The organism is Rhodoferax sp. AJA081-3 (assembly GCF_017798165.1).
Lineage (GTDB): Bacteria > Pseudomonadota > Gammaproteobacteria > Burkholderiales > Burkholderiaceae_C > Allorhodoferax.
The window spans coordinates 3,092,271-3,553,643 of record NZ_CP059068.1; the positions used below are offsets into that span (position 1 = coordinate 3,092,271).

General features: G+C 60.8%; 410 protein-coding genes and 5 pseudogenes (2 of these 415 running past the window's edge). 226 read left to right on the plus strand and 189 right to left on the minus strand.

Annotated elements, in window-relative coordinates; genetic code table 11:
• Together HZ993_RS14525 and HZ993_RS14530 are read left to right on the plus strand one after the other, a co-directional pair.
• Nucleotides 1–1,879 carry the 3' portion of a M3 family metallopeptidase gene (locus HZ993_RS14525; RefSeq protein WP_245213634.1) on the plus strand. 89 nt of this gene lie to the left of the window's left edge, so only the last 1,879 of its 1,968 coding nucleotides appear in the window; its start codon lies beyond the left edge, outside the window; it ends in the stop codon at nt 1,877–1,879.
• A gap of 17 nt (nt 1,880–1,896) precedes the next feature.
• Nucleotides 1,897–2,325: a PaaI family thioesterase gene (locus tag HZ993_RS14530; protein ID WP_209393448.1), complete on the plus strand. Its 429-nt coding sequence runs from the start codon at nt 1,897–1,899 to the stop codon at nt 2,323–2,325.
• 78 nt (nt 2,326–2,403) lie between these two features.
• Here the strand turns inward: HZ993_RS14530 and HZ993_RS14535 are convergent, their stop codons facing one another.
• The gene (locus HZ993_RS14535; RefSeq protein ID WP_209393449.1) at nt 2,404–4,551 is read right to left on the minus strand and encodes an acetoacetate--CoA ligase; all 2,148 of its coding nucleotides are present in this window, start codon (nt 4,549–4,551) and stop codon (nt 2,404–2,406) included.
• A 162-nt stretch (nt 4,552–4,713) separates the two neighbouring features.
• Between HZ993_RS14535 and HZ993_RS14540 the strand changes: the two genes are divergently transcribed.
• The 5 genes from HZ993_RS14540 to HZ993_RS14560 all read left to right on the plus strand — a co-directional run bounded on the left by HZ993_RS14540 (nt 4,714) and on the right by HZ993_RS14560 (nt 7,253).
• Entirely contained in the window at nt 4,714–4,908 is a 195-nt protein-coding gene (locus HZ993_RS14540; protein WP_245213635.1) for a PLDc N-terminal domain-containing protein, read from the plus strand.
• A gap of 131 nt (nt 4,909–5,039) precedes the next feature.
• Nucleotides 5,040–5,744, plus strand: a complete 705-nt coding sequence (locus tag HZ993_RS14545; protein WP_209393450.1) for a M15 family metallopeptidase — start codon at nt 5,040–5,042, stop codon at nt 5,742–5,744.
• Nucleotides 5,745–5,808: 64 nt separating this feature from the next.
• Nucleotides 5,809–6,624 carry a hypothetical protein gene (locus HZ993_RS14550; protein WP_209393451.1) on the plus strand — a complete coding sequence of 272 codons (816 nt, stop codon included), beginning with the start codon at nt 5,809–5,811 and terminating at the stop codon, nt 6,622–6,624.
• A 61-nt stretch (nt 6,625–6,685) separates the two neighbouring features.
• Nucleotides 6,686–7,009 carry a barstar family protein gene (locus HZ993_RS14555; RefSeq protein WP_209393452.1) on the plus strand — a complete coding sequence of 108 codons (324 nt, stop codon included), beginning with the start codon at nt 6,686–6,688 and terminating at the stop codon, nt 7,007–7,009.
• Between the two features lie 4 nt (nt 7,010–7,013).
• Complete coding sequence (locus HZ993_RS14560) at nt 7,014–7,253, plus strand: hypothetical protein (RefSeq protein WP_245213636.1); 240 nt, start codon at nt 7,014–7,016, stop codon at nt 7,251–7,253.
• A 46-nt stretch (nt 7,254–7,299) separates the two neighbouring features.
• Here HZ993_RS14560 and HZ993_RS14565 read toward each other — a convergent pair whose 3' ends face one another.
• On the minus strand, nt 7,300–7,878 hold the full coding sequence (locus HZ993_RS14565; protein ID WP_209393454.1) for a cob(I)yrinic acid a,c-diamide adenosyltransferase: 579 nt from the start codon (nt 7,876–7,878) through the stop codon (nt 7,300–7,302).
• 96 nt (nt 7,879–7,974) lie between these two features.
• Between HZ993_RS14565 and HZ993_RS14570 the strand changes: the two genes are divergently transcribed.
• The gene (locus HZ993_RS14570) at nt 7,975–9,399 is read left to right on the plus strand and encodes an FAD-binding oxidoreductase (protein ID WP_209393455.1); all 1,425 of its coding nucleotides are present in this window, start codon (nt 7,975–7,977) and stop codon (nt 9,397–9,399) included.
• A 49-nt stretch (nt 9,400–9,448) separates the two neighbouring features.
• On the opposite strand, the gene HZ993_RS14575 is transcribed toward HZ993_RS14570, so the two are convergent.
• Together HZ993_RS14575 and HZ993_RS14580 are read right to left on the minus strand one after the other, a co-directional pair.
• Complete coding sequence (locus tag HZ993_RS14575) at nt 9,449–10,573, minus strand: FAD-binding oxidoreductase (RefSeq protein WP_245213637.1); 1,125 nt, start codon at nt 10,571–10,573, stop codon at nt 9,449–9,451.
• Nucleotides 10,574–10,666: 93 nt separating this feature from the next.
• Nucleotides 10,667–11,656: an IS30 family transposase gene (locus tag HZ993_RS14580; RefSeq protein WP_209393457.1), complete on the minus strand. Its 990-nt coding sequence runs from the start codon at nt 11,654–11,656 to the stop codon at nt 10,667–10,669.
• 202 nt (nt 11,657–11,858) lie between these two features.
• Between HZ993_RS14580 and HZ993_RS14585 the strand changes: the two genes are divergently transcribed.
• The 7 genes from HZ993_RS14585 to HZ993_RS14615 all read left to right on the plus strand — a co-directional run bounded on the left by HZ993_RS14585 (nt 11,859) and on the right by HZ993_RS14615 (nt 18,238).
• On the plus strand, nt 11,859–13,160 hold the full coding sequence (locus HZ993_RS14585) for a cytochrome-c peroxidase (protein WP_209393458.1): 1,302 nt from the start codon (nt 11,859–11,861) through the stop codon (nt 13,158–13,160).
• Nucleotides 13,161–13,302: 142 nt separating this feature from the next.
• Nucleotides 13,303–14,793, plus strand: a complete 1,491-nt coding sequence (locus HZ993_RS14590) for an ATP-binding protein (RefSeq protein ID WP_209393459.1) — start codon at nt 13,303–13,305, stop codon at nt 14,791–14,793.
• Nucleotides 14,790–15,524: a response regulator gene (locus HZ993_RS14595; RefSeq protein WP_209393460.1), complete on the plus strand. Its 735-nt coding sequence runs from the start codon at nt 14,790–14,792 to the stop codon at nt 15,522–15,524. The genes HZ993_RS14590 and HZ993_RS14595 overlap by 4 nt, the downstream gene beginning before the upstream one ends.
• Nucleotides 15,525–15,572: 48 nt before the next feature.
• On the plus strand, nt 15,573–16,121 hold the full coding sequence (locus tag HZ993_RS14600) for a hypothetical protein (protein ID WP_209393461.1): 549 nt from the start codon (nt 15,573–15,575) through the stop codon (nt 16,119–16,121).
• A gap of 66 nt (nt 16,122–16,187) precedes the next feature.
• The gene (locus tag HZ993_RS14605; protein WP_209393462.1) at nt 16,188–17,054 is read left to right on the plus strand and encodes a CPBP family intramembrane glutamic endopeptidase; all 867 of its coding nucleotides are present in this window, start codon (nt 16,188–16,190) and stop codon (nt 17,052–17,054) included.
• A 16-nt stretch (nt 17,055–17,070) separates the two neighbouring features.
• Nucleotides 17,071–17,655, plus strand: a complete 585-nt coding sequence (locus tag HZ993_RS14610) for a hypothetical protein (protein ID WP_209393463.1) — start codon at nt 17,071–17,073, stop codon at nt 17,653–17,655.
• On the plus strand, nt 17,645–18,238 hold the full coding sequence (locus HZ993_RS14615) for a nucleotidyltransferase family protein (protein ID WP_245213638.1): 594 nt from the start codon (nt 17,645–17,647) through the stop codon (nt 18,236–18,238). Before HZ993_RS14610 ends, HZ993_RS14615 begins: the two co-directional genes overlap by 11 nt.
• Before the next feature lie 24 nt (nt 18,239–18,262).
• Here HZ993_RS14615 and HZ993_RS14620 read toward each other — a convergent pair whose 3' ends face one another.
• The 10 genes from HZ993_RS14620 to mnmG all read right to left on the minus strand — a co-directional run bounded on the left by HZ993_RS14620 (nt 18,263) and on the right by mnmG (nt 27,276).
• Nucleotides 18,263–19,006 (minus strand): HD-GYP domain-containing protein, encoded by a 744-nt coding sequence (locus HZ993_RS14620; protein ID WP_245213639.1) that lies wholly within the window; start codon nt 19,004–19,006, stop codon nt 18,263–18,265.
• Between the two features lie 2 nt (nt 19,007–19,008).
• Nucleotides 19,009–19,773: a trans-aconitate 2-methyltransferase gene (locus HZ993_RS14625; RefSeq protein ID WP_209393465.1), complete on the minus strand. Its 765-nt coding sequence runs from the start codon at nt 19,771–19,773 to the stop codon at nt 19,009–19,011.
• A 21-nt stretch (nt 19,774–19,794) separates the two neighbouring features.
• A complete protein-coding gene (locus HZ993_RS14630; RefSeq protein WP_209393466.1) occupies nt 19,795–20,775 on the minus strand; it encodes a ParB/RepB/Spo0J family partition protein in 981 nt (326 codons plus the stop codon).
• Nucleotides 20,776–20,779: 4 nt separating this feature from the next.
• Nucleotides 20,780–21,346, minus strand: a complete 567-nt coding sequence (locus HZ993_RS14635) for an alpha/beta hydrolase (protein WP_209393467.1) — start codon at nt 21,344–21,346, stop codon at nt 20,780–20,782.
• Nucleotides 21,347–21,448: 102 nt separating this feature from the next.
• Nucleotides 21,449–22,234: a ParA family protein gene (locus tag HZ993_RS14640; RefSeq protein WP_209393468.1), complete on the minus strand. Its 786-nt coding sequence runs from the start codon at nt 22,232–22,234 to the stop codon at nt 21,449–21,451.
• Nucleotide 22,235: 1 nt separating this feature from the next.
• On the minus strand, nt 22,236–22,850 hold the full coding sequence (locus HZ993_RS14645; protein WP_209393469.1) for a LysE family transporter: 615 nt from the start codon (nt 22,848–22,850) through the stop codon (nt 22,236–22,238).
• 398 nt (nt 22,851–23,248) lie between these two features.
• Entirely contained in the window at nt 23,249–23,932 is a 684-nt protein-coding gene (gene rsmG / locus HZ993_RS14650; protein ID WP_209393470.1) for a 16S rRNA (guanine(527)-N(7))-methyltransferase RsmG, read from the minus strand.
• 4 nt (nt 23,933–23,936) lie between these two features.
• Entirely contained in the window at nt 23,937–24,506 is a 570-nt protein-coding gene (locus HZ993_RS14655; RefSeq protein WP_209393471.1) for a DUF4124 domain-containing protein, read from the minus strand.
• A gap of 42 nt (nt 24,507–24,548) precedes the next feature.
• Entirely contained in the window at nt 24,549–25,199 is a 651-nt protein-coding gene (locus tag HZ993_RS14660) for a hypothetical protein (protein WP_209393472.1), read from the minus strand.
• Nucleotides 25,200–25,239: 40 nt separating this feature from the next.
• Entirely contained in the window at nt 25,240–27,276 is a 2,037-nt protein-coding gene (gene mnmG / locus HZ993_RS14665; protein WP_209393473.1) for a tRNA uridine-5-carboxymethylaminomethyl(34) synthesis enzyme MnmG, read from the minus strand.
• Between the two features lie 396 nt (nt 27,277–27,672).
• Between mnmG and HZ993_RS14670 the strand changes: the two genes are divergently transcribed.
• The 3 genes from HZ993_RS14670 (at nt 27,673) to HZ993_RS14680 (ending at nt 28,896) form a co-directional block, all read left to right on the plus strand.
• Nucleotides 27,673–28,254: an NADPH-dependent FMN reductase gene (locus tag HZ993_RS14670; RefSeq protein ID WP_209393474.1), complete on the plus strand. Its 582-nt coding sequence runs from the start codon at nt 27,673–27,675 to the stop codon at nt 28,252–28,254.
• Between the two features lie 124 nt (nt 28,255–28,378).
• Nucleotides 28,379–28,603: an addiction module protein gene (locus HZ993_RS14675; RefSeq protein ID WP_209393475.1), complete on the plus strand. Its 225-nt coding sequence runs from the start codon at nt 28,379–28,381 to the stop codon at nt 28,601–28,603.
• Nucleotides 28,600–28,896: a type II toxin-antitoxin system RelE/ParE family toxin gene (locus tag HZ993_RS14680; RefSeq protein ID WP_209393476.1), complete on the plus strand. Its 297-nt coding sequence runs from the start codon at nt 28,600–28,602 to the stop codon at nt 28,894–28,896. The genes HZ993_RS14675 and HZ993_RS14680 overlap by 4 nt, the downstream gene beginning before the upstream one ends.
• A 21-nt stretch (nt 28,897–28,917) precedes the next feature.
• On the opposite strand, the gene HZ993_RS14685 is transcribed toward HZ993_RS14680, so the two are convergent.
• A complete protein-coding gene (locus HZ993_RS14685) occupies nt 28,918–29,619 on the minus strand; it encodes a Crp/Fnr family transcriptional regulator (protein ID WP_209393477.1) in 702 nt (233 codons plus the stop codon).
• 100 nt (nt 29,620–29,719) lie between these two features.
• Here HZ993_RS14685 and HZ993_RS14690 point away from each other — a divergent pair, with 100 nt between their 5' ends.
• Genes HZ993_RS14690 through HZ993_RS14705 form a run of 4 tightly spaced genes read left to right on the plus strand, consistent with a single transcriptional unit; the run spans nt 29,720 to nt 34,153 of the window.
• The gene (locus tag HZ993_RS14690; protein ID WP_209393478.1) at nt 29,720–30,475 is read left to right on the plus strand and encodes a class II aldolase/adducin family protein; all 756 of its coding nucleotides are present in this window, start codon (nt 29,720–29,722) and stop codon (nt 30,473–30,475) included.
• Nucleotides 30,476–30,522: 47 nt separating this feature from the next.
• On the plus strand, nt 30,523–31,965 hold the full coding sequence (locus HZ993_RS14695; RefSeq protein WP_209393479.1) for a coniferyl aldehyde dehydrogenase: 1,443 nt from the start codon (nt 30,523–30,525) through the stop codon (nt 31,963–31,965).
• A 26-nt stretch (nt 31,966–31,991) separates the two neighbouring features.
• Nucleotides 31,992–32,498, plus strand: coding sequence for a hypothetical protein (locus tag HZ993_RS14700; protein WP_209393480.1), 507 nt, complete (start codon nt 31,992–31,994; stop codon nt 32,496–32,498).
• A 35-nt stretch (nt 32,499–32,533) separates the two neighbouring features.
• Entirely contained in the window at nt 32,534–34,153 is a 1,620-nt protein-coding gene (locus HZ993_RS14705) for a GMC family oxidoreductase (protein ID WP_209393481.1), read from the plus strand.
• Between the two features lie 3 nt (nt 34,154–34,156).
• Here HZ993_RS14705 and HZ993_RS14710 read toward each other — a convergent pair whose 3' ends face one another.
• Nucleotides 34,157–34,972 (minus strand): ABC transporter substrate-binding protein, encoded by an 816-nt coding sequence (locus HZ993_RS14710; RefSeq protein WP_209393482.1) that lies wholly within the window; start codon nt 34,970–34,972, stop codon nt 34,157–34,159.
• A 118-nt stretch (nt 34,973–35,090) separates the two neighbouring features.
• Here HZ993_RS14710 and gstA point away from each other — a divergent pair, with 118 nt between their 5' ends.
• Both gstA and HZ993_RS14720 read left to right on the plus strand, forming a co-directional pair.
• The gene (gene gstA / locus HZ993_RS14715) at nt 35,091–35,699 is read left to right on the plus strand and encodes a glutathione transferase GstA (protein ID WP_209393483.1); all 609 of its coding nucleotides are present in this window, start codon (nt 35,091–35,093) and stop codon (nt 35,697–35,699) included.
• Nucleotides 35,700–35,722: 23 nt separating this feature from the next.
• Nucleotides 35,723–36,334 carry a GNAT family N-acetyltransferase gene (locus tag HZ993_RS14720; protein ID WP_245213640.1) on the plus strand — a complete coding sequence of 204 codons (612 nt, stop codon included), beginning with the start codon at nt 35,723–35,725 and terminating at the stop codon, nt 36,332–36,334.
• A 60-nt stretch (nt 36,335–36,394) separates the two neighbouring features.
• Here HZ993_RS14720 and HZ993_RS14725 read toward each other — a convergent pair whose 3' ends face one another.
• The gene (locus HZ993_RS14725) at nt 36,395–37,900 is read right to left on the minus strand and encodes a wax ester/triacylglycerol synthase family O-acyltransferase (protein ID WP_371816933.1); all 1,506 of its coding nucleotides are present in this window, start codon (nt 37,898–37,900) and stop codon (nt 36,395–36,397) included.
• A complete protein-coding gene (locus HZ993_RS14730; protein ID WP_209393484.1) occupies nt 37,887–39,995 on the minus strand; it encodes a dehydrogenase in 2,109 nt (702 codons plus the stop codon). The genes HZ993_RS14725 and HZ993_RS14730 overlap by 14 nt, the downstream gene beginning before the upstream one ends.
• 100 nt (nt 39,996–40,095) lie before the next feature.
• Between HZ993_RS14730 and HZ993_RS14735 the strand changes: the two genes are divergently transcribed.
• Both HZ993_RS14735 and HZ993_RS14740 read left to right on the plus strand, forming a co-directional pair.
• Nucleotides 40,096–42,210 carry an acetyl-CoA hydrolase/transferase C-terminal domain-containing protein gene (locus tag HZ993_RS14735; RefSeq protein WP_209393485.1) on the plus strand — a complete coding sequence of 705 codons (2,115 nt, stop codon included), beginning with the start codon at nt 40,096–40,098 and terminating at the stop codon, nt 42,208–42,210.
• Between the two features lie 98 nt (nt 42,211–42,308).
• Complete coding sequence (locus HZ993_RS14740; RefSeq protein WP_209393486.1) at nt 42,309–42,875, plus strand: hypothetical protein; 567 nt, start codon at nt 42,309–42,311, stop codon at nt 42,873–42,875.
• Nucleotides 42,876–42,887: 12 nt separating this feature from the next.
• Here HZ993_RS14740 and HZ993_RS14745 read toward each other — a convergent pair whose 3' ends face one another.
• The 4 genes from HZ993_RS14745 to HZ993_RS14760 are packed head-to-tail and all read right to left on the minus strand — an operon-like array spanning nt 42,888 to nt 47,073.
• Nucleotides 42,888–45,026, minus strand: a complete 2,139-nt coding sequence (locus HZ993_RS14745; RefSeq protein ID WP_209393487.1) for a bifunctional diguanylate cyclase/phosphodiesterase — start codon at nt 45,024–45,026, stop codon at nt 42,888–42,890.
• Nucleotides 45,027–45,066: 40 nt separating this feature from the next.
• Nucleotides 45,067–45,864 carry a putative DNA-binding domain-containing protein gene (locus tag HZ993_RS14750; protein WP_209393488.1) on the minus strand — a complete coding sequence of 266 codons (798 nt, stop codon included), beginning with the start codon at nt 45,862–45,864 and terminating at the stop codon, nt 45,067–45,069.
• Complete coding sequence (locus HZ993_RS14755; protein ID WP_209398499.1) at nt 45,861–46,766, minus strand: DUF692 domain-containing protein; 906 nt, start codon at nt 46,764–46,766, stop codon at nt 45,861–45,863. The genes HZ993_RS14750 and HZ993_RS14755 overlap by 4 nt, the downstream gene beginning before the upstream one ends.
• A gap of 34 nt (nt 46,767–46,800) precedes the next feature.
• The gene (locus HZ993_RS14760; protein ID WP_209393489.1) at nt 46,801–47,073 is read right to left on the minus strand and encodes a DUF2282 domain-containing protein; all 273 of its coding nucleotides are present in this window, start codon (nt 47,071–47,073) and stop codon (nt 46,801–46,803) included.
• A 132-nt stretch (nt 47,074–47,205) separates the two neighbouring features.
• Here HZ993_RS14760 and HZ993_RS14765 point away from each other — a divergent pair, with 132 nt between their 5' ends.
• From HZ993_RS14765 to HZ993_RS24885, 3 genes are all read left to right on the plus strand, one after another.
• Nucleotides 47,206–47,775 (plus strand): sigma-70 family RNA polymerase sigma factor, encoded by a 570-nt coding sequence (locus HZ993_RS14765; protein WP_209393490.1) that lies wholly within the window; start codon nt 47,206–47,208, stop codon nt 47,773–47,775.
• A gap of 2 nt (nt 47,776–47,777) precedes the next feature.
• Nucleotides 47,778–47,993 carry a zf-HC2 domain-containing protein gene (locus HZ993_RS14770; protein ID WP_209393491.1) on the plus strand — a complete coding sequence of 72 codons (216 nt, stop codon included), beginning with the start codon at nt 47,778–47,780 and terminating at the stop codon, nt 47,991–47,993.
• Nucleotides 47,994–48,206: 213 nt separating this feature from the next.
• Nucleotides 48,207–48,635, plus strand: coding sequence for an RNA-binding protein (locus HZ993_RS24885; RefSeq protein ID WP_209393492.1), 429 nt, complete (start codon nt 48,207–48,209; stop codon nt 48,633–48,635).
• A 73-nt stretch (nt 48,636–48,708) separates the two neighbouring features.
• Here the strand turns inward: HZ993_RS24885 and HZ993_RS14780 are convergent, their stop codons facing one another.
• Genes HZ993_RS14780 through HZ993_RS14795 form a run of 4 tightly spaced genes read right to left on the minus strand, consistent with a single transcriptional unit; the run spans nt 48,709 to nt 51,685 of the window.
• The gene (locus tag HZ993_RS14780) at nt 48,709–49,485 is read right to left on the minus strand and encodes an SDR family oxidoreductase (protein ID WP_209393493.1); all 777 of its coding nucleotides are present in this window, start codon (nt 49,483–49,485) and stop codon (nt 48,709–48,711) included.
• Between the two features lie 18 nt (nt 49,486–49,503).
• A complete protein-coding gene (gene lptC / locus HZ993_RS14785; protein WP_209393494.1) occupies nt 49,504–50,118 on the minus strand; it encodes an LPS export ABC transporter periplasmic protein LptC in 615 nt (204 codons plus the stop codon).
• Complete coding sequence (locus HZ993_RS14790) at nt 50,115–50,687, minus strand: HAD family hydrolase (RefSeq protein WP_209393495.1); 573 nt, start codon at nt 50,685–50,687, stop codon at nt 50,115–50,117. The genes lptC and HZ993_RS14790 overlap by 4 nt, the downstream gene beginning before the upstream one ends.
• Complete coding sequence (locus HZ993_RS14795; RefSeq protein ID WP_209393496.1) at nt 50,684–51,685, minus strand: SIS domain-containing protein; 1,002 nt, start codon at nt 51,683–51,685, stop codon at nt 50,684–50,686. The genes HZ993_RS14790 and HZ993_RS14795 overlap by 4 nt, the downstream gene beginning before the upstream one ends.
• 44 nt (nt 51,686–51,729) lie before the next feature.
• Between HZ993_RS14795 and HZ993_RS14800 the strand changes: the two genes are divergently transcribed.
• On the plus strand, nt 51,730–53,715 hold the full coding sequence (locus HZ993_RS14800) for a monovalent cation:proton antiporter-2 (CPA2) family protein (protein WP_209393497.1): 1,986 nt from the start codon (nt 51,730–51,732) through the stop codon (nt 53,713–53,715).
• Between the two features lie 72 nt (nt 53,716–53,787).
• Entirely contained in the window at nt 53,788–54,342 is a 555-nt protein-coding gene (locus HZ993_RS14805) for an adenine phosphoribosyltransferase (RefSeq protein ID WP_209393498.1), read from the plus strand.
• Nucleotides 54,343–54,362: 20 nt separating this feature from the next.
• On the opposite strand, the gene HZ993_RS14810 is transcribed toward HZ993_RS14805, so the two are convergent.
• The 6 genes from HZ993_RS14810 to rpmH form a co-directional block, all read right to left on the minus strand.
• A complete protein-coding gene (locus HZ993_RS14810) occupies nt 54,363–55,103 on the minus strand; it encodes a hypothetical protein (protein ID WP_209393499.1) in 741 nt (246 codons plus the stop codon).
• Nucleotides 55,104–55,146: 43 nt separating this feature from the next.
• Complete coding sequence (mnmE, locus tag HZ993_RS14815; RefSeq protein ID WP_209393500.1) at nt 55,147–56,553, minus strand: tRNA uridine-5-carboxymethylaminomethyl(34) synthesis GTPase MnmE; 1,407 nt, start codon at nt 56,551–56,553, stop codon at nt 55,147–55,149.
• A 106-nt stretch (nt 56,554–56,659) separates the two neighbouring features.
• Entirely contained in the window at nt 56,660–58,390 is a 1,731-nt protein-coding gene (yidC, locus tag HZ993_RS14820) for a membrane protein insertase YidC (protein ID WP_209393501.1), read from the minus strand.
• The gene (gene yidD / locus HZ993_RS14825; RefSeq protein WP_209393502.1) at nt 58,387–58,659 is read right to left on the minus strand and encodes a membrane protein insertion efficiency factor YidD; all 273 of its coding nucleotides are present in this window, start codon (nt 58,657–58,659) and stop codon (nt 58,387–58,389) included. Before yidD ends, yidC begins: the two co-directional genes overlap by 4 nt.
• A complete protein-coding gene (locus tag HZ993_RS14830; RefSeq protein WP_209393503.1) occupies nt 58,656–59,072 on the minus strand; it encodes a ribonuclease P protein component in 417 nt (138 codons plus the stop codon). The genes yidD and HZ993_RS14830 overlap by 4 nt, the downstream gene beginning before the upstream one ends.
• Before the next feature lie 79 nt (nt 59,073–59,151).
• A complete protein-coding gene (gene rpmH, locus HZ993_RS14835) occupies nt 59,152–59,286 on the minus strand; it encodes a 50S ribosomal protein L34 (protein WP_006299042.1) in 135 nt (44 codons plus the stop codon).
• A 251-nt stretch (nt 59,287–59,537) separates the two neighbouring features.
• On the opposite strand from rpmH, the gene dnaA reads away from it, so the two are divergent.
• From dnaA to gyrB, 3 genes and pseudogenes are all read left to right on the plus strand, one after another.
• A complete protein-coding gene (gene dnaA, locus HZ993_RS14840; RefSeq protein WP_209393504.1) occupies nt 59,538–60,950 on the plus strand; it encodes a chromosomal replication initiator protein DnaA in 1,413 nt (470 codons plus the stop codon).
• 120 nt (nt 60,951–61,070) lie between these two features.
• On the plus strand, nt 61,071–62,177 hold the full coding sequence (dnaN, locus tag HZ993_RS14845) for a DNA polymerase III subunit beta (RefSeq protein ID WP_209393505.1): 1,107 nt from the start codon (nt 61,071–61,073) through the stop codon (nt 62,175–62,177).
• Between the two features lie 137 nt (nt 62,178–62,314).
• Nucleotides 62,315–64,917 (plus strand): annotated as a pseudogene (gyrB, locus tag HZ993_RS14850) (DNA topoisomerase (ATP-hydrolyzing) subunit B).
• Between the two features lie 77 nt (nt 64,918–64,994).
• Here the strand turns inward: gyrB and infA are convergent.
• Nucleotides 64,995–65,243 (minus strand): translation initiation factor IF-1, encoded by a 249-nt coding sequence (gene infA, locus HZ993_RS14855; protein ID WP_209393506.1) that lies wholly within the window; start codon nt 65,241–65,243, stop codon nt 64,995–64,997.
• Between the two features lie 606 nt (nt 65,244–65,849).
• Nucleotides 65,850–67,067: a nitrate/nitrite transporter gene (locus HZ993_RS14860; RefSeq protein ID WP_209393507.1), complete on the minus strand. Its 1,218-nt coding sequence runs from the start codon at nt 67,065–67,067 to the stop codon at nt 65,850–65,852.
• A 113-nt stretch (nt 67,068–67,180) separates the two neighbouring features.
• On the opposite strand from HZ993_RS14860, the gene HZ993_RS14865 reads away from it, so the two are divergent.
• The 4 genes from HZ993_RS14865 to HZ993_RS14880 all read left to right on the plus strand — a co-directional run bounded on the left by HZ993_RS14865 (nt 67,181) and on the right by HZ993_RS14880 (nt 70,502).
• A complete protein-coding gene (locus HZ993_RS14865; protein WP_209393508.1) occupies nt 67,181–68,260 on the plus strand; it encodes a 3-deoxy-7-phosphoheptulonate synthase in 1,080 nt (359 codons plus the stop codon).
• Nucleotides 68,261–68,301: 41 nt separating this feature from the next.
• The gene (locus tag HZ993_RS14870) at nt 68,302–69,021 is read left to right on the plus strand and encodes an amidotransferase (RefSeq protein ID WP_209393509.1); all 720 of its coding nucleotides are present in this window, start codon (nt 68,302–68,304) and stop codon (nt 69,019–69,021) included.
• A gap of 210 nt (nt 69,022–69,231) precedes the next feature.
• Nucleotides 69,232–69,708, plus strand: a complete 477-nt coding sequence (locus HZ993_RS14875) for an Lrp/AsnC family transcriptional regulator (RefSeq protein WP_209393510.1) — start codon at nt 69,232–69,234, stop codon at nt 69,706–69,708.
• 8 nt (nt 69,709–69,716) lie between these two features.
• Entirely contained in the window at nt 69,717–70,502 is a 786-nt protein-coding gene (locus tag HZ993_RS14880; RefSeq protein WP_209393511.1) for an NRDE family protein, read from the plus strand.
• Nucleotides 70,503–70,506: 4 nt separating this feature from the next.
• On the opposite strand, the gene HZ993_RS14885 is transcribed toward HZ993_RS14880, so the two are convergent.
• On the minus strand, nt 70,507–72,216 hold the full coding sequence (locus HZ993_RS14885; RefSeq protein ID WP_209393512.1) for a multicopper oxidase family protein: 1,710 nt from the start codon (nt 72,214–72,216) through the stop codon (nt 70,507–70,509).
• A gap of 9 nt (nt 72,217–72,225) precedes the next feature.
• Nucleotides 72,226–73,308 carry a hypothetical protein gene (locus HZ993_RS14890; RefSeq protein WP_209393513.1) on the minus strand — a complete coding sequence of 361 codons (1,083 nt, stop codon included), beginning with the start codon at nt 73,306–73,308 and terminating at the stop codon, nt 72,226–72,228.
• 207 nt (nt 73,309–73,515) lie between these two features.
• On the opposite strand from HZ993_RS14890, the gene HZ993_RS14895 reads away from it, so the two are divergent.
• From HZ993_RS14895 to HZ993_RS14910, 4 genes are read left to right on the plus strand one after another with little or no spacing between them, the layout of a single operon-like run.
• Nucleotides 73,516–74,625: a hypothetical protein gene (locus HZ993_RS14895; RefSeq protein WP_209393514.1), complete on the plus strand. Its 1,110-nt coding sequence runs from the start codon at nt 73,516–73,518 to the stop codon at nt 74,623–74,625.
• 38 nt (nt 74,626–74,663) lie between these two features.
• A complete protein-coding gene (locus tag HZ993_RS14900) occupies nt 74,664–75,491 on the plus strand; it encodes a xanthine dehydrogenase family protein subunit M (protein ID WP_209393515.1) in 828 nt (275 codons plus the stop codon).
• The gene (locus HZ993_RS14905) at nt 75,488–78,205 is read left to right on the plus strand and encodes a molybdopterin-dependent oxidoreductase (protein WP_209393516.1); all 2,718 of its coding nucleotides are present in this window, start codon (nt 75,488–75,490) and stop codon (nt 78,203–78,205) included. The genes HZ993_RS14900 and HZ993_RS14905 overlap by 4 nt, the downstream gene beginning before the upstream one ends.
• Entirely contained in the window at nt 78,202–79,152 is a 951-nt protein-coding gene (locus tag HZ993_RS14910; RefSeq protein WP_209393517.1) for an antibiotic biosynthesis monooxygenase, read from the plus strand. Before HZ993_RS14905 ends, HZ993_RS14910 begins: the two co-directional genes overlap by 4 nt.
• Before the next feature lie 8 nt (nt 79,153–79,160).
• Here the strand turns inward: HZ993_RS14910 and minE are convergent, their stop codons facing one another.
• From minE to minC, 3 genes are read right to left on the minus strand one after another with little or no spacing between them, the layout of a single operon-like run.
• Nucleotides 79,161–79,424, minus strand: coding sequence for a cell division topological specificity factor MinE (gene minE / locus HZ993_RS14915; protein WP_209393518.1), 264 nt, complete (start codon nt 79,422–79,424; stop codon nt 79,161–79,163).
• A 3-nt stretch (nt 79,425–79,427) separates the two neighbouring features.
• Nucleotides 79,428–80,243, minus strand: a complete 816-nt coding sequence (gene minD, locus HZ993_RS14920) for a septum site-determining protein MinD (RefSeq protein ID WP_209393519.1) — start codon at nt 80,241–80,243, stop codon at nt 79,428–79,430.
• Nucleotides 80,244–80,289: 46 nt separating this feature from the next.
• A complete protein-coding gene (minC, locus tag HZ993_RS14925; RefSeq protein WP_209393520.1) occupies nt 80,290–81,087 on the minus strand; it encodes a septum site-determining protein MinC in 798 nt (265 codons plus the stop codon).
• Between the two features lie 440 nt (nt 81,088–81,527).
• Between minC and HZ993_RS14930 the strand changes: the two genes are divergently transcribed.
• From HZ993_RS14930 to HZ993_RS14940, 3 genes are all read left to right on the plus strand, one after another.
• Nucleotides 81,528–82,481: an alpha/beta fold hydrolase gene (locus tag HZ993_RS14930; protein ID WP_209393521.1), complete on the plus strand. Its 954-nt coding sequence runs from the start codon at nt 81,528–81,530 to the stop codon at nt 82,479–82,481.
• Nucleotides 82,482–82,574: 93 nt separating this feature from the next.
• Nucleotides 82,575–84,119, plus strand: coding sequence for a GGDEF domain-containing protein (locus tag HZ993_RS14935; RefSeq protein WP_209393522.1), 1,545 nt, complete (start codon nt 82,575–82,577; stop codon nt 84,117–84,119).
• Between the two features lie 23 nt (nt 84,120–84,142).
• A complete protein-coding gene (locus HZ993_RS14940) occupies nt 84,143–84,721 on the plus strand; it encodes an NnrU family protein (protein ID WP_209393523.1) in 579 nt (192 codons plus the stop codon).
• Nucleotides 84,722–84,741: 20 nt separating this feature from the next.
• On the opposite strand, the gene HZ993_RS14945 is transcribed toward HZ993_RS14940, so the two are convergent.
• Together HZ993_RS14945 and HZ993_RS14950 are read right to left on the minus strand one after the other, a co-directional pair.
• The gene (locus tag HZ993_RS14945; protein ID WP_209393524.1) at nt 84,742–84,951 is read right to left on the minus strand and encodes a DUF2788 domain-containing protein; all 210 of its coding nucleotides are present in this window, start codon (nt 84,949–84,951) and stop codon (nt 84,742–84,744) included.
• Nucleotides 84,951–85,796: a DUF2189 domain-containing protein gene (locus HZ993_RS14950; protein WP_209393525.1), complete on the minus strand. Its 846-nt coding sequence runs from the start codon at nt 85,794–85,796 to the stop codon at nt 84,951–84,953. The genes HZ993_RS14945 and HZ993_RS14950 overlap by 1 nt, the downstream gene beginning before the upstream one ends.
• A gap of 111 nt (nt 85,797–85,907) precedes the next feature.
• On the opposite strand from HZ993_RS14950, the gene HZ993_RS14955 reads away from it, so the two are divergent.
• On the plus strand, nt 85,908–86,273 hold the full coding sequence (locus tag HZ993_RS14955; protein WP_209393526.1) for a glutaredoxin domain-containing protein: 366 nt from the start codon (nt 85,908–85,910) through the stop codon (nt 86,271–86,273).
• A 2-nt stretch (nt 86,274–86,275) separates the two neighbouring features.
• On the opposite strand, the gene HZ993_RS14960 is transcribed toward HZ993_RS14955, so the two are convergent.
• Entirely contained in the window at nt 86,276–86,818 is a 543-nt protein-coding gene (locus tag HZ993_RS14960; protein WP_209393527.1) for a Spy/CpxP family protein refolding chaperone, read from the minus strand.
• 197 nt (nt 86,819–87,015) lie between these two features.
• Between HZ993_RS14960 and HZ993_RS14965 the strand changes: the two genes are divergently transcribed.
• Entirely contained in the window at nt 87,016–87,924 is a 909-nt protein-coding gene (locus HZ993_RS14965; protein ID WP_209393528.1) for a recombination-associated protein RdgC, read from the plus strand.
• Here HZ993_RS14965 and HZ993_RS14970 read toward each other — a convergent pair.
• Nucleotides 87,921–88,463: a glycine zipper domain-containing protein gene (locus HZ993_RS14970; protein ID WP_209393529.1), complete on the minus strand. Its 543-nt coding sequence runs from the start codon at nt 88,461–88,463 to the stop codon at nt 87,921–87,923. The genes HZ993_RS14965 and HZ993_RS14970 overlap by 4 nt on opposite strands.
• Before the next feature lie 181 nt (nt 88,464–88,644).
• Nucleotides 88,645–88,842, minus strand: coding sequence for a heavy-metal-associated domain-containing protein (locus HZ993_RS14975; RefSeq protein ID WP_209393530.1), 198 nt, complete (start codon nt 88,840–88,842; stop codon nt 88,645–88,647).
• An 82-nt stretch (nt 88,843–88,924) separates the two neighbouring features.
• Between HZ993_RS14975 and HZ993_RS14980 the strand changes: the two genes are divergently transcribed.
• From HZ993_RS14980 to HZ993_RS14990, 3 genes are all read left to right on the plus strand, one after another.
• Complete coding sequence (locus HZ993_RS14980) at nt 88,925–91,279, plus strand: cation-translocating P-type ATPase (RefSeq protein WP_209393531.1); 2,355 nt, start codon at nt 88,925–88,927, stop codon at nt 91,277–91,279.
• Nucleotides 91,280–91,344: 65 nt separating this feature from the next.
• Nucleotides 91,345–91,749, plus strand: coding sequence for a hypothetical protein (locus tag HZ993_RS14985; protein ID WP_209393532.1), 405 nt, complete (start codon nt 91,345–91,347; stop codon nt 91,747–91,749).
• A gap of 198 nt (nt 91,750–91,947) precedes the next feature.
• Nucleotides 91,948–93,333 carry a hypothetical protein gene (locus HZ993_RS14990; RefSeq protein ID WP_245213642.1) on the plus strand — a complete coding sequence of 462 codons (1,386 nt, stop codon included), beginning with the start codon at nt 91,948–91,950 and terminating at the stop codon, nt 93,331–93,333.
• 83 nt (nt 93,334–93,416) lie between these two features.
• Here the strand turns inward: HZ993_RS14990 and HZ993_RS14995 are convergent, their stop codons facing one another.
• The 4 genes from HZ993_RS14995 to HZ993_RS15010 are packed head-to-tail and all read right to left on the minus strand — an operon-like array spanning nt 93,417 to nt 97,000.
• Complete coding sequence (locus HZ993_RS14995; RefSeq protein ID WP_209393533.1) at nt 93,417–93,974, minus strand: dihydrofolate reductase family protein; 558 nt, start codon at nt 93,972–93,974, stop codon at nt 93,417–93,419.
• Nucleotides 93,975–94,026: 52 nt separating this feature from the next.
• Entirely contained in the window at nt 94,027–94,860 is an 834-nt protein-coding gene (locus HZ993_RS15000; RefSeq protein ID WP_209393534.1) for an alpha/beta fold hydrolase, read from the minus strand.
• An 11-nt stretch (nt 94,861–94,871) separates the two neighbouring features.
• Entirely contained in the window at nt 94,872–95,516 is a 645-nt protein-coding gene (locus HZ993_RS15005) for a peptidylprolyl isomerase (RefSeq protein ID WP_209393535.1), read from the minus strand.
• Nucleotides 95,516–97,000 (minus strand): hypothetical protein, encoded by a 1,485-nt coding sequence (locus tag HZ993_RS15010; protein ID WP_209393536.1) that lies wholly within the window; start codon nt 96,998–97,000, stop codon nt 95,516–95,518. The genes HZ993_RS15005 and HZ993_RS15010 overlap by 1 nt, the downstream gene beginning before the upstream one ends.
• A gap of 352 nt (nt 97,001–97,352) precedes the next feature.
• On the opposite strand from HZ993_RS15010, the gene HZ993_RS15015 reads away from it, so the two are divergent.
• Both HZ993_RS15015 and HZ993_RS15020 read left to right on the plus strand, forming a co-directional pair.
• A complete protein-coding gene (locus HZ993_RS15015) occupies nt 97,353–98,336 on the plus strand; it encodes an ABC transporter substrate-binding protein (protein ID WP_245213643.1) in 984 nt (327 codons plus the stop codon).
• Nucleotides 98,337–98,377: 41 nt separating this feature from the next.
• Nucleotides 98,378–99,595, plus strand: coding sequence for a diguanylate cyclase (locus HZ993_RS15020; protein WP_209393538.1), 1,218 nt, complete (start codon nt 98,378–98,380; stop codon nt 99,593–99,595).
• A gap of 100 nt (nt 99,596–99,695) precedes the next feature.
• Here HZ993_RS15020 and ubiD read toward each other — a convergent pair whose 3' ends face one another.
• Genes ubiD through HZ993_RS15050 form a run of 6 tightly spaced genes read right to left on the minus strand, consistent with a single transcriptional unit; the run spans nt 99,696 to nt 104,636 of the window.
• The gene (ubiD, locus tag HZ993_RS15025) at nt 99,696–101,180 is read right to left on the minus strand and encodes a 4-hydroxy-3-polyprenylbenzoate decarboxylase (protein ID WP_209393539.1); all 1,485 of its coding nucleotides are present in this window, start codon (nt 101,178–101,180) and stop codon (nt 99,696–99,698) included.
• Nucleotides 101,181–101,188: 8 nt separating this feature from the next.
• Nucleotides 101,189–101,788: a UbiX family flavin prenyltransferase gene (locus HZ993_RS15030; protein WP_209393540.1), complete on the minus strand. Its 600-nt coding sequence runs from the start codon at nt 101,786–101,788 to the stop codon at nt 101,189–101,191.
• The gene (locus HZ993_RS15035; RefSeq protein ID WP_209393541.1) at nt 101,779–102,180 is read right to left on the minus strand and encodes a putative zinc-binding protein; all 402 of its coding nucleotides are present in this window, start codon (nt 102,178–102,180) and stop codon (nt 101,779–101,781) included. The genes HZ993_RS15030 and HZ993_RS15035 overlap by 10 nt, the downstream gene beginning before the upstream one ends.
• 8 nt (nt 102,181–102,188) lie before the next feature.
• A complete protein-coding gene (locus tag HZ993_RS15040; protein ID WP_209393542.1) occupies nt 102,189–102,665 on the minus strand; it encodes an SCP2 domain-containing protein in 477 nt (158 codons plus the stop codon).
• On the minus strand, nt 102,662–103,576 hold the full coding sequence (locus HZ993_RS15045; protein WP_209393543.1) for a U32 family peptidase: 915 nt from the start codon (nt 103,574–103,576) through the stop codon (nt 102,662–102,664). The genes HZ993_RS15040 and HZ993_RS15045 overlap by 4 nt, the downstream gene beginning before the upstream one ends.
• Nucleotides 103,577–103,595: 19 nt before the next feature.
• Nucleotides 103,596–104,636 (minus strand): peptidase U32 family protein, encoded by a 1,041-nt coding sequence (locus tag HZ993_RS15050; protein ID WP_245213644.1) that lies wholly within the window; start codon nt 104,634–104,636, stop codon nt 103,596–103,598.
• Between the two features lie 180 nt (nt 104,637–104,816).
• Between HZ993_RS15050 and HZ993_RS15055 the strand changes: the two are divergent.
• Nucleotides 104,817–105,077, plus strand: a pseudogene (locus HZ993_RS15055) (DUF2249 domain-containing protein); the annotation flags it as partial.
• A 119-nt stretch (nt 105,078–105,196) separates the two neighbouring features.
• Entirely contained in the window at nt 105,197–106,525 is a 1,329-nt protein-coding gene (locus tag HZ993_RS15060; protein WP_209393545.1) for an NnrS family protein, read from the plus strand.
• Here the strand turns inward: HZ993_RS15060 and HZ993_RS15065 are convergent.
• The 5 genes from HZ993_RS15065 to HZ993_RS15085 form a co-directional block, all read right to left on the minus strand.
• The gene (locus HZ993_RS15065) at nt 106,522–106,941 is read right to left on the minus strand and encodes a hypothetical protein (protein ID WP_209393546.1); all 420 of its coding nucleotides are present in this window, start codon (nt 106,939–106,941) and stop codon (nt 106,522–106,524) included. The two genes, HZ993_RS15060 and HZ993_RS15065, sit on opposite strands and share 4 nt — an antisense overlap.
• Nucleotides 106,942–106,965: 24 nt before the next feature.
• On the minus strand, nt 106,966–107,280 hold the full coding sequence (locus HZ993_RS15070) for a YqjK family protein (protein ID WP_209393547.1): 315 nt from the start codon (nt 107,278–107,280) through the stop codon (nt 106,966–106,968).
• Entirely contained in the window at nt 107,261–107,674 is a 414-nt protein-coding gene (locus HZ993_RS15075) for a phage holin family protein (protein WP_209393548.1), read from the minus strand. The genes HZ993_RS15070 and HZ993_RS15075 overlap by 20 nt, the downstream gene beginning before the upstream one ends.
• Nucleotides 107,675–107,703: 29 nt before the next feature.
• Nucleotides 107,704–108,024, minus strand: coding sequence for a YqjD family protein (locus HZ993_RS15080; protein WP_209393549.1), 321 nt, complete (start codon nt 108,022–108,024; stop codon nt 107,704–107,706).
• Between the two features lie 92 nt (nt 108,025–108,116).
• Nucleotides 108,117–109,322, minus strand: a complete 1,206-nt coding sequence (locus HZ993_RS15085) for an ABC transporter substrate-binding protein (RefSeq protein ID WP_209393550.1) — start codon at nt 109,320–109,322, stop codon at nt 108,117–108,119.
• A gap of 177 nt (nt 109,323–109,499) precedes the next feature.
• On the opposite strand from HZ993_RS15085, the gene HZ993_RS15090 reads away from it, so the two are divergent.
• From HZ993_RS15090 to HZ993_RS15105, 4 genes are all read left to right on the plus strand, one after another.
• Nucleotides 109,500–110,690: a YbfB/YjiJ family MFS transporter gene (locus HZ993_RS15090; protein ID WP_209393551.1), complete on the plus strand. Its 1,191-nt coding sequence runs from the start codon at nt 109,500–109,502 to the stop codon at nt 110,688–110,690.
• Between the two features lie 148 nt (nt 110,691–110,838).
• Nucleotides 110,839–111,030, plus strand: a complete 192-nt coding sequence (locus tag HZ993_RS15095) for a hypothetical protein (protein ID WP_209393552.1) — start codon at nt 110,839–110,841, stop codon at nt 111,028–111,030.
• 118 nt (nt 111,031–111,148) lie between these two features.
• Nucleotides 111,149–113,515 (plus strand): DNA polymerase II, encoded by a 2,367-nt coding sequence (locus HZ993_RS15100; protein ID WP_209393553.1) that lies wholly within the window; start codon nt 111,149–111,151, stop codon nt 113,513–113,515.
• A gap of 114 nt (nt 113,516–113,629) precedes the next feature.
• Entirely contained in the window at nt 113,630–114,214 is a 585-nt protein-coding gene (locus HZ993_RS15105) for a hypothetical protein (protein ID WP_209393554.1), read from the plus strand.
• A 17-nt stretch (nt 114,215–114,231) separates the two neighbouring features.
• On the opposite strand, the gene HZ993_RS15110 is transcribed toward HZ993_RS15105, so the two are convergent.
• The 4 genes from HZ993_RS15110 to HZ993_RS15125 all read right to left on the minus strand — a co-directional run bounded on the left by HZ993_RS15110 (nt 114,232) and on the right by HZ993_RS15125 (nt 117,454).
• The gene (locus HZ993_RS15110; RefSeq protein WP_209393555.1) at nt 114,232–114,819 is read right to left on the minus strand and encodes a YceI family protein; all 588 of its coding nucleotides are present in this window, start codon (nt 114,817–114,819) and stop codon (nt 114,232–114,234) included.
• 59 nt (nt 114,820–114,878) lie between these two features.
• The gene (locus tag HZ993_RS15115; protein WP_209393556.1) at nt 114,879–115,460 is read right to left on the minus strand and encodes a YceI family protein; all 582 of its coding nucleotides are present in this window, start codon (nt 115,458–115,460) and stop codon (nt 114,879–114,881) included.
• Nucleotides 115,461–115,501: 41 nt separating this feature from the next.
• Nucleotides 115,502–116,062, minus strand: coding sequence for a cytochrome b (locus HZ993_RS15120; RefSeq protein WP_209393557.1), 561 nt, complete (start codon nt 116,060–116,062; stop codon nt 115,502–115,504).
• Nucleotides 116,063–116,251: 189 nt separating this feature from the next.
• On the minus strand, nt 116,252–117,454 hold the full coding sequence (locus HZ993_RS15125; RefSeq protein WP_209393558.1) for an ammonium transporter: 1,203 nt from the start codon (nt 117,452–117,454) through the stop codon (nt 116,252–116,254).
• 164 nt (nt 117,455–117,618) lie between these two features.
• Between HZ993_RS15125 and HZ993_RS15130 the strand changes: the two genes are divergently transcribed.
• The 4 genes from HZ993_RS15130 to HZ993_RS15145 all read left to right on the plus strand — a co-directional run bounded on the left by HZ993_RS15130 (nt 117,619) and on the right by HZ993_RS15145 (nt 121,750).
• Nucleotides 117,619–118,179, plus strand: a complete 561-nt coding sequence (locus tag HZ993_RS15130; protein ID WP_209393559.1) for a TMEM165/GDT1 family protein — start codon at nt 117,619–117,621, stop codon at nt 118,177–118,179.
• A 152-nt stretch (nt 118,180–118,331) separates the two neighbouring features.
• A complete protein-coding gene (locus HZ993_RS15135) occupies nt 118,332–119,495 on the plus strand; it encodes a homoserine O-acetyltransferase (RefSeq protein ID WP_245213645.1) in 1,164 nt (387 codons plus the stop codon).
• Complete coding sequence (metW, locus tag HZ993_RS15140; RefSeq protein ID WP_209393560.1) at nt 119,492–120,085, plus strand: methionine biosynthesis protein MetW; 594 nt, start codon at nt 119,492–119,494, stop codon at nt 120,083–120,085. Before HZ993_RS15135 ends, metW begins: the two co-directional genes overlap by 4 nt.
• An 81-nt stretch (nt 120,086–120,166) precedes the next feature.
• Nucleotides 120,167–121,750, plus strand: a complete 1,584-nt coding sequence (locus HZ993_RS15145; protein ID WP_209393561.1) for a methyl-accepting chemotaxis protein — start codon at nt 120,167–120,169, stop codon at nt 121,748–121,750.
• Here the strand turns inward: HZ993_RS15145 and HZ993_RS15150 are convergent.
• Nucleotides 121,721–122,620: a cytochrome c gene (locus HZ993_RS15150; protein ID WP_209393562.1), complete on the minus strand. Its 900-nt coding sequence runs from the start codon at nt 122,618–122,620 to the stop codon at nt 121,721–121,723. The two genes, HZ993_RS15145 and HZ993_RS15150, sit on opposite strands and share 30 nt — an antisense overlap.
• A 191-nt stretch (nt 122,621–122,811) precedes the next feature.
• Here HZ993_RS15150 and HZ993_RS15155 point away from each other — a divergent pair, with 191 nt between their 5' ends.
• From HZ993_RS15155 to HZ993_RS15195, 9 genes are all read left to right on the plus strand, one after another.
• On the plus strand, nt 122,812–123,720 hold the full coding sequence (locus HZ993_RS15155) for a chromate resistance protein ChrB domain-containing protein (protein ID WP_209393563.1): 909 nt from the start codon (nt 122,812–122,814) through the stop codon (nt 123,718–123,720).
• On the plus strand, nt 123,717–125,084 hold the full coding sequence (gene chrA, locus HZ993_RS15160; RefSeq protein ID WP_209393564.1) for a chromate efflux transporter: 1,368 nt from the start codon (nt 123,717–123,719) through the stop codon (nt 125,082–125,084). Before HZ993_RS15155 ends, chrA begins: the two co-directional genes overlap by 4 nt.
• Before the next feature lie 59 nt (nt 125,085–125,143).
• Nucleotides 125,144–126,133 (plus strand): LacI family DNA-binding transcriptional regulator, encoded by a 990-nt coding sequence (locus HZ993_RS15165; RefSeq protein ID WP_209393565.1) that lies wholly within the window; start codon nt 125,144–125,146, stop codon nt 126,131–126,133.
• Between the two features lie 272 nt (nt 126,134–126,405).
• Nucleotides 126,406–128,667: a TonB-dependent siderophore receptor gene (locus HZ993_RS15170; protein WP_209393566.1), complete on the plus strand. Its 2,262-nt coding sequence runs from the start codon at nt 126,406–126,408 to the stop codon at nt 128,665–128,667.
• A gap of 32 nt (nt 128,668–128,699) precedes the next feature.
• A complete protein-coding gene (locus tag HZ993_RS15175) occupies nt 128,700–129,704 on the plus strand; it encodes a PfkB family carbohydrate kinase (protein WP_209393574.1) in 1,005 nt (334 codons plus the stop codon).
• 36 nt (nt 129,705–129,740) lie between these two features.
• The gene (locus HZ993_RS15180) at nt 129,741–131,066 is read left to right on the plus strand and encodes an MFS transporter (protein WP_209393575.1); all 1,326 of its coding nucleotides are present in this window, start codon (nt 129,741–129,743) and stop codon (nt 131,064–131,066) included.
• A 6-nt stretch (nt 131,067–131,072) separates the two neighbouring features.
• The gene (gene gtfA, locus HZ993_RS15185) at nt 131,073–132,563 is read left to right on the plus strand and encodes a sucrose phosphorylase (RefSeq protein ID WP_209393577.1); all 1,491 of its coding nucleotides are present in this window, start codon (nt 131,073–131,075) and stop codon (nt 132,561–132,563) included.
• A 235-nt stretch (nt 132,564–132,798) separates the two neighbouring features.
• Nucleotides 132,799–134,802, plus strand: coding sequence for a S9 family peptidase (locus tag HZ993_RS15190; protein ID WP_209393579.1), 2,004 nt, complete (start codon nt 132,799–132,801; stop codon nt 134,800–134,802).
• 12 nt (nt 134,803–134,814) lie between these two features.
• Nucleotides 134,815–135,645 (plus strand): YiiX/YebB-like N1pC/P60 family cysteine hydrolase, encoded by an 831-nt coding sequence (locus HZ993_RS15195; protein WP_245213646.1) that lies wholly within the window; start codon nt 134,815–134,817, stop codon nt 135,643–135,645.
• 19 nt (nt 135,646–135,664) lie between these two features.
• Here HZ993_RS15195 and HZ993_RS15200 read toward each other — a convergent pair whose 3' ends face one another.
• Both HZ993_RS15200 and HZ993_RS15205 read right to left on the minus strand, forming a co-directional pair.
• Nucleotides 135,665–136,135 carry a hypothetical protein gene (locus tag HZ993_RS15200; protein ID WP_245213647.1) on the minus strand — a complete coding sequence of 157 codons (471 nt, stop codon included), beginning with the start codon at nt 136,133–136,135 and terminating at the stop codon, nt 135,665–135,667.
• A 130-nt stretch (nt 136,136–136,265) separates the two neighbouring features.
• Nucleotides 136,266–137,009 (minus strand): ABC transporter substrate-binding protein, encoded by a 744-nt coding sequence (locus HZ993_RS15205; protein ID WP_209393580.1) that lies wholly within the window; start codon nt 137,007–137,009, stop codon nt 136,266–136,268.
• A gap of 185 nt (nt 137,010–137,194) precedes the next feature.
• On the opposite strand from HZ993_RS15205, the gene mtnP reads away from it, so the two are divergent.
• From mtnP to HZ993_RS15230, 5 genes are read left to right on the plus strand one after another with little or no spacing between them, the layout of a single operon-like run.
• Entirely contained in the window at nt 137,195–138,079 is an 885-nt protein-coding gene (gene mtnP / locus HZ993_RS15210; RefSeq protein ID WP_209393581.1) for an S-methyl-5'-thioadenosine phosphorylase, read from the plus strand.
• Nucleotides 138,080–138,102: 23 nt separating this feature from the next.
• A complete protein-coding gene (gene arsS, locus HZ993_RS15215; RefSeq protein ID WP_209393582.1) occupies nt 138,103–139,065 on the plus strand; it encodes an arsenosugar biosynthesis radical SAM (seleno)protein ArsS in 963 nt (320 codons plus the stop codon).
• 3 nt (nt 139,066–139,068) lie between these two features.
• Nucleotides 139,069–139,821, plus strand: a complete 753-nt coding sequence (locus HZ993_RS15220; RefSeq protein ID WP_209393583.1) for a TIGR04283 family arsenosugar biosynthesis glycosyltransferase — start codon at nt 139,069–139,071, stop codon at nt 139,819–139,821.
• A gap of 7 nt (nt 139,822–139,828) precedes the next feature.
• Nucleotides 139,829–140,521 carry a TIGR04282 family arsenosugar biosynthesis glycosyltransferase gene (locus HZ993_RS15225; protein WP_245213648.1) on the plus strand — a complete coding sequence of 231 codons (693 nt, stop codon included), beginning with the start codon at nt 139,829–139,831 and terminating at the stop codon, nt 140,519–140,521.
• A 31-nt stretch (nt 140,522–140,552) separates the two neighbouring features.
• Nucleotides 140,553–140,945: a VOC family protein gene (locus HZ993_RS15230; RefSeq protein ID WP_209393584.1), complete on the plus strand. Its 393-nt coding sequence runs from the start codon at nt 140,553–140,555 to the stop codon at nt 140,943–140,945.
• Between the two features lie 69 nt (nt 140,946–141,014).
• On the opposite strand, the gene HZ993_RS15235 is transcribed toward HZ993_RS15230, so the two are convergent.
• On the minus strand, nt 141,015–142,589 hold the full coding sequence (locus HZ993_RS15235) for an alkaline phosphatase (RefSeq protein ID WP_209393585.1): 1,575 nt from the start codon (nt 142,587–142,589) through the stop codon (nt 141,015–141,017).
• 151 nt (nt 142,590–142,740) lie between these two features.
• Complete coding sequence (locus tag HZ993_RS15240) at nt 142,741–143,136, minus strand: GFA family protein (protein ID WP_209393586.1); 396 nt, start codon at nt 143,134–143,136, stop codon at nt 142,741–142,743.
• Between the two features lie 70 nt (nt 143,137–143,206).
• On the opposite strand from HZ993_RS15240, the gene HZ993_RS15245 reads away from it, so the two are divergent.
• From HZ993_RS15245 to HZ993_RS15270, 6 genes are all read left to right on the plus strand, one after another.
• Nucleotides 143,207–143,716, plus strand: coding sequence for a hypothetical protein (locus tag HZ993_RS15245; RefSeq protein ID WP_209393587.1), 510 nt, complete (start codon nt 143,207–143,209; stop codon nt 143,714–143,716).
• Complete coding sequence (locus tag HZ993_RS15250; protein WP_209393588.1) at nt 143,713–144,819, plus strand: alpha/beta fold hydrolase; 1,107 nt, start codon at nt 143,713–143,715, stop codon at nt 144,817–144,819. Before HZ993_RS15245 ends, HZ993_RS15250 begins: the two co-directional genes overlap by 4 nt.
• 42 nt (nt 144,820–144,861) lie before the next feature.
• Nucleotides 144,862–146,013, plus strand: a complete 1,152-nt coding sequence (locus HZ993_RS15255) for a hypothetical protein (protein ID WP_209393589.1) — start codon at nt 144,862–144,864, stop codon at nt 146,011–146,013.
• Between the two features lie 177 nt (nt 146,014–146,190).
• On the plus strand, nt 146,191–147,924 hold the full coding sequence (locus HZ993_RS15260) for a PAS-domain containing protein (RefSeq protein ID WP_209393591.1): 1,734 nt from the start codon (nt 146,191–146,193) through the stop codon (nt 147,922–147,924).
• Between the two features lie 248 nt (nt 147,925–148,172).
• Nucleotides 148,173–149,015 (plus strand): alpha/beta hydrolase, encoded by an 843-nt coding sequence (locus HZ993_RS15265; protein ID WP_209393593.1) that lies wholly within the window; start codon nt 148,173–148,175, stop codon nt 149,013–149,015.
• An 18-nt stretch (nt 149,016–149,033) separates the two neighbouring features.
• Nucleotides 149,034–150,566: a wax ester/triacylglycerol synthase family O-acyltransferase gene (locus HZ993_RS15270; protein ID WP_209393594.1), complete on the plus strand. Its 1,533-nt coding sequence runs from the start codon at nt 149,034–149,036 to the stop codon at nt 150,564–150,566.
• A 27-nt stretch (nt 150,567–150,593) separates the two neighbouring features.
• Here HZ993_RS15270 and HZ993_RS15275 read toward each other — a convergent pair whose 3' ends face one another.
• Nucleotides 150,594–151,610 carry a Bug family tripartite tricarboxylate transporter substrate binding protein gene (locus HZ993_RS15275; protein WP_209393595.1) on the minus strand — a complete coding sequence of 339 codons (1,017 nt, stop codon included), beginning with the start codon at nt 151,608–151,610 and terminating at the stop codon, nt 150,594–150,596.
• Nucleotides 151,611–151,710: 100 nt separating this feature from the next.
• On the opposite strand from HZ993_RS15275, the gene HZ993_RS15280 reads away from it, so the two are divergent.
• A complete protein-coding gene (locus tag HZ993_RS15280) occupies nt 151,711–153,171 on the plus strand; it encodes a M20/M25/M40 family metallo-hydrolase (protein ID WP_209393596.1) in 1,461 nt (486 codons plus the stop codon).
• A 16-nt stretch (nt 153,172–153,187) separates the two neighbouring features.
• Entirely contained in the window at nt 153,188–154,030 is an 843-nt protein-coding gene (locus HZ993_RS15285; protein ID WP_209393598.1) for an alpha/beta hydrolase, read from the plus strand.
• Nucleotides 154,031–154,040: 10 nt separating this feature from the next.
• On the opposite strand, the pseudogene HZ993_RS15295 reads toward HZ993_RS15285, so the two are convergent.
• Nucleotides 154,041–155,029: pseudogene (locus tag HZ993_RS15295) on the minus strand (IS30 family transposase).
• Between the two features lie 1,116 nt (nt 155,030–156,145).
• Between HZ993_RS15295 and HZ993_RS15300 the strand changes: the two are divergent.
• Nucleotides 156,146–156,625: a hypothetical protein gene (locus HZ993_RS15300; RefSeq protein WP_209393600.1), complete on the plus strand. Its 480-nt coding sequence runs from the start codon at nt 156,146–156,148 to the stop codon at nt 156,623–156,625.
• Nucleotides 156,626–156,754: 129 nt separating this feature from the next.
• Nucleotides 156,755–157,225, plus strand: coding sequence for a hypothetical protein (locus HZ993_RS15305; protein ID WP_209393601.1), 471 nt, complete (start codon nt 156,755–156,757; stop codon nt 157,223–157,225).
• A 249-nt stretch (nt 157,226–157,474) separates the two neighbouring features.
• On the opposite strand, the gene HZ993_RS15310 is transcribed toward HZ993_RS15305, so the two are convergent.
• From HZ993_RS15310 to HZ993_RS15325, 4 genes are all read right to left on the minus strand, one after another.
• Nucleotides 157,475–158,638, minus strand: coding sequence for an MFS transporter (locus HZ993_RS15310; protein ID WP_209393602.1), 1,164 nt, complete (start codon nt 158,636–158,638; stop codon nt 157,475–157,477).
• Nucleotides 158,639–158,753: 115 nt separating this feature from the next.
• Complete coding sequence (locus HZ993_RS15315) at nt 158,754–161,063, minus strand: saccharopine dehydrogenase NADP-binding domain-containing protein (protein ID WP_209393604.1); 2,310 nt, start codon at nt 161,061–161,063, stop codon at nt 158,754–158,756.
• 42 nt (nt 161,064–161,105) lie between these two features.
• Nucleotides 161,106–162,386: an iron-containing alcohol dehydrogenase gene (locus tag HZ993_RS15320; protein ID WP_245213649.1), complete on the minus strand. Its 1,281-nt coding sequence runs from the start codon at nt 162,384–162,386 to the stop codon at nt 161,106–161,108.
• Between the two features lie 100 nt (nt 162,387–162,486).
• Nucleotides 162,487–163,323: an NmrA family NAD(P)-binding protein gene (locus HZ993_RS15325; protein ID WP_209393605.1), complete on the minus strand. Its 837-nt coding sequence runs from the start codon at nt 163,321–163,323 to the stop codon at nt 162,487–162,489.
• A gap of 138 nt (nt 163,324–163,461) precedes the next feature.
• Between HZ993_RS15325 and HZ993_RS15330 the strand changes: the two genes are divergently transcribed.
• Nucleotides 163,462–164,436, plus strand: a complete 975-nt coding sequence (locus tag HZ993_RS15330) for an AraC family transcriptional regulator (RefSeq protein ID WP_209393607.1) — start codon at nt 163,462–163,464, stop codon at nt 164,434–164,436.
• Nucleotides 164,437–164,457: 21 nt separating this feature from the next.
• Here the strand turns inward: HZ993_RS15330 and HZ993_RS15335 are convergent, their stop codons facing one another.
• Together HZ993_RS15335 and HZ993_RS15340 are read right to left on the minus strand one after the other, a co-directional pair.
• Complete coding sequence (locus tag HZ993_RS15335; RefSeq protein WP_209393608.1) at nt 164,458–165,222, minus strand: 16S rRNA (uracil(1498)-N(3))-methyltransferase; 765 nt, start codon at nt 165,220–165,222, stop codon at nt 164,458–164,460.
• 67 nt (nt 165,223–165,289) lie between these two features.
• The gene (locus tag HZ993_RS15340; protein ID WP_209393610.1) at nt 165,290–166,411 is read right to left on the minus strand and encodes an aminoglycoside phosphotransferase family protein; all 1,122 of its coding nucleotides are present in this window, start codon (nt 166,409–166,411) and stop codon (nt 165,290–165,292) included.
• A 68-nt stretch (nt 166,412–166,479) separates the two neighbouring features.
• Between HZ993_RS15340 and HZ993_RS15345 the strand changes: the two genes are divergently transcribed.
• Genes HZ993_RS15345 through rsmA form a run of 3 tightly spaced genes read left to right on the plus strand, consistent with a single transcriptional unit; the run spans nt 166,480 to nt 171,065 of the window.
• The gene (locus HZ993_RS15345) at nt 166,480–168,930 is read left to right on the plus strand and encodes an LPS-assembly protein LptD (RefSeq protein ID WP_209393612.1); all 2,451 of its coding nucleotides are present in this window, start codon (nt 166,480–166,482) and stop codon (nt 168,928–168,930) included.
• Nucleotides 168,931–168,936: 6 nt separating this feature from the next.
• The gene (locus HZ993_RS15350) at nt 168,937–170,244 is read left to right on the plus strand and encodes a peptidylprolyl isomerase (protein WP_209393613.1); all 1,308 of its coding nucleotides are present in this window, start codon (nt 168,937–168,939) and stop codon (nt 170,242–170,244) included.
• Nucleotides 170,241–171,065: a 16S rRNA (adenine(1518)-N(6)/adenine(1519)-N(6))-dimethyltransferase RsmA gene (gene rsmA, locus HZ993_RS15355; protein ID WP_209393615.1), complete on the plus strand. Its 825-nt coding sequence runs from the start codon at nt 170,241–170,243 to the stop codon at nt 171,063–171,065. The genes HZ993_RS15350 and rsmA overlap by 4 nt, the downstream gene beginning before the upstream one ends.
• A 281-nt stretch (nt 171,066–171,346) precedes the next feature.
• Here rsmA and HZ993_RS15365 read toward each other — a convergent pair whose 3' ends face one another.
• From HZ993_RS15365 to HZ993_RS15375, 3 genes are all read right to left on the minus strand, one after another.
• Complete coding sequence (locus HZ993_RS15365) at nt 171,347–171,748, minus strand: barstar family protein (protein WP_209393617.1); 402 nt, start codon at nt 171,746–171,748, stop codon at nt 171,347–171,349.
• Nucleotides 171,749–171,783: 35 nt separating this feature from the next.
• A complete protein-coding gene (locus tag HZ993_RS15370) occupies nt 171,784–172,170 on the minus strand; it encodes a ribonuclease domain-containing protein (protein ID WP_209393618.1) in 387 nt (128 codons plus the stop codon).
• A gap of 152 nt (nt 172,171–172,322) precedes the next feature.
• On the minus strand, nt 172,323–174,680 hold the full coding sequence (locus tag HZ993_RS15375; protein ID WP_209393619.1) for an NADP-dependent malic enzyme: 2,358 nt from the start codon (nt 174,678–174,680) through the stop codon (nt 172,323–172,325).
• Between the two features lie 270 nt (nt 174,681–174,950).
• Between HZ993_RS15375 and HZ993_RS15380 the strand changes: the two genes are divergently transcribed.
• Entirely contained in the window at nt 174,951–175,889 is a 939-nt protein-coding gene (locus tag HZ993_RS15380) for a cation diffusion facilitator family transporter (protein ID WP_209393621.1), read from the plus strand.
• Between the two features lie 10 nt (nt 175,890–175,899).
• Here HZ993_RS15380 and lepB read toward each other — a convergent pair whose 3' ends face one another.
• A complete protein-coding gene (gene lepB / locus HZ993_RS15385; protein ID WP_209393622.1) occupies nt 175,900–176,568 on the minus strand; it encodes a signal peptidase I in 669 nt (222 codons plus the stop codon).
• Nucleotides 176,569–176,590: 22 nt separating this feature from the next.
• A complete protein-coding gene (locus HZ993_RS15390; RefSeq protein ID WP_209393623.1) occupies nt 176,591–176,806 on the minus strand; it encodes a hypothetical protein in 216 nt (71 codons plus the stop codon).
• A gap of 341 nt (nt 176,807–177,147) precedes the next feature.
• Here HZ993_RS15390 and HZ993_RS15395 point away from each other — a divergent pair, with 341 nt between their 5' ends.
• Entirely contained in the window at nt 177,148–177,501 is a 354-nt protein-coding gene (locus HZ993_RS15395; protein WP_209393625.1) for a PspC domain-containing protein, read from the plus strand.
• On the opposite strand, the gene HZ993_RS25100 is transcribed toward HZ993_RS15395, so the two are convergent.
• From HZ993_RS25100 to HZ993_RS15410, 3 genes are read right to left on the minus strand one after another with little or no spacing between them, the layout of a single operon-like run.
• Entirely contained in the window at nt 177,474–178,856 is a 1,383-nt protein-coding gene (locus tag HZ993_RS25100; protein WP_209393626.1) for a bifunctional diguanylate cyclase/phosphodiesterase, read from the minus strand. The genes HZ993_RS15395 and HZ993_RS25100 overlap by 28 nt on opposite strands.
• A gap of 44 nt (nt 178,857–178,900) precedes the next feature.
• Complete coding sequence (locus tag HZ993_RS15405; RefSeq protein ID WP_209393627.1) at nt 178,901–179,290, minus strand: DUF4345 domain-containing protein; 390 nt, start codon at nt 179,288–179,290, stop codon at nt 178,901–178,903.
• Entirely contained in the window at nt 179,287–179,709 is a 423-nt protein-coding gene (locus HZ993_RS15410; RefSeq protein ID WP_209393628.1) for a hypothetical protein, read from the minus strand. The genes HZ993_RS15405 and HZ993_RS15410 overlap by 4 nt, the downstream gene beginning before the upstream one ends.
• A gap of 109 nt (nt 179,710–179,818) precedes the next feature.
• Here HZ993_RS15410 and HZ993_RS15415 point away from each other — a divergent pair, with 109 nt between their 5' ends.
• Nucleotides 179,819–180,442, plus strand: coding sequence for a TetR/AcrR family transcriptional regulator (locus HZ993_RS15415; RefSeq protein ID WP_209393630.1), 624 nt, complete (start codon nt 179,819–179,821; stop codon nt 180,440–180,442).
• Between the two features lie 53 nt (nt 180,443–180,495).
• Here HZ993_RS15415 and HZ993_RS15420 read toward each other — a convergent pair whose 3' ends face one another.
• From HZ993_RS15420 to HZ993_RS15450, 7 genes are all read right to left on the minus strand, one after another.
• Complete coding sequence (locus HZ993_RS15420; RefSeq protein WP_209393631.1) at nt 180,496–181,149, minus strand: response regulator transcription factor; 654 nt, start codon at nt 181,147–181,149, stop codon at nt 180,496–180,498.
• Nucleotides 181,112–183,094, minus strand: a complete 1,983-nt coding sequence (locus HZ993_RS15425) for a sensor histidine kinase (protein ID WP_209393633.1) — start codon at nt 183,092–183,094, stop codon at nt 181,112–181,114. The genes HZ993_RS15420 and HZ993_RS15425 overlap by 38 nt, the downstream gene beginning before the upstream one ends.
• 37 nt (nt 183,095–183,131) lie before the next feature.
• Nucleotides 183,132–183,809: a phytanoyl-CoA dioxygenase family protein gene (locus tag HZ993_RS15430; RefSeq protein WP_209393634.1), complete on the minus strand. Its 678-nt coding sequence runs from the start codon at nt 183,807–183,809 to the stop codon at nt 183,132–183,134.
• A gap of 86 nt (nt 183,810–183,895) precedes the next feature.
• A complete protein-coding gene (locus HZ993_RS15435) occupies nt 183,896–185,203 on the minus strand; it encodes a cytochrome c (RefSeq protein WP_209393636.1) in 1,308 nt (435 codons plus the stop codon).
• Nucleotides 185,204–185,221: 18 nt separating this feature from the next.
• The gene (locus tag HZ993_RS15440) at nt 185,222–185,950 is read right to left on the minus strand and encodes a c-type cytochrome (protein WP_209393638.1); all 729 of its coding nucleotides are present in this window, start codon (nt 185,948–185,950) and stop codon (nt 185,222–185,224) included.
• 24 nt (nt 185,951–185,974) lie between these two features.
• On the minus strand, nt 185,975–186,775 hold the full coding sequence (locus HZ993_RS15445; protein WP_209398517.1) for a nucleotidyltransferase family protein: 801 nt from the start codon (nt 186,773–186,775) through the stop codon (nt 185,975–185,977).
• Nucleotides 186,776–186,925: 150 nt separating this feature from the next.
• Entirely contained in the window at nt 186,926–187,837 is a 912-nt protein-coding gene (locus tag HZ993_RS15450) for a LysR family transcriptional regulator (RefSeq protein WP_209393640.1), read from the minus strand.
• A 66-nt stretch (nt 187,838–187,903) separates the two neighbouring features.
• On the opposite strand from HZ993_RS15450, the gene HZ993_RS15455 reads away from it, so the two are divergent.
• Together HZ993_RS15455 and HZ993_RS15460 are read left to right on the plus strand one after the other, a co-directional pair.
• Nucleotides 187,904–188,797, plus strand: coding sequence for a DMT family transporter (locus HZ993_RS15455; RefSeq protein WP_209393641.1), 894 nt, complete (start codon nt 187,904–187,906; stop codon nt 188,795–188,797).
• Nucleotides 188,798–188,946: 149 nt separating this feature from the next.
• Nucleotides 188,947–189,426, plus strand: a complete 480-nt coding sequence (locus tag HZ993_RS15460) for a hypothetical protein (RefSeq protein ID WP_209393642.1) — start codon at nt 188,947–188,949, stop codon at nt 189,424–189,426.
• Between the two features lie 113 nt (nt 189,427–189,539).
• On the opposite strand, the gene HZ993_RS15465 is transcribed toward HZ993_RS15460, so the two are convergent.
• The 3 genes from HZ993_RS15465 to HZ993_RS15475 form a co-directional block, all read right to left on the minus strand.
• The gene (locus HZ993_RS15465; RefSeq protein WP_245213650.1) at nt 189,540–192,674 is read right to left on the minus strand and encodes a S8 family peptidase; all 3,135 of its coding nucleotides are present in this window, start codon (nt 192,672–192,674) and stop codon (nt 189,540–189,542) included.
• Between the two features lie 31 nt (nt 192,675–192,705).
• Nucleotides 192,706–193,437 (minus strand): NF038120 family PEP-CTERM protein, encoded by a 732-nt coding sequence (locus HZ993_RS15470; RefSeq protein WP_209393643.1) that lies wholly within the window; start codon nt 193,435–193,437, stop codon nt 192,706–192,708.
• A 223-nt stretch (nt 193,438–193,660) separates the two neighbouring features.
• On the minus strand, nt 193,661–194,782 hold the full coding sequence (locus HZ993_RS15475) for an NADH:flavin oxidoreductase/NADH oxidase (protein ID WP_209393644.1): 1,122 nt from the start codon (nt 194,780–194,782) through the stop codon (nt 193,661–193,663).
• Nucleotides 194,783–194,887: 105 nt separating this feature from the next.
• On the opposite strand from HZ993_RS15475, the gene HZ993_RS15480 reads away from it, so the two are divergent.
• The 4 genes from HZ993_RS15480 (at nt 194,888) to HZ993_RS15495 (ending at nt 199,345) form a co-directional block, all read left to right on the plus strand.
• Entirely contained in the window at nt 194,888–195,931 is a 1,044-nt protein-coding gene (locus HZ993_RS15480) for an SPFH domain-containing protein (protein WP_209393645.1), read from the plus strand.
• 102 nt (nt 195,932–196,033) lie between these two features.
• Nucleotides 196,034–197,533: a DUF4178 domain-containing protein gene (locus tag HZ993_RS15485; RefSeq protein WP_209393646.1), complete on the plus strand. Its 1,500-nt coding sequence runs from the start codon at nt 196,034–196,036 to the stop codon at nt 197,531–197,533.
• Between the two features lie 27 nt (nt 197,534–197,560).
• On the plus strand, nt 197,561–197,779 hold the full coding sequence (locus HZ993_RS15490; RefSeq protein ID WP_209393647.1) for a DUF350 domain-containing protein: 219 nt from the start codon (nt 197,561–197,563) through the stop codon (nt 197,777–197,779).
• 15 nt (nt 197,780–197,794) lie between these two features.
• Nucleotides 197,795–199,345: a polyamine aminopropyltransferase gene (locus HZ993_RS15495; RefSeq protein WP_371816934.1), complete on the plus strand. Its 1,551-nt coding sequence runs from the start codon at nt 197,795–197,797 to the stop codon at nt 199,343–199,345.
• Nucleotides 199,346–199,424: 79 nt separating this feature from the next.
• Here the strand turns inward: HZ993_RS15495 and HZ993_RS15500 are convergent, their stop codons facing one another.
• Nucleotides 199,425–200,504 carry a GlxA family transcriptional regulator gene (locus tag HZ993_RS15500; protein WP_209393649.1) on the minus strand — a complete coding sequence of 360 codons (1,080 nt, stop codon included), beginning with the start codon at nt 200,502–200,504 and terminating at the stop codon, nt 199,425–199,427.
• 144 nt (nt 200,505–200,648) lie between these two features.
• On the opposite strand from HZ993_RS15500, the gene HZ993_RS15505 reads away from it, so the two are divergent.
• The 9 genes from HZ993_RS15505 (at nt 200,649) to HZ993_RS15545 (ending at nt 209,902) form a co-directional block, all read left to right on the plus strand.
• Nucleotides 200,649–201,515 carry an ABC transporter substrate-binding protein gene (locus HZ993_RS15505; protein ID WP_209393650.1) on the plus strand — a complete coding sequence of 289 codons (867 nt, stop codon included), beginning with the start codon at nt 200,649–200,651 and terminating at the stop codon, nt 201,513–201,515.
• A 63-nt stretch (nt 201,516–201,578) separates the two neighbouring features.
• Nucleotides 201,579–202,367, plus strand: coding sequence for an amino acid ABC transporter ATP-binding protein (locus HZ993_RS15510; protein WP_209393651.1), 789 nt, complete (start codon nt 201,579–201,581; stop codon nt 202,365–202,367).
• A complete protein-coding gene (locus HZ993_RS15515) occupies nt 202,367–203,023 on the plus strand; it encodes an amino acid ABC transporter permease (RefSeq protein ID WP_209393652.1) in 657 nt (218 codons plus the stop codon). The genes HZ993_RS15510 and HZ993_RS15515 overlap by 1 nt, the downstream gene beginning before the upstream one ends.
• The gene (locus tag HZ993_RS15520) at nt 203,020–203,706 is read left to right on the plus strand and encodes an amino acid ABC transporter permease (RefSeq protein ID WP_209393653.1); all 687 of its coding nucleotides are present in this window, start codon (nt 203,020–203,022) and stop codon (nt 203,704–203,706) included. Before HZ993_RS15515 ends, HZ993_RS15520 begins: the two co-directional genes overlap by 4 nt.
• An 11-nt stretch (nt 203,707–203,717) precedes the next feature.
• Nucleotides 203,718–205,133, plus strand: coding sequence for an amidase (locus HZ993_RS15525; RefSeq protein WP_245213651.1), 1,416 nt, complete (start codon nt 203,718–203,720; stop codon nt 205,131–205,133).
• Between the two features lie 15 nt (nt 205,134–205,148).
• A complete protein-coding gene (locus HZ993_RS15530) occupies nt 205,149–206,045 on the plus strand; it encodes an amino acid ABC transporter substrate-binding protein (RefSeq protein WP_209393655.1) in 897 nt (298 codons plus the stop codon).
• Nucleotides 206,046–206,129: 84 nt separating this feature from the next.
• Nucleotides 206,130–207,728: a methyl-accepting chemotaxis protein gene (locus HZ993_RS15535; protein ID WP_209393656.1), complete on the plus strand. Its 1,599-nt coding sequence runs from the start codon at nt 206,130–206,132 to the stop codon at nt 207,726–207,728.
• 12 nt (nt 207,729–207,740) lie between these two features.
• Entirely contained in the window at nt 207,741–208,694 is a 954-nt protein-coding gene (locus HZ993_RS15540) for an ornithine cyclodeaminase family protein (protein ID WP_209393657.1), read from the plus strand.
• The gene (locus tag HZ993_RS15545; protein ID WP_209393658.1) at nt 208,691–209,902 is read left to right on the plus strand and encodes a D-amino acid dehydrogenase; all 1,212 of its coding nucleotides are present in this window, start codon (nt 208,691–208,693) and stop codon (nt 209,900–209,902) included. The genes HZ993_RS15540 and HZ993_RS15545 overlap by 4 nt, the downstream gene beginning before the upstream one ends.
• A gap of 34 nt (nt 209,903–209,936) precedes the next feature.
• On the opposite strand, the gene HZ993_RS15550 is transcribed toward HZ993_RS15545, so the two are convergent.
• Both HZ993_RS15550 and HZ993_RS25105 read right to left on the minus strand, forming a co-directional pair.
• Complete coding sequence (locus HZ993_RS15550; protein WP_209393659.1) at nt 209,937–210,320, minus strand: hypothetical protein; 384 nt, start codon at nt 210,318–210,320, stop codon at nt 209,937–209,939.
• 37 nt (nt 210,321–210,357) lie between these two features.
• Nucleotides 210,358–210,705 carry a hypothetical protein gene (locus tag HZ993_RS25105; protein WP_209393660.1) on the minus strand — a complete coding sequence of 116 codons (348 nt, stop codon included), beginning with the start codon at nt 210,703–210,705 and terminating at the stop codon, nt 210,358–210,360.
• A gap of 355 nt (nt 210,706–211,060) precedes the next feature.
• On the opposite strand from HZ993_RS25105, the gene HZ993_RS15560 reads away from it, so the two are divergent.
• Entirely contained in the window at nt 211,061–213,415 is a 2,355-nt protein-coding gene (locus HZ993_RS15560) for a TonB-dependent siderophore receptor (protein WP_209393661.1), read from the plus strand.
• A gap of 131 nt (nt 213,416–213,546) precedes the next feature.
• Entirely contained in the window at nt 213,547–215,235 is a 1,689-nt protein-coding gene (locus tag HZ993_RS15565) for an NAD(P)-binding protein (RefSeq protein ID WP_209393662.1), read from the plus strand.
• Between the two features lie 21 nt (nt 215,236–215,256).
• Here the strand turns inward: HZ993_RS15565 and HZ993_RS15570 are convergent, their stop codons facing one another.
• Nucleotides 215,257–216,186 carry a LysR family transcriptional regulator gene (locus HZ993_RS15570; RefSeq protein WP_209393663.1) on the minus strand — a complete coding sequence of 310 codons (930 nt, stop codon included), beginning with the start codon at nt 216,184–216,186 and terminating at the stop codon, nt 215,257–215,259.
• A 272-nt stretch (nt 216,187–216,458) separates the two neighbouring features.
• Here HZ993_RS15570 and HZ993_RS15575 point away from each other — a divergent pair, with 272 nt between their 5' ends.
• The 4 genes from HZ993_RS15575 (at nt 216,459) to HZ993_RS15590 (ending at nt 219,300) form a co-directional block, all read left to right on the plus strand.
• Nucleotides 216,459–216,791: a DUF4148 domain-containing protein gene (locus HZ993_RS15575; RefSeq protein ID WP_209393664.1), complete on the plus strand. Its 333-nt coding sequence runs from the start codon at nt 216,459–216,461 to the stop codon at nt 216,789–216,791.
• A gap of 131 nt (nt 216,792–216,922) precedes the next feature.
• Complete coding sequence (locus tag HZ993_RS15580) at nt 216,923–217,534, plus strand: hypothetical protein (RefSeq protein ID WP_209393665.1); 612 nt, start codon at nt 216,923–216,925, stop codon at nt 217,532–217,534.
• Nucleotides 217,535–217,634: 100 nt separating this feature from the next.
• Entirely contained in the window at nt 217,635–218,402 is a 768-nt protein-coding gene (locus tag HZ993_RS15585; protein ID WP_209393666.1) for a ParA family protein, read from the plus strand.
• Nucleotides 218,403–218,496: 94 nt separating this feature from the next.
• The gene (locus HZ993_RS15590; protein WP_209393667.1) at nt 218,497–219,300 is read left to right on the plus strand and encodes an ABC transporter substrate-binding protein; all 804 of its coding nucleotides are present in this window, start codon (nt 218,497–218,499) and stop codon (nt 219,298–219,300) included.
• Nucleotides 219,301–219,396: 96 nt separating this feature from the next.
• Here HZ993_RS15590 and HZ993_RS15595 read toward each other — a convergent pair whose 3' ends face one another.
• Nucleotides 219,397–219,780 carry an S-adenosylmethionine decarboxylase family protein gene (locus HZ993_RS15595; protein WP_209393668.1) on the minus strand — a complete coding sequence of 128 codons (384 nt, stop codon included), beginning with the start codon at nt 219,778–219,780 and terminating at the stop codon, nt 219,397–219,399.
• A gap of 97 nt (nt 219,781–219,877) precedes the next feature.
• Between HZ993_RS15595 and tkt the strand changes: the two genes are divergently transcribed.
• From tkt to HZ993_RS15610, 3 genes are all read left to right on the plus strand, one after another.
• Nucleotides 219,878–221,965, plus strand: a complete 2,088-nt coding sequence (tkt, locus tag HZ993_RS15600) for a transketolase (RefSeq protein WP_209393669.1) — start codon at nt 219,878–219,880, stop codon at nt 221,963–221,965.
• Nucleotides 221,966–222,056: 91 nt separating this feature from the next.
• Complete coding sequence (gap, locus tag HZ993_RS15605; protein ID WP_209393670.1) at nt 222,057–223,055, plus strand: type I glyceraldehyde-3-phosphate dehydrogenase; 999 nt, start codon at nt 222,057–222,059, stop codon at nt 223,053–223,055.
• 17 nt (nt 223,056–223,072) lie between these two features.
• Nucleotides 223,073–224,974 carry a tetratricopeptide repeat protein gene (locus HZ993_RS15610; RefSeq protein ID WP_209393671.1) on the plus strand — a complete coding sequence of 634 codons (1,902 nt, stop codon included), beginning with the start codon at nt 223,073–223,075 and terminating at the stop codon, nt 224,972–224,974.
• Between the two features lie 17 nt (nt 224,975–224,991).
• On the opposite strand, the gene HZ993_RS15615 is transcribed toward HZ993_RS15610, so the two are convergent.
• Entirely contained in the window at nt 224,992–225,582 is a 591-nt protein-coding gene (locus HZ993_RS15615; RefSeq protein WP_209393672.1) for a lysophospholipid acyltransferase family protein, read from the minus strand.
• Nucleotides 225,583–225,700: 118 nt separating this feature from the next.
• Here HZ993_RS15615 and HZ993_RS15620 point away from each other — a divergent pair, with 118 nt between their 5' ends.
• Nucleotides 225,701–226,108: a YchJ family protein gene (locus HZ993_RS15620; RefSeq protein ID WP_209393673.1), complete on the plus strand. Its 408-nt coding sequence runs from the start codon at nt 225,701–225,703 to the stop codon at nt 226,106–226,108.
• A 14-nt stretch (nt 226,109–226,122) separates the two neighbouring features.
• A complete protein-coding gene (gene ypfH, locus HZ993_RS15625) occupies nt 226,123–226,806 on the plus strand; it encodes an esterase (protein WP_209393674.1) in 684 nt (227 codons plus the stop codon).
• 7 nt (nt 226,807–226,813) lie between these two features.
• Here the strand turns inward: ypfH and HZ993_RS15630 are convergent, their stop codons facing one another.
• Nucleotides 226,814–229,747, minus strand: coding sequence for a DNA topoisomerase III (locus HZ993_RS15630; RefSeq protein ID WP_209393675.1), 2,934 nt, complete (start codon nt 229,745–229,747; stop codon nt 226,814–226,816).
• Between the two features lie 128 nt (nt 229,748–229,875).
• Here HZ993_RS15630 and HZ993_RS15635 point away from each other — a divergent pair, with 128 nt between their 5' ends.
• Genes HZ993_RS15635 through HZ993_RS15645 form a run of 3 tightly spaced genes read left to right on the plus strand, consistent with a single transcriptional unit; the run spans nt 229,876 to nt 231,864 of the window.
• Nucleotides 229,876–230,370 (plus strand): SET domain-containing protein, encoded by a 495-nt coding sequence (locus tag HZ993_RS15635; RefSeq protein WP_245213652.1) that lies wholly within the window; start codon nt 229,876–229,878, stop codon nt 230,368–230,370.
• Between the two features lie 17 nt (nt 230,371–230,387).
• On the plus strand, nt 230,388–231,200 hold the full coding sequence (locus HZ993_RS15640; RefSeq protein ID WP_209398523.1) for a biotin--[acetyl-CoA-carboxylase] ligase: 813 nt from the start codon (nt 230,388–230,390) through the stop codon (nt 231,198–231,200).
• Between the two features lie 4 nt (nt 231,201–231,204).
• The gene (locus HZ993_RS15645; RefSeq protein WP_209393676.1) at nt 231,205–231,864 is read left to right on the plus strand and encodes an SPOR domain-containing protein; all 660 of its coding nucleotides are present in this window, start codon (nt 231,205–231,207) and stop codon (nt 231,862–231,864) included.
• A gap of 264 nt (nt 231,865–232,128) precedes the next feature.
• On the opposite strand, the gene HZ993_RS15650 is transcribed toward HZ993_RS15645, so the two are convergent.
• The 3 genes from HZ993_RS15650 to HZ993_RS15660 all read right to left on the minus strand — a co-directional run bounded on the left by HZ993_RS15650 (nt 232,129) and on the right by HZ993_RS15660 (nt 235,033).
• Nucleotides 232,129–233,568: a sensor histidine kinase gene (locus HZ993_RS15650; protein ID WP_209393677.1), complete on the minus strand. Its 1,440-nt coding sequence runs from the start codon at nt 233,566–233,568 to the stop codon at nt 232,129–232,131.
• 174 nt (nt 233,569–233,742) lie between these two features.
• Nucleotides 233,743–234,417, minus strand: coding sequence for a response regulator transcription factor (locus HZ993_RS15655; RefSeq protein WP_209393678.1), 675 nt, complete (start codon nt 234,415–234,417; stop codon nt 233,743–233,745).
• Nucleotides 234,418–234,550: 133 nt separating this feature from the next.
• The gene (locus tag HZ993_RS15660; protein WP_209393679.1) at nt 234,551–235,033 is read right to left on the minus strand and encodes a MarR family winged helix-turn-helix transcriptional regulator; all 483 of its coding nucleotides are present in this window, start codon (nt 235,031–235,033) and stop codon (nt 234,551–234,553) included.
• A gap of 145 nt (nt 235,034–235,178) precedes the next feature.
• Between HZ993_RS15660 and recA the strand changes: the two genes are divergently transcribed.
• Entirely contained in the window at nt 235,179–236,282 is a 1,104-nt protein-coding gene (recA, locus tag HZ993_RS15665; RefSeq protein WP_209393680.1) for a recombinase RecA, read from the plus strand.
• A 69-nt stretch (nt 236,283–236,351) separates the two neighbouring features.
• Nucleotides 236,352–236,804 (plus strand): recombination regulator RecX, encoded by a 453-nt coding sequence (gene recX / locus HZ993_RS15670; RefSeq protein WP_209393681.1) that lies wholly within the window; start codon nt 236,352–236,354, stop codon nt 236,802–236,804.
• Nucleotides 236,805–237,092: 288 nt separating this feature from the next.
• Here the strand turns inward: recX and argC are convergent, their stop codons facing one another.
• Entirely contained in the window at nt 237,093–238,028 is a 936-nt protein-coding gene (gene argC / locus HZ993_RS15675) for an N-acetyl-gamma-glutamyl-phosphate reductase (RefSeq protein ID WP_209393682.1), read from the minus strand.
• A 184-nt stretch (nt 238,029–238,212) separates the two neighbouring features.
• Here argC and sucC point away from each other — a divergent pair, with 184 nt between their 5' ends.
• From sucC to HZ993_RS15740, 13 genes are all read left to right on the plus strand, one after another.
• On the plus strand, nt 238,213–239,376 hold the full coding sequence (gene sucC, locus HZ993_RS15680) for an ADP-forming succinate--CoA ligase subunit beta (protein ID WP_209393683.1): 1,164 nt from the start codon (nt 238,213–238,215) through the stop codon (nt 239,374–239,376).
• Between the two features lie 5 nt (nt 239,377–239,381).
• Nucleotides 239,382–240,275: a succinate--CoA ligase subunit alpha gene (gene sucD, locus HZ993_RS15685; protein WP_209393684.1), complete on the plus strand. Its 894-nt coding sequence runs from the start codon at nt 239,382–239,384 to the stop codon at nt 240,273–240,275.
• Between the two features lie 116 nt (nt 240,276–240,391).
• The gene (locus HZ993_RS15690) at nt 240,392–241,090 is read left to right on the plus strand and encodes a TerC family protein (RefSeq protein ID WP_209393685.1); all 699 of its coding nucleotides are present in this window, start codon (nt 240,392–240,394) and stop codon (nt 241,088–241,090) included.
• A 184-nt stretch (nt 241,091–241,274) separates the two neighbouring features.
• Nucleotides 241,275–243,986 carry a CHASE2 domain-containing serine/threonine-protein kinase gene (locus tag HZ993_RS15695; protein ID WP_209393686.1) on the plus strand — a complete coding sequence of 904 codons (2,712 nt, stop codon included), beginning with the start codon at nt 241,275–241,277 and terminating at the stop codon, nt 243,984–243,986.
• A 7-nt stretch (nt 243,987–243,993) separates the two neighbouring features.
• A complete protein-coding gene (locus HZ993_RS15700; protein WP_209393687.1) occupies nt 243,994–244,779 on the plus strand; it encodes a Stp1/IreP family PP2C-type Ser/Thr phosphatase in 786 nt (261 codons plus the stop codon).
• A 48-nt stretch (nt 244,780–244,827) separates the two neighbouring features.
• On the plus strand, nt 244,828–245,499 hold the full coding sequence (locus HZ993_RS15705) for an FHA domain-containing protein (protein ID WP_209393688.1): 672 nt from the start codon (nt 244,828–244,830) through the stop codon (nt 245,497–245,499).
• Nucleotides 245,500–245,554: 55 nt separating this feature from the next.
• Entirely contained in the window at nt 245,555–247,804 is a 2,250-nt protein-coding gene (locus HZ993_RS15710; RefSeq protein WP_209393689.1) for a CHASE2 domain-containing protein, read from the plus strand.
• Nucleotides 247,805–247,814: 10 nt separating this feature from the next.
• Complete coding sequence (locus tag HZ993_RS15715; protein ID WP_209393690.1) at nt 247,815–248,606, plus strand: 3',5'-cyclic-nucleotide phosphodiesterase; 792 nt, start codon at nt 247,815–247,817, stop codon at nt 248,604–248,606.
• An 86-nt stretch (nt 248,607–248,692) separates the two neighbouring features.
• Nucleotides 248,693–251,023, plus strand: coding sequence for an ATPase, T2SS/T4P/T4SS family (locus HZ993_RS15720; protein ID WP_371816935.1), 2,331 nt, complete (start codon nt 248,693–248,695; stop codon nt 251,021–251,023).
• Between the two features lie 161 nt (nt 251,024–251,184).
• Nucleotides 251,185–251,670: a pilin gene (locus HZ993_RS15725; protein ID WP_209393692.1), complete on the plus strand. Its 486-nt coding sequence runs from the start codon at nt 251,185–251,187 to the stop codon at nt 251,668–251,670.
• A 63-nt stretch (nt 251,671–251,733) separates the two neighbouring features.
• Nucleotides 251,734–253,401, plus strand: coding sequence for a PglL family O-oligosaccharyltransferase (locus HZ993_RS15730; RefSeq protein ID WP_209393693.1), 1,668 nt, complete (start codon nt 251,734–251,736; stop codon nt 253,399–253,401).
• Between the two features lie 191 nt (nt 253,402–253,592).
• Nucleotides 253,593–254,945: a hypothetical protein gene (locus tag HZ993_RS15735; RefSeq protein ID WP_209393694.1), complete on the plus strand. Its 1,353-nt coding sequence runs from the start codon at nt 253,593–253,595 to the stop codon at nt 254,943–254,945.
• Nucleotides 254,946–254,971: 26 nt separating this feature from the next.
• Entirely contained in the window at nt 254,972–256,045 is a 1,074-nt protein-coding gene (locus tag HZ993_RS15740) for a glycosyltransferase family 2 protein (protein WP_209393695.1), read from the plus strand.
• A 7-nt stretch (nt 256,046–256,052) separates the two neighbouring features.
• Here the strand turns inward: HZ993_RS15740 and HZ993_RS15745 are convergent, their stop codons facing one another.
• From HZ993_RS15745 to HZ993_RS15755, 3 genes are all read right to left on the minus strand, one after another.
• Complete coding sequence (locus tag HZ993_RS15745; RefSeq protein WP_209393696.1) at nt 256,053–257,174, minus strand: glycosyltransferase family 4 protein; 1,122 nt, start codon at nt 257,172–257,174, stop codon at nt 256,053–256,055.
• A gap of 76 nt (nt 257,175–257,250) precedes the next feature.
• Nucleotides 257,251–258,582, minus strand: a complete 1,332-nt coding sequence (locus HZ993_RS15750; RefSeq protein WP_245213653.1) for a sugar transferase — start codon at nt 258,580–258,582, stop codon at nt 257,251–257,253.
• A gap of 12 nt (nt 258,583–258,594) precedes the next feature.
• Complete coding sequence (locus HZ993_RS15755) at nt 258,595–259,716, minus strand: glycosyltransferase family 4 protein (protein WP_209393697.1); 1,122 nt, start codon at nt 259,714–259,716, stop codon at nt 258,595–258,597.
• Nucleotides 259,717–259,831: 115 nt separating this feature from the next.
• Between HZ993_RS15755 and HZ993_RS15760 the strand changes: the two genes are divergently transcribed.
• On the plus strand, nt 259,832–261,319 hold the full coding sequence (locus HZ993_RS15760) for a Wzy polymerase domain-containing protein (protein WP_209393698.1): 1,488 nt from the start codon (nt 259,832–259,834) through the stop codon (nt 261,317–261,319).
• Here HZ993_RS15760 and moaC read toward each other — a convergent pair.
• Nucleotides 261,296–261,784, minus strand: a complete 489-nt coding sequence (gene moaC, locus HZ993_RS15765) for a cyclic pyranopterin monophosphate synthase MoaC (RefSeq protein WP_209393699.1) — start codon at nt 261,782–261,784, stop codon at nt 261,296–261,298. The two genes, HZ993_RS15760 and moaC, sit on opposite strands and share 24 nt — an antisense overlap.
• A gap of 109 nt (nt 261,785–261,893) precedes the next feature.
• Here moaC and tfpZ point away from each other — a divergent pair, with 109 nt between their 5' ends.
• Both tfpZ and HZ993_RS15775 read left to right on the plus strand, forming a co-directional pair.
• Entirely contained in the window at nt 261,894–262,673 is a 780-nt protein-coding gene (tfpZ, locus tag HZ993_RS15770) for a TfpX/TfpZ family type IV pilin accessory protein (protein ID WP_245213654.1), read from the plus strand.
• 164 nt (nt 262,674–262,837) lie between these two features.
• A complete protein-coding gene (locus HZ993_RS15775; RefSeq protein ID WP_209398527.1) occupies nt 262,838–264,295 on the plus strand; it encodes a M48 family metalloprotease in 1,458 nt (485 codons plus the stop codon).
• Here HZ993_RS15775 and HZ993_RS15780 read toward each other — a convergent pair.
• The 4 genes from HZ993_RS15780 to HZ993_RS15795 are packed head-to-tail and all read right to left on the minus strand — an operon-like array spanning nt 264,263 to nt 268,095.
• A complete protein-coding gene (locus HZ993_RS15780; protein ID WP_209393700.1) occupies nt 264,263–264,616 on the minus strand; it encodes a phage holin family protein in 354 nt (117 codons plus the stop codon). The genes HZ993_RS15775 and HZ993_RS15780 overlap by 33 nt on opposite strands.
• Nucleotides 264,617–264,645: 29 nt before the next feature.
• Entirely contained in the window at nt 264,646–265,677 is a 1,032-nt protein-coding gene (gene galE, locus HZ993_RS15785) for a UDP-glucose 4-epimerase GalE (RefSeq protein ID WP_209393701.1), read from the minus strand.
• Nucleotides 265,674–267,785 carry a tetratricopeptide repeat protein gene (locus tag HZ993_RS15790; protein ID WP_256440908.1) on the minus strand — a complete coding sequence of 704 codons (2,112 nt, stop codon included), beginning with the start codon at nt 267,783–267,785 and terminating at the stop codon, nt 265,674–265,676. The genes galE (HZ993_RS15785) and HZ993_RS15790 overlap by 4 nt, the downstream gene beginning before the upstream one ends.
• Before the next feature lie 7 nt (nt 267,786–267,792).
• On the minus strand, nt 267,793–268,095 hold the full coding sequence (locus HZ993_RS15795; protein WP_209393703.1) for a hypothetical protein: 303 nt from the start codon (nt 268,093–268,095) through the stop codon (nt 267,793–267,795).
• Between the two features lie 157 nt (nt 268,096–268,252).
• Here HZ993_RS15795 and HZ993_RS15800 point away from each other — a divergent pair, with 157 nt between their 5' ends.
• On the plus strand, nt 268,253–268,666 hold the full coding sequence (locus tag HZ993_RS15800; protein WP_209393704.1) for a DUF3717 domain-containing protein: 414 nt from the start codon (nt 268,253–268,255) through the stop codon (nt 268,664–268,666).
• Between the two features lie 94 nt (nt 268,667–268,760).
• Here the strand turns inward: HZ993_RS15800 and HZ993_RS15805 are convergent, their stop codons facing one another.
• A complete protein-coding gene (locus HZ993_RS15805; RefSeq protein ID WP_209393705.1) occupies nt 268,761–269,321 on the minus strand; it encodes a YaeQ family protein in 561 nt (186 codons plus the stop codon).
• Between the two features lie 75 nt (nt 269,322–269,396).
• Nucleotides 269,397–270,776, minus strand: a complete 1,380-nt coding sequence (gene purB / locus HZ993_RS15810; RefSeq protein ID WP_209393706.1) for an adenylosuccinate lyase — start codon at nt 270,774–270,776, stop codon at nt 269,397–269,399.
• A 97-nt stretch (nt 270,777–270,873) separates the two neighbouring features.
• On the opposite strand from purB, the gene HZ993_RS15815 reads away from it, so the two are divergent.
• Both HZ993_RS15815 and HZ993_RS15820 read left to right on the plus strand, forming a co-directional pair.
• Nucleotides 270,874–271,488 carry a glutathione S-transferase C-terminal domain-containing protein gene (locus tag HZ993_RS15815; RefSeq protein WP_209393707.1) on the plus strand — a complete coding sequence of 205 codons (615 nt, stop codon included), beginning with the start codon at nt 270,874–270,876 and terminating at the stop codon, nt 271,486–271,488.
• Between the two features lie 131 nt (nt 271,489–271,619).
• A complete protein-coding gene (locus HZ993_RS15820) occupies nt 271,620–272,054 on the plus strand; it encodes a hypothetical protein (RefSeq protein WP_209393708.1) in 435 nt (144 codons plus the stop codon).
• 27 nt (nt 272,055–272,081) lie between these two features.
• Here the strand turns inward: HZ993_RS15820 and HZ993_RS15825 are convergent, their stop codons facing one another.
• The 9 genes from HZ993_RS15825 to HZ993_RS15865 all read right to left on the minus strand — a co-directional run bounded on the left by HZ993_RS15825 (nt 272,082) and on the right by HZ993_RS15865 (nt 280,702).
• Complete coding sequence (locus tag HZ993_RS15825; RefSeq protein WP_209393709.1) at nt 272,082–272,540, minus strand: nuclear transport factor 2 family protein; 459 nt, start codon at nt 272,538–272,540, stop codon at nt 272,082–272,084.
• Nucleotides 272,537–273,328: an SDR family oxidoreductase gene (locus tag HZ993_RS15830; protein WP_209393710.1), complete on the minus strand. Its 792-nt coding sequence runs from the start codon at nt 273,326–273,328 to the stop codon at nt 272,537–272,539. Before HZ993_RS15830 ends, HZ993_RS15825 begins: the two co-directional genes overlap by 4 nt.
• Before the next feature lie 82 nt (nt 273,329–273,410).
• On the minus strand, nt 273,411–273,947 hold the full coding sequence (locus tag HZ993_RS15835) for a DUF3833 domain-containing protein (protein WP_209393711.1): 537 nt from the start codon (nt 273,945–273,947) through the stop codon (nt 273,411–273,413).
• A gap of 2 nt (nt 273,948–273,949) precedes the next feature.
• Nucleotides 273,950–275,233: an MFS transporter gene (locus HZ993_RS15840; RefSeq protein ID WP_209398528.1), complete on the minus strand. Its 1,284-nt coding sequence runs from the start codon at nt 275,231–275,233 to the stop codon at nt 273,950–273,952.
• A 59-nt stretch (nt 275,234–275,292) separates the two neighbouring features.
• Nucleotides 275,293–275,892 carry a chalcone isomerase family protein gene (locus HZ993_RS15845; RefSeq protein WP_209393712.1) on the minus strand — a complete coding sequence of 200 codons (600 nt, stop codon included), beginning with the start codon at nt 275,890–275,892 and terminating at the stop codon, nt 275,293–275,295.
• 25 nt (nt 275,893–275,917) lie between these two features.
• Entirely contained in the window at nt 275,918–277,153 is a 1,236-nt protein-coding gene (locus HZ993_RS15850) for a cyclopropane-fatty-acyl-phospholipid synthase family protein (protein ID WP_209398529.1), read from the minus strand.
• A gap of 28 nt (nt 277,154–277,181) precedes the next feature.
• A complete protein-coding gene (locus HZ993_RS15855; protein ID WP_209393713.1) occupies nt 277,182–278,015 on the minus strand; it encodes a DUF1365 domain-containing protein in 834 nt (277 codons plus the stop codon).
• 13 nt (nt 278,016–278,028) lie between these two features.
• Nucleotides 278,029–279,321, minus strand: coding sequence for an NAD(P)/FAD-dependent oxidoreductase (locus tag HZ993_RS15860; RefSeq protein WP_209393714.1), 1,293 nt, complete (start codon nt 279,319–279,321; stop codon nt 278,029–278,031).
• 151 nt (nt 279,322–279,472) lie between these two features.
• Nucleotides 279,473–280,702: an HD-GYP domain-containing protein gene (locus HZ993_RS15865; RefSeq protein WP_209393715.1), complete on the minus strand. Its 1,230-nt coding sequence runs from the start codon at nt 280,700–280,702 to the stop codon at nt 279,473–279,475.
• Between the two features lie 80 nt (nt 280,703–280,782).
• Between HZ993_RS15865 and HZ993_RS15870 the strand changes: the two genes are divergently transcribed.
• Complete coding sequence (locus HZ993_RS15870) at nt 280,783–281,280, plus strand: adenylyltransferase/cytidyltransferase family protein (RefSeq protein ID WP_209393716.1); 498 nt, start codon at nt 280,783–280,785, stop codon at nt 281,278–281,280.
• On the opposite strand, the gene glnE is transcribed toward HZ993_RS15870, so the two are convergent.
• Nucleotides 281,255–283,996 (minus strand): bifunctional [glutamate--ammonia ligase]-adenylyl-L-tyrosine phosphorylase/[glutamate--ammonia-ligase] adenylyltransferase, encoded by a 2,742-nt coding sequence (gene glnE / locus HZ993_RS15875; protein ID WP_209393717.1) that lies wholly within the window; start codon nt 283,994–283,996, stop codon nt 281,255–281,257. The two genes, HZ993_RS15870 and glnE, sit on opposite strands and share 26 nt — an antisense overlap.
• A 15-nt stretch (nt 283,997–284,011) precedes the next feature.
• Here glnE and HZ993_RS15880 point away from each other — a divergent pair, with 15 nt between their 5' ends.
• Nucleotides 284,012–288,187 (plus strand): YhdP family protein, encoded by a 4,176-nt coding sequence (locus tag HZ993_RS15880; protein ID WP_209393718.1) that lies wholly within the window; start codon nt 284,012–284,014, stop codon nt 288,185–288,187.
• Between the two features lie 8 nt (nt 288,188–288,195).
• The gene (locus tag HZ993_RS15885) at nt 288,196–289,011 is read left to right on the plus strand and encodes a carbon-nitrogen hydrolase family protein (protein WP_209393719.1); all 816 of its coding nucleotides are present in this window, start codon (nt 288,196–288,198) and stop codon (nt 289,009–289,011) included.
• 61 nt (nt 289,012–289,072) lie between these two features.
• Here HZ993_RS15885 and HZ993_RS15890 read toward each other — a convergent pair whose 3' ends face one another.
• A complete protein-coding gene (locus HZ993_RS15890) occupies nt 289,073–289,216 on the minus strand; it encodes a hypothetical protein (RefSeq protein WP_209393720.1) in 144 nt (47 codons plus the stop codon).
• Between HZ993_RS15890 and HZ993_RS15895 the strand changes: the two genes are divergently transcribed.
• Together HZ993_RS15895 and HZ993_RS15900 are read left to right on the plus strand one after the other, a co-directional pair.
• The gene (locus tag HZ993_RS15895) at nt 289,149–290,366 is read left to right on the plus strand and encodes a murein transglycosylase A (protein WP_209393721.1); all 1,218 of its coding nucleotides are present in this window, start codon (nt 289,149–289,151) and stop codon (nt 290,364–290,366) included. The two genes, HZ993_RS15890 and HZ993_RS15895, sit on opposite strands and share 68 nt — an antisense overlap.
• A gap of 65 nt (nt 290,367–290,431) precedes the next feature.
• A complete protein-coding gene (locus HZ993_RS15900) occupies nt 290,432–291,385 on the plus strand; it encodes a chemotaxis protein (protein ID WP_245213655.1) in 954 nt (317 codons plus the stop codon).
• 11 nt (nt 291,386–291,396) lie between these two features.
• Here the strand turns inward: HZ993_RS15900 and HZ993_RS15905 are convergent, their stop codons facing one another.
• Together HZ993_RS15905 and HZ993_RS15910 are read right to left on the minus strand one after the other, a co-directional pair.
• Nucleotides 291,397–291,939, minus strand: coding sequence for a hypothetical protein (locus HZ993_RS15905; RefSeq protein ID WP_209393722.1), 543 nt, complete (start codon nt 291,937–291,939; stop codon nt 291,397–291,399).
• Nucleotides 291,940–292,076: 137 nt separating this feature from the next.
• The gene (locus HZ993_RS15910) at nt 292,077–292,553 is read right to left on the minus strand and encodes an Lrp/AsnC family transcriptional regulator (RefSeq protein ID WP_209393723.1); all 477 of its coding nucleotides are present in this window, start codon (nt 292,551–292,553) and stop codon (nt 292,077–292,079) included.
• A gap of 175 nt (nt 292,554–292,728) precedes the next feature.
• Here HZ993_RS15910 and HZ993_RS15915 point away from each other — a divergent pair, with 175 nt between their 5' ends.
• From HZ993_RS15915 to HZ993_RS15935, 5 genes are all read left to right on the plus strand, one after another.
• Entirely contained in the window at nt 292,729–296,376 is a 3,648-nt protein-coding gene (locus tag HZ993_RS15915; RefSeq protein WP_209393724.1) for an indolepyruvate ferredoxin oxidoreductase family protein, read from the plus strand.
• Between the two features lie 141 nt (nt 296,377–296,517).
• Nucleotides 296,518–296,850, plus strand: a complete 333-nt coding sequence (yajC, locus tag HZ993_RS15920) for a preprotein translocase subunit YajC (RefSeq protein ID WP_209393725.1) — start codon at nt 296,518–296,520, stop codon at nt 296,848–296,850.
• Between the two features lie 36 nt (nt 296,851–296,886).
• Nucleotides 296,887–298,764, plus strand: coding sequence for a protein translocase subunit SecD (gene secD, locus HZ993_RS15925; protein ID WP_209393726.1), 1,878 nt, complete (start codon nt 296,887–296,889; stop codon nt 298,762–298,764).
• A gap of 11 nt (nt 298,765–298,775) precedes the next feature.
• A complete protein-coding gene (gene secF / locus HZ993_RS15930) occupies nt 298,776–299,795 on the plus strand; it encodes a protein translocase subunit SecF (protein WP_209393727.1) in 1,020 nt (339 codons plus the stop codon).
• Between the two features lie 14 nt (nt 299,796–299,809).
• On the plus strand, nt 299,810–302,431 hold the full coding sequence (locus HZ993_RS15935; protein WP_209393728.1) for a DUF1631 family protein: 2,622 nt from the start codon (nt 299,810–299,812) through the stop codon (nt 302,429–302,431).
• A gap of 24 nt (nt 302,432–302,455) precedes the next feature.
• On the opposite strand, the gene HZ993_RS15940 is transcribed toward HZ993_RS15935, so the two are convergent.
• The 3 genes from HZ993_RS15940 to HZ993_RS15950 all read right to left on the minus strand — a co-directional run bounded on the left by HZ993_RS15940 (nt 302,456) and on the right by HZ993_RS15950 (nt 305,482).
• Complete coding sequence (locus HZ993_RS15940; protein WP_209393729.1) at nt 302,456–302,956, minus strand: DUF494 family protein; 501 nt, start codon at nt 302,954–302,956, stop codon at nt 302,456–302,458.
• Nucleotides 302,957–303,022: 66 nt separating this feature from the next.
• The gene (dprA, locus tag HZ993_RS15945) at nt 303,023–304,186 is read right to left on the minus strand and encodes a DNA-processing protein DprA (protein ID WP_209393730.1); all 1,164 of its coding nucleotides are present in this window, start codon (nt 304,184–304,186) and stop codon (nt 303,023–303,025) included.
• A gap of 66 nt (nt 304,187–304,252) precedes the next feature.
• Complete coding sequence (locus HZ993_RS15950) at nt 304,253–305,482, minus strand: LysM peptidoglycan-binding domain-containing protein (RefSeq protein ID WP_209393731.1); 1,230 nt, start codon at nt 305,480–305,482, stop codon at nt 304,253–304,255.
• A gap of 194 nt (nt 305,483–305,676) precedes the next feature.
• On the opposite strand from HZ993_RS15950, the gene def reads away from it, so the two are divergent.
• From def to HZ993_RS15975, 5 genes are all read left to right on the plus strand, one after another.
• On the plus strand, nt 305,677–306,186 hold the full coding sequence (def, locus tag HZ993_RS15955; RefSeq protein ID WP_209393732.1) for a peptide deformylase: 510 nt from the start codon (nt 305,677–305,679) through the stop codon (nt 306,184–306,186).
• A 25-nt stretch (nt 306,187–306,211) separates the two neighbouring features.
• Nucleotides 306,212–307,297: a methionyl-tRNA formyltransferase gene (gene fmt, locus HZ993_RS15960; protein WP_209393733.1), complete on the plus strand. Its 1,086-nt coding sequence runs from the start codon at nt 306,212–306,214 to the stop codon at nt 307,295–307,297.
• Nucleotides 307,298–307,310: 13 nt separating this feature from the next.
• Nucleotides 307,311–308,060 (plus strand): AzlC family ABC transporter permease, encoded by a 750-nt coding sequence (locus HZ993_RS15965; RefSeq protein WP_209393734.1) that lies wholly within the window; start codon nt 307,311–307,313, stop codon nt 308,058–308,060.
• A 1-nt stretch (nt 308,061) separates the two neighbouring features.
• A complete protein-coding gene (locus HZ993_RS15970) occupies nt 308,062–308,424 on the plus strand; it encodes an AzlD domain-containing protein (RefSeq protein ID WP_256440909.1) in 363 nt (120 codons plus the stop codon).
• A gap of 334 nt (nt 308,425–308,758) precedes the next feature.
• On the plus strand, nt 308,759–309,952 hold the full coding sequence (locus HZ993_RS15975; RefSeq protein WP_209393735.1) for a phosphoglycerate kinase: 1,194 nt from the start codon (nt 308,759–308,761) through the stop codon (nt 309,950–309,952).
• A 91-nt stretch (nt 309,953–310,043) separates the two neighbouring features.
• Here HZ993_RS15975 and HZ993_RS15980 read toward each other — a convergent pair whose 3' ends face one another.
• Together HZ993_RS15980 and HZ993_RS15985 are read right to left on the minus strand one after the other, a co-directional pair.
• Nucleotides 310,044–311,126, minus strand: coding sequence for a GGDEF domain-containing protein (locus HZ993_RS15980; protein ID WP_209393736.1), 1,083 nt, complete (start codon nt 311,124–311,126; stop codon nt 310,044–310,046).
• 36 nt (nt 311,127–311,162) lie between these two features.
• Nucleotides 311,163–312,128: a diguanylate cyclase gene (locus HZ993_RS15985; RefSeq protein WP_209393737.1), complete on the minus strand. Its 966-nt coding sequence runs from the start codon at nt 312,126–312,128 to the stop codon at nt 311,163–311,165.
• Nucleotides 312,129–312,303: 175 nt separating this feature from the next.
• Between HZ993_RS15985 and pyk the strand changes: the two genes are divergently transcribed.
• From pyk to HZ993_RS16000, 3 genes are all read left to right on the plus strand, one after another.
• Nucleotides 312,304–313,737, plus strand: coding sequence for a pyruvate kinase (gene pyk / locus HZ993_RS15990; protein WP_209393738.1), 1,434 nt, complete (start codon nt 312,304–312,306; stop codon nt 313,735–313,737).
• Between the two features lie 214 nt (nt 313,738–313,951).
• Nucleotides 313,952–315,016, plus strand: a complete 1,065-nt coding sequence (fba, locus tag HZ993_RS15995) for a class II fructose-bisphosphate aldolase (RefSeq protein ID WP_209393739.1) — start codon at nt 313,952–313,954, stop codon at nt 315,014–315,016.
• Between the two features lie 93 nt (nt 315,017–315,109).
• A complete protein-coding gene (locus HZ993_RS16000) occupies nt 315,110–316,024 on the plus strand; it encodes a phosphoribosylaminoimidazolesuccinocarboxamide synthase (protein ID WP_209393740.1) in 915 nt (304 codons plus the stop codon).
• Between the two features lie 76 nt (nt 316,025–316,100).
• On the opposite strand, the gene HZ993_RS16005 is transcribed toward HZ993_RS16000, so the two are convergent.
• Entirely contained in the window at nt 316,101–317,861 is a 1,761-nt protein-coding gene (locus HZ993_RS16005) for an ATP-binding protein (RefSeq protein ID WP_209393741.1), read from the minus strand.
• Between the two features lie 201 nt (nt 317,862–318,062).
• Here HZ993_RS16005 and HZ993_RS16010 point away from each other — a divergent pair, with 201 nt between their 5' ends.
• Together HZ993_RS16010 and HZ993_RS16015 are read left to right on the plus strand one after the other, a co-directional pair.
• The gene (locus tag HZ993_RS16010; protein ID WP_209393742.1) at nt 318,063–318,644 is read left to right on the plus strand and encodes a DJ-1/PfpI family protein; all 582 of its coding nucleotides are present in this window, start codon (nt 318,063–318,065) and stop codon (nt 318,642–318,644) included.
• Between the two features lie 193 nt (nt 318,645–318,837).
• Nucleotides 318,838–319,215: a ribbon-helix-helix domain-containing protein gene (locus HZ993_RS16015; RefSeq protein WP_209393743.1), complete on the plus strand. Its 378-nt coding sequence runs from the start codon at nt 318,838–318,840 to the stop codon at nt 319,213–319,215.
• Here HZ993_RS16015 and HZ993_RS16020 read toward each other — a convergent pair.
• Nucleotides 319,212–320,390 carry a glycerophosphodiester phosphodiesterase gene (locus HZ993_RS16020; RefSeq protein WP_209393744.1) on the minus strand — a complete coding sequence of 393 codons (1,179 nt, stop codon included), beginning with the start codon at nt 320,388–320,390 and terminating at the stop codon, nt 319,212–319,214. The two genes, HZ993_RS16015 and HZ993_RS16020, sit on opposite strands and share 4 nt — an antisense overlap.
• Before the next feature lie 95 nt (nt 320,391–320,485).
• Nucleotides 320,486–323,332, minus strand: coding sequence for a site-2 protease family protein (locus HZ993_RS16025; RefSeq protein WP_209393745.1), 2,847 nt, complete (start codon nt 323,330–323,332; stop codon nt 320,486–320,488).
• Between the two features lie 99 nt (nt 323,333–323,431).
• Between HZ993_RS16025 and HZ993_RS16030 the strand changes: the two genes are divergently transcribed.
• The 5 genes from HZ993_RS16030 to HZ993_RS16050 all read left to right on the plus strand — a co-directional run bounded on the left by HZ993_RS16030 (nt 323,432) and on the right by HZ993_RS16050 (nt 328,409).
• Nucleotides 323,432–324,244: an ABC transporter substrate-binding protein gene (locus HZ993_RS16030; RefSeq protein WP_209393746.1), complete on the plus strand. Its 813-nt coding sequence runs from the start codon at nt 323,432–323,434 to the stop codon at nt 324,242–324,244.
• Between the two features lie 241 nt (nt 324,245–324,485).
• Nucleotides 324,486–325,910 carry a TldD/PmbA family protein gene (locus HZ993_RS16035; RefSeq protein WP_209393747.1) on the plus strand — a complete coding sequence of 475 codons (1,425 nt, stop codon included), beginning with the start codon at nt 324,486–324,488 and terminating at the stop codon, nt 325,908–325,910.
• Nucleotides 325,907–327,253: a TldD/PmbA family protein gene (locus HZ993_RS16040; RefSeq protein ID WP_209393748.1), complete on the plus strand. Its 1,347-nt coding sequence runs from the start codon at nt 325,907–325,909 to the stop codon at nt 327,251–327,253. Before HZ993_RS16035 ends, HZ993_RS16040 begins: the two co-directional genes overlap by 4 nt.
• 86 nt (nt 327,254–327,339) lie before the next feature.
• Nucleotides 327,340–327,858, plus strand: coding sequence for a helix-turn-helix domain-containing protein (locus tag HZ993_RS16045; protein WP_209393749.1), 519 nt, complete (start codon nt 327,340–327,342; stop codon nt 327,856–327,858).
• Nucleotides 327,855–328,409 (plus strand): DUF6036 family nucleotidyltransferase, encoded by a 555-nt coding sequence (locus tag HZ993_RS16050; RefSeq protein WP_209393750.1) that lies wholly within the window; start codon nt 327,855–327,857, stop codon nt 328,407–328,409. The genes HZ993_RS16045 and HZ993_RS16050 overlap by 4 nt, the downstream gene beginning before the upstream one ends.
• A gap of 23 nt (nt 328,410–328,432) precedes the next feature.
• Here the strand turns inward: HZ993_RS16050 and HZ993_RS16055 are convergent, their stop codons facing one another.
• Both HZ993_RS16055 and trxA read right to left on the minus strand, forming a co-directional pair.
• On the minus strand, nt 328,433–328,843 hold the full coding sequence (locus HZ993_RS16055; RefSeq protein ID WP_209393751.1) for a hypothetical protein: 411 nt from the start codon (nt 328,841–328,843) through the stop codon (nt 328,433–328,435).
• Between the two features lie 39 nt (nt 328,844–328,882).
• Entirely contained in the window at nt 328,883–329,839 is a 957-nt protein-coding gene (gene trxA / locus HZ993_RS16060) for a thioredoxin (RefSeq protein ID WP_209393752.1), read from the minus strand.
• 94 nt (nt 329,840–329,933) lie between these two features.
• Between trxA and purE the strand changes: the two genes are divergently transcribed.
• From purE to HZ993_RS16075, 3 genes are read left to right on the plus strand one after another with little or no spacing between them, the layout of a single operon-like run.
• Nucleotides 329,934–330,425: a 5-(carboxyamino)imidazole ribonucleotide mutase gene (gene purE, locus HZ993_RS16065; RefSeq protein WP_209393753.1), complete on the plus strand. Its 492-nt coding sequence runs from the start codon at nt 329,934–329,936 to the stop codon at nt 330,423–330,425.
• Nucleotides 330,422–331,603 carry a 5-(carboxyamino)imidazole ribonucleotide synthase gene (locus HZ993_RS16070; protein ID WP_209393754.1) on the plus strand — a complete coding sequence of 394 codons (1,182 nt, stop codon included), beginning with the start codon at nt 330,422–330,424 and terminating at the stop codon, nt 331,601–331,603. Before purE ends, HZ993_RS16070 begins: the two co-directional genes overlap by 4 nt.
• A 7-nt stretch (nt 331,604–331,610) precedes the next feature.
• Complete coding sequence (locus tag HZ993_RS16075; protein WP_209393755.1) at nt 331,611–332,681, plus strand: L-threonylcarbamoyladenylate synthase; 1,071 nt, start codon at nt 331,611–331,613, stop codon at nt 332,679–332,681.
• Here HZ993_RS16075 and HZ993_RS16080 read toward each other — a convergent pair.
• The 6 genes from HZ993_RS16080 to dacB all read right to left on the minus strand — a co-directional run bounded on the left by HZ993_RS16080 (nt 332,665) and on the right by dacB (nt 338,989).
• Nucleotides 332,665–333,339 carry a general secretion pathway protein GspB gene (locus HZ993_RS16080; protein WP_209393756.1) on the minus strand — a complete coding sequence of 225 codons (675 nt, stop codon included), beginning with the start codon at nt 333,337–333,339 and terminating at the stop codon, nt 332,665–332,667. The two genes, HZ993_RS16075 and HZ993_RS16080, sit on opposite strands and share 17 nt — an antisense overlap.
• Nucleotides 333,340–333,360: 21 nt before the next feature.
• A complete protein-coding gene (locus HZ993_RS16085) occupies nt 333,361–335,091 on the minus strand; it encodes an ExeA family protein (protein WP_209393757.1) in 1,731 nt (576 codons plus the stop codon).
• A 162-nt stretch (nt 335,092–335,253) separates the two neighbouring features.
• Nucleotides 335,254–335,925 (minus strand): OmpW family protein, encoded by a 672-nt coding sequence (locus HZ993_RS16090; protein ID WP_209393758.1) that lies wholly within the window; start codon nt 335,923–335,925, stop codon nt 335,254–335,256.
• Between the two features lie 21 nt (nt 335,926–335,946).
• A complete protein-coding gene (locus tag HZ993_RS16095; RefSeq protein ID WP_245213656.1) occupies nt 335,947–337,122 on the minus strand; it encodes an SGNH/GDSL hydrolase family protein in 1,176 nt (391 codons plus the stop codon).
• Nucleotides 337,123–337,250: 128 nt separating this feature from the next.
• A complete protein-coding gene (locus tag HZ993_RS16100; protein WP_209393760.1) occupies nt 337,251–337,505 on the minus strand; it encodes a SemiSWEET transporter in 255 nt (84 codons plus the stop codon).
• Nucleotides 337,506–337,507: 2 nt separating this feature from the next.
• Entirely contained in the window at nt 337,508–338,989 is a 1,482-nt protein-coding gene (dacB, locus tag HZ993_RS16105; RefSeq protein ID WP_209393761.1) for a D-alanyl-D-alanine carboxypeptidase/D-alanyl-D-alanine-endopeptidase, read from the minus strand.
• 56 nt (nt 338,990–339,045) lie between these two features.
• Between dacB and HZ993_RS16110 the strand changes: the two genes are divergently transcribed.
• The 9 genes from HZ993_RS16110 (at nt 339,046) to HZ993_RS16150 (ending at nt 347,944) form a co-directional block, all read left to right on the plus strand.
• Nucleotides 339,046–340,077, plus strand: coding sequence for a DMT family transporter (locus HZ993_RS16110; protein ID WP_209393762.1), 1,032 nt, complete (start codon nt 339,046–339,048; stop codon nt 340,075–340,077).
• 27 nt (nt 340,078–340,104) lie between these two features.
• The gene (gene tsaB, locus HZ993_RS16115; RefSeq protein ID WP_209393763.1) at nt 340,105–340,890 is read left to right on the plus strand and encodes a tRNA (adenosine(37)-N6)-threonylcarbamoyltransferase complex dimerization subunit type 1 TsaB; all 786 of its coding nucleotides are present in this window, start codon (nt 340,105–340,107) and stop codon (nt 340,888–340,890) included.
• A 2-nt stretch (nt 340,891–340,892) separates the two neighbouring features.
• Nucleotides 340,893–341,366 (plus strand): ribosomal protein S18-alanine N-acetyltransferase, encoded by a 474-nt coding sequence (gene rimI, locus HZ993_RS16120; protein WP_209393764.1) that lies wholly within the window; start codon nt 340,893–340,895, stop codon nt 341,364–341,366.
• Between the two features lie 24 nt (nt 341,367–341,390).
• Complete coding sequence (locus HZ993_RS16125; RefSeq protein WP_209393765.1) at nt 341,391–342,263, plus strand: uracil-DNA glycosylase; 873 nt, start codon at nt 341,391–341,393, stop codon at nt 342,261–342,263.
• A 57-nt stretch (nt 342,264–342,320) separates the two neighbouring features.
• On the plus strand, nt 342,321–343,157 hold the full coding sequence (pyrF, locus tag HZ993_RS16130; protein WP_209393766.1) for an orotidine-5'-phosphate decarboxylase: 837 nt from the start codon (nt 342,321–342,323) through the stop codon (nt 343,155–343,157).
• A 117-nt stretch (nt 343,158–343,274) separates the two neighbouring features.
• Complete coding sequence (locus HZ993_RS16135; protein WP_209393767.1) at nt 343,275–345,113, plus strand: DUF1800 family protein; 1,839 nt, start codon at nt 343,275–343,277, stop codon at nt 345,111–345,113.
• Between the two features lie 8 nt (nt 345,114–345,121).
• Entirely contained in the window at nt 345,122–346,579 is a 1,458-nt protein-coding gene (locus HZ993_RS16140) for a DUF1501 domain-containing protein (protein WP_209393768.1), read from the plus strand.
• Between the two features lie 40 nt (nt 346,580–346,619).
• Nucleotides 346,620–347,321 (plus strand): glutathione S-transferase family protein, encoded by a 702-nt coding sequence (locus HZ993_RS16145; protein ID WP_209393769.1) that lies wholly within the window; start codon nt 346,620–346,622, stop codon nt 347,319–347,321.
• A gap of 2 nt (nt 347,322–347,323) precedes the next feature.
• Nucleotides 347,324–347,944 (plus strand): glutathione S-transferase family protein, encoded by a 621-nt coding sequence (locus HZ993_RS16150; protein ID WP_209393770.1) that lies wholly within the window; start codon nt 347,324–347,326, stop codon nt 347,942–347,944.
• A gap of 8 nt (nt 347,945–347,952) precedes the next feature.
• On the opposite strand, the gene HZ993_RS16155 is transcribed toward HZ993_RS16150, so the two are convergent.
• Together HZ993_RS16155 and uvrA are read right to left on the minus strand one after the other, a co-directional pair.
• A complete protein-coding gene (locus HZ993_RS16155) occupies nt 347,953–350,769 on the minus strand; it encodes an ATP-binding protein (protein ID WP_209393771.1) in 2,817 nt (938 codons plus the stop codon).
• 78 nt (nt 350,770–350,847) lie between these two features.
• Nucleotides 350,848–353,967 (minus strand): excinuclease ABC subunit UvrA, encoded by a 3,120-nt coding sequence (gene uvrA, locus HZ993_RS16160; protein ID WP_209393772.1) that lies wholly within the window; start codon nt 353,965–353,967, stop codon nt 350,848–350,850.
• A gap of 87 nt (nt 353,968–354,054) precedes the next feature.
• On the opposite strand from uvrA, the gene ssb reads away from it, so the two are divergent.
• Entirely contained in the window at nt 354,055–354,567 is a 513-nt protein-coding gene (gene ssb, locus HZ993_RS16165; RefSeq protein ID WP_209393773.1) for a single-stranded DNA-binding protein, read from the plus strand.
• A gap of 73 nt (nt 354,568–354,640) precedes the next feature.
• Here the strand turns inward: ssb and HZ993_RS16170 are convergent, their stop codons facing one another.
• Nucleotides 354,641–355,900, minus strand: coding sequence for a putative Na+/H+ antiporter (locus tag HZ993_RS16170; protein WP_209393774.1), 1,260 nt, complete (start codon nt 355,898–355,900; stop codon nt 354,641–354,643).
• A gap of 232 nt (nt 355,901–356,132) precedes the next feature.
• Between HZ993_RS16170 and HZ993_RS16175 the strand changes: the two genes are divergently transcribed.
• The 28 genes from HZ993_RS16175 (at nt 356,133) to HZ993_RS16310 (ending at nt 387,493) form a co-directional block, all read left to right on the plus strand.
• Nucleotides 356,133–357,143 (plus strand): TIGR03790 family protein, encoded by a 1,011-nt coding sequence (locus HZ993_RS16175; protein ID WP_245213658.1) that lies wholly within the window; start codon nt 356,133–356,135, stop codon nt 357,141–357,143.
• A gap of 35 nt (nt 357,144–357,178) precedes the next feature.
• Nucleotides 357,179–357,739 (plus strand): hypothetical protein, encoded by a 561-nt coding sequence (locus HZ993_RS16180; RefSeq protein ID WP_209393776.1) that lies wholly within the window; start codon nt 357,179–357,181, stop codon nt 357,737–357,739.
• A 39-nt stretch (nt 357,740–357,778) separates the two neighbouring features.
• Nucleotides 357,779–358,678 (plus strand): exosortase B, encoded by a 900-nt coding sequence (gene xrtB / locus HZ993_RS16185; RefSeq protein ID WP_209393777.1) that lies wholly within the window; start codon nt 357,779–357,781, stop codon nt 358,676–358,678.
• Nucleotides 358,675–359,367: an exosortase-associated protein EpsI, B-type gene (gene epsI, locus HZ993_RS16190; protein WP_209393778.1), complete on the plus strand. Its 693-nt coding sequence runs from the start codon at nt 358,675–358,677 to the stop codon at nt 359,365–359,367. Before xrtB ends, epsI begins: the two co-directional genes overlap by 4 nt.
• A 102-nt stretch (nt 359,368–359,469) precedes the next feature.
• Nucleotides 359,470–360,090, plus strand: a complete 621-nt coding sequence (locus HZ993_RS24605; RefSeq protein WP_245213659.1) for a PEP-CTERM sorting domain-containing protein — start codon at nt 359,470–359,472, stop codon at nt 360,088–360,090.
• Nucleotides 360,091–360,255: 165 nt separating this feature from the next.
• Nucleotides 360,256–360,822 (plus strand): PEP-CTERM sorting domain-containing protein, encoded by a 567-nt coding sequence (locus HZ993_RS16200; RefSeq protein ID WP_245213660.1) that lies wholly within the window; start codon nt 360,256–360,258, stop codon nt 360,820–360,822.
• A gap of 132 nt (nt 360,823–360,954) precedes the next feature.
• A complete protein-coding gene (locus tag HZ993_RS16205) occupies nt 360,955–361,584 on the plus strand; it encodes a CCXG family PEP-CTERM protein (RefSeq protein WP_209393779.1) in 630 nt (209 codons plus the stop codon).
• Nucleotides 361,585–361,708: 124 nt separating this feature from the next.
• The gene (epsA, locus tag HZ993_RS16210) at nt 361,709–362,518 is read left to right on the plus strand and encodes an XrtB/PEP-CTERM-associated transcriptional regulator EpsA (RefSeq protein ID WP_209393780.1); all 810 of its coding nucleotides are present in this window, start codon (nt 361,709–361,711) and stop codon (nt 362,516–362,518) included.
• Nucleotides 362,511–363,929: an undecaprenyl-phosphate glucose phosphotransferase gene (locus HZ993_RS16215; protein WP_371816936.1), complete on the plus strand. Its 1,419-nt coding sequence runs from the start codon at nt 362,511–362,513 to the stop codon at nt 363,927–363,929. Before epsA ends, HZ993_RS16215 begins: the two co-directional genes overlap by 8 nt.
• A gap of 52 nt (nt 363,930–363,981) precedes the next feature.
• Nucleotides 363,982–364,512, plus strand: a complete 531-nt coding sequence (locus HZ993_RS16220) for a cyclic nucleotide-binding domain-containing protein (protein ID WP_209393781.1) — start codon at nt 363,982–363,984, stop codon at nt 364,510–364,512.
• A complete protein-coding gene (locus tag HZ993_RS16225) occupies nt 364,509–365,666 on the plus strand; it encodes an outer membrane beta-barrel protein (RefSeq protein WP_209393782.1) in 1,158 nt (385 codons plus the stop codon). Before HZ993_RS16220 ends, HZ993_RS16225 begins: the two co-directional genes overlap by 4 nt.
• 26 nt (nt 365,667–365,692) lie before the next feature.
• A complete protein-coding gene (locus tag HZ993_RS16230; RefSeq protein WP_209393783.1) occupies nt 365,693–366,790 on the plus strand; it encodes an EpsD family peptidyl-prolyl cis-trans isomerase in 1,098 nt (365 codons plus the stop codon).
• A complete protein-coding gene (gene epsE, locus HZ993_RS16235; RefSeq protein ID WP_209393784.1) occupies nt 366,787–367,605 on the plus strand; it encodes a polysaccharide export protein EpsE in 819 nt (272 codons plus the stop codon). The genes HZ993_RS16230 and epsE overlap by 4 nt, the downstream gene beginning before the upstream one ends.
• A gap of 12 nt (nt 367,606–367,617) precedes the next feature.
• Complete coding sequence (locus HZ993_RS16240; protein WP_209393785.1) at nt 367,618–369,048, plus strand: GNVR domain-containing protein; 1,431 nt, start codon at nt 367,618–367,620, stop codon at nt 369,046–369,048.
• The gene (gene epsG, locus HZ993_RS16245; protein ID WP_209393786.1) at nt 369,045–369,989 is read left to right on the plus strand and encodes a chain length determinant protein tyrosine kinase EpsG; all 945 of its coding nucleotides are present in this window, start codon (nt 369,045–369,047) and stop codon (nt 369,987–369,989) included. The genes HZ993_RS16240 and epsG overlap by 4 nt, the downstream gene beginning before the upstream one ends.
• 32 nt (nt 369,990–370,021) lie before the next feature.
• Nucleotides 370,022–371,494 carry an O-antigen ligase gene (locus HZ993_RS16250; RefSeq protein ID WP_209393787.1) on the plus strand — a complete coding sequence of 491 codons (1,473 nt, stop codon included), beginning with the start codon at nt 370,022–370,024 and terminating at the stop codon, nt 371,492–371,494.
• A 497-nt stretch (nt 371,495–371,991) separates the two neighbouring features.
• Nucleotides 371,992–372,939, plus strand: coding sequence for a glycosyltransferase family 2 protein (locus HZ993_RS16255; RefSeq protein WP_209393788.1), 948 nt, complete (start codon nt 371,992–371,994; stop codon nt 372,937–372,939).
• Nucleotides 372,939–373,955 carry a glycosyltransferase family 2 protein gene (locus HZ993_RS16260; protein ID WP_245213662.1) on the plus strand — a complete coding sequence of 339 codons (1,017 nt, stop codon included), beginning with the start codon at nt 372,939–372,941 and terminating at the stop codon, nt 373,953–373,955. The genes HZ993_RS16255 and HZ993_RS16260 overlap by 1 nt, the downstream gene beginning before the upstream one ends.
• 16 nt (nt 373,956–373,971) lie before the next feature.
• Nucleotides 373,972–375,147, plus strand: coding sequence for a glycosyltransferase (locus tag HZ993_RS16265; protein WP_371816937.1), 1,176 nt, complete (start codon nt 373,972–373,974; stop codon nt 375,145–375,147).
• A gap of 30 nt (nt 375,148–375,177) precedes the next feature.
• Nucleotides 375,178–376,398, plus strand: a complete 1,221-nt coding sequence (locus HZ993_RS16270; RefSeq protein ID WP_209393789.1) for a glycosyltransferase family 2 protein — start codon at nt 375,178–375,180, stop codon at nt 376,396–376,398.
• Nucleotides 376,395–377,498, plus strand: a complete 1,104-nt coding sequence (locus tag HZ993_RS16275; protein WP_209393790.1) for a WecB/TagA/CpsF family glycosyltransferase — start codon at nt 376,395–376,397, stop codon at nt 377,496–377,498. Before HZ993_RS16270 ends, HZ993_RS16275 begins: the two co-directional genes overlap by 4 nt.
• A gap of 275 nt (nt 377,499–377,773) precedes the next feature.
• Nucleotides 377,774–378,301 carry a serine acetyltransferase gene (locus tag HZ993_RS24890; protein ID WP_209393791.1) on the plus strand — a complete coding sequence of 176 codons (528 nt, stop codon included), beginning with the start codon at nt 377,774–377,776 and terminating at the stop codon, nt 378,299–378,301.
• Nucleotides 378,298–379,311: a glycosyltransferase gene (locus HZ993_RS16285; RefSeq protein ID WP_209393792.1), complete on the plus strand. Its 1,014-nt coding sequence runs from the start codon at nt 378,298–378,300 to the stop codon at nt 379,309–379,311. The genes HZ993_RS24890 and HZ993_RS16285 overlap by 4 nt, the downstream gene beginning before the upstream one ends.
• Nucleotides 379,312–379,361: 50 nt before the next feature.
• Entirely contained in the window at nt 379,362–380,642 is a 1,281-nt protein-coding gene (locus tag HZ993_RS16290) for a glycosyltransferase family 4 protein (RefSeq protein WP_209393793.1), read from the plus strand.
• Nucleotides 380,643–380,832: 190 nt separating this feature from the next.
• Entirely contained in the window at nt 380,833–382,938 is a 2,106-nt protein-coding gene (locus tag HZ993_RS16295; protein ID WP_209393794.1) for a hypothetical protein, read from the plus strand.
• A 381-nt stretch (nt 382,939–383,319) separates the two neighbouring features.
• On the plus strand, nt 383,320–385,059 hold the full coding sequence (locus tag HZ993_RS16300) for an ABC transporter ATP-binding protein (RefSeq protein ID WP_209393795.1): 1,740 nt from the start codon (nt 383,320–383,322) through the stop codon (nt 385,057–385,059).
• A 28-nt stretch (nt 385,060–385,087) separates the two neighbouring features.
• Nucleotides 385,088–386,053 (plus strand): glycosyltransferase family 2 protein, encoded by a 966-nt coding sequence (locus HZ993_RS16305; RefSeq protein WP_209393796.1) that lies wholly within the window; start codon nt 385,088–385,090, stop codon nt 386,051–386,053.
• A gap of 117 nt (nt 386,054–386,170) precedes the next feature.
• Nucleotides 386,171–387,493 carry a UDP-glucose/GDP-mannose dehydrogenase family protein gene (locus HZ993_RS16310; RefSeq protein WP_209393797.1) on the plus strand — a complete coding sequence of 441 codons (1,323 nt, stop codon included), beginning with the start codon at nt 386,171–386,173 and terminating at the stop codon, nt 387,491–387,493.
• A gap of 284 nt (nt 387,494–387,777) precedes the next feature.
• Here HZ993_RS16310 and HZ993_RS16315 read toward each other — a convergent pair whose 3' ends face one another.
• Nucleotides 387,778–388,776 carry an acyltransferase gene (locus HZ993_RS16315; RefSeq protein WP_209393798.1) on the minus strand — a complete coding sequence of 333 codons (999 nt, stop codon included), beginning with the start codon at nt 388,774–388,776 and terminating at the stop codon, nt 387,778–387,780.
• Nucleotides 388,777–388,863: 87 nt separating this feature from the next.
• Nucleotides 388,864–389,195: pseudogene (locus HZ993_RS24615) on the minus strand (transposase); the annotation flags it as partial.
• 624 nt (nt 389,196–389,819) lie between these two features.
• Between HZ993_RS24615 and HZ993_RS16325 the strand changes: the two are divergent.
• Nucleotides 389,820–390,062, plus strand: coding sequence for an ATP-binding protein (locus HZ993_RS16325; protein WP_209393800.1), 243 nt, complete (start codon nt 389,820–389,822; stop codon nt 390,060–390,062).
• 189 nt (nt 390,063–390,251) lie between these two features.
• Here the strand turns inward: HZ993_RS16325 and HZ993_RS16330 are convergent.
• Nucleotides 390,252–390,428: pseudogene (locus HZ993_RS16330) on the minus strand (IS1634 family transposase); the annotation flags it as partial.
• 397 nt (nt 390,429–390,825) lie between these two features.
• Here HZ993_RS16330 and HZ993_RS16335 point away from each other — a divergent pair.
• From HZ993_RS16335 to HZ993_RS16350, 4 genes are all read left to right on the plus strand, one after another.
• Entirely contained in the window at nt 390,826–391,998 is a 1,173-nt protein-coding gene (locus tag HZ993_RS16335; protein WP_209393801.1) for a glycosyltransferase family 4 protein, read from the plus strand.
• A 434-nt stretch (nt 391,999–392,432) separates the two neighbouring features.
• Complete coding sequence (gene galE, locus HZ993_RS16340; protein WP_209393802.1) at nt 392,433–393,458, plus strand: UDP-glucose 4-epimerase GalE; 1,026 nt, start codon at nt 392,433–392,435, stop codon at nt 393,456–393,458.
• Between the two features lie 96 nt (nt 393,459–393,554).
• Entirely contained in the window at nt 393,555–394,646 is a 1,092-nt protein-coding gene (locus HZ993_RS16345; protein ID WP_209398540.1) for a sugar phosphate nucleotidyltransferase, read from the plus strand.
• A 69-nt stretch (nt 394,647–394,715) separates the two neighbouring features.
• Nucleotides 394,716–395,537: an NF038132 family protein gene (locus HZ993_RS16350; RefSeq protein ID WP_209393803.1), complete on the plus strand. Its 822-nt coding sequence runs from the start codon at nt 394,716–394,718 to the stop codon at nt 395,535–395,537.
• Nucleotides 395,538–395,628: 91 nt separating this feature from the next.
• Here the strand turns inward: HZ993_RS16350 and HZ993_RS16355 are convergent, their stop codons facing one another.
• From HZ993_RS16355 to HZ993_RS16365, 3 genes are all read right to left on the minus strand, one after another.
• Nucleotides 395,629–398,838, minus strand: a complete 3,210-nt coding sequence (locus HZ993_RS16355; protein ID WP_209393804.1) for an efflux RND transporter permease subunit — start codon at nt 398,836–398,838, stop codon at nt 395,629–395,631.
• On the minus strand, nt 398,839–399,984 hold the full coding sequence (locus tag HZ993_RS16360) for an efflux RND transporter periplasmic adaptor subunit (protein WP_209393805.1): 1,146 nt from the start codon (nt 399,982–399,984) through the stop codon (nt 398,839–398,841).
• A gap of 277 nt (nt 399,985–400,261) precedes the next feature.
• Nucleotides 400,262–401,215: an AEC family transporter gene (locus HZ993_RS16365; protein WP_209393806.1), complete on the minus strand. Its 954-nt coding sequence runs from the start codon at nt 401,213–401,215 to the stop codon at nt 400,262–400,264.
• A 45-nt stretch (nt 401,216–401,260) separates the two neighbouring features.
• On the opposite strand from HZ993_RS16365, the gene HZ993_RS16370 reads away from it, so the two are divergent.
• Nucleotides 401,261–402,823: a B12-binding domain-containing radical SAM protein gene (locus tag HZ993_RS16370; protein ID WP_209393807.1), complete on the plus strand. Its 1,563-nt coding sequence runs from the start codon at nt 401,261–401,263 to the stop codon at nt 402,821–402,823.
• A 57-nt stretch (nt 402,824–402,880) separates the two neighbouring features.
• Nucleotides 402,881–403,729 (plus strand): HDOD domain-containing protein, encoded by an 849-nt coding sequence (locus HZ993_RS16375; protein ID WP_209393808.1) that lies wholly within the window; start codon nt 402,881–402,883, stop codon nt 403,727–403,729.
• On the opposite strand, the gene HZ993_RS16380 is transcribed toward HZ993_RS16375, so the two are convergent.
• The gene (locus HZ993_RS16380; protein ID WP_209393809.1) at nt 403,730–405,313 is read right to left on the minus strand and encodes a methyltransferase regulatory domain-containing protein; all 1,584 of its coding nucleotides are present in this window, start codon (nt 405,311–405,313) and stop codon (nt 403,730–403,732) included.
• 104 nt (nt 405,314–405,417) lie between these two features.
• On the minus strand, nt 405,418–406,656 hold the full coding sequence (gspF, locus tag HZ993_RS16385; RefSeq protein ID WP_209393810.1) for a type II secretion system inner membrane protein GspF: 1,239 nt from the start codon (nt 406,654–406,656) through the stop codon (nt 405,418–405,420).
• Nucleotides 406,657–406,966: 310 nt separating this feature from the next.
• Between gspF and HZ993_RS16390 the strand changes: the two genes are divergently transcribed.
• Together HZ993_RS16390 and HZ993_RS16395 are read left to right on the plus strand one after the other, a co-directional pair.
• Entirely contained in the window at nt 406,967–407,884 is a 918-nt protein-coding gene (locus HZ993_RS16390; RefSeq protein WP_209398542.1) for a triacylglycerol lipase, read from the plus strand.
• 7 nt (nt 407,885–407,891) lie between these two features.
• A complete protein-coding gene (locus tag HZ993_RS16395; protein ID WP_209393811.1) occupies nt 407,892–408,866 on the plus strand; it encodes a lipase secretion chaperone in 975 nt (324 codons plus the stop codon).
• A gap of 38 nt (nt 408,867–408,904) precedes the next feature.
• Here the strand turns inward: HZ993_RS16395 and HZ993_RS16400 are convergent, their stop codons facing one another.
• The 11 genes from HZ993_RS16400 to gspG all read right to left on the minus strand — a co-directional run bounded on the left by HZ993_RS16400 (nt 408,905) and on the right by gspG (nt 418,541).
• On the minus strand, nt 408,905–409,270 hold the full coding sequence (locus HZ993_RS16400) for a hypothetical protein (protein ID WP_209393812.1): 366 nt from the start codon (nt 409,268–409,270) through the stop codon (nt 408,905–408,907).
• Nucleotides 409,271–409,346: 76 nt separating this feature from the next.
• Nucleotides 409,347–410,744, minus strand: coding sequence for a GspE/PulE family protein (locus HZ993_RS16405; RefSeq protein WP_305847098.1), 1,398 nt, complete (start codon nt 410,742–410,744; stop codon nt 409,347–409,349).
• Nucleotides 410,745–410,758: 14 nt separating this feature from the next.
• The gene (gspD, locus tag HZ993_RS16410; protein WP_209393814.1) at nt 410,759–412,885 is read right to left on the minus strand and encodes a type II secretion system secretin GspD; all 2,127 of its coding nucleotides are present in this window, start codon (nt 412,883–412,885) and stop codon (nt 410,759–410,761) included.
• Nucleotides 412,886–412,901: 16 nt separating this feature from the next.
• Entirely contained in the window at nt 412,902–413,705 is an 804-nt protein-coding gene (gspN, locus tag HZ993_RS16415) for a type II secretion system protein N (protein ID WP_209393815.1), read from the minus strand.
• 2 nt (nt 413,706–413,707) lie between these two features.
• A complete protein-coding gene (gene gspM / locus HZ993_RS16420; protein WP_209393816.1) occupies nt 413,708–414,226 on the minus strand; it encodes a type II secretion system protein GspM in 519 nt (172 codons plus the stop codon).
• Complete coding sequence (gspL, locus tag HZ993_RS16425; protein ID WP_209393817.1) at nt 414,223–415,467, minus strand: type II secretion system protein GspL; 1,245 nt, start codon at nt 415,465–415,467, stop codon at nt 414,223–414,225. The genes gspM and gspL overlap by 4 nt, the downstream gene beginning before the upstream one ends.
• A 19-nt stretch (nt 415,468–415,486) precedes the next feature.
• Entirely contained in the window at nt 415,487–416,464 is a 978-nt protein-coding gene (gene gspK / locus HZ993_RS16430) for a type II secretion system minor pseudopilin GspK (RefSeq protein ID WP_209393818.1), read from the minus strand.
• Nucleotides 416,461–417,165, minus strand: coding sequence for a type II secretion system protein J (locus tag HZ993_RS16435; RefSeq protein ID WP_209393819.1), 705 nt, complete (start codon nt 417,163–417,165; stop codon nt 416,461–416,463). The genes gspK and HZ993_RS16435 overlap by 4 nt, the downstream gene beginning before the upstream one ends.
• Nucleotides 417,165–417,542 (minus strand): type II secretion system minor pseudopilin GspI, encoded by a 378-nt coding sequence (gene gspI, locus HZ993_RS16440; RefSeq protein WP_209393820.1) that lies wholly within the window; start codon nt 417,540–417,542, stop codon nt 417,165–417,167. Before gspI ends, HZ993_RS16435 begins: the two co-directional genes overlap by 1 nt.
• Nucleotides 417,539–417,994 carry a prepilin-type N-terminal cleavage/methylation domain-containing protein gene (locus HZ993_RS16445; RefSeq protein WP_245213663.1) on the minus strand — a complete coding sequence of 152 codons (456 nt, stop codon included), beginning with the start codon at nt 417,992–417,994 and terminating at the stop codon, nt 417,539–417,541. Before HZ993_RS16445 ends, gspI begins: the two co-directional genes overlap by 4 nt.
• Nucleotides 417,995–418,076: 82 nt before the next feature.
• Complete coding sequence (gspG, locus tag HZ993_RS16450; RefSeq protein ID WP_209393822.1) at nt 418,077–418,541, minus strand: type II secretion system major pseudopilin GspG; 465 nt, start codon at nt 418,539–418,541, stop codon at nt 418,077–418,079.
• Between the two features lie 24 nt (nt 418,542–418,565).
• Here gspG and HZ993_RS16455 point away from each other — a divergent pair, with 24 nt between their 5' ends.
• Entirely contained in the window at nt 418,566–419,009 is a 444-nt protein-coding gene (locus tag HZ993_RS16455) for a type II secretion system protein N (protein WP_209393823.1), read from the plus strand.
• A complete protein-coding gene (locus tag HZ993_RS16460; RefSeq protein WP_209393824.1) occupies nt 419,009–419,770 on the plus strand; it encodes a DUF1624 domain-containing protein in 762 nt (253 codons plus the stop codon). The genes HZ993_RS16455 and HZ993_RS16460 overlap by 1 nt, the downstream gene beginning before the upstream one ends.
• Before the next feature lie 42 nt (nt 419,771–419,812).
• On the opposite strand, the gene HZ993_RS16465 is transcribed toward HZ993_RS16460, so the two are convergent.
• Nucleotides 419,813–421,669 (minus strand): TolC family outer membrane protein, encoded by a 1,857-nt coding sequence (locus HZ993_RS16465; RefSeq protein ID WP_209393825.1) that lies wholly within the window; start codon nt 421,667–421,669, stop codon nt 419,813–419,815.
• A 333-nt stretch (nt 421,670–422,002) separates the two neighbouring features.
• Here HZ993_RS16465 and HZ993_RS16470 point away from each other — a divergent pair, with 333 nt between their 5' ends.
• Together HZ993_RS16470 and HZ993_RS16475 are read left to right on the plus strand one after the other, a co-directional pair.
• Entirely contained in the window at nt 422,003–422,725 is a 723-nt protein-coding gene (locus HZ993_RS16470) for a transglutaminase-like cysteine peptidase (protein WP_209393826.1), read from the plus strand.
• A gap of 2 nt (nt 422,726–422,727) precedes the next feature.
• Nucleotides 422,728–424,644 carry an EAL domain-containing protein gene (locus HZ993_RS16475; protein WP_209393827.1) on the plus strand — a complete coding sequence of 639 codons (1,917 nt, stop codon included), beginning with the start codon at nt 422,728–422,730 and terminating at the stop codon, nt 424,642–424,644.
• A gap of 27 nt (nt 424,645–424,671) precedes the next feature.
• Here the strand turns inward: HZ993_RS16475 and HZ993_RS16480 are convergent, their stop codons facing one another.
• From HZ993_RS16480 to HZ993_RS16580, 21 genes are all read right to left on the minus strand, one after another.
• Nucleotides 424,672–435,345: a VCBS domain-containing protein gene (locus HZ993_RS16480; protein ID WP_209393828.1), complete on the minus strand. Its 10,674-nt coding sequence runs from the start codon at nt 435,343–435,345 to the stop codon at nt 424,672–424,674.
• A complete protein-coding gene (locus HZ993_RS16485; RefSeq protein ID WP_209393829.1) occupies nt 435,336–437,225 on the minus strand; it encodes an S-layer family protein in 1,890 nt (629 codons plus the stop codon). Before HZ993_RS16485 ends, HZ993_RS16480 begins: the two co-directional genes overlap by 10 nt.
• On the minus strand, nt 437,159–437,566 hold the full coding sequence (locus HZ993_RS16490) for a VCBS domain-containing protein (protein WP_209393830.1): 408 nt from the start codon (nt 437,564–437,566) through the stop codon (nt 437,159–437,161). The genes HZ993_RS16485 and HZ993_RS16490 overlap by 67 nt, the downstream gene beginning before the upstream one ends.
• Nucleotides 437,557–439,047, minus strand: coding sequence for a VCBS domain-containing protein (locus tag HZ993_RS16495; RefSeq protein ID WP_209393831.1), 1,491 nt, complete (start codon nt 439,045–439,047; stop codon nt 437,557–437,559). Before HZ993_RS16495 ends, HZ993_RS16490 begins: the two co-directional genes overlap by 10 nt.
• Entirely contained in the window at nt 439,038–439,787 is a 750-nt protein-coding gene (locus tag HZ993_RS16500; RefSeq protein ID WP_209393832.1) for a VCBS domain-containing protein, read from the minus strand. Before HZ993_RS16500 ends, HZ993_RS16495 begins: the two co-directional genes overlap by 10 nt.
• Complete coding sequence (locus HZ993_RS16505) at nt 439,778–440,527, minus strand: VCBS domain-containing protein (RefSeq protein WP_209393832.1); 750 nt, start codon at nt 440,525–440,527, stop codon at nt 439,778–439,780. Before HZ993_RS16505 ends, HZ993_RS16500 begins: the two co-directional genes overlap by 10 nt.
• Nucleotides 440,518–440,925: a hypothetical protein gene (locus tag HZ993_RS16510; protein ID WP_209393833.1), complete on the minus strand. Its 408-nt coding sequence runs from the start codon at nt 440,923–440,925 to the stop codon at nt 440,518–440,520. The genes HZ993_RS16505 and HZ993_RS16510 overlap by 10 nt, the downstream gene beginning before the upstream one ends.
• Entirely contained in the window at nt 440,859–441,266 is a 408-nt protein-coding gene (locus HZ993_RS16515) for a VCBS domain-containing protein (protein ID WP_209393830.1), read from the minus strand. Before HZ993_RS16515 ends, HZ993_RS16510 begins: the two co-directional genes overlap by 67 nt.
• Nucleotides 441,257–441,664: a hypothetical protein gene (locus HZ993_RS16520; RefSeq protein WP_209393833.1), complete on the minus strand. Its 408-nt coding sequence runs from the start codon at nt 441,662–441,664 to the stop codon at nt 441,257–441,259. Before HZ993_RS16520 ends, HZ993_RS16515 begins: the two co-directional genes overlap by 10 nt.
• Complete coding sequence (locus tag HZ993_RS16525) at nt 441,598–442,005, minus strand: VCBS domain-containing protein (protein WP_209393834.1); 408 nt, start codon at nt 442,003–442,005, stop codon at nt 441,598–441,600. Before HZ993_RS16525 ends, HZ993_RS16520 begins: the two co-directional genes overlap by 67 nt.
• Nucleotides 442,006–442,066: 61 nt before the next feature.
• Nucleotides 442,067–444,283: a retention module-containing protein gene (locus tag HZ993_RS16530; RefSeq protein ID WP_209393835.1), complete on the minus strand. Its 2,217-nt coding sequence runs from the start codon at nt 444,281–444,283 to the stop codon at nt 442,067–442,069.
• A 101-nt stretch (nt 444,284–444,384) separates the two neighbouring features.
• On the minus strand, nt 444,385–445,023 hold the full coding sequence (locus HZ993_RS16535) for a response regulator transcription factor (RefSeq protein ID WP_209393836.1): 639 nt from the start codon (nt 445,021–445,023) through the stop codon (nt 444,385–444,387).
• On the minus strand, nt 445,020–446,471 hold the full coding sequence (locus HZ993_RS16540) for an HlyD family type I secretion periplasmic adaptor subunit (RefSeq protein WP_371816938.1): 1,452 nt from the start codon (nt 446,469–446,471) through the stop codon (nt 445,020–445,022). The genes HZ993_RS16535 and HZ993_RS16540 overlap by 4 nt, the downstream gene beginning before the upstream one ends.
• A complete protein-coding gene (locus HZ993_RS16545) occupies nt 446,471–448,657 on the minus strand; it encodes a type I secretion system permease/ATPase (protein ID WP_209393837.1) in 2,187 nt (728 codons plus the stop codon). Before HZ993_RS16545 ends, HZ993_RS16540 begins: the two co-directional genes overlap by 1 nt.
• Before the next feature lie 51 nt (nt 448,658–448,708).
• Nucleotides 448,709–449,032 carry a hypothetical protein gene (locus tag HZ993_RS16550; RefSeq protein WP_245213664.1) on the minus strand — a complete coding sequence of 108 codons (324 nt, stop codon included), beginning with the start codon at nt 449,030–449,032 and terminating at the stop codon, nt 448,709–448,711.
• Nucleotides 449,033–449,146: 114 nt separating this feature from the next.
• Nucleotides 449,147–450,292 carry a tRNA 2-thiouridine(34) synthase MnmA gene (mnmA, locus tag HZ993_RS16555; RefSeq protein WP_209393838.1) on the minus strand — a complete coding sequence of 382 codons (1,146 nt, stop codon included), beginning with the start codon at nt 450,290–450,292 and terminating at the stop codon, nt 449,147–449,149.
• Nucleotides 450,293–450,399: 107 nt separating this feature from the next.
• Nucleotides 450,400–450,750: a collagen-like protein gene (locus tag HZ993_RS24895; RefSeq protein WP_209393839.1), complete on the minus strand. Its 351-nt coding sequence runs from the start codon at nt 450,748–450,750 to the stop codon at nt 450,400–450,402.
• Nucleotides 450,751–450,805: 55 nt separating this feature from the next.
• Nucleotides 450,806–451,513 carry a dethiobiotin synthase gene (gene bioD, locus HZ993_RS16565; protein ID WP_209393840.1) on the minus strand — a complete coding sequence of 236 codons (708 nt, stop codon included), beginning with the start codon at nt 451,511–451,513 and terminating at the stop codon, nt 450,806–450,808.
• The gene (gene bioF / locus HZ993_RS16570) at nt 451,510–452,745 is read right to left on the minus strand and encodes an 8-amino-7-oxononanoate synthase (protein ID WP_209393841.1); all 1,236 of its coding nucleotides are present in this window, start codon (nt 452,743–452,745) and stop codon (nt 451,510–451,512) included. The genes bioD and bioF overlap by 4 nt, the downstream gene beginning before the upstream one ends.
• Nucleotides 452,735–454,177 (minus strand): aminotransferase class III-fold pyridoxal phosphate-dependent enzyme, encoded by a 1,443-nt coding sequence (locus HZ993_RS16575; protein ID WP_209393842.1) that lies wholly within the window; start codon nt 454,175–454,177, stop codon nt 452,735–452,737. Before HZ993_RS16575 ends, bioF begins: the two co-directional genes overlap by 11 nt.
• Before the next feature lie 63 nt (nt 454,178–454,240).
• On the minus strand, nt 454,241–454,738 hold the full coding sequence (locus tag HZ993_RS16580; RefSeq protein WP_209393843.1) for an NUDIX hydrolase: 498 nt from the start codon (nt 454,736–454,738) through the stop codon (nt 454,241–454,243).
• Nucleotides 454,739–454,933: 195 nt separating this feature from the next.
• Between HZ993_RS16580 and HZ993_RS16585 the strand changes: the two genes are divergently transcribed.
• The 3 genes from HZ993_RS16585 (at nt 454,934) to HZ993_RS16595 (ending at nt 459,762) form a co-directional block, all read left to right on the plus strand.
• Complete coding sequence (locus tag HZ993_RS16585) at nt 454,934–456,559, plus strand: Re/Si-specific NAD(P)(+) transhydrogenase subunit alpha (protein ID WP_209393844.1); 1,626 nt, start codon at nt 454,934–454,936, stop codon at nt 456,557–456,559.
• Between the two features lie 27 nt (nt 456,560–456,586).
• On the plus strand, nt 456,587–458,005 hold the full coding sequence (gene pntB / locus HZ993_RS16590) for a Re/Si-specific NAD(P)(+) transhydrogenase subunit beta (protein WP_209393845.1): 1,419 nt from the start codon (nt 456,587–456,589) through the stop codon (nt 458,003–458,005).
• Between the two features lie 83 nt (nt 458,006–458,088).
• On the plus strand, nt 458,089–459,762 hold the full coding sequence (locus HZ993_RS16595; protein ID WP_209393846.1) for a long-chain-fatty-acid--CoA ligase: 1,674 nt from the start codon (nt 458,089–458,091) through the stop codon (nt 459,760–459,762).
• 59 nt (nt 459,763–459,821) lie between these two features.
• Here the strand turns inward: HZ993_RS16595 and corA are convergent, their stop codons facing one another.
• Entirely contained in the window at nt 459,822–460,808 is a 987-nt protein-coding gene (corA, locus tag HZ993_RS16600; RefSeq protein ID WP_209393847.1) for a magnesium/cobalt transporter CorA, read from the minus strand.
• 380 nt (nt 460,809–461,188) lie between these two features.
• On the opposite strand from corA, the gene hpf reads away from it, so the two are divergent.
• Nucleotides 461,189–461,373: the 5' portion of a ribosome hibernation-promoting factor, HPF/YfiA family gene (gene hpf, locus HZ993_RS16605; RefSeq protein WP_209393848.1), read on the plus strand. Its footprint extends 145 nt past the window's final position; 185 of the gene's 330 nt are visible here — the first part of the coding sequence; its start codon is at nt 461,189–461,191; its stop codon lies beyond the right edge, outside the window.

Below are 461,373 nucleotides of genomic sequence, written 5' to 3' on the forward strand. Positions count from 1 at the left end.
CATAGCAGAGCTGGATACCAGTGGCCGATTGCTGGACCGAATTACCTTGCTGTTTCACAATTTGACCGCCAGCGAGACCTCGCCCGCGTTACAAAAAGTGCAGTTGGAGATGGCCCCGAAGCTGGCCGCGCACGAAAACACCATCTTTATGCATGCCGGGCTGTTCGCCCGCATCGATGCCCTGCACGAGAAACGCCATACGCTGAACCTGAACGCCGAACAACTGCGCGTGCTGGAACGGTTGCACCTGGACTTTGTGCGTGCCGGCGCCCGCCTGAGCGGCCAAGAGCGCCAGCGTTATGGCGAGATCATGGGTGAGCTGGCCACGCTGTGCACACAATTTGGGCAAAACCTGCTGGCCGAAGAGTCCACCTACACGCTGGAACTCAAGACCGAAGCCGACCGCGCCGGCCTGCCCGCCTTTGTGCTGCAGGCTGCCAAGGCCGCGGCACAACAACGTGGCCTGGGTGAAGATGCCTATGCGCTGACACTGTCGCCATCCCTGGCCGAACCCTTCTTGACCTTCTCTAGCCGCCGCGACCTGCGCGAGACCCTGTGGCGCGCCCGGGTTGCCCGTGGCGCCCATGCCGGCGAACACGACAACCGCCCGGTGGCCGCCAAGATCATGGCCCTGCGCCAGGAACAGGCGGCCCTGCACGGCTACACCACCTATGCCGACTACGAACTGGTGGACCGCATGGCCGGCAAAACCAGCGCCGTGCTCGAACTGCTGCACCAGGCCTGGGAACCCGCCAAGGCCTACGCCGAAGTCGACCGCCAGACGCTGACCGAGATGGCCCACACTTTGGGCGAGCCCACGCCCATTGCCGCCTGGGACTGGCGTTACCTGGCGCAAAAAGTACGCGCCCAGCGGTTCGATCTGGACGACGCGGAGCTCAAACCCTATTTCTCGCTGGACGCCATGGTGGCGGCGATGTTTGATTGTGCGCAGCGCCTGTTTGGCCTGCGTTTTGTTGAACAGACGGAGTACGTGTTGCACCATCCCGATGCCCGCCTGTGGGAGGTGCGAGGGCAAGATGGTGCACTGGTCGGCCTGTTTATTGGTGACAACTTTGCCCGCAGCTCCAAACGCAGCGGCGCCTGGATGAGTGTGTTCCGCAGCCAGTCTGGCCACAACGGCGGCACGCTGCCCATCGTCATCAACAACAACAACTTCGCCAAGGCCAGCCCCACACTGCTGAGCTTTGATGACGTGCGCACCCTGTTCCACGAATTCGGCCATGGCCTGCACGGCCTGTTGTCCAAGGTGCACTACGAGCGCCTGGCCGGCACCCAGGTGCTGCGTGATTTTGTCGAGCTGCCTTCACAACTGTTCGAAAACTGGGCCATGGAGCCCGAGGTGCTGCAACGCCACGCCCGCCACTACGAGACCGGCGAACCCATGCCCGCCGCCCTGCTGGACAAGCTCAAGCGCTCGCGCCAGTTTGACCAGGCCTGGGCCACCGTGCAGTACACGGGTCCGGCGCTGATCGACATGGCGCTGCACGCGTTGCCCAACGGTACGGCGGTCGACATCGCCGCGTTTGAAGCCGAGCAGTGCGCCACACTGGGCATCCCGGATGACATTGGCTTGCGCCATGGCCTGAGCCACTTCCAGCACCTGTTTTCGGGCTCCAGCTACGCCGCCGGTTACTACGTCTATATGTGGGCCGAGGTGCTGGAAGCCGATGGTTTTGCCGCCTTCACCGAGGCCGGCAGCCCGTTTGATGCCGTCACCGCCGAGCGCCTGCGGCGCACCATCTACAGCAGCGGCAACCGCCAGAACCCAGCGGATGCCTACCGCGCCTTCCGCGGGCGTGACCCGCAGGTGCAGCCCATGCTGAAGAAGCGCGGGCTGCTGGCCGAAACCACTACCTGATTCCGGAACCCCAAGTTATGTCTTCCATCTGGCAAAAACCCGTCACCGTCGAGATGCTGACCACCATCAGCGCCAACTCGGCATCGTCCCACCTGGGCATTGAGTTTGTGGAGATCGGCGACGACTTCATCACCGCCCGCGTGCCGGTCGATGAGCGCACACGCCAGCCTTATGGCCTGTTGCACGGTGGCGTCAGCGTGGTGCTGGCGGAGACATTGGGTTCGCTGGGCGCGGCCATGTCCAGCCCCGAAGGCACGCGCGCCGTGGGTCTGGACATCAACGCCAACCACCTGCGCGCGGCCACCAGCGGCTGGGTCACCGGCACGGCACGCCCCATCCACCGGGGCCGCACGACCCATGTGTGGCAGATCGAACTGCACAACGATGCGGGCGAGATGACCTGCATCTCGCGCATCACGATGGCGATTCTCGAACCCAAAAAGTAGCCCCCACGCTCCGCCGCTCTGCGGATCGCTGCCCCCCGAGGGGGCGCGTTTCCTCTTGGGGCGGCCCGGCGAGGAAACCTAGGTGCCGGCCCGGCTTTTTGCAAAGGCCACGTACCAGTCCAGACAGCCCGGGTTGGCCATCGCGTCCTTGTTGACGACCTTCTCCAGCGGCTGGCCCAACAGCAACTTCTTGATCGGCAGCTCCTGCTTCTTGCCCGACAGCGTGCGCGGAATTTCGGCTACCTGAAAAATAGCATTGGGCACAAACCGCGGGCTCAGCGCCGTCTTGATGGCGTTCACGATCTTGGCCTGCACCGCATCGTCCAGCGTATGGCCCGCACGCAGCACCACAAACAAGGGCATATAACTCTCCCGCCCCAGGTATTCCAGGTCCACGACCAGGCTGTCCACCACCTCGGGCAGGGCCTCGACCGCGCTGTACAACTCACTGGTCCCCATGCGCAGGCCGTGGCGGTTGATCGTTGCGTCGCTACGGCCAAAGATCACACAACCCTCGCCGCCTTCTTCCTTCGTGCCCACACGCAGCCAGTCGCCATGGCGCCAGACACCACCAGCCTCGGCCGGGGCATCACCGCCACCGGGCTTGCGCCCATGGCCGGGCGGGTACATCTCGAAATAGCTGGCCAGGTAACGCGCGTTGTCCACATCGCCCCAAAAGTACAGCGGCATGGACGGGATCGGCTGGCTGCAGACCAGCTCACCCACTTCACCCAACACCGGTTCGCCCGCTTCGTTCCAGGCCTCCACCGCGCAGCCGAGCAGGCGGCATTGCATGACGCCGGGCTCTTGCGGCAGCTCGCGGTGGCCACCGATGAAAGCGCCGCAAAAGTCCGTGCCGCCGCTGATGTTGCACCACCAGATATTCTGCTGCGCATCGTTTGCGGCGATGCGGCGGAACTGCTCCGTGCCCCAGCTTTGTGCTTCTGGCGACAAAGGCGATCCCGTCGTACCCAAAGCCCGCACCGCAGACAGATCGCCACACTGTGACAAATCCACCCCGGCCTTCAAACAGTTGGCATAAAACGCCGCGCCGGCCCCAAAGAAGGTGACCCCGGTTTCGCTGGCAAAGCGCCACAGCGTGGTCCAGTCGGGTTGCGCGGCGCCCGTCGCATCCGGCCCTTGGGGTTTGCCGGCTCCGGGGTTGCCGTCAAAGATCACACAGGTCGTTCCATTGAGCAAACCGGCCACCTGCGCATTCCACATCACCCAGCCGGTGGAGCTGTACCAGTGGAAACGTTCGCCCCAGGTGTTGGCCGCGTAGCTGCAACCCACATCGTTGTGCAGCACCTTCATCGCCAGCGCCACCAGCACCGTACCGCCATGGCCGTGCACGATGGGCTTGGGCAGGCCGGTGGTGCCGCTGGAGTAGACGATCCACAGCGGGTGGTCAAAAGGCAGCCAGACGGGCTCAAACACCGAAGTGTTTGCATCATTTCTGGCTGTAGCCCCCGAGAAATGGACCTGAGTCGCTATGGATTGGATAGCATTCTGCGGTACATCCAACGTGCCCAGGTTGGCGTGCAGGATCACGTGTTGCACGCTGGGCAGCGCATCCACCAGCGCCTGCACGACCGCCATGCGGTCCAGGTCGCGCCCACCATACCGCACGCCATCGCAGGCGATCAGCACCTTGGGCGTGATCTGCTGGAAGCGGTCCAACACGGCGTTGGTGCCCATGTCGGGCGCGCAAATGCTCCACACCGCGCCGATGCTGACCGTGGCCAGAAAGGCAACCATGGCTTCAGGAATATTCGGCAGATACGCCGCCACCCGGTCGCCCGGCTGCACACCCTGGGCCTGCAGGTGCAGCGCCAGTGAGGCGACTTGGCGGCGCAACTCGGGCCAGCTCAGCTCGCGGTGCTCGCCTGCCTCATTGCGGCTGATGACCGCCGCAAAACCCGCCGCATCGGCTGGCGCCACATGGCGGAACACCTGCTGCGCGTAATTGGCCTGCGCGCCGGGAAACCACACCGCACCCGGCATCACATTCTTGGCCAGCACCGCGGTGTGTGGGGTGGGTGACTGCATGCCGAAGTAGTCCCACACGCTTTGCCAGTAGGCATCCAGGTCGGTGATGGACCAGTTCCACAAGTCGCGGTAGGTGGCGAATGACAGGCCCCGGTTGGCCTTCAGCCAATCCTGATACAGGCGAATCTGCGGAATGTATGGCGCGGGTCTGTGTGCGGGTGTTTTTGTCTCGTGCATGCTGTTCGTCACTTTCTCGGGACTGTTCTGTTGCCACCCATGGTTGTGGATGCGCCGGTGAGTGTTGCATGGTACGGTGGCGTTGTGCACGTACGCAGGTGACACCTCGCATCCGCCCTTTGCACTTCCTGTTAGAAACGTCAATAGAAGGAATGAATGACCATGATGAACTTCGGATACAACGGACTGTTGGGCCTGCTGGTGCTTGCAGGCGACATTTGGGCCATCCTCAACATTGCCCAGAGCTCTGCCAGCAACGAAAAGAAACTCATTTGGATACTGGTTGTCGTGCTGCTGCCGCTGTTGGGATTGGTGTTGTGGTATTTTCTGGGGCCGCGCAGCGGGCGTTCTGGCTGACAGGGAGGGATGCTAGCTAACCCGGTGTAGGCAATCCACAAGTGATACGGGTTGGAGCCAGAAACTGACATTAGTGGATGACCGAAATCAGGAAGGCCGTCACCGTGTGCAGACGCGCTAAAGTGTCGCCCATGCTCAACGAATCCGAAGTAACTGGCCGCGCTAGAACGCACGTAGTCCAAATGCTGAAACCCAGGTTCGCTGCGCAACCTGAGGTTGTGCAGGCCTTTCTCGCGATGCGCGCTGCAGCGGCGCAGGATGGTTTCGATCTCCATCCCTTCAGTACTTATCGGGATTACGACACCCAACTGCGGATCTGGAACAACAAATTCACCGGGAAGAAACCTCTGTACGACCTGGATGGAAATGTCCGGGACTTTGACTCACTCACTGAACGCCAGATAGTCGAAGCCATCCTGCATTGGTCCGCACTCCCTGGCGGCAGTCGACACCAATGGGGAACTGAAATCGATGTGGTCGAAGGCAACGCAGTGGCCGCAGGCTATTCGCCCAAGCTCCTGCCAGAGGAGACTGCCGTCGGCGGAATTTTTAGGGAACTGCACCTTTGGCTGGATCAGAACATTGCCAGATTCGGATTCTTCAGACCCTACAACTACTTTAAGGGTGGGATGTATCCGGAGCCATGGCACCTCAGCTATGCGCCTGCGTCATTGGAAGCGATCAAGTCGGTGACCGTCGACCTCCTTACCAACGTGACCCGTGAGGCAGATATTTTTGGAAAGGACATCGCGTTAGAACTGATCCCATCTATCTACGAAAACCACATCCTCAACTGCGTGGGGCCAGATGAACAACGACCTGTGGTGAACCTATGACAGGGGTCCGCATGCGTGCGCATCGGTCCTCCGAAGGTTTTCCGACTGGAACGGTGGGTTGAGTATGGACGGCGCTCGAGAGCTCTACCATGCCCTGTTGGAGTATGAGGGAACAGCAACTTACAACGATGTGCTTCAGCCATGGCTAGACAGCCATGGTGATGAGGTTCTATGGATCCGGGCCTTTGGAGGCCGTCAAGGCAGCCCCATTCCTGCAGCAGATGCCGATGACTTATTTCGACTCTACGCACTGCACCGCGTCTGCGAGACGCTAGTTTTAGGATTTCAAAAGGGACGAGCCGACGGCAGCGACTGGCCCGGTCCCGTCATGACCACCGCGGAATACACCAGTTTCGTCGAAGCGGTCGGACTCACCATAGTTCACCCCACTCGCTACACACCGTTCCACCACGAGGTGGTAAACGTGGAAGTTAGCAAAGAGCTTCTGAGCATGCCGGTACTTCTATCGAGCCATTGGCCGTGCTTGATGATAGGAAGCATGCTATTCATGAGAGCTGGAGCGATGGTCCTGGCCAATGAGCATCAGTTGACACCGGGCATTGCAGATGCCACAACACTCTATTGGTCTCATCGGCGCAAGAATAGGCCCACGAGTGATCTCTCCAAAGGCTGGGGCAGCAATTCCCAGTGGAGGACGTGTCTACGCCGGGACTACCACGTTCAAGATACCTACCACTTCAACGTAGATGGAAAATGCAATCTGACGACACATTCGGAAGGTTCCATTGATGACTTCGAACTTACCAAAGCCGAGCGTATTGAACTGCTCGTCAACCGCAACTTCGTGACCACCAAGAAGCCGCATGACGATCTATGCCCATATGACGACACTGTTTCTATCAATGCAAATTCGACTTAGTGCCCGGCGATGCGGGTTTCGGGGTCCGTGGCACTCGACGATTCAGCGGGCGTAGATGGCCATGAAAACTATTCACATCGACGGTACGAAGATTTCTAACTGGTCGTCATTCTTCGACGAGTTTTCTCTCGCGTTCGGCTTTCCCGAATTTTTCGGGCGAAATATGAACGCTTGGATAGATTGCATGACAAACCTAGACGAAGAGTTCAGTTCGGTTCAAGTTCAACCTGGGGAAATGATCTGCGTCGCTCTGGACAGTGCAGCCGACTTCAAGAAGAGATGCCCTGAGCAGTTCCAAGCTTTCGTAGAGTGCGCAGCATTCGTCAACTGGCGCCGTCTTGAGATTGGCAACCCGGCAATCCTTGTGGTTTCTTTCTATGCCTAGTCTCATGGAACTCCACATCATCTATACCGAAGCAGAGATGCTGATTTCGAAGAAGTCGTACTCATCTTGGCAAGAAATCCAAAAAGAACACGACGGCTACAAAGCATCTCTTGGCCCCTGGCATCATGAACAAGTCATAGACTACCTTTCGGCAGAATATTCGAATCTACTCCCATCAGCATCTGAGCAAGTTGTAGCGTTTGTTGGTTCCACAATGAGCGAGTGGACGCTTTCGTTCTGCTGATCAACCATCGGCTTTGCGTCAGGAAGTAATCACTCATCGGGGTCAGTTACTCCCCCGCCGCCTTCGCCATCCGCTCACTCTTCCAATACACGTCATCCCCCACCGTGCCATCGGTCCGGTAACGGTTCAACACGCGAGACAGCACAAACATCAGATCCGACAAGCGGTTCAAATACTGCCGTGGTGTGTCTTTCAACGCGTCCTGCGCGCCCAGCGCAACCACCGCACGCTCGGCGCGGCGGGCCACGGTGCGGCATACGTGGGCTTGGGATGCAGCGCGGGTACCCGCGGGCAAGATGAACTCCTGCAAGCGCGGCAGGTGTTCGTTGTGCTCGGCCAGTGCCTCGTCCAGCGCCAGCACGGCCTCGGGTTTGAGCAGTTCATAACCGGGGATGGACAGCTCGCCGCCCAGGTTGAACAGCTGGTGTTGTATCTCCACCAACACGTCGCGCACGCCCTGGGGCATGTCTTCACACAGCAGCAGGCCGATGTGGGAATTGAGTTCGTCCACGTCGCCCATGGCGTGTACGCGCAGGCTGTCTTTGGAAACGCGGGTGTTGTCGCCCAGGCCGGTGGTGCCGTTGTCCCCGGTGCGGGTGGCGATTTGTGTGAGGCGGTTGCCCATAGTCAGCTCCATGCAAGGACAAAAAAAGTCTCCCATCGTAAACTGATCCTCCCAGCACCACCGCTCCGCGGCCGGCTGCCCCCAGGAGACACAACAATGAACGCTCCCACGCCCCCCCTGCATTTATTGCCTGAAGTGAACCAGCGCCCGGTTCCGCCGGAATTGGTTGAGGCGCTGCAAGCGCAATTCGGCACGCGCTGCTCCACGGCCCTGGTCGTGCGCGAGCAGCACGGGCGGGACGAATCTTCGTTCGACGTGCCACCGCCTGGCGCCGTGGTCTTTGCCCACAGCACGGCCGAGGTCGCCCAGGTAGTCAAGCTGGCGGCGCAGTACCAGGTGCCGGTCATTCCCTTCGGCGTGGGCACCTCGCTGGAGGGTCATTTGCTGGCCGTGCAGGGCGGCATCAGCCTGGATGTGAGCCAGATGAACAAGGTGTTGTCCATCAACGCCGAAGACCTGACGGTGACGGTGCAGCCCGGCGTGACCCGCAAGCAGCTCAATGACGAGGTCAAGTCCACCGGTCTCTTCTTCCCCATAGACCCCGGCGCTGACGCCACGATTGGTGGCATGACCGCCACCCGCGCCAGCGGTACCAATGCCGTGCGCTACGGCACCATGCGTGAAAACGTGCTGGCACTGGAAGTGGTCACCGCCCAGGGCGAAACCATACGCACCGGCACCCACGCCAAGAAATCCAGCGCTGGCTACGACCTGACACGGCTGATGGTGGGCAGTGAAGGCACGCTGGGCGTGATCACCGAAGTGACCGTCAAGCTCTACCCGCTGCCCGAAGCCGTGATGGCGGCCACCTGCTGCTTCCCCAGCCTGGCCGATGCGGTCAACACCACGATACAGATCATCCAGCTGGGCGTACCCATTGCGCGCTGCGAGCTGCTGGACTCCACCACCGTGAAGGTGGTCAATCAGCATTCCAAACTGAGCCTGCCCGAGAGCGCCATGCTGCTGATGGAATTCCACGGCTCACCGGCTGGCGTGCAGGAGCAGGTGGAAACGGTGCAGGCCATCGCTGCCGACAACAACGGCAGCGCCTTTGCCTGGGCCGCCACCCCCGAAGAGCGCACCAAGCTATGGACCGCGCGGCACAACGCCTACTTTGCCGGCGTGCAGTCGCGCCCCGGCTGCAAGGCCATCACCACCGACACCTGTGTGCCGATCTCGCATCTGGCCGATGCGCTGCTGGACTCGGTGACCGAGGCACAAGAGGCGGGCATCCCCTACTTTTTGGTTGGCCATGTGGGCGACGGCAACTTCCACATGGGCTACCTGATTGACCCCAATATCCCAGCCGAGCGCGAAACGGCCGAGCGGCTGAACCACCAGCTGGTGGAGCGCGCGCTCAAGTTGGGCGGCACCTGCACCGGTGAACACGGCGTGGGCCTGCACAAGCAGGGCTTCTTGGTGGCCGAGACCGGCGCGGGTGCGGTGGACATGATGCGCGCCATCAAGCGGGCGTTGGACCCGCTGAACATCATGAACCCGGGGAAGATCTTTACGCTATAAATTTGCTAGCTATTCAGATCCATCCGACGGGGGCTAGCGGCATAAATCGCTACAACAACCTGTCTGCAGAGACATCTTCCTGTCGCACCCCCAAGGCGGCCATGGCTGTGGGCACCGGCAAGCCCCGCACCAGCGCCGCGGCCAGCTCACCCATGGCCGGCGCAGTCTGTATGCCATAACCCCCCTGCCCCGCCAGCCAGAAGAAGCCTGGCGCATCGGGCGCAAAACCCACCACCGGCGTCTTGTCGGCCACAAACGACCGCAGCCCCGCCCACTTGCGCCGCACCTGGCGGATCTGCAGCGTGGTGGCGGTCTCGATACGGTCCACGGCGATGGCTACATCCAGCTCCTCCGGCTGCACGTCTTGCGGCTCTACCGCGTCTTCGTTGGCAGGGGACATCAGCAGCACACCGGCGTCGGGCTTGAAGTAGAAACTCTCGTGCGCATCAATGACCAATGGCCAGTGGCCGATGTCGCAGCCCGCGGGGGCTTCGGTGGTGAACGCGGTGCGGCGCTTGGGCACCAGGCCTATGGGGGCCACACCTGCCAGCTGGGCCAGTGCATCACACCACGCACCCGCGGCGTTGATGACGATGGGTGCTGAAAAGCTGCCGGCTTCTGTGTCGACACGCCATGCACCTGCTTCGCGTTGCATGCGCTGCACACCGGCACCACACACCAGTTGTGCACCGGCGGCCTTGGCACCGCGCAGAAAACCCTGGTGGATGGCGTGTACGTCCATGTCCATGGCGTCGGGCTCGTACACACCGCAGTGCGCAGCCTCGGGCCGCAGCACGGGCACACGTTGCAGGATGTCGGCCTGGGTCCACCACTGCACATCGGGCACCAGGGCGCGCAGGTCTTGCCAGACGGTGCGCAGGTGGTCGTGGTCCGCCGCTGCGCCCACAATCAGTGAGCCCCGTGGCGTGACCAGCGGGTGCTCTGCAAACCCTGGCGGCGGGTTGAAATAAAACGGCCGGGACGCAGTGGTGATGGCCCGCACGGTGGCGTTGCCATAGGTCTCGGAGTACATGGCCGCTGACCGCCCGGTGGCGTGGTAGCCGGGCTGGGGCTCGCGCTCCAGCAGCAGCACGCGCACATGCGGCGCCAGAAAGTAGGCGGCCGATGCGCCGGCCATGCCTGCACCCACAATCAGAACATCAACAGACTGCATGGCATCACTCATATATTCAGGTTTAGACTGCTACTTTTTTGATAGCTATAGAGATAACAATTACGGGGGCTATCGGCATATTTTGCGGCGGATTCAAGTACAAAGCGCAACGGAATGCAGTGTAAGAGGTCTGACGGGTAGGTTGTAGAAGACCTCATGCGGTGTGCGATAGCCCAGGCACTTACGAGGCCGATGATTGAGTAAGTACACAGCTTCATCGACCTGAGCCTGTGTCACCTTGAGCAAACTGCACCCCTTTGGAAAGAACTGTCGCAGCAGCCCGTTGGTGTTCTCATTGAGCCCACGCTGCCATGAGCAGTAGGGCTTGGCAAAGTACACCTTCGCCCTCAAACAACTTGCAATGAATTCGTGCTCAGCGAACTCCTTGCCGTTGTCAAAGGTCAGTGTCTTGCAGGCATGTCTGTGGGGGCGCAGCAAATCGACAATGGCCTGCGTCACCCCCGCACTGTGCTTGGAGCGTAGTGGATGCGCCAAGGTATAGCGGGACTTGCGTTCCACCAGTGTCACCAACACGCCTTTGCGCCCCCCGCCGATCACCGTATCGCCCTCCCAGTCGCCTATGCGCTTCTTGCTATCCACCACTGCGGGGCGATGTTCAATTCCGACCCGGTTCTTGAGTACCCCACGGCGCTCTCGACCACTGGCATAGCGCTTTCTACGAAGTTTTTGACAGCGCAAGTACCCGACTAAATCACCGCCCTGGGCTTTGTTGGCATAGGCGTATTGGTAGATGGCTTCGGTGCTAATCGACAAACGATCCTCTAAAGCCAGGCGGTCACTGACTTGCTGGGGAGACAAGCTCAGGCGCAGATACAACTCCACGAGTTGCCACTGCTCTGGATCGAACTGGCGGGCATTGCGACGCTGTGTCTGTCTCTGAGTCGCTTTGTCTTGGGCCAGTGCAGGTTGGTAGCCCCGGGCACTGGCATTGCGCCTGAGCTCGCGGCTGATCGTCGAGCTGCTACGTCCAAGCTCTGCTGCAATTTGCGACAGATGAATGCCTTGGCGCGTGAGGTTGTGAATTTGGTATCGTTCTTCTTGGGTCAAGTGTGTATAGGTCATGGTGCAACGTTTGGGACTGGCCGGTCACAAAAGTGCATCCTATTCACTCTTGGCCCAACCCGTTTCTAAAACGTTGCACTTCGTACTTGAATCCGCCTGCACCAAGGCATTGGGCCGGGGCTGGCCATCCATATTTCCTCCACATTTGACGGCGACAGTTCCTTCCCAGCGATGCCACGGTGGCATCCACCAGGAGACTGCCATGCACGACTACCGCCCCACATTTTGGAACCTGCTGCAGGCCGCCAGCGCCACAGCCCTGCTGGCACTGCTCAGCGGCTGCGGAGGCGGCGGCAGTGCGAGCGCGGTGGATGCCCCCGTCGCCGTGGCTGCCGACACCACCTCCGTGCAGGCCGATGCCGCGACACCGCCGCCCGCCCCTGTGTTGACCGACGACCGCGCCCGCCTGGGCCAACAAATCTTCACCGACCCCAACCTGTCCGAACCCCGCGGCACCGCCTGCGTGGCCTGCCACCAGCCCAACCAGGGGTTTGCCGGCAATAACAACAATGGTGGCGCACGCATCGGCGTGGCGCGGGGTAGCCTGCCCACCAGCCTGGGCCTGCGCAATTCCATGACCAATAGCTACCAGGGCTTCATCCCGGCTTTCGGCTTCCAGACCGAAGGCGGTGAGACCGAGGCCATAGGCGGCCACTTCTGGGATGGCCGGGTCGACACCATGGCGCAGCAGGCGCTGGGGCCTTTTCTGAACCCGCTGGAGATGAACAACCCCAGCCGCCGCGCCGTGGTGGACAAGATTGCGGCCTCGCGTTATGCGCCACTGTTCCGCCAGCAGTTTGGTACCAATATCTTCAATGACACCGACGCCGCCTTCACGCAGATCGGCGTGGCCATTGAAGCCTTTGAGCGTGCGGCGCTGCAGCCCTTCAGCTCCAAGTTTGACGCCATGGTGCGCGGACAGGCCACCTTCACACCGGCCGAGGCACGGGGCATGGCTTTGTTCATGGACCCTGCCCGCGCCAACTGTGCCGGCTGCCATGTGATGGACCCGACAACCGGCAAGCCAGAGGATTCGCTGTTCACCGAGTTCACCTACTACGCCAACGGCATTCCGCGCAACACGGCCATCCCCCGCAATGCCGACCCCGCCTTTTTTGACCTGGGCCTGTGCGGCCCCGAGCGCACCACACTGACCCTGCCTGCCGACGTGGTGCCAGGAACCACAGTCAGCAACTTCTGCGGCAAGTTCAAGATGCCCACCCTGCGCAACGTGGCCGAGCGGCCGGCCTTTATGCACAACGGCTTCTTTAACAACCTGGCCGATGTGGTGCGCTTCTACTCCACCCGCAACACCAACCCGCAGCGCTGGTACGGCCCCAGCGGTGTCCCCAATGACCTGCCCGCCCAGTACCGCGGCAACATCGAATCGGTGAAAGCGCCGTTCAACCGCGCACCGACTGCTGGGCCACTGCTGACGGAACCCGAGGTCAACGATGTCGTCGCCTTCTTGCGCACGCTGTCGGATGGCTTCCGTGCACCATGAAACACCGTCGAGAAACCAGAAGCCGGGGCGGTAGAGCGTTCTGCGCAGGTAAAGGAGGAGCCCGCAGGCGCAAGCCGGAGGGCGGGGGACACGGAGCAGAACGCTCTACCGCCCCGGCGCCTAGCCTGGCTAAGATGTGTTGATGCGCACGCCACGCCGACTTCCCATAGCCCTGCAACTGTCGCTGCTGATCGCGTCAGCTGTCGTGATAGCAGTGCTGGTGGTGGGGGCCCTTAGCTTTCTAAACCTGCGCAGCGGCTTCAAAGACTATTTACAAGTGCGCGACGAAGAGCAGCTGATGCGTTTTGTGGCCATGGTGGAGCGCCGCGCCGCCACCGACACCGAACTGCAGTGGCTGCGCCAGGACCCCGACCCCATGCGGGCGTTGATGGACGAATTCGCCGGCCGCGCCCCACGCGGCCAACGCCCACCCCCACCGCAACGGGGTTACGACCGCCCACCACCACCCCGCCCCGATGACGCATCGCCGCGCACACCCCGCGGCCAAGGCAGCCTGGGCGAACGCATGCTGCTGCGCGACGCCCAAGGCCAGCGCCTGGCCGGCCGTCCACAACCACCTGGCGTGCAACGCACCACACGCGCCATCAAGGTGAATGGTGTGGAGATCGCGTTTGTGGACTTGCTACCCGAGCCAGAACCCGAAGGTGTGGACGCCCGCTTCCTGCAGCGCCAGACCAGCCGCCTGGTCTGGGCCGCGCTGGGCACCATACTCGCCGCCGTGCTGGCAGCGTGGTGGATGGCGGGCCGCTGGAGCCGCCCGCTCTTGGCCCTGCAAAGCGCCAGCCGCGAGATCGCCCGCGGCCGCCGACCCGAGCCCCTGCAGCCCACCGGTGCACGCGAGATTGCGCAGCTGATGGAAGACGTCAACACCATGACCGCCGAGCTGGCGCGGCTGGAGACCGCACGCCGCGTCTGGATCGCACAGATCTCGCACGAGCTGCGCACCCCTTTGTCGGTGCTGCGCGGCGAGATGGAAGCGATTGAAGATGGCGCCCGCCAGCCCACGCCGCAGGTGATGGCCAGCCTGCGCGATGAGGTGCTGCAGCTCACACGCCTGGTCGATGACCTGCACACGCTGTCGGTGGCCGATGTGGATGGCCTGCGCTGCGACTTCACTGCGGGTGATGCCCATGCCAACCTGTGGCGCGTGGCCCAGCGTTTTGAAGCGCAGGCCCAACAACGCGGCCTGTCACTTTTGTTGCCTGCACAGGCCTTCACGCCCATGAACGTGAACTGGGACTTTGGCCGCATCGAACAACTGCTGGCCAACCTGCTGACCAATAGCATGCGCTACACCGACGCACCCGGCAGCATTGCCGTGGACTGGCACAGCGACGGTCGCACCGTGACACTCACCGTGGACGACAGCGCGCCCGGCGTCAGCGATACCGATATGCGTGAACTGTTTGAGCCGCTGTTCCGCGGCGACAAGGCGCGCCAGCGCGGTGACGGCCAACACGGCAGCGGCCTGGGCTTGGCCATTGCACGCTCCATTGCCCACGCACACCAGGGCACGGTAACAGCCGGCGCGTCGCAGCGCGGTGGTTTGCAGATGACAGTGCGCCTGCCGGTGAACCCGAGCTCGGTCGCGGCGCAGAAAGGTGCAGCATGAACACCAAGGCCACAGCACTCGGAAAGCAGCACATCCTGGTCGTAGAAGACGACACCAAGATCGCCGACATGTTGACCAACTACCTGCACATGCATGGCTTCGAGACCACGGTCTGCAGCAATGGCCTGGACGCCGTGCCCCTGGTGCGCGCCATCACCCCCGCGCTGGTGGTGCTGGACCTGATGCTGCCCGGCCAGGACGGCATCGCCGTATGTGAACAGTTGCGCGCCTTCTCCGCCGTGCCCATTATCATGGTGACGGCCCGTGTGGACGAGATCGACCGCCTGTTGGGGCTGGATACGGGTGCTGATGACTACGTCTGCAAACCCTTCAGCCCACGCGAGGTGGTGGCCCGCATCCAAGCACTGCTGCGGCGTGCACAGGGCAGCCTGTCGGCGCAGGCGCACCACGCTGCACCCAACAGCGTTACGGCACCCGCAGCCGCCGCACTGGTGGCCGACGACACCACACTCAGCATCCGCTGGAACGGGCAACTGCTGCCGCTAACCCCGGTCGAGTTCCGCCTGCTACGCCTGTTGATGTCACGCCCCAGCCATGTGTTCAGCCGCGCGCGTCTGCTGGACCATGTGCACCACGACCTGCGCGATGTGAGCGACCGCGCCATCGACAGCCACATCAAGAACCTGCGCCGCAAGCTAGACGCCGCGGGCGCCGTGGGGCACAGCGTGGCGTCGGTGTATGGGGTGGGGTACCGGTTTGAAGTAGATTAAGCGAGTGTTCCGCGCGACCTAGAATAAAACCAGAAGGAGGGAATCCGCATGGCAAAAACAAACATCGAGAAGTTGAAAGAGCTGGCTGTTGATACGGCATCGGCCACCCAGCGGGGCTTGACCTCCGCCCAAGATGCCGCCAGCAAAGCTGGCGGTGTGGCTCTGGCAGCTGGGCGATCCGTACAACACGCGATCGGCGACGCGGTGGAGCATGACAACACCAAAGCCGCTGTGGCAAAAGTAAAAGGACTTGCAAGCTCCGCCACGCAGGAAGCGAAGAAACTGACGGGCCGCGTAGTAGACACCGTCAAGGCGGTCGATGCCAACCACAAGGACGTCGCCGACAAGGTCGAGACAGTGTCCATGGGCCTGGGCATCACCTCTGGCGTGGTGGCAGCGGGAGCGGCCTTGGCGGCGCCAAGTGGCTTGGGCGCCATCGGTGTTGCCCTGGGCGTAACCAGTGCCCCGCTGATCGTCACCGCGGCCCCCATCATCGGCGCTGCGGCGACCGCCGCGGGTGTGGTTTCAGGAGGCGCCTACTTTTATTCCAAGTGGAAATCCAAGCAGACGGATGAAGAGGATTCGGAGAAGCCGTAGGTTTCTCTGAGGGATGTTGTGCGTGGTGATAATGCGGCACCACAAGAACGAGACAAGCTCCCATCCATGCAAACATCTTCCCCGCAACCCGGCCGTTTTTACCGCGCAGTTTTGTTCCCCCCGGTCCGCGCGGTTCTGGGCTTCTTCTGGGTCGGTGGCGCCATAGGTATGGGCGCTGGTCTCGCCAGCCTGCTGCCCGAGAACCTGCAAGCCTGGTCGCCACTGCTGCTGGCACTGGGATCACTGGTGGGCTACTACACCTTTGTTCGTGTCGTCGAGCGGCGCCCGGTTACCGAGCTATGGTCCGTGGGTTGGCTGCTGGAAGCTGTGGCTGGCATTGCCATCGGTGTGGCCCTGTTCAGTGTTGTCATCGGCATACTTTTTCTGCTGGGCAGTTACACGGCCACGGTCGCAGCCAGCACCGCCGGCGTGATGCCGGCATTGACTGCCGCCGTCATGGCGGGGGTGACCGAAGAACTGTTGATACGTGCGGTGGCCTTTCGCATTCTGGAGAGCTGGCTGGGCAGCTGGATCGCCCTGGCCATCTCCGCCATCCTGTTCGGCGTGATGCACCTGCCCAACCCCGAAGCCACCGCGCTGAGCTCGGCAGCCATCGCGCTGGAGGCCGGCGTGATGCTGGCCGCCGCCTATATGCTCACGCGCCGGGTCTGGCTGGCGATTGGCATCCACATGGCATGGAACTTCACCCAAAGCGGCATCTTTGGCGCGCCTACATCTGGCGTGCCAAGCCCTGGTTTTCTGGAAGGCCAACTGCACGGGCCGGCATTGTTATCAGGTGGCAGTTTTGGGCCCGAGGCATCGATTGTGGCGGTCACCGTCTGCCTGGCTTTGGGCCTGTACATGTTGCGCCTGGCGCACGCCAGAGGACACATACTGAAGCCATCGTGGCGACGGGTTGAAGCTACGGTTTAAGACGTCGCCCTTTGCCATGGACCGCTTGTACAAGCCACATTTTCTGCAGCACGTGAAGCAGGCCATGGCGAATCGGTTTCCGGATTTCGTCCAACACTCGGTTCCCCGTGACCACCCCCAGCGCGAGCTGTTCAGTGGGGATCTGCTCTACCGCGCGCCTGTGTCCACCTGCGCAACCGTGTGGCTGCGTTGGGTGCCCGGCCCCGGTGTGGAGCGCTACTTCAATGTCTACCTGGGTTGGAGCCCAGCGCCCAACCATCTGCCCCAACACCACACGCAGGACTTTCGCCTCTACAGCCTCTCGGCACCCAGCCCCGAGTTTGCAGCCGCGTCGCTGGATCTGGAACAGATCGAAGGCAAAGCGGCCATCGGCGGTATCACCATTCCGAGTCCGTGGGACCAGATCCTCACGGTAAAGGCAGCAGCACCCAGGCGCGAACAACAGGCCATTCAGAACAAGGCGTTTGCCGAAGCCCAGACCCTGAGTGATGCAGACCGCGCGAGTGCGGTGGCGACCACCATCGACGACGTTTGCAAGCGGGTGCAGGCGCAACTACCGGCGTTTACGGACCACCTGCGCGCCATAAGACATGGCGCATAAATCACCCTCTCATGCCGAAAGCCGTGATCGCCTGGTTGCACTCGCGCGCGAATCGCAGTGGCTCATGGACGCACTGGACGCCGTGCGCAGCCTGGGCCTTTCATCATGGTGCATTGGTGCCGGCGCTATCCGCAATCTGGTGTGGGATGCGCTTCACGACCGGGTCGTGCCGTCCGCGCTGGCGGATATCGATGTGGTGTATTTTGATGCCGACTGCCTTGCGCCGCAGCAAGACGTGGACATTCAAAACAGGCTGGTTGAACGGATGCCCGGGGTTCCGTGGGAGGTCACAAACCAGGCCGCCGTACACCATTGGTTTGAGGAATACTTTGGGCATGCGGTCCAACCGCTGGGGTCGCTGGAGGAAGCCGTAGCCTCTTGGCCGGAGTACGCAACGTCTGTTGGCCTCCGATTAGAAGCCGATGACTCCATTACGGTCATTGCGCCACACGGGCTGGAGGACTTGTTTAACTGCGTCGTGCGGCGCAATCCGGTCCGCGTCAGTGTTGACACCTACCGCCAGCGGGTCGTTCAAAAGCGGTACGCTGCGCGTTGGCCAAAGGTGCAGATTGTGCCGTGCTGAAAACTACACGGGCTACGCGTCAGCTCACAGCGTAGCAATCTCCGCAATCGCATTCGCCATGTATTCGATCTTGTGCTGCATGTCGGCTTCGGTGTCGCCGTAGCGTTGGGCGATCTCGGCGAAGCTGTCCTGGATTTCGATGAAGGCGTCGACCATGTCGGGGTCGAAGTGGGTGCCGCGTTCGCTGAAGATGATTTGCACTGCCTTGTCGTGCGGCACACCGTCTTTGTAGACCTTGCTGGTGATCAGCGCGTCGTACACATCGGCCAGGGCGATGATGCGGGCCGACACGGGGATGTCCGTGCCCGCCAGGGCGCGGGGGTAGCCGCTGCCGTCCCACTTTTCCTGGTGACACAAGACAATGTCCTTGACCATGGCCAGCAGGGGCGATGGGCGGCCCAGGGTTTTCTCGGCCCGCTCGATGGCGGCATGGCCCAGCGTGGTGTGGGTGCGCATGATGCCGATTTCGTCTGCCGTCAACCTGCCGGGCTTGAGCAGGATGCGGTCTGGCACACCGACCGAACCCATGTCGTACAAGGGCGCACTGCGGTACAGCATGTCAATGAAGGCGGGGGTGAGGACGGCCTCGAATGTGGGGTGTTTGCTCAGCGCCTGGGTCAGGGCCAGCACATAGTGCTGCACGCGCAGGATGTGGCTCTCGGAGTCGGCCTCGCGCATTTCGGCCAAGGTTGCCATGGCAAAAACCAGCACCTGTTGGGCGTGCTGGACCTCGTCGGTCGCAGGCGTTTGCGGGCTTGGGGTGGGCATGGTCAATCTCCTTGGGGGCCGTTCAGTGGCGCTTGGTACAACCATACCATTTTGCCACCCGGCTCGCTACAGCGGGCCGTTGGTTTTATCGCTTGCGCTTCAAACTCCAGGCTGACCAGCCACGCACCGGGGCGCAGTTCGGCCTGTGCTTTGGCCACGGCGCGCGGCATGCTCTCTGGCCGCTGGAACAGGTAAACCATGTCATAAGAAGACCAGTCTGCCGCCCAAATGTCGGCCCGGCGCACCTGCGCCCAGGGGCAACGCAGCGCACACAGGGCGCGCAGTGGCCAGCTCCACTCCAGGCCAAACAGTTGGGCTTGCGGGTAGGCGCGGCGCAGGGCTTTCAGACCATGGCCCAGGCCACAACCGGCGTCCAGCACATGGGCGCCGTTGGGCAGTGGGGCGTGCTGGGGCAGGCTGTCCAGCGCGTGTGCAGGTGTAGGGAATAGCGGCGCATCGCGCCAGGCATTCAGCGGGTAGACCGCCAGCAGCAGTAGCAGCGGGACCAGCCAGGCCCAGGCGGGCAACACGGCTGCCAAGCCCAGTGACGGAAGGCTTAAAGCCAATGACAGCGGAAAACCCGCAGCGATCAGTACCCGGCGCCACCAGCTGTTGCCCAGCAGGCTAAGGCCCACGCCCAGCGCGGTGGCGGTGACCAGTGCCCAGTGCTGCGCAATGCCCTGCCCCATCAGCGCCCGGAACAGCAGCCAGGCTGCGGCCCAGGTCAGTACGGCGGGCAGCGGCCAAGTGCCGAGGGCTTTGCGCACAGCGTCCCTATGGGATGCAGCTTATCGGCTGGTGCCAGGCGACAGGCGTTCGATCAGTCCGTTCAACTCGTCCAGCGAGCCAAACTGGATGACAACCTCACCCATCTCTTCTACCCGGCCATTGCGCTTGACGCGTTTCTTGACCTGAATCTCGACCTGCGCCATCAGCAGATCGGAGAGTTCTTCTTCCACCCGTTTGAGGTCGCGCGACTTTTCTTTCTTGGGCTTGGGCGATGCAGTCAGTTCGAATTCAGCACCCAACTTTTTGACCAGACCCTCGGCTTCGCGCACCGACATCTTTTTGGCGGCAATCTGGTTGGCAGCGGTGATCTGTGTACCCCGCTCCAGCGACAGCAGCGCACGGGCATGGCCCATGTCCAGGTCACCGGCCATCAGCATGGTCTGCACGGGTTCGGCCAGATTGAGCAGGCGCAACAGATTGCTGGCGGCGCTGCGCGAGCGGCCCACGGCCTGGGCGGCGGTTTCGTGTGTCAGGCCAAATTCCCGGATCAGCCGCTGCAGGCCCTGGGCCTCTTCCAGCGGATTCAGGTCTTCGCGCTGCATGTTTTCGATCAGCGCCATAGCGGCGGTGGCCTGGTCACTCACATCACGCACCAGCACGGGCACGCTGTCCAGCCCTGCCAGCTTGGCCGCGCGGAAGCGGCGTTCGCCGGCGATGATTTCGTACAGCGGGCGAACAGGCTCGTCACCCACTACATTGCGGTGCAACCGAGCTTGTTCGTCGCTCAAGCGACGAACAAGTATCGGTTGCATGATGCCCTGGGCCTTGATGCTTTCGGCCAGCTCGTACAACGCGCCCTCGTCCATGTGGGTGCGGGGCTGGTATTTGCCGGCCACCATATCGGTCAGCATCAGTGTGCTGGGTGGGCCGTCGGCTGCGGGGGTTGTGGAAGCGGCGTCCAGCGCCACGGGCTCCTTGACCTTGGGGCCAAGCAATGCTTCCAGACCCATGCCCAGGCCCTTGGGTTTTTTCGTGACCATATGTTTAAACGTTCGCTTTCTTCGTATTCAAAAATGGGGCCAGCAGCGCCCGGCCCTCGGGCCAGTCGCCCAGGCCGGAGTCGGCGTTGATGTGGCCTTTGTTGCCGTAGTCGACAAAGGTGGAACCCCAGGCGCTGGCAAGCTGCTGCGCGCGTGCCAATGTGCAGTACGGGTCGTCATGGCTGCCCAAGAGCGTGCTGGCAAACGGCAGGCGCTGCAGGACGATGGGTGACCAGCTTTTGAGCGGGGCGCGGAATTCTTCCCGCTCGGCATCACCCGGCGCCACCAGCAGTGCGCCAACCACGCGGTGTGTGTTGCGCGAGTGTTCTGCCCAGGCAGCAGTCAGCAGGCAGCCCAGGCTGTGGGCCGCCAGCACGACCGGGCCAGGTGGCGCGGCCAACACCGCTTCTTCCAACTGCATCATCCAGTCGCCACGCAGAGGTTGCATCCAGTCGTGCTGCTGCACACGCTGGTCGCCATACAGCGCTTCCCAGCGGCTTTGCCAGTGGTCGGGGCCCGAGTTTTGCCAGCCGGGCAGTATGAGGACGGTGGTGGTGGATGCAGTAGTCACGGTGGGTTTGTCAGGCAATTGCTATGATATTGAGAGCAATAGAGTGAGTATTTACGGGGGCTAGGGGCTTGTTTTGCTTATAACATCTTGGCTGGACGCCCTTTACATCGCCGCAATACGTGCCACCATTTCCTGCGCAAACGCCACAAAAGCCTGCGCGCCCTTGGACGACGGGTCAAACACCACACCCGGCACACCATAACTGGGCGCCTCGGCCAGGCGCACATTGCGCGGAATGACGGAGTCAAACACCTTGTCGCCAAAGTGGGCCTTGAGTTGTTCACTCACCTGCATCTGCAAGGTGATGCGCGGGTCGAACATGACACGCAGCAGGCCGATGATCTGCAGGTCGTCGTTGAGGTTGGCCTTGACCTGCTTGATGGTGTTGACCAGGTCGGTCAGGCCTTCCAGCGCAAAGTATTCACACTGCATGGGCACGATGACGCCATGGGCGCAGCACAGGCCGTTGAGCGTCAGCATGCTCAGGGACGGCGGGCAGTCGATCAGCACAAAGTCGTATTCGGCATCCACGGCCTCGATGGCCTGCTTCAGGCGTTTCTCGCGCCGCTCCACTTCGACCAATTCCACCTCGGCACCGGCCAGCTCGCGGTTCGCACCCAGGATGTCGTAGCTGCAACCACCCTCTTTGAGCTTGTCACTCTGGGCGCGGGCCTCGGCGATGGTGGCAGATTCGAGCAACACGTCGTAGACGGTGAGCTCCAGCTTGCGCTTGTCCACGCCCGAGCCCATGGTGGCATTGCCCTGCGGGTCCAGGTCGATCATCAACACCCGCTGACCGACCTTGGCCAGGCCGGCTGCCAGGTTAACGGTGGTGGTGGTTTTGCCGACGCCGCCTTTTTGGTTGGCTACACAGAAGATCTTGGCCATACTATTTGGACACCGCCAGCTTGATGCCAAAACCGATCAGGAACAGCCCGGCAATTTTCTCCAGCACTTGGGAGATGACGGGGTTGGCGCGAATACGCTCTGCCAGATAGTGCGTCAACAGCACCGAGATAAGGCCGTACACAAACGTGATGGCGGCGATGGTGCCAGCCATAAAGCCATAGGTCAGCAATCCGCGTTGGCTGACCGGGTCCACAAACAGGGGGAAGAAGGCCATATAGAACAGGATGGCCTTTGGGTTGAACAGCGTGATCATCAGTGCCTGGCGGAAGTAGTGACCAGCCGTGATATTGAGCACCGGCGCCGCGCCGGGTTTGGCCAGCAGCATCTTGGCACCCAGCCAGGCCAGGTAGGCAGCACCAATCCACTGCACCGCGTGGAAGGCATCCGGGTAAGCCGCCAGCAGCGCCGCCACCCCAGCCACGGCCGACCACATCAGTACTTGGTCTCCCGCAATCACCCCCATGGTGGCCGCCAGCCCGCCGCGGATACGACCTTTGCTGGTGGACGTGATCAGCGCCAGATTTCCGGGGCCGGGGATCAGCAGGAAGACGATGATGGTGACAACAAAAGTGCCGTAGTCGGTGACGCCAAGCATGGTGGTGTTCTTTCTGGGGAAAGGGCGAGTTTACATCCCGCATTCCTGTTCACTCGCGTTTTGGACTTTGGTCTTCGCACGCATCAGGCATGGGGTACGCGTTTTGCTCCGTGTCCCCCGCCCGCTGCGCGGGCTCCTCCTTTTACCTACGCAAAACGCATACCCCACGCCTGGTGCTGAGGGTGTGTTCACACATACTCATACTGGTAGGCAGATAAGTAAGGCCTGCATTCGGTCTCAGGGGATTGTCTTCCGGCATATGCGTGCCAGCTCAGTAAGGCAGGATAGGTCGGGTTGCGCGTTCTGCGCAGGTAAAGGAGGAGCCCGGAACGGGCGGGGGACACGGAGCAGAACGCGTGACCCGACCTATCCCACCCACCAAGCTACCCAGCCGACCATCAAGTATCAGCCAAAGCCCGCCGCATCCAAACCATGCACCGCTCAGCATCCAACCCCGGCACCTTCAGTTGTTCCACGTGAAACACTTCCACCGTCGCCGGCAACACCGCTATCTCATCCCCCGGGTGCTTACCCTTCATCGCCATCCAGATTCCCCGCTCCGCCAACGCCCCACCCGACCAGTTGGTGAAATCAACCAGGGATGCAAAGGCCCGCGAACTGACCACGTCGTACGGCTCGGTCAACGACTCCACCCGCGCATGCAGGCCCCGCAGATTGGGCAGCTTCAGCGTTACCGCCACCTGCTGGATAAACGCAGCCTTCTTGGCCACCGTATCCACACAGTGCACCGTGATGTCGGGCCGGCAAATGGCAATCACAATGCCGGGCAGCCCCGCGCCAGACCCCACATCCAGCAGCCGGATGGGTGCATCCGGTGTTGCGGCACGCAGGGATTGCAGTTGCCGGTCCAGTGGGGCCAGCGCCGCCAGACTGTCCAGCAGGTGGTGGGTCAGCATCTCGGCTGGGTCGCGCACGGCGGTCAGGTTGTAGACCTTGGTCCACTTCTGGATCAGCTCCAGGTAGGCCAACAAGGCGGTGATCTGGGTGGCGTCCAGCGTCAGGCCCAGCGCGGGTAGCGCCTGTTCCAGCACCTGGCGGTGGTTGGCAGGTGCTGTAGTCATAGTGTTAGCGGCAGGCAATGGAAACCTCGTTTTGTTGGGCAGCAAAGGCCATTTTTTCTTTATCGGTCATACGGCCCAGGCGGGCACGGTCAGCGTCCAGAGTCTGGCGTAGCTTCTGGCAAGACGCTGCGTCCAGCGGCGCATTTTTGCCACTGGCCCCGCGGGCGTTTTCCTTGCGGGTGGCATCCACCACCTGGTCGGCACACTTACCTTCAAATTCACTGACCGCCCGTTTGACCTCGTCCATGGACGTATTGGAATCACTCTGCAACACCCGCGACGCGCGGTCGCCCAGGGTGCGGCATTCGGGCGTCAGGTTTTGGTGCACCCGGTCCCGCGCGGCCTTTTGCCGCACGGCTTCGACCGATGTGGTCGGCCCACCCGTGGCGGGTGTGTTGCCAGCCGCTGCGGCCTGTGCACCAGTGCCTGCGCCTTTTATGGCACCGCCGGTTTGGTCGTTGGGGCAGGCATGGTCGCTGAAGACCACCCGGCCATCGGCCTGGGTGCATTTGTAGACACCCGCGGCCCCGGCAGCCATGGCCGCGGACGACACCAGCAGAGCGACCAGGGTCATCCGCAGTCGTGGTGGGAAAAGTGGGTACATCGTAGAAATCAATCAATCCCAGCAGTTGGCCGGTTTACCCGTGGAGTGCACCCAGTAGCGGCCAAAGCCACCAATGCCGGGGCCCATTTTTCCCTGCAGGGCCCACACATCGCCCCGCGCCTGGTGGTCGTAATGTTCATCGTCCGGGTGGTTGCCACCGTCGCCAAAGGCGGCCATGCGCCAGCCCGAGCCCAGTTCGCGTTCACACATCACCGAGGCCTGCAGCTCAGATTGCAGGGTTGCACCCATCACCGCCTGGGTGGCTCCCAGCTCGCCACGACTCCAGCCACTGCCGCTCAAGCCACCGGGTCGGGGCAGATCACCCTTGCGGATACACAAGACCGGCAGCACGATGCGGCAGCTGGTGTCGCCCACATTGGGGTTGCAGGCGCCTTTGTAGGCGCGGTCCAGCGTGGAGTCACCTGCGTCGCAGACCATATTGGCCACATCTTTGGGATCTTTGTCTTCCAGTGGCTGCAGGCCAAAGGTCAGACCGTAACCAATGGGTTTGTTGCTGGGTGGCTCGGGGGGCGGGGTCAATGGCGCGCCCGACGGGGCGACCTTGATGGCAGGCGGCGGCTTGGGGCCAGAGCATTTGCTGAACATCAGCGGAATCACCAGGATGCCCACCAGCACCCCCACCAAAACGACTGCTCGCTGCATGCGCTGCCCTCCCCGGCTGCTCAGATAAAAAGGGCTAAGTTTACGCGGCCACTTTTTCGGCGAAGCCGCGGAAGTTGCCCTTCTTCAAATGGATCAGCAACAGAGAAATGGTCGCCGGCGTGATGCCCGACATGCGCGATGCCTGGCCCAGGGTTTCGGGGCGCTGCTTGTTCAGACGCTGGCGGGCTTCGATGCTCAGCGCCGTCACCTGCATATAGTCCAGCTCGGCGGGCAGGCGCAGGTTCTCGTAGTGGGCGGCGCGCTCCACCTCGTCGTTCTGGCGGTCGATGTAGCCGGAGTACTTGGCGGCAATCTCCACCTGCTCGATGACGGCGGCTACGAATACATCCTGGGCCAAGACCGCCGCGGCAGCCTCAGAACCTTCCGCTGTTTCACGTGGAACATCTGGGGCAACCGTCGGCAGATCCCGGTTCGCATAACGCCCTTCGTCCAGCGACATCAGCGCCGCGTAGCCGATGTTCGGGCGCCGCAACAAGTCTGCCAGGTTGTATTCATGCTCAATGGATTTACCCAGCACCCGCTCAGATTCGCTGGCCGCCAAATTCTTGGGGCTGACCCAGATGCTGCGCAGACGTTCTGTTTCACGTGAAACAGCATCGCGCTTGCGGCAGAAGGCATCCCAGCGTGCGTCGTCCACCAGACCCAGCTTGCGGCCGGTCTCAGTCAGGCGGGCGTCGGCATTGTCCTCGCGCAGCTGCAGGCGGAACTCGGCGCGGCTGGTAAACATGCGGTAAGGCTCGGTCACGCCCTTGGTGATCAGGTCGTCGACCAGCACACCCAGGTAGGCCTCGTTACGGCCGGGCACCCAGGTGTCCTGGCCCCACGCCGCAGACTGGGCAGCTGGGGCACCGGCTTGCAGCGCGGCATTGACGCCAGCGAACAATCCTTGCGCCGCCGCCTCTTCATACCCGGTCGTGCCGTTGATTTGACCGGCAAAAAACAGGCCGTTGATCTGGCGCGTCTCAAAGCTGTTCTTCAGCGAGCGCGGGTCAAAGTAGTCGTATTCAATCGCGTAGCCGGGCCGCAGGATGTGCACGTTCTCCAAGCCGGCCATGCTGCGCACCAGGTCGTACTGCACGTCAAACGGCAGGCTGGTGCTGATGCCGTTGGGGTAGTACTCGTTGGTCGTCAGGCCTTCGGGCTCCAGGAAAATCTGGTGGCTGTCTTTGTCGGCAAAGCGGTTGATTTTGTCTTCCACACTCGGGCAGTAGCGCGGGCCCACGCCTTCGATCTTGCCGGTGAACATGGGGCTGCGGTCAAAGCCGCTGCGGATGATGTCGTGCGTGCGCTCGTTGGTGTGGGTGATCCAGCACGGCATTTGTTGCGGGTGCATGTCCAGCCGGCCCATGAAGCTGAAGACCGGCATCACCGGGCTCATGCCACCTGCCACGCCGTCGCCGGGTTGTTCGATGCACTTGCTGAAGTCGATCGTGCGGCCATCCAGCCGTGGTGGTGTGCCGGTTTTCAGGCGTCCTTGGGGCAGCTTCAATTCCTTCAGCCGTGCAGACAAGGACACGGCAGGCGGGTCCCCTGCCCGGCCGGCGGCGTAGTTGTTCAGCCCCACGTGGATCTTGCCGTCCAGGAACGTGCCCGCTGTCAGCACTACAGTCTTGCTGCGGAACTGGATACCCACCTGGGTCACCGCGCCCACCACGCGGTCGCCTTCAATCATCAGGTCGTCCACCGCCTGCTGGAACAGCCACAGGTTGGGCTGGTTCTCCAGCATGCGGCGAATGGCCGCCTTGTACAGCACCCGATCAGCTTGGGCACGGGTGGCACGCACGGCCGGGCCTTTGCTGGAATTGAGAATGCGGAACTGGATGCCGCCCTCATCTGTAGCCAGCGCCATTGCGCCGCCCAGCGCGTCCACTTCCTTGACCAGATGGCCCTTGCCAATGCCACCGATGGACGGGTTGCAGCTCATCTGCCCCAGCGTTTCGATGTTGTGGCTGAGCAGCAGCGTCTTGCTGCCCATGCGGGCAGCCGCGAGTGCAGCCTCGGTTCCGGCATGGCCGCCGCCAACGACGATGACGTCGAAATCTTGTGGGTAAAGCATGGTGTTCAGTGTGTGGGCGCAAGGCTAGTTGGCGTGCGCCCGGTGTGGGTAGCCCTCGATTTTACCGGTTGCACGGTTTTTTGGCACGTGGAGAGAATTCCACCTGACTGGGCTGGCTGGGTGGATCTGTTGGGCTGCACGTTTTGCTGCGTGTCCCCCGGCCTTGCAAGCAAGGCCTCCTCCTTTACCTCCGCAAAACGCACAGCCCAACAGATCTTGCGTTGCGGTGTTGGCAGAGCACAAACAAACTCCAGCGTCAGGCAAGGCGCGCGTGTTTTGCGCAGGTAAAAGGAGGAGGCCGAAGGCCGGGGGACACGGAGCAAAACACGCGCGCCTTGCCTGACGCGGGCGAGAGAACTAGACCCCACACACACCTGAAATGGTGACAATATCCCTATGACCAAACTCCTCATCTTCGCGGGCAGCACCCGCCAACTCTCGTTCAACCGCCGCCTCGCAAATGCCGCCGCCACCCTGGCACGGGCCGAAGGTGCAGACGTCACCCACATCGAGCTGAGCGACTTTGATGTACCGCTGTACAACGCCGACCTGGAAGCACGCGGTACACCGGCCGACGTGATGCGCCTCAAGGCCATCGCGTACGACCACCCCGCCTGGATCATCTGCTCCCCCGAATACAACGGCTCCTACACCGGCCTGCTGAAAAACACGATCGACTGGATCAGCAGCCCCGTCAAAGGCGACCCCGTCTGGTCCGACGGCGACCGCTCCATGCGCGGCAAGATCGTCGGCCTGATGAGCGCATCCCCTGGCGCCCTGGGCGGCCTGCGTTCGCTGAGCCATCTGAACCCGCTGATGGCTAATGCCCAATGCTGGATCGCGCCCAAGCAGTTTGCCCTGGGCCGGGCAGGGGATGCATTTGATGAGAGTGGGGAACTGAAATTGCCAGCGCAGCGAGACAACGTGCTGGCGGTGGTGAAGCAGGTTTTGTGGGCGGCTGAGCGGTTGGCGGGCTGAGCAAAGCCCGTTACCCACAGCGGGGAGTCTTCAACGGCTCCGCAGTGCACGAGACAACAAGGACGGCCACTGCATTTCCCGAAGATATGGCATGCTCACACCTAGGCACCAACAAGGAGGCACCATGACCACCCCCGCCCACGACCTTGCAGCAGAAGTCCTTGAACTCCCTGCCGAAGAACGCGCCCGAATACTTCAGTTGCTCATCGCCAGCTTCGAGCCGAAGTCGAACGCGCAAAAGGCCTGGATGAATCTGGCCTTGGATCGGCGAGAAGAAGTGCGCAGTGGCAAAGTAGCGATGGTTCCTGGTGACGAAGCTTTGGCCCGTGTCAGAGCACGGATTGCGTGAGCTACTCCATACACCCCGACGCCGAGACTGAACTCGGCGACGCAGCTGTGTACTACGCCACCCACGCCAACAGCATGATTGCGTTGGCGTTTCTCGCAGAGTATGAACGCGTGCTAGATCTCCTAATCGAGAATCAACAGCGTGGCCCACACGGTGAAGATGGCCTGCGCATTTATCACTTTGATCGCTTTCCCTATACGGTGGTGTATGAAGAAGACCGCGTGAACGGTCCCCAAATCTTCGCCATCGCACACCAGAGCCGTGAACCTGGCTATTGGAATGACCGCGTTTGAGCCCTGCAGCTAAGAAAGCCCTTAAGCCAACGCCCCCCTAACCTCCAATTCCCCCATCAACAGAATCTCAATCCGCCCATAACCCAGCCCCAGCACCCCATCCCGCACCAACACCTTCAACTCTTTTGAAAGTGTCTGCCGCGTAATCCCCAACATCATCGCCAGCGCCTCCTGCGACACGGCCACGCTGGCCCGCGCATCGCTGGCCTGGGTTGCATCCCCACGGGCCAGGGTCAACAAACGCCGTGCGATACGCGTGCGGGTGGAGCGCAGCATGGCGTCTTCCACCAAGCCATACAACACGCGCACCCGGCCACACATCAGCACCGCCATGGCGCGGGCAAAGGCGCTGCGCTGCATCAGGCGTTTGAAGGCCTGGGGCTGGATCACAAGCACAGTGCTGGCCAACACGGCCGTGGCGTCGTGGGGCCGCGGCAGCCCGTCAATCAAGGTGGCTTCGCCAAACCAATTGCCAGCCTCGATCACTGACAGAATGCCTTCGCGCCCGTCTTCGCCAAGAGTCGATATCTTGACGGCGCCCTGCACCACGCAATAGAAGCCACCTGTGGCATCCCCCTTGCGGTAGAGCATTTCCCCCGCACGCACCGGCACCGCGTCGCCCGCCGCGGCCAGCATGGCCTTGCGTTCGGTCAGCGGCAGCGCACCAAACCAGGGGTTGGTTGACAAAGTTCCCAGCAGTAAATCGGCTTTTGAGTCGGCCATCCATTTCTTCCCGGTGATTACCCTAAATTGTAAGATTTTTAACAGTCTTACAGCTTGCAGGCGGTTAAGGTGAACGTCCGAACTCCCCAAGGCCATGCCCATGCACATTCCTTCGCTCCAAAACCAGGTCAGCCCTGAAGAATGGCAGCTGCGTGTGGACCTGGCGGCCTGTTACCGCCTGGTGGCCGCCTATGGGTGGAGCGACCTGGTGTTCACCCACATCAGCGCCCGCATCCCCGGCCCCGAGCACCACTTTTTGATCAACCCCTATGGGCTGATGTTCGACGAGATCACTGCCAGCAGCCTGGTCAAGGTGGACCAGCAGTGCAACAAGCTGATCGACTCGCCCTTCCCCGTCAACCCGGCCGGTTTTGTGATCCACAGCGCCGTGCACGAAGTGCGCGAGGACGCGGGTTGTGTCATGCACACCCACACCCGTGCGGGCGTCGCCGTCAGCGCGCAAAAAGGCGGCGTGTTGCCCATCAGCCAGCAGTCCACCTTTGTGCTGGGCTCACTGGCCTACCACGACTACGAAGGTGTGGCCTTCCGCGACGAGGAAAAGCCACGCCTGCAGGCCGACCTGGGCAATGCCAACTTTTTGATGCTGCGCAACCACGGCCTGCTGACGGTGGGCAAGACCATTGCCGACGCCTTTTTGTCCATGTACACATTTGAATCCACCTGCCAGATCCAGATCAGCGCCCAAGCCGGCGGCGAACTGACCCAGGTGAACCCGCTCATTGTCAAAGGTGTGGCCGAGGCCATGCGTGTACAGACCGGCGGCATGGGCGGTGCCTTTGCCTGGCCCGCCCTGCTGCGCAAGGCCGACCGCCTGGACCCCAGCTACAAGACCTGATAACCCCAACCAAATTTGTTCTCTCTGTTTCTATAAGAGCCCACCCCATGCCCGCACGTTCTCTGCACGCCGTTACCCCCATCGATACCATCCGCATCGAATTGGAAGACACCCTCGCACTCCAGCGCGCCGCCTACCTGGCCCACCCCAACCCGACCTTTGCCGAGCGCAAGGCCGACCTGCTCAAGCTCAAGGCCTTTGTGGTCGACAACCGCGACGCCATTGTGGAAGCCATCAGCAAAGACTACGGCAACCGCTCGCGCCATGAGTCCCTGTTTGCCGAAATCTTCAGCATCATCGATGGCGTAGGCCACACGCTCAAACACCTCAAGGAGTGGATGAAGCCGCAGAGCCGCCACATCGACATCAAGAATTTCATAGGCGCCTCCAACCGCGTCATCCCCCAGCCGCTGGGTGTGGTGGGTGCCATCATTCCGTGGAACTTCCCCATCTGGACGAGCTTCAACGGACTGATCTGCACCTTTGCCGCGGGCAACCGTTCCATGGTCAAGATGTCGGAGAACTCGCGCCACATCACAGCGCCTGCTAATGGAAAAATACCCGACTACTTTCCGCGCGACAAGCTGGCCTTTTTTGACGAGACCGGTGGTGTGGGTGTGGAGTTTTCCAAGCTCAAGTTCGACCACCTGATCTTCACTGGCTCGGGCCAGACCGGCCGCTCGGTCATGGCCGCAGCCGCCGCCAACCTGTGCCCAGTGACACTGGAGCTGGGTGGCAAATCACCCGGCATCGTGCTCGATGATTTCCCGCTGCGCACCGCGGCCCAGCGCCTGCTGTTCGGCAAGTGTTTCAACGCCGGCCAGGTCTGCACCACGGTTGACCATTTGTATGTGCCGCAGGCCAAGGTGGACGCCTTTGTAGACATGGCCAAGACCATCATCAGCGGGCGTTACCCCACGCTGGACACGCCCGACTACACCTCCATCATCGACGACCGGTCCTTCAACCGCATCACCGAAGCCTTGACCGAGGCCAAGGAACGCGGCGCCACGCTGGTGCAGCTGATACCCGGCAAGCCCTGGGACAAAAAGACACGCAAGATCGCACCCCACGTGGTGCTCAACGCACCCGCCGACTGTGCGCTGCGCACGCGCGAAATCTTTGGCCCGGTGCTACCCGTCATTGGTTACACCGATATGGATGCCGTCATCAACACCATCAACAGCGGCCCACGGCCACTGGCGCTGTACCCCTTCAGCAACCACAAGAAAAAAATTCAGCACCTGATCACCCACGTGATGTCGGGTGGTGTCACCGTGAACGACGGCATCCTGCACACCGCGCAGCACGACATGCCCTTTGGTGGTGTGGGTGACAGCGGCATGGGCCACTACCACGGCTACGAAGGTTTTGTGACCTTCTCCAAGATGCGCCCGGTGTTCTACCAGGCACCGTTCAGCGCGATCAAATTTCTGTACCCACCGTACGGCAAGTTCGCCACCAAGTACCTCGATTTTTTGACAAAGTAATCATGAGCAATTACGGACCTCCCCACTTGCAACGAAGAACACTTCTCAAACTGGGCCTTGCCTCAGCCGTCGTACTGGCTGTAGCCGGCGGCGCCGTCGCGCTGATGCAGCCGGGCCTACAAAACGGCAAGCTGAGCGAAGGCGCACGGCTGATTTTTGCCCGCGCGGGCGAGACCATTCTGGCAGGCACCCTACCCACCGACGAAGGTCCCAAGCAGATCGCCATCAACTCGCTGCTGGACCGCATTGAAGCCTTTATCGCCGGCACACCAGAGCATGTGCAGGCCGAGCTGTCACAGCTGCTGGGCTTGCTCAACACCGCGGCCGGACGGCGCGGCGTGGTGGGCCTGTCGCCAGACTGGCACGAGGCCAGCGTGGGTGAGATCGCCACCGCCTTCCAGACCATGCGTGTCTCCAGCGTATCGCTGCGGGTGCAGGCCTACCAGGGGCTGCACGACATTGTGAGCGCCTCGTATTTTTCCGGCCAGGAATCCTGGGCCGTGCTGGGCTACCCCGGCCCTCGCGCCATTTGAACCCTATCCCCTTCGTTGGAACGGAAAAAAACTTTATGAGCAGCTTACCGGACCCCATCCAAGAGGGACTCGCCCGCGGATGGAAAGTATTGGGCGGTGCGCACGGCGCACTACCCGCCAGCATCACCTGCGACGTGGCCATCATCGGCTCAGGCGCGGGCGCCGGCATCACCGCAGAACTGTTGACCAAAGCCGGCCTCAAGGTCGTCATCATTGAAGAAGGCCAGCTCAAGAGCAGCAAAGACTTCAAGCAGCGTGAGCCCGAAGCCTATGCCTCGCTCTACCAGGAGGCCGCGGGCCGCCAGACCAAGGACAAGGGCATCACCATCCTGCAGGGCCGCAGCGTAGGTGGCACCACCACCGTCAACTGGACCAGCTCGTTTCGCACGCCACCGGCCACACTGAAATATTGGCAAGAAAAATTCGGCCTGACCGACTACACCCCCGAGGCCCTGGCGCCGTATTTCAAGCAGGCCGAAGAACGCCTCAACATCGCCCCCTGGCAGACCGACCCCAACGAAAACAACGAGCTGCTGCGCCGCGGCGCGGCCAAGCTGGGCATCAAGGCCGAAGTCATTCCGCGCAACGTCAAGGGTTGCTACAACCTGGGCTCCTGTGGCATGGGCTGCCCGGTCAATGCCAAACAGTCCATGCTGGTGACCACCATCCCGTTTGCACTCGATGGCGGTGCCACCCTGTTGGTGGAAACACGGGCCGAGAAGTTTGACATCAGCAACGGACGTGTCCAGGGCCTGAGTTGTATAGCGGTAAAACCCAATGCAGCCCCCGTCAATGCTAATGGTGTAGCTACACAAATCGTAGCAAAACACTATGTGCTGGCAGGTGGCTCCATCAACTCCCCCGCACTGCTGCTGCGCTCCAAGGCGCCAGACCCGCACAAACAGCTGGGCACCCGCACCTTTTTGCACCCGGTGGCCATCACCACCGCCATCATGGCCAACGCCGTGAAGGCGTGGGACGGCGCGCCCCAGTCCATCTACTCCGACCACTACCTCAACACCCAGGCCATTGACGGCCCCATCGGCTTCAAGCTGGAGGTGGCGCCGCTGCACCCCGTCTTCTTTGGCGCCAACCTGCCCGGCTTTGGCGAAAAGCAGGCCCAGCTGTTCCGCCAGTACCCCAATGCCAACGTCATGCTGGCGCTGATGCGCGACGGGTTCCACGACCAGGCCGTGGGCGGCAAGGTGGAGCTGCGCAGCAGCGGCGCACCCCTGCTGGACTACCCGCTGACCGACTATGTGCTGGAGGGCGCCCGCCGCTCCATGCTGGCCATGGCAGAGATCCAGTTTGAAGCCGGCGCCAAAACGGTTTACCCCGGCCACGAAATGGGTGAAGGCACGACCACCTGGCTTGAGACCAAAGCGGCAATCAACGCCCTGCCCATGAAACCCCTGCTCACCAAGATCGGCAGCGCCCACGTCATGGGCGGCTGTGGCCTGGCCGCAGACGACAAACGCGGCGTCACCCGACCGGACGGTGTGCACTGGCAGCTGGAGAACCTGTCCATCCACGATGGCTCCCTCTTCCCCACCAGCATCGGCGCCAACCCCCAGTTGTCCATCTATGGCAATGTGAACCGCCTGGCCCAAGGCCTGGCCCAACGCTTGACCAACAAAGCGGTAAGCCTGGTCTAGGCCTCAGTCCGGCATGCGCGGGCCGCGGTACACAATGCCGCGTGCCTGGTCCAAGGGCATAAAGTCCTGCATGATCTTCAGCATGGTCTGGTCTTTCAGAATGCCCACCACCAGCGCTTCCCAGCGCGCCGCCTGCTCGGCCGTAAACGACTTGCGCGAAAAAACCAGACTGCCTACCGAAAACTGCTCCGGCGGCGCCCAGTCCCGCTGGACCATTTCGCGCTGGATGCGTTCGGCGTCCAGGTACTCCCGGAAGACTATGGGCTGACTCACCACGGCATCCACCATGCCACGCTCCAGGTACTTGAACAGCTCGGCTACGTCGGCCACCTCCGTCACACGGCCCTGGGTCGCCAAGCGGCCCAGCCAGGTGTCGTATGCAGGCTCGTGTTTGAAACCGCGCACCATACCCACCCGCAGGTTGCTACCCTCAAACGCCGCCATGGATTCGGGCACTGCCCCAACCGACTTGCGCACCAGCACGATATTGCGCGTCGTCAGGTACGGCATGAGGTAAGCAAACGCCTTGCGCTCCGGCGTGGGAATAGCTGCCGTGGCCATGTCCAGGCTGCCGGCCTGCAGCTCGGCCCAAATGCGGGCACGGGGCATCACCACCCGCTCAAACACACAACCACTGCGCTGGCTCAACACATCGAGCAAGCGGCTGTCCACACCTTCACCCGAGCCGCCACGGTACAAAATGCCAAACTCAAACATCGCCACCCGCACCGGCTTGGAGCAATAGTCCTGCGCACCGGCCGCCCCCGCGCCTTTGGCCAGCAACACCGCCAAGATCAAGAAAGTCGCCATTCGTTTCATGGCCCGGTTATACGACTCGGAGGTTTGGCTCGCAAGTGCCAAAAGTCACGTCTCTGCAAGAAAGTTCAAACTCCTTTAGCATGGGCGGCCCTGACCAACCCAACTGAGCGATACCCCCATGAAGCTGTACTACTCCCCCGGCGCCTGCTCCCTGTCGCCCCACATCGCCCTGCACGAAGCCGGCCTGGCGTTTGAAGCCATCCCCGCCCCCACCAAAACCCACAAGCTGCCCGACGGCACCGACTACTACACCATCAACCCCCTGGGCTACGTACCCTACCTGACGCTGGACGACGGACGCAGCCTGCACGAAGGCCCGGCCATCGTGCAATACATCGCCGACCAAGTGCCCACCAAAAACCTGGCCCCCGCCAACGGCACCTACGAGCGTTACAAGCTGCAAGAGTGGCTGACCTTCATCGGCACCGAACTGCACCGCAGCTTCTCGCCCCTGTTTGCACCCACCACACCGGCCGAGACCAAGGCCACGTTCATCACCAAACTACAGGGCCGCCTGAAATGGGTGGACGGCGAACTGGCCGGCAAGCAGTACCTGATGGGCGACCACTTCACCGTGGCCGATGCGTATCTGTTCACCGTCACCAACTGGGCTCCGCGTGTGGAGGTGGACCTGTCACCCTATTCCAACCTGCTGGCCTACCGCGCCCGCGTCGGCGCACGCCCTGCCGTGGTGGCCGCGATGACGGCCGAAGGCCTGCTCAAGTAAACCGCGGTAACAGGAGCCAGCGAATGCAAGTACCAACCCTGATGCTGCGCACCTTCGCCGCGCCGGTGGAGCTGCGCACGCCGCGCCTGCTGTTGCGCCAGTGGAAAGACAACGACAGTGAGGCCTGGGCCACCATGAATGCCGACCCCGAAGTCCGCCGTTATTTCCCCAGCGTGCACACCCGCAGCGAGGCCCAGGGCGAGGCCGACCGCATCCGCGCCAGCATCACCCAGCGCGGCTGGGGCATGTGGGCGGTCGAGGTGCCCGGTGTGCATGCCTTTGCCGGTTTTGTCGGGCTGAACCTGCCGGCGTATGAAGCGCCGTGGATGCCAGCCGTGGAAATCGGCTGGCGCCTGGCCCCGCCGCCTGGGCACCAGGGTTACGCCACCGAGGGCGCGGCCGCTGCACTGCACTTTGCGTTCACGCATCTGGAACTGCCGCAGGTAGTGGCCATGTCGGTCCCCACCAACGGGCCCTCACACAGCGTCATGGAGCGCATCGGCATGGTGCGTGATGCCAGTGCCGACTTCGACCACCCACGCGTACCCGCCGACTGGCCGCTCAAGCGCCATATCCTCCACCGCATCACAGCCGAGCAATGGCGGCTGCACCAGGCTCCAGTCAAAAAGGCTTAAGCCAAACTGGCCTATAGCCCCCGTGAAATATAACGATATCGCTATCGTATTTATAGTGACTTACAGCTCAGGTTTACCCACCGCCCGCACCAGCCGCTCAAACTCCGGCGCAAACTGGTCGATGATGGCCTGCGGGTCGGGGCACAACGCCGCGTCGGCAATCACACCAAACTGCACGCCCCCGCCATAGCTCAGTATCGACACACCCAGCCCCACCGAGCCCGACTGCGGCACCCAGAACAGCGACTGCTCCACGGTGGCACCCAAGAAGCGCATCTTCTCCTTGGGGCCAATCACGTTGGTCATCACCGCCGTGGTCTTGCGCGAGAACAACGCCAGCAGCGCGTCCTGCACCGGTTGGGTCAGCGCACCGGCCACGGCCAGCAGCCCAAATGCCATCAGCGGCTGCAGGCTGCCTTTGAGGTCTGCCATGCGGCGGTGCACCTCGCGCACCCGGGCCACGGGGCTGCGGATACCAATGGGCAACAGCAGCGGCGCCAGGCCAAACTGGTTGCCCAACTGGTAGGCCTGCTCGATCGGGCGCAGGTTGACCGGCACCATGGCCCGGATCTCCAAGCCGTGGATATCGTCACCACTGTCGTGCAAATAGTGGCCGATGGCTCCTGCCACACAGCCCAGCAGCACGTCGTTGACTGAGCAGTCCATATGTTTGCTCAAGGCCTTCACCCGTGCCAGCGGCAGGGGCTGGCACCAGGCCACACGTTTCACACCACTGGGTGTTCCCTTGAGGCGGGTATGTGAATCGTCGGGCATCAACGCCATGGCCGCGGCATCACTCACCCCGTGCAGCACCCATTTGGTGGAGGCCCAGACGTTGCGCAAGCCATGCTCCAGCGTGCGGCGCGGGGCATGGGCAAAGGCCCACGATGTTTTGGCCCCCAGGCTGGCCGCACCCCAGGCCAATGTGGAGGCCCGCCCTGCGGGAGCAAAGACCCAGGTGTCCAGCAAGGCCTCGGCCCGGTCCAACAAACCGTGGCCGTGGGAGCGGCGGGGGCTTCGTGGTGGCAACACACCGCCATCCACCAGCGACTGCATCACCGCCACCAGGGCCACACCATCGGCAATGCAGTGGTGGATGCGCACAATCAGCGCGGAGCCTCCGGCATACCGCTCCACCAGGTGGAACTGCCACAGCGGCCGCCGGGCATCGAGCGGTTGCACCGCCAGTGCGGCCACCCGGTCCTGCAGCAAGGCCTGCTGTTGGCCGGCGCGGGCCCGCGGCAGGCTCTCGGAAACAATGTGGTGGTCCAGCGCAAAGTTGCTATCGGGCTCCCAGCGCACACCACCATCTGGCCCGTGCTGGGCGCACTGTATAAAACGCGGATAGCGCAGCAGGGTGTCCTGCACGCGGGCACACAGCGCGTCGCGGTGGATGCCGGGCTTGAGCACCCACACGCCCACAATCACCATGCGGTTGACGGCACTGTCCATGCGCAGCCAGGCCGTGTCCACCGCGCCCATGGGCACCACACGCTGCTCAGGCACCATGGCCAGTGCTTGTTCCCAATCCGCTACCGGATGGGCTACCCGTTTAACGCGTGCCATGTTGTGCCCCCTTGGTCTTGCGTGGCGCCTTGGGTGCGCTGGCCTTGCGGGATAGCTTGGGTAGGCCGCCCTTGCGGGCCGCGAGCGCCAGTTTGCGCACCTGGGCAATGTCAGCATCCGAGAACACGCCGTTGACGCCCGACACTGCCGCCAGTTGCATACCGTGTTTGAGCCCCAGGCGGTAGATCTCGCGCACCCGCTCCCATTCAATCTCGCGGCCCACGGTGAAGTTTTCAAACCGCCCGTCCAGCGCCAACACAATGGTTTCTGCCAGGCAAGCATAGGCCACGTTGGGCGGCAAACCGATGTTTTTCATCTGCACCTCACCCGGCAACCGGATTTCGCCTGACTCCACCACCAGCACATCGGGGCGCTTGGCCACCTCGGTGGGCGGCAGATCCAGCGGGCGGGCCACATCGGTGATCACACAGCCGGGTTTGACCCGCATGATGTCCAACACCTTTTTGCCAGCGCCCGAGGTGGCCGTCACGATCATGTCCATGTCGGCAATGTGTGTGTCAGCCCGGGCACTGAGGAACAGGCGGGCATCGGGTGTCTCGCGCAGGATCGATTCCTTCAAGACCAACAGCTTGGCTGGCTCCGGCGAGACCATGTAAACCTCATGGGCCGTGGTGGCCAGCAAGCGGGCGCACACCGAACCGATGGCCCCCGTGGCACCCACCACCATGGCCTTGAAGGCGGCCTTTTTCCCCTTGGCCGGTGCCTTCACCAGCCCCAGCCTGCGCATGGCATCGTGCGCCGCCCACAGTGCGCCCGAGGCGCTGTAGCTATTGCCGGTCGTAATGGGTAAGGGTGCCCGCTTGGCTACCGTCACACCGGCGTCGCCCACCACCTTGGTAAAGGCACCCAGGCCCATGATCTGTGCGCCCAGTCCGCGGGCCAGCTCGGCAGCGGCCAGCAGCCGGCGGTAGGTGAATTCGGGGTCGTGCGCCATGATCTCCTTGGGCGTACCGCCCACCGAGATCAACCAGCCCTCGGCCTGTGCACCCGTGGGTGAACGTATGCCCGTGACCTTGGAGTACACAAACGGTGGCGCATAGGCCATGGCCTTTTCCAGCGTGTCCATCACCACCGGGGGCGACACATGGGACAACAACTCGATCGGCTTGACCTTCTTGAAATACTCCTGTGACAGCGGGTGGATCACAAACGCAAAGCGGTTCATCCGCGTGGGACCGTTGGGGTAGAGGATGCGCGGCTCCAGGCCCTCCTGCGTCAGCATGCCCAGGTAGTCATCGGTGTCCAGGTCATCGCCATCACGGCCGGTGGCCGCTATCAGCATGGCATCCAGCGTGGCAGGGCTCAGCACATGGCCGGCTATGGCGGGGGCTGCATCCACAATGGTGTGCACACCCAGCGCACCCCATTTGGCGGCACGTTCCGCATTCACCCCCACACTCACCACCACCTTGCCCGCCAGTGCCCGGGCAGTGAGGCCGTCCACCTCGTGGGGCATGGCCACCAGCACGGTCGATTCTTGCAAGGCAGACTGCAGCACAAAATCGGCCCACTGCTGCACCGGTGTGTTGTCGGTCACCACATCGGGTACCCAGCCGGACACCAGGTGGGCGCCCCGTGTGTACAGCTCCAGGTCGTGCACACTTTGCAATATCTTGGGCACACCGTGCTGCACCACCGGGTCGGCAAACTGCAGGTTGTGCGTGTATTCGGCCAGGCACAGGGCCAGGCGGTACTGCTCCTTGCCGGACCAGAACAACACCCGCGCGTTGCTGAAAAACTGAGGCAAAGTGGTCTGCACATGGCGCACCGCCCACTCTTGCAGAATGTCCTGCAGGCGTGCACCGGTGGTCACTGGTATACGTGTGACCGCGCGTTTGAGTGCCACGCTATCGGGCTCGGCATACTGCTTGCCGGCCACGCTGTAGTGATCCCTAGCCACACCCAGGCCCAGCACATCGGCGCGCGACTCCCATTGGCGCAGCAGGGTCACCGCCTTGCTGGCGCTACCGTCGGTACCCAGCCGGCGCACCTGCATGGGCTGGCCCATGAAGTCGGTGTGTAGGTCAAAGTTGTTGTGGGACGCACCCAGGCTGATACTGACAATGTGTTTCATCGTGGCTCCTGACCGATGCTTCGGTTGTACCGCCAAGCACCGTACCGCTGTTTGAGCCACATCAAGGCAAACCCAATGGAATGGGCGCAGAGTACGGTCCATGACACACACCATCACCTCCCTCGCCGCCGCCGTGGACCACGTGCTGGACACCATCCAGGGCCCCATCGTGCTGGGCATACCCCTGGGTGTGGGTAAGCCCAACCCTTTTGTCAATGCGCTGTACCGCCGCATCAAGGACAGCGCCACGCGGGAGCTGACCATCATCACCGCGCTGTCACTGGAAAAGCCGGTGGGTCACAGCGACCTGGAGCGCCACTTCCTGGAGCCGTTGGTGGAGCGGGTGTTTGCCGACTACCCCGACCTGGACTATGTGAAAGACTCCCGTTCGGGCCACCTGCCACCCAACATCCACGTACGCGAGTTTTTCCTGAAGACCGGCGACTACCTGGGCAATGACCTCGCGCAGCAAAGCTACATCTCCACCAACTACACATTTGTCGCACGCGACATGGCGGTGCAGGGCATCAACCTGCTGGCACAGGCGGTGGCCAGCCGGCACGACGCCGGCACCCTGCGCCTGAGCCTCTCCAGCAACCCCGATGTGACCCGTGAAGTGGTGGAGCGCCTGCGCTTATCCGGCGGGCAGCTGTTGACGGTGGGTGTGGTCAACCAGGCCATGCCGTTCATGCCCAATGGCGCCGAAGTGGCCGGTGATTACTTTGACGTCCTGGTGACCGACCCCGCCGCCACCCATGCGGTGTTTGCGCCACCCAATGCCAAGGTCAGCCCCGCCGACTACGCCATTGGTTTGCATGCGGCCAGCCTGGTGCGCGACGGTGGCACGCTGCAGATCGGCATTGGTTCGCTAGGCGACGCCATAGGCCAGGCCCTGATCGTGCGAGACCGCCATGGCGAGGCCTTTCGCAGCATGCTGGAATCACTGTGCCCCAATGGCACCAGTGGGCGCGAACTCGGGCGCTTTGACCAAGGCCTCTACGGCTGCTCCGAGATGTTTGTCAACGCCTTCCTGAAACTGATGGAGGCCGGCATCATCCGCCGCGAGGTGTTTGCCGATGCCGTGCTGCAGCAGTGCATCAACAACGGCACGGTGGCGGTGGACACCGTCACCCTGGACAGCCTGCACGCCCTGCTGGCGGTCGGACGTATCCACCGCAAGCTCACGGCCCTGGACCTGCAGTTTCTGCAGACATTTGGCTTGCTCAAGGCGGGCGTGGCGTTGCTGGACAACACCCTAACTCTGGATGGCATCAGTTGCACCAACGACTTGCACGACCCCGCCAGTGCGGAGGCCATCACCGAACACATGCTGGGCGCACGTCTGCAAGGCGGCATCTGCATGACGGGCGGGTTCTTCCTGGGGCCCAACGACTTCTACCAGCGCCTGCGCGCCAGCCCACCGCATGCACTGGCAAAGATCGACATGACCCGCATCGACTTCATCAACCAGCTGTATGGCGACGATGCACTCAAGCGCGCCCAGCGGGTCAAGGCCAGTTTTATCAACACCACCATGATGGTGACGCTGCTGGGCGCGGCAGTGAGCGACGCACTGGACACCGGCCAGGTGGTCAGCGGCGTGGGCGGGCAGTACAACTTTGTCGCCATGTCCCACGCCCTGCCCGATGCCCGCCTGATGATGATGCTACGTGCCACGCACCAGACCAAAAACGGCACGGTGAGCAGCATCGTGTGGAACTACGGCCACACCACCATTCCGCGGCATCTGCGCGATGTGGTCATCACCGAATACGGCGTGGCCGAGCTGCGTGGCCAGTCCGACAGCGAGGTGGTCAAACGCCTGATCGCCGTTGCCGACTCCCGCTTCCAGGACGAGCTGGTCGAACAGGCCAAGGCCAACGGCAAGTTGGAGGCCAGCTACACCGTGCCCGAGTGTTACCGCCAAAACCTGCCCGAGGCGCTGGAGCACACCCTGCACCCCTGGCTAACCGCTGGCATGTTGCCCGACTACCCGTTTGGCACCGACCTGACCGACGACGAGTTACGCATGGTCCGCGCCATGCAAAAGATCAAACATGCCAGCCAGCACCCCACCGAACTGCTGACCATGGCTGTCAAGAGCCTGTGGGAAGGCCGCGAGGCGCCGCCTGCCTACCTGGAGCGCCTGGGGCTGACGGAGGCGCACAGCTTCAAGGATTTGTTGATACGAAGGCTGTTCAGTGGCAATGTTTGAGGGGCATCGAGTTATCCGATGCTGGCATCGAAGAAAAATCCATTGGCTTTGGAGTGGGTCGCTCTATAGGATTGCGCCCACAGACGACCAGCCGAACTATGACCTCCAAGCTTGCCCCCAAAACGGTTCTGCGCAACTACTTCCATGCCAAGGACGAGAACCGTCCGCATTTGATGCGTGAGGCTTTCAGCGAAACGGCCGTGCTTCGGATGCAGGTGCAGACCGAAAACATAACCTTCCCCGCCGTGTCACACGGTCTTGAGGCCATCACCGACGTGCTGGTACGCCAGTTCGGCACGCGTTACGAGAACGTCTATTCTTTCTATCTGAAGCGACCCTACACCCATGCGCCGAAGTTTTCCTGCCATTGGCTTGTGGGCATGTCCGAAAAGAAGAGTGGAAACGTCCGCGTCGGATGTGGCCGCTACGACTGGAGTTTTGGTCACAACCCGCGCGGCCTGGCAACCCAACTGGGCATCTCCATCGCCGTCATGCAGGTTCTTCCGCCACAGCAGTTCAAACCTGTTTTTGACTGGCTGGCCACGCTGAGCTACCCCTGGACATCGGCCAGCAAACTTGCAACCCATGCCCCGGATATTGAATTGCTGTTACCCGTTCTGCAATACCTGCAAGTCGGTGAGGTGCCTCTACCAGCGCCCCAATGAAGCGGTAAATGCTCAGCCTGTATGCGCAGGCAGCGCATCAAACCAGGCCTGCAACTTCTCCCCATACAGCGGCCGGCTGGCCAGGTAGCCTTGCATCACATCCACGCCCAAGCGCGTAATCGTCTCGCGCTCGGCCTCGGTCTCCACACCTTCGGCGGTCACCATCAGGTCCAGCCCATGGCCCATCTCCGTCATGGCGCGCACCAGCTTTTGGGTGCCGGGGGACTGGTCCAGCTTGTCGATAAAACTACGGTCTATTTTTAGTTCACTGACCGGCAGTTTTTGCAAGTAGGCCAGTGAGGAATACCCGGTGCCAAAGTCGTCGATCGACAACGGTGTGCCGATCTCGCGCAGTGTATGCAACAGGGCCACACTGTGCGTGGGGTCGTCCATCAGGCCGCTCTCGGTGATCTCCAGGCGCAGGCGTTTGGCGGGCACACCACTGGCCTCGACCATCCGGGCCACACGCTCGGCGAAACCCTTGTGTTGCAGGTCGCGCGTGCTCACGTTAACGGCGATGCTGAGTTCAGGGTGGGTGGGTGCCCATGCGGCCAAGGTGCGCAGGGCCTGCTCCAGCATCCAGTTTGTGACCATCGTGATGTAGCCGGCCTGTTCGGCAAAGGGCACAAACTCGGCCGGTGACACAAATCCGCGCGTGGGGTGCTGCCAGCGCACCAGGGCTTCGGTGCCCACCGCGTGGCCGGTAAGCAGTGAAAACTTGGGTTGCAGCCACATTTGCAATTGCGAGGTGGCCACGGCCTGGCGCAGATCCGACAGCAGACTGAGGTGGCCCAGGCGTGCGGCCTCTTGCGCAGCGCTGTGCCAGGCAAAACCCATGGCCGCGCGTTTGGCGCTGTGCAGGGCGACTTCGGCATTGCGCAGCAACGTGTCCACCGGCAGTGCCTTGGCGCCGGCCTGCGACAGGTCACCCGAATCGGCCAGGCCATAGTTCAGGCTCAAATCCACACTGTGGCCACTGCAATGCACGGGTGCACCCATGGCCATTTCAATACGTTCGCGCAGGGCCTCGACCGCGGCGCGGTGGGGTGCACAAAAGGCGGCGGCAAAGGTTCCACCCGACAGGCGGGCGACCACCGGGCTGGGGCCAATCAGTCCATCCGCTGCAGCCTGTTGCAGGGCCAGGCTGGCTCGCTCGGCGGTTTGCACAATCAGCGTGTCGCCGGTGGTGTAGCCCAGGGTTTCGTTGATGGCCTTGAGGCGGGCCAGGTCCATCAGGGCCAGGCAGTTGGGCGCAGCGCCCGCATCCGCCGCGGGTTTGAGCAGGGCTGTGCGGTTGGGCAAACCGGTCAGCGGGTCATGGAAGGCCAGGTGCACGATGTCGCGCTCGCGCTGGGCCACGGCTTCGGTCATGGTGTTCAGCGCCTGGCCCACGCGGTCCACCTCCTGGGTGCGGGTGGTGGGCACCGGGCTGGTGTAGTCACCATTGGTGATGCGTTTGGCCGCGCGCTCCAGCGTGGCCAGCGGGCCGACCACGCTGCGGGTGGTGCGCACGCCCAGCCACACGGCCAGAACCACCGCCAATACAGACAGGCCCGCCACCCAGAGGGCCACGCGGTCGAACAGCATTTGGGCGTCTTCCAGCCGCGTTTCTATGCGCTGGCGCTCACGCGACAGCAGGGCGTTGGATTCCACCAGCATGGACTTGAGCGCCGGGTTGACCCGCTCGTCCAGCAGGTGCAGGGCGCCGTCGCGGTTGCCGGCCTCGATTTCATCGGCGGTGGCAATAAAAGCCTCGGCGTAGGCCGCACGCCACTGCACCAGGCGCTGCAGGTTTTGCGCCTGGTCGTCGTCATGCATATCACTGGCCAGCGACTCCACAATGCCGTCGATGCGCCGGTTGCGTTCGTCCACATCGGCATACTCCTTGACCCGGCTTTCCAGCGGTGCATTGATCAGGCGGATCAGCGCATTGCCCACCCCCTCGGTCTGCAAGCTCAGGGCCTGCACCCGCAGCAGGCGCTGCATGTCGCCGGTGGCAAAACGCTGGGTCACACCGGTGATGTTGTGGATCTGGAAAATGGCCTGGGCCAGGGCGACCAGCATCAAGGCCACCAGCACACCAAAACCCAGGGCCAGACGCCAGCCTATGCGCCGCGGCCACCAGGCCTGCCAGCCACGGGTTTCAGTCACAGGCGCAAATGAGGGGTCAGCGTGTTGTGGTGCCATAGGCTCAAGTCTGCGCCACTGGACCGGCGGTGTCTACTGCAACAACACCCAGCACCAGGCCGCTTGGTACGGCCAGCGGCAGCCACTGGCCAAAGTCCAGTGTGGGTGCGGCGTCCAGCGCCGCTGCCAACGATCCACCGTTCAACAGCACCTGCAAAGCGTCCACTTCGCCCGCCAGTGCCAGGCGCACACGTGGGCGCAGCCCGGCACGCCAGACCACGGTGTCTTGCGCCTCCCCACGGCGCAGTTGGGCACCAGCCTCTTGCAACGATGGGCTGCCCTCCAGGTGTGCACCAACTATGCTGGCCACCGGCCAGGTGCTGCGCAGCACCGCGCAGCCCGGGGCCAGGCGCAGCTGCAATTGCTCGGGCGCCTGAGTGGTCAGCAGGGCCAGTGTTGCCAGGTCCGCTTCGGCGTCGGCCACGCCGGCGCACTGGTGCAGGGCCCATTCGACCCGGGCCACATCGGCCAGGTAGGGTTCGTCCTGCAACTGGGCGCTGTTCTCCAGAAACCCGGACAGCCCCATGCCCCACTGGGCGATGTCGCCCTGTGCTGGCGGCTGGGCATGCCACAGGGCATGGGCCAAATCGGTAAAACTCTCGTCACCCACCAGTTGCGCCACGACAGGGTAGGCAGACTGCAGTGCACTGGCTGCCAGGGCGTGGCCATTGGCCTTATAGGCTTTTAGGCCTCTAGCCCCCGTATCCATTGACTCATTAGCTACTATTTTCATAGCGTTTGCAGCAGGCCATGCGAACAGGGCATCCAGCAGAATCTGCTGCTGTTGGGCCAGACGGCTCATGCGCAGGCTCCCAGGGCGTGGGTGCGGGCACGTCCGGCTTCGTCCAGCAGCACGTCCAGCGCAGGCACATCGGTGTCCCATTCGATGAGCGTGGGCACGGGGCCAAAGCGGGTGATAGCGTGGCGGTACAGGTCCCACACGGCGTCGCAGACGCGGCTGCCGTGGTCGTCGATCACGATGTCGCCGTGTGCATCGTTCACATGGCAGTGGCCCGCCAGATGGATCTCCCCCACAACATCGGCGGGGATGGCGTCCAGCCAGCTGCGGCAGCTGTGTATCGCATCGACCGTTTCGCCAAAACGCGTACGGGCGTTCAGGGCATTGACATAAATATTGTTGACGTCCACCAGCAGCTGGCAGCCGGTGCGCCTTGCCAGGGTGGTCAGGAATTCGGTCTCGGCCCAGACGCGTTCGGCATCGGGCACGTTCCAGCGCAGGTAGGCCGACAGGTTTTCCACCATGAACACACGCTGCAAACGGTCTTGCACCTGGTCTACATGGGTGCACAACACATCCAGGGCTTCGGTGGTGAAGGGAATGGGCAACAGGTCGGCCGCATGCACGACCTGGCCCTGAAAATTACCCCGCGCAAAACACGCATGGTCACTCACCCGCACCGGGTCTATGCGCTGCACCAGGCGCGCCAGCTGGTCCAGGTGCCAGGCATCCAGCCCCACGGCAGAGCCCAGTGACAGCCCCACACCGTGCAGGCTGATCGGGTAATAGGCCCGGCCCTGCTCCAATACGGCCAGGGCGGCGCCCCCAGGGGCGAAAAAATTCTCGGAATGCACTTCCAGAAAAGCCAGCGCGGGCTGGCGTTCCAGAAGCTCGGCGTAATGGGGGTGCCGCCAGCCTATGCCCACGTTGTCCGCGCCTGCCACGCCGCCCACAGGGCTGCGCATGGCGGGTGTCGCGGGACGGGGCATGTGCTTACCCTTACTTCTTGGTCGCGGCCTTGGCTTCGTCTTGGGAGAGGCCCTTCATGCCTTTGCAAGTGCCTTTGGCCACGTATTTCCACTCGGACTTGTCCATGTCCACCTTGGACTGGCCCGCACAGGAGTGGCTGCCGCTGATGCTGGCGCAATCGTTTTGGCCGGCTTTGGCAATGCCGTAGCACTTTTCCTTTTCCTGCGCAGCGGCAGGCATCGCCACAAAAGACAGGGACATCACAGCAGCTGCAGTGGCAGCGATCATGGCACGTTGGGTCATTTTGAATTCTCCAGAGAAGGACAGGTTAAAGTTGAACCAGCAGGTGCTTGTCGGACATGCACCCCGTTGCTAGTTGACGGTTAGTCTGGTGCAGGCGTCCATTCTTACAGGCTTGAGGAAAAAAATCACCCCATGAACAGCTTCGAAGACCAGATCGTGGGCCTGCGGGACTACCTGCTCAAGTTCGCACGCCTGCAGCTGCGCAACGACGCATGGGCGGAGGACGCCGTGTCAGACACGGTGCTGGCGGCGCTGGCCAAACCGCAGGCGTTTGGCAACCGTTCACAGCTCAAGACCTGGCTGGTGGGCATTCTGAAACACAAGGTGGTCGACGCGCTGCGCCACCATCACCGCGAAGTCAGCGGCCTGGACAACACCGACGATGACAACAACGCCGACCCGCTGGAGGCCATGGCCTTCAAGGCCGATGGCCATTTCACCGAGCAGCCCGCCGAATGGGGCAACCCGGAGCAGCAGGCCAGCAGCCAGCAGTTCTTCGCCATCCTGGAAGCCTGTGCCAGCAAATTACCCGCCACCCAGGGGCGCCTGTTCCTGATGCGTGAATGGCTGGAGCTTTCCAGCGAAGAGATTTGTAAGGAACTGCAGCTGACGCCGACCAACCTGTATGTGCAATTGCACCGGGCCCGCCTGCGTTTGCGGGAATGCCTGGAACTCCATTGGTTCAACCCAGCCAGCGCGTGAACATGACCTATCCATTCCAAAGAACCTGCAAGGAAGTTACCGCCCTGGTCGTGGCGCGGGAAGACCGCGAACTCAGCCTGGCCGACCGCCTGGCCCTGCGCATGCACATGGCGATTTGTGACGCCTGCCCCCGGTTTGAGCGCCAAATGTTGACCATGCGCAACGGCTTGCGCGCCTGGCGCAACGACAGCGGGCCCGACGATTCGGCCCAGCCCTGAATTTCAGCAGCCCAACAACGGCTGGACAACATTCCAAATAAAAATTAGGTAAGTTCCAGAATTACCCGCATAATGGTGCGGTATTGCCGAAAAACGGTATACGGGTTTGCGGTGATTTACCAGTTTCGCGTCTGCTTTAAGTCTTCATTGGTTTGTTGATTGCGGGTTTGGACACCATCGCGTTTTGAGAGTTAGTTTTTGAGGAGTCCTTACATGGGCAACAAACTTTACGTGGGCAACCTGCCCTATTCCTTCCGTGATGAAGACTTGCAACAAGCGTTTGCAGCTTACGGTTCCGTTTCCAGCGCCAAAGTCATGATGGAACGTGACACTGGCCGTTCCAAAGGCTTCGGCTTTGTGGAAATGGGCAGCGATGCTGAAGCGCAAGCTGCTATCGGCGGCATGAACGGTCAACAATTTGGTGGCCGCGGTTTGGTCGTCAACGAAGCACGTCCTATGGAAGCACGTCCTCCCCGCACTGGCGGCGGTGGCTTCGGTGGTGGTGCTGGCGGCGGCCGTAGCGGCGGCGGCGGCTACGGTGGTGGCGGCGGCGGTGGTGGTTACGGCGGTGGCGCTGGCGGCGGCCGTAGCGGCGGCGGCGGCGGCGGTGGTGGTTACGGCGGTGGCCGTAGCAGCTACTAAGCAGCTACCCGGAGAATCTCTCCAATCAAAAAAGGGCCTTCGGGCCCTTTTTTGTTGCCTGCGCCACGTCGGATCAGGCTTCGGTGATGCGTTTTTTGCGCGGCCGGCCCGACAAGACCTTGTCATACAACCAGTTGGGCAACAGGCGCAGGGCCTTGGCCACCACCCCCATTTGCCAGGGAATCACGCGGTAGCTGTCACCCGCGGTGATGGTGGCAAAGGCCTTGTCGGCAAACACATCGGCCTGCATCAGGAAGGGCATGGAGTACCGGTTGTGCCGCGTCAACGGTGTGTCGATGTAACCGGGGCAAATCGTTACCACCTGGACCCCGCTGTCGCGTAACTCTCCACGCAGACTTTCACAGTAGGCAACAACCGCTGCCTTGCTGGCGCAGTAGGCGCCATGGCCCGGCAGACCTCGGATGGCCGCCACACTGCCAATGCCTACCAGGGCTCCCGAGCCCCGGCGCACCATGGGATCGATAAAAGCATGGAAGGTGGCAGCCAGGCCCACGTTGTTGATGGCAAAGGTGCGCGACATCACGTCCAGGTCGCCCCGCACCGCGCTGTCCATGCCGATGCTGACCCCGGCGTTGGCGATCACCACATCGGGTACACCCTGCGTCTGCACACACTGCTCAGTCGCCGCCACAATGCTTTCGACCACGGCCACATCGGCACTGTAAATCTGGTAGCGCAGTGGATCCAGTCCTTGTTTGTGGGCCCAGGCCTGCATCTCTTCGGTGCGCCGGGCGACCAATGCCAGCGAGTAGCCCGCCTGGTAATAGCGCCAAGCAAGTGCCTGGCCAATACCGCTGGATGCACCGGTGACAAATAGCAGTGGCGCCATGTCGATCTCCTCTGAATACTATTTGGACGCCGGCAGCAAAGTAGCCCTGACCCGACCACTCAACTGCAAAACCTGCTCCACATTGTCAAAGTCCAGCCGGTCGGCCGAAAACCGATCGCCTCCCCGCAAAAACTCCACCGGCAAATGGGACTGCACACGCTCGGTGTGCATGAAAGCATGCAAAAACTCGCTGCGGAACTCCATGCGCGGCGCAGGGTTTGTTGCCTCGGCCGCGTCCGCCTCCCGCACGACCCTGGCCTCACCCATCAACTGGACCTCAGACGAGTCTTCATTGGTCAGGCCCCGTTTCGCAGTGGCCGTTGTCACCCGCCCCTGTTCATCAAAGGACCGCACGCGGATGTTGTCAATCTCCAGCCACTGGGTGTCCGGGTAATGGCGGGCCTTGGCACCCACCACCTCAGTACGCACACGCCCGGTTGCGTCAAAGGTGCGCACCGAAAAATTTTCCATGAAGTAGTCGGGCTCGTGCCGCACCACGCGCTCCACCGCGGGGCCACCGCTGGGCGGCGTGCTGCGCACCAGCCAATAGGTGCCCAGCGCCAATATGCCCATGGACACCAGTGGAAAGTAGAGCAGGGACCGATCCCAGGCATCACGCAACAACTGCATCATCGGGTGTAGTGCTCCAGTAGGTCTACATACCGGCCACTGGCCACCAGCAGAACGTCGCAAAACTCGCGCGCCGCGCCCTCACCGCCCCTTGCCGTCGTCACGTGGTGCGCAACTGCCAACACCTCGGTATGGGCATTCACAGGGGCGCATGCAAACGCACAGCGACGCATCACCGGCAGATCGGGCCAGTCGTCCCCCATGGCAGCGGCCTGGCTCCAGTCCAAGCCCAGTGCGGCCAGCGTTTGTTCGGCAGCCGGTTGTTTGTCTTCGGTGCCAAAGTAGGCATGCTGCACACCCAGAGCCTGCAGTCGCACACGCAGGGGTTTGGAGTCGCGCCCGGTAATGACCACCGGCGTGATGCCGCCCTGTTGCAGCAGTTTGATGCCATGGCCATCCAGTGTGTTGAAGCGCTTGAGCGTTTCGCCCGTCTCGGAAAACAGCAACCCGCCATCGGTCAGTACACCGTCGACATCAAAAAATGCCACCCGAATGCCTTGCGCCTTGAGCAGCAGGGCCGGGTCGAAATTCAGCGCGGGCGCGTGACGCGGCAGTGCATTGGGGCCCGTCATATAACTTTCGCGCGCATCAGGTCATTGCTGTTGAGCGCGCCACACAAGCGGCCATCGGCGTCTACGACCAGCACGCTGGTAATGCGGTTGCGCTCCATCAGTTCGGCGGCATCCACAGCCAGGGCCAGATGGTCTATGGTGCTGGGTGCGTGGTGCATCACGTCCTGGGCGGTGGTGCCGCGCAAATCGGCACCCTGCTCGACCAGGCGGCGCAAATCACCATCGGTAAAGATGCCCAGAACGTGGTTGTCCGCGTCCACCACAGCCGTTGCGCCCAGGCCTTTGGCACTCATCTCACGCATCAAGGCGCTGAAATTGGCGTCGGGTGGCACACGTGGCACTGCGTCGCCGGAACGCATCACATCGCTGACATGGGTCAGCAGTTTGCGCCCCAGTGCACCACCCGGGTGGGAGCGCGCAAAGTCTTCCGCCCGGAAACCGCGCGCATCGAGCAGGGCCACGGCCAGCGCATCGCCCAGAGCTAACTGGGCCGTCGTGCTGGCAGTAGGCGCCAGATTCAGCGGGCAGGCCTCTTTGTCGACAGCACTATCCAGCCAGAGATCGGCGTGTTGGGCCATCGTGGACGTGCCGTTCGCTGTCATGGCCACCATGGGTGCGCCCAGGCGCTTCAGAACGGGCAGGATGGTCGACATTTCCTGGGACTCGCCACTGTTGGAAATGGCCAGCACCAGGTCGGCGGCGGTGATCATGCCCAGATCCCCGTGGCTGGCCTCGGCCGGGTGCACAAACATCGCGGGTGTTCCGGTAGACGCCAGCGTGGCGGCAATCTTGCGGCCGATATGGCCACTTTTGCCCATACCCATCACCACCACCCGGCCCTGCAAGCCCAGGATCAGATCCACAGCCCGGGCAAATGAGGGCCCTACCCGGCTTTTGAGACCCAACACTGCCGCGGCTTCGATATCAAAGGTCTCCTGTGCGAGCGCAATGGCGCGATCGGCGGAGGCGGCGGCGTGGCGCTTGGCGGGATCTGTCATGCAGGCATTTTATAGACGCGCACGGCTCTTGCTAGTATCTGGACATGACTGGACTGGAAATCACGCTTCTCTATCTGCTGGCCGCCGTGTTGGGGGTGGTCACCTGCCGTTATTTTCAGCTCCCACCCATGCTGGGTTACCTGGCCGTCGGTGTGGCCATTGGCCCCAATGCGCTGGGCCTTTCACAAAACTCGGACGGCGTGCGCCACGTGGGCGAATTCGGTGTGGTGTTCCTGATGTTTGTCATCGGGCTGGAGTTCAATCTGCCCAAGCTGCGTGCCATGCGCCAGCATGTATTTGGTCTGGGTCTGCTACAGGTGGCTGTCACCATCCTGGTGGCCACGCTGGCGACCATAGGGCTGTCCGCTGCGCTGCCTGAAATGCTGGGCATGTCCTGGCAGGCTGCATTGGCCCTGTCCTGTGCCCTGGCCATGAGCAGCACGGCGATTCTGGTCAAGCTGATGGTGGAGAGGCTGGAGCGGGAATCCGAACACGGCAAACGCGTCATGGGGGTCTTGTTGTTCCAGGATCTGGCCGTTGTGCCCTTGCTGGTTTTGATCCCCGCGCTGGGCGCCTCGGGTGAAGAATTGGCGGGCGCCCTGGTGATCGCTGCGATCAAGGCCACGCTGCTCATCACCGTTTTGCTGGTGGGCGGGCAACACGTGATGCGCCGCTGGCTGACCCTGGTGGCGCGCCGCAAGAGCGAAGAACTGTTCGTACTAAACCTGCTGCTCATCACACTGGGCCTGGCCTGGCTGACGGAGCTTGCTGGCCTCAGCCTTGCGTTGGGCGCATTTATCGCCGGCATGCTGATATCCGAAACCGAGTTCAAGCACCAGGTGGAGACCGACATACGCCCCTTCCACGATGTTTTGCTGGGATTGTTTTTCATCAGTATCGGCATGTTGCTGGACTGGCGGTTGGTGCTGGAGCGCTGGCCCCTGGTGCTGGTTTTGCTGGTCGTCCCCACCCTGTTCAAGGCGGCGCTGGTAACGGGTCTGTCCAAGTTTTTGGGCGCAAGCTCGGGTGTTTCCCTCCGAACGGGCCTGTACCTCGCGCAGGCTGGTGAGTTCGGATTTGTGCTGCTGACCCTGGCACAGGCCAATGCACTGGTGCCACCGGCATTGTTGAACCCCATTCTGGCCAGCATGGTGCTGTCGATGTTGGCCACACCATTCATCGTCATGTACAGCAACCGCATTGTGATGAAGCTGGTGTCCAGCGAGTGGTTGCTCCAGTCGCTGCAGATGACCACCATCGCCCGTAAGTCCATCAACGCCAAACGGCACGTCATTATTTGTGGATATGGGCGCTGCGGCCAAAACTTGGCCAAGATGCTGGAGGGCGAAGGCATTCCCTATATCGCGCTGGACCTGGACCCCGACCGGGTGCGCCAGGCCGCTGCCGCGGGGGATTCGGTGGTGTTCGGCGACGCCGTTCGTCTGCAGGCCCTGATCGCTTCCGGTCTGGCCCGCGCCAGCGCGGTGGTCATCACCTACCTGGACGTAGCCAGTGCGCTCAAAGTGCTGAGCCACACCCGCGCCCATGCCCCGCAGGTGCCTGTGATCGTACGCACCCAGGATGATCTGAACCTCGAAGTACTGCAGACCGCCGGTGCCACCGAAGTGGTGCCCGAGACCATAGAAGGCTCATTGATGCTGGCCAGCCATGCGCTGGCCCTGGTCGGTGTGCCCATGCGGCGGGTGATACGCATCGTGCAAGACCAGCGTGACGCACGTTACAACCTGCTGCGCGGGTTCTTCCGGGGTGCCGACGACGACTCGGTGGACGAGCTCCAGTATGAACGCCTGGCCACGCTCAGCATCGCTGCGGACGCCAAGGCCGTCGGACGCACGCTGGAATCACTTGGGCTGCAGTCCCTGGACGTGCGTGTGGTGAGTCTGCGCCACCACGACGGAAAAAGCGGGGCCATCGACGCAAGCGCAGTGCTGCTGGCGGGCGACACCCTGGTGTTGTCGGGCAAGGCCGAGGCCCTGGCTGTCGCCGAGCAACAAATCCTCAAGTCCTAGACGCCCCACAGGGCCGCACCAAGGGCACAATGCAGGCTGCTGCCGCATTGGGCGGCCCTACCGCTTACGACCATGCAAAACATCAGCATCAACCAGTACCTGAGAAACCACATCCGCACCGTGCCGGACTGGCCCGCACCGGGTGTGCAGTTCCGCGACATCACACCCCTGCTGCAGGATGCAAAAGTCTTCCGGGTGTTGATTGACGCCTTTGTCCACCGCTACATGGACCCCGGCATGCGGCCCGACGTGGTGGCCGGGTTGGACGCCCGGGGGTTCATTCTGGGCGCGGTCGTGGCCTATGAGCTGAATGTGGGTTTTGTGCCCATTCGCAAGAAAGGCAAACTGCCGTTTACCACCGTAGAAGAAACCTATGAGCTGGAGTACGGCAGTGCCACCGTAGAGCTGCACACCGATGCCGTCAAACCCGGCGACCGCGTCCTGTTGATTGACGACCTGATTGCCACGGGCGGCACCATGATGGCCGGCAAGAAGCTGCTGGAGAAGCTGGGCGCCACCGTTACCGAAGGTGCGGCGATTGTCGACCTGCCCGAACTGGGCGGGTCACAGAAACTGCGTGAGTCCGGCCTGCCGCTGTTTACGCTGATCGATTTCAGCGGGCACTAGCGGACACTAAACCACGCGGGCTACAGATCGCCGTATTGGGTTCCGCTCAGTGGCGAGGGGCGGTCGTCAAACTCGGTATCGTCAAAGGTCGGTGGCGGAGCCGGATTGCGCCGCCCTGACTTGACAATTTCTCCCGGTGCAGACAACGGGCCAGGCGCCGCAACCGACGCCAGCGCCTGTTTAAAAGCCGCAACCTCTTCAGGATGCAGGGGCTCGTAAGGTGGCTTGGCCGGCGCAGCGGGCGGACTGGCATCTGCAGGCTTCTGGGCAACCGGGGGCCGTATCGGTACCACCGTCGCGGGTGTACTGACCCGCGACAAACCCGCGGTCACATGTTCATTGATACGCCAGTACACCGCCGTCACCAAAATATCGTGGCGGGCTTTGGCATGCTGGGCAATGAGGCCTTCTATCTCCGCCAGCCGAGACGTCTCGCCGGCGTACTGGCGGGCCATGTCCATCATGATCAGGTACTGGCGACCGCGAGAATCCAGTGACAACACCTTGAACTTGTAGGTTGACGACAACACGCCCGCCCGGATCATGGCCTCGCGCACCACGGCGTACAGCATTTCCCGGCGCTCCAGACGCTCACCCTTGCGGTTGGCCGCACTGCCAGGTGGTGTGCTTGGCACACGGCCCCGCAGCTTGCCCGAAGCACTGAAGGGCACGGTGGCGTCGACATGGCCCAACCCAGAACTCTCCATGGGCAACGACGAACCGGAGGACGGCTTTTTGGTAAACCAATTGAGTAGCGACATTCGTTTTGCTTTCGTCTACCAGGACCATCCAAGTGTATGCCAGCTACTTGCCAATGCAAAATTTGGAAAAGATCACACCCAACAGGTCGTCCGAGCTGAATGCACCGGTAATTTCGCTCAGGGCGTTTTGCCCCAAGCGCAATTCTTCGGCCATCAGATCCAGTGACTGGTCCTGTGCGGCCAGGTGCTCGGCCGCCAACGCCAGGTGCTCGTCCACCCGGCGCAGTGCGTGGATATGCCGTTCCCGTGCAATAAAGACCCCGCCGCTGGACGCCTGCCAGCCAGCAGCAGCCAACAGAGCGCGGCGCAAACTGTCCAGGCCCAGGCCGGTCTTGGCCGACAACACAATACCGGTTGGGGGGTCGGCCAACGGCGCCGCATCGGCCTTGTTCCAGACATCGATCACTGGCACTTTGTTTGAGAGTTTTTGGCCTATAGCCCCCGTGATTGCTGCATCTTCCGCTATGTAATCAATAGCATTCTTGCGGGTCAAATCGTGCAGAAACAATACCGCATCCGCTCCGGCAATGGCCTCCCAGGCGCGGGCGATGCCAATCTTTTCCACATCGTCATCACTGTGGCGAAGGCCAGCGGTATCCACCACGTGGATGGGCACACCCTCTATCTGTATGGTCTGCTGGACCTTGTCCCGTGTGGTGCCAGCTATGGGTGTGACGATGGCCAGTTCGGCACCCGCCAGTGCGTTGAGCAACGACGACTTGCCTGCGTTGGGCTGGCCGGCAATGACCACGGTAATGCCTTCACGCAGCAGCGCACCCTGCGAGGCTTTTTGTAACACGGTGTTCAGACCCTGTTGTAAACGCAGCAACTGCCCTTTGGCATCGGACTTTTCCAGGAAATCAATTTCTTCCTCGGGAAAGTCCAGCGTGGCCTCCACCAGCATGCGCAGGTGGATCAACGCATCACGCAGCCCGTGGATCTCGCGGGAAAAAGCTCCGGACAGGGACTGCGTGGCGCTGCGCGCAGCCGCCTCGGTGCTGGCATCGATCAGGTCGGCAATGGCCTCGGCCTGCGCCAGGTCTATCTTGTCGTTGAGAAACGCGCGTTCGGAGAATTCACCGGGCTGTGCAATCCGCATGCCGCTCAGGTAGGGACGGCCGGTTGCCACATCGGTGTCCAACGCCGACTCCAGGCAGCGTGCCAGCAACAACTGCAGGACCACCGGCCCGCCATGGGCCTGCAGCTCCAGCACGTCCTCGCCGGTGAAGGAGTTGGGGCCGGGGAAAAACAACGCCAGCCCCTGGTCCAGCGGCACGCCGTGGCGGTCATTGAACGGTAGATACGTCGCCTCGCGCGGCCGCAGCGTGCGCCCCAACAGATGCGCCACCCAAGGCCCCAGGTTTTTGCCACTGACCCGCACAATGCCCACTGCGCCGCGTCCTGCTGCGGTGGCAATGGCGACAATGGGTTCCTGGTGGCGTGCAAGCATAGTAGACGGCGGAGTGGGAGTCCTACCAGGGATACCGTGGAACCGGCTTTGCCGGGCCACTGGTATCGCCCCCTTTCAAAGGGGGAGGCGCGCAGCGCCTCGGGGGTTAGCTAAATTTCGGCAAGTTGAACTGCGGCGGCACACCCATGCGGGTGTTGATGATCCACTGCTGGGCGATAGACAAGATGTTGTTGGTGATCCAGTACAACACCAGGCCTGCCGGGAAGAAGAAGAACATCACACTGAAAATCAGCGGCATGAACCACATCATCTTGGCCTGCATGGGGTCTGTCGGCGTCGGGTTCAGCGCTGTTTGCAGCACGGTTGTCAGGGTCATCACCAGCGGCAGAATGAAGTAGGGATCGGGAGAAGAAAGGTCCTTGATCCACAGAATCCACGGCACGTTGCGCATCTCGACGCTGGACAACAAGACCCAGTACAGGGCAATAAACACCGGAATCTGGATCATGATGGGGAAGCAGCCCCCCATGGGGTTGACCTTTTCCTCGCGGTAGATGCGCATCATCTCCTGCTGCATCTGCTGCGGGTTGTCTTTCAGGCGCTCACGCATCTCCATGATCTTGGGGTTGACAGCCTTCATCTTGGCCATGCTGGCGTAGGCCTTGGCATTGAGCCAGTAGAACGCAATCTTCAACAGCACCACCAGGGCGACGATGGACCAACCCCAGTTCTGGATGAAGCCATGCAATTTGTCGAGCAACCAGTACAGGGGCCTGGCCAGAATGGTCAGCACGCCATAGTCTTTGACGAGGTCCAATCCTGGGGTCAGGGTGGTCAGCATGGTTTCCTGTTGGGGACCAGCGAAGAACTTGGCATCAATCACCTTGGTGGTGTCCGGGGCAATCGCCTCGGGGACGGTAATCACCGTGGCGCGGTAGCAGCAATCGGCAACCGACGAACCAATGTCCACGCCATCCAACGAAATCGTGCGCTGCACACCTTCGGGCAATATCCAGGCGCTGGCAAAGTAATGCTGCACCATGGCCACATAACCGTCGGCAGACTGCTTCTCGTATTCGGCCTTTTTCTTCTTGACGTCCGAGAACTCGACCTTCTGGTACTTCTTGGCCTCGGTGTACACCGCAGGACCGGTGAAGGTGGAATAGAACGACGACTCGCCCGGCGGCTTGTTGCCATCACGCACCAACTGCAGGTAGAGCTGGGGCGACAGTGGCGCGCTGGATACGTTGGTCAACTCGTGTTTGACCGCCATGTCATAGGCACCACGGCGCAGCGTATAGGTCTTGACCAGTTTGATGCCACCCACATCGGCCGAGGTGAACTTCACCACCAACTCGTTGTCACCGTCCTTGAGCGCGCGTGCGCCACTCACGGTCATGGGGGTTTTGTGTGTCGGGAAGGCGCCGACGCCACCAATCACGCCGGTCTGCGCCATATAAACGCGGTCCTTGCTGTCATCGAGCAGCACAAAGTTCTTGCGCTTGTCGTCCATGTCAGCGTGTTGGAGAAACTCGGTGCGCACCAGAGAGCCGCCCTCGGTCTCAAAGGTCAGCTTCAAAACATCGGTGGTGACCTCAATGCGCTCTTTGGGCACGGCTGCTGCCACCGGGCTGGCCGCGCCAGGAACCGCCGCAACGTTGGCAGCGGCACCCGCTGCGACCACTGCTGTGGGCACACCCGCCGTGTTGTTGGCACCGGGCACGGATGCGGGCTGGGCAGCCGATGGCGCCGTCTGCTGGGCAGGGCTAGGGAAAAACGTGGCCTTCTTGCCGTTGTACACCTGCCACTGGTCCCATAACATGACCATGGAAAAGCCAAAGATCACCCACAAAATGGTGCGGCGAATATCGTTCATGAAGGTTTCTTTTCGGAAGGAGAAGAGATCAGCCGGGTAAACAGCCGGGGGGGTTCAACAGGCACGGGGTCCGCGCCACCTGCACACCAGGGATGGCAGCGCCCAATGCGCGCTACGGTGAGATAACTGCCGGCTGCCGCACCATGGGCTTCCAGTGCCTGCAGGGCATAGACGGAGCAGGTGGGTTCAAACCGGCAGGCAGAGCCCAGCCAGGGGCTCAGAAAAATCCGATACGCCTTCACCACGCCCATCAGCAGCGATTGCATCATGGCGTGACCGTGCCAGCCGGCACGGGAAGGCGGGAAAAAAGTTGCTGCAACTCGGCCCGAACGGCTGCTTTGAGCACGTCGGAGCTGGCGCTGACAAATTGGCTGCGGTCAAACGCAGCGCGCAACCGAACCAGGTGGGCACGTTCGTTCAACAGCGGCTCGAAATCAGCACTCACGTTGTAGATCTGGCGTTTGATGGCATTGCGCGTGACTGCACGCTTGGCCCACCGTTTGGGGACCATGGCACCCAACCACACTGCGGATTTCGGAAACAAGACAGGCGTTGCAACGCCCTGCACCACTGCCACAGGCGACTCCAGCGCACAACAATGCAAAGCAAAATGTGCTGTCCTGGCAAGTGTTTGACCTGCCAGAACCGCCTGGAACTGGGGCCGAGTCTTCAATCGTTGCACGGTGGTATCACACCCAACCCGCACACCAGCAATGCCTGTAAATGCATGCGCTGGATCGAAGTGGCCCGCTTCAGGTTTCTTAGACGGCCAGGCGCTTGCGGCCCTTGGCGCGGCGTGCATTGATCACGGCGCGGCCACCGCGGGTCTTCATGCGAACCAGGAAACCGTGGGTACGGGCGCGGCGGATTTTGGAAGGTTGGTAAGTGCGTTTCATTTGGAATTCCTAACAGGCTCAGTTCTGATCCTGCCCCTTTTCACGGAGCAGATCTCGGTCAAATCGCCCCGAACACAATCAGGGGAACCGCCGATTATCGCAAATTTTCTGAACCGCGGCAACACCTTACATCCGACACAGGGCGTAATGCTGTAAGTTCGGGGTAGCCGCAAAAATTGTGGATAAGGTTTTGATAATTTACAATCCGCGGCGCAGCAATTAATAACTATCCACAGAAGCTGAAAAGAATAATGTCTGAGGGACCCCCCACCAACCATGCCCTTTCTCAGGGCCTGGACATAGGCCAAAGCCTTTGGCAAAGTTGTGTCGACCAACTGGCCCAGGAGCTACCTGAGCAGCAATTCAACACCTGGATCAAACCCCTGAGCGCCCAGGTGCAGGAAGACTTTTCCAAAGTCACCATCTTTGTTGCCAACCGGTTCAAACTGGACTGGGTGCGTGCCCAATACAGCACCCGCATTGCAGCACTGCTGGAAAAGATGTATGGCCAGCCGGTACTGGTTGAGTTAGCGATCACTCCACGGGAAACCATTACCAGATCAGCATTTGTTCCGCAAGCTACAGAAATGATCGCGGCGGAAGAAAGTGTGCAAACCGGCGAACCCACACCGTCCGGGCTACCCAAGAACCGTCTCAACGGATCACTGACCTTCGAGAACCTGGTCGAGGGTACCGCCAACCGCATGGCCCGTGCCGCCGCCATGCACGTGGCCACCATTCCCGGCCACCTGTACAACCCCTTGTTCATCTACGGCGGCGTGGGTTTGGGCAAGACCCACCTGATGCACGCGGTGGGCAACCGGTTGCTGGCCGACAAGCCGGGCAGCAAAGTTCTCTACATCCATGCCGAACAGTTTGTCTCGGATGTGGTTAAAGCCTACCAGCGCAAGACTTTTGACGAATTCAAGGAGCGTTACCACTCCCTGGATTTGCTGCTGATCGACGATGTGCAGTTTTTTGCCAACAAGGACCGCACACAAGAGGAGTTTTTCAACGCCTTTGAGGCTCTGCTGGCCAAAAAATCACACATTGTGATGACCAGCGACACCTATCCCAAGGGGCTGACTGATATCCACGAACGCCTGGTGTCCCGTTTTGACTCCGGTCTGACCGTTGCGATTGAACCACCCGAACTCGAAATGCGGGTGGCGATTCTAATCAACAAGGCCCGCGTCGAGGGTTCGGAAATGCCCGAAGAGGTGGCTTTTTTCGTCGCCAAAAACGTGCGCTCCAACGTGCGCGAGCTGGAAGGCGCGTTGCGCAAGATCCTGGCCTATTCCCGCTTCAACCAGAAGGAAATCTCCATCCAGTTGGCCCGGGAAGCCCTGCGCGACCTGTTGTCCATCCAGAACCGGCAGATTTCTGTGGAAAACATTCAGAAAACGGTGGCTGATTACTACAAGATCAAGGTCGCCGACATGTACTCCAAAAAGCGTCCGGCCAGCATTGCCCGCCCGCGCCAGATTGCGATGTACCTGGCCAAGGAATTGACACAAAAAAGCCTTCCGGAAATCGGAGAATTGTTTGGTGGCCGCGACCACACGACGGTTCTGCACGCCGTGCGCAAAATCGGCGGTGAACGCCAGCAGATGACCGAACTCAACCAGCAGTTGCACGTGCTGGAACAGACGCTCAAAGGCTGATCAGGAATAAAACGCCAAAGCGCCGAAAGTAGGGCTTAAAACTGGGAAAATGGCGGGATTTCAGAAAAATTGGGCACGGGGGCAAAAGGTGCCACAGCAGACATTAAAGAAGAGGTAGACATGATCGTATTGAAGGCAACGCAGGACAAGGTCCTATCGGTACTGCAGTCCGTGGCAGGTATTGTGGAGCGTCGCCACACTCTGCCTATTCTTGCCAACGTGCTGGTCCGTAAAACCGGTACCTCTCTCCAGGTCACCACCAGCGATCTGGAAATCCAGATTCGCACCACGGCCGAACTGGGTGGCGACACCGGCAACTTCACGACCACCATCGGTGCCCGCAAACTGATCGACATCCTGCGCACCATGCCATCGGACCAGACCGTATCGCTGGAGTCCAGCCAGAGCAAGATCATCCTCAAAGGTGGCAAGAGCAAGTTCACACTGCAAACCATGGCGGCAGAAGACTTTCCACTGGTGCAAGAATCCGCCAGTTTTGGCCCCATCTTCAGCGTGCCCCAAAAAACGCTCAAGAGCCTGCTGAGCCAAGTCTCCTTTGCCATGGCTGTGCATGACATCCGTTACTACCTCAACGGCATTCTGTTTGTGGCCGAAGGCAAGCAGCTGAGCCTGGTCGCGACCGACGGCCACCGCCTGGCCTTTGCCTCCGCTACGCTGGATGTGGAAGTGCCCAAGCAGGAAGTGATTCTGCCGCGCAAGACTGTGGTCGAACTGCAGCGCCTGCTGTCGGATGCCGAAGGCGCCATCGAGATGCAATTCGCCAACAACCAGGCCAAGTTTGTATTCGACGGCATGGAGTTCGTTACCAAACTGGTCGAGGGCAAATTCCCTGACTACAACCGCGTCATCCCCAAGAACCACAAGAACAGCATCACGCTGGGTCGCGATGCGCTGTTGAAGACTCTGCAACGCACCGCCATCCTGACCAGCGACAAGTTCAAGGGTGTGCGCCTGAACATCGACCCCGGCAGCCTGCGTGTAGCCTCCAACAATGCCGAGCAAGAAGAAGCCGTGGACGAACTCGACATCGACTACGGCGGTGACAGCATAGAGATCGGTTTCAACGTGACCTACCTGATCGACGCGCTGGCCAATATGAGCCAGGACATGGTGAAACTGGAACTGTCGGACGGCAACAGCTCGGCACTGTTCACGATTCCGGAGAACGCCACCTTCAAATACGTCGTGATGCCGATGAGAATTTGATGCTACAAAAATAGTAGCTGGATGACTAGCAAACCCCCGGGCTCCGGGGGTTTATGCATTCAAGAATGCTGAGATTTGCAGGCCAGACCGTCAGTTCTGTCCCCAACTGATTGAAATTTGTGAGAGAGAAGCAAGCCATGACCGAAGAAAACAAAGCCCCAGTCCCCGCTGAAAACGCAGGCGATTCAGTGAACACTGGCGAAAGTGGCGCGGACAGCTCCAACTTCCAACCGACCATCGACACCAACCAGGCGGGCGCAACCGAAGCCTATGGCGAAGGCTCGATCCAGATCCTGGAAGGCCTGGAGGCGGTACGTAAACGCCCCGGCATGTACATCGGCGATACGTCTGACGGCACCGGCTTGCACCACCTGGTGTTTGAGGTCGTGGACAACTCCATCGACGAATCCCTGGCCGGCCACTGTGACGACATCCTGGTCACCATTCACTCCGACAACTCCATCAGCGTCGTCGACAACGGCCGTGGCATCCCCACCGGCGTGAAGATGGATGACAAACACGAGCCCAAACGCTCGGCGGCCGAAATCGCATTGACCGAGTTACATGCCGGCGGCAAGTTCAACCAGAACAGCCTAAGGTTTCGGGCGGTCTGCACGGCGTGGGTGTCTCCTGCGTGAACGCGCTGTCCAAGATGCTGCGCCTCACCATCCGCCGTGACGGCAAGGTCCATGTAATGGAGTTCAGCAAGGGCTTTGTGCAGAACCGCATCGTCGAGACGCAAAACGGTGTTGAAGTGTCCCCCATGAAGGTGATCGGCGAGACCGAAAAACGCGGCACCGAGGTGCACTTTTTGCCCGACACCGAAATCTTCAAAGAGAACAACGACTTCCACTATGAAATTCTGAGCAAGCGTCTGCGCGAACTCTCGTTCCTGAACAACGGTGTGCGCATCCGTCTGAAGGATGAACGCACTGGCAAGGAAGACGACTTTGCTGGCGCCGGTGGTGTGCAGGGCTTTGTGAACTACGTCAACAAGGGCAAGACCGTTCTGCACCCCAATGTCTTCCATGCCATGGGTGACCGCCAGAGTGACCAGGGCACCAACATCGGTGTCGAAGTGGCGATGCAATGGAACAGCGGCTACAACGAGCAGGTACTGTGTTTCACCAACAATATCCCCCAGCGTGACGGTGGCACCCACCTGACCGGCCTGCGCGCCGCGATGACACGTGTCATCAACAAATACATCGACGAATCCGAACTGGCAAAAAAAGCCAAGGTCGAAGTCAGCGGTGACGACATGCGCGAAGGCCTGTGCTGCGTATTGTCGGTGAAGGTGCCTGAGCCCAAATTCAGCAGCCAGACCAAGGACAAGCTGGTCTCTAGCGAAGTGCGCGGCCCAGTGGAAGACATCGTGTCCAAACTGCTGGCCGACTACCTGCAGGAACGCCCCAACGACGCCAAGATCATCGTCGGCAAAATCATCGAAGCGGCACGCGCCCGAGAAGCCGCCCGCAAGGCCCGCGACATGACACGCCGCAAAGGGGTGCTAGATGGCATGGGCCTGCCCGGCAAATTGGCCGACTGCCAGGAAAAAGACCCGGCGATGTGTGAAATCTACATCGTCGAGGGTGACTCTGCCGGCGGCTCTGCCAAGCAAGGCCGTGACCGTAAATTCCAGGCCATCCTGCCCTTGCGCGGCAAGATCTTGAATGTGGAAAAGGCGCGTTACGAGAAGTTGCTGACCAGCAATGAAATCTTGACGCTGATCACAGCACTGGGCACCGGTATCGGCAAGGCAGGTGGCACAACCGGCAACGACGACTTCAATGTCGCCAAGCTGCGTTACCACCGCATCATCATCATGACCGATGCCGACGTGGACGGCGCCCACATCCGCACATTGCTGCTGACCTTCTTCTACCGCCAGATGCCCGAGTTGGTCGAACGCGGCCATATCTACATCGCGCAGCCGCCGCTCTACAAGGTGAAAGCCGGCAAGGAAGAGCTGTACCTGCAAGGCGCGAGTGATCTGGACAACTTCTTGTTGCGCATTGCGCTGGTCAATGCTTCGGTATTCACTGGCGGACCCAATGGCACCACCATCAGCGGCGACACACTGACGGAACTGGCGCGCAAGCACCAGGTGGCCCAGGCCGTGATTGCCCGCCTGAAGAACTTCATGGACGCCGAGGCACTGCGGAGCGTGGCCGATGGTGTGGCGCTGAACCTGGATACGGTAGCCGATGCCGAAGTCTCTGCCGCCGCGCTGCAAGCCCGTCTACCAGACGCTGAAGTGGCCGGTGAGTTTGATGAGCGCAACGACAAACCGATTCTGCGCATCAGCCGTCGCCACCACGGCAACGTCAAGAGCAGTGTGCTGACGCAAGACTTTGTACATGGTGCGGACTACGCCGCCCTGGCCGAAGCCGCCAACACCTTCAAGGGATTGTTATCCGAAGGTGCCCGCGTGATGCGCGGTGAAGGTGAACGCCAGAAGGAAGAAAAAGTTTCCGACTTCCGCGAAGCCATGGCCTGGCTGATAAGCCAAGCCGAAAATGCCACCAGCCGCCAGCGCTACAAGGGACTGGGTGAAATGAACCCCGCCCAGCTGTGGGAAACCACGATGGACCCCACCGTGCGCCGCCTGCTGCGCGTGCAAATCGACGACGCCATCGAAGCAGACCGCGTGTTCACCATGCTGATGGGCGACGAAGTTGAACCCCGCCGCGATTTCATCGAAACCAACGCACTGCGCGCTGGCAATATCGATATCTGATAAACCAACACCGCTGGTCCTCTCAGAGACCAGGCGTAAAAAAGGGCTGCAACTGCAGCCCTTTTTGATGGGTGCGCTTAACGGCGCGGCGTCATCGGCCCGCGGCCTTCGATGTGGCGGAAGTTGATACGGCCCTTGCTCAGGTCGTAAGGGGACAACTCCAGCGACACCTTGTCACCCGCCAGAATGCGGATGTGGTTCTTGCGCATCTTGCCTGCGGAATAGGCAATCAGTTGGTGGCCGTTGTCCAGCGTCACGCGAAAACGCGTATCGGGCAACACTTCGTTCACGACGCCCATCATCTCGATCAGGTCTTCTTTAGCCATGGTGTAGTACTCCTGTAAAACTAAATTCAGTGTGGGCGTGTGATGTCACGCACCCAGTCAATCCCTTGTGCAATGGCGAAGCGCGCTGCTGCGTCGTGCGAGGGAAACTCATCGTGGAATCGCATCACACGATCGGTGGAAGCGCTGCCGCGGCCGCTGGCAATGGAAACCTGTGCGGCGTACTGCCCACATGGTAATTGACGGGGGCAGGCTGCGATGCGGTATTTGCCCATTGTGATGGGCGTTTCTTTTATTGTTGTCGTAAAAATCATTAAAAATCAAACATGCGCGGGGCGAATTGGCCCATGGCGCGGGAAGCAAATTGGCATGCCCTCATGCCGAGGCACCCTTCTCATCCATCCAGCACGCCGTTCTTCTATAGAACCACAGGCTGGCTTACTCGCCATAGCAGGGGCGAAGTCGACAGAGGGGGAAAAAGCCACCAAGCCGTGAGAAGACTGGTGTGAACGCAGTTGAGGGGCTGGACTGGCAACCCCTCTGCCGGGGGTGTTCGCGTGAACCACCTAGGGTGGATTTACGTGACCAGTCGCCAAAAGCGACCCCCGAATATACCACGTCTTGAAAAATAGCGCACCCGACCCCGTATCAGCGCGGCGCCGCCGCCGCCTTGACCGGCACCAGAAACCATAAAAACGCCAACACCTGGGCCACCAGCAAGCCACCCAGCGTGGCCCGGAAGGCATCCGCCCGGCCCATGCCTCCGGACACAAACCCGTCCACCGCCGCGCCTATGCCCCACTGCAAACCAAAGGCGCCCACAAACACCAGCAGGTTCAGCGCCGTGTTCACCCGGCCCGACAACGCCACCGGGAAGGCCGCCGTCAGCTGCGAATAGGCAATATTGCCCAGGCTGAACGACACACCCAGCAGCGGCCACAACGATGCGGGCGGCGCCAGACCCAACAGAATGGCCAATTCCACAACCAGCGCCAACCCCATGCCGGCACGCAACAAGACCATGGGTGTGATGCCGCGCCGCGCCAGGGCCGTTGAACAGGTGGCGACGAACAAAAACCCCGCCAGCATGGCCAGCGACATCAGGAACAACACACCGGCCGCATCACCCCGCGTGGCGCCATTCACCTCCATCAGCCAAGGCACGGCCCACAGGCCTTGGATGGCCATGAAGCCGCCCATGATGACGCAACCCTGGGGTGCAAACCGCCAGAACACACGGTTGCCGTAGATCTGCCCAAGGCTACGGATCTGCTGGCCCAGGGTCTCGCGCTCAGCCTTGGCGCTGTGGTCCGGCACGGTCATCAAAAAGCCCGCCGCCAGCACCAGCAGGGCGGCCACCAGCCAGAACACACCCCGCCAACCAACAAAAGGCAGCGCAGCGGCCACCGGCACACTGGCCGACAACGCGCCCAGCCCCCCCGCCACCATGATGGTGGCCGTCAGCGACGGCAGGCGTTCACTGGGAAACCACTGGCTAAACGCCTTGAAACTGGCCATCAAACAGGCGGACACGCCCAAGCCTATCAGCGCACGCCCCAGCGCCAGCGCCTCCAAAGACCTGCCCATCGCAAACACCGCACTGCCCACTGCCGCTACCAGCAACAAGGCCGCCTCTACCCGGCGTGGGCCAAACCGGTCCAGCAACAAACCCAGCGGCAACTGGAACAGGCCAAAGGCGAGAAAATAGGCCGAGGTCAACAAACCCAGGCCGGTGGCGGTGATGTCCATCTCCTGCATCAGTTCAGGCGCAATCACCGCATTCACACTGCGCAAACCATAGGACAGAAAATACCCGGCGGCATAGGCCGGTACCAGGCGAAACCACAGACGCAGGTGCTCATTCATGGCGTCAATTGTCACAGCAGGTGGCAGCGAAGACCGCCCAGCAACAGCCTTGCAGGCAAAATATGCCCCTAGCCCCCGTGTAATCTACCTAAGCAGCTATAAAATTCATAGTAATGAAAACCGAACTCAGCACCCACGACACCACCCGCATCGACGACCTCCGCATCGGTGCGGTGCGCCCCCTGATCACCCCGGCGCTTTTGGAAGAAAAACTTCCCGTGCCAGACGCTGCCCAGGCCCTGGTGGAGAGCAGCCGCGCGGCCATCTCCAACATCCTGCACGGCAAGGATGACCGCCTGATCGTCGTGGTCGGCCCCTGTTCCATCCACGACCACGAACAGGCCATGGACTACGCCTGGCAGCTCAAGGAACAGGCCGAGGCCCTGAAGGATGACCTGCTAGTGGTAATGCGTGTGTACTTCGAAAAACCCCGCACCACGGTGGGATGGAAGGGTTACATCAACGACCCGCACCTGGACGGCAGCTTCGCCATCAACGAAGGTCTGGAGATGGCGCGCAAGCTGCTGTTGGACATCCTGGCCATCGACATGCCGGTGGGCACCGAATTTCTGGACCTGCTCTCACCCCAGTTCATCAGTGAGCTGGTCAGCTGGGGCGCCATCGGCGCGCGCACCACCGAGAGCCAGAGCCACCGCCAACTGGCCAGTGGTTTGAGCTGCCCCGTGGGTTTCAAGAACGGCACGGACGGCGGCATCAAAGTGGCGACCGACGCCATCCAGGCAGCAAGGGCCAGCCACTCCTTCATGGGCATGACCAAGATGGGCCAGGCCGCCATCTTCGAGACCCGCGGCAATGACGACTGCCACGTCATCTTGCGCGGCGGCAAGGCCACCAACTACAGCAAGGCCGATGTGGACGCAGCCTGCGCACTGCTCAAAGCTGCGGGCCTGCGCGAGCAGGTGATGATTGACGTCAGCCACGCCAACAGCAGCAAACAACACGCCCGTCAGATCGTGGTGGCGGCGGATGTGGCACAACAAATCGCCGCCGGCGACCGCCGCATCACCGGCATCATGATCGAAAGCCACCTGAACGAGGGCCGCCAGGACATCCTGCCCGGCACACCGTTGCAGCACGGCGTGTCCGTCACCGACGCCTGCATCAGCATGGAACAAACCGTGCCGGTGCTGAAGGAGCTGGCGGCAGCGGTCAGAGCCCGTAGAGGCCACTAGCCCCCGTTCATACTGCCTGTATAGCTATCACCTTTATAGCAATGAAAATCTGCATCCTGGACAATGACACGCTGGACGGTGAACTGGCCCGCCGCTACACCAGCTTTGGCGCCATGTTTGTGCAGCTGTTTAACAGCGTGGGGGCCCAGTGGACCTATGACATCTTCAGCACCCAGCGGGGTGAATACCCGGCTTCGTTTGATGCCTATGACGCAGTGCTGCTGACCGGCAGTGCATCGGACGCGTTTTCCGATGAAGCCTGGGTGGTCGAACTGCGCCGGCGCGTCACGCAGCTATTGGCCGAACGCAAAAAAATGGTGGGCGTGTGTTTTGGCCACCAGTTGATCGGCCTGTGTATGGGGGGGCCTGTGGGCCGCGCGCCACAGGGCTGGGGCAAAGGGCGCATGGCCTACGACTGGCACCGCCAAGATTTGCCAAATTGCCAAGATCGCCAGCAGATTGCGCTCTATGTCAGCCACCAGGACCAGGTGCTGGCCTTGCCCCCGGGCGCCAGCCTGGTCGCCAGCAGCGACTTCTGCCCCGTGGCGGCTTTCACGGTGGATGACTACGTGTTTTGTGTGCAGGCCCATCCCGAATTCGACACGTTTTTCAGCCAGTACTTGCTGGACGAACACCGCGAACGATTGGGTGAAGCCGAATACGCCGCCAAGAGCAAGGGCTTGCTGGCCGGCCACGAGGGTGGCGATGTGGCGCGGTTGGTGGTGGCATTTCTGGAAAACAGCCCCCGGAGCGCTGGATAAATTGGCCCCGGGGTTGGGAAGTTTTGCAAGTCCAGTCCTTGTGGGTCCGGTTGCGCAACCGGGGCTTGTGGCCCGGGTCGCATGGAGGTTCTGTCGGTAACAGATGTTTCCAGTGTAGGTCTGCAGCGCTGGCAGAAGATTGCGTAGTGGCCCATGTGCAGCAAATTTTCGGCATACTCTGTCTCAAATGACATAAATACTGGCAGAAACATGAAACTGGATCGCTACGACCAACATATTCTGGAAATCCTGCAGGCAGACGGCCGCATCAACAACCAGGACCTGGCCGACCGCATCGGCCTGTCGCCCTCTCCCTGCCTGCGCCGGGTACGGGCCCTGGAGGAATCGGGCCTCATCGTCGGTTACCGCGCCCTGTTGGATGCCAAAAAGCTGGGCCTGACACTCACCGCCCTGATCCATATCTCCATGGACAAACACACACCCGAGCGTTTTGCCAACTTCGAGGCCACGGTCAGCCTGCTACCGGAGGTGCTGGAGTGCCTGCTGATCACCGGCCAGAACGCCGACTACCAATTGAAAGTGGCCGTGCGCGATATGGACCACTACCAGGCCCTGCTGCTGAACAAGCTGGCCAGCATCACCGGTGTGACCGGTGTGCACTCCAGTTTTGTGCTGCGCCAGGTCTTATCCAAAACGGCATTGGCCGTGTCCACCGGCACGGTGTAGGGGCAACCATGTGCCTGATCGCCTGGAACTGGCAACCCCACAGTGCCACACCTCTGCTGTTACTGGCCAACCGCGACGAGTTTTATGCCCGCCCCGCCTTGCCCCTGCATTGGTGGGCGCCTGATGCGAATGGCGCCCAGATCCTGGCCGGCAAGGACGTGCAGGGTGGCGGCACCTGGCTGGGCCTGAGCCGCACCGGGCGCCTGGCCGCCCTCACCAACTTCCGCAGCGCCGAGCCCCAGCGTACCAATACACCCTCTCGCGGGGAACTGGTGGCGGGCTTTCTGCACAGTGATCTCCCCGCGCATGCCTACCTGCAGCAACTGGCACGGCACTGTGCAGACTACAACCCCTTCAACCTGCTGGTGTTTGACGGCCAGCAGCTGATGGGGCTGGAGAGCCGTGGCGCCAAGGTGTTGCACCACACGCCGGGCCTGGGCGCGGTCTCCAACGCCGACTTCCACACCCCCTGGCCAAAACTGACACAACTGCAAAATGGACTGGCCGCACAACCCCCCGCCAGTGGTGCTGCGGGCCTGCGCCACTACCTACCCTTGTTGCAGGACCGCAGCCTGGTGCCCGACGCCGCCCTGCCCAACACCGGCGTCCCGCTAGAACTGGAACGGGTGTTGTCCGCCGTCTTCATCGCTACCCCTGGCTACGGCACACGGGCCTGCAGCGTACTTGCGCTGCACCAGGACCATGCGGAATTCTTGGAACAGAGTTTGGGTCCGCAGGGGTTGTTGGGCGAAATAGAAGAGCGGTTCGCGCTCCAGCGAGCGGAATTCACCTGACAACCTAGGCCACCACCTCCACCAGTTGCATCATGCCCAGGTCCTCATGGTCCAGCGCATGGCAGTGCCACACGTATTTGCCTATGAAGTCCGTGAAGCGCATCCGGAAGGTGATGCTTCCGCCATTGGGAGGTACCGGCAAGGTGTCTGCCCAGTAGGGCGTGACGGCTTCGCCGTTGACCTTGACCACATAACTGTCGTTGACATGGATGTGGAAGGGATGGGGGTATCCGTTGATGTTCTGGATCGTCCACTCCTCCACCGCGTTCAGGGCCACGGTCTGGGTTGCCGTCAATGACGACTGGAAGGGCGACAGCTTCGCGCTGGAACTGGCATCCCCCGACGAGAAGACGGTGTTGGCCATGCCGTCGGCACCATCACCCAGAGGAATAAACCAGCTTTCGCCCGCCGGAATGGGTGAAGCCAGGCGGTCGCTGGTGCTGGGCAAGATGGCCAGCACCAGGTTGCGCTGTTTGCCACCATGGCTGGCCAGCTCGGCGTCGGTGATGGGCAGGTGGTCGACATACCGGGGCAGGTCAGTGGCCAGCGGCAGCGCTGTGGACACCGGGAAACCTTCAACCACGATGCGGGCCACCACTTCATCCTTGTCGCTAGAAATGGCTTTTACCGAACGCAGGTAGTAGGTGCCGGGCACATTGCTGGCCTTGACGATGACCGAGTTGCGGTTGCCCGGATACAGCACATTGCCCGGCCACTTCTGGTTGTTGACCGTGCTGCCAGACCCATAGTCGCCAGAGGTTGCCAGGTTGACGGACTTGAAGGTGCGGTCCAGCACATTGCCGTCCTTGGCATAAAGCAGCATGGTGTGGTCGTCCAGCACCGGGTTGAACGGGTAGAACGACGCCGTGTTGATGAAGTGCCAGTTTTGCACCTCGCCCGGGCGCATCACGATGGTGGGCTGGTAGGCACCGTTCAACAGGAAGGACGATGCATCGGAGTTGACCGAATCGTAGAAGGACTCGGTCTTGCCATCCTTGTTCAGCGTGACCTTGTGCACATGGATCACCCGCTCGCGGATGTCAGACGACGTGATGAACTTGTCGGCTGGGTCACGGATGAGGATGGCACCAAACATGCCGCTGGAGACCTGCACATTGGACGATCCATGCAGATGCGGGTGGTACCAGTAGATGCCATTGGTGTGGTCCATGGGAATGGTCACCTCGTGCTGGCGGCTGGCGCCGGGCAGCACACCGGCCTCTGCCACATCCACTACATAGTCACCAAACACACCGGGCCTGAATTCTCGGGGGTCCACATGCAGACCGTGGAAATGCAGGTTAGTGCTGTTTTGGTGGTTGAGGTAGTTGACCTTGGACTGACCCGACACATTGGTCGGCAACTTGTTGTTGAGTTTGATGCGCAGGGTGTCACCCAGTTTCAGCACCAGCGTAGGCGCCATGTACTGCCCATTAAAACTGCGCAGTGCGGTGGCCACCTTTTTGGCGTCCCCCGGGTACGTCGCCTGCGCGGCAGCTATGGTCAGCGTCTGGGCAGCATACTGCGCATTAAGGTCCAGACTCAGCAGGCCGTTTGAAGATGCCAACACCTGGGGGTCGGGCAGGGTGTCCGTGGTCGCGTTGAACGATCCACCGCAACCCGCCAGGGACGCGACAGCGGTGCCACTCGTCAACCCGAACACCCATTGCAGGGCTTCGCGGCGGGTGGGTGCGGTGTGAGACGTGTTATTCATGGCCGGTCCTCAAACAAAAGAAACACGGTTCGGCTTGGCCTGCACCACCACCGAAGGGAATGCACCGCAGGCGGACGCGCGGTTGTCACCCCAGGCGAACACACCGTCGGCCGTCAGTGCCACCGTGTGGCAAACACCGGCGGCCAGGCGCGTCACACGTGAAAGTTCTTTGACACGCACGGGTTTGGCAGAAAACGCCAAGTCTTGCTGGGCCAGTTGCCCCATGCCATTCCAGCCCCAGGCAAACACATCGCCTTGCGTGGATGTGGCAACCGTGTAATACATGCCGGCATCGAGTTGCGCCACTGCAAACCCAGTGGTGATACGCACCGGCAGGCTGGCGTACTTGGCCGCGGTATCGCCGGTCTGCCCAAAGTTGTTCGATCCCCAGCCCCACAGGCGGCCCCTGTCATCCACTGCAAAGCTATGGGTGTCACCGGCTGCAATCCGTTGGATGCGGGCCGGCAACTTGAGCTTGGTGGGTACGGCGCTTTCTGTCAGACCGCCCGTGCCGAGTTGACCCGCCGCATTGGCACCCCAGGACCAGACCTGGCCCCTGGTGTCCAGGGCCAGCACGTGCCCGTGTCCGGTGGCCAGCATGGCAATGGACGCCAGCGCCGGGATGCGGGCCGGACCATCCACACGTGCCGTGGTAGGGCGCCCCAACTGGCCGTTGGCACTCAGTCCCCAAGACCAGACCGCACCATCGGCATACAGCGCAAAGCCTCCGGACTCGGTCACAGCCACCTGCAACGGTGCGGGTGGCAGGCCGGCAATCTCGGCATGGGCTGCACCCAGCTCCGACACCACCGGCCGGCAGGACAACACCGCGCCCGCACGCTGCACCACCAGGGTGTCGACATACCCATCGGCCATCGCCACAAAAGGGATACCGGGGTTCAGCGCCTGCGGCACCGGCTGGGCATACCGGTTGTGCCCAATCTCGGTCGGGCTGCTGGTGCACAGTTCACCCGGATAACCCGGTGGCAGCGTAGCCCCCAGCCGTTTGATGCCACCCCAACCATAGGCGCTCCCGTCGCTCGCAAGAACCACAGAGCGATCACGCCCCGCACTGATCTGGACAATTTTCATGCTGCCATCCTTTCGGTTCGGGGGCCATTGCGGCAGGCCAGAATACCTGCAGGCCGGTATTGGCGCAAGCACTTTCCACGGAATGGCGCAGCCCTACTCCTGCTGACACGCTGCGTACAAAGCGTGGCTTTGAAAATTTGTATCTGGATTACAAGCGAGTGTGGATACCATTTGGATTTGCCATAGGCCACAAGGGAGTCCTTTCCGATGAACCACGTCATTGCTCAGCTGCGCCACGTTGTTGTTGCGCTCGCACTTTCGGTCGGTGCCAGTTTGGGTGCCACTGCAACTGCGGCAGAAATCCCACCCGATATGGTGATTCTGGTTGGCACACCCGATCCAGCACCGGGCAGCATTGAAACAACCAATGTGCTGGCGCTGAACAACAGCATGTTCGCGCTGTATGACAGTGCGTCCAAAGTGTTTACCAAAAATATTCTGGCCAACCACCCTGTCATCCTTGCACTTTTCTCAGGCTCGGGCGGCAACTTCACGCTCTACCGTCCAGGCCTTGAGCCGCTGGAAGCGCCCCCGGTCCCCATGGTCTACCAATTGCTGAAATCGGTCAGCCATAGCACCATGGCCCTGGCGCAGGTGGTTGGCCCTTATATCGACAATCCCAAAGACAGGTCGTGGCGGGCGCCCATGCTGGCCTTTCGTAGCCGCATGCAAAGCGCGTTGGAAGGCCTGAACGCCACCGATATGCCGGTAGCCTGGCGCGAGAACAATCAAGCCATCCTGCAAGCCAACATTGCCTTCATGGATGCGTGTATAAAACACGGTGACGTCAGTTATGCCGCGCTCAAGGCCTTCTCCACCACACAAGCTCCCTTTCTTGCCAAAAACGTGGCATGGGCGGCCCAGACCCAGGTCGCACACTGGATGAAAGTACTCGACGAATGGAAAGGCCTGCTGGGCAAGGACTGGGACAAAACCTATGGAGCCAGCAACACCATTTACGTGGCCCGGCAGAACAATGTCATCTTCAGCGTACTGGCGCAATACTTCGGGGCGCAGGCGATCAACGACCGCCTGCTGCTGATCGAGACCATGGGGTTCACCACCACCAAAGCAGACATGCTGCAGTCCTTAACACGCATCATTGCCGACCGTTCAATCGGCAAGCTCTTTTTTGGCAACGACCGTCTGATGGACTATGAGTTGATGGGCGGCGATGCACGCGACGCCATCATGGCCGAAGCTGCCAAACGCAACCTACAGCCCGTGCTGCCACCGCTCGTGCCATTTGGCTCCAAACAATGGCCCACCCTGGTGACGCCAGGGCCTGGGCCTGGCAGTATCAAAGACCTGCGCTAGACCGTACAACAAACTGTCCCATTCGAGGGGAAGAGACTGTGAACCTCCATACGATTGCCGCCGTCAAACGGCCCAGGTCAGCAGATGACATCCGCCAATGGCAGACAGGTGATGCCTGGCTGGCGGGCGGCACCTGGCTGTTTTCAGAACCGCAACCACAGCTGCGCACGCTCATTGATCTGCAGCAACTGGCCTGGCCCGCGCTGGGCGTGTCTGCACAGGGTCTGGACATTGCTGCCACCTGCCGCATCGCCGACCTCTATGCCTTCAAGGGGGACAGCGCCTGGACCGCCGCTCCCTTGATACAGGCCTGTTGCGAATGCCTGCTGGCCTCGTTCAAGATCTGGAATGCAGCCACTGTGGGCGGCAACCTCTGCATGTCCTTGCCAGCGGGTGCCATGGTTTCCTTATCCGTCGCGCTGGAAGCCCAACTCATACTGCTGGCCCGCGACGGTAATTCCCGCACTGTGGCCGCCGTCGAATTTGTTACCGGCAACAACCGCAACATCCTGGCCCCTGGTGAATTGCTGCGCAGCATCCACCTGCCCACCACCGCATTGACCAAACGTTTTGCGATCCGCCGCGCCAGCCTCACCCACCTGGGCCGCTCAGCTGCCTTGCTGATCGGCACACAGGCGCAGGACGGAGGTGACCTGCTACTCACCATCACTGCCTCCACCCCCCGTCCCATGCAGTTGCGGCTGCCACGGGGTACAACTGCCGAAACTCTCAAACAGGCGTTGGATGTCGCCATCCCATCCGATGGCTACTTTGACGACGTAAATGGCACACCCGCCTACAAGCGCCATGTCACCTACCACTTTGCCCAGGAAATTCTTGCCGAACTGACGGGAGCAACCGCATGAGCTACACCATCAACGGCAAGGTCTTCCACGCCGAGCCCGCACCTGGGCAATGCCTGCGCACCTTTGTGCGGGAGCAGGGTATGACCGGTGTCAAGAAAGGTTGCGACGCCGGTGACTGCGGTGCCTGCACCGTATGGCTAGACGGTGAACCCGTGCATTCCTGCTTGATGCCGGCCTTCCGTGCCGAAGGGCGCTCGGTTACAACCTTGGAAGGACTGGCCAAGGGCGACGAATTACACCCGGTCCAGCAGGCGTTTCTGGATGCCAATGCCTTCCAATGTGGCTATTGCACCGCCGGCATGATCATGACCGTGGCCAGTTTGGACGATGCACAGCGTGCCGACCTGCCCCGGGCGATGAAAGGCAACCTATGCCGCTGTACCGGTTACCGCAGCATAGAAGATGCCATCCAGGGTAAGAAGTGTGCACAGGCCGATGTGGCCGGCCAGGCCTGCGGCGCCAGCCTGGGCAATCCCTTCGGACCAGCCATCGTGACTGGCAAGGCGCGCTACACCATGGATGTGGATGCGACCCAGGAGTTTCCGGGCCTGTTGCACCTCAAGGTCGTTCGCTCACCCCATGCCCATGCACGCCTGCGCAGCATCAACCGCGGCAAGGCGCTGGCACACCCCGGCGTGGTCGCCATCTTCACCCATGAGGATGTGCCCAAACGCCTGTTCAGTACGGCCACCCATGAAGACCACCTAGTGGACCCGGACGACACCTATGTGTTGGATGATGTGGCGCGATTTGTGGGCCAGCGCCTGGTGGCTGTGGTGGCGGAAACCGAAGCTGCAGCAGAGGCCGCTTGCCGCCTGGTGGAGATTGACTACGAGGTTTTGCCCGCCGTATTCGACCCCGAGCAAGCCATGCAGCCCGACGCCCCCCTGTTGCATGACAAAGGGACTGCATCGGTCGGCAATATCTTTTGCAACATCAGCGGAGAAGTCGGCAGTGTGGACGCCGGTTTTGCAGCCGCCCATGCCGTCCACCAAAAGACCTATTCCACCTCCCGCGTGCAACACGTTCACCTGGAGACCCATGGCTCCATTGCCTGGACCAGCGACGACGGTCGCATGCATGTGCGCACCAGCTCGCAGGCCCCCTTCATCACGCACCAGAAACTGGCCTATGTGTTTGGCCTCAATGCCAGCAAACTCCATGTGTTAACCGAACGGGTTGGCGGCGGTTTTGGCGGCAAGCAGGAAATGCTGTCCGAAGACCTGTGTGTGCTGGCCAGCCTGAAGACCGGTCGGCCGGTCAAATGGGAGTTCACGCGCGAGGAACAGTTTGTTGGCGCATCCACCCGCCACCAGATGACCACCGACGTTAAGCTGGGAGCTACGAAAGACGGTGTACTGACCGCCATCCAAGTGCGTGTGGTGTCCAACACCGGCGCCTATGGCAACCACGGCAGCGAGACCCTGGCAGCCGCACTGGGCAACCCGCTCACTGCCTACCGCTGCACCAACAAAAAGGCCGATGGTTATGCGGTCTATACCAACATGGTTCCTGGTGGAGGCTTTCGCGGCTACGGCGCGGCCCAAACCACCTTTGCGATGGAATGCGCCATGGATGAACTGGCGCAGCAACTGGGCATCAGCCCCTTCGAGATACGCCGCATCAACATGGTCAAACCCGGCGACTGGATGGAGTCAGTGTGGAAAGACCCGTCAGACGTCAACTTCGGCAGCTACGGTCTGGACCAGTGTATGGACCTGGTGGAAAAAAATCTGGCAACCCCAGGCGGTCTGCCCACACCAGAGGGCAAACACTGGCGTGAAGGCACAGGCATTGCGCTGGCCATGCTGGACTGCGGTCCCCCCACCGAGCACCGCTCGGGTGCCGTCATGTCCATGCACGCGGACGGAAGTTACCACCTGGCCGTGGGCTCCACCGAAATGGGCAATGGCTCAGTCACCTCACACCGGCAGATTGCAGCCTCACTGCTGAACTGCCGTGCCGACCATGTAGCCATCATCAATGCGGACACCGACCTCACCCCGTATGACACCGGCACCTTTGCCAGCACGGGAACGGTGGTGGCGGGCAAAGCCGTTGCGCTGACCGCCGCTGCACTGGCAGAAAATATTCTGGACTACACGGCCCGCCACACCGGTACCGATGCAGCGCAGTGGAAGCTGGAAGAAGGATTTGTGGTGTCGAGCGAACGGCGCATAACCTTGCCAGACCTCCATGCCGCCGGCATGCGGGACAACCACCGCTTCGAAGCCAAACGCAAGGCCTATCTGTCACCGCGCACCACGGCCTTCAACGTGCAGGGCATCAAACTGGCCGTGCACCTGGTCACGGGTGAAATCAAAATACTGCGCAGCGTGCATGCAGCTGACATTGGTCGTCTGATCAACCCCATGCAATGCCGCGGCCAGGTGGAAGGTGCCATTGGCATGGGTGTGGGCTGGGCACTGACCGAACACATGGTGTACGACGACACGGGCAAGATGCGCAACGCCGCGCTGCGCAACTACCACATACCGGCCTTTGCCGACGCACCCCGCAGCGAGGTGTATTTTGCCGACACCTACGACACGATTGGACCTCTAGGCGCCAAAGCGCAAGGTGAGTGTGCTATTAATCCGGTAGCGCCTGCCATTGCCAATGCGCTGAAAAATGCCACCGGTGTGCGTTTTGCCCACCTGCCGCTTACGCCGGATCGCATCTTTGACCAGTTGCAAGCCACGCTGCCAACATGAGCACCGACACGGTAACCATCGTCACACAAACCCGGGCCGCCGCCGGTAAGGATGTTGCCTTTGCCGCATGGCAGGAAACCGTTGGCCAGGCCGCCGCAAGCCATGCAGGTTTTTTGGACCAGAAGGTCATCCCACCCAGCCCACCCGCACAGGTTGATTGGGTCATTCTGCAACGCTTCAGCTCCCTGCAGGCAGCCCAGCAGTGGATGCACTCCGACACCCGCTCCAATCTGTTGGCAGATGCCCAAGCCCTGCTCGCCGGGCATGATGACATCCACATCATCCGGGACGCCTCCAGTGGTGTGCTGCCGGCGCCAGCTTCTGCGGTGATATCCACCCGTGTCAAACCGGGTCAAGAAGCGGCCTACCACCAATGGGAGCGGCGCATGGCAACGGCCCAGGCGCAGGCTCCTGGCTTCCAGGGTTACCGCATAGAACCCCCCTTGCCGGGCGTGCAGGATAGCTGGCTGGCCATCGTGCGTTTTGACTCGGATGCCAGCCTGGACCAATGGATGCAGTCACCCGCACGCCTGAACTTGCTGGAAGAAGGGAAAAATCTGAGTGACGATGTACGCGCCCGCATCGTACGCACCGGCTTTGACCAATGGTTCCCAGGAGGTGGCACCGCGGACACCACTGCACCACCAGCGTGGAAACAGAACATGATTGTGTTGCTCCTGCTGTACCCGGTGGTGTTCCTGTTTGGTTATGGTGTGCAGGGGCCTTTGCTCGACAGGGGTTTGCACCTGCCGTTTTGGCTGTCGCTGTTTGTCAGCAATGTGGTTGGTGTACTGCTGCTCAACTCACTAGTGCCCTGGGCCTGCACACGGTTTGGCTGGTGGTTGAAACCGGCCACCGCCAGCGCACACTCGACCCATGTGCGCGGCGCAGCCCTGATCCTCAGCCTGTATGCGCTGAGTCTGCTGGTGTTTTCACAGCTGCAGTAAAACCACGCTCAGCGGTTCTCGGGCAGTTCGATCTTGACTTCCAGCACTTCCAGGTTGTCCTGGCGTTCCAGGTGGACCTTGATGTCGTTCTGGTTGATCTTGATGTATTTGCTGATCACGGCCACCAGCTCGGCCTGCAGGGCCGGCAGGTAGTCAGGCTCCGCCGCATTGCGGCCGCTGCGCTCGTGCGCCAGAATGATCTGCAGCCGCTCCTTGGCGACACTGGCAGTCTTCTTTTTCTCGCCCAGCAGGAAAGATAAAAACGATGCCATGGCTTACTTCCCTCCGAACAGGCGCTTGAGCAGGCCTTGCTTGGGGGCTTCGGTAAAACGCATGGGTTTGTCCACGCCCATAAAACGGTCGATCACGTCCTTGTAGGCTTCCGAGACATCACTGCCCTGCATGTGCACAGCGGGCACACCCTGGTTCGACGCTTGCAAAACGGATTCGCTCTCTGGGATCACCCCAATGAGTTTGATGCGCAGAATGTCCTGGATGTCTTCCAGTGACAGCATCTGCCCTTGGTCTACCCGCGTCGGGTTGTAGCGGGTGATCAGCAGGTGTTCCTTGATCGGGTCCAGGCCTTCGATGGCGCGTTTGGTCTTGCTGGCCAACATGCCCAGAATGCGATCCGAGTCGCGCACCGACGACACCTCGGGGTTGGTCACCACCAGTGCCTCGTCTGCAAAGTGCATGGCCATCAAAGCACCGGTCTCAATACCGGCGGGCGAGTCGCAGACGATGTATTCAAAGTCCATCGCGCCCAGGTCGTGCAGCACCTTTTCGACGCCGGCCTGTGTCAGCGCGTCCTTGTCCCGCGTTTGGGAAGCGGCCAGCACAAACAGGTTGTCACACTGTTTGTCCTTGATCAGCGCCTGGTTCAGGTTGGCTTCGCCCTGGATCACGTTAATCAGGTCGTACACCACGCGGCGTTCACAACCCATGATCAGGTCCAGGTTGCGCAAACCCACATCAAAGTCGATGACCGCGGTCTTGTGGCCGCGCAGGGCCAGACCGGTTGCAAAACTGGCGCTGGTGGTGGTCTTGCCAACCCCACCTTTGCCGGAGGTGATCACAATAATTCTTGCCATAAATGTCTATGCTTTCCAATGAAGGTGTTGTGCAGAACTCTGGTGTTCAGCTGTTCAAGGCTTCAATAATCAGTTTTTCCTGGCCGTCGTTGCTGAGCCGCACCTGCGCGGCCTTGCCTTGCACGTTCGGTGCCAGGGGGTTTTCGCTGGTGCGGTACACGCCAGCTATCGAAATCAGTTCAGGCTCCAGGCAGAGCGAAAAAATGCGCGCATTGGTATCGCCCCGGGCTCCCGCCATGGCCTTGCCACGCAAAGGGGCATACACATGGATATTGCCGTCGGCCACCACTTCGGCGCCCTGGTTGACCATGGCCAGAACCACCAGGTCACAACCCCGGGCATAGACCTTCTGGCCTGAGCGCAGCGGCTTGTCCACCACCATGGTGGGCGGTGCGGGCATTTCGCGTACCACTTCATGCACAACCTCCCGCACGGTTTCCACGACATTGGCAACCGGTTCGGCCGCAGCAGGGGCCGGGCGGTTGCGGTGCACATCCGGCGGCGCCTCAACCAGGCCGACTGCCAAGGCGGCTGCCATCACCTCAGGGCTAGCACCCCGTGCGGCCACTGGCACCAGGCTGCAGGAGCGCAGCACCTTGAGCAAAGGCACCAGGTCAAAAATAGGCTCTTGTGGGTCCAGTTGCGAAAAATCGATGACCAAGGCGTCGTGGTCGAAGAAGTCGGGGCTTTCTCCGTCCGGTCCAAATTGCCGCAAAACATCGGCCGCCAGCACATCGCCGTCATTGGACTTCAACAGCAGCGCCACCAAGGGCAGTTGTGCACTCTTGATTTCGAACGATGCAGGCACTTGCCCAGCACTATGACCTGCAGAAGAAACGGACATGAAAAAGAATAAAGACGGCGGCGTGGAATAAAAACGTGGACGGCAAACCCGAAGTCGGCGAATCTTACTTGATTGACGGGCTTAAAACGCCACGCTTGCCAGCTTCTTTTTGGCAGTAATCCAAAGGGCCACACAGACCGTGGAAAACTTCTTTTTTCCAGGCCGACTTGTTCTCTCCTATTGTCTTAATGTCTTATATAAAAGGTAGTAGTAGTAGATAAGCTTTGCCATTTTGTGTGCACAAGCCATTTTTCTCTTTTTAAATCAATGGCTTACGTAGCCTCAACGCCTGTGTGCCACTGTGCTTCTGCCATGCACACAAAACATGAACAACTTTTGATTTTCCAGGCTGGCTGTGGATAACCCATGGCTTATGCCAGATCTATCCACAGCTTTATGCTTTGACAGAACGTCTTGCCAGGGGTGTAGAGTTCAGCCCCATGAAACTCATTCTTCGAATCCTGGGCGTTGTGTTGATCGCCTGCTGTGTATTTGCCGTGGCTGGCATTCTGGCTACCTGGGCACCCGACAGGCCCGTGTCGGCACTGACAGCCCGCTGGGCCCAAGCGCCGTCCCAATTTATAGAGGTCGATGGCATGCAGGTGCATCTGCGCGACGAAGGCCCGCGCGATGACCCCCTGCCCATTGTGTTGCTGCACGGCACGTCGGCCAGCCTGCACACCTGGGACGGCTGGGTGCAAAACCTCAGTGGCCAGCGCCGCGTGATCCGGTTCGACCTGCCAGCTTTCGGTTTGACAGGCCCCAACCCCAACAACGACTATTCCATTGCAGCCTATGTACGCCTGGTGGTTGGCGTGGTCGACAAGCTGGGCGCCAAACAGTTTGTGTTGGCTGGCAATTCGCTGGGTGGCCAGATTGCCTGGGGCACGGCGTTGGCCCATCCGCAGCGGGTTGGCAAACTGGTGCTGATTGATGCGGCGGGTTACCCGTTCCAACCCACATCTATACCCATAGGTTTCAAGATTGCCCGCATGCCGGGTGTCAGGCTTTTGATGGAACAGGTGCTGCCCCGTGGGATTGTCGACAGCAGTGTGCGCAATGTGTATGGTGATCCGGCCAAGGTCACCCCTGAGCTGGTGGACCGTTATTACGAACTGACCCTGCGTGCTGGCAACCGCAAGGCACTGGCCTACCGCATGGACCAGCGACTGAGTGGGGATGATGCAGGTATCAAGAGCCTGAAAGTACCTACGTTGATACTGTGGGGTGCCAAAGACAGGCTCATCCCCTTGGACAGTGCGGAACGTTTTGCGGCAGACATTCAGGGCTCTAAATTGGTGGTGTTTGATGCGCTGGGCCATGTACCCCATGAAGAAGATGCGCAAAAAACGGTGGAAGTATTCAAGGCCTTTCTGGCCGCGCCCTCCCGCTGAAACCATCCCGGTTGGAAATGGTGTTTAAATAGTGATTCAAGCCCCCGCGCATAGTGCGTAATAAGCTATTCTTTTTATAGCAGGTGTCGTGCCATGAGTGAAAAAAAGCCCTTTGAAATTGCGCGTGAAACGCTCAAGCAACTGACGCTGCAAAAGCTGCCCCCCACACCCGCCAACTACCTGGCCATTTACAACGAAATTGCGGGCATCCCGGTGATTGCCCCCTTTCCTGCCGATATCCTGCGCGACATCTCCAAGTCACTCCCGGTCAAAACGCCTGGGCAGCAAAAACAGAGGGGTCTGCTGGACTACGCCATCGACCGTTTGAACTGGGACGGTGTCAAAACCGCGCTGGTGGCTTACGGCAGTTTTGCCCCTTTGACCGGTGGAGACGACACGCCGGTCGCTGCTGCACCCAAAACAGGTTTAAACGCCACGGCGCCTGCATTAACGACGGAGTTCTTGAGCCAGTTGGGTCGGCTGATTGAGTACACACAACCCGCATTGGGAACAGACGACGAACGTTTTGGCGAGTTGAGCAAAACGCTGACCAGCGCCCTGCGCCAAAGTGGCTCCGATATCCTGGCGCTCAAGAGCATGTTGCTCAGCTACAGCGACCGTGTCTCTTTTGTGGCCGAAGACCAGGCCGAGATCAAAAAAGCCCTGCTCAAACTCCTGCACATGGTGTTTGAAAACATTGCAGACCTGAGCCTGGACGAGCAATGGCTCAAGGGCCAGATGGATGCGTTGATGGAAGCGTCCACCCCGCCCCTCACCTTGCGCCGTCTGGACGATGTGGAGCGCCGTTTGAAGGACGTCATCTTCAAACAAAAAAATGCCAAAGAACATGCGCTGCAGGCCCAAAACGAAATGCGCGACATGTTGGCCGCGTTTATCGACCGCCTGTCGGACATGGCCAAGTCCACGGGCACATTCCACGAGAAGCTGGAAGAAAACGCCCGCCAGATCGAACAGGCCAAAACCCTCGCCGAAATTGCGCCGGTCTTGAAGGAAGTGGTCAGTGCCACCCGCAACATGGCCAGCCAAAGCAAGACCTCGGGCGACGAGCTGCAGATCATGCGCGACCGCGCCATCCAGACCGACGCCGAACTGGTGAAGTTACACCAGGAGCTGGACCGTGTCAGCACACAGGCCCGCCACGACCCCTTGACCGGTGCACTCAACCGCAAGGGTCTGGAAGAGGCCGTAGAGCGCGAAATCTCCAGCGTGCGGCGCAAGGAAACACCGTTGTGCATGGCCCTGCTTGATATCGACAACTTCAAAAAACTCAACGACACCATGGGTCACGCCACCGGGGATATTGCCCTGGCCCATTTGGCCAAGGTGGCGCGCGAGTGTATGCGTCCGCAGGACACGCTGGCCCGTTATGGCGGCGAGGAGTTTGTGATTTTGCTGCCCGACACACCGCTGGACAAAGGCATTGAAGCCATGACCCGCCTGCAGCGTGAGCTGACCAAAAAATTCTTCCTGGCAGGCACGGAAAAAATGCTCATCACCTTTAGTGCCGGCGTGGCCCAACTCGCCCCCGATGAGACCGGCAGTGATGCCATCCGGCGGGCCGACAAGGCCATGTACCTGGCCAAACGTGCCGGTAAAAACCGGGTACTGGGCGCCTAACGCGCAATACAAGGAACACAGCCATGGTTTATCTGATAGCCGGATTGTGTATTTTTCTGGGGGTTCATTCGGTGCGGATCGTTGCCGACGGGTGGCGCACCCAGATGCTGCAGCGTGCCGGTGAAGGTGCGTACAAGGGGCTGTATTCACTGGCCTCCGTGCTGGGGTTTGGCCTCATCGTGTATGGCTTTGGTGTGGCGCGCGAGACCCCGGTCATGTTGTGGATGCCACCGGTAGGCATGCGCCACGCTGCCTCGTTGCTCACCCTGGTGGCCTTTGTGTTTCTGGCAGCAGCCTATGTGCCGCGCAACAGCATCAAGGCGCGGGTGCACCATCCTATGGTGCTGGGGGTCAAATCCTGGGCGCTGGCGCATCTGTTGTCCAACGGCAGCGTTGCACATATGGTGTTGTTTGGTGCCTTCTTGGCCTGGGGCGTGGCGAACTACATTGCGGCGCGCAAACGCGACCGTGTGGCCGCCACACAATACCCGCCCGGCACGGTGGCCGCAACCGCGGTGACCGTGGTTGTGGGTGTGCTGGTGTGGGCAGCCTTTGCCTTCAAGCTGCATGGCTTGCTGATTGGCATCCGCCCCTTTGGGTAAACGGCGATTCGTGGTCTGCGCTACCGCGTCAGATACCACTGGATGAGGTACTTGGCCACAAAACCCACCATGCCAAACGCCAGGGCCAAAAACAGTACAAAGGTACCAAACTTGCCGGCCTTGGACTCCCATGCCAGCTGCCCCACAATAAAAACCATGTACAGCATGAAGCCGCCCACGCCGAAGGTGAGGCCAAAGCTGGCGATCTGCGCTTCTGTAAAACCAAACATCAGCGGGCTCCGCTGCTGGGTGCGGCTGTAGCCACCGGCTCACGCAAGGGCAGCTTGCTGGCATCGACCAGATCGCGGTAGGCATGCCAGCTGGCGTGGCCCAGCATGGGTATCACCACCACCAAACCCAGCAACAAAGACCCCAGGCCCAGCAGCGTAAACCCCATGATCAGCGCCGCCCATAGCGCCATGGGAATGGGGTTGACCAGCACGGTCTGCCAACTGGTCAACACCGCTTGCAGCAGGGTAACGCGACGGTCCAGCAACAAGGGCATGGACACCACACTGGAGGCAAACATAGGCGCTGCCATCACACCACCCATGGCCAGCCATAACTCGAACAACCATCCGTCCTGCGCCAGCACCACATGGTGCACAAAGTCCAGCGGACTCAAGATGGGTACCGGTGCCAACAGCGTGATGAGTGCGGCCGAGGTCAGCACCCAGCCTGTTGCCGCCAGGGCCAGCAGCGCACCAAACTGAACCATGCACCAGTAGTCGTTGCCCCATTTGTTGAAGTGGCTGCTCTGCCAGTTCAACCAGGTTCTGAGCACCACCTGGATGTCAGCCTTTTCGCCGTGCTCCAGCGCACGGCTTAAGGCGTACAGGCTGGTTGCCAGTACAGGCGCCACCACCAGGAAGCCCGACAAAGCACCCGCCAGCAGCCAGAATTTCTGGTGTGCAATGGCCACAATGGCCGCCCCCACCACAGCCAGCGCCAGACCATGCGCAAAGCTGATCCAGCCCACCCGGGTCATGTCACGCCAGGCCAGAACCAGCCAAACCAAAGGCCGTAGGGGCGAAATATTGCGTATGCCAGGGAGGGGGTGTGCGGTTGGGGGCATGGGTGGTGGAGCGTGGGTGTGCGGTGCAAAGTAAGCGCACGGCCACTATAGCGGCTCGTTCTGCGGGTGGCCGACCATAATGGCTGCTTTCACCCGCAGGAGACCTTGCACATGCCGCGTTCCATTCTCGAAGAATCCCGTATCCACCCTGCCATCCGGGAGCGGGTGGCTGCCAGCCAGCACAACATCGTGAAGGAAGTGCAGGCTGCCGTGGCCCAACATGCGGTGGTGGTGGTGGGAATGGCCATGAACCCGTTTCCCAAAAAGGCACGCAAGCTGCTGGATGCGGCTGGCATTTCTTACCATTACCTCGAATACGGCAACTACTTCAAACTCTGGCGCCAGCGCAACGCACTAAAAATGTGGACCGGTTGGCCCACATTCCCCATGGTTTTTGTCAAAGGCACCCTGGTTGGGGGTGCCGATGACCTGAAGAAGCTGATGGCCAGCGGCGAGTTCAAGACCCTGCTGGGCTAAGCCTATTTGCTGTCACCGTGGTGCCCACCGCGGTGTCCGCCATGGTGGCGGCCCATGCGGGCGTGTTCGGCGTCAAACGCCTTCTTCTGGTCGGCGTTCAGTGCGGCATAAAAGACCTTGGTGGCCTCTTCGCGCTTGTCCATGGCGGCCGTGCGCTCCGCCATGTGCTGGGTGCGCAGAGCACGCATTTTGTCAATGCGCTCGGGTGTCGTCAGCTTGGCCAACTCTGCGCGGTCCGGGCGCTGGTGGTCCATACGGGCAGGCGGCTTCATCGCGGTGGTAAAGGCCGTCCAGGCACCTTCCTGCTCGGCTGTCACTTTGAGTTTGGCTTTCAGCTCGGCCATGCGTTTGGCGACCATGGCTTCCCGTTTGGCGGGGTCCATCTTGCCGTGTTTGCCACCCATGGCACCGTGCTGGTGGTTGGCTCCGCTGGCCGCCATGGCGGGTGCACGGGCAGCTTCTGGTGAGGTGGTCTGGGCCGATGCGGCGAAACCGGCGCTAGCCAGCAAGCCTGCGAGGATGAGGGATGTGATACCGGATTTCATGGTGACTTCCTTGTGGTGAGTCTGCCGCAGGAATTGCGATCAGAGTGAAGGCAGTGTGCGCGTCCCGTGTATCCGCAGCATTGCCTGCACATAACGCTTTGTAAAGATGGATGGCCCCCACCCTCCACAGCTTTGTGGGTTGATGCGTTGACAATACACCCTCTCTTGAGAATTTCAATATTGGCAAAGGCAAACACGTGTTCAAGAATTTGATGATTTACCGCCTGTCAGCGGGCTGGCCCATCGAGCTGGCCGCGCTGGACGATGCACTGGGCAAGGCGCAGTTTGTGGAGTGTGGTGCTTCGCAGGAAAAGTCGGTGGGCTGGGTCGAGCCACGGGGCCACGCCCACGGCCCCATGGTCGAAGTGATTGGCGGCCAGTGGCTGCTCAAGCTGATGATGGAGGTGAAAGTGGTGCCGGGCTCGGTCGTCAAGCGTAAGGTGCAAGACCAGTTGGACCATATCGAGGCCACTACAGGGCGCAAGCCAGGCAAGAAAGAAAAGCGTGAAATCAGCGAAGATGCCCGGCTGGCCCTGCTGCCCATGGCGTTCAGCAAACAGTCCAGCGTGCAGGTGTGGGTTGATCCCGCCGCCGGCCTGTTGTTGACTGACGCGGGCAGCCAAGCCAAGGCTGATGAAGTGATGACCTGGTTGATCAAGGCTGTCGATGGCCTGGTGGTGCAACTGGTGAACACCCAAATCTCACCGGCATCGGCCATGTCCGGCTGGTTGTCGACCAAGGAGCCGCCCCAGTCCTTCAGTGTGGACCGCGAGTGTGAACTCAAGGCGGCCGATGAATCGCGTGCTGTGGTGCGCTACACCCGCCACGCACTGGATACGGACGAAGTCAGCCAGCACATCGCCATGGGCAAGGTGCCCACCCGTCTGGCATTGACCTGGGCGGACCGCGTGTCGTTTGTATTGACCGAGGCCTTGCAACTCAAAAAAATTGCGTTTCTGGAATCGGTGTTTGAAGGGGCTGCCGCCAGCCCGGCTGACGGCAAAGACGATAACTTTGATGCCGACGTGGCTATCGCCACCGGTGAGCTCAGAAAGCTGATCCCTGATCTGCTCGAAGCCCTGGGTGGCGAGATGGTGGCCGCTTAACGGCGGTGGTCGTAGTGGTGACCGTCATGGTGGCGGTCATGACGACCGTGGCGGTGGCCATGGTGATGGCGGTGCTGGGGTGCCGGTTGCCATGCCACCACGGCAGGCTGGTAGTAGGTGACCGGTTGCACCACACGGTATTGGGGCCGGGGCTGGTAATACGCCACCGGTGGAGCCGCGTAGTACTGTGGCTGCGGCTGGTAATAGGTCACAGGCTGCTGGTAATGGGTTGTCACCGGGTAATGGCTGGGTGCATAACCTGAGCGGTGGTGCTGGCTGGCGATGCTGGCACCCACCAGGCCGCCGGCGCCGGCGCCCAGAATCGCTCCATCGCGGCCCCCCACATGTTTGCCGATGGCCGCACCGGCCACAGCGCCAATCCCGGCGCCTACAACGGCGTCGAAATCACCCGCATGGGCTTGCGGGGCTAGCACCGCCAGGCTGCCTGCCATCAGTGCGAGGCTTGCCAGTTTGCCGACCTTTGCAGCCGCTGGCGTGAAAAAAGAAGACGAAAAGGACAAAACACGTGGTGTGTACATGGCGTCAAATGGGCCAGGGCCCGTACCGCTAAACGTAGCGGTTTGTCATCCTTCAACGCTCCACAGCCCGTACCGATGACAGCTTAACAAGCTTTTACACTTTGGACACAAAGTGGCCTTAGCCCCCGTCAAATATGCACATTTAGCTATGAATTTAGGAGTATTTGCCGGATGTGCCCTCTTAGTCCAGCACGGCATACCCCTCTTCGGCAATGGCCTTGCCCAGTGCCTCGCGGCTGTGGGTGGACTCCACCTGCACCCGGTTCTGTGTGCGATCAATCTGCACCTGGGCCTGGGGGTCTACCTGCTGCAGTGCGCGGGTGACGGCCTTCTCGCAATGGCCGCAGGTCATGCCGGTCACGGTAAATATCTGGTTCATCAAGGTCCTCCTCGGGAAAATTTCAACAATAAAAGAGCATAGTCTGAACCACGCCGCTTCAGCCAGCCTTTGCCCCGCAACCATGACCACACCCCTGAACACCTCTTCTTCCCCCAACACGCTGGATATTGGCATAGGCGGCATGACCTGCGCCTCGTGTGTGGGCCGCGTAGAGCGGGCGCTGAAGAAGGTGGGCGGCGTGGCAGACGCCACCGTCAACCTGGCCACCGAATCCGCGCGTATTGCCTACTCCGGCGATGCACAAATGCCCGCGCGCCTGCGGCGGGCCATACGCGACGCAGGCTACGAGCCCCGCACCCCGGCCCAGATGGACGCGGCGGACAAGGTGTCCCCCTGGGCAGGCCTGGCACCCGTGCTGGTGGGTGCTCTGCTGAGTGCCCCGCTGGCGCTGCCCATGGTGGGTGATCTGGCGGGCCAGCACTGGATGTTGCCCGCCTGGCTGCAGTTTGTACTGGCTACACCGGTGCAGTTTGTACTGGGCGCCCGCTTCTACAAGGCCGGTTGGCATGCCTTGAAGGCCCTCACCGGCAATATGGATCTGCTGGTCGCCATTGGCACCACCGCCGGTTGGGCCTTGTCGGTCTGGTTGTGGCTTACCGCGCCCGACGGTGCCATGGTGCACCTGTATTTTGAAGGCTCGGCCGTGGTGATCACCCTGGTGCTGCTGGGCAAGTGGCTGGAGGCCCGTGCCAAGCGCCAGACCACATCTGCCATACGCGCCCTGCACGCCCTGCAGCCCGATACGGCCCACTGGATAGGACGCGATGGCGAGGTTGATGTACCAGTGGCTGACGTGCTGGTGGGCGACCGGTTGGTGGTCAAACCCGGCGAACGCTTCCCAGTGGACGGCACGCTGCTGGAGGGCCAAACCCAGGTCGACGAATCCATGTTGACCGGCGAACCCCTGCCCGTGCACAAAGATGCAGGCGCCAAGCTCACCGGTGGCTCCATCAATGGCGAGGGCCGTGTGCTGCTGCAGGTCACCGCGGTGGGGGTGGACACCGTGTTGTCCCACATCACCCGCCTGGTGGAAGATGCCCAGGCTGCCAAAGCCCCCATACAACGCCTGGTGGACCGGGTCAGCGCGGTTTTTGTACCCGTGGTGCTGGCCCTGGCCCTGGCCACCCTGCTGGCCTGGTGGCTGAGTGGCCACCCGTTTGAGACGGCGGTTATCCATGCCGTGGCGGTGTTGGTGATTGCCTGCCCCTGTGCGTTGGGGCTGGCCACACCCGCGGCCATCATGGCTGGTACCGGCGTGGCTGCCAAGTACGGCATCCTGATCAAAGACGCCCAAGCGTTGGAAATGGCGCACAAGGTGGACGTGGTGGCTTTTGACAAAACCGGCACACTGACCATGGGGCAGCCCCGCCTGACGGCGCTGGTGGTCGCTGAAGGGCCATTTGCGCAGCACGCAGACGAGGTCTTGCGCATGGCTGCTTGCCTGCAAAGCGGCAGCGAACACCCCCTGGCCCGGGCCGTGGTGGCCGCGGCCATTGAGAAGGACTTGCCTATATCCGCACCAGAAGCCCTGCAAGCCGTTCCCGGTAAAGGCAGCGAGGGTGTGCTGGCCCAAAAACACTATTGCATAGGTAGCCTGCGCTGGATGCAAGAGCTGGGCGCACCTCTAGGCGCACTGCAGGCGCGGGCCAAAGCGCTACAGGACGAGGGCGCCACGGTATCGGCGATCGCCCAGCGTAAAGACAACACATCACAGCCCGCAACCTATGAGTTGCTGGCATTGATGGCTTTTGCTGACGCCCCCAAGCCCGGCGCTAAAGAAGCACTCGCCGCATTGCGTGCGCGTGGCATCAAAACCGTCATGGTCTCGGGTGACAACCGCGGTGCCGCAGAGGCCATGGCCCGCCGCCTGGGCTTGCACCCCGAGGACGGCGAAGTAATGGCCGAGGTACTGCCCGGCGACAAGGCCGCGTGGATGGTCGAGCTGCAACAAGACCATGGCGTGGACCGCCGCCGCGGCCTGCGCACCAAAGACGCGCCCGTGGCCAGCCTGACCCCGCCTGCAAACCCGTCGCTGGGTGCCAACCCTCAGCGTGGCAAACGCCATACCCACGTGGTGGCCATGGTGGGCGATGGTGTCAACGACGCACCCGCCCTAGCCGCCGCCGATGTGGGCATGGCCATGGGCACCGGCACCGACGTGGCCATGCACGCTGCCGGCATCACGCTGATGCGCGGTGATGTGGCACTGGTGGCGGCTGCGTTGGACATATCCAACCGCACCGTGGCCAAGATCCGGCAAAACCTGTTCTGGGCCTTTGCCTACAACGTGGCCGGCATCCCGTTGGCCGCTCTGGGCTACCTGAACCCGGTGCTGGCAGGGGCGGCCATGGCGCTGAGCTCGGTCAGCGTGATGACCAATGCGCTGCTGCTCAAACGCTGGCGGCCCGAAAAATAGCACGGCCAAACTGCGTGCCATCGCTTTGTGTCATCGGAAAACACAGGCGCTTCGTTGTGTAAGCCATGATGACCACGCAAACACTCGCCCCCACCATCCCATCCAACACAACGGCCACCGACGCGGAGAACCGCAGCCGCTATCAGACCATACAGGTCGCAGGCCTGGTTGCCCCGTTTGTAGATGCCCTCAGCCGCACACACAACCTCGATGCGGTCTGGGTAGTGGTCTTCCCCTTCGACGAGATGGCCCACCCCACCCGCCCCACACTCAAACTCAGTACCGTCATCCAGCGCGCCGGGCAGGCCGGCACCATGGAGCACATGCGCGTGGATTCGCTGGAATCGGCACGGTCTGCGCTGGCCAAGGCCAGCCACTACAGCGACTGGACCGAGGCGTCTTACGCACCGCTGCTGGAACTGCTGGATATCGCCATTGCACAGAAAAAGTTGAAGCGGCTGGCTGCCTGAGCTGGGGCGTATCTTGGTCAGCGGAGTGAAATCACGTTGACCCAGAGCTACCGCATCTGGCCCCAACCTGTGCGTCAACGGTTTTGCCGTCACTAGCATCACTTTGTAACAATCCAAAGCAAACTCTCACCGTGCGGGCAACCCCTGTGGACTAGCATACTGGTGCTGACGTGCAGCACTTTAAGGGATGGCGGGTTTATGCTGAAGCAGGTGAAAGTTGGTTTTTCAAGTTTGTTGTCAGCGGTGGCAATATTGCCGACCCCAGTACACGCCGGCGACTCTTTCAATACGGCAACAAAAGTCCTGACCATTCCGATCATTCAGGTGGGTGCGACCCAGTATTCCAATGTGCAGGCGAAGATTGGCACGTTTACGGTAGTCAATGTCGGCGACGTATCTGCTTCAGCCGCAGCCGATACGTTCAATGAGCGATCAAACTTGCTGTCTCTTGTGGGCGTGACCGTAGACGGCGCTACGACTTATGGCAACGTATTGGTTCAACTCGGCCCCGACTACAGCGTTCTAAGTGTCGGCGGGGCCGCCCCTGTTTCAGTGACTTCGCGGGCCGCTGCGTTGGCGAGCAAACTGAAAAAGCCCAGCCGCCTTTTGGTAGGCCTTGGTACAGGTTCTTCTGAGAGCGCAATCCAAGCGCAAGGTCTCAAACCAGACATCAATGATGCCTATCTTGTGGGCGTAGGTTCCGGCGCATGGCCAACCTGGAATAGCCCGAGCGGGGCCTATGTGAACGTCGCTGCAGCCAAGGCCGACAAAATGGGCGCTGTTCCCATGTTTACGTTCTACCAAATGGCCTCCAACGGTGACGGCATTCTCTCCGGCATCAATGATCCAGTATTTATGGAGAAATACTGGGCCAACGTACGCTTGATGTACCAACGGCTCAGCATGTATGGCAAACCTGCCCTGATCAATTTTGAGCCCGATTTCTGGGGATATGTGCAACAGCAGTCGCCCGGTAACGATCCACACCGACTACCTGCACAGGTTTCTCGTGGTAGCGGGTGTTCCGGTCAACCGGACAACGCAGTCGGCATTGTTGGATGTTTGATAGAACTTGGTCGCAGGCTCGCGCCTGCAGCTTTGCTTGGGTTCTCGCCATCGGTGTGGGGCGGCAAGTCCGCTCAGGATGTTGCATCCTATATGACCGTTCTGGGCACCCAATATGCCGACTTCACTGCGGTACAGACGCTAGACCGAGATGCTGGTTGTTTTGAAGTACAAGGCCCGAATTGCTCCCGTGGCGGCGCGGGTTGGTACTGGGACGACAACGCGTATCGCGACCACCTGTCTGAAGCCAGCACCTACTCTAAGACTATCGGACTCCCCTTGGTTTGGTGGCAAACCCCCATGGGCGTTCCTGCGTCTACGGTGGGTGGTACGCCAGGCGCTTACAGAGACAACCGCATGCAGTATTTTCTGACGCGTCCTACAGACCTAACCGCCATTGGCGGGGCCGCCGTAGTCTTTAGTGTCGGCGCCGGTGGGCAAACCAATATCGATACGGACAACGGGCAGTTCAAACGTCTTTCCGAGTCCTACTTTGCCAACCCGGCCCCATTGAACTAGAGGGCAGTTCTGTCGATGGTGTTACGCAACGCTAGGCCCGTCCGGGTGCGGCGCGTTGGTTGGCGACATGACCCAACTCCCAGTCAGCCCGCACGCCGGTAGTGCATGGCGACCGCGCCGTTGCGCAGCGGCTTCGCCGAGACCAGCTCCAGCCGTCGCGTGCTGGGCAGCCCGCTCGCGTACAAAGTCGGGCCGTGGCCTGCGATCCTGGGGTGGACCAGCAACTGGTACGCGTCAATCAGATCCAGCCGGTCCAATGCGGTCGCAAGCTTGCCGCTGCCAAGGAGCACGCCGCCCGGGGTCGCGTCCTTCAGCTTTTGCACGCCCATGCGTATGTCGCCGGCGATGAGGTGGCTGTTGGCCCAGGGGAAGTGCTCTCGCGTCGAGGACACCACGTACTTTGGCTTGGCCTCCAGCTTAGCCGCCCACTCCCGCATCGCTGGCGGTGCTTCCGCGTCGCCGCGGGCCACTGCGGGCCAATAACTCTCCATCATCTCGTAGGTGACGCGGCCCCATAACATCGCTCCACTCTCGTCCATGAGGCGGGTGAAGAAGGCGTGTGTCTCGTCGTCGGCAATTCCTTCCTGGTGGTCGACACAACCGTCCAGGGTGACGTTGATGCTGAAGGTCAAAAGTCCCATGCTGTCCTCCGTTCGAGATTTGCGACGCGTAGTGTGCCGTCTGGCTCCTACGTCACGTTTCAGTATTTGCCGCTGGAACGGACAATATTCGATCGAATATCTGCTGACTAACCGTTGCGTCACGGTTGAGGAAGTGTCCCTTACCAGGAATGAAGCGGGCTTCGCAGGTCGGTATGGCGTTGGCAAGCATCTTGGCGCCTGCTACTGAGGCGAGCGAATCCTCTTCACCATGCCAAAGGAAAACGGGAACCGAAATGGATTCAAACGGAAATCCCCAACTGCGTGACACAAGACGCAAGTCGGTTTCGAACCCGATGCCGCCTTGTTGAAAGGCCTGCCCTTCGTGGCTGAGGCGTGCGTTGCGATTCCAGAGATTGTTTAGCCACGCGTAAACAGCGCAGACAGGGCCCAGTGCTGCGGGAAACCGACTTGCCAGATTGAAGACCAGCTTATTCAGTATTCCCATACCGTCCCAAAAGCCCGGGAAATCAATGGGCGTGGCAGATGAAATAAGCGTGGCCGAAAGTACGCGATCAGGCAAGACCGCTGCGCAAGCCAGCGCAAAAGGTCCGCCGCCAGAAATACCAACAACGTGAAATCGCTGAAGCCCAAGCTGATCGGCCAATTCTTGAATATCAAAAGCCCATCCGGAGATAGAAGCGTTTAGGTTGGGAGTCGACCGGCCATAACCAGGCCTTTCTGGGGTAATGATGTGAAGGCCTGCGTCAGATACGTCTTTATCGTCCAAGCCAAAAATGCGTGATCCCGGCGTACCGTGAAACATCAATAGGGTTGGGTGGTCTGGCTTGCCATATTGGCAGTAGGAAATAGTGCGGCCGTCGCGAAGTACGCGAACGAAGTCGAATGCATCAACGTGCTCTGTCATGGAGTGGGCGGCTAGCTTTCAATAACAACACGCTTCAGAACCACTGGCGCAACCACCCAATGGCGGGCGGGTGTTCGTTCGTCGGTGGTCTTGCTTTGTTCGATACGCTCCAGCACAGCCATGCCGCTGACGACCCGCCCAAACACGGTATACCCAGGAATGTGCGCACCTTCTGGCGCCGTTTGTTCGCCCTGTGGCGATGGCAGGCGCGTGGCTTGGTCAAACCGGCGGTGATCCAGCATGGGGTTGTCTTTCATATTGAAAAAGAAACCCGTTGGTGAATGGTCACCGGGGCGCGCCGACAGACGCATGGCGGCTATCGTTCCGCGCTGGTTGCGAAGACCGTTATTGCTTTCTTCACCATAACGCGCCTTTGCGTTGGCAGGCCATATCGCCAACTCAGGGCGTTCAGTACCCGTCTTGTATTCGCCGCCGTTGACCACAAAACCAGCGACTGCGCGGTGAAAGATGGTTCCGTCGTATTCACCCGCCTTGGCGCGCGCCACAAAGGTGCGAACGGTATCGGGTGCCTTGGCTGCATCCAGCACCACCACGATGGTCCCGAGGCTTGTTTCCAGGCGGGCCGTTTGTGACCAGGCTGGGCAGGTCAACGTCGCAAGTACTGCGACCACACATATCAAAGTATTGCGCAACATCAGCAGCCTTGTGATTGGTAGACAACGGTTCTTTGAAACAACTGGTTGGGCTTGTCACTGCGACGCCAGGTGTAGGTCATGCCATTGTTGTAGTGTGGGTAGTAATCGATGGTGAAAGACAGTTTTCCACTCCCGTCCAGATCGCCGGCCGAGAAGCCCATGCCGCCTTCCATACCCGGGCCGGTCACCAGCAACACCTGGCGCTGCCCCTGGTGGTAAACCGAAATTTGCAGCGCCACCCCTTGGCCTTCATACTCACCAAAGCTGATGTTGCTCTGGTACCCGACGTCGCTCCCCGCATAGGTTTCCACGCTTTCGACCAAGATGCGGTAGCTCTCAGCACCAAAGTCGAAGCGGATGTCTTTGAGTATCCGATTCAATGGCAGGGACATCGCAGCGGATGGGATCGCACCACTGCCCGCAGCCACTGCGTCAGAAGATGACTCCGCAGTGTTGGAAAACGGTTTCAGCATCTGCTCCGTCACCAAGCCATACCGTTTCATTGGCATAACACCGGACACTGCGTAGCGCACAGGCGCTGCAAGGGTCTTTTCTGATTTACCTGCACTCGGTAAAACGACTTCAGGATAGGGGCTGGGGCTATTCGCAAATACGCTTTCCTGCACCTCCAGTTCATCTACGCCCGATGTGAACAGGGAAGCGGGTTCGTCCGGGTCCACGGTGATGCCTGCGGTCACGTAGCGAAGTCCTCCAGCGCTGAGGCTGATGATGTGGTCTGTATGGCCGGTAACCAGAACGCGGCGTATATAAAAATCTGGCAGCCCGTCGCTGTTTAGATCCCCTGCCCACAACAGCTTCTGCTCTTTGAAGATGTGCCCGGGTGCACGGCCCAGCACCACGGCCGACTTTCCGTCTGCCCAGCCCAATTGAAGTTCGACGGAACCTGGCAACAAGCGCCCTTGGCCGTTTTTTAATACCAGTGTATTGAGCGTCCAGGATTTTCCCGCCAGACTGAACGATGTGTTCAGCCCTTCGCGCAACAATTCGTTGACCACCGTACCCTGCGTTGGCCGCATGCGAAAGGCCCCCACCTTCTGTCCTGCCACGGTGCCTGGCGCGGCCTCGGTTTTCCATTGCAGCCTGAGCAGCAAGACGGGTTTCCCGGGAACATCGGGAATGGCACGCACCGTCTGGTTGGTGGGTACGGCCCAATCAAAGGGGACCTTCTCCAGTCTGACCTTGTCGACGGGCACCAACGACAGGGCTTCGTTGTCCCAATACACGGCATGCCAACTTGTATGGGCTGGTTGCCCAGGGCCGAAACCATGTCCGGCAAGCGCCTCTTCGGTGTTGCCCGTCAGAACAATGGGGTCTGGCCGCAGCGCAGATAGGCTCTCAATGGTCCATGCAGCCGCGCGCACGGGAGCCGTCTGCGCAAGGACGTGGCCGGTTAAAAAAGGTGCCAGCAGGAACACCATCCTCGCGCCAGCGCGCAGCATCACTTTCAAGCCTGCACCTTCCATCGTAAAACTCCCACTGGTTTGGGCTCTGAACCCTGGCGCCCAGAAATGCCGTGGGCGCAGTCAACGGATTATAGAAATGCTATTAAAACAATAGCAATACAGCTATATTTCACGGGGGCTACAGGCAAATTTTGCTCATAGGCATCCTGTCGGCCAGCCAATGCCTAGGCTTTGCGTGTCAATGGCTGGGCAAAAACGCCAACAGGGTGCATCATGCGGGTGGTGGCATCCGGGCCTAGGCAATGGACCCGCCAAATGATTCACAGGGGCGTTCACTATGGCGACAAAAGAGATAGCAGTACCAGGCAAACACCAGAATGCGGCTGGTGGCGCTGCTGGCCGACGGGGCAGGTTGCCCACCTCTGTCGTGGCAGGTTTTTGGGTCTGTTGTGTCGCGCTGGCACCGCTTGGCGCATCGGCCCAGGACAAGAAAACCGTGCGCGTGGGCGTGACCAAAATTGTCTCGCATGCCGCGCTGGACGCGGTTGAAAAAGGCTTCGAGTCCGCGCTGACCGGTGCGGGCTTCAAGGAAGGTGTGAACCTTACCTACGATCGCCAGAATGCCCAGGGTGATCTGGCCAAGGCCGCGGCCATAGCGCAACAGTTCGCCAAAGACAAACCGGACCTGATCCACAGCATTGCCACCCCGACCTCGCAGGCGGCCGTCAAATACAACAGCAGTATCCCGGTTGTTTTTTCCGGCGTCACTGACCCGGTGGGCGCCGGTATCGTGGCCAAGGACAGCGCACCGGGCAAGAAGACGGGCACCAACGTTACCGGCGTCAGCGACCTGTGGCCGGTGCATCTGCAGATGCAGACCTATGCCAAGTTTGTCCCCTCTGCCAAAAAATGGGGCACCATCTTCAACCCCGCAGAGGCCAACTCGGTGACCCATGTGCGTGCCATGCGCGATGCCGCGAAGTCACTCGGACTGGAGCTGGTGGAAGTCACCGTGTCCCACGGCAGCGAGGTGGAGCGTGCGGCAAATTCGCTGGTGGGCAAGGTCCAGGCGATCGCCGTCACATCAGACAACACTTCGGTTGCCAATTTGGATGCCATCGTGCGGGTGTGTGACCAGCACAAAATCCCGCTTTTTGCGGGGGATGTAGACAGCGTGCAGCGCGGCGCGATTGCAGCCTACGGCATGGACTACTTCCTGGTGGGCTACTCTGCGGGCAAGAAGGCTGCGCTGGTGCTCAAGGGGGTGAAGCCCGGTGACATTCCCTGGGGCGCGGTAGAAAAGTTCAGTCTGGTCATCAACCTGAAGGCCGCCCGGGCGCAGGGTGTTACCGTTGCGCCAGAGCTGCGCAAGCTGGCCGACAAGGTGATGGAGTAAGGCTTTGGTGAGCACTTGTGCGTGGGGCGGGTGTTGAACTGATGCGATCTGACCGCAGCATCTATATCGCCGTACTCACCTTGGTGGTTACCATGGGCTTGGGTGCCTACGTGGACCTGAAGAGTGATGCCATGCACACCCGCCACCTGGAGGTGAGCAAGGGCCTGGAGCGCATGGTTCGGCTGAACCAGCAGCTAACCAATATGCTGATCATCGCGGTGCTGGAACAAAACACCCTGCGCACCGCCAGTTATGACACGCTCCATGCCGACTTTGAAGCCACTGTTCAGACGGTGGGCAAGCTGACCCAGGGGCAAAGCCTGACCGAAGAAATTACGGCACTGAGCGACGACCACCGCAAGCTGCAACGGGTTGAAGACGCTGCCATCCAGTACATGCGGGCAGACCGCTGGACTGACGCCCGCCGCGTGCTGTTTGATGAGTCCTACGTGTTGACCCGAAAGATGTACGAGATCAACAGCGAAACCGCGATCAGCGCGCTAACCGGTGCGCTGGCCATGGATGAAGAGCGGTTCAACCGCATCCGCCTTGCTGCATCGGCCTTGCGTATGGGTGCCGTGGTGCTGTTGCTGTGGGTGGGTGCCATGTTCTCCCGCCGCCTGCGCACCGAGCTTGCCGAGCAGGCCCGCCTGCAGAATGAAATTACGGCGTCCCATCAGGCGCTGGAAGAAAAAGTCTTGCAACGCACGGTAGAGCTGGAGGACGCGAACCGCCGCTTGCAGGCGCTGAGCGCCACGGACGGTCTGACCGGCTTGGCCAACCGCCGCAAGTTTGACCAGGAGTGGGAGCAGGAATGGTCCCGTGCCGTGCGCCAGGGCCTGGCGCTGGCCGTGGCCATGGTCGACGTGGACCAGTTCAAGGCCTATAACGACCATTACGGCCACCCGTCCGGCGATGTGTGCCTCAAGCTTATCGCCCAGACATTGGGCCACGCCGTGCAGCGCTCCGGCGAGCTGGCCGCCCGCTACGGGGGCGAAGAATTCGTGGTGATCTTGCCTGGCCTGGATGCCACGGAGGCCGCAGCGGTGATGGAGCGCGTGCGCGAGGCGGTGCAGGCGCTGGGTTTGCCCCATGCGCGGGCCGCGGTGGCCGGGGTTGTCACCGTCAGCGCGGGTGTGGCCGCTTGTGTGCCCCGGCCGGGTGACGACGCTGCCCACCTTCTGCAAGCCGCAGATGCCGCGATGTACCGCGCCAAAACCGGCGGACGCAACCGGGTGGAGCGAGCCGCGGACCGGTAACCCGGTCTGTCATGTGTGTTTGGGGTACCTGGATCGCCCTGAGGTGCTATATATTAAATAGCACAATCACTATGTTTTACGGGGGATATGGCCATTTTTATCATAGACCCAGTCCCTGCCACACCGCCTCCATCCGCGCCGTCACTTCCGGCGCCATGTGCATGGTGCGACCCCATTCGCGCTGGGTTTCGCCCGGCCACTTGTTGGTGGCGTCCAGACCCATCTTGCTGCCCAGGCCGCTGACGGGGGAGGCAAAGTCCAGGTAGTCGATGGGGGTGCTGTCCACCAGCAGCGTGTCGCGCGTGGGGTCCATGCGGGTGGTGATGGCCCAGACCACGTCTTTCCAGTCGCGCACGTCGATGTCGTCGTCCACCACCACGATGAACTTGGTGTACATGAACTGGCGCAAAAAACTCCAGATGCCAAACATGATGCGCCGCGCGTGGCCGGGGTAGGCCTTTTTGATGCTCACCACGGCCATGCGGTAGCTGCAGCCCTCGGGTGGCAAATAGAAGTCGGTGATTTCGGGGTACTGGCGCTGCAACAGCGGCACAAACAATTCGTTCAGCGCCAACCCCAGCATGGCGGGTTCGTCGGGGGGCTTGCCGGTGTAGGTGGAGTGGTAGATGGGTGTGCGTCTCTGCGTGATACGGTCAATGGTGAACACCGGAAAGGACGCCGTTTCGTTGTAATACCCGGTGTGGTCGCCATAGGGGCCTTCCAGCGCGTGTTCAAAACCGCTGGGGTGGGTGGCGTCGGGGTAGATGTGGCCCTCCAGCACAATCTCGGCGCTGGCAGGCACGCGCAGCCCGCTGCCCAGCGCCTTCACCACCTCGGTGCGGCTGCCGCGCAACAGGCCGGCAAACTGGTACTCGCTCAAAGTGTCGGGCACCGGGGTCACGGCGCCCAATATGGTGGCCGGATCGGCCCCCAGCGCCACACACACCGGGTAGGGCTGGCCGGGGATTTGCAGCCTGTGCTCCCGAAAGTCCAGCGCCCCGCCCCGCTGCGGCAGCCAGCGCATGATGAGTTGGTTGTGTGCCAGCACCTGCTGGCGGTAGATCCCCAGGTTTTGTCGCTCCTTGTGGGGGCCCTGGGTAATGACCAGGCCCCAGGTGATGAGGGGTGCCACGTCGCCCGGCCAGCAGTGTTGTATGGGCAGGGTGGCCAGGTCCACATCGGCACCTTCCCACACCACCTCCTGGGAGGGCGCGCTGCGCAGCTCCTTGGGTGCCATGTTCCACAGGGTTTTGAGCATGCTGGAGAGGCCCATCAGGTCTTTGAAACCCTTGGGCGCCTCGGGCTCCTTGAGCATGGCCAGTACATGGCCAAACTGGCGCAACGCGCCCACATCGGCCACACCCATGCCCAGGGCCACGCGGCGCGTGGTGCCAAACAGATTGCCCAGTACCGGCATGGTGTGGCCGGTGGGGTTTTCAAACAGCAGCGCCGGGCCACCCGCGCGCAGGCTGCGGTCACACAGGGCCGTCATTTCCAGATGGGGCGACACCGCGGCGCGCACGCGTTTGAGTTCGCCCAGGGCTTCCAGCTGGGTGATGAAGTCGCGCAGGTCACGGTAGGCCACGGTGGCACTCAAGTGGCGGTGGGCAGGCCCTGCCAGCGCGGGGCCTGTGGCTGGGGCAGGTCCAGCAGGTCGATGACGCGGCTTACGCTGTGGGTCACCAGTTCATCAATGCTGCGGGGGCGATGGTAGAAGGCCGGTACGGGCGGAAACACGATGGCGCCCATCTCGGTGGCGGCGGTCATGTTGCGCAGGTGTGCCAGGTGCAACGGGGTTTCGCGCACCATCAAGACCAGCCGACGGCGTTCTTTGAGCATCACATCGGCCGCACGCGATATCAGATTGTCAGACATGCCGTGGGCAATGGACGCCAGGGTGCGCATGGAGCACGGGGCCACCACCATGCCGTCGCACCGGAAGGAGCCGCTGGCAATGGTGGCGCCCACGTCGCGCACGGGGTACGCCACATCGGCCAGGGTCTCCACTGTGGTGCGGTCCATGTCCAGCTCTTGCTGCAGATTCAGCACGCCCGCATCGGACACGGTGAGATGGGTTTCCACATTGTCCAAGGCCGCCAATGCCTGCAACAAACGCACGCCATAGATGGCACCACTGGCACCTGACACGGCCACAATGATGCGTTTGCGGTCCGCTGCGCGCGCTACATGCATGGGCCGGGTGCCTGTTGCTCTGGGCGCTGACAGCTCAGGTCTGCACTGATGCGCTCCAAAACCTGCGCAGCCTCCAGCGGGTCAAAGTCTTGGTGTGCCCGCTTTTTTACACCGTACTTGTGTAGCTGGTAGTGGTCGCGGGCCTGGATGCGGTGGCGCGCCAAGCAACTTAGAACGCATGCCAGAGGGCAGCCGTCCAGCGCCACAATGGATCGGCCGCTGCGCGCTATCTTGAGCAGTTGGGGCACATCTCCTCCCACCCCCGCGATGCAGGACATTTCGGCCACGCCGCGCCGGTCGAGTTGCACAGCGACATGGTTGGCCATTTGCGCAGCACTGGAACAGCCTGAGCAGGCGTATACCAAAGGCAGGCGAGAGGGGTTGGGGTGCATGGCAGCCTCTACTGTGAAAGGAATCTGGTCTTCAGCCGCTGCAATACCTGGGCCGGTTTGAGGGCGTCCACATGGAACACGGGCCGTTCGATGCCATCGATGGTGTTTTTCACCAGCAAGCCCAGTTCGGTGTCGCCCTCCATGGAGAGGCGGCGGCTGAAGAACAGGGTGTCAGGGTCTTCCTGGCGACGTGCCAGCAGCACAAAGTCATGGGCACTGGCGCTGATGGTGAGGTCGGCCTCTGCCGGGTTGTGGCATGCAGTAAACCGGCTATGCAGCCAAGCAAAGTCAAAGGTGATTTGGGCGTCCGTTACCCGCAGACGCAGTTTCTTGCCCAGCAGCAACTGTGTAACATCCGGCGCGAGTTTGCTGGCCAGCGCCAGATTCAAGGCGGCAGCAAACACCAACGAACCAGGGTACACCGGCAAGCGAGCCAGCAAGTCGCCCACGGGCTTGGGCAGCATCAATGGGGTGGTTGTGCTCATGCGGTCTGCGCCTCAGGATGGCGTTGCTCCAGGCCGGGCTTGCCGTACCAGTAGCCGTTGCAGGATTGGTCCGGCATCAGCCTATTCAGCGCGCACAAGGCTTCATCTACCGGCATCTGCTGCGCGATCGCGCCGCGGAAAAGGGCAAGAATGTCAGGCGTGTGCTGCGCTTGTGGGCTGACCCGCACCACATCCACGCCCATCTGTTGCATGGCCTGCATTTCGGGCAGTAGGTTGTACACCTTGGCCGACTGGGTTTGTATGCCGTTGAGCACCAGAAAACCTTCGTCCTCGCGGGTGCGCAGCAGCAGACCATCGGGGTGTTCCATGCAGCGGAACTGGCAATCGTCTTTGGGCAGGTTGCAATGCCGGGCGGTAAAGCAGCGGGCCGAAAACGCCAGCGGCATGCGGCCATACGCAAACACCTCGGTCTGCACACCCTCAGGGCGGCCTTGCTGCATCAAGGCCAGGTCATCACGCCCCATCTCCAGGGGCATGACCCAGCGCTGCATGCCCAGCGGCGCCATCCATTGCAGTGTCGGCACGTTGTAGATGTTGAGGTGCGGACCGCCAATGAAGGGCACCTTACCGGCCAAGCAGTGCACGGCGCCCATGTCGTTGGCCTCGACCGTGAAGTCGCCATGGGCGGACATCTCGGCAATCTTGTGCAGGGTGGCAACGTCCGAGCCGGACTCGATCAGCACCTGGGTGGACATGACAACCTCTTTACCCGCCTCCAGCAAACGCGCGGCAATGCCCAGCCAATCGGCCAGGCGCAACTCACGGCGGCGGGAACACACGGTTTCACCAAGGTAGACGATATCGACCGGTGCGCTGCCTACCGCTTCATAGAAATTGAGCACCACGTCGCGCGGCCAGTAGTACAGCAAGGGCCCTAAAGAGAGTTTCATGGTCGAACGAGTCCCATCGTTATTTCCAGGGCCGGTGGTAGGCCCCCAAAGTGTGCTGTTGCCCTTCGGCAACCTTGTCCAGGCTGGCCATCCAGACCGGCTTGGCCGAATAGCGGTGCGGGTTGTCGCGGCAGTTGTCAATGGCCTCGCGCCAGACCTGGGTGACCTGCGCCACATAGGCGGGGCTGCGTTGGCGGCCCTCGATCTTGATGGCGCGCACACCCATCTTCATCAGCTGGGGCAAGAGCTCCAGTGTGTTGAGGCTGGTGGGCTCTTCGATGGCGTAGTAGTTGTGGTCGTCACCCACATCAAAGCGGCCTTTGCACAGCGTGGGGTAGCCGGCGTTTTCTCCGGGGGCATAGCGGTCTATCAACACGCCGTTCAGGCGCGACTCGCGGCCCTGTGGGGTCTCCACCCAGCGCACGGCTTTTGGCGGCGAGCACACGCCATGGGTGTTGGGTGCTTCGCCGGTGACATAGGACGACAAGGCACAGCGCCCCTCCACCATCACACACAAGCTGCCAAAACCGAACACCTCAATCTCTACGTGGGTTTTTTCCAGCACCTGCCCGACCTGCGTCATGGACAACACGCGGGGCAATACGGCCCTGGAGATGCCAAAGTGTTGGTGGTAGAAATTGATCGCCTCGTAGTTGGTGGCCGACCCCTGTACCGACAAATGCAGGCGCAGCTGGGGGTGGTGTCGCTGGGCATAGGCCATGAGGCCGGGGTCGGCCAATATGACGGCGTCTACACCACTGCCTGCAGCCCGGTCGATGGCGTTTTGCCAAATCTGCGGACTTGCAGCCTGCGGATAGGTGTTGAGCGCCACCAGCACCTTGCGGCCCCGGTCATGGGCGTACCGTATGCCGGTCTGGATGGCCGCCTCGTCAAAGTTCAGGCCCGCAAAGTTGCGTGCATTGGTGGCATCTCTAAAGCCCAGGTAGACACAGTCCGCGCCGTGGTCAATGGCCGCCTTGAGGGCCGGAAGGCTACCGGCCGGACACACCAACTCCATGGGGTGGGTGGGTGCGGCAGCCGGTGAGAGAGAAGCATTCATCGTGTGCAAAAAAGATATAGACAAAATGCACCTTTAAGGGCGCACCCGTGGTACCAGACTGGCCCGAACGGTAACAAATCGATTCCTGCGATCCCATGATCCAGATCAAACAAAGTCTTGTTTTGGATCAAGACGTGGCGTTCTGATGCGGCTTACAGTCGCGCAAAACCAAGGACCACCATGAACACAGCTACCGTGCAGAACACTCCCGCTAACGCCGCCGTTTACAGCTTTGATGCACGCGGCGTTGCCAAACGTTTTCGCCACGCGGCCATTTTTGGGGCGCTGGAATCGCTGAACGAAGGTGAAACCATGCGCTTTGTCAACGACCATGACCCGTTGCCGCTGCTGCAACAGATTTCCGGCCGTTATGGCAACCAGGTTGGTATGGCCTATGTGGCGCGCGAGCCGGGCAACATCGTGATCGACTTTACGGTGCAAGACCCCGAAAGCAGCGCCGCAGCTGCCGCTGCACTGGCATCCCCCAAGACCGCTGGCGGTGGTTGTGGGGGTGGCGGCTGTGGCTGCTCGGGGGCCCGTTAGCCCGGCGGTTGCAGGTCATGGCACTTAAGCCCCTGCACGGCCCGACCGCGCCGGCTGTCTTGCGGCCGATTCACATCACACCCCAAAAGCCACCGCCACCCGCCGATATGGCATGGCGGGCCAACTGGCTGCTGGCGGCTGTGCACCGTCTGGCTTTTTTCAGTGGCGCAGTGATGATGGCGGTCATCGCCCTATGGTGGACGGTAGTGCTGGTGGCGCGGGCCACTGGTCTGCAGCTGGCGTGGATGGTGGGTCCGGGTACGGCCCATGCTTTGTTGATGTCGCTGGGCTTTATGCCGCTGTTTTTTGTAGGTTTTCTGTTCACTGCTGGCCCCAAGTGGCTGGGTGTACCCGAGCTTGCGACCCGCGCCCTGCTCCCCCTGGTTGTTTGCACACTGGCGGGTTGGGCTGTGTGCCTCGTGGGTTTGCACACATCTGCAGCACTGGGTGCAGCCGGACTGGCCCTAGTTGCCGTAGCCTGGACCGGGTTTACAGGGAAATTTGGTGCGCTGTGGTGGGCCAGCCGTGCCCCAGACAAAGCCCATGTGAACGTGGTGCTGGCAGCGTGCTGTTTTGGTACGCTGGCCATGTGGGGCATCGCAGTGGGGCTTCTGTTGCGTGACGACAGTGTGGTGCGCTCCCTGACGCAGGCCGCGCTGTGGATTTTTGTGGCCCCGGTGTTTGCCGCCGTGTCGCACCGGATGATTCCGTTCTTCAGCACCAGCGCACTCCCGGTGTTGGATGCCTGGCGGCCGCTGTGGCTGCTGCACTGCATGGTGGCCATATTGGTGTTTGAAGGCGTCTGGGCGGGTGTGGATGTGTGGCTTTGGCCCGCTCCCACCGGGCTGCGCTGGATGCAGGTGGCGGTTGAGGTGCCCGCCGCCGCCCTGATGCTGTGGTTGGCTGTGCGCTGGGGTCTGGTCCAAAGTTTGAAGATCCGCCTGCTGGCCATGCTGCACGGCGGGTTTCTGTGGCTGGGTATTGCATTTGCCCTGCAAGCGGTATCCCACAGTTTGATGGCTTTGACCCAAGACCAACAATCGCTGGGCCTGGCCCCCCTGCACGCAATGACCATGGGTTATCTGGGCGCGACCCTGCTGGCCATGGGTACCCGCGTCGCCAGTGGCCACAGCGGCCGACCACTGGCGGCGGACAACACAGCATGGTCGCTCTACTGGGTTTTGCAAACGGCGGCGGTGTTGCGCGTTTTGGCGGCTTTGTGGCCGGCTTCTGGCCATTGGCCCCTGGTGGCGGCTGCGGCGGTGTGGTCGCTCGCGGTGAGCGGTTGGGCCCTGCGTTACGGTAGCTGGTTTGGCCGTCCGCGCCTGGACGGCCGGCCCGGCTAATGGAGCTTGTTCTCTGCCCCGGCCGCCTTGCGTTCGCGGCTCTTGCGCCGCGCATCCAGATGCCAGGCCAGAAAGGGCAGCAGCAGGATGGAACCGGGCAGTGCCCAGATGATGAGGTAGGGGTAGACGGCGGATGCCGAGCGCAGCATCACCCGGAGTTCCTGGCGTTCTTGTGCTGTCCACTTGCTGCCGTTGCGGGGTTTCATCAGCAGCGGTATGGCGCCCTTGATCTTGCCCAGCTCTTCGCGCATGCGGTTTTTTTCGCGGCTGTTGCTGGCCAGGAAAGAGCCAAACCAGCGTGGAGCCCGCTTCATGCGGGACTGGTACGAGATGGTCTGGTTGGGGTCAAAAGCCGGCGGCTCGGCCGGCTGGGGGGTGGCGTCCGTGGAGGGTTTTGACAGTTCAGAAGATCCCATGTGCCGATTATGGGTCAAGCCGGATCAAAAAACCTTGAGTCCCACGCGTACCCACGTACGCCATTGCGCCCAATTGCGCCAGGCCAAAAAGCCCCAGTGTGCCGTGCGCCATACGGCGCGCGGTTTCCAGATAACCACGGCAACACCGACGGCTGCCACAACACCCGGGTGGGCGAGCATCCACAGGCTTGCGCGGTGCAGCAGTGCACGGGCGCGGTCCACCCCATGCAAGGCCTCGGCCAAGGGTGCGAGTTCGCGCGCCAGCTCGCCGCGCTGCATGCTGATACGCTCGCGCAGTCGCCCGCGCTGCACATACAGTTCAACCAGGCGTGCGTCCATGGCCGGTGGCAGCTTTGAGTTGGCGCAAGTCTTCTTGCAGTTCCGCCAGGCTGGCGTTGAACAGGGGCGCGGCGTGCCGGTTGCTGCGCTGGATGGCAAAGTACACGTACAGGGCCGTGCCCCACACCGCACCCGCCGCCAGCGCGACCACCACCAGGCGCTGCTCCCAGAACAGAATGACCAGGCCCATCACCGTCAACACCACGCCCAAGCCCACGCAAAACAGCAGGGCCTGCGCCAGCAGCAGCTGGCGCGTGATGGTGATGCGCGCGACCTCCAGCTCATTGCCCAGCAGCTCCAGCCGTGTTTGTCCAATGGACAGCAGGGTGGCTGCCTTGTCGCGGGCAGCACCCCAGGTGCCACCACTGTTGGCCTTGTTGTGCGCGAAATCCATGCCTTGTTTTATCAGGCTATGGGGTTCGGTTAACGGCGACCCAGCAGCAGGCCCAGCAAGAAGCCCACACCGACGCCAATGCCTACGGCTTGCCATGGTGAGTCGTGCACATAGTCGTCGGCAGCACGTGCGGCGGCTTTGGTCTTGTCAACGATGGCGGCTTCGGCAGCGTCCAGACGGATGCGCGCACCCAGCAAGCGGTCCTGCACGCGGGTGCGCAGGTTGGCGATCTTTTCGCCGGTCTGGTCGGCCGTGGCTTTGAGGATGTCTTCTGCGTCGGCAATCACCGCGCGGATGTCCATCACGAGCTTCTCTTGTGAAGTGAGGGGGGAGTTGTGGGAGTCTGACATGGCGCCTCTTTCAAAAGTTTCGGAAAACGAAACCGCAGCGTAGCAGATTCATGCCCGAAGTTGGGTGCCATGGCGCACAGAACGATGCCTGCTTACTTCTTGCGCTTGACGACCGCGTTTTGTTTGGCGTCTTCATTGCGGGCAAAGGTCACCAGGCCGTTGTTGACTCTGCCCATGACCAGCATGTTGCTGGTGATGGCGTCCTTGTCGTTGAGGCTGAACGGGCGCTCGTAGGTGGCCACCACGCCGTAGTAGACGCGGGAGATGTTCTCCAGCGCGGCCTTGACCACCGGGCCCGTGGGGTTGCCGTCGCGCACGCCAAACAGCGAAAACGCCAGCAGATAAACGCTGTCGTAGCCCTGGGCGGCGGCCATGGGCACGGTCAGGGCCTGTTTGAACTTGCGTTTGTAGGCGCTCAGGAAGGCGGCGCGGCGCTCGTTGCTGGGCTCGGCAATAAAGGTCTGGGCCATCATGGCGCCCTCGGCGGCGTCTTTGGCGCCGTTGATGAAGAAGGGGAAGGACAGCGGCCAGGCGCCGACCTGGGGCACCTTCCAGTTCAGATCCTTGCGGCCGTTGGCGATGACGGCGTTCTCCACCCCCACGGTGTAGCTGAAGACCACGTCGGCACCGGCGTCCCGTGCGGCCTTCAGCTCCTCGCGCAGGTCTTTCACGCCCAGCGCAAAGCGGGCCACGTGCACGGCCTTGAGTTTTTTGGCGGCCAGTGCGGCCTCCACATCTTTCAGGCCGGCGTCGCCATAACCCGTGGTGTCGGCAAAGATGGCCACCCGGCTCCAGCCGCGGCGGATGATGTCTTCCACCACATAGGGCGCCTGGATGGCGTCGCGTGCCGAGGTGCGAAAGATGTAACTCTCGGGCGCTGGGTATTTGGCCGTCAGCGGTGAACCGGTGGCGCAGGGGATGATCAGCGGCAGCTTGGCCGTCTGGAAAACCTCCAGCGATTTCTGCGCCACCCCGGTGTTGCAAAAGCCAAGTGTGGCCACCACGCCGGCAGCCGCCAGTTCCTGCGATCCCTTGAGGCCCGCGTCCGGGGTGCCCTGGTCGTCCTTGATGACCAGCTCGAAGGGGCGGCCCATGTAGCCGCCCACCGCGTTGATCTCTTCGGTCGCCAGCTGTATGCCCTGCAGCATCTGTACACCGAAGTCGGACGACGGCCCGGTGAACGGCCCTATCACCCCCACTTTCAGGGTGTTGGCGGTCTGCGCGGGCGCAGCCAGTGCGGCCAGGCACAGGGCACTGGCCGTGAGCAGGCGGGTGGTCCACAGTTGGTGGGTAAACATGCGGGGTCTCCAGGTGGGTTTGAGCGGGTTAGTCTATGCAGGCTATGCCCAGGCGGGCTGCAGGAATACCCTTGTTTTGGGCGGCTTGTCAGGCAAGCGTCAGGCCAGACCGTTCTGATCAAAATATGCCTCTAGCCCCCGTAAAATATAGCTAAATAGCTATCAATTTAGTAGTAAATGACACCACCGCTGCGTTCTGTATGGGCACTGGCCCTGACCCTGTCCCTGGGCGCTGCGGTGTCGCTGGGCATCACCCGTTTTGCCTACGGTTTGCTGCTGCCCGCCATGCGGGCCGATCTGGGGTGGAGCTACACACTGGCCGGCGCCATGAACACGGCCAATGCGCTGGGCTACTTCCTGGGCGCGTTGCTGACCCCCTGGCTGCTGAAACGTGTGGGCGCCAGCACGCTGCTGTGGGCCGGGGCCTTTCTGGCCAGTGTCTTCATGGCCCTGAGCGGCTTCTTCACCGCCACCGAACCCCTGCTGGTGCAGCGCCTGCTGGCGGGTGTGGCCAGTGCTTTTGTGTTTATTGCCGGTGGACTGCTGGCGGCCCGCCTGGGCGCGCAGCTGCCGTCACACAGCGGTCTGCTGCTGGGCCTGTACTACGGCGGCACCGGTGTGGGCATTGTGTTGTCGGCCGTGTTGGTGCCCTGGGTGCTGGAGCTGGCGGCTGCGCAGCAACACGCCTGGCGCTGGGCCTGGTGGTTGTTGGCGCTGGCCTGTGTGCTGGCCAGCGCGGCGCTCCTGTGGCCCGCACGGGTGATGGCGCAGGCCGCGGTGCCGGCGGCAGGCAGCCCAGGTGGGGCGGCGCCCGTGCAGTTTCGCTGGCGGCAGTTTGGCTTTGCGCTGGCGGGCTACACCCTGTTTGGCATGGGTTACATCGGTTACATGACCTTTGTGGTGGCCCTGCTGCGTGAACAGGGCAGCAGTGCACTGGCCGTGACCGTGTTCTACGGCCTGCTGGGGCTGGCGGTGATGGCGTCGTCACGCATCTGGGCGGGTCTGCTGGACCGCCACAAAAACGGCCACGCACTGGCCAAGCTCAATGCCCTGCTGGGTGTGGCCACGGTATTGCCGGCGCTGACCCAGTCCTGGCCGGTGGTGCTGGCTTCGGGCCTGCTGTTTGGCGCGGTGTTTTTGTCGGTGGTGGCGTCCACCACGGCCCTGGTGCGGCACAACCTGCCGGCCACGGCCTGGGCGGCGGGTATCAGCGCCTTCACCACGGTGTTTGCCGCCGGCCAGATCATTGGGCCCACGGTGGTGGGGTGGATTGCGGATGGCCCCGGGGGGCTGGCGCGCGGGCTGGTGGTGTCGGCGCTGGCGCTGTGGCTGGGGGCGGCGTTGGCCTGGCGGCAGAAGGCGCTGTAGGTCGTTTTTTCCCTCCCCGTTCATCCCGGTATTTACCCTAGGCATCTCGCCCAGCCGTAGTTCGTCACAAACCGGGTGCAATCCGTTTTCGGTAGCAATACATTCTCTTCAACGGGCCGCTGTGGCCCCTCAATCGGGAGAGATCACCATGTTTAAAGCTTCGAACACCGCTACTCGCCTGGCTAGCTTCAGCTTCGCAGTCATGATGGTTACCGCTATTAGCGGCAGCATGCTGATGAAGTTCGACAGCGTGGCCACGTCGGCGTCCATGGCCCAAAGCACACAGGCGCGCACGGTGGCGGCTCTGGATACCGTCACGGTGGTGGGTTGTCGCATCTAGGCCTCTCTTCCCTTTTACGTTTGCCGGCCTTTGCCCGGCAGGGCAGCATGCTTCAGCGAAAATGGCGGCTTCGTAAAACCGCCAGCCATCCGGCTTCACTACCCCATCCAACGCTGCTGTGGCGCCCACCAAACCCAAGGGGTTCATCCTTACCCGCCGCTGGTGGGACACGCCAACGGGCACCACTATCGAGTACTGGCTGGCGACAGACGCCGGGCCCTTGAAAGTGCTGCTGACCGCACAGACCTCGGTCGCTTTTGTCGAAACCCGGTTTCGCGCGGCGGTGGACGCAGCGATCCAGGCCCTGCCCGGTGTGCAGTTGCGCGAACTCACACTCAAGACCTTTCAGCAAGGCCCTGTCGTCGGGGTCTATGCCCGGCAATTCCGACAGCTGGGGCAACTGGCGCGCACGCTGCAGCCGCTGAACATCCCCCTACTGGAGGCCGACGTCCGCCCCCATGATCGTTATTTGATGGAGCGTTTCATCACCGCCGGTGTATTGGTGGAAGATGGGGTGGATGGTGCCAGGCTCAAGCCAGCGCCAGACTATCGCCCGGTGCTGAAAGTTGTTTCACTGGATATAGAGACCAGTGAAAACGGGGAGCTGTATTCCATTGCGCTAGACGGTTTGCCCGAACGCGTGGTCTTCATGTTGGGCGAACCGTCGCCAGAACCCACAGAGACCGCAGAAACCCTGGACTTTGCGCTCATCTATCTGCCGACCCGCAAGGCCATGGTCGAAAGCCTCAACGACTGGTTTGCACGCAACGACCCCGATGCCATCATTGGATGGAACGTCATCCAGTTCGATCTGCGAGTGCTGCAAAAGACAGCCGACCAGTGTGGGGTACCGCTGCTGCTGGGCCGTGATCGCAGCCCCATCGCGTGGCGCACACATCCGCGCAAGCAGGCCTATTTTTTTGCGCCCATACCGGGCCGTATCGTCATAGACGGCATCGACGCGCTGAAGGCCGCGGTGTGGAGTTTTCCCTCATTCAGCCTGGAAGCCGTTTCGCAGGCGCTGCTGGGCGAAGGCAAGGCCATAGGCGACGCGTACGACAAGATGGCCGAGATCAACCGGCGCTATCGCGAAGACAAACCGGCGCTGGCCGCGTACAACATCCGCGACTGTGAGCTGGTCTTGCGCATCTTCGAGAAGGCGCAATTGCTGCAGTTTGTGATGGAGCGGGCCCAGACGACCGGCCTGGCTGCGGACCACTTTGGCGGCTCCATCGCCGCATTCAGCCACCACTACCTGCCGCGCATGCACCGCCTGGGTTATGTGGCACCCAGCGTGGGCGAGATCCAGCGCAAGGCCTACCCGGGTGGATACGTGATGGACTCCAAACCCGGCTTCTACGATTCCGTGCTGGTGCTGGACTACAAGAGCCTGTACCCCTCCATCATCCGTACCTATTGTGTGGACCCGGTGGGTTATGCGGAGGGTCAACACGCCAGTGATCCCGCAGCCCAGATCAGGGGGCCCATGGGCACGCTGTTCTCGCGTGACAAGCATTGCCTGCCCGAAATCGTGACCACACTCTCGCGCAGCCGGGATGAGGCCAAGCGGGCCAAAAATGAACCCTTGTCACAGGCCTTGAAGCTGCTGATGAATTCGTTTGCCGGTGTGCTGGGTGCCACCGAATGCCGCTTCTTCAGCCCCGAGCTGGTGTCCGCGGTCACCCTGCGTGGGCACGAGATCGTGAAGCGTACGCAGGTGTTTGTGGAGAACCGGGGTTACGAGGCCATCTACGGTGACACGGACTCCATCTTCATCTGGCTGGGCCGCACCCACACCAATGCAGAGGCGCATGCGGTGGGTGCAGATCTGGTGCGTGACATCAACGCCTGGTGGACACACACGCTGCACGCGGAACAGGGCCTTGCGAACTTTCTGGAAATCGAGTTCGACACGCACTACGCCAAGTTTTTCATGCCCACCATCCGTGGCTCGGATGTGGGCAGCAAAAAGCGCTACGCCGGCCTGAGCACGGACGTGGCGGGCAAGGAGGAAATGGTCTTTCGGGGCCTGGAAATGGCCCGCAGCGACTGGACCCCGCTGGCACGGCAGTTCCAGGACGGCTTGCTCTCGCGCATCTTCCATGAACTGCCCTACCGAGAGTTTGTGACCGACTACGCACGCTCCACGTTGGCAGGCGCCAAGGACGAGTTGCTCATCTACCGCAAACGCTTGCGCCACAGCCTGGATGACTATCGGGTCAACGTTCCACCGCAGGTGCGGGCTGCGCGGATAGCGGATGCCTACAACGCCAAGAGGAACCGGCCCATGCAGTACCAGAACGGTGGCTGGATCGAATACGTGATGACCCAGAACGGCCCGGAGCCGCTGGAGAACCGGCAGTCCCGCGTGGATTATGAGCACTATTTGAGCAAGCAGCTCAAGCCGATTGCAGACGCCATCCTGCACCCCATGGGAGACAGCTTCACGGCGCTGACGTCGTCCCAGAGAGGCCTCTTCGCGTAAGCGGTCGCAGCCGGTATGGTCCGGAAATACCCGGTTTATCGGCCTTTATTTCCAGCTTGTGCTGCCGGGCGCCTCACGATACTTGGTGCATCCACCCACGTTAGGGGATGTGCCATGCAAGTCGACCGCTACAACCATTTACAGTTCCCCCGCGACGCCCAAGCCGGCAGCAATAACCCGGCCGCGTTGGGCAAAGACGCGCCATCCGCGTCGGGCAGCACAGCGGGGGTGTTGGTCAAGCCGCGGGCGACTGTTCCTGCACAAGCGGCTGCACCCGAAGCGGGCCGTCCGGATGGTGTGGTGTTGAAGATCCAGTGGCCTGGTGGCGCGCAGGGCGCTGCCCACGCGGCAGACGCTGCACTCTACGCCCCGGGTCGGCGCGTGTCTGCCTCGGACGGTACGGATGCCGATACGATGGCACGTGCGCACCAGCTGGCGGTGGACCGCAATGCCGGCATCGTCACCCAGATATCTGTGAACAAGGATGGTGTGCTGGTTGCCCGGCCCCACCCCTTGGCCCCCGACAAACAACCCGACTTTGTGGCCCTGGCCGTGTCCGCCATGCGCGAATTCAGTGACGAACACGATCGCCAGAAAGTGCGCGCCACACCCGAGGCTTCCACCGCGCCGGCAGAGGCGCAGTGGAGCGCACTCAAGGGCCTGCAGCAGATCGCGGCGAAGCTCAACGTCTTCGCCTGATCAGCTGGGTGTGCTGATTACTGCTTGATACCTTCGGCCTGGACGATCAGGCGCACATTCTTGGGGAAGCCCCAATCCACACCGTAGTTCATGCCAAAGGCCGTGCGGTCGATGGTCGTTTCAAAATCACCACCACAGACTTCACGCTTGAGCATGGGGCTCTGGTAGCAGTTGAACTGGGTGGCCTTGAGCGTGACGGGCTGGGTCTTGCCCAACAGCGTCAGGTTGCCAACAATCTCCGTGACCTTGTCGCCGCTGAAAACAAACTTGTCTGAGACAAACTTGATGGTGGGGTGCTTGGCAGTGTCAAACAGGTCTGCACTTTGCAGGTGCTTGTCAAACGCAGGTGTACCGCTGTTGATGGACGTGGTGTCAATGGTCACTTCCAGCTTGCCGGTCTTGGCAGTGCGGTCCATCTGTACCGAACCTTCCTTCTTGTCAAAACGGCCCTTGTTGGTGGACGTGCCAAAGTGGCCGATCTCGAACGACGCAAACGTGTGTGTGGGGTCCAGCGCATAGGTCGCGGTTTGGGCCACAGCCGCAGTGGACAACAGGGTGGTGGCCAAAGTACCGGCAACTGCCAGGCTGAAGAGGGATTTACGCATGTGAAAAAGCTCCGTTAAAAAACAGGGTTGAGAGAAAAAGGGAACGGGGAACAAGAAAATCAGAATTTGCCCATGCCGGACAACGCCAGCTTGAACTTGACCTGCACGTCGTCGGCCACCATGGACGTATCCGCCCACTCGTTTTCACCGATCTTGAAGGCCAGGCGTTTGATACCCACCACGCCGGTGGCGGTGGTGGTGGCGCCGTTTTGCACCAGGGTCACGGGCACCACGGCATCGCGGGTATTGCCTTTGATGGCCAGCTTGCCGCTTACTTCAAACTTGCCGCCGCCCAGGCCCTTGATGCTGGTGGACTGGAAGGTGGCCTGGGGAAACTTGGCGGTGTTGAACCAGGTGGCCTTGGGCAGCTCGGCGTCGGGCTCGGGTGAGCCCATGGTGGCGCTGGCGATGTCGATGGTGAAGGCAATCTTGCCGGCCTCGGGTTTGGCCGGATCCAGTGTGATCTGGGCGTCAAACTTCTTGAAGTGGCCTTCCACCGGCACGCCCATTTGTTTGATCACAAAGGCCACGTCGCTTTGGGCGGGCAGCAGCTTCTGCTGGGCCTGGGCGGACAGGCTGGTCAGCGCGGCCAACAGGACCAGACCGGTGGCGCGGGCGATGGGAGAAAAAGAAGGCGTCATGGAGCGGGTTCCGTGTAGTGGTTAGTGCAAAAAGGTTTTGTTCAACGTTTGCCGGGCATCATTCGCAGCAACAGGCCGTCTTTGTCGATGAAGTGGTGCTTGATCGCGGCCGCCACGTGCAGCACCACCAGGCCCGCCAGTGCGAAGGCGGTGATCTGGTGCCAGGGCTTGATCAGCTCGGCCAGGGGTTTACTGGCAGACACAAAATCCGGCAGCGGTACCACGCCAAACAACACGATGGGGAAACCTGCCGCCGAGCTATAGGCCCAGCCCACCAGCGGCACGATAAAGAACAGCGCATACATCAGTACATGGGTGGCGTGGTAGGCCGTTACCTGCCAACCCGGCATGCCCAGGGTCACGGACTGGGGCAGTGCTGGCGGTTTGTGGGTCAGGCGCCAGGCCAGGCGCACGGCAGACAGGATCAGGATGGTGATGCCGGCCCACTTGTGCCAGTTGTAGAGCTTGAGCCGTTGGGGCGAAAACGGCAGATCGGCCATGTACAAACCTACCGAAAAAATACCCACCAGGGACAGTGCCAGCAGCCAATGCAGGGCAATGGCAATACCGGTGTATTTGCGAGGTGCAGTGGCAGTGTTCATGGTGGGCAGTGTGCAAAGGTTTTTGGCGAATCCGGCAGGTCTTTGCCTGCCGTGGAGGAAAGTTTAGGAGGACCACCGTGGAAAAAAGTTCAAATTACTTGTCGCAATGGTTCAACTAATTTGAAGTGAGGGGCACAAAAAAACCCGGCGCAAGGCCGGGTTGGTGGGACGTGCCGCGTGCTGGGGTGGCTACCAGTTGGCCTCGCTCTCGGGTGATGCGCTGATGCGGTGGATGGACAGGTCAGCCCCGTCGTACTCTTCTTCCTGGCTCAGGCGCAGACCCATGGTGGCTTTCAACAGGCCATAAACCACCGTCCCGCCCACAAGGGCCCACACCACACCCAAGGCTGTGCCTATCAACTGGGCGCCCAAGCTCACGCCGCCCAGGCCACCAAAGGCCGTGCTGCCAAAAATGCCGGCAGCCACACCACCCAGCGTGCCGCACAGGCCATGCAGCGGCCACACGCCCAGCACGTCGTCAATCTTCCAGCGGTTCTGCGTCAGCGTGAACATCACCACGAACACCGTGCCCGCTGCGGCACCGACCACCAGCGCGCCCAAGGGGTGCATCAGGTCTGAGCCGGCGCACACCGCCACCAGGCCGGCCAAAGGGCCGTTGTGCACAAAACCGGGGTCGTTTTTGCCCACCACCAGCGCGGCCAGCGTGCCGCCCACCATGGCCATCAGCGAATTGACGGCGACCAGGCCCGAAATTTTGTCCAGGGTCTGCGCACTCATGACGTTGAAGCCAAACCAACCCACGGTCAAAATCCACGCACCTAGCGCCAGAAAGGGAATACTTGACGGCGGATGGGCGGAGATGGCGCCATCTTTGCGGTAACGGTTGCTGCGCGCACCCAGCAGGATGACGGCTGGCAAGGCAATCCAGCCGCCTACAGCATGCACCACCACGCTACCCGCGAAGTCGTGGAACTCGGCACCCGTCAGCCCTTTGATCCAGGCCTGTACGCCAAAATGCTGGTTCCACGCAATACCTTCAAAGAACGGGTAAATAAAGCCAACAATGACCGCTGTTGCGATCAGTTGGGGCCAGAAGCGCGCCCGTTCGGCAATGCCGCCGGAGATGATGGCGGGTATGGCCGCCGCAAAGGTCAGCAAAAAGAAGAACTTGACCAGGTCATAACCGTTTTTCGCGGCCAATACCTCGGCACCCACAAAAAAGCTGGTTCCATAGGCCACGGTGTAGCCGACCATGAAATAGACCACGGTGGACACCGAGAAGTCCACCAGGATCTTGACCAGGGCATTCACCTGGTTTTTGCGGCGCACGGTGCCCAGCTCCAAAAAGGCAAAACCGGCGTGCATGGCCAGAACCATAATGCCGCCCAATAGTATGAACAGGGCATCTGCGCCCTGTTTTAGTGCTTCCATATCAAACCTTTGGTGTAAATGGCTGTAAATTGGTGCGTTATGGAAGGTATTCCCAGAAACGCACCAAATACAAGCAACAAATGCGCCAGATTGGGTCGGCGGCGGGCCAGGCGGGTGGCTCTCTACAATGCGTGTGGGCCTGAACCCTCTGGCCGGAGACCCCTGTGGAAGCATTTTTGGTATCGACCGGCATCGTGGCGCTGGCCGAAATGGGCGACAAAACCCAGCTATTGGCCCTGCTGTTGGCGGCGCGTTTTCGTAAACCCTGGCCCATCGTTGCGGGCATCTTCGTTGCCACCATTGCCAACCACGCGCTGGCTGGCGCCGTCGGTGCCTGGGTGAACACGGTGTTGGGCCCGGATGTGTTGCGTTGGGTGCTGGGCCTGTCCTTCATCGCCATGGCGGCGTGGATGCTGGTGCCCGACAAGGCTGACGACCTGGACAGTGGCAATGCGCCGCGTTTTGGCGTGTTCGGCACCACGGTGGTGGTCTTTTTTCTGGCCGAGATGGGTGACAAAACCCAAATCGCCACGGTCATGCTGGCCGCCCAATACAACCCCTATTGGGTAGTCGTGGGCAGCACACTGGGCATGATGCTGGCCAATGCGCCGGTGGTCTGGTTTGGTGACGCCATCACCAAGCGGGTGCCGATCCGTATCGTGCACATCGTTTCGGCCATGGTCTTTGCGGCACTGGGTGTCGCTGCGTTGTGGCCGCAGTCCTGACCCCCCCAAACGCCCTCCCTTGCTATACTGCTTTCCAGCGCCAATTTGCTCCAGCTTGCGGGCGCTTAATAAATACAGCTAAAGACGGACCGAGACACCACAACACCCGGCCTTGTTTTTAGCATTGCCGGGTTTTTTATTGGGGTTTTGGTTTGTCTTCTACGCCTTTGATCGCGACACCACAGTCGCAGCACTTCGCCGAGGCCCTGCCGCTCAAAAGCGGCGCCTCGCTGCGGGACTACGCACTTAGTTATGAGACCTATGGCACGCTGAACGCCGCGCGCAGCAATGCCGTGCTGGTTTGCCATGCGTTGAACGCCTCGCACCATGTGGCCGGTAGTTATGCAGGCCAGCCCAACTCCGAAGGCTGGTGGGACAACATGATCGGCCCTGGCAAACCGGTAGACACCAACCGCTTCTTTGTGATTGGTGTCAACAACTTAGGCTCCTGTTTCGGCTCCACCGGCCCCATGCATGCCAACCCCGATGCACCGGCCGGCAGCGGCAAGGTTTATGGTGCCGACTTCCCCGTGGTGACGGTCGAAGACTGGGTCAATGCCCAGGCGCGTTTGTTGGACGTGTTGGGGATTCAAACCCTGGCCGCCGTGATGGGTGGGTCCTTGGGCGGCATGCAGGCCCTGAGCTGGACGCTGCAATACCCCCAGCGTGTGCGCCACGCCGTGGTGGTGGCCAGTGCCCCCAACCTGACGGCGGAGAACATCGCATTCAATGAGGTGGCCCGCCGCGCCATCGTGACCGACCCTGATTTCCACGGCGGCCATTTCTACGAACACGGAACCGTCCCCAAACGCGGCCTGCGCATTGCGCGCATGATCGGCCACATCACCTACCTGAGTGATGACGTGATGAACGAAAAATTCGGGCGCCAACTCAAGAACGCGGTGCTGGGAACCGGCTCTTACAAATACAGCACCCAGGATGTTGAGTTCCAGATCGAAAGTTACCTGCGCTACCAGGGCGACAAGTTTGCCGAATACTTTGACGCCAACACCTACCTGCTGATCACGCGTGCGCTGGATTACTTTGACCCGGCCAGTGCCTACGGCGGTGACCTGAGCAAGGCCCTTGCCCAGGCGACCTGCAAATTCCTGCTGGTCAGCTTCACCACCGACTGGCGTTTCTCACCCAAGCGCAGCCGCGAAATCGTCAAGGCCCTGCTGGACAACCAGCGTGACGTCAGTTACGCCGAGATCGACGCGCCCCATGGGCATGATGCCTTTTTGCTCGATGACCCCCGTTATATGGACGTAGTGCGCTCCTACTTCGATAGCATTGTCAAGGGAGCCACAGCATGACGGATGTGAATACCATGCACGCCCTGGCACGACTGGTGCCGCAAGGCGCCCGCGTATTGGACCTGGGTTGTGGCGACGGCGCCATGCTGGCCCACCTGCAAAAAACCCGCGGCTGCACCGGCTACGGCGTGGAAATTGACGACGCCAATGTGCTGGCCTGTGTGCAGCGCGGTGTCAACGTCATCCAGTTGAACCTGGACGAAGGCCTGGCACTGTTTGGTGACGCATCCTTTGATGTGGTGTTGCAGATCGACACCCTGCAACACCTGCGCAATGCCGAGGTCATGTTGCGCGAGACCGTGCGTGTAGGCCGCGTGGGCATTGTGGCCTTCCCCAACTTTGCGCATTGGCCCAACCGCCTGAGCATTTTGAAAGGCCGCATGCCGGTCACCAAGCGCCTGCCCTACCAGTGGTATGACACGCCCAATATTCGTGTTGGCACCCATGCCGACCTGGCCCTGCTGGCTGCGCGCAATGGCCTGCAGGTGCAGGACAGTTTTGGCCTGCAAAACGGTCATACCGTGCGCCTGCTGCCCAATCTGCGTGCGGGTACATCGGTCTACAAACTCGCCCGGGCGGGTTGTTGCTGATTCCCCCACGCGATAAGTTCCCCACAATCTCCTGACCACCGCCTTCGCGCGGAGAAACCGGATTTTGGGGAGTGGAATGTGATGCGGCCTGTCAGTATTGCCTTGAAGATCTGGATGCCAGCCATTCTGGTGAGTGTGGGGCTGGTGGCCATGTCCATAGGCTCGGCGGTGCGGACCATCAAGTCCCAGGCCGCCACGGCGGCCGAGCAGACGCAGCAACAAAGCAAGCTGGAGTTGGCGGCCCGTTGGCGCGGGCTGGGAGAGGCCCAAGCCTTGCGCGGCATTGGTGTGGCGCTGAACGCCGATGCCAGCGCCGCAGCGCTGCTGAAGGTGGGCCAGACCGAGGCCCAAGGCGAAATCGCCACCATCGAGAAAACCTTGGACGGGTTGATGACCGAGAGCCAGGAGAAGGCCGCCCTGCAGGCTGTGCAGTCCAAGGCACAGGCACTGGCGAAGTCGCTGGAAAAAGCGCAGACGCTGCTCGCCGCGGGTGACGCGGCCGCGGTGCAGGCCCATATCAAGTCCGACACCCAGCCGCAGCTGGCAGCCTTTTTGGCCGCCCAGCAAGATCTGGTTCACCTGGCCGAAAAGGGCGCCACCGCCCTGCGCGACAAGGTAGGCGCCGAGCGCCTGAAGACGGTCTGGACGGTGGCCGCCATCATGGCCTTTGTCGCACTGCTGGTGTGTGTGGGTACGCGGGTGTTGCAGCGCAATGTATGTGATCCGCTGGATGAAATCGTGCGTCTCTCCCGAGCCATTGGCGAAGGTGATTTACGCGTCAACATCCACACCGACCGCCAGGACGAAATGGGAGATGTGATGCGCTCCCTGCACCACATGACCCAGTCGCTGGCCACGCTGGTGGGCCAGGTGCAGCGTTCGTCCACCAGCATTGGTGCGGCCAGCGCCGAGATCGCCCATGGCAACCAGGACCTGTCCCACCGCACCGAACAAACGGCCGCCAACCTGCAGCGTGCATCCGCTTCGCTAGAGCACCTGAGCGGCGCGGTCCACCAGTCCGCCAATGCGGCCGGGCAGGCCAACACGCTGGCAGGTTCTGCCTACGCAGTGGCGGAGAGCGGTGGCAAGTCCGTGGCCCAGGTGGTGCAGACCATGCACCTGATTGACGGCTCGTCCAAGAAGATTGTGGACATCATCTCGGTCATCGACGGCATCGCCTTCCAGACCAATATCCTGGCGCTCAATGCCGCGGTTGAGGCGGCACGGGCCGGTGAGCAGGGGCGGGGTTTTGCGGTGGTGGCCAGTGAGGTGCGCAGCCTGGCCGGGCGTTCGGCGGCGGCGGCCAAGGAGGTGAAGGACCTGATCGGTGCCTCGGTTGCCAATGTGGAGGTTGGCACCAAGCTGGTGGACCAGGCCGGTCAGACCATGCAGGACATCGTGACCTCGGTGCAGCGGGTGACCGGCATGATCGAAGAAATTTCGGCTACCAGCAGCGAGCAAAGTGCCGACATGCAGCAGGTGTCGTCTGCCGTGGCCGAGCTGGAGCAGATGACCCAACAAAACGCCGCGCTGGTCGAGCAAAGTGCTGCAGCCGCGGCCTCCATGAGTGAGCAGGCTGCGGTGCTGGGTGAACTGGTGGGCAAGTTTGCGTTGCCAGACGCGATGGGAACCAGCTTAACGCTGGCCCGCCTCCCGCGCGGGTAAGGTTTTCAGGTAGGCATACAGGGCCTGGGCATCGGTGTCGTTGAGCTCACGCAGGGATTCAAACGGCATGACCTTGATGGGGCTGCCGTCCGGCCGCTTGCCGGAGCGCAGCATGGCCACAAAGGCCGTGGCATCCGGGTACAGCGGCATGGCACTGCCCTTGCCGGGTGTCAGGTTGGCGGCGGCCGGCCAGTCGGGTGGGCCACCTGGAATGGGACCGCCCGATAGCCCCGGACCATGGCAGCCAATACACATATTGCCCACATAGGCGCCGTGTTGTGCGTTGACCGCGGCGGCCACGGGTTGTGCCGGTGGCAGGCTGTGGTCTATCTTTTCGGCCGCGTCCTGGATGGCGCCCAGGCCATACAAGGCCTGGACCAACACGGGCAACTCCACCACTGCGGCACCACCGGTTCGCGCGGGTAAGCTGCGCACGTAGCCGACCAGTGCGGCCAGGTCGGCGTCGGTGAAGCGGTTGTAGTCTTCGCTGGGCATGATGAAGGCCGGTTGGCCATTGGGTTTGACGCCGTGGCGCACCACGCGCACCCAGTCCTGTGCCGTGTAGCGGCCCACCGGTCCCCCGGAGGTGATGTTGGGGCCGCTGATACGCGTGCCCTTGCCGTCGTTGACAAACTCGCGCCCCCCACCGTCCAGGCCATGGCAATCGGTGCAACCCCGCGAACGGTACAGGTAGCTGCCTCGGGTCAGACCATCTGCGTCCGTGGCCCAAGCCACCGGCTGCACGGTGACGCTGACTTGCCGCTGGCGTTTGCGCTCGCCCAGCAGGTTGCCAACCACAACGACCAGGGCTGCCAGTAGCAGCAGCAATCCCAAGCCAATGATCAGGCGTTTGATCCATAACTTCTGCATCACACGTCTCCCAAAAGAAAGGAAGCACGATCTTAAAAAGCGAAGCCGATGCTGTCGAGCGCCTGGCACTTGGGGTATTCCCGCGGCCCGTGTTACAGTGCGGCCATCGGGGTTGCAGCTCCCCGGTGTCGGGCCAAACGGCTCCAAGATGGTGTCCCATCCAATTGCTGGTAACGCAACAGGAGTTATCCGTGGACACCCAAAATCCGTCTATTTTTTCGTCAGTTTCCCCCCAGGCATTCAATGCCCGCCTGGGCCGCGCCGACACGCCTTTGGTGCTCGATGTGCGCCGCAAGCCGCGTTTTGACGAGAGCCCGCGCCTGCTGGCAGGCGCACAACGCTGCGCACCCGAGGACGTGGCCGCCCTGGCCGCCAGCCGACCCGCTGGCGAGGTGCTGGTCTACTGCGTCTATGGCCACAACGTCAGTGAAGAGGCGGCCGCTGCCCTGCAGGCTGCTGGCTGGTCTGCCCACCCGATAGCCGGTGGTTTAGAAGGCGGGGAGGATGGTGAAGACGACGCGCAGTCCATTGCCCAGTGGCGCGCCCAACCACCGCTGACATTTGCCAAACGCGCCGACTGGGGCGTGACCGGTGAACAGCCCTCGCGCTGGATCACACGGGAGCGCCCCAAGATCGACCGTATTGCCTGCCCCTGGCTGATACGCCGCTTCATCGATACGCGGGCTGAATTTTTCTATGTACCCACGGCCCAGGTTCTGGTGCAGGCCAAGGCACTGAATGCCGTGGCCTATGACATACCCGGCGCGCCGGTCTCCCACGTTGGCGAGCTGTGCAGTTTTGACGCGCTGCTGCTGGGCTTTGATTTACACGACGCGGCGCTGAACCTGCTGGCCGCCATCGTCCGTGGTGCCGATACCGACCGGCTGGACCTGGCACCGCAATCCGCCGGTTTGCTGGCGTTCTCTTTGGGCCTGTCGCGCGTCCATGCTGTGGATGACCACGCCATGCTGGAGGCCGCCATGCCGCTGTACGACGCACTGTATGCCTGGTGCCGCGACCGGGTCGCCGCGCAGGATGAAACCCACAACTGGAAACCCGCCAGCATGACAAACGCAACCATGGCGGGAGGTGCTGCATGAGCGCACAACAAACCCAAGTCTCCTTCGCCGAGGCCTTTCGCTTCTGGCTCAAGCTGGGCTTCATCAGCTTTGGCGGACCGGCCGGGCAGATTGCCATCATGCACCGCGAGTTGGTGGAGCAAAGGCGCTGGATATCGGAATCGCGCTTTTTACATGCGCTGAATTACTGCATGCTGCTGCCCGGCCCCGAGGCGCAACAACTGGCCACCTACATCGGCTGGCTGATGCACCGCAGCTGGGGTGGCATCGTTGCCGGTGCGCTGTTTGTGTTGCCCTCGCTGTTCATCCTGATCGCGCTGAGCTGGGTGTATGTGGCCTTTGGCAACGTGCCCTGGGTGGCGGGGCTGCTGTATGGCATCAAACCCGCTGTGGCGGCGATTGTGCTGCAGGCGGTGCACCGCATCGGCAGCAAGACATTGAAAAAACCGGCCGTAGCCCCCGTGTTGTGGGTGATTGCAGCTATGAGTTTTATAGCAATTTATGCCTTCAATATCCCTTTCCCCTGGATCGTGCTGGGTGCGGCATTGATCGGCTGGCTGGGTTCGCGCTGGGCGCCTGCGCAGTTTGCAGCGGGCGGGGGCGGCCATGGCGCAGCCAAGGCCGTTGTGCTGGCACCGGGTGAGCGCGACTGGTTGATTGGCGACACCACCCCCACACCGGCGCATGCGCGCTTCAAGTCATCACGCCTGGCCACTGTGCTGGCCGTGGGCGCGGCGTTGTGGTTACTGCCCATGGGCACGCTGGTGGCCTGGCAGGGCTGGGATGGTGCGGTGGCGCAGATGGCCTGGTTTTTCACCAAGGCCGCGCTGCTGACCTTTGGTGGCGCGTATGCCGTGCTGCCCTATGTCTACCAGGGCGCGGTGGAGCACTTTGGCTGGCTCACCGGCACCCAGATGATCGACGGCCTGGCGCTGGGCGAGACCACGCCGGGGCCGCTGATCATGGTGGTGGCGTTTGTGGGTTTTGTTGGGGGCTGGACGAAGGAAGTGCTGGGGCCGGACGCGTTGTTTCTGGGCGCCGCGCTGGCGGCCACAGTGGTGACCTGGTTCACGTTTCTGCCGTCCTTCATCTTCATCCTGGCCGGGGGGCCGCTGGTGGAATCCACCCACGGCAAGCTGCACCTGACCGCGCCGTTGACCGCCATCACCGCGGCGGTGGTGGGGGTGATCGCCAGCCTTGCTCTGTTTTTTATAGCGCATATCGCAATATTACCGGGGGCTACCGGCACATTTGGCTCAAGGGTCGATGGCGTGGCGTTGTTATTGACCGCGTTGGCGGCGGTGGCGCTGTTGCGCTTCAAGGTGGGCGTCATTCCTGTGATTGCGGCCTGTGCGCTGGCGGGTTTGGTCGCCAGTGCGCGGTAGTATCCAGACCCATGGGACTTAAAAACAGCAGTGCAACTTCTGAAAACCGCCGATTGCAAATGGCGGACATCGCCCGCCTGGCCGGCGTTTCGGTGGCCACCGTGTCGCGGGCGCTCAGCGGCAGCACCTTGGTGAATGCCGAGACCCGCGAGCGTGTCCAGCAACTGGCGCAGTCGCTGAACTACTCCATCAACTTGGGCGCACAAAACTTGCGTCTGCAAAAGAACCAGACCATCGCGGTGGTGGTGCCCTATGACGCGCAGTCGCGCCAGCACATTTCAGACCCCTTCTTCCTGTCCATCATCGGCAGCATTGCCGACGCGCTGACCGACCATGGCTACGACATGCTGCTGTCGCGGGTGGACTCGGAGCGGCTGGACGCGGCCTCGCAGCTGTTTGATTCGGGCAAGGTCATTGGCGTCATCATCATTGGCCAGTGGCGCCACCATGACCAGCTCAACCAGCTGGCGGCGCGCAAGGTGCCGCTGGTGGTGTGGGGCGGCGAGCTGCCACAACAGCTTTACTGCAGTGTGGGTGGCGACAACCGCGATGGTGGTGAACAGGCCACCGCCCACCTGCTGCGTGCGGGGCGCAAACGCATCGCCTTTCTGGGGGATGCGGCTTTGCCCGAAGTCTGGTTGCGCCGCGAAGGCTACCGTCGCGCCCACGCGGCGGTGGGGCAAACGCCGGACCCGCAGCTGGAAGTGGCCGTGCCGTTTGAGCCCGAGGCGGCACGCCAGGTGATCGACCGCCTGTGCGGCAGTGCTGCCGTGTTTGACGGCGTGGTGGCCTGCAGCGACCTGCTGGCGATCCACACCGTGCAGTCGTTGCGTGCGCAGGGGCGCAGCGTGCCTGCAGACGTCGGGGTGGTGGGGTATGACGACATGCCGCTGGCGGCCTTTTGTGAACCGACCCTGACCACCGTGCACCAACCCGTGGTGGCCGCGGGGGCCGAGCTGGTTGCGGCCTTGTTGTTGTTGCTCAAGGGTGAACGCGCTCCGGCACGCACCCTGCCGGTACACATCGTCGTGCGCGCCAGCGCACCCTGACACCCGCGGCCTGCCCTGGGTCTCGCGGCGATTCAATCGTTTGCATAGATATGACAAAGTCTGCTGCCTAAGGTCACGCCAGATTTACTTTTGTAGATCAAATTTAGAAAATTCTACGGGTTTACACCGAGTTGCAATCGATTGCAAAGAATTTAAGATTCGCTCCGAGCACTTTGGACGGCCATGGCCCGAGGGGTCGCTTGCGGTATTCATGCGCTTTATCAAAAACAAACGGCTGGCTGGCAAAAGCCCGGCGGCCAACAGGAGACTTTATGCACGCTCACCCATTCACAGCCCGCCCCCTTGCGGCCGCGGTTTCCCTTGCGTTGATGACGCTCAGCACGGCATGGGCGCAGACCACGGTCAGCCCCGCGGCCGATGCCGACAAAGACGGCATGAAGTTCGACCAGATCGTGGTCACCGGCACCTCCACCGCCAAATCCAAGATGAAGCAAAGTGTGTCCGTCAGCACACTGGACGCCGAGCAGATGGAAAAGACTGGCGCTGGCAGCGCCGCCGAACTGCTGCGTTCGGTTCCCGGCGTGCGTTCGGAATCATCCGGTGGTGAGGGCAATGCCAACATCACCGTGCGCGGTGTGCCGCTGTCGGCCGGTGGCTCGCGCTATGTGCAGTTGCAAGAAGACGGCCTGCCGCTGGTCTTGTTCGGCGACGTGTCGTTTGGCACGGCCGACCAGTTTTTGCGCGCCGACTTCAATGTGGACCGTCTGGAAGTGATCCGTGGCGGCTCGGCCTCCACGTTGGCCACCAATTCGCCGGGCGGCATTGTCAATTTCATCAGCAAGACGGGTGCCGAAGCGGGCGGGTCTGCAGCCCTGACGGCCGGCCTGCAACAGCGCCAGACGCGGCTGGATGTGGACTATGGCGGCAGCCTAGGCCCACGCACAACCTTCCACATTGGCGGTTTCCAGCGCACCGGCGAAGGTGTGCGCCCCGCCGGTTTCACCACGGAGAACGGTGGCCAGATCCGCGCCAACATCACCCAGCAACTGGACAATGGCTACATCCGCTTCAGCGTCAAGTCGCTGGACGACCGCACACCCACTCTGTTGCCGGTTCCGGTCACGGTCTCCAACGGGCAGATCAATGCCATCAACGGTATCGACCCGCGCACTGCTTTCTTCATCACACCGTCCCTGCAAAACGACCGGTCCCTGAACCACGATGGCGGCTTCACCAACAGCAACACCCGCGACGGCCTGCACATCCAGAGCAATGCCTTTGGTTTTGAAGGCCAGTTGAAGCTGGGCGAAGGCTGGACCCTGGACGAAAAATTCCGCAAGTCCAGCAACTCGGGCCGCTTCATCGGCCTGTTCCCTGCGGACAACGGCAACAATGGGAAAAATGCGTTCTTCACCGCCACCCTGTTCAATTCCACGCTGGACGATTTTGGCAACACCTTCAACGACATCAAGGTCTCCAAGGCCTTTGATTCCGGGCTGGGCAAGATAACCGCAGTCGGCGGCGTGTTCACCGGTGTGCAGACCATTGCACAAACCTGGTTCTGGAACCAGTACAACATGAGCATGACAGGCACCAATGCACAGGTGGTCAATGCGGTGGGTGCCCCCAGCTCGGCCCCGGTGACCTCCGGCTTTGACACCTGGGGTGGTTGCTGCTCCCGCACCTGGGACGTGCAATACACCCACACCGCGCCCTACCTGGCCCTGACCGTGGATGCCGGCGCACTGAGCGTGGATGCCAGCGTGCGCAGCGACCAGCAAAAGGCCAGCGGTTACACACTGGCGGCCAGCGCGGCTATGCAGGGCTGGGACCCGGCATCCCAGAAGAAGGTGCAATACGACGTGCAACACAGCTCGTATTCCGTAGGGGCCAACTACACCATCAACCGCGACCTGTCGGTCTTTGCCCGCAGCAGCGACGGCGTGTCCTTCAGCGCCGACCGTCTGCTGTACGGCAACCCGCTGGACGGCTCGGTGCCGATTGCGCTGAACCAGATCCAGCAACAAGAAGCCGGTATGAAATGGCGCAGTGGTGGCTTCAGCATCTTCTCTACGCTGTTCAGTGCGCGTACCACCGAGAGCAACTACGAGGCCACGACACAAAAGTTCACCGCCAACAAATACTCATCCAACGGCCTGGAACTGGAAGCTATCTGGAACGCGGGCGATTTCCGCCTGGCCGGTGGTGCCACCTGGACCAACGCCAAGATCACCGACTCCAACGACGCCAGCACCGTGGGCAAGAAGCCCCGCCGCCAAGCAGACTTCGTGTTCCAGTTGGCACCCTCCATCAGCTTGGACGCTCTGGAGCTGGGCGCTGCATTGGTCGGCACCGGTGATTCGTTTGGTGACGATGCCAACACCATCACCATGGCAGGATTTACCACTGTCAATGCGTTTACCAACTACCGCATCAATGCCAAGACTCAGGTGTCATTCCGGGTCAACAACCTGTTCAATACGCTGGGTTATACCGAGATTGAAGGTGACGGCCACGCTGCCCGCGCCGTCAATGGCCGTTCCGCCAGCGTCCAGTTGAAGTACACGTTCTAAGCTCCACGTCCGCGTTTAACAGTCGCCACACCATGAACGAAAAAGTGAGTTCTCCTCCGGCACCAGACACGCAATCTGGCCACAAGCCGGATTCCGTGCTGGTGCTGGGTGAGGCGCTGGTGGACCTGTTTGACAGCGGACCGGAGGCGGGCGGTGCGCCATTTAATGTGGCGCGGTCTTTGGCCGTCTTGCAAGTGCCCGTGACCTGCATCACCCGCATCGGCGACAGCGATCGTTGGGCCGACGTACTGCTGCACAGTGCACAAGACTTCGGCCTGTCCACCGCGGGTTTCCAGCGTGATGATCTGCACCCCACCGGCACGGTGCAGGTTGTGCAAAAGGGTGCGGCGCATACGTTTCGTATCGCTGACGATGTGGCATGGGACTACCTGGATGGGGTGCAGGCGCAATCGGTTCTCCATACAACACCGCCCCCCAGCTTTGTCTATTTTGGAACACTCGCGCAGCGGCACACCGTGTCCAAAAATACCATCCGGGACATCGTGCGTGAAACCCCTGCCGTGTGTTACCTGGACTTGAATCTGCGTGACGGCCCCGACAACCGCAGGCTGGCGGAAGAGTCCTTGGCGCTGGCCGATTGGGTCAAGGTGAATGACGAAGAACTGCTGCAGCTATTGGCTGCACAGGGCGGTGCCACCATGTGGTCCGAACGCTGGGGCTCGCCCGTGTTTACCGCAGGGGTTGCCACGCTGATGGAACGCTTTCGGTTGCAGCGTTTGGTCGTGACACGTGGCCCACAGGGTTACGCCAGCTTCAATGCCCACGGTGTATGTGACGCCGAAGGCCCAGGCCAGGCCGTGCCGGTAGTGGTTGATACCGTGGGCGCCGGTGACGGCTTCAGCGCCATGCTGCTGGCCTGCCAAATGGCCGGGCGCACACTGCCCTGGTCGCTGGCACTGGCCAACGAATATGCGGCGGCGGTCTGCGGGCACCGTGGGCCGATGAGCCACAACCTGCAAAGTTACGCCGTATGGCGCAAGCGGTTGGGCGCCAACACCACCTGCCACGCCATCTGACCCAACACCACGGCAACAACAAGAGAAACATTTCTGATGTCCCTCGCAAAACCGCATTTGTCGATCTGGCAAATCATCAACATGAATGTCGGCTTCTTCGGCATCCAGTTCAGCTTTGGCCTGCAGCAAAGCAATATGAGCCCCATCTACAAATACCTGGGCGCCGACGAGGCCACGCTGCCCCTGCTGTGGCTGGCCGGGCCCATGACGGGCCTGCTGGTGCAGCCCATCATCGGCGCCATGAGCGACCGCACCGTGTCGCGCTGGGGCAGGCGCACGCCCTATTTCATGATTGGCGCCATTCTGTGCAGCCTGGGCCTGCTGGCCATGCCCATGAGCCCCACGCTGTGGTTTGCCGCCGGCCTGCTGTGGATACTGGACGCCGCCAACAACGTGACCATGGAGCCGTACCGGGCCTATGTCAGCGACCGCCTGGACCGAGAACAACACTCGCTGGGATTCCTCACCCAGAGCGCCTTCACCGGCCTGGCCCAGACGCTGGCCTACCTGATGCCGTCCATCCTGATTGGCATGGGCATGAACCGCGACGCGGTGGGCGACAACCACATCCCGCAGGCCACGATGGCCGCATTTGTGATGGGTGCTGTGTTCTCACTGGTGACGGTATGGTGGTCCATACGCAAGGTGCCCGAACTACCGCTGTCCGCAGAGACCATCCAGGAGATGCGCGCACGCCCCACCGGTGGCTTGGCCACGCTGCGCGAGATCTGGCTAGCCATCAAAGAAATGCCCAGCACCATGCGCAAGCTGTGGTGGATGAAGCTTTTCCAGTGGTACGCCATGATGTGTTACTGGATCTATATCGTGCCTTCCCTGGCCAAGACGATGTTCCACACGTCCGACGCCACCACGGCGGGCTTTCGCGAAGCCGGCCTGCTTAACGGGCAAATTGGCGGCTTCTACAACTTCATCGCTTTTTTGTCGGCCTTTGCCATGGTGCCGTTCACCCGCCGCTTTGGCCCCAAGGTGGTCCACGCCGTGTGCCTGACGCTGGCGGCGGCGGGCATGTGGGTGTTGCCGGACATCACCAACAAATGGTTGTTGTTTGTGCCCATGGTCGGCATCGGCCTGGCCTGGGCCAGCATCATGGGAAATCCCTACATCTTGTTGGCGGGTTGTATTCCACCGGAGCGGGCCGGTGTCTACATGGGCATCTTCAATATGTTCATCGTGATACCCATGCTGATCCAGATGGTCACCCTGCCCCTGTACTACGACGCGCTGCTGGGCGGCAACCCCGACAACGTCATCCGCCTGGCCGGTGTGCTGCTGCTCTGTGCCGCCGCTGCCGTGTTGATGATCGACACCAAGAACTCGAACAGCGTTACGCCGAAAAACTAGACAACAATGAAAAATCAGGTTCAACTCATCACCTACGTAGACCGGCTGGGCGGAGGTAACCTCCAGCAACTGACCCAATTGCTGGACGGCCCCTTAAAAGATGTTTTTGGCGGCGTGCATCTGCTGCCTTTCTTTGACGCCATCGATGGCGCCGACGCCGGCTTTGACCCGACCGACCACACCCAGGTGGACCCGCGCCTGGGTAATTGGGATGACATACGCGCCCTGTCCAAAGTAGTGGACGTGATGGCCGACGCCATCGTCAACCACATGTCTTCGGCATCCCCCCAGTTCCAGGACTTTTATGCACGGGGCGATACATCTCCCTTCGCGGGCATGTTCCTGACCATGGACCGCGTGTTCCCCAATGGTGCCCATGAACAGGACTTGCTGAATGTCTACCGCCCGCGCCCAGGCCTACCCTTTACGGCCATGGCATTGGGCAATGGACAGAAGAAGATGCTGTGGACCACGTTCACACCCCAGCAGTTGGACATCGATGTACAGCATCCGCAAGGCCAGGCCTACCTGACCAGCATCTTGCAGCGGTTTGCCGACAACGGCATCCGCATGATCCGGCTGGATGCTGCCGGTTACGCCATCAAAAAGGCCGGTACCAGTTGCTTCATGTTGCCCGAGACCTTTGACTTTATTGACCGTTTTGCCGGGCAAGCCCGGTCCATGGGTATGGAGGTGCTGGTGGAAATCCACGCCTACTACCAGCGTCAGATCGAGATCGCCGAACGTGTGGACTGGGTGTATGACTTTGCCCTGCCACCACTGGTGCTCAACACCCTGTTCTTTGGCAACAGCAAGGCCTTGAAGGACTGGATTCGCATCCGGCCCCAGAATGCGCTGACCGTGCTGGATACCCATGATGGTATTGGCATCATCGACATCGGCGCCGATCCGGCGGACCGCACACACCACCCCGGCCTGCTGCCCCCCGAGCAACTCGACCGGCTGGTGGAACGCATCCACAGCAACAGCCAAGGCCAAAGCCGACAGGCCACCGGCGCTGCGGCATCCAACCTGGACCTTTACCAGGTCAACTGCACCTTTTTTGATGCACTGGGCCGCAACCCCCGCGCCTACCTGCTGGCACGCGCCATCCAGCTCTTTTTGCCTGGCGTGCCTCAAATCTATTACGTCGGCCTGCTGGCCGGCGAGAACGACATGGACCTGCTGGCACACAGCGGTGTGGGCCGCGACATCAATCGCCAACGCTTTGGCGCAGACGAAATAGCCCAAGCCTTGGAAAAGCCAGTTGTGAAAGACTTGCTGGCGTTGATCCACCTGCGCAACACCTGTAACGCCTTTAATGGAACCTTTGAAATGCTGCGCTCCAGTGAGGAAACGCTGCACCTGCTGTGGACACACGCAGACGCCCGGGCCGAACTGTTTGTGAACTTGCGCGACCTGGACTACAGGCTGACGTTTACGGGCCAGCACCCCAACAGCGTGCGGGATTTACGCTTCAGCCATTCACTGACATAGCACCAAGTAGAAAAGACGGGGAGGTGTGGGGGGCAGATGACCCACACCGTTGTGGCACTTCGGTGCCATTTTTTTTGTGCGCAGGTGGCAGCGCAGCCGTACTACACTAGCTCGCAGTTTGTTGGACCCCGGCCTAAGTCGGGCAGGCACAGAGACTCGCTTTCTGTGCAAAAAGAATCACTTCTTTGCGGGCGCTTTTAATCACTTGCCCTGCACCACCTTTTTCCTTTGAATGATGAAAAGTACGAGAAACGTAAAGCCGCTCTGGACACTGAAACTGGCCGCTGGCATGCTTATCGGCAGCAGCCTTGGCTTGACGGCCCTTGCGTCATCCACCACCCCACCGCCCCTTGAAGCATTTTTTGGCCCGGCGTCCATGATCGACGCCAAGTTGTCGCCGTCGGGTCGTTGGGTCGTTAGCCTGGTCGGTGGCGGCGGTATGCGTGACCGATTGGTGCTGACCGATCTGGAAGGCCAGGAGCCTACCAAGATACTCGCCGTACTGAAGACTGCGGATGTGAGCAGCTTCCGATGGGTCAACGAGGACTGGCTCACCTACAGCGTCACCAGCTATGAAGAGGTCACGCACGTACGCAAAGCCAATGGACTGCTGGCGGTCAACCGCAAGGGCGACCGCACACGCATGTTGATCAAGCGCAGTTATGAAAAAGTGGTGTCAGACCGGGTAGGTGCGCGGGTATTGGAGCCAGACCACTACTACTTGGCACCCGGCGCGCCCGGTGCCAATGAAATCATTGTGGGCCATGCAAATTTCCAGCGTTGGGACTTTGCCCACGTGACGCCTCTCGCCCTCGATATCGAGAACGGGTCCACGCGCAAACTCGTGGACACTGCTCCTCCCAATGTCTACAGCTGGTTGTTTGACCACCAGGGCCGCCCGCGCCTCGCAGACAGTCGGGAGGACCCCCAGTTCAGCACCATGTACTGGTCGCCGGGCGACGGCAAGACCTGGACTCGCATTGCCAAGTTTCCTATCCTGAAAATGGACTGGGAACCTGCCTACGTGAACAACGACAACCTGTTTGTCTACCGCGCCACGGGCCCCAAGGGTGAGAATCAACTGTACCGATTCAATTTTGAGACCGGCAAAGTGGATACGCCGGCCTGGATTGCTGCGCCTGGTTTTGATGCAGAGGCTACGCCCTTGGTCTCCCCCAAGACCGGTACACAGCATGGTGTACGCGTAATGGGCGAAACCGAAAGCACCGTGTGGATACATCCGGTGATGCAGGACGTGCAGAAGAAGATAGATGCTACGCTGCCCGGACGCATCAACACCCTGAGCTGTGGTGCCTGTGATGCACCCAGCAATGTGCTGGTGCACTCGTACTCCGACAAAGACCCGGGTCAGTTTTTTGTCTACCAGGTCGCAGGCAACCAGTTGCAGCGCTTGGGGGTGCAGCGCCCACAGATTCAGCCTGAGCAATCGTTCGGGGTGCAACTGCACAGGACCCCGGCACGCGATGGAATGGACCTGCCGATCTGGATCACCGGTGCACCCGAGGCGGGCAAGCCGCCTAAACCGGCCATCGTGCTGGTCCATGGTGGACCGTGGGTACGCGGTGGCCACTGGAAATGGAACGAACAGGCTGAGTTTTTGGCCTCGCGGGGCTATGTGGTCATCATGCCGGAGTTCCGGGGCAGTGAGGGTTATGGCTCCGTACTCCATCGCGCCGGCTGGAAGCAATGGGGCCAGGCCATGCAGGACGATGTGACGGACGCCCTGCGCTTTGCCGCTGACAAAGGCTGGGCCGACACCAAACGTGTGTGTATTGCCGGCGCCAGTTACGGAGGGTATGCCGCCTTGATGGGCGTTGCCAAGGATGTGGACCAGTACCGCTGTGCCGTGGCGTGGGTGGGCGTGTCAGATCCTTCCCTGTTGTTTTCGATCCATTGGTCGGATATCCACGGCGATGCCAAGCAGTACTCCATGCCCACCATGATTGGTGACCCCGTTAAGGATGCAGACATGCTGGCAGCTAACTCACCGCTGCTGAATGCAAAACGTATCAAGGCCCCGGTGTTACTGGCCTATGGCGACAAGGACATGCGGGTGCCCATAGAGCATGGTGAAAAGATGCGTGATGCCCTGCGTGCCAGTGGCAATGCGCCCGAATGGGTGGTGTACGCTGGTGAAGGCCATGGCTGGCGACGCCCCGAAACCAACTACGACTTCTGGGGTCGAGTTGAAAAGTTTTTGGCGAAACACCTGAAGTAATCGGAGTAAAGCATGAATAACGCCCCTTCATCGCACAACATCTGCCCGCACGGCCTGCGCATCGCGTTGTTGAGTACGGTAGTTGTGGCGTTGACCGCCTGCGCCACCGGCATGGGCACCGACCCCGCGTCGGGCACCCAGGCCTTCCAGGTGCAGAACCGCCTGCTGCTCACGCCGGCCAACGGTGGGCAACGCATCACAACGGCCGAGCTGTTGCCCGGCGACATCATCCTGTCGTCCACCAACGGGGTCACCTCCATGGGCATACGCCTGCTCACCGTGTCACCGGTCAGCCATGCGGCGCTGTACCTGGGCAACGACGACATTGCAGAGGCGGTGGGTGCCGGCATACGCACCCGCAAGATGGCGGACTTTATCGAAGACGAATCCACCATTGTTGCGTTCCGCCACCCCGGTGTGCGCACCGAACATTCCGACAGCATGCGTATTTTTGCCCAGGCCCATGCGGGCAAAAAGTACAACGTGCTGGGTGTGGTGCTGCAGGCGCCCTTCACGTTGCAGCGCCAGTATTGCGAGCTGCCCCTGGTGCCCAGCCTGGTGCGCGACGCCTGTATCCGCGGGCTGGCTGCGATACAGCTGGGTGTGGCACGCAATGACCGCTTCTTCTGCTCGCAGTTTGTGTTGGCGGCCTACCAGCAGGCCCAGCTGCCGCTGACCACCGCCGACCCCCTGCTGGTGAGTCCCGCCGACCTGCTGCATATGCGCGAGGGCGATGTGCCCTCGGTGCGCATCGCCCAGTCTTTGCAGTATGTGGGCCACCTCAAGGCTGGCCCCGCCACTACCGAAGTAGAGGAAGTGGTGGCAGCAAACCTCACGCAGTGAGCGACCGTGGGGGCAAAAGTTACTGACCTACATGCATGGTGAACCGCGCGCCATTGGACAGGGTGCAACTACCCGTGCCCAGCGCGGCAGAGTTCATCGTGTAGTGGCAGTTGATATAACTGCCGCGGTTGCCTGCGCCGTTGGCGATACCATCGCGCGATGAACCCGCTTTGCGCGTGGCCTCCCCTACAAACGATTCCCCGCTGATGGTGGTGTTGAAATTGCCACGGCCATTCAGGTCGTTGGTGACGACAGCATTGACCATGCCGTAGTGGGTGGCCAGCTCGTTGGCTGGGTACAAACGTGCCGAGAACGTGACCGGCGCGGGTGGGGGCGCCGGCAGTACCACATGGGCGTGGGCTGGGTGGTGCGCCGGATGCTGGTTGACCGGCACCACATAACAACCCGAGAGTGTGGCCACACCGGTGGCCAAGACCAGCGCCATCGCTGCGCGGCGTGGCGCAACCACACCACTTGACTTCATTCCCATACATTTCCTAAAGGCCCAAGCACATGCTTGTAGGCGCATTCTTGGTGCGCTGGGAAATGGGTAGCATCGAATATGTGTTCTGGTATTTGATTCCAGAATAAAAAGTATCTTCAAAAGATACCCATGGCACTCACTTCAGGTATTTGACACGTATCTTGTCAAAGGTGCCGTCCCGTTTGATCTCGGCCAGCGCAGCCTTGCACTGGCGCACCAGATCGTCCGGGGTTTGTTTGCTGAACGCCATGTACAGCCCGGCCGACAGGGCCTCCAGCTTGAAAACCTTGACCACGCTGGCGGGGTCCATCCCCTCGCGTTTGTACAACGCCACCTGGGCCAACTCATCGATGGGGAACAGGTCGATGCGCCGCGACGCCAGCTTCTTGGCGTTGGAGCTGTCCTCCACCACCAGGTCCAGCGGCACCTGCGCCTTTTCCAGGTACTGGGCGCGTACATCGTCACGCACAGCGCCTATGCGGTAGTGGCGGATGTCGTCCACGGATTGCACCTTGACCTCGGGCCGGCTCTTGAGCCGGTACAAATACACGTCGTAGGGCGCGATCACGTCCACCCACTTGAACAACGTTTCGCGCTGTTCATTGCGGCCGATGGCGTAGATCAGCACGTTGGGCGCGTCTTGCGCCATCTGGTAGGCACGGGCCCAGGGGTAGATGCCCAGTTTGTAGGCGATTTTGGTGCGTTTGAGCACCTCTTCCACCACCTCGGTGGCCATGCCCGAAATCTTCTTGGTTTGGCTGTCCTGGAAGTTGTACGGCGGGTACTCTTCGGTGACCACGGTCAGGGGCTGGCCCCAGGCACAAGCGGCCCACAGCAATACCAATAATCCAACGAGCCGGGTCTTTGGCAAGAGCGGCATGGCGCACTCCTTTTTTGTGGATTCATGCTACTCCCGCCAGGGGCCTTTGTACAGAAAAAAGGGGTGTTGCAAGCCCTTGGCTTGTGGGGTGTATGGTTGTGCCGCAGAATCGGCAACCAGACCCCCGCGGGTGGTGCAGATAGTGCACCATGGATGGGCATTCTTTTTTGAACAAGGTGGCAGTTATGACCCAGGCGCTGGTAGGCATCATCGGAGGCAGCGGCCTCTACCAAATGGAGGGCCTGCAAGACGCAGAAGAGCACCGCCTGCACACGCCGTTTGGTGAACCGTCCGACGCCATCGTCACCGGCACCGTCTACGGCGTGGGTGTGGCCTTTTTGGCCCGCCACGGGCGCGGCCATCGACTGTTGCCCAGCGAAGTGCCCTACCGCGCCAACATCCATGCGCTCAAACAACTGGGCGTGCGGTATGTGTTGTCGGTCTCGGCCGTGGGTTCGCTGCGCGAAGAACTCAAACCGCTGGACATGGTGCTGCCCGACCAATTCATCGACATGACCAAGCGCCGCGAAAGCAGCTTCTTTGGCAACGGCGCGGTGGCCCATGTGTCCATGGCGCAGCCGGTGTGTGCGCAGGTGTCGGGTGCGCTGGCGCGTGCGGTGCGCACCGTGCTGGATTCCGAGAGCGCCCAGACCCGTGGCGGCATCACCCTGCACCCGGGCGGCACCTATGTGTGTATGGAGGGCCCGCAGTTCTCTACCCAGGCCGAGTCCCATTGGTACCGCAGCATGGGCGCGGCCATCATCGGCATGACCAATATGCCCGAGGCCAAGCTGGCGCGCGAGGCCCAGATGGCCTACGCCACGCTGGCCATGGTGACCGACTACGATTGCTGGCACCCGGTGGAGGCCCATGTGACCACCGACATGGCCCTGGCCAACCTGCTGCAAAACGCGGGCCGTGCGCAAAAGGTGATAGCCCAGACCATACGCCTGCTCGGTGCAGAGCGCCCGGCAAGTATTGCGCACACGGCCCTGCAAAGTGCACTGGTCACCCAGCCCGATGCCATGGCACCCGAGGTGCGCCAGCGCCTGGCGGTCTTGTTGACCTGACGCTTTTTTTACGGACCAGACCTATGCACGACACCCTGCCCCTGCTGGAGCAAACCCACTTCCCGTCCATCAACCGCACCCGCCTGGACACCCTGCAGGTCAACCTAGGCTACAAGTGCAACCAGACTTGCCTGCACTGCCATGTGAACGCCGGGCCCAACCGCACCGAGATGATGGACGCCGACACGCTGGCACTCATCCCGCAGGTGCTGGCCGCGCGTGGCATCACCACGCTGGACATCACCGGTGGCGCGCCCGAGCTGCACGACGGCTTTAAAGACCTGGTGCGCGCCGCGCGTGCGCAGGGCGTGCGCGTCATCGACCGCTGCAACCTGACGATTCTGTTTGAACCCGGCCAGGAAGGGCTGGCCCGTTTTCTGGCAGAACAGCGCGTGGAGATCACAGCATCGCTGCCCTGTTATTCGGTGGGCAACGTGGACAAACAACGCGGTGACGGCGTGTTCGAAAAAAGCATCGCCGCGCTGCAGCAGCTCAATACGCTCGGTTACGGCGTAGACGGTTCGGGCCTGGTGCTCAACCTGGTCTACAACCCACAAGGCCCGTCGCTGCCACCCAACCAGCAGGCCCTGCAAGCCGACTACAAACGCGAGTTGTTCGCACACCATGGCGTGGTGTTCAACCAGCTGCTGGCGCTGACCAACATGCCCATCCAGCGGTTTGGCTCCACGCTGGTGTCCAAAGGCACGTTTGACACGTATATGGACCTGCTCAAGGCCAGCTTCCATGCCGATAACCTGGCCGGTGTGATGTGCCGCAGCATGGTCAGCGTGGATTGGCAGGGCTGGTTGTCGGATTGCGATTTCAACCAGCAGCTGGGCCTGCCGCTGGGCACCAGCGGCGTGCGCCGCCACCTGCGCGACCTGCTGAAGACCGATCTGGATGGGCAAGCCATCCGCGTGGCCGGCCATTGTTTTGGCTGCACCGCCGGCCAGGGCAGCAGCTGCGGCGGCGCGCTGGGCAGCTGACAGGTGCCACCACCGCCAGCACAACCGCCACTGAGCATCGTCATACCGGTGCTGAACGAGGCCCAGGGCATCACCCAGACTCTGCAAGCACTGGCGCCCCTGCGCGCACGCGGCGTGCAAGTCATCGTGGTGGATGGGGGCAGTACGGATGGCACGGTGGAGCGGGCCCGCCAGGCCCTGCAAGCGCCTGTTGGCAATGGCGTGGCGGTGGTGCTGTACGGCGAGGGCGCAGCGCCCTGGCAGGTGCTCCGTTCGCCACCCGGCCGCGCCGTGCAGATGAACACCGGCGCCCAACAGGCCCGCGCTGCCACCCTGCTGTTCTTGCATGCCGACACCCTGTTGCCCCCGGCGGCCGACACGCTGGTCACTCAGGCGCTGAACCGCGGCACCCACCACTGGGGCCGCTTTGATGTGCACATCACCGGCCAACACGGCCTGCTGCGGGTGGTTGCTGCGTTGATGAACCGGCGTTCGCGCTGGAGCGGCATTGCCACGGGTGACCAGGCCCTGTTCATGACCCGTGCGGCCTTTGACACCGTGGGCGGTTTCCCGGCCCAGCCGCTGATGGAAGACATCGAAATGTCCAAGCGCCTGCTGCGCCTGTCGCGACCGGCCTGCCTGCACCAGCGCGTCGCGACCTCCGGGCGGCGCTGGGAAACGCGTGGTGTGTGGCGCACCGTGTTGCTGATGTGGCGGCTGCGGTTTGCCTATTGGCGCGGTGTGTCGCCACAGCAGTTGGCCCAATGGTATCGGTGAGGTACCGGTGAGCCAACCCAGCCGTCTGTTTGCCCGGCCACGGCTCGTGGTGTTTGCCAAGGCGCCGCAGCCCGGCTTGGTCAAGACCCGCTTGATCTCTGCGTTGGGCGCACAGGGCGCGGCAGACCTGGCGCGGCGCATGCTGCAACACACGCTGCAACAGGCCTTGGCCGCCCATGTGGGCACGGTTGAGCTGTGCATGAGCCCTGCACCCAGCGCACCCGCCTGGGCCGGTGTGTCTCTGCCAGCCGGCGTGGAATGTTGTGACCAGGGCCCAGGTGATCTGGGCCAGCGCATGGCCCGTGCAGTGGACCGGGTCACCGACACCCTGGCGCAACCCATACTGCTGATGGGTACGGACTGCCCCGCGCTGTCTGCAGCCCACATTGCCCAAGCTGCGCAGCAACTGCAGCATCACGATGCGGTGCTGGTCCCCGTGGCCGACGGCGGATATGTGCTGATCGGTCTGCACGCGCCCTGCCCCAGCGTGTTTGCCGACGACATGGCCTGGAGCACGGCAGTGGTAGCGGGTGAGACCCTGCGCCGTTGGGCGGCCCTGGGTCACAGTGTCTGGACAGGCCCCATGCTGCACGACATCGACGAGCCGGGTGATCTGGTCCACGTGCCGCTGAAATGGCGGTTTGGGCCAAAAGGTTCTTGGCAAAATGCGGCCATAGCCCCCGTGAAATATGGCGATTAAGCTATTGTTTTTATAGTATTCTGAGATTCAAATGCTCCACCACATCGAGTTGTACGTTGCTGACCTTGAACGCTCACGCGCGTTCTGGGAGCCACTGCTCACCGGCCTGGGCTACCACGTGTCGCAACGGTGGTCAGAAGGCGTGAGCTACACGTCAGGCGATACCTACCTCTGCTTTGTGCAAGCGCCTGCCGAGCATTTGGAGGCCGGTTACCACCGCAAGCGCGTTGGCCTCAACCACCTGGCCTTCCATGCGCAGTCGCGTGCACAGGTGGATGCGGTGGCGCAGTGGGCGGCCGCAGCGGGGTTCAGCATCCTGTATGCCGACAAGTACCCCTACGCCGGCGGACCGGGCCACTACGCCTTGTACTGCGAAGACCCAGATCGCATCAAGGTTGAGCTGGTGGCGCCACGGGAATCTTGATTGCAAAAATAGCCTGTAGCCCCCGTCCAATATGACGTTATAGCTATTATTTTTGCAGTAGCCTGTAGCTTAAGCCCTATGCGGCGCCAGTGTCTTGGTGTACAGCGCGGCGCCCACCAGATCTTTGAGCGTCACTGTCATCGCCTTTGTCTTGGCGTCGATATCCACCTGACCAAAAAACTGCATGCCGTTGGTGGGCGGCGCATTCACTTCATTGGGTGCCTTCTGGTAGACCACCTGCATGCCAAAGGTGGCATCCACCTTGTTGGGGCCAAAACCACCGGCGTTCAGCGGGCCGGAGACAAATTCCCAGAACGGCGCAAAGTCGCTGAACTGGGCCTTGCTGGGGTCAAAGTAATGTGCGGCCGTGTAGTGCACATCGGCCGTCAGCCACACCACGTTGTGGATGCGGGCCTTCTTGATGGCGCGCAGCAGGTGGGCGATTTCGAGCTCACGCCCCAGCGGTGCGCCATCGTCTCCGTTGGCACTGGCTTCCCATCGGTTGCGGCCATCGGCATCCTTACCGTCACCCACATGCAGGCTGATGGGCATGTCGGCGGCAATCACCTTCCACGTGGCCTTGGAGCGCTTCAATCCGTCCAGCAACCAGGCAATTTGTGGCCGCCCCATGAAGGCGCTGTCTGCGCTTTCGGAGGTCTGCAGGTTGTGGCTGTTGGCACCGCGGTAGCTGCGCATGTCTACCACAAACAAGTCCAGCAGCGGGCCCTGCGGCAGGTGGCGGTAGATGCGTTCACTCTCCACATCGGGCGTGCGGCGCAGCGGTGCGTATTCCAGAAAGGCCTTGGTGGCGCGGGCGGTGAGCAGGGGGATGTTTTTCTCGGTGTAGCGATTGTCGGCACCCAGGTCCTTGGCGTCGGACCAGTTGTTGGTGACCTCGTGGTCGTCCCACTGCCAGATCTGTGGCACCTCGGCCGCCATGCGGCGCACGTTGGCGTCCATCAGGTTGTAGCGGTAGCGACCGCGGAACTCGTTCAGGCTTTCAGCCACCTTGCTGACCTCTTCGGTGACGAGGTTGTTCCACAACGAACCATCGGCCAGTTTGACCTGGGCGGTGATGGGCCCGTCGGCATAAATGGTGTCGCCGCAGTGCAGAAAGAAGTCGGGGCGCACCTGGCGCATCTGTTCATAAATCTTCATGCCGCCCCAGGCCTCGTTGATGCCCCAGCCCTGGCCGGCGGTGTCGCCGCTCCAGGTGAAGCGCACGTCCCTTGTGGCCTTTCCCTGTGCCAGTGGGGGCAGGCGCAGGTGGCCAGGCAGGGCTTCTGACAACACCCGTTCGTTGTGCAGGTCTTGCAGCACCACGCGGTAAAAAACCTCCTGCCCTGCGGGCAGGCCCCGCAGGTCTAGGCGGCCGGTGTAGTCGCTGTCTTCCAGCAGGTAGGGTCCGCGCACGCGGGTCGCGTTGGCCATGCTGGCGGTGGTGGACCAATCCAGCCACAGGCGCGCCGGGCGGTCGCTGCGGGTCCAGATGATGGCGCCGTCGGCCTGCGGGTCGCCACTCTGGATGCCGTGTGCCATTTGCGGGCGCATGGCGTCTGAAGTGATCAGGGGTGTGGCTGCCAGTGCGGTGCTGGTGCCCAGCACGGTGGTAGTGGTGGCAGTGAGAAAGTCGCGACGGTCCATGGTGGCTCTCCAAGGGTGAATGGTGTAAGCCGCATTCTTTGGAAGCCAGATGTCAGGGGCATGACGGCCAGTGCCACCGACCATCGATACCCGTTGGGGGGCGGTGGGGCACGCACGTGGTGGCAGGTGTGGAAGTGAGATGCCTGCCCGCTCAGGGAATATGCTGCGCATCCGCTGGCGGAACCACCCAGCCGTGCATGCGCTCCTCGTAGACGGAGACGCTCGGCGGCGGAAAGCCCGGGTCAGCAAACGCCCCCACCGGTATGGCCAGGTACTCCGCCATCCCCTCAAGCTCGTAGTAAACCGTCGCACCGCAGTGGGGGCAGAAGTGGAAGGTGATGCGGGTGCCTTCATCGCCCACCCGCTCGTACGCGGTTGAGCTGCCCGCAAGCGATACGTTGTCGCGGAGAAACCGGGCCTGCTGGCCGAAGACACTGCCCGTGCGGCGCTGGCAGGCCAGACAGTGGCAGATCGATACACGCACAGGATCACCAACGGCCTGGGCCGTGAGCTGACCGCAACTGCAGGAGGCGAGGCGTTGGGACATGGGGGTGGTGTGGGGAGTGGAAGGCGGGATGATAGCTGCCGGAGGCTAAACTCGGCCCGACACCACTTCCATGCTTGCCCATATGACAAAGCTCTCCAAACGATTCGCCCTGCTGGCTTGCATTCTTGCCACCCACGCGTTTGCCCAGACGCCTGACGAAGTGGCTGATGCACAGGCAAGATACAAACGGGAGGTGGCCGCCTGCGCGCCGCTGAGCGCGGGGGCGGGTAGCAGCACCTGCATGCGGGAGGCCCGAAACGCGCTGGCCGAAGTCAGGCGCGGCAAGATGCAAGAGTCGTGGCGGACTGCGGATTTTATGAACCACGCGCTGGCGCGGTGCGCGGTCCATACGGGCGACGACAAATCCGATTGCATCGCCAGAATCCGTGGATACGGAAAGCAAAGCGGAAGTGTTTCTGCGGGCGGTATCTTGCGCGAGTTGACGACGACCAAGTCAGTGCCGGTCAACAGCCCGACGGTTTCAAAACCCGAAGCGGCCTACGTTCCAGATCCCAATCCTCCCTCAGGGCTGATGTCCAACTGCCGTTGGGTTCCGCCCACCGATTGGGTGTGCAAATGAGTAACGCCTGGACCTACTTTGCACGTGCGGCCGCTAGCACCCTTCTGGCATGTGCATCACTGGCAGCCGTTGCCGCAGACAACAACAGCCCCGACAACTTTGCCAGCGCGGGCACGCGTTATCCCGGCTGTGCAGCGGCCTCAGCGCAAGTCAGCAAAATCTCCGAGCAAGGCTACCTGCGCGTGGGCGGTGTGGAGCAGTGGCTCACCATCCAAGGCAGCAGTTGTGCCAACCCGGTGGTATTGTTTTTGCACGGTGGTCCTGGCAATCCGCTGAGCCCGTATGCCGACGCCATTTATGGAGCCTGGCAGAAAGACTTCACGCTGGTGCAGTGGGACCAACGCGGTGCGGGCATGAGTTACGGGCGCAACCCGCCCAGCCCTGATGCCGCCATGACACTGGACCAGATGGTGGCCGACGGCCTGGAGGTGGCCCAGTTCCTGACCCGGCACCTGGGCCAGCGCAAGATCATTCTGATGGGCAGTTCGTGGGGCTCGGTGCTGGGTGTACACATGGCCAAGCGCCGGCCCGAGTTGTTCATGGCCTATGTGGGCACGGCGCAACTGGTCAGCCAGGTGCGCAACCAGGCGGCTTTTTTTGACAAGCTCAAGTCCCTGGCACAGGCTGCGGGTGATCAGAAGACGCTGGCGGCGCTGGATGCGGTGGGGCCACCACCATGGCAGAACCCGCGCGCCTTTGGCGTCGTGCGCCGGGCCGGTCGTGCATACGAGGGCAAGGTCTCCACCCCGGCACCCAAACATTGGTGGCAACCCGCCGCGTTGTACGCCACGCCGCAGGCGCTGGAACACACCGAGCAGGGCGAAGACTATTCCTGGCTGCAGTTTGTCGGGTTCAAAAACAACGGCATCTTTTTGCACGTCGATTTACCCAAACTGGGCACTGACTTTGCCGTGCCGGTTTATCTGGTGCAGGGCGAGCAAGATTTGCTGACACCGGTGGATGTGACACGGCCTTTCTTTGACAGCATCACAGCGCCCGACAAGGCCCTGGTGCTGGTGCCGCTGGCGGGGCACGACCCCAATGAGGCCATGGTGGCCGCCCAGTACCAGCTGCTGAAAGAGCGCGTAGTGCTGCGTAAATAGTAGCAATTGCTGTTTTTATAGCAGTGCATAACAATGCGGGCCATGCAAACTTTTGACGACATCACCATCCGCCGCCCCGCGCTGGCAGACTCGTACATTGCCCTGCTCAAGGCCCAGCCCGGCCGGCCCATTGCCCTGTTTGCGCCCCGGCGCGTGGGCAAGACCTATTTTCTGGATGGCGACCTGGCGCCGGCCGCCGAGCGCTCAGGCCTGTTGCCGGTGTATGCCGACCTCTGGCTGCAGCGCGCCGCACCGTTGGACGCCATCAACCACACGCTGGAAGAGGCGCTGGACGATGCCAGGGTGCCCAAGTCCTCCGCCTCCAAACTGGCCAAAACGGCGGTCCGAAAAATTGGAGCCCTGGGCGCCAGCATCGAGCTGGGCGACGAGCCCACCCGCCGCGCCCTGCCCGACAAACCCGAGCTGCGCATGGACGCCCTGATCACCCGCCTGGCCAGCGCATCGGGCAAACCCATCTTGCTGATGCTCGATGAGATCCAGGTGCTGGGCCAGTCCGCACAGGGCGAGGCGGCCGTAGCCACCGTGCGCGCCGTGCTGCAAAAGCACAACAAGAAGGTGTTTGCCGTGTTCACCGGATCGTCGCAGGAAGAGCTGGGCGAAATGATGATGGCCGCTGGTGGCCCCATGTACCAGTTTGCGCAGCTGTTGACCTTCCCATTCCTGGGCAGCGACTACCTGCAGGGCCTGGCCGCCCACTACCACCGCGTGCACCCCAACAAAAGCCTGGACCTTGCGGCGCTGCAGGGTCTGTTTGCACACATTGGTTACAAGCCAGCGTTGATGAAAGACATCGTCAAGGAGATGTCCGCTGAAGGCATCACCGATGTGGACCAGGCCCTGGCCCGTTTCATGGCAGACGACCGCAACGTGCCCGCCTGGCAGGGTGTGCTGGCCAGCCTGCAGCCGGTGGAGCAGGCGCTCTTGGTGGTGCTGGCCCATGGCCTGGCGCCCATGGGTAAGGACAGTCTGTTGGCGTTGGCGCGCATCACCGGCAAAGCCGTCACGCTGGCCAAGGTGCGGGTAGCGCTGGAGCGCATGCGCAAGGCCGGCATTTTGTCCAAGCCTCCCAGTGTGGGTTACATGATCGAAGACCGCCTGTTCAAGGACTTTGTGGTCAAGGCCTATGTGGCGCAGTACGTGGCCGACGGCCGCCTCAAAAGCCTGGCCCCCTGAAGTGTCGACGCAGGGCAAAAGGTGTTGATGGCCAAAATGCTACTGAAATAGTAGCTAAAACACTATATTTCACGGGGGCTAGAGCCCTGTTTTGCATACAGTGATGGTATAGAAAGCGGTGCCAGCGTAGACTGGCGCTCTTTCGTCACAACAATATGTATCAGCGCAGGAGCGTGCATGGCCATTGAACTGGGTTCGGGGGACAAGCTGGTGCTGCTGGCCCAGGGGCTGGACCAGCTCGACGTGGGCCTCACCGTGTTTGACCGCGACCTGGTGCTGGTGGCTGCCAACACCCGTTTCCAGCAGCTGCTGAACTTTCCCGACGCCTTGTGCAGCCCCGGCGCCACCATGGCCGACGCCCTGCGCCATAACGCCACCCAGGGCGAATACGGTCCGGGTGATGTGGACGACCTGGTGCGCCCCCGGCTGGAGCTGGCCCGGCAATTCCTGCCCCACCGCTTTGAGCGGGTGCGCCCGGATGGCTCCATCATCGAAGTCTGTGGCCACCCACTGCCCAGCGGCGGCATGGTCACGACCTACACCGATGTCACCATTCCCCGCCAGCGGGAGCAGGCCCTGCGCGAGCTCAAGTCCGAGCTGGAGCAGCGGGTTGAGGAGCGAACCGCCGAGCTGCGCCACCGCGAGGCCGAGCTGGCCCGCAAGGCCGCGTTGCTGGAGTCGGTGATCAGCAATGTCAACCAGGGCATCAGCTACATCAATGCCGATCTGGTCATCGAGATGTGCAACGCCAAGTTTGGCGAGCTGCTGGAACTGCCCGCCGAGCTGTGCCAACCGGGTGTGCCCTTTGAAAACCTGGCCTATTTCAATGCCCGGCGTGGTGAATACGGCCCCGGCGATGTGGAGGAGTTGGCCCGGGTGCGCATAGAAATTGCCAAAAAATTTCTGCCCCACCGTTTTGAGCGCACCCGCCCGAGCGACGGCAAAACACTGGAGATCATGGGCATGCCCACGCCCGATGGCGGCATGGTGTCCACCTACCAGGACATCACCGAGCGCAAGGCCGCCGAGCAGCGTATCCAGGAACTCAACGAAACCCTGGAGGAGCGGGTGGCCGAGCGTTCTGCCCAGCTGAACGCGGCCATGCAGACCCTGCACCAGTCACAGGAGGCCCTGGCCCGCAGCGCGGCCAAGGCCACGCTCGGCACCCTGGTGGCCAGCGTGACCCATGAGCTGGCCACGCCGCTCGGCAATAGCCTCATCACCGCCAGCACCTGCACCGATCTGACACGGCGCCTGCAAGCCCAGGTTGAGGGTGGCCAACTCAAACGCTCAGACTTGACGACGTTTCTGACCGAGGTGCTGGAAGGCGGCGCCCTGATCGAGCGCAACCTGCACCGCGCTGTGGCCCTGGTACAAAACTTCAAACAGGTGGCGGCCGACCAGGCCAGCGAGCAGCGCCGCAGCTTCGGCCTGGCCGACGTGGTGAAAGAGGTGTTGGACACGCTGAGCCCCAGCCTCAAGCGCCATAGCCACCGGGTGCAGGTGGATGTGCCCGAGGGCATTGTGGTGGACAGCTACCCGGGTGCCCTGGGCCAGGTGCTCATCAACCTGATCAACAACGCCTACCTGCATGCCTTTGAGGGCCGCACCAACGGTACGGTGCGGATTGCCGCCCAGGCGCAGCATGGGATGGTGGAGCTGCTGGTGTCGGACGACGGCATTGGCATGTCGCAGGAGCTGCTGTCCCAGTTCTTCCAACCCTTTTTCAGCACCAAGATCGGCCGGGGTGGCACGGGGCTGGGCATGACCATTGTGGAAAACCTGGTCAAAAAGACCCTGGGCGGCACCTTGGCCGTGCAGTCCAGCCCGGGGCAGGGCAGCAGCTTCACGATCCGCATCCCCCTGCGGGCGCCGCAGGACGACGAAATGGTGTTTGACGCGCATATATGAGCCCCCACGCTCCACCAACGCACGGCCGTAAGGCCGTGCATGGCGTATTGCCACAACGTGAGCGCATCTGCGGCCGCAGATGCGTGAGCGGGTCGCTGCCCCCCGAGGGGGCTAAATCCGCTTGGGGCGGCCCGGCGCGGATTTGTTGTCGCCAACGGGTTTTATTAGGCTTGGCTCCTAAACAAGTTGTAACCATTTCGTCATAGACTGTGCAGAGTTGGAACATCCGCATAACAGGAGCCTTGGAAATGCACCGTCGCCGTCCCGTCGTCCGCCACGCCCATGTGGGAGCGCCCCATGTGCTGAGCTCGCTGCTGGAAGGCCGTGGTTTGCTGGAAATGGCCCTGTTGCCCGCCTCCCTGCCCCTGCTGATGGAAGCACCCCACGGTGACGGCCACCCGGTGCTGCTGGTGCCGGGTTTCATGGCCAGCGAGTCTTCGTTGATCGGCCTGAAGCTGATGCTGCAGAACAAGGGCTACGACGTGCACACCTGGGGCCTGGGCCGCAACATGGGCTTTCGCAGCAAACACGCCAACGCCCTGCCGCAAAAAATCCGCCACCTGCACTACATCACCGGCAAAAAGGTCAGCCTGGTCGGCTGGAGCCTGGGCGGTGTGTTCTCCATGTACGGCGCACAAAATTCGCTGGAGTGTGTGCGCTCCATCATCACGCTGGGCAGCCCGGTGAGTGTGGACGCCGAAGGCAGCCAGTCGCCCACGGCCGTCAAGGCCCTGTACCGGCTGGTGTCGCACCGCCTGGGTGCTGGCGCCCATGTGATGCAACCCAAGGTCAAGGTCATGCGCGAACGCCGCCGTTTGGCCATCCCTACCAGTTGCCTGTATTCGGTGTCCGACGGCGTGGTGCCCCCGCAAGAGGCCACCATTGACGGTGACCCGGCCCTGCACGAAAACATCCAGGTGCCCGGCAGCCACATCGGCCTGGGTTTCAACGGCATCGTGTTGTCCATTGTGGCGGACCGCCTGGCCCAGCCCGAGAACCAGTGGAAGCCCTTTGTGCCCCACGGCCTGCTGGAACGGGTACTCAACGCAACGGGCGCCAAACAGCCCAGCGCCGCCGCCAGCTCCCACTGAATTCTGAAAGTTTTTTGCATGCGCCAACTGAGCGAACACGACGCGGCCTACATCTACTCGGACAACGCCCACGCCAACTCCAACCTCACGCTGCTGCATATCTACGACCAGTCCACCGCACCCGGTGGTGTGGTGCGCTTCAAGCAGATCCTGGCCCATGTGGAGAGCCGGCTCGACAAACTGCCCAACTTCCGCGAAAAAATCCTGCGCGTGCCGCTGGATCTGGACTACCCGTATTGGGTAGAAGACGAAAACTTCAACATCGAATACCACGTGCGCCACATCGCACTGCCCAAGCCAGGCGACTGGCGCCAGTTCTGCATCCAGTCCTCGCGCATCCACGCCCGCCCGCTGGACCTGCAGCGCCCCTTGTGGGAGATGTATGTCATCGAGGGGCTGGACAGTTTTCTGGACCTGCCGGTGGGCAGTTTTGCCGTGCTGCTGAAGATCCACCATGCGGCCATCGATGTGACCCATGGCAACGAGATCACCAGCCTGTTGCACGACCTGTCGCCCGTGGCATCCGTGCCAGCACCTGCAGCGCCCTGGTTCCCGGAAACGCCTCCGGGCAATCTGCAGCTGTTGTGGCTAGCCGGCCTGAACATGGCAACCCTGCCGCTGCGGCTGGCCCAACCGCTGGGCAATAGCTGGACGGCGCTCAAGGCCACGGTCAAAACTTTTGCGGGAGAGTTTTTGGGCAAGCCACAAGCCTTCCCCATCACCCGTTTTAATACTGAAGTCTCGCCGCACCGCGTGTTCGAGACCCGCCGCTTTGCATTGGAAGATTTCAAGGCCATACGCGCTTTGGTGCCCGGTGCCTCGGTGAACGACGTGGTGCTGGCGGTCTGCGCGGGTGGCCTGCGCAACTATTTGTACAAGCAGGACGAGTTGCCCCAGCAAAGCCTGGTGGCCGCGGCCCCCATTGCCGTGCACAGCGATCTGGAAACCGAAACACCGGGCAACTACTCCTGGGTGCGGGTGGGCCTGGGCACCGACATTGCCGACCCAGTGCAACGCCTGGCGGTGATTCAACAAGCCAGCTCGTCGTCTGAAGTGATGGCCCAGGCGCTCAGCGCCCGCGAGTTGACGCTGCTGGCACAACAAGCGCCGTCGCTGGCCATTGTGGCCACCAGCAAGATGCTGCGCTCGGCGTCTGCCCTGCTGGGCGACTGGGCACCCTTGGCCAACTGCGCCATCACCAATGTGCCGGGCTCGCGCGAGCCCCTGTACCTGCTGGGCGCACGGCTCAGCTACCTGTCGGCCATCATGCCCATCTCGGACGGCATGGGCCTGGTGTTCTCGGTCACGGGTTATAACGACACCATCGTCGTGTCATTCACCTCTTGTTACGAGCAGTTGTCTGACCCCGAGGTATTGGCCCAGTGTTTGCGCGACAGTTTTCAGGAATACCTGGCCCTGGCGCAGAGTGCGGCACCGCGCACGCCACGCAAGGTGGTGGCCAAAAAATCACGTCCAACGGCGGTGCCTGCCCGATTGGCCAAGCCGCGCCGCCGGGCGACGGACAACAAGTCGGCTGCCGCTGCGGTCTAACGCGGGGCGAGCGACCGCGCTGGGCGCCTATTGGGCGACAAAACCTGTCGATTGGATGATGCGCGCCCAGGTCTGGCTATAGGCCCGTTCGCGGCTGGTCAGCTGCTGGGGTGTCATGTAGGCCACGCTCAATCCCATGGCGGTCAGCCGGTCATGCACCTCTGGCAGGGCCACCACCTTGGCCAGGGCTGCCGAGATCTTGTCGATGGTGGCCTGGGGCGTGCCGGTGGGCGCAAAGATGCCGTAGTAGGGCAGGTCTTCAAACCCGGCCAGACCCAGTTCGGCAAAGGTGGGGACCTCGGGCAGTATGGCCTGGCGGGCATTGCCCATCACCGCCACCACGCGTATCTTGCCGGCCTTGTGGTTCTCGATGAAATCGGGCACGGAGCCGGTGCCGGCCGCAATCTGGTTGCCCAGCATGTCACCCATCATGGGTGCGCTGCCGCGGTAGGGGGCAGACTGCAAATCCAGCTTGTACTTCTGGCCAATCATCTTGACCAGAAACTCGGGCACCGAGGCGGGTGCCGGCACACCCACCGTGCTTTTGCCCGCGCCTTGTTTTTGCACCCAGGCCACGTATTCGTCCACCGATTTGGCAGGTGTACCGCCCGACACGGCCAGCGCGTTCACAAAGGTGGCAAAACCGCCCACGGCCACGAAATCGCGTGCGGGCTCAAAGCCGGGGTTCTTGACCACCAGCGGCAGTATGGACACCGTGTGGTCGTGCGACAAAAACAGCGTGGTGCCATCCGGCGCTGCGGCCTTGAGCGCCTGGGCGGCAATCTGCCCGCCGGCGCCGGCCTTGTTTTCCACCACCACGTTGCTGCCCAGCGAGTCCTTGAGTTTGTCGGCCAACACGCGGGCAATCGCGTCAGTACCGCCGCCGGGCGGAAAGCCCACCAGCAGCTTGACCGTGCCGCTTTGGGCCTGTGCCAAGCCGCTGCCCAGCAGGCACAAGGCACTGACGGCCAGGGTGACTGCCAATCGGCGGGTGGGTTGTGCGGCTGCGGTTGAAGTGGTGCGGGGGAAGAGTGCAAAAACCATGGTGGCCTCCGGTGCTAATAGTCGGACTACTGTAGCAAGCTTTTCCCGTGGCATGATGGCGGTTTGCCGCCGAAACATGGTGGTTCAAAGGAGATATTGCATGAACGCCCGTATACCCCCCACCGTGCTGGATGCTGCCCATACCCTGAGCCAGGTCAGCGCGTTGTGGGATGCCGAAATCGTCCCCCAACTGCAGGACTACATCCGCATCCCCGCCAAATCCCCCATGTTCGACGCGGCGTGGGAGGCCAATGGTTACCTCGACACCGTGGTGCGCAACACCGCCACCTGGATCGAAGCCCAAAAGGTCAGCGGCCTGGTGCTGGAGATCATCCGCCTGCCCGGCCGCACGCCGGTGCTGTTCTTCGAAGTGCCTGCCACCAAGGTCGGCTCCACACAGACGGTGCTGATGTACGGCCACCTGGACAAACAACCCGAGTTCTCCGGTTGGCGCAACGACCTGGGCCCCTGGACCCCCAAGATCGACGATGGCAAGTTGTATGGCCGCGGTGGTGCCGACGACGGTTATGCCGCCTACGCCGCGATTGCCGCCATCCAGACCCTCAAAACCCAGAACGCGCCCCACCCCCGCATCGTCGGCCTGATCGAAAGCTGCGAAGAAAGCGGCTCCTACGATTTGCTGCCGTATATCGACGCGCTGAAGCCCCGCCTGGGCGAAGTGGGCCTGGTGGTCTGCCTCGATTCCGGTGCCGGCAATTACGACCAGCTGTGGTTGACCAGCAGCCTGCGCGGTATGGCAAGCGGCGTGCTCAAGGTCGAAATCCTGACCGAGGGTGTGCACTCGGGCGATGCCAGTGGCTTGGTGCCGTCCAGCTTTCGCATCATGCGCCAGGTGCTGGACCGTCTGGAAGACAGCGCCACCGGCCGCTTGTTGCCCGCCAGCTTCCACTGCGAAGTGCCGGCCGACCGCATCAACCAGGCCAAGGCCACGGCCGCGATCCTGGGTGACGAAATCTACAAACGCTTCCCCTGGGCGCACTACGACTGTGGCGGCTCCACCCAGTTTGCATTGCCCACCACGACCGATCCGCTGCAGGCATTGCTGAACCGCACCTGGCTGCCCACGCTGAGCGTGACCGGCGCCGATGGCTTCTCCGAAATCAAAAACGCCGGCAATGTGCTGCGCCCCTACTCCGCTTTCAAGCTCTCGCTGCGCCTGCCGCCCCTGGTGGAAGCTGCGGCGGCCGTGCAGGAGCTCAAGGCCCTGCTGGAAGACAACGCGCCCTACCAGGCCAAGGTCACGTTCGAAGGCCTGTCCAGCGCCACCGGCTGGAACGCACCCAGCACCGCGCCGTGGTTTGAGACGGCTTTGAACGCAGCCTCGCAAACCCACTTTGGCGCGCCCTGTGGCTACATCGGCCAGGGTGGCACCATTCCGCTGATGAACATGTTGTCCGAAGGCTTCCCCGCCGCGCAGATGATGGTCTGCGGCGTGTTGGGCCCCAAGAGCAACGCACATGGCCCCAACGAGTTTTTGCACATTCCCTATGCCAAGAAGCTGACCGCCGCTGTGGCCCAGGTTATCGCGCAGTTCCCCTGATTTTTTTGTAGACCGTATGACCGCTGAAACCACACTCTCCACCTTCACCGCAACAGACGGCAACAACGTCATGGTGCAAGACTGGCTTCTGGACCCCAATGTAAAACTGCGGGGTGTGGTCATCATTGTTCACGGCCTGGGCGAACATGCCGGCCGCTATGACCATGTGGCACGGCAACTCAATGCCTGGGGTTTTGCGGTGCGCGGGTATGACCAATGCGGCCACGGTGAATCCCACGGCGCGCGTGGCAGCTTGCCCACCGACACCCGCCTGCTGGACGACCTGGCCGACATTGTGGACAGCACCCGCGCCCGCACGCCCAAAGGCATACCGCTGATCCTGCTGGGCCACAGCATGGGTGGCCTGGTGGTGGGGCGTTTTGTATCGCTGGGCCTGCGCAAGGTCGATGGCCTGGTGATGTCGTCCCCCGCGCTGGACGCGGGCATGAACGCCTTTCAGAAGTTCTTGGTCTCCGTGCTACCCAAGATTGCGCCCGATCTGCGGGTGGGCAATGGTGTCAAGCCGCAGTTTGTGTCACACGACCCGGCTGTGGTTGCTGCTTACAAGGCCGACCCGCTGGTGCACGACCGCATTTCGGCGCGGCTTGCGCGATTCATCGCCGAGGCCGGCCCCCAGACCCTGGCGCTTGCGCCGCAGTGGAAGGTGCCAACCCTATTGATGTACGCCGGTGACGACCGCCTGCTGAATGCCGATGGCAGCCGCGAATTTGCCAAGCTGGCCCCCAAGGATGTGGTCACCACGCAGTGTTTTGATGCGCTGTACCACGAGATCTTCAACGAGCTGGACGCCAAGCCGGTGTTTGATGCATTGAAGCAGTGGTTGGATAAACGGTTCTAAGCCGGCGGATTCAAGTACAAAGCGCAACGGAATGCAGTGTAAGAGGTCTGACGGGTAGGTTGTAGAAGACCTCATGCGGTGTGCGATAGCCCAGGCACTTACGAGGCCGATGATTGAGTAAGTACACAGCTTCATCGACCTGAGCCTGTGTCACCTTGAGCAAACTGCACCCCTTTGGAAAGAACTGTCGCAGCAGCCCGTTGGTGTTCTCATTGAGCCCACGCTGCCATGAGCAGTAGGGCTTGGCAAAGTACACCTTCGCCCTCAAACAACTTGCAATGAATTCGTGCTCAGCGAACTCCTTGCCGTTGTCAAGGTCAGTGTCTTGCAGGCATGTCTGTGGGGGCGCAGCAAATCGACAATGGCCTGCGTCACCCCCGCACTGTGCTTGGAGCGTAGTGGATGCGCCAAGGTATAGCGGGACTTGCGTTCCACCAGTGTCACCAACACGCCTTTGCGCCCCCCGCCGATCACCGTATCGCCCTCCCAGTCGCCTATGCGCTTCTTGCTATCCACCACTGCGGGGCGATGTTCAATTCCGACCCGGTTCTTGAGTACCCCACGGCGCTCTCGACCACTGGCATAGCGCTTTCTACGAAGTTTTTGACAGCGCAAGTACCCGACTAAATCACCGCCCTGGGCTTTGTTGGCATAGGCGTATTGGTAGATGGCTTCGGTGCTAATCGACAAACGATCCTCTAAAGCCAGGCGGTCACTGACTTGCTGGGGAGACAAGCTCAGGCGCAGATACAACTCCACGAGTTGCCACTGCTCTGGATCGAACTGGCGGGCATTGCGACGCTGTGTCTGTCTCTGAGTCGCTTTGTCTTGGGCCAGTGCAGGTTGGTAGCCCCGGGCACTGGCATTGCGCCTGAGCTCGCGGCTGATCGTCGAGCTGCTACGTCCAAGCTCTGCTGCAATTTGCGACAGATGAATGCCTTGGCGCGTGAGGTTGTGAATTTGGTATCGTTCTTCTTGGGTCAAGTGTGTATAGGTCATGGTGCAACGTTTGGGACTGGCCGGTCACAAAAGTGCATCCTATTCACTCTTGGCCCAACCCGTTTCTAAAACGTTGCACTTCGTACTTGAATCCGCCGCCGAATTGGCCTCTAGCCCCCATGGAATCTAGATAGTTTGCTATTGTTTTTGATTGGCACGCCGCTGTGTTGGTGGCAGAGTGTGGGGCAGTGGCCGCCGCCTCATAGTGTCAAATGCCCACAAATCGGCGGCGTCCACTGCCCCACACTCTGCGAAAGTGATGGGTTGGATAGTGGGGGGATTCAGACCGAGTTGGGGCGAGAGCAGTCATTGATAATGACCACCTGATCAAGGAGGTAAAAAAACAATGAAACAAGCAGCGTCAACTTCTCTGAAGTGGGTCTACTCAATTGTCGTACTGACAACTGTTGTCCCCGTTGGACTTGCAAGTTCGGGATGGGTTGCAATGGCAACAGGCGGTGGAGCGTTAGCCAGTCTCCCACTGATTGGTCCAATACTGTTCCTATTGCTTGGGTTGTATCGAACCTATCTCGTTGCGAGGGTGCCGGGTACGCTTGCTTCGTATCCGTCCGCGGGCTTCGCTGGCATCTTGCGCAGGCTGGGCGTTTTCGCCATGTATATTGGCGCTGTGATAGCTGTACTGAACTTAGCTGCAGGCCCTCTCATGAGACTTCTAATGACGACTCGGACCGAGTCGGGAGCGGAATTCTTTGTTGTTGGTGTCTACCTTTCCATTCTTGGTGGAATAGGCGTTCTCGGTTTGCTCTTATTCGAGCTGAGTCGCATAGTAGGTTTTGAAGGGCACGAAGAAGCGCATAGCCTGAACTAACCGTCCTTGCCAACCCTCGCTCCCGAGGATTACAGCCGCCAGATTGGGGCGGAAGCAGTCATACAAGTTGTACCTCCTTTTTGATCTTTGGCGAGTTCAACGCCTTGAACCTGTTGAAGGCTATCGCCGCATTTGTCGAGGTTTTTATGCTGTATGGATCTGCGTTGAACCCGCGCAAAGCAAGACAACAAGCTTTTCCTCGGAATCTTTGAGTTCCAGTTTATGAAACACGGCCCAATTTATAGAGCAAGTTCTGCTCTGGCAATTGCGTTTAGATTGCAGAGTCTATGTCTGAAGTACCGTCGCTGAAATTTCATGCCGGCCTTGTTTTGTGCATTGCCGCACTCGCCGCGCTCCCTGCTCTTTGGTCGTTGGGATCGGCGATACATTCGGCCGCAACAACGGGTCAGGTTTTAGTCATGAGCATTGGCCGCTTTGAAACCAACCAGTTGATGGTTCCTTGGAGGGAGGGCTGGGCGCGCTTTGTTGGGCCGGTTCTAGTTGTCGCGGCGCTTTTTCTATCCAGCGCAAGTGCTCGGTCGGATCGGCGGTGGTGGTGGACTGCTGCTGCGCTTGCATTGGCGGGTTTGGCTATGCTGGCGTTCTCTTGGTGGTTCATATCACTAGGCGGCGCAGCTGCTTTTGTGGCGGGTAACGCGTTCATCGCTTTATGCTTTTATGTCGATCACTATTACGGAAGGTGGAAGGCGTTTGTGTTGATGTTGGTGGCCGTTTTGACCCTTGTCTATTTGTTCGCCCCCCGATGAAGCTACATCGACGCGCAACTCTCCCAATGCAATCACACACTTCGTCTGGCACGGAACCGCAAAAGCATAGGGCGGCTTCGCCGCAGTTGTTGCAGCCCAATTGCCTTCGATGTTATGGGGCAGGCTAGCATGTCCACATTCCGCGTCGCAGCAATTCTTATCAGCCTGGGCATCCTTGCGTTGGCGGGCTACAAGCTTTGGACGGCTACGGAGCATGCCATGGCAACCGGGACGGTGCTTCTTGGGGAAACCACGAGATCCCCGGCCTTTAGAGGCGCGGTGTGGCCGTATAGAGTAGCCGATGCTTGGGCATATTTCACCGGCTGGCTCTTTCTGGGGTTCGGTGGCGGCGCACTTGCCTTTTCTTCCAGCAAACGCTTGTGGCCACTGCTGCTCACATTCGCCATGTTTCTGTGTAGCTTCATACTCATTGCGGCTGCCCCGATGCTCGGGACCGCGAGAGGGGTTGCGCTTTTTCTGGGCGTCATTGCAACGGGCATTGTGGGCGCCGTTCTATTTGCGTATTGGAGTTCTTGGCGCCAACAACACTATCACGTCAAGCAAGTGGAGCGCAGCGGCGAGGGTGAAGATGCCGCATAGTTTCACGTTACGACTGCTTTGTGTCTATTGCCGTAGTCGCGGTCCTAAAGAGTTCTGCTCTGTCACCCCAACCAACGGCTTTTCTTGAGGACTGCGAGCAGCTTTGGCGACGAGCACTGTATCGGCATTGACGGACGCTCGTGCTACCTGCCGCACGACCATTTCCGCCACGGGTTTGCGGCTGACAACTGGTTGGGGGTGAAGAAAGTTGAACATATGCTCCGGCAGTTGTGGGCAATGGCACTCCCTTCAAGAGGTTTGAAGTTTGCCTGCAAGCCAAACCAACGCCACTGCAGTCAATACCACCGGCACCAGCGACCCCCAGTTCAACAGCGCCCAGCCTTGTGTGGTCACCAAGACGCCAGACGCAAACGACGAAATAGCCAACACCGCAAACACGCAGAAATTGATGGCCGCCTGGGCGCGGTCTTTTTCTTCGGGTTGGTAGGCACCCAATGCCAGCGTGGTGCTGCCGGTGAAAATGAAGTTCCAGCCCACACCCAGCAAAAACAGGGCGATGGTGAACTGGTGCAGTTCTACTCCGGACAGTGCGATGGCAATACACGCCAGGTTCAGCACCACACCCACACCCATGACGGGCAGGGTGCCAAAACGCTTGATCCAGCCGCCGGTAAAAAAGCCGGGTGCAAACATGCCAATGACATGCCACTCCAGCACAAAGGCCGCGTCGTCAAACGACAGGCCGCATTGCTGCATGGCCAGCGGCGTAGCGGCCATCAGCAGGTTCATGACGCCATAACCCAAAGCGGCACTGGCGCAGGCAACAATAAACACCGGCTGGCGCATGATGACCGAAAGGGGCCGCCCGCCGCTCTGCCCGCTGGCTGCGGCCACATGTGTGGGAAAACGTATGAAAGCCATCAGCAACATGGCCAGCAACGCTACGCCAGCCAGCACCACATAGGCGCCCGCAAAGGGTACGTCCAGCAGCGTGCGGCTGCGTGCCGCCAGGTTGGGGCCGGCAATGGCGCCGATGAGCCCGCCGGCCAGCACCATCGAAACGGCTCTTTCGCGTTGGGGTGCGGGCACCAGCTCCGCCGCTGCAAAGCGGTACAGCTGGCCGTTGGCGCTGTAGTAGCCAGCGACCACGGTGGCGGCTACCAGGGCCCAGAAGTTTTTGTCCAGCACAGCCCATGCGGACAGGCAGGCCGACGCACATGCCACGGCCAGGCCCAGCTGGAACGAGATGCGCCGGCCGTACCGGGACTGTGTACGGGCCACCAGCGGTGTGCTGAGCGCACCGCCCACCACGTAGGCCATCACGGGCAAGGTGGCCATCCATCCAAACGGTGCCAGGCTGAAGCCCACTAGCCCGTTGATGGCAATAAAGGCGACGTTGTTGGTGAGGAAGAGCCCCTGGCACAGTGCCAGCAGCCAGAGGTTGCGGTTCATGTGCCCAGTGTACGTGGCACTTGGGTGTGGCAACGCCTGTGGCAACCCCTAGCAAAAGAACGGCCGGCACAGGCGCTGTTACGGGTGCCCGTCTGCAGACGGCACCGCTGTAGCCTCAGGCTGTGGCAACCGCCTTGCGTGGTGCTGCCTTTTTGGCCACGGCTTTCTTGGCAGCGACGGGAGCCGCTACCGCCTTCTTGGCCGGGGCTTTTTTGGCTACCGGTTTGGCAGCGGTTTTGGTGGCGGTGGTCTTTTTGGCGGGCGTTGCATCAACTTTTTTGACAGCTGGTTTAACCGGCGCTTTGGTCGCTGCTTTGGCGGGCGCCTTTGCGGGTGTTTTGGTACCTGCTGCTTTTTCCGCTACCGGTTTGACCGCCTTGGCGGCACCGCCATCCTTCCAGGTCAGCCGTGCTTTCTTGGCCAGGGTTACCACCTTGGCAATGGCTTCGTCCGAGAACACGCCGTTGACGCCGGAAATGGCGGCCAGTTTCATGCCGTGCTTGAGGCCCAGCTTGTAGATTTCCTTGACCTTTTCCCACTCGGTGTCGCGGCCTACGGTGAAAACTTCAAAGCGACCTTCCAGCGCCAGCACAATGGTTTCGGCCAGGCAGGCGTAGACCACATTCGGTGGCAGGCCGATGCTCTTCAGGCCCTTGACCTTGGTGGGCAGGTCGATCTCACCGGACTCGATGACCAGCACGTCGGGGCGTTTGGCCACATCGGATGCGGGCAGGTCCAGCGGACGCGCCACGTCGGTGATCACGCAACCGGGCTTGACACGCATGATGTCCAGGATCTCCTTGCCAGCGCCGGAGGTGGACGTGACGATCATGTCCATGTCGGCCAGCAGGTCGTTGTAGTCAATCGTGGTGAAGACCTTGGCGTCCGGCGTTTCCTTCAGGATGGATGCCTTCAGTTCGTCCAGCTTGCTCAGTGTGCGGCCGGCCAGGTAGACCTCGTCAAACGACATGGCCAACAGGCGTGCGCTGACCGAGCCGATGGAGCCCGAAGCGCCAATCACCATGGTCTTGGCCGCAACCTTTTTGTTGTGGGTGTTGACCTTCAGCAGGCCCATGCGGCGCATGGCGTCGGCTGCGGCCCACAGCGCGCCCGATGCCGAGTAGCTGTTGCCGGTGGTGATGGGCAGGGTGGAGCGGCGTGCCACGGTGACACCGGCGTCACCCACCACCTTGGTGAATGCGCCCAGGCCCATGATCTGTGCGCCCATCTTTTCCGCCATCTTGGAGGCCTGCAGCAGGCGGCGGTAGGTGAACTCGGGGCTGCGCGACAGCATTTCCTTGGGCGTGCCGCCCACGCTGATCAGCCAGCCTTCGGCCTCGGCGCCGTTGGGCGAGATGATGTTGCACATCTTGCAATACACCATGGGCGGCATGTGTGCGGCAAAGGTCTCGACCTTGTCCATCACAAACTTGGGTGTGGACTTGGGGATGGGGAAAGCGTTGCGGATGTAGTTCTGGCTCAGCGGGTGGATCACAAACGCAAAGCGGCGGATGTTGCGGAACTTGCCCGTGGGGTGCAGCAGGCGGGGCTTGATGTCCAGCTCGTTCAGGATTTCGTCGAAGTCGTCGTCCGACACTTCTTCTTGCGGCTTTTCCAGCTTGGCCAGGATCATGGCCTCGATGGTGTTGATACCCACCACTTCGGGGAAGAGTTTGGGCGACACGTCGATCACCAGATTGACCTTGCACTTGGTGAAGAAGGCCAGGCGTTCGTCGTCCACCGCCGAGGTGATGATGGTCTTGCCTTCCAGGTTGGTCGCATTGCTGACGGCCTTGAGTTCGGCAAAGGTGCCCACGATGACGTGGGATTTGGCCACCACATCGGCCACCATGCGGTTTTTGAAGCCGGCCATGGCCGCTTCCAGAATCTGGCCCGACTTTCCCTGCAGCATGTATTTGCTGCCCTTGGCGTATAGCTCCAGCTGGTCCAGCGAACCGAGCATGGTGGGCGCACCGGTCTGGAACAGGGCGTCGGCAAAACTCAGGTTCTTGGTGTAGTCGGACATGGCCACGGCCATGTCGTAATTGCGCATGCCCGATAGGAACAGCACCAGGTTGTTGTTGAAGTAGTGGCCCAGTTCCTTCTGCACGTAACGCACGGCGCGCACCTGCAGCAGACGGCGCAGCGTGGCGCCAGTGGTCACCGGCACACGGGTCACCACGTTGAGCAGGCGTTGGGTTTCCTTGTTGATGACGGTGCGCAGGCCCACCTGGTAGTGGTCGGGGATTTCACCCAGGCCAATGGCGTCGGCCGTGGCCTGCTGGCGGCGCATCAGCTCCCAGGCCTTGCCCGTGTCCTGGTCCGCACCCATGCGGCGCACCGAAAAGGATTGGCCCAAAAACTGGGTCTTGAATTCGAAATCCTGCTTGGACGAACCCAATGTCACCGTTACTACTTTTTTCATCAACTGCTCCTCGTATTCTTTACAACCAGACCGACATCATCATCACTTGGTGGCCGCAGCCTTCTTGCTCTTTTTAGCGGGTGCAGCGGCGGCAGCCTTGGGGGGCAACGCCTTGCGGATCAGATCTTCACACACTTCTTGCGACATGTAACGCGGCACTGGGTAGCCGGTGTGGGCTTCCCAGCAAGCGGCCTTGGCCAGTGCGGGAATGTCGGACTCTTTGAGTGCCGCCAGGAAGGTGGGGATGCCCAGGTCGCGGTTGAGCTGGTCCACGGCGTCCAGGAATTTTTGCGCCAAGGTGTCGTTGTCTTCGTCCTCGGTGCCGATCTTGGCAGCCACGGCCAGCAAGGCCAGGCGGTCGACGATGGCGGGGTGTGAATACTTCAGCACCAGCGGCAGCATGATGGCGTTGGCCAGGCCGTGGGGCGTGTGGTATAGGCCGCCAAACTGGTGGGCGATGGCGTGGACATAACCCACGTTGGCGCGAGTGAAGGCAAAGCCGGCGTAGGTAGAGGCCAGCGACATCTTCTCGCGGGCTTCCAGGTTTTTGCCATCGGTATAGGCCGTACGCAGGTTTTCAAAAATCAGGCCGACTGCCGACAAGGCCATGCCATCGGAGTACGGCGTGGTCCAGTTGCCTACAAAGGCTTCAATGGCGTGGGTCAGCGCGTCGATGCCCGTAGCCGCGGTGATGTGGGGCGGCAGGCCGGTCATCAGCGACGGGTCCAGCGCGGCCATCTTGGGCACCATGCGGGGGTCTACGATGACCAGTTTCTTGTGGTTGACGGGGTCGGAGATCACGGCCGCCACCGTCACTTCAGAGCCGGTGCCTGCCGTGGTGGGCACGGCGTAGATCTTGACCGGGGAGCGTAGGCCCTTGAGGTAACCGGCCAGCTGGTTCAGCGGCTTGGGGTTGTTGGCGGCTACGGCAATGGCCTTGGAGGCGTCCATGCTGGAGCCACCACCAAAAGCGACGATGGCGTCGCAGCCCTGGTCCTTGTAGAAGTCGATACCCTTTTGCACCAGCGGGATGGGCGCGTCGGGTGTGATCTCGTCAAACACCACAAACTGCGCACCACCGGCGGTCAGCGCATCGGTCAGGCCGTTGAGCAGGCCCAGCTTCGAGATGATGCTGTCGGTGACGATGAGGATCTTGCGGTGGCCAAACCCGGCGATGGCCTGGCCCAGGCGACCGCTGGAGCCGGGGCCGACCAGCAGGGTTGGTTGGGGGATGGGGATGAAGCGGGTCAGCAGGCCTGCCCCCTTCATCAGAGCGCCCAGACCTGTGGAGCGAACGGTGTTGCGCATCGATTCGGTAATCAAGAAATGTCTCCTGCAAATGGGCCAAAGGCGTCACTGTAGTATGCCCATGCAAGCAAGAGTTGGGGCGCCAACCTAGACGCGTACAAACCCTGATGGCCTGTCAGGCGGCGAGCGGAACCGCGTGCCAGATACCCGTGGCTGCGGTTGCCTTGCAATAGTCCGCAAAGTCGCGCGGCGCGCGGCCCAGTGCCTCTTGTACGCCATGGGCCAGGCAGGCGTTGCGTCCATCGAACACCTCTTCACACAGGTCGGTGAAGATGTTCGCCAGGTCCGGGCCGACCGCAGGCGTCATCCCGGCACGGAAGGCGTCCAGGCTTATCGGCTCGTAGTGCACGGTTCGCCCGATGGCGGCCGACAGCTCTGCGGCGGCCTGCGCAAAGCTCAGCAGACGGGGGCCCGTCAACTCGTACACACGGCCCTGGTGGCGCGCATCGGTCAACGCGGCCACCGCCACATCCGCAATGTCGTCCACGTCCAGAAACGGCTCCTGCACGTTGCCCGCTGGCAGCGCAACCACGCCCTCCAGTACGGGGTGCAGCAAATGGCCTTCGCTGAAGTTTTGTGCGAACCAACTGGCGCGCAAGATCGTCCAGGCCAGGCCGCTGGCCTGCACCTTGGCTTCGCAGCGCTGGGCGTGGACTTCATTACGGCCCGACAACAGCACCACATGTTGCACACCGGCACGTATAGCAGCCTGCGCCAGCGCCTCCACCTTCTCGGGCGCACCGGGGAAGGCCAGTTCGGGTGCGTAACAAATATAGGCACGGTGTACGCCTTGCAGTGCTGCGGCCCAGGTGGCGGGTTGGTCCCAGTCAAACGGGATGGAGGATTGGCGTGCGCCCTCGCGCACGGTGTGGCCCAGGGCCCGCAGTTTTTGGGCGATGCGGCGCCCGGTTTTGCCGGTGGAGCCAATCACCAGGATGGGTGTGTTGTGCATGGAAGTCTTTCAAAGAGGTTGTTGTGAACATCCAGTTTATGGAGCTGTTTCGAGACAACCAATGCCTAAAGATCCACCGTTTATTGCTGTTCGTCCAGTTCGGTGGATAAACAGTACAAATGGCGCAGAATGCCCACTATGACAAACCTTCCCGTCAACACGCCCGACCTGCTGGGCGAAGCCCTGCACCTGATGCGGCTCAACGGCACGCTGTACTGCCGGTCCGAACTCAGCGCGCCCTGGGCGATCGACATGCCGCCGATTGAGGGCTGCATGATGTTCCACATCATCACCGCTGGCCATGCCTGGCTGGAGGTAGCGGGTGGCGAACCCCGTCTGCAGCAGCCCGGCAGCCTCACCCTCATTCCCCACGGCGCGGGACACCGCATCCGCAGTGACACACAGACACCCGCCGTGGGGCTGTTCGACATACCCGTGGAGCAGGTGAGTGAGCGGTATGAGGTGTTGCGCTACGGCGGCGGGGGCGAAGTCACCCACGCCATGTGTGGCGCGGTGCGTTTCGACCATGTGGCAGCACAGCGCCTGATTGCCCACCTGCCCAGCGTCCTGCAGGTCGACACCTGGAGTGAAGACGATGCCAGCTGGCTGAACAGCACGCTGCGCTTCATTGCTAAGGAAGCGGGGGCATCCCGCCCCGGGGGCGAAACCGTGATCACCCGCCTGGCGGACATTCTGGTCATACAGGCCCTGCGGGTGTGGCTGGACACCGCGCCCGAGGCCCAGATGGGCTGGCTGGCCGCTCTGCGCGACCCACACATTGGCAAGGCCCTGTCGCTGATGCACCGTGCGCCCGAACAGGCCTGGACGGTAGATGCCCTGGCAGACCAGGTCGCGATGTCGCGCTCGGCCTTCTCGGCACGGTTCACCAGCCTGGTGGGTGAGCCCGCCATGCAGTACCTGACCCAGTGGCGCATGCACCTGGCGCGTGCGCATCTGCAGCAGAGCCCGGAGCCTTTGGGTCGGGTGGCAGAGCGTTTTGGTTACCAGTCTGAGCCGGCTTTTGGCCGGGCGTTCAAGCGGGTGTTTGGCGTTTCTCCTGGCAGTGCGCGCCAGCCCGCTGAACCCAGGCCTGTTTTTGCTGCACGCGCCTAGGATGGCGTCCGCGGCATGCGGTTACACCAGCAAACGGGCCAGCGCCGTCAGCGCGGCCGTTTCGGCGCGCAAGACACGCGGGCCCAGGCTCACGGGTGCAAAACCACGGGCCATGGCCGCAGCCTCTTCCGCGGCACCCAGTCCGCCTTCTGGTCCGGAGAGAAAGGTCGTGTGTCGCGCCCCGCCATGGGCGGCCAAGGTGTGCAAGGGGCTAGACCCGGCCGCCAGCGACAACAAACAGCGCACATCCGCACCCGGCACCGGCAGGGATTGCAGCCACGCGGTCAAGGTCTTGACGCCATGCACCAGCGGCACCCGGTTGCCACCACATTGTTCACACGATGCAACCGCCACACTCTGCCAGTGCGCAATCTTCTTGTCGGCCCGTTCGCCGGACAGGCGCAACACACTGCGTTCCGTCATCAGCGGCTGGATGCTGGCCACGCCCAGTTCGGTCGCCTTTTCCACCAGCCAGTCCATGCGGTCATTGGCCGGCATACCGACGGCCAGGTGCACGGTGGCGGCAGACTCGCGTTCGATGGCACTGTGTGCACCCACGCGCACCTGCACGTCGCTGCGGCCCATGTGGGTGATGGTGGCTTCAAACTCGCCGCCCAGGCTGTGGCCCGGAGTGCCCGCATCGCATGCCATACCGTAGCGGCCGTTGAACAGTGTGATGCTGTCGCCCGGCTGCAGGCGCAGCACCTGCACATGCCGCGCAGCGCCCGCGGGCAGCTCCAGCAGTGCTTCACTCGCCAGGGGCACGGGACAGTAGAAACGGGGCATAGGGATAGTTGCTATTAAATATATAGCTAAATAGTGAGAAAATACGGGGGCTAGAGGCCGATTTTGCTTAAGTCCTGCCGTAGGCGAAGACATTGGGCACTTCGATGCCCTCAATACGTTCCACCAGACGCAGCAGGGGTTTGAGCTCCATGTAACGCCCGCAGGTGGCGCGGATGTAGGCAATAAAGCGTGGTGTGTCTTCCAGGTAACCCACTTTGCCGTCGCGGATGGACAGGCGCGCAAAAATGCCGGCAATCTTCAGGTGGCGCTGCAGGCCCATCCACTCCACACCCTTGTAAAACTCGCCAAAGTCGTCCCCCACCGGCAGGCCAGCCTTGCGGGCCTTAGACCAGTAACGGATGGTGACGTCCAGGCAGAAGTCTTCTTCCCAGCTCAGGAAGGCGTCGCGCAGCAGGCTGGCGATGTCATAGGTGATGGGGCCGTAGACGGCGTCCTGGAAGTCGAGCACACCCAGGCGGGTAGCCGAGGGTTTGCCGGGTACATGAGTGGCATCCTCTGAAACCATTAGGTTGCGGGGCATGAAGTCCCGGTGCATAAACACATTGGGCCAGGCCAGGGCGCTGTCGGCCAGGGCGGCAAACGACTTGTCCAGCACCTGGCGTTGTGCGGCATCCAGGTTGAACTTGCGGTATTCACCGACGTACCACTGGGGAAACAGCTCCAGCTCCCGCATCACAAAGGCGCGGTCATAGGGCGGCAACACGCCCTCGCGTGAGACCAGCTGCCACTGGATCAGTGTCTCCACGGCATCCAGGTACAGGCCCAACGGGGGCGGGTTATCGGGCTGGATCACATCCTTCATGGTGTGGGTGCCCAGGTCGGACAGCAGCATGAAGCCGTTGGCCTCGTCCCAGGCCAGCACCTCGGGCACCTTCAGCCCGGCCTGTGACATCAGTTCGGCCACGGCGACAAAGGGCTTGCACTCACCCTTGTCAGGCGGCGCGTCCATGATGATGCGGGTGGTCGGAGTGCCCGCCACCACGCTGTCCACCCGCAGGTAGCGGCGAAAACTGGCATCTGCCGAGGCCAGGCGCAGCGTGTTGGCGGCCAGCCCGTGGCTACCCTGTACGCTGGCGAACCAGGTGTCAAACAGGGCCTGGCGGGCGGGATCGGTCCACTGCGGCGCGTGCAGGGTGGTTGGGGGCAAAGTGCTGGGGATTGGGCTCATGGATAATCGATTCTACAAAGCCACCCAAGATCACCACTAGTGCCGCCTTCCATCCGTTATCTGCTGCCATGCGCCCACTGAGTTCGCGCGCGACCGGTCATCCCTTTGTGTTGTCCAAACTGGTGGTGCTGGTGGGATTGGCCTGCGCTGCCAGCGCGGTGCGGTCCCAAACACCCGTACCTGCGCCCGGGCCCGCGCCAGCACCCCGCCAACCCGCGGACGGGTCACTGCAACTCAAGTCCAGCGGACTGTTGCAAGACCCGCTGTCGCCCGAGCAGACCACCAAAGCCCCCATCTTCATGCAGGGCGACCGCATGTCCGGCCGCCCCGACCTAGAGACCGTGGTGGAAGGCAACGTGGTCCTGCGCAAGGCGGGCACCGTGATCAAGGCCGACCGGCTGGAATACGACCAGCCCAGCGACCAGGCCAAGGCCAGTGGCAACGTGCGTATCAACCGCAACGGCGATGTGTTTGAAGGCCCGCAGCTGGAGCTCAAGCTGGAGTCGTTTGAAGGTTTTGTGGAAGCGCCCCGTTATCACTTCCTGAAAAATGATGGCCAGGGCCAGGCTGACCGCGCCGAATTTATCGACGAGAGCCACACCGTCATCCACAACGCCAGCTACACCACCTGCCGGCGCAAGCCAGGCCCCGAGTGGTTGCCCGACTGGGTGTTGCGTGCCACACGCCTCAGCATGGACAGTGACGAGGATGTGGGCATTGCCGAGGGCGCGCTGCTGAGTTTCAAGGGCGTGCCGCTGTTGCCGATTCCGGCCATCAGCTTCCCCCTGTCGGACAAGCGTAAATCCGGCCTGTTGCCACCCACCATTGGGCTGGGTGGGGACAGCGGTCTGGAGCTGACGCTGCCCTACTACTGGAATATTGCGCCCAACCGCGACGCCACCCTGACGCCCACCATCATGACGCGCCGGGGTGTGGACCTGGGAGGGGAGTTCCGCTACCTGGAGCCCAACTACACCGGTGTGGCGCGCGCCAACTACATGCCCAGCGACAAGCTGACCGACTCGGATCGCTGGGGCCTGTCGTTCTTGCACAAAGGTGTGTTGGACACGGCACTGGGCCCGGTGGGCCTGGAGGCTAATGTCAACCGTGTCAGTGACGACAACTACTGGCGCGATTTCACCAGCAACGGCGCCATCGCCAATGCCATTGCCAACACCAGTGCCAGTGTGGGGGTGGCGGCCACTCCCCGGCTGTTGCCGTCGGGCCTGACAGCCACCTGGGGACTGGGTGCGTTCTCCAGTGCCATGCGGGTGCTGAAGTGGCAAACCCTGCAAGATGTCACCGCCCCCATCGTGCCGCCCTATGACCGGGTCCCCCAGTTGACGGCCCGGTATGCACAAACCAATGTGTTGGGACTGGATTGGTCACTGGACGGTGACTTTACCCAGTTTGAAGCCGACAGTAGCCGTACGTTGCAACCCAATACCCAGCGCGGCGTAGCCCTGCTGCAGGTCAGCCGCCCCTGGCTGGCTCCCGCGGGTCATGTAACCCCCAAGTTCCAGTTGCACGCCGCGGCGTACCAGTTTGACCGGCTGCTGGGCAATGGCTCACAAACGGCAGACAGCGTGGTACCCACCTTCAGCTTGGACAGTGGCTTGGTGTTTGAGCGCGACGCGCAGCTGTTTGGGCGCAAGCTGGTGCAAACCCTGGAGCCACGGGCTTTTTACGTCTACACGCCCTACCGCAACCAGAGCGCCCAGCCCAATTACGACACGGCCACCAACGACTTCAACTTTGCCACTATCTTCACGGAGAACGCCTTTGTCGGGCACGACAAAATCTCCGACAACAACCTGTTGACCCTGGGCCTTACCACGCGGTATCTGGACGCCGATACCGGCGGCCAGTTGGCGCGCTTTGGTGTGGCCCAGCGTTTGCGTTTCGACGAACAACGTGTGACCCTGAACGCGGCCGACGCCCCAGCGCAGGCCGGTTTCAGTGATGTGATGCTGGGCGCGTCGGTCAACCTGTCAGACCGCTGGTCGCTGGATTCCACCGTGCAGTACAACGGCAAAACCGACCGGTCCATCCGGTCTACGGCGGGCGTGCGTTACAACCCGGGTCATTACCGGGTGGTAAATGCGGCCTACCGCTTCCAGCGTGATGTCAGCGAGCAGGTGGATGTCAGTTGGCAGTGGCCGCTCAACAACCTGTGGGGCGACAAGGGGCAGGACCTAGGCCCTGGCCGTGGCCAGGGCGAAGGCCGCTACTACAGCGTGGGGCGGCTGAATTACAGTTTGAATGAGCGGCGGCTGGTCGACACGGTTTTGGGTGTCGAGTACGATGCGGGCTGCTGGCTGTCGCGGGTGTTGCTGGAGCGGACGCAGACCAGCAGTTCCACGGCAACCACCCGTGTCATGTTCCAGCTGGAGTTTGTCGGCTTTACCCGGTTGGGCTTGGGCGGAAACCCGATACAAACCCTGACCCAGAACATTTCACGCTACCAAAATTTGCGGGATTCAGGCGGCACGACCAGCCGCTTTAGCAACTACGATTGAGAGACCATGAATTTTCGAATCTGGGCAGCACCTGTCCTTGGCTTTTTTTGCAGTTTTATGGCCGTGGGTGTCAGCGCCCAAGCCGTGCAGCAGGCGGACTACATTGTGGCCGTGGTGAATTCCGAGCCCATTACCAACAGCGAGGTTCGCAATGCCCTGCAGCGCATCCTGAACGAGATTGCGGCACAGCGCCAGACCGCGCCGCCGGTAGAAGAATTACGCCGCCGTGTGCTGGAACGCCTGATCAACGAACGGGCGCAACTGCAGGTCGCGCTGGAGGCTGGTTTGCGGGTAGACGAATCCAATGTGGACCAGTCCGAGCAGGCCATTGCCCGCCAGAACCAGGTGGACGTGGCCGAGTTGCGTGCACGGGTGGTCAAGGACGGCATGACGGTGGGCCAGTTCCGCAAACAGCTGCGCGACCAGCTGTTGCTTGCGCGCCTGCACGAGCAACAGGTCGAAGGCCGCATCCGTATCTCCGAGGCGGATATTGACCGTGCGCTGGCGGAGCAAGGCGGCAGCGCAGACCCCATGGCGCAGGAAGTCAATCTGGGCCACCTATTGATAGCCGTGCCGGAAAAAGCCACCGCAGAGCAGTCTGCAAGCCTGCTGGCCCAAGCCCAAAAGGTGCTGGCCCGTATCCGTGCTGGTGAAAACTTTGCTGCGCTGGTGCAGGAGGTGTCAGCCGCGGACCGCGCCAATGGTGGCCAGCTGGGCCTGCGCCGTGCGGACCGTTACCCCCCCGCTTTTATCGCCGCCACACAAACGTTGGCAGTGGGCGAAGTGTCTGACATTGTGCGTACGGGTGCGGGGCTGCACATTCTGAAAGTGGTCGAGCGCAAGGCCGCTGCTGCACCCTCCAGGGCCATTGTTCAAAACCGTGCGCGGCACATTCTGCTGCGTACCGGTCCCGAATTGACACAGGCCGCTGCCGTCGCCAAGCTGGCCGATTTCAAACGCCGTATCGAGGCCAAAACGGCTACGTTTGCAGCTTTGGCGCGTGAACATTCACAAGATGGCAGCGCCCCCCAGGGCGGCGATTTGGGCTGGGTTGGACCTGGCGCTTTTGTGCCGGAGTTTGAAGAGCCCATGAACCGCCTGGCAGAGGGCCAGATCAGCCCGCCCGTGGTGTCACGTTTTGGTGTGCACCTGATTGAAGTGGTGGAGCGCCGCCGTGTGGAGATGAAGCCCGAAGAGGTGCGCGAGGCTATTCGGAATCAGTTGCGCGCTGCCCGTTACGATGCCGCGTTTGCCACCTGGGCCCAAGACATCCGTGGCAATGCATTCGTGGAGCTCCGCGAGCCACCCCAGTGAAACATATTGCGCGTAAACGCTTCGGCCAGCACTTCCTGACCGATGGCGGCATCATTGATGCGATCGTGGACGCTATTGCGCCCAAGCCTGGCCAGCGTATGGTGGAAATTGGCCCCGGCCTGGCGGCCTTGACCCAGCCCCTGGTGGAGCGCCTGGGGCACTTGACGGTGATCGAGCTGGACCGCGACCTGGCCGTGCGCCTGCGCCTGCATGGTCAACTCACCGTCATCGAGTCCGATGTCCTAAAAGTGGATTTTGCCCGCGTGCAGTCTGAATGGAGCGCTGCAAATTCAATAGCTAACACCGATGTCATTGGTGCTGCGTCCGACAAGTTGCGGGTCGTGGGCAACCTGCCCTACAACATCTCAACCCCCATCCTGTTCCATTTGCTGGATGCGGTAGACGCCATCGAAGACCAGCACTTCATGCTGCAAAAAGAGGTGATTGACCGCATGGTGGCGCAGCCTGCTACCGCGGCATTTGGCCGTTTGAGCGTGATGCTGCAGTGGCGTTATGCCATGGAAAACGTGCTGCTGGTGCCGCCCGAAAGTTTTGATCCACCACCCCGGGTCAACAGCGCGGTCGTCCGTATGCTGCCCCTGGCGCAACCGCCGGTGCTGGATGTGAAGCTGCTGAGTGAACTGGTGCAGGTGGCCTTTAGCCAGCGCCGCAAACTGCTGCGCAATACACTGGGTCGCTGGCTGGAGGAACGGGGATTCAGCGGAGACTTTGACGTGCAACGGCGAGCCGAAGAAGTGCCGGTGCCGGACTATGTGGCGCTGGTGCAGCACCCTAGTCTGGTCAAGGCTGCGCTGACCTGACCAGACCCCTCAGAACCGGGACACCGACATAAAAAAGCCCACCAACTTGGCGGGCTTTTTTTTGGGTGGGCAGTCTACCGCTTACGCAGCCGCTAACCAGTACCCCGAGTTGAAGGGGCTGCTCATGCGCAGCGCCAGTGGGGACACGTCCAATAATTTGTCGGTGGGCATCTTTTCGCCCGTTTCGGTTGCCATTTCGATACCTGCAATTGCTGCGGGTTGTGCGATGGTTCCGTTTGCCTCGTTCGCCCGTTCTGCTTGGCTGGTGTGTGCAGAACGGGCTACAGAAAAGAATAGAAGCATCGGAACGGAATCTTCCGGTCCCCCCAATAGTCTGCAGTGTCGCGGAAGATGTCGAGCAACTGCTCGCGTGCTTCCTTGTCGAACTTGGTGTTGGCGGGAATGTGCTCCAGCACGGCGATAAAGCCGGGCTGTGGGCCCGACTTGTGCACCGGGTCGGTCATGCTGTCGTACAAGGCGTCAAAGTTCTTGCCCACATGTGCGGGCAACTTGAATTGCTGGCCGATCATGTCCAGCACGTCCTGCTTGGTCTGTGCTTCTGCCAGGTTGGCATACAGGAAGTGGTGGCCCAGGCCTTGTGCAGCCTCCTGCAAATCCGGGACCCTGAAGGCCCGGATCGATTGAACGATATTCGTTCTGACTGTTCGAAGTGGCATATCCATTCCCGCTTCACTTTCTTAAAAGGTAAAAACTCGGCTCAAGGCACGATCTTGCGAAAACTCGCATAGTGATCGGCCGTGTAATAACAGGCATCCGGTGCAGTGGTTTGGCCACCGCACACAATTCGACGGGCGCCCCGGTTACGAGACCGGGGAGTCTTGACGGTGTACTCTCGGTAATAGCCGCGCTTGGCAGCCGGTAACAACCGCTCGCGGTTGCCAAAAACCGTACCGTCTTTTTCATACGGAAAAGGTCCACCTTGGCGTATCAACTGGTAGGTTTCGATGCCTTGCGGGGGCAATTGGTTCAATGCAACCGAAGCGTCGGTGGGATGTGATTCCCGGGCGTGAACAGCCCCCCATACTCCGGCTTGGACCAGCAAAATGCTGGTAAGCACTAACTTAGCTAAACCTCTGCGCACCATGAAACCTCTCAGGCTACTCCGGGTAAACCCGAAAAATCCAAGAGAGGGAGTGTCGCGTATTCCGACTGAAAAAGCAAGACCCTGCTTAAATATTAAGCAAAGATTTTGTAAATTTCTGTTTGGTAAGTGTGCGCAAACTTATCGAATAAGTCTTAACGTATGGCGTTTGCATCCGCCACGGTCAGGGCCGTCATATTTACAATGCGGCGTACGGTTGTACTGGCAGTGAGTACATGCACCGGTTTGGCGGCTCCCAGCAGCACGGGGCCAATCGCGATATTGCCACCGGCTGCGGTTTTCAGCAGGTTGTAGGCTATATTGGCCGCGTCGATGTTGGGTAACACCAGCAGGTTGGCGTCGCCATGCAAGGTGCTGTTGGGCATCAGTACCTTGCGTGCGGCGCCATCCAGCGCAACATCACCGTGCATTTCGCCGTCCACGTCCAACCAGGGCGCTTGCTCTTTCAACAGAGCCAGGGTCCTGCGCATCTTGATGGCGCTGGGCTCGTTACTGCTGCCGAAATTGGAATGGCTCAGCAACGCGGCCTTGGGCTTGAGGCCAAAACGCATCATTTCCTCGGCGGCCATCACGGTGATTTCGCACAGTTCTTCGGCCGTGGGATCGTAGTTGACGTGGGTGTCGACCAGAAAAACCTGGCGTCCGGGCAACATCAGGCCATTCATGCAGGCGTAGATTTGCACGTCTTGCGGGGTACTTGGGCTGCCGCCCTGGCGCTTGCCAATGACCTGGTCAATGTAGTGCAGGTGGATGGCCGTGGTGCCCCAGGTGCCGCAGATGAGGCCGTCTACATCGCCCTTGTGCAGCAACATGGAGCCAATCAGAGTGAGGCGTCGGCGCATCTCGATCTTGGCGACCTGGGCCGTGATGCCCTTGCGTTCGGTCATCTGGTGGTAGGTCTGCCAGAAGTCGCGGTAGCGGTGGTCCTGCTCCACGTTGACCACGTTGTAGTCCACACCTTCTTTCAGGCGTAGGCCAAACTTTTCGACCCGCTCGGCAATCACGCTGGGGCGGCCGATCAGGGTGGGCAGTGCAATGCCCTCGTCCACCACAATTTGTGCAGCGCGCAGGATGCGCTCTTCTTCACCTTCGGCATACGCGACGCGTTTCTTCAAGGCCTTCTTGGCCGCCGTGAAGATGGGCTTCATCGTGGTGCCAGACGCGTAGACAAAACTTTGCAGCCGCTCGCGGTAGGCGTCCATGTCGGCAATCGGGCGCAGGGCCACACCACTGTCGGCAGCAGCCTGGGCCACGGCCGGCGCAATCTTCATCATCAGGCGCGGGTCAAACGGCTTGGGTATCAGGTACTCCGGGCCAAACGCCAGTTGCTCGCCGGCATAAGCCATGGCCACCACTTCGCTTTGCTCGGCCTGGGCCAAGTCGGCAATGGCATGCACCGCGGCAATTTCCATCTCCACCGTGATGGTGGAGGCACCCGCATCCAGCGCACCGCGGAAGATGTAGGGGAAACACAGCACGTTGTTGACCTGGTTGGGGTAATCCGTGCGGCCGGTGGCCATGATGGCGTCGTCGCGCACAGCCTTGACCTCTTCCGGCAGAATTTCGGGCGTGGGGTTGGCAAGCGCAAAAATCAGCGGCTTTGTGGCCATGGTCTTGACCATGTCGGCCTTCAACACACCACCGGCGGACAGACCCAAAAAGATGTCGGCATCTGCGATGGCTTCGCGCAGGGTGCGCTGGCTGGTTTTCTGGGCGAATTGGGCCTTGTCTTCATCCATCAGCTCCACACGGCCTTCATAGACCAGACCGGCCAGGTCGGTGACCCAGATGTTTTCGCGCGGGATGCCCAGCTTGACCAGCAGGCTCAGGCAGGCCAATGCCGCAGCACCTGCGCCGGATGTGACCAGCTTGACCTGTTTGGGGTCTTTGCCCACCACCTTGAGACCGTTCAAAATGGCCGCGCCCACACAGATGGCCGTGCCGTGCTGGTCGTCGTGGAAGACCGGTATCTTCATACGCTCGCGCAGCTTGCGCTCTACGTAAAAGCAGTCGGGCGCCTTGATGTCTTCGAGGTTGATGCCACCAAAGGTTGGCTCCAGCGAGGCGATGATGTCCACCAGCTTGTCCAGGTCGTGTTTTTCGTCGATCTCCAGATCAAACACATCAATGCCGGCAAACTTCTTGAACAGAACACCCTTGCCCTCCATGACTGGCTTGGAGGCCAGCGGGCCAATGTCGCCTAGGCCCAGTACGGCCGTGCCATTGGTGATCACGGCGACCAGGTTGCCCCGGGCGGTGTACTTGTAGGCGTTGTTGGGGTCTTTGACAATTTCTTCGCAGGGGGCGGCTACGCCGGGCGAATAGGCCAGGGCCAGATCGTGCTGATTGAGCAACTGCTTGGTGGCGCTGACGGCGATTTTCCCCGGGACCGGAAACTCGTGGTACTCCAGTGCGGCTTGGCGCAGCTGGGCGCCTTTTTCCGCAGAATTGGAGACCGGTGGCTTGGGGGAAATCGGCGTCTGTTTTGGCATCTTGCTTCCTCGGCGGCGCCCGTCCGTGCGAAAGAAGGCGCATGGCCCGGTGCCCTGTTATGGGCTTTGCATTGTAGACCTGGGCGGTGTAGCGTGTTTGCAGGCTTCACCCGTATTTGCCACAAGTCAATGCAGAATGGGCATGAGATTATGCCGCGGCGTGGCGGAATGACTACAATAAAAAAGTGCCTCTAGCCCCCGTGATTTATGGCTCAATAGCTATCATATTTGTAGCATCTATTTCCCCCACTTCCACGTTAAGGCTTGCCCATGTCAAATCACTTGCTGAGCGAAGACAACGACAACAACGAAGACAGCGTGCAGACCGTCGCCGCCCGCGCGTCCGCGGCAAGGCGCACGACCTGGGTCAGTGTGGGTGTCAATCTGGTGTTGACCTGTGTGCAAATTGTGGTGGGTGTGTATGCCAAGTCCCAGGCGTTGATTGCCGACGGTATCCACTCCATGTCCGACCTGGTCGCCGATGGGGTGGTTTTGTTTGCCAGCTACCACAGCCAGAAAGACGCGGACCACGACCACCCCTACGGGCACCAGCGCTTTGAGACTGCGGCTTCGCTGGTGCTGGGCCTGTTGCTGCTGGGTGTTGGCGTGGGCATGTTGTGGTCTGCCTTGCACAAGCTGCAGTCACCCGAGAGTGTGCAGCAGGTCCATGTGATCGCCCTCTGGGTTGCGGGTGCAACCCTGGTCGCCAAGGAGCTGCTGTTTCGATACATGTTGCGGGTTGCCAAGCTGGTGCGCTCCAGCATGCTGGTGGCCAATGCCTGGCACGCGCGGTCGGACGCGGCGTCTTCTTTGGTAGTGGGTGTAGGGATTGTGGGCAACCTGGCGGGTAACCCGATATGGGACCCTATCGCTGCCTTGGTGGTGGGTCTGATGGTGACCAAGATGGGCTGGAGCTTCGCCTGGAGTGCCCTGCATGACCTGATGGACCGTGCAGCGGATGCGCAAGATGTAGACGCCATACGCCAAACCCTGGTGCAAACCCCAGGCGTCAGCGGCGTGCACGATGTGCGCACCCGCAAGATGGGTGACATGGTGGTGGTGGACGTGCACCTGGAGGTGGACGCGACTCTGACCGTAGAAGCGGGGCACGCCATCGCTGTGTTGGCCCGCCAGCGTGTCATGCAGCACCACCGCGTGCTCAATGTCATGACCCACGTGGACCCGTGGAAACGCCCCACCCCGGACTGAGGTGGAGCCGTTATTCAATACGCTGACCGGTACGCTCAAGTCGGGGCAACCAATCGTCTTTGATGGCGGCCGACACCACGATATGGTGTGCCTTGCCGACCAGCAGGTGGCGCGGCACAAAACCGATGTAGCGCGAATCGGCGCTGTTGTCGCGGTTGTCACCCAGGAAGAAATAATTGTCCTTGGGCACCACCAGGGGGCCGAAGTTGCGCTTCGCGCCCATCTCGGGCAAAAACTGCACCGTGCGTTCATTGCCCGCCACACGTTCGCGTATGCGCAGCGCAGACGTCGTAGCGCCGTTGTCCAGTCGCTCGGTGACCGCGTCGGGCCCCGAGTACTCGGCCACGGCGCCGTTGATGGTCAGCACCTCGTCGCGCATCTCTACTACATCACCCGGGAGTGCCACCAGGCGTTTGATCAGGCGGATACCGTCTGTGGGCGATGTGAAGGTGATGACATCGCCGCGTGCGGGATCGCCGGTGCTGAACAACGCCACATCACTGAGCGGCAGCTTGAAGTCATAGGCCACGCGGTTCACCAGGACTACGTCACCCTCCAGGATGTTGGGCCGCATGGAGCCCGTGGGTATCGGGTTCCAGTCCGCAATCGCAAGCCGGAAGAATCCAAAACAGATCAGAAATGCGATGAAGCCACGGTTCTGTTTGAGGAAGTTCTTCAAAGTGGGCTCCGGTGGGCGCGACTTACGCGCGGCGGCTGGAGATGACAACCGTATCCAAAGTCACGGCACGGGGTGTGATCTGGGTCTTGGCCACTTGTGTGCCCGCGTCGATGCTCTTATGCCCATTGCTTGCAACATGGTCAAAGCCCATCAGCATGCTTCCATGCAGTACGGCAAACGCGGTGGCAGCGATGGCGAAGGCGGTGATATTGAAACGGTTGGTAGCGGTGAAGGTCATGGTGAAACTCCGGTTGGTGTTGTGAGCTGGTCTTTGGGACCCGATGACCGAACTGTAAAAGCGCCCACTGCACCACGCCAGCGTCTTGCGACGTACTGCGCCCTGGCGCGAAGAAGTGCCGAAATCACGGACTAGGCTGCGCGCCACACCCCCACCCCGTCGACCCGCGCGCCCCATATCCGGTCTGTACCGCGGAATCTGCTACTGGTCGCACGGGGCTGGCATTACACCTACACACCACCTATTCTTGGCCCATCAAGCACTGCAGCCCACCGCAGTCTTGGTCACGGCCACCGGCCTGTGCCTGATGGTGTGGACACTGTGAAAGTAGAGGAAGCCCTATGACTTTGGCCCAAGAACTGGAAAATCTGGAGCAGATGCGCAACCGCGGTGCCCTGAGCGAGGCTGAGTTTGCGCAAGCGAAGGCGCGTTTGTTGCAAACGCCAGCTGCGCCGGCGTCGCGGCTCAATGCCACAGCACTCAATGGCTTGCGCCGTTCCCGCTCTGACCAATGGATAGGCGGGGTTTGCGGCGGCCTCGCACAATTCACCGGACTGGATGCCTGGCTGTGGCGCCTGCTGTTTGCATTGTTGGTGATACTGGCCGGTACCGGCGTCTTGTTCTACGTACTGATGTGGATTTTGGTCCCCCAGGAGCCCAACACCTATCACACGCCTATCTCAACCAACTCCTGAGCGGGCAGAGCGGGCACGGTTCCGGTGTTCAGCACATAGGCTTCAAAGGCCTCCGCCGGCACCGGCTTGCTGAACAGATAACCCTGGAAGAGGCGGCAGCCGTTTTGCACTAGAAACTGCTGCTGCCCTACCGTCTCCACGCCCTCGGCAATCACGGCAAAGTGCAGGCTGTCACCCAGGCCAATGACCATGCGGGCGATGGCGGCATCGTTGCTGTCGGTCAGGATGTCGCGCACAAAGGACTGGTCTATCTTCAACTGGTCCAGCGGCAGGCGCTTAAGGTAGTTGAGCGATGAATACCCGGTACCAAAATCATCCAGCGAGAAACCCACGCCCAAGGCCTTCAACTGGTCCATCTTGGTGATGATGTCTTCTATATCGTGCACCAGTGAACTCTCGGTCAGTTCCAGCTTTAGACGCCGCGGGTTCACACCGGTGCGCTCGATGACGGCTTGCACCTGCTGCACAAAGTTGGCCTGCTGGAACTGGCGCACGCTGACATTCACCGCCAGCGTCAAGCGATCCAGCCTGGGCTTGCCAGACCATTCCACCAACTGGGTGCAGGCGCTGCCCAGCACCCAGGCGCCTAGCGGCAAGATCAACCCGGTCTGCTCAGCCAGCGGGATGAATTCATCGGGTGGCACCAGGCCCAGCTTGGGGTGGCGCCAGCGCAGCAGGGCTTCTGCCCCCACCACATGTCCGTCGGCCGTCACCTGCGGCTGGTAGGTCAGAAAGAACTCGCCCCGCATCAGGCCCTTGCGCAGCGCCATTTCCATGGCGGAGTGTTCGGCCAGGTCCGCCACCATGACATGGACCAGGGCGTAGATGCCCAGCGCGGCAAAAAAATTGTTGACCCAGGTACCCCAGACCCGCATGCCGTCGGGCAGCGTGTAACCGCTGTCCAGCCCCACGGGCCAACTGGCCAGCACCACAAAACCGATGCAGCACACACCCGTTACCGTAAACCGCATGGCGGGGGTGTCGTCCCGCAAAAACACCAGGGCCGCGATCGCCAGGACAAGCAGAAAATTGTGGGTGGACCGCGGAGCCTGCGGGCTGGGCACGTCCAGCAGCAGGCAAACGCCACTGATGACAATGAACATGCTGATGACCAGCAGAAAAAACGCCATGCGGGTGCGTTTGTAGTGGGTCAAGACCGCAATAACAATGCCGACTGCCAGCATGAACAGATCCATGGTCACAATGGACCAGGCCGCTTTGCTGGTGAAGAAGGCCGCCCAGCCCAGCCCCAAGACGATCAGCAGCATGGAGCCGATCCACAACGTCATTTGCACGCGCCGCCGGTGCAGCTCTCTGCGTGGCGATCGGTTGGGGGTGTCGGGCGGTATGTGCATAGCAGGGCCGAAGCAGCACAGGCTAATGCCAGCCCCGCAGACCGTCAACTGTTTTGCACGACCCGGTGTTGCCAATAGACAAAAAGTGGCGCCCCCACTATCTCCAGCGCCGTGAATGCAATGAAGGGTGTCAGGGGCAGCCCCACACTGGCCATGGAGACCAGGCGACCTATGCCGCCCAGGAAAATCATCAACCATAGAACGCGGAACAGCACCGTCTGTTCGGAGATGCGTGGCACCAGCCACCAGCTGGCCAGCCCCAGGCCCAGCCACACCCCTGCCAGAAAGCGCATATTGCTGTCCAAGGTGGCATCTGCAGGCAGGTTCAGGCTGGCATACAGCGGGTCGTGTATGCCCATCATCTGCACCAAACCGGTGATGACCGGCACCGTGCCCATCAAGGCACTCACGATTTGCAGTGTGCGCTTGTTCATGGCAATACCACTGCAAAACCCAGACCCGCCGCGTACAAAACACTGGCCAGCGCAATGCCACGTTGGGGCACGCTGAACCAGTAGCGCTGCGCCAGGGCCAGGTAGGCCAGCAATACCCCCATGCCCAGGGCCAGCAGAAAGGGCGATTGCGCCAACACGGTCCAATGGACCAGCGCCAGATATCCCCACACCAAGGCAAACAGCATTGCACCCAGGCTGTGGCTGGCGTGGAACCCCTTGGCGGCGCGTGCCATCGTGGTCTGCCGCGAGATGACGGGAGACACCACGCGCAGGGCCTCGGTCACCATCGCATCCCGCGGGTCAAACTTGTTGCCATAAAAGGTGAAGACCAGGTGTGCACAACCCAGCAGGCCGACCACGGTCGCGCTGGCGATGATGAAGTACGGGGCGAGAACCATGGCAGCTCCTGTCAAAAGGGAAAGGTCGAATATGGCTGTGCAATCTTTACATGGGAAAGATTGTGTTTGAATTGTTGCACGCTTATCTTTCTCGTGTCAAGATAAGCCCATGATCCCAACTGCCAAACGCCAACCCCCCAAAAAAAGCCCCAAGCCGCCCCCCAAGGCCTACCACCACGGCAACCTGCGCGAAACCCTGCTGATGGCGGCCGAGGCCACACTCACCGAGCGCGGCGTGCAGGGCACCACGCTGCGCGAGGTGGCCAAGGCTGCGGGTGTGTCCCACGCCGCGCCCTACCACCACTTTGCCAGTCTGAATGACCTGCTGGCGGCGGTTGCCGAGCGCGGTTTTATTGCATTGGGTGATGCCATGGAACAGGCCACCGCCACAGCCGATACACGGGAGCGTCTGCTGCAGATCGCACAGGCCTATGTGGGCTGTGCCCGGGCCCAGCCTGCGCGTTTCAGGCTGATGTTTGCGCCCCAACTGAACCAAGGCGACGTCTACCCGGCGCTGAAGGCCGCATCCCACCGCGCTTTTGGTTTTCTGATGGCAGCGGCCAGCGCCCATGACCCGGTCAAAGGGCCAGAACTGGCGCTGTGCGGCTGGAGCCTGTCCCACGGCCTGAGCAACCTGTTGATCGACGGGGCGTTTGACACACTGCCCACACCCGTGGCCAACACCGACGCCCTGGTACGGCAGCTGGCAGCACGCGCGTTGGGTCCGCTCTAGTTCATGGCCCGCATCACCCACCGCTACCGCGAAGCTGGGCCTACCAGCCGACCTTAAGGCGTGGCGGCGATGTCGATGCCCGCCGTGCGCGCCTCGGCCAACAGCGTGGCCAGCTCGGCGGCCGAGTGCACGTTCAGCCGCTCAAAAATCTTGCGCCGGTGTTCTTCCACGGTGCGCACGCTGAGCTCCATCTTCCACGCAATGGTTTTGTTCAGCTCACCCGCGGCCACCAGGGGCATCAACCGCACCTGCTGGCGCGACAGGCCCTCGATGAGTTGGCGCAGCGCGTCCACACGGGCCATGCGCCCGTGCCACTGCACCTCGGCATTCAGCGCCTGGCGTATCAGCTGCACCAGGGCTTCATCGGCATACGGCTTTTCGGCGAAGCTGAATGCACCCCGGGCCATGGCGCCCACCGCCATGGGAATGTCACCATGCCCGCTCAAGAACAGCACCGGCATGCGTTTGTCCAGCCCTCGGCTGATCAGAGCCTCATGCACCTGCAAACCCGACAGCGGTTCCATACGCACATCCAACACAAATATGCCGCGCAGGGGCACGGTGGCCGCGTCAATTGCCGCCAGCAGCTCGGGGCCGCTGGCGTAAGAGGTCACCTCCAGATCGTGCTGACGCAGCAAAAACGCCAGGGAGGTGCGCACGCCTTCATCGTCATCGCATAGATAAATGGTGGGTTGCGTGGTTGTCATGGTGTGTCGCCTCATTTATTGTTTTATCGGGTGGCAGTGAAAAACTGAAGCAGGCGCCACCCCCTGCTGCATCCTGTGCATGCAATACCCCGCCGTGTGACTCCAGTATGGAGCGGCAAATCGCCAAGCCCAGGCCCGTGCCTTCCTTCTTGGTGGAGAAGAACGCTTCGGTCAGGGTTTCGATATCGCGCCCGCCCAGGCCCGGCCCGGTATCGCTGATGGCCACGGTAACCCAGCCCTGCGCACTGCCCAAGGGCGGGTTATGGCTGAGAAGGGTGTGCACCTGCAGGCTGCGCGGCGGCGGTGTTGCCGCCATGGCGTCGTTCGCATTGCGCAGCAGGTTGGTGATGACCTGCTCGATGCCGATGCGGTCCATACGCACGCGCGGCAGGCCAGCGTCCAGATCCAGTTGCACGCTGACACCTGCGCGTTTGAAATCCAGCTTCAGCAGCGCCACCGCGTCCGACACGATGGTGTTGATGTCGTGTGGCTCCAGCACCAGCTCGCGGCGTGCCAGGCGCTCACGGATGCGGTGCACGATGCCACCCGCTGCGGAAGCGTGGCGCGACAGGGCCTGGGCCGCCGCCAGCAGATCGGGCCGGGTGCCAGGTTGTTTCTCCAGCGCCTTGGCAATGCCCGCGCTGTAACTCACGATGCTGGTCAGTGGCTGGTTCAGTTCATGGGCCAGTGTGGACGCCACCTCGCCCAGGGTGGACAGACGGGCATGGTTGGACAAGACCTCACGCTGTTTGCGCTCCAACTCGGCCAGGCGTTTGCGTTCGGTTACATCCACGATGGAGCCCATCCACCCCACCTGCTGGCCCGCGCCATCCACCAGGGGGGATTCAAACACCACCACGTCCACCATGCGCCCATCGCGGTGGCGCCAGCGGGTCTCGTGGCCCACGCGTTGGGTGGGGTGGCTGGCTGCATCCTGCGGCGGGTGGGCCAGGTGGTCGAACTCCGGGTCGTGTTCCACCAACTCGTCCACCGAATAACCCACCATCTCGCAAAAGGTGCGGTTGGCAAACAGCAGGCGGCCATTCAGATCACGGGCGCGCAGGCCCACCAGGGCCGACTCCTCCAGCGACTGGCGCCACGCGGCCTCGTTGCGCCAGGCGGCTTCGGCCCGCGTGACCTGGCGCATCTGGCGACGCAGCAGCAGGGTGGCCACGCTGATCAGCACCAGAAAACCCACCAGCAAAATTACCGGCAGGGTGGTAAACCAGTGGGGCTGGCGCACACGTTGGGTCAGGCGCAGGCGGGCATCCGGTATGGCTTTGAACGGGGTCTCGTAGGTCTCACCCCGCGCCACGCGGCCCGGACTTTCGGTGGACACAATCACTTCGCCCAGGCCGCTGAGCAACTGCACTTCGTACTGTGCGGCCAGCCACCAGAAATCCTTGCTCTGTATCAGATCCGCCGGGTCGTAGCGGGCAATCAGCTGGCCCGTCTGCGGGTGGTGTTCGTCGCTGGTGGGGGCAATCAGGTGCAGCGAGATGCCCTGGGCCTGGGGCTGCGCTGGCACGCCCGGTCGCTGTTCGCGCCGGGCCTCGGCCACGATGCGCATGTCGGCATCCAGCCACACCACACTCAACCAGCGGCGGTCCAGACCGGCGGCAATCTCGGGTTGTATGGCCAGTTGTCGGTTGGGGTCGGCGCCGGCTGGCGGCAGGTGGGTGGCGGCGGCCCGCAGCTTGACCGCCTCGGTTTCCAGCCGCGCCGCCAGCTGCGCCTCCAGGCTCAGCGTGTCGGCCACCACCGACTGGCGCAGGGCCTCGCGCTCCAGCGTGTCGTTCTCTTGTGCCCATGCCACCACCAAGGCGGTGAAGAGTATGGACAGCAGCAGCGGTGCCTCCCACAAAAACCGGCTCCAGCGCGACAAACCAGCCGAAGGCGGTGCCGCCCCATGGTGGGTGTGGTGGGCGATGGCGGGGGTGCTCATGGGGCGAGTCTACTGAAGCGGGCTTGCGCCGGTTAGATCACACCGCGTCCTGCCAGGCCAGACCCAGGGGCAGTGCTGCTGGGCCGAACAGAAAATGCAGCACCCGCCGCTGGCTGCTCCCCGTGGATTTGGACGAGGCATGCAGCAGCAGCGGGCGCATTATCAAGACCCCGCCGCGGGCCACCGTGCACACCTGTTCGGTGTGCGTCTGGCGTGCCGCAGCGGCGGCCTCCGTGTCGAGCATGCCCAGGCGGTGTGAACCGGCGAGCACACGCAAGGCCCCGTCATTGGCCGTGCAGGTGTCAATGTGCACACGCACAGCGATGAGCTGTTGCAACAGCGTGCTGGGCGGCTGCACAAACAAAGCCCCTTCCTTTTCAGACCAAGGGCCCAGGCTGGGGTGGTCTACCCGGTGGGCCACCGGGATGCTGAGGTCCTGGTGCAACGGGACCAGCCAGTTGCGCGTGGCAGATTTTTCAAAGTAGGTGCATTGCACCGCCACCATGTCTGGCGTGAGCAGTGGTGACAGTAGCGGGTGTTGTCGAAGTTTGGCTGCCAGTGCGCGGCACCAGGCATGTTGCATCAGCTTGCGTGTGCCACCCGACGCCGATGCGCCGCGCGCCGCTTGTTCGGCAAGGGTGTCGCATTCGGCATCACTTAAAACGGGGGCAAGGACCGCAAAACCATGCGCAGTGATCTGTTGGGATATGGACATGTCAACGTACATGCTGCGGCACTGTATGTGCTATTGCGCTACAAAACATATAGCTAACAAAGTCCATTCTACGGGGGCTATGGCCACTATTGGTTCTGCATAACTTCAAGCGGAGACACCGGGCTGGCTGCGTTGCCCCAGGCGTGGCGGATGTAGGTGAGCACCGCGGCGATCTGCGGGCCGTCCAGCGTCTGCTGGAAAGGTGGCATGCCAAAGGGCCGGGGGTTGCCGGCGGTGGCGGGGGCAAAGCCGCCGTGCAACACGGTCTGCACCAGGTTGGCGGGTGTTTCCAGGGTGACGACGCGGTTGCCGGCCAACGCCGGGTAGGCGCCTTTGGCGCCCTGGCCTTCGTTGCCGTGGCATTGTGCGCAGTGGTCTTTGTAGAGGGTGGCACCGGTGCTGAGCTGGGCCGACTCGGGCGCCTTGGCCAGCGCCGCCGCATGGGACTGTTGTGGCAAAGCCTTCAGGTACACGGCCATGGCCTGCAGGTCGGCGTTGTTGAGGTATTGCGTGCTGCGCAGCACCACCTCGGCCATGGGTCCCATGGTGCTGCCGCGGGGGGATGTGCCGGTCTGCAGCAGGGCCACCACATCTTGTGTGGCCCAGTCGGCCACGCCCGCTTCGCGGCTGGATGCCAGCGACGGGGCATACCAGTGCTGCATGGGGATTGCGCCGCCCTGCAGGGCCAGTTCACTTCGGCTGGCACCCAACAGGTTGCGCCCGGCATGGCAGGCAGCGCAGTGGCCCAGGCCGCGCACCAGGTAGGCGCCGCGGTTCCATTCTTCGGTCTGTGTGGGCTCGGGCGCAAACTCGCCCGCCCGGAAAAACAGCGCCCGCCACACGGCCAATGCCGCCTGGCTGTTGTACGGAAAGGCCAGTTCGTGCGGCCGGTTGGCCTGCGCCACCGCCGGCAGGCTGCGCAGGTAGGCGAACAGCGCGTCGCTGTCGGCGCGGCTGACTTGTGTGTAGCTGGTGTAGGGGAAGACCGGGTACAACAAACGCCCATCCATCGAGCGCCCGTGGTGCATGGCGCGCCAGAAGGCGGCCGGTGTCCAGCGGCCCAGGCCAGTCTGTGCGTCGGGTGTGAGGTTGCTGGCGTACACCGTGCCAAACGGTGTGGCAATACCCAGGCCGCCTGCATAGTCGGCTCCGCCACGCGCGGTGTGGCAACCGGCGCAGTTGCCGGCGCGGGCCAGGTAGGCACCCTGGGCGATGTGTTGCGGCGTGGCGGTGAAGGGCACGCTGGTGCTCGCAAGGATGTCCGCCTCGCCGCGCACATTGAGCCAGGCGACGAGCGCGGTTGTGGCCAGCAAGAACACCAGCAAGACCAGCAGGCGGCGGGGCCACCGGCGTGGCGGTTGCAAACGGGTCGGGGCGGAAGCGGTTGGTTGCATGGTGGAGGGCATTTCCAGTTATTGCAGACCACTGCCGCAGTCCACGGGCAGCGGCCTGGTGTTGGCCGCCACGGCGTGGGTCTGTGCAGGCAGTGCCTGGGATGACAACCAGGTGGCAATGGCGCTGATCTCATCCGCAGTCAGCCGCTTGGCGATGCTGCCCATGCAGTCGGGTGCGACGGCGTGGCGTTTGTTCGTTTGCCAGGCGCCGAGTTGGCCCACCAGGTAGTCCCGTGGCAGGCCCAGCAGGCCGGGGAATGCGGGCAACACACCGGTCATGGCGCTGCCGTGGCAGTGTGTGCAGGCGGGAATCTTGCGGCTGGCATCACCTTGCAGCACCAGGGTGCGGGCCTGCTGCAACACGGCGGCGGGTGCGTTGGCGGTTTGGGGTGGTGGGTAGGGCAGGTCCTGGCTGGCAAAGTAGTTTGCGATCTCACGCAGGTAGGCGTCGGACAAAGGGTCTACCAGGTGGGTCATGGCGGCATTGGTGCGCCGCCCATCGCGGAAATTGCGCAGCTGGTTGTACAGGTAGGCGGCGGGTTTGCCAGCAATGCGCGGGAAATAACCCGCGTTGGTAGACCGCCCCTCCTTGCCGTGGCAACCGGTGCAGGCCAGCACCCGCTGGGCGATGGTGTCGGGCACTGTACGGGGTGTGGTTGGGCTGGTGTCTGCGGCCTGAACAGGTGCCCATAACAGGCTGAGGGCCAGGAGCGCAGCGCGCCCCAAAGTGGGTATGTGTATTGGCATGGTGGTAGCCGGCCTGGGGGCACCTTAGTCCGGCGTGTTGAGTTGGGCCAGCCGCTCGGGAGTGCCGACATCGGTCCAGCGGCCGGTGTAAAGCTGGGCGGTGACTTTTTGCTGGGCCATTGCGGCGCGTAGTTGGTGCACCAGGGCCGCCTTCACGCCCTGCTGGTTGCCGGCTGGGATGTCGCACCAGGGGCGCGCAAACAGGGCCGCGCGGTACAGGCCTATGGTGCTGTAGGTGTAGCGGGGCTCCGTACTGTCGGCGGGCAGGTTCAGGGCCAGGCCCACGCCGTTGCTGCTGCTGGGTGGGATCGCCAGGCCAAAGTCGCCGCGGGGGTTGTGTGCGGGGTTGGGCACCAGCCACAGGTGGGCGAGTTTGCCACTGGCCACAAAGCGGTCCACATCGGCCTGCTGGAACACAAAGTCCGGTGCAAACACATCACCCGCCAGCACCCAGAACACACCGTTGGCCTGGGCCGGGCACAACAGCGGCAGGGCGCGGACGATGCCGCCCGTGGTCTCCAGCGCACCACCGAAATCGCGGCCTTCGTGGGAATACTGGATGTGCACGGTGTCGGCGGACTGCTCCTGATTTGATATCGATGGAGTGATATCCGACGGGGGCTGAGGGCTGAAAATGCTTGAGAACTTCTGGGAAATCTGCTCTCCCAGCCACGCCGTGTTGACCACCACCTTGTCAAACCCACCCCGTGCCAGCGCCTCCAGGTGCCACTGCATCAGCGGCTTGCCCTGCACACGCAGCAGGGGCTTGGGTGTGTGGTCGGTCAGCGGGCGCATGCGTTCGCCGCGGCCTGCGGCCAGCAGCATGGCGGAAACTGGTTGGTGCGACACCCTGGATGGACGGGTCAGGGTGGGTTCGATACGGTGCGTCATGGGCGTTGATTCTGCACGCTCAGCACCCGGCCTACGTGCCGCTGGCCAAACCCGGCGGTGCAGCATGGCCGATGGGGTGGCCGATCAGTGCACCAGCCGCTCCACCACGTAATCAATCCAGACCCGAATCTTGGCCGCCAGAAAGCGGTTCGGCGGGTACAGCAACCAGGCCGTGCCGGCGTAGTCGGTCTGGTGCTCCCAGTCTTGCAGCACTTGTAACAGCGCGCCGCTTTGCAGGTGGGTGCGGGCGGCAAACGCGGGCAGGCTGGCAATGCCAAAACCTTCCAGGGCACCCTCCAGCCGCACCTCGCTGTGGTTGGCCACATAACGGCCGCTGACACGCACGCTGGTCTCTGTGTTGTCCTTGCGAAAGCGCCAGTTACGGTCGCGCTCGTCTTCGCCCAGGTACAGGCAGCTGTGATGTGCCAAGTCGCGCGGGTGGGTGGGCGTACCGCGTTCTGCCAAATAGGCCGGGCTGGCGTAGATGCCGTGGTGCAACTGCATCAGCGGTCGCCCAGCCAGGCCCGGCGGCGGAGAGTCAGTGGCGCGTATCGCCAGGTCTATGCCGTCTTCAAACAGGTCCACCACACGGTCGGTGATGACCAGTTGCACATCTACCTCCGGGTAGGCGCGCAAGAAGCCGGGCATCAGCGGGTGGATCAGCTGGCGGCCCACGGCCTTGGCCATGCTGATGCGCACCAGGCCGCGTGGCTGGGCGGTGTGGGTGTCGCTCAGTGCCAGCACCTCGCGCGCTGCGGTCCACAGCGACTGGCAGCGGTCGTATGCGGCGGCGCCGGCCTCGGTCAGGCGCAGTTTGCGGGTGGTGCGCTCCAGCAGGCGCACGCGCAATACGCCTTCGAGGCGCGCCACCTGGCGGCTCACGGCGGAGGGTGTCAGCCCCAGCTGGCGGGCGGCGGCCGAGAAGCTGCCGGCGTCCACCACGCGGGCAAACACGGCCATGTCGGGCAGGCTGTCCAAGGGGTTATTGATGCTCATGGCGCACAAGTGCTGTTCTTCATTGATGGATTATCAGCAATGCAGATTAAATAAACAATTCGGGGGATGAACACGACCCTGACCCTCTCTCCGCCCCAACACCTGCTGCGCCTGTCCGATCTGATGCTGTTGGCCGTCGCCATCGTCTGGGGCACCAGCTATGGCGTCGCCAAGGGCGCACTGGCCTACTACCCGGTGCTGGGTTTTCTGGCGGTGCGGTTTATCCTGACCTTTGTGCTGCTGGTGCCCGTGTTGCTGCGGCTGCAGCGCCAGCAACTACGGGACGCGCTGCGCACTGGCTGGCCACTGGGCGGGCTGATGTTGTGGATTTTTTTGGCGGAGACCTTTGGCGTGGCACTGACCCAGGCCAGCAACGCAGCTTTTCTGATCAGCCTGTGTGTGGTGTTTACACCCTTTGTCGAGTGGTGGATGCTGCGCATCAGGCCCGAACGCAGCGTGTTTGTGTTTGCCGGCGTGTCCCTGCTGGGCGCGGCACTGCTGAGCGGCGGCCTGGTGGGTGACATGGGTTGGGGTGACGCGCTAATGCTGGCCGCCGCACTGCTGCGCGCCGTCACCGTCTGCCAGACTAGCAAGCTCACCCGCGGCAGCACGGCACCTGCGCTGGCGCTGACGGCGGTGCAGGCCGGGGTGATTGGTTTTGGCAGCCTGCTGCTGGCCTTGTGCACCCCCGGCGGTCTGCCGCCCTTGCCTGTGGCACCCGCGTTTTGGCAGGCCAGCGTGTACCTGGTGCTGGGCTGCACGGTGTTTGCCTTCTTCGCGCAGAACTGGGCTTTGAAGCACAGCGCGCCGAGCCGGGTAGCCTTGTTGACCAGCAGCGAGCCGGCCTTTGGTGCGCTGTTTGCGGTGTTGTGGTTGGGGGAGAGCCTGGGGGTGATGGGCTGGGTGGGCGGAGGGTTGATTGTGGTGGCGGCGTTGTGGACCAGTGGGCGTAAGGCCTAAGTTGCTATGAAAATGGTAGCTACATAAGCATATTTAACGGGGGCTGGAGGCATTTTTCTTTGAATGCATCGCCTGCGATAGCGAAGATCCCCAATCGGCGCATACTGCTATGGCCCACCCGATAACAACTGCAGCCAAGGAACCTCGCCATGCCCTACCCAACTCCGAGTGGATATACCTGCCTGTCGCGGCTGCGCATGGGCCTGGCTGTGTGCGGTTTGCTGTGGGTTGCGGGTTGCCAATCGGCAGTTCCCACACCCGTGACCACGCCTACCGCTGCAGCTAGTTCCACCCAGTCGAAAACAAACGGCGGCGAAGCCGAAGCCAGCCTGCAGCAGCAGATCAACACCACCATTGGCCAGGCACCCTGCACCACCGACGCCCAATGCCGCACGATCGGCGTGGGTGCCAATGCCTGTGGTGGCCCGGCCGCGTGGCGGGCCTGGTCTACCCAGAACAACCCCAAGAGCGAGGCCCTGCAAAGCCTGGTCGACCAACAGGCCGCGCTGCAACGCCAGCGCCAGGCCCAGTCGGGCATGGTGTCCACCTGCCGCTACCTGCCAGACCCCGGCGCCGTGTGCCAGGCCCAGCGCTGTGTGTTGAAGACAAACGCCGACGCCGCCAGCTAACAAAAATACTGGCCTCGTGCCCACGAAAAAGGGCTGTCAACTTGCGTTGGCAGCCCTTTCTTATGGAGTGCCCCACCTGCGTGGGGCACAACAGTCCGTTTTAGACGGTCCGTTTACTGGCGCAGCTTGTCGGTAGAAACCGTCTTCTCGGTAAACGCCAGGGGCGCAGTGCCGTCGGTGTTCACCCGCAGGATCGTGGTGGCTTGCACACTGCCACCCGCATCCTTGAACTGCACACCACCCACAAAACGGCCGCCGGCCGCCAGACCGGACCACGCCAGTCCGGCGGTGGCGGTGCTACCCGAGTACACGGTGCTGGGCAACAACACATTCAGGCTGCTGGACGCATCGGCCGCGGTAACCACCCAGCTGGACAGACGGTGGGTCATGTTTGCAGCACCGGCATAGGCGCCTACACACACCTTGTAGGTGCCGGCGGTGGGGCTCACCAGCTGCACCGCTTCGTTGGAGCCGTCGTTGCCCGAGTACACCGAGGCGCCGGTGGGCGACACGATGATCAGGTCGTTGTCGTCCCCTGCGCTGCCCACGTCGGCATTGCGTGTCTCAAAACGCGCCACGATGGTGTCGGCGGGCAGGACAAACGGGTAGACCTTGATGGAGGCCGTGTCGACACCGGCAACACAGGCAGCCTTCAGCGCGGCGGACGACGGTGCACCCGGCACCAGGCCAGCCAATGGACCCACGGTGACGGCTTTCATGCCACCCTTGTTCGCGGCGGGACGGCCGTTGAAGTTGGTCGTCAGCGTGATCAGGCGGCTGCCCGATGCGGTGGTCGCGGTGAGGGACGCTGGGGCCTGAATCGTCTTGCCGGTGCGTGCGGTCACGGGGCTGCGCACCACGTGTGCGCCATCGCTCCAGACCAGGGAACCAAACGACCATTGACCATCGGCCACGCCCGCCGCGGTGAGTGTCACTGTAAAGGTCTTGGTCTCACCGGCTGCCAGGGTCATGCTGCTGGGTGTCACCACCGTGGTGAACCCGGGCACAGACGCCGTGGCTGTATAGGTCGCCGCACTGGCACCCACATTGGTCACCTTGCGGGTCACCACCGTGCTGCCTACAACCGCACCGACCGTGATGCTGGGCAGGTTGAAGTTGTAGGTCTGGTCCAGCGTGCCGTAGGTCACGCAATCCGATGCGGGTGTGACCGCAGGCTTGTTGACATTGCACTGGTAACGGATGAATTCGACCTTGCCGTTGTCATACACCAGACCGGGGTCCAGTGCCTTGGTGGGCACCACGTGGCCGGCACCCTGAGCCCAGGGCAACAAACCGTTTTGCGGGTCAGCCAAACCATCGTTCAAGGTGGACATGCTGGTGGTCATCAGGGCCGACTTGATCGCCGCGGGCGACCAGGTGGGGCGCATTTGGCGAATCAACGCCGCCAGACCGGCCACGTGGGGGCTGGACATGGACGTGCCCTGGTACGACGACCATTCGGCTACGGGCACCAGAGTGCCGTTGGCCACCGCATCACGCTCGGCATTGGTCAGGCCGGCAGTAACGGCGGCAATGATGTCCACGCCCGGTGCCGTGAGGTCGGGCTTGAGCATATTGGCATCACCGGCGTTGGGTCCACGTGACGAGAAGCCCGCCATGATGGGCGCAGGCTTGCCCGCGTTGAAGTAGGTGCCGATGGCAGCCGTACCGCCGCCCGCCTGGGCATAGGTCTTGATGGCTGCACCGTCTGCGGCATTCACATGCACCGATGGAACGGAATGCACATCGGCCACCAGACCCGCACCGTTGTCTGCCAGCACCATGCCGACACCACCCGCAGCCTTGACGGCGGCGCTCTTGTCGGTACGGGCAGTCACACCGCGTGTGCACACCACCACCTTGCCGGCCACCTTGACGGGGTCCAGCACGGCAGGTGTCAGGTAACACAGGCGCAGCTGGGTGGCATCAGCGCCGGGCAGACCCGCGTCTTCCGCGCGGATGACAGGCTTGGCTGCCAATGCCGCCGCATTGAACGACGCGCCGGTGTACGACGCACCGTTGCCCAGGGTCACATTGGCGGACAGGGCGCGGTCATGGGTGGAGGCTGCCACGGTGGTCAACCAGGGGCTGACGTGGGCCACGGCCACTGCGGGGCCGCTATTGCCTGCCGATGCGGCCACAAAAACGCCCGCATTGGCGGCACGCAAAAAGGCCTGCTCCACCGGGTCGTTGACGCTGGTCTGGCTACCGCTGATGGAGTAGTTGATGACGTGTACACCATCGGCCACTGCCTTGTCGATGGCAGCGACGCTGTCTGACGTGAAGCAGGAGTTCTGGCTGCCCGTGCCGTCTTCGGCATTGGGGTTGACATAGGTGTAGCAGACCTTGTAGGCCGCAAGACGTGCCCGCGGTGCAATGCCCGAGGCCGTACCCACGCTGTTGCCGCCCAGGGTCACGGGGGCGCCGCTGTTGCCACCCGCTGTGGAAGCGGTGTGTGAACCATGGCCGCCGTGCCCGGTGGGGCCGGCGACGGAGTCACGTGGTGAGTAGAACTCGGTCCAGTGTTTGGGCAGGCCCGAGGACAGGAAACCGGCATTGAAGTACTGCGCACCGATCAGTTTGTTGTTGCAATGGGTAGCGGGCGTGAAGCCTTCACCGCCCATACAACTGCCGTTCCATCCGGCGGGGGCTGGGCCATAGGCCAGGGTGCCGGTGCCAAACACGGGTGTGCTGCCATTCACGCGGTCGGCGAAGGACGGGTTTTCGGGCCAGATGCCGCTGTCAACCACACCAATGATGATGTCTTCACCCTTGAGCGCCAGGCCCGCAACGGTTTGTGACCACACGCCCCCTGCGGTGCTCAGACCCAGGAATGCGGGGGTGGAAATGGTGTTGAGCTTGCGGGCTTCATCCGCAAACACTTCCACCACCAGGGGGCTGGTACGCAGGGCCTGCACTTCTGCAGCGGTCAGGCGGGCGGCAAAACCGTTGTACACGGTGGAGTAACGTGCCACGATGGGGGCGCCGGCAATCAGCGATGCCACGGTGGTCTGCTGGGCATCCAGGTACGCCTTGTAGGCCAGGGCGGCGGACGAGCGGGTGTTCAGGCGTGTGCCGGGTGCGGGCAGGGTGGCGCTGTAGCCGGGCACGGTGCCGGTGTAGCTGGCCACAGGCTCTGCAGCCAGTTGCACGATGTAGGTCGATCGGCTTTGCGCAAAAGCCGAGGTGGATAGCCCCAGCAGCATCAGTGCCGCCAGGGAGGTAAATCGCAGTCGTGTTGGTGTCATGGGTGTTCCTTGTGTCGTGTGGCAGCGGTGCTTAAACCGACTGCTGGCGACGGCGGCGAACCGCGGCACCCATGGCGATCAGACCCAGCGCAAACATGGCGGTGGTCTCCAGTTCTGGAACCGCGGTCACGCTGATGTTGTCCAGCGCAAACTGTCCGCGGTCGGTCGAGAAGGCATTGCAAGTACCACCGGCGTTGCAGGCAAATCCGAAGGCGTAAACCTGCGCAAAATTGGTCGAGGCAAACGTGCCGCTGGTCTGGTAGCTGCCAAAGCCCAGCTCACCGCCGGTGTTGGGGCCCGCCAGCTGGAAGGTTTGGGACATGGTGGCGCCTGTGCTGGTGAAACCCTGCAGACGCAGCAAACCGGCCACGGGTGGCAGGGCAGAACCCATGCCACCGATGAAGCTGGCGTCAAAACTGTTCACGGCAAAAGACTGTCCGTCTAAACGGCTAAAGGCGACTGCGCCGTCGTTCAGTGCACCGTAAAACGTGCTGGTGTTGTTGGTGGGGCAGACCACACCAGAACACATCGACAGATCATTTCCGTCGATCATGGCGCCGACGAGGTCACCAAACCCCGCATTCGATGCGTTGGAGAACGCGAGGAATGCGTAGCTTCCCTGAAGGAATACATCCTCGTGCGTGAGCATCGGTGCAAAAGGAGCGGTGACCGGTTGTTCAAAATCGATCATCTCGGCCTGGGCGGCGCCGGTGCTCAAAACAATGGCCGCTACAGCGGCCACACGACGGAAAACATGCTTCATGGGAAACCTTTACTTTGGTAAAAGAAATTGCCGCATGAATTGCCATGTCCAACGGTTGTTGGGCAGACGACCTCGTGCGGGGTGCGGGATCGTAACCAGCCGCACGCGGTTCAGGGGCCCAAACAAGGGTAAGTACCAGTCAAACCAAGGGTAAATACCGAGGAACTTTTGGCGATAAAGTGTTTCGATTTGTTTGTTGGTGCACGGGCGGCACCAAAACCGGTCAACGCACCCCGATGGACACCTTGCCAAACACCGCCTGCACCTCGCGCGGCAGGCAGCGCCAGTAGTTCTCTTTTGCAGCCACTTCGCCACCCAAGGCGGCGGCCGCATGCCAGCCCCAGCGTGGCTCGTACAGGAAGGCGCGGGCCAGTGCCACCAGGTCTGCCTCACCGGCCTGCAACACGGCTTCGGCCTGGTGCGCATCGGTGATCAGACCCACGGCAATGGTGGGCAGGGCACTGGCCTGGCGGATGTCACGTGCAAAGGGCACCTGGTACCCGGCACCCAGCGCAATCTTCTGCGCGGGGGACACGCCGCCGGACGACACGTGGATGAAGTCGCAGCCCAAGGCCTTGATGCGTTTGGCGAACTCGGCACTCTGCACCACGTCCCATGCGCCTTCCACCCAGTCGCTGGCGGAGATACGAATGCCCAACACACCGCTGTACACCTTGCGCATGGCGGCAAAAATCTCCAGCGGAAAACGGATGCGGTTGTCAAAACTGCCGCCGTATTCGTCGGTACGCTGGTTGGCAATGGGGGACAAAAATTCGTGGATCAAATAGCCGTGGGCGCCGTGCAGCTCAATCGCTTCTATGCCCATGTGGTCGGCACGCTGCGCGGCCAACACAAAGGCGTCACGCACATGGTCCATGTGGGCGCGCGTCATTTCCGTGGGGGGCGGCTCGGTCGCCAGTTGTGGCAGGGCCGAGGGGCCAAAGGTCTCCCAGCCACCCTGTGTGGGCGGCAGCATTTGTGCGCCAGCCCAGGGCAGCGCGCTGGACGCCTTGCGCCCCGCATGCGCCAATTGGATACACACCGGCACCGGCGGTGCCAGTTTGCGTGCACGTTGCAGGGTGTCGGCCAGCGCAGCGGCCGTGCGGTCATCCCACAGGCCCAGGCAGGCCGGGGTGATGCGGCCTTCGGGCACCACGGCAGTGGCTTCGATGGTGAACAGGCCGGCACCGCTGTTGAGCAGGTTGCCCCAGTGCATCAGGTGCCAGTCGGTGGTCTCACCGTTGTTGGCAGCGTATTGGCACATGGGCGCCACCACAATGCGGTTGGCCAGGGTGAGGCCACCGCGGGGCGCTGGCAGGGTGTAGGGGGTGAAAAGCAGGCTCATGGCAACAGCATATCTCCGTACTAAATATGGGGCGACACATGGGGCTACTAGCTGTGTATCATTGCGACCGGTTCTGTGTTAACCCTATACAAGGAGGTCCGCACCATGGCTCTTATGGATTTCATCAAGAAACAGTTCATAGACGTAATCCAGTGGACCGAAGAGGGTGATGGCACCCTGGCCTGGCGCTTCCCCATGTCGGGTATGGAAATCCAGAACGGCGGCCAACTGGTGGTGCGCGAGTCGCAGATGGCGGTGTTTGTCAACGAAGGCAAGATCGCCGATGTGTTTGGCCCCGGCACCTACAAGCTGACCACACAAACATTGCCGGTCCTCACCTACCTGAAGAACTGGGACAAGCTGTTCGAGTCCCCCTTCAAGAGTGATGTGTACTACTTCAGTACCCGCCAGCAGATCGACCAAAAGTGGGGCACGCCCCAGCCCATCACCATCCGCGACAAGGACTTTGGTGCCGTGCGCCTGCGCGCCTTCGGCAACTATGCCTTCCGCGTCACCGACCCCAAGCTCTTCCACACCGAAATCTCCGGCACCCGTGAGGAATACACGGTGGCCGAGCTGGACGGCCAGCTGCGCGGGCTGGTGTTGCAAAACATCAGCACCGCCATCGCCGCCAGTGGCATTCCCTTCCTGGACCTGGCCTCTAACCAGATCGAGTTTGCCAAGGCGCTGCGCACCCAGCTCGACCCCGAGATGGCCAAGCTGGGCCTGAAGCTCGAAAACATGACGGTGCAAAGCGTTTCGCTGCCCGAAGAGCTGCAAAAGATCCTGGACCAGAAAATCGGCATGGGCATGGTCGGCAACGACATGGGCAAATTCATGCAGTACCAGACCGCGCAAGCCATCCCCAAGTTTGCCGAAGGCGGCGGTGGTGGTGGCGGTGTGGCGGGTGATGCCATGGGCCTGGGTGCCGGTGTGGCGCTGGGCCAGGTGCTGGCGCAAAACCTGCAAGCCGGCTTGCAGGGCAACCCCCAAGCGGCCCAGGCAGCCGCAGCACCCGTGGCTGCTGCGCTCAACCCCAATGACATCATCGCCACGCTGGAGAAGCTGGGCGACCTCAAGGCCAAGGGCATTTTGACGGCCGAAGAGTTCGACGCCAAAAAGGCTGAGTTGCTCAAAAAACTGGCGTAGCTGTTGGGGAGCCGGGCGGGGAGACAGAGCGTTCTGCTTCGTGTCCCCCGCCCTTCGGGCTCCTCCTTTACCTACGCATAACCCTCTACCTCCCCTCCCTCCTTGGCCAGCGCTACCCAACGCTCTTACTCCGCGCCCTGCCCGGGGTGCGGTGCGCCGGTCGAGTTTCGCTCGGCGCAGTCCACACATGCTGTGTGCGGCTACTGCCAGAGCACAGTGGTGCGCCAGGGCGATGTGTTGTCGCGCATCGGCAAGATGGGTGAGCTGTTTGACGACCACAGCCCGCTGCAACTCTTTGCCACCGGCAAATACCAGAATCGCAATTTCACACTCATAGGCCGCCTGCAGTACAAGACCGCAGAGGGCACCTGGGCCGAATGGAACGCATTCTTTGACGACGGCACGTCTGGCTGGCTGGCCGAAGACAACGGCGCCTACGTCTTCACCCAGCCCAGCACCCAGCAGCAAAACATGCCGCCGGCCGACCGCTACGTGGTGGGCAAACAGGTGGGCGTCAACGGCAAGCCGTTCAGTGTGGCCAGCAACGTATCGGCTGCACTCATCAGCGCCCAGGGCGAGCTACCCAAGCTGCCGCCGCTGGGCCAGGCTTTTCAGGTGGTCGAGCTGCGCAGTGCCACGGGCGAGGTCATCAGCATCGATTACACGGGCACACCACCCACGGTGTCGCAGGGCACGGCGGTGCTGCTGGACGACCTGGCCCTTAAGGGCCTGAAAGACGAATCGGCGAAAGAAGAAAAAGGCCGCCAGTTCAACTGCCCGCACTGCGGTGCACCGGTCACCGTGGCGCTGGCCACCAGCAAGAGCATTACCTGCGGCAGTTGCAACAGCCTGATTGACCTGAGCCAGGGTATTGGCGGCGAACTTAAATCCGCCATCCAGGACGAGCCGGTGCAACCGCTGATCCCCTTGGGTAGCCTGGGCCAGTTGCAGGGCGTGCATTGGCAGGTGGTGGGATTCCAGCACCGCATGGGTGTGGCGCCAGGAGACGACGAACATTTTGGCTGGAGCGAATACCTGCTCTACAACCAGAAGCGGGGCTTCAGTTTTCTGGTGGATTCCGAAGTGGGCTGGAGCCTGGTGCGCCCCACCACCGGGGCGCCCACCATGGCCAGCTCTACAGCCAGCAGCGCCAGCTACATGGGCACCAACTACGCGCTCAAATACAGCTACACCGCCGAGACCAACTACGTGTGTGGCGAGTTTTACTGGGTGGTGCACCGCGGCCAGAAAACCCAGAACAAAGACTTTGCCAGTGGCAAACGCCTGCTCTCCATGGAGCAGACCCCCACGGAGCTGGTGTGGTCCAGCGGTGACCAGCTGGCCAGTGAGGTGGTGGCCAAGGCCTTCAAGCTGGAGGGCAAGGAAGACCTGCTCAAACGCGATGTGGCACCCTTCAGCGCTGCAAAAAGCATTGGCATCGGCACCATCATTGTGATCCTGGTCATCACGCTGATACTGTTGTCGCTGTTGAGCAAATGTTCCAGTTGCGACCCCAAGGTAGAGAACTGTTCCTCATCATCCAGCTCGCGCAGTTCGGGCGGCTCATGGGGTGGTTCTTCGGGCGGTGGAGGTCACAAGTAATGCAACCCTTTTCTACAGGAGAGTCTCATGGGCTTTGAATTGATTAAACCGGGCATCGTGGTCACCTCCCTGGTGTTTGCACTGATGGGTGTGGCGATATTCTGGCTGTGCTTTCTGATCATCGACAAGATCACGCCCTACGATTTGTGGGGCGAGATTGTTGAGAAGCAAAACGTGGCACTGGCCCTGGTCGTGGCGGCCATGAGCCTGGGCATCTGCGTCATCATTGCTGCGGCCATTCATTAATTGTCATTGTCTGATGTGAGTAGCAGCGTGCCCGCCCAGGGCGCACCCCGGCCGCTGGAAGTCACGCTCTTAGTCAGCGTTTTTGTGGTCGCTGCCTGCGGCCTGGTCTACGAGCTGGCCGCCGGTGCGCTGGCATCCTACGTGCTGGGCGACTCGGTCCTGCAGTTCTCCACCGTTATCGGCAGTTACCTGTTCGCCATGGGCATTGGCTCGTGGTTGTCGCGTTTCTTCGACCGGCAGTTGCCCGCCCACTTTCTGCGCATCGAACTGATGGTGGCCCTGGCCGGTGGCTTCATGCCCGCCCTGCTGTTTTTGTCCAACGCCTACATGCCGGGCGCCTTCCGCTTCTTGCTGTATGCCATGGTGGGCTTGGTTGGCATTCTGGTGGGGCTGGAGATACCGCTGGTCATGCGTATCCTCAAGCGCGAGGTGGTGCTCAAAGACTTGGTCTCGCAGGTGCTGACCTTTGACTACCTGGGTGCGCTGGCCGTGTCGGTGGCGTTCCCCCTGCTACTGGTACCGCAGCTGGGGCTGATACGCACGGGGCTGCTGTTTGGCTTCTTGAATGCGGCCGTGGCCTTCTGGGCGCTGTGGGTGTTTCGCCATGAGCTGCGCCGCTTCAACGCCCATGCTGCGGCGTGTGTGTTGTCGGTGGTGGCGCTGGGGCTGGGCTTTGCCATGGCAGACCAGATCACCACACTGGCCGAAGACAAGTTCTACCACGAGCGCATTGTGCTGGCGGCTAGCTCGCCCTACCAGCGCATAGTTGTCACCAACGGCCGCACCGGGCACAAGCTGTTCTTGAACGGCAACCTGCAGTTCTCCGAGCGCGACGAATACCGCTACCACGAGGCCCTGGTCCACCCAGCCATGTCGGCCTTTGGCGCGCCGCGCCGGGTGGCCGTGCTGGGCGGCGGCGACGGTATGGCCGTGCGCGAAGTGCTGAAGTACCCCAGCGTGGAAAGCGTGACCCTGGTCGAGCTGGACCCGAACATGACCGGCCTGTTTGCGAATGACCCGGCCATGGCCAAGCTGAATGCCGGTGCGCTGAACTCGCCCAAGCTGCACATCGTCAACACTGATGCGTTCAAGTGGCTGCAGAGTGACGAAAAGGCGGAGGCAGAGATGTTCGACGTCATCATTGTGGACTTCCCCGACCCCACGAATTTTTCCATCGGCAAGCTCTACACCAACACCTTTTATTCGCTGCTGGCGCAGCGCCTGTCCGCCAGCGGTTATGCGGTGATACAGACCACCTCACCCCTGGTGGCGCGCCAAAGTTATTGGACCGTGGCCACCACTATCGAATCCGCAGGCCTGCACGCCACGCCCTACCATGCCAATGTGCCCAGCTTTGGCGAATGGGGCTTCATCATCGCCAGCCACAGGCCGTGGCGCCAGCCCGCCGCGCTGCCCGATGGGCTGCGTTATCTAGCGCCGACCACGCTGCCGCTGCTGTTTGATTTTCCGAAAGACATGGCGCGTGTGCCGGCGGAGGTGAACCGCCTGTCGAACCAGGTGTTGGTGATGACGTATGAGAAGGAATGGGGGCGGGTTGCGCCGTAAGCCTTCAAACGAAATAGGCCTCTAGCCCCCGAATTAATTGCCTAATACGCTATTAATTTCGGAGTAAATGGCAAGCGCATCAGGCTTCCTTGGATTGCAGGGCCTTGCGCAAACGTCCCGGTGTTACCCCATAGAGCTGCTGAAAATGCCGTATGAAATGTGAAGCATCGGCGAACCCGCACTCGTAGGCGATGGTGCTGACCGGTGAGTCTGTAGAGGTGAGCATCCACCTGCCGTACTTCAACCGAGAGTTCCTATAAAACTCCGATGGGGGCGTGTTGGTCTCGGCCAGGAAAACACGTTCAAGCTGGCGGCTGCTGGCCTTGACAATCTTGGCGATGACCGAGATCTCCAACGGGGTGGTGATGTTTTTCTCCATCAAGACAATTGCCTGTCGCAGCTTGTCGTTGTCAGCAGATGCGTAACCCAGGGCACGTCGGCGCGCCATGTGTGAAATCGACGACTTTTGCGAGACGGTCATTTGGTGTACGACCTTGGCGGCCCGGTCTGGCCCGCAGTGCATGCGGATCAGCTCGGTCGCCAATTCAATAATGGAAATTCCCCCCGCGCAGGTGATGCGATCACCATCAATGATGTAGTCGCAATTGGTCGTAAAGGCCAGATCGGGAAAGGTCTCTTGCCAATCAGTCACATGGAATGGGTGGACGCAGGCCATCCTTCCATCCATAAATCCGTGCTTGGCCAATGCAAAACTGCCGGTGCAAATGCCAATCAGCGGAACCTTCATCTTGGTCGCCGCCTTGAGGAACTGCAAACCGACAGGGTCGGCGGTTTTCATGGATGGCAGCAGTCCCCCGATAACCGCCACATAGTCAAAGTTGCCATCCGATGCGGCGGCGCTCGTGGCAGGAACCTCGACACCACAACTGGATGCGACGGCTTTGCCTGTCGCGCTGAGAACGGTCCACGTGCAACGGACCTGACGGCTTTGGTCGCCCAAATCCGCTGCATGGCGCAAGGCATCACAAAGCCCGGCCAGTGACAACAAGGGAAATCGGGGCCACAGAAAAATGCCGATGCGTAGCTCGACCCCCGAAGCTTTGGGCGTGGTCTTGGCCTTCGCGGTGTCTAGCCGGCCTACGAGTTGAGCGCCAATTTCCTCTGCGTCCGTTCGTCGTATCACGTCAGCTTTTGCCATGGGGGTGACTCGATTTTGGTGTTTTTTCTGGATGTCGCATCCGTTCAATTTACACGCTAGAGCCTCCTATGACAAGTTGATGACGCTTCATACCATCACACCCGTCAGTTAACGATTCCTATCAACACCACCAGGAGTTCATCCATGAAGAAATCTTTCCTCGCACGCATGTTGAGTGCGATTCTTGTCGCCGGAGCCTTGTTGCCGGGGGCGCATGCCCAGGCGGTGCAGACTGTAGAAAAAGACGCCTTTACGATTGCGTTTACCGGGGACATGCCCGGCACGGGTTATCAAGACGGCGCCATGATTGGCTACGACGGCGAAATCCTCCAGCGCGTGGCAGATGCCATCAAACTCAAAGTCAAACCCGCTCTGATGGAATGGTCTGGCACCATCGCCTCGGTGCAAGCCAAACGGGTGGACGTGATGGCGGGAACCATGGGCTGGACGGAACAGCGCTCCAAGATCATGACGCTGAGCGACCCCATCCACTATTTCAAGAACGGCATCACCCAGTCCAGCAAGACCAACTGGTCTCAGCTCAAGGATTTGGAAGGCAAGAAGGTCGGCACGATTACGGGTTTTTCCTTCATCCCCGAGCTGCGCAAAATCAGTGGCTTGCAACTGACGATGTATGACACATCCGACGCGGCGGTACGCGACTTGCTGGCGGGTCGGATTGACGCGGTGATTGGCGACCCGCCGGTCATGCAGTACGCCATCTCGCGCAATGCGCAGTGGAAGCTCAAGTTCAACGCTTTCGTCGATAACAACCCTGACTACCCATTGCTGACCGGGCTGGGCCAGGTGGTGTTTGGTTTGAACAAAGACAACCCCGAATTGGCCAAGGCGGTGAATGCGGAGATCGCCAAGCTGTGGCAGAGCTGCGACCTGAAGAAGATTGGCGCCAAGTACGGCCTGGTGCAAGACGTTTGGTATGTCCCCGCAGGCCAGAACTTCCGCGCCGGTGTAGACCGCCCGGCCGACTGGAAACTGCCAGGCTGCAAATAAATCCAGCAACGTTGAATGACGGGAGCGCGTTGGCGCGCTCCTGCGCCCTGAACACCGAAACCTATGAACAACACACTCTTAAGAGTCGATGGGCTGAAGAAAAGCTACGGCGATCTCGACGTGCTCAAGGGCATCTCCTTTGACCTGAGCAAGGGCGAAACCCTGTCGCTGATCGGCCCCAGCGGCTCGGGCAAGTCCACCTGTCTGCGTTGCCTGAATTTTCTGGAACGTCCTGACACTGGTTCCGTCTTTCTGGAAGATGAACGCATTGGGCAACTGCCGGATCGGCGCGGGGCCATGCGCTTCATGAACGACAGAGAGCTGGCGCCCCAGCGGCGTGAGATCGCCATGGTCTTTCAGTTGTTCTATTTGTGGCCACACCTCAATGTTCGGGACAACGTGGCGCTGGGTTCCATCAAGGCGGGTGGAATGTCCAAGGCCGAAGCCTACGAACTCGCCGACGCCATGCTGGACAAAGTCCATCTTTCCAAGAAAGCTACCGAGTACCCTGAACGCCTTTCGGGTGGGCAGCAGCAGCGTGTTGCCATTGCACGTGCATTGGCGCAGCAGCCCAAGCTCATACTGTTCGACGAACCCACGTCGGCGCTCGATCCTGAGTTGGTTGGTGAGGTGCTGACCGTCATCCGGGAGCTGGCCGAAGAGGGCCGCTCCATGATTTTGGTGACCCATGAAATCCGCTTCGCCAGAGACGTCGCGGACCGCGTGATCTTCATGGAAGGCGGGCACATTGTCGAGCAGGGCCTGGCGGCAGACGTCATCGACCGCCCCCAGTTGGCGCGCACGCGCAACTTCCTTGGTCAGGTTTCAGACCCCCACGGAGCGGTGCAGTGATGCCGCAGTTTGAAATATTCGCGACCATTCTGAGCACGCTGATGGGTGGCGCCGTCACGGCCGTTCAGATCGCGGTGGGCGCGTTTGCCATTGCGGTGGCCGTGGGAATGCTAATGGCCATTGCCGTCACGTTCACACATCTGCGCATGCTGAGGCTGCTTATCGCCGCTTATATCGAGTGGATGCGTAACGTGCCGGCCTTGGCCCATTTGTTTGTGATCTATTTCGGCCTGGCGACCTTCGAAATCCGGCTCACGCCCTTGGTGGCCGCGATTTTGGGTCTTGGCATGGTGGGCGCAGCGGTTTTATGCGATGTCTTCGTCGCGGGGCTTAAAAGCCTGCATGCAGGTCAGCGTGAAGCGGCTCTGTCCGTAGGCTTGACGCCACGGCAAACCTTGCTTCACATCCTGCTTCCACAAATGTTGCGCGTCACTTGGCCATCGCTGGGCAACTACACCAGTCAACTGCTCAAAGACACCTCCATTGCATCCGCAATCGCCGCACCAGAAATCATGTTCTTCGCCCGGAATTTGGTGACTTCAACCTTTGAGACCACCTTGATCTATCTCGCGGCCATGCTGCTATACGCCAGCGTTGTCCTGCCCATCAGTTGGGGATTTGCCATGACCGAACGCCGTATGGAGAACAAACGATGAACAGCTTCATGTCGGATTTCTACCAGTATTGGCCTGAATGGTGGCCTCGCCTTGCTGAAGCCGCAAAGATGACGGCCAAGCTCTCGTCCGCTGGTTTTGCGCTGGCCTTGCTGGTCGGGGCCATTCTGGTCGCCATGATTCGGGGCGGCAACCCGGTACTGCGCTTCGCTGCCAACTTTTTCATCCAGTTCGTGCGCACGGTGCCACTGCTGGCCCTGTTGCTGGCGCTGTACTTTGCGCTGCCCCCGCTCGGGATCACACTGCCGGGTTTCTGGGCGGGTGTACTGGGCTTGGGTTTGCACGGGGCTGCCTACGTGGCCGAAATCTTGCGCGGGGGGCTGCAGTCCCTGCACCGTGGGCAGCGTGAAGCCGCTCTGTCGGTCGGGCTGGCACCGCGCCAGGTCTTCCTGCACGTGGTGTTTCCCCAGGCGCTACGCGTGATGCTGGCGCCGCTGGTCAACACCTATGTGGCGCTTTTGAAAGACAGCTCCCTGTGCGCACTGATTGCCACGGACGAGCTCATGCTCGTGGCCCGCGCCATGTCCAGTGAATACTTCCTGCCGCTGCACATATTCCTGCTGGTGGGTGTCTTCTATTTCGCGATCGCCTTCCCCCTGTCCATGCTGTCACGCGTGCTGGAGCAACGTCTTTCGCGTGGCCGAAGGGTCATGGGTGCCACATGAGGGATAACGCAATGACTTACGCATCGATCGAGGCCACGCTCAAAGCCCTGGACAGCGGAGAGATGGACAGCACGACCTTGGTTGCAAACCAGTTGGCACGTGTGGAATCTTTGGATACCAAGCTGCACGCCTATGTGGATGTCTACCGAGAAGAAGCCCTACAGGTCGCACGCGGCCTGGACAAGCTGCGGCAAGCCGGGCACACCATTGGTCCGCTGCATGGTGTCACCCTGGCAATCAAGGATCTATTTGAGATCGAGGGGCGCCCCATCACCGGCGGTTCGCGGTCGCTGCCGCCACGGACCTCCTTGATCACGGCCACGGTGATCAAGCGCTTGAAAGCTGCCGGCGCCATCATTCTGGGCAAAACGCACACCGTGGAGTTCGCGTTTGGCGGTTGGGGAACCAACACAACCATGGGCACACCCTGGAACCCCTGGGACATGGCGGTCCATCGGATTCCGGGTGGCTCTAGCAGCGGCTCCGCCGTGGCGGTTGCGGCGGGCATGGCCTGCGCGGCATTGGGAACCGATACCGGTGGCTCCGTTCGCATCCCCGCAGGGCTTTGCGGCCTGGTCGGGCTCAAGACCACACACGGTCTTATTAGCCGGTATGGCCTGATTGATCTGTGCCCGACCCACGACACCGTAGGCACACTCACGCGCACGGTGAGAGACAGCGCTACGCTGCTGGACGTTTTGGCCGGAGCCGACCCGCGCGACAAGGAATCCAGTATTTCGCCATCCCGCTCAGTCTCCAAAGACCTGGAGAAAGAAGTTAGAGGGATGCGGGTATGGGTCCTGCCCGACGCGGAACGCTGCGACGTAGACCCAGAAGTTTTGGACGCGTATGACCGGTCGCTGGTGGTCTTGCAAGGGCTTGGCATGCGCTTGGTGGACAAGCCGCTACCGCAAAGCCTGAGCCAATCCATGCGTGTTGCAGGCAGCCTGATGAGTGCCGAGGGCTACGCCAATCTGGGCACGCTGTTCGAACGCGACGGGCTGGAATTCGACCCCAATATCAAGCGGCGCATTCTGCTCGGCCGCGACATACGGGCCGCGCAATACATTGACCTGCTTCAGGAGCGGGAGGTCGCCAAAGCCCTGATGGCTGAGGCAATGGACGGTATTGACGTTTGTGTGTTTCCGACCAACGCAATCACTGCCATCCCGGTCAGCGAGGTTGACGAACTGGCCACACCCCTGTCCAGGCTCGGCCGATTTGTGAACCTGCTGGACCTGTGTTCGGTGGCGGTGCCCGCCGGGCTTTCATCCGGTGGTCTGCCCATTTCGATCCAGATCATTGGGCGCGCCTTTGCCGAGCCGACCATCTTGCGGGCCGCATTCGCGTTTGAAAAGGCCACATCCTGGGGCCTGGCCCATCCGTCAGGGCTGGATCACCTTGGGTCGGTAGCGCAAGCAACTTAACAGCAGGTTCGCACCATGCCGTACACCTTGTCTTCCCCTTTTGCCAGATCCTTCGTGGTCGCGACACTTGTGCTCCTGGGCGCTGCAGGGTACGCATCCGCCCAGACGGCTGACAGCGCGACGCTGACGCGCATCGCCCATACGGGGCTGGTGCGGGTGGGATACATCCCCACGCCGGGAACCTTCGCCTTTCAGGACCCGCAGGGGCAAACGCTGGGTTACTCCATCGACTTGTGTCTGCGGGTGATTGAGAACGTTCGCAAAACGCTGAAGCGCTCCGACCTCAAGGTCAGCTACACCCCGATCAAGGGCGCTCAGCGCATTCCGCTGTTGAAGGCAGGTGAGATTGACATTGAATGTGGTGGCAATACCAACACGGCTGCGCGTCAGAAAGAGGTGGATTTTTCGCACACTTTCTTCACGACGGGGGCGCGCCTGCTTGCTAAAAAATCCTTCAAGGTTGAGAAAAACGCCGACTTGTGGAAGAGACGCGTTGCGGTCAGCAAAGGAACCACCGCTGAAACCTTGGTCCATCAGCTCAAGGTGGAGCAGAACCTGGAAGTGTTTACGGTGGCCACCGACCCCGAGGGAGTCGCGTTGGTGGAGGCTGGAAAAGTTGATGCCTTTGCGCAGGACGACATCCTCTTGTATGGCCTCATCGGACAGTCCCAGCACGGGGAGCTGCTATGGGTCACCGGACGATTCATGTCCGTGGAGCCCTACGCTTTTATGCTGCCCAAAGGTGACGCGGGTTTTCGTGAAATTGTTGACAAGACCATGCTGGCGCTGATGTCGTCCGGCGAGCTGTTGACCATCTACAAAAAGTGGTTTGACACGGAAAAACTTCGCGTCCCCATGAATGTCCATATGAAGGAAAACATCAAGTTTCCAAACAAGTATGGTATTCCGTGAGCGGTCTTGCAATGGCCACGTTGACCCGTAGCCGCATTTACATATGCGCATCCCAAGAGTCACCTTCTCGCTCGGAGTAAAGCCATGTCCTTCTTGCTGAATGTCAGTATCCGATCCCGCTTCTACATCGTTCTGGTTTCCGTCTCGTTGTCATTGTGCGTGCTGGGCATCTGGGGCTGGGTATCGGGTGCCCACGCCAGTAGAAATACAGCAGAGCTCTTCATCCGGTCTAATACCGCCGCAGCCGACATCTCCATGTTGCGAGAGTCATTGAGTCTGGTCCGCCGTTGGGAGAGTTCCGCCCTGGCCGTCGGGACGTCCAACGCAACACAAGTTCAGACCTTGATAAAGGCATGGAAAGCGGAGATCGCGCGTGCCCACCAAGCAGCGGAGCAAATTGTGCTGGCGAATCCTGGAAACGCAGAGATTGCTACTTTGGTAGCGACCCAAACCCGGTTGATGCGCGACTATGTTGTGGTGATGGAGCCCACGCTGGATCAGCTACAGATGGCAGTCATCGATGGACTGTCGGCCCTGGCTTATTCCGCCAAGACAGAAAACACCTTGAAGGCCTTAGGCGAAAACACCGCGCAATTGACGAGCGCCCAGCAAAATGCAGCAGAGTCGGCACGGGAAGAGATGGCGACACAGTCCACCTCAGCGTCGTTGCTGCGTTTGGGATTGATAGCCCTGACCTTGTTGATATTTGCTCCCTTGATGTGGTGGACATTGCGGGCAGTTTGCCAACCTTTGGATCGTGCGGTTGCGTTGGCCCGGCAAATTGCAGACGGTGATCTCAGCCAGACCATCGTCGTGAGGGGTGAGGATGAAATGGCCCAGTTGCTTCTGGCACTGGATGCCATGCAGTCTGCACTCAGGCAGGTGGTTGGCGAGGTACGTGATGCGTCGGAATCGATCAAGCTGGCCAGTGCCGAGGTGGCCAGTGGCAATTTGGATCTGAGCCAACGCACCGAGCAAACCGCCAGCAAATTGCAAAGCACGGCGTCCTCCCTTTCTGAGCTGACAGGCGCCGTTTGGCAGTCTGCACAGTCTGCGAAGCAAGCCCATCACATTGCTTCGTCTGCTGCTGATGTTGCTGTCTTGGGGGGCCGGGCGGTATCGGAGGTGGTAGGCACGATGCATGCGATAACCCAGAGCTCCGGGAAGATTGCAGACATCATTTCCGTAATCGATGTTATTGCCTTCCAAACCAACATATTGGCCTTGAACGCCGCAGTGGAGGCGGCGCGTGCGGGAGAACAGGGACGGGGCTTTGCCGTTGTGGCCAGCGAGGTGCGCAACTTGGCCACACGTTCCGCACAGGCTGCCAAGGAAATCAAGACACTGATCGACTCCAGCGTACACCGGGTTCAAGAGGGTTCTCAATTGGCGTCGTCCGCAGGAGAGACCATGCAAGACATCGTGGCCTCGGCGCAGCGTGTGACGAGCACCGTTGCCGCGATCACGGAAACCGCAGTCGCGCAAAGCCAAAGCATTGAGCAAGTGAATGGCACCGTTGCAGAACTCGACCAAATGACGCAGCAAAACGCGGCGCTGGTGGAACAGAGCGCGGCTGCCGCCCAAGCCCTGCAAGACCAAGCGGAGAAGCTGGTGCGCGTCGTTGGCACGTTTCGCCTGGTGCCTGTTCCCATACCACACCAACAGCATTCCCTACTTCATTGAAACCTGAACACCATGCAACCTACCTATCTTGACGATGACACCATCTCCGTATTCCTGGACTACCCGCGTGTAGTCGCCATCCTGGACGAGGCGTTTGCCGATCTTGCCGTCGGCCGTGCTGAAATCCATGCGCGCCAGAGGACGGACAGTCTGAACTTGCGCTTAAGCACCATGGGTGCATTGTGGAATGCGCGGCAGGTCGGGGGTGTCAAGATTTATCCCACGGTTAGCGGGCAGTTTTCCTTTTTGATTACCTTGTTTGATCTAGAAACCAACCGACCCATCGCGGTGCTCGACGGTGCCGAAATCACCAAATTCCGCACCGCCGGGTTGACCGCACTGATAGCGTCCAAGACGGCTAGCCAACGGGTCAAGAAGCTTGCCTTGTTTGGCGCTGGCTTTCAAGGAACCGCCCAAGCGCTGGCGCTGTGTGCGGTCTTCCAGTTCGACGCAATATCCGTGGTCGACCCACTCGTGGACGATGCTTGGTGCAGCCGTCTGGCCTTGCAAACAGGCAGTGTTGTCAAGCGGTGCAGTCCTGAGGCTGCGACGTTGGATGCTGACATTGTGGTCACCGCCACGCGTTCACAGACGCCGGTGTTTGACGGCAACTGGCTCAAGCCGGGGGCCTTCGTTTCAGCGATTGGTATCAGTGCACCCAAGGGGCGTGAACTGGACGACGCGACCCTGTCCCGCGCCAATCGAATCATCGTGGAATGGAAGCCGCAGAGCTTGCGCGAAGCCGGTGAACTCGTGTTATGGCAAACCGACAACGCGTTGGAGCGTGAAAAAATTGTGGATCTACCGGAGCTCTACCGCCGGTCCGAACCTTGGCGCGGCAGTGAGGAAGACATCATCGTGGCCAAATCCGTGGGGGTTGGCCTCTCGGACGTCGCGTGTGCCTATCTGGCGTTCACCCGTAGTCAGCAAGTGCAAGAAACGCAAGCGAAGGGAGCTGCTGCGTGAAGGTCTGCGTTATCGGAGCCGGCGTCGTAGGATGCTCCACCGCATACCAACTGGCGCGCATGGGCTGTGATGTGCATCTGGTGGACGAGGCCACGGGTCCTGGATTGTTAACGAGCTATGCCAATGGCGCACAGCTTAGTTACAGCTACGTGGAGCCTCTGGCATCACCCCACACCTTGCGTGCGCTTCCGGGGCTGCTGGCGGCGCGCCACTCGCCACTGCGTTTCACGCCCAGACTGGACTGGCGGCAGTGGCGGTGGGGTCTTCAGTTTTTGCGCGCCTGCACCAGAAAACAGGTGGAAGACGGGACTAGCCAACTCCTGCGCTTGTCCCAACTCAGTCGCGACACCTTGGTGGAATGGATGCAGACTGAGGGCTGGTCGTTTGACCACAAAATCAACGGCAAACTCGTGCTCTGCCCCGACGACAACAGTCTGAAGCGCCAAGATGCGCAGATCCAGTTTCAAAGGCACCAGGGTTGCCATCAGCAGATTTTGAGTGCGGCTGAATGTGTCGAGAAGGAGCCCGCGCTGCAAAACTACTCTGGAAAATTTGCCGGTGGCGTATGGACGGCTGACGAACGGGTGGGTGACCCTTACAAGCTTTGCCTGGAACTGGTAAAGAGTGCGCAGCGCCTAGGCGCGACCGTGTCCTTCAATACCGCACTGCAGGACTTTGTGGTGCGTGGCGACCGCCTGACGCACGTGCGCACCGGCAAGGGGGAGTTGGTGGCGGATGCCTTTGTGCTGGCGACCGGCGTGCATGCGGCCGCCCATGCGGCCAAGCTGGGAATGCATGTGCCCGTCTACCCAATCAAGGGGTATAGCATCACCGTGCCGATGCGGGAGACCATTCGCGCCCCGCAGGTCAGCATCACAGAGCTGTCGCTGAAGACGGTTTTTGCGCCGTTGGGGCAGAATCTGCGCGTCGCTGCCATGGCTGAAATTGGCGAACAAGGCCTTTCGATTCCAGCAGCGCGCATCCAACAAATGCTTGCGTCGGTTGAGTCTGTTTTTCCGGGATTGTGTGACACGGAAACCTGCCAGCCTTGGGCGGGATTGAGACCCGCCACTCCAACATCTATTCCGATAGTGGGCCGCAGTAAATACAAGAATTTGTTCTTGAATGTAGGGCATGGTGCGCTGGGCCTGACGCTGGCCGCCGGTAGTGCGGTGGCGCTTTCGCAAGAGTTGATGGGTCCAGCGTGACGGTTGATTCTGTTGAAGGAATGGCGCGTGTGCATCAAGTCGCGCGCTGCAACAGTAGTGCACGCCACTTCCACTCCTGCGCCGCCAAGCTGCCCACAAAGATGGCCTCGGTAATCAGGTGGCCCAGCCCGAAAAGCGTCGCAGTGTTTGCATAGGCCACGGCGAGGCAGACACATACCAGGGACCAGAAACCGTTTGCGACCACCAGCAGCTTGATCAAGGGCATGGGCCGTTTGCTACGGGTGGCGAGGATAAATGAAAAGCTGGCGTAGAGCACATTGGCCGCGCCCATGAACAGCAGCAGTGTGTGGGGCAGGGCTTGCAGTTGGCTCAGCTGTGCGGTGAATAGCAACACCACGAATCCGACCAGAGCGCCGGCGGTGCAGTCTATCCAGAGGAGGTTGTTGGCGATTCGCATGGGTTGCAAGCCGTGAACCATTCACCTGCCTCTGCTCTTATTGGATGTCAATGGTGCGCGGCTGCGCGTCTGGGTAATACAGGCCCACGCACTGCCCATGCTTGTTGGTTGCGATCCACGGGTGGGTTAGGTAAGTGGACTGCGTATAACTCTCCCCGGGGGCCAAGGTTTGGTACAACACGCGCTTTCCTGTGTAGTTCAGCCACCAAATGCGTACTGCATGCGTGCCAATATTTTTAAAGACAACCTCGGTCGCGTGTTGCGCATGCAGCGAACGGGCCACCGGCTCTGCGTCGCAACGCGATGGCTGGGCAACGGCACCGGCGACCTGCCCCCACGCCAACAACAGGACCGCGCAGGGAAGCTTTACATTGCGAATGAACATCAGGTGAGCCGAAGCGATGGGGTAGACGCGAGAATTTTAGCGGCCTACCTACCAAGGGGGAATGTGTCCCGCAGAAGAGATGTACACCTGCGCCTGTAGCCGTGTTGTTGTCGGGGCTCACTACTGACCAGCAGCCCTTTACCCTCTCCCATAGATCCAAAGTGCCATCGCCGGTGATGTCACACGTTCAAATAGATCGCTATGCTATTGATAGTAAATTGAGCAATACCGACGGGGGCTACAGCCTGGTTTTATCAAAATACATTCGCAACTTTACCTTTGGGAAACTTTGAAGACAGCACTTTGGAATCTAATCGCAGCCAAGGGTCTTCAATAGAAAGCAAGGTGAACGGTCTTGGTACGCAAAGTAGGCAGACATACAACGCAAGGTGCACACCGCTGGGTAACAGCAGGCCTGTCGCTGGCTGCGCTGTGCAGCAGCTTGCACGCCCAGCCCGCAACACCGCAAGCCAACCCGGACCCGACTGCAGATGCGGCTGGCACCAGCAGCAGTAGCAATAGCAACAACAAACGCACCAATAGCGCCACCACGCCAGCACAGCGCCCCAACACCGAACTCAAACCCGTAGAAATCCGAGCCAGCAGCGACACCGAGCAGCGCCGACTCTCCACCGCCGCCAAGATCATCGTGGGCCGCGAAGACATCGAACTCTATGGCGACACGTCGATGGGTGAGCTGCTCAAGCGCCTGCCCGGCGTCACCGTGCAGGGCCGCGCGGGGCGTGGTGGTGCGCCGCGCATGCGGGGTCTGGGCAGTGGTTACACACAAATCCTGATCGACGGTGAACGGGTGCCGCGCGGCTTTTCGCTGGACGATTTGTCACCCGAAGAAATCGAGCGCATCGAGATCCTGCGCGCCCCCACGGCCGAGACCGGCGCGCGCGCCATTGCCGGCACCATCAACATCGTCACGCGGGGCGGCTACAGCAAACAGGTCAACACGCTGAAGCTGGGCCTGGGGCTGGAGAACGGCAACGCTGCGCCCAACATCGCATGGTCGCGCAATGACACGCTGGACAACGGCATGGTCTACAACTTCTCCGTGGCCGCCGACCACAACGCTCGCTCCAACGATGTGGTCAACACCACCCTGACCGAGAACCTGTCGGAGGGCAGCACGGTGCGCCAGACCGAGGCCGTGTCCAGCACCGGTGTGCGCGACGGCGTGCACGCCAATGTGCGCCTGCAGTGGCGCGGCAGCGGGGGCGACACCTTCATGCTGATGCCCATGGTTGCCGCCACACAGAACAGCGGTGACCGCACGACGCGCATCACGCAGACCACGACGGGCAACGGCATCGCCGACCTTCCCTACGACACCAGCACTGGCAGCACTGACAGCCGCTTCCACACCGCGCGCCTGGCCGGTGTGTGGACACACAAGATGGACGATGGTGCAAACCTGCGCCTGAGCGCCAACATGGGCCAGAGCGCGTGGACGAATGATTCCACACGGCAGAACACCAGCACCACACGTGGCACGGTGGCCCTCTCCAACCAGCACTCCGAGCAACAAGACCGCACGCTGAGCACGCAGCTCAAATACTCACGCACCGTGGCCGAAGACCACAGCCTGGTCACAGGCCTGGAGCTGGAGTCCAACCGCCGCAACGAGACGGCCACGCAATTGCTCAACGGCGAATCGCCACTCAGCGATTTTGATGGCAACCTCAGCGCCTCCAGCCTGCGCACCGCGGTGTATGTGCAGGACGAGTGGACCGTGAACCCGCACTGGGCGGCCCATGCCGGCCTGCGCTGGGAGGGCATCGCCACCACCGGCAGCGTCAGCACCGATGCGCCCAACGCCAGCAACCAGAGCCAGGTCGTCACACCGCTGTTCCACACCGTATGGCGGCCAGACTTGGCCAGCAAGGACCAGGTGCGCCTGAGCCTGACGCGCAGCTACCGCTCGCCCAATCTGCAGGACCTGATCGCGCGGCCCAGCATCAACAGCATGTTCCTGAACCGCGGCGCCAATACCGAGGTGCACCCGGACCGGGCCGGCAACGCCTTTTTGCAGCCCGAACTGGCGTCCGGCATAGACCTGGCCTTTGAACACTATGTGCCCGGCGGCGGCATGCTCAGCGCCAACGTCTTCGTCCGCCAGATCGAGAACCTGATGCGCAGCCAGACCACGCTGGAAACCGTGTCCTGGGCCGACGTGCCGCGCTGGGTGGCACGCAAACAAAACATTGGCAATGCAACAACGCAGGGTGTGGAGCTGGAAGCCAAGTTCCGCCTGAGCGAGATGTTTGCGGGCGCACCCAAGATCGATGTGCGCAGCAACCTGAGCCTGTTCCGCTCCCAGGTGCAGGGTATCAGCGGCCCCAACAACCGCCTGGACCAGCAGCCCGACGGCACGGCCAACCTGGGCGCCGATTACCAGATGACCAGCCTGCCGTTGAAGGTAGGCGGCAACCTGAACTGGACGCCCGAGTTCACCACCCGCCTGAGCGACGACCAGACCGTGTACCAGAGCAACAAGCTGGTGGCCGACGCCTACGCGCTGTGGACCATCACGCCGCGTTACCAGCTGCGTGTGTCCGTCAGCAACTTTGCCGCACGCGACTACACCACCGGCGGCAGCTTGCTGTCCACCAACCTGCAAGGGCAGACGCTGCGCGAGACCACTCAAACCATTGCGCCATCATTTGTGAATCTGCAAGCGCGGCTCGAAATCAAGCTATAGGAGGAGCCTGGGACGCCGGGCGTTCTGCGTAGGTAAAGGAGGAGCCCGCAGGCGTAAGCCGGAGGGCGGGGGACACGGAGCAGAACGTCCGGCGTCCCAGGATCCGGCCCCCGCCCACTATCATCGGACAGATGCAGCGACGCCATTTCTTGACCGCTGGCGTAGGCACCGCATGGGCCGCGACCGGATGCCAAGCCCCCGACCCTTACGCCCACATCACCGGCGGCTTCAGCGGTGCCCAGCCCGAGCGCGGCCACCACATGCGCGACATGTCGCAACCCGGCAAGACCTGGCCCAGCCCTGCGAAAACGTACAAGACCCGCGTACTGATCGCCGGTGGCGGCGTGGCCGGTCTGGCCGCAGCGCGTGCACTGCGCCTGCAGGGCATGGACGACTTTGCGCTCTTGGAGCTGGAAGACTCAGCCGGTGGCAATAGCCGCGGTGGCGTGGTGGCTGGCATCACCTGCCCGCTGGGCGCGCACTACCTGCCATTGCCCAGTGACGACGCGCCCGAGGTGCAGGACCTGCTGGAAGAGCTGGGCCTGCGCACGCGTGTGGCCGGCCGCTGGCAGTACGACGAACGCCACCTGTGCCACAGCCCGCAGGAGCGCCTGTTTTTCAACGGCGAATGGCAAGAGGGCCTGCTACCCCTGCACGGTGTGGATGAGGACACGCTGGCCCAGTACCAGAAATTTGCAGCCCTGGTGGAGCAGGCCAGAACTGCCGCCCGCTGGGCACTGCCTGTGCAAAATAGGCCCCTAGCCCCCGTGCAGGCTGTCTTGTGTGCTATTACTTTTGAAGCGTATCTGGCCCAACACGGTCTGCGTGACCCCCACCTGCGCTGGTACCTGGACTACTGCTGCCGCGACGACTACGGCGCCGGCATCGCCACCGTGTCGGCTTGGGCCGGCATCCACTACTTTGCCAGCCGCCACGGCTTCCACGCGCCGGGCACTGAGGGTGTGGAGCGTGAGGGTCTGTTGACCTGGCCCGAAGGCAATGCCTGGTTGACGCAACGTTTGGCCACGCCGCTGGGCGAACGTTTACACACGGGGCGTGTGGTGCTGCGCATCACCAGCGCCAAACACGGCGTCGAGGTGGATGCCTTCAACACCGCGACACGGGCCATGGAGCGCTGGAAGGCCGAACAGGTGGTGGTGGCGCTGCCAGTGTTTGTGGCGGCGCGTGTCGTGCAAAACGCGCCCGAGTTTTTGCGCCAGGCCGCCCGCCAGGTGGTCTATGCGCCGTGGCTGGTGGCCAACATCCACCTGGACCGCGCACTGCACGACCGCCCTGGCGCTGCCCCCAGTTGGGACAATGTGTTGTACGGCGGGCAGCACGGCGAAAGTGGTGGCGGGACAGTAGGCAGCGTCGGCCTGGGTTATGTCGACGCCACACACCAGAACCTACAAGCCCTGCCTGGCCCCACGGTGCTGACCCACTACCGCGCGCTGGGTGATGTGGCGGGTGGCGCCAGCGCCGGGCGCAAGCAGCTGCTGGACCAGCCCTGGGCCGCCTGGCGCAACGCCATACTGGCGGAGTTGTCTACGGCGCACCCTGATCTGGCGGCCAAGGCCACCCGCATGGACATCACCCGTTACGGGCATGCCATGGCCATCCCCATACCGAATGCCAATGGTCAAATCGGCCTACAGCCCCCGTCAAATATGGCGGTATCGCTATCAAAACAAAAGCGATCCAGTGCCCGCTACCCTACCCGCACCGTGCTGACCTGGGAGCGCCTGCGCTTCGCCCACAGCGACTGGGCGGGTTATTCGGTGTTTGAAGAGGCGTTTACCGCCGGCAACGCGGCCGTCTGACGGGCCCCGGCTCCAGCACGTTCATGCACCCGGCGTGTGCACCGTTCGTTCCGTCATCAGGTCACCAATAAAGTTCAGGAATGCACGCGTGCGTGCCGGAATCAGCTTGCGTGAGGGCACGGCGGCATACACCGTCAGGCGGCCGTGGATCCAGTCCGGCAGCACATGCACCAGGGCGCCGCTGGCCAGGTGCGGCGCCACCAGCAGGCGCGACAACACGGCCACACCGGCACCGTCCAGCGTGGCGCGGTACAGCAGGTCCATGCTGACCGATTGCAGCGCCACCGGCATGTCCACCTCCACCGGTTCGCCCGGGTAACTGATCGGGAGTAGTCGCAGGCGCCGGTTGCTGATGCCGCCACCTTGCTGGCGCGGAAACTTCAGGAAGTCGTGGTGCTGCAGGTCCTGCGGCAGGCGTGGGGTGCCCCGGCGCTGCAGGTAGCTGGGTGCCGCGCACAGAATCCACTCGGTGGTGGCCAGGGGCCGGGCCACCACATTGCCGTCGTATTCCTCGTCCACCGCCATGAAGGTCACATCAAATTCGTCCACGCGCCGCTGGGGAAAGGGGTCTATGGCAATCTCCAGCGCCACCTTGGGGTGCTGGCGCCGCCAATTGGCAATGTGCGGCGCCAGAAAGTAGGAGGCCAGCACCGGTGATGCCAGCACATGCACCGTGCCCTGCAACTCCTGGGTGCTGGTGCCCACGGCCGATTCGGCGTCGTCGATCTCGTTCAGGATGCTGCGCACCCGCAGCAGGTAGACCTCGCCCGCTGCGGTGAGCGCCAGCTTGCGCGTGGTGCGCTGCATCAGCCGCGCGCCCAGGTGCTGCTCCAGGTCGCCAAACAGCCGGGTCACGGTGGCCGGGGACATGTTCAGCGCACGGGCCGCGGCGGCAAAACCCCCGTCATCCACCACCCGCTGGAACACCCGCATGGATAAAAGTCGGTCCATAAACACCCCTAAACAGTTGAGGACAGGGCTGCGCTGCGCTTCGGTCTGTCCCGCAAAACATCAATAAGTAAGTTTTCAACCCCTGGATTATTTCATTTTCAGCAATGATGAATTACTGACCCGATGGTTTTTAATTTCGTTAATCGGAGTACAGTTCAACCCATCGATGAGCCGAAACACAAATAGACGACTCACCGAGGCTGGACAAGCCAGGGCCTAGCGGCCCACGACCTGCCCGGAAATGTCTAACCACTTTTGAAGGAAATTTCATCATGAAAAACGCAATCGCTACTACCGCTTTGGTCCTCGTCGCCGCTTTGGGCGCCACTTCCAGCTTTGCTGCTGACAGCTCGCCCCGCGCCCGTTTGAACAATACCGACACCAGCTCCTACTTCGCCAAATCGGCTCCCAGCGTGTTCAGCCGCAGCGAAGTGAAGGCCGAATTGACTGCTGCCGTGAAGACCGGCAACCTGCCAGCCATGGGTGAAAAATCCCTGGTGGCCGAGCCTTCGGTGACCAGCACCGTTACCCGCGCCGCTGTGAAGGCCGACTACCTGCAAGCCCAAAAGGCCGGCACTTTGCCTCCCATGGGCGACCGCGGTTAATACCTGCACTAACGAGCGCTAACACGCACACACCGGGTTGACCCCGGGGCTGGCCAGCGGTAACCCCGCAGTGCCAGATGCAATCCCGCCCACGAGGCGGGATTTGTCGTTGTGGGAACCTAGAATTGGCCATGGATTTCCTCACCCTCTCGATACTTGCCGCGATAGTGGCGTATTACTTCCAGCGCCGTGACGAGCACCGCCGCATCCTGTTGCTGGGCACCCATCTGGGCCAATACCAGATCGAAAAGCTGATGGAGACCCTGACCGAGGGTTATATGCGCGCACTGGGCGAGCCCAACCCCGAGCGCCAACAGCAGATCTGGAGCATGTTGACCACCACCGAGACCGCATTGGCCGAACAATTTCGCCGTTTTGTGGCCGACTTTTCCCGGTTGGATGCCGAAACCACCCGCGCCAGCAAGCTGCCCCTGTCGATTTTTTACACCCGCCGTTGGCTGCCGGGCACCACATTTGACTTTCGCCAGGCGCTGGCGGTACACGCCCAAGGCATTTGCCGCGTGATCGAGCGCGACGGGCAGCAGTCCATCAGTCCCAAAGACAAGGCGTTCACCCTGCTGGCCGAGCTGTTTTTGATGCAGCACAGCTGCCACTGGTTTTGCAAATCCAAGACGGTGGCCTCCACCCGGCTAGTGCTGCGCCACCAGACACCCTATGAAAAGGTGCTGGAATCGGTTGCACCGGCTACCCTGCAGGCCTACAACGCACTGGTAGCGGCATAAAAACCAGGCAGTTTGGCAATGTTCGGCCGCTAAACTTGCGGCCCCGGGCATCCCTCTTGCTTGGCCCCCATTCTTCTTCTATCCACCAAGGCACCCACCCATGCAGCACGTCGTTTTTAACCAAAAAGGGGGCGTTGGCAAGTCCACCATCACCTGCAACCTGGCCGCCATCAGTGCCTGGCAGGGCAAACGCACCCTGGTGATCGACCTGGACTCCCAGGGCAACTCCACCCGCTACCTGCTGGGTGCGGATATGCCCGAAGACCTGCCCAACGTGGCCGAGTTTTTTGAGCAAAGCCTGAAGTTCACGATCCGAGACAAGGGCGCCAGCGAATACATCGTCAACACCCAGTGGGAGGGCCTGGACCTTATGCCGTCCAGCCCGCTCTTGGACGAGTTACATAGCAAGCTGGAATCGCGCCACAAGATCTACAAGCTGCGCGACGCGCTGGAACTGCTGGCCGAAGACTACGACCAGATCTTCATCGACACACCACCAGCACTGAACTTCTACACCCGCTGCGCTCTGATCGCCGCCCAGGGTTGCCTGATCCCGTTTGACTGCGACGATTTTTCACGCCGCGCGCTGTACACGCTGTTGGAAAACGTGGCAGAAATCAAGGCGGACCACAACTCGGAACTGGAGGTCGAAGGCATCATCGTCAACCAATTCCAGGCCCGCGCCAACCTGCCCCAGCGCATGGTACAGGAGTTGATAGACGAAGGCCTGCCCGTGTTGCAGCCCTACTTGCGCTCGTCCGTGCGCATCCGCGAGTCGCACGAACAGTCCATGCCCATGATTTTTCTGGACCCCAGCCACACGCTGACCCAGGAATTTGTGGCCTTGCACGACGCGCTGGCGCAGTAGTCATTCCGACGCCAAGCGTGCCGGCGCATGGACAGTGCCGGCACAAGCTGCTACAAGACGGGTTCAATCCTCCCCGCCCGTGGTGCACAACAGAATGAGCCTCAGAATTTGCGTCAGTATGGTCTTGGTGCTGGGCGGCGCATGGGCTGGCGCAGCGCACGCGGTGTCGCTGTGCCCGGACCGCCCCATCAGCTTTGCACACTATGAGTTTGGATTGCTGTACAGCGAGGGGTATGGCGGCATTGACGACGATGTGCAGAAGGAACTGGCCAAACGCAGTGGCTGCAAGTTTGAGACCAGCCTGCTTCCCCGGGCGCGCATATGGATCGAACTGGAACGCGGCACGGTGGATATGGCAGGCTCAGGCATTCAAACGCCTGCGCGGGATAAGTTTGCATGGTTTGCCCACTACGTGGTGGAAGACAACCACGTCCACATCGGGCCCAAGGTGCCTGCCAGCGTCAAGTCCATGGCGGACTTTATTGCTGACCCGAATCTCACCGTGGGCGGTGTGCGCTCTTACAGCTACAGCCCCAACTACGACCGCCACGTACAGACCCTGATCGACGCCAAACGCTTCTACAGCGTCAACGACCCCATCATGCTGTACCGCATGTTTGACACGGGGCGGTATGACATCTTCATTGCGTCCCAGTTCTTATCACTGCACTATTTCAGAATCCTGCACCTGAAGCCGCCCAAACGCATCCAGGACTGGGACCCCGACCCGCCAACTCCCAGCGGCCTGGTGGTATCCAAAAAAACATTCACGCCCGCACAGGCCGAAGGTTGGCAGCGCCTTGTTACACAGATGCTGGCTGACGGAACGGTGCGCAAAATACTGGCCAAACACATGGGTGAAGACCTGGGACCCCGCGCCATGTACGGGCGCCCATGAGCTGGTTTTGGTTTGCAGCCATTACCAGGTCGATTATGGTCAAAAGTGCCTCTAGCCCCCGAATAATATAGTGATGTAGCTATTGCATTGATAGCATCAGACAGGAGCTTGCACTCCCCGCTGCAACGCCTGGCGCAGGGCCTGCTGGGGCGCAAACAGCGCTACCAGCGCATCCATCAGCTGTTGCGCCTTGGCCGAATGGTCCGCGCCAAAGTTGCACACATACACATCCACCGTCACACCCTTTTGTTCGGGCCAGGTATGCACACACAGGTGGGACTCGGCCAGCAGCACCGTGGCCGTGACGCCGCCTGGCCCTTGCGCGGTAGCGGGGAAGCTGTGGGCCAGCTGGTTGACCGGCTGCAGACCGGCCTGCACAACTTCCTGCGCACAGCGATCCAGCAGCCGTGCGGCGTCGGTTAGCCAGGTGTTTTCACACTGGCAATGGGTCAAATCAGCGGTGAGGTGAAGGCCTTGCATGGATGACGCGACTGTAGATTATTTTGGGCGCCAAGCGCCGCAAAGTAAAATAGCGGGTTTTCCCCAGCCCCCACCTTACTCCGGAGTCGCCCAGCCCATGGCCCCCACCCAAAACACCCAGCAAATGGCCAACGCCATCCGTGCACTCGCAATGGACGCCGTTCAGGCCGCCAATTCCGGCCACCCCGGCGCCCCTATGGGCATGGCCGACATGGCAGTGGCACTGTGGGACCAACACCTGAGCCACAACCCGACCAACCCCCACTGGTTGAACCGCGACCGTTTTGTGCTGTCCAACGGCCACGGCTCCATGCTGATTTATGCGCTGTTGCACCTGACTGGCTACAAGCTGCCCATGGCCGAGCTGAAAAACTTCCGCCAGCTGCACAGCAAGACCGCCGGCCACCCTGAAGTCGGCGTCACCCCCGGCGTGGAAACCACCACCGGCCCGCTGGGTCAGGGCCTGACCAATGCGGTCGGCATGGCATTGGCCGAGAAGCTGTTGGCCAGCGAATTCAACCGCAAAGACGGCGATGTTGAGCACACCGTTGTCGACCACCACACCTATGTCTTCATGGGCGACGGCTGCCTGATGGAAGGCATCAGCCACGAAGCCGCCGCACTGGCGGGCGCCTGGAAGCTGGGCAAGCTGATTGCGCTGTACGACGACAACGGCATCTCCATCGACGGCCAGGTTGCGCCCTGGTTCATCGACAACACCGCCCAGCGTTTTGTCGCCTATGGCTGGAACGTGATCGGCCCCATCGACGGCCATGACGTCACCGCCGTGTCCACCGCCATTGCCGAAGCCAAAAAGACCAATGACCGCCCCACACTGGTCATTTGCAAGACCCACATCGGCAAGGGCAGCCCCAACCGCGCCAACACCGCCAAGGCACACGGCGAACCGCTGGGCGCCGAAGAAATCAAGCTCACCCGCGAATCCATTGGCTGGAGCCACGCACCCTTTGTGGTGCCCAAAGAGGTGTATGCCGATTGGGACGCCAAAGAAGCCGGTAAGGCTGCTGAGCAGGCCTGGAAGGATAAGTTCGCCGCCTACCAGACCGCCTTCCCTGACCTGGCCAAGGAACTGGTGCGCCGCATGAAGGGTGACCTGCCCAAGAATTTTGTGCAGACCGCGGTCGATACCGTGATCGCCGCCCACCAAAAGGCCGAGACGGTTGCATCACGCAAGGCTTCACAACTGGCACTGGAAGCCTTCACCGCCGCCCTGCCCGAGTTGCTGGGTGGCAGTGCCGATTTGACAGGCTCCAACCTGACCAACACCAAGTCCACCCCCAATCTGCGCTTTGATGCGCTGACTGGCGCTGTCGTCAAGAACGAAGCCGGCCAAGGCGGCCGCCACATCAACTACGGCGTGCGCGAATTCGGCATGGCCGCCATCATGAACGGCGTGGCCCTGCACGGTGGCTTTATCCCTTACGGTGGCACCTTCTTGACCTTCAGCGACTACAGCCGCAACGCGATCCGCATGGCTGCGCTGATGAAGCAGCGCGTGATCCATGTGTTCACACACGACTCCATCGGCCTGGGCGAAGACGGTCCGACCCACCAGTCGGTCGAGCACGCAGCATCCCTGCGCCTGATCCCGAATCTGGATGTGTGGCGCCCGGGCGATACCGCCGAGACGGCCGTCGCCTGGACCGTGGCCTTGCAAAACAAGAGCAAGCCCACCGCGCTGCTGCTCTCCCGCCAGAACATCAGCTACGCGCCCAAGGGTGACTCCGCTGTGGCACCCGATGCCAGCGGCATCGACGCCATCAGCAAGGGTGCCTACGTGTTGGCCGAACCCACCGAAGTGGGTATGAAGAAGAAGGCCCAGGCAGTCATCATCGCCACTGGTTCCGAAGTGCAACTGGCCCTGCATGCACAAAAGGTTTTGGCCGAACGCAAGATCGCCGTGCGCGTGGTTTCCATGCCATCCAACACCACATTCGACACCCAAAGCGCGGCTTACAAGCTGGAAGTGCTGCCCGCAGGCCTGCCCCGTGTGGCGGTCGAAATGGGTTCCACCGACGGCTGGTGGAAGTACGGCGTGTCTGCCGTTGTCGGCCTAGACACCTTTGGTGAGTCGGCTCCCGCGCCGGTGCTGTTCAAGCACTTTGGCTTCACGGCTGAGAATGTGGCGGATACCGTGCAATCGGTGTTGCAGCGCAAAGCATAAAAAGGCGTTTGGCCTGGGGCACCCCACGCCAAAGCCCTGGTTTGGTTGAGCTTAGGTTAGGTTTCCGTTTTTTTATTTACGAAAGAAGCAAATGACTATCAAGATCGGTATCAACGGCTTTGGCCGCATCGGACGCAACGTGTTGCGCTCGGCCCTGCAAAACTTCAGCGACATCGAAGTCGTTGGTATCAACGACCTGCTGGAGCCAGACTATCTGGCCTATATGCTGCAGTACGACTCGGTGCACGGCCGCTTCAAGGGCACCGTCAGCGTGGACGGCAACACCCTGATCATCAACGGCAAGAAGATTCGCCTGACACAAGAGCGTGATCCCGCGGCCCTGAAGTGGAACGAAGTGGGCGCAGACGTGGTCATCGAATCCACCGGCCTGTTCCTGGACAAGGTCACTGCGCAAAAGCACATCGATGCCGGCGCCAAGAAGGTTATCCTGTCGGCTCCCTCCAAGGACGACACCCCCATGTTTGTGTTTGGTGTGAACCACACCACCTACAAGGGTGAGGCCATCATCTCCAACGCATCCTGCACCACCAACTGCCTGGCACCCCTGGCCAAGGTTGTGCACGACAAGTGGGGCATCAAGCGCGGCCTGATGACCACGGTGCACGCAGCCACCGCCACGCAAAAGACCGTCGACGGCCCCAGCAACAAAGACTGGCGCGGCGGCCGCGGCATTCTGGAAAACATCATCCCCTCCAGCACGGGTGCTGCCAAGGCTGTGGGTGTGGTGATTCCTGAGCTGAACAAGAAGCTGACCGGCATGTCCTTCCGCGTGCCCACCAGCGATGTGTCCGTGGTCGATCTGACGTGCGAACTGAACAGCCCCGCCACGCTGGCGGAGATCTGCGCCGAAATGAAGGCCCAGTCCCAAGGTGCGCTCAAGGGTGTGTTGGGCTACACCGAAGACAAGGTCGTCGCCACCGACTTCCGCGGCGAGACATGCACCAGCGTGTTTGACGCCGACGCCAGCATTGCGCTGGACGGTACTTTCGTCAAACTGGTAAGCTGGTACGACAACGAGTGGGGCTACTCCAACAAGTGCCTTGAAATGGTACGCGTTGTCGCCAAGTAAACGACTGACGCCACATAATGTTTGAGTGGTTGCGGTCGTGGCGCCGTGGGGTGCAGTCGCAACCGGCCGGTATCGATCTGGCCGCTCTGCAGCAGCTGGCGGTCCAGATATCGGCCAAAGACAAGGTCCTGGCCCAGGACGCGTTTACGCAGGGCAATCAGTGGCGCGAGCGAAATGACGTAGCCGCTGCCGAGCAGCACTACCGCCAGGCCCTGGCCATCCACCCCGCATTCGCCGAGGCCTACTGCAACCTGGGCAGCCTGATGAAGGACGCGGGCCGCCTGCCCGAGGCGGACCACTGCCTGTCATTGGCCCTACAACTGAAGCCGGATCTGGCACCAGCCTGCTTCAACCTGGCGATGATGCGCATTGACCAGGGACAGTGGCCGGATGCTGCCGATCTGTTGCAGCGCCTTCTGAAGTTTTCGCCCAAACATGCAGAAGCCCAGTATTGGCTGGGCAACGCGCTGACCGGTTCTGGCGATGTTGTCGGCGCCCGCAAGGCCTACCAGGCCGCCGTGCACCTGAACCCGGCCTATGTGCAGGCACGTTGGGGCCATGTGATGGCCCAGTTGCCTGTCATTGCACGAGACGAGGCCGAACAAGCGCTGGCGCCTCAGGCCTTTGCCAGTGAACTGGAGAAACTGAAAACCAAGTTGCTCGGGACGTATGGGGCACACGCGTATCTGGCCGTAGGCGCGCAGCAACCATACTTCCTCGCCTACATCGAGGCGAACCACACCGCAGTGTTGGCGCAGTATGGCGACCTTTGCGCCAGGCTGATGTCCACGTGGGCCGGCAAGGTTGGCGTGCCTCAGCCAGTGGTAGCGCACGCCGGCAAATGCCGCGTGGGCATCGTGTCGGCCCATGTGCACGGCCATTCGGTGTGGCACGCGCTGCTGCGCGGCTGGGTCGAACACCTGGACCCAGCGGTATTCGAATTGCAGATATTCCACACCGGGACCGGGCGCGACGCCGAAACCGAATGGGCCGCGCGCCGGGTCCACACGCTGCACCACGGCCTGGGTCCCTGGACGGCCTGGGCCAAGGCCCTGTCGGACGCGCAATTGGACATCCTCATCTACCCCGAAATCGGCATGGATGCGACCACGGTGCGGCTGTCCGCCTTGCGCCTGGCGCGCGTGCAGTTGGCTGCCTGGGGCCACCCCATGACCACCGGCTTGCCGACGATCGATGGCTATATCAGCGCCGAAGCTTTCGAGCCATCCGCAGCGGCCAGCCATTACCGCGAAGCCCTGTTGCCACTACCGCGCCTGGGTTGCTGCTACAAGGCGTTCGGCACCGCCCCGAGCCACGTGGATTTTGCAGCCTGGGGCATTCAGCCCAGCGACAAGCTTCTACTGTGCCCGGGCACACCGTTCAAATACGCTCCACAGCATGATGCCGTGCTGGTCGAAATCGCCCGCCGCTGCCAGCCTTGCAAACTGGTGTTCTTCGGCAAGGAATCGCAGCCGCTGACCCGCTTGCTGGAACAGCGCCTGCGTGCCGCCTTCCAGGCAGTTGCGCTGGATTTCGACGCTTGCGTCGCCATCGTGCCGTGGCAGCCGCAGGCGGGCTTCTTTGCGTTTCTGGACCGCGCCGACGTGTACTTGGACAGCATCGGCTTCTCCGGCTTCAACACGGTCATGCAGGCCGTGGAGCGCGCGGCCCCTATCGTGGCTTTTGAGGGGGAATTCATGCGTGGCCGTTTTGCCAGCGCCGCCTTGCGCCAGATGGGCATGGACGAATGGGTGGCAACCACCACCGAGCAGTTCATTGCGCTGGTGGTGCGCATGGCTTCGGACGGTGCGGCCAGAGCCCAGGCCAGAAGGCAACTGGCGGACCGCAAGGCTCCACTGTTCGACGACCGAGACACCGTCCGTGCACTGGCCGACCATATGTTGCGCCTGGCCCGTTAGCCAAGGCGTGTTGTAGGCTACCCCGCGTGAAACTGGTCCGCGTTTTTGCCCTTGAAGGGTGCGTAAAAGGCCTTGATGGCCCGCATATCGGCTTCGATGTCTCCCGTGGGCTGGAACACCGGCCCTAGCCCGCTGATCTTGCGCTCGTAGTCCATGTACGCCATCACGATGGGCACCTGGGCACCCACGGCGATGTAATAGAAACCGGTCTTCCAGTAGCGGTTGTGGTTGCGTGTGCCCTCGGGCGGCACGATGAGCTGCAGCGGGCCGTCGGCCGCCTGGATGGCAGCCACTGAAGCGGCCACCAGGTTGTTGGACGTTTCGCGGGTCACCGGTATACCGCCCAGCCACATCATGATTCCTCGGAACGGAAAGCGGAACAGCTGGCGTTTGCCCATCCAGTAGATGTTGAGCCGTAGCGCAAAGGCCACCATCAGCGTGTAGGGCAGGTCCCAGTTGCTGGTGTGTGGCGCGGCGATCAGCACGCTTTTCTGGCCATTGGAGGGCAAGGCGCCCTCCACTTTCCATCCGGTGAGTTTGAGGAAGGCGACGGACAACGCGCGCAGCAGGGTGTTGACAACCGGCGTGTCAAAAATGGTGTGATGCATGACAGGGGGAAAGACGTGGCGGCGGGATGGCGCAGACGGCATGAGGCGCCTGATTTGGCCCAGATTGTCGCTGCTTTACATCCAGGCTTGTCGTACAGTTGGCACCCCTTTGCACCCGATGAGCGATGTTGTTGTGAAAAAAATTGAATGCCCCTGTGGCAGCGGACTGGATCTGGCCGACTGTTGCGGCCAATGGCACAAAGGCCTGGCGGCCGGCGTATTTGCCCCTACGCCCGAAGCCCTGATGCGCTCACGCTACAGCGCCTATGTGCTGGGTCTGATCGACTATTTGATAGCCACCTGGCACCCATCCACGGCGCCGGGTGATCTGGAGCTGCAGCCCATCAAATGGCTGGGGCTGGAGGTGCGCCATGCCGAGGAAAGCGGGGATGCCGGTGTTGTGGAATTTGTGGCCCGCTGCAAGGTTAGCGGCCGCGCCGAACGCATGCACGAGCTGAGTCGTTTTGTGCGCGAACAGGCCCGCTGGTATTACATTGACGGACAATCTCCCGCCGATAACCCGTAGTTGAGCCCTTTGCCATGCCCGATCTGTCCCTCGTCATCCAGGAGCCTGCCGACCCGTCGGCGCAGTTGATTCTGTTGTGCCATGCCGCCGGGGCCGATGCGGCGTCGCTGCTGCCTCTGGGTGAGCGCTTGTGCGAGACCTTTCCCCGTGCCACTATCGTGTCGCTGCAGGCGGATGCACCGGCCGCCACACCCCAGGGTTTTGATTGGTTTTCCACGGATGGTGTAACCGAAGACAACCGCTCCGCACGCGTGGCGCAGGCCTTGCCAGCGTTGCAGACCGCCGTGCGCGACTGGCAGGAACGCAGTGGTGTATCACCTGCTGCCACGGCCTTGATCGGTGTCGCGCAGGGCGCAGAAATGGTGCTGGAGCTGAGCAAGATACATCCCATGCTGGCCAGCCGTGTGGTGTCCATGGGTGGACGTTTCACGACGCTGCCCGAAGACCCGACCGCCGTCACCACCACCCACTTCCTGCACGGAAAACTGGACCAGTTGACGCACTACCGCCACAGCGTGGAAGCCGCCCACCATTTGCGCGATATGGGTTGTGACATCACGGCAGAAGTTGTGCCCTTTGTCGGCCATGAGCTGCACCCGGATCTGATCGAGCAGGCGATCACCAAGCTCAGCACCCATATCGCCCAACATCTGTGGACAGCGGCGCAGGAGGCCGCGCCACCGTCATCCACGCATTGAGCTGTGTTTAGCTGAGGTGCTTGCCGACAATTCCCGCCAGCTCAAACATCGTCACCTGCGGCTTGCCAAACACCAGTAGCAGTTTGGCATCCGCATTGATAGCGCGTTTGTTGGCCGCGTCCTGCAGGCCGTTGGCCTTGATGTAGTCCCACAGCTTCTTGACGACCTCGGTGCGGGCCACCGGGTCGCTGCCAATCACGGCGGCCAACTCGGCGCTGGGCAGCTTGCCGCTGGCAGCTGTGGTCTTGCGCGGGGCTTTGGGCTTGGCGTCTGCCTTGGTCGCAGATTTGGCACCAGCAGCTTTCTTTACAGGGGCTTTTTTGGCTGTAGCCCCCGTCTTTGCTGCTTTAGCTGCTACGATTTTGCTAGCGGCCATCTTGCGCGGCGGGAATTTGCTGGGTGCAAATTCAAAATTCACCTTGCCCGCGTCGGCATCCCAGGCCAGCATCGCCTTGAAGGCGCGGCGGGTGCGCATGGATACAAACTTATCCAGCAGATCGGTCTTGCCGGTCTCCAGCAGTTTGACCATTTGTATGCGCTCGATGGGCTGCTGCAGGATGATCTGGCCGGTTTTGAAGTCGCAGCTGGGCGTGGGCTGGTCGTTGGTGGGTACGGACTTCTCGCAGACGTAGTTCTTGCCGTGCTCAAAAACGGAGCCGCCGCACTTGGGGCATTTGCCCAGCGATTCCTGGCCCGAGAAGTCGATGATCTCGCCGCTCTCTTCGCCCTTCTTATCGTCGCCAAAGTCAAATTCGAGCTTGTAGTTCTTGGTCTCGTCGTCGAACTTGATGACCATCTCGGCCACAAAGGGCCAGCCGGCCTTGGAGCGGAAGCCGTCCAGCGGGCCGATCTTGCGGTCGCGCAAGAACTGCTCCACCTCGGCCACCTCAAAGGTGCGCCCGGCGGGTGACTTGCCGAATGAGAAGCCGCAGCCGTCCTCGGTGCCAGTCTTGCCCGTGCAGGTGTAGCGACGGTAGTTTTCCTTGACGATGCCGCCGCAGTTGGGGCAGGGCGCGGCCAGTGTGGCGTAGTCGCCGGGGATGGTGTCGCGGTCGTATTCCTTGGCTTTCTTGACCATGCGTTCGGTCATGGACGCAATCTCGGCCATGAAGTTCTCGCGGCTCATCTTGCCCTGCTCCATCTGGGCCAGCTTGTATTCCCACTCGCCAGTCAACTCGGCCTTGGTCAGCTCCTGCACATCCAGGCCACGCAACAGTGTCATCAGCTGGAAGGCCTTGGCGGTGGGGATCAGCTCGCGGCCTTCGCGCAGCATGTATTTCTCGGCGATCAAGCCTTCAATGATGCTGGAGCGGGTGGCGGGCGTGCCTAGGCCCTTCTCTTGCATGGCTTCGCGCAGCTCGTCGTCTTCGACCGTCTTGCCGGCGCCTTCCATGGCACCCAGCAGCGTGGCTTCCGAATAACGTGCCGGAGGGCGGGTTTTCAGGCCTTTGGGGTCCACGGTTTCGGTTTGGACCTTTTCGCCGGGTTGCACCGGCACCAGGCTCTGGCCCTTGTCGCCGTCCTTGGCGTCGGCCACTTCGTCAGCGGCTTCCTTGCCGTAAATCGCCAGCCAACCCGGCTTGACCAGCACCTTGCCTTCGGTTTTGAAGTTGTGGCTGGCGGCGGTGGTGATACGGGTCGTGACCTGGTATTCGGCGCTGGGAAAGAAGATTGCCATGAAGCGGCGCACCACCAGGTCATAAATCTTCTGCTCGGCCTCGCTCAGGCCTGAGGGTGCCTGCAGCGTGGGGATGATGGCAAAGTGATCTGATACCTTGGCGTTGTCAAACACACGTTTGGTGGGTTTGACATATGCACCCTTGACCGCCTGGGCCGCAAAGGGTGCCAGGTGTTTCATGCCACTGTCGGCAATCATCTCCAGCGTTTGTTTGACCACGGGCACATAGTCTTCGGGCAGGTTGCGCGAATCGGTACGCGGGTAGGTCAGGGCCTTGTGGCGCTCGTACAGGCTTTGGGCGATGGACAGCGTGGTCTTGGCGGAGTAACCAAACTTGCCGTTGGCCTCGCGCTGCAAAGACGTTAAATCGAACAGCAGGGGCGATGCCTGCGTCGTGGGTTTGCTTTCTTCAGTGACGGTGGCCTGCTGGCCGCGCACGGCGTCGGCAATGGCCTGTGCCTCGCGCTGGGTCCAGACGCGGTCGGCCTTTTTCTCGGCGTCGTCGGCGTCTTTCTTGTGTGCGGGGTTGAACCACTTGGCGGGGTATTCACCGGCTTGGGCGCCAAAGGATGCGTGGATTTCCCAGTAGTCGCGGCTGATGAACTTGCGGATCTGTTCTTCACGCTCCACCACCACCGACAGGGTTGGCGTCTGCACCCGGCCCACCGTGGTCAGGAAGAAACCGCCGTCGCGCGAATTGAACGCCGTCATGGCGCGGGTGCCGTTGATGCCGACCAGCCAGTCGGCCTCAGAGCGGCAGCGGGCCGCATCGGCCAGGGGTTGCATCTGTTTGTCGGTGCGCAGGGCGCCAAAGCCGTCGCGTATGGCCTGGGGCGTCATGGACTGCAGCCACAGGCGGCTGACCGGCTTGCCCAGCGGCTTGGCGCCACCGGCGTATTGTTCGATCAGGCGGAAGATCAACTCCCCTTCGCGGCCCGCATCACAGGCGTTGATGAGTTTGTCCACATCCTTGCGTTTGGCCAGTTTGACGACGGCGTTCAGGCGGGTCTTGGTCTTGTCCACCGGTTTCAGGTCAAAGTGCGGCGGGATCACCGGCAGGTTGGCAAAGCTCCATTTGCCGCGTTTGACGTCAAATTCTTCGGGCGCCTGGATCTCCACCAGGTGGCCCACGGCGCTGGAGACGACATAGGTGTCGCTCTCGAAATATTCGTCGTGTTTCTCGAACTTGCCGGCGGTGGGCGTGAGCGCCCGCACGATGTCTTGGGCGACGGACGGCTTTTCGGCAATAACTAATGTTTTCATCTGACTACAATCCAGTTCTCGCGTGCGCGCAGGCGCACACACACGCAGGCGCACACATGCGCGCCCATACGATCCACCATACCAAATTTTTTGGGTCCCGTTCCTGACGTGCAGAAAAGAGAGCACACGTGAAGACAAAACCAGTGAGCAAGACCATGCCCCAAGGCGACAACCGCCGCATCCAGACCCGGCGCTCCGGTGTACACGGCAAGGGTGTATTCGCATTGCAGGATATCGGTGAGGGTGAAACCATCATCGAATACGTGGGTGAAATCATCACCTGGGCTGAAGCCCAGGCACGCCACCCGCACGATCCCAAGGACCCCAACCACACGTTTTACTTCCACATCGACGAAACGCATGTCATTGACGCCAAGGTCGGCGGCAACTCGTCCCGCTGGATCAACCACTCGTGTGATGGAAACTGCGAAGCCGACGAGGTCGATGGCCGTGTCTTCATCAAGGCGCTGCGCGACATTGCGCCCGGCGAAGAGTTGTTTTACGACTACGGCCTGATCCTGGACGAGCGGTACACCAAGAAGCTCAAGGCCGAACACCCCTGCTGGTGCGGCTCTGCCAATTGCCGCGGTACGCTGCTGGCGCCCAAGCGTGGCCGTCGCTAGGTAGCCGCATGAAGGGCATGGGTGCAACGACGGTCCAGTGGCAGGCAGAAGCCATCTGGGAGGCGGTGTCTCCGTCGCTGCCGGCGTTTTCGGTAGAAATCCTGCCCGAGATAGATTCGACCAACACCGAGCTGATGCGCCGTGCCCGTGCCGGCCAACTGGAGCCCGTGCTGCTGGTGGCCGAGCGCCAGAGCGCCGGGCGCGGGCGCCTGGGGCGTTCCTGGGCCAGTGGTGGGGATGTTGGTGCACAGACTGGCGGTGCCCTGCCCTCCTTGACGTTTTCTCTGGGCCTGCCGCTGGCGCCTGTGGACTGGTCTGGCCTGTCCCTGGCGGTGGGTTTGTCGGTTGTGGAAAGACTGCACCCCGATTTGAAGCTCAAATGGCCCAACGATGTGTGGCTGCAAGACCGCAAACTGGCCGGCATCCTGATCGAAACCGCCAGTGTGGGCGAGCTGCGGTATGCCGTGATAGGTGTGGGCATCAACATCCTGCCACGCGACGGCCAGGGGCTGAGCACCGTGCCAGCGGCCCTGTCGGAGTTGCTGCCCGGTACCGATGCACCGGCCGCCCTGGCCCGCGTGGCTGCCCCTCTGGTACTGGCCGTTCGGCAGTTTGAGACCCAGGGGTTTGCTCCGCTGCGCACGGCCTTCCATGCGCGGGACCTGCTGTATGGCCGCGAGGTGGTGTGCAGCGATGGGGTTGGTGGCATGGCCCGCGGTGTGGATGCTGCCGGTGCGCTGCTGCTGCATACGCAGGATGGGTTGAAAAAAATCACCAGTGCGGAGGTCAGTGTGCGCCCGGTGCCACACCCACCCGCCAACCAGCCCTGAAGCCATGTTGCGATTGTTTGTGTTGACACTGATCCTGGCCAACGGCCTCTACTTTGCGTGGAGCGAAGGGTATCTGCGGGCCTATGGCTTTGCCCCGGCACAGCAGCGCGAGCCCCAGCGCATGGACCAGCAGATCCGGCCAGAGGCAATCCAGATGTTGACGTCGGTCGAAGCCAAACGGGTCGATGCCCAGGCCCAGGCCGACCAGGCGCCCAAGGAATGCCTGTTGGCCGAACCGTTTGACGACGCCCAGGCCGCCACCCTGCGCCAGGCGCTGGAAACGACCCTGGCGCCCGGTAGCTGGCAGATCGACACGGTCGCGGTGTCGGCGCGCTGGATTGTGTACATGGGCAAGTTCGCCAATGCCGAGCAAGTGACCAAAAAGAAGGGCGAACTGGCGGCGATGCGCTTGGTCCCCCAAAGCCTGAACAACCCGGACCTGGAGCTGGGGCTGTCGCTGGGCGGTTTTGACACCCAGGCCGAGGCGACGGCCGAACTGGCCAAACTGTCATTGCGCGGCATACGCACCGCCAAAGTGGTCCAGGAGCGCCAGGAAGGCAACCAGAACCAACTCCGGCTGCCGGCGGTCACAACGGAGATCCGCAGTCGGCTGGCCGACCTCAAAACGGCCCTGGCCGGCCGTGTGTTGCGCAGTTGTAGCTAGGGCCTGTACACACTATTTTTGCAAGATGCGTTGCGGATCAAAAAGGCTATGCGCAAGGCGCGAAACGCAGCCGGGGTTGGTCCCCGGCAAGGGTTCGCAACGCCGCGCATAGCCTTTTTGGCCGCAACCCGAAGGGAATGGGGTGAAAACAGCGCCACTCGTCGTTGCACTCCTAGCCCAGACGGCCAGTCTGGGCGTTGTCGCGCGCCTAGATTGGCACTGTTTTCATCCCATTCGCACTTGCAAAAATAGTGTGTACAGGCCCTAGACCACGGGTTCGAAACGCACCGTAAAGCAGGTGCCGGGTGGTGTCTGGCCCGGGCGGCTGTCTTCCACGGTCACACTGGCGTGGTGCTGGCGGGCAATCTCCAGCACGATGGGCAGCCCAAGGCCCGATCCGTCCGCCTCGGTTCCAAGCACGCGGTAAAAGGGTTGGAACACCAACTCCCGCTCCGCCGCCGGTATGCCAGGCCCCGAGTCTTCCACCTGCAACACCAGTACCTTGCTGAACGGGTCTTTGAGCACCCGGGCAGTGATCACGCCGGGCCGGGATGCGTTGGAGGGTGTGTAGTTGATGGCGTTGTCCATCAGGTTGCGCACCATTTCCTTGAGCAGCGTGGGGTTGCCCGACAGGGTGACGTCGGCGTCATCGGGCTCGGCACCTTCGTAGCCCACGTCGATGTGTTTGTCCATGGCGCGGGGCACACAGTCGCGTATCACATCCATGGTCAGGCGCACCAGGTTGCAGTTTTGTTTGCTCATGGCGGTGCCACTGCTTTCGGCGCGGGCAAGGGCCAGCAGCTGGTTGACGGTGTGGGTGGCCCGGATGCTGGAGCGGCCGATCTGGCGCAGCGACTGTTTCAGGTCTTCGGCATTGGCATCTTCGCGCTGGGCCAGGTCGGCCTGCATGCGCAGACCGGCCAGCGGCGTTTTCAATTGGTGGGCGGCGTCGGCCAGAAAACGCTTTTGTGTGGCCACCGAATCCTTCAACCGCATCAGCAGGTCGTTGACGGACGACACCAGGGGCGCCACCTCCAGCGGCACCGCTTCGCCATCCAGCGGGCTCAGGTCGTCCGGTCTGCGGGCGCGGATGCGTTCTTCCAGGTGGTTGAGGGGTTTGATGGCTTGCACCAGCGCCAGCCAGACCAGCAGCACCGCCAGCGGCAAAATCACAAACTGCGGCAGCATCACACCCTTGACAATTTCGGTGGCCAGCACCGAACGTTTGTCCATGGTCTCGGCCACCTGCACCAGGGCCGGTTTGCCGCCCGGCACATCCAGCTTGACCCAGGTGTAGGCGATCTTGATGTCGGTACCGCGAAACTCGGCGTCGCGCATGCGCACTTCGCCGGGGATGGGTTTTTCGTCCTCCGGCGGCAGGGGCAGGGCTTTTTCGCCGCTCAGGTATTCACCCGCGGTGCCCAGCACCTGGTAATACACGGTGTCGTTGTCGTCGGCGCGCAGCAGTTCGCGCGCGGGCAGGGGCAGTACAAACTGCGCCGTGTTCTGGTTGTTGAGCGTGACCAGCTGTGCCAGCGCACCCACGTTGTACTCCAGCGCCCGGTCGAAGGGCTTGCCGGCAATGCCCTGGGCCACCAGCCAGGTCAGCACCAGGCTGACCGGCCACAGCAGCAGCAGCGGCGTCAGCATCCAGTCCAGAATTTCTCCGAACAGGCTGCGTTGCTCGCGCTGGAAGATTTTCACGCAGCAGGCCTTCTACGCAAAGGCATATGACGAAATTGGCCTCTAGCCCCCGTGAAATAAGCCTGAATAGCTCCTAAAACCATAGCAAATGAAATTTCCCGCAGGGCCGCCCCAAGGGGAATTGGCTCCCTCGGGGGGCAGCGACCCGCGCTGCGGCGGAGCATGGGGGTCATGTCAGGGGGCGATTTTCTCAAGGCAGTAACCCAGGCCACGCACGGTCGCAATACGGATCGGGCCTTTTTCGATCTTCTTGCGCAGGCGGTGGATGTAGACCTCAATCGCGTTGTTGCTGACCTCTTCGCCCCATTCACACAGGCGCTCCACCAACTGGTCTTTGCTGACCAGCCGCCCGGCGCGTTGCAACAGCACTTCCAGCAGCCCCAGCTCGCGGGCCGACAGTTCCACCATCTTGCCGTCGATGGTGGCCACGCGTCCGGCCTGGTCGTAGGTCAGCGGGCCGTGTTTGATGGTGCTGCTGGTGGCACCTGCGCCGCGGCGCACCAGGGCACGCACGCGGGCTTCCAGCTCCTGCAGGCTGAAGGGTTTGGCCATGTAGTCGTCGGCACCATAGTCCAGGCCCTTGACACGTTCGTCCACGGCGTCAGCGGCGGTGAGTATCAGCACCGGCAGGGAGGAGCCACGCCCGCGCAGCTTCTTGAGCACCTCCAGGCCATGCATCTTGGGCAGGCCCAGGTCCAAAATCAGCAGGTCGAATTCGGTGTTGGTCATCAACGCGGCGTCGGCCTCGGTGCCGCTGGCTACGTGGTCCACCGCCGCACCGGCACCACGCAGGGCCCGCAGCAGGCCGTCGGCCAGCACCTGGTCGTCTTCGGCAATCAGTATCCGCATGTCTGCTCCTCATTGTTTTTTTGCATTCTAGGCCTGCGCCCAAGCGCAACCCGCCGCCGGGCCGCCCCAAGGCGGGTTCGCCCCCTCGGGGGGCAGCGACCCGCGAAGCGGTGGAGCGTGGGGGCGGACATGGCTACTGACCGCTGTAGGCCTCCAGCCCGATGGCCAGCACGGTGGCCACCTCTTCACCCACAGCCTGGCGCAATTCGAGCTCGGCCTGTTCCACCGCTTCGCGGTAGGCCTGCAGCCAGGCCAGGCCCACTTCGGTAAAGCGCAGCTGCTGGGCCCGCGCATCCAGTGGGTCCGGCGTGCGGGTGACCATGCCCCAGGCCTCGCACTGGTTCACCAGGGTGCCCATGGCCTGCTTGCTCATGCCTGCGCTCTTGGCCAGGTCGGTCAAGCGCGAGCCTTCGGTGGCGAGATGGCGGGTGATGTGGATGTGGGCGGCGCCCACCTGCCCGCGCGTGACCAGGTTGGCCAGGCCCAGCGGCACCCCGGGGTGGTGGGCCATCAGCGCCAGCACGCGGGCATCAAAGCGCTCCAAAGCCAGGCGCAACCAATGGCCCATATGGGCCTGGCGCCAGGCACCGGGGTCAGAAACTGGCCATTCCGTCATGGCTTAAATGGTAATGCAAACTGACTAAAAAACAAGTTTGCGGATTTCAATGCACACCGTTAAACTACTGTTCAAGCATCCAGGCTGTAATTAAAACCACAGATTGAAATGCGCCCCAACATTGTTTTTCTCAAGGAGATTTCCCATGGACGCACCAGTCAAGAACCCCAACAACACGAATGGCGCCAACGCTGAAAAAGCCAAGGCCCTGCAGGTGGCCCTGGCCCAGATTGAAAAGCAGTTCGGCAAGGGCACCATCATGCGCCTGGGTGAAGGCGAGGTGATCGAAGACATCCAGGTCGTCTCCACCGGTTCGTTGGGGCTGGACATTGCACTGGGCGTGGGCGGCCTGCCCCGCGGCCGTGTGGTCGAAATCTACGGACCAGAGTCCTCCGGCAAAACCACGCTGACCCTGCAAGTGATCGCCGAAATGCAAAAACAAGGCGGCCAATGCGCCTTTGTGGATGCCGAACACGCGCTGGACATCCAGTACGCACAAAAGCTGGGCGTCAACCTGCAAGACCTGCTGATCAGCCAGCCCGACACGGGCGAACAGGCCCTGGAAATTGTGGACAGCCTGGTGCGCTCCGGCGCGGTGGACCTGATCGTGGTTGACTCGGTGGCGGCCCTGACCCCCAAGGCCGAGCTGGAAGGCGAAATGGGCGATTCCCTGCCCGGCCTGCAAGCCCGCTTGATGAGCCAGGCGCTGCGCAAGCTGACCGCCCACATCAAGAAGACCAACTGCATGGTCATCTTCATCAACCAGATCCGCATGAAGATTGGTGTAATGTTTGGCAGCCCCGAGACCACCACCGGCGGCAATGCACTGAAGTTTTACGCCTCTGTGCGCCTGGACATCCGCCGCACCGGCACCATCAAGAAGGGTGACGAGGCCATTGGCAACGAGACCAAGGTCAAGGTGGTCAAGAACAAGGTCAGCCCCCCGTTCAAGACGGCGGAGTTCGACATCCTGTTTGGCGAAGGCATCAGCCGCCATGGTGAAATCATCGACATGGGGGTGACGGCCAACATCCTGGAAAAGTCCGGTGCTTGGTACGCCTACAAGGGTGAAAAGATCGGCCAAGGCCGTGACAATGCCCGTGAATTCCTGCGCGAAAACGCTGCGTTGTCGGTGGAGATCGAAAACAAGGTGCGCGAATCGCTGGGCATCCCCCTGCTGCCAGTGGTGGCCGCAGAGCCGGAAGTCAAGGCCAAGGCTTCAAGCAAAAAGACCGAACAGCCCGCGTAAAACATACCTAAGTAGCTACCAAAACAATAGCATTTGTTTGGGTGGCTGCTGCTCCGTTTGCGTCCTGTCATGGCACTACCACCACCATCCCTCAAAGGCCGGGCGCTGCGCCTGCTCAGCGGCCGGGAGCATTCCCGGGCCGAACTGGAGCGCAGGCTGGCGCAGTTTGAGGAAGAGCCGGGGGCCCTGGCCAAGGCACTGGACGAGTTGCAGGCCAAGGGTTTTATCAACGAGCAGCGCGTGGTGGAATCGGTGCTGAACCGCCGTTCCGCCAAACTGGGTACGGCGCGTATTCGGCAGGAGCTGCAAGGCAAGGGCCTGGCGCCCGAGGCCGTGTTGGATGCGGTAGAGCAGTTGCGTGCTACCGAGGTGGATCGGGCGCGCGAGGTTTGGCGCAAGAAATTTGGTGAGCCCGCGGCAGATGCTGCAGAGCGCGGCAAACAGATGCGCTTTTTGGCCAGCCGTGGGTTTGGCGGGGATGCTATTCGCAAGGTGGTGTCGGGCGGTGGTGACGACGATTAGATTACTTCGTTCGCCCGCTGATGGCGCGGGCTATGGGTTTTGCTCCGTGTCCCCCGCCCGCTGCGCGGGCTCCTCCTTAACCTGCGCAAAACCCATAGCCCGCGCCACCAGCTAGAGAGCGGTTGCCATTTCCGAGTCAGTCTGAGACTTCGGAGCGCCCCAAAACCGGAGGCCCGTCAGGGCGGCGCGTTTTGCGCAGGTTAAGGAGGAGCGCCCAAAGGGCGCGGGGGACACGGAGCAAAACGCGTCGCCCTGACGGGCCGCAGCGAGCTGAAAAGACAGCAGCTCTTAAAGCCCCAACATCAACTTGATGTTCTGCACGGCAGCACCCGAAGCACCCTTGCCCAGGTTATCCAACCGCGCAACCAGCACCGCGTGCGCAAAACCATCAGCCTTGGCATCGTTGGCAAACACCCGCAGCTCCATCTTGTTGGTGTCGTTCAAGGCCACGGCATCCAGTTTTTGGGTGTCGGAAGTTTCTTCCACTGACACCCACTCGCTGCCTTCATAGTGCTTTTGCAGCGCCGTGTGCAAATCCTGCGCGGAAGGATTGCCGGGCAAGGTATCCAGGTGCAGTGGCAACTGCACCAGCATGCCCTGCTTGAAATTGCCCACCGACGGGACAAACAAGGGCCTGCGGGTTAAACCCGTGTAACGCATGATTTCGGGAATGTGTTTGTGCTTCAGCCCCAGACCGTACAACTCCATGGGCGGCGCGTTACCGGCTTCATAGGCTTCGATCATGGTCCTGCCTCCACCGGAATAACCGCTGATAGAAGGCAGGCAGACGGGAAAGTCGGCGGGGATCAAACCTGCATCCACCAGCGGACGAATCAACGCAATCGCACCCGTGGCGTAACAGCCAGGGTTGGCCACCCGGCGGGCCTGAACCACGGCTTCGCGCTGGGTGGATGTCAATTCTGGGAACCCGTAGACCCAGCCTGTTGCCGTGCGGTGCGCAGTGGACGCGTCCACGATACGGGGCCCGGGCCGCCCGGTTCTGCGCGCAATCGCATCCACCATGGCAACCGATTCCACCGCGGCATCGTCATGCAGGCACAGCACCACCAGGTCCGCCTGTGCCATCAGGGCCTGCTTGGCAATAGCGTCTTTGCGCAGTGCGGGGTCGATCCGCATGATCTCCACGCCGGGGGTGGTTTGCAGCCGTTCCCGGATCAACAGGCCGGTGGTGCCGGCTTCGCCATCAATAAAAATTTTTTTCATAGGATTTGCGGGTCCAACAGGTTCCACAGAGGGAGCCGGATCAGGGCCAAACGGGTGCCGTCAGGCAAGCATAAGTTTGGTGCGTTGCAACATGATACATTTCAGAGTTGATGTGTCCAGTGCCAATTTGGAGCATAAAAATGCTTCAAGTTGGTGAAAATTGTCCAGCTCCCAAAGAGACGTCATGAAAATCCACGAATACCAAGGCAAAGAAATTTTGCGCCAATTCGGTGTGCCGGTGCCCCGCGGCATCCCCGCCTTCACAGTACAAGAGGCGGTGGAAGCCGCTCAAAAGCTTGGGGGCCCGGTCTGGGTCGTCAAGGCACAAATCCACGCCGGTGGGCGCGGCAAGGGTGGTGGCGTCAAGGTCGCCAAGACCATTGATGACGTCAAACGCCTGGCCGGAGACATTCTGGGCATGCAGCTCAAGACGCACCAAACTGGCCCAGAAGGCCAAAAGGTCCGCCGCCTCTACATCGAAGACGGCGCCGACATCAACAAAGAGTATTACGTGTCCATCGTGACCGACCGCGCCACCCAAAAGCTGGCGTTCATCGCGTCCAGCGAAGGCGGTATGGATATTGAGGAAGTGGCGCACGCCACGCCCGAGAAGATCATCACCGAGTTCATCGACCCGCTGACTGGTCTCTCCGCCGAGCAGGCCAAGAAAATTTCCGATGCCATCGGTATGCCATCGGATTCCACAGCCCAGGCCGTGGACATCTTCCAGAAGCTCTACAAGTGCTACATGGACACCGACGCGTCCCTGGTGGAAATCAACCCGTTGAACCGCGACAGCAAGGGCAACGTGATGGCGCTGGACGCCAAGTTCAACTTTGATGCCAACGCGCTGTTCCGCCACCCCGAAATCGTGGCCTACCGCGATCTGGATGAAGAAGATCCAGCTGAAGTGGAAGCGTCCAAGTTCGACCTGGCCTACATCAGCCTGGACGGCAATATCGGCTGCCTGGTGAACGGTGCCGGCCTGGCCATGGCCACCATGGATACCATCAAGCTGTTTGGCGCAGAACCTGCCAACTTCCTGGACGTGGGCGGCGGTGCCACCCCCGAGAAGGTGACCGAAGCCTTCAAGATCATGCTGAAGAACACCAAGGTCAAGGCCATTCTGGTCAACATCTTTGGCGGCATCATGAAGTGCGACACCATTGCCACGGGCGTGATCACCGCTTGCAAGGCAGTCAATTTGTCCGTGCCATTGGTGGTGCGCATGAAGGGTACGAATGAAGAATTGGGCAAGCAGATGCTGAAAGACAGCGGCCTGCCCATCATCTCGGTGGACACCATGGCAGAGGCTGCACAGGCAGCGGTTAAAGCGGTAAAGGGTTAATCATCATGTCGATCTTCATCAACAAAGACACCAAGGTCATTACCCAAGGTATTACCGGCAAGACCGGTCAATTCCACACCGAAAAGTGCCAGGAATACGCGAACGGCAAAAACTGTTTCGTGGCCGGCGTGAATCCCAAGAAGGCTGGCGAGTCCATCTTCAACATCCCCATTTACGCCTCCGTCAAAGAGGCAGCGTCCAACACCGGCGCTACCGTGTCCGTGATCTACGTGCCACCAGCCGGTGCTGCGGCTGCGATCTGGGAAGCGGTTGAAGCCGATCTGGACTTGGCGATTTGTATTACCGAAGGCATTCCCGTCAAGGACATGCTGGAAGTGCGCAACCGTATGAAGGCCAAGGAAGCCGCTGGCGGCAAGAAGACCCTGCTGCTGGGTCCTAACTGCCCTGGTTTGATCACGCCGGATGAAATCAAGATCGGCATCATGCCCGGTCACATCCACCGCAAGGGCCGTATTGGTGTAGTTAGCCGCTCCGGTACGCTGACGTACGAAGCGGTTGCACAACTGACTGAAATCGGTCTGGGTCAGTCCAGTGCGGTTGGTATTGGTGGCGACCCCATCAACGGCTTGAAGCACATCGACGTGATGAAGGCGTTTAACGACGATCCCGATACCGACGCCGTCATCATGATTGGCGAAATCGGCGGACCCGACGAAGCCGAAGCCGCCCGCTGGTGCAAACTGAATATGAAGAAACCCATCGTGGGCTTCATCGCTGGCGTAACGGCGCCTCCCGGTAAGCGTATGGGCCATGCTGGCGCCCTGATCTCTGGTGGTGCCGATACAGCTGATGCCAAGCTAGCCGTGATGGAAGAGTGCGGTTTCACCGTGACCCGCAACCCCTCTGAAATGGCGAAGCTGCTCAAGGCACTGCTGTAGTTGAAGATGCGGCTGGCGCCGACAGGCGCTTGACAGTCTCACGCGTTAAGATGCACAAGGTCGGATTACCCTGAGGGTGATCCGGCCTTTTTCATTCAAGCAACAGGAAGCACACTGTGGAAGAATTTCTAAGCGCACCATTCTGGCTGGCAGTTGGGCAGATCATCATGATCGACATTCTGCTGGGCGGGGACAACGCCGTCGTGATTGCCCTGGCCTGTCGCCAACTGCCGCCGAACCTTCGGACCAAGGGCATTCTGTGGGGTACTGCAGGGGCCATTGTTCTCCGTGTGGTCTTGATTGCATTCGCTCTGACCCTGTTGGCGATTCCATTCCTGAAACTGGTTGGTGCAGTCCTGTTGCTGTGGATCGGTGTAAAACTGCTCGCGCCGGGTGACGAAGACGCCCACTCCAATATCCAGGGTAGCGACAAGTTGTGGGCTGCCGTCAAAACCGTGATCGTCGCGGACCTGGTCATGAGCATAGACAACGTGATTGCTATTGCGGGTGCTGCTACCGGAGCAGGTGGTAATCACCAGTTGAGCCTGGTCATCTTCGGTCTTCTGGTGAGTATTCCCATCATCATTTGGGGTAGCCAGCTGGTGTTGAAGATCATGGACCGCTTTCCCATCATCATCACGGTCGGCGGCATGTTGTTGGGCTGGATCGCAGGGACCATGGCCCATAGTGACCCCGCAGTGGTGGCCTACATACCGCAAAACCAGATGTGGAATTACGGACTAGGCCTGGCCGGAGCGATTGCGGTCTACTTGCTTGGTATGTTGAGCAAGCGCAGGGCGTCCCCGCAACACTGAGGACCCCTGCAAAACCGCCCGTCGCAGAAACACGCCGTTTGTCAAAAAACCACAAAAATCCCTGAGTAACACCCTTTACGGTTCAGAAAACGTCTGCTAACGTGTCTGCTTGGCTCGATCGGTTGGTCGGGAGCGTCGGTGGCCCCTGCGGACCATCGGCTTCATACAGGATTAGGGCTGGCACGTGGCGAAATCTTCTTCATCGAAATCGGGCGCATTCTGGAAGGCCGATTGGTTTGCTGGTGTAGCGGTGGTGGTCGCCGTCATTGTGCTCAACCTGGCAACCGATTTCATCGGAACCCTGGAGCGCCGTTTTTACGACTTTGCCAGCACCAGTACCTCTCGCCAGCCGTCGGACCGCATCGCCGTTATCGCCATCGATGACCAAAGCATTGCCAATCTGGGGCGCTGGCCCTGGTCCCGTGACATCCATGCCAAGTTGATAGACCAGTTGGCGGCGGCCAAGGCCAAAACCATTGTCCACACCGTTTTCTTCTCTGAACCGCAGGTTGACCCTGGTTTGGTATTCATCCGCAAGATGAAAGCGGCATTGGGTGCATCACCCGAAGCTGCGGCTGCAAATGAGCAGTTGAACGCGTTGATTGCCGAAGCCGAGACAGCGCTGGATACTGATGCTATTTTGACCGCCAGTATCAAGAATGCTGGCAATGTGCTGTTGCCTTCCTTTTTCGCTTTGGGTGAGCAGCAGGGAAAGCCGGACACAGCACTGCCTGACTTCGCGTTGAAAAGCTCGCTGGATGATCCTACAAATTTTTCCATATCAGCCGTTCGTGCGCAGGAACCCATTGATTCCCTCGGGAATGTTGCCGCTGGTGTGGGGCACTTGAACCAAACGTCGGATCCGGTGGACGGTGCGATACGCCAAGAAGCCTTGCTGGTCAATTTCTATGGAAAAGCTGTGCCTTCGTTGGCTCTGCTTGGCGCTGCCAAGAGTCTGAATTTGTCAGTTGCAGATATCCGTTTGAATCCAGGACAGGCAGTGCAAATTGGGAAACTGCGGGTAAGCACGGATGAGATTGCTCAAATGAGGCCGCAGTTTTACAAAGGAAAAGATGGCAGGTCAGCATTCGCGGTTGACTCGTTTTACGACGTGTTGTCCGGGAAGATTCCTGCAACTAAGTATGCTGGCAAGATTGTGATCATTGGCGCCACTGCGACTGGAGTTGGGACACAGTTCGCCGTGCCTGGAAATCCGGCGCTGTCTCCTGCGGAGTCCATTGCGCACATCACATCCAGCATTCTCCAGGAACACTTCATCGTTCAGCCCGAGTGGAGTACCTTGGCAGTAGCAGGCTTGTTTTTGCTCGTTGCTGCTTATGTGATTGCTGTATTGCCGCGACTTTCTGCCGGTATGGCGGCCACTGCGACATCGGTGTTGTTTGTTTCCTTGCTTGCACTGGAGTTCGGTTTGTTGTCAGCCTCGGCCACTTGGTTGGGATTGGTGTTCCCGGCTACCTTGCTGATTTTGGGGCACCTGGCGTTGACGACCAAACGCTTCCTGATCACCGAAGCGGGCAAAGTGCAGGCGGACGAAGAGTCGGCCGAGACCAACCGCATGATGGGCCTCGCATTGCAGGGTCAGGGTCAATTGGATATGGCGTTTGACCGCTTCCGCCGCGTACCCATGAACGAAGCCGTCATGGGCAATTTGTACAGCCTGGCCATGGACTTTGAGCGCAAGCGCCAGTTCAACAAGGCGGAGGCCGTTTACGAGCATATGGCGGCCTTTGACAAGGGCTACAAAGATATCAAGGCCAAACTCAACCGTGCCAAGAACCTGTCTGAAACCGTCATGTTGGGTGGTGCGGGCGGGCACCCCGGTGGCACCATGTTGCTGGATGGCGGCGCTGTTGAAAAGCCCATGTTAGGTCGCTACCAGGTTGAGAAAGAATTGGGCAAAGGTGCCATGGGCGTGGTCTATCTGGGCAAAGACCCCAAAATCGGACGTGTGGTTGCGATCAAGACCATGGCATTGAGCCAAGAGTTTGCTGGCGACGAGCTGGTGGATGCCCGAGAGCGTTTTTTCCGCGAGGCGGAAACGGCGGGTCGCTTACAGCACCAAAACATCGTGACCATTTTCGATGCGGGCGAGGAACATGACTTGGCTTACATCGCGATGGAGTTCCTCAAGGGCAAGGACCTGGCGGACCATTGCAAGGGAGACCATTTGTTGCCGGTTCCCGTTGTGTTGAGCATCGTCGCGCGTGTTGCGGAGGCATTGGCCTATGCACACAAGCAAAACGTGGTGCACCGCGATATCAAGCCTGCCAACATCATGTATGAAATACAAAGCGATACCGTCAAGGTGACCGACTTTGGTATTGCGCGTATTACCGATTCCAGTAAAACCAAAACCGGGCTCGTATTGGGAACACCAAGCTTCATGTCGCCGGAGCAGTTGGCGGGCAAAAAAGTGGATGGTCGTTCGGACCTGTATTCTTTGGGCGTGATGCTGTTCCAGATGCTGGCGGGGGTGTTACCATTTCGGGGCGACTCAATGTCAGAGTTGATGTACAAAATTGCCAATGAGGAAGCGCCTGATATTCGAATCATTCGTTCTGAGTTGCCCCAAAATTTGGCAGACGTGGTTGCCTTGTCTTTGAGTAAGAGACCCGAAACACGTTACCAGACAGGAGACCAGTTTGCCGTGGACTTGCGTAGTGTCATAAGCCAGATGTCGGGATCGACGCCCGTCGCCCCTGTCGCGCAGACCTCGGCAGCGCAGTCGCCAAACGAAAAAACGGTGGCGTTTGCCGCGACCGTGCCTGCTGGAAGTGGTAACAAGGTAGATTTCATGGCAACCGTTCCCGCGTCTGCAGCGGACTATGAAAAAACAGCCGTCCAACGGGTTAACAAGCCTGGCGAAGCGAATTAAGCACCCCATGAATTACCACTTTTGTGCAAAAACAGATCCGGGGCGAGCCCGAGACAACAACGAAGACTCGGTGGTGTACGACGAGGCGTCCCTGACCACGGTTTTGGCTGACGGCATGGGCGGGTACAACGCCGGGGAAATTGCCAGTGGCATGGCTACGGCCTTCATCAAATCGGAGTTGAGCCGCTGGTTGATTGAAGCGGGAAGTGGCATCAAGGCGAAGGAAGTGCGCCGTGCCATGGAGATTTGTGTCGACAACGCCAACCGTTCCATCTTCAACTCGGCAAACTCTAATGCGAACTACGCGGGCATGGGCACCACGTTGGTGGTTGGCGTGTTCAGGGATGACCGGTTGGTGTTGGGGCACATTGGTGACTCCCGTTGCTACCGCTTGCGGGCTGGGTTGCTGGAGCAAATCACCAAAGACCATTCCCTCTTGCAAGAGCAGATGGACGCCGGACTTATTACAGCTGAACAGGCTGCGACTTCGTCTATCAAGAATTTGGTCACCCGTGCACTGGGTGTGGATGAGTCGGTGTTGCTGGAAGTCAACGAGCACCAGGTGCAAGTCGGTGATTTGTACCTGATGTGTTCGGATGGTCTGTCCGACATGATCGACGACGACGCGATTCATAATATTGTCACTTCCGAAATGACGCTTGAACAAAAGGCATCTCAGCTGATTGATCTGGCCAACGAAAATGGTGGTCGGGACAATATTTCGGTGCTGTTGGTTGAAGTGCATGAGGCGCCGGAAAAGCGCGGTTTAATCGCCCGTTGGCTGGGGAAGTAAGATGCAGCAGCGTTTTTCAGAAACTAATTACAGAAAAAGGAGTCGATCATGCCGAAAATGATCGTTTCGATCGATGAGGTCGTGATCAAGGAAGTGCAACTTACCAAGGACAAAACCACCTTGGGGCGCAGGCCGTACAACGACATCGTGATCGACAACTTGGCTGTCAGTGGTGAGCATGCCGTGCTTCAGATGAGCGGTGGCGACGTCATTCTGGAAGACCTTAACAGTACCAATGGAACCTACCTGAATGGCAAGGCCGTCAAGAAGCAGCAATTGCAGAACGGCGACAGTATTGAGATAGGCAAATACAAAATCAAATTTGTGGGCGACAGCGAGGCCGACAATTTTGACAAGACCATGGTCGTCAAAGCCAGGCCACCAGCTGGTGCGCCCATGGCAGCGCCGCGGTCGGCGTCTGTGCCGCTATCCGGCGGGGACTCCATTGGCATGGGCGCTTTTACAGCATCGATCAAAGTTCTGTCGGGCGCTGCATCTGGACGTGAAGTTCCGTTGACAAAAGTGGTTACAACCATCGGTAAACCGGGTGTTGCCGTGGCTGCCATTACCCGCCGTCAACAAGGTTTTGTAGTGCACCATGTGGAAGGTGCTGGTAACCCAACACTGAACGGGTCGCCCATCAAGGCGGACCCCGTCTCTTTGAAAAACGGGGATCTCATCGAGTTGGCGGGCACGCAAATGCAATTTGTGCAGACCTGACACACCGTAGTGTTTAGGCTGTGTCCATTGCGCGCCAGTTTTCAAGGTGATGCGCATGAAAACAATAGCTAAGCACTGGCAGCGGATTGCGGTCACACTGATTCCGCTGGTTTTGGTGTTGTTGCATGCCACGGGTGTTATGCCTTTGGGCACCATGCAGAGGCTGGACGATGTCATCTACGACACGCGTCTGCGGGCAACCATGCCCAATACGCTGGACGAGCGGATTGTCATCGTCGACATCGACGAAAAGAGTCTTGCAGAGGTTGGGCGCTTTCCTTGGGGGCGCAACAAGGTCGGCCATCTGGTCGACACTCTTTTCAAGCAGCAACACATTGCGTTGTTGGGTTTTGACATTGTGTTCGCTGAGCCCGACGAAAGCTCGGGACTGAGCCGGCTGAACGAACTGGCGCGCGGCGAGTTCAAAGACCAGGCTGGATTTGCAGAGCGGCTCAAACAGCTGCAACCAGAGTTGGATTACGACGCTCTGTTTGCCAAGGTGCTTGAGAACCGCCCGGTTGTTCTGGGGTACTACTTCAGCAGCGACGGTGATGGACGTACGGTTGGCACTTTGCCATCGCCTGTTATGTCGAAAAACGACCTGAAGGGCAGAAGCGTAGAGGCCTACGCGTGGACTGGTTTTGGCTCCAATATCGACATACTGGCCAAAGCTGCACCAGTGGCAGGGCATTTCAATACCACTCCGGACATTGATGGTGTTGTGCGGTCGTTGCCATTGCTAGCGGAATACAAGGGCGAATACTACGAATCCTTGGCGCTGGCCATGTTTAGGCGGTTGGCAGGTTCACCGAAGGTCGTGCCCGGATTTTCCGACGAACAGTGGTTGTCCCGCAGTTACCAGGGCCTGGACCGAATCATGCTCAAGGAAGGCCAGTCGTCACTCTCTATATCCGTGGACAAGCACATCTCTACCCTTGTACCGTACCGTGGAGCAGGTGGTGTGAAAGGTGGCTCGTTTCGTTATGTGTCGGCTGCCGATGTCTTGGCTGGGCGTTTGCCGGCGGACAGCCTGAAAGACAAAATCGTCCTCGTCGGCACGACGGCACCGGGGCTGCTGGATTTGCGTGTGACCCCGGTAGGCCAGGTCTATCCGGGCGTTGAGGCCCATGCAAATCTCATTTCGGCTTGGTTGGATGACAAAGTTACCCTCAAACCAGACTATGCGATGGGGTATGACGTCTTCGTGCTGATTGTTGCCGGGCTGTTGCTGGCTATTGGCCTACCCTTGCTTTCAGCGCCACGTGCGGTGCTGCTGAGTGTTGGGGTGTTAGCGACGGTCACTGCGCTCAACACGTGGCTCTATATGGGTTTTGGGCTGGTGATGCCTCTGGCAGCAGCCCTGGTCATGACGCTGACCGCATTTGCCTTGAATATGAGCTATGGCTACTTTGTCGAAAGTCGCTCGAAGCGTGAGTTGGCACATTTGTTTGGTACCTACGTCCCGCCTGAGCTTGTTGATGAGATGGTTAAAGACCCCGACAGTTACAGCATGAAAGCCACCAACCGTGAGCTGACGGTGATGTTTTGCGACATGCGTGGCTTTACCAAAATGTCTGAGCAGATGGAGCCCACCCAGCTACAAGAATTGTTGACGGGGGTATTCAGTGAGCTGACTAGCTTGATCCGCGCCAACCGCGGCACTATCGACAAGTACATGGGTGATTGTGTGATGGCATTTTGGGGCGCGCCGGTTGAAACGCCAGAACACGCCAATCTTGCAGTGAAATCCGCCATGGAGATGGCCAGTGCTGTGCGTGGTATCAATGCAGACCACAGGGCGCGTGGACTACCGGAAATTGGCATCGGCATTGGTCTGAATACCGGGACCATGTGCGTGGGTGATATGGGCTCCAATATTCGGCGTGCCTATACCGTCATCGGGGATGCTGTGAACCTGGGCTCTCGACTGGAAGGATTGTCCAAGGTATACGGGGTCGATATGGTGGTGAGCGAAACAACCCGTAAACAGGCGACCGATTTTGCATGGCAAGAGTTGGATCGTGTTCGCGTAAAAGGCAAGGAACAGGCAGTGGCAATTTTCTGGCCCATGGCGCCGACTCCACAACTGGGCGAGGCTGCAAGTACCGAGCTCAAGACTTGGGTCTCCTTCATAAAGGCGTACAGAGCCCAAAATTGGGATCAAGCAGACGTATTGATGCTCAACTTAATGCGCATGAATGCCAAAAAATTCCTTTACCAAATGTACTCCGAGCGGGTAGCCTCCATGCGTTTACTCCCATTTGATCCTGAATGGGACGGCGCAACCAATTTCGAAACCAAGTGAGACGCTCACCGTGAAAGTACGTGTACTCGGATGTTCAGGTGCCATTGCCAAGGATTGCAAGACAACCTCGTTCCTCGTTGACGGTGAGATCCTGGTGGACGCCGGCACGGGTGTGGGTGATCTCACGCTGGATGAAATGCGCAGCATCGACCATGTCCTGTTGACCCACTCCCACTTGGACCATGTTGCGGCACTGCCTTTGATGGTGGATGCTATCGCTGCACAGCGCAAAGCACCTTTAAAAGTTCATGCACTGGCGGGAACCATAGCGGCACTGAGAACCCACATTTTCAACAATGTGATATGGCCTGATTTCTCGCGCATACCCACGGCAGAAGCGCCATTCATAAGCTTTCATGAAATCAAGGTAGGGCAAACGATTCAGCTCTCGAACAAATACATCGAAGTGTTACCCGCGGTGCATACCGTGCCGGCGGCCGGTTTTGCAATCACTGCGGGAAGCGGTTGTTGGGTATTTACGGGGGACACCGAGCGCAACCAAGCCTTTTGGGACCGGGTTAACCAGCTGAATGTTGCCATGCTGGTGATAGAGACGGCTTTTAGCAACCGAGAAAAAGACCTTGCAAAGCGCAGCCTCCATTTGTCTCCTACCGTGCTTGCAAATGAACTCGATTGCATTGCCAAGGGCAAGAACTATCCCATTTACATAACCCATACCAAACCAGCGGAAACAGAATTGATCATGGCTGAAATCCAACGGTTTGACCAAACCCAGCCCTTTGGTCCAAACGTGACGCACGACATCCGCAGGATGCATGCCGGCCAGGAGTTTGACATATGAGTACCGTAGTTACGCCTGGAGCCTCTGATAAAGCATCAGAGCAAGCCTTTTTTGAATCTCAAAAGCAGCCGTCACAGAAGCGGGGCATGACCTTTGAGGCGCTGTTTTACCGACAGCTGCACCACGTCACCGCCCGCATCCACGATACGGAAAATCTTGAGCAAATCATGCTGGAGGCCAGCCAGGATATTTGCAAATTACTCAATGCAGACCGATTGACCCTTTACGCGGTGAATGAGGATCAGACTGCGATTGTTTCCAAGATCAAGACCGGACTCAACAGCAGCAGCGACCTGAAGCTGCCCATCTCGCCCCAAAGCATTGCAGGTTATGTCGCCTTCAGCCGCACCTCGCTGAATTTGCCAGACGTGTATGACGATGAGGCACTCAAGCAGATTCACCCTTCGTTGACCTTCCTGAAGGTGGTGGACAAACGGTCCGGCTACCGTACCAAACAAATGCTGGTTGCGCCCATATTAGAGGGCAAGACTCTGCACGGTGTGCTGCAGGTTATCAACAACAAAAGTGACGAGCCGTTTGGCGATCTGGAGGTGGACGGCGTATCCGAATTGTGCAAGACGCTGGCGACAGCCATTCGGCAACGTGCCAACGGAGCGACCGTCGCACCGCCCAAAAAAGCCACCAAATATGACTCCTTGGTTGCCGACGGGTTGCTGACGGATGAGGAGCTGAACCAATGCATTTCGGACGCGCGCTCCGAGGGCAAGTCTGTAGAACATCTGTTGATGGCGCAATACAAGGTCCGCCCGCTTCAGATTGGCCCGTCATTGGCAAAGTTTTTTGGTGTGCCGTACGAGTCGTTTAATACCGGGCGGATCCGCTCAGAAATGCTGCATGGCTCATTGAAGCGCGAATTTATTGAGGAGCAGGGCTGGATTCCGCTGGAGGAGTCGCCTGAGGGGCTGGTCATCATGTGCATGGACCCCGAGGCCGTGCGCGGCTCCAGGGTGGTCCCACAGGTGTTCCCCCGTATCGCCAAATTCTCCTATCGGGTTACCACGCAGACAGAGTTCCAAGAAACCTTGGGCCAGCTTTTCGGCACGGCGGCAGATACAAGCACCATTGACCAGCTCTTGGCCGACATGGATGGTGGGCCAATCGATGACGGCTCCAACGATGACTCCTTGGAATCTGCAGCAGCGGACAACGAGCTGGTCAAGTTTGTCAACAAGGTCATCATCGACGCCTACAACCAGAAGGTGTCGGACATCCACATCGAGCCCATGCCCGGTAAGTTCAAGACCGGCATCCGCTTCCGCATCGATGGCAGCCTGGTCCCCTATGTTGAGGTGCCAGCCCACTTTCGGTCGGCCATGGTCACGCGCCTGAAGATCATGTGTGACCTGGACATTTCGGAACGCCGCAAGCCCCAGGACGGCAAGATCAAGTTCAAGAAGTACGGTCCGCTGGACATTGAGCTACGCGTGGCCACGATTCCGTCAGCCGGTGGTGTTGAAGACGTGGTGATGCGGATTCTGGCGGCCGGCGAACCGATTCCCATGGAAAAACTGGGGCTAACACCGCACAATAAGGAGCGCTTGGAGGCTACGGTCAGCAAACCTTATGGCCTGTTCTATGTATGCGGCCCAACGGGGTCTGGCAAGACCACGACCTTGCATTCCATCCTCAAGTTCCTCAATACACCGGACACCAAGATCTGGACCGCCGAGGACCCGGTTGAAATTACGCAAAAAGGTCTACGCCAAGTCCAGATCAACAAGAAGGCAGGCATTGACTTTGCCCTGATCATGCGAGCCTTTTTGCGGGCCGACCCAGACATCATCATGGTCGGTGAGTCCCGCGACAAAGAGACGGTGTCCATGGGGGTGGAAGCATCCCTGACTGGCCACTTGGTGTTCTCAACCCTGCACACCAATTCGGCGCCCGAATCCATTACGCGCCTGATGGATATGGGTATGGACCCGTTTAACTTTGCTGATGCGCTCTTAGGTATCCTTGCTCAGCGTCTGGCCAAGAAATTGTGCGATTGCAAGGTTGCCTATGTGCCGGATGCAGACGAGTTCCGCCTTTTCTTGACCGAGTACGCGGAAGAACTGCGTCACTCAAAGGCGTGGAAGGCTGATCTGGAGGGTGAACGCAAAAAGCTAGAGGACAGCTGGCTGAAAACCTATGGGGAAGACGGCAAGGTTAAGCTGTATAAGGCGGTGGGTTGCGACAAGTGCAGCAAGACCGGCTACAAAGGCCGTATTGGTTTGCACGAGCTGCTGGTGGCGGATGACGGTGTCAAGAAGCTCATCCAGGAGCGCGCGCGCGTGGCTGAATTATTTGCGTCTGCCGTAGAGGGAGGCATGCGCACTCTAAAGATGGATGGCATGGAGAAGGTCATGATGGGGCTGACGGATTTGAAGATGGTGCGGCAGGTTTGTATTAAGTGACAAAAATGTCTTCACCAAGAATTGAAGAGACAAAAGATGCGGCAAATTGACTCCATCGCTGCCGATACTGACTATTTTGTATAGATGGCATGGACGAAAAACCTTGGCACGGAATCTGCTGGTCAATGTGTTCCTAGTTCCCTACATCAAAGGAGTTTTATATGAAGCGTTCTATGCAACAGGGTTTTACCCTGATCGAACTGATGATCGTGGTTGCGATTATTGGTATTTTGGCTGCAGTGGCACTGCCTGCATATCAGGATTACACAGTTCGGGCGAAAAATTCAGAAGTTATTTTGGCGGCTTCGGGTTGCCGTACTTCTATTACCGAAACCATTCAATCGGCAGCAGTATCTTTGCCGGCGGATAATGGTTGGGGTTGTGAGTCGTCGGTTCCTACATCACAATATGTCGCGTCCGTTGCGACCACCAGCACTGGCGTTATCACAGTGACGAGTCAAAATATCCCAAATACTGGCAATCCAGTAACAACTGGTGGAACAGTTCAGCTGATCCCCACCAAAGACTCCGCAGGCGCCCAATTCGCCAACAGCGATGTGAGCCTTACAGTTTATAAATGGACTTGCGGTGGCGGTACGACTTCGATCACTCCAAAGTTTCTGCCTGGTTCTTGCCGCGGCAACTGAGTTGAACTCACGGTTGAACAAACGCCCCTCTGGGGCGTTTTTTTTTGAATGACTTGCTTCTCGATGCCATTCTTTTTCTTTTTCTTTTTGTTTGCCAGTTGGCTGCAGCCACTGCATTTCCCACCGTGGGTCAGTTGGCACAGTGAAATACTGGCTTTTCTGGCAGTCCTCTTCTCTGCGTGGCAACTAATAATCGTCTCTGCAAAACGAGGGGCGTGGCCTACGATTCCTCTCCCCATTCCAGCCGCGATGTTGTTGGGAATCGGTCTGCTGATTGGGCTTCAATGGTTGGTAGGGTTGGTGCCGTTTGTTGGCGACATCTATGTGTTCGGAGCATATATCTTGCTCTGTACTGCAGCAATGACTCTAGGCTATCTAAGTGGTCAACGGCGACATGAGCTGATTCACGGAATAGCAGTCGTTATTCTTTTGGGTGCGCTGGTTTCTGCGACTATTTCCTTGATGCAGGCATTTGAGCTATCCCAAGGCGTCAATTGGATCAACAGCATGCGGGAGGCACGGCGGCCGGGTGCTAATCTGGCGCAACCGAATCAGCTAGCCACTTTACTGCTTATGGGTTTAGCTAGCGTTTTATTCCTGTTTGAGTTGCGCAAGTTTGGCATGTTGCCCGCAGCGCTGATGTCATTCCTACTCTTGTTAAGTCTGGCTGCCACGGAATCAAGGGCTGGACTGCTTGGTTTCTCTGTCCTGAGTGTTTGGTGGTTTGCAAAGTACAAATCCATTGGTGCTCAATTAAGGCCATGGACGATGGCCTTAATTGGCGTAATTTACCTAGTCTTGTACTGGAGTTGGCCAATATTGATGGGAGAGGTCTTTCAGCTAACGGGAGGAGTACTCCCGGTCAACTCAGTAGCGTACCATCGGTGGATCATCTGGCCACAGCTGTTGCAGGCGGTCCTGTTACGGCCATGGTGGGGTTGGGGCGCGGGGCAAGTTTCAACCGCACACAACGCGGTAGTGGACGCCTATCTCACTAGTGAGGCCTATACCTATGCACACAATATTTTGATAGATGCTGCGCTGGGATTTGGTCTGCCTATCACCATCCTGCTGATGCTTTTCGCTGGCGTCTGGCTTTGGCGCCGAATTCAAGCCGCAAGGCAATTGATGCCCTGGTACTGCCTGGCCGTCACAATTCCTGTAGCAACACATTCTTTGGTGGAGTTTCCATTCGCGTATGCATACTTCCTTGTGCCGGTAATGTTTACACTGGGTGCGCTAGAAGGAGTATTGAACGTCAAGCCTGCCTTGCAACTTCATGCAAAGCCAGTTGGGATGGGGCTTCTGGTAGCCACTGTTCTGTTGATATGGTCCTTTTTCGAATACCTGAAAATAGAAGAGGATTTTCGCGTTGTGCGTTTTGAGGCCTTACGCGTTGGACAAACTCCACCAGGCTATCAGCGGCCAAACGTCTATGTTCTCACGCAACTGGATGCACTGCTAAATGGCGGCCGAATTGTGGCAAGACCCAATATGCCTGAACAGGAAATCGAATTGGCCAAAGCGGTAGCCCTGCGATTTCCATGGCCAGCAACCCAGAATCGGTATGCTGTAGCTTTGGCGCTTAATGGCAATCCGCAAGAGGCTGCTCGCCAGATGCGCGTCATGCGGGCACACCACGGGCCCAAAGTTTATGCAAAAATCAGAGCCGCCTGGATCTTGTTGGCGAACGAAAAGTACCCACAATTGCAGGAAATGCAATTGCCCTGATACGCTGATGACAAATAGTAATTTACTGAGTAAGTTTCATCTTCTATATAGCCAGGATATATAGGGCCTGGTGCATAGACTAAGACGAGCTACTGGTTAATTTTCTCAGTTGCAGTACTAAAATCAAAAGTGATTCGCCTGATCGTTCGATGTGTCAAATAAAACGAGGGTGGTCGTGCGGTATTTTAAAAATGAAACGACTCGCTTCATGGTTAGGTGTTGATCGAGCAATTTTCTTCACGGTTTTGACACGGGTATGGAGTGCGAGCGCCGGATTGATAACCATTGCGCTGGTATCCCAATATTTGTCACCCGAGTTACAGGGGTATTACTACACATTCTGCAGTTTGATTGCACTGCAGGTTTTTGCTGAACTTGGACTTACATATACGATAGTTCAGTTCACTAGTCATGAGATGGCAAGACTCGCCTGGTCTGCGGAGGATTACATCGTCGGTGATCCTATCGCGAAGAGACGCCTGCAATCACTCATTTTTTCCGCCTTGAAATTGCTCAGTGTGTTTTCCGTCGTAGTGGTTGTACTACTCGCTATCACTGGGTTGCTCTTCTTTGGTGCGGTCGATCCTGCAAATGTGTCGACGTTAGAAATAATGCTCCCTTGGCTTATATTGGTCATATTTACAGCGCTGAACATGATTCTTAATGCGATAGTAGCGGCAATAGAGGGCGGCGGAAGAGTTGCCGATGTCGCTGTTCTCCGGCTCTGTCAGTCAATATTTTCAGTTGCAGTTACATGGCTACTATTGAGATCCGGTGGCAACTTATTTGCGTTAGCGGCTAGTAGCATAGTCTTGGTGGTTGTCAGTTTCATCTGGTTGTGGTTGAACTTTCGGAAGTGCATTAAAGATATCTATCGTCTTAATTCCGATGTTCCTGGAATAGATTGGAGGGCTGAGGTCTGGCCTTTTCAGTGGAGAATGGCAGTAAGCAACATCAGTGGATTCTTCATTTTCCAGCTGTTTACCCCGATTCTGTTTCTCAGTCATGGTCCGATCGCTGCCGGTCAGATGGGTATGACCATGCAAATCGTCGGTGCAATGAATGGAATTGCAATCGCTTGGATTGCAACAAAGAGCCCAATGTATGGAAAATTAGTAGCCACAAACGAATTTTCGGTACTTGATAAATTATTCTTTCGCGGAGTCTTGCAGTCTCTCGCGTTATTGCTGCTTGGTAGCAGCACAGTTTTCGCTACCGTCAAATACCTGGAGAGCATTTCGTCCCCGTATATTGAGCGAGTATTACCACCATATCTCTTCGCAGCTTTGATGTTGGTCGGCTTGGTTGGCCATGTATTATCTTCGGAGGCTTTCTATCTGCGTGCGCACAAAAATGAACCATTTATGGGGCTGTCTGTATTCCTAGGAGTTTTGACGGCATTCCTGGCAATAGTGATGATTCCCGATTTTGGGGCAGCGGGTGCAGTGATATCTTACGCAATTCCAACTCTATTAATTGGGTTGCCGTGGGGGACAATAGTCTTTATTAAGTCCCGTAATAAATTCAACTTATTTGAACAATGAATCTGTCGAAACCAGTGCTCCGTGAGATGAAACAAGAGTACCAAAGGCAACCTCTTGTTTCGATTTGCATCCCAACCTACAACCGGGCCGATAGTATTGAAACGCTGTTTTCAAGTCTCAAAAAAATCAAGGAAAATCATGGCAGTGATATAGAAATCTGTTTATCAAACAACAAATCTTCGGATAATACAGATCAAACAATTGCTAAATGGAAATATTTACTTGATTTAAAGGTGATTGTGCAAGCCACCAATATAGGTGGAACTCTTAACGCGATAGAAGTTACTAAACTTGCAACAGGGCGGTGGATACAAATAATTGGGGACGATGATATTTTCTATCCTGATGAGTTCAGTTGTCTTGTTGGTTTTTTGAAAAAACAAAAACCAGAAACCTGGGTTCTTGTTGGGGTCAAGGGCGCGATCGAACAAGAAAAGCTCTTTGACAGTCTGACCAGCGGGAGTTACCCTTCAAGACTCTTTCGGAGAATATTAGTGCAAAGCAGCTTAAATCCATATGGGTTTATTGGCATGCATATTATCCCATCTACTTGGATGAGTGAATATCATCAACTATCGTTGAATAATACACGTGGATGGCCGCATCTAGCGCTATTCGTGCGATACCTACTAAAGAGCGGAGATGTTTTTATTTACAAAAAAAACGTTGTTGAACAAGCCGTTGGGGCCAGTGTTCTATTTTGGAATATCGGCGACTGGGTTCGAGTGGGGCTGGGAAGAGTTGATCTTGTAGATGGTATAGAGGTTGAAATGAGATCTAACCCCCATTTTCTCCATTTGATTGTGTTACGAGAGATCTATGCTCGCGCCGGTGTAAAAAATATGATTCTATGGAAGGCCTTGGAAGAGCAGGACTTCAACGAAAATGCGACCAAAGAATATTTGAGCCGCTATTGCTATCTCGGGATTAGCTCGATACTTACACTTCCCCACAGCGTGCTTTTAATGTTTCTTCGGTTTATTCCAGCAAGAATCATAAAATTCACTATGTTTAGACTCGGGTATGGAAGAATAATAACTGACTACGACTTGCGAAAGTCAACCATGACCGAATTTGATGGAATAAAGAGAGTCTTGTAACCACCATTTATGTCGATTTTTTTGGGTTCATCAATACTTTCTCGTATTGTTGTATTACTTGTGCAAGATGGTATGCGTGAGCACGAAACCTAGTGTTTGAATTGTGTTCACTGAGTAATTCCTCGGAAATGGCGTGAGCCAAAGCAGGTATATCTGCAACAGGAACTAGTCGGCCCCACCTGCCGTGTTCCAAAATTTCACTGGGTCCGGAAGGGCAGTCTGTAGAAACAACTTTACATCCGCATGCCATGGCTTCAATCAGAGCTCCCGGCAAGCCCTCGTGTAGCGAGGATAGAACAAAAAGGTCCGCTTGGCGCATCCAGGCGTATGGGTTGTCAGTGAACCCGTAAAGGCAGACCCGATCCCCAAGACGGTGGTGTTCTATGAGTGCCTGCAATGATGGTCGTTCGGGGCCATCTCCAAGGATGACCAATTTGGCGGGGAAGTCGGAAGCGATTTCAGCAAATGCCGCAATGAGAAGGTCAAAACCCTTGGCCGGCACTAGCCGCCCAACCGCCAGTACAAGTTTTGAGTGGCGTGGTTCCAACCAAGGGTGATGAACCGGCTCCATACTCATGCGCAAAACTTCGTCGGTCACAACCGGATTACCAATCACCAAAAGCCTAGGTTGCAGACGCGGCATCAATGCCGCAAGTCCACTGGCTACACCTGCAGAGACACAAACAACTGCATCGGCACGAGGGTAGATAGTTCGCAAGGCCAAGAGGAAGACGTTCCAGTAGAAGCGATTCACCGCTGATTTGACCAGCCCCAGCGTGTTGTGCTCGGACAAGACAACGCGAGTTTTGGTACCGGAAAGCCAACCTGCAACGACTGCTACGCAATTGGTGTGGAATATTGCACTGAGAAGTGCATCGGGGCGTCGTAGGCGCAGGTATCGGATTAAAGGCAGTATGCCAAACAATGCGCGACTTGCCCCCAGGTTGATGATGCGAATCCTCGAGTCGACTTCCTTGCGATAGGGGCCGCGGTCGGACAGTACCAGTAGATCGACGTCGTGACCCCGCTCCACGAGGCCCTGCGCAAGTCGGATCGTTACGCGTTCTGCACCGCCCGCCTCAAAGTTGGGTATGAAAAGTGCAATTCGAATAGAGCTCTGCGACATCATCTCGTAATTGGTGCTTGCTACGCGCTGTGCAAACACAGTACCGGGAATAGATATTGAGGACGAATAACGCAGAGCACTAGCGAGCCCCAAATCCACTGGCCACAATGCGCAATGTCTTGTAGGCTATCAACAAATCCAGTGCCACTGAATAGTGCGCGACGTAATAGAGGTCGTAACTGAGCTTAATGGCTGTTTCCTCTTCGTTGCCTGCATAGCCCTGCAGCACTTGCGCCCATCCCGTAATTCCGGGGCGGACCAAGTGCCGGTAGGGATAGGCGGGAATACGTGTCGCAAACTTATCGACCAAAGCCCGCTGCTCGGGACGGGGCCCGATAAGGCTCATTTCGCCCTTCAATACATTCCAGAATTGAGGCAATTCGTCAAGTCGCATGCGGCGAATGAACTGCCCCACAGGGGTAATGCGGCTGTCTCCAGGTGAGGCAAACAGCCCGTCCTCGGTGGCGACGTTTAGCCGCATGCTGCGGAACTTCCAAATCTTGAAACTACGGCCATTCAGGCCCACACGTGTCTGGGAGAAAAAAATGGGACCGGGAGAGCTAACGCCAACAGCGAGCGCCACCAGGATGCACAGCGGCAGCCAGAGTGGCGCAGTTACCAGTACGGATATGGCATCGATCGCGCGCTTGATTACGTCGTAAGCGGGGTTACCGTCCAACTCCCAAAGCTCATCCTGTTCGGTTGGCAACATTTTCCGACCAGTGAGTAGCTCTGCGACGGCCTCCACGCTGTATAAGCGCATGTGGCTGAGCTTGAGTTTACCTAGCAACTGGCTGCGCTCGGAGCTGGCCGCAATTCGGCGGTCGAGTATGGCACCATCAAATACCAGAAGGTTCGCAACGTCTTCGGCACCTGTAGGCATTGGATGCAATTCAATGTCATGACCACTCCAACTGCCCTCGCCGCACCATTGAGTCAATTGGTCGGCAACACCTGGATCCACGCAGACCAATCGTTGCGTACGGCTTTGTTTGCGAAGGCGGTCACCTGCCACAAACCACATGGTGCAAAGGAGGTAGACCAATAAAACAGCGCCGCGCGAATAAGGCTGGTGGAATAAGGCAAATCCCAGCATCAGTAATAGGAAGGGTGCCATGGTAGTCACCAACAGCATGCTGGTACGTTCGGCCGAAGGCAAGCCAGCGCCCCGGTAAATCCAGTGTGTGCAAAGAAGATAGGGCAATGTGCACCACAGAACTGTTTCTGCAAATTCGAGGGTCACCCAGCCGAGCCGCATCAACCCTATGGCGATGGCATAACTTAGTGCTAGCGTAATGCCCCCGGCAAAAGACCATACCAGCTGGGCGCTTTGTCTTCGTGCGGTTGACGAAGCCAATGTATCGCGATCAGCGCGCGACCGAAGCGGATCGTGTGTGGTGGGCATAGTCATAGGGTCGGACATTCATTCTGCATCAATCATTGTCAGATACCGCTGCGCTATACACGCGGCCATTTGTGTATCACTAAAGCTGGCAAGATAACGCGCCCTACTCGCGTGGCCCATGCGTATCCTGAGCGCAGGATCACCCTGCAATCGGTCTAGACAACGGGTTAAGGCTGTGTGGTTTCCTGCTGGCACCAAAAATCCGTTCACACCATCTTCAACCAGCTCGCGGACGCCACCGACATCACTAGCCACAATTGGCAGACCCGCACACATGGCCTCAATAATTGCCAGTGGAAGACCTTCGTATCGGGAGCACAGAACAAAGACCCCGGCCTGTGCTAGCAGTTGTGGCACCTTGCGACTGAGGCCCAAGCAGTCAACATGCAAATACTTGTCCGGAGTCCCGGACAGCACCCGTTTGCGAAAACCGGGCGAATCGGTTCCTTCTCCGACCAACACCAATCGAAAAGAAGTGATGGAATTCTGATAGGACTCAAGCAGGAGATCATGGTCTTTTGCGTGACAAACACGCGCCACCATGATGACATTTGAATTGTGTTCCACTCGCGCAAGGCAGCCGTGATCCCGAATACCGTTATGAACCGTGAGGCAGCGATTGGGGTTAAGCCCCAGCCGTTCCAACCCCTCGTGCCGATCTGCATTCGAGACAAAAATATAAGATGTGCGAGGAATGATGGATAACATCCGCTCCACCCCGTACACGATGCTACTCTGGAACTTCGCGCGACCGGCACCGAATCCCCAGCCGTGAACTGTATATAGGCATGGCAAACGAAGGGCATAGGCAGCCAAACGTGCGATCATCCCTGCCTTGCTGCTATGGGCATGCAAAAGAGCAGGGCGCTCAGACCGGACAATCCTCAGGAATGCCAGCAAGCATTGGAAGTCACGCACAAAGTTAATGCTGCTCCTGAGTGTGGGAACAACCGTGCTCGGGATACTTTTCTCCAATAGGGCCTGACGTACTGGGCCGTCTTCCCCAAAGACGATGAATAGATCGAAGTCGGCCTCCAACCTGGTGACAAGTGTCAGCACGTGAATGGGTGCGCCGGCCCAATCCGCATTGGTGGAAATGATAAGTATCTTCTTGCGGACAGCAGACAATTGACTTCCCATTACTCCATTCCTCATCAGATTGCCGCTTGTAGAAGCCCAATGGTAAGGCCATTGCAGTGAAAATACCCGCTTCGCTCACTTGTTCGCGCGGCTGCATTCTCCGGTGAATCGTCTCATGCCCACACTCGGTGTCTTTTTTCTGCTCACGCTTCCTTGGCTCAACCCTTTTTCGTTTGGGCCAACACCTGCTGTGGTTCCGTGGCTGTTCTCCATGGTTTGCGCTGGTGCGGTGGTGGGAATTGGATTGGCAGTCGGGACACGTCAAGGCACGGAGGGATGGGTGCGCGCCTTCGTTGACTCCTGGCTGGCGGCTGCTTTGATCAGCGCCGTCATCGGGTTGATCCAGTACTTCGGAGCAAGTGATGTTTTGTCACCATGGGTGAGTGGCACCGGACTTGGGGAGGCGTATGGCAATTTGCGCCAACGCAATCAGTTCGCCACGCTCATGGCGATTGGTATGGCGGCACTGGCGTGGTGGGTGGTGCAAGGCGGTTCGTGGCGAGTGGCTGGTGCGGCCGCAACCTTGCTGGCCTTGGGCAGCGTCGCGTCTTCATCTCGAACCGGTCTTTTGCAGTGGGTTTTGCTTGCAGTGTTTGCCGCGCAGTGGGAAGGGTGTCGCCGTGCTGCATTGCGGCGTGTGTTGTTGGTCGCGGTTGTGGCATACGGTGCGGGAGCTGTCGTTCTCCCGTGGTTGGCCGGGCTGGATCCGATGAACAGCGGTGCCTGGGCCCGGCTGCGGTCTGGTGACGCGGCCTGTATGGGGCGTCTGACGTTGTGGTCCAACGTGTTACATCTCATAGCTCAGAAGCCTTGGTTTGGCTGGGGCTGGGGTGGTTTGGACTACGCACACTTCGTTACGCTGTATCCCGGCGCGCGGTTTTGCGACATCTTGGATAACGCCCACAACCTGCCATTGCATTTGGCCGTTGAATTGGGGGTGCCGATTTCCCTAACAATATGTGGCGCCGGTCTATGGGTCATGCTGCGGGCAAGGCCGTGGTCTGAAACGAACCCGACGCGGCAAATGGCGTGGGCGGTTCTAGCTCTCATTGGGGTGCACAGTCTGTTGGAGTACCCGCTTTGGTATGGGCCGTTTCAGATCGCTGCAGGTTTGTCGGCTTGGCTATTGTGGCGTGAGCCTGGCGCGGCGGTGAATTCGGCACAAGGCGTTGTGCGAGGTTGGCTTATAGCCCCCGTATGGAATACTTTGATTGCTACACTTCTAATAGCAACGAGCGGCTACATTGCGTGGGACTATTGGCGGGTTAATCAGTTGTACTTGGGGCATGCAGAGCGTACAAGTGCTTACCGAGACAATACACTGGAAAAACTTCGGGGTTCTTGGCTTTTCAAGAGTCAGGTTCAGTTTGCCGAGCTCACCACGATGCAGCTTACGCAAGATAACGCCACCTATGCATTTGATCTGGCACAACAGGTGTTGCATTTTTCTCCCGAACCTCGAGTGGTAGAAAGGTTGATTGAGAGTGCCGTCATGCTGGGGCGGGACCAAGATGCGGCTTTTTATCTGAATCGCTACAGGGCCGCCTTTCCTGTGGCACATGCGCAGTGGACTGCGGACTCAGTTCGCTATAAAGCTCCCTGACTTTCCGCCATGCTTTTCCTCTAGTTTGACATCAGAAATGATCATGCCCCGGTCCACCGCCTTGCACATATCGTAAATGGTGAGCAGTGCGACCTGCACTGCCATCAGTGCTTCTATCTCGACGCCTGTGGAGCCAACTGTTTCAGCTGTGGCTGTGCACAGAACATGAGCTTTCTGCTCTGCATTGGACGAAACCACGACAAACTCCACCGCCACACGGGTTAGTGCAATTGGGTGGCATAAGGGAATCAGGTCGCTGGCTCGTTTTGCACCTTGTATTCCGGCAATACGGGCGATTCCGAGGACATCCCCTTTTTTTGAGGTTCCAGATTCGATGAGTGCCAAGGTAGCTGGCAACATTTCGATGCGCCCGCTGGCAAGTGCAATTCGGTGGGTGGCCGGTTTGGCGGCAACGTCCACCATATGGGCTTGGCCTTTGGCGTCAAAATGTGTAAGGGGCTGCATTGTGATGTGTGTATTGAAAAAATGGAGGATTGCCCTACATTCGGGAACGGTAAACTTTACCTGACCTTCACGCTAGCCCGGTCGAGTGTCGATTAACCTTTACTGAATCATGAACGGAACAATGAAATCATCTGCATTCTGGCGTGATCGGCTCAAGGCCAGTGCCATCCATTTATCTGGCAGTCTGCTCATAGCCGCGCTGGCTGGGGCCCTGGTCTTTGGTGTTTGGTACCCTTATCCGTATCGTGAAATCTCTGGTGGACGGGAGTTGTTCTGGCTGGTTGTGAGTGTGGACGTGGTGCTTGGGCCGCTCATCACCCTGGCGGTATTTAATCGCAAAAAGCCATTTACTGAATTGCGACGGGATTTGTTGATTGTCGTGTTATTGCAGTTAGGGGCCTTGGCCTACGGTCTTTGGACCGTCAGTGTGGCACGACCTGTGCACATGGTTTTTGAAATCGATCGGTTTCGCGTCGTGCACGCCATCGAAGTTCCTACTGAGATGGTGGGTAGAGCACCGTCTGGCGTAGAGGCATTGCCGGTTACTGGTCCTACGCTGTTGGCTGTGCGGCCATTCCGTAGCAACCAAGAAAACGCGGACGCTACTCTGGCCGCTGTGCAAGGTCTACAGTTGGGCTATAGACCCGATCTCTGGCAACCATACGCTGATGCAGTTCCCGAGGTTCTGAAAGCCGCTCGTCCATTGAGTTCGCTCAAAAGTCGTTTTGCAGGCCGCGCAGCCGAAATTGATAGCCTGTTGTCAAAAGCGGGAGCCAAGCCTGACAGCGTGGTGTATTTGCCCCTGGTAAGTCGCAGCTACTTCTGGACCGTCTTTCTGGACTCGGGCGACGGCCGTGTCATCGCAACCATGCCTCTGGACCCATTTTGACCAAGTACGTCAAGACAAATCGCCTGCTAGCCCTCGTCCATGCTATACAGGTAGCTATTATTTGCATAGCAACTTGGGGGCCCCTGCCAGCCTTTGCCCAAGCCACGACCACGGGCAGTGCAACCGCCAGCTCTGCCCTACCCAACCTGGGCGACGGCACCGACATGACCCCCAACGTGGAGCGGCGCCTGGGAGACCGCATTGTCCGTGAGCTCTACCGCGACCCGGACTACGTGGACGACGCAGTGCTGATGGAATATGTGCAGGGCATCTGGCAACCCCTGCTGGCCGCAGCCCGCCAGCGCGGGGAACTGCCGCCCGAACAGGACGAGGCCTACGCATGGGAAGTCCTGCTGGGCCGCGACCGCTCGGTCAACGCCTTTGCGCTGCCAGGTGCGTATTTTGGCCTGCACCTGGGCTTGGTGGGCATCGTGACCAGCCGCGACGAGCTGGCTTCGGTGATGGCCCACGAGTTGAGCCACGTCACGCAGCGCCACATCTCCCGCATGATGACCCGCCAAAGCCAGCAGGCACCGTGGATGCTGGGCGCCTTGATACTCGGTGTGCTGGCCGCCAGCAAAGACCCCAGTGCCGCCAACGCCGTGATCATGGGTAGCCAGGCCGCGGGTGCACAAGCCCAACTCAATTTCTCGCGCGATATGGAGCGTGAGGCCGATCGCGTGGGCTTTGCGGTGGCCACCCAGGCCGGTTTTGCGCAGCAGGGGTTTGTGACCATGTTTGGCAAGCTGCAGCAGGCCTCGCGCCTGAACGACTCCGGCAACTTCCCTTACCTGCGCAGCCACCCCCTGAGCACTGAACGTATGGCCGACATGCAGTCCCGCATCGAGCTGCCGGATGCTGCCAGCCCTGCGCCTGTCTCGGCCCGCAAAAACGTGCAGGAAACCGACCACGCCATGATGGCCGCGCGCGCGCGGGTGTTATCCAATTACACCGTCGATGCGCTGCGCACCTGGGCGGTGGAGGTGGAGCCCGCCCACCTGGCCAAGGCGACCCCGGCGCAGCAGGCGGCATCACTTTATGGCGCCACTTTGGCGGCTATCAAGCTGCGCGACTACAAGGATGCCCAGACCCAATGGACCCGTTTGTCGGACACGGTGCGCAACGATCCGGTGGCAGCGCGCCTGGCCCGGCTGCTGGGTGCGGAACTCCGGCTAGCCCAGGGTGACAGTGCCGCAGCACTGGCCCTGTTGCAAAGCGGCGCCAAACTGAACGACAAGACCAGCCGCGCAGAACTATTCCTGGCCGCACAGGCGCACGTCCAGCTGGGCGCGGCGGCGGGCCAACAACGCCCCGCCAGCAGCCTGACCACCATGAGCCAACAATTGCAAACCTGGGTGGCCGACCACCCGCGCGACGCCCAGGCCTGGCAATTGCTCTCCAGCACCTATGCCGCCGAAGGCCGCACGCTCAGCTCCATCCGCGCGCAGGCCGAGGTCAATGTCGCCCAGCTGGATTACCCCGCTGCGCTGAGCCGTTTCAAGACCGCACAGGACTGGGCGCGCAAGGGTGGTGCCGGCACGGACCACTTCGAGGCGTCCATCGTCGACACCCGCACCCGCCAGGTGGAATCAATTGTTCGGGAACAGGCGCTGGAGCGCTGAGTCGATGACGATGGCCAGCACCGAGTAGATCAACGAGCCAATGAGCGCCGCTGCGAATCCGCTCACGTTGAAGCCGGCCAGCAGACTGGCCGCCGCCCAGAACATCAGCGCATTGATGACAAACAGGAACAGGCCCAGGGTGACTACGGTCACCGGCAGCGTCAGGATGACCAGAATGGGCCGCAACACGGAATTCAACAAGCCTATGACCAGGGCCGCGATCAAGGCGGACGAATAACTCTGGATCTGCACGCCGCTGTACAGGTAAGCCACGGCCAGGAGGGCGGCTGCGCTGAGCAGCCATTTTGCGAGGAGTTTCATGCGCCAAGAATAGCACTCCACCGAGACAATTACAGCGCGTTTGTGTAGCCCTGCGGGTTGTCACTTTGCCATCGCCAGGCATCGGTACACATGGCCAGCAAGTCTTGCTGCGCTTGCCAGCCCAAAAGCTGCTGTGCCAGTTGCGGTGAGGCAAAGCAGGTTGCCACATCCCCCGGACGGCGGGGCATGATCCGGTAGGGCACAGACTGTCCGCTGGCCTGCTCAAATGCCCGCACCACGTCCAATACGCTGTACCCCGTACCGGTGCCAAGGTTGATGGCTGTGCAGTGGCCGGTCTTTGAGGCAGCAAGTTGTTGCAACGCGCAAAGATGGCCTTTTGCGAGATCCGTGACATGTACGTAGTCACGCACACCAGTGCCATCGGGTGTGTCGTAGTCATCACCCCAAATATTCAAAACAGGATGCCGACCGATAGCCACCTGGGCCACAAAAGGCAGCAGGTTATTGGGCAAGCCCTGTGGGTCTTCACCGATCAAGCCACTGGGGTGGGCGCCCACCGGGTTGAAATAACGCAACATCCCAATACGCCAGGAAGGGTCCGCGGTAAAGACGTCCCGCAGCATTTTTTCCACCATCAGTTTGCTATGACCATACGGATTGGTGGGTGCTAGAGGGTGTTCCTCGGTGAGCGGCAAAAACTGTGGGTTGCCGTACACGGTAGCGGACGAACTGAAGATCAGGGTTTTGACTTGGCACTGGGCCATGGCCTCTAGGAGCCGCAGTGTGCCCACTACATTGTGATCGTAGTAATGCAGGGGTTCCTGCACGGACTCGCTTACGGCCTTTAAGCCTGCACAGTGGATAACTGCAGTGGCACCACTCTGCTGAAGCGCGTCCGACAGGGTTTTGTGATCGCGCACATCACCTTGAATCCGCGCGAGAGATTGGCCGGTAATGTGCGCCACCCGGTCTAGGGACACCGGATTGCTGTTGTAGTAATTGTCCAGAACTGAGACGGTGAATCCGGCTTCGATCAAGGCCACGCAGATGTGCGTACCGATATAGCCCGCACCACCGGTGACCAGAACGCTGCCACTCATGGAAGTGTGGCGTTCTGGGGTGAAGCATTCACTAGTGAAGCCATTTTTTCTCTGTACATTGCTTCGAGCGCGTTTTGAAGGTTGATAGCAAAGGTTTTGGTGTCAAAGAGTGGCGATTGTTCGGCCACCGCTCGCAAACCGTCCTTGAGTTTCGCAAGCTGGTCCACATTGCTGGCAAATTTTCTGGCGATTTCCACATACTCTGCTTCGTTCTTAGCAACCCAATCGCCTAAACCTACACAACCCAACATGGCGGCGCCTTGAAGCGACAGCATGGTGTTGCCAGCAAGTGTGATGGTAGGAACGCCCATCCAAAGGGCGAATGCTGTGGTGGTACCGCCTGGGTAGGGGAATGTGTCAAGCGCAATGTCAACCCCATTGTGTGCATCAAGATAGCTTTCCCATCCAGTTCCTCCGACCAGTTCTACGCGTGAAAGATCAATGCCAGCCGATACCATGTCGGCACTAATTTGCTCGCGCATCGCCGGAAGAATCATGGCCATGTTTTGAATCTTCAAACGGGAATGGGGAACCGCTCCCAACACCTTTGCCCACACGCCCAGAACTTCAGTGTTGATTTTCGCCAACTGCTGAAATGATCCAAATGTCACATACCCGTGTGTGCAACAAGGAGCTTGCTTGATGGGAATGGGGCGCGACGTCCGCGGCGCTGTCATGCACAATCGCGTTGCGGGAAGGCGGAAGACTTTTTCGCTGAACCACTCCTGCGTGTGTTCTGGTACGCAGGCGGTGTCGGCAATGATGTAGTCCATTGCTTTCAGACCGGTACTCGCAAAATAACCCAGCCATGCAACTTGTACCGGCGCAGGTTTGCGTGCAAAGACAGGCAGTCTTGCGTCTCCCGTATGACCACTTAGATCAATCAGTATGTCGATCCGTTCTGTGCGTATTAGCTCTGCAACTGTGTCATGCCCCATGTTCTTGATGTCATGCCAGCCGGAAAAAAGTGCCCTGAATACTTCTGTGCCTGCGTCGTCCTTCTGGTTGTTTGAAAAGGCGACAAGATGGAAGCGATCCTTACTGATATGCTCCAAAATTCCGACCAGAAAGTGGAGCACTGGATGCTCCCTGAATTCTCCGGCGACAAAGCCGACACGCAAAACTTTGTCTTTTACTGCAGTCAATTCCACCGGTATTGGTGGCAATTGCTGAATGGAGCCCTCAATATTTTGTGAAAACCGCTCAGCAGCTTGCTGATACGAGCGATTCAGCGCTTCTGCTGAGTGGCTTAGATTCAGCAGAATTAGAGAGTGAGCAGGTTGGTAATCCGGTTTGCTCGCTATCGATTGCTCAAGTAGTTCAATGCCTGCACGTGCGTTACCGCAGCGTGTAAAGTAGTAACCTCGGTGGTAGAGGGCTTCGTGGAGGAAGGATTGATTGGTGGCTACGGCAGAATCAAAATATGGACGCGCTTCGATCTCTCGTTCAAGTCGGCAGAGCGATGCTCCAATGAGCATTTCGATATTGGGATCCTTGACGCCCATTGCAACCGCCGCTGTAAGGTGCTGCACGGTGCCTTCCAAGTCCAAACTATCGGTGCACTCTTTTGCCAACATGACGCGGTAGTCTGTGCTCTCCGGGCATGAAACGATTCGTTCTTCCAGAAAGGCGCGGGCTTCGCCCTTTCGGCCTTGTGCTACCAATAGCCGAACAACATCCTCGCAGGCGCGTGTGAAATCCGGCCTCAAATCAAGGGTGGATTTGAAGTATTTGTTGGCGTCGTGGAGGTCACCCTGTTTTTCACTGATTTCGCCCAAAAGGTAGTGTGCTTCAAAGGCCTGGGGATCCGTATTGGCGGGGTTGACGGCCCGCTTCAATGTAATACGGGCTTCCGTCAGCCTACCCTGCTCCTTGAGCACGTAACCGAGGCAAACCAGCGACTGGGTGTCGTCCACGGTGTGGGCAAGGGCCTCGCGAAAACAAGCCTCCGCTTCTTCCAGTTTTTCTTCAGCCAAATAGGCATTGCCTTGCTTGCGGAGGCGTTCTGTGTCAACGGGATTGGATGCCTGGGCGGACAGTGGTGGCGCGGCACGTCCGGTCAACGTGTCAAGTCGCCGCTGCAGAAGGAGTCGAAGTCGGTCTAGCATCGCATAGCTACTGGGTGCGTAGGCTGATCAGAATCCACGACGCCAGCGAGTCGGTCAGTTGTGGGTCGTAACCGGCGTCCTTCAGATCCCACTTGAACGTGTTCAGCAGTTTGGCGATTTTGTAGAAGTTCAGGATTTCCTCCTGTTTGAACTGGCGGATGCGTTTGAGCATTTTCTCTTTGGCGTAGTTGGCCTTGGACTGGCGCTTAGCGGCACTCAGTGTGGGGTCAATAGGCACAAATTCCTTGACAAGCGCGGCCAGCTCCGAACCGAATGCCTGCGAATTTTTGGCGCTTAACCACTTGAACATACTATTTCCCGGTTTGAAAGCTTGATTGACCTTTCAGAAAGGCCTTTGCATTCTAAGTGGCGACAGGCGTAGTGCCTGCTATTTCGGCGCACTGCCCCACGAATGACGGGCTATGATGCGCCTCCCTCCGTCGGATCCATTTCTCCGTCCCAGCGCTTTGCCACACATCCACATCACTGACATCGAAGCGGCCATCAACTTCTGGCGTGCCCGCCAGCCCTCGCCTGATGGTGTGACGCTGCTGGCGCCCACGCGTGCGCTGGCCGAGGTCTATGCCCGCATGGTGTACGACCACGCGTTGCAGGTGGAGGCGGCCGCGATGGGCGAAGCGGCCACCGCGGCCTGGCTGGAGTGGTATGCCAGCACGCCGGACACACCATGTATCGCCATCTGCTCTACCAGCCAGGGTGATGAACTGTGCAAGGGTTGTGGCCGCACGTTTGAAGAGGTGCAGCTGTGGCCGGGCATGGACCCGGTGGAGAAACGCGACACCTGGCACCGTATCACAGTTGAGGGCACGGCCTGGCGCTTCAACAAATACGCAGAGCGGGCTGCCGAAGGTAAACAGTAGGGCCTCTACGTTCCAACGCTGCGCGGGGTGCTCGGCTGCGATAAATTGCTATTGGTTTAATAGCTACCGAGGTTCAATTGACGGGGGCTAGAGCCTATTTCCACCGAACAGGTTCGATGTCCACGGTGTTCTTGCCATCCCCCAGCATCAACACGCCTTCCTGTAACGTGGCCTGCAGCTGCATGCTGCGCTGGGCCAGTTGGGCCAGGGCCTGCGACGCCACGCTGGGCACGCGCCAGACCTGCAGTTTGTCCAGCCGGGTCAGCTTGGTCTCGATGCCCTTCCACCAGATCTCGGCCGAGTGCGCAAAGCAGTACAGCATCACCGCATCGGCCTTGTTGCAGGCCTTGCTGATGGGTCTGTCTTCGGGCTGGCCCACCTCGATCCACAGGCGTTTGTGGCCGGTGAAGTCGGTTAGCGACACGTCCGGGTCTTCTACGTCCGACAGGCCCGCGCCAAAGGCCAGCACGCCGTCGCCATTACATTCGCTTTGCAGCCTGTAGGCGTTGAACGCCAGCGCGGCCAGGCGGATCATCATGCGTTCGTCGGTCTCGCTGGGGTGGCGGGCCAAGGTGAGCGCGTGGTCGGCGTAGTAGCTGTGTTCAATGTCAGCGATCTGCAGATTGGCTTTATAGATGGTGGACTTGAGTGCCATGATTGCTATCAAAAACAAAGCGCCTCACGCCCGTTTGACGGGGGCTGGAGGCGCTTTTGGTTTAAAGGGGTGGTGTCAGACGCGTTTTGCGAGTTCCGCTGCCATGCCGGTATAACTGCCGGGCGTCATCGCCAGCAGGCGTTCTTTTTCCGCCTCGGGTATCGCCAGCCCGGCAATAAACCCCTGCATCAGCTCGCGTGTCATGGCCGCGCCGCGGGTGAATTTCTTCAGCTGCTCATACGGTTGGGGCAGGCCAAAGCGGCGCATCACGGTTTGAATAGGCTCGGCCAGCACTTCCCACGAAGCGTCCAGGTCGGCGGCAATGGCGTCCTCGTTGATTTCCAGCTTGTTCAGCCCGGTCAGCAGCGACTGGTAGGCCAGCACGGCGTAACCGATGGCCACGCCCATATTGCGCAGCACGGTGCTATCGGTCAGGTCGCGCTGCCAGCGGCTGATGGGCAGCTTTTCGCTCAGGTGTTTGAGCAGCGCATTGGCCAGGCCCAGGTTGCCCTCGGCGTTCTCGAAGTCGATGGGGTTGACCTTGTGCGGCATCGTGCTGGATCCCACTTCGCCGTCCTTGAGCTTTTGCTTGAAGTAGCCCAGGCTCACATAACCCCAGACGTCGCGCGCCCAGTCGATCAGGATGGTGTCGGCGCGGGCAATGGCATCGAACAGCTCGGCCATGTAGTCGTGCGGCTCGATCTGGATGCTGTAGGGCTGGAAGGTCAGACCCAGGCCCAGGGGTTCGGGGGTTTCGATGACGTTGCGGCTGAAGGCCTCCCAGTCGAAATCGGGCCAGGCCGACAGGTGGGCGTTGTAGTTGCCCACGGCGCCATTCATCTTGGCCATGATCTTGACGCTGGCGATCTTGTCGCGCGCGGCGGCCAGGCGCACCACCACGTTGGCCACTTCCTTGCCCACCGTGGTGGGGCTGGCGGTCTGGCCGTGGGTGCGGCTGAGCATGGGCACGTCGGCAAAACCATGGGCCATGGCGCGCAGCTTGGCGATGACCGCGTCCAGTGCCGGCAGCAGCACCAGGTCGCGTGCGCCCTTGAGCTGCAGCGCATGGCTGGTGTTGTTGATGTCTTCGCTGGTGCAGGCAAAGTGCACAAATTCCTGGGCGGCCACCAGTTCGGGCCGGGCCTCGAACTTGGACTTGATCCAGTATTCCACCGCCTTGACGTCGTGGTTGGTGGTTTTCTCGATGGCCTTGATGGCCTCGCCGTCGGCCTCGGAGAAGTTCTTGACCAGACCCAATAAGTAAGTACGTGCTCCGGGGGTCAGCGGCTTGAATTCGCTAAAGCCGGCATCGCTGAGTTTGATGAACCAGGCCACCTCCACCTGTACGCGGCGGTGCATATAGCCCTGTTCACTCATCAGAGGGCGCAGTTGGGCAAGCTTGGCGGCGTAACGGCCGTCCAGTGGAGAAAGTGCGGAAATGGAGGAGAAAGTCATGCCCGAATTGTAGGTTGTACGCCACCATCACCCTGTAACAGCCGGTCTTGGCACCCCCAATGGATAGAATGAAGACTACTGAAACTGATGAGCACGCATGAAATTACTCGGATCCACCTCTAGCCCCTATGTTCGCAAAGTGCGCGTGGTCATGGCCGAGAAAAAACTGGACTATGCGTTTGTGCCCGAAGACGTCTGGAGCGCCAGCACCACCATAGCGGAGTCGAACCCGCTGGGAAAAGTGCCCTGCCTGATCATGGAAGGGGCCGAGGCCCTGTTCGATTCCCGCGTCATTGTGGAATACCTGGACACGCTGTCGCCCGTCGGCAAGCTGATTCCACCCGTGGGCCGTGAGCGCGCCGAGATCAAGACCTGGGAAGCCCTGGCCGATGGCCTGATGGACGCCGCCATCCTGGCCCGCCTGGAAGCCACCTGGACCGGCCGCACCAAGGCCCAACGCAGCCAGGTCTGGATCGACCGTCAGTTGGCCAAGGTAACCGCCACCGTCAAGGCCATGAGCCACGGCCTGGGTGACAAGCCTTTTTGCGGCGGCATCCACTTCAGCCTGGCCGACATCGCCGTGGGTTGCGCTTTGGGATATCTGGACTTCCGCTTCCCACAGATCGACTGGCGCACCGATTACCCCAACCTGGTTCGCCTGCACGACAAGCTGATGCAGCGCCCCAGCTTCGCGGACACGATTCCCGTCTAAGGCAGCCGCCGGCGCCAAGGCCAAATCCGCGCCGGGCCGCCCCAAGCGGCTCTGGACCGCTTGGCGGCCAGCGCCGACAGGCATTTAGCCCCCCTGGGGCTGATGAAGGCTGCGGCTCCAGAGCCAACTGCTTGGCTCTGGACAGCCTGAAGAGCCTGTGCCTCTGGCAGGGCCTGATCAGCGACCCGCAAAGCGGCGGAGCGTGGGGGCAATACCTCTACGGGTTTCCCCGCGAGACGGCGGCGCAACAGGTGCTTGCGCCGTTCACACCGTTTTACATTATTGGACTTCCCAAATCGCGTGCTGAGGAATACAGTGGGTCCCCTATGGCGACCTACAAGACCAAGACCCAGTACAAATGCCACGAATGTGGTGCCACCAGCTACCAGCAGGTGATTGACCGCGGACCCAGCGGCGCCTTGCAAGCCACCGGCCAATACCGTTGCAGCGGTTGCCGCAGCATCTTCGCCAGCATCCGCGCCTGGTGGGAACCGCGCAGAACGCCAGAATTCCAGCCCAGCGCGTTCCAAGCCAGCGCCTTCCAGCCCAGTTCGTTCGCGGGCTAGTCCGGCGTCATCCCGGCACCCACCGCGTCAACTGTTGGCGCGTTTCTTCAGCCAGCGCATCAGACCGCCGATCAAGGGCAGTTTTTCATACAACTCCTGCGCGGCGTCCCAATAATCGCGGTGCAGGGTCACCAGGCCTGCGTCGGAAAACACCAGGTGGCTGGTGCCCCGTATGGTTTGCACGGTGTGGGTATCAAAACGTTTGAACCGGAAGTGGAAGTCCCACAGCAGAAAACACTGCGCACCCTGCACCACCTGCCCGGTCACGACAAAACGCGGTTCGTCCAGCGCGACAAACATATGGCGAAAAATGCCCTCAACGGCCGCCAGCCCCTGCACGTCGTTGAACGGGTCCACAAAGCGGGCGTTACGGTCGTAGAACAAACCCAGCTGGCCCACACTGTCTGGGGTCAGTGATTCAAAAAATGCGACCACGCGCGCAACGTCGGGTGCCGGCGGGATCGGGTGGGGCGTGGCAGTGCTCATGGGGCGATGCGGCGGACCAGTTGAAAAAACAGGCGGTTGGGCAGGATGCGCAGCGCCTTGAGCCACAGCGTAAACCGCTTGGGGAAATGGATTTCAAACGCGCCCCGCCCCCAGCCCCGCAGTATGGCCTGCGCCGCCTGCTCGGGCGTCAGCAGCGCGGGCATGGCGAAATCGTTGCCAGCGGTCAGCGGCGTCTGCACAAAGCCCGGGTTGATGATGGACACGCCCAGCCCCTTGGTGTGCAGGTCCAGGTACAGGGTCTCGGCAAGGTTGATCAGCGCCGCCTTGGTCGGGCCATAGGCCAGGCTGTTGGGCAGGCCCCGGTAACCGGCCACACTGCCCACCAGGCTGATGTGGCCGCTGCCGCGTGCCAGCAGGGCGGGCAACACGGCGTCCAGCAAGTACAGGGCACCCAGGTAGTTGACGTCGTTGTGGCGCAGCATGTCGGCCACGTCCAGCGCATCGGCGCGCATGGCGTTGTAGTGGCCCGCGCAGTACACCACGCAGTCCAGCGGGCCCTGGGCCAGCAGCTGTGCGGCCCGTGATTGCACCGCCTGGCGTTGGGTCACATCCAGGGCCAGCGCCCGGCTGCCGGGGTGGGTGTCCACAAAGGCAGCCAGTGACTGGGCGTTGCGTGCCGACACCACCACCCTGGCGCCCAGTGCATGCAGCGCCGCCGCCGTGGCCTTGCCAATGCCGCTGGACGCACCAACGATCCACACGGTCTTGCCGGCCCAGTCCAGCAAGGGCGGGTTGAGGGGCGGCAAGAAGAAATTGCGCAAGGGCATGGTGAAGGATGCTCTGGTATTGATAGCTGCTTAGCTAGATTGCACGGGGGCTAGGGCCTTGTTTTGCATAAATGCTTTCGGCTCAGCGTTTGGTGAAAGACAGCGTGACTTCACCCAGGCGCACGCCAAACTTGGACATGGTGGCCTTGTTCAGCATGACCTTGTCGGTCATCAAGTACATCCAGTCGTCAAACTGCACGTCATAGACGCTGTTGTCCACGGGCAGGCGCATGGTGTAGGTCCAGTGGAAGGCGTTGCCCTGGCTTTCACCCAGCGCCTCGCCGACCACATCATCGGCGCGGCCCACATAACGGCTATTGCCCGTTTTCTTCAAGCGCCAGATGCGGGTTTGTTTCGTGCCGTCGGAGTAGCTGAAGTCTTCGTTCAACACGCCTTCGTCACCGGTCCAGCTGCACTGCATCAGCACAGTAAAACGCTTGACCACCGTGCCGGATCGGTCGGTGAACACTCCGTAGGCGTCCAGCGTGCCGTTGAAATACTGCTGCAGGTCCAGCGTGGGTTGCTGGTTGGCATAACTGTCTATGTTGTGGCTGGCGCAGCCATTCAATAGCAGGGCGGTGCTTGCTCCGGCAAGCGCTAAAACCCATCGTCTTTTCATGTTCAATCTCCTGTGGTGCCGCTGCTGGCAGCGGCAATGGGGTGTTGGGGTTGGGTGGTGGGTAATGCGCTCTTGCGCAGGATCAGGCTGTACAACAGCAGCGCCGCCAGCAACTTCAGCGCGCAGGGCAGCAGGCAATAGGCCATGCTCAGTACCTGCAGGGCTTGGGGGTCGCGTGTGCCAGGCACATAACCCAGCGCGCCCAGCACCGGCAGGGCCACACCGGCGGCCAGGGCCAGGTTGAGCTTGGTCGCAAAATTCCACCAGCCAAAGTAGGCGCCCTCGGCTTGCCCGCGGTCGCCGCTGTCGGCAATGGTGCCGGCCAACAGCGCGGCTGGAATGGCCAGGTCGGTGCCCAGTGCCACGCCCGACAGCGCACACACCAGCAGAAAACCAACGAAGTCTCCCGCACCCAGGGCCAGTGCAAATACAAAGACGGCGATGGACAACAACATGCCCACACCCCAGGTGCGCGCCAGGCCGATACGGCCAACCAGCTTGAGCCACAGTGGAATGGCCAGCGCCGCGCACAGGAAGTAGCTACCCAAGAACAGCGGCTCCCAAGACGGCGGGGCTTGCAGCCGGTCCTGCACAAAAAACAGCAGCAGCGTGGCCGGTACCGCGCTGGCGATGCCGTTGACCACAAACACCGCCAGCAGCGCCCTGAACGCCGGGCGGGTCCAGGGCAGGGTCATGCGGGGGCGCGTGGACGGGCTACCCGATACCTGTTGCGGCGGGCTGGATGGCGGCGCCACGGCCCGACCCCAGGCCAACCACGCCAGCACCAATGCTATAAAAAGCAGAGCGGTAGTGATAGGTAATCCGAGGGCTACAGGGCTAATGGACGCTATGACTACCCCCAGCAGGCCCAGACCTTCCCGCCAGGCCACCACCCGGCTGCGCTGCAGCTCGTCGCCCCCCAGCCGGGCGCCCCAAGACTGGTGCAGCACACCCAGGGCGCTGTAGGCGGCATAGGTCAGCGCCAATGCGCCGCTGGCCCAGACCAGCAGCGGCTGCAAGCCCCGCACTGGTGGAAAAAACAGGGCCGCAAAACCCATACCCAGCGCCACCGCCGCCAATGCGCCCCAGCGCAACACCAGCTTGGAGGAGCGGGCAAACAGCCCATCGCTCCACCGCCCCAGCAGCGGGTCAATCAAGGCGTCGAACAATCGGGCCGCCAGCAGCAGCACACCCAGCGTGGCCAGCGGCACACCAAACGCGCGTGCGTAGTGGTTGGGCAACAGCACATACAGCGGCAGCGCCACAAACGCCAGTGGCAGGCCCATCAGCCCGTAGCGCCAACCCTGGCGCCAGGTAAAGACCAGGGCCGGTGTGTTGTCCGTGCTCACGGCGGGGCCTTTGCCAGCAGGGCCGTGCGCAAGCGGGGTTCGCTGGTCGTCTCTGCCAGCCAGATGCCAAAAAACAGGCGGCTGAATTCGGCGTCGGGCACTGTGCCACGGGCCGTGCCGTTGAACCAGAAGCGTGCACCCACGCCGGGCTGGTGCAGGCCGGTGATGCGGTCACCGGCCGTGACGTTGGGAAAGGCGTCCTGCATGGCGGCCAGCCAGCGTTGCTCTTGCAGCGGCGTCAGGCTGGCGCTGCGGCGCATTTCGGTGAGGGAGCGTTCGGCAATGGCCTGGCCGTCCAGGCTGCGCAGATAGCTCAACTGCAGGCCAAAGGCCGTTTGCGTGTACCGGCTGGTGCTAAAGCCGGGAGCCACCCACAGCGCGGCGTCATAAACATTGAAGGTGAAATACCGCATACGTGCCGTGCCCACCCATTGCGCGCTGGGCAGGTCGGCCGACAGCTCGGGCGGTGGCGATGGGGCCGCAGGCGTGGTGGCTACACCTTGCGCTTGCGCGCCCACCAGGGTCGGCGTCACGAGCCCCAGCGCGCCCAGGCTGCTGGCGGCGCTGGTAAGGATCACGGTGCGGCGGTTGGGCATGGTGTGGTGGCTCAAAAGCGTGGCCTCAGACGGCGCCAGGTTTGCGCAGCGTGTACTGCACCACATCGATGTTGTCTTCCAAAAACGCCGCCTCACAGTAGGCCAGGTAGAACTCCCAGATGTGCAGGAAGCGGGTGTCAAAGCCGTTTTTGAGCACCTGGGCGCGGTGCGACATAAAGGCTTCGCGCCAGCGGTTCAGCGTCTCGGCATAGTCGTGGCCAAAGGCCAGTTCCTCGACCACCTCCAGCCCCGCGGCCTGGGCCTGGCGGCGGAATTCGCTGGGGCAGGGCAGGCAGCCACCGGGGAAGATGTACTGCTGGATGAAGTCGGTGGACCCCACATACCGCGCGAACAACGCGTCGTCGATCACGATGCTTTGTACACAGGCGTGGCCTCCGGGCTTGAGCAGTTTGGAGATGGTGGCAAAGTAGGTGGGCCAGTACTCGCGGCCTACGGCCTCCACCATTTCAATGGAGCAGATGGCATCAAACGGCGCGTCGCTGATGTCGCGGTAGTCCTGGAGCCGCAGGTCGGATTGTTCTGCCATGCCCAGGCGCAGCAAACGTTCCTTGGCCGAGCTCAGTTGTTCGCTGCTCAGCGTCACACCGGTCACGTGGGCGCCGAATTCCACGGTGCCCATCTCGGCCAATGCACCCCAGCCACAGCCGATTTCCAGCACACGGTCACCGGGTTTGACACGGGCCTGGTCGAGGGCGCGGCGCACCTTGGTCTTTTGGGCCTGGGCCATGGGCTGTGTGGTGTCACCGTTGAACAGGGCGCTGGAGTAGTTCATGGTCTCGTCCAGCCACAGGCGGTAAAAGGCATTGCCCAGGTCGTAATGGGCGTGGATGTTTTTCTGGCTATTGGTCTTGGTGTTGCGGTTCAGCAGGTGTTTGACGCGGTACAGCAGACGCCCGGCCCAGGTGCCGTAGATGACACTTTCCACCTCGGCCCGGTTTTTCACCAGCACACGCAGCAGGTCCACCATGTTGGGGGTGCTCCAGTCCCCGGCGATGAAGGATTCGGCAAAACCAATGTCACCCGATTTAAGCGCCGCCGCACACACCTTCCAGTTGTGCAGGTTCAGCGTGGCGTGGGGCATGGCGTCGCTTTTGCCAAAACGCTGCATGCTGCCGTCCGGAAACTGCAGGGTCAACGAGCCGTGGCGCAGCTTTTGCAACACACGCAATACCGTGCGTGCGGCGGCCGGTGTGCCGCGGGGGATGGTGAAAGTGGCAGAGGGTGCCGTAACGGTGTTCATGCTGTTCATGGTGGATGCTCAGGCAGGGTCAGCGGGTGGTGAAGGTGGTGGGTGGCAGGGGTTTGCCAAAGAACGGAGTTTTTTTGCACAGCAGCTTGAAGGCTTGCCAGTGGATGCGCAGCACCACGCCCAGGGTCATGGCGGGGTAGCGCCACAGGGCGCGGCGCACGGAATGGGGTGTCAGCGGTTCCAGCTGGCCGCTGACACTGGTCTCGATCAGCGGGCCGTTGGCATCGTCAAAGTCAATACGGGCCACGGTGTGGCTGCGGTCCGGCGTGAACATGAATCGAAAGCGATAACCGCCTTCCACCGGTACAAAGGGCGAAACATGGAACACCTTGTTGGCGCGCAGTTCCACCCCGAACTGGGGTGTGTCCAGCAGGTAGCAGTGGCGCTCGCCAAAGGTGTTGTTCACCTCCACCACAATGGCGCGCAGCCGGCCGTCCTTGCGGTGGCAGTACCAAAAGCTGACCGGTTTGAAGGTATGGCCCAGCACCCGCGGGTAACAGTGCAACCAGACTTCGCCGTCGGCCGGGTCGCTGTGTGTGCTGTCTTGCACGGTGCCAATGCCCTCTGCGGCGAGCAGTGCATCCAGCCAGGCTAGCGCGCCGCCCTGCTCAGGGCCGCGGCCGTCGCCATGGTCGGTATCGTAAAAACTCAAAGGCGCAAAGCGGTTGCGGGCCAGCGCGCTGTGTTTGCTGTTATTGCCTTGGGCCTGCAGGCTGCGCATGGGCAACATCAGAAAGTAGTTGCCGTACACAAAGGCATTGCGCACCGGCGCCAGGCGGGTGTGGCGCACCTGCCCAAAGCCGATCTGGGGTGCGGCCAGTGGCGTTGTGGGTGCAGGTGCGGATGCGGTCATGGTGGCGTCGCGCTCAGGGCTTCAAGTGCAGGTCAGCGTGCAGCCGGTCCGCCACAGCCAAGCCCGATTTGAGACCGTCTTCGTGGAAGCCATAACCCGTCCAGGCGCCGCAAAAATAGGTGTTCTGCTGGCCTTGCAGCGCGGGCACCTGGCTCTGGGCGCGGATGGCGGCCACATCGAACACCGGGTGGGCGTAGTCAAAACTGCCATGCACGTGGGCGGGGTTTATCTCGGCCACCGGGTTGAGCGACACCACCACGGGTTGTGCAAAGGGCACGGGCTGCAGCATATTGATCAGGTAGTGCAGGCAGACTTTTGCCGTATCGCGCCCGGTACTTGCCGAACGCTGGTAGTTCCAGGCCGCCCAGGCCCGGCGGGACTGCGGCAGCACCGAGGCGTCGGTGTGCAACACGGCGCGGTTGGCCTGGTAACGGATAGCGCCCAGGGTTTGTTGTTCGGCGTGGCTGGGCTCGGCCAGCAAGGCCAGGGACTGGTCCGAATGGCAGGCCAGCACCACCTTGTCAAAACGCTCGGTCTGGCCGTTGGCGTAGATGCTGACGCCCTGGGCGTCTCGGGTGATGCGCTGCACCGGTGTGTTCAGGCGCTTGTCGGGGATTTGCGCCACGATTTTTTCCACGTACTGGCGCGCACCACCGGCCACGGTCCACCACTGCGGGCGGTTGCTGACCTGGATCAGGCCATGGTTGTGGCAGAAGCGGATCATGGTCGCCACGGGGAACTGCAGCATCTGGTCGGTGGGGCAGCTCCAGATGCAGCCCAGCATGGGCAAAAAGTACCAGTCGCGGAATTCATCGGACAGGCGGTGCTGTTCCAGAAAGCCCGCGAGTGGCTGCATCAGCTCGGTCTCGGCATTGCGCGTGGCGATGTCGGTACACAGGGTGTTGAAGCGCAACACGTCGCGCAACATGCGCAGAAACCGCGGGTTGACGAGGTTGCGGCGCTGGGAGAAGACGGTGTTCAAGGACGAGCCGCTCCATTCCAGCGGCGCCTGGCCGTTGGCGCCCGGTACTTGCACCGAAAACGACATGTCCGAACGTGCGGTGGGCACCTGCAGGTCGCTGAAAAGCTGGATCAGGTGCGGGTAGGTTCGTTCGTTGAAGACTAAAAACCCGGTGTCGACACCGTGTGTGACAGGGCCAGCAGGCCCTTCCAAGGTCAGATCGACCGTATGGGTATGGCCGCCAAAGTAGTCTCCGGCCTCAAACAGGCTGATCTCGGCCTGGCCGCGCAAGGCGTGCGCCACGCCGAGGGCGGAAATGCCGGAACCAACGATGGCGATCTTCATGGGGAAACCTAAATGTGAACTGTTTGGTATTATTGTGACTGTATAGTAATTTATCGACCAAGTAAGTTTTACCCACTTTTGGAGTGTGGGTAATAGACTGGGCGGGGGTTGAGGGAGATGGAGCGCGGCGGGCCGCGCTACCGATCTGGGGTTACCAGGGGCGGTCGGAGGCGGGTGCGGCGGTGAGCGGCAGCAGCCGCTCCAGATTGATCTGGACCTTGACCTCGCGGTGCGGCACGCTGGCCACAATGCGGAAATCGCGCGTACTGGTCTCGCGTATGGTGGGTTCCAGCGTGGGCATGCCACTGCGGTTGACCAGCACGGCCACCCTCGGGGTGCTGGTGTTTTGCCCGCGTTTGATGACCACGGCCACCTCGTCGGTGGCCAGGCGTACAAAGGAGCCGGGCTGGTAAATGCCCACGGCCTTGATGAGTGCGGCACCGGCTTCGTCGACCTGGCGGTTTTCATCGAAGTAGCAGGCCTGCATGGCAGCGGCCGGTGAAATCGGCACACGTCCGGCCCGCGGCGACAGGCGCGCGGCAAACATGTCGGCCCGCTGGATCAGCCGCGCCAGCTGCTGCCCGGGTGCGCGCGACTGCAGCGGGCCTGGGACCTGGGTGTGGTGGTCACGCACGGCATCCAGCCAGACGGCATCGGTCACGCCCATGTCTGTCAGCATCTCAACGGACTTTTGGGCGTGGGCATCGATGGCCCGGCGTTGTACGGGTGTCAGCGCCTCGGCCTGTCGCGTCAACTGGTCCTGCAGGCTGGTCATGCCCAGGTTCATGGTCAGGGCAGCCTTGGACAGGGAGTCTTGTTGCTCCGGGGACCACTTGAGCACCTCGCGTGCGGCCAGGCCACACATGACGCTGACCAACATGGAATGGGTCGCACTGTACATGCGGACCTCGGTGGCGGAGAGTTGCATCAGGGCAAACAACGTGCCGTCGGGGTTGCTGCGCGAGTGGCGGTTCAGCTGCGTGTTGAGCCGCTCCAGCTTGTCCATGAAGTGGCTGGGTTGTGTGTCGCGCAGCAGGGCATTGGTCTGCACCTGCAGGTCCAGCCAGTCCGCGCGTTCGTTCTCCTGCGCATTGCGGTTGTCCAACAGGTCACCGGTGATCTTGGCGTCGGCAATTTCACCCAGCGACTTACCGGTGCGCACCAGGCTGTGCAGGCGTCCCACATAGGCCCGGTGGTGGGCTTCGGAATCGGCCACGTCGATATAGAGGCCGCCGCCACGCTGCGCGATTTCTGCCAGGTCTTCCTTGGAATCGATGACAAAGGAACGTTTGGCCAGCAGAACCCCATTCTTGTCCATCAGTGGAAAAGGCAGAGGTTGGTTGATGCGTATGGATTCGACGCTGACAGGAACAAGGTGCATGGGTTAACGGGAATTATGCATGTCTGATCGACACATATGGCCCAGTCTTGAGCGCGCCCGCTCCCTGATAGCATGGCGCTATGCATGCCCCAGACACTGCCCCCGCCTTTTTGGCCAAGATATGCCCGCGTGAAGACCTGGCCCTGCAACTGGCCCGCCTGCCCAGGCCTTGGGTGTTTACCAACGGCGTTTTTGACGTCATCCACCGCGGCCATGTGGTGTACCTGGCGCAGGCCCGAGCGCTGGGTGGCAGCCTGATCGTGGCGCTGAATACCGATGCATCGGTGCGCCGTCTGGGCAAGGGGGATGACAGGCCGCTGAACGCCGAGTCCGACCGCGCCATTGTGATGGCCAGCCAGGAAGCGGTCAGCCTGGTGACCTGGTTTGACGAGGACACGCCGGTCGCGCTGATTGCCGAGATTCGCCCCGACATTCTGGTCAAGGGGGGCGACTACAACATGGCCCTGTTGCCTGAAACCGCCCTGGTGGAGTCCTGGGGTGGCCATGCCCTGGCACTGCCATTTGTAGCGGGTTACTCCACCACGGCCTTGGTCAAGAAGATCCGGTCTGCGCAGTAGCCCCGAATACGGCTGCCCACAACGCCAAGCCCGCAGCCTGTTCGTGGGGCACCTGGTCTGCGTTGACCTGGGTTGGCTCTTCGTTGAGCCGCGCCCGGTGCTGGATCTGGCGCAACGTGCGATACGCCTCTGCAGCCCTGTTACCCACACCCGGCGGCAACAGGCCGCAGCTTTCGGCGCGTTGCAGCAGTGCAATATTGCCCACATTGGCCAATAGCTCCGGGTGTCTGCACCCCTGTGACAGCACCAGAAACTGCACGGCAAACTCCACGTCCACCATCCCCCCGGGGCTGTGTTTGACGTCAAACTGCGTGCCCCGCACCGGGTGGCTGGCGCGCACCTTGGCACGCATGCTGCCAATTTCTTCCCGCAGGCCCAGGCTGTCGCGTTCTGCACCGATCACGGCCGCACGCACGGCGTCAAAACCAGCCAGCAGGGCGGCGTCACCCAGCACACAGCGGGCACGGGTCATGGCCTGGTGTTCCCAGGTCCAGGCGGTATTGCTGCCACGCTGTTGCTGGTAGTTCGAGTAGGCGGTAAAGCTGGTCACCAGCAGGCCTGAGTTGCCGTTGGGGCGCAGCGCGGTGTCGATCTCGTACAAATCGCCCTCGCCGGTTTTGACGGTCAGCCAGTTGATCAGCTTGCGCACCAGGGCGCCATACACCTCACCGGCCCGCTCGTCGGCATCGTCATAGACAAACACGATGTCCAGATCACTGCCGTAGCCCAGCTCCTTGCCGCCCAACTTGCCATAGGCAATGATGCCGAAGCGGCAGTCGGCCTGGTGGCGATTCTTCAGCCGGTCCCAGCACCAGCGGGTGGTGATGCGCAACACCGCGTCGGCCAGGCCGCTCAGATCGTCGGCCACTTCCTCCACACCCAGGCGGCCTTCCACGTCGCGCGCCAGGATACGAAAAACTTCCGCATGGTGGGCGCGGCGCAGCAGGTTCAGCAGGGTCTCGTCGTCGTCTTCACCCGTGCCCTGCAGCGCTGCGCGGCGCCGGTCCAGCTCGGTCTCAAACTCCTGGGGGTCAAAACGCTCTTCAAACATGGCGTCACCCGCCAGCTCGTCAATGACGCCCGGGTGTTTGAGCAGGTAACGCGCCGGCCACCGGGCTGCACCCAACATGTGCAACAGCCGCTGGTGCACATTAGGCCGCTCCAGCAACAGGGCCAGATAACTCTCGCGGCGCAGCAGGGGTTCGATCCAGTCCGCCAGGCGCACGGCTGCCTCTTCCGTGGCCTTGCCCTCTGCCACCCACTGCCCCGTGCGCAACAGCAGGCGGGCCAGCCGCGCGCGGGATTCTTCCCGCAGGGCCAGCACCCGGGGGTGCTCGCGCCACTGCACAATGCGGTCGCGGAACTGGCCGGTCAGCTCGGCCAGCATGTCGTCGAAATCACCAACACCCGGTGCATTCGCCGCCCCGCCACAACCCTTGCATTCCTTGTGTGCACCGCCCAGCAGGGCATCAAATTCCTGGGCCACCAGCTCGCGGTGGCTGTGCAATTCATGTAAAAAAGCGCAAGCGTTGGTAAAACCCAGTGTCTGCGCAATCCATTCCAGATCAGCGTCCGCCGTGGGCAGGATGTGGGTCTGTTGGTCGTCCAGGTACTGGATGCGGTGCTCCACCTGGCGCAGAAAAACATAGGCCCGTCCCAGTGCATCGGCAGTGGTCTGCACCATCAGGCCCGCTGTCACCAACCTCTGCAGGGCATTCAGTGTGGGGCGCGTGCGCAGCTCGGGGAACTGGCCACCCCGCACAACCTGCAGCAGTTGCACGGTGAATTCGATCTCGCGGATGCCGCCGCGCGACAGCTTGACGTCGTTGCTGCGCTCGGGTTTGCCGGCACTGCGTTTGGTGGCATGGTCGCGGATCTGGCGGTGCAGCACCCGCAAGGCGTCAAACACGTTGTAATCGAGGTAACGCCGGAATACAAAGGGTGACACCACGGCCCGCAGGCCCTGTGCACAGCTGGAGGTGATGGCCTGGCTGGGTGCCACAACCCGGCTTTTGAGCCAGGCAAAACGCTCCCATTCGCGGCCCTGCACATGGAAATATTCCTCCAGTGCGCCCAGCGATACGACGGGCGGGCCCGAGTTGCCGTTTGGGCGCAGGGCCAGATCGACGCGGAACACAAAACCGTGTTCGGTGGTGTCACCCACCAGGGCATAGATGGCACGCACGACCTTGCCGAAGTACTCCTGGTTGGAAATACGCCCGCGTCCGTTGGCATCCCCCGCGGTCTCTCCGTCCTGGTCGTAGATATAGATCAGGTCGATGTCGCTGGAAACATTGAGCTCGCGTGCACCCAGCTTGCCCATGCCCACAATGCACAGGTCGGCCCGCGTGCCCTGGGCGGACAAGGGCGCACCATGCTGCGCGTCCAATACACGGCTGCTTTCCTGGTAGGCCACATCCAACGCACATTCCGCCAATGCCGTCATCGCGGCGGTTACGGTGGCAAGGGTGGCCCCTTCGTTGCAATCCAAGCAGACCAGGCGTTCCACCACCAGTTGGCGCAGGGTTCGCAGGGCGGTCCCGGTGTCAGCCCCACCGGCACGCAGCGCTTCAAACAGCGTCTGCATGGTTTGACGGGTGGGTGCACCCGGCGGCAACTGCAGCAATTGGGCGGCGTAACGGCGGCGTATCCGTTGCGTAAAGCGGGAACCCTCGGCCCGGTCAGGTGGTCCATTGCGGGTCATAATTCCTGACATGGTGTTCCGACTGCGATGACTGAATTGACTACAAACCCCTCACCCGTTATCCGGGTTGGTGCATTTGTTGTGCGCGCAGCATTCTGGTTAGTGGTTTCAGCGTGGGTGGCGTTGCTCATAGTTTGGGGTGCGCTGCATTTCGTGATTGTGCCGCGAATCGCCGAGTTTCGCCCGACGCTGGAGCAGCAGGCCTCGCGCCTGTTGGGGGTGACCGTCCGTATTGGCGACATCGTGGCCCGCTCCAATGGGCTGATCCCGTCGCTGGAGCTCAACGATGTGCGGCTGCTCGACACCCAGGGCCGCGAAGTGCTGAAGTTACCTTCGGTACTGGCAGCCTTGTCGGCCCGCTCCATCCTGGGGCTGGGTCTGGAGCAACTGACCATTGACCGCCCCGAGCTGGATGTGCGCCGCTCCACCGACGGGCGTATCTGGATCGCTGGTTTTCCGCTGTCCAACAACGACGGTGCGGACACGGTGGCGGCCGATTGGGTCTTCTCCCAGCCCGAACTGGTGATCCGCCAGGGCAAGGTCAGCTGGACCGACGAAATGCGCAAGGTGCCCACGCTGGCACTGACCGATGTGAACTGGGTCTTGCGCAACCAGAACCGCAACCATGCCATGCGGCTGGATGCCAACCCCCCAGACCACTGGGGCGAGCGCCTGAGCCTGATGGGCGTTTTCAAACAACCCCTGTTGAGCCGCAGCGAAAGTGATTGGAGGACCTGGCAGGGCCAGGTGTATGCCCAGTTTTCACACATCGACCTGGCGCAATTGAAACTCTATGCCGACCTGGGCGTGGACCTGCAACAGGGCGCAGGCTCCCTGCGCGCCTGGGTGGATGTGGTGCGCGGCGCGGTGGTGGGTGCCACGGCCGACCTGGCGCTGGACGGCGTACGCGTCACGGTGAACCCCAAATTGGACGCCCTGGCCCTGCGGGGTATTTCCGGGCGCCTGGGGGCGAAAGTACTCGAAGGCGGCGTGGAGTTTTCGACCCAGGCCCTGCAGTTCCAGACCGACGACGGCTTGCACTGGCCGGGTGGCAATGTGCGTTTTGCCGTGTTCGCGGGCGACAAGAAGAAACCCCAGCGTGGTGAACTGGTGGCCGACCGCCTGGACCTGGCCGCCATCGCACAAATTGCCAACCGCATGCCGATGAACGAGGACTTGCGCAGCCTGCTGGCCCAGTTGGCACCCCGGGGGCTGGTGGAGCAGGTGGTGGGCAACTGGCAAGGCCCCATCAGTGAACCGACCAGGTTCAGCGCCAAGGGCCGTGCCGTGCAGCTGGAGATGGCTGCGCTGGCCTCCGACACGGGCGCGCGGCCGGGCTTCAAGGGCGTGGATATTGATTTCGACCTCAACCAGTCCGGCGGACGCGCCAGCCTGGCCATGAAGGGCGGTGCGCTGGATTTACCGGGCATATTCGACGAACCGGTTATGCCCATGGACAGCCTGGAAGGGGATGTGCAGTGGAAGCTGGACGCCGGGCAGATCAGCCTGGCCATTCCCAACCTGCGCTTCAGCAATGCCGACGCACAGGGCGAGGTGCAGCTGAAATGGCAAACGGCGCCGGGCGCGCCAGCGGGCAACGCTGCGCCGTCGCCGGCATCCAAGACCGCGCAAATCCGCGGGCGTTTTCCAGGTGTGCTGGACCTGCAGGGCAGCCTGAGCCGCGCCAACGGTACACGGGTCTACCGCTACCTGCCGCTGGGCATTGACCAGGCCGTGCGGGACTACCTGCGCGAAGCCATCACAGCGGGCACGGCCTCGGGGGTCAAGTTCAAGGTCAAGGGCAATCTGCACGATTTCCCCTTTGCCACGGCCAAACAGGGGGACTTCCGCATCGTGGCCGATGTGCATAACGCCACCTTTGCTTATGCGCCTGCCTTTCTGCTGCCCAAGGACAGCCCGCCCTGGCCGGTGTTGACCGAGTTGTCCGGCGAGCTGGTCATTGACCGGGCCGTATTGCAGGTCAAAGGCGCCAGTGCCCGGGTGGTGGGTATGCCAGGCCTGCGGGTGGGCAAGGCCGAAGCCGTGGTGGACAACCTGTACCGCGGTGCGGCCGTGTCGGTCGCGGTAGAAGCCCAGGGTCCGTTGGCCGATGTATTGGGCGTGGTCAATAGTTCACCGCTGAGCCCGCTGATGGGCAAGGCCCTGGACCGCTCCACGGCCAACGGTCCGGCCGACTACAAGTTCAAGCTCGCCTTTCCGATTGCTGCAGTAGACAAGGCCACGGTGCGCGGCAGTATTACGCTGGCCGGCAATGACCTGCAGATCACCCCCGACACCCCCCGTCTTGCGCGTGCACGCGGCGTCATCCATTTTTCGGAGACTGGCTTTTCGGTGTCGGGTGCCCAGGCCCGGGCACTGGGCGGAGACGTGCGGTTGGACGGCGGCATGAGCAGCCCTGGCAGTGCCCACCCCATGCCCGGCAACAAAGCGCCAGCACCCCAACAGATACGCATGCAGGGCAGTGTGACGGCGGAGGGGCTGCGCCAGGCGCGTGAACTGGGTTTTGCGGCCCGGCTGGCGCAGTACGCCAATGGCACGGCGGCCTACACCGCCAGCCTGGGCTTCCGGGCCGGTGTGGCCGAACTGAGCATCAACAGCAACCTGGTGGGCATGGCGCTGAACCTGCCTGCACCCTTTGCCAAAACCGCCGAAACGCCTTTGCCCCTGCTACTGGAGACCGCCGCCGTTAAGGCTTCCCTGGTTGCGGGTAGCGACGGCGCGGTGCACACACAGGACCAACTGCAGCTGGACGTGGGCAAGCTGGCCAGCATCGTGTTTGTGCGCGACGTATCCGGCGCCGAGGCCCGTGTGTTGCGGGGTGCCATTGCCGTGGGGCTGGCGGCCGACGAGTCGGCGCCGATGCCTGCCGAGGGGGTGGTGGCCAACGTCAACCTGGCCAAGCTGGACCTGGACGCCTGGTCCGAGGTGTTGTCACGTGCGGCGGGGGCCGATCTGTCACCCGCTGGTGTGGCCACGTCCGGTGCATCGGTCAGCACCAGTTACCTGCCCACCAGCGTGGCGGTGCGGGCCCGCGAGCTCACGGCGGGCGGGCGCAAACTCAGCAACATGGTGGTGGGGGGTGGCCGCGAAGGCCTGTTGTGGCGTGCCAACCTGGATGCGACGGAGATGAACGGCTATGTGGAGTACCGGCAGTCTTCTGGCCCCACCGCCGGGCGCCTGTACGCCAGGTTGTCCCGGCTGGCGATTGCACAGAGTGCGGCACAAGAGGTGGAAACTGCGCTGGACGAGCAGCCCGCCAGCATCCCCGCACTGGACATCGTTGTGGAAGACTTCGAGCTGCGTGGCAAGCGGCTGGGCCGGGTCGAAATTGATGCGGTCAACGTGGCGGCGGGTACATCCGCCGCGGCACGTGACCTGCCGCGGGAGTGGCGCCTGAACCGCTTCAACATCAGCACACCCGAGGCCGCGTTGACGGCCACGGGCCACTGGACCCATGTCAACGCACAGGCCGGACCATTGGCGGCGCGTAGCATCAAGGAGCGCCGGCGCACGGTGATGAACTTCAAGCTGGACATCAACGACTCGGGCGAGTTGCTCAACCGTTTTGGTATGCCCGGTGTGGTGCGCAGGGGTGCGGGCAAGGTCGAAGGCCAGGTCGCCTGGCTGGGCTCCCCCATCACCATGGACTACCCCAGCCTCAGCGGCAGCTTCAACGTCAACGTGGAGAACGGGCAGTTTCTGAAAACCGACCCCGGCATCGCCAAGCTGTTGGGTGTTCTGAGTCTGCAATCTTTGCCACGGCGCCTGGCGCTGGACTTCCGCGATGTGTTCAGCGAGGGGTTTGCGTTTGACTTTTTCCGCGGCGATGTGAGCATTGCGCAGGGCATTGCCCACACCAACAACCTGCAAATGAAGGGCGTGAGCGCCGCCGTGCTGATGGAGGGCCAGGCCGACATCGCCAAGGAAACCCAAAACATCAAGGTGGTCGTGGTGCCCGAGATCAATGCTGGCAGTGCGTCGCTGGCCATGGCCTATATCAACCCCGTCATTGGCCTGAGCTCCTTCCTCGCCCAACTGATCCTGCGCAAACCCCTGATCGAGGCCGCCACCTTTGAGCTGCTGGTCGACGGCACCTGGCTGGACCCCCGTGTCACCAAGGTCGAACACCGCAACACCCCCGTGCCGGCCGCCCCGGGCGCCAGCGCACCGGTCATCCCCTAGGAAATCTGATGAAGTTAGCTACCCTGCAAATGGTGTCCACCGGCGTGGTCTCCGACAACCTGCAGCAAGCCCGCAGCTTGCTGGAGCAGGCCGCTCGTGAGGGGGCCGAACTGGCCGTTTTGCCCGAGTATTTTTGCCTGATCGGCCAGCACGACGCCGACAAACTGGCCATCCAGGAGGCCTTTGGCAGTGGCCCTATCCAGGACTTTCTGGCCGACGCCGCGCGGTCGCTGGGCCTGTGGGTGGTGGGGGGCACCCTGCCCTTGTCGGCCTCGCGGCCCGACCGGGTCTACAACAGCTCCCTGGTCTTCAACCCCCAGGGAGAATGTGTGGCCCGATACGACAAGATGCACCTGTTCCGTTTCGACAATGGGGTGGAGTCGTACGACGAGTCTCGCGTGCTGGACCGGGGTGCACAGCCCACGCGTTTTGCGCTCCCGTCCCAGGACGGCCACCTGTGGCAGGTGGGTCTGAGTGTCTGTTACGACCTGCGTTTCGCCGAGTTGTACCGGGCGTATGCCCGCGACGGGGTAGACCTGATCCTGGTGCCCAGCGCCTTCACCCACACCACCGGCCAGGCCCATTGGGAGGTCTTGCTGCGGGCCCGTGCCATCGAAAACCTGGCCTATGTGGGTGCGGCCGCCCAGGGCGGTGAACACCCCAATGGCCGGCGCACCTGGGGTCAGTCCCTGGTGGTGGACCCCTGGGGCCTGGTGCTGGCGCAGCGCGCCCATGGTGCTGGTGTGGTGTGTGCCGAGTTGAGCCCCCACACCCTGCAGCAGCGCCGTAGCCAATTGCCAGCACTGCAGCACCGCCTGTTGTAGCGGCAGAGTAGTTTGGTATTTGCTATAAAATATATAGCTATGTATCTATATTTTACGGGGGCTAGAGGTCTTTTTTGTCTTCAGCCTTGGTCTGCGCATCGTCCTGTGGCAGTTCGCCATGCTTGCGTCCCGAAAACATGGTCCACCAGATGATTCCAACAAGTAACAGTCCTGCGCCCAGGGCTTCCAGCAATAACAATGTCATGGTGCAAAGGCTCCTGGCCTGTGGATGGATGGCCGCCATTGTAGGAAGCCTGGTCGCCTGCGGCAGTGCACCGATCTACGCACCACCGTCAGCGCCGCCCCGCGCCGAGCCCACACGCAGCACCACCCCGCCGTTGGACGTGCCCGGTACCCTGACGCAGTCCAAAAGCCGCTGGGTGCCCGTGCCGTGGAGCGATTTGCCTGGCTTTGCAGACGACAGCCTGTTCGAAGCCTGGAACGCGTGGCTCAAGAGCTGTGAACGCCCCCGGCGGTGCCTTTGGCCCCTGTGCCCGGAGATCCGCCGCCTGAGCATTGGCAGCGCCGACGAACAACGCGCCTGGATACAGGCACGCCTGCAGCCCATGCGGGTGGAGACACCACAGGGCGAAGCCACCGGCCTGCTCACCGCCTACTACGAGCCCGTGCTGGAGGCCAGCCGCCTGCCCACGGCCCAGTTCAATGTGCCGCTGTACCAGCCCCCGGGGAGTCTGGCGCAGCGCAAACCCTGGTACACCCGGCAAGAGATCGACACCCTGCCCGAGGCCCAGGCCGCGCTGCAGGGCCGCGCCATTGCCTACCTGGCCGATCCGGTGGACGCGCTTGTGCTGCAGATCCAGGGCTCCGGGCGTGTGCGCATCACCCAGCCCGACGGCAGCGAACGCTGGGTGCGCCTGGCCTATGCCGGCACCAACGACCAGCCCTACCGCAGCGTGGGCCGCTGGTTGCTGGACCAGGGCCTGATCCGCGATGCATCCTGGCCCGGTATCAAGGCCTGGCTGGCGCAAAACTCGCAGCGCCAGCAGGAGTTGTTGTGGAGCAACCCGCGGGTGGTATTTTTCCGCGAAGAGGCCATCACCGCCCGCGACACCAGTGAAGGGCCGCGGGGTGCCCAGGGGGTGGCGCTCACGCCCGGCCGCTCCATTGCCGTGGACCCGGCCAGCATTCCCTATGGCACGCCGCTGTGGCTCGCGTCCACCGGCCCCCAGACCACGCTGCAAAAACTGGTGCTGGCGCAGGACACGGGCAGCGCCATCACCGGTGCCGTGCGGGCCGACTACTTTGTCGGCTGGGGGCAGGAGGCGGGTGAGTTGGCCGGGCGTCTGCGCCAGCCCCTGCAGATGTGGGTTTTGTGGCCCAAACCGCCCAGATAACGTTACTATGATCACCATGACCGGTTCAGCCTTTTAACCACCAGCGAACACACGGGGAATACGCCATGAGTACCATGCGGGACATCGACGAACGGACCAATCTGGCTTCCAACAGCATGTTCGAACTGCTGTTGTTCCGACTGGGTGAGGCGCCCGGCACCAACCGGCGCGAGCTGTTTGGCATCAATGTGTTCAAGGTGCGCGAGATCCTGGTCATGCCCGAGATCACCGCCATGGTCAACATGCCGTCCACCGTGATGGGTGTGGCCAATATCCGCGGCCAGATGATCACCGTCATCAATCTGCCCAAGGTGGTGGGCTGCAACCCGACCAAGGGTCTGGGCATCCTGCTGGTCACCGAATTCGCCCGCACCACACAGGCCTTTGCGGTGGAAGAGGTCAACGAAATCGTGCGCCTGGAGTGGAAACACGTGTTGTCCGCCGAGAGCAGCGGTGGTGGCCTGGTCACCAGCATCGCGCGCCTAGACGGCAACGCTGAAAACACCCGACTGGCCCAGGTGCTGGACGTGGAGCAGATCCTGCGTGATGTGATGCCCAATGACCACAGCTCCGAGGTGGACGAGGCCCAGGTCGGCGCGGTCAAGCTGCCACCCGGCACCGTGGTGCTGGCTGCAGATGACTCTGCCGTGGCCCGCATGATGATCGAACAGGGCCTCAAGGCCATGGGTGTGCCCTATGTGATGACCAAGACCGGCAAGGAAGCCTGGGACATGCTGGAGACCATGACCGCCAAGGCCCAGGCCGAGGGCAAGACCATACAGGACAAGGTGTCCGTGGTGCTGACAGACCTGGAAATGCCGGTCATGGACGGCTTCACGCTGACGCGCAATATCAAGCAGGACGGTCGTTTCAAGGGCATTCCGGTCATCATCCATTCCTCGTTGACCGGCTCCGCGAACGAAGGCCATGTGAAGAGTGTGGGTGCCGACGCCTACATCGCCAAGTTTGTGGCCGAAGAGCTGGGCAACACCATCCGTTCGGTACTGGCGCGCAGGTAGACACCACGCGGCTAACGCACCGTAAGCCGCACTTGCAGTTCGCTGCTCTGCTGGTCGGATGCGCTGGCCTGGCCCAGCAGTCCACTGCGCTCCGAGCGGTTATTGGTCTCGGACTGCGCAATGCTGACCCATTCCCCCAATGGCAACACCAAGGTGCTGGTTCCAATCTCCAGTTCCACCAGATCCGTGCCGTCCCAGCGCGGTGTGGCCATAAACCCGGTGGATGCTTCCAGTAATACAAACCCCTGCACCAGCACCGGCCGCCCGTTGCGGAACTGGGTCTGCATCAGGCGAAACGGTCTGCTGCTGCGCAGGGTGATGGCGGCACTGCGGCCGTTGAGCACCAGCACCTGTTGCGACGCGGACCCGGATTGTTGCGCCTGCTGCTGACCCAGGTGCACCTGGGCCTGGGCGGACGCCGAGCCGCCGGACCCGAACTGCAGCCGCGCGTCGGCCTCTGCGCCGCTCCGTTCATGCTGGCTGCTGTGCACCTGGCGCACCTCAATTTGCAGGTTGCGCAGTGGCAAGGGATTTTGGTTTGCTATGGATTGCATAGCGGGTTGTGCAGTAACGGCGGGGGCTAGAAGCATAAAAGACCACATGCTTCTGGTCAGAAACTGTCTTCTGTACCAGGGCGTGGTGACAGCAGATGGGGGTGTGGGCATGGTGTGGCCTCCGGTGCGTGGGCTTCTCAGGTCTTCAAATGGTCCAGCGGCAAGGCGCTGCTGGCCTTGACCTCTCCCAGCGAAAAGCTGGTGTGCAGGTCTTTCACGTGCGGCAAGTTGATCAGGCTCTCGCGCGCAAACCGCGAGAAGCTGTCCAGGTCCTGGCAAATCACCTGCAGTTCAAAGGTGCCGGAGCCGCTGATGTAGTGGCAGCTGACGATCTGCGGCAGCTTTTGTATGGCTTCTTCCAGTGCGCGGGTCGAGTCCCCAGTGTTGCGCTCGGCGTCCAGTCGCACAAAGGCCAGCACACCCAGTCCAATCTTCTGCCGGTCCAGCTCGGCGTGGTAACCCTTGATGAAGCCGGCCTCCTCCAGCGCGCGCACCCGGCGCCAGCAGGGCGCGGTCGACAGGCCAACGCGACTGGCCAGTTCAGTGTTGCTCAGGCGGCCGTCGTTTTGCAGCTCGCCTAGGATTGCAAGGTCAAATTTGTCGAGTTGTTCCATATATTGGCATTTTGCAGCAATATCCTTTCCCAAGCCATGTTCGTTTGGGCACAAAACGCAATGACATATCAGGCCAAACTGCCTACACTGATCTCCCAACGAGAAGGTCCCGCGCATGCTTGACGGACCCCGTTGAAGCCAGCCCACTACCGCCAGCCCCGGAGACAAAACCGCCATGAATGCACCGCTACCCGAACACGTCCGCAAGGCCCTGGAAACCGTCACGCTAGACGACAAGTATTCCCTGGACTATGGCCACGCCTTCATGAGCGGCGTGCAGGCCCTGGTCAAGCTGCCCATGTTGCAGCGCGTGCGCGACTTGGCGGTCGGCAAGAACACGGCCGGTTTCATCAGCGGCTACCGCGGCTCACCACTGGGCACCTATGACCAGTCCCTGGTCAAGGCCGAAAAGTACCTGAAGGCGCACCATGTGGTGTTCCAGCCCGGTGTCAACGAAGAGCTCGCCGCCACCGCGCTGTGGGGCACACAACAACTGGGCTTTGCGCCCAAGGGCAGCAACAAATACGACGGCGTGTTTGGCATCTGGTACGGCAAGGGCCCGGGCGTGGACCGCTGCTCGGATGTGTTCAAACACGCCAATATGGCCGGCACCACACCCTGGGGCGGCGTGATCGCCGTGGCCGGTGACGACCACATCTCCAAGAGCTCCACCGCCGCCCACCAGAGTGACCACATCTTCAAGGCCTGCGGCACGCCGGTGTTCTTCCCGACCAATGTGCAGGAAATTCTGGACCTGGGGATTCACGCCTTTGCCATGAGCCGCTTCTCCGGCGTCTGGTCCGGCATGAAGACCATTCAGGAAATCGTCGAATCCAGTGCCACGGCCATGATCGACCCGGACCGCGTGCAGATCAAGATCCCTACCGACTTTGTGATTCCCAACGGCGGCCTGCACATCCGCTGGCCCGACCACGCACTGGAGCAGGAAGCGCGCTTGTTTGACTACAAGTGGTATGCCGCGCTGGCCTATATCCGCGCCAACCGCCTGAACTACAACGTCATCGAAGGCCCGAACGACCGCCTGGGCTTGATCGCCAGCGGCAAGGCCTACAACGACACGCGCCAGGCCCTGCTGGACCTGGGGCTGGACGATGCCACCTGCCAGCGCATCGGCATCCGCCTGCACAAGGTGGGTGTGGTGTGGCCGCTGGAGGCTCAACTGACCCGCGAGTTCGCCACCGGCCTGCAAGAGATTCTGGTCGTCGAAGAAAAGCGCCAGGTCATCGAATACCAGTTGAAGGAAGGTTTGTACAACTGGCGCGCCGATGTGCGCCCCCGCGTGCTGGGCAAGTTCAACGAGATGGAGTCCGACGAATCGGGATTTGGCAGCGGCGGGGAGTGGGGCATGCCCAACCCCAGCGACAACACGCTGTTGCGCGCCAACGCCGATTTGTCGCCCGCCATCATCGCGCGCGCCATTGCCAAGCGCATCAAGAACATGGGTGTGGATGCCGACACTGCTGCCCGCATCGACGCACAACTGGCCATCCTGAGCGCCAAGGAAAGCGCCATGCACGTGTTGGAGGTGAACCGCGCCAAGGCCGACATCAAGCTGGCCGACCGCCAGCCCTGGTTCTGCTCTGGCTGCCCGCATAACACCAGCACCAAGGTCCCTGAAGGTTCACGCGCCATGGCCGGTATTGGCTGCCACTTCATGACCATCTGGATGGACCGTGCCACCGTGGGCTTCACCCAGATGGGTGGTGAAGGTGTGCCATGGGTGGGCCAGCAGCCCTTCAGCAACGACCAGCACATGTTCGCCAACCTGGGCGACGGCACCTACTTCCACAGCGGCCTGCTGGCCGTGCGCCAGAGCATCGCGTCTGGCGTCAACATCACCTACAAGATTCTGTACAACGATGCGGTGGCCATGACGGGCGGCCAGCAGGTCGGTGAACGCGCCGAAGGCCACTCGGTTGTGCAGATTGCACAAAGTATGCGGGCCGAAGGCGCCATCAAGATCGTGGTCGTGACCGACGAGCCGGAGAAGTACGACGGCGTGGAACTGGCCCAGGGCGTGACCGTGCACCACCGCGATTTGCTGGATGACATCCAGAAGGAATTCCGCGAGATCAAAGGCACAACGGTCATCATTTACGACCAGACCTGTGCCACCGAAAAACGCCGCCGCCGCAAGCGGGGCACCATGGTGGACCCGGCCAAACGGGTGGTCATCAACGAACTGGTGTGTGAAGGCTGTGGGGATTGCGGCGCCCAGAGCAACTGCGTCAGCGTGGAACCTCTGGAAACCGAGTTTGGCCGCAAGCGCCAGATCAACCAGAGCACCTGCAACAAGGACATCAGCTGCGTCAAGGGCTTCTGCCCCAGCTTTGTCACGGTCGAGGGCGGCAGCCTGCGCAAGAAGGCCAAGGGCAAGTCGGCCGCATCTACGGACGTCGCCACATTGCCTGCACCGGTGATACCGCAACTCAGCGCCGCAGTACATGCGGCCGATGGCAGTGCCAGCGGCGGTGCCTGGGGCATCATCGTGGCCGGCGTCGGTGGCACCGGCGTCATCACCATCGGCCAGTTGCTGGGTGTGGCAGCCCACCTGGAAGGCAAGGGCATCGTCACCCAAGACGCCGGTGGCCTGGCGCAAAAGGGCGGTGCCACCTGGAGCCATGTGCTGATCGCCGCCACGCAGGACGACATCCGCACCACGCGTGTCAGCATGGCTTCGGCCGACCTGGTGATTGGCTGCGACCCCATCGTGGTGGCCGGCAAGGAAACAACGATGCGCATGCGCCAGGGCCGCACCCATGTGGCGCTGAATTCACACAGCGCGCCGACCGCAGCTTTTGTCAACAACCCCAACTGGGCCAACCCCGGTGACGATTGCCTGACGGAAATCACCAATGCGGTGGGCGAAGACGGCGTGGGCGCCTTTGACGCTGATGCCATGGCGACAAGCTTCCTGGGCGACAGCATTTACACCAACCCCATCATGCTGGGTTATGCCTGGCAAAAGGGTTGGATTCCGCTGGAGCATGCCTCGCTGATGCGGGCGATTGAACTCAACGGCGTGGCCATCGAGAACAACAAGACCGCCTTTGCCTGGGGCCGCCAGGCCGCGCTGGACTGGCCAGCCGTGCAAAAACTGCTGAATCCGGGTCAGGTCATTGCTTTCACGCCCCGTAGCACGCAGACGGTGGACGAGCTGGTGGCCAAACGGGTCGAATTTTTGACCGGCTACCAGAACGCGGCTTATGCAGCAAGTTATGCCAGCTTTGTGGACACCGTGCGCAAAGCCGAATCCGCCATAACACCCGCATCGGACAACGCCAAGCGCGAAGCCCTGCCGTTGACCCAGGCCGTGGCCCGTTACCTGTTCAAGCTCATGGCCTACAAGGACGAGTACGAAGTCGCCCGCCTGCATACCGACAAAACCTTCCTGGCCAAGGTCAACGCCCAGTTTGAAGGCGATTTCAAGCTGAACTACCACCTGGCCCCGCCCCTGCTGGCCAAAACCAACGCGGCCGGTGAGTTGCAAAAACGCAGCTACGGCCCTTGGATGCAAAGCGCTTTCCGCCTGCTGGCTCCGCTGAAGGTGCTGCGCGGTGGCACGTTTGACATCTTTGGCTACACCGAAGAACGCCGCCACGAGCGTGCCTTGGTGCAGGAATACAAGGACGCGGTGCAGGGCCTGTTGCCCCAGTTGAACGCCGCAAACCGGGATGCGGCCGTGGCCTTTGCCCGCCTGCCGGAGCAGATCCGGGGGTACGGCCATGTGAAAGCCCGGCATCTGGCGGCCGCTCGTCAGCAATGGTCCATGTTGTTGGAGCGTTTTCACCGGCCGACCTGAAGCGGTGTGGGGATTAGTTGCTGTCCGAAAGGACAACATTTGGCCCCGCCCGTCTACAATCAAGGGTTGCCCCAGCGCATGGTCGCCACCTCTATTGGGGTGGCGCGCTTTTTCTTGTCCCTAGTTTTGTGGAGTTTGCCTGTGTTTATTTCCTCTGCTTTTGCCCAAACTGCTCCCGCTGCTGCTGCCGGAGGCAGCATGGCCGATTCCCTGATGAGCATGCTGCCGCTGGTTTTGATGTTTGTGGTGCTTTACTTTGTGATGATCCGCCCCCAGATGAAGAAGCAGAAAGAGCACCGCGCCATGATCGAAGCGGTCGCCAAGGGTGACGAAGTGGTCACAGCCGGTGGTGTGCTGGGCAAGATCAGCAAGATCGGTGAAAACTACCTGGGCGTTGAAGTGGCCAATGGTGTCGAGATCCAGATCCAGCGCAGCGCGGTGGTCCAGGTCCTGCCCAAGGGCACGATCAAGTAATCATTTGTAACTTTTTTACTAGACTGTCGTGCGATCATGAACCGTTACCCGGTGTGGAAATACGCGATCATCCTGATCGCGCTGGTGGTGGGCGGCCTGTTCGCGCTGCCCAATGTGTTTGGTGAGTCACCCGCCGTGCAGGTGTCGGTGGCCAAGACCTCCGTAAAGCTGGACGCTGCGGTGCTGACCCAGGTGGAAGAGGCGCTCAAAACGGCGGGTATCGCCCCTGAAGTGGTCGCATTGGAAGGCGCCTCCATACGGGCACGTTTCCCCAGCACGGATGTGCAACTCAAGGCCAAAGATGCCGTCCAGAAGGCATTGAACCCGGACCTCGCCAACCCCTCTTATGTGGTGGCCCTGAATCTGGTGTCGCGCTCCCCAGCCTGGCTGACCGCTTTGCATGCATCCCCCATGTACCTGGGTCTGGATTTGCGGGGTGGTGTGCATTTCATGCTGCAGGTGAACATGGAGGCCGCGCTCACCAAGCGTGCGGAGTCGCAGGCGGGGGATATCCGCACCGTCTTGCGCGAGAAAAATGTGCGCCACGGCGGCATCAGCCGCAATGGTCAGGCCATTGAAATCCGCTTCCGCGACGCCGCAACTGCTGAGGCGGCCCGGCGCATTATCCAGGACCAGTTCACCGACTTGGCTACGGTGCAGACGGTGGATGGCACCGACGTCAAGATGGTCGCCACGATCCAGCCGGTGGCTGCGCGCAGGGTGCAAGACCAGGCGCTGAAACAAAACATCACCACCCTGCACAACCGTATCAACGAACTGGGTGTCAGTGAGCCTGTGATCCAGCAACAAGGCCTGGACCGAATCGTGGTGCAACTGCCCGGTGTGCAGGATGTGGCCCGTGCCAAGGACTTGATTGGCCGCACGGCCACGCTGGAATTGCGCATGGTCGATGACAGCACGGATGGTCGTGCTGCCGAGAGCGGTATTGGCGCCGTACCTTTTGGGTCCGAGCGTTTTCTGGAGCGCAACGGCACGCCTGTGATCGTCAAGAAGCAGGTGATCATTGCTGGCGACAACCTCACGGACGCGCAGCCCGGCTTTGATTCGCAAACCCAGCAACCCAAGGTGGACCTAGTGGTGGACGCCAAGGGCGGCCGCATCATGCGCGACGTCAGCCGTGAAAACCTGAAAAAACGCATGGCCATCGTGCTCTTTGAAAAGGGCAAGGGCGAGGTGTTGACCGCACCGGTCATTCAGGGTGAGCTGGGCAACCGCTTCCAGATTACGGGCACCATGTCGGTGGTGGAAGCCAATGACCTGGCGTTGCTGTTGCGCGCCGGTTCACTCGCCGCACCCATGGAAATCATCGAAGAACGCACCATTGGCCCCAGCCTGGGTGCCGAGAACATTGCCAAAGGCTTTAACAGCGTCACCTGGGGTTTTGTCGCGGTTGCGATCTTCATGTGTATTTATTACGCCTTGTTTGGCGTGATCTCCAGCCTGGCGCTGGCCTTCAACTTGTTGCTGCTGGTGGCCGTGTTGTCCATGCTGCAGGCTACGTTGACCTTGCCCGGCATGGCCGCCATGGCCCTGGTGCTGGGTATGGCGATCGACGCCAATGTGCTGATTAACGAGCGGGTGCGGGAAGAGCTGCGCAATGGGGCTTCTGCCCAAGCCGCCATCCACGCCGGTTACGACCGAGCCTGGGCCACCATCATCGACTCCAACGTGACGACCCTGATTGCCGGATTCGCCCTGCTGGCCTTTGGCTCAGGTCCGGTGCGTGGTTTTGCCGTCGTCCATTGCCTGGGTATTCTGACCAGCATGTTCTCGGGCGTTTTCTTCTCCCGGGGCGTGGTAAATTTGTGGTACGGTCGGCAGAAGAAACTAAAAAATGTGTCCATTGGGACAGTTTGGCGGCCTGATTCCGGCAATCAGGTCACGACAAACTAAAGGGATTAGGCATGGAATTTTTCAAAATCCACCGCGACATACCGTTTATGCGGCATGCGCTGGTGTTAAACGCAGTGTCGCTGATAACGTTTTTGGCGGCCGTTTTCTTTCTCTTTTCCCGTGGTCTGCATTTGTCGGTGGAGTTCACAGGCGGAACGCTGATGGAGGTCAGTTATTCGCAGGTTGTGGACGTCAACGCGGTGCGCGACAAGGTTTCGGCCATGGGCATTCAAGACGTACAGGTGCAGAATTTTGGCACCGCCCAGGATGTGCTGATCCGTATGCCTGTGCAAAAAGGTAGCACATCGGGCGCCCAAAGTGAACGGGTTTTTGCCGGCCTGTGCACGGATGTGGCGGGCACCATGCAGGCAGACCCCAAACAAAGCGGAAAAGTCGTGTGTATGACTGCCGCCAATGCAGAGCCTTTGACCCTGCGCCGCACCGAATTCGTCGGTCCCCAGGTGGGAGACGAGTTGATGGCTGACGGACTCAAGGCCCTGGCGTTTGTGGTGGTGGGCATCATGCTGTATCTGGCCATTCGTTTCGAATGGAAGTTTGCTGTCGCGGCCATCATTGCCAACTTGCACGACGTTATCATCATTCTGGGCTTCTTCGCGTTCTTCCAGTGGGAGTTCTCTCTGCCGGTATTGGCCGCCGTGCTGGCGGTGCTGGGCTATTCCGTCAACGAGTCGGTGGTGATTTTTGACCGTATTCGGGAAAACTTCCGACGTTATCGCAAGATGGATACCCAGCAGGTCATCGACAACGCGATCACGTCGACCATCAGCCGCACCATCATCACCCACGGTTCTACGCAGCTGATGGTCTTGTCCATGCTGTTGTTCGGCGGTGCGACCCTGCATTATTTCGCCCTGGCGCTGACGATCGGCATTTTGTTCGGTATTTACTCCTCGGTGTTTGTCGCCGCTGCCATCGCCATGTGGCTGGGCATCAAGCGTGAAGACCTGATCAAAGCACCGGTCAAGACAGAAAGTGACCCCGCGGACCCCAACTCGGGCGCAACGGTCTGATCGCGTCCTGACCCATGGCCATCGCACCCGGTTCCTCCAGTCTCTCGCCCCGGCAGCAGTTTGCCCGGGCCTTGCGTGAGCGTTTCCTGGCGGAGGCCGCCCAGGCCATGACCGAAATCGGCGGTGCGGTGCTGGAGCAAATCACCACCTTGATGGATGCGCCTTCCAATGCGAGAGAGAGCCAGGAGCGGCGCGACATCTGGATGGCCTACAAGACATGCAGGCCCCTGTGGCTCGAAGGCACGGTGAAGGTCTGGCGCGAGTGCCTGGATCCTCCCAACAAGAAGAAAGCTAACCTATCTGAGCCCATGGGGCTGCAGTTGGTCGGCACCGAAGTCGTCGAAAACAAAATCCTGGCCTCCCGCATGGTGATGGCGGTCATGGAAAAGGTCAGCGCCCAGCTGGAAGACCTGAAGTTGCGTATGCAGTACCTGGAAGGTACTGAAGAGCTGGCCAACAATGACCTGTTCCGACCCGAGGTGCTGGTGTTGCTGATGGTGGAGCAGTGGGCCAATTCCGGCATGCCCGGTGACTCATGGGCCATGGTGAATGAGGTGGTGCAAAAGCTGCTGATCGAGCGCCTCAAGACCGCCTATGCCAATGCCAACGATGTATTGATCAAGAAGGGTGTCATGCCCACCATTGAACTCAAGGACCGCGTCAAGGGACCCGCACGCGGTGCTGGCGCCCGCCCGCCCGCCCGGCAGGCACCACCCCCCGGGGCTGCTGGCAAGCCACAGGCGCCTGGCGACAACCCGGGTAATACTGGCCCCGGCGATTTTGGTTCGGGTGGTGGTAATGGTGGTTATGCGCAAGGTGGCGGATACCAACAGCCTCAGGGTGGCTACGCCCCTACACAGCAGGGCGGGCACCCCGCGCAGGGGCGCGGTCCACAAGACGCTGGTGCTGGTGGGCAGCAGGGACGGTCCGGTGGTGGATTTTTTGGTGGACGTTTAGGCTGGGGCGCCCGTGGCGCAGAGTCCGGCGGCGCGGGCGCAGAGCCGACCTCTGGGCCTGGTCCAACCTCGTCTTCGTCTCCCACACCGTTCTGGAAACAATCGTCGGGCATGCAGAACAGTATGGGCCAGGGCCACTCTGCCTCGGATGAAACCCGCATGATGACGGCTGCCTCGCCGATGGCGCGGGCCCGCAACCGGGCGCAGGGAGTGATTGGGCAAATCCGGCGCCTGTTTGTCAGCCAGGCTGGGGGCGACTTTACCGGTTCAGCCCACCACCACCCACCCGCACCCGCGTTGGCGGCGGCCCTGGCGCCACGTCAACCCGGTCAATCTGGGGGGTATGCCGCGGGCGGCACGTTGTACGAAGATTACAGCCCTGCAGGGGTGGCCCGTGTGGCGGACGACCTGCGCGAAAAAACGGTCGAACTGAAGAAAAAAGCCGAGACCAAAGGTGAGAAGGCCACGATAGAAATAGTCGCACTGATGTTTCAGGCCATTCTGGCCGAAGAGCGTATTCCACCGGGCATCCGTGTCTGGTTTGCGCGGCTGCAAATGCCAGTGCTGCGCATGGCGCTGGAAGACCCCGACTTTTTGGGCACCACCACCCACCCGGCCCGCCTGCTGATCGACCGTATGGGTTCGGTAGTCATGGGGTTTGACTCGGCCGGTGTACAGGGCAATGCCATGGAGCTGGAAGTCAAACGCATCGTCCAGGTCATCGAGCAATACCCCGAGACCGGCAAAAAGGTCTACCAGGTGGTGTACGAGGAATTCCAGAAGTTCTTGTCCAAGTTCCTGACCGAAAAAGGCACCACACAAAAGGTTGTCAGTGTGGCCCAGCAGGTGGAGCAAAAGGAAACCCTGGCCATCCAGTACACCATTGAGATGCGCAACATGCTCAAGGACATGCCGGTGCGCGATGAAATTCGCGAGTACCTGTTCAAGGTCTGGGCCGAGGTGTTGGCCGTGGCGGCCGTGCGCAAAGGGCCGCAGCACAAAGACACGCTGATGCTCAAGAAATCGGCCACCGATCTGGTCTGGGCTGCCAGTGCCAAGCCTAACCGTGCCGACCGCGCACGGGTGATCCAGGACCTGCCCAATCTGTTGCTGCGCCTGCGCTCTGGCATGACATTACTGGCCATGGCACCTTCCGAGCAGGACGTTCACATCAAGACAGTCAGTGACACACTGGCCGACGCTTTCCTGTCCAAGACCCAGGCTATCCCGCAGGCCAAGATTGACGCCATGGCCAACCGCCTGGGCAATTTGGAAGACTTTGTGTCGGAAGATGGTTTGGGTGACTTGCCGCTGGACTCTGAAAGCATAGAAATGATGCTGGGCATAGACGCATCGGCCATCGAGGTGGTGGGCAACGGGGGCTCCAAACCCAGTGCTGCGATGCTGGCCTGGGCCCAAGAGCTGCAGCTGGGCTCGTGGTTCACGCTGGACCACAACAACCAGATCACCCAGGTGCAGTTTGCCTGGCGCAGTGACCGCAAACACCTGAACCTGTTTGCCGCCAGCTCGGGCAAGAGTTATCTCATTCAGGGTGGTCGGTTGGCCGCCTATCTCCAGGCCGGCTTGCTGTTGCCACAGGAAGAAGAGACGCTGACTGTGCGTGCAACGCGGGATGCATTGTCCAAGATTGAGGCCAATCCCGAACGCCTAATGGCCTGATCTGCCCAGAGGGGGCGGTCTGTTCTAGTGGGCTACCCGGTACTCTGCGCCGTCATCGCACAGTTCATCCAGTACCAAGGCATCCGGCTCCTGGCCAAAACTCCAGTACACCATCAGAATGATGATCTTCAAGTCGTCCAGTGAAACGGGTGTACCGGGGGCTGCCATGGCCCGTTCGATGACCACTTCACGCATGGACGCTGGCAACACCCCCGCGGACTCCAGAAAACTGATGAAACCGAGGCACTCGGAACCCAAATGGTCCTGTTCAGCCTGGGGGTAGATACGTACGCTGGTGGCGCAGGGCTCGCGCAACCAGGGCTCGGGGGCCACCAGCTGGGACGTACCTGCAAAGCCTGAAGAGCCTCTTGCGGCGGTGTTCAAGCCCTTGAGCCAGTTCAACGCATCTTCAATTTCCTCCGCGTCAAAACCCACGGCATTGAGCTTGCGCTCCAAATGGGCGGGTTCGGGGCAGCTATCCCCTGCGTAGTAGTTTTCGTAAACGAAGACAAGGACTTCAAACATGGACCCAATATAGCGCAGAAAAACCGGGGTCGGCACACACGACCGACTTTCCCCGCTATTTCTCGTTTAGGCCAGCGCGCAGCGCTGGAACAGGCCGCCCGGCAGTCGGGCCACCTGCCCATGGATTTCCAGCTCCATCAGCCGGGCCTGCAGGCTGGGCGTGTCCATCCCGGTGCGGGCTTGCAGGGCGTCCAGGCCTATAGGGTCGTAACCCAAGGCCTCCAGCAAGGGATCGTCTGAGTCCAATAGGGCCTCAGCCCCCGTTTTGTTTGGATCATTTGCTATCAAACTTGATAAAGCAGGGGTGAACACGTGCTGCGGCATTTCTTCCAGCACATCCTGTGCGCTCTCCACCAGTTTGGCCCCCTGTTTGATCAGGGCGTGGCAGCCGCGAGCCTGGGTGGAGTGGATGGAGCCCGGGATGGCGAATACGTCCTTGCCTTGCTCGGAGGCCAGCCGCGCCGTGATCAACGACCCCGACTGCAGCGCCGCCTCGACAACCAACGTGCCATGGCTGAGGCCTGCAATGATGCGGTTGCGCCGTGGGAAGTTGGCAGAGAGCGGCGGCGTGCCCAAGGGGTATTCGCTGAGCAACACCCCGTGCTGGACGATGCGGTGCGCCAGATCACGGTGCTGGCGGGGATACACACGGTCCAGACCTGTGCCGACGACCGCGATGGTCGCCATCTGCCCCTTGGCGGCACCATCCAGCGCGCCTTCGTGGGCAGCGCCATCAACACCCAGTGCCAGTCCCGACACAATCGTCAGGCCTGCCTGTGCCAGTGTTTGCGAAAACTTGCGGGCGTTGGCAACACCTTGGGGTGTCGGGTTGCGGCTGCCCACAACAGCCAGGCAACACGTGGTGCAGGCCGCAAAACTGCCCTCTTGCCAGACCTCGGGTGCGCCCTTGGCATACAGCAGAAGTGGCGGGTCTTCCATATTGAGCAGCGACTGGGGGTAATCGGTATCCCCCAACGCCAGCACGCGGTGGGCATCGGGCTGTGCCTGTAACCACGTCCAGGTGGTCTCCAACAAGGCCTGCCATTCGGCCGGGGTTTGTTTGAGTGAGGCGCTCTGTTGGGCGCTGACCACCTGCTCCAGCGCCGCCTGGGACGCTTCGAATATGCCCTGGGGCAGACCAAAAGCCGTCAGCAGCTTGCGTGCGCCTGTGTTGCCCACGCCGGGCGTCAATTGCAGGCGCAACCAGGCAGCGAGTTCAGCGCGTTCCATGGGGCAAGTGGCGTCGGGCGCGCACCACCGGGGTGGGTGGCGCGGACAGGTCTAGGTGTCCAGGTATCAGGGGCGTGGATTGACCAGTCGGTCACCCACACGCACACCATCGGTGATTTCCAGAATCAGGGCATAAGACACCCGCTCGAACGTCCGGAACACCATCAGCAGGCCGTTGCGCTCATCTGGCAGTTTCATCAGCGTGCTGCCACCGTCGGTCTTGTCGACAATGCGGGCGCCGTCCTTCAGAATGGCCAGCACCACGCCGGGTTCCATGCCGTCCGCGGTGCCTTTGTTGATGGCAACCACCTGGTTCTGACCAGCGTTGATGACCGCGCTACCGTACACAGAAACAACGCGGCCCTCAACTTTTTCTGCAGGTGCACGGGGCGTATAGGTCTGCAACTGGCGGGGAGGTTCGGGCAACAAGCGGTCACCGACGCGCATTTCTTCTTTGGCACCCACGATGTCAATGGTGGCGGGCACCACCGCCTGGCTGGTTTTGCCCTTGCCGTCTTCGGCATCGGTGCTGCCTTCACCCCGGGCCATGACGGCCTTGCCCACGTACTGCGCTTCATAACCCAGAATTTCACCGGTGCCCGGGTCTTTCAGGGGCGTGGCATTGCGGAAAATGCGGAAGTGCTGGTCTTTGGGCTGGTCGTCTAGCAGGGGTGAGCCGTCGGCGCCGCGTGCGTACACACGGTCGCCCCGTGTGATCAGCACCCGGCTGTCCTGTGCCGCCACGATGCGGGGGGCAGACTTCAGGCCCGCTTCGTCCACAATGATGGGCTCGGCCAAAAACGCTTCGATGATGCTGGAGCGCAGGGTCGGCAGGGCCAGATCACCCAGCATTTCGTAGCGGGTACGCGGCTCTACCTTCACAGTGGGCGGTTCGCCCTGGTCAGTGCCCTCCAGGCGCAGGCGGGCAAAACCGTCCTTGCGTTCCAGAATCAGGACCTGGCCGGGGTAAATGCGGTGCGGGTTCTTGATCTCGTCGATGTTCATGCCCCACAACTCGGGCCAGCGCCAGGGGCTCTTGAGGTACAGGCGGGAGATGGCCCACAGGGTATCGCCGGACTTGATGGTGTAACGCTCGGGTGCATTGGCAGCCAGATCGCTCAGTGGCACGCCCCGCTGGGCGACCAGGTTGGCCGTATCCCTTTGTGTGCCCGTAATGGGGTAGTTTTGCGCCCATGCCGGTGCACCCACCAAGGCACTGGTAATGGCGGTCAGCGCAGCCAGCTTGGCGAGCTTGGCGATGGCCAGGGTGGATTCGCCTTTGAGGTGTGTCGTCATATCGTGCTGCATTTCCAAGGAAGAACTTGATAAGTTACGCGCGATTTTGCGCTCAAGCCCTTGATTCGGCAACGTTTTTAGCCAACTGGCGGTGCGCAAACCCGCAAAAGTGGCGAAAATAGCGACACTTATGAAACCTTGCGGGACAGGCCGCAGCACGCACCGTGTGCAAGCCCTGTCTCCAACTGACCACTATGCTGCTCCCCATTCTTTGTTTTCCCGACCCCAAACTGCACAAAGTTGCCAAGCCTGTGGCTGTGGTGGACGACCGCATCAAGACCCTGGTCGCCAATATGCTGGAGACCATGTACGACGCCAAGGGCATTGGCCTGGCCGCTACCCAGGTGGATGTGCACGAACGTGTCATCGTCATCGACGTGTCGGAAGAGCGCGATGAGCCCCTGGTGCTGATCAACCCCGAACTGGTGTGGACCAGCCCTGAGACCCACTTGAACGAAGAAGGCTGCCTGTCCGTACCCGGCATTTACGACGGGGTCCAGCGTTTTGACGCTGTGCATGTGCGCGCCCAGGACCTCACGGGCACAGCGCGTGTCATCGAAGCCGACGAGTTGCTGGCCGTGTGTATCCAGCACGAGATGGACCACCTGATGGGCAAGGTGTTTGTGGAATACCTGTCACCCCTCAAACGCGACCGCATCAAGAAAAAAATGATCAAGGCCCAACGCGAGGAAGCCCAGCAGTGACGCCTGTCCAATACGGGGCCGGCGCATGAGGGTCATCTTTGCCGGCACGCCGGAATTTGCCCGCGTGGCACTGGAGCGACTACACGCCAGCGGCCACACCATTGCGCTGGTGCTGAGCCAACCCGACCGGCCCGCCGGCCGTGGCATGAAACTGCAGGCCTCGGCGGTCAAACAGTTCGCCGTGGAGCACGGCATACCGGTCGCCCAGCCGCGCAGTCTGCGCCTGGATGGCAAATACCCCGAAGACGCCGCCGCCGCCCGCCAGGCGATTGCCGATGCACAAGCCGACGTGATGGTGGTCGCGGCCTACGGCCTGATCCTGCCGCAATGGGTTCTGGATGATATGGCCCCCACGCTCCCCGCTGCGCGTGGTTCGCTGCCCCCCGAGGGGGCCCTCGCGCCTAGGGGCGGCCCGTCGGCGCTCGTGGCCACCCAGCCCAAGTTCGGCTGCCTGAATATCCACGGCTCCTTGCTCCCGCGTTGGCGCGGTGCGGCACCGATCCACCGTGCCATCGAGGCGGGTGACACCGAGACCGGTGTCACCATCATGCAGATGGACGCCGGGCTGGATACCGGCGACATGTTGCTGGTGCACAGCATGGACATCCTCCCAACCGACACCACCGCCACCCTGCACGACCGTATGGCGGCGCTGGGGGGTGACCTGATCGTGATGGCATTGGACATGGCTGCGGCGGGGCGCCTGGAGCCCGTGCCGCAACCTGCGGCCGGAGTGACCTACGCCCACAAGATCGAAAAACACGAAGCGGCCATCGACTGGCGGTTAGATGCCGCCAGCATCGTCCGGCGGGTGCGGGCCTTCAACCCCTTTCCTGGGGCGACTGCCACGCTGAATGGTGAGGTCATCAAGGTCTGGGGGGCACATGCCGTAGACGGCCCCACCACCCAAGCTCCTGGGTCAATTGTGGCCGTAGCCCCCGTCGGTATTGAAGTGGCTGCTATGCAATCGATAGTAAATCTTACCGAGTTGCAACGCCCCGGCGGCAAACGCCTGGCCGTGGCGGACTTTCTGCGCGGCTTTGGGGTGCAGGTGGGCCAGCAGTTTGAACTGCTGGCGACCAACACGACGCCACCGCCCACCAGCGCCTAGGCGCACCACATCCATGCTGCTGCACCGCGACAACTTCCAGCACCCCGAGTTCCGCCAGGGCGCGGCCGACATGATGGGTGTGGCCACGGGCATTGCCGCCTGGGGCCTGATGACGGGTGTGGCCATGGTCAAGTCCGGCATGAGCACGGCGGAGGCCTTGTTGATGGCGGCCATCGTGTTTGCCGGCAGTTCCCAACTGGCCGCCATCCCACTGATACTGGCCGGTGCACCCATCTGGGTGGTGCTGGCCACGGCACTGTGTGTGAACCTGCGGTTTGTGGTGTTCAGCGTGCACATGCGGCCCTATGTGATGCACCTGCCGTTGCGCGACCGCCTGTTCGCGGGTTACCTGACCGGCGACCTGACCTATGTGTTGTTTGTCAAACGCTTCCACCATCCCGGCGTTACCACGGACGAGCGCGCGGGCCAGATGGCTTACCTCGTGGGCAATGGCGGGCTGAACTGGATCAGTTGGACCTCGTTCAGCATCCTGGGTGTGGTGCTGGCCAATGCCATTCCCGCCCAATGGGGCCTGGGGTTTGCCGGCATTCTGGCGTTGTTGGGCATGTTGTGTTCACTGGCCTCCACCAAGCTGCGCTGGATCTCGGCGGCCGTGGCCGGCTCGGCGGCGGTAGCGGCGTTTGCACTGCCGCTCAAGCTCAACATCCTGACAGCCATTGTTGCGTCGGTGGTGGTCTGCCTGTTGCTGGAGAAAACCGCATTGCACGCGCACCCCGTTTCACCACCGGACCGGGGGCACTGAAGTGGGCGATTTTTTCAGCGGCCAAACCGATCCCTGGACTTTGCTGACCATCGTGCTGATGGCCGGTGTCAGCGTACTGTCGCGCTCCTTTTTCTTCATCTCCAGCAAGCCCTGGACCTTGCCCCACTGGGCGCAGCGGGGCTTGCAGTACGCACCCATCGCAGCACTCTCAGCCGTCATCGTGCCCGAGATTGTGATGACCCAGGGCATCCTGATCCACACGGTGTTTGATGCGCGCCTGTACGCCGCGATGGCTGGGGTCGCCTATTTCTTCTGGCGCAAAGGTGCGGGGCAGGTGGTATTGGGCACTATCGTGGTGGGTATGGCGGTGTATCTGCCGCTGCACATTGGTCTGGGTTGGTGAAGAGGTAACGCCGCTTTGGTAGCTGATGGCGCGGCAGAAGGGGCGTGTGCGGGGCCTCAGAGGCGCTGCGCTTGCCAAGTCGGCCCCGCACACCCCCCTTCCGCCGCGGTCTTGTAGTGCTCGGTGGGCTGCGCAAATACCGTAACCACCGCGGGAGCGGGGAATGCCGGGGGCCGACTTGGCAAGCGCAGCGCCTCTGAGGCCCCCGGCATTCCCCACTCCCGCGGGCCCGCGCAACACCCGCGGCGGCGTTACATGTGGCCTTCTACAATCTCGCTAGCACGCGCAGACTGCGCGCAGGTTCCACACTTCTTCCATTTGAGGTTTTCCCACCATGAACGTCATCCGTTTCTCCGATCTGTGCGCGCGCGGCCAAGTGGCTGGCAAACGTGTTTTTATCCGTGCCGACCTGAACGTGCCGCAGGATGACGCCGGCAACATCACCGAAGACACCCGTGTGCGCGCCAGCGTGCCGTGTATCGAAATGGCGTTGAAAGCCGGTGCCGCCGTCATAGTGACCAGCCACCTGGGCCGCCCTACCGAGGGTGAATTCAAGCCCGAAGACTCGCTCGCCCCCGTGGCGCAGCGCATGGGTGAGCTCATGGGCCGTACCATCCCCGTGCTGGCCAACTGGACCGAGGGCGTCGATGTCAAACCCGGCCAGTTGGTCATGCTGGAAAACTGCCGCGTCAACAAGGGGGAGAAAAAGAACAACGAAGACCTGGCCAAGAAAATGGCCGCACTGTGCGACATCTTTGTGCACGACGCTTTTGGCACTGCCCACCGCGCCGAAGCCTCCACCTACGGCATCGCCCAGTTTGCGCCCATCGCCTGTGCCGGTCCGCTGTTGGCCGCGGAAATGGATGCCATCAGCAAGGCCTTGCTGGCCCCCAAACGTCCGCTGGTGGCTATCGTGGCGGGCTCCAAGGTGTCCACCAAGCTGACCATTTTGAAGAGCCTGGCCGAGAACGTGGACCAGCTGATTGTCGGCGGCGGCATTGCCAACACCTTTATGCTGGCTGCCGGTTTGAAGATCGGCAAAAGCCTGGCCGAACCTGATTTGTTGGACCAGGCCAAGGCCGTGATCGACGCCATGAAGGCGCGCGGCGCTGCAGTGCCCATCCCCACCGATGTGGTGACCGCCAAGACCTTTACCGCTGATGCCCCCGCCACCATCAAGGCCGCCACCGATGTGGCCGATGACGACCTGATCCTGGACATTGGCCCGCAAACCGCCCAGGCCCTGGCCGATCAATTGATGAAGGCCGGCACCATTGTCTGGAACGGCCCCGTGGGTGTGTTTGAATTCGCCGCGTTTGAAAACGGAACCAAGGTGATTGCGCAGGCGATTGCCGAATCCAGTGCCTTCAGCATCGCAGGTGGTGGCGACACCCTGGCCGCCATTGCCAAATACGGCATAGAGAAACAGGTGGGCTACATCAGCACCGGCGGCGGCGCCTTTTTGGAAGTGCTAGAGGGCAAGACCCTGCCCGCGTTTGAAGTGCTGACACGCCGCGCCACAGCCTGATTGTTACAAAAATAGTAGCTATATAGATAGAAAACACGGGGGCTGGAGGCCTAAAAGGCTTAAGCCCCTTGGCTGGGAAGCAACTGGGGGCTTAGAACAACTCGACGTCGCCCACCTTCAGGTCGACCTTGAGCAGGCCGCGGCGCACCAGGTCGGCCTCGCTGCAGACCTGGTTGCGGCCATGGTGCTTGGCGTAATAAACGGCCTGGTCGGCCCGCTCACAGGCGGCAGCCGGTGAGTCGCCGCTCACAATTTCGGTGACGCCCACGCTGGCGGTGATGTGGCCGGCCTGCGGAAACTCGTAGGCCGCCATATTGGCGCGAAAGCGTTCGACGGCGGCCACCGCGGCGTCATGGTCGGCACTGCGCAGCACCACCAGAAACTCTTCACCGCCAAACCTGTAGACCCGGTCGTAGGCCCGGAACGAGGTTTTCAGCAGACGCGCCACCAGGATCAGCACCTCGTCACCAATCAGGTGGCCATAGGTGTCATTGACCTGTTTGAAGTGGTCAATGTCCACCATGGCCAGCCAGAAATTGGAGGGTGTGTTGGGGGAGCGGTGCTCCACACCGTCGGGGGGCTGGTCCGCTTCTTGTGGCTCGGTGGGTTTGAGGGTCTTGTAGAACAGGTCGTCAAAGGGTTTGCGGTTCCACAGCCCGGTCAAGGCATCACGCTCGCTGTAGTCCAGCATGTCCAGGATGTTGCCGTACATGGTCACCAGCCGGGTTGCGTCCTGCCAGTCGGCGGGTGTCAGGGGCTGGGGCGAACTGATTTCGGCCACGCCCCACAGCGTTGCGCCTTCGGCCACGGTCATGGGGAAACGTGTCACATAGGCGGGCTGGGATGCCGTGGGGGCTGTCACCACCACTTCCATGCGGTTGAGGCACAGATGTCGGTCCGGATCACTCTCGACGGGGGCCATCATCTCGGGGTCTCCCCGCATGGGGTCGGTGACAAACCGCACTTTTTCGTTGGGCAGGGCCTGGGTCAGCGGCAGCCAGAACTGGCGGTTTTCGTCGTGCACCAGGCCAAAAACCTCGACCTTGGGTGCCGAAATGGTTTCCAGCAGTGCCCGGGTGATGCCGCTGAGCAAATCGTCACGCTTGCGCAGGCCACTGAGTTGCACCAAATGGTCAATCAGGCTGTCGGAGCGGGTCACGGCACTATTTTTCATGTCTGGTTGGTGAACAACAGTGTCGCAGGTTTTGCATCATTCGGGCGTAGAAGTATCCAGCCTGGCGCCACAGACCCGCCCCCGCCCGGCCTGTTTGGCCTGGTAGAGCTGGGCATCTGCCAAGCCCACCAGGGCCACCGGGTCCCCGCCCGGCTGCACGGTGCGGGTTGCTAGCCCCAGGCTGGCGGTCACCACGCCGTCAAATTGCGAGAATTCGTGCGGTATCTTTTGCGCCCGCACCTTGCGCTCCATGTCTTGGGTAATGGCCAGGGCATCCTCAAAACCGGTTTCGGGCAAGATACAGGCGAACTCTTCGCCGCCATACCGCGCTACCAGATCGCTGGGGCGGCGCAGGCCGGACTTGAGGGTCTGCGCAATCTGGCGCAAGCAGTCGTCGCCGGCCTGATGGCCGTAGCGGTCGTTGAACAGCTTGAAATGGTCCACATCCACCATGATCAGCGACAAGGGGGTGTTGTTGCGTGCCGCACGGGCCCACTCCACTCCCATTTGCTGGTCGAAATAGCGCCGGTTAAACACGCCGGACAGGCCGTCCAGAAACACCAGGTTGCGCAGCAGGTCGGACTGGAATTTGAGCGTCAGGTGGGTCTTGACCCGGGCCCGCACCACGGCGGGGTTGACCGGTTTGGAGATAAAGTCCACCGCACCCACGCTCAGGCCGTGGGTCTCCTGCGCAGCATCGCTGTGGGCGGTGACAAAAATAACCGGAATGTTACGGGTGGCCGGGTTGGCCTTGAGCTGGCTGCAGACCTCAAAACCGTCCATGCCTGGCATGACCACGTCCAGCAGCACCAGATCGGGCGGGTTGGCCTGGCAGATGGACAGGGCCTGCTCGCCGTGGGTGGCCATGAAAACCTGGTAGTCGGCACCAAACACCTGGTGCATGACCTGGATGTTGATGGGCTGGTCGTCCACCACCAGCAGCTTGGGCTTGCCGTGTGAGCTGTCCAGCAGGGCATCCAACGGGGTGTCAAGGGTGGTCATGGGATGGGAGGATGCCGCACATTGTCGTATCTGAGTGTCACATTCAACCACAGCTTTGCAAAACCCAGTATCCGTGAATGCCCTCTGAAAGTGGTCCAAAAGTTGACGTTGGCGTGTAACGCCGGCGCCGTGCATCCGTGTGAGAATGCTTGGCATTACAAGAGGAGACTGATACATGCCACGTCGCGCCACCAAAATTGTTGCCACCCTAGGCCCCGCTTCCAGCGATCCCGCACTGCTGGAGCAGATGATCCGCGCCGGCGTGAACGTGGTGCGGCTCAACTTCAGCCACGGCAAGGCGCAAGACCATATCGACCGCGCCCGCTTGGTGCGCGAAGCCGCCCAGCGCGCCGGCCGCGAAGTGGCCATCATGGCCGACCTGCAGGGCCCCAAGATCCGCGTTGGCAAGTTTGCCGAGGGCAAGGTCTTCCTGGAGCCCGGCCAGAAATTCGTATTGGACGCCGCCCGCACCGAGCTGGGTGACATCGACGCCGTGGGCCTGGATTACAAGGCTCTGCCCCGCGAGGTCAAGGCCGGCGACGTGTTGCTGCTCAACGACGGCCTGATCGTCATCACCGTGGACGCTGTCAAGGGCGAGGCGATCTACACCACGGTCAAACTGGGCGGCGAGTTGTCCAACAACAAGGGCATCAACAAACAGGGCGGTGGCCTTTCAGCCCCGGCGCTGACCGCCAAGGACATGGAAGACATCCGCACGGCGATGAGTTTCCAGGCCGACTATGTGGCGGTCAGCTTCCCCAAGAACGCCACCGACATGGAAATGGCGCGCCAGCTGTGCAACGTAGCCGCCGCCGAATACAACCACAAGCCCGGCCTGATTGCCAAGATCGAACGCGCCGAAGCCATCCCCAAGCTGTTGGAGATTCTGCTGGCCAGCGACGGCATCATGGTCGCCCGCGGTGACTTGGCGGTAGAGGTGGGCAATGCCATCGTGCCGGGCCTGCAAAAACGCATGATCAACCTGGCCCGCGAGCACGACCGGGTGGTTATTACCGCAACCCAGATGATGGAGTCCATGATCACCAACCCGGTGCCCACCCGTGCCGAGGTCAGCGACGTGGCCAACGCCGTGCTGGACGGCACCGACGCCGTGATGTTGTCGGCCGAGACCGCCGCCGGCAAGTACCCGCTGGAAACGATCATCGAAATGGCCAAGATCTGCCACGCGGCCGAGGGCCACGAAGACTTTGAGCTGGAGGCCGACTTCACCGGCAAAACCTTCCATCGCATCGACCAGACCATTGCCATGGGTGCACTGTTTACGGCCCACCACCTGGGTGCCAAGGCGATTGTGGCCATGACCGATAGCGGCTCCACCGCCTTGTGGATGAGCCGCCACCTGATCCGTGTGCCGATTTATGCGCTGACCTCCAAGGTGGCGACGCAGCGCAAGATGGCGCTGTACCGCAATGTGCGCCCCCTGTTTGTGGACACCAGCGCAGACCGCGATACGGCCTTGGTGCAGGCGGAGAACCATTTGAAGTCCCGCGGGATTGTGCAGACGGGGGATGTGTATGCCATTACCTGTGGGGAGCCTATGGGGTCGCCTGGGGGCACCAATATGTTGAAAATTTGCAAGGTCGGTTGAGTCTTTAAAAACCTGCTTAGGCTCTGGACCCGCCCGGCGCAGGGGGTGGGTACCGCCGTTCGTGTCCCCCGCCCGCTACGCGGGCTCCTCCTTTACCTCACTTTGGTACCCACCCCTTGTGCAGGGCTGCGTCTTGGCAGTTTTGCCAGCCAGCTAAAATCGGGGGATCGGTACAAGTTACCAAGCGGTTACCAACTTCCCAGGGGATTTCACTATGGCTCTCGTCTCAATGCGCGAACTGCTGGACCACGCAGCCGCCAACGGCTACGGCATTCCGGCCTTCAACGTCAACAACCTGGAGCAGGTCCAGGCCATCATGTCGGCCGCGGACGAGGTCGGCGCACCGGTCATCCTGCAGGCCAGTGCTGGCGCCCGCAAATATGCCGGTGAGCCTTTCATCAAACACCTGATCCAGGCTGCCTGCGAAGCCTATCCCCACATTCCGCTGGTTATGCACCAGGACCACGGTACCAGCCCCAAGGTTTGCGAGGGCGCCATAAGCCTGGGCTTTGGCTCGGTGATGATGGACGGCTCGTTGATGGAAGACGGCAAGACCCCTGCCAGCTTTGAATACAACATGGAAGTGACCCGCAAGGTTGTGGAAATGGCGCACCGCACCGGCGTGACGGTTGAAGGTGAGCTGGGATGCCTGGGCAATCTGGAAACCGGTGAAGCCGGTGAAGAAGACGGCATCGGTGCCGAAGGCAAGCTGGACCACAGCCAGATGCTGACCGACCCCGAAGAGGCCGCCACCTTTGTCAAGGGCACGCAACTGGACGCGCTGGCTATTGCCATCGGCACCAGCCATGGCGCCTACAAGTTCAGCCGCAAGCCCACGGGCGACATCCTGGCCATCAGCCGCGTCAAGGAAATCCACGCCCGCATCCCCAACACCCACTTGGTGATGCACGGATCGTCCTCCGTGCCGCAGGATTTGCTGGCCATCATCAACCAGTACGGCGGTAAGATGAAAGAGACCTACGGTGTGCCTATCGAAGAGATCCAGGAAGCCATCAAGTACGGCGTGCGCAAGATCAACATCGACACCGACATCCGCCTGGCCATGACCGGCGCAGTGCGCAAGTTCCTGTTTGAGAACCCCGACAAGTTCGATGCCCGCGAGTGGCTCAAGCCCGCCCGCGAAGCCGCCAAGGCCATCGCCAAGCAGCGTTACATGGAGTTCGGTTGTGAAGGCCAGGGCTCCAAGGTCAAGGGCGACAGCCTGTCAGTGATGGCCACCCGTTACGCCAAGGGTGAGCTTGCTCAGGTAGTTCAATAAGCGATAATTGACCGGAATAGTTTGAGAAGGCCCGTTGACTGTTCAGCGGGCCTTTTTCACGTGTGAAGCCCATCCAGTTCTGCGTTCCCGACCATGACCTCCACCAGCACCGTACACACCTCCGCCCTGCACTCCCTGCCCCTGCTTGCCCGTGGCAAGGTGCGCGACAACTACGCCGTGGGCGACAACCGCATCCTGATGGTGGCCAGTGACCGCCTCTCGGCCTTTGACGTCATCATGGGTGAGCCCATTCCGGGTAAGGGCAAGTTGCTGACGCAGATGGCGCTATTCTGGTTCGACAAACTGGGCCCCAAGGGCCTGAACATTTGTCCCATCCACCTGACCGGCGAAACGCCCGAGAGTGCGGTGCAGCCCGATGAAGTGGCCCAGGTCGAAGGCCGCTCCATGCTGGTCAAGCGCCTCAAACCCCTGCCGATTGAGGCGGTGGTGCGTGGCTATCTGGCGGGCAGCGGCTGGAAGGAATACCAGGAGAACGGTGCGGTGTGCGGCGTCAAGTTACCTGCCGGTTTGCAAAACGCCTCCAAGCTGCCCGAACCCATCTACACCCCCGCGGCCAAGGCGGCGGTGGGTGACCACGACGAGAACATCACGTTCGAGAAAACCGTGGAAACCATTGGTCTGGACCTGGCCACCCGTGTGCGTGACATCAGCATCGCCATCTACAAGGCCGCGGCCGAGTTTGCGCTGACCAAGGGCATCATCATTGCCGACACCAAGTTCGAATTTGGCCTGGACACCGACGGCACACTGACACTGATGGACGAGGTGCTGACGCCCGATTCCTCGCGTTACTGGCCGGTGGAGAGTTACCAGGTCGGCACCAACCCGCCCAGCTACGACAAACAGTTTGTGCGCGACTGGCTGGAGCAGGCCGTTGTAGACGGCAAGCCCTGGAGCAAGACACCCCCCGCACCGCGCGTGCCCAATGACGTGATTGCCAAGACTGCGGCCAAGTACCAGGAAGCGCTGGAACGCCTGACGACTTAAGCCAAATGGGCCTCTAGCCCCCGTGAAATAAGGGCAAAGTGCTATTAAATTAATAGTATTTCAAGGGTGAGCCGGGTCAGGCTTCATCCGGCATGTCTGGGTACAGCGGATGGTCCTGTTCCTGTGCCGTCAGCTGCACCCGCAGCGGAAAGCTGAACACACTGCCCTGCCCCAGCGTACTGCTGACCGCAATCGAACTGCCCATCAGCCGCACCAGGCGGTCGGACACCGCCAGCCCCACGCCCGCGCCGCCCAGGCGTTGCACCTCGGGCGTATCGGCCTGGAAAAACCCCGAGAACACCCGGTGCCGATCGCGCGGGGCGATGCCTATGCCGGTGTCGCGCACGGTGAACTCCAGCAGCACCGAGTCCACATCCGTTTCTTTCAACAACACCTCCACCGCCACCGTGCCAGAGGCTGTGAACTTGACCGCGTTGTCGCCCAGATTGCCCAGCACCTGCAGCAAGCGGGTATCGTCACCGTACAGGGTTGTGGGGATTTGCGGGTCGCAGACGGTGTTCACGGTGATGGGTTTGTCGCCAATCTGGTCCAGCAGGCGCTGCTGCAGCTCGGCCAGCACCAGGTCGATATGGAACAGGCCTGGCACCAGCACCAGCTTGCCCGAGGCACTTTCTGAATAGTCCAGCACGTCGTTCACGGTAGCCAGCAGGTTGCGCGACACGGCATCCATGCGTGTCACGTATTCCAGCTGGCGCGCATTGAGCCCGCTCTGGCGCAGCAGCTGCAGCAGGCCCAACTGGGTGTCGATCGGTGTACGCATTTCGCGGCTCATATGGGCCAGCAACTGGCCCTTGGCGCGGCTGGCCGAGTCGGCCCGCTCGCGGGTACGCTGCAAATCGATTTCGGCCCGTTTGCGTTCGGTGATATCTTCAAACGTGCCCACGCTGTAGACCAGTTCACCGTCCGCATTGCGCACCGGGCGCCCGGTGACACGAAAGCGCCGCGGCTCGCCGCGCACCATGATCTCCAGGTCTTCGACATTGCTTTCCTCGCCGTGCATGGCGCGGAACAGCGGGTGCAGGCCGGCGGGAAACCGTTTGCCCGTGCCCGCCACGTTGCCGCCAATGGTGTCAAACACATTAACCGGCGCATGGATGGAGAGGTGTTGGCCCAGGTCCACCAGATCAACACCCAGCACCTCCTCCAGGCGGCGGTTGCCATAGTGCACTTTGCCATCCCCATCCAGCACCAGCACACCCAGCGGCATGCCGTCCACCCACTGCAGCATGGCGTGCTCCACCGCCACCGACACCGACCGGTTGTAGACGGCCACCGCCTGGAAGACCACGGCCACAAAACCCCCCGTGCCCAGCAGCAGGGTGGCCCACGCTGTGGGCTCGCGCACATATGCGTTGAGGTCTACGCTGATCTCCAGCCAACCTGTGGTGAAGCCAACGGCCGCCGCGACCATGGCCAGGGCCGCAGCCAGCAGCATGGCCTGTGCACCCCGCGCAGGCAACAGCACATTGGCCACGATGAGGCTGCCCATCAACCACCACAGCGACGGCGCCGCCAGCCCCAGGCTCAACACTCCCGCAACACCCACCAGGTACAGCGTGGCCACAACAGCGCCTGCCTTCAGCCAGGTGGGCAACCAGCGGCGGAACACAGTCAGCGCCAGGTACAAGGCGCCCACAGCCAGGTGCAGGGTGTAGATGGGCAGCCAGCCCGTGGCCAGGGTGCGGGACAGTGAGAGCGGCACCACCAGCATGCCTATCCAGAAAACACCGCGCACCAGGCGGTTGGCCAGCTCCGCGCGGATGCTGGCCAGCTGGCGTTTGAGCTCGCTCGACAACTGGGAGGTGTCTGGGTGCATGGAATCGAACCGCAGCAAGCGGCCGGATCAGAACAGGGGCGGATTGTAAGGAAATGTAAGGTGTCTATCGCTAGGCGTATGTGCCGTGTGAAGGCCTAGGGGTTTGTCCCATGTCACATCCCAGTACCACCACGCGGCCTGGTGTGCGCCCAAAAATGGGCCTGTGTTCCCCCCCCCGCAACAACCCCTAGGAGATTTCCCATGGCTGGCAAGAAAATTCTGATGATTTGTGGTGACTACTGTGAAGACTACGAAACCATGGTGCCCTTCCAGGCGCTGCTGGCCGTGGGCCATACGGTGCATGCTGTGTGCCCGGACAAAAAGGCCGGTGACAGCATCAAGACTGCCATCCACGATTTCGAAGGCGCGCAGACCTACAGCGAAAAGCCCGGCCACAACTTTGCGCTGAATGCGACGTTTGCCGAGGTGCAGGTGGCGTCGTATGACGCGTTGTTGTTGCCCGGTGGCCGCGGCCCCGAGTACCTGCGCACCTATCCGGCCGTGGTGGCCATGGTCAAACACTTCTTCGATACCAACAAACCAGTGGCCGCCATCTGCCACGCGGCCCAATTGCTGGCTGGTGCCAATGTGCTGGAGGGGCGCACCTGTTCGGCCTACCCCGCCTGCCGGGTGGAGGTGGAGCGTGCGGGTGGCACTTATGCCGACATTGCGATTGACGCGGCTTACACGGACGGCAACCTGGTCACAGCGCCGGCCTGGCCTGCGCATCCGGCGTGGATTGCGCAGTTCCTCACCAAGCTGGGGACCAAGATTTCGCATTGAAAGCTTGGTATTCGCCCGCAGCAGAGTCAGGGTAAGCGCCGCCGTTCGTGTCCTCCGGCCTTCGGCCTCCCCCTTTACCTCACTTTGGCGCTCACCCCGACTCTGCTGCTCGACAGTGGCAACGCATTGACGCTTCTGGACTGGCACAGCATGATGGCAAGCCCAACGACCGCGTAGCAGGGAGAGCCTCACCATGTGCCAAGTCTTTATCAGCGCCGATCCGCATCTGTACGACTGCCGCGTGCGCTCCGTGCGCCTGCATGGTGTGGCCACCAGCATCCGGCTGGAAAACCTGTTCTGGAATGTGCTGGCCGATATTGCGGCGCGGGACGGCATGCGGGTGCCGCAGCTCTGCACCAAGCTGTATGACGAACTGGTGCAGGAGCGTGGCGAAGTGGACAACTTTGCGTCCTTTTTGCGCGTGTGCTGCGGGCGTTACCTGGCGCTGCAGCTCTCTGGCGGCATTCCGCTGGACGCCAGCATTCCCATCAGCAGCCTGAACGCCCAGCGTGTGCTGGCTACCGAGCGTAGCCCGGTGCAGCCCGATGGGTTTCAGGTGCGTGCGGCTTAGCGTCCCAACTCTTTCAGGTAGGTGGCCCGTGCAGCCACCGCGGTGTCGGTGAAGTCGGTGAACAGGCCATCCACACCCAGGCGGTAGAACTGCAGGTATTCAGCCTTGGGGTCACCCCTGTAGTCAAACGCCAGGCGTTTGCCCTCGTTGCGGAAGGTATAGGGGTGCACCACCAGGCCGGCCTTGTGGGCATCGGCCACCACGCTGGTGGCGGGTTGGGAGATGGTGTCGTTGTAGTTGACAACACCGTCGCCGTTCAGGTCATACATTTTCCCGGCGGAGTCATAGGTGCCTTTGACTGGCACGATATAGGGCTTCCACGGACCAATCCCGTCGGCATAGGCCTTGATGGCGGCCAGACCGGCCGGTGTCAGCATGGTGGCAAAGGTGCCGGTTTTGCCGGTGCGGGTCCAGTCATACGGGCGGTCATAGGGCGGGGCCAGTGTCACGGCACCGGTCTTGAAGTCGTAGTCATCACCGTCGATCAGCTGCACCAGACGGACCTGTGTCTTGGTGCGCAGGTACTGCAGGTTGGACACTTCAAACGACTGCACGATGACCGGCGAATCCTTCTTGGTGTAGCCGTATTCGCTGAGGATGGTCAGCAGGCGGTCTTCGAGCTTCAGGTTGGCGTCCACGTGGAAGGTGGGGTGTTTGGTCTCGGGGTAGACACCGACCACGCGGCCGGCCTTGGTGCCTTCGGTCTTGGCCAGGTCCAGCACCTCGCGTAGCGTGGGGATCTGGTACTTGCCGTTGTGCGACTGGTCGCGCTCCGCCAGTGGTTGCAGGGCGCGCAGGGTCTTGATCTCGGCCAGCGTGAAGTCGCCGGCAAACCAGCCGGTCTCGGACACACCGTCGACCATACGGGTGGTCTTGCGTGCTGCGAACTCGGGGCGTGTGGCGACATCGGTGGTGCCGGTGATGTTGGGTTCGTGGCGGGCGATCAGCTCACCGTCCTTGGTGGCCACCAGATCGGGCTCGATGAAGTCGGCACCCTGCTGGATGGCCAGGCGATAGCCCTCCAGCGTGTGGTCGGGCAGGTAGCCTGCCGCGCCGCGGTGGCCCAGCACCAGGGGGCGTGCACCATCCAGTGTCAAAAAGGGTGCGGGGCCGCTGCCACCGCAGGCGACCAGGGTTGCAACTGCTGCGCAGGTCAGAACAAAGCGAAGTTTCATGGGTCCAGTTCCAATACACAAAAGGGCCCTACTGTGCGGGCCTTGTGTGAAACTTTGAAGTCAGATTCATTGCACCCCGCGCCGCGCCTTTTGCCCTAAGCCCCGCGGCAATGCCCCAGCTCGGCAAGCATGCGCTGGCGCGCGGCCTGTTGGGGTGCACGCCAGTTGGACTGTGCACCGGTGGTGGATGGCTTGCACAGGGCGGTACCGGGGCGGGACATTTTTGACAGGGCCTCCGAGATGCCGCTCTTCGCCTTGGCCAACATGCGGTCGTCGCTCAAAGCCTGCGCCACCAGCGCGCGGTCCACCTCGTGGAACAGCAGCTTGCGGTCGCCACCAAAACCGGCGCTGCGCGCGCGGTCGTAGGTTTGCCATTGGGTTGCCAGTGCGCTGGCCGGTTGGGGCGACAACAGCAGGGACCATACCTGCACCTCCAGCGCCTGCTGCCGCGGTTGCAACCAACTGGTGGTGACCGTGTCCGGCACCTCGGCCAGCGCCTGTTCGGCCGTTTGTTGTGCCTGCACGGGCTGGCCATGCCCCACCAGAAACCACGCGAGGTCCACACGCGCCATCACGCGATGCAGGCGCTGGTCCAGCGCCCGGCGCGTGCGGTCCTGTGTGTCGGGCCGCGGCAGGCTGTCGATACGGATCTGCAGCTGCGCCTGGGCACCGGTGGTGTCGCCATGTGCATCGAGCGCACGGGCCAGTGCCAATCGGGTTGCGGCCACGGTGAAGTTGGGGTCGGTGGTCACGCCCATCCGCAGGTCCAGGGCGTCGCGCAGCAGGGCCACCCGTTCGGCGGTTGTCACATCACCGTAGGCCAGGTACTCCTTGGCCTGGGCCACGGGCTCGCGTTCCGGACCTGCAGGCTCGGCCAAATCGGCAACGATCTGGTTCAGGTGTTCACGGCGCTGGGCTTCGTCGTCCACCACCGCTGCCAGGCCGTGCAACACGCTGATACGGCGCAGGTCGCGCGCGGGCAGGGCCTGGGCCAGGGCCCATGCGGACTGGTAGTGGCGTTGCGCGGTGTCTGTGTCCTCACCGTCATGGGCTTGTTGTGCTGCGCCGATGTAGGCTGCCATGCGCTGGTCGGGCGGCAGTGTCGCGGCCTGGGCCAGCTGGGCATTCCAGTCTGGCGGTGGTGGCAGGGGCGCACGTGGGGGTTCAGGCTCCACATTGTCGGGCGGCACCCGCAGACCCGGTGTCAGGATGGCCAATGCGGTTCCCAGGTGCGGTATGGCGACAAATGCTGCGCCCAGGGGCGCCAACAAACATGCGGCGTAGATAAGCACACCCACGAATGCTTCGGCGTGGCTGGCGCGCCGCCCCAGCAGCTCGGGCAACAGGGCCGTGGCCGCGGCCGTGCGTTTGGCAAACGACCAGCTTTGGAACTTGGCATTTTGTAGCGCGCCAAAGATGCGTTGCAGGGCCTGGGGTTCGTCCAGCGCGGCATTGCTTTCGCGTGGCACGGCCAGGTCCAACTGCATGCGGTGCCATTGGTAGGGCAGGCCAAAGGCAACCAACACGGCCACCACCCGCAGCACCATATCGTCGAACAACTGGCCCAGGCCAAACAGCGCCGCGCAGCAGATGGCGGCAAATACAAAACGCAGGCGCGGGTGGCGTGCAAACACCAGCGTCTCCAGCACACGGCCGCCGTCCAGCGGCATCAGGGGCAGCAGGTTCAGGTAGTTGATCACCAGTGAGGCAATCAGGAACTCGTTGAGCCAGTCGGGGCCCGTCCAATAACCCGAGGCACTGGCCCAGAAGGCGGCGCCCGCCAGGGCAATGCCCGGTACGGGGCCAGCCAGGTAGACAAACAACTTTTCAAATGGGGTGGCCGTCTCCTTTTCTCCCGTGGCCAGGCCGCCCAGCCCCGGCACAAAAAAGACCGACACATTGCGAAAGCCGGTGAGTTTCATCGCCAGGTAGTGGCCGCCTTCGTGCAGGGCCACCACGGCCAGCACGATGGGCACAAAGGTCCACGACAACCACAGCCCACCGACCAGCAAAAACAGCAGGGCGGTGACGGTGAAAGTGATCCATTTGCTCTTGGCGCTGGACGTGGCGGCGCGGCTGGTCGCCAATTGGTTTTGGAAGGCGCGCAGGTCTGCGTCCAGACTCTGCTGCTGGGGTGGTAGGGGCTGCGCGGCATCACTGCCGTACGCGGTGTGGGGTGGGTGTGTTGCGGTGTCGGTGCCAGGCGTGGGGATGGGTGCTTGCGGCGCGCTCCAGCCTGCGCGCAGCTGTCCGCCCAGCACCTTCAGGGCCATGTGGGCCGCCGCCAGCAGCGTCAGTCGGAAGTGGCCACTGCTGTCTCCAGCCACCGGCACCAACTGGCCTTGCTGGCGCAGATGGGGCAGCAAGTCGTCAAACGTCTGGCGCAGCCGGTGGTGGACCTCCAGGCCATCGGTGCAAATCGGCACGGTGGCGGCTTGCACCCGCTGCAGGTGCCGGTGCCAGGCTTGTACCCACTGCGGCAGGTAGTCGTCCACGGTGTGCCACCGGGGCAGATCGATGGGAGAGAGGTGGCGGCAGCGGTTCAGCGTAAGCCAGTTGTGGCCATCCTCAAAACAGGTGATGAGTTGCAGCATGCAGGGCTGCTGCGGCTCGGGTGCGGGCGACGGCGACACCATGGCGTGGGTGTGGCCATCGCGGTGCTGGTAGATGTCATAAAACGTGGGCGTATCCTGGGGCGTCACCAGCATGGTCTGGACCGTGCCGCTGTAGCGGTAGGTAAAACCCAGTTGCACCAGTTCGGCGGCAGGCCGGTCCAGGATGGCGCGAACATCGGCGGGGATATCGTCCCGTACCACCGAGAGGCTGTGCGCCGGGCGCCAGCGCAGCTGGCCCAGGCGGCGCACGGCCACCACCAGCACGATGGCCACCAGTGCGGCCAGCGCCAGCAATACGACCAGTCCAATCTGTAACACCATGGCCATCGTTCCATCCCTTTCTTGCTACTTTTCTGCGGGGTGGATGATGCCACGGGCCTAAATTCGTCTATTCCCAAGGCCGGGTCGATTCACTACACTGGGCCGGTGAATGCCCAACCCAACCTGCTTCGCACCGCGCGGCGACAGCGTCCATGGCAAACCCTATGCCACGTGGTGCTCACGTCGTTGTTGGCCTGCGCGGGCTTGGCCCATGCGGATGGGCCGTTGCAGGTGGCTTTTGGGGTTTCGCGTCCGCCCTTCATCTTCCAGGAGACCCAAAGCGGAATTTCCGTGGAGTTGTTCCGCGAGGCCACACGGCGGATGGGTCTGGTTTTTAGGGCCGACTTTTATCCGAACCGGCGTCTGCAGATGGCCCTGGAGCAACCGCAATTTGATGCCGTGGTGGAAGTGCAGCCCGGCAATGCCAAGGTGTATTACTCCGCCCCCTTTGTCACCTACAGCAATGTGGTGTTGTCGCGCCTGCAGGACAAACTGGTCTTTCGTGCATGGGCTGATTTGCGCGGCCGTTCGGTGTGCGCCTGGCAGAACGCGCTAGAGCACTTGGGGCCCCAGTTTGCCAACGCCCAAAAGTCGTTCAGCCGCTACCAGGAGTTTGGCGACCAGGGTGATCAGGTGCGCCTGTGGTTGCTGGGGCGCTGCGACGTCCTGGTCATTGACCGCACTTTGGTCTTGTGGCACCTGGCCGCACTTGCGCGCAAACATCCCGAGTTGAAACAACTACCCGAGGCCGATCTGGTCATGGAGCCGGTTCCTGGCAAAAGCGACCTTGATTGGTACGTGGGCTTTCGTGACAAAACCTTGCGCAACCGTTTCGACAAAACACTGGAGGCCATGCGCAGGGATGGGAGTTACCGAAGGATTGTGGATGCCGCAATCAAAGGCAGGCCAGCGCACTAGGGCACGTGACAAGTTCATTTTGAGAAAATGTGTCTCTAGCCCGCGTGCAATATGCTTTATGTGCTACAAAAACAGTAGCGTTTGACGTCATCATCCTCCACGCCACGACGGCGGAGCCTGGATCAGACCCAGGCCCGCCGGGATGTGGACGCGGGTGAGGTCGATCAGGGCACCAACACGAAGCGACACGGTAGACTTGATCGCTTCACCCTTGCGCAGCGACACGAATCGTTGCCCCACCATGCCACATTTTGATCCCCAACCGGCGCTACGCCACGCCCTCCAGGCCGCACAGTGGGCAGGCCTGCGCTACTCGCGCGAAAGCACCCAGACACGCGCCGTGCGCAACGATGCACCCGAGAAAAACGACACCACGCTGGAAGAAGGCGCCATGTGTGAGGTGCTGATTGACGGGCACTTTGGTTATGCGGCCACAGCCGACCTCAGCAACGCTGGCCTGCAGCGCGCGTTTGACCAGGCCATAACCACCACCCGGGCAACCGCGGGCCACAAGGTGCACCCCTTCACGGATGCGCACCGCGCCGCTGTGCAGGGCGTTTACCAAAGCCCCGCGCAAAAGCCTTTGGCCACCACCCCGCTGGCGCTGATCACCGACTGTCTGTTGGCTGCGTCCAAAGCCATGGCCATTGGCGACAAAGTGGTGAACCGCAGTGCCCATGCCGCGGTGATACAGACCCACATCGACTACTACTCGACCAACGGCACGCACACCACGCAGCGTTTTGACATGGTGGACATCACCGTGGCGGCCACGGCCGCAGAGGGCATGCAAAGCCAAACCCGCACGTGGACACACACCGGGCAGTTTGGTGGTGAGGTTTTTGATGTGGCCGCTTTTGCACAACAGGGTTTGCGCGTGGCCACCGAGGCGCTGGAGTTGCTGGCGGCACCCAACTGCCCGTCGGGCACGATGGACCTGATCCTGATGCCCGACCAGATGATGCTGCAGATCCATGAGTCCATAGGCCACCCGCTGGAGCTGGACCGCATTTTGGGCGATGAACGCAACTACGCGGGCTGGAGCTTTGTGCAACCAACCGACTTTGGCACCCTGCGCTACGGGTCGCCGCTGATGCATGTGACCTTTGACCCCACCAAGCAAAACGCCATGGCCAGTTACGCGTTTGACGACGGTGGCAGCCCCGCACGCCGCGAATTTTTGATCGAAGGCGGTGTTCTCAAGCGCGGCCTGGGCTCGGTGGAATCACAAGAGCGCACGGGCTTGCCGGGCGTGGCCAACTTCCGCTCGTCCTCCTGGAACCGCGCACCCATTGACCGCATGGCCAATGTGAACCTGGAGCCCGGCACCTCTTCGCTGGACGACATGATTGCCTCGGTGGAGGACGGCATTCTGATGTCCACCAACCGGTCCTGGTCCATTGACGACTACCGCAACAAATTCCAGTTTGGTTGCGAACACGGTCGTCTGATCAAGAACGGCAAGCTGGCCGGCGTGGTGCGCAACCCCAACTACCGCGGCGTCACCGTTGATTTTTGGAACCGCCTGGGCGCGGTCGGCAAAGACGAAGCCACCTACGGCACGCTGTTCTGCGGCAAAGGAGAACCCAGCCAGGTCATACGGGTTGGGCATTCGTCACCGGCCTGTTTGTTCCGTGGCGTGGAAGTGTTTGGAGGCCAATCATGAGCCAGAGCCCATTTGTGACCACCGTGCGCCAACACTTCGATGCCGTGGCCGACTGCGTGTTGCAGAGCTTGCAGGGCGATGAGGCTGCCACGCTGAACCTCAACGCCGAAGAAACCCTGTTTGTCCGCTTCAACAACAACCGGGTACGCCAGAACACCAATGTGGAGCAGATTGCCATGGGCCTGCAATTGCAAGGTGCAGGCCGCACCGCTGCAATGAGCCGCACCCTCTCGGGCAAGGTGGAGGCTGACTGCGCCGCCATGCTGCAGATGCTGACCCAGTGCCGCGACGAACTGGCCGTGCTGCCGCCAGACCCGCACCAGGTGCCCCTAGAAAACCATGGCAGCAGCGACGAAACCTTCAGTGGCCAATTGCTGGCACCCGATGCAGTGGTAGACGCCGTGGTAGGCCCTGCGCAGGGCTGCGACATGGCCGGGCTGTATGCGGCGGGCTCCATCGTGCGCGCCAACCGCAACTCCAAGGGCCAACGCCACTGGTTTGCCACGCAAACCTTCTTCATGGACTACTCGCTTTACAACGGCTCCCGTGCGGTCAAGGGCAGTTACGCCGGCACCCACTGGGAGCCCGCGCAGTGGGCGGCCAACCTGGCGCACAGCAAGCATCTTTTGGCACTAATGGACAAGCCTTTGCAGACCGTTAAGCCCGGCCAGTACCGCACCTACCTGGCCCCGCGCGCGGTTGCCGACCTGGTGGGCATGATGGGCTGGAATGCCTTGTCGGCCTCGGCCTGGAAGCAAGGGCGAAGCCCCTTCAAAAAGCTGGCCGACAAAGAGTCGCGCTTGTCCACCCAACTGCACATCACCGAGAACTTTGGCCTGGGCCTGACCCCGCGCTTCAATACGCTGGGCGAGGTGTCCGCACCCGCGGTGCCACTGATAACAGCGGGCGAGCTGTCTACGCTGCTGATCAGCTCCCGCACCAGCAAAGAGTTCGGCCTGGTCGCCAATGGCGCCAATGAATCCGAAGGACCGCGCGCGCTGGACATGGCGCCCGGCTCGCTGGAAGAGAAAGATGTTTTGCGGCAACTGGGCACCGGCTTGTATTTGTCCAACCTGCACTACCTGAACTGGAGCGACCCTGTGTCGGCCCGCGTGACGGGAATGACACGGTATGCCTGCTTCTGGGTAGAAAACGGCGAGATCGTTGGCCCCATCAAAGACATGCGGTGGGACGAGAGCCTGTATGACGCCCTGGGCGACAAGCTGCTGGCCCTGACCACCCACACCGCCATTGACCCGGCAGTGGACACCTATTACCACCGCGCCCTTGGCGGCTCCCGCACGCCGGGGGCGCTGATCGATAACTTTACGTTTACCTTGTAGGCCGCGCGTTCCAGCGTTGAGACGCACCGGAGCCATATGTTGTGTTATTGACCGGTATTCTGTACATGCCTAGAATACTGGTCAGTATGTCTACTCTACGCCAAAGTATCGGTGAAGCCCTTCGCGCTGCCCGCATTTCCAAGCCGATGTCGCAACAGGAGTTGGCCGCGGCGGTGGGTATCAGCCGTACCACACTGGTCCAAATCGAAAAAGGCAACGACGCCCAGATGTCCAACGTGGAGAAAACCGCGCAGGTGCTGGGCCTGGAGTTTGGGATCCTTGAAGAATCGTCAGCAATGGCACGGCGCCGGACCGCGCGCTCTGAACTCCAGGCCAAACTGGCGGCATCGCGCGAAAAGCATTTAAAGATTGCAGTCCAATTCGCACTGGGCGGGCCAGAAGCCGCCGCATTAAAAACGGGTGCATTGAAGATGGTCAAGCTGTGGAGAGACAAGCAGTTGTGCAGCCCTGTCTACATCGACCGCTGGCAGCAGATATTGGAGGCCAATCCGCAGCAAGTGGCCCAAAGCCTGCTGGCGATGGATGACGATGAATGGGGACCTGCCCTACGCCAGAACACGCCGTTTGCAGTGGCCGTACCATGAAGGTCGAAGACATCGACCTGTTGCTGGGCAAGATCCGCGATAGCAGTGGCTTGGACGAGTTTGTCGTGATTGGAAGCCTATCAGCACTAGGCTTGGTCGCTGACGGCTTGCCACCCCGCATGACGTGGTCGATGGAGGTAGATGCCTACCCCGAACGCGACCCCAAACGGGCCCATGAGTTCTCCAAGCAGTTTGGTGAAAACAGCGCCTTCCACCAAGAGCACGGCTACTACTTCGATGCCGTGAGCCCCGATTTGCCAACACTGCCCGCAGGCTGGGAAAAACGCATGTTGCGCCAGGTGCTTCCCTGCGGCGTTAAGGTGAAGTATCTGGAGCCCAATGACTGCGCGGTCTCCAAATACGCGCGCTCGGAACCCAAGGATCGGGAATGGATACGGGCCGGTATCGAAGCGGGCATCTTGTCCCTGCCGACCATCGAATACCGCATGCGGGAGACGCGGTTTATGGACGATGCGGAGCACGCTATGGCCAAGTCTTCTGTGGCTGAGGACCGGTTGTGGTTTCAGGGGCTGCGCAGTCTGCCAACCTGAAACCACGCAAGTGAACGTGTGATTCAGTGCGTGGTGCAACCCTGGCGCAGGATGAAGTCAGGATTTGCCGGGTTGTAGACACTGCTGGCGGGTTGTGGCGTCTTTTCGACCAGCGTGCGCAGCGCACTGGCGCCCATTTGCAGGCGCCAATCCGCAGACTGTTCCATCTGCAGCAGGACTGGCACATCGGCGGGGCTGAAGCTGCGGGCGCACCAGGTTTTGCGGATGCTGGCAAACGTCACGCGGTAGCCGGGCGCCAGTGTGCCGTGGCCCAGCCATTGGAACTCCATGTGGGTTTCCAGCAGTTTGCAAATGCCCGCAGCGTCTGGCGTTTTCTGTGTGGCGCAGGCCAGGTTTCTGGTCCAGTCGCCTGCCCAAGCCGGTGCGGACCAGAGCATCAGGGCCAGAGTGGCAAGCTGCGGGAGCCGTTGCATGCCTGTCTGTGCCCGTGTGGAACTGTTGTGCCGCAGACCTTAGTTCAGCGCCATGCTCAGCTTGCGCCGATAACTAGCCACCAACTGAGCCTGCGGGTCCAACGTCGTAACCGCTTTGCCGGCAATCTCAATACCACCCGCCGTTTTGCCGCTGGCCAGTGGGTCAATCTTGGGCTTGGGCGGTGTCAGCAGCTCCAGAATCGCCACAAACGTCTTGCGGGGCAGCGCGTCGTTCCAGGCCTTGTCGCGTATGATGATTTCCAGCAGCTCGTCCATGGACTCGGTCCAGTTGCCGCCCACCATGAGCACGCGGGCTTTGGCAAAGCGGGTGTCGAAGTCGCGTTTGTTGGCGGCGATCAGCGTGTCGAACTGCTCCATGGTCCAGGTGCCACGCTCGTCTTGCATCACAAACTGGATGGAGGTCAGGAACTGGTGCAGGGCTTCAAAGCGCAGTTGGCGCGGGATCTCGGCCAGGGCCGGGGCCAACGCGGCTTCGGCGTCGTCCAGCATGTCGTTCTCGATCAGCAGTTTCACATAGTCATACCGGGCGTCGTCGTTGCCGGGGTTGACGGTCAGCGCTGAATGCAGCTTGTGCAGCGCGGCCTGGGGGTCGCCGGCGTCGATGAGCGCCTGCGCGTCATCCACCTCGGATTCGGCTTCCAGCGCCTCGGCCGAGGGTACGTGTTTGTCCAGAAAGGCTTTGATTTCACTCTCGGGCTTGGCGCCCATGAAGCCGTCCACCGGCTTGCCGCCCACCATCAGCACACAGGTAGGGATGCTGCGGATGCCAAAGGCCTGGGCCAGTTCCTGCTGCTCGTCAGAATCGATCTTGACCAGCTTGAAGCGGCCTTCGTAGGCCAGCTCGACCTTTTCCAGAATGGGCCCTATGACCTTGCAGGGGCCGCACCAGGGCGCCCAAAAGTCGACGAGGACGGGGACTTGGGCCGAGGCGGCTACCACTTCAGTTTCGAAGTTTTCGATGGTGACGTTGATCATTTAAAGCCGCTTAAAGCGAAAAAGTAAAATCGGGGGAGTAACACAACAGGTCGGGGCCGGTATGCAGCCCTTGTCCGTCGCATTTTAAAGATTTATGAACATCCAAATCGGCGTCGTCATGGGTTCCAGTTCCGACTGGGACACCATGCAGCATGCAGTGCAGATTCTCCAGCAGTTCGGCATCACCCATGAAGCCAAGGTGGTGTCGGCCCACCGCATGCCGGACGACATGTTTGCCTACGCCGAGGCCGCCGCGGGGCGCGGCATGCGCGCCATCATTGCCGGGGCGGGCGGGGCAGCGCACCTGCCGGGCATGCTGGCGGCCAAGACCACGGTGCCGGTTCTGGGCGTGCCAGTGGCCAGCAAACACCTGTCGGGCGTGGATTCGCTGCACAGCATTGTGCAAATGCCCAAGGGCATACCGGTGGCCACCTTCGCCATTGGCGCGGCGGGCGCTGCCAATGCGGCACTGTTTGCCGTGGCCATGCTGGCGGGTGACCACCCCTCGCTGCGCAAACAGTTGGAAGCCTTCCGCGCCCACCAGACCGAGGTGGCACGCGGCATGACCGTCCCCCCAGTCTTATGAGCGAAGTGACACTCGGCGGAAGCGCGGAAACGACGCTGGGCGTCATGGGCGGCGGCCAGTTGGGCCGCATGTTTGTGCAGGCGGCTCAGCAAATGGGCTTCTTCACCGCCGTGCTGGACGCAGACCCGTTGAGCCCGGCCGGCCGTGTCAGCCACCACCACATCCAGACTGCGTACACCGATGCCGATGGCCTGGCGCAACTGGCGCAGCGCTGCGTGGCGGTAACCACCGAGTTCGAAAACGTGCCGGCCCAGTCGCTGGCTGCCCTGGCGCAGACCGTAACCGTGTCGCCCGCTGCGGACTGCGTAGCCATCTCCCAGGACCGTGCGCGCGAGAAGTCGTATTTTGCAAATTGCGGTGTGCCCGTGGCACCCTATGCAGTCATTGAAACAGCGGAGCAATTGGCTGCTGTACCCGATGACTTGCTGCCCGGCATTCTGAAAACATCCCGCATGGGTTATGACGGCAAGGGCCAGGCCCGTGTGGCCGACCGCGCCGCACTGGCCGCTGCCTGGGCCGCACTCAACGGCGTGCCCTGCGTGCTGGAAAAGATGTTGCCCTTGCAGCTGGAGTGCTCGGTCATTGTGGCGCGGGGTGCCGATGGCGCGTGTGTGAACCTGCCCGTGCAGCGCAACCTGCACCGCGATGGCATCCTGGCTGTAACCGAGGTGTATGAGGGAAATCTGCCTGCAGCCCTCGTGGATCGTGCTGTTGCCGCTGCAAAATCCATAGCAAGTGGTTTGGGCTACGTCGGCGTGTTGTGTGTGGAGTTTTTTGTGTTGGACCCTGCATCACCCGCCGCACAGGCCCTGGGCGGCCTGGTCGTCAACGAGATGGCGCCGCGCCCGCACAACAGCGGCCACTACAGCATGGACGCCTGCGACGTGTCGCAGTTCGAACTGCAGGTGCGCACCCTGGCCGGCCTGCCGCTGACACAGCCGCGCCAGCACAGCCCGTCCATCATGCTGAATTTGCTGGGTGATGTTTGGCCCGACGGGGGCGTTCCCCCTTGGGCCCAAGTGCTGGCCCTGCCCGGCACACACTTGCACCTCTACGGCAAGGCCCGCGCCGCCAAAGGCCGCAAGATGGGGCACCTGACCGTCACCGGTGCAACGATTGAACAGGTGCGTGCCACGGCGCTGCAGGCCGCCGCCATTTTGGGCATAGCAGCGTTTTAATCCGTCCATGATCCTTCCCGCATCCGACCCGGCGTCCATCACCGCCTGCGCCGACGCCATCCGCGCCGGCCGCCTGGTGGGCCTGCCCACCGAGACCGTGTATGGCCTGGGTGCAGACGCCAGCAGCGATGCGGCGGTGGCGCAGATATTTGCCGCCAAGGGCCGCCCGGCGGACCACCCGCTGATCGTGCACGTGTCGGCACAGGGCGGTGGTTTGCCAGCGGTGAAGCATTTCGCGGCCCAGGTGCCACCGTTTGCGCAGCAGCTGATGTCGGCCTTCTGGCCCGGTGCGCTGACGCTGATACTGCCGCGCCGCCCGGGCATGGGCACGGCCGCAGCGGGCGGGCAAAACTCCATTGGCCTGCGCTGCCCGGCCCACCCCGCGGCCCAGGCCGTGCTGCGCGCGCTGCACGATGCGCCGGATGGCCAGGAACCCGTGTGGGGTATTGCCGCACCCAGCGCCAACCGCTTTGGACGCGTCAGCCCCACCACGGCTGCCCATGTGGACAGTGAGTTGGGACCAGACCTGCTGATTCTGGACGGCGGCCCCTGCAACCTGGGCATAGAGTCCACCATCATTGACTGCACCCGCGGCGCCCCCGTGCTGCTGCGCCCCGGCTCCATCAGCCGCCTGCAGGTGGAGCAGGCCTGCGGGCAAAAAGTGCTATCAAATGAAGAGCACTTGGCCAAGCATACTCGGGGGCTGGAGGCTGAAAACACTCCAAAGGCCTCCGGCACACTGGAATCACACTACGCACCCAATGCCAAGCTGCGCCTGATGGATGCCAAGGCCCTGCAGGCGGCGGTCAACATGCTGGGCGACGTCATGTACGCGGCGGGCTCCAACACCCAGCCCACCATCGCGGTGTATGCCCGTACGCCGTTGAAAAAGGTGCCGCTGTCCATCCTGCTGCGCCGCATGCCGGAAGACGCCGCCGCCACGGCCCACCAGCTGTTTGCCGCGCTGCGCGGTTTTGACGACCAGGGCGTCAAGCTGATCTGGGTCGAGAAGCCACCTGACACGCTGGAGTGGGAAGGTGTGCGGGACCGCCTCCAGAGAGCTAGTGCACCAACCTGAATCGGGTTCCACGGAAGCTGAATTCCGTGACGTTGGAGCGTATCTCCACCACCTTCAGGGCGGGCGCTACTTCGCCGCCCTGGTTCAGTACCTGGCCATTGACCAACAGTAGACGCTGGGCCGGGTTGTCGGAGTAGACCGCGCCGTTGATAACCAGTGCCGGTATCTCGCGGCGGGTGGCTTCCGGTAATTCGGACAACAGAGGTGCTGCGGTCGGGGCTGGTGCAGTCACTTCTGTGATCACTGGCGCACTTGCAACAACGGTCTTCGCCTTTGGCATCACCGCCACCACAGGCTCCGCAGCGGATGCGCTGTTTGCAGGTTTGGTGGTGGCGGTGGGGGGTGTCGCAGCCGTTACCGGCGCCACCGTACGGGGTTCAATGGTGACCGGGCTCGGCAGCGGCACCAGTACTGCGGTGGCGGCAGCTGCAGGGGGCGGCGCAGCCGCAGGAAGCTGCGCAACAGGCCGCCACAACCACCCGGCAAGCCCTGCGGCGGCTAGGCTCAAGGCCACTGCGATGACGAGGCCTGCGCGTTGCCGGATAGCAGGCCCGTTGTTTGTCAGCGGGGCCGTGACAGGCCGTGCGTTCAGCGTGGGCACGTTGCCGCGCGCGCGTTCGGCGTCGGCCCTTTGCAGTGCGTCGAGTATGTAGGACATGTTTTTGTCGTCTTCTTGGGGTTACTGCGCAGCGCCAGGCAGCCGGGGCGTGTTGCTGCCCAGCGCACTTTCCAGCTGCATATATGTCATGGGGCCGGGCTGGCCGTCGGTCTGCAGGCCGCGGCTGCGCTGGAAGTCACGCAGGCGGTCTTTCAGCGCAGCATCCAGTTGCTGGGGTGCCGCGGTGGGGCCGGGCGACGGTTGGCCGTCCAGCCGGTCCAGCAGCTGCGCCAGGTGGGTGATGGCGGGGCCGGTAGCGCCGCCACGGGCTGCGGGGCTGTAGCCTGGCGGGGGTTGCCATAGGGTTGCAAACCCACCGCGCCAGCGCAGCGCCAGGCCGCTGAGGGACACCGTGTGCTGCTGGTCGCCCACACGCAAGGTGGCGGTCTGGTCGGTCAGGCCCACCAGCACCGCGTAGCGCGCGCTACCGTCCTGCGCCTGCAGCGTCAGAATGCCGGGGCGCGCCAGTTGGCGCAGCAGGGGAAGGTTCAGTTGGGTGGTGCGGTAACACTGCAGGGGGCTGTCGGTGCCTGCAGCGCAGGGGTCCGCGCTGTTGGCGGGCAAGGGCCAGGCCTGCGCCAGGGTGTTCCACGCCAGGGCGATATCGCTTGGCAACTGGGGCATCAGCGCTTCCAGCGAGACGAGGGCCGCGTTGGCCGCACTAGCGCTGGCGGGAGGTGCTGATGTTGGCGTGGAGCCGGCCGCGCTGCTGGTGATGACTGCAGCAGAGGCCGTGCCCAGAGGGGCTACGGCTGCCCGTGGGGTGGGAGCGGAGCGCTGCACCACAGGGTCGCCCTTGGACAGTGTGAATGCCGCGGTGGCGGCCACGCCCAGCAGTACGCCCGCACCTGCCAGCAACCAGGTGTTGGTGCCAATGCCCAGGAGGGTGTGGGGTGGTGCAGCAGCTTCGGCACCAAACACTTCACCTGCCGCCTTGTGCACCACGCTGCGGTCCACGCTGTGCAGACCCGTGGCCCAGGCGCCCAACAGTGCGCGCCCACACAGCAGGTTGATACGCCGCGGCACCCCCCGCGCCAGACGGTGGATGGACTGCAGCGCCTTGCGGTCAAACGGCAGCGCGCCGGTGTGGCCGGCCACGGCCAGGCGGTGTTGGATGTACTGCGTGCTTTCGGCTTCGGTCAGCGCGTCCAGGTGGAAGCGGGCGATGACACGCTGCGCCAGCTGCTCCAGCTCGGGCCGGGCCAGCATGGTGCGCAGCTCCGGCTGGCCGATCAGCACGATCTGCAGCAACTTGCGTGCGTTGGTCTCCAGGTTGGTCAGCAGGCGCAATTGCTCCAGCACATCGGCCTGCAGGTTTTGCGCCTCGTCGATGATGAGCACACTGCTCTGGCCGGCGGCGTGGCTCTGCAGCAGAAAGCTATTCAGCGCGTCAATGTAGTCCTTGAGTGTGGCGGGTGAGGATGCGGTGGGGGCCAGCGTGATGTGGAACTCTTCACAAATGGACTGCAGCAGCTCCACCACCGTGAGCTTGGGGTTGAAGATATAGGCCACATGGCAGCCGGCGGGAATCTGTTCCAGAAAGCAGCGGCAGATGGTGGTTTTGCCGGTGCCAATGTCGCCGGTCAGCAGCACAAAACCACCGCCCGAGCCACCGGCCGTGCTGTGCGGGCCGGACACACCAAACAACAAATGCGCCAGCGCCTCGCGGTGGCGCTCGCTCATGAAGAGGTAACGCGGGTCCGGGGCGATGGAAAACGGGTCCTGCGTCAGGCCGAAGTGTTGCGAGTACATAGGTCCCAAGCATCCCACAAAAAGAAAAGCAGCCCGAAGGCTGCTTTTTGGTGGTGTGCGCAATTGCAATAAGGTTTTGCCGCCGGGCCGCCCCAAGGCAAAATGCGGCCCCCTCGGGGGGCAGCGACCCGCGCAGCGGCGGAGCGTGGGGGCAACAGCCCTTTAGAACTTGTAGCCGACCGCCAAGCTGAACGAGCTGGGGTCCAGCTTGATGTCCAGCGTCTGGCCAGTAGACAGCGTGTTGCGGGTGCTCAGCGGGGTGTAGGTGTAGCTGGCGTCCACAAACCAGTTCTTGTCGATGGAAAACGCAGCGCCAAGCTGTGCCGTGGCGGCCCACTTGGAGTCAATCGACAGCGTGGTCGGGTTGGACGGTGTGCCACCCGAGATGGCGGTCAGCGTGGACGTGGAACGTGCGCCAAAGAAGGCCGCATAGGTGATACCGACACCCACGTAGGGCCGGAAGCCCGATGTGGGTTCCATGAAGCGCCACTGGGCCAACACGGTGGCCGGCAAGGCCTTCACATGGGCGATCTTGCCTGCACCGGCGATGGCGCCATCACCATAAATGTCGTGCTGGAAAGGAACAGCAACGGGCACATCGATGGAGATGTTGTTGTCCAGCATGTAGGTGATACCACCCGACACCCGCGTGGAGTTGCCCACGCTCGACTTGGTGCCGACCAGGCTGGGCGCGGTCAGGTCGCCGCTGGAGACATTGGGCGTGATGGTGGTGGCACCGCCACGCACCATCCAGGTACCCGCGGTTTGTGCCTGGGCAGCCGCTGCACACGCCAGCACGGCGGGGATCAACAGGAATTTCGCAGTATTTTTCATGGTGTTTTGCTCCGTCGTGGATTACAGCCAGCCCGCTCTTGCGAGTTGCAGGTTGATGGACTGGCCGATCAACTGGTGCAGGGCGGGGGTGGGGTGGAAGTTGTCAGAGTAGGCATAACTCTTCCACCAGTTGGCCGAGGTTTCACCCACGGGAATGGCGGCCGACATGCTGGCTGAATTGCAGGCCGCAACGGTTGCAGGCAGCGACAGGCTGGCTTGGCCGGTTGTGCTGTCCAGTCCGCCAGCAACCTTGGGGCAGGCCGGTGTGGTGACATTGGTCAGTGCAAACTGTGCTGGTGTCGCGGCGATTTTTGCGCCTTCGGTGTTCAGGTCGTAAAGCTGCACGTTGGTGCCCGCCAGACCCTGTGCCAACGCGGTGTTGAAGGCGCCGGTCCAGGCACGTGCAGCGGCTTGCACGGCATCACGCTGAGCAGTACCGCCCGCAGCGGCCACAGCCGACAGCACGGCCAGGAAGCGTGGGGTCACGGTGATGTCAGGCGCGTTCACCACAACGACCTTGCCAACACCCTTGGCCACCACATTGGCCTTGATGGAGGCGGCCAATGTCTGGCCAACGGCTTGGGCGTAGGCGCCTGCAGCGGTGCCCAGACTGGTGGGCGTGGGGGATGCGCCGATGATGGCCGACACCGTTGCAGGTGGCAACAACGTGCCCAATAGGCTCATATAGGTGGCGATGCCCGCGGGGGTGGTCGCACCCAGGTAGGCGCCGGTCAGGTCGGCCAGGTCGTTGCCGCCGCCGTCAATGATGACGACGTCCGTGGAGGCCAAAGAAGCGGAGCCCACAGCCATCTGGTAGGTGATGGAGAAGGGGTTGTTGTTGCCGGGAGCGGACGCATTGGTCAGGTTGTTCACGCGGCCACCACCCACGGCGTAGCTGGTGCAGGCCGTATTGGGTACGAAGGTCGTGCCGTTGAAGTTGAAAAACGCACACAGTTTGGAGACGCCAAAATTGGCAGCCACCACTTCCGGGAAGATCAGGAATGGATTGGCCTTGTCAGCGCTCTGGATCGTGAACTTGTAGCCAAACGTGCCACTGTCCATGATGCTGTCACCGAAGACTTTGACTGAGGGCGCGACGGTTTTGGGTGTGGTGTCGGAGCCATCACTGGCGCCACCACATCCTGCCAATACCACCGCGCAGCTTGCTGCGACCGCTGCCCATTTCCATTGCTTCATTGTGCTCTCCATAAAATAGAACGACCGTTCGTTTTGAACAGCAAATTATGGAATGCTTAGACCCCGCAGACTATGGGGTAAACACCGACTTTTTCTGGGTGCTCTGACTTAATTCCGCCAAACGAACCTCAGCGGTACTTCAGCTTCATGGCCAAAATGGCCACTGCCAAAGTCAATGTCACCGCATTGGCTATCACGATAGGCCAGGCGTTCAGCAGCAGGCCATAAACCAGCCACAGGCTGATGCCCACCACAAAGAAGCTGTACATGGTCAGCGAGATGCCACGCACGTCCTTGGTCTTGAAGGTGTGCACGGCCTGGGGCACAAAGCTGGAGGTGGTGAGGAAGGCGGCTGCGTAGCCAATCAGTTCAGAGAGTTGCATTTCTATTGTCTGGAAGCCCAGTCCACCATCGCGTCGATGGCGAGCCTGGCGGCGCGGGCGTTGGGGTGGTTGACGATGGCGACCAGCACAAAACGTTTGCCACCGGCCGCATGTACATAACCGGCCACCGCCACCACTTCGTTCAGGCTGCCGGTCTTCAGGTGGGCGTAGCCGTTGCTGCGGGTCTTGGCGCGGCGCAGTGTGCCGTCCACACCGTTGATGGGTAGTGAGGCCATCAGGTCCGGCATCAGCGGCGAAACAAATGCGGCCTGCAGCAGCCGGCCCAGGCCGTTGGCGCTGATGCGTTCGTTGCGCGACAGGCCCGAGCCGTTCTCCAGAACCGGCAGGTCGTCGGCGCCCAGGCGTTCGGTCCACCAGCGCTGCACCACCTTGTGGGATGCCTCAAAGCTGCCGGGCGCGGTGACCGCGTCCGCAATGCCCGCAATGGGCGCCGGTGGTGTCAGCACCCGTCCCAGCGTCAGGTAGACCTGCTGGGCCATCACATTGTTGCTGTATTTGTTGATGTCGCGCACGATCTCGGCCAGTGGTGCCGAGCGCATCTCAAAGACCGGTTTGTAGGCCGCCGCCGTGGTGCCCGGCAAGCTACCCATGCGCACCGTGCCGTTCAGTTTGCCGCCCATGTCCTGCCACAGGCCTTGCACGGCGCGTGTGGCATAGGTCTTGGGGTCGGCGTAGGCCACGGGCCACACCCTTTCACCGCAGCTCTGGGCGTAGCCGCCGGCAAACCGTATCACTTTGGGATCGCTGAAGTCGGCGCGCAGGGCGCTGCGGTAGTCCGGGCACTCGCCGGCCAGCAGCGGCACCGTGGTCTGCAGCTGCACACCGGCCAGGGGCGGGTCAAACTGCACGCGGGCCACTGTGCCGCCGGGCTCGGGCACAAAAGTCATGACCACGGATTTGAAGTTGAGCAACAAGGCGTCGGGGGCAGCGTTGTAGGGCCGCAGCGGTTCACCGTCAAAGGCGGAAGGGTCTATGGCCGGCACGGCAAAGGCCGTGTTGTCCAGGATGATGTCACCCGCAATGGTGTGGATGCCCAGGCCCTGCACACGGCGCAGCAGCAGCCACAGGCGCTCCAGCACCAGCCGGGGGTCGCCCTGGCCCTGGATGGTCAGGTTGCCGTACAGCGTGCCGTCGCGCACCGCGCCGTCGATAAAAACCGGGGTGGACCAGGTGTAGCCGGGTCCCAGCAACTCCAGCGCGGCAAAGGTGGTGACCAGTTTGATGGTGGAGGCAGGGTTCATGGCCACACTGGCGCGGTGGCTGACGCGCGGCGTGGCCTGGCCCTGCGCATCCACCAGCAGCACGGCCATGGCCTCCCGCGGAATTTTGGCCCGCGCCAACGCAGCATCCACCTCGGGGGGCAGACCTTGTGCTTGCGCAGGGCTGCACAGCGTGAACCACAGGGCACAGGCGGCGACTTGGAGTGTGGGCAGCAGGGGTGGAAAGGGTCGGCAAAGGCGCATGTGCCGGATTATCCCGTGCGGGGCATAGCCTCAGGGCATCCCCGATAATCCAAGCGATGTCTCTCCCGTCCAAGAACCCCCTGCACGCCCTCACCCCTCGGACCGTGGGTGTGGTGGCAGCGGTGGTCACGGTGCTGATCTGGACCTCGTTCATCGTCATTGCCCGCGCCTCGGCCGATCCGGCCCGTGGTGGCCTGCTCAACCCTTTTGACATTGCCTACGCCCGCCTGTGGGGCGCAGGGCTGATTCTGTTGCCCTGGGGCTGGTGGCTGGTGCGCCGCGACCGGCGCAGCCAGCCCGACGCGGGTTCGCTTTTTGGCCTGTCCCCCTTGCCGCTGCGGCAGACTATGTTGGTGGGCTTTTTTGGTGGCCTGCTGTACGCCATGCTGGCATACAGCGGTTTTGTGTTTGCGCCCGCGGCCCATGCCTCGGTGCTGATGCCGGGCAGCCTTCCGCTGTGGACCGCGCTGCTGGCGCTGCTGATGCTGGGTGACCGCATCACCCCGACCAGGGCCCTGGGTTTGGGTCTGATTGTGGGCGGTGGATTGCTGGTGGGCGGCAGCAGCCTGCTGCATGCGCTGGATGGCAGCGGTGTCTGGCGTGGCGACGTGTTGTTCATGCTGGCGTCCTTTGTGTGGTCGGTCTACAGCGTGCTGGTGCGCCGTTATGCGCTGGACGCGGTGCGTGCCACCATCGCCATCACCGCGCTGGCTTTTGTGGTGTATGTGCCGGTCTACACCGCGCTGCTGTTGCTGCACTGGGTGCCAGGGCGGGTGTTCACGGCGCCCTGGACCGATGTGGCCTTCCAGATGTTTTTCCAGGGTGTGGGCTCGGTGGTCATCTCCGGTATCACCTTCACCAAGATGATCCAAACCTTCGGGCCGGTGCGCTCCACCATGATCACAGCGCTGGTGCCAGGCCTGTCGGCCCTCGCTGCGGCGTTGTTCCTGGGTGAACCTCTGGGCTGGAACGTGCTGCTGGGGCTGGCGCTGGTGACATCGGGCATTGTTTTTGGGGTGCGCAAGGCAGCGACAATTGCTATCAAATCAGAAGCAATAGAGGCAGCATCTTCGGGGGCTAGAGGCTGATTTGGCTATGAACGACTTGGTGGAACCATGAATTTGCTGGCATTCGATACCGGGACCGAGTTCACGTCCATCGCCATCTGCTGCACCCGCAACGGCCAGGTGCAGCAGTGGCAACATGCGGCTGGCGGCGGAGCCAAGGCGTCTACCGACTTGATTCCCGCCATCCTCGATCTGGTGCAACAGGCCGGCCTGACGCTGCAGGCGCTGGACGCCATTTGTTTTGGCAGCGGTCCTGGCTCGTTTACCGGGCTGCGCACAGCCTGCTCGGTGGCACAAGGCCTGGCCTTTGGAGCGGGTGTGCCGGTGTTGCCTGTGGATTCCCTGTTGGCCGTGGCCGAAGAGGCGCGGTACACGGCGCTGGCCGCACACAGCGCTGGTGTGGTGACGGCATTGCTGGATGCCCGCATGGAAGAGATGTACTGCGCCACCTACGCCTTTGCCGGCAGCCAGTGGACGACTCTGCAGGGTAGCGCCCTGGTGCAACCCGAAAAGCTGCAGCGCCTACCAACCGGTAACACTGCGCCGACGGCCCCCTGGCTGCTGGCCGGTAATGTGTTTGCGGTCTATGGCGAACGGGTGGCCGCGGAGGACCCCAGTGGCGCAACGTCCCTGCGCATCGGGGCCCTGCCCACCGCGTCAGCCATGTTGCGCCTGGCACCGGCCCTGTTGGCAGCGGGCCAGGCCGTACCGGCCGAACAGGCCCTGCCCAGCTACATCCGCGACAAGGTCGCCAAAACCACGGCCGAACGTATGGCGGAAAAGGCGGCGGCCACGTTGGCCAGTGCAGCCGGCGCCGTTGCTGCTGGCCAATAGCCATGCGCAGCAGTAGCCCCGCCGCCGTCGAGGTCCAGTTCGCACCGCTGCTGGCCGAGCACATCGACGCCGTGGTGCAGATCGAGCAACGTGCCTACGCACACCCGTGGAATCGCACTAATTTTGCGGATGCGCTGCAATCGGGCTACCAGGCCCAGATGTTGCTGGCTGAAGAAACGGTATTGGGCTACTTTGTCGCCATGGAGGGGGTCGAAGAAGTGCATTTGCTCAACATCACCGTGGCGCCAGAGTTTCAGCGCCAGGGCTGGTCCCGCATCATGCTGGATGCGCTGACGCTGTGGGCACGCGGCCGCCAAGCCCAGTGGCTGTGGCTGGAGGTGCGTGTGGGCAATACCCGCGCCATGCACGTCTACGAGGCCCAGGGTTATGCCCGTGTGGGCGTGCGCAAAGACTACTACCCGGCTGGCCACGGCAAACGCGAAGACGCGGTGGTCATGGGCCTGAAGCTGGTCTGAACCCACTAAATCCATAATTGCACCATGAGCCTAGACCTCGACGACCGCCAACGCGCCATGCTGCAGGAGATGGGTGTGCGCGTCTGGCTGCCGTCGGCAGAGCCGGTACTAGCCGCGGCACCGGCAAAGGAACAGGCAACGCAGGCCCGCGTGCCAACACCACCGCCAGCCGCAACACTTGCTGCGCCACAGCCAACGGCGCGGGTGCCCGCGCAGGCCGCACCTACCTCGGCCCGCACACCGGTCGGCGCCTACCCCGACGCTGGGGTCACCACAACACCGGCTGCCGTAACGGCGCTGGACCTGCAGGGGCTGGATAGCGGCTCCGCCCTGCGCCAGTCGGCCGCCGCCTGCCGCGCCTGTGGTCTGTGCAGCGGACGTAAACACACCACCTTGCAACTGCCAGATCCACCGGTGCAAGCCGATTGGTTGGTGCTGGGAGACCCGCCCGATGCCGACGAAGACCGGCTGGGACAGCCTTTTGTGGAACAGACTGGTGTGCTGCTGGACAACATGCTCAAGGCCGCGGGTGCCAGCCGCAACGGCCAGGGCCGACAGGGGGCGCATCTGAGCAATGTGGTCAAGTGCCGCCCACCGGTGGGCCGCCTGCCCCAGGCGTCGGAGTTGGCGCAGTGCGCGCCATTTTTGCAGCGCGAGATCGAGACCGTGCAGCCCAAAGTGATTCTGGCCCTGGGGCGTTTTGCCGTGCAGTTGGCGCTGGAAGAGCATCCGCAGGACGCTGCGTTGCCACTGGACAAACAACGCGGCCGGGTGTACCGCTACCGGGGCATTCCCGTCGTGGTCAGTTACCACCCCACGGCCCTGCTGCGCACCAGCGCCAACAAAGCCAAGGCCTGGGCTGATCTGTGTCTTGCGCTGGACGTGCTTGAAAGCTAACCCTGCCGCATTGCGCAACAGTCTGAGTCTGGGTTGCGCTTCCCTACAATAGGGGCCATGACTTTTCTCGACCAGCTGCGCACCGCCGAGCGCCAAAACGGTTCCTTGTTGTGTGTGGGCCTGGACCCGGACCCCGCCAAATTTCCTGAGCAATACCGCGGTGATGCCAGCCGCATTTATGACTTCTGTGCGGCCATCGTTGATGCCACGGCCGATCTGGCCATGGCCTTCAAACCGCAGATCGCCTACTTTGCCGCGCACCGCGCCGAGGCCCAGCTGGAACGCCTGGTGACCCACATGCGCAACGCCGCGCCCCAGGTGCCGGTGATCCTGGACGCCAAACGCGGCGACATCGGTAGCACGGCCGAGCAATACGCCATTGAAGCCTTCGAGCGCTACGGCGCAGATGCTGTCACCCTGTCACCCTTCATGGGTTTTGACTCTGTGGCGCCGTATCTGAAGTACCACGGCAAGGGCGCCTTCCTGCTGTGCCGCACTTCCAACCCCGGTGGCGACGACCTGCAGTCGCAGCGCCTGGCCTCGGTGGACGGCCAACCCCTGCTGTACGAACACATCGCACGCCTGGTGCAGGGTCCGTGGAACCTGAATGGCCAACTGGGTCTGGTGGTGGGTGCCACCTATCCCGCAGAGATCGAACGGGTGCGTGCCCTGGCGCCCACCGTGCCCCTGCTGATACCCGGCGTGGGTGCCCAGGGGGGTGATGCTGCCGCCACGGTCAAGGCCGGTTGGCGTGGCGTTAACGGCGAGACCGTGGCACCCATCGTCGTGAACTCGTCACGCGCCATTCTGTACGCCTCACCGGGGGCAGATTTTGCGGCCGCCGCGCGTGCCGAGGCCCTGCGCACCCGCGAACTGCTCAACGCTTCGCGGTAGGTTTCGCGTAGACCGTTACACGCCGTAACACTCTGCGGCGCAGTGCCGTGCATTTGTGACGATTGCCAGCAGATATTTTCGCTAAGCTGCTTGTTTGGATGTAACAGGTGCGAAATTATGCGTGTCTCAGAACCAGTGGATAACGTGCCAGCCCAGGCCGTCGAAAGTGTCCACACAAGCCCCGAAACCCTAACGACCGCGCTGGCGGCGGCCGCACTCTTGGCCGCCTGCGGCGGAGGAGGCGGGGGCGGAACGACGGCCCCATCCGGCACCGGCCCTGGCCCCGCATCACCCTCTGCTCCGGCGGGTGCCAGCTTTACGGCAGCCACTACCGATGAAGAGGCTGCGCGCTTCCTGTTGCAAGCCCAGTTTTCTGCTTCCGATGCCGAGATTGCCGCTGTGCGCAACAAGTCGTACGCAACCTGGCTGGCCGAACAGTTTGCAGCCCCACCCAGCACCTCGGGTTTTGACTGGTTGAACCAGCGGGGCTACGGCACGATCAACAGCAGCACCAATTTTTACGACAACAGCTACCCCGGCGACTACATGTTGTGGAGCCAGCTGATGACGTCTTCTGACGCCGTGCGCAAACGCATGGCGCTGGCACTGTCCGAATTTTTTGTGGTGTCCTTGTCGGGGCTGGACTTTGCGTGGCGCAGCCATGCCATTGCATCCTGGTGGGATATGTTGAATGCCCACGTGACTGGCAATTTTCGCAACCTGCTGCAAGACGTGACGCTGCACCCGGCCATGGGGTATTACCTCAACACCAAGGGCAATCTCAAAGAAAACGTGGCCACCGGCCGCGCACCCGACGAGAACTACGCCCGCGAGGTCATGCAGTTGTTTACCGTGGGTGTGCACCAGCTCAACAATGACGGCACCGAAAAACGCGATGCCAACGGCAACAAGCTGGAAACCTATACGCAGAGCGACATCACCAACCTCGCCCGGGTGTTCACCGGCTGGGACTTTGACCAGACACAAAACGTCAACACCTTCGAGCCGGTCAACCGGCGCAATATTCCCAACACGGTCTACACCCGCATCCCCATGCGGCTGACGGCCAATAACCACTCCACGCTGGCATCCAACTTTCTGGGGGCCACGGTGGCTGCCGGTACGGACGGGGTGGCGGCGCTGAAGATTGCACTGGACACGCTGTTCAACCATCCCAACGTCGGCCCGTTTTTTGGCAAGCAGATGATCCAGCGCCTGGTCACCAGCAACCCCAGCCCGGCCTACGTCAACCGTGTGGCCAACGCCTTTAATAACAATGGAGCGGGCGTGCGAGGCGATTTAATGGCGGTGTTTACCGCCGTTTTGCTGGACGACGAGGCCCGTGGCCCAGCGGGGTTGACGCAAGCCGGTTTTGGCAAGCTGCGCGAACCCATTGTGCGCATGGTGCAGTGGGGCCGGACCTTCGGCATCCGATCGGCCCGCGGCAGCTGGAAGATGGGTGACCTGAGCAACCCCGCCAACCAGTTGGGCCAGAGCCCCCAGCGTTCTCCCAGCGTGTTCAATTTTTTCCGCCCCGGTTATGTGCCACCCAGCACCGCCTTGAGCGCAAGCCAAAGCCCGGCGCCGGAATTCCAGATCGTTAACGAGAGCAGTGTGGGGGGCTACCTCAACTACATGCAGGGTGTCATTCGCAACGGCATTTTTGTCAACGCTCCGGACCTGCCCCAAAGTGCCAGCAATGCAACCAATGGTTACGACATCACCGCGGCCTACACGGCTGAGCTGGCGCTGGTGCTGGACACGACGGCCCTGGTCAAGCGCCTGGGGCTGTTGTTGTGTGCAGGGCAGTTGTCGGCAGCCACCCAAGGGCTGATCGTGGCGGCACTCAACGCCACACCCGTTACCGCCGCCAGTACGGACACCATCAAGCTCAACCGTGTCGCGGCCGCAGTGCTGCTGGTCATGGCCTCCAGTGAATACCTCATACAAAAATAGGAAGTGCCATGCATCTGCTCGACTCCGACAAACACACGCGCCGCGCGTTTCTGCGCCGCAGTGGACAACTGGCCCTCACGGGTACGGCCCTGCCCTTTGCCCTCAATCTGGCGGCCATGGGCGAGGCGGCGGCCTTTGACGCCACCGATTACAAGGCCCTGGTCTGCGTGTTCCTCTATGGCGGCAATGACTACGCCAACACGGTTGTCACCTACGACGATGCCAGTTACAACCAGTACCACACCATACGCGGTGGTGGCGCGGGCCAGACGGCCGGCGGTATTGCGCTGGCCAAGTCGGCACTGGGTGCCACACTGCTCAACCCCTCCACGCCGCTGCCCGGTGGGCGCCAGTACGCCTTGCACCCGTCCATGGGGGGCCTGGCCAATCTGTTCAACAGTGGCCGCGCCGCCGTGCAGCTGAATGTGGGTCCGCTGGTTGCACCCTTGACCAAGGCGCAGTACCAGAGCGCCGACCGTGCCAACTACCCGCTGCCACCCAAGCTGTTTTCGCACAACGACCAGGTCTCGGTATGGCAATCGTCGAATTCCGAAGGGTCCACCAAAGGCTGGGGCGGCAACATTGGCGACCTGGCGCTGTCGGGCAACGGCAACTCGCTGTTCACCTGCATCAACGTCACCGGCAACGCGGTGTTTTTGTCGGGTGACAGTGCCTTGTCTTACCAGGTCAGCACCAATGGTGCGGTACCCATCAACGCGGTCAAGAGCAACGTCTACGGGTCCAGCGCCGTCCGCAACGCCCTGTCGGGCCTGGTGCAACAGCAGCGCAGCCACACACTGGAGAACGAATACAACCGGGTCACTGCACGCGCCATCGGCGGTGAGGCGCTGATCGCGTCCAGCCTGGCATCTTCCACGGTGGGTACGGTGTTCCCCACCGGCAACTCGCTGGCTGATCAATTGAAGCTGGTCGCCCGCCTGATTGGTGCGCGCAATGGCTTGGGCGCCAAACGCCAGGTCTTTTTGGTTTCCTTGGGTGGTTTTGACCTGCACGACAACCTGATCTCCCAACAGCCGGTGCTGATGGGCCGGGTCAGCGATGCCATGACGGCCTTTTACAACGCCACCGTGGAGCTGGGCGTGGCGAACAAGGTCACGGCGTTTACCGCGTCAGACTTTGGCCGCACACTTACATCCAACGGCGACGGCTCGGACCACGGCTGGGGTAGCCACCATCTGATGGTGGGCGGCGCTGTTCGGGGTGGGGCGTTCTACGGTACGGCGCCACCGGTCAGCGTCACCAACACGGCTTCGCCGCAAGACCAGTGGCATGTGGGCCAGGGTCGTCTGCTGCCCAGCACCGCGGTAGACCAGTACGCCGCCACACTGGCCAGCTGGTTTGGCGTGGCCGACAGCGAGATGGCCGGCATTCTGCCCAATCTGCGGCGTTTTGGCACAGAGGCCGGCCGGCCCGACTACCCACGCAATCTGGGCTTTATGTCCTGAAGGTGACCCCGTGGCTGGGCGGTATACCGATAATCGGCCCATGATCGATCTCTACACCGCCGCCACGCCCAACGGGCACAAAGTCTCCATCGCGCTGGAAGAGATGGCACTGCCCTATACGCTGAAGGTGCTGGACCTGAGCAAGGGTGAGCAAAAGCTGCCCGAGTACCTGGCCATTTGCCCCAATGGCCGCATTCCGGCCATCGTGGACCATGCGGCCGATGGCTTCACCGTTTTCGAGTCGGGCGCCATCCTCATTTACCTCGCGGAGAAGACCGGGCAACTGATGCCCAGTGACGCCAAGGGGCGCTCGCGGGTGCTGCAATGGCTGATGTTCCAGATGGGCGGCATCGGCCCCATGATGGGCCAGGCGAATGTGTTTTACCGCTACTTCCCCGAAAAAATACCCGCCGCCATCGACCGTTACCAGGGGGAATCCAAACGCCTGTTCCGTGTGCTGGACGGTCATTTGAAAGACCACGAATACCTGGCGGGTGACTACTCCATTGCCGACATCGCCAACTGGGCCTGGGTACGCACCCACCGCTGGTCGGGTGTGGAGGTGGATGATCTGCCCCATCTGCAACGCTGGCTGGCCGCCATCCGTGCGCGCCCGGCGGTGCAAAAAGGCATTGAGAGCCCGCCGTCTCCGGTCCGCGATGGTGAGGAGCAGGCCAAAAAATTCTCCGAGGCCGCGCGCAGCATGGTCGAGATGGGCCAGTCCCGCAAGGCAGGAGTCTGAGCATGCAACTGTATTACTCGCCAGGTGCGCCCAGCCCGCGCCGCGTGTTGTTCTTCATGGCCGAGAAGGCCATCACCGGCATCAACCTGGTGACGGTGGACCTCAATGCCCAGGAGCACAAAGGCGAAGCCTACCGCGCCAAGAGCCCGCTGGCCAAGGTGCCAGCGCTGGAGCTGGATGACGGCCGTGTGTTGACCGAGACCCGCGCCATTTGCACCTACCTGGAAGGCTTGTACCCCGAGCCCAACCTGATGGGTGTGGACGCCGAAGAGCGTGCCTTTGTCGAGATGGCAGACCGCCGCGCCGAGCTGTATTTGTTGGCCGGTATTGCCAACACCGTGCGCCACACCCACCCCGGTTTGGCGCCGCTGGAGCAGCCGCAGTTTCCGGAGTTTGGCCAATCGCAGGCGCAAAAGGTGCGGGAGGTGGCGGCATGGTTTAACGCCATGCTGGAGCGCCAGCCCTGGATGGCGGGTGACCGTTTCACCATTGCCGATATCACGGCCTTTTGTGCCATTGAATTTGCCCGCCTGATGAAGTTCCAGCCGGGTCGTGAGGGCATGCCTGCGTTACAGGCTTGGCGTGACCGTGTGGCCGACCGCCCCAGCGCTTCCGCAAAATAAAGGCTCAGCTACACCAGATGCCGGTTGTCGTCCGGGTGGTGCGGGGCCACCAGCGGCAGGCGCAACACAAAACAACTGCCCTGGCCCGGGCTGCTTAACACCTCCAGCTCACCCCCAAACAGCGAGGTGACGATGTTGTAGCTGATGGACATGCCCAGGCCGCTGCCACCCTGGCCCAGCTTGGTGGTGAAGAACGGGTCAAATATCCGCTTCAAGTTGTCGGGTGCTATGCCCACCCCATCGTCGCTGAACCGAATCTCCACCAGGGAGTTGCGCACCAACTGTGCCTGCAATTGCATGGTGCCGCCACGGCATGAACCGAAGGCATGGAGGACCGCGTTGTTGATCAGGTTGGTCAAAACCTGGCCATACGGGCCGGGGTAGCCGTCCAGCACAATGCCTGCGGGAATGTCCATCGCCAGCTTGTGGCCCGCCACCTGGATGCTGCGCTGCAGGGTTGCCACCACCTCCTGGCTGGTGCGCAGCAGTTCAAAACTGCGCCGTTGCTCGGTGGCGCGGTCCACGGCCACCTGTTTGAAACTTTGCACCAGTTCGCCGGCCGAGCGCAGGCCACGGATGACCAGTTCCAGGCCTTCGCGGGTAGACGCGATGTAGTTCGTGAGCGTGCTGCGGCGCATGCTGCCACTGGCCGCCGCCACCTCTAGTGCTGCCGTGTTTTCCTGCAGCGTACTGGCGGTTAACAGGCTGTTGCCCAGGGGGGTGTTCAGTTCATGCGCCACACCCGCTACCAGCGAGCCCAGCGCCGCCAGTTTTTCGTGCACCACCAACTGGTCTTTGGCGTCGCGCAGGTGGGTGTAGGCCATGGCGTTGTCCAGCCCGATGGCGGTGTAGGCGCACAGGGTGCGAAACACCAGGCGCTCGTTCTCGGCGTAGGCGCCGGCGCGTGTGGACTGTATGGTCATGACCCCCAGCACCCGGTCGGCGATAGTCAGCGGTGCAAACAGCGCACTCAGCGTGGCCAGTGTGCCCGGCACATAGTTGGGCAGTTGCTCGGGGTTGGTGAAGTCAATCAGCAGCTCACGGCGTTCGCGCACACACTGCGCGCAATACGAATGGGCGTCGTCCAGACGCAGGTGGTCGGCGGGCAGGCGTTGGCCTTCTTCGACATCGTAGACCGAGGTCAGGCCCTGGCCGTCGGGGTCCATCAGGTAGATGGAAAAACTGGACGCGTCCAGCAGGCCATGCATGTGGCGTTCGATGACACCAAAGACATGCTCCTGGTCCAGCTGCGAGGTGATCTCCTGGCCTATGGCGCCCAGCATTTTCAGGATGTCGCTGCTTTGCTGCAAGACCGCCGCGCGCCGGGCTTCGGCCTCAGCCTGGCGGCGGTGGAATTCACTTTCGGCGCGGGCGCGTTCGGTGTCCATGCGCACTTGCATGGCTGTCGCGCGGTTGGAGGCTTCCTGGTTGAGCACACGCTCACGGGCCTGGCCCGCCAACACCGCATGCTGGTAAGCCTCGGCAAAACGGCCGGCCTGGGCATATTCTTCCGCCACGGCCAGCAGCAATTCGCTGGGTATCAGGTAGCCATCCACCTTGCGTGCGGTGGTCAACGCCTGCTCCAGGCACTCCATGGCCGCCACACGGTTGCCCCGTGACGCATGGATACGGGCCAGCAGCCGCTGCGCGCTCACCTCCAGGATGGCGGCACCCTGGTGTTGCGCCATGCCCAGTGCGGCGCTGACTTCTGCCTCGGCCTGTGTGTCGTCGCCCAGCTGCAGCAGCGCGTTGGCGACGCCGGTCTGGGCCTCGATGACCTGGTCGGTTTGGCCCAGGTGCTGCGCGCGCGCCACCTGTTGGCGATACAAGGCCAGCGCACGGGGATAGTCGCCACGCTTGTGTGCCAGCTCGCCCTGGGAGGTCAGTACCGAGCCGTAGTTGCGCGAGTTGCGCAAAGGCACGTAGATCTGCATGGCCTCGTCCAGCATGGACTGCGCAGCGTCCAGCCGACCCATGGCGCCCATGATCTCGGCCATCTGGTGCAGGCATGGGCCTAGCGCGACGGCCCACCCGGTGGTGCGCGCCAGATCCAGCCCACGTTGCAGGCATTCCAGCGCCGCATCGTGGTCGTTGAGCGCCGAATAGGTATTGCCCGCGTTGACGGTGGCCACCACCGCGACCAGCAACTGGCCCGACTGGCTGGCCGCTTCATAGGCCTTGTCAAACTGCACCACAGCATGGGCGAAATTGCCCGAGCTGTAGTCGCGGGTCGCAAAGTAAGAATGCACACTGGCTGCAACACCCGGGTGCATGGCACTCAGGTCATCCGCAAACCTTTGGCCCCAGACCAGGTTGCTCTGGCGCACATCCCGCAACACGGCGTAACGCGCGCGATTGGCCTCGAAATAGTCCAGCCGCTGGGTATCGCCACCCTGCGTGGCGTGTTCGGCGGCAGCGGCCAGGCATTGGTCGCGCTGCAGCAGATCACCGGTGCCCGAATACACCGAGGCCAGGATACCCAGTGCGTCGGCACAACCAATGGGGTCGCCGCAGGCCGTAAAAACGGCGATGGCGCCCCGTGCCGCTTCACTGGCATGGTCGAAGTCGGACAACAACCAATGGGTTTCGGCGTCCACCAGGTCCAGGCGGGCCTGCAAGTGTTGTGCGGTCTGCGGGGGCAAGGTGGTTTGTGTAGCCAGCAAGGCCCTGGCTTGGATGGCCAGGGTGCAGGCCCGCACATTGTCTTGCTGCCGCAGATACCAGGCCAGGGTGACCAGCGTTTCCAGTGCGTCGTCGCTTGGACGCGCGCTGTCGACCAGCCCTGCCAGGCGGTCGACCTCGACGTTGCGCTCAAACAAAAGCATGGCAGGGTGGTGGTTGGAATCCGGGGTACGGCACACAATAGCATGGAAGCGGCCAAACGCCACCCCCTGCCTGTGGGCTTACAGCAAGCGTTGCAGATATCGTCCGGTATGGCTGGCCGGGTTTGCCGCAATGTCTTCGGGCGTGCCCACACCCAGCACGGTGCCGCCGCCAGAGCCACCTTCGGGTCCCATGTCGATCAGCCAGTCTGCCGTCTTGATGACGTCCAGGTTGTGCTCGATGACCACAATGGTGTTGCCCGCGTCCCGCAGCTGGTGCAACACCTTGAGCAGCAGGGCGATGTCGGCAAAGTGCAGGCCGGTGGTGGGTTCGTCCAGGATGTACAGCGTGCGGCCTGTGTCGCGTTTGGACAGCTCCAGGGCCAGCTTGACACGCTGTGCTTCACCACCCGACAGCGTGGTGGCCGCCTGGCCCAGCTTGATGTAGGACAGGCCCACATCCAGCAGGGTCTGCAGTTTGCGCGCAATGGTCGGCACGGCGTGCAAAAACTCGTAGGCCGCCTCCACGGTCAGCTCCAGGATCTGCGCGATGTTTTTGCCCTTGTACAAGACCTCCAGCGTCTCGCGGTTGTAACGCATGCCGGCGCACACATCGCAGGGCACGTACACGTCGGGCAAAAAGTGCATCTCCACCTTGACCATGCCGTCGCCCTGGCAGGCCTCGCAGCGGCCGCCGGCCACGTTGAAGCTGAAGCGCCCGGGGCCATAACCGCGTTCGCGAGCCGTGGGCACCTCGGCCATCAGCTCGCGGATGGGTGTGAACAGGCCGGTGTAAGTGGCGGGGTTGGAGCGCGGTGTGCGGCCGATGGGAGACTGGTCCACATTGATGACCTTGTCGAAGTGTTCTATGCCTTCGATGGCCGTGTGCGGCGCCGGCTCGTCGTGCGCGCGGTAGATGGTGCGGGCCACGGCGGCATACAAGGTGTCGTTGACCAGCGTGGATTTGCCGGAGCCCGACACACCGGTCACGCAGGTGAAAAGCCCGACAGGGAAGTCCACCGTCACGTCTTTCAGGTTGTGGCCCTTGGCGCCCACCACACGCAGGGCCTGCAGGTCGCCCTGGGTGGCGCGGTGGTGCGCTTCGCGCTCAGCACGGCGCACGGCGGCGGGGCTGGGTGCAAAGCGGGATTTAAAACGGTCTTCATCGCCCGGCTTGGGCGCCACGGTGGGCAGCCAGGGCGTGCGGCGCTGGGGCACGGCAATCTTCAGCGTCTGCGCCAGGTACTGACCGGTCAGTGATTCGGTGTTGGACTGGATGGCATCAAAGTTGCCCTGCGCAATCACACGCCCGCCGTGGATGCCGGCGCCCAGACCCATATCGATGATGTGGTCGGCCGCACGCATCATGTCTTCGTCGTGTTCGACCACCAGCACGCTATTGCCGATGTCGCGCAAGTGTTTCAGTGTCTCGATCAGGCGGTCGTTGTCGCGCTGGTGCAGGCCAATGCTGGGTTCGTCCAGCACATACATCACACCGGTCAGGCCCGAGCCGATCTGGCTGGCCAGGCGTATGCGTTGGCTCTCGCCACCGGACAGCGTTTCAGCACTGCGGTCCAGGCTCAAATAGTTCAGGCCCACATCGTTGAGAAACTTGAGACGCAGACCAATCTCGCGCACCACCTTGGCCGCGATGTCCCCCTTGGCGCCATGCATGGTCAGCGTCTGGAAGTAGGCATAACTTTCGCGCAGCGTGGCGCGGCTGATCTCAAAAATGGCGCGGGCCTGGTCACCTTCACCTATCTTCACGTGGCGGGCCTCGCGGCGTAGGCGTGAGCCTTCACACACCGGGCAGTGCTGGGTGCTGCGGTAACGCGATAAATCCTCACGCACCAGGGCCGAGTCGGTCTCGCGGTAGCGCCGCGCCATATTGGGAACGATGCCTTCGAACGGATGTTTTTTGGTCAGCTTCTTGCCCTGCGAGGCACCGGAGTCCATCACATAACTGAACTTGATCTCCTCGTCACCCGAGCCGTGCAGTATGGCCTGCTGCACCGCTTCGGGCAGGGATTCAAACGCGGCATCGATGTCAAACTTGTAGTGTTTGGCCAGGCTCTCCAGCATGGAGAAGTAGTACCCGTTGCGCCGGTCCCATCCTTTGATGGCGCCGCTGGCCAAGCTCAGTGAGGGGAATGCCACCACCCGTGCGGGGTCAAAAAAATCGGTCTGGCCCAGGCCGTCACAGCTTGGGCAGGCACCCACGGGGGAGTTGAAGGAGAACAGCCGCGGCTCCAGCTCGCTGATGGAGTAGCTGCACACCGGGCAGGCAAACTTGGCATTGAATAAATGCTCTTTAGGGCTGTAGCCCCCGTCGTTGCTAGTGGTGACGCTATCAGTTTTGATGTCTTCTGCTTTACCAGGATCATCCATCTCCAGCGCAATGGCACGGCCGTTGGCCAGGCGCAACGTGGCTTCGAAGCTCTCGGCCAGCCGTTGCTGCAACTCGGGGCGCACCTTGATACGGTCGATCACCACATCGATATCGTGTTTCTCGGTCTTCTTCAGCGTGGGCAGGTCGTCGAATTCATAGGTCTTGCCGTTGACCCGAAAGCGCACATAACCCTGGGCCTGCATCTCGGCAAACACGTCCAGGAACTCCCCCTTTTTTTCGCGCGCCACCGGCGCCAGGATCATCAGGCGGGTGTCCACCGGCAGGGCCAGCACGGCGTCCACCATCTGGCTGACGGTCTGGCTTTGCAGCGGCAGGCCGTGGTCGGGGCAGTAGGGTGTGCCGGCGCGGGCGAACAGCAGGCGCAGGTAGTCGTGGATCTCGGTCACCGTGCCCACCGTGGAGCGCGGGTTGTGGCTGGTGGCCTTTTGTTCGATGGAGATGGCGGGCGACAGGCCTTCAATCACGTCCACATCGGGTTTGTCCATCAGTTGCAAAAACTGGCGCGCGTAGGTGGACAGGCTTTCCACATACCGGCGCTGGCCCTCGGCGTACAGCGTGTCAAAGGCCAGGCTGGACTTGCCGGAGCCGCTCAAACCTGTGATCACCACCAGCTGGTTGCGCGGGATGTCCAGGTCGATGTTTTTCAGGTTGTGCGTGCGCGCACCCCGGATGCTGATGGTTTGCTGCTGCAATGCCCGGGCAAGGTAGGTGCCGTCGGAGGGAGAGTTCAAGGTCGTGGCCCGTGGAAGAGAGAAGGGGGGGATGAACGGCGTTTTGGGGAAACCCACCATGATAATGACTGTTGGACTTGTCGGCACCCCGCCGCCGCCAAGGCCGGATAAACTCCCGCCTTAGGCCCCAACCCCTTTAGGAACACCATGGCATCCGTAAACAAAGTCATTCTGGTCGGCAATTGCGGCCGCGACCCCGAAATCCGTTACCTGCCGTCGGGCCAGGCCGTGGCCAACGTCAGCGTGGCCACCAGCACCCGCCGCAAAGACAAGAACACCGGCGAAAGCATTGAGTCCACCGAGTGGCACCGCGTCACCTTTTATGACCGCCTGGCCGAGATCGCCGGTGAATACGTGCGCAAAGGCCGCCCCATTTACGTGGAAGGCCGCCTCAAATACGGCAAATACACCGACCAGTCCGGTGTCGAAAAGAACACGGTCGACATCATCGCCACCGAACTGCAACTTCTGGGCGGTCGTGAAGGCATGGGCGGCCCCGGTGGCGATGGTGACGAAGGCGGTGGCGGCGCCCCCGCACCCCGCCGTATGGCGCCCAGCGCTCCGCCACCCCGCGCGGCCGCAGCACCTGCGCCTCGCCAGGCTCCGCCGCCCCGGCCGGCCAGTGGTTTTGATGACATGGACGACGACATCCCGTTCTGAGTCGGACCCCCGCAGCGCGTCACATAAAACGCCCACAGTGTTTAAGCTGTGGGCTTTTTTTATGGGCGTGGGTTTACAGCATGGCAAACGCAGCCATCGCGACCAGGGTGGGCAGCAAAGCACCCAGCAGCAGTTCACTGGCGCCTATGGACTCATCGGCAAAGCCCCGTTTGAGCAGTGCCACACCGGCAGGGTTGGGCGCATTGGCAATCACGGTCAGCCCACCACCCGCCACGGCGCCGGCCACCAGGCTGTATTTGGCCTCCTCGGAAATGCCAACGATGAGTGAGCCTAAATAGGTAAGCGCCGCGTTGTCGGTAAAACCCGTCAACACGGTGGCCCCCAGAAAGAGAACCTGGGGCGACATGCCAGACACGATGGGTTGCAGCCACCACTGTTGCATGCCACCCAGCACCACCAAACCCGCCAGGAAAAAGGCCACCAGCAGCGCTTCTTTGATGATGGGCGGGTTCTGAAAGCGTTCATAGGCTTGGGTGACGCCCATAAACATCAGGAACAGACCCAGAAACGCCACCGGATGGTGGGCCAGCGCTACCACGGCCGCCAGAAAGCCCAGGTGGACAAGCACCAGGATCGTGGGCACCGCGTCAGCAACGGTCGGCTGCGGAGGCAGGCTCTGCTGGCCCAAATGCTTGCGCAAAAAATACACTGCGATGGTTGCGTTCACCACCACGGCGATGGCGGCCTTCCAGCCAAAAGTGGCCAACATAAAAGCCGAGTCCCAGTTCCAGGTGGCCGCCACCATGAGCACCGGGGGGGCTGCAAACGAGGTCAGTGTTCCGCCGATGGAGACGTTTACGAACAACACACCCAGTGCCAGCCCTTTGACACGTTCGGGTACATCGGGACGGAACACCTGGGGTGCCAGCATCAGCGCCGCAATGGTCATGGCCGCGGGTTCGGTAATGGCGGAGCCAATCAGGGGCACGGCCGCCAAGCCCAGCCAAGCGGTGGCCAGTGACGTGCGAATCGGCACCAGTCTGGCGGCGCCGTTCACCGCGGCAGCCACCACCTGCAGGATGGGTTTAGAGGCTGCAATCACCATCACCACAAACACAAACAGCGGTTCGGTGTACTGCCGGGATTCGGCATAGGCCAGCGCCTTGTCACCTCCACTGACCAGGGCCATCACCAACACCAGCACGATGGCCCAGAAGCCGAACACGACTTCTACTTCTCCCAGTAAATGGAACAAGCCTGCATGCCCCGGGTAGCGGTGCGACAGCCGCTCGAACAGTTTGGCCGCAAAGGTGTGGAGCAGGGCAACGGCAAACAGTACCGCCGCAATAACTTCTATGGATAGGTGTGGCATCAGGTCCTCAGGCGTGAAAAAACCGCGAGGCGGCCCGACCTTCGCATGAACCTGCAGCGTGTGGATCCCACGTTGCACCCATGGCGAGTCTAGCCGAGCAGGCGGCTTGGGGTAAGCTCACCGGGAACACATGTTGTTGTGAACGCTAAGCCGTCTCCCCAGTGCTTTATAATAAAAACAGGCCTTAGCCCCCGTGAAATATAGACCTATTGCTATAAATATGATAGTGATCATGGCGCTGCTTCTGGCCGGTGCCATGGGCAGTGGCCATGCACAAACGGCACCCGCGCGTATCACGGCCAAGTCTCTGGGCCTGGTCATCAATACGGCCGACCCCTATTCGGTGGCGGTGGGTGACTACTACGCGCAGCGGCGCGGCATTCCGGCCGAGCAGGTCCTTCGGCTGGCGCTGCCCAACAAGGCCAGCCTCAATGTTGCCGAGTTTGAGGTGTTGGCGCAGCAGGTGCGTGAGCACATGGGGCCACAGGTACAGGCGCTCGCCCTGGCATGGGTGGAGCCGTATGCCGTGGAGTGCAATGCCATCACGTCGGCGTTGACCTTGGGTTTCCAAGCCGGTGTGTGCGGCAATACCTGTGCGCCCAGTGCGCCCTCGCCATTGTTCAACAACAAGAGCCCGCGCCCCTGGTCAGAGCTGGGTGTACGGCCCTCCATGCTGCTGGCGTCTGGCAGCGTGCAGCAGGCCAAGGCGCTAATCGACCGCGGCATCGCATCGGACCAACAACTCGGCAAACACGGCGTCCCCATAGCGGACGCCGTGTTTGTGCAAACCAACGACGCGGCCCGCAATGTGCGTACACGCCTGTACCCACCGGCCCGCGCCGTGCCGAGCCTGGGCTTTCAGACCGTGCGGCGCGACATGGCCGACAGTGCGCCCCTGCGGCGTGTGTTTCTGTACCAGATCGGCACGCTGCGTGTAGAGGCGCCCGACACCATTCCCTGGCTGCCGGGCGCCTTGGCTGACCACCTGACCTCGTTTGGCGGTGTGCTGCGTGGCAGCGGCGAACAGATGAGTGCCATGGACTGGCTGGACGCCGGTGCCACTGCCAGTTATGGCACGGTTAGCGAGCCCTGCAACCATGTGCAGAAATTTCCCCACCCGCAGGTGCTGCTGGCCCGCTACCTGCAAGGGGGCACTGCGCTGGAGGCCTACTGGGGCAGTGTGGCCTGGCCGGCACAGGGCGTCTTGATTGGCGAGCCGCTGGCCGCGCCCTTTGCGCGGTAACGCGTAAACCATTTTTCCCGCTAGAGTCCGTTGCCATGACTACTTCCCACGATGGCCGCTGGCATGCCGGCATTGGTGACCCCCATGCCACGGGCTGGATGACGGTGGCCGCCTACGCCAGTGCCATGCTGCTGTGTTACCTGTGCCAACGCAAAACGTCAGCCGGTCCGGCGCGGCAGTTCTGGTGGGCCATGGCACTTACCATGGGCGCGTTGGGGCTGAATAAACAGTTAGACCTGCAGACCTGGTTTACCCAGCTGGGGCGTGATCTGGCCCTGCAATATGGCTGGTATGCACACCGGCGCCTGGTGCAGGCCCTCTTCATTGGCACCTTGTTGTGCGCAGGTTTGGTGGCGCGGTCGTGGCTGCTGCAAAGGCTCAAGGGTTTGGACGTTTACGCCCGCAGGGCCGCATCCGGTTTGGTGGTGCTGGGCATCTTTGTGCTGGTGCGGGCCACGTCCTTCCACCACGTGGATGCGCTGCTGGGTTTCAGCATTGAAAACATACGGCTAAACGTGGTTCTGGAGCTCGGCGGCATAGCTATCATTGCTATCGCGGCGTGGGGGCGATTGCGTGCGCCTATTGTGAAGCCCTGATAATCTGCGCAATAAATTACTTGCTGTCACAAAAAATCCATGTCGCAACCACCACAGACCACCGCTGGTCGGGACGCCGTTTTTCCGCCCGGCATTGATCGCATTGTGTTGAGCCTGCTCCTGGTGGGCTTTTTCATTCTGTACGTACCCAGTTATCTGGATGTGGCGCGCACCGTCTGGACGACCGACGAGCAGGGTCACGGCCCCATCATCCTGGCGGTCAGCCTGTGGCTGCTGTACAACCACCGCCATGCCCTGGCCGCGTTACCGGCCCAGCCTGCCTGGGGCCTGGGGCTGCCACTGCTGGTTGTGGGGCTGGTGTTGTACGTGTTGGGCCGTTCGCAGTCTTTTCTGGGGATTGAGGTTGGGTCGCAGATCGTGTTGCTCTGTGCGCTGACCCTGGGTTTTTTGGGCAAGCGGGCCTTGCGTCTGATCTGGTTTCCCTTGTTTTTTCTGGCCTTCATGACACCCCTGCCCGAGGTGTTGGTGGCCAGCGTGACCGCACCGCTCAAATCCGCAGTCTCCACGGTATCGGCCAACCTGTTGTACGCGTTGGGTTACCCGGTGAGCCGGGCCGGTGTCATTTTGAATGTGGGCCAATACCAGTTGCTGGTGGCCGACGCCTGCGCGGGGCTGAACTCCATGTTCACCCTGGAGGCGTTAGGTTTGCTGTACATGAACCTGATGCAATACACCTCGGTCGCGCGCAATGTGACGCTCAGCATTCTGGTCATACCCATCGCCTTTTTCGCCAACGTGGTGCGGGTGATTATTCTGGTGCTGGTGACTTACCATTTTGGTGACGCAGCGGGTCAGGGTTTTGTGCACGGCTTTGCTGGCATGGTGCTGTTCCTGGTGGGGCTGGTGCTCGTACTCTTCACGGACTACCTGTTGGGATGGTTTTTCAAAGAGCCTGCACGTGCAGGAGCACAAGCATGAGCACCACCCGTATCCGCGCCATGCTCGTCAGTGTGGCCATGGTCGCCACCGCGGCATTGGCACATTGGGCGACGCCCTCCACCCACCTCAGCGACGTCTTGGGCAAACCCGATCTGGAGAAAATTTTCCCCCAGGAATTTGCAGGCTGGCGGGTCGATGTGCGTGCCGCCATGGTCTTGCCCTCGCCGCAAACCCAGGCCATTCTGGACAGCATCTACAACCAGACGCTGACGCGCACCTACATCAACGCTGCAGGGGACCGCATCATGCTGTCGGTGGCCTATGGTGGCGACCAGTCCGATGCCACACGGGCCCATTTGCCCGAGGTGTGTTACCCGGCCCAGGGATTTCAGATCACGGCCAACAGCACCAGCCAGCTCGACCTGGCCGGCCGCACCGTCAGTACGCGGTTGTTGATGTCCAGGCTGGGCCAGCGCCATGAACCCATCACCTACTGGCTGGTGGTGGGCGACCGCGTAACATTGTCCAGGACCGACCAAAAGCTCACCCAATTCCGGCTGGGCCTCAAGGGTCTGATACCCGACGGCCTGTTGGTGCGCGTGTCCAGCATCGATAACGATATGGACCGCGGACACCGGGTGCAGGCGCAATTTTTGGCTGACATGGCCGGCGCCTTCTCGGAAAGTGCGCGTGACCGGGTGTTTGGCAACCTGATGACCGCCCGTTAGTCCAAATGGACTATTGCGGCAGCGCAGCATGGCCGCGACAATACAGCCAAGGCAGGTAGTTTTAACCCTGCCAGGGTTGTCACCTTCTCTCAGGGATTGAAAATGTCTATCAAAAATATCGTGGCGTGTGCAGCCATTGCGGCGTGTTCTTTTGCCGCACAAGCCCAAAACATCGTTGTGAACGGCAGCTTTGAACAAGTGAGCGGCAACAACACACAAAATGCCGGTTCTTGGGGCATTTACACCAGCATCAATGGCTGGACCGGTACCCCCAACATCGAAGTGCGTGACTCGATTGCTGGCAATGCACAACAAGGCTCCAACTACGTTGAGTTGGACACCACTGGCAACAGCGGCATGTTCCAGACAGTAACTGGCAATGGTTGGTACGAGTTGAGCTTCTGGTATTCGGCTCGCCAAGGTGTGGCTGCTGGCTCTAACGGGCTGAGCTTCACGTTCGGAAATCTGTCCGGTCAAGTGCTGGCCAATGTCGCAGGCGCACCTTCTGGCAATGTGTGGCAGCAGTACACCGGACTGGTGTTTCTGAATGGCGCGACAAATCTGACTTTCTCCGCTACAGGCGGTTCTGACAGTCTTGGTGGTTCTTTGGACAATGTGTCTGTCACTACAGCAGTACCCGAGCCAGAGTCCTACGCCATGATGTTGGCCGGCTTGGCACTGATGGGAACCATTGCCCGCCGTCGCAAGAGCAAGTCTGCCTGATTCGCATCTCGTAGCCTCTCACAAAAGCTTGCTTCGGCAAGCTTTTTTTATGTCCAAAAAGTTACCCGAATCGGGGTTATTAGTCCGAATGGACTATTGCGAATGCAACCCATCGGACCATACTGGAATGGCCTGTCAACGATTCAACTTCAAGGGGAATTCACCATGAAACTCAAGACCTTTCGGACTTTTTTGCTGGTATCGGGTGCGCTGGTTGCGTCTACCGCTGCCACTGCCGCCAGCTACTCCTTCGATTTCATGGCGAATAACAACAGCTACCAGGTGAGCGGTATCTTGGTCACCGAGGACGTCCTCAACGCACTGAATGGCTACAACATTGTGGGCATCAGCGGTACTGTGACTGGAAGTGGAGGTGGTGTTATTACCTCCCTGGTGGCCAATCCGAACAGTCCCAACCCCGTCACCCAGTTCGGGTACATCTTCGACAACAACCTGTTCCCTTCGTTTGCCCCACAGCTGAGCTACCCTGGCGTTTTGTTTACCACCACCAGCGGCAATCGCTGGAATCTGTGGGGCAACTCCCCGCAAGACTACTCACTGCATTCCTACGCGTTCAGCAATGGCAATCCCGGTTCGGGTACGGGTGGCCAGGAGATTCACGGAACCTTCACCACGACCGCCGTTCCTGAGCCCGAGTCCTACGCCATGATGCTGGCGGGCCTGGGGTTGATGGGCGCCATTGCACGCCGCCGTAAAAGCAGAGCGGTGTAGGTGGGATAGGCGTTAGTCCGAATGGACTATTGTTTTGTGGGGCCGGGAAATGTCTAATTGGACTAGGGAAGCTTGCTGTGGCCGTGCAGGCGTTTGTATATCACCTGGCTTCACTTGATCAAAGAGTAAACCATGAAAAAAATTCTTTCTACGCTGTCACTCGCGCTGCTTGCTTTTGGCGCGCAGGCTAGCGAAATCCATTACCAAACCGGTAACTTCACCGGTAGTCCTACCTTTGCAAGTGGTAGCGACTACCAAGCTGCAGTGGACTCGGCGGTTGCACTGTCCCCTGTGACGACCATCGCAAGCTACGACAGCGTCAACCCTGGCTTGTCGTCGGCTGGCAACGATGCTTACAAGGCTACGGTAACCTTCGGAGTCAGCACTGCGGGCCTGTGGGAGTTCCGTTCGGGCGTTGACTTTGGTTTGGGCGGCGCCATGTTCCTGAATGGTGTTTCGCAGACATACAAGACCACCGACATGTGGTGGGCAGGCAGCTATTCCAATCCTTCGCAATACCTGAGCTTCTCGAGCGTGCTGGCGGTTGGCAATTACACGTTGACGATTTATGGCCTGGAGTGGTGCTGCTCCGGTGCACAGCAGGCACAATTCAAAGCGGCTGGTAGCAATGCGTTCGTATCGTTCAGCAACCAGGATGGTTTGGTATCTGCTGTTCCCGAGCCTGAATCCTATGCACTGATGCTTGCGGGCCTGGGCTTGATGGCTACAATTGCGCGCCGCCGCAAGAATAAAGCTGCCTAATCGTTCTTACTGTTCCTTGAAAATAGCTTGCCGCGGGCAAGCTATTTTCGTTGATAGCTGCATCAATAAAATCGACACGGATTTGCGTTAGCGTCAGTTTATTTGCTGTCACAGGGTTCAAGCAATGGCAACACAGGTTTCGAGTATTCCAAAAAAGGAAGATCTGGCGCGTTACTACGCGCTCATTTCTCAGGTTTTTGGTGTGCGCCGCCATATCGACCTCATGCACTGGCTGCAAGGTGATGTGCAGCACTATTTGCCCCATGATATTTTGGTGGCGGCCTGGGGTGATTTCCATTTGGGCCTGGTGCATTACGACATCGTGTCTTCCATGCCAGGGGTGCGTTCGGAGAACGCCATGTCCGAAGCGTTGACACCGCTGTTGACGGGGCTGTTTGACCGCTGGATTGCACAAGACCGCAGGCCCTTCACGCTGAAGGTTTGCGAACGCGGTTTTACCTGGAACAACGATGCTACACCAGGCCCCATTGGCGACGCCATGCGCACCATGCGTTCCTCTTTGATCCATGGCATCAATGACCAACGCGGCCGCCACGACTGCTTGTACGTACTATTCAGCGCACAAACGCAGCGCCACCGCAACGAGCGGCTTGCGCTCAAATTCATGCTGCCCTATATAGACAATGCCTTGCGTCAGGTTGAGCTATTGCCCAACCAATATGCAGCAAAAAGCGTCGCACCGGTGCAGGTGGTCGACGCCGGATCAGACAATGAGGTGACCGTGCTCAGCGAGCGCGAGGCCGGAATCATGAAGTGGGTTGCCATGAACAAAACCAATGGTGAAATCGGCAGCATTCTGGACGTGAGTACCTTCACCGTCAAAAACCACATGCAGCGCATCTTTAAAAAACTCGATGTGCTCAACCGCGCGCAGGCCGTATCGGCTTTTAGCAACTCCAAGCAGGATGCCTGACGTGCGCAATGACAATGCCGCCACACTGGCCGCGCGCAACAATCCGGGCCCTTTGGGCAAGGACAATCTGCTGAGTGGTGTTGAAGCTGGTCTGGAGCCCATGGTGCTGGTCTTCGCGCTATGGGCGGTTGCGGTGTATTTTGAAGGTGATCTCTCAGGTGCTTACCTCATCCTGTCAGTCATCGTTTTTTCGCTGGCATTTCCTGGCACGCCCCGACTAAACGCGCCCGGCTGGCACATGGTTGCCGACATCTTTACCAACTGGGTGTGGACCGGCGCGTTGTTGGTATTTGTAGGCTTTGCAACCGGTTACCACCGGGAGTTTGATCGCCAGGCCATGGTGGTATGGCTGGTTGCCGCTCCCTTCGTGCAGATAGCGGCGCAGTTGGCATTGCGAGGGTTGGCGCCGTACCTGGTGCAACTGCAGGGCCCGGCCCAGCGCGCAATCATTGTGGGTATGAATGACCAAGGCGTGGCACTGGCACGCCGCGTGGGTGTCACGCCGTATTCACGTATCGAGTTTGCAGGTTTTTTCGATGACCGCGAACCGTCGCGATTGGATGCAACCGACGACTTTCGCATCTTGGGTGGCTTGCCTGACGTGCCGAAATACGTGCGCGACAACGGCATCAAGCTGATCTATTTGTCGCTGCCCATGGCTTCGCAGCCACGCATTTTGCAGGTGCTCGATGAGCTCAAGGACACCACTGCATCCATCTTCTTTGTGCCTGACATGTTCATCACAGATTTGATCCAAGGTCGCACAGGCTCGGTGTGTGGCATGCCCGTTATATCTGTGTGTGAGACGCCGTTCCGTGGGGCCAATGGCACTATCAAACGGGTTAGCGACATTGTTTTGTCCCTTCTCATTCTGCTGCTGGTCTCTCCCATTTTGTTGGCGGTTGCGGTAGCCGTCAAAATGAGTTCGCCTGGCCCCATCATTTTTCGCCAGCGCCGTTACGGTTTGGACGGGGAAGAAATTCTGGTCTACAAGTTTCGTTCCATGACGGTCACAGAAGACGGGCCAGTGGTGACCCAGGCCCAAAAGGGCGACACGCGTATCACGCCACTGGGCGCCTTCTTACGAAAAACTTCTCTGGACGAGCTGCCGCAGTTCATCAATGTATTGCAGGGACGTATGAGCATTGTGGGTCCGCGCCCCCATGCTATTGCCCATAACGAGATGTACCGCAAGCTTATCAAGGGCTACATGGTCCGCCACAAAGTTAAGCCCGGTATTACAGGCTGGGCGCAGGTTAACGGATATCGGGGCGAGACAGAGACCCTCGACAAAATGCAAGGCCGCATCGACTACGACCTGGACTACCTGCGGAACTGGTCACTGCGACTGGATTTGTTGATCATCTACAAGACCGTTCGGGTTGTGATGGGCGACCAAAAGGCTTATTGATGAATCGACTGCAGCGCGCGTTGAAATTTTTATTGGTTTGGAGCTAGCACACATGGGTTCGAATTTTGCAGATCTGCAGCCAGATATCCAGCCGCTTGGTACGGCGCGTGATTTCGTGGACGAGTTCATTGACGTGCTCAAAAAGCAACCTGTCATGCACCATTTCAGCAGCCAGGAGTTGACCCTGCTGGCTGAGTACATGGACTGTTTTGGCGTACCCCGCAAGTCCACCGTTATCCATGAGGGAGACGAAGGTGATTTTTTGGCCATTCTGGTGACTGGTGAAGCCCAGATCGTCAAACTGCAAGACGCCGAGGAAGTCATTGTTGGTCTGATCAAGCCCGGCGAGCTGTTTGGAGAAATGTCCATGGTGGATGGTCTGGAGCGTTTTGCCAGTTGCGTCACCAACGAGCCCAGCGACTTTGCGGTGTTAACCCGCCAAAAACTCAACGACATGCTGGCAGACCACCCCCGCCTGGGTAACAAGTTTCTGCTGATGCTGCTGGACCTGTCTGCGGCTCGATTGCGCAATGCCCTGCATGTTGGCGATTCCCTCGGCTGCGGCGCTAGCGCGTGTATATGACCCGCTCTGCAAGTCGAAGCCAATCCCTTGTTGCGCTGCTGACCTGTGGCGCGGCGGTGGGTTGTGCCCATGCACAGGAGACCAGCACTGAAAAACTGAAACTGCGTGCCACGATGACGCAGATTCAGGACAGCAACTATCAGCGGGCGATAGATGCCAAGGCAGTGTCGGATCAGGTCAATACCCAAGCCGTAGACGTGATCGTGGCGCTGCCCTACGGACAGCAACGTTTGGAGCTGGAGGCGAATCTGGCCAATAACAAACACCAGACGTTTACGCAGTTCGACTACGCGGCACACAACTACAACGCGGTGTGGCGCTGGAGCTTGACGCCAACTTTGGTGGGTGCCCTCAGCAGCAAGCGCACGGAAACACTTAACTCCGCAGCAGACAGTTTGGACCCTGGCTTGCGCAACACCAACGTCACCCGAATCGACAACCTCAATGCGGGTTACCTTCTGGGCGGGCCCTGGCAGTTGTTTGCCGACTATTCCAAGGGCAACTCCACAAACGAACGGGCACTGCTGGGCATCACGGACGTCAACTACCAGTCGTATACGGCAGGCGTCAGTTATGCGCCCAGTGTTGGTAACTCGTTGAACTATGCGCTGCGTAACGACAAGGGCACCAGTACCAGCGACTACAGTTCTATTGGTCATGCCTTTGTGGCACTCTATGCCCCCACGGCAGACACAACACTGAAGGGTCGTGTCGCATACATCGAGCAACGGTTTTCCATTGACTCCAAGTTTGACTTCAGCGGTATCACAGGCGGTGTGGAAGCGACCTGGCGCGCCACACCCAAAACCAGTATCAATGCCAGCTGGTTGCGTGACATCACCAGTTTTCAAACGCTGGAGTCTACCCACGCCAGAATCGACACGTTCAGCATAGCCCCTAAGTGGCAAATGCGTCCCACCGTGTCCATCGGTTGGACCTACAAACGCTCGGTACGCGATGGCCTGGGTAGTCCCCACGGCACAGCAAGCAGTCGCCAGGATCGCACGCAGGAGAGCATTTGGGATATCAATTGGCAGCCGCGCAAATATTTCATATTGCGGGGTGCATTTTCCAATGCCAGTCGAACTTCCAACGTCGTTGACCAAGACTACACGGCACAGGTGGTAACACTTGGTGCGCAATTTATTTACTGACCCACATGCATACAGAAAAGTACACCATGCAAAATTTGCACATCCCCTCCAAAATTGTCCGCGCCACAGTGCTGGTCGCGTTGGTTCCAATGCTGGTCATGGGGTGCAGCAAAAAGGACAACGTGGCGACCCAGGCCGTGGCCATTGTTGACGGCCAGGAAATATCGGTTCACCAAATCAACACGGTGCTGTCCAAGGTCAATGGCGTCACACCCGACACACTGCCCAAAGTCAAGCGGGAAATCCTAGACGGATTGGTGGAGCAACAGTTGGCCATTAACCTGGCGATCAGCAGCAAGCTGGACCGCAGTCCCGAAGTCGTTACCGCTATCGAAAACGCCAAGCGTGAAATCATTGCCCGTGCAGCCTTGGAGCAAATTCGCAACGCCTTGCCCAAGCCAACCGACGAAGAAGCCAAGGCCTATTTTGATGCGCACCCAGAACTCTTCAGCCAACGCCGCGTGTTCAACCTGCAAGAGATCGCCATCGACAAGGCGACGCCCAACCTGGCGGAAGTGCGCAGCATGGTCGCATCAGCCAAGAGTATGGAAGATGTGGCGCAATGGTTGACCCAAAAGGGTATCGGCTTTAAGCCCAATGCGGGCACCCGGCCTGCCGAGCAGATTCCACTGGAAGTCTTGCCTGCATTGCACCAGTTCAAAGACGGCCAGATTGGCTTGATTGAAGGCAACGATGCGCACTTTATTGAGCGCGTAGCAGCATCCAAAACCCTGCCCATTACCGAAGCACAAGCAATACCCCGCATCAAGGTGTTTTTGGCCAACCAGCGTGGCGCCGAAGCCATCAAGCGTGAAAAAGAAGCTATGAAGGCCAAAGCCAAGGTTGAATACCTGGGTGAGTTTGCCGGTGGTGAAGCCGCATTCAAAGCCGAGGCCGAGGCCAAAGCCAAAGCGGTGGCAGAAGCCAAGGCAGCAGCCGAAGCACAGGCCAAAGCGGTGGCGGAATCCGTAGCCAAACAAAAGGCCGATGACCAGGCGAAAGCACAAGCAGAGGCCGAGGCGCGCTCCAAGGCCCGTGCAGAAGCCCGAGCCAGCGCCACCAAATCGCCGGCTTCTGCACCTGAGAGCATCAACCTCGAAAAAGGCATCAAGGGACTGAAATGAAAAAGCTATTCCAACGTGTGACCGGCCTGGCATTGGCCGCGCTGTTCACTGCATTCACTTCGATTGCTGCACTCGCACAGGACCGTCTGTACGAAGACAGACTTGGCGCGGGCGACGTCATCCGTGTGCAGGTTTACCAAAGCCCCGATCTTTCACAGGAAACCCGTATTCTGGAGACAGGTTTCATCAGTTACCCGCTGATTGGAGCAACCAAAGTGGCGGGCCTTACCATTCCTGAAGCGGAAGCTGTCATTGCAAAAGCGCTGAAGGCCGGTGGCTTCATACAGCAACCGCAGGTCACCATTGCGCAATTGCAAATACGCCGCAAAACCGTCACCGTATTGGGTGCGGTTGGGCGCCCGGGCCTCTACCCCTTGGACAATATCAATACCAATCTCTCCAGCATACTGGCAGCGGCAGGTGGCATTGCGCAAGGTGGTTCAGACACCGTGATTCTGGCGGGCAAACGCGACGGCAAGCCCGTGCGCCAAGAGATTGATGTGGCTGCAACCTACTTGGACGACAAACTCGCCAACGACGTGGTGCTGTCCCCTGGCGACACCATCTACGTGCATCGCGCCCCTTCGTTCTATGTGTATGGTGAGGCGGGCAAGCCTGGCCCCTACCGCCTGGAGCGCAACATGACGGTCATGCAGGCGCTGGTTACCGCAGGTGGGCCCACCCAGCGTGGAACAGAGCGGAACCTGCGCCTGAACCGCCGCTCGCCTGACGGAAGCGTCAAAGAGTCGCGCCCGGAACTCACCGATCTGGTGCAACCCGACGATGTGATTTTTGTGCGCGAAAGCCTGTTTTAAAGAATTGTCCGCATGACACCCAAGCAGCTTTTACTCATATTGTTCGCGCACCGCTATGTAGCGGTTATCGTTTTTGTGTTGGTGGCCGTAGGCGGAGTTGTCGCAACCTTGCTCACGCCCAAGACCTACGTGGCCACTACCGATTTGTTGGTGGATAGCAGGGCCGACCCCATCGCAGGTGCTGTCACCGGCGGTACCAATTACCTTGCTACACAAGTTGCCATCATTCAGAGTGAGCGTGTTGCCATCGGTGTGGTCAAGCGGTTACGTGTGGCTGAGACACCGGCCTTGATTGAGCAGTGGAAGGCCGCTACCCAAGAAAAAGTGCCATTGGAAAACTATTACGCCAACCTGTTGCGCAAAGGGCTGCTGGCCGAACCCCTGCGTGCCAGCAATGTGATACGCCTGAGCTTCGAGGGTACTGACGCAAAGTTTGCCACTGCCGCAGTGAACACCTTTGCACAAGCCTATCTGGACCTGACCGTAGACCTGCGCGTGGAACCCGTGCGTCAGTATGCTGATTGGTTCGATGAGCGACTAAAAAGCCTCCGCGCCAATGTTGAGACTGCGCAGGCCAAATTGTCGGCTTACCAGAATGAAAAGGGCATCATCGGTATCGACCAGCGCACCGACCAGGAAACCCAGCGTCTGGATGCACTTACCGCCCAACTGGTGGCCGTTCAGGGTGAAAACCTGGCTATTGGCAGCCGAGAGAGAAACGCAGGTGGGGAGTTGTCGCCCGACATTTTGGCCAGCAACTCGGTGGCTGGCATTAAAGGCCAACTGAGCCAAGCTGAGGCCAAACTGAGTGAAATGCGGATCAGCCTTGGCCCCAACCACCCCATGCGTGTGCAGCTCGAAAGCCAGATAACAGAGCTGAAAGAACAGTTAAGCCAGGAGATGCGCCGCGTCACCGGTGGTACATCGGTTGCGCGCAGTGCTGCCAGCATGCGTGAGGCCGAGTTGCGCGGAATGGTTGCCGCGCAAAAGGCGCGCGTCCTAGCCTTGCGCCAGGAGCGTGATCAAATTTCGGTGTTGGCACAAGACGTAGAGGCCGCCAAGGCCATGTATGACTCTGTGCTCAAACGCACCAACCAACTCAACCTAGAAAAACAGTCTGACCAAGCCAATGTATCGGTGTTGAGCCCGGCCATTGAGCCCAACACGCCGTCCAAACCCAACCGCCCCAAGTATTTGGCCATGACATTGATCGGCGCACTGGCCGCTGCGTTCGCCGCTGCATTGGCGATTGAATTTTTGAACCCCAAGGTGCGCGTGTTGAGCGACATCATGGTGGACGATGTGCCCGTGCTGGGCACTATAGAACGGCGTGACGCCAATTACTCATGGGGTCAGCGCATGGCACTGTTAGTCAAGTTTTTCACCCGGCGCAAACAGCGCAAAACGGTGTATGCGGCCAGCCGCTTGGCGGGGCTGCAATGAGCGATCCACAATTCAACTCCTCGTCGCTGTTCCCTACCGATGTGGACATTGAGCTCGACGGTATTGGCCCCAAGACAGGCTCCAAGCGTTCGCTGGGGCAGATCCTGCTGGATGCTAAGGTTCTCACCCCTGAAGATGCCCTGCGCATCATCGAACTGCAGCGCGAGAAGAAAATCCGTTTTGGCGAAGCTGCTGTAGAGTTGGGCCTGATCAGCGCAGGCGACATCGATTACGCGCTGTCGCACCAATACGAATACAGCTACCTGCCCCGCACCAGTGGTCAACATACAGACCCCGAGCTGGTAGCGGCTTACCAGCCCTTTAGCCACGAAGTGGACCAGCTGCGGACCATACGTTCACAGCTCATGTTGCGCTGGTTTGAACAGCACAAGGGCCATGCCATGCTCGCCATTGTGGGCGCAGGCCGCGCAGAGGGGGGTAGTTATTTGGCCGCCAATTTGGCGATTGTGTTTGCCCAAATGGGTGAGCGCACCTTGTTGATAGACGCTGACATGCGCGCGCCGCGCCAACACAGCCTGTTCCAGCTCAACAATCAGATAGGCTTCTCCAGCCTTTTGGCCAGCCGGGCCGATGTCGCCAGCACTATCCACCACATCCACTACATCAACAATCTGGACGTATTGCCGGCCGGCCCCATACCGCCCAACCCGCAGGAACTGCTGAATCGCCCCAATATGACTGAGCTGTTTGAATGGGCTGGCAAGACCTACGACATCGTGGTGATCGACACCTCATCACTGAGCAGTGGTGCAGATGCCCTGATGGTTGCTAGCAAGGCGGGTACTGCGTTGGCCGTAGCCCGCGCAAATGAGACCAAAACCACCGCGTTCAAAAATATGATTACGGACCTGAAACGCTCCAACATCAATGTGGTGGGGTCTGTGTTGAATGCGCCGCCGTTGATTGATGTTGCAACTTGAAGGTAAATCAGGTCCCTCGGTAGGAGGAAAGCATGCCTGAGTACATAAGGGCGCTAATTGTTATCTTGGCGCTTGCAACAGTTGTTTTCTACTTCGCGAAAACACCTGCAACCGCGGTTGCAATCACGCCAGATGATTTTGTGCGCAGACGCAACGCCTGGCTCTACATCACATTGGCCGGGTTCTTGTCCCAAAACTTCTGGGTATTCGTCGCAATAGTAAGTATTGTGATTTACAACGCTGCAAAGAAAGACACCAACAAGATTGCTCTGTTCTTCTTTCTAGTCCTCGCTCTCCCTCAAGTCAAAGAAGAGATACCAGGTTTTGCAGGCATTAGGTATTTCTTAGTTGTCGACTATGTGCGAGTGCTGACGATGATTTTGTTATTGCCCGTCTGTCTAGGCGCTAGGAGGATCGCTGTTTCGCAAAGAAACAAAGCGCATAGCGCCGATATAGTTTTAGCGACATATATTTTGCTTAATCTGGCTCTGCAGGCGCAGTATGACGTTGCAACAAATGTAGTACGAGCAGGGTTGAATTGGGTTATGGATGTTGTAATTCCCTACTATGCTATCAGCCGATCAATCAAAGATTTAAAAGGTTTCCGCGATGTGTTGATGAGTTTCGTGGTTGCTGCGATGTTGGCCTCACTCGTTGGAGTTTTTGAATTTACTCGCAACTGGATACTATATAAGACGGTTGGACAAGCTCTGGGTGCAGTATGGGATTCAGGTTATCTTGCCAGAGGAGAGTATTTGCGGGCGTCCGCAACGAGTGGCCAAGCTATTGTATTTGGCTTCGTTGTTGCCATTGCCATTGGCCTTTATCTTTCATTGCGGCACGCTATCCCCAGTAGAGCTCAATATTCCAGCGGTATTGCGCTTCTGTTAGCCGGAATATTTTCACCGCTATCCCGTGGACCTTGGGTTGGGTTGGTCGTAATGTTATTTATTTATACTGCATTGGGTGAAAAACCGATACAGAAGTATTTAAAGTATTCTATATTGGTAGTGCCTGTGATTTTCGTTGTCGCAATTTCAGACTTCGGAAAAAAAATTGTTGACTATCTCCCATTTGTTGGATCTGTCGATGCGGATAATGTGACTTATCGACAGAATTTGTTTGAAACATCTTTTCAAATTATTCTCGATAATCCGTTCTTTGGGTCTACCGATTATTTGTTGCGAATGGAAGATTTGCGGCAAGGGCAAGGGATTATCGACTTGGTGAACACGTTTCTTATTGTAGGGTTAAATGCTGGTTTCGTCGGGTTGGCTTTGTACTTACTTGTGTTTGGTCTTTCAATTTGGGGTGTTTTTAAGAGAATGAGGCAAGATACCATTGATTCAGTTATGCACAAATTAGGTCAATCGCTAATCGCAGTAATGCTCGGTATTCTTGTAATAATTGCTACGGTAAGTCCCATATTTCACGTTCCTCTTATGCTTTGGTCTGTAACGGCTTTATGTTTGGCGTATGTGCGAATAGGTACTGATGTTCGTTGATCATGATAATGCTCAATTTTTTAGTCATTATTGACCTTCATCACTATCGTTTGGTTTGGAAATGCGAAATGTAATTTTCGCTGCCTGCTGCTGAATTAAATGATGACAATAGAGTTATATCGATTTACGTTAAAGGGTTGGGCGGCTTGCGTCACACTGCCACAGTAATTCCTCCGCCTCGTCCACAAGTTTCTCTGTTCAACAGAGCTCGGACACTAATTGTCAAAGGTACGTGAGGCGGAGTACCGTTACAGCCTAAAAGCTATTTAAATAACTCGGATCTTAGGGTTGCAAAATGCTGCAATTGGTGTTGGGTTTAATTGATTTGCTGGTTGACCTATTGTTTTATGGTTTCGGGCAAAGGCAATCCGGTCTCAATGGCTGAGTGCCTTAATTGCTTTTTCATTTAACTTCGGAGGGTATGACTTGGTAATGATATTCACAAGTGTTGTCACTAGTCTCCACCTGGTCTCTATTTCTAATTGACTGCAACAATCATGGACATTAGTACCATCGTAGTGAGTTACAACACTGCAAGACTTTTGCCAGAGTGCATAAAAAAGCTGCGCTCGGCATACCACCATCTTAAATGCGAGGAAATCTTTATAGATAACGCTTCAGCAGATGATTCGGTAAATCTTATTCGTCGCGAATTTGGATCGGCGCATCTACTCGAAAACAAACATAACGTAGGATTTGGTCGTGCAAACAACCAAGCATTGCCTTTAGCAAACGGACGGTTCGTCCTCTTGCTCAATACCGATGCATTTGTTGCACCAGACACTTTGACGAAAACAGTGGCTTACATGGACTCCAATCCAAACTGTGGGATTTTAGGTGTGCGCCTTGAGGGGCGAGATGGGCTTTTACAACCTTGCTGCAGATACTTCCCGACGCCATGGAACACTTTTTTGTATAGAACTGGGCTAAACCGGATTTTCAAAACTGTACAAATGGTGGACAACATGGACTGGGCGCATGACGCTGTACGTTCTTGTGATTGGGTGGTCGGGTGTTACTACTTGGTGCGCAAAGAAGTTGTGGAGCAAATTGGACTCTTTGACCCTCGTTATTTTCTATATTTTGAAGAGGTTGACCATTGTTTCGCAGCCAAGAAGGCGGGTTGGGATGTCGTGTTTTATCCGCACACTACCGTTGTTCATCTGGGTGGGGAGAGTGCCAAGTCGGACGGCGTCGTTACTCAGAGCGGGCGGCAGCTCGAGGCACTTCAGGTAGAGAGCGAACTTTTGTATTTCCGCAAGAACCACGGATGGGGTGCGGTATGGGGCAATGTTGCGCTCACGGTGCTAGCCGACGCCCTCAATACGCTAAAACGTGTCTTCAAGCCCGGGGTTGCGCTCAATGCCGGGGGCGCCTGGCAGCATACAGCGTTGGTGTGCATTACTTTTGCGCGCACCCGCTGGGGCACCAAGGCTACCCGCTGATGCACAGCATGACCAACCGCAGTGATGCGCTCAAAGACCGCGCTGTTGTTGCGGTCGTCATTGGTCGCAACGAAGGGACGCGATTGAAGGTTTGTCTGGCCTCGGTTGTAAACGTTAACTTGGTGCAGACCGTGGTATACGTGGACTCCGGGTCCAGTGATGGTTCTGCAGACTACGCCCGGTCCCTGGGCTGCGAGGTAGTGGATCTCGACATGTCTATCCCCTTCACTGCAGGACGTGCGCGCAATGCAGGCTTTGCGCGCGCGGTGGCATGCAAACCAGATCTTGCACACGTGCAGTTCCTTGACGGCGATTGTGAGTTGCTACCAGATTGGCTCACGGCCGCACAATCCGTGCTTCAATCCAGCCCGCAGGTGGCGGCGGTGTGCGGGCGCCTTCGGGAGCGCTTTCCGCAGAAAAGTATTTATAACCAGATGTGTGACATCGAATGGAATACACCTGTCGGAGAAGCAAAGGCATGTGGAGGCATCGCGATGTTTCGGGTGGAGGCGTTCGCGGCAAGCACGGGTTTTCGGGAGACGCTCATCGCCGGAGAGGAGCCGGAGCTTTGCATTCGACTACGTTCAGCCGGTTGGAAGATTCTGCGCATTGACCAAGACATGGCTTTGCACGACGCAGCGATGGTGCATTTTCGCCAATGGTGGAGCCGCTCCACGCGTACTGGCTATGCGTTTGCGGAAGGCGCGTCGCTCCACGGTCGGTCGCCCGAACGCCACTGGGTGCGCGAGTCACGTCGTGCGTGGCTGTGGGGTGCAGGCATACCTGTGTTGGTGATTGCGCTGGCCATTTTTTTCAGCCCGTGGGCGCTGGGTTTGTTGTTGGCATACCCCTTGCAAGTGTTGCGGATTTATCGAAAGGTGTACCAGTCGCTGCCCCTGGCCGGCTGGTATGCCACGTTACAGGTTGTCGGCAAACTACCTGAAGCATTGGGGCAATGCAAATTCCTGTTGAACCAGATGTTGGGCAAACGCGCCGCACTGATCGAATACAAATGATGCCTTGCTGTCCGCCATGAATATCAAAATAGCTTACTTCATCAACCAATATCCCAAGGTCAGCCACAGTTTCATCCGGCGGGAGATCTTGGCTTTGGAGCGCCAGGGGTTCGATGTGCAACGCATCGCATTGCGCGGCTGGAGCGATTCTGTAGCCGACCCCGAAGATTTGGCAGAGAAGAACCGTACGCACTATGTGCTGCAGGGCGGCATTTGGCCGCTGGTATTGGCAACGCTACGGACTATGATCCTAAATCCAATCCGGTTTGGGGCCGCTTTTGCATTAGCCACAAAGGTGTCGCGGCATGCCGATCGATCTCTGCCGTTCCACCTTGCCTATTTGGCCGAAGCCTGCCGCATGCTGGCGTGGTTGCAATTGCATGGTGCACGCCATGTTCATGCCCACTTTGGCACCAACAGCACTGAGGTGGTGATGCTGGCCAACGCGCTCGGTGGCCCTGGCTATAGCTTTACCGTGCATGGCCCCGAAGAGTTTGACAAGCCGCAGTTCATCCATCTCGGAGAAAAGATACGACGATCGATATTCGTCGTTGCCATCAGCTCCTATGGGCGCAGCCAGCTCTACCGCTGGGTAGAGCTTGCCCAGTGGTCCAAAGTACAGGTGGTGCATTGTGGGCTTGAGGCTGCCTTCCACAACGTGCCGTTGACGGATGCACCCGATGTGGCGCGCCTCGTATGCGTTGGTCGACTGTGCGAGCAAAAAGGTCAGTTGCTTCTGATTCACGCCCTTGCGGAGCTCGCGCAGCGTGGTGTCCCGTGTGAACTGGTCTTGGCTGGGGATGGCGAGATGCGTCCGGATGTCGAGGCGCTTGTTGCCCAGCACGGTCTGCAGACGCGGGTGCGCATCACCGGTTGGATCAGCAGCGCGCAGGTTCGCGAAGAACTATTGGCGTCGCGCGCTCTAGTGCTACCCAGTTTTGCCGAGGGGCTACCTGTCGTCATCATGGAAGCCATGGTTTTGCAGCGCCCAGTAATCACTACCGCCGTAGCGGGCATACCTGAGCTGGTGCGAAATGGGGAAAATGGTTGGCTGGTTTCTGCTGGTGCGATTGACGAGTTGACTAATGCCATGGCCGACTGCCTGGCAACACCTTCAATACAATTGGCAGTAATGGGACGTGCAGCGCGCGCGCGCCTTGGCGCGCCACTCCGTGGATACCGAAGCATCTAAGTTGGCGCAACACTTTACTCGGGCTATGTCATGACTCCCGTGACAGTTTTGCTTGGTGTTTTGGCGGCGCTATTGCTGATCCCCTGCGGCGTGCTGTGTGTGCAGACCTTGTCCGCACTGTTGCTGCGGAGGCAATTGGCCGCCGTCCACAAACCACCTGCCGCTGTCAGCGATTTGCCAGACGTGTGTTTGTTGATGCCTGCCCACAACGAAGCGTCGGGCATAGCCACGGTGTTGCGTGTTTTGTTGCCTCAACTCGGCCCCCATACGCGATTGCTCGTCGTTGCAGACAACTGCACCGACTCCACGGCCGCAATAGTTCGTGAGTTTGCGCAGACATGTGAATTCATCGCGGTAGTTGAGCGCCACAATGCGCAACTCCGCGGCAAGGGCTATGCGTTGGACTATGGTGTACAGCATCTCACAAACCAACCACCCGAGGTCCTGGTGGTGGTCGATGCCGACTGCGAGGTCGCGCCGGGTGCGATCGATGCTGTGTCGCGGTTGTGTTCAGAATCCGGTCGTCCCGTGCAGGCGCTGTATCTGATGAAATCTCCGCGAGACGCTGGCGTAAAGGTCAAGCTTGCACAGTTTGCATGGCTGGTCAAGAACCACGTAAGGCCGTTGGGATTTCAGCGTATGGGTTTGCCCTGCCAACTAATGGGCACTGGCATGGCATTTACATGGCAGCAGATAAGCCAAGCCAAGCTCCATACTGGGCACATTGTGGAAGACATGCAATTGGGTATTGACCTGGCCCTGGCAGGATCCCCGCCACTGTTTTGCCCGGATGCCTTAGTCACGAGCATGTTTCCTGCCACAGCCGAAGGCTTGGACAACCAGCGCACCCGATGGGAGCATGGGCACTTGGGCGTCATCCTGTCCCAAATGCCACAACTTCTTTGGCAAGGAGTTCGTCGCCGCAATTGGGCACTGTTTGCTATGGCGCTAGACCTGTGCGTACCGCCGGTGGCTCTGCTAGCGCTGCTCATGGTCGCCACAATGGCCGCTAGCCTTGCTTTAACCTGGGGAGGAGGCAACTGGCTGCCGTTAACACTGTCTGCTGCGGGTTGCATGATGTTGGGGGGCGCCGTCATGGGCGCCTGGTACGGCTTTGGACAAGGCGTGATCAGTTTTTGGCAATTGTGCAAAGTCCCGACTTACGTGCTAACCAAGCTGCCGCTTTACTTTTACTTCCTGGTTAAGCGCCAAAGCAGTTGGGTACGCAGCAAGCGGGATGGTGAGCAATGAAAAGTACTATTCCCAACTCTGAACGAAATGTGCATTGCGTGCTTGGCTTACCGTTTGATGCCGTGTCCCTGGAGCAGGCCGTAGAAAGCATTCGGGATGCTATAACCCGCCGTGCCCCTTGTTTTATTTCCACTCCCAACCTCAATTTTCTGATCGCCGGTCACACCAATGCAGCGTTTCGTAACTCGGTCGGCCGCAGCGACCTGAGTTTGGCCGATGGCATGCCCATCGTCTGGCTTGCCAAGCTGATGGGCATTCCAATAACGCAGCGTGTGTCGGGGTCCGATGTTTTTGAGGCACTGCGACAGGGTGTCGGGCCTTTGCTGAAGGTGTATTTTTTCGGCGGACCACCTGGCGTGGCGCAACGCGCTGCGCAACAAATCAACACTGAGGGCAAAGGCATGGTGTGTGTGGGCTTTGAATCCCCCGGCTATGGAACCATCGAGGAGATGAGCCGTGCAGATACCATTGCAAAAATTAACCAGAGTGGCGCTGATTTTTTGATCGTCGCATTGGGTGCAGTCAAAGGCCAAAGCTGGATAGAGTCCAACTTGGAAGCCCTTCAGGTACCCGTGGTCAGTCACTTGGGTGCTGTAGTCAATTTTGTGGCGGGAGGTGTCAGACGCGCGCCGCATTGGATGCAAACAACGGGACTTGAGTGGGCGTGGCGTATTCGTGAAGAGCCGACGCTCTGGAAGCGCTATCTCTCTGATGGCAAGGGACTCATCAAGTTGCTAGCAACCCGAGTAACCCCATTCTTGTATTACAAGTACTTACACCGCGAAAGCGCTATGCGGGCGATAGAGGTGACCATCGAATGGGACAATTCAGAGCCGACAAATATTCAATTGCAGGGTGACGATACCTTGCGCTGTGGCGCATGGCTAAAGAACCAACTTACGCAAGTATCTCCTGGGTTCAAGAAGCTGACTGTGAGACTAATTGAACTGTCGTGGATACCGAGCGACTTGCTTGGCATGATTCAAGTGATTGATTCGCATGGGTATATAACGCTCCAGGTATTGGTTGACAACGTAAAACCTTGCGCGTTGCAGCAACTCAGCTTGAGTGGTTGCCGCTATGTGTCCGTGCACATTTAGAGAGGACGCGCAATGTTTAAACTATTCAGAAGCCCTCTTAGACGGTATGCGTTGCGTACTGGAAAGTTGAAGTCGGCATACATGACGATTTGCAGACCGAGTAGTGTTGATTTCGCTACCTTCATGAGACTCCACGGAAGACTACATTCCGTCGGAGAGAATGTCTGCATCTATATACGGGTGCCACCCATGGCGCGAACTCATCAGACGATGGGAGGGCTCGTTTGATGAAAAGATCGAGCCAGAGTTGCTGAGAATGCTAACCAAGTACTTTTATGCTGAATGATGACGCAAGCAGGCAAGATGTAGTTTCCGCATCACTCCCTGACCTGCGCAGAGAATTTAAAACATGGTTTTCTTGGGCGCCATCCCGTTCTCTAATTGCAAGTATTCGTAGTTATCAGCGCATCAGTTCCGACTCAATGTTCGGATTAGCGGTCAAAAAAACTGCGATCTTGCGGCATCGATTCTGGAGCGTTGTGACCGGTGCAGACATACCGATCAAGTGTCAGATCGGTGGTGGTCTGCTTATGCCGCATCCAAATGGGATCGTGATCCATCCAGACGCCATCATTGGCCCCAATTGTTTACTGTTTCAGCAGGTGACCATCGGCCAAAGCAAAGGCGGAGTGCCAATCATTGGGGGACATGTAGACATTGGTGCAGGTGCAAAGGTGCTGGGAGCCATTTCAATAGGTGACCATGCAGTCATTGGTGCAAACGCTGTTGTTTTGAGAGACGTGCCAAGTGGGGCAACGGTAGCGGGCGTGCCGGCCGTTGTTGTTGCGGGAGACGGGAGATGAGTGCCGTAAGGATAGTCAATTTCGCAGAGATCGCAGATCCCGAGTGGACCTTTCTGAAAGATAGCATAAAGACCAAGGATGTGTCATGGAGTTTTCACTCCGCGTCACCGCGGTACTGGCTGGAGCGTGTTGTCAAACGCCCCAATCTTGCGAGACTGCGTGCTAGCCTGCATGTGGGTTTTTTGGCTCGCGGAACTGCTGCCGATGTCATCGTGTCGCATCTGCCCCGAGCAACGCTGTGGGCTGCAATGTTCGCCAAGCTCTTCTTCAGCAAATCAAAACATCTGGCCTTTTCTTTCAACTTTACAGAACTGCCCAAAGGATTGAATAAAGTCTTGATGCGGTATGCGTTCAGGAGCATTGATCGGTTCGTGGTTTTCTCCGAGGCCGAAAGACATATTTACGCGTCGTTCTTCTCCTTGGATATCAATAAATTTGATGCAATCCGCTGGTGTATGAACAAGCCGAAAACACGCGCGTTGAATGCGAGCCTGCCTGAGAAATACATCTGCGCTGTGGGTGGTGAAGGCAGAGACTACAAGTCGTTGGTAATGGCGGCTCAGCAATTGCCAAACCTGCACGTTGTAATCGTGGCACGACCGGATAGTTTGGCCGGACTACATCCTTCTGCAAATATCTCCGTATTCACAAATCTGAAGAACGAAGAGTTCTGGCATGTCGTAAAGAACGCCAGTTTCGTAGTTTTGCCGTTGAAGGACGGTAGTACCAATTGCGGCCACATATCGATTGTCGGTAGTCAAGCGTTCGGCAAGCCAATTGTCTCGACCTACTCCTCGGGTACTTCAGAGTATTTGCAGCACGGGCAGAACGCCTTGATGAGTGCTGCGGGAGACAGCCTTGCCCTAGGCGTAAACATAAAGAGACTGTGGGAAGACAAGACGTTGTATGAAGAACTCAGCTCAAATGTCACTGACCACGCCCGAAAACACTCTATCGACAACTGGGTCACGTACTTTGACAGGTATCTTCTGTCTACGAGTCGCTTGTGACAGCGTACAGGTCTTATGCCTTACATCACACTGAAGAACCGACTGTGCCCATGAGCCATTTTGATCGTGTACTTATTGTTGCCGAACACGCTTCTGCAAAGTTTGGTGGCGAAGCGATCCTACCCCTGCACTACTACCGGGTACTGCGTGCACGCAATGTCCCTGTGTGGCTGTTGGTGCACGAACGTACCCGCGAAGAACTCACTGCGCTCTATCCGCGAGACGAATCGCACCTGCTGTTTGTGCCAGATACTTGGCTGCACAAATTTCTATGGCGGGTCAGTCAATGGCTGCCCACACGATTGGCCGGGTTTACAACGGGCTTTGCAATGCGCATAGCAACCCAATTGGTGCAAAGACGCCTAATCAGAGAGCTTGTTAAGAAAGAGGGTATTACAGTCATTCATCAACCCATGCCTGTATCACCCAAAGAGCCTTCACTACTATATGGCTTTGGGGTGCCAGTTGTCATTGGCCCAATGAATGGCGGTATGGACTACCCTCCTGCATTTAGGCAGATGCAAAGTAGAGTTGAGCGGTTTTCCTTGGCACTTGGTCGTGCTTCGGCGAACATCATGAATAGGCTCATCCCCGGCAAACGCAAAGCTGCCTGCCTGTTGGTCGCGAACGAGCGTACTAGGCGTGCTCTGCCTTCCTGTGCGGCATCTACGAGGTGCGAGGTACTAGTAGAAAATGGCGTAGACCTAGCCCTTTGGCAGGGCTCGGCCAAATCTGCAAAAGTGGTCCCGCCCCCAAGTGCGGTGACCCACTTCGTGTTCATGGGGAGACTTGTAGACTGGAAAGCCGTGGACCTCTTGCTAAGTGCTTTTGCACATGCAGCTAAGTCATGTTCTATCTCTCTTGAGATTGTTGGAGATGGGCTACAGCGCGATTCCCTAGAGAAATTCGCGAAGACACTTCAGTTGAGTGGAGCCCATAGAGAGTCCGGGAAAGTTCACTTTGCAGGTTGGCTCGGGCAGGCTGAGTGTGCGAGTTACATTCACGATGCCGATGCTCTAGTGCTACCGAGCTTATTGGAGTGCGGTGGCGCAGTGGTGCTCGAGGCAATGGCGATGTCGCTGCCTGTAATTGCGACTAACTGGGGTGGCCCAGCCGACTATCTTGATGTGACCTGCGGCATCTTAGTAGAACCCTCAACGCGGGAGGCGTTCGTCGCAGACTTTGCTGAGGCTTTAAGAGAATTCGCTGAGTCCCCAGAAAAAAGAATAGCTATGGGTTTGGCTGGACGAAGAAAAGTATTGGATCAATTTGATTGGGAAGTAAAGGTTGATAACGTCTTGAAGATATACCAGGCGGTTGCACAAAAATAGGTTTTGAAAATCAGTTCCGAGCTCTGTTCGCCTGATTCGTGTTCGTTGAAAGTAATTTACTCGTGGCTTGGTAACCACTGGGCTCGGGTAGCCCTATCAAGATCCCCATGGAAAGGCGGAGGAATGAACTGCTGTATTAGCGAAGCATCATTAGTTAAAGTATTCAATCGAAACATGGAGGAAGCTGCGAATGTTCACTAACCATTTGAATATCAAATTATTCATTCCTGTCTTGAGCCTGTGGGTATCGGCATGTGGCGGCGCACAGTCAGTAGGTGCGAGTTTTAATCCAGTTGAAGTTCCGCAAGCGGTGACACCAGAGCAGAAACAACGAGCCGGTATTGGTATTGGCGGACTTAGCTACTGGGACGGTAGTTTTGCGATGGCTGATGTGGCTCGGCAGGCGCAAGTACGTGGGATGGACTGGTCGAATGACTTGGCTGTCGATTCCGATGGAAATCCACTTAAGGATTTTCAACTCATCTACTCAGCGCACAAAATTGGTGCAGGAACCTACAAGTTAAGTTTCAGTGGCCGTGCCACACTCTCTGCAGGCGGAGCCGGTAGCGTACAAAACCTAAGCTACGATGCAATCAATAACATCACGATTGCTGATGTTGTGCTGGCCAATAACGTCACTGGAAATGTTTGGCTCGCTTTTAAAGACACATATCGCAATTCTACGTCCGCGAAAGGTGACGGGCTTACGAAAATTAGATTGTGGCGCCCAGGGTATGCGACCGACGGCTCTGCTCTGTTCACTACCGAGTTTGTGGAAGCAATGAAGAAGTTCAGAGTGTTGCGTGGGATGGATTTTGTAAGCGCTAACTCAAACTCACAAAGCAGTTGGCAGGATCGCACCAAACCCAGTTTTTTTGGTCTTACGGGCAATAGGGGGCAATCTTGGGAGTTACTGATTGCATTGGCCAACGCAACCGACCGCGATGTGTGGCTTAACGTGCCAGTAAAAGCTGACTCAGACTACATTAGAAAGCTGGCGCAGCTTGTGAAATATGGAAGCAACGGTGATCAGCCTTACACCAGTATGCAAGCCAAGCCGTCATACCCACCGCTGAAGCAGGGGTTAAAGGTGTATGTGGAATATGGTAACGAAATATGGAATGCAGGCGCAGGATTTTATGGGTTTGGCTGGGCTTTGGCTCTTAGCAATACAAGTAGGGGGGATACTAACCACCCTATCGCATTTGACAGGGCAGAGACCAACCAATACACAGCCCTTAAACGGTGGATTGCGTACCGTTCGGCAACCATAAGTTTGACGTTTAGAGACGTATTCGGTGACTCGGAAATGATGACAACTGTACGCCCAATCTTGGCTAGCCAAGTGGGGAACAGGAATCAATACTTATCGGCAGGATTACAGTGGGCGCAGGCGTTTTATGGGGAAGTGCGTCAAACTGAGCCACGTAACCCAATCGCGCGTAAGCCAAGTGATATCTGGTACGGAGGCGGTGGCGCTGCATACTACGGAGGTAGTTTTGATCCCAAGGATATCAATGCCGCGACCATGGACATGTATTTCGCAAGTTTGCCGACGGAGGCCTTCGCCAGGGATTCAATCATTGATTCAATTTGGACACACGCATACGGTTTGAAGTATGTTGCCTACGAAGGAGGGCCTGGGCCGGGTGGAAGCGCATTGGGCTCTACGGCAGATGCTGCTATTTCGCCCAATTTCAATAACGATCCTCGCATGAAAGATCGCATGTTGATTGCCCAGGAAATTTGGGATCGGGCGGGTGGCGACGAATTGGTGTATTACGTATACAGCGGTTCATCGCCTTGGAGTTTTTCAAATGACTTAGTGCAGCAAGTAGTTTCTGACACAAGTTCAATTAAGTTGCAGGCGATTGATGCGATCAATGCGAAACCTAAGCCTGACGTAACCCTAGGAAGCACAGTGCCTGGAGTCATTAATTTGAAAACCCCCGCTTCACAGGTAATAGGTTCAGACGCGGCCCCTTGGGCGTTGGGTGGAACGGTTTACTTGTTGCGGTCCACAGGCACAACGCCTTACTTGCTTGTGCCAATCAGGGCAGCATCGCCGGGAAACTATAAAGTCTCTCTTAACGTCAGCTCCAAGGTTACTGGATCAGTCGCGTTGTTTGTCAACGGGGCTACTAGCGGTTTGATAAAACTAGCACCCGATATAAACAACACCGTCACCGTTAGCTCCAAAGTGTCGGTTGCCTTGCCTGCGGGCCTATCGGTTTTGCGACTAGACAGCCCACAAGGCTCTGGCGATATCTTTGTCAAAGACTTGGTGGTCGAGTAAGGTCAGCACGCATCCATTCCTCTCGAGTTCGACGCTTCTTGCACGTAAGTGCCTGATCTTATTAATGACTGACTTCAATCCGCAGACTATAAATTGGGTCTCATCAAGTTTTGCGAAGTCTATTGGACAAACCCCAATGCGGCAAACAATGACTACTGAGCAGACGTTCTCTCGGTCCTTTGGTTTATCGGGGCGGTTGCCGTCTAGTGCTTTGTGCCAAATACATTATTTAGGACATGCATGTCTAATTGAGCTCCGGACATTGGCCGCTTGAGCGTGCCGTTCCCCAGTTCCAGTTCGTGCTGACTTTGCACAATAGAGGCATCTAATTCGATGTTAAGCTGAAACTCCCAAGGGGTTGTCCAGCTACAAACTATTTCCATGTTACGTTTGATTCTTGAAGTTTATGGCCATCTGAGCACACGCCGAAAAACACAGTGCTTTTTGTTGCTGGGACTAATGTTGGCCGGGGCCGGGGCCGAAGTGTTCACTCTGGGCGCAATCGTTCCCTTTTTGGGCTTGCTAGTGAACCCTGGTATTGCCGACCAGCAGCCTATTGTGGCTGCCGCGCTGGACGCAGTGGCGCCGTGGGTGGGTGGTACTCGACTAGCGGCCGCCTCACTTTACTTTGCGGTGTTTGCTGTACTGGCGGCCATCCTGCGGCTAACGCTCAACTGGGCAAGCATGCGATTTGTGTTTGCCGTGGGGGCGGATTTTGGCCAAGCAATTTACAGTCGGATATTGCAGCAGCCGTACAGCTACCATCTGCAGCGCAACAGCAGCCAAACCCTTGCTGCGGTGGAAAAGGTGGGGTCCATGGTGATGGGCCTGATGGCGCCGATGATGCAGGCCGGCATTTCCACAGTCATGGTGAGCGTTATCTTTTGTGCCTTGCTATGGGTCGATCCAACCGTGGCTTTGGGCGCGGGAGTAGTGTTTGGTGGACTGTACCTTGGTATCAGCGCATGGGCTAAGCGGCAGCTGCGCGCGAATGGGCAGTTGATTGCAGACAAAAGCACCTTAAAAATCAAGGCACTGCAAGAGGGGTTGGGTGCCATTCGTGATGTGATCATCGATGGCAACCATGCCGTTTACACGCAGCACTTCAGCCTGGCAGACCGAGCCCAACGTATGGCGCAATCCAAAAACTTGGTGTTAGGCAATAGCCCAAAATACATTGTTGAAAGCATTGGCATGGTACTGTTTGTGTTGTTGGCTTTATGGATGGCTAGTGGCGCCGGTGGCGTGGGCCAAGCCGTTCCTACCTTGGGTGCTCTGGCTTTAGGTGCGCAGCGCCTTTTGCCATACATGCAAAACATTTACAACGGGTTGGCTAGTGCCCGCGGTAACACGGCGATAGCAGAGGAAACGTTGGCCCTACTCCAGCTGCCGCTTCCCTCGTCACAAGTGGACGCCGAGCGTAAAACTGCGGCGGCATTGCCGCAAGGTGATGCAGCGGCCTTGGAACTCCACGACGTGCATTTTGCCTACGCCCCCGAGAGTCCTCCGGTACTTCAGGGCATCAACCTTGCCATCCCCAGAGGGGCGCGAGTTGGATTTGTTGGCACCACGGGCAGTGGCAAAAGCACGTTAATTGATTTAATTATGGGCTTGCTCCCCCCGACTTCAGGCGAAATATTGGTGAACGGACGAGTGCTGCGTGCGGAAAATGTTGGTGAGTGGCAGCGGCGTATTGCGCATGTGCCACAAGCTATCTTTCTAACAGACAGCTCGTTGGCAGAAAATATTGCGCTCGGTACGCCGCGCAATCTTATCGATCAGGCGCGACTTGAGTCAGCAATTAGGCAGTCTCAGATGGCTGAAGTGGTGCGGCGCTTGCCACATGGTCTTGAAACGCGCGTGGGTGAAAGGGGGATTCAACTCTCGGGTGGGCAAAGGCAACGTATTGGTATTGCAAGGGCGCTTTACAAGACGGCAGACATTTTAATTTTGGATGAAGCCACCAGTGCACTTGACAGCGAAACAGAAAAATTGCTTATGGATTCTATTTATCAAAACAATCCTAAGGCAATTATTTTGATGATTGCGCATCGTCTTTCAACGCTTGATCGTTGCGATTTTATTTGCAAAGTACAAAATGGTAAGGCAGAAATTTCTTGAGCAAAAATATTAGGTTGGATTGGTTGATATGAATATTATTTCCAGTATTTATCGTCGGCTTTATGAGTTGTACCTTGATCTGTTCTGTAAATATTCATTTGCCCACGAGTTTGGCCCAGTGCCAGCAACAATAAGCAACAAAGAGTTTTTTGTTGTTACTATGATCAAAAATGATGAGATCTTTATTAAGCCTTTTGTCGAGTACTATACTAAATTAGGTGCCTCACATATATTTTTCATAGACAATGGTTCAACCGATTCGTCCGTGTCAATCGTAAAGAAATACCAAAATGTTTCTGTTTACAAAAACAGAATGCATTTTGCAAAGCATCAGTGCAGAATTAGAAGGACATTTCTTAAGCGATATCTCTGGGGAAGCTGGGTTTTGTTTGTTGACTCGGATGAGCATTTTTATCCAGCAGGACCTGGTACTTCGTCTATGAATTCAATTTTGGCCCATTTGAATCAGCATGGGTATACCGCACTTGCCGCTTGTATGATCGACGTGTTGCCGCGCCGCGTTAAAGAGGGCGACAGCCGTAAACTTGCTGATTTCTGTCTTTACCAGAAAAATTCAATAGAAATAACCCCCTATCCAATTGGTGAGTATTATTGCAGAGGCAATGTTGTACCTATCGGAGTGAATCTCTACAGCGGTGGTATACGAAAAATAATTAATCCTGAGGGTGAATATTATTTGATTAAGCATCCACTTATGTTTCTCGGGGGCCAAATTGTACCGTTCACACACCCTCATTTCTGTGCCAACGCCAAACTTGCTGAATTTGTGCTTCCCCTTTTACACTACAAGTTCTTCGGGGATATCGCTGCAAAAATACACGATGCTATTTTGAGTGGAGAAAGATCAAAAACATGGCTGGTGGAGAATGAGTACTTTTCTAAGAACAGTATTCAAGCGCATGTGGATGTGGTTTCTGATGTGGTTCCTGTAGATGTGGGTGAAATATATGATTATCTAAATAGATCTTCTTGAAGTCTTTTATATAGTGAAGTTGTGAGCAACATCGACGATGATTACCTATTTAGTCGGGCATTGTTTTTCGTTGTGTTTTTAAGTCTTTTAATTGAAGTTTAGTTTGGGGTTTTGCATATGAAAGTAACAGTCATCGGCACCGGCTATGTCGGCCTAGTTTCCGGAACTTGTTTGGCAGAGCTGGGAAACGATGTGGTGTGCTTAGATGTAGACGCTGACAAGATACAGGTGCTGCTGGATGGGGGCATGCCTATTTATGAGCCCGGGCTGCAAGACCTGGTGCGCCGCAATGTCGCTGCTGGGCGCTTGCACTTCACCACTGATGTGGCGCTGGCGGTGCACCACGGCACCATCCAGTTTATTGCCGTGGGCACACCGCCTGATGAGGATGGATCCGCAGACCTGCAATACGTGGTGGCCGCTGCCCGCAGCATTGGCCGCCACATGACTGACTACAAAGTTATTGTGGATAAAAGCACTGTTCCTGTAGGTACGGGCGAAAAGGTTAAAGCGGCTGTGGCGGTAGAGCTCGCAGCGCGGGATGTGGGCACCCCCTTTAGCGTGGTGAGTAATCCCGAGTTTTTGAAGGAAGGCGCCGCGGTAGAAGACTTTATGCGCCCAGACCGGATTGTGCTGGGCTGTGATGATGACCAGGCCGTTCAGTACATGCGGGCACTCTACGCACCGCTACAGCGTAACCACGATCGTTTGATTGTGATGGATATTAAAAGTGCAGAGCTCACCAAATATGCCGCCAATGCCATGCTCGCCACACGAATCAGCTTTATGAACGAGCTGGCCAACGTAGCCGACAAGTTGGGTGCGGATATTGAGAGCGTGCGCAAGGGAATAGGTAGCGACAGCCGCATTGGATACGACTTTTTGTATGCCGGCTGCGGCTATGGTGGCTCTTGCTTTCCCAAAGACGTAAAGGCCCTGATAAAAACCGCGCAAGACGATGCAGGCATTGGCCTGAGAGTGTTGCAAGCGGTAGAAGATGCCAACAATGCTCAAAAACACGTGCTGAGTGGCAAAATTAAAGGGCGCTTTGGTACTAGCCTAGCCGGCAAGCATTTTGCACTGTGGGGGCTTGCGTTCAAGGCTAACACCGACGATATGCGCGAAGCTGCCAGCCGTGAAGTAATTGCCGATCTACTGGCCGCTGGTGCTACGGTTACCGCCTATGACCCAGTGGCCAAACACGAAGCCGAGCGCATTTATTCCGGTGAGGCGAGACTTGGCTATGCCGAAAACCCCATGCTGGCCCTTGAAGGTGCCCATGCACTGGTGATAGTGACCGAGTGGAAAGAGTTCAGAAGTCCGGACTTTGATGCCATCAAAGCCAAACTCAAAACCCCGGTCATTTTTGATGGCCGCAACTTATATGACCCCAAACTGGTGCGGGCGATGGGACTGGAGTATCACGCGATTGGGCGTTAAGTATTCTTCAATACTACGTGGTGAGTTCTATGTGAGATCGCAATAGATTACGATTTCCGTTGCATCGCGATAGCCAATTTATTAAATTCCCAACCATCCGACCAAATACCCTTTAAACCCATACTGGGCACCTTCAGGGCTCCGAATATGTTGCCGGCGACGGGGTATCTGCCGGATTCAGGAGCAATGTAGATGCAAAAAATGGCGGCAGTCGCTCAGATTTCGCATGCTCTATAGCATTTTTGCACGAAGTCATTTAGGGTTCATGTGCACTACACTCCAATTTATAAGGAGGATTCAATAGGTTTTGCAATTGCCTTCATTTGAAATTTATTAAGAACTCTTCTGCAAGGTGTTTCGACTAAATAATAAGAACCCAATCCAAAAATAAGTGCTCCCAAGAACATAGTGGGCATACCAAATTGTGGTATCAAGACATAAAATGGTTGCTGCCAAATGTAGAGTGAAAAGGATGCAATGCCAAAGTATCTAAATAGAGGGTTCGATATGAGTATTTTGAGTAAACTTGGCAGCCGATCTAAAAATGTTACTGAGACAGCTAGTGCGGTAGTGCCAGCACTGTATTTTATGGCATCAGGAATAATATTAAGTGAAAGGACAAGTGCCGCGATAAACAACAAGATTATGACATTCCCCGTTATCCTATCAAACCACATGGGTTTGTCTAAATATAAGCAATACAAACCACAACCCAACAAAATCCCCGCCGCGCGAGTATCTGTTTTCCAGTAAACATCGTAGTAGCTTTTAGCTTCAACCAGTGATTGATAAGCGCCATTAAGCATGCAAAATACCGCCAAGGACAAAGAAATTTTCCAGGGTGTTAGCTTTATTCTTCGTACGACGAAAGCGAGTACGCCTAGAAAAATATAAGTATGCTCTTCAATGCACAGAGACCACGTGTGATCTACCGCAGCTCCAAAGAATCCGGCATTACGAAGATAGTTATAAGTGAACGTTGCTGCAGCAATTGCTGATTCAGGTCGTATTGTTATATCAGGTAGATACTGGGAAGCAAAATAACATATCAATATAAACACATAAAGTGCCGGAATAATGCGAGAAAATCGTCGCCAGTAAAAGCGAAGTAAATTCTCTTCACGTACAAAAAGTATTTCACCCATCAGCCTGCCAGACAACACAAAGAAGAGTTCAACTCCGAATCGGCCCAAATTAATATAAGGCAGTGACAGGAAGTGGCCAGCTAACACTGCAAGTATTGCCATGCCGCGCCAGCCGTCAAGAACTTCATTTCTATTCAAGGTATTCTCCTAACGGTCTAGCCATGTTTACGTTGAAACTGATCTTGGCCTTGAGCTGGGTAGTTCTTAGCCCATGATTTATGCAGCCTAATTACGCTGTGCCGCATGCCAGCGTTTCTCGTATTGCATAGGACCGAGGTAACCTAGCGTTGGTTGCAATCGACGGTGATTGTAGAAGGCCATCCACAGCTCATCACGGCATCCATGGCCTCGTGTCTGGTGGCGAGTTTCCTGCCGTACAGGCTTGCTGTCTTCAACCGTCCCCAGATGCTCTCAGTCTAGGCGTTGTGGCAAAACGCCGAGCCCGACCATTAATTGCCCGTCCTGCCCATTGATTAGCGCACGTCCAAGCCCTTAAGAGCGTTCTGGAATTTATGGTTGCAGTACTGCCTTCCCCGGTCGCTTTGGAATATCGGGGGGATTACCCATGGGCGCGTGGCGCCCGCATTGACAAGCGTATTGCGCCAAATCGTCATACAACGAAAGCCCATGTGGTGCAGGCGCCCAGCTGGGGCACGGAGATTGACTTCGATGTCGCGCAGGGATAAGCCGGACGTAAGCTGGGCAAAGGCCATGACGAAGAACTGATCAGGACACGAGAAACTTTGACGTTGTGTTCCCCTCGGAGCTTGGCCACACAGCGGCGACACGTACTCAGCGGCAGATGGACCATGAGTTGCATAAATACGCACTTGCCTTGGTGCACGGAGATATTTGCGGAGTTCCGCTCAAAACCTCCAAGTCTGACTTTCAACGTTCAAATCGAGACCAGACTGAGGCTAGAAACGGCAGCTCACGACCCGCATTAGCTCGCTGACCGAGCACCGGCGCGGGGGTACGAAGATTTGGCACACTCACCCAAGTGGTGTACACAATCGCCGGCCAACGGGATCCATTTGCTGCACAGGTCTGCAACAACGAATACAGGTGGTGATCGTCGGGCCATAAGGCAATCGCAAGAGTGATCTGGCGCAAGCATTTGGGCACTGTGCAGCGCGCCAGGGTGTATTGCCACACATGCAACGCTTGCGCAAAGCCTGAACGTGGCGCGGGCCACAGAGGCCTGTGAGCGCAAGCTGGCCCGTCAGGCGAAGGTCCCATTGTTGAAAGGTAAAGACCTCGGTCTGAATCCGCTGCGGGCCACGTTTTATGAGGATTTACAAGACCTTATCTCAGCGCGATATGAACGCACCGCCACGGTGTTGACCATTAATCTGGACTTTGAGGAGTGTAAAAAGTCATTTGCGGTAAACCGACTGCTGGGTTCGGCAAACTGGATCGGTTAAGACACAACGCCTATTACCTAGAACTCGATAGCCAGTCCTACCGGGCTCCGCAGTTGCTGCTGAAATCAGGAAAAATCGTCACCAAAAAGAGACAAAATCCAGCATTGATTGACCCCATCGGGGTGTCGCTTTAAATACCTGTATGTGGCTCCATCACAGCAGTCTGTGACAGCTACTCTGCCGCTTGCCCGCTGTGAGCTGCACTCGCATCACCCTATAAAGGATCAACGCCATGAAACACATCAATCCGTGCTAGCGAATGCGCTCGGGCAGGCGGTGGTAAGCCGGCCCGATCTCGATGTCAGATTAGAGCACCCTAAAGCCGCGCTCAATATCGGCCAGATTCTTGTAGCGCTGCACCACCTCAACAGATGGGAAACTTATTCAAGGTTGGGTCGTCGGGCCATGATATCTCTTTCAGTCGTGGGGCCTAAGGGGAGGGAGGGGCTCCGGCTGCCTGCCAAGAGCCAATAAAGAATTCCCGGAACCGAGAACCGCCAGGTTCAATGCACAGGGAAATTACAGAAAGGATGTTGTGCTAACTGTATGGGCAAATACTTCCGTGAAAACTACTACTATTACATGATTAATCATCATGGTTGGTTTGTGGCAATCTAGCTAAAAGGAAGGGATTCGCGCTTTTGTCTTCACAAAAACTTTTCAATGAATGTCGAGAAAAGGATGAACACGGTTGCGCTCTAAGTTGCTTGCAACATAGTTCGGTTGTAGGAAGCATTTTGTAGATCGAAGTATTGGGAGTTAAATGAAGTCAAAAAAAATACTAATAATTAGTGATGTTTCTAGTTATATGAAGGGCGGTGTTCCCTCGGAAACTAGGCATCTTATTTTAGGTTTACACAAACGCGGCTTCGCGGTCGCACTTGCGGCTAATGCAATACTGTGTCAACCGGATTTAGCTGAATTTTTGCAGTTAAAGTTCCCGCTGGATCAAAAAAAGATGAGTGACCTTGAGAAATTTTGTGCAATATTTAATCCAGATTTAATACACGTTATTGCGATGAGCTCATCTGGTATTTTTAAGCTGGAGCCGTTTCTAAAGAAATACAACTGGGTACTAACAATTCACTCTGTTCCACCACATGAGCGAATATTGCGATATTTTCATGCTACTGATGAGATTCACTACGCCGCTCGGTATCTGCGATTTATATTTAACACAATCGCTTGGCGGCTCATGTTTTTGCGAATTTGGGACGTTAAAGTCATTGTGCATAGCCAGTATGTTGCGGAAGCAGCATTAAACACTGGAGCGAATAAAAATAATATACACATCGTGCCTCTGCCATTTGTGCCTTCGCAATATGCGCTTGATGCGTCACCTAGGCTTAAAGTTAACGCGGACTTAAGAATAGTCTCGATTGGTGGTTTGGCCCACACGAAGGGGCAGCATGATTTAGTTAAGGCAATCGCAGTTATTAAAAAAACACTCGGAAAGGTAAATTGTAAATTTATAGGCGAAGTAAGGGATAAGTCTTACTATAAGTACTTGCAAAAGCTGGTTATTGATCTTGATCTAATTGAGGACGTGGAAATTCATACCGAACTGAATGATGCGGAAAGAGATGTTTTGCTTTCTAACTGCGATGTGTACGTACAGCCGTCACATGAAGAAGGCTTCTGTATTGCTTATCTGGAGGCGGCAGCCATTGTTCCGCGCTTGGTGGGCACAAGTACTGGCGCAATAGTACTAGTTAGTGAGGGCGATCTTGGTGCAAGAGTGGTTCCCATATCTAGTTATGAATTGTTGGCTGGAGCAGTATTAGATGTTGCCCGTGCAGTACTGTCGGATAATCACATGCTCATGCGGCGAGAGCGCTTAAATTCAATTTTTGGTTTGGAGCGCTATCTGGATACGACTCAGGTCATTTACTTTGACGAGTCTGCTGATAAAAATAAACTTGCTACTTACTCGTAAGGCTTAATTCTGACGACCGTTCCGCTAAATTTTTAATATGTTGGTATGTATATTGAGGTTGGCCGTGGTTATGATTGCGGGTGTCGATCTGATTTAAATTGATCGGCTGTTGATTAGAACCTGATTACTCGCCATATCAAATGAAAACTAATCCGAAGAAGGTGTGGCGTAAAATTCCTACTGGTTCAGCTGCAACTCTTAGGCTTGCCCAGTATTCGAGGGACAGAATGGGTCTAGCGATACCTTGATGCGCTTCTTATCGTATGAGTGGATGCAGCAGTCAACGATCTGGATGAGCTCCTAGATTGTTGTATATTGTTATCTCCGACGATAGAGCAGCTGGTCTTGCGCAAATGCAAATGGCGAATTTCTTATGCTGCATATTGCATATGCGTAATACCTAACAATTGCGAGGGCTTGAAGCTTATTTTTCTATGGATGAGTCAATACTCATTACCGGCGGAGCCGGCTACATCGGCAGCCACACCTGCGTGGAGCTGCTCAACGCTGGTTTTTCCGTTACAGTTTTTGACAATTATTGCAACAGCAAGCCCGAGGCTCTGAACCGCGTAGAGAGCATCACCGGAAAGTCGCTGACCCGCGTGCAGGGCGACGTGCGCGACCGTGTGGCGCTGGAAGCCGCATTGCGATCCAGCGGTGCCTCGGCCGTGATTCACTTTGCTGGCTTGAAGGCCGTGGGTGAATCGGGCGAACAACCGCTGCGCTACTACGACAACAACGTGGTGGGTACCTTGCGCCTGCTGGAGGCCATGCAGACCTGTGGGGTCAAGACCCTGGTGTTCAGTTCCTCGGCAACGGTGTATGGCGCACCGCAGTTCCTTCCTTACTCCGAAGACCACCCCTTTGCTCCCACCAACCCCTATGGCCGCACCAAGCTGATGGTGGAAGACATACTGCGTGATGCCTTCGCCAGTGACGACAGTTGGCGCTTTTCCATTCTGCGTTACTTCAACCCGGTGGGCGCGCACGCCAGCGGCCTGATTGGTGAAGACCCCCAGGGCGTGCCCAACAACCTGATGCCTTTGTGGCTTCAGGTTGCCGTTGGCCGGCGGGAGTGTCTCAACGTGTTTGGCGATGACTACGACACACCGGATGGCACCGGCGTGCGTGACTACATTCATGTGACCGATTTGGCCGAAGGCCATGTGCGGGCCTTGCAATGGATGGCGCAATCCGATGGGGGGCTGTGCCGCGCGTTCAACCTAGGCGCTGGCGTGGGGTATAGCGTTCTGGAAATGGTGCGGGCCTTTGAAGCAGCCAGCGGCAAGCCCATACCCTATCGGATTCAGCCCCGCCGTGCTGGTGACCTGGCAGGCTTTCACGCCAATGCGGACAGCGCCCGTTCCGTGCTGGGCTGGCAGGTCACGCGCGATCTGCAAACCATGTGCGCCGATACCTGGCGCTGGCAGAGCAACAACCCGTCAGGTTACGTTGGTTAGGCCACAGAAGTCGTCATGTTGAGCGGATAAACTCCTCTGCTCGGGGTGGAGTGGACCACCCTGGCATTTGCAGGGATTTAGATAATGACAAAAGGCATGATTCTGGCCGCCGGGCAAGGCACCCGTGTGCGCCCGCTCACCAAAGATTTACCCAAACCCATGGTGCCCATTCTGGGTAAACCGGTTATGGAATACCTGATCGAACACATGGCCCGCCATGGTGTGCGCGAGATCATGGTCAACGTGGCCTACCACCACCGCAAGATCGAACACTACTTTGGTGATGGCAGCCGCTGGGGTGTGGAGATTGGTTACTCGTACGAAGGTGTGCTGGACCATGGCGACATCCTTCCGCGGCCCCGCGGATCCGCCGGTGGCATGCGCCACATACAAGATTTTTCAGGCTTCTTTGACGAAACCACGCTGGTGCTGTGTGGTGATGCGCTGATCGATCTGGACATTGGCGCTGCCGTGCGCGAGCACAAGGAAAAAGGCGCTGTGGCCAGCGTGGTGGCACTGGAAGTGCCGCGGGACCAGGCGCAGTACTACGGCATGGTGCTGTCCGACAAGAATGGACATGTGGAGTCCTTCCAGGAAAAGCCCCGCCCTGAAGAAGCCAAGTCCACACTGGCCAGTACCGGCATCTACCTGATGGAGCCCAGCGTGGTGGACCTGATCCCGTCTGGCCAGAACTTTGACATCGGCTCCCAGCTCTTTCCCATGTTGGTGGAGCAAAAGTTGCCCTTCTATGTGCAGAACCGGTTCTTCAACTGGATCGACATTGGCCGGGTCAGTGACTATTGGTCGGTGTTGCAGCGCGTGCTGCGCGGCGAAGTGGCCCACATGAACATGCCGGGCCGCGAGGTGCGCCCTGGTGTGTGGGTGGGGCTCAATACCCGCATCGACTGGGACCATGTCTCGATTGAAGGGCCGGTCTACATCGGATCCAGCGTCAAGATCGAACCCGGTGCACGCATCGTAGGCCCGGCCTGGATCGGCCATGGCAGCCACATCCGCGCAGGTGCTTCCGTCACGCGCTGTGTGCTGTTTGACTACACCCGCATTGGCCAGGACATGGCGTTTGCCGAGATGATTGTGTCGCCAGACTATTGCGTGGACAACCGCGGTGGCACCGTGTACCGTGGTGACGACAACTGCAAGCTGCGCTGGAGTGACGCCCGGGCCTAACACGCTGTTCATTGCTGTAAGTAGTCGTTCGTTAGTCCTAATGGACTATTGACCCTTCCACTGTCGGAATTGAGAATCCACGCTCCCAAAAGGAGTGTTTATGAAATTTTTCCGAAGTTGGTTGTAGCGACTGCTGTCGCTCTTTTGTCGCACGCGGCGTCGGCCCAGTCCTTCAGCAGTGGTTTGCCATCCGGCTGGACGGGCAGCGGTAGCTTTGGCACCTCAGCTGCTAACGGCGTGGTCTCTCTGGCACCTGGCGGCGGATCGCAGTACGGATTCGTTTCAACTGAAGGTGGCGTCACTGGTGTCAGCCCGTTCGGCTTGTCCGGAGATAGAACTGGATCGGTATTGCGCTCCAGCATCTTCAGCGCCCAAGCTGGTGATGCTCTGGATTTCGATTTCAATTTTGTAACCAGCGACGGTGCGGGATTCTCGGATTACGGCTGGGCACGTTTGCTCAACACCGATTTTTCCCAAGCGGCGTTGCTTTTTACGGCAAGAACCACTACCAGCGGCAATACCGTTCCAGGCTTTGGTTTGCCAGCAACAAATGCCACAGTCAGCGCTTCGCCCATCATCGGTGGCGCCCCCGTATGGAGCGCATTGGGTAGCAGCAGCAACACCTGCTACAGCGGTGGTTGCGGTTACACCGGCTGGGTGTCCTCCACTTTCTCTATTGCTTCTTCCGGAAACTACATTCTGGAATTTGGTGTCGTGAACTGGTCGGACACTGCTTACCAAACAGGTTTGGCATTTGATGGCATCACGATTGCTGGTACACCCATTCCCGCGGTCCCAGAACCTGAAAGCCTCGCCATGATGTTGGCAGGTTTGGGGTTGGTGGGTGCAATTGCACGTCGTCGCCAGAATAAGGTTGCCAACCAGGGCTGATCCCAGAGCGTAAGGATAAAAGGAAAGGCCCTCATGAAAATGGGGGCCTTTTTTTCGCTCTGGTTTGCAACACCCCGCAGGGCTTTAGATATCAGGCTGCCAAGGGTTTTGATCGAAATCGCAAGTTGAATCCCCGCATAAGCATGCGGTAGGCAAAGCGCAACATTAACAACGTGGCAATCGCTTCTGCAAAAGTCAGCACAAAGGCCAACATGCCGTTTTGCTGCAGAGCCCGCGCGTGGTACTTGGCCACCATGCGGTCGCGCGCTATCTCAATGCTGTCGTAAAAAGTGGGTACCACCAGCAGCGTGAGCAGCGTGCTGGTGATGGTGCCGCCGATGATGGCCACCGCCAGCGGCTGGTAAAACTCGCCCCCCTCGCCCAAACCGATGGCCACTGGCAACATACCGGCGATCAGCGCAAAGGTGGTCATCAAAATGGGGCGCAGGCGCACACGACCGGCATCCATCAGCGCCTCTTCCCGGTCAATGCCCTCAGCCTCGCGTTTGCGGGCGGCGTCCAGCAACAGAATGGCGTTTTTGGCCACCAGGCCCATCAGCATGATGATGCCGATGAAACTCATCAGGTTGAGCGTGCCGCGGGTAATCATCAGGGCCAGCACCACACCAATCAGCGACAGCGGCAGCGACAGCATCACCGCCAGCGGCGCGGTGAACGAGCCAAACTGCATCACCAATATCAGGTACATCAGGCCAATGCCAGACAGCAGCGCAATCAGCATCTCGGTGAACAGTTCTTTCTGGTCCTGGCCGGCACCACCCAAAGACAGGCCATAACCCGGTGGGTAGTCGAACGACTTGGCCAGTTTCATGGCGTCGTCCGTCACTTCGCCGGGTGAGCGGCCCTGGGCATTGGCCGACACGGTGATGTTGCGCTTGCCATTGGCGTGTTCGATGCCGGACGGGCCCTTGCCCATGGTGATGGTGGCAATCTGGTCCAGCGGAACCATCAGGTTGGTGCCCGCCACCGCAATGGGCAGGCGCTCAATGCTTTCCTTGCTGACCCGGTCATTGGGGTGCAGGCGCACCGCCACATCGCGGCTCTCGCCCGTGGGGTCTACCCAGTCACCCACTTCAATGCCCGCAAAGGCTACGCGCAGCGCCTGAGCCGCGTCGTTGGTCGAGATGCCCATGGAGTTGGCCAGACCGCGGTTCAGTTCGATCTTGAGCTCTTTCTTGGGGTCCTGCTGCGACAAGCCCACATCCACCGCACCGGGGATCTGGCGCAGCTTGTCCATGTAGGCACTGGTGATCTCCAGCAGCTTGCGCGAATCGGGGCCGGTAAAGTCAATCTGGATCGGCTTGCGTGCGCCGTTGTTCAGATCGTCCAGCACGGTGTATTCGGCACCTACCAGGCTGCGTACTTTTTCGCGCAGTTCGGCTGCAATTTCCTTGGCGCTGCGTTTGCGCGTGTTGCGCTTGCCAATGTCCACGTAAATGCGTCCACCGCTGGCGGTGATATTGCTATTGGTTTCCTTGGTCTCGGTGATGGTGCGGGCCAATTCGGCCGCACGCTCCATCTTCAGGCGTGCATATTCCACCGATGAAGACGCCGGTGTACGCACCTCGATCATCAGGTTGCCCGAGTCGGTGGCCGGCAAAAAGCTGGAGCCCCCCACCTTCACCTGTAAGACCACAGCGCCTATCAGGCTGCCCACTGCTATGGCCGCCATCCAACGGCGGTGGTGCAGGGCCCAGGCGATGACATTGCCATAACGGTCGGCCTGGTGGTCAAACCAGTCGTTGAAACGCGCCAGCACAGCGCTCAGCCCCTTCTTGGGTGCCGTGTGGTGGTCCGCAGGGTCACCCCAGTAGGCCGACAACATCGGGTCCAGCGTGAAGGAGATGGCCAGGCTCACCAGCACCGAGCAGGTCACGGTCAAAGCGAAGGGGCGGAACCATTCGCCCGACACGCCAGGCATAAAGGCCACTGGAATAAACACTGCAATGATAGAGAAGGTGGTTGCGGCTACGGCCAGGCCAATTTCGGCCGTGCCTTCCAGCGACGCGGTGCGTCGGTCCGAGCCCATTTGCATGTGGCGCACGATGTTTTCTCGCACCACGATCGCATCGTCAATCAGCACACCAATGGCCAGGGACAGGCCCAACAGCGTCATGAAGTTCAGCGTAAATCCGCACAGCCAGACTGCAATAAAGGCGGCAATGACGGATGTGGGCAGGCTCAAAGCGGTGATCAGCGTGGAGCGCCACGAATTCAGGAAGGCATAGACCACAAAAATGGTCAGCACCGCGCCCAGCACCAGGGACTCGATCACATTGTTCAGGCTGCGCTGGGCATCCACACCACCGTCACGGGTGATTTCCAGTTTGGTGCCGGGCTTGTCTTTCTCAAACTCCTTGTTGATGTCCTTGACCAGTTTGCGGATGTCGTCAGCCACGCTGACGGTGCTGGCGTCGCGGGAGCGGGTCACAAAGATGCCGATATTCGGCTTGCCGCTGCGGATACTGAAGCTGGCAATGTCGGCAAAGCTGTCGTTGATGGTGGCTACGTCGGCCAGGCGCACCACCTGGCCACCAAAGCGTTTGACCACAATGCTCTGGAACTCGGCCGGCGACTCGATGCGACCCACCAGGCGGATGCTTTCCTCGTCCAGTGTGCCCTGAACCTTGCCTACCGGTGCATTGGTGTTCTGTGCCCGCACCGCGGCAACCACTTCACCAATGGACACATTGTGTTCGCGCAGCTTTTCGGCGCGCACCAGTACCGACAGCTCGCGTTTCAGTGAGCCGTTGATGTTGACATTGGCCACGCCGGCAATGCCGCGCAGCTTGTCGGCCAACACGTCTTCAGCCAGGCGCGAAATCTCCGCATGGGTCTGTGTGCTGGACGACAGGGCCATGTTCATGATGGGCTGGGCCGACGGGTCGTAGCGGCGCAGCACCGGCTCGCGCATCTCGGTGGGCAGCTTATAGCGCACACTTGAGATCACGTTGCGCACCTCGTCCGAGGCCTCGATCATGTTTTTGTTGAACGAGAACAGCACGTCAAAACGCGCATTGCCTTCGGTCGAGTTGGAGTAGACCTCGGTCACACCCGAGATGCTTTGCAGCGACTTCTCCAGCCGGTTGACGATTTCGCGTTCCACCGTGTCGGGTGATGCGCCGGGGTAGGCAATGTTCACAAACAGGCCGGGCACTTCCACGTCGGGGTTCTGGTTGACCCGCAGTTTGCTCAGGGCCAGCAGGCCCATGGCCATCAGCGCAATGATCAATACGATGGTGGCCGTGGGGCGCTTGATACTGAAGTCGGAGAGAAACATTTATGTTCCTTTCGCGTTCGATGCGGCAGAAGCTGCGGCCGTGGGCGGTTTGGCCGTCACCAGTTCGGCGGTCTGGCCCTCCTTGAAGCTGGAGCTGGGGTTGCGCAAGATGATGTCGCCCTCGCTCAAGCCGCTGCGCACTTCGTAGTTGCCGGTGCGGGGGTCGCGGGTGCCCAACGTCAGGTCCACCTGACTCAGGGTGTTGTTCTTGACGCGCCAGACCGATGACTTGTCACCGGCCTTGACCAGCACCGACTCAGGCAGCGTGAGCGCCTGCACATTGCTGGACTCTATGGTGCCCTCGGCATACAGGCCCGACACGCGGGGCTGGGTGGCATCGCTGAAGCTCACCAGCACCTCTACCTGGCGTGTGACGTCATTGGCGCTGGGGTCTACCCGTGTGACCTTGCCGCGAAATTCCTGACCGGCATACCCGTTGATGCGAAAACCTACCGTCTGGCCCACGCTGACCTGGCTGATCTTGTCGGCCGACACCCGCCCGGCAAAGCGCATGCTGGTCGGGTCAATCACCTTGAGCAGCTCTTTGCCGATGGATGCCGTGTCGCCTGCCGAGGCCTTGCGGTCGCTGACCACGCCGTCAAACGGCGCGCGCACCACGGTGCGCTCCAGCTGCTGACGGGCCTGGGCTGCACGCGCCTTGGAGGCCGACAATTCGCTTTGTGCGGCATTGCGGCGCACCTCGGCGTCGTCCAGCGCCTGCAGCGATGTCATGCCCGAAGCGCGCAGGGTCTTGAGGCGCTGCACATTGCGCTCGGCCTGGTCCAGAGCCTGGGCCGCATTGCGGGCGTTGTCTTCTGCGGAGCGCAGGTTGTCCAGTATGGTGGTCTGGTCCAAACGGATCAGCACGTCACCCTTGCGCACTGCGTCGCCGTTTTCCTTGAGTACCTGCAGTACCACGGCGGACACCTCGGCCCGCAGATCGGCCTTGCGCTCGGGTTGTATCGATCCCGTGATCACCGGGCCGGAGGCCAGTGCATTGGCCCGAATGGTCAGAAAGTCTTCCGGCGCAATCACCAGCTTGGGTGGCGCCGCGGCGGCGTCTTTTTTATCGTCTTTGCCAGGGGATTTTCCACATGCCGTCAGGCCTGCGGCCAGGGCAACAACGATGAGAAGGGGACGCAGCATAGAGAACTCTCCGAAAGGGGAAACGGGTAAGGCCACGATTATGGTGGCAATGGCGGACTGTAAAGAAGGCCACGCTGGCACGCACGCTTTTTGCGACCGGTGGCTGCAAAGCGTGACGATCTGCTGATTTCGCGGGATGGGCGGCGGGTGCTGAGGCAGCGTGCCCGTCTGGTACCTGCTGGCCGACAACGAGGGCCACGGCTTCAAACGCAAGGCCAATGCCGACTTCGAGTTCTACGCCACCGTGCGTTTTCTGGAAACCACGCTGCTGGAGTGATTACAAATACTGCACCAGCGCCATGACCAGCGACACGCTGAGCATGGCCAGCACGGCCGATACCGCCACACCGGCGGTCACCAGGTCTTCGGCCACGTTGTAACGCTGCGAGAAGATAAACACATTGGCACCAATGGGCAGCGATGCGGTGACCACCATCACGGTCAGCGGCAGGCCGTGCAAGCCCATGGCCAGACCCACCCCTGCCACCAGGGCCGGTAGCAGCAGGTTTTTCAGTAAGGCCAGGCCAAAGGCGCCTTTGATCTCATGGCCTATGCGGGCGCTGGCCAGTGTGGCCCCCACCAGCAATAGCGACATGGGGCCCATGGCGATGCCCAGCAATTGCAATGGGCGGTCCAGCACCGTGGGCATGACCAGATCAGTCTGTGCAAACAGCAGGCCCAGCATGATGGGCAGCGGCACCGGGTGCAAGATGCCGTTGCGCAGGGCGTCCAGCACCGGGCGCCGCCAGGCGGCCTTGGTCTCCGGCGTCGCGCTGTCCCGCGCGGCCTGGCGTGCCACACCCAGCTCCAGCGCAATGGTGGCCAGGGTCAGCAGTATCAGTGCGTGCAGTGAGATGATGGTGAACAGTGTCAGCATGCCGGCCTCGCCATAGGCTAGGCCAATCAGCGGAATGCCAATGGCCACCGTGTTGCTGAAGGTGGCTGCAAGGGCCAGCACGGTGGCGCGCGGTGTGGCGCGGCCCCAGGCCAGCATCAGCCCAAACAGGGCTATGGCGGCCGCAAAGTAGGCCGCCACGGGTTTGAAGTCCAGCTGGTCCACATGCACCGTGCTCATGGTGCGGAACAGCAGGGCCGGTGTGAGCACCATAAAGACCAGGCGGCTTAAGTCTTTTATGGCCTCAGCCCGCATCCAATCTGCACGGTACGCTATAAAACCAATAGCAATGAGAAAAATGACCGGCAGCAGGGAAGACAGGACGATGGATTGCATACCTGATTTTCGCCCATGGGCAGGTCGCCGATGAATAATCGGGGCATGCACACTGCCGGCCCTGCCATCGTTCTCTGCACTCTGAATGCCAAGTACATCCATGCCTCACTGGGCCTGCGGTATTTGCTGGCGAATATGGGAGACCTGGCCGATCAGACCGCGCTGCGCGAGTTCACCATCGCCCGCAAACCCCAGGAACTGGCAGACGAACTGCTGGCCCTGCAGCCCCTTGTCATTGGTTTTGGGGTGTACATCTGGAATGTGGTCGAGACCACAGCCCTGGTCCGTTTGCTCAAGGCTGCACGGCCAGACATCAAGATCGTGCTCGGCGGCCCCGAGGTCAGCCACGAGTGGGCCGAGCAGGCCATTGTGCAGTTGTCCGACCACGTCATCACCGGTTGGGGCGACATCAGCTTTCCCAAGCTGTGCCGTGCACTCCTGCATGGCCCACAGCCACTGATGAAAGTGATAACCGGTGAGCAGCCCGAACTGGACAGCATTGCCCTGCCGTACACCCTGTACACCGACGATGACTTGGCGCACCGCCTGTTGTATGTGGAGGCTTCGCGTGGCTGCCCCTTCAAGTGTGAGTTTTGTTTAAGTTCGCTGGACAAGACCGCCATCGCCTTCGACTTGGACACTTTTCTGGCCGAGATGGATGCACTGTTCCAACGGGGGGCCCGCAACTTCAAGTTTGTGGACCGCACCTTCAATTTGAAGGTCGAAACCTCGGCCCGCATCCTGCAGTTTTTTCTGGACCGTATGTGCGACGAGTTGTTCGTGCACTTCGAGGTCATCCCTGACCATCTGCCAGACCGGCTCAAGCTGCTGATGGCGCAGTTTCCTCCTGGTGTTCTGCAACTAGAGGTGGGTATCCAAAGCTTCAACCCCGAGGTGCAAAAACGCATCTCGCGCCGCCAAGACAATGCCAAAACCGAGGCCAACCTGCAATGGCTGGTGCAGCAGTCTCCGGCCCACCTGCACACAGATCTGATCTTTGGGCTGCCGGGCGAGACATGGGAGAGTTTTGCCGAAGGCTTTGACCGCCTGTATGCGCTGCGCCCACACGAGATCCAGCTCGGCCTGCTTAAGCGCCTGCGCGGCACACCGATCGCCCGGCACACACAAGAGCACGGCATGGTCTATGCCACGGAGCCGCCGTATGCGGTGCAGCAAACCGGGGTGGTGGATGCGGAGTCGGTGCAACGCTTCATCCGCCTGGCGCGCTACTGGGACCTGGTGGCCAACTCCGGGCGCTTCGGGCAGACGCTGGACGTGCTGCTGCAGGGCGACGCCGCAGTTGGGGCCTTTGCTGCGTTTGCCGCGTGGAGCGACTGGTTGTGGCAGACCACCCACAAGACCCATGGCCTGACACCCGAAGACTTGGTGGACGCGTTGTTTGATTACCTGACCTCAGCTCGTGGCTTGCCGGTGGAGCACACACGCCAGATGCTGCTGGCCGACTACCAGCGCAGCGGTGCCCATGCCCGCCCACATTGTTTGCGTGACGTGTTACCGCGGCCGCTTGCGCCCCAGCACAGCAAACATACCAAGCAGCTGGCGCAGCGCCAGGCCCAACACGGACGTGCCGTGGCACCAACCCATTGAGTTTGTCTGTTTTATAGCGCCTTGACCACAGAAGGGCGCTCGCCCATACTGTTTCGTATGGCAGTTACCCCTTCCCGTTACCTGACCGCCCCCTTGCGGGATTTGGACGCGTGGACCCGTTATTTCCGCGATGCACAAATCCCGGTGTTGGCCAAAACTTCGGCCGCCCTGGAGACCCTGCGCGCCGATGAAGACAATGTGGATGCCAGCATGCTCGGTGCCACCATCGAATGTGATCCGCTGATGTCGCTCAAACTGCTGGCCCATGTGGCAGCGAAGCGCAGGGCCGACACCGCGACGGAGACTGAAAGCATCACCACCTCACTGGTGATGACCGGCATCTCCCCCTTCTTCCGAAGCTTTGGCCTGCAGCCCACGGTGGAAGACCATTTGCACGACCAGCCCCAGGCGCTGGAGGGGCTGCGCACCCTGCTGCACCGGGCCGACCGCGCCGCGCAGTTTGCCACTGGCTTTGCTGTGCACCGTGGCGATACCGATGTGGGTGTGATACGGCTGGCCGCCTTTTTGCACGACTTTGCCGAGATGCTGATGTGGTGCCACGCCCCCACCTTGCAATTGCGGATTGCGCAGGCCCAGCGTGCCGACCCCCAACTGCGCAGCGCCACCGTGCAACGCGTGATGCTCAATATCGAGCTGGATGATTTGCGCCAGGCGCTGATGAAGATGTGGCACCTGCCCGAGCTGTTGGTGCGCATCAGCGATGACCGGCATGCCGACACGGCCATTGTGCGCAACGTGGTGCTGGCCGTGCGCCTGGCACGCCACACCGCACAGAGCTGGGACAACTCGGCCCTGCCGGACGATATCGACGATATCGCCAAGCTGCTGAATGTGTCGCCCCCGGTCGCACTGGCTTATGCGCACCGGGTGGACGGCGTTGGCTAGTCAGTCCACCACACCCAGGCGGCGCAGTACCGGCAGCCGCTTGGTCACAAATTCCGCGGCCTGAACTTTCAGTTCGTCGACATTGTCCTGCGCCACATCCATGGGTTTTCCGTCCTTGAGCAAGCGCTGGCCCTGTGCCAGCAGGGCGGACCAGGCAAACGCGGCCAGTGCTGCGGGGTCCGGTGTATCCATGGGTGTTTTTCCCTCCAGCATGGCCAGCAGAAAGAGCTGCTGAAAGCGGCTGAGGGTGACGCCTGCGCCGCTGACCGGGCTGGCCACACAGCTGATGTCGGCATGGTTGCGCGCCATACCCAGCAGGTGCCGGTTCAGTTTGTCAGTCTGCGGTCTGGCCTTGTGCATGGCCGCTTCGTCTTGCACCGCCACCACATCACCGGTGCCGGCCAGCAGCATGATGGCCTCAGTCAGTTGGGCAAAACTCACATGGGATTTGCTGGCGTCGGATTGCAGCCGCTGCCACAGTTCACCAATGCTGTGCACTCGGTGGTCGGCCATGGCCGCCACCACGGGTTCGTAAATGGCGGGGGTCAGCAAGGCTTCGCCCACCGGCGCCTTGACCTTCATTTGTACGTCGGCGGGGGCGGTTGCCAGCATCACCCGCTGCGCGCACAGGGCCTGGGCCTGGTCAGCCGGTGCCAGCCTCCGAGGGCCCTTGATCCAGTAGTCGCGCCGGAACTGCTGGTTGACCAGAAAGTCGCGCACGGTTTCGCGGAACATGGCATCGGGCTGCTCTTGCAACAGCGCGTGTTGCGCGGGCGTGAAATTCAGCGCCGGCAAGTGGTCCAGGTAGTAGGCCGAGCAGGCATAACCCAGCTTGGCACCCGACAACCAGCGCGCCATGCGCGTGAACGACATCGGCTCCCAGTCGTGGTTGAAGTATTCGTGGGCCAGGTAGTTGCGGTTGGCACTCTGCAGGCGCTTGAGCCGTGCGCCGATCTGCGGGTTGGCCTGCGCATACTGGCAGTTGCTGTCCACCAGGCGTTCTGCAAAGGCCAGTGCGGCGTCTATACGGCCGGTCATGCCTTTGCCGGGCACCCCCATCACCTGGGCATGTTCGGCCAGCAGGTCGCGCATGGGTGCCATGGCTGCCCAGCCGGGCTGGGTGTTGTAGCTGATGTAGAGCACACCGCCCACGCGTAACTTGCGTCGCACAAAATCCACAATCACTGCGCGGTTGGCGTCCGATATCCAGCTCCAGATGCCATGCACACCGATGAAGCTGAAGTCGGGCAGGTCTGTGCGCTGGCAAAAATCGGCAAAGGCCTCGTCGTAGATGCGCGTGCCCTGTGCCTCCACACCGCTGACACAGGCCAGCTCCTGCGCAAATGCCGTCTGGGATGGGTTGAAGTCAGTGGCAAACCAGGTATTGCCGGATGCGGCTGCGTGCACGTTCACGCTGACGCCCTGGCCCATGCCCAGTTCGCAGGCCGGGCCGTCGGACAGTGTGGAAGGTGCCGCCCAACCGGCACTCAGCAGGGCCAGGCGCGTGCGCAAGGGGTTGAGCTCGGTGTAGTAGCCGTAGGTGTAACCAATGTCCGTGATGTAGCCGTCGTTCCAGTCAGCCATGAGGAAACCTTTTTAAGCAAATCCGCGCCGGGCCGCCCCAAGCGGATTTAGCCCCCTTGGGGGGCAGCGCAGTACGCGCAGCGACGAGCGTGGGGGCCACATGCTTAGCGCACCAGTTGGTTGAGCTGGATGATGGGCAGCAGCACCGCCAGCACAATCAGCATGACAACCAAGCCCATGGCCACAATCAGCAGCGGCTCCAGCAGCGTGGCCAGTTGCATGGCGCGGCGCTGCACCTCGGTGCTGAGCTGTTTTGCTGCGCGCTCCAGCATCACGGGCAACTGGCCGGTTTGTTCGCCCAGGCGGGCAAACATGCTCAAGAGGCCGGGGAAACGTTTCTTCTGCGCCATCGCCGAGGCCAGTGGCGCCCCTTCACGCACCAACACCAAGGCGTCCAGCGCGTCGGTGCGCATGGCCCGGTTGGACAGGGTGTCGGCCGCGGCCTGCAGGGCTTTCAGTATGGGGACACCGGCGGCGGCCAGCATGGACAAGGTGCCGGCAAAACGCGCCGCGTTGTAACCACGGGACAGCTTGCCCAGAATCGGCAAGGTCAGCCACATGGCATCGAACTTCTCGCGAAATGCGGCGCTAGCCCACGCCAATCTTGAACATCCAGCTATAAAAATAAGAGCTATGAGCATCAGCCAGCCTTGGTTGCGCACAAAGTTGCCAATGCCCAGCATGATCACTGTCAGCAGGGGCAGCGCACGTTTGCTGCCGGCAAATACCTCGGCCACCTGTGGCACCACATACCCCAGCAAGAACATCACGATGGTGATGGCCACCAAGGTCACGATGGCGGGGTACAGCGCGGCGCCTATCAGTTGGGACTTCAGGGCCTGACTTTGCTCCAGGTCGTCAGCCAAGCGCTCCAGCACCAGGCCCAGGTTGCCGCTGTGTTCACCGGCGCCCACCACGGCGCAGTAGGTGGGGGCAAATTCGCGCGGGTGTTGGGCCAGCGCGGTGGCGAAGGGTGTGCCGCCATTCACCTCGGCCCTTATGGCGGCCACCAAGTGGCGCTGGCGTTCGTCGTCTGCCTCTTCCGACAGTGCGGTCAGGGCCCGCTCCAGTGGCAGGCCCGAGGCCACCAGCCCGGCGATCTGGCGTGTCCAGATGGCCAGTGCCGAGGCGTTGAACACACGTGATGTCCACAACGTGGTGCCTTGTGTGCCACCGCCGGCTGCACCCGCTCCTGCGGCGCCCGGCCCCACCGGCTCGACCACCATGGGCACCAGCAGTTGGGCACGCAGCATGCCGCGAGCGGCCTTGGCGGTGTCGGCTTCAATCGTGCCCTTGCGGGCACTGCCATTGGCATCGAGGGCTTCATAGGAATAGGCGGGCATGGGTTGATGTTAGCGGCTGAGCAGGCCGGGCCCGCGGTTTGGTGTCCCGGTCTGGGTACTGGTGTAAACCCCGATCCCGTTTTGGTGCGTCATCCGGGAATACCAGCATGACAGGCGAATTGCTGTGAACTACGATTCATGAATCGCACGATCGTGCTTTTTGATTCAGACCTGTTAACACAAGCAACGGGTACCGGGTCAGCCAGCGACAGCGCCCCCACCAAAGAGGTCGCACTGCCTTTTCAGAGACGGATTCCTTCAACCCCTTGGGCCCTTGGCCCTACTGGAGCGTATTGTGAAAAAGACCTTGATGACCTGGTTGGGTGCCTGTTTGCTGGCCCTGTCCCTTCTACCCGCGTCCACCCTGGCCGCAGGCTACACCCAGACCAAATACCCCATCGTGCTGGTGCACGGTCTGTTTGGCTTTGACAACATCGGACCGGTGGAATACTGGTATGGCATTCCCTCCGCGCTGCGCTCTGATGGCGCCAAGGTCTATGTGACCCAGGTGTCTGCAGCCAACAGCACCGAGGCACGTGGCGAACAACTGCTGACCCAGGTCAAGCAGATCCTGGCTGCCACCGGCGCGGCCAAGGTCAACCTGATTGGCCACAGCCATGGCGGCCCGACCATCCGGTACGTCGCCTCAGTGCGCCCTGACCTGATTGCCTCGGCTACCTCGATTGGTGGTGTCAACAAGGGCTCGGCCGTGGCAGACGTGCTGTTGAAGGTGGCGCCCCCCGGATCCTTGTCAAACACCGTCGTCGTCTCCATCACCAACGGCCTGGCGACCATCATCAACTTCCTGTCGGGTGGCTCGGGCCTGAACCAGAATTCGCTGGCTGCTGCCCAGTCGCTCAGCACCGCCGGTGCCGCCAAGTTCAACCAGGCCCACCCATGGGGCGTGCCCACATCATCTTGCGGTGAAGGTGCCTACACGGCGCGTGGCGTGGCTTACTTCTCGTGGAGCGGTGCCAAGGCCTACACCAATGTGTTTGACCCCATCGACCCGGCTCTGGCATTGACCTCGCTGGCCTTTGGCGGCGCCAAGAACGACGGCCTGGTCGCCAGCTGCTCCAGCCACCTGGGCCGTGTCATCCGTGATGACTACGCGATGAACCACCTGGACGAAGTGAACCAGACCATTGGCCTGACCAACCTGTTCGAGACCAATCCGGTCACCATCTTCCGCCAGCACGCCAACCGCCTCAAAGGCATGGGCCTGTAAAACGGCCATGGCGATGCACCGCACGGCCCGGGTTTGCCTGGGCCTGCTTTGCCTGGCCCTGCTGGGCGGCGGTTTGTTCGCCTGGTGGCCAGCGGACGAACCCTCAGCCCCACCTGTGGCGGTGATTGGCCCGGTCAGCCGAGCCACACCGTTTGTGCGCTCCATGCAGGACACACTGCCTGACGGCAATCTGCAGACCCTGGCGGCTGGGGCAGCATCGGGTGCCAGCGGGCCACTGGCCTATGGCGAACTCAAGCGCCTGTTTGATTACTACCTGAGCGCGGTCGGCGAGCAAAGCATAGAAACCATCACGCTGCAGATCCGCGGTGAACTGGACCGCAGGCTGCCACCTGAGCAAGCCAAAAAAGCACAGCGCTTGTTAGGCCTGTACATCGAGTTCAAACGCGAGCTGGTGCGGCTGGAAAGCCAACCGCAGCTCGTCGGGAATGGTCTGCAAGCCATACGCGGCCGCTTCAACGCCATGCAGGACGTGCGCGCCAAGTACTTCAGCGCCGAGGAAACCCAGGGTATGTTTGGATTTGAAGACGCCTACGACATGGATGCGATTGCGCGCCTGGAGGTCGACCAGAACCCTGCCCTGAACGCGGAACAGAAGAAGCAGCAACTGGCCGCGCTGGATGCGAGCATGCCCGAACATCTGCGCAAGGAGCGCGACGCCACCAGCATGGTCGTGCGCCTGGAGCAGCAGGCCCAGGACCTGCGCGCCAAGGGCGGCAGCGAGGACGATGTCTACCGCATGCGCGCCAAGGAGTTGGACCCGCAGGCCGCTGCCCGTTTGGCGGATGTAGACCGTGAAGAGGCTGCCTGGAAGAGCCGTATAAGCCGTTATCTGGAAGAGCGCAGCAAGTTACTGCAGTCCCAGTCCAATGCCAGCGAGTCCGAGCGCCAGGCCAGCCTGGCACAGCTGCAGCAAAACAGCTTTAGCGAAACCGAACGGCCACGTTTGGTGGCTTACGAATAAAACACCGCTCCGGAGGTGGAGCGTGGGCGGCACTATCTTCAGTGCGCTGCGAGGCGCTTGCCATGCGGCAGCGTCGGTAGGCGCTCCAGCAATTGGCGGCAGTAGCCGGTGATGCGCAGGCACTTGTTGATCTCATCCACCGGCAGCGGGCCCGACACCACCACGATGTCATTGGCCCGATCAATATCCCCAGCCGCGCGCAGGCGTCGGCGCGCGTTGCTGGCCCAGGAGTGGATGCGGGACGGGTGGCCGTGTTCGTGCAGCTTGCCGGTGCGCACGTCAAAGGCAAGGGCCACCGTGTCTGTCATCAATCGTAGCTTGTGCTCGCCGGTGACCTGGCTTTGGGGCGTGCTCAGGTCGTACAAATGGTACTGGCCTTGTTTGAGCTGGTATTGAAGTGACATGCTGCGGTTTCCTGTGAGACCTATTGTGGTTGGCGGGTCGCGGAACTAAAGCAAAAGAAGGTGTCGAATCATGGGGCTAATCCCGGGTGACGCGGACCAGCTCTTCGCGGGAGGTGATGCCTTTGGCCACCAGCCGTTCGCCGTCTTCACGCATCAGTGTCATGCCACCGGCAATGGCAGCCGCGCGGATATCCGCTTCGGAGGCCTGGTGGTGGATTTGTGCGCGGATCGCGTCGTCCGTCACCAGCAGTTCAAACACGCCAGTGCGGCCTTGGTAACCCGTGTGGCCACATTCGCTGCAACCCTTGCCCTGGCAGGTGGTGCACAGCTTGCGCAGTAGGCGCTGGGCCAACACGCCCAAAAGCGAAGAACTCAGCAGGAAGGGCTCTATGCCCATGTCGGTCAGGCGCGTCACCGCGCTGGCGGCGTCATTAGTGTGCAACGTGGCCAGGACCAGGTGGCCGGTCAGTGACGCCTGGATGGCGATCTGCGCGGTCTCGAAATCGCGGATCTCACCGATCATGATCACGTCCGGGTCCTGGCGCAAGATGGCGCGCAGGGCCTTGGCAAAGTCCAGGTCAATCTTGGCATTGACCTGGGTCTGGCCCACGCCCGCCAGCTCATATTCGATGGGGTCTTCCACCGTCATGATGTTCTGGCGCCGGCTGTCCAGCTTTTGCAGCGCTGCATACAGCGTCGTGGTTTTGCCCGAGCCGGTGGGGCCGGTCACCAAAATGATGCCGTGGGGCTGGGTGACGAGGTGCTCAAAGCGTTGCAGCACATCGCCCTGCATGCCTACCGATTCCAGGCTCAGCTTGCCGCCGCTTTTGTCCAACAGGCGCAGCACAGCGCGTTCGCCATGCGCGCTGGGCAGGGTACTGACACGCACGTCCACGCCGCGGGTGCCAATGCGCAGGCTGATGCGGCCGTCCTGTGGCAGGCGCTTTTCGGCAATGTCCAGATCGGCCATGATCTTCAGGCGCGAGATCAGTGCGGCGTGCAGGGCGCGGTTGGGCTGCACCACATCGCGCAGCGTGCCGTCCACACGGAAGCGCACGCTGGAATGGCGCTCGTAGGGTTCGATGTGGATGTCGCTGGCGCCATCGCGTGCGGCCTGGGTCAGCAGGGCGTTCAGCATGCGGATGATGGGCGCATCGTCCGAAGTTTCCAGCAAGTCTTCAATCGCCGGCAGGGCCTGCATCATGCGCGACAGGTCCACATCGGCCTCGACCTCGCTGATGACGGTGGCGGCGCTGGATTCGCTTTGTGCATAGGCGGCGCTGATACGTTGGCGCAGCAACTCGGCGGCTTCGGTCTCGACCTGTGCCGCGCCAAACTTGCGCATGACTTCGGCCACGGCGCTTTGTGCGGCGTCCGTGGCCAGGTCGTGTATCCACAGGGTCAGGCTGCCGTCTTGTTCTTCCAGCAGCAGCTGGTGGCTGCGCGCGAAGGCGTAGGGCAGGGGGTACAACACAGCGCCGGCCATGGTCAGGGCTTGGTCTCGGGCACTGCGCGTGCTGGCGCAGGTGTGGGGCGCGCGGGCATCACGACCGACGCGTTGACCGGCACACCCGTACTCGTGACGGGCTGGGCTTGTTGCTGCTGGTTGCGCATCAACTCATAACGGTCCAGCGACAAAGCATCCGTGGCATCGGCATCGCGCACCACGACCGGCCGCAGGAACACCATCAGATTGGTCTTCTTGCGGCTGCGGGTCTCGGCCTTGAACAGGTTGCCAAACAGGGGCACATCGCCCAGGCCGGGTACCTTCTCCTGGTTGCCGGAATACTCGTCCTGCAGCAGACCACCGAGCACGACGATGGAGCCATCGTTCACCAGCACATTGGACTCGATGGAGCGCTTGTTGGTGGTCGGGCCGTTGGCGTCTTTGAGGGTGCTGGCCTGGATGGTGGACACCTCTTGGTAGATGGTCAGCTTGACGGTGCCGTTTTCGCTGATCTGGGGTTTGACCTTGAGCGTGATGCCGATGTCCTTGCGCTCAATGGTCTGGAACGGGTTGACGGAGCCTGAGGTGCCGCTGGCACCGGTGTTGGTGAACTGGCCGGTCACAAATGGCACGTTTTGCGCGATGATGATCTTGGCCTCTTCGTTGTCCAACGTCAGCAGATTGGGCGTGGACAGGATGTTGCCATCACCATTGGTCTGCAGGTAGCGGGCCAGAAAGCCCAGCACATACACACCGTTGACCTTGTTGGCCACCGCCAGGTTGCCACCGTTGGCCAGGGTTGCGCCGCCGCTGAGTGCACTGGTGGCCAGGCTGACGATGTTGGTGCCGCCTATCTTGAAATTGGTACCCAGAATGCCCACCGTGCCGTCGCCGGCGTTGCCCATGGGGCCTTGCCACTGGATGCCGAACTCGGCCGCCTTGTCAGCATTCACCTCGGCAATCAGGCTCTCCACATAGACCTGGGCGCGGCGCGCGTCCAGCTTGTCGATAACGGCGCGCAACTGGCGGTACTGCGGCTCGGGCGCAGTGATGACCAGTGAGTTGGTAGCCGCGTCGGCCTGGATCTGGCCTCCCGTGGTGGACTGGCTGGTGGCCGTAGAGCCGCTGCCGCCCGTGGCCGCCGCACCACCCGCAGCCGTGACCGGCGCGCCGCTGCCACTGGCCGTGCTGCTGGCGCCACGGGCCTCACCCGACATGGCGGCGCGCAGCGTGGCGGCCAGTTTGGTGGCCTCGGCATTTTTCAGGTAGACCACATAGATGTTGCCGGTGGCGCTTTGGGTGCCAGGCTGGTCCAGCTTGTCGATCAGCGACTTGGCCAGCGCCATGCGGGCCGGGTTGGCGGCGCGCAGGATCAGCGTGTTGGAGCGCGGCTCGGCCATCAGCGTGGTCTTGAAGCTGCCATCGGCCTGACCACCCGGTGCGGCGGCTACACCGCCACCGGACTCCAGCAGGCGCAACACCAGCGGAGCCAGGTCCACGGCGATGGCATGCTTGAGGCTGATGATTTCCACATCGGTCGCGTTGGACACGTCCATGGCCGCAATGATCTGGGCCATGCGCCGCAGGTTGTCGCCGTAGTCGGTGATCACCAGCGAGTTGTTGCCGGGGTTGACGTTGATGGTGTTGTTGGGGCTGATCAGTGGCCGCAGGATGGGCAGCAGGTTGTTGGCGTTTTCAAAGTTGAGCTTGAAGATCTGGGTGCTGATCTGGTTACCAGCGACCATGGTGCTGTCGAACACCGCACCGCCCTGCAGCTTGGCATCGGCTTCAGGCACGATCTTGTCCAGGCCCGCGGCATCCACTACCGTGAAGCCCTGCAGGCGCATCATGGCCAAAAACTGGGCATAAGCCACGGCGGGGGTCACTGGTTTGTCGGTGGTCAGCGTGATCGTGCCCTTGACGCGCGGGTCCACCACCACATTGCGCCCGGTCAGCGTGGCCATGGTGCGGGCCACGGCGTCGATCTCGGCATTGGTGAAGTTCAGCGTGATGGGATCGCCGCGCTTGGCCGGGCTTCCCTGGGCTGCTGCAGGGGCTGTCTGGGCCAGGGCATTTATGGAAAATTGGCCTGTAGCCCCCGCCAATATTGAACATATCGCTATTGAAACAATAGCGTTTGGTTTGCGTTTGAAGATGACGGTGTTCATGTGCTGCGGTCTCACTTTAGCCCACGGTAATGATGGAGCGGGCGCCATCGCGGCGCCCCAGAATGTTCAGAAGATTGGACAGCGCCTCGACCCGCTCGGGCGCCGCGCTGGCCACGCCAGTAAAGCGCAGACGCTGGCCTACCCATTCGCCCTGGCCGCTGAGTTGCAGGCTGCCCTCCAGCGTGCTCAGTGCCAGGCTGGGCGACGGCCCGCCCTGCAGCAGGAAGCGGTAGCTGCCCATGGGTGACAGGGTGGACAGGCGTGAGGAAATGTTCAGTGCGTCCAGCTGCACCCGCCCTGCCAGTTGCAGGCCGGTGGGGCCGAATTCGACGACCAGGTCTTGTGTAGTGGCGCTGAGCTGGCCCTGGGCCTGCACGGTGTTCCAAGGCGTGCCCAGGCCGGCCAGCAGGCTGGCGGGCCATTGTGTTTGGCTGTCTTGCAAGACCAGGCGTGCGCCTTTCCAGCCCAAGGCGGTGGCGCGCAATTGCAGGGGCTGGGGTGTGCAGCAGTCGGCGCTGATCTGAATGGCCAGGCCGGCCCATACCGGGCGAATGCGCCAGGAGACCTGGCCCGGAAGCGCCACGGCGTTGACACTGCCCTGGCCGCCCGACAACACCAACTGCGATGTTCCACCCCAGATGCTGCCTTGGGCGCCGACCAGTTGCAGCTGCTGGCCGCTGGCCTGGCTCAGCGCTGTTGCCAGCCAGCGTGCAGGCGCAAACACGGTGGTTGCAATGGCGCCACCCAGCAGCACACCGGCGATGGCCCAGCGCCAGGGCGCGCTCTGGTGCGGCATACCGGGTGTGCGGGTTGTGGCCATGGTCAGCGGGGGGGCAGGCTCATGACCAGCGTGCCGCTCCAGGTGGCGCCGGTGGGTGCGGTGCCACGGGTCAGGCGCGCCTCCAGCGGAACTGAGCGGGCATTGAGCCGCACCTGGGCCAGCCACTGGGCCAGTGCATCGGCACTGGCGGCCTGCAGCGTGACATTGGCGCGGTCGGCCACTACGTTCACCTGGGCCGTAGCGGCCAGGGTTTGGCGGGTGGCCAGGTTCAGCGCGCGCAGGGCCTCGTCATAGGCCAGCGGCGCCTGCCGTTGCAGGGCACTGGCCTGGTTCTGCAGCGACAGCATGTGCTGGATCTGGGCGTCCAGCGCCGTGGCCTGGGCGGTGGACGTACGCAGGGTCTGCAGCGATGGCGACAGCAGCAGCTTCCACACCAGGGCCAACACCACCAGTGCCAGGGCCGCAGCCAGGAAGGTTTTCTCGCGGGCCGCCAATTGGCCCCAGCGGGTCTGCAAGGGGGCCAACAAGGCCGTCAAACCGGATGGCGAGGGCCTGCTCATGGTCGGCGCTCCTGTTGTTGCTTCAGCACCAGGGTATCCCCATCCAGGCTCACGGTGTAGCCCTGGGCCTGCAGTCGGCTGATGGCGCTGGCCATGGCGGGCGCGGCCGGGTCAGCCAGTTTGAGTCGCAATTCGCCTGCTACAAATTCAATAGCTGTAGGGGCAGCAAGTTCGGGGGCTAGGGCCTGAAATTGCCCCAACATGGTTTCCAGATCGCCACTGGCCGCGGCGCCACTTTGGCGCTGCAGGTCGGCCAGTGAGCGCGCCATTTGCAGCGGCGGGTTGACCACCACGCGTACGTCGGGGAAGGTGATGGTCAAAATCTCGTGCACGGTGGTGCGTTTGGCGGCCAGGGCGGCCTGTTCCTTCCAGGCCCAGACCTGCAGACCCACCAGGTTGACCAACACGATGGCCACCACGGCCCAGCGTGCAGGCCGCCAGCGTGGGGATTGCAGCAGGTCGCCCGTGATCTGCGCCAACTGCTTGCGGGTGCGAGTGCCGCGGGTGCGCAACAGGTCAAACTGGGCCAGGTCCCAGCCCGATTGGGCGGCGGCGATGGCGCGCTGTGCTGTGGTTTGCAGGCTGACACGGCCGCTGAAATACTGCTCGGCAATGGCGGCCACCGCCGGTTCGGCCAGCACGGGGTTGGTGTCTGTGCCGGGGGGCAGCAGCGCCACACCGGTGTGGCCCAGTGGCAGTACCACCACGCCCTGGGGGCCGCAACACACCAGTTGGGGTTGCTCGGTTGTGCCCATGGCGGTCAGGCGGACGGTGTCGGGGCTTTCGTCGGGCGGCGGTGCCAGCTCGGGCACGATGCGACCGACGGGCCGGCCGGTTTGCTCCAGCGCGGCCAACCAGGCATGTATCCAGGCCCGGTCACAGGCGGCGACCCAGTTGGGTGCGTCGGCACGGGCCTGGGGCTGGATGGCAAAGTGCAGTTGGGCGGGCTCATCGAGCAGGCGGTCTTCTAGCAGGCCGTCGAGCACGGCGCGCAGGCGGGGGGCATTGCCCTCTTGAAAGAAGCCACGCTCCAGCGTGCCCTTGGGAAAATCCACCCGGTGCCAGGACAGCTGGGTTGTGGGCACAACCACCACCACTTCGGCATCCGGGGTTTGCGGCAACAGGTTCAGCGGTGCGTCCAGGTGGCGCTTGGCGGTGGTGCCGTCCTCGGTCCATACGGTGCTGCACGGCGTGTTGGCCGTGGGCAGGGAGGCAGGGAGGGTGACGATCAGTGAGGACATGCAGGTTTTTGAAGCTGCGTCATTGTATGGGGCTGCTTTGCGCACTTGGTGCGCCGCCAGAGCCCCGGTCGCGCCACAGGGTTTTTACTGCGATGCCATCGCGCTGCACCACGGAGCGTTCGTCCACCACGGTCTGGTCCAGGCGCAGGCGACCATGGATTTCAAAGAACCGCGAGTTCACGCTGTGCAGCGCCTCGCTGAAATCGCCCGCCGCATCGGGCACCACCTTGCCGGCGTCCGCCAGGGTGCGGAAGTGGGCGAATTGGCGGGTGGAGACCAGGCGCTCGGCCTGGGCCATGTCCAGCCCGGGGATGGTGGCAAACAGCACCGGGGCGCTGGCCGTGTTGATGTTGACCGGCGTGCGCTGGGGCAGCAGGGTAATAGAGGGCCGCAAGATGGCCAGGCTGCGCGGCGACAGGCCCAGCCAGACCAGCTGCCCCACCCGCTGGGGCATCAGCGGGGCCATGCGGGCCGAGCCGTTGTTGGGGCTGACGTCCTGCGCAAAACGCAGGTTCTCAATCAGCGCCCCCAGTTCAGAGCGGGGCAGGCCCAGCTTCTCGAACAGTTTGGCAAAGGCGCGCACCGTAGGTTCGGAGGGTTTGCCGTTTTCCACCAGGTTGAACACATTCATGCGCCCCTGCAGGTCGCTGATGTAGCCGGACAGGAAGGCCTGGGTGGCTGCGTCGGTGGTGTTGGTGGCCACGCCTTTTTCGGCGGCCAGAAAGGTGGACAGACGGGCCTCTTCCAGTGGCACGGCCCAGGGCTCGCCCAGGTGGTCTGCGCCACCGGAACGCGCGTCTTCGCGCAGGATCAGGCGGGCCCAGTCCAGCGCACCCGTCAGCACCCACAGGGATTGCACGCGGCTCCGTTCGGCCGCCTCCACCTCCACACTGCGCCATTGCTGCCACAGTGCGGCGGCGGCCATGCTGGCTACCAGGGCCACGGTCAACATGGCGGCCAGCAGGGCTGCACCGGTTTCATGGCGGCGGGACTTCATGGTTTGCCGCCACCCAGGGTGATGCGTGCCCAATCGCGGGTCAGGGTGCCAACAAAGGCGTCGTTGGGCGGCAGGGTCAACACCAGGCGCACACCATCGGGCAGGACCTGTTCCGCGGCTGGGGCGACGGGCGTACCGATGGGGGTGGGTGCCGGCGGTGGGGGCGGCGGTGCGCCGTCGCTGGACAGGGGGTTGGTCCAGGCGTCGGCACGGAAGTAAAACACCTTCCACTGCTCCAGCGCGGCCACACGCACCTCCAGTCTCTTGTCTTCTTCGCTTGCGTTTTGTGCCCATTGGGCGGCGCGGGTCCACATGGTCTGCAGATCGCCCCGGGTTTGCACGGGGGGCGACTGCCAGCGCAGCCACTGGCCAGCACCGTCGATCTCGCGCCGGGCCCAGGCCACCACCAGCAAACCGTCGCCCGGCGCGGCCGTGCTGCGCCGCGTGATGCGCAGGGCGCGGCCATCCCAGTCCAGGGCCGGGGTGTTGGGCAACTGCACCAGGGCATCCAGATCGGCCGCCCACTGCGACAGGCCGGCTTGCAGCGTGAGCACCGTGTCCGCGCGCTGCTGGAGCTGGGTCTGTGCCTTGGACATGCCGTCCAGTCCGCGCCAGCTCAAACCCGCCATCAGCGCCAGGATGCCGATGGCGACCAGCAGTTCGATCAGCGTAAAACCCTTGGCGCGATGGAGCGGCAACATCAATAGCGGCCCACGACGGTAGACAAGGTCAGCAGCGTCGCGTCACGCTCAGCCACCTGGGCCTCCACCCGCAGAAAATTGGGGTTGGGCGTGGGCCGCACGGACAGCGTGACGCCCAGGTTGCGCCCCGCCTGTTCGCAGTTGCTGGTGTTGTCCCCCACGGCCGGCATTTGTTTGGAGAGGCGCACGGCCACCAGCGCGTTTTCGGCGCACAGCTGCGCCAGCAGCAGGTCGGACTGGCGTTCGGCATTGCGGGTCAGCGCACCGGTGGAGCGCACACCAGCGGCCAATGCAATGGCCACAATGCCCAAGGCGACCAGGACCTCGATCAGCGTGAAGCCTCGGCCGCGCCGCCGTGGTGTGGCGTGTAATTTCATGGAGCGGGTGTGCTCACGTCGGCGTCGCCCGTGACCTTGAAGGGTCGCACACCATCGGTGGTGATGCTCAGGCTGCGCGTGGGTTGTGACAGTGATGCCAGGCGTATCCGCTGCGGGCCAATGATGGGCTCCGGTCCCAGCACCACCGCAGCGCTACTGCTGGCCACCACGTCAGTGCCCAGCCAGGTGGTGGGCAGGGCGTCGTTGGGCAAGCCTTCAAATACAAAGCCCTTGGGTGTGGCCCGCCAGACCACCGTATTGGCGCTCATGCGCGAGTGGGCGCGGGCAGTTTCCAGCAGGGCCGCCAGACGTTGTGCATCACGCTCCAGTTGGGTTTGTGACGTATCCCGCATGGCCATGCTGACTCCAGCCGTTGCCATGGCCATGATGGCCACAACGACCATCAGCTCCAGCAGTGTGAAACCTCGCGCAGCGACGAGCGTGGGGGCCAAAATCCGCGCTGGGCCGCCCCGAGCGGATTTCACCCCCTCGGGGGGCAGCGACCCGCGCAGCGGTGGAGCGTGGGGGTAAACCTCAATCCCAGCTGCCGATGTCCGCATTTTTGCCCTCGCCGCCGGGTTGGCCGTCTGCGCCGAAGGAGAGCACATCCACCTCGCCCCGCACGCCCGGGTTCAGGTATTGGTAGGGACGGCCCCAGGGGTCGTTGGGCAACTTTTCAACGTATTGTTTCCAGTTGGTGGGAATGGGGCTTTCGGTGGGTTTGGTGCGCAGGGCCTGCAGGCCTTGGGCTGCAGTGGGAAAACGCTGGTTGTCCAGCTTGTAGAGTTTGAGCGCCCCCATCAGGTTATTGACATCGGTCTTGGCCGCCGTGGCGCGTGCGTCATCGGCACGGTCCAGCACATTGGGCACGATTAGCGCGGCCAGCACGCCGATGATCACCAGGACCACCATCAGCTCGATGAGGGTAAAGCCGTTGGCAGGGCGGTTGCGCCGGTGCACAGGGGGCACCGAGGGGGAGTGGAATGCTTGGTGGTTCATAGTCGGGTCAATCATAATCGCGCAATGCAAATAAACGCTTTTCAGGTGTGGGGGACTCGGCTGGCAACCTTGCTGCTGGCTGCGTTGGCGGCGCTCAGTGGCACCTATTGGGCGCTCAAGAGTACACACGCCAACAGTGTATCGAGCGCAGCCCCCGCAGCCGGTTTCGCCGGCCTGGACCCGCAGGCACTGGCGCGGGCTCTGGGTGGGGGTGGTGCAGTGGCGCCAGCCGGTGCGCCGGTAGCCCCGAGTACGGCCTATGTGCTGGTGGGGGTGTTGGCAGACCGCCAGCATGGCGGCGCGGCGCTGATATCGGTCGATGGCAAGGCCGCTAAGCCCTACCGCGTGGGCGCCCCGGTGGACGGCAACCTGGTGTTGCAGTCGGTTGTGGGTCGGCGTGCGGTTCTGGCGGCCGGTGTGGACGCCCCGGCGCAGATGACGCTGGAATTGCCGCCCCTCAGCAAGTGATGCCACACGCGCAGGCCCAGGCCGTGCCAGCACGGGCGGTCGCTTTGGACGCACTGCGCGGGATGGCCGTGTTGTGGATGACACTGTTCCATTTTGCGTTTGACCTCAACCACTTCGGCTGGATGCGTGCGGATTTTTACCGTGACCCGCTGTGGACGGTGCAACGCACCTGCATACTGAGCCTGTTCTTGCTGTGTGCCGGATGTGGCCAGGCATTTGCAGTACACGCGGGCCAGACCTGGAGCCGCTTCTGGCGCCGGTGGGGCCAGATTGCCGCCTGCGCGCTGGCCGTCAGTCTGGGCTCGGCGCTGATGTTTCCCAATAGCTGGATTTATTTTGGTGTCCTGCATGGCATGGCAGTGATGCTGCTGGTGTGCAGGGCCTCCGCGCATTGGGGCCCCTGGTTGTGGCCTGCCGGTGGAGTGGTGGTTGTGTTGGGTATCTACGCACCCCAACTGCATGCTTTGTTGCCGTTTGCCGATACCCTGAATCTCAAAGCGTTGAACTGGGTGGGGCTGGTCAGCCACAAGCCCATTACCGAAGACTATGTACCGCTGCTGCCCTGGCTGGGTGTCATGTGGTGGGGGATGGCTGCAGGCCAGTGGATGCTGGCGCGGGGCTGGATGCCGCGTGTGGACCAGACCGCCCGTGCCCTGCCACTGGCGCCATTGTCCTGGCTGGGGCGCTGGAGCCTGACCTGGTACATGGCGCACCAGCCGGTGCTGATTGGCTTGCTGACGGTGGCGGGGTTTCTGCGCTGACCAGGCCAACATGTGTAATGTGGCCTTCGCGCGGGCAGCTAGTTAGTAGCTACGGCCCTTGGTCACCGTTTCACGGGTGATTTTCCAGACACCTTTTACGTTTTCCAGAGCCAGGGTCTTGTTGACCGAGTCTTTGTAATTGACAGAACCGTACTCTTGAGAAAACGCGACCTCTGCCGTTTTGTTGTCGCAGCGTACGGGTGACACTTTACCAATGGTGATGCTGATGTCACCCTGTTTGCTGATGCGGCTGGTGCGCATGGCTTCCCACTGCTTGCGGTCCATCGCCTTGCCGGGATCAAAGCTGCTGGCGTAAGCGCCCAGATAACCGGGTACATCTTTCTTGTTCCAGGCTTCTAGCCAAGTTTGTACGGCCTTGGGTAGCTGGTTGCAAATATCCGCGGTGGGATTGGATGGAGGCAGTGCTACCGGTACAGCAGTGGTTGCGCCTGTGACGGGTTTGCCAGGATCAGCGGGCAAGGACGCCGGACGGGAATTGAAGCTGCGGTCCAGGGCGGGTGCCGTGGGGACCTGGTGGTCGCATTGCATCAGCGCGTCGTCGTCTTGTGTATTGCCGGAGGCGTCGGGTGTCTCTGTGGACAGTGTTTGCAGCTTCAGCGTGCTGAGCAGGGTGCCGGATGTGGCCAGCACACGCACGGCCGACAGCTGCAGGTCGTACTCGGCATTGGCCAGCGCCCGGCGAGCCTGGTAGAGCTCGTTTTCGGTGTCCAGCAAGTCCAGCAGTGATCGCTGGCCAATGTCAAATTGTTGTTGATACGCTTGGCGGGCCTTGGAGGTGGACAACTCGTGTTGGCTGAGCAGCTTGATTTGTGCAGCCAGACGTTGGGAGTCGTTGAACGCAATTTCACCGGTTTGCCAAACATCGCGGCAGGCTTTGTCACGCAGGTCGTAGGCGCTGTTGAGTTTGGCGACGGCTTGGTTGACACGGGCCTTGTCAGACCCGCCGCGGTACAGGTTGTAGCTCAACACCACTTCCAGCGCCGTGTCGCGGTAGTCACCGTTGATACCACTCTGGTTGGTTTCCATGCTTTGCCGGGCACGGAATTCAACGGTTGGGCTGTAAGCGGCCCGCCGCATGCTGCTGTCGGATCGGTAACCGCGGATGGTGGCTACCGCGGATAAAAATTCGGGGTTGCTGCGCACCGCTTCTGACGGGAAACCGGCGCCTGCTTTCAGGTACTGGCCCATGGATTCTGTGGCCGCGAGATTTGCCGCAGGAAGCTGGCCCACCAGCCGTTGGTAACGGGCGGACACATCATGCAGATTGCTGGATTCGGTGAGCCAGTTGGACTCTGCCAGGGCCATGCGGCCTGCAGCTTGCTCAAGGTCGACTTTACGGCCTACGCCAGCGGTGACCTTTTGGCTCAATCGGTCGTGTACTTCCTGGTGGGTCGTAAAGTTGTCGGCGGCGAGCTGGACCAGTTCGCGAAAGCGCAGCACGTCGGTGTAGGCGCGGGCGGCTTCCAGCGCAATCTGGTTGCTGCTGGCCAGCAAGTCATAGTAGGCGGCCTGCTGGGCATAACTGAGTCGCCGGGTTTCGTGCAACGTGGCAAATCCGTCGAACAGTGTCTGGCGCAATTGCAGGGACGCGCGGTTGCCGTTGTAGCTTAGTGCGGAGGCCAGCGAAGGGGTCTTGGTTTCATAGGTCCCACCTGCCACTTCCAGATCAATACGGGGCAACCAGGCCCCTTGTGCTACGCCACGCTCCGCCTTGGCGGCCTCCAGGTTGTGGAAGCGCAATTTGACTTCGGGGTTTTGCAGAATGGCCCGCTCAACGGCTTCTTTCAGCGTGCCAGGTGACTGCTGAGCCAAGACCCAGGGACTGAAACTGGCGCTGGCAATCAAGGCTGCGGTGCTGATGGCGGTGAGCTTGGTCATATTCTTGGAATTCTTCCTGCAATGTGTGGGCAACGTGGCGGCAAGCTGCCAGGCGAAGCACTGTGCTAGTGTCCGCCGAGTATAGATAGTGCATTATTCTGCTAGGAAATTGCGAGCACGTCAGCCTTTGTGGGCGTTGGCGTTTTAAAAACGGGGCCTTGTGTGAAAAAATACACAAAATGTTACAACATTCTTTCTGCTGGCTTACAAGTCCCGCGTTTGCGGCGGGATTGGTCATGGTCCCCGTACATGTTGTGCAGTCGGAGCAGTGTGGGCGTGTGACGGTGCGTCGCACCGGATTGCACCTATGCTTGTGATGGCCCCTTTACCCCAATGGTGAGCATGGTGTTTGGGCGTACTTTTTGGGTCAGGGCGGTGGCATTGGGGCTCTGCGTGGGTGCGATCTGGCTAGGTTCCACTGCGTATGGTGGTGTGGATTTTGAGCGGATGCTGGCGTCTCTGACCCAGCGCTGGGGAACCGGGGTCACCGCCAAATTCAATGCCTGGCAAAGCCTGATCGCCAACAACAAGGCGTCGGCGGATACCGACAGGTTGAAGCGCACCAATGATTTCTTCAACCGAAACATTGTGTTTGGCGACGACACGGCAGTCTGGACCCAGGAAGACTATTGGGCCACTCCGTTGGACACATTGGGTAAAGGCTTTGGAGATTGTGAAGACTTCGTGATTGCGAAGTACTTTACGCTGAAGGAAATGGGCGTTGATTCCAGCAAATTGCGCCTGATTTATGTGCGGGCCAAAACCGGCTCGACGGACAGCACGGCCTTGCAGGCACATATGGTTTTGGCCTATTACGCACGACCTGAATCCGAACCCCTGGTTCTGGACAACCTGATTGCCGATATTCGGCCCGCGTCGCGTCGGCCCGATTTGGTACCGGTCTTTAGCTTCAACAGTGAAGGCATCTTTACGGGTGTTTCCGGGAAAGAAGCGACGCCCGCCGCGGGAACGGGGCGTTTATCCCGCTGGGAAGATTTGTTGAAACGCGCGCGCGGAAGGCTTCGAGTGATTGCGAAGCACAGAAAAGGAAATTGAATATGTCAATGTTTCGCCAACTATGGCTTGCCATCATTGCCAGCACACTGATGGCGCTCGCCGGAAGCCTGCTGGTTTCCATGTTGAGCGCGCGCTCCTACCTGGAGTCCCAGCTCTCCATCAAAAACACCGACAACGCGACAGCGTTGGCCTTGTCATTGAGCCAGAGCAACCCGGACGACGTGACGGTTGAACTGGTGGTGGCCTCGTTGTTTGATGGCGGGCATTACGAACTTGTGCGGGTGACCAATCCGCAGGGCAAAACCATCTCCGAGCGCCTGGGGTCGGATACCGATTTGGGCGCTCCCACGTGGTTTGTTCAATTGCTGCCCATCCGCGCGCAGTCGGGGCAAGCACAAATCTCCAGTGGCTGGAAACAATTTGGCACCGTGACGCTGGTCAGTCAAAGTCGTTTTGCCTATGCCGCATTGTGGAAGAGTGCGCAGGAGATGGTGGTGGCCCTGACGCTGGCCGGCCTGGCAGGCGGGTACATGGCGACCTTGGTTTTGCGCCGATTACGCCGTCCGCTAAACGCCGTGATAGACCAAGCGCAGGCGATTACGGAACGGCGCTTTGTCACGATGGAGGAGCCGGCAGTGCCGGAGCTGAAGAAGCTGGCCCAGGCGATGAACGTTACGGTTGCTCGGCTCAAAGCCATGTTTGACGATGAGGCCAAACGCCTGGAAGGTGTTCGGCGTGAAGCGAACTGCGATACCCTGACCGGGCTGGCCAATCGGAGCAACTTCATGGCGCGCTTGCGCGACATGGTCCAGGCAGAACACTCGGCCGGCGGATCTGTGTTTATCGCGCGGGTTGCGAACTTGGCGACCGTCAACCAGTCCTTGGGGCGCAAGGACACAGATGAGTTGTTGCGGGCCTTTGCACGCGGCCTATTGTCGGTGTCTGCGCGGTATCCGGAGGCGCTGGCGGCCCGCCTCAATGGCGCGGACTTTGCCATGTTGGTGCCTGCACTCGATGCCCCCCAGCGTGTTGCCGCGGATCTTTTTTCCGCGCTGACCAAAGAGGCGCAGGCCTATCTACCCAATAGCCCCAGCACCTGGCTGGGTTGTGGAAACTTTCCGCCGGGTGTGGAAATGGAGACCATCCTGGCACAAGTTGACCTGGCGCTGGCGGCCGTGGAGGCGGATGGGGCCAGTGGCCTGAAAGTGGTGGATCTGCATGTGGGTGACGATGCACCAAAAAGTACAGAAGTGTGGTCCCGGTTGATACACCGCGCACTGGAACAGAAGTGGGTGCGCCTGGTGTCATTTCCGGTGATGTCCTTGGACGGAAGACTGGTGCATCGCGAATGTCCGCTGCGCTTGATGTTTGATGAACGGGGGGAGTGGCAGCCGGCGGGCAAGTTCCTTCCCGTAGCGGAGCGGCTCAAACTCACCCCACAGCTGGATCTGGCTGCTGTGTCTTTGGGCTTGGATGAGCTGGAGGCAAAGCCCGAGCTTACAGGCTTGGCCATCAACTTGTCTGCCAGTTCCATCTACCTCCCCGAGTTCAGAAGCGACTTGCAGCGCCTGCTGAAACGCCGGTCGGGTACTTCGCGGCTTTGGCTGGAGGTGGCGGAGTCGGGCGCACTGTCGCACTTTGATGCCTTTAAGGCTTTGTGTGTGGACCTGCGGGGGGTAGGCTGCAAGCTGGGGTTGGAGCACTTTGGTCGGCAATTCAGCGAAATTGGCCGTCTGCACGACCTGGGTCTGGATTACATCAAGGTAGATGGAAGTTTTGTGCGGGGCCTGGATGGCAATGTCGGGAACCAGGCCTTTTTGAAGGGCCTGTCCACCATCGCGCACAGCATTGGGCTCAAGGTGATCGCGGAAGGCGTCACCAGCGAGGCAGATTTGATGGCGCTGGGCCCGGTGGGCTTTGATGGCGCCACCGGACCTGCGGTCAACGAGCCCCGTTGATAACGGGGCGACAGCAGTGATCGACGTCTACGGGGTAGGTGTTGATCCTGCTTTCAGCAGATCGGCTGCAATGGTCAGGCTGACGGAGCCCGAGGCGGTGCCGCCATGGCCATCACTGATGGTGTAGCTGAACGAGGCGTCGCCTACATAGTCCTTGGTAGGTGTAAACACCACGCTGCCATCAACCAGTGCAACGGTGCCATGGGTGGCGTCCAGAACCGAGCTGATGGTTAATGGGTCGCCATTCGGATCGGTGTCATTGCTTAACAATGTGGCTGATGCAATGGTCAGTGGGGTGTTGGCAGTGCCTGTCACCGTGTCGGCTACTGCCACCGGCGCTCCATTGACGTTGACAGCCACAGTTGTTGTGGATGTTCCGCCCTGGCCGTCGCTGATGGTGTAGTTGAACGACGCGGCGCCTGAGTATCCAGCAGTGGGTGTGAACACCACATCGCTTCCCACCAGTGCGACACTGCCGTGGTTGGCATCTTGCACCGAGAACAAGGTCAGCGGGTCTCCATCCACATCGCTGTCATTGATCAACAGCGTTGAAGTTGCAACGGTGACCGGTGTCCCTTGCATGGTGTCAGCTGTATCGGCCACCGCAACGGGTGAATCGTTGACTGCGGTAACTGAGATGGCGAGCGTGGATGTGTCGTTGTTGGATCCGTCGGTCATCGTGTAAGTTACCAGCGGAACAGGGCCGTTGTAATTGGCAACCGGGACGAAGGTGAATGTTCCATCCGCATGGATAGCCAGGGTACCGACACCTGCAAGCGTAGCGGTTTCGCCAGCCTTAAAGATGGTGGTGTTGTCCTTGATCTGGTAGTTGACAATGCTGACGGTTCCGCTGCTGCTGGTGGTTCCGGTGAGAACGCTACCCGTGAGCGTGCTGTCCTCGTTGACCTTGAGCTCCTCGTTCAGATCGGCAAAGCCCGTTGCAGGAGTGGATTCGGAGCTGCTGGTGGACATCACCGCCATCGGGGCCGCGACCGGCGCAGCCGGCGGGGCATTGTCAACAATGGTGGCTATGCCGGTTCCATCCAGGATGGTGGCGTTGCTGGAGGCGTTGGACAGATTGACGGTGAAGTTTTCGTTGCCTTCCACCGCTGGATTATTGACGATGGCCACGGTAACGGTTTTGCTGGTTTCTCCGGGAGCAAAGGTCAGCGTCGTGAGTGAAGCTGCAGTGTAGTCCGACCCGGCGGTTGCCGTGCCATTGGCGGTGGCGTACTGCACCGTCACGTTTCCAGTAGCAGCCTCAGACAGCGTCACAGTGAAAGTTGCTGTACCTGCACCTTCGTTGACTGTGACATCGTTGATGGATATCCGGGGCTCGTTGTCGACAATAGTGGCCACACCGACTGCGTCCACGATGGTGGCATTGGTCGAGGCGTTGCTCAGGTTGACGTTGAACGTCTCGCTGGATTCCACTGCGGTGTCGTTAGCAATATTGATGGTGACGGTTTTGGTCGTCTCACCGGGTGCAAAGGTCAGTGTGGTGAGGGCCCTTGCGGTGTAGTCCGAGCCTGCAGTTGCGGTGCCATTGCTGGTGCTGTACTGGACCGTAACGTTTGACGCTGCGGAGTCGGAGAGCGACACGGTGAAGGTCGCCGTGCCCGCTGCCTCATTGACAGTGACGTCGTTGATGGAGATCCTGGCCTCGTTGTCCACAATCGTGGCAACACCCTGGTTGTCCAGAATGGTGGCATTCACCGCACCGCTCAAGTTGACATTGAATGTTTCGTTGCCTTCTACGGTCGCATCTTCCCTCAGGTTGACAGAAATGGTTTGCGTGGTTTGTCCTGGAAGGAACGTCACGGTTCCGGACCGTGCCTGGTAGTCATTGCTGGCGGTGGTTGCCGTACCGTTGCTCGTGCTGTAGTTCACAGTAACGGTGTTGGCGGAGGCCTGGGACAGTGTCACGGTGAAGGTCGCATCCCCCTGGCTTTCGTTGACCGTGACGTTGTCTATCGTAATGTTGGGCGTGAAGCTGCCGGTTTCGGCAATCGTCCCTGTGCCGGTCACACCACCAATGGTCAGCGGCAAGATCTCCGATCCCTCTACGCCTCCGGTTGTGGTGGTGGGTATGGTGGCTGTAAAGCTGATGACGCCAGCCGGTACCGTCAGGGTGGTTCCGCTCAGCGTGACACCGTTGCTGAAGGCAACCGTGCCATGGTCCGACGCAGAGGCTCTGCCTGCACCGCCGGTATCACCCAAGTTGTAGGTAAACGTCGTGGCTGCGCCCGTCATGATGTCCAGGTTCACCGTGTAGACCAGGCTGGTCGTGTTGCCTGCCGTGGATTCGAGTACTGTTGGGCTGCTGATGGTGGTGACGATTGGCGGTATGGTGGCGACAGCCAACGGGGGATTGACATCAATCCTCAGTGTGGAACTGGCGCTGTCGCCGTCGACATCCAGCACCGTGTAGGCAATGTTCTCCTGTTGGGCCACAGCAATGGTGGGCGCAGCCGTGTAGGTGTAGTCACCCGTGTCGAGGTCAACCACGAACTTACCGCCCAAAAGGGTGGTAACGGTCAGGGTATTGCCTGCGGTGTCAAAGACGCCACGGTTTGTGCCTGTCACTGTAACGCCACCCGTACCGCCGTTGGCCGCGGGATTGAAGGTGTAGACACTGCCATCAACGCTTAGTGTCTGCAGGAAGCCACCATCTGCGCCAAAGCCGACCGAAGCACCCAGACCACCGCCAATGACGTTGCCGGTGGTAGGCGCGACCACACTGTCGCGCAAGATGGGTGGCAGCAGGGTGATGTCCGACACCACAACGCCGTTGGTGTTAGTGTTGTTGAGCCCGTCGTAGGCAATAGGGTCCAGCGCGCCTTGTGTGGCACCTGTTCCCATGCCGAACGAGAAGCTTCTGACATCATTGGTGCTCAGGAAGTTGGTCCAAGTAGTTTCCGCTGCTGGATCAATCCGGCTGGTGGCTGGATTGGGTTCACCGTCGGACAGGAAATAGGAAACATTCTGGGCACCGGCCAACCTGCCGCTGTCGCTGAATGCACTTTGGGCAGTGGCAATGCTGGCATCGTAATTGGTGCTACCGTTGGCGATCAGGCCGTTGACAATGGTCCTGGCCGTGGCGACATCCACCCAACTGGTTCCCTGTTCCGCAGCCGTAGTTGAGAACGTGACGATGCGTACACGCACATCGCCCAGATTGTCGTAACCATCCAATAGGCCCGTGACGGACTCTTTCATCAACTGCAAACGGGTTTTTCCACCGCCACCATCAGTGGTGGTCATGGAGCCGGAAACGTCCAGTGTCAGCAAGATATTGGTGTTGACGTTGGGTAGCGTTACGGAGGTTGTGGTTTGCGTCGCAGAGGGAGCGTCGTCTTCCACGCTAAGAGTCAGGGTGGATGTGCTGCTGGTGGTTCCGTCCGACACCGTCACGGTGACTGGAATGGACTGCAGGTTTTCACCGCCACCGTTGGGGTGGTCAATGGGCTTGAGCAACGTGGTGGTGTAGGCCCCGGTGTTGTCGATGGTGATTGTCATCACCGTTTGTCCTGCTGCACTGCCCGTAAGCGTTTGATTGGCATTGGCAAGTGCCCACGTAACTGCATTGCCATTGGATGTTAGGCTAACCGCAGGTGCTCCCAACGTGACGGTGACCGTGTTGTCCGGGTCGGACACCGTGAATTGGCCCGTGCTGGTGGTTGCGTTGGTGTTGTCGGATGGAGTGCCAACCGTGTCGGCGATTCCGCCGGTTAGACCTTCTTCCGAAACGGCGCTGGTTTGACCGGCGCTGATTGTTGGTCCGTCGTTGGTGCCAGTGACCGTGATGGTCAGCGTCGTGGTGTTGGAGACCAGACCAGTGGGGTCTTTCACCGTGTAGGTGAAGACATCATTGGCTGTGGCGCCGGTGGCCAGGGTGTCGGCCGCAGGTTGGTCCGCCACATAGGTGTAGCTGCCGTCGGCATTCAAGGTCAGATGGCCGTAGGTTCCCGTCAGCGAAGTGGCGACGCCGGAGCCTTGTGTGACGGCCCCTGTTCCGGCCACGGCGCCACTCACCAGCAGGGACGCCGTGGTGTTGTCCGCATCGGTGTCCGTACCAGGCGTTCCCTGGATTACGCCCGTCAGTGCGGTGGTGGTGAGTGTCGCATCTTCGTTCACTGCGCCCACATTCGCTACCGCTACCGGGGCGTCATTGGTGCCAGTGACCGTGATGGTCAGCGTCGTGGTGTTGGAGACCAGACCAGTGGGGTCTTTCACCGTGTAGGTGAAGACATCATTGGCTGTGGCGCCGGTGGCCAGGGTGTCGGCCGCAGGTTGGTCCGCCACATAGGTGTAGCTGCCGTCGGCATTCAAGGTCAGATGGCCGTAGGTTCCCGTCAGCGAAGTGGCGACGCCGGAACCTTGTGTAACAGCGCCGGTTCCGGCAACTGCACCACTCACCAGCAGGGATGCTGTGGTGTTGTCCACGTCGGTGTCAGTTCCAGGCGTGCCCCGGACCACGCCTGTAAGTGCGGTTGCGGTCAGCGTTGCATCTTCGTTCACCGCGCCCACGTTTGCTACCGCTATAGGTGCGTCATTAGTGCCAGTGACTGTGATGGTCAGCGTAGTGGTGTTGGAGACCAGCCCACTGGGGTCTTTCACCGTATAGGTGAACACGTCATTGGCGGTGGCGCCGGTGGCTAGGGTGTCTGCTGCAGGTTGGTCTGCCACATAGGTGTAACTGCCATCGGCATTCAGGGTCAGATGGCCGTAGGTCCCGGTCAGTGATGTTGCAACGCCTGAGCCTTGCGTGACAGCCCCTGTTCCGGCCACTGCGCCACTCACCAGCAGGGACGCCGTGGTGTTGTCTTCGTCGGTGTCCGTGCCTGGGACACCGCGGATCACACCGCTTGCAGCAGTTACGGTCAGGGTCGCATCTTCATTGACGGCACCCACGTTGGCGACGGCGATAGGTGCATCATTGGAGCCGGTGACGGTGATAGTCAACGTTGTTGTATTGGATACCAGTCCGTCGGGGTCCCTCACGGTGTAGGTGAACACATCGTTGGCAGTTGCGCCCACGGCCAGGACGTCTGCAGCAGGCATATCGGCAACATAGGTGTAGCTGCCGTTCGCATTGAGTATCAGGTGACCGTACGTCCCGGTCAGTGAAACTCCAATACCAGAGCCTTGTGTAACGGATCCTGTCCCAACGACGACACCGCTGATTACCAGGGAAGCGGAGGTATTGTCTGGATCGGTGTCGGTCCCGATCCCCTGAATTACACCGGTCAACGCAGTAGTTGTTAGCGTTGCATCCTCGTTCACCGCTCCCACATCGGCGACGGCAATTGGTCTGTCGTTGGTGCCGTTGATGGTGATGGTCAGCATGGCGGTAGTGGTATCGCCGTCACCGTCGGTCAGTGTGTAGGTGTAGCTGTCGGTGAGGGCCTGGTCTGCAGATAACGCGTTGACGGTTGGGTTGGCGTTGTTCAGCGTGTAGGTGTAGGTGCCGTTGCTGTTCAGGACCAGGGAGCCATAGGTCAGGGCCACGGTGGCGGCGGTGACGGGGGTGGCATTGGCATCAGCGCCCACGGTGTCGGCGCCTGTGCCGGTCAGCACGGAGCCGCTGACGGTGTTGGGTGCTGCATCCTCGGTGATGGAGGCGGCGTCGTTGACGGCAACCGGTGTGCTGTCCACGATCTGCACGACCAGATTGCCGGTGTTGGAGCCACCGGCCAGGTCATTGACCGTCAGGGCGATGGTGTCGCTGCTCTCGGTGGCGCCAGGCTGGTTCTGGGCGGCGTTCAAGGTGTAGCTGTAGGACAGCGCACCGGTGCCGGCATTGAAGCCGTTCAGTGTCAGGGTGCCTTCGCCGGTGTTGATCACTACTGGCGTGGTGCCCAGGGCTGCCAACTGGGCGGCCGTGATGGTGGTGCCACCGACGACCACGCTGGCCAGCCCGTTGGGGGCGGTCACGGTGATGGAGCCGGTGGTGGTCTCGCTGGTATTGCCCACGGTGAGCAGGCCCAGCTCATTGACGCTGGCCTGGCCGGTGGCTGCGCCATTGCCGTCCACGGGGACGATGGTGGGCACACCATCGGAGGCGCCATTGATGGTGATGGAGAGCGTGGCGGTAGTGGTGTCGCCATCGCCGTCTGTCAGCGTGTAGGTATAGGAGTCGGTCAGGGTCTGACCGACGTTCAGGCGTTGACGGTTGGGGTTGGCGTTGTTCAGCGTGTAGGTGTAGGTACCGTTGCTGTTCAAGACCAGGGAGCCATAGGTCAGGGCCACGGTGGCGGCGGTGACGGGGGTGGCATTGGCATCAGCGCCCACGGTGTCGGCGCCTGTGCCGGTCAGCACGGAGCCGCTGACGGTGTTGGGTGCTGCATCCTCGGTGATGGAGGCGGAGTCGGCCACGGCAACCGGTGTGCTGTCCACGATCTGCACGACCAGGTTGCCGGTGTTGGAGCCACCGGCCAGGTCATTGACCGTCAGCGCGATGGTGTCGCTGCTCTCGGTGGCGCCAGGCTGGTTCTGGGCGGCGTTCAAGGTGTAGCTGTAGGACAGCGCACCGGTGCCGGCATTGAAGCCGCTCAGTGTCAGAGTGCCTTCGCCGGTGTTGATCACAACCGGCGTGCCGCCCAGGCCTGCCAACTGGGCAGCCGTGACGGTGGTGCCACCGACGACCACGCTGGCCAGCCCGTTGGGGGCGGTCACGGTGATGGAGCCGGTGGTGGTCTCGCTGGTGTTGCCCACGGTGAGCAGGCCCAGCTCATTGACGCTGGCCTGGCCGGTGGCTGCGCCATTGCCGTCCACGGGGACGATGGTGGGCACGCCATCGGAGGCGCCATTGATGGTGATGGAGAGCGTGGCGGTAGTGGTGTCGCCATCGCCGTCTGTCAGCGTGTAGGTATAGGAGTCGGTCAGGGTCTGACCGACGTTCAACGCGTTGACGGTTGGGTTGGCGTTGTTCAGCGTGTAGGTGTAGGTACCGTTGCTGTTCAAGACCAGGGAGCCATAGGTCAGGGCCACGGTGGCGGCGGTGACGGGGGTGGCATTGGCATCAGCGCCCACGGTGTCGGCGCCTGTGCCGGTCAGCACGGAGCCGCTGACGGTGTTGGGTGCTGCATCCTCGGTGATGGAGGCGGAGTCGGCCACGGCAACCGGTGTGCTGTCCACGATCTGCACGACCAGGTTGCCGGTGTTGGAGCCACCGGCCAGGTCATTGACCGTCAGCGCGATGGTGTCGCTGCTCTCGGTGGCGCCAGGCTGGTTCTGGGCGGCGTTCAAGGTGTAGCTGTAGGACAGCGCACCGGTGCCGGCATTGAAGCCGCTCAGTGTCAGAGTGCCTTCGCCGGTGTTGATCACAACCGGCGTGCCGCCCAGGCCTGCCAACTGGGCAGCCGTGACGGTGGTGCCACCGACGACCACGCTGGCCAGACCGTTGGGAGCTGTGACAGTGATGGAGCCGGTGGTGGTCTCGCTGGTATTGCCCACGGTGAGCAGGCCCAGCTCATTGACGCTGGCCTGGCCGGTGGCTGCGCCATTGCCGTCCACGGGGACGATGGTGGGCACACCATCGGATGCACCGTTGATGGTGATGGACAGCGTGGCGGTGGTGGTGTCGCCATCGCCGTCTGTCAGCGTGTAGGTATAGGAGTCGGTCAGGGTCTGACCGACGTTCAACGCGTTGACGGTTGGGTTGGCGTTGTTCAGCGTGTAGGTGTAGGTACCGTTGCTGTTCAAGACCAGGGAGCCATAGGTCAGGGCCACGGTGGCGGCGGTGACGGGGGTGGCATTGGCATCAGCGCCCACGGTGTCGGCGCCTGTGCCGGTCAGCACGGAGCCGCTGACGGTGTTGGGTGCTGCATCCTCGGTGATGGAGGCGGAGTCGGCCACGGCAACCGGTGTGCTGTCCACGATCTGCACGACCAGGTTGCCGGTGTTGGAGCCACCGGCCAGGTCATTGACCGTCAGCGCGATGGTGTCGCTGCTCTCGGTGGCGCCAGGCTGGTTCTGGGCGGCGTTCAAGGTGTAGCTGTAGGACAGCGCACCGGTGCCGGCATTGAAGCCGCTCAGTGTCAGAGTGCCTTCGCCGGTGTTGATCACAACCGGCGTGCCGCCCAGGCCTGCCAACTGGGCAGCCGTGACGGTGGTGCCACCGACGACCACGCTGGCCAGCCCGTTGGGGGCGGTCACGGTGATGGAGCCGGTGGTGGTCTCGCTGGTATTGCCCACGGTGAGCAGGCCCAGCTCATTGACGCTGGCCTGGCCGGTGGCTGCGCCATTGCCGTCCACGGGGACGATGGTGGGCACACCATCGGAGGCGCCATTGATGGTGATGGAGAGCGTGGCGGTAGTGGTGTCGCCATCGCCGTCTGTCAGCGTGTAGGTATAGGAGTCGGTCAGGGTCTGACCGACGTTCAGGGCATTGACCGTGGGGTTGGCGTTGTTCAGCGTGTAGGTGTAGGTACCGTTGCTGTTCAAGACCAGGGAGCCATAGGTCAGGGCCACGGTGGCGGCGGTGACGGGGGTGGCATTGGCATCAGCGCCCACGGTGTCGGCGCCTGTGCCGGTCAGCACGGAGCCGCTGACGGTGTTGGGTGCTGCATCCTCGGTGATGGAGGCGGAGTCGGCCACGGCAACCGGTGTGCTGTCCACGATCTGCACGACCAGGTTGCCGGTGTTGGAGCCACCGGCCAGGTCATTGACCGTCAGCGCGATGGTGTCGCTGCTCTCGGTGGCGCCAGGCTGGTTCTGGGCGGCGTTCAAGGTGTAGCTGTAGGACAGCGCACCGGTGCCGGCATTGAAGCCGCTCAGTGTCAGAGTGCCTTCGCCGGTGTTGATCACAACCGGCGTGCCGCCCAGGCCTGCCAACTGGGCGGCCGTGATGGTGGTGCCACCGACGACCACGCTGGCCAGCCCGTTGGGGGCGGTCACGGTGATGGAGCCGGTGGTGGTCTCGCTGGTATTGCCCACGGTGAGCAGGCCCAGCTCATTGACGCTGGCCTGGCCGGTGGCTGCGCCATTGCCGTCCACGGGGACGATGGTGGGCACACCATCGGAGGCGCCATTGATGGTGATGGAGAGCGTGGCGGTAGTGGTGTCGCCATCGCCGTCTGTCAGCGTGTAGGTATAGGAGTCGGTCAGGGTCTGACCGACGTTCAACGCGTTGACGGTTGGGTTGGCGTTGTTCAGCGTGTAGGTGTAGGTACCGTTGCTGTTCAAGACCAGGGAGCCATAGGTCAGGGCCACGGTGGCGGCGGTGACGGGGGTGGCATTGGCATCAGCGCCCACGGTGTCGGCGCCTGTGCCGGTCAGCACGGAGCCGCTGACGGTGTTGGGTGCTGCATCCTCGGTGATGGAGGCGGAGTCGGCCACGGCAACCGGTGTGCTGTCCACGATCTGCACGACCAGGTTGCCGGTGTTGGAGCCACCGGCCAGGTCATTGACCGTCAGCGCGATGGTGTCGCTGCTCTCGGTGGCGCCAGGCTGGTTCTGGGCGGCGTTCAAGGTGTAGCTGTAGGACAGCGCACCGGTGCCGGCATTGAAGCCGCTCAGTGTCAGAGTGCCTTCGCCGGTGTTGATCACAACCGGCGTGCCGCCCAGGCCTGCCAACTGGGCAGCCGTGACGGTGGTGCCACCGACGACCACGCTGGCCAGCCCGTTGGGGGCGGTCACGGTGATGGAGCCGGTGGTGGTCTCGCTGGTGTTGCCCACGGTGAGCAGGCCCAGCTCATTGACGCTGGCCTGGCCGGTGGCTGCGCCATTGCCGTCCACGGGGACGATGGTGGGCACACCATCGGAGGCGCCATTGATGGTGATGGAGAGCGTGGCGGTAGTGGTGTCGCCATCGCCGTCTGTCAGCGTGTAGGTATAGGAGTCGGTCAGGGTCTGACCGACGTTCAACGCGTTGACGGTTGGGTTGGCGTTGTTCAGCGTGTAGGTGTAGGTACCGTTGCTGTTCAAGACCAGGGAGCCATAGGTCAGGGCCACGGTGGCGGCGGTGACGGTGGGGGTGGCATTGGCATCAGCGCCCACGGTGTCGGCGCCTGTGCCGGTCAGCACGGAGCCGCTGACGGTGTTGGGTGCTGCATCCTCGGTGATGGAGGCGGAGTCGGCCACGGCAACCGGTGTGCTGTCCACGATCTGCACGACCAGGTTGCCGGTGTTGGAGCCACCGGCCAGGTCATTGACCGTCAGCGCGATGGTGTCGCTGCTCTCGGTGGCGCCAGGCTGGTTCTGGGCGGCGTTCAAGGTGTAGCTGTAGGACAGCGCACCGGTGCCGGCATTGAAGCCGCTCAGTGTCAGAGTGCCTTCGCCGGTGTTGATCACAACCGGCGTGCCGCCCAGGCCTGCCAACTGGGCAGCCGTGACGGTGGTGCCACCGACGACCACGCTGGCCAGCCCGTTGGGAGCGGTCACGGTGATGGAGCCGGTGGTGGTCTCGCTGGTGTTGCCCACGGTGAGCAGGCCCAGCTCATTGACGCTGGCCTGGCCGGTGGCTGCGCCATTGCCGTCCACGGGGACGATGGTGGGCACGCCATCGGAGGCGCCATTGATGGTGATGGAGAGCGTGGCGGTGGTGGTGTCGCCATCGCCGTCTGTCAGCGTGTAGGTATAGGAGTCGGTCAGGGTCTGACCGACGTTCAACGCGTTGACGGTTGGGTTGGCGTTGTTCAGCGTGTAGGTGTAGGTACCGTTGCTGTTCAAGACCAGGGAGCCATAGGTCAGGGCCACGGTGGCGGCGGTGACGGGGTGGCATTGGCATCAGCGCCCACGGTGTCGGCGCCTGTGCCGGTCAGCACGGAGCCGCTGACGGTGTTGGGTGCTGCATCCTCGGTGATGGAGGCGGAGTCGGCCACGGCAACCGGTGTGCTGTCCACGATCTGCACGACCAGGTTGCCGGTGTTGGAGCCACCGGCCAGGTCATTGACCGTCAGCGCGATGGTGTCGCTGCTCTCGGTGGCGCCAGGCTGGTTCTGGGCGGCGTTCAAGGTGTAGCTGTAGGACAGCGCACCGGTGCCGGCATTGAAGCCGCTCAGTGTCAGAGTGCCTTCGCCGGTGTTGATCACAACCGGCGTGCCGCCCAGGCCTGCCAACTGGGCAGCCGTGACGGTGGTGCCACCGACGACCACGCTGGCCAGCCCGTTGGGGGCGGTCACGGTGATGGAGCCGGTGGTGGTCTCGCTGGTGTTGCCCACGGTGAGCAGGCCCAGCTCATTGACGCTGGCCTGGCCGGTGGCTGCGCCATTGCCGTCCACGGGGACGATGGTGGGCACGCCATCGGAGGCGCCATTGATGGTGATGGAGAGCGTGGCGGTAGTGGTGTCGCCATCGCCGTCTGTCAGCGTGTAGGTATAGGAGTCGGTCAGGGTCTGACCGACGTTCAACGCGTTGACGGTTGGGTTGGCGTTGTTCAGCGTGTAGGTGTAGGTACCGTTGCTGTTCAAGACCAGGGAGCCATAGGTCAGGGCCACGGTGGCGGCGGTGACGGGGGTGGCATTGGCATCAGCGCCCACGGTGTCGGCGCCTGTGCCGGTCAGCACGGAGCCGCTGACGGTGTTGGGTGCTGCATCCTCGGTGATGGAGGCGGAGTCGGCCACGGCAACCGGTGTGCTGTCCACGATCTGCACGACCAGGTTGCCGGTGTTGGAGCCACCGGCCAGGTCATTGACCGTCAGCGCGATGGTGTCGCTGCTCTCGGTGGCGCCAGGCTGGTTCTGGGCGGCGTTCAAGGTGTAGCTGTAGGACAGCGCACCGGTGCCGGCATTGAAGCCGCTCAGTGTCAGAGTGCCTTCGCCGGTGTTGATCACAACCGGCGTGCCGCCCAGGCCTGCCAACTGGGCAGCCGTGACGGTGGTGCCACCGACGACCACGCTGGCCAGCCCGTTGGGGGCGGTCACGGTGATGGAGCCGGTGGTGGTCTCGCTGGTGTTGCCCACGGTGAGCAGGCCCAGCTCATTGACGCTGGCCTGGCCGGTGGCTGCGCCATTGCCGTCCACGGGGACGATGGTGGGCACACCATCGGAGGCGCCATTGATGGTGATGGAGAGCGTGGCGGTAGTGGTGTCGCCATCGCCGTCTGTCAGCGTGTAGGTATAGGAGTCGGTCAGGGTCTGACCGACGTTCAACGCGTTGACGGTTGGGTTGGCGTTGTTCAGCGTGTAGGTGTAGGTACCGTTGCTGTTCAAGACCAGGGAGCCATAGGTCAGGGCCACGGTGGCGGCGGTGACGGGGGTGGCATTGGCATCAGCGCCCACGGTGTCGGCGCCTGTGCCGGTCAGCACGGAGCCGCTGACGGTGTTGGGTGCTGCATCCTCGGTGATGGAGGCGGAGTCGGCCACGGCAACCGGTGTGCTGTCCACGATCTGCACGACCAGGTTGCCGGTGTTGGAGCCACCGGCCAGGTCATTGACCGTCAGCGCGATGGTGTCGCTGCTCTCGGTGGCGCCAGGCTGGTTCTGGGCGGCGTTCAAGGTGTAGCTGTAGGACAGCGCACCGGTGCCGGCATTGAAGCCGCTCAGTGTCAGAGTGCCTTCGCCGGTGTTGATCACAACCGGCGTGCCGCCCAGGCCTGCCAACTGGGCAGCCGTGACGGTGGTGCCACCGACGACCACGCTGGCCAGCCCGTTGGGGCGGTCACGGTGATGGAGCCGGTGGTGGTCTCGCTGGTGTTGCCCACGGTGAGCAGGCCCAGCTCATTGACGCTGGCCTGGCCGGTGGCTGCGCCATTGCCGTCCACGGGGACGATGGTGGGCACGCCATCGGAGGCGCCATTGATGGTGATGGAGAGCGTGGCGGTAGTGGTGTCGCCATCGCCGTCTGTCAGCGTGTAGGTATAGGAGTCGGTCAGGGTCTGACCGACGTTCAACGCGTTGACGGTTGGGTTGGCGTTGTTCAGCGTGTAGGTGTAGGTACCGTTGCTGTTCAAGACCAGGGAGCCATAGGTCAGGGCCACGGTGGCGGCGGTGACGGGGTGGCATTGGCATCAGCGCCCACGGTGTCGGCGCCTGTGCCGGTCAGCACGGAGCCGCTGACGGTGTTGGGTGCTGCATCCTCGGTGATGGAGGCGGAGTCGGCCACGGCAACCGGTGTGCTGTCCACGATCTGCACGACCAGGTTGCCGGTGTTGGAGCCACCGGCCAGGTCATTGACCGTCAGCGCGATGGTGTCGCTGCTCTCGGTGGCGCCAGGCTGGTTCTGGGCGGCGTTCAAGGTGTAGCTGTAGGACAGCGCACCGGTGCCGGCATTGAAGCCGCTCAGTGTCAGAGTGCCTTCGCCGGTGTTGATCACAACCGGCGTGCCGCCCAGGCCTGCCAACTGGGCAGCCGTGACGGTGGTGCCACCGACGACCACGCTGGCCAGACCGTTGGGAGCTGTGACAGTGATGGAGCCGGTGGTGGTCTCGCTGGTGTTGCCCACGGTGAGCAGGCCCAGCTCATTGACGCTGGCCTGGCCGGTGGCTGCGCCATTGCCGTCCACGGGGACGATGGTGGGCACGCCATCGGAGGCGCCATTGATGGTGATGGAGAGCGTGGCGGTAGTGGTGTCGCCATCGCCGTCTGTCAGCGTGTAGGTATAGGAGTCGGTCAGGGTCTGACCGACGTTCAACGCGTTGACGGTTGGGTTGGCGTTGTTCAGCGTGTAGGTGTAGGTACCGTTGCTGTTCAAGACCAGGGAGCCATAGGTCAGGGCCACGGTGGCGGCGGTGACGGGGGTGGCATTGGCATCAGCGCCCACGGTGTCGGCGCCTGTGCCGGTCAGCACGGAGCCGCTGACGGTGTTGGGTGCTGCATCCTCGGTGATGGAGGCGGAGTCGGCCACGGCAACCGGTGTGCTGTCCACGATCTGCACGACCAGGTTGCCGGTGTTGGAGCCACCGGCCAGGTCATTGACCGTCAGCGCGATGGTGTCGCTGCTCTCGGTGGCGCCAGGCTGGTTCTGGGCGGCGTTCAAGGTGTAGCTGTAGGACAGCGCACCGGTGCCGGCATTGAAGCCGCTCAGTGTCAGAGTGCCTTCGCCGGTGTTGATCACAACCGGCGTGCCGCCCAGGCCTGCCAACTGGGCAGCCGTGACGGTGGTGCCACCGACGACCACGCTGGCCAGACCGTTGGGAGCTGTGACAGTGATGGAGCCGGTGGTGGTCTCGCTGGTGTTGCCCACGGTGAGCAGGCCCAGCTCATTGACGCTGGCCTGGCCGGTGGCTGCGCCATTGCCGTCCACGGGGACGATGGTGGGCACGCCATCGGAGGCGCCATTGATGGTGATGGAGAGCGTGGCGGTAGTGGTGTCGCCATCGCCGTCTGTCAGCGTGTAGGTATAGGAGTCGGTCAGGGTCTGACCGACGTTCAACGCGTTGACGGTTGGGTTGGCGTTGTTCAGCGTGTAGGTGTAGGTACCGTTGCTGTTCAAGACCAGGGAGCCATAGGTCAGGGCCACGGTGGCGGCGGTGACGGGGTGGCATTGGCATCAGCGCCCACGGTGTCGGCGCCTGTGCCGGTCAGCACGGAGCCGCTGACGGTGTTGGGTGCTGCATCCTCGGTGATGGAGGCGGAGTCGGCCACGGCAACCGGTGTGCTGTCCACGATCTGCACGACCAGGTTGCCGGTGTTGGAGCCACCGGCCAGGTCATTGACCGTCAGCGCGATGGTGTCGCTGCTCTCGGTGGCGCCAGGCTGGTTCTGGGCGGCGTTCAAGGTGTAGCTGTAGGACAGCGCACCGGTGCCGGCATTGAAGCCGCTCAGTGTCAGAGTGCCTTCGCCGGTGTTGATCACAACCGGCGTGCCGCCCAGGCCTGCCAACTGGGCAGCCGTGACGGTGGTGCCACCGACGACCACGCTGGCCAGCCCGTTGGGGGCGGTCACGGTGATGGAGCCGGTGGTGGTCTCGCTGGTGTTGCCCACGGTGAGCAGGCCCAGCTCATTGACGCTGGCCTGGCCGGTGGCTGCGCCATTGCCGTCCACGGGGACGATGGTGGGCACGCCATCGGAGGCGCCATTGATGGTGATGGAGAGCGTGGCGGTAGTGGTGTCGCCATCGCCGTCTGTCAGCGTGTAGGTATAGGAGTCGGTCAGGGTCTGACCGACGTTCAACGCGTTGACGGTTGGGTTGGCGTTGTTCAGCGTGTAGGTGTAGGTACCGTTGCTGTTCAAGACCAGGGAGCCATAGGTCAGGGCCACGGTGGCGGCGGTGACGGGGTGGCATTGGCATCAGCGCCCACGGTGTCGGCGCCTGTGCCGGTCAGCACGGAGCCGCTGACGGTGTTGGGTGCTGCATCCTCGGTGATGGAGGCGGAGTCGGCCACGGCAACCGGTGTGCTGTCCACGATCTGCACGACCAGGTTGCCGGTGTTGGAGCCACCGGCCAGGTCATTGACCGTCAGCGCGATGGTGTCGCTGCTCTCGGTGGCGCCAGGCTGGTTCTGGGCGGCGTTCAAGGTGTAGCTGTAGGACAGCGCACCGGTGCCGGCATTGAAGCCGCTCAGTGTCAGAGTGCCTTCGCCGGTGTTGATCACAACCGGCGTGCCGCCCAGGCCTGCCAACTGGGCAGCCGTGACGGTGGTGCCACCGACGACCACGCTGGCCAGCCCGTTGGGGGCGGTCACGGTGATGGAGCCGGTGGTGGTCTCGCTGGTGTTGCCCACGGTGAGCAGGCCCAGCTCATTGACGCTGGCCTGGCCGGTGGCTGCGCCATTGCCGTCCACGGGGACGATGGTGGGCACGCCATCGGAGGCGCCATTGATGGTGATGGAGAGCGTGGCGGTAGTGGTGTCGCCATCGCCGTCTGTCAGCGTGTAGGTATAGGAGTCGGTCAGGGTCTGACCGACGTTCAACGCGTTGACGGTTGGGTTGGCGTTGTTCAGCGTGTAGGTGTAGGTACCGTTGCTGTTCAAGACCAGGGAGCCATAGGTCAGGGCCACGGTGGCGGCGGTGACGGGGTGGCATTGGCATCAGCGCCCACGGTGTCGGCGCCTGTGCCGGTCAGCACGGAGCCGCTGACGGTGTTGGGTGCTGCATCCTCGGTGATGGAGGCGGAGTCGGCCACGGCAACCGGTGTGCTGTCCACGATCTGCACGACCAGGTTGCCGGTGTTGGAGCCACCGGCCAGGTCATTGACCGTCAGCGCGATGGTGTCGCTGCTCTCGGTGGCGCCAGGCTGGTTCTGGGCGGCGTTCAAGGTGTAGCTGTAGGACAGCGCACCGGTGCCGGCATTGAAGCCGCTCAGTGTCAGAGTGCCTTCGCCGGTGTTGATCACAACCGGCGTGCCGCCCAGGCCTGCCAACTGGGCAGCCGTGACGGTGGTGCCACCGACGACCACGCTGGCCAGCCCGTTGGGGCGGTGACGGTGATGGAGCCGGTGGTGGTCTCGCTGGTGTTGCCCACGGTGAGCAGGCCCAGCTCATTGACGCTGGCCTGGCCGGTGGCTGCGCCATTGCCGTCCACGGGGACGATGGTGGGCACGCCATCGGAGGCGCCATTGATGGTGATGGAGAGCGTGGCGGTAGTGGTGTCGCCATCGCCGTCTGTCAGCGTGTAGGTATAGGAGTCGGTCAGGGTCTGACCGACGTTCAACGCGTTGACGGTTGGGTTGGCGTTGTTCAGCGTGTAGGTGTAGGTACCGTTGCTGTTCAAGACCAGGGAGCCATAGGTCAGGGCCACGGTGGCGGCGGTGACGGGGTGGCATTGGCATCAGCGCCCACGGTGTCGGCGCCTGTGCCGGTCAGCACGGAGCCGCTGACGGTGTTGGGTGCTGCATCCTCGGTGATGGAGGCGGAGTCGGCCACGGCAACCGGTGTGCTGTCCACGATCTGCACGACCAGGTTGCCGGTGTTGGAGCCACCGGCCAGGTCATTGACCGTCAGCGCGATGGTGTCGCTGCTCTCGGTGGCGCCAGGCTGGTTCTGGGCGGCGTTCAAGGTGTAGCTGTAGGACAGCGCACCGGTGCCGGCATTGAAGCCGCTCAGTGTCAGAGTGCCTTCGCCGGTGTTGATCACAACCGGCGTGCCGCCCAGGCCTGCCAACTGGGCAGCCGTGACGGTGGTGCCACCGACGACCACGCTGGCCAGACCGTTGGGGCGGTGACGGTGATGGAGCCGGTGGTGGTCTCGCTGGTGTTGCCCACGGTGAGCAGGCCCAGCTCATTGACGCTGGCCTGGCCGGTGGCTGCGCCATTGCCGTCCACGGGGACGATGGTGGGCACGCCATCGGAGGCGCCATTGATGGTGATGGAGAGCGTGGCGGTGGTGGTGTCGCCATCGCCGTCTGTCAGCGTGTAGGTATAGGAGTCGGTCAGGGTCTGACCGACGTTCAACGCGTTGACGGTTGGGTTGGCGTTGTTCAGCGTGTAGGTGTAGGTGCCGTCGCTGTTCAAGACCAGGGAGCCATAGGTCAGGGCCACGGTGGCGGCGGTGACGGGGTGGCATTGGCATCAGCGCCCACGGTGTCGGCGCCTGTGCCGGTCAGCACGGAGCCGCTGACGGTGTTGGGTGCTGCATCCTCGGTGATGGAGGCGGAGTCGGCCACGGCAACCGGTGCTGTCCACGATCTGCACGACCAGGTGAGTTGCCGGTGTTGGAGCCACCGGCCAGGTCATTGACCGTCAGCGCGATGGTGTCGCTGCTCTCGGTGGCGCCAGGCTGGTTCTGGGCGGCGTTCAAGGTGTAGCTGTAGGACAGCGCACCGGTGCCGGCATTGAAGCCGCTCAGTGTCAGAGTGCCTTCGCCGGTGTTGATCACAACCGGCGTGCCGCCCAGGCCTGCCAACTGGGCAGCCGTAACGGTGGTGCCACCGACCACGATGCTGGCCAGACCGTCTGGGGCACTTACGGTGACAGTGCCTGTCGTGCTGTGGGATCCGTCATGCAAAGTGCCCGTGACCAGTCCCGCTTCATTCACCGTAGCCTGACCCGTCGCGCCGCCGTTTCCATCTACAGGAACGATGCTTGGAAGACCGTCTGTGTGTCCGTTGATTGTGATGGTGAGTACAGCGGTGGTCGTGTCCCCATCACCGTCGGTGAGGGTGTAGGTGTAACTGTCGACAAGTGACTGGCCATCTTTCAATGCATTCACTGAAGCATTGGCGTTGTTGAGGGTGTAGGTGTAGCTTCCATTGGACTGCAGATTCAACGTGCCGTAGGTCAGGCTGATAGTCCCGGCTGTGGGCGATACCGGCGTGGCGTTGGCATCAGCGCCCACGGTGTCGTTCGTCAAGACTGTGCCGCTGACCGTATTGGGTGCCGCATCTTCCGAAATGGCGACGCTGTCAGAAACGGCGGTAGGTGTGTGGTCAATGATCTGCACGACCAAATTGCCCGAGCTGGTGCCTCCACCCAGGTCATTGACCGTCAGGGCAATGGTGTCGACGCTCTGTGTTGCGCCAGGCTGGTTCTGGGCGGCATTAAGGGTGTAGCTGTAGGACAACGCGCCGGTGCCGGCGACATAACCTGTCAGGGTCAGGGTACCTTCGCCGGTGTTGATCACCACGGGTGTGGTGCCCAGGGCTGCCAACTGGGCAGTGGTGACGGTGGTGCCGCCAACAACGACGCTGGCCAACCCATCGGGCGCGGTCACCGTGATGGAGCCGGTAGTGGTCTCGCTGGTATTGCCTACGGTGAGCAGGCCGATTTCATTGACTGTTGCCTGGCCGGTGGCTGCGCCATTGCCGTCATTGGGCGTGATGGTGGGCACACCATCGGTGCGGCCATTGATAGTGATGGTCAACGTTGCCGTCGTTGCATCACCGTTGCCGTCGGTCAGGGTATAGGTATAGCTGTCAGCAAGTGTCTGGCCATTCTTGAGCGCGTTAACCGCTGGCAGGCTGTTATTCAGCGCGTAGGTGTAGGTGCCATCGCTATTCAATACGAGCGAACCATAGGTCAACGTTACATTGGCAGCGGTTACCGGTGCGGCATTGGCGTCGGTACCCACGGTATCGTTGGTCAAGACCGATCCCGTAACGGTATTGGGTGCTGCATCTTCAGCAATGGAGGCGCCATCGTTCACAGCCACGGGCACACTATTGACAGGGGTGACTGAAGGTGGTGTTGGCGTGGGAGTCGGCACCGGAGTGGGGACCGGTACAGGATCGGGTGCTGCAGAGATTGGGGGCGTAGGCGTGGGAACCGGTGTTGGCGCTAAGGGAACATCCTCTTCGGGTGTCGGAACCGGATTATTTTGGGATTGGGCGCCAGCTACGCTTGTATCCGGTTGCCCATCGGCTGGCTCACCTTCCCGGCTAATGGACAGAGGTGCAACACTTTCCTGAATCCGCATCAGGCGCACAAAACTGTGCGAGTCACTGCCATCGCCACCACCCAGCCCCGCGGCGGTGGATTCCAATTGGGTGGAGAGATCTCCGCCCGAGGCGATGATGCGCGCAACCTCCGCCGAGCCGCTGTTCAAATCGACAAGCGATGCTTCCGACTTGTCGGTAGGGGCCGTGCCCAACAAATTGGCATCGATCAGCAGTTCGCGTCCGGCCGCAACAATCAATGGCTGGCCATTGGGTAAAGCCAGTTCCAGACGTGTGCCGTCCTCGGTAACGACCTGCTGGCCTTCCTGCACCTCATCCCCCACCTTCAAGGCTCTGCGGTTACCGTTGGCGTCGACCAACCAGGCCTTGCCTTCCAAAATAACAACAATGCCACGCGCCTGAGCAGAAACTTGATTGGTAGCCATGGGGAATCCTTCGAATACAACAACACTAGATTGCTGTACTCTAAATAAGCCCAGGCCCCCGGTCTATTGTCCTTGGGTACAGGTAGGCCTGCCGGCCCGGGTCAGTGAATACCGTGCACCCGAAGCGCCAGTTGCAGGCGATCGGTGATGTTGAGCTTGGTAAAAACCGCGCTCAAGTGGGCTTTGACAGTTCTTTCTGAAATGCCGCATTGGGCGGCGATGGCCTGGTTGGAGGCGCCATTGGCAGCCAGAACGGCCACTTCTATCTCCCGCTGCGTCAATGCCTCGCGCCAGCTGCTGTCTGGGACGGATGGCGGCGGGACCATACGGTTAACACCGTGGAGCAGGCGCTGCATCAGGGATTTGCCGATCCACACATGCCCCGTGTCGACCACTTCCCTGACTTGTTTCAGCGTTGCGGCGTCGGAATAGGCGTGGCAATAGGCCGCGCAACCGGCATCCAGCGCCTGCATGGCCTCGTCGTCGTTCGGGTTGGAGCTGGCGGCGACTATACGTAAGTGCTCGCTCTTCAGAGTGTCCTGCCACACGGGGGCTGTCCATGCGGGATGGTTGGCGCGCGACAGATCGATCCAGGCGATGGAAGCACTGACCGGCCGGAGCCGCAAAAAGTCTTCCATGTTGGAGACCACGGTTTGTTTGGTGGTTCCAAACGCCTTTTGCCAATGCGTGAGCAAGCCCTTGTCTTGTGTTACCAGAATGGTCGCCGGGTATCGCTTCATCGTTCCGTCATGGCCTTTGCTTTGGCTCTAAGTATGGGCTTCATCAAATAAGCAAGCACTGACTTCTTGCCAGTCAGGATGTCCACCTCGGCCACCATACCCGGGATGATAGGGAATTTTTGACTTCCAATGCTGGTCGACAGGGTGCGCACCCGCACCAGAAAAAAGGCATTGCCTTTTTCATCGACCACGGTGTCGGCGCTGATGTGCTCCAGGGTTGCGTCCAGTCCACCATACGTCGCAAAGTCATAGGCTGTGAATTTGACCAAGGCCTTTTGACCGGGGTGCAAGAAAGCAATGTCCCGTGGCAGGACCCTCGCTTCGAGCAGCAGCGCGTCATCCGACGGCACAACTTCCACCAGATCCTTGCCCGGCTGCACCACGCCGCCGACGGTATTGACCTTCAGCTGTTTGATCGTGCCGTTGACCGGTGAACGGATCTCCGTTTGTTTGACCCGGTCTTCCAGCGCCGAGCTGCCTTCCAACAAGGCGTTGAGCTTGGCATTGGTTTCGCTGAGTTCGGAGCGTGCAATATTGCGGAAGGTGAGTTCCACCTCCTGGATCTTGCGGTTGGCTTCGGCCACTGCCGACTCCAGCCGGGGTATGTCGGAATTGGCGCTGTCCCGCTCACCACGGTAACGGGCGACGTCGCGCTCCAGCCGCAACAGCTCCACGTCCGAGATGGCCCCCGACTTAGCCAGCGGCCGTGTCATCTCCAGCTCACGCGCCGTCAGGTTGTAACTCTGGCTGGCCTGCTCCCGCTTGGCACGTACAGAAATCAGTTCTTGTGACCGCTGCGAAGCCTGTTGGCGCGACACACCGATGGTGGCATCCAGCTCCGCCCGCCGCGACTCGTACAGGGCGCGCTCCTGCTCCACGATTTCAGGTGCCTCGGATACCACTTCGTCTGGTGGCAAGAAGCGCGATCCTTCGGCCAGTGCCTTCAAGCGGGTGGCCTTTGCCAGCAAAGACAGGTACTGGGAACGGTTTTCCCGCAGGGAGGACACCATGCGTGTCGGGTCCACCTTCAGCATCAGATCACCAATCTTGACGGTCTGGCCCTCCTTGACCAGGATCTCCGACACAATGCCGCCGTCCAGGCTCTGCAGGATTTGCACCTGCCGCGAAGGAATGACCTTGCCTTCGCCCCGCGTCACCTCATCTAGCACCGCAAAGTTGGCCCACAACAACAATATAAATACCGCAATGACACTGATCCACACCAGCACGCGTGCGCCCCTCGGGGTCTGCTCCGCAATGGCCCAATCGGCGTTGGCGTCGAACTCGGTGTCCAGTTCATTGTGTTTGCCGGCCAGGGCCTGCATCAACCAGTCAAGCCCACGCGAACAGGCCTGGTAAAAGCGATCCCAAGCCACGGCCCACTTAGGCTTGGCCGGTGCGGGAGCCGCTGCTGATGCAGGGACGGGGGTTTCTGTGTCGGTTGTCATCAGGCGGCCCTGCCTACTCTGCCGCTTTGCAGCGCTTCCACGACCTGGGCTTTGGGACCATCGGCCATGATTTTTCCGTTGTCCAAAACAATAAGCCGGTCCACCAGTTCCAGCAGCGATGTGCGGTGGGTGACCAGGATCACGGTTTTGCCCCGGGTGAAACGCTGCAGCCTGGCCTTGAGCAGGTCTTCGCTCTGGTGGTCCATGGCGCTGCTGGGTTCGTCCAGCAGCAGGATAGGTGAGTCGTTCAGCACGGCGCGGGCAATACCCACTGCCTGCCGTTGACCGCCCGAGAGGGACTCCCCCCGCTCACCAATCAACATGTCAAAACCCCGCGGATGGCGGTTGGCAAATTCGGTGACACCCGCCACTTCGGCCGCGGCGATCACATCCTGGTCATCGGCAAACGGTGCGCCCAGCGCGATGTTTTCCTTCAGTGTGCCAAAAAACAGGCTGACGTCCTGCGATACAAAACCTGCCGCACGGCGCAGCTCAGCGGGGTCAATTTGCCGTAGGTCAATACCGTCAATCAGGATAGCGCCCTCGGTCGGCTGGTACAGCCCCAGCACCAGGCGCTGGATGGTGGACTTGCCCGAACCTACCCGGCCGATAAAGGCAATCTTTTCCCCCGCCTGTATCTTGAACGACACGTTGCGCAACACCGCTTGTTGCTGGCCCGGGTAGGAGAAGCTGACGTTTTTGAACTCAATGGAGCCCTGGAACCCGTTTCTGTGCAAGAAGACCGAAGCATCGGCACGCTCGGGCTGGGTTTTCATGTGCTGCTCGACCGATGCCAGACCACTCTTGGCATTGTGGTACTGCATCAGCAAGCCTGCCACCTGCCCAAACGGCGCCATGGCCCGGCCCGCCAGCATGGAGGCGGCGATGATGCCACCCATGCTCAACTGGTTGTCGACCAGCAGGTACACACCCACAATGACCACCACCACGGTGACGAATTGCTGCAGAAACTGCACCATGCTCATGATGGTGGAGGACAGCAGCTTCAGCTTGGTGCCCGTCTGCGCCAGAAACACCGTGGTCTGCTCCCATTTGCGCTGAAAGGCGCTTTCGGCCACCATGAACTTCACGGTCTCAATGCCGACCAGGCTCTCCACCAGGGTGGCATTGCGCTGCGACGTGGCCCGTTGGGTCACCTCAACCAGCTCCTGCATTTTTTGCTGCACCACCATCGAGGCCACGATCAGCACCACAATACAAAACAGCGGAGGCAACACCAGCCAGGGTGAAATCCACGCAATCACCACAAAAAACACCAACACAAAGGGAATGTCCACCAGGGTCGTGATCGTGGCCGATGCGACAAACTCCCGCACCGACTCAAACGCCCGCAGGTTGGCAGCAAACGAACCCACCGACGCCGGACGGTCCGCCATGCCCAACCCCAGCACACGCTCCATGATGCGGGCCGACAGTGTGACGTCGATGCGTTTACCCGCCGTATCCAGTATGTAAGAGCGCAACACCCGCAGCAGGGTGTCAAACAGCATCATCAGGAAAACGCCGATGGACAACACCCACAGGGTCTCCTCGGCACGGTTGGGCACCACGCGGTCATACACCGTCATGGAAAACAGGGGCATGACCAGCGCAAAAATATTGATCAGCAATGCTGCCAGCAGGCTGTCGCGGTACAGCCGCCAGTTCTGCATGACCACGCTCCAGAACCAGTGTTGGGACTTGAGCTCACCACTGCCCGGCGTGCGCGGATCGAACTTGTAGACCGGCCGCAGAAAGCAGACGATGCCGGCGTACAGGTGTTCCAGCTCCTCGCGGGTCAGGATGTCGGCCGACTCCCCGTTCTCCGGGAAGCGGACCCGGGCGTTTCCGTCCGGCATCCACTCCAGCAACACGCAGGCCTGGTTTTCCTTTAGCAACAGCACCACGGGCAGCAGCCCGGGGCGCAGCGCGTCCAGCGTGCGGCGTGCCAGCTTGGCGGTTAGGCCGGCGCGGCCCGCCGCACGTGGCAACAGGTCGGGCGTGATGCGGTTGCCCTCCAGCGGTAGCCCTGCCGACAGGGCTTCCAGTGTGGTGGTGATGCCGTAAATCTTGGCAATGGCGATGACGCTGTCCAGCAGCGGGTCAAAGCGCAGGCTGTGCTCACCTATCCGTCTGGCACTCGGGTTGCTCGCAGTCTCACTGCTGCTTGGCAAGGGGTCTGACATAGGTGGGTGGTGTTGGCGATGGTGGGGTTGTACGTGCGGCGTGGGTTGGCGTTACAGCAGGCGGTCGTCGCTGCCCAGCAGGTTCAGGGCACCGTGGATGCGGTTGCGCAGACCCTTGCGCACCATCAGCTTTTTCTGCGCTGCGGGCGGCAGGTCGGTCTGGTGGATCACGTTTTTCAGGATCAGCGTATCGATCAAGTCTTCCAGCACCCGCACAAAACCGGCATCCACCGCGTCAAAGGCGGGCTCAGTCGCCGACGCCTTAAAGAACTGCACAATCTCCGGCGCGTTCTCTTCCATGGGTTCACTGCCAGGCTGTTGCTGCCGGGATACCGATTGAACCGTGCCATCGGAATTTCTGAGTACATGGAACATAGGGTTTTTGCTCGGAACAGGAAGCGTGCTAAGCCCAACGTGGCATACGCCTGTGCCATGGATATTAGCACCGGGTTCCTGCAGTTTGTGCGAACCCCGTGCTGGCATTTGCCCTTAGGCGTTGGCCTGGGCCGATGCAATCACGCCGCCACCCAGGCAGACATCCCCGTCGTACAACACGGCCGACTGGCCGGGCGTCACCGCCCACTGTGCCTGAGCAAACCGCAATGCAAAACCCTGAAGGCCTGCGTCTTCCACGTGGCAAGGCGCGTCACTTTGCCGGTAGCGGGTTTTGGCGGCGATATCGGTCTGCACGGGGGCAAAGCCAGCAGTCCAGCTCACATCCTGGGCTTGCAGGGTATGGGACTGCAGCCAGGGGTGGTCATGCCCCTGCACCACCCACAGGGTGTTGGTGGCCATGTCCTTGCGGGCGACAAACCACGGTTCGTGTTCGCCGCCGCCCTTTTGTGCACCCTTGGCCTTGATGCCGCCGATGCCCAGGCCCTGGCGCTGGCCCAGGGTGTAAAAGCTCAGGCCCTGGTGTTCGCCGATCAGGCGACCCCGAGCATCACGCATGGGGCCGGGCTCCTTGGCGATGTAGCGGTTCAAAAATTCGCGGAACGGGCGTTCACCAATGAAACAAATGCCGGTGGAGTCTTTCTTCTTCGCATTGGGCAGGCCAATCTCTTCGGCGATCTGGCGTACCTGTGTCTTGTGCAGCTCCCCCACCGGGAACAGAGTTTTGGACAGCTGGGCCTGGTTCAGGCGGTGTAGAAAGTAGCTTTGATCTTTGGAGGGGTCCAGGCCTTTGAGCAGTTCATGCAGCCCCGTTTGCGGGTTCTGCCGGACACGGGCGTAATGCCCCGTGGCGATCTTCTCGGCGCCCAGGCGCATGGCATGGTCTAGGAACGATTTGAACTTGATCTCGGCATTGCACAGGATGTCCGGGTTGGGCGTGCGCCCGGCCTGGTATTCGCGCAAAAACTCGGCAAATACGCGGTCTTTGTATTCGGCCGCAAAGTTGACGTGTTCGATCTCGATGCCCAGAACGTCTGCAACCGCAGCGGCATCGACAAAATCTATATTGGAGGTGCAATAGCCCGGGTCGTCGGTGCCAGCATCGGGCGCACGGTCGTCATCTTCCCAATTTTTCATGAAGATGCCAATGACCTCATGGCCCTGCTTTTTGAGCAGGTGGGCGGTGACCGCTGAATCCACACCACCACTCAGACCTACCACCACGCGTTGCTTGCTGCTCATGGTGTGATTTTACGGGGCATGGCCTTCCCCAGGCGTTCTAAGGGAAATACGGCCATAGCCCCCGTAATATATACCTCTTATGCTACATAAATTGTAGCAACTTGGTGTTACTTCTGCGCGGGCACAGGAACCACCACGATGGTGTCACCGGTTTTGCCAGTGCGGCCGGTGTCACCCTTGGCGCCGTCGTAGCCTGTAGCGCCGGTTGCGCCGGTAGATCCCGTCGAGCCGGTAGCGCCCGTGCCGCCGTCACTGCCGGTGGCACCTGTGGCGCCCGTGGCTCCGGCGGGGCCGGGTACGGCCACATTGGTGCCGGTAGCGCCGGTGGCACCGGTTGCGCCAGGCGCGCCTGCGGGACCTGGGGTGCTGATCACCACGGGTGCCGGTGCGCTGGCGGGATTACAGGCAGCCAGGCCAAAGGCGGTCAACAGGGTGGCGAGTAGCAGTGTGATTTTCATGGGGTGTCCTTGAATGGATGAGGGGTTGATGTCCACCGCACGGTACCGCGTTGCGCTACATCCCTCCGTGCGCCAGCCCACCCAACACCCAATCTCTTTCCAGATAGGGGGCTACGGCAACATGCCCCGGGTCTGCGAGCCGTGGCACATGGCCCCAGCAGGGCGCTTGCAGACCGTCTGCCGCATGGGCCAAGGCCGCCAGGTTGTCGGCCAGGTAGGGCATGTCGGCATCCACCACGTTGGCCACCCAGGCCACCAGATGCAAGCCCCGTGCGCGCACCGCCTCGGCGGTCAACAAGGCGTGGCTGATACATCCCAGGCGCATGCCCACCACCAGAATCACAGGCAGCTGCAGGTCTACGGCCAGATCCGCCGTGTCCCAACCCGTGGTCAGCGGCACCCGAAAGCCCCCCACACCTTCCACCACGGTGACATCGGCACGTGCCGCCACGGCCCGGACAGCCGACAACACGGCATCGCGGGAGATCTGGATGCCTTCGAGCTGGGCTGCAATGTGGGGTGCGCAGGCGGCGCGCAGTTGCAACGGGCCGACCTCGGCATCCCGCAGATCCATATTGCTGGCCAGGCGCAGCCGCTGCACATCTTCATTGACCCAATGGCCATCGACCCAATCCTGCCCAGCGGCCAGTGGTTTGACAGCCGCCGTCCGGTAGCCGGCTTGGCCCAGCAGATGGACCAGGCCTGCACTGACACAGGTTTTGCCGATGTCGGTGTCGGTACCGGTGACAAAAAAGCCCTTCATGCGGGCGCTCCCGTGCCTGGCAGATCGGCCACGGCATGCCGCAAGGCGTCCAGCAGCAGCTGGATGTCGGCTTCGGTGTGGGTGGCGCACAGGGTGATGCGCAGGCGTGCCGTGCCTTTGGGCACGGTAGGGGGGCGTATGCCGGGTACACGCAAACCGGCGGCGTCCAGGTGGGCGGCCAGCTGCATGGTGGCGGCGTTTTCGCCAATCACCAAGGCCTGTACCGGCGTGTCGGACGGCACCAGGTGCCAACCCAGGCCGGGGTGCTCCGCCAGCAGCTGGTTGATGCCGTTGCGCAACTGCGCCTGCAGGTCTTGGAGCTTGGCGCGGCGGCGATCACCTTCGCCAGACGCCATCAGTTGCAGGCTGGTTAACAGGGCGTGGGCCACGGCCGGCGGTGCGGCGGTGGTGAAGATGTAGGTGCGTGCGGCCTGCAGCAGGTATTGGGTGATGGTGGGATGTGCCGCCACAAAGGCTCCGGCCACACCGGCCGCCTTGCCCAGCGTGCCCACCACAATCAGGCGTTCACTGCACAGGCAAAAGTGGGCTGGAGTGCCCCGGCCCTGGGGCCCGAGCACCCCAAAACCATGGGCGTCATCCACGATCAACCAGGCGTCGTGGGCCTCGGCAAGGGCCAGCAATTGGTCCAACGGCGCTACGTCGCCGTCCATGCTGAACACCGCATCGGTGACGATCAGCTTGACCTTGGCCGCGCTGGCACGCAACAGTGCTTCCAGCGCCGCGACATCGCAGTGGGCATAACGTTGCACGGCCGCCTTGGCCAGGCGGGCACCGTCGATGATGGAGGCGTGGTTGAGTGCGTCCGAAAAAATCTCGGCATCGGCATCGCCCAGGGCGCTGAGCACCGCCAGATTGGCCATGTAGCCGGTACAAAAAAACAGGGCCTGGGCCTGCGGAATCTGTGGCGCCATCCAGGCGGCCAATGCCTGCTCCAGCTGTTCGTGGGCGAGTCCGTGGCCGCTGATCAGGTGCGATGCGCCCGAGCCCGCGCCATAAAGCTGCACGCCTTCCGCAAAGGCCTGCGCCAATTGTGGGTGGGCGGCCAGGCCCAGGTAGTCATTGCTGCAAAACATGCGCATCGTGCGCGTCTGGCCATTGGCGCCGCGTACCGACTGGGTGGGGGCGGTGGTGCTTTCAGCGACGCGCAGTACGCGGGTCAGGTCTTGGGCTGCAATCGCCTGCAGCTTGTGGTTCAGGTGGTCAAGCAGCATGGTGCAACACGTCGTTCAGGGTTTGGGTGACGGCCTGGGCCAGGAACTGGGCCGTGGGCTCGTCCACCAGATACGGCGGCATCAGGTACACCGTGTTGCCTATGGGGCGTATCAGCAGTTCGTGCTGGCGTGCCGCCAAGTGGAAGCGCTCGGCAAAACGCTGGCCCGCCAGTTCGGGTCGCACGTCGAAGGCCAGGATCATGCCGCGCTGGCGCAGGTGCTGCACCCGTGTGTCAGCCTGCAGTGGCGCAAAGGCTTGCTGCAGCCACGCGGACTGCTGGCGGTTGTGTTCCAGCACGTTGCCGCTGGCAAAGCGGTCCAGCACCGCATTGGCAGCGGCGCAGGCCAGTGCATTGCCGGTGTAGGAGTGCGAGTGCAAAAAGCCACGCGCCACATCGTCGCTCCAGAAACACTGGTACACCGCCTCGGTGGTCAACACCAGGGACAGCGGCAACATGCCACCACTGATGCCCTTGGACAGCGTGATGAAGTCCGGCCAGCCAAAGGGATGTGTGCCCCCTGGTGCGCGGGTATGCGCACCTCCCCCCGAGGGGGTCTCGCCCGCTTGGGGCGGCCCGGCACTGGCGAGCGCCTGCTCAAACGCAAAAAAGGTTCCGGTGCGACCACAACCCACGGCAATTTCGTCGGCGATCAGGTGCACCCCAAACGTGTCGCACAGTGCACGCACGGCGTGCAGGTACGACGGCGCATGCATGACCATGCCGGCGGCGCACTGCACCAACGGTTCGATGATCAGCGCCGCAATGTGGCCCTGGCGCGCCTCCAGCAGCTTGCGCAAATCGGCCAGCGCCAGGGCCTCGCTGTCGGGGCCCTGGCGGCTGTCGGGTGATGCCACCACATGGGCCTGCATCAGCAGGGGGGCGTAGGCATCGCGGAACACGGCCACGTCGGTCACCGCCAGTGCGCCAATTGTTTCGCCGTGGTAACCATGGCGCAGGCACACAAACTCGCGTTTGGCCTCCTGGCCCCGGTTGCGCCAGGAATGGAAACTCATCTTCAGCGCAATCTCGACTGCGCTGGCGCCGTCGCTGGCAAAAAAGGTGTGGCCCAGTGCGCCACCGGTCAGGGCCGACAGTTTCTCGGCCAGCTCCACCGCCGGTGCGTGGGTGCAGCCGGCCAGCATCACATGGGCCAGGGTGTCCAGTTGCTGATGGATGGCGCTTTTGATGCCGTCGTCGGAGTGGCCAAACAGATTGACCCACCAGGAGCTGTTGGCGTCGAAGTAGCGGCGGCCTTCGTAGTCGATCAGCCAGGGGCCATCGCCCCGTGCAATGGGCAACGGTGGCACCACTGCGGCGCGGGCCATTTGTGTGCAGGGGTGCCAGACGGCGGCCAGGCTGCGGCGCTGCAAGTCGTGTGGGTGGGGTAGGCCCGCGTGGCTGGGGTCTGTATTGTGGGCGATGTTGGTCATGGTTGGAGTCGAGAGGCTTCAAGCAAAAAAGTGCTCCAGCCCCCGTGTTTGTTATAGTTATAGCTATCTATTTAATAGCGGATTGGTGCCTGCCGTCACACTGGCATCGGCCTGCACCAGCGCCAGCGGGTATCGGGTGCCGCGCAGGTAATCCTCCATACACTGCACCAGCAACGGGCTGCGGTGGCGTGCGCGGCTGGCGCGTATGTCGTCGGCCGTCATCCACAGGGTGCGCACGATGCCGGTGTCCAGGCTGCGGTGGGGGTCGCAATCGCCCAACGTGCCGCAGAACGCAAAGCGCAAATAGGTGGTGTCGTCACCACCGGGCGTGGTCTGGCGTGACAGGTACAGGCCTACCAGGGCGTCCGGGGTAAAAGAGTAGGCCGTTTCCTCTAATGTTTCGCGTATGCAGGCCTGCTCAGGTGTTTCGCCGCAATCCAGGTGGCCCGCGGGGTTGTTCAGGCGCAGTCCGTCGGTGGTTTCTTCTTCCACCAGTAAAAAAAGGCCGTCCCGCTCTATCACGGCGGCGACAGTAACATTGGGTTTCCAGCGTGTGTCCATACCCGATTATCGAAGGGAAATCAAAGGGGAAACCCGGGGCGCCAGCACACCCAAAGCCCGTTTGCCCCAAAACGGGTATTACCTTGCGGATTGCGGGGGAAATTCAGTTAAGCTGCACGGCGCCGACCGTATGCCGGGTGTTTGGCCGGGCGCTGTTGTTGGACTGTTGCAAATATTTAGCTGAGGAGTTGCTGCATGCAAACTGGTGTATCTACAGGGACGGCACAGCGCATAGGCGTACCGCGCGAAATTTTCCCGGGTGAAAAACGCGTGGCCACCGTGCCCGAGGTAGTGGAAAAACTCATCAAGCTGGGCTTTGCGGTATCGGTCGAATCCGGTGCCGGTGACCTGGCCAACTGCAGCGACGACAGCTACCGCGCAGCCGGTGCGCAGATTGTGGACAGTGCGGCCGCCTTGTGGGCTGCGTCCGACATCGTATTCAAGGTCCGTGGTCCTAGCACCGACGAAGTGGCGCTGATGCGCTCCGGCAGTACGCTGATCAGCTTTATCTGGCCTGCCCAAAACCCCGAGCTGATGCAGCAACTGGCGGCCAAACAGGTCACGGTGTTGGCCATCGATGCCCTGCCCCGCATGCTCAGCCGCGCCCAGAAGATGGATGCGTTGACTTCCCAGGCCGGCGTGGCCGGCTACCGTGCGGTGATTGAGGCGGCCAACGCCTTTGGCCGCTTTTTCAACGGCCAGATCACCGCCGCGGGCAAGGTTCCGCCCGCCAAGGTCTTCATCGCCGGTGCTGGCGTGGCTGGTTTGGCAGCCATTGGTACGGCGGCAGGCCTGGGTGCCATCGTGCGTGCCAACGACACCCGTGCCGAAGTGGCCGACCAGGTCACGTCACTGGGCGGTGAATTCGTCAAGGTGGATTACGCAGAAGAAGGTGGCGGTGGCGGCGGGTATGCCAAAGTCATGAGTGAAGGCTTTCAGCAGGCGCAGCGCGAGATGTACGCCAAGCAAGCCCGCGAGGTCGACATCATCATCACCACCGCGCTGATCCCGGGCAAACCCGCGCCCAAACTGATCACCGCCGAAATGGTGCAGAGCATGAAGCCCGGCAGCGTGATTGTGGACATGGCGGCCGAGCAGGGTGGCAACTGCGAGCTGACCGAACCCGGCCAAGCGGTGGTCAAACACGGTGTGACCATCGTGGGTTATACCGACCTGGTTTCGCGCCTGGCCAAACAATCGTCCACACTGTATGCCTCTAACCTGTTCCGCTTATCGGAAGAGTTGTGCAAGACCAAGGACGGCATCATCAACGTCAACATGGAAGACGATGCCATCCGCGGCCTGACGGTGGTCAAGGACGGCAGCATCACCTGGCCAGCGCCCGCACCCAAATTGCCGGCTGCCCCTGCGGTGGTTGCCAAACCCGCGGCCACAACCGCTGCCAAGAAAGCACACGGCCATGGCGCGCCGAGCGAGCCCATGGCGGGCCACAAGCTGGCCATCATGTTTGGTGTGTCGGCCGCGTTGTTCTGGTTCGTGGGTGCCCACGCACCGGCGGCCTTTTTGGGTCACTTCACGGTGTTTGTGCTGGCCTGTTTTGTGGGCTACATGGTGGTGTGGAACGTCAAGCCGGCGCTACACACCCCGCTGATGAGTGTGACCAATGCCATCAGCAGCATCATTGCCATTGGCGCCCTGGTGCAGATTGCACCACCACTGGCACCCACGGTTGCCGAGGTCGCCAACCGCCCCGAGGACTGGATCCGCGGCCTGGCCGCCGTGGGCATTGTGCTCACTGCCATCAATATGTTTGGTGGTTTTGCCGTGACCCAGCGCATGCTGGCCATGTTCCGCAAATAAACACAATAAGAAGAAGGAAGCACACCCATGTCTACCAGTCTGGCCACGGTCGCCTATATCGGCGCCACCATTCTTTTCATCCTGAGTCTGGGCGGTTTGTCCAACCAGGAAACCGCCCGCCGCGGCAACCTCTACGGCATGATCGGCATGGCCATCGCCGTGCTGGCCACGGTATTTGGCCCGCAGGTCACCAGCGCGGGGTATGTCTGGATCATCGGCGCCATGGTGGTTGGTGGGGCCATTGGCCTGTATGCCGCACGCACCGTGCAGATGACCCAAATGCCCGAACTGGTCGCGCTGATGCACAGCATGGTCGGTCTGGCCGCCATGTTGGTGGGGTATGCCACCTTTATTGACCCCCAGGCCTCGGCCGGGTTCACGGGCGCGGCCAAGGCCATCCATGAGATGGAAATCTACATCGGTATCTTCATTGGTGCGGTCACGTTCTCCGGTTCCATCATTGCGTTTGGCAAGCTGTCGGGCCGTATCGGCGGCAGCCCCCTGTTGCTGCCGGGGCGCCACTGGTTGAATCTGACCGGTCTGTTGGTCGTGATCTGGTTCGCCCGCGCCTTCCTGAACGCCCACTCCATTGAAGAGGCCATGGTGCCCATCATCGTGATGACCGTGGTGGCGCTGCTGTTTGGTATCCACATGGTCATGGCCATTGGTGGTGCCGACATGCCGGTGGTGGTGTCCATGCTCAACAGCTACTCTGGCTGGGCTGCGGCCGCTACCGGTTTTATGCTGTCCAACGACTTGTTAATCGTTATCGGTGCATTGGTGGGCTCCAGCGGCGCCATCCTGTCCTACATCATGTGCAATGCGATGAACCGTAGCTTTATCAGTGTGATTGCCGGTGGATTTGGCACCACCGCAGCGGCGCCCAAGCCCACTGGGGATGCGGCACAACCGGCAGGTGAAGTCACGCCCGTGAATGCCACCGAAACCGCCGAACTGCTGCGCGAAGCCAAAAACGTCATCATCGTGCCCGGCTACGGCATGGCGGTTGCGCAGGCCCAGCACACAGTGTTTGAAATCACCAAGTTCCTGCGGGAGAAAGGCGTCAATGTGCGCTTCGGCATCCACCCGGTTGCGGGTCGTATGCCAGGCCATATGAACGTGCTGTTGGCCGAGGCCAAGGTGCCCTACGACATCGTGTTCGAAATGGACGAGCTGAACGACGACTTCCCCACCACCGATGTGACCATGGTCATCGGCGCCAACGACATCGTCAACCCTGCCGCGCAGGACGACCCCACCAGCCCCATCGCCGGCATGCCGGTGCTGGAAGTCTGGAAGGCCAAGACTTCCATCGTCATGAAACGCAGCATGGCCTCGGGTTATGCCGGGGTGGACAACCCGCTGTTCTACAAAGACAACAACCGCATGCTGTTTGGTGATGCCAAGAAGATGCTGGATGAGGTGTTGACGGCACTCAGAGGCTAGGGAAAACACCAAGACAGTCTCAGGCGCCGACCCTGGACATTCACAGGAAAATATCGGGCTACAACTCAGTTGGGAACGCAAGCATGACAGACCGCATTTGGCTCAATAGTTACCCCAAGGGCGTGCCCGCCGACATCAATGTGGCGGCCTACACCTCGTTGGTGGCCTTGATGGAAGAAAGCTTCCAGAAATACGCCGACCGGGTGGCCTATAACTTCATGGGCAAGGATGTCACCTATGGCCAGACGGACCGATTCAGCCAGGCGTTTGCGGCCTATCTGCAGTCGCTGGGGCTGACCAAGGGCGACCGTGTCGCCATCATGATGCCGAATGTGCCCCAATACCCCGTAGCCGTGGCCGGCATTCTGCGCGCCGGTTTTGTAGTGGTGAATGTCAGCCCGCTGTACACGCCGCGTGAGTTGCAACACCAGCTGAAGGACTCGGGCGCCAAGGCCATTGTCATCATCGAGAACTTTGCCACCACGCTGGAAAAGTGCATCGCATCCACACCCGTCAAACATGTGGTGCTGTGTGCCATGGGTGACCAGTTGGGTCTGCTCAAAGGCACACTCGTTAACTATGTGGTGCGCAATGTCAAAAAGATGGTGCCCGCTTTCAGCCTGCCCGGCGCCGTGCGTTTTAATGCGGCCATCGCTCTGGGCAACAAGGCGTCGTTCAAAAAACCGGACACCAAGGCCGACGATGTGGCGGTGCTGCAGTACACGGGCGGCACCACCGGTGTCTCCAAAGGTGCAGTGCTCCTGCACCGCAACGTGATTGCCAATGTGTTGCAGTCCGAGATCTGGAACAGTCCGGCCATGGGCACGATCCCGGCTGGTGTGCAACCCACCGGCGTATGTGCCTTGCCGCTGTACCATATCTTCGCGTTCACGGTGGGCATGATGCTGTCCATGCGCCAGGGCGGCAAGCTGATCCTGATCCCCAATCCGCGTGACATTCCCGCGGTGATCAAAGAGCTGCGCAACCATGTGATCCATACCTTCCCGGCGGTGAACACCCTGTTCAACGGGTTGGCCAACCACCCCGATTTCAATACGGTGGACTGGAGCAACCTCAAGGTGTCCGTGGGCGGCGGTACGGCCGTGCAGAGTGGTGTGGCCAAGCTGTGGTTCGAGAAGACCGGCTGCCCCATTTGTGAAGGTTACGGTTTGAGCGAAACCTCGCCGTCCGCCAGTTGCAATGTGGTGACGGCCAAGGAATACACCGGCACGATTGGTGTGCCCTTGCCCAATACCTACATGAAGTTGCTGGACGATGATGGCAATGAAGTGGTGGCCGGTGAGCCGGGCGAGATCGCCATCAAGGGGCCACAGGTGATGGCCGGGTATTGGCAGCGGCCGGACGAAACCGCCAAGGTCATGACCGCCGATGGTTACTTCAAGACCGGCGATGTGGGTGTGGTCGATGCACGCGGCTTCTTCAAGATTGTGGACCGCAAGAAGGACATGATCCTGGTCAGCGGCTTCAACGTGTTCCCCACCGAGTTGGAAGACGTGGTGGCCCAGATGCCCGGCATCATGGAATGTGCCTGCGTGGGTGTGGCGGATGCCAAGACGGGTGAAGCCGTCAAGCTGGTCATTGTCAAGAAAGACCCCAACGTCACCGAAGCCGACGTGCGTGCCTTCTGCAAGGAAAACCTCACCGGTTACAAACAACCCAAGGTGGTAGAGTTCCGTGGCGAGTTGCCCAAAACACCGGTTGGCAAAATCCTGCGCCGCGAATTGCGCGACAAGTAAACCACTGCGTGGTGCAAAAAAACAAGCGGCCCGCGGGCCGCTTTGTTATTTGCGGGCTACTACTTGAGCCAGCCGCGCTTGCGGAAGTACCACATGGGCACCAGTGCACTGGCCACCATGAGCCCCAGGGCATAGGGGTAGCCCAGTGTCCAATCCAACTCGGGCATGAACTTGAAGTTCATGCCGTACAGGCTGGCAATCAGCGTTGGCGGTAACAGCGCCACACTGGCCACCGAGAAGATCTTGATGATCTTGTTCTGGTTGATGTTGATGAAACCGACGGTGGCGTCCATCAAGAAGTTGATCTTGTCGAACAGGAAAGCCGTGTGGGAATCCAGCGAGTCGATGTCGCGCAGGATCTGGCGCGCCTCTTCAAACTGCTCACCATTGAGCATCTTGCTGCGCATCATGAAGCTGACCGCGCGGCGGGTGTCCATCACGTTGCGGCGGATGCGGCCATTCATGTCTTCGTGGCGGGCAATGGCGCCCAGCACCTCGCCGGCCAGTGCATCGGTCACGTCGCCAGACAAGACCTTGGTGCTGACCTTTTCCAGCTCGTCGTAAATGCCTTCCAGCGTGTCGGCGGAGTATTCTGCGTCGGCATCGAACAGCTTGAGCAAAACCTCTTTGGCATCTTCAATCAGCCCCGGTGCGCGGCGGGCGCGCATGCGCAGCAGCCGGAACACCGGCACGTCTTCATCGTGGATGGAGAAGAGCACACCCTTGCTTTTGAGCTCGTCGTTGACCTGGTTCAGAATAAAGGCCACACGTACCGTGCGTGGCTCGTCGTCGTCGGCGATCAAGAAGTCGCTGCGGATATGCAGCTCGCCGTTGTCTTCTTCGTAAAAGCGCGCGGATTCTTCGATGTCTTCGTCCATCGCATCTTCGGGGATGGACAGGCCGTAGTACTGTTTGACCCAGCGTTTTTCTTCTACGGTGGGGGATTCGAGGTCAACCCAGATGGGCTGGAACTGGGAGAGCTCTTCCAGCGACTCGATTTCTTCCTGAAAGAGCCGTCCGTTGGCGAGCGTGAAAATATTGAGCATGGCGATTCAATCGGGGTCAGATTCCTGCTGTCCGACACGGACAACGGAGCGTCGCTGCTGCTTTCGCGCAATTGGAATCTGACCCCAATTAAGCGTGAAAGCTACCGACAAGGGTAGTTTTCCAAGGAATGCTCTCCAAAAGTGCTGATTCTCAAATTATCGCACCGCATTAGTGGGCAATAGACAGACAAAAGCCGGAGTTTGTGCGGGGTCATTGTGTTGCACAGCGTTACCAAAAAAAGGCATTGCATTTCCCCCATTTCGGGCGCATAGTGATTTGACGGCAATCAATTTAGACCATTTTGGTAGTCGTACTTACCGCGCCAAACATTGGAACGCAGCGGCAAGGTTTTTAACCCGAGAGCAACTGGAGGCTATTTATGAATTTGACGATCAGCGGTCACCATCTTGAAGTTACCCCGGCACTGCGCAGTTACGTTACGACCAAGCTCGATCGAATCATGCGACATTTTGACCAGGTGGTCGATGTCAAGGTACTTCTAACCGTTGAGAAGCAAAAGGAAAAGGAACGACGGCAGCGTGCCGAGTGCAACATCCACGTCAA

Bases quoted from the DNA above. Each gene is read 5' to 3' on its own strand.
- HZ993_RS16260 (WP_245213662.1), top strand. From the start codon at position 372,939: ATGCACAGCATGACCAACCGCAGTGATGCGCTCAAAGACCGCGCTGTT.
- HZ993_RS14750 (WP_209393488.1), bottom strand. From the start codon at position 45,864: ATGAGCCGTCTGGCCCAACAGCAGCAGATTCTGCTGGATGCCCTGTTC.
- HZ993_RS14945 (WP_209393524.1), bottom strand. From the start codon at position 84,951: ATGTTTGGTTTTACAGAAGCGCAGATCGCCAGCTTTGGCCTCACCTTC.
- HZ993_RS15540 (WP_209393657.1), top strand. From the start codon at position 207,741: ATGCAACCTACCTATCTTGACGATGACACCATCTCCGTATTCCTGGAC.
- HZ993_RS14960 (WP_209393527.1), bottom strand. From the start codon at position 86,818: ATGAAATCCGGTATCACATCCCTCATCCTCGCAGGCTTGCTGGCTAGC.
- HZ993_RS15885 (WP_209393719.1), top strand. From the start codon at position 288,196: ATGAAGTTAGCTACCCTGCAAATGGTGTCCACCGGCGTGGTCTCCGAC.
- HZ993_RS25105 (WP_209393660.1), bottom strand. From the start codon at position 210,705: ATGTTCATTCGCAATGTAAAGCTTCCCTGCGCGGTCCTGTTGTTGGCG.
- HZ993_RS15330 (WP_209393607.1), top strand. From the start codon at position 163,462: ATGACAAACCTTCCCGTCAACACGCCCGACCTGCTGGGCGAAGCCCTG.
- epsA (WP_209393780.1), top strand. From the start codon at position 361,709: ATGGCAACACAGGTTTCGAGTATTCCAAAAAAGGAAGATCTGGCGCGT.
- gspD (WP_209393814.1), bottom strand. From the start codon at position 412,885: ATGAACACCGTCATCTTCAAACGCAAACCAAACGCTATTGTTTCAATA.
- HZ993_RS16370 (WP_209393807.1), top strand. From the start codon at position 401,261: ATGCACACTGCCGGCCCTGCCATCGTTCTCTGCACTCTGAATGCCAAG.
- HZ993_RS16010 (WP_209393742.1), top strand. From the start codon at position 318,063: ATGGCTGGCAAGAAAATTCTGATGATTTGTGGTGACTACTGTGAAGAC.
- HZ993_RS15255 (WP_209393589.1), top strand. From the start codon at position 144,862: ATGCAAACTTTTGACGACATCACCATCCGCCGCCCCGCGCTGGCAGAC.
- dprA (WP_209393730.1), bottom strand. From the start codon at position 304,186: ATGGAACGCGCTGAACTCGCTGCCTGGTTGCGCCTGCAATTGACGCCC.
- HZ993_RS14895 (WP_209393514.1), top strand. From the start codon at position 73,516: ATGAACCACGTCATTGCTCAGCTGCGCCACGTTGTTGTTGCGCTCGCA.
- secF (WP_209393727.1), top strand. From the start codon at position 298,776: ATGGAATTTTTCAAAATCCACCGCGACATACCGTTTATGCGGCATGCG.
- HZ993_RS16390 (WP_209398542.1), top strand. From the start codon at position 406,967: ATGACCTGGTTGGGTGCCTGTTTGCTGGCCCTGTCCCTTCTACCCGCG.
- mtnP (WP_209393581.1), top strand. From the start codon at position 137,195: ATGACCCAGGCGCTGGTAGGCATCATCGGAGGCAGCGGCCTCTACCAA.
- HZ993_RS16075 (WP_209393755.1), top strand. From the start codon at position 331,611: ATGATCCTTCCCGCATCCGACCCGGCGTCCATCACCGCCTGCGCCGAC.
- HZ993_RS16575 (WP_209393842.1), bottom strand. From the start codon at position 454,177: ATGACCAACATCGCCCACAATACAGACCCCAGCCACGCGGGCCTACCC.
- HZ993_RS15375 (WP_209393619.1), bottom strand. From the start codon at position 174,680: ATGCCAAAACAGACGCCGATTTCCCCCAAGCCACCGGTCTCCAATTCT.
- HZ993_RS16150 (WP_209393770.1), top strand. From the start codon at position 347,324: ATGCAACTGTATTACTCGCCAGGTGCGCCCAGCCCGCGCCGCGTGTTG.
- gspM (WP_209393816.1), bottom strand. From the start codon at position 414,226: ATGAGCAGGCCCTCGCCATCCGGTTTGACGGCCTTGTTGGCCCCCTTG.
- HZ993_RS15530 (WP_209393655.1), top strand. From the start codon at position 205,149: ATGCCGTACACCTTGTCTTCCCCTTTTGCCAGATCCTTCGTGGTCGCG.
- HZ993_RS24605 (WP_245213659.1), top strand. From the start codon at position 359,470: ATGTCTATCAAAAATATCGTGGCGTGTGCAGCCATTGCGGCGTGTTCT.
- HZ993_RS14970 (WP_209393529.1), bottom strand. From the start codon at position 88,463: ATGTACACACCACGTGTTTTGTCCTTTTCGTCTTCTTTTTTCACGCCA.
- HZ993_RS16255 (WP_209393788.1), top strand. From the start codon at position 371,992: ATGGACATTAGTACCATCGTAGTGAGTTACAACACTGCAAGACTTTTG.
- HZ993_RS15660 (WP_209393679.1), bottom strand. From the start codon at position 235,033: ATGACGGAATGGCCAGTTTCTGACCCCGGTGCCTGGCGCCAGGCCCAT.
- HZ993_RS15575 (WP_209393664.1), top strand. From the start codon at position 216,459: ATGAAAAACGCAATCGCTACTACCGCTTTGGTCCTCGTCGCCGCTTTG.
- HZ993_RS14575 (WP_245213637.1), bottom strand. From the start codon at position 10,573: ATGCAGTCTGTTGATGTTCTGATTGTGGGTGCAGGCATGGCCGGCGCA.
- HZ993_RS15335 (WP_209393608.1), bottom strand. From the start codon at position 165,222: ATGCCCCGTTTCTACTGTCCCGTGCCCCTGGCGAGTGAAGCACTGCTG.
- HZ993_RS15700 (WP_209393687.1), top strand. From the start codon at position 243,994: ATGAATTACCACTTTTGTGCAAAAACAGATCCGGGGCGAGCCCGAGAC.
- HZ993_RS15040 (WP_209393542.1), bottom strand. From the start codon at position 102,665: ATGAGCACAACCACCCCATTGATGCTGCCCAAGCCCGTGGGCGACTTG.
- HZ993_RS15410 (WP_209393628.1), bottom strand. From the start codon at position 179,709: ATGGTTCTCGCCCCGTACTTCATCATCGCCAGCGCGACCGTGGTCGGC.
- HZ993_RS15590 (WP_209393667.1), top strand. From the start codon at position 218,497: ATGAGCCTCAGAATTTGCGTCAGTATGGTCTTGGTGCTGGGCGGCGCA.
- HZ993_RS15620 (WP_209393673.1), top strand. From the start codon at position 225,701: ATGAGCGATGTTGTTGTGAAAAAAATTGAATGCCCCTGTGGCAGCGGA.
- HZ993_RS14985 (WP_209393532.1), top strand. From the start codon at position 91,345: ATGATGACCACGCAAACACTCGCCCCCACCATCCCATCCAACACAACG.
- gstA (WP_209393483.1), top strand. From the start codon at position 35,091: ATGAAGCTGTACTACTCCCCCGGCGCCTGCTCCCTGTCGCCCCACATC.
- HZ993_RS16005 (WP_209393741.1), bottom strand. From the start codon at position 317,861: ATGCACCCAGACACCTCCCAGTTGTCGAGCGAGCTCAAACGCCAGCTG.
- HZ993_RS15305 (WP_209393601.1), top strand. From the start codon at position 156,755: ATGTCCACATTCCGCGTCGCAGCAATTCTTATCAGCCTGGGCATCCTT.
- HZ993_RS15390 (WP_209393623.1), bottom strand. From the start codon at position 176,806: ATGACCTTCACCGCTACCAACCGTTTCAATATCACCGCCTTCGCCATC.
- HZ993_RS14995 (WP_209393533.1), bottom strand. From the start codon at position 93,974: ATGGGACTTTTGACCTTCAGCATCAACGTCACCCTGGACGGTTGTGTC.
- HZ993_RS16595 (WP_209393846.1), top strand. From the start codon at position 458,089: ATGACAGACCGCATTTGGCTCAATAGTTACCCCAAGGGCGTGCCCGCC.
- HZ993_RS14790 (WP_209393495.1), bottom strand. From the start codon at position 50,687: ATGACGGGCCCCAATGCACTGCCGCGTCACGCGCCCGCGCTGAATTTC.
- HZ993_RS14810 (WP_209393499.1), bottom strand. From the start codon at position 55,103: ATGTCGCTACTCAATTGGTTTACCAAAAAGCCGTCCTCCGGTTCGTCG.
- HZ993_RS16545 (WP_209393837.1), bottom strand. From the start codon at position 448,657: ATGTCAGACCCCTTGCCAAGCAGCAGTGAGACTGCGAGCAACCCGAGT.
- HZ993_RS15470 (WP_209393643.1), bottom strand. From the start codon at position 193,437: ATGAAGCATGTTTTCCGTCGTGTGGCCGCTGTAGCGGCCATTGTTTTG.
- HZ993_RS15510 (WP_209393651.1), top strand. From the start codon at position 201,579: ATGAACAACACACTCTTAAGAGTCGATGGGCTGAAGAAAAGCTACGGC.
- HZ993_RS15380 (WP_209393621.1), top strand. From the start codon at position 174,951: ATGTCAAATCACTTGCTGAGCGAAGACAACGACAACAACGAAGACAGC.
- dnaA (WP_209393504.1), top strand. From the start codon at position 59,538: ATGTCTGAGGGACCCCCCACCAACCATGCCCTTTCTCAGGGCCTGGAC.
- HZ993_RS15795 (WP_209393703.1), bottom strand. From the start codon at position 268,095: ATGTTCAAGTGGTTAAGCGCCAAAAATTCGCAGGCATTCGGTTCGGAG.
- bioD (WP_209393840.1), bottom strand. From the start codon at position 451,513: ATGAAGGGCTTTTTTGTCACCGGTACCGACACCGACATCGGCAAAACC.
- pyrF (WP_209393766.1), top strand. From the start codon at position 342,321: ATGACTTTTCTCGACCAGCTGCGCACCGCCGAGCGCCAAAACGGTTCC.
- HZ993_RS15315 (WP_209393604.1), bottom strand. From the start codon at position 161,063: ATGAAAAAAGTAGTAACGGTGACATTGGGTTCGTCCAAGCAGGATTTC.
- gap (WP_209393670.1), top strand. From the start codon at position 222,057: ATGACTATCAAGATCGGTATCAACGGCTTTGGCCGCATCGGACGCAAC.
- HZ993_RS14755 (WP_209398499.1), bottom strand. From the start codon at position 46,766: ATGCGCAGCCCTGTGGGCGGCGTGGCAGGCGCGGACAACGTGGGCATA.
- rimI (WP_209393764.1), top strand. From the start codon at position 340,893: ATGCGCAGCAGTAGCCCCGCCGCCGTCGAGGTCCAGTTCGCACCGCTG.
- HZ993_RS24895 (WP_209393839.1), bottom strand. From the start codon at position 450,750: ATGAAAATCACACTGCTACTCGCCACCCTGTTGACCGCCTTTGGCCTG.
- galE (WP_209393701.1), bottom strand. From the start codon at position 265,677: ATGAGTGGCAGCGTTCTGGTCACCGGTGGTGCGGGCTATATCGGTACG.
- HZ993_RS15110 (WP_209393555.1), bottom strand. From the start codon at position 114,819: ATGCGTAAATCCCTCTTCAGCCTGGCAGTTGCCGGTACTTTGGCCACC.
- HZ993_RS15915 (WP_209393724.1), top strand. From the start codon at position 292,729: ATGAATGCACCGCTACCCGAACACGTCCGCAAGGCCCTGGAAACCGTC.
- HZ993_RS15710 (WP_209393689.1), top strand. From the start codon at position 245,555: ATGAAAACAATAGCTAAGCACTGGCAGCGGATTGCGGTCACACTGATT.
- yidD (WP_209393502.1), bottom strand. From the start codon at position 58,659: ATGATGCAATCGCTGCTGATGGGCGTGGTGAAGGCGTATCGGATTTTT.
- HZ993_RS14720 (WP_245213640.1), top strand. From the start codon at position 35,723: ATGCAAGTACCAACCCTGATGCTGCGCACCTTCGCCGCGCCGGTGGAG.
- HZ993_RS14805 (WP_209393498.1), top strand. From the start codon at position 53,788: ATGCAAAACATCAGCATCAACCAGTACCTGAGAAACCACATCCGCACC.
- mnmG (WP_209393473.1), bottom strand. From the start codon at position 27,276: ATGCTTTACCCACAAGATTTCGACGTCATCGTCGTTGGCGGCGGCCAT.
- HZ993_RS15000 (WP_209393534.1), bottom strand. From the start codon at position 94,860: ATGACAGAGCACGTTGATGCATTCGACTTCGTTCGCGTACTTCGCGAC.
- HZ993_RS14530 (WP_209393448.1), top strand. From the start codon at position 1,897: ATGTCTTCCATCTGGCAAAAACCCGTCACCGTCGAGATGCTGACCACC.
- HZ993_RS15585 (WP_209393666.1), top strand. From the start codon at position 217,635: ATGCAGCACGTCGTTTTTAACCAAAAAGGGGGCGTTGGCAAGTCCACC.
- tkt (WP_209393669.1), top strand. From the start codon at position 219,878: ATGGCCCCCACCCAAAACACCCAGCAAATGGCCAACGCCATCCGTGCA.
- tsaB (WP_209393763.1), top strand. From the start codon at position 340,105: ATGAATTTGCTGGCATTCGATACCGGGACCGAGTTCACGTCCATCGCC.
- HZ993_RS14980 (WP_209393531.1), top strand. From the start codon at position 88,925: ATGACCACACCCCTGAACACCTCTTCTTCCCCCAACACGCTGGATATT.
- HZ993_RS15980 (WP_209393736.1), bottom strand. From the start codon at position 311,126: ATGAAAAATAGTGCCGTGACCCGCTCCGACAGCCTGATTGACCATTTG.
- HZ993_RS15310 (WP_209393602.1), bottom strand. From the start codon at position 158,638: ATGAACCGCAACCTCTGGCTGCTGGCACTGTGCCAGGGGCTCTTCCTC.
- HZ993_RS15850 (WP_209398529.1), bottom strand. From the start codon at position 277,153: ATGAACACCGTTACGGCACCCTCTGCCACTTTCACCATCCCCCGCGGC.
- epsG (WP_209393786.1), top strand. From the start codon at position 369,045: ATGAGCGATCCACAATTCAACTCCTCGTCGCTGTTCCCTACCGATGTG.
- HZ993_RS14890 (WP_209393513.1), bottom strand. From the start codon at position 73,308: ATGAAAATTGTCCAGATCAGTGCGGGGCGTGATCGCTCTGTGGTTCTT.
- HZ993_RS14535 (WP_209393449.1), bottom strand. From the start codon at position 4,551: ATGCACGAGACAAAAACACCCGCACACAGACCCGCGCCATACATTCCG.
- HZ993_RS15195 (WP_245213646.1), top strand. From the start codon at position 134,815: ATGAATAACGCCCCTTCATCGCACAACATCTGCCCGCACGGCCTGCGC.
- uvrA (WP_209393772.1), bottom strand. From the start codon at position 353,967: ATGGTGGGTTTCCCCAAAACGCCGTTCATCCCCCCCTTCTCTCTTCCA.
- trxA (WP_209393752.1), bottom strand. From the start codon at position 329,839: ATGATCAACGTCACCATCGAAAACTTCGAAACTGAAGTGGTAGCCGCC.
- HZ993_RS16215 (WP_371816936.1), top strand. From the start codon at position 362,511: ATGCCTGACGTGCGCAATGACAATGCCGCCACACTGGCCGCGCGCAAC.
- HZ993_RS15425 (WP_209393633.1), bottom strand. From the start codon at position 183,094: ATGAGCACCCCCGCCATCGCCCACCACACCCACCATGGGGCGGCACCG.
- HZ993_RS15415 (WP_209393630.1), top strand. From the start codon at position 179,819: ATGATCCCAACTGCCAAACGCCAACCCCCCAAAAAAAGCCCCAAGCCG.
- HZ993_RS16275 (WP_209393790.1), top strand. From the start codon at position 376,395: ATGAAAAGTACTATTCCCAACTCTGAACGAAATGTGCATTGCGTGCTT.
- HZ993_RS15165 (WP_209393565.1), top strand. From the start codon at position 125,144: ATGGCGGACATCGCCCGCCTGGCCGGCGTTTCGGTGGCCACCGTGTCG.
- HZ993_RS14690 (WP_209393478.1), top strand. From the start codon at position 29,720: ATGCACATTCCTTCGCTCCAAAACCAGGTCAGCCCTGAAGAATGGCAG.
- HZ993_RS16435 (WP_209393819.1), bottom strand. From the start codon at position 417,165: ATGTTGCCGCTCCATCGCGCCAAGGGTTTTACGCTGATCGAACTGCTG.
- HZ993_RS14620 (WP_245213639.1), bottom strand. From the start codon at position 19,006: ATGCCCACCCCAAGCCCGCAAACGCCTGCGACCGACGAGGTCCAGCAC.
- HZ993_RS16540 (WP_371816938.1), bottom strand. From the start codon at position 446,471: ATGACAACCGACACAGAAACCCCCGTCCCTGCATCAGCAGCGGCTCCC.
- HZ993_RS15045 (WP_209393543.1), bottom strand. From the start codon at position 103,576: ATGAAACTCTCTTTAGGGCCCTTGCTGTACTACTGGCCGCGCGACGTG.
- HZ993_RS15565 (WP_209393662.1), top strand. From the start codon at position 213,547: ATGCAGCGACGCCATTTCTTGACCGCTGGCGTAGGCACCGCATGGGCC.
- HZ993_RS15340 (WP_209393610.1), bottom strand. From the start codon at position 166,411: ATGAGCCCAATCCCCAGCACTTTGCCCCCAACCACCCTGCACGCGCCG.
- HZ993_RS15865 (WP_209393715.1), bottom strand. From the start codon at position 280,702: ATGCACCTTGTTCCTGTCAGCGTCGAATCCATACGCATCAACCAACCT.
- HZ993_RS14570 (WP_209393455.1), top strand. From the start codon at position 7,975: ATGAACGCTCCCACGCCCCCCCTGCATTTATTGCCTGAAGTGAACCAG.
- HZ993_RS15125 (WP_209393558.1), bottom strand. From the start codon at position 117,454: ATGGAAGCACTAAAACAGGGCGCAGATGCCCTGTTCATACTATTGGGC.
- epsI (WP_209393778.1), top strand. From the start codon at position 358,675: ATGAGCACCACCCGTATCCGCGCCATGCTCGTCAGTGTGGCCATGGTC.
- HZ993_RS16200 (WP_245213660.1), top strand. From the start codon at position 360,256: ATGAAACTCAAGACCTTTCGGACTTTTTTGCTGGTATCGGGTGCGCTG.
- gtfA (WP_209393577.1), top strand. From the start codon at position 131,073: ATGAAAAATCAGGTTCAACTCATCACCTACGTAGACCGGCTGGGCGGA.
- HZ993_RS15580 (WP_209393665.1), top strand. From the start codon at position 216,923: ATGGATTTCCTCACCCTCTCGATACTTGCCGCGATAGTGGCGTATTAC.
- HZ993_RS14795 (WP_209393496.1), bottom strand. From the start codon at position 51,685: ATGACAGATCCCGCCAAGCGCCACGCCGCCGCCTCCGCCGATCGCGCC.
- HZ993_RS14555 (WP_209393452.1), top strand. From the start codon at position 6,686: ATGAAAACTATTCACATCGACGGTACGAAGATTTCTAACTGGTCGTCA.
- pntB (WP_209393845.1), top strand. From the start codon at position 456,587: ATGTCTACCAGTCTGGCCACGGTCGCCTATATCGGCGCCACCATTCTT.
- HZ993_RS15655 (WP_209393678.1), bottom strand. From the start codon at position 234,417: ATGCGGATACTGATTGCCGAAGACGACCAGGTGCTGGCCGACGGCCTG.
- HZ993_RS15940 (WP_209393729.1), bottom strand. From the start codon at position 302,956: ATGTTTGAAGTCCTTGTCTTCGTTTACGAAAACTACTACGCAGGGGAT.
- HZ993_RS14590 (WP_209393459.1), top strand. From the start codon at position 13,303: ATGCGCACGCCACGCCGACTTCCCATAGCCCTGCAACTGTCGCTGCTG.
- chrA (WP_209393564.1), top strand. From the start codon at position 123,717: ATGAGCGCACAACAAACCCAAGTCTCCTTCGCCGAGGCCTTTCGCTTC.
- HZ993_RS15870 (WP_209393716.1), top strand. From the start codon at position 280,783: ATGCATGCCCCAGACACTGCCCCCGCCTTTTTGGCCAAGATATGCCCG.
- HZ993_RS15515 (WP_209393652.1), top strand. From the start codon at position 202,367: ATGCCGCAGTTTGAAATATTCGCGACCATTCTGAGCACGCTGATGGGT.
- HZ993_RS15570 (WP_209393663.1), bottom strand. From the start codon at position 216,186: ATGGACCGACTTTTATCCATGCGGGTGTTCCAGCGGGTGGTGGATGAC.
- HZ993_RS16400 (WP_209393812.1), bottom strand. From the start codon at position 409,270: ATGTCACTTCAATACCAGCTCAAACAAGGCCAGTACCATTTGTACGAC.
- HZ993_RS16025 (WP_209393745.1), bottom strand. From the start codon at position 323,332: ATGGCCATGGTGTTACAGATTGGACTGGTCGTATTGCTGGCGCTGGCC.
- HZ993_RS14975 (WP_209393530.1), bottom strand. From the start codon at position 88,842: ATGAACCAGATATTTACCGTGACCGGCATGACCTGCGGCCATTGCGAG.
- bioF (WP_209393841.1), bottom strand. From the start codon at position 452,745: ATGCTGCTTGACCACCTGAACCACAAGCTGCAGGCGATTGCAGCCCAA.
- HZ993_RS14560 (WP_245213636.1), top strand. From the start codon at position 7,014: ATGGAACTCCACATCATCTATACCGAAGCAGAGATGCTGATTTCGAAG.
- arsS (WP_209393582.1), top strand. From the start codon at position 138,103: ATGCACGACACCCTGCCCCTGCTGGAGCAAACCCACTTCCCGTCCATC.
- HZ993_RS15050 (WP_245213644.1), bottom strand. From the start codon at position 104,636: ATGAATGCTTCTCTCTCACCGGCTGCCGCACCCACCCACCCCATGGAG.
- HZ993_RS15250 (WP_209393588.1), top strand. From the start codon at position 143,713: ATGAGTAACGCCTGGACCTACTTTGCACGTGCGGCCGCTAGCACCCTT.
- HZ993_RS14910 (WP_209393517.1), top strand. From the start codon at position 78,202: ATGAGCACCGACACGGTAACCATCGTCACACAAACCCGGGCCGCCGCC.
- HZ993_RS14930 (WP_209393521.1), top strand. From the start codon at position 81,528: ATGAAACTCATTCTTCGAATCCTGGGCGTTGTGTTGATCGCCTGCTGT.
- HZ993_RS15345 (WP_209393612.1), top strand. From the start codon at position 166,480: ATGCGCCCACTGAGTTCGCGCGCGACCGGTCATCCCTTTGTGTTGTCC.
- HZ993_RS16305 (WP_209393796.1), top strand. From the start codon at position 385,088: ATGAATATTATTTCCAGTATTTATCGTCGGCTTTATGAGTTGTACCTT.
- HZ993_RS15035 (WP_209393541.1), bottom strand. From the start codon at position 102,180: ATGCACCCCAACCCCTCTCGCCTGCCTTTGGTATACGCCTGCTCAGGC.
- HZ993_RS15175 (WP_209393574.1), top strand. From the start codon at position 128,700: ATGAACGAAAAAGTGAGTTCTCCTCCGGCACCAGACACGCAATCTGGC.
- HZ993_RS15420 (WP_209393631.1), bottom strand. From the start codon at position 181,149: ATGACAACCACGCAACCCACCATTTATCTATGCGATGACGATGAAGGC.
- HZ993_RS24890 (WP_209393791.1), top strand. From the start codon at position 377,774: ATGCTGAATGATGACGCAAGCAGGCAAGATGTAGTTTCCGCATCACTC.
- HZ993_RS16205 (WP_209393779.1), top strand. From the start codon at position 360,955: ATGAAAAAAATTCTTTCTACGCTGTCACTCGCGCTGCTTGCTTTTGGC.
- HZ993_RS15460 (WP_209393642.1), top strand. From the start codon at position 188,947: ATGCCCTACCCAACTCCGAGTGGATATACCTGCCTGTCGCGGCTGCGC.
- HZ993_RS14660 (WP_209393472.1), bottom strand. From the start codon at position 25,199: ATGCAGCGAGCAGTCGTTTTGGTGGGGGTGCTGGTGGGCATCCTGGTG.
- HZ993_RS16055 (WP_209393751.1), bottom strand. From the start codon at position 328,843: ATGCAACGGCTCCCGCAGCTTGCCACTCTGGCCCTGATGCTCTGGTCC.
- HZ993_RS15275 (WP_209393595.1), bottom strand. From the start codon at position 151,610: ATGGTTTTTGCACTCTTCCCCCGCACCACTTCAACCGCAGCCGCACAA.
- HZ993_RS16550 (WP_245213664.1), bottom strand. From the start codon at position 449,032: ATGTTCCATGTACTCAGAAATTCCGATGGCACGGTTCAATCGGTATCC.
- HZ993_RS15725 (WP_209393692.1), top strand. From the start codon at position 251,185: ATGAAGCGTTCTATGCAACAGGGTTTTACCCTGATCGAACTGATGATC.
- HZ993_RS15730 (WP_209393693.1), top strand. From the start codon at position 251,734: ATGCCATTCTTTTTCTTTTTCTTTTTGTTTGCCAGTTGGCTGCAGCCA.
- HZ993_RS15610 (WP_209393671.1), top strand. From the start codon at position 223,073: ATGTTTGAGTGGTTGCGGTCGTGGCGCCGTGGGGTGCAGTCGCAACCG.
- HZ993_RS15535 (WP_209393656.1), top strand. From the start codon at position 206,130: ATGTCCTTCTTGCTGAATGTCAGTATCCGATCCCGCTTCTACATCGTT.
- HZ993_RS16230 (WP_209393783.1), top strand. From the start codon at position 365,693: ATGCAAAATTTGCACATCCCCTCCAAAATTGTCCGCGCCACAGTGCTG.
- HZ993_RS16265 (WP_371816937.1), top strand. From the start codon at position 373,972: ATGAATATCAAAATAGCTTACTTCATCAACCAATATCCCAAGGTCAGC.
- yidC (WP_209393501.1), bottom strand. From the start codon at position 58,390: ATGAACGATATTCGCCGCACCATTTTGTGGGTGATCTTTGGCTTTTCC.
- HZ993_RS14710 (WP_209393482.1), bottom strand. From the start codon at position 34,972: ATGAAACGAATGGCGACTTTCTTGATCTTGGCGGTGTTGCTGGCCAAA.
- HZ993_RS14740 (WP_209393486.1), top strand. From the start codon at position 42,309: ATGACCTCCAAGCTTGCCCCCAAAACGGTTCTGCGCAACTACTTCCAT.
- HZ993_RS15880 (WP_209393718.1), top strand. From the start codon at position 284,012: ATGACTGAATTGACTACAAACCCCTCACCCGTTATCCGGGTTGGTGCA.
- HZ993_RS14905 (WP_209393516.1), top strand. From the start codon at position 75,488: ATGAGCTACACCATCAACGGCAAGGTCTTCCACGCCGAGCCCGCACCT.
- HZ993_RS15905 (WP_209393722.1), bottom strand. From the start codon at position 291,939: ATGCAATCCATAGCAAACCAAAATCCCTTGCCACTGCGCAACCTGCAA.
- HZ993_RS15150 (WP_209393562.1), bottom strand. From the start codon at position 122,620: ATGCAGAAGTTATGGATCAAACGCCTGATCATTGGCTTGGGATTGCTG.
- HZ993_RS15240 (WP_209393586.1), bottom strand. From the start codon at position 143,136: ATGTCCCAACGCCTCGCCTCCTGCAGTTGCGGTCAGCTCACGGCCCAG.
- HZ993_RS15755 (WP_209393697.1), bottom strand. From the start codon at position 259,716: ATGGGAAGTCAATTGTCTGCTGTCCGCAAGAAGATACTTATCATTTCC.
- HZ993_RS15280 (WP_209393596.1), top strand. From the start codon at position 151,711: ATGAACGCCCGTATACCCCCCACCGTGCTGGATGCTGCCCATACCCTG.
- corA (WP_209393847.1), bottom strand. From the start codon at position 460,808: ATGCTCAATATTTTCACGCTCGCCAACGGACGGCTCTTTCAGGAAGAA.
- HZ993_RS15745 (WP_209393696.1), bottom strand. From the start codon at position 257,174: ATGATGTCGCAGAGCTCTATTCGAATTGCACTTTTCATACCCAACTTT.
- HZ993_RS15005 (WP_209393535.1), bottom strand. From the start codon at position 95,516: ATGTTGCGCAATACTTTGATATGTGTGGTCGCAGTACTTGCGACGTTG.
- HZ993_RS14865 (WP_209393508.1), top strand. From the start codon at position 67,181: ATGAAAACCGAACTCAGCACCCACGACACCACCCGCATCGACGACCTC.
- HZ993_RS15985 (WP_209393737.1), bottom strand. From the start codon at position 312,128: ATGACCACCCTTGACACCCCGTTGGATGCCCTGCTGGACAGCTCACAC.
- HZ993_RS14870 (WP_209393509.1), top strand. From the start codon at position 68,302: ATGAAAATCTGCATCCTGGACAATGACACGCTGGACGGTGAACTGGCC.
- dacB (WP_209393761.1), bottom strand. From the start codon at position 338,989: ATGCGCCTTTGCCGACCCTTTCCACCCCTGCTGCCCACACTCCAAGTC.
- HZ993_RS16335 (WP_209393801.1), top strand. From the start codon at position 390,826: ATGAAGTCAAAAAAAATACTAATAATTAGTGATGTTTCTAGTTATATG.
- HZ993_RS15170 (WP_209393566.1), top strand. From the start codon at position 126,406: ATGCACGCTCACCCATTCACAGCCCGCCCCCTTGCGGCCGCGGTTTCC.
- HZ993_RS16140 (WP_209393768.1), top strand. From the start codon at position 345,122: ATGCATCTGCTCGACTCCGACAAACACACGCGCCGCGCGTTTCTGCGC.
- HZ993_RS15455 (WP_209393641.1), top strand. From the start codon at position 187,904: ATGAACACGACCCTGACCCTCTCTCCGCCCCAACACCTGCTGCGCCTG.
- sucD (WP_209393684.1), top strand. From the start codon at position 239,382: ATGTCGATCTTCATCAACAAAGACACCAAGGTCATTACCCAAGGTATT.
- HZ993_RS14955 (WP_209393526.1), top strand. From the start codon at position 85,908: ATGCCGCGTTCCATTCTCGAAGAATCCCGTATCCACCCTGCCATCCGG.
- HZ993_RS15900 (WP_245213655.1), top strand. From the start codon at position 290,432: ATGAGTACCATGCGGGACATCGACGAACGGACCAATCTGGCTTCCAAC.
- HZ993_RS15750 (WP_245213653.1), bottom strand. From the start codon at position 258,582: ATGACTATGCCCACCACACACGATCCGCTTCGGTCGCGCGCTGATCGC.
- HZ993_RS15705 (WP_209393688.1), top strand. From the start codon at position 244,828: ATGCCGAAAATGATCGTTTCGATCGATGAGGTCGTGATCAAGGAAGTG.
- HZ993_RS16295 (WP_209393794.1), top strand. From the start codon at position 380,833: ATGTTCACTAACCATTTGAATATCAAATTATTCATTCCTGTCTTGAGC.
- HZ993_RS14550 (WP_209393451.1), top strand. From the start codon at position 5,809: ATGGACGGCGCTCGAGAGCTCTACCATGCCCTGTTGGAGTATGAGGGA.
- HZ993_RS15965 (WP_209393734.1), top strand. From the start codon at position 307,311: ATGCTGCTGCACCGCGACAACTTCCAGCACCCCGAGTTCCGCCAGGGC.
- HZ993_RS16100 (WP_209393760.1), bottom strand. From the start codon at position 337,505: ATGCAACTCTCTGAACTGATTGGCTACGCAGCCGCCTTCCTCACCACC.
- HZ993_RS14780 (WP_209393493.1), bottom strand. From the start codon at position 49,485: ATGGCGCCACTGCTATTTGTCACCGGTGCATCCAGCGGTATTGGCCAG.
- HZ993_RS15740 (WP_209393695.1), top strand. From the start codon at position 254,972: ATGAAACAAGAGTACCAAAGGCAACCTCTTGTTTCGATTTGCATCCCA.
- HZ993_RS15020 (WP_209393538.1), top strand. From the start codon at position 98,378: ATGCGATCTGACCGCAGCATCTATATCGCCGTACTCACCTTGGTGGTT.
- minC (WP_209393520.1), bottom strand. From the start codon at position 81,087: ATGTCCGTTTCTTCTGCAGGTCATAGTGCTGGGCAAGTGCCTGCATCG.
- HZ993_RS15080 (WP_209393549.1), bottom strand. From the start codon at position 108,024: ATGTCAGACTCCCACAACTCCCCCCTCACTTCACAAGAGAAGCTCGTG.
- HZ993_RS15270 (WP_209393594.1), top strand. From the start codon at position 149,034: ATGCGCCAACTGAGCGAACACGACGCGGCCTACATCTACTCGGACAAC.
- HZ993_RS16375 (WP_209393808.1), top strand. From the start codon at position 402,881: ATGGCAGTTACCCCTTCCCGTTACCTGACCGCCCCCTTGCGGGATTTG.
- HZ993_RS14595 (WP_209393460.1), top strand. From the start codon at position 14,790: ATGAACACCAAGGCCACAGCACTCGGAAAGCAGCACATCCTGGTCGTA.
- HZ993_RS14580 (WP_209393457.1), bottom strand. From the start codon at position 11,656: ATGACCTATACACACTTGACCCAAGAAGAACGATACCAAATTCACAAC.
- HZ993_RS16360 (WP_209393805.1), bottom strand. From the start codon at position 399,984: ATGCTGCGTCCCCTTCTCATCGTTGTTGCCCTGGCCGCAGGCCTGACG.
- HZ993_RS15030 (WP_209393540.1), bottom strand. From the start codon at position 101,788: ATGCATGTAGCGCGCGCAGCGGACCGCAAACGCATCATTGTGGCCGTG.
- gspI (WP_209393820.1), bottom strand. From the start codon at position 417,542: ATGAAATTACACGCCACACCACGGCGGCGCGGCCGAGGCTTCACGCTG.
- HZ993_RS15065 (WP_209393546.1), bottom strand. From the start codon at position 106,941: ATGGGATCTTCTGAACTGTCAAAACCCTCCACGGACGCCACCCCCCAG.
- HZ993_RS14860 (WP_209393507.1), bottom strand. From the start codon at position 67,067: ATGAATGAGCACCTGCGTCTGTGGTTTCGCCTGGTACCGGCCTATGCC.
- mnmA (WP_209393838.1), bottom strand. From the start codon at position 450,292: ATGAGCAGCAAGCAACGCGTGGTGGTAGGTCTGAGTGGTGGTGTGGAT.
- HZ993_RS14655 (WP_209393471.1), bottom strand. From the start codon at position 24,506: ATGACCCTGGTCGCTCTGCTGGTGTCGTCCGCGGCCATGGCTGCCGGG.
- HZ993_RS14675 (WP_209393475.1), top strand. From the start codon at position 28,379: ATGACCACCCCCGCCCACGACCTTGCAGCAGAAGTCCTTGAACTCCCT.
- HZ993_RS15260 (WP_209393591.1), top strand. From the start codon at position 146,191: ATGGCCATTGAACTGGGTTCGGGGGACAAGCTGGTGCTGCTGGCCCAG.
- HZ993_RS14735 (WP_209393485.1), top strand. From the start codon at position 40,096: ATGACACACACCATCACCTCCCTCGCCGCCGCCGTGGACCACGTGCTG.
- HZ993_RS15790 (WP_256440908.1), bottom strand. From the start codon at position 267,785: ATGCTAGACCGACTTCGACTCCTTCTGCAGCGGCGACTTGACACGTTG.
- HZ993_RS15550 (WP_209393659.1), bottom strand. From the start codon at position 210,320: ATGCGAATCGCCAACAACCTCCTCTGGATAGACTGCACCGCCGGCGCT.
- HZ993_RS16395 (WP_209393811.1), top strand. From the start codon at position 407,892: ATGGCGATGCACCGCACGGCCCGGGTTTGCCTGGGCCTGCTTTGCCTG.
- HZ993_RS15090 (WP_209393551.1), top strand. From the start codon at position 109,500: ATGACACCACCGCTGCGTTCTGTATGGGCACTGGCCCTGACCCTGTCC.
- HZ993_RS16035 (WP_209393747.1), top strand. From the start codon at position 324,486: ATGCCACATTTTGATCCCCAACCGGCGCTACGCCACGCCCTCCAGGCC.
- HZ993_RS16045 (WP_209393749.1), top strand. From the start codon at position 327,340: ATGTCTACTCTACGCCAAAGTATCGGTGAAGCCCTTCGCGCTGCCCGC.
- HZ993_RS14540 (WP_245213635.1), top strand. From the start codon at position 4,714: ATGATGAACTTCGGATACAACGGACTGTTGGGCCTGCTGGTGCTTGCA.
- HZ993_RS15760 (WP_209393698.1), top strand. From the start codon at position 259,832: ATGCCCACACTCGGTGTCTTTTTTCTGCTCACGCTTCCTTGGCTCAAC.
- pyk (WP_209393738.1), top strand. From the start codon at position 312,304: ATGCCACGTCGCGCCACCAAAATTGTTGCCACCCTAGGCCCCGCTTCC.
- HZ993_RS15115 (WP_209393556.1), bottom strand. From the start codon at position 115,460: ATGACGCCTTCTTTTTCTCCCATCGCCCGCGCCACCGGTCTGGTCCTG.
- gspL (WP_209393817.1), bottom strand. From the start codon at position 415,467: ATGTCCTCACTGATCGTCACCCTCCCTGCCTCCCTGCCCACGGCCAAC.
- HZ993_RS16080 (WP_209393756.1), bottom strand. From the start codon at position 333,339: ATGTCCTACATACTCGACGCACTGCAAAGGGCCGACGCCGAACGCGCG.
- HZ993_RS15465 (WP_245213650.1), bottom strand. From the start codon at position 192,674: ATGACACCAACACGACTGCGATTTACCTCCCTGGCGGCACTGATGCTG.
- glnE (WP_209393717.1), bottom strand. From the start codon at position 283,996: ATGTCAGGAATTATGACCCGCAATGGACCACCTGACCGGGCCGAGGGT.
- HZ993_RS15525 (WP_245213651.1), top strand. From the start codon at position 203,718: ATGACTTACGCATCGATCGAGGCCACGCTCAAAGCCCTGGACAGCGGA.
- HZ993_RS16050 (WP_209393750.1), top strand. From the start codon at position 327,855: ATGAAGGTCGAAGACATCGACCTGTTGCTGGGCAAGATCCGCGATAGC.
- HZ993_RS15815 (WP_209393707.1), top strand. From the start codon at position 270,874: ATGAAATTACTCGGATCCACCTCTAGCCCCTATGTTCGCAAAGTGCGC.
- HZ993_RS14605 (WP_209393462.1), top strand. From the start codon at position 16,188: ATGCAAACATCTTCCCCGCAACCCGGCCGTTTTTACCGCGCAGTTTTG.
- HZ993_RS14670 (WP_209393474.1), top strand. From the start codon at position 27,673: ATGACCAAACTCCTCATCTTCGCGGGCAGCACCCGCCAACTCTCGTTC.
- HZ993_RS14765 (WP_209393490.1), top strand. From the start codon at position 47,206: ATGAACAGCTTCGAAGACCAGATCGTGGGCCTGCGGGACTACCTGCTC.
- HZ993_RS14645 (WP_209393469.1), bottom strand. From the start codon at position 22,850: ATGCTTGGCGTCACCGACTACGGCACTTTTGTTGTCACCATCATCGTC.
- HZ993_RS15860 (WP_209393714.1), bottom strand. From the start codon at position 279,321: ATGAAGATCGCCATCGTTGGTTCCGGCATTTCCGCCCTCGGCGTGGCG.
- HZ993_RS15245 (WP_209393587.1), top strand. From the start codon at position 143,207: ATGCTTGCCCATATGACAAAGCTCTCCAAACGATTCGCCCTGCTGGCT.
- HZ993_RS16180 (WP_209393776.1), top strand. From the start codon at position 357,179: ATGACTACTTCCCACGATGGCCGCTGGCATGCCGGCATTGGTGACCCC.
- HZ993_RS16355 (WP_209393804.1), bottom strand. From the start codon at position 398,838: ATGTTTCTCTCCGACTTCAGTATCAAGCGCCCCACGGCCACCATCGTA.
- HZ993_RS14705 (WP_209393481.1), top strand. From the start codon at position 32,534: ATGAGCAGCTTACCGGACCCCATCCAAGAGGGACTCGCCCGCGGATGG.
- HZ993_RS15490 (WP_209393647.1), top strand. From the start codon at position 197,561: ATGGGCTTTGAATTGATTAAACCGGGCATCGTGGTCACCTCCCTGGTG.
- minE (WP_209393518.1), bottom strand. From the start codon at position 79,424: ATGGCATCGTTTTTATCTTTCCTGCTGGGCGAGAAAAAGAAGACTGCC.
- HZ993_RS16135 (WP_209393767.1), top strand. From the start codon at position 343,275: ATGCGTGTCTCAGAACCAGTGGATAACGTGCCAGCCCAGGCCGTCGAA.
- HZ993_RS15500 (WP_209393649.1), bottom strand. From the start codon at position 200,504: ATGGCAAAAGCTGACGTGATACGACGAACGGACGCAGAGGAAATTGGC.
- HZ993_RS14630 (WP_209393466.1), bottom strand. From the start codon at position 20,775: ATGGTCACGAAAAAACCCAAGGGCCTGGGCATGGGTCTGGAAGCATTG.
- dnaN (WP_209393505.1), top strand. From the start codon at position 61,071: ATGATCGTATTGAAGGCAACGCAGGACAAGGTCCTATCGGTACTGCAG.
- HZ993_RS16270 (WP_209393789.1), top strand. From the start codon at position 375,178: ATGACTCCCGTGACAGTTTTGCTTGGTGTTTTGGCGGCGCTATTGCTG.
- HZ993_RS16585 (WP_209393844.1), top strand. From the start codon at position 454,934: ATGCAAACTGGTGTATCTACAGGGACGGCACAGCGCATAGGCGTACCG.
- HZ993_RS15300 (WP_209393600.1), top strand. From the start codon at position 156,146: ATGTCTGAAGTACCGTCGCTGAAATTTCATGCCGGCCTTGTTTTGTGC.
- HZ993_RS15775 (WP_209398527.1), top strand. From the start codon at position 262,838: ATGACCCCCAACGTGGAGCGGCGCCTGGGAGACCGCATTGTCCGTGAG.
- HZ993_RS16290 (WP_209393793.1), top strand. From the start codon at position 379,362: ATGAGCCATTTTGATCGTGTACTTATTGTTGCCGAACACGCTTCTGCA.
- HZ993_RS15230 (WP_209393584.1), top strand. From the start codon at position 140,553: ATGCTCCACCACATCGAGTTGTACGTTGCTGACCTTGAACGCTCACGC.
- fmt (WP_209393733.1), top strand. From the start codon at position 306,212: ATGAGGGTCATCTTTGCCGGCACGCCGGAATTTGCCCGCGTGGCACTG.
- HZ993_RS15805 (WP_209393705.1), bottom strand. From the start codon at position 269,321: ATGGCACTCAAGTCCACCATCTATAAAGCCAATCTGCAGATCGCTGAC.
- HZ993_RS15840 (WP_209398528.1), bottom strand. From the start codon at position 275,233: ATGGGCCTGCCACTGGCGTTTGTGGCGCTGCCGCTGTATGTGCTGTTG.
- HZ993_RS16460 (WP_209393824.1), top strand. From the start codon at position 419,009: ATGCCACACGCGCAGGCCCAGGCCGTGCCAGCACGGGCGGTCGCTTTG.
- HZ993_RS15895 (WP_209393721.1), top strand. From the start codon at position 289,149: ATGGTCCACCAGATGATTCCAACAAGTAACAGTCCTGCGCCCAGGGCT.
- gspF (WP_209393810.1), bottom strand. From the start codon at position 406,656: ATGCCCGCCTATTCCTATGAAGCCCTCGATGCCAATGGCAGTGCCCGC.
- HZ993_RS14585 (WP_209393458.1), top strand. From the start codon at position 11,859: ATGCACGACTACCGCCCCACATTTTGGAACCTGCTGCAGGCCGCCAGC.
- HZ993_RS15830 (WP_209393710.1), bottom strand. From the start codon at position 273,328: ATGCCCTTGCGCAATTTCTTCTTGCCGCCCCTCAACCCGCCCTTGCTG.
- sucC (WP_209393683.1), top strand. From the start codon at position 238,213: ATGAAAATCCACGAATACCAAGGCAAAGAAATTTTGCGCCAATTCGGT.
- HZ993_RS14990 (WP_245213642.1), top strand. From the start codon at position 91,948: ATGCTGAAGCAGGTGAAAGTTGGTTTTTCAAGTTTGTTGTCAGCGGTG.
- gspK (WP_209393818.1), bottom strand. From the start codon at position 416,464: ATGAAGTCCCGCCGCCATGAAACCGGTGCAGCCCTGCTGGCCGCCATG.
- HZ993_RS15975 (WP_209393735.1), top strand. From the start codon at position 308,759: ATGAACGTCATCCGTTTCTCCGATCTGTGCGCGCGCGGCCAAGTGGCT.
- HZ993_RS16145 (WP_209393769.1), top strand. From the start codon at position 346,620: ATGATCGATCTCTACACCGCCGCCACGCCCAACGGGCACAAAGTCTCC.
- HZ993_RS14545 (WP_209393450.1), top strand. From the start codon at position 5,040: ATGCTCAACGAATCCGAAGTAACTGGCCGCGCTAGAACGCACGTAGTC.
- argC (WP_209393682.1), bottom strand. From the start codon at position 238,028: ATGAAAAAAATTTTTATTGATGGCGAAGCCGGCACCACCGGCCTGTTG.
- HZ993_RS15180 (WP_209393575.1), top strand. From the start codon at position 129,741: ATGTCCCTCGCAAAACCGCATTTGTCGATCTGGCAAATCATCAACATG.
- HZ993_RS15440 (WP_209393638.1), bottom strand. From the start codon at position 185,950: ATGCCAATACACATACCCACTTTGGGGCGCGCTGCGCTCCTGGCCCTC.
- HZ993_RS15780 (WP_209393700.1), bottom strand. From the start codon at position 264,616: ATGAAACTCCTCGCAAAATGGCTGCTCAGCGCAGCCGCCCTCCTGGCC.
- HZ993_RS15060 (WP_209393545.1), top strand. From the start codon at position 105,197: ATGGCACTTAAGCCCCTGCACGGCCCGACCGCGCCGGCTGTCTTGCGG.
- tfpZ (WP_245213654.1), top strand. From the start codon at position 261,894: ATGAACGGAACAATGAAATCATCTGCATTCTGGCGTGATCGGCTCAAG.
- HZ993_RS15735 (WP_209393694.1), top strand. From the start codon at position 253,593: ATGAAACGACTCGCTTCATGGTTAGGTGTTGATCGAGCAATTTTCTTC.
- HZ993_RS15445 (WP_209398517.1), bottom strand. From the start codon at position 186,775: ATGCTGCTGGCCGCAGGCCGCGGCGAACGCATGCGCCCGCTGACCGAC.
- HZ993_RS16090 (WP_209393758.1), bottom strand. From the start codon at position 335,925: ATGAAAAATACTGCGAAATTCCTGTTGATCCCCGCCGTGCTGGCGTGT.
- purE (WP_209393753.1), top strand. From the start codon at position 329,934: ATGAACATCCAAATCGGCGTCGTCATGGGTTCCAGTTCCGACTGGGAC.
- HZ993_RS16580 (WP_209393843.1), bottom strand. From the start codon at position 454,738: ATGGACACACGCTGGAAACCCAATGTTACTGTCGCCGCCGTGATAGAG.
- HZ993_RS15640 (WP_209398523.1), top strand. From the start codon at position 230,388: ATGGGTGCAACGACGGTCCAGTGGCAGGCAGAAGCCATCTGGGAGGCG.
- HZ993_RS15480 (WP_209393645.1), top strand. From the start codon at position 194,888: ATGGCTCTTATGGATTTCATCAAGAAACAGTTCATAGACGTAATCCAG.
- HZ993_RS15630 (WP_209393675.1), bottom strand. From the start codon at position 229,747: ATGAAAACATTAGTTATTGCCGAAAAGCCGTCCGTCGCCCAAGACATC.
- fba (WP_209393739.1), top strand. From the start codon at position 313,952: ATGGCTCTCGTCTCAATGCGCGAACTGCTGGACCACGCAGCCGCCAAC.
- moaC (WP_209393699.1), bottom strand. From the start codon at position 261,784: ATGCAGCCCCTTACACATTTTGACGCCAAAGGCCAAGCCCATATGGTG.
- gspN (WP_209393815.1), bottom strand. From the start codon at position 413,705: ATGGCCACAACCCGCACACCCGGTATGCCGCACCAGAGCGCGCCCTGG.
- HZ993_RS16455 (WP_209393823.1), top strand. From the start codon at position 418,566: ATGCAAATAAACGCTTTTCAGGTGTGGGGGACTCGGCTGGCAACCTTG.
- HZ993_RS16300 (WP_209393795.1), top strand. From the start codon at position 383,320: ATGTTACGTTTGATTCTTGAAGTTTATGGCCATCTGAGCACACGCCGA.
- HZ993_RS16225 (WP_209393782.1), top strand. From the start codon at position 364,509: ATGACCCGCTCTGCAAGTCGAAGCCAATCCCTTGTTGCGCTGCTGACC.
- HZ993_RS15835 (WP_209393711.1), bottom strand. From the start codon at position 273,947: ATGAAAAGACGATGGGTTTTAGCGCTTGCCGGAGCAAGCACCGCCCTG.
- HZ993_RS16250 (WP_209393787.1), top strand. From the start codon at position 370,022: ATGCCTGAGTACATAAGGGCGCTAATTGTTATCTTGGCGCTTGCAACA.
- HZ993_RS16095 (WP_245213656.1), bottom strand. From the start codon at position 337,122: ATGAAGCAATGGAAATGGGCAGCGGTCGCAGCAAGCTGCGCGGTGGTA.
- recX (WP_209393681.1), top strand. From the start codon at position 236,352: ATGGCACTACCACCACCATCCCTCAAAGGCCGGGCGCTGCGCCTGCTC.
- HZ993_RS15370 (WP_209393618.1), bottom strand. From the start codon at position 172,170: ATGGTGCGCAGAGGTTTAGCTAAGTTAGTGCTTACCAGCATTTTGCTG.
- ypfH (WP_209393674.1), top strand. From the start codon at position 226,123: ATGCCCGATCTGTCCCTCGTCATCCAGGAGCCTGCCGACCCGTCGGCG.
- HZ993_RS16125 (WP_209393765.1), top strand. From the start codon at position 341,391: ATGAGCCTAGACCTCGACGACCGCCAACGCGCCATGCTGCAGGAGATG.
- metW (WP_209393560.1), top strand. From the start codon at position 119,492: ATGACGGATGTGAATACCATGCACGCCCTGGCACGACTGGTGCCGCAA.
- HZ993_RS15205 (WP_209393580.1), bottom strand. From the start codon at position 137,009: ATGCCGCTCTTGCCAAAGACCCGGCTCGTTGGATTATTGGTATTGCTG.
- HZ993_RS14800 (WP_209393497.1), top strand. From the start codon at position 51,730: ATGACTGGACTGGAAATCACGCTTCTCTATCTGCTGGCCGCCGTGTTG.
- HZ993_RS16070 (WP_209393754.1), top strand. From the start codon at position 330,422: ATGAGCGAAGTGACACTCGGCGGAAGCGCGGAAACGACGCTGGGCGTC.
- HZ993_RS16475 (WP_209393827.1), top strand. From the start codon at position 422,728: ATGTCAATGTTTCGCCAACTATGGCTTGCCATCATTGCCAGCACACTG.
- HZ993_RS16170 (WP_209393774.1), bottom strand. From the start codon at position 355,900: ATGCCACACCTATCCATAGAAGTTATTGCGGCGGTACTGTTTGCCGTT.
- HZ993_RS15085 (WP_209393550.1), bottom strand. From the start codon at position 109,322: ATGTTTACCCACCAACTGTGGACCACCCGCCTGCTCACGGCCAGTGCC.
- HZ993_RS15105 (WP_209393554.1), top strand. From the start codon at position 113,630: ATGCAAGTCGACCGCTACAACCATTTACAGTTCCCCCGCGACGCCCAA.
- HZ993_RS16040 (WP_209393748.1), top strand. From the start codon at position 325,907: ATGAGCCAGAGCCCATTTGTGACCACCGTGCGCCAACACTTCGATGCC.
- HZ993_RS15825 (WP_209393709.1), bottom strand. From the start codon at position 272,540: ATGAGCACTGCCACGCCCCACCCGATCCCGCCGGCACCCGACGTTGCG.
- HZ993_RS16000 (WP_209393740.1), top strand. From the start codon at position 315,110: ATGACCTCCACCAGCACCGTACACACCTCCGCCCTGCACTCCCTGCCC.
- secD (WP_209393726.1), top strand. From the start codon at position 296,887: ATGAACCGTTACCCGGTGTGGAAATACGCGATCATCCTGATCGCGCTG.
- HZ993_RS25100 (WP_209393626.1), bottom strand. From the start codon at position 178,856: ATGCACATACCGCCCGACACCCCCAACCGATCGCCACGCAGAGAGCTG.
- HZ993_RS14880 (WP_209393511.1), top strand. From the start codon at position 69,717: ATGTGCCTGATCGCCTGGAACTGGCAACCCCACAGTGCCACACCTCTG.
- HZ993_RS16015 (WP_209393743.1), top strand. From the start codon at position 318,838: ATGTGCCAAGTCTTTATCAGCGCCGATCCGCATCTGTACGACTGCCGC.
- HZ993_RS15435 (WP_209393636.1), bottom strand. From the start codon at position 185,203: ATGCAACCAACCGCTTCCGCCCCGACCCGTTTGCAACCGCCACGCCGG.
- HZ993_RS15200 (WP_245213647.1), bottom strand. From the start codon at position 136,135: ATGGGAATGAAGTCAAGTGGTGTGGTTGCGCCACGCCGCGCAGCGATG.
- HZ993_RS15405 (WP_209393627.1), bottom strand. From the start codon at position 179,290: ATGAACAAGCGCACACTGCAAATCGTGAGTGCCTTGATGGGCACGGTG.
- HZ993_RS14640 (WP_209393468.1), bottom strand. From the start codon at position 22,234: ATGGCCAAGATCTTCTGTGTAGCCAACCAAAAAGGCGGCGTCGGCAAA.
- HZ993_RS15430 (WP_209393634.1), bottom strand. From the start codon at position 183,809: ATGTCCATATCCCAACAGATCACTGCGCATGGTTTTGCGGTCCTTGCC.
- HZ993_RS15010 (WP_209393536.1), bottom strand. From the start codon at position 97,000: ATGGAAGGTGCAGGCTTGAAAGTGATGCTGCGCGCTGGCGCGAGGATG.
- HZ993_RS15645 (WP_209393676.1), top strand. From the start codon at position 231,205: ATGTTGCGATTGTTTGTGTTGACACTGATCCTGGCCAACGGCCTCTAC.
- HZ993_RS15285 (WP_209393598.1), top strand. From the start codon at position 153,188: ATGACCGCTGAAACCACACTCTCCACCTTCACCGCAACAGACGGCAAC.
- galE (WP_209393802.1), top strand. From the start codon at position 392,433: ATGGATGAGTCAATACTCATTACCGGCGGAGCCGGCTACATCGGCAGC.
- HZ993_RS15845 (WP_209393712.1), bottom strand. From the start codon at position 275,892: ATGCCCAACCGCCGCACCGTGATCCTTACCAGCGCCGCCAGCAGCCTG.
- HZ993_RS16530 (WP_209393835.1), bottom strand. From the start codon at position 444,283: ATGGCTACCAATCAAGTTTCTGCTCAGGCGCGTGGCATTGTTGTTATT.
- infA (WP_209393506.1), bottom strand. From the start codon at position 65,243: ATGGCTAAAGAAGACCTGATCGAGATGATGGGCGTCGTGAACGAAGTG.
- HZ993_RS16470 (WP_209393826.1), top strand. From the start codon at position 422,003: ATGGTGAGCATGGTGTTTGGGCGTACTTTTTGGGTCAGGGCGGTGGCA.
- HZ993_RS15505 (WP_209393650.1), top strand. From the start codon at position 200,649: ATGAAGAAATCTTTCCTCGCACGCATGTTGAGTGCGATTCTTGTCGCC.
- HZ993_RS16380 (WP_209393809.1), bottom strand. From the start codon at position 405,313: ATGGCTGACTGGAACGACGGCTACATCACGGACATTGGTTACACCTAC.
- HZ993_RS14600 (WP_209393461.1), top strand. From the start codon at position 15,573: ATGGCAAAAACAAACATCGAGAAGTTGAAAGAGCTGGCTGTTGATACG.
- HZ993_RS15720 (WP_371816935.1), top strand. From the start codon at position 248,693: ATGACCTTTGAGGCGCTGTTTTACCGACAGCTGCACCACGTCACCGCC.
- HZ993_RS14725 (WP_371816933.1), bottom strand. From the start codon at position 37,900: ATGGCACGCGTTAAACGGGTAGCCCATCCGGTAGCGGATTGGGAACAA.
- HZ993_RS15095 (WP_209393552.1), top strand. From the start codon at position 110,839: ATGTTTAAAGCTTCGAACACCGCTACTCGCCTGGCTAGCTTCAGCTTC.
- HZ993_RS15615 (WP_209393672.1), bottom strand. From the start codon at position 225,582: ATGCATCACACCATTTTTGACACGCCGGTTGTCAACACCCTGCTGCGC.
- HZ993_RS16220 (WP_209393781.1), top strand. From the start codon at position 363,982: ATGGGTTCGAATTTTGCAGATCTGCAGCCAGATATCCAGCCGCTTGGT.
- HZ993_RS15450 (WP_209393640.1), bottom strand. From the start codon at position 187,837: ATGAGCATCAATAACCCCTTGGACAGCCTGCCCGACATGGCCGTGTTT.
- HZ993_RS15325 (WP_209393605.1), bottom strand. From the start codon at position 163,323: ATGCACAACACACCCATCCTGGTGATTGGCTCCACCGGCAAAACCGGG.
- HZ993_RS14760 (WP_209393489.1), bottom strand. From the start codon at position 47,073: ATGACCCAACGTGCCATGATCGCTGCCACTGCAGCTGCTGTGATGTCC.
- HZ993_RS15265 (WP_209393593.1), top strand. From the start codon at position 148,173: ATGCACCGTCGCCGTCCCGTCGTCCGCCACGCCCATGTGGGAGCGCCC.
- HZ993_RS14565 (WP_209393454.1), bottom strand. From the start codon at position 7,878: ATGGGCAACCGCCTCACACAAATCGCCACCCGCACCGGGGACAACGGC.
- HZ993_RS15935 (WP_209393728.1), top strand. From the start codon at position 299,810: ATGGCCATCGCACCCGGTTCCTCCAGTCTCTCGCCCCGGCAGCAGTTT.
- def (WP_209393732.1), top strand. From the start codon at position 305,677: ATGCTGCTCCCCATTCTTTGTTTTCCCGACCCCAAACTGCACAAAGTT.
- lptC (WP_209393494.1), bottom strand. From the start codon at position 50,118: ATGATGCAGTTGTTGCGTGATGCCTGGGATCGGTCCCTGCTCTACTTT.
- HZ993_RS16155 (WP_209393771.1), bottom strand. From the start codon at position 350,769: ATGCTTTTGTTTGAGCGCAACGTCGAGGTCGACCGCCTGGCAGGGCTG.
- HZ993_RS14615 (WP_245213638.1), top strand. From the start codon at position 17,645: ATGGCGCATAAATCACCCTCTCATGCCGAAAGCCGTGATCGCCTGGTT.
- HZ993_RS16285 (WP_209393792.1), top strand. From the start codon at position 378,298: ATGAGTGCCGTAAGGATAGTCAATTTCGCAGAGATCGCAGATCCCGAG.
- rsmG (WP_209393470.1), bottom strand. From the start codon at position 23,932: ATGACTACAGCACCTGCCAACCACCGCCAGGTGCTGGAACAGGCGCTA.
- epsE (WP_209393784.1), top strand. From the start codon at position 366,787: ATGAAAAAGCTATTCCAACGTGTGACCGGCCTGGCATTGGCCGCGCTG.
- ssb (WP_209393773.1), top strand. From the start codon at position 354,055: ATGGCATCCGTAAACAAAGTCATTCTGGTCGGCAATTGCGGCCGCGAC.
- HZ993_RS16465 (WP_209393825.1), bottom strand. From the start codon at position 421,669: ATGACCAAGCTCACCGCCATCAGCACCGCAGCCTTGATTGCCAGCGCC.
- recA (WP_209393680.1), top strand. From the start codon at position 235,179: ATGGACGCACCAGTCAAGAACCCCAACAACACGAATGGCGCCAACGCT.
- HZ993_RS14950 (WP_209393525.1), bottom strand. From the start codon at position 85,796: ATGCCCCCAACCGCACACCCCCTCCCTGGCATACGCAATATTTCGCCC.
- HZ993_RS15475 (WP_209393644.1), bottom strand. From the start codon at position 194,782: ATGAGCCTGCTTTTCACCCCCTACACCCTGCCAGCGCCCCGCGGTGGC.
- HZ993_RS14610 (WP_209393463.1), top strand. From the start codon at position 17,071: ATGGACCGCTTGTACAAGCCACATTTTCTGCAGCACGTGAAGCAGGCC.
- HZ993_RS14935 (WP_209393522.1), top strand. From the start codon at position 82,575: ATGAGTGAAAAAAAGCCCTTTGAAATTGCGCGTGAAACGCTCAAGCAA.
- HZ993_RS15520 (WP_209393653.1), top strand. From the start codon at position 203,020: ATGAACAGCTTCATGTCGGATTTCTACCAGTATTGGCCTGAATGGTGG.
- HZ993_RS16365 (WP_209393806.1), bottom strand. From the start codon at position 401,215: ATGCAATCCATCGTCCTGTCTTCCCTGCTGCCGGTCATTTTTCTCATT.
- HZ993_RS14730 (WP_209393484.1), bottom strand. From the start codon at position 39,995: ATGAAACACATTGTCAGTATCAGCCTGGGTGCGTCCCACAACAACTTT.
- HZ993_RS14940 (WP_209393523.1), top strand. From the start codon at position 84,143: ATGGTTTATCTGATAGCCGGATTGTGTATTTTTCTGGGGGTTCATTCG.
- HZ993_RS15145 (WP_209393561.1), top strand. From the start codon at position 120,167: ATGCGGCCTGTCAGTATTGCCTTGAAGATCTGGATGCCAGCCATTCTG.
- HZ993_RS15950 (WP_209393731.1), bottom strand. From the start codon at position 305,482: ATGACGACACACCTCAAAGGCGAATCCACCCTGGCCATCGCCAAGCTC.
- HZ993_RS16240 (WP_209393785.1), top strand. From the start codon at position 367,618: ATGACACCCAAGCAGCTTTTACTCATATTGTTCGCGCACCGCTATGTA.
- HZ993_RS15075 (WP_209393548.1), bottom strand. From the start codon at position 107,674: ATGGATTTCGCGCACAACAAGGCCAACAGTGGTGGCACCTGGGGTGCT.
- HZ993_RS14885 (WP_209393512.1), bottom strand. From the start codon at position 72,216: ATGAATAACACGTCTCACACCGCACCCACCCGCCGCGAAGCCCTGCAA.
- HZ993_RS16175 (WP_245213658.1), top strand. From the start codon at position 356,133: ATGGCGCTGCTTCTGGCCGGTGCCATGGGCAGTGGCCATGCACAAACG.
- HZ993_RS15120 (WP_209393557.1), bottom strand. From the start codon at position 116,062: ATGAACACTGCCACTGCACCTCGCAAATACACCGGTATTGCCATTGCC.
- HZ993_RS15350 (WP_209393613.1), top strand. From the start codon at position 168,937: ATGAATTTTCGAATCTGGGCAGCACCTGTCCTTGGCTTTTTTTGCAGT.
- HZ993_RS15910 (WP_209393723.1), bottom strand. From the start codon at position 292,553: ATGGAACAACTCGACAAATTTGACCTTGCAATCCTAGGCGAGCTGCAA.
- HZ993_RS15395 (WP_209393625.1), top strand. From the start codon at position 177,148: ATGACTTTGGCCCAAGAACTGGAAAATCTGGAGCAGATGCGCAACCGC.
- HZ993_RS24885 (WP_209393492.1), top strand. From the start codon at position 48,207: ATGGGCAACAAACTTTACGTGGGCAACCTGCCCTATTCCTTCCGTGAT.
- HZ993_RS16345 (WP_209398540.1), top strand. From the start codon at position 393,555: ATGATTCTGGCCGCCGGGCAAGGCACCCGTGTGCGCCCGCTCACCAAA.
- HZ993_RS14685 (WP_209393477.1), bottom strand. From the start codon at position 29,619: ATGGCCGACTCAAAAGCCGATTTACTGCTGGGAACTTTGTCAACCAAC.
- HZ993_RS14875 (WP_209393510.1), top strand. From the start codon at position 69,232: ATGAAACTGGATCGCTACGACCAACATATTCTGGAAATCCTGCAGGCA.
- HZ993_RS15855 (WP_209393713.1), bottom strand. From the start codon at position 278,015: ATGACCGCATCCGCACCTGCACCCACAACGCCACTGGCCGCACCCCAG.
- HZ993_RS15070 (WP_209393547.1), bottom strand. From the start codon at position 107,280: ATGGACGCACGCCTGGTTGAACTGTATGTGCAGCGCGGGCGACTGCGC.
- HZ993_RS14695 (WP_209393479.1), top strand. From the start codon at position 30,523: ATGCCCGCACGTTCTCTGCACGCCGTTACCCCCATCGATACCATCCGC.
- HZ993_RS14770 (WP_209393491.1), top strand. From the start codon at position 47,778: ATGACCTATCCATTCCAAAGAACCTGCAAGGAAGTTACCGCCCTGGTC.
- minD (WP_209393519.1), bottom strand. From the start codon at position 80,243: ATGGCAAGAATTATTGTGATCACCTCCGGCAAAGGTGGGGTTGGCAAG.
- HZ993_RS16020 (WP_209393744.1), bottom strand. From the start codon at position 320,390: ATGAAACTTCGCTTTGTTCTGACCTGCGCAGCAGTTGCAACCCTGGTC.
- HZ993_RS16085 (WP_209393757.1), bottom strand. From the start codon at position 335,091: ATGTACTCGCAACACTTCGGCCTGACGCAGGACCCGTTTTCCATCGCC.
- xrtB (WP_209393777.1), top strand. From the start codon at position 357,779: ATGTCGCAACCACCACAGACCACCGCTGGTCGGGACGCCGTTTTTCCG.
- purB (WP_209393706.1), bottom strand. From the start codon at position 270,776: ATGACTTTCTCCTCCATTTCCGCACTTTCTCCACTGGACGGCCGTTAC.
- HZ993_RS16535 (WP_209393836.1), bottom strand. From the start codon at position 445,023: ATGAAGCGATACCCGGCGACCATTCTGGTAACACAAGACAAGGGCTTG.
- HZ993_RS15595 (WP_209393668.1), bottom strand. From the start codon at position 219,780: ATGCAAGGCCTTCACCTCACCGCTGATTTGACCCATTGCCAGTGTGAA.
- HZ993_RS15235 (WP_209393585.1), bottom strand. From the start codon at position 142,589: ATGGACCGTCGCGACTTTCTCACTGCCACCACTACCACCGTGCTGGGC.
- HZ993_RS15190 (WP_209393579.1), top strand. From the start codon at position 132,799: ATGAAAAGTACGAGAAACGTAAAGCCGCTCTGGACACTGAAACTGGCC.
- mnmE (WP_209393500.1), bottom strand. From the start codon at position 56,553: ATGCTTGCACGCCACCAGGAACCCATTGTCGCCATTGCCACCGCAGCA.
- HZ993_RS16310 (WP_209393797.1), top strand. From the start codon at position 386,171: ATGAAAGTAACAGTCATCGGCACCGGCTATGTCGGCCTAGTTTCCGGA.
- HZ993_RS16110 (WP_209393762.1), top strand. From the start codon at position 339,046: ATGTCTCTCCCGTCCAAGAACCCCCTGCACGCCCTCACCCCTCGGACC.
- HZ993_RS15365 (WP_209393617.1), bottom strand. From the start codon at position 171,748: ATGGATATGCCACTTCGAACAGTCAGAACGAATATCGTTCAATCGATC.
- rpmH (WP_006299042.1), bottom strand. From the start codon at position 59,286: ATGAAACGCACTTACCAACCTTCCAAAATCCGCCGCGCCCGTACCCAC.
- gspG (WP_209393822.1), bottom strand. From the start codon at position 418,541: ATGAACCACCAAGCATTCCACTCCCCCTCGGTGCCCCCTGTGCACCGG.
- HZ993_RS15890 (WP_209393720.1), bottom strand. From the start codon at position 289,216: ATGACATTGTTATTGCTGGAAGCCCTGGGCGCAGGACTGTTACTTGTT.